This is a genomic window from Flavobacterium sp. FlaQc-57 (assembly GCF_044007395.1).
Taxonomy (GTDB): Bacteria; Bacteroidota; Bacteroidia; order Flavobacteriales; family Flavobacteriaceae; genus Flavobacterium.
Genome location: NZ_JBIPDA010000001.1, coordinates 346,029 through 807,401, shown reverse-complemented (window position 1 = coordinate 807,401; position 461,373 = coordinate 346,029). Strand labels below are relative to the sequence as shown.

The following is a 461,373-nucleotide window of genomic DNA, read 5'->3' as shown; positions in this document are numbered from 1 at the left end:
TCAAAAGTTCGTCTGCAGTTTTATTGTCAAAAGCAGATCCCCATTTTCCTCCAACTTGCCAGGTACCAAGTGAGATTTCAGATATATTAAAGTTTGTTTTTCCTAGTTTTCTGTAAAGCATGATTTTTAAGGTTCAAAGGTTCAGAGTTGCAAAGATGCAAAGGTTTTTTTGTAGAGGCGCACAGCAGTGCGTCTCTTTTATAGTAGCAAAGTTGCAAAGGTTTTTGGGCTAGTTTGTAAAACTTTGTACCTCTAAGCCTTTGTAACTTTGTCCCTTTTTTATTAATCAAATAAATCCGAAGACAAATAGCGATCTCCACGATCGCAAATAACTGCTACAATAACACCTGATTCGAGTTGTTCGGCAATTTTTAAAGCTACAGCAACAGAACCACCGCTGCTCATTCCAGCAAAAACACCTTCTTCGAGAGCTAGTCTCTTTGTCATTATTCTGGCTTCTTCTTCACTTACATCGACAACCGTGTCAACTTTTGAAGCATCAAATATTTTAGGTAAATATTCTTGTGGCCATTTACGAATTCCGGGAATTTGAGATCCGTCGCTTGGTTGTGCACCAACGATCTGAATTGCCGGATTTTTTTCTTTTAAATAAGTCGAAGTTCCAATAATAGTTCCGGTTGTTCCCATTGCCGAAACAAAATGCGTTACAGTTCCATCAGTATCATTCCAAATTTCAGGACCAGTAGTTTTATAATGTGCTTTCCAGTTGTCATCATTTGCAAATTGATTTAGCATTAAATAACCGCCTTCTGCGACTTTTTTGTCGGCATAGTCACGCGAACCTATAATTCCTTCACTAGCGGGCGTTAAAATAACTGTAGCGCCATATGCTCGCATGGTTTGTGTTCTTTCTTTTGTAGAATCTTCCGGTAAAACCAATTCGATCTCGATTTGAAACAATTGAGCAATCATGGCAAGGGCAATTCCTGTATTTCCACTCGTAGCTTCGATTAATTTGTCTCCTTTTTTAATTTCGCCTCTTTCAAGAGCCGAAGCAATCATATTGTATGCTGCTCTGTCTTTTACACTTCCGCCAGGATTATTTCCTTCGAGTTTAAGTAAAAGTTTTACGTTTTTATTTTTAACCAAATTGACAGTTTCCATCAATGGAGTGTTTCCAATTAGGTTTAGCAATTTCTGTGGACCCATTTTATTTTTTTTCTTTTATTTTAACTTCAGTTGTAGTAGTGTTCAAAACGATAGAATCTGCCGGGATTGATTTTGTAACCCATGCATTTCCTCCAACGATGCTATTCTTGCCAATAACTGTTGCGCCTCCTAAAATAGTTGCGTTAGCATAAATGCAAACATTTTTTTCGACAGTTGGATGACGTTTTGCATTTTTCATGTCCTTGCTCACACTCAAAGCACCTAAAGTAACTCCCTGATAAATTTTTACATGTTTTTCGATCACAGTAGTTTCTCCAATAACAATACCTGTAGCGTGATCTATGAAAAATGGAGATGCGATTTGAGCACCGGCGTGTATATCAGTTCCTGTTATTCTATGCGCATATTCGCTCATTAATCTTGAGAAAAGTAATAAATCAAGAAGATATAACTCGTGACTTAATCTGTAAATCGCGATGGCATAAAAACCAGGATAGCCTAAATAAACTTCGTCGATACTATTTGAGGCAGGATCATTTTCTAAAATATATTCCGCGTCCTCATTTAGCTTTTCTAAAACCCCGGGAAGCTTTTCAAGAAATCTATCCCAAATCGATTCGCATAAATTTTCAGGTTTTTTGCAGGCCAAAACGGCAATTTCTTTAAAGCGTATTTCAAGTTCATTGATGCTTTCGTCTAGAGCGGCATTCGAATCAAAAAGAGTATAAAAAAGCTTTTCAGTAAAATTTTCAGTTTTGGTTTTGATTCCGTAATTTATGTTAGAATGGCTTTTTAAGGCTTTTATGTTCTGTATAATAGTTTCTTTTGTCACAATTATAAAATTGAGTGGATAATTTAAAACGTTAAAAGTAAGGTGTTTTTTGTAAATAAAGGCACGAATTTTATAAAGAAATTTTGTGTTGCAAATTCTATTTGTGATAAAAAAAAGAAACGTTATTGGTGTTGTTTTATATGATTCTTAAGAAGTTAAATGCGTAAATTAGCGAGTAAAAATTATAAAAATGAAAAACAATTCAACTTTTAAGAGCGCTATTTCTGCTTTAGATTTTCCCGAAAGTGAGAAAATTTATGGAAAATCAATACATGATCCCATTTTAGGCCTTATTATTAAAGATTACCCATCGTTTACTGATACCGATTGTATTGCTGTTAAAGAGTTAAATGAATACCGTCAAAAATACATTTCGAATTATTTATCGACTGAAATAGGAGCGCTTTCAGATCTTGAAAAAAGCGTTATTTTATCTTTAAAAGAAGATAAATCGATTGTTACCACTGTTGAAGATGAGTCTGAGACAAGAGATTTTGGACAAAGAGTGGCGGATCAGGTGGCAGATTTTGGAGGAAGCTGGACTTTTATTATATCCTTTTTGGCTTTTATCGTGGTCTGGATTGGTTCAAATGTTTACATTTTGGTTAATAAAGGATTTGATCCTTATCCGTTTATTTTGTTGAATTTGATATTATCCTGTATTGCCGCATTGCAAGCTCCGGTTATTATGATGAGTCAAAATCGTCAGGAAGAAAAGGATCGAAACAGAGCAAAAAAAGATTATATGATTAACCTAAAATCTGAATTAGAGATCAGAATGATTCATGATAAAATTGATCATTTGATCATGCATCAGCAACAAGAATTAATCGAGATTCAAAAAGTTCAAATCGAAATGATGAACGATATTTTGAATCAAATCAAAAAATAAATTCTTACAAAAATCAAATATAAAAGTGTTTGTAATAATAACCGCCAATCATAAAAAATAGATTTATTGTACCAAAAATCCAAAGTGATTTTTGATAATTTTTAGACCTGTCTGAAAAATGAAAAATCAAAACTACTAAAAATATAAGTAAAGAATAAAGTGCCGGATACATCTCAAAAGCGTCTGAGAATTTGCCTTTAAAAAGTAAGAAAATGGCGCGCTGAAAACCACATCCTAAACAGTCAAAACCGAAGAGTGTTTTGAAGAGGCAGGGAAGCATATAGTTTTCTAAATTCACAGGTTTTGTTTTATGCAATTTTACAAAAAAAAGTTGAAGCTTTTTTCAGGCGGAAAGAACTGCTAGTTTAAAGTTTCATACTTTTGAAATCTTAATACCTAAAAAGAATGAAAGCGTTTAAAATTTTAATAATGATTCTTGCTATTTCAGTTGCATTATACGAGCAAGTTTCAGCAGAAAAAAACATCTATATAATGGTAATTGCAATTGCAGTTTTTATGTATGGAATGATGCAGCTAAGTGCAAAAACACCAAGTAAAAATCAAGATAAAGAAGAGCAGGATGTTGACTAAAGGAGATAAGGTTTCAGTTTTAGATGAAGCTATAAACGGAACAGTAGTTTCAGTGAAAAACAATGAGGTTTTGATTGAAACAGAGGATGGATTTATGATGACATTTTTTGTCAATGAATTACTTAAAATGCAAGAATCCAGTAATTTAATGAATTCTATTAAAAGAATTAATTTAGATGATATTTCTAAAGAGAAAGCAGAGCCAAAAGCACGAAGTTTTGTCAAAGAAAAGAAAGATAAGCGCGAAATTTCGGCGCCTGAATTTGATTTACATATTGAAAAATTGGTTCCAAATAAACGCGGAATGTCCAATTATGACATTCTAACTTTGCAAACTGAAACAGCAAAAAGACATATTGAATTTGCGATTAGAAACCGAATTCCTAAGATTGTTTTTATTCATGGTGTTGGTGAAGGAATTCTAAAAGCCGAACTCGATTTTTTATTGGGCCGTTATGATGGTGTAGATTTTCAGGACGCCAATTATCAAAAATATGGCTTAGGTGCGACCGAAGTTTATTTTAGGCAAAATACCAAATAGTCATCTTTTTTGGTTTTAAAACTGCTGATTTTAAAGCATAAAAAAACGTCCGTTTTTCTTTCTAATTTACTGTGAAATTAGTTTAGAAAAACGGACGTTTTTTTGTAAGAATTTTAAAAAAGGCTTTTGGTTTTTAAACCACTTTTTTTACTGTTATTTTGCAGTCACAAAAGTTCCTAATAAAAAACTGGTGCCAAGCTTAAAAGAGCTATTGCTTTTCCTTAATGTTGCATTTGCAAGAACGACTTTGTGTCTGTAAACTTTTTCTTCTTCTGTCGTCGTTACCTGTATAATCCCACTTACATTTGCAACTCCGTCTTTACCATACCAATTGTCTAATACTGGTGGGGTTGTTGGTGTTTTGTCAGTACAAAAATAGGTAGACGTTTCGGCAGGTAAAGTACCACTGTAAGTTCTGTAATAAACTTTATTCATTGTTCCGTTTAAATTGATCAGGCTAGTTCTTGGTGTGCCTACCGGAGTAGCTGAATTATCAATTAAAGCAGGGTCGAGATTTTCAATAACTAGCGAAGATATACCATTATCATTATAGATTTTTTTGGCGGTAGGACAATAATCCGCATTTTCATCCGTGAAAGATACTACTACCGGATTTGTTACGGTTGTTTTTAGATCTCCAAAAGGAAATTCTGCCATAACCTGGTCGATTCCGCTAGGCTTTAAAAATGTGATGTTTTTAAAATTAATGCTATGGTTGTATCCTGTTATTTTGCTGCTTCCTGTTGTAGCGTCAGTTTCTTCAATTTGTGCAGTCGCGATTTGGATTACGCCAGAAATTGCTAACCATTCTTGCGTTACGTTTGGCGTTTTTGGCGGTATTGCACCACAAATATTTGCGGTTGCTACTGTGCCATCATATGCTCGGTATAAAAAACGGTACGAACCATTTCCGTCTTGATCAATGTTGTAGATTAAGGGATCGTTAGGTAGTGTTGGATCATTTTTAATACTTCCTGCGGGCAATTGAAGCAATAAAGATTCCTGAGCTTTAAGTTTATAAATTAAAGTATTAATAAGCGGATCGCAACTTTGTGCTGAAATAGCATCAAAATCAACAGAATCTACTGTTAAATCACCATCATCGCAACCGTTTAATAAAAGCGCAAATAATAGAAGGCTTGCATATTTTTTCATTGTAATTTTATTTGACGTCAAAAATAGTGAAAAATTTGGCAAATGATATTCAAGATTAGACAATTGATATTTCTTAACTTTGCAGCAATGAAAAAAGTATACCTCGACAACGCATCAACAACAGCTATGCGCCCTGAAGTTATTCAGGAGATGACAAAAGTAATGACAGAAGATTTTGGTAATCCATCGTCTACACACAGTTTTGGGAGAAACGGAAAGACTATTTTAGAGCTTTCCAGAAAGAGTATTGCCAAGCATTTAAATTGTACTGCTCAAGAGATTATTTTTACTTCGGGAGGAACTGAAGCGGATAATTGGATTCTTCGTTCTGCTGTTGAAGATCTTAAAATCGAACGCATAATCACAACAAAAATAGAGCATCATGCAGTTCTCCATACAGTTTTAGTGCTGGAATCTGAGTATAATGTTCAGGTCGATTATGTTAAGATAAACCCTGACGGAAGCATAGATTTGACGCATTTATCAAATTTATTGGCTGAAGAAAAAAAGACAATTGTTAGTTTAATGCATGTAAATAACGAAACAGGGACTATTTTAGATCTTGATAGAGTTGGAGTTATTTGCAAGCAATATAATGTCTTATTTCACTCAGATACTGTTCAGTCTGTTGGTAAAACGGAGATTGATCTTCAAAAAACACCAGTTGATTTTATTGTAGCAAGTGCACATAAGTTTCACGGGCCAAAAGGAGTTGGTTTTGCATTTATTAGAAAAAACTCTGGTTTGCAGCCTTTAATTTTTGGTGGAGAACAAGAAAAAGGACTTCGTGCAGGAACTGAAGCGGTACATCAAATTGCCGGAATGGCAAAAGCTTTGTCAATTTCTTACGAGAATTTAGATAAAGAAAGAAGTCAAATAACAGGCTTAAAAATGTATCTTATTGGTCAGCTTGAGATTCATTTTCCAGGTTTTAGAATCAACGGTAAAAAAGACGATTTTTACAATATTATCAATATTATCTTGCCTTTTTCTGAAGATAAAACGGCAATGCTTTTGTTTAGTTTAGATATGAAAGGAATTGCGGTTTCGAGAGGAAGCGCCTGTCAATCCGGAAGTATAAAACCCTCGCATGTTTTAAAAGAAATGTTATCGGAGACGGATTTAAAATTACCAAATCTTCGAATTTCATTCAGTCATTTTAATACCAAAGAAGATATCGATTGGTTGATTGAGAGTTTGAAAACTGTTTAAGAGGTTCAAAGGCGCAAAGTCACAAAGGTCCAAAGGTTGTGTTAAATATCCTTCGACTTTGCTCAGGATGACAGATAGATTTGTCAGGCTGAGCGAAATCGAAGCTTCTTATTTACGAATAACTCTTACTTGTGAGTCATTCGTTAGTTTGATAATTGTTGAAGGTTTTCCTGCAACTCTGTCGTGATACAGATTAACTACATAATCTACACCTTTAACAATTTCAGGATTAATATCCTTAAAAGCAATTGGAGTAGGTTGTCCTGAAATATTAGCTGATGTTGAAACCAATGGTTTTTTCATTCGCTCTAATAATTTAAAACAAAAAGGTTCTTTTACCAGGCGAATTCCTAGTGAATTATCTGCAGCGATGATATTTGGAGCGACATTTCTTGGCTCATCCAAAATTAAAGTGGTTGGTTTTTCAGATAAATCTAAGATTTGCCAAGCTACTTCGGGAATGTTTTTAAATACATTGTACATCATTTTTTCCCCGTTCATTAATACAATCATACTTTGCGTTTCAGCGCGTTGTTTGAGTTTGTATATTTTGGCAACAGCTTCAGGGTTTGTGGCATCACAGCCAATTCCCCAAACAGTGTCAGTTGGATAAAGAATGATTCCGCCTTCTTTTATGACTTCGTAAGCTTTTAATATTTCTTCGTTCATTTTATCAATTATAATGTGCTCAATTAAGAGTGTAAAGGTATGAATAAAAAGAAGAATATTTTTTTTGTTATAAACGATAGAATAGCAATACGAAGTACTAATTTATTACAACTTTTTGTTGTTTTTTCGTTTTTGACAAAGCCATTAATGGAGCTTCAATATATTTGAAAGTAAGCTGAGATACAAGTATCAGAGGTAAAACTGATAATGTTATGATCGACCAAAATTCAGCATCAGTTAGTGTTTTTGCTCTTTCAAATCCAATTAAAAAGTAAAAGATAAGGAATAGCAAAATACCATGAAGTAGATAAAGGCTGTAGGTTATTTGTCCTAATTTTCGAGAAAATACACTAGACAGTATTCCAAAAAAGTTGTTTCCTGATGCAATTATTAAAAATACAACTGAACTTATAATTATCGGAATTGGTTTTCTGCCGCTATTGAAAAAATACACTAGAATAGTTAGTAAACAGATGGCTAAAAGCGCATATTTTTTTTGCTTTAGAATGTTTTTAAACTTTTTGCTATTTGCTAATATTGCCACACAAATTCCTCCAACAAAAGGCATAAAATGACGTAATGAAGATTTGTTTAAAATCATTATTATCGCTGCTGCGGCTGTAAAACCAAGTACTGCTTTTAAATTGACTTTTATTTTGAACCATAAAGCGATAAGCGGCAATAAAAAATAAAATGTCCATTCGTATGGTAAAGTCCAGGTTATTCCCGCGTTCAAAATAAAAGTATCTTCTAACCCGTTAATATTTGAATTTTTCTTACTGATGTTAAAAAACAACCAGGAAAGTATGCTTTTTAAGTTTTCAAGAAAAGGAACTCTAAGTGTAAATTGAGTTAAGTATGCTACTAAAATAAAGACAATGCATATCGAGAAAAAGTACATTGGAAATAGTCTGAAAAACCGTGCTTTAAGATATTCTGACCAATTAATTTCGCCACTTTTATTATTGAATAATTTAGTAGTAAATAAAAAAGCAGTAATTATAAAGAAGAAAACTACTGTCGTTTCTCCAAATTGATTGAATAAATTAGATTTCGGATCATCCCAATTTTCTGTACGTAAAAAAACTTGCCAGATATAACTGTGATGTAAAAAAACAAAAAAAGCCAAATAACCTCTTAATCCATCAATCTCAGGATAACGAATATCAATTAAATCGATCTTTACAAACTTGTTTACAAGTAAAACAGAAAGAGTTAAAACAACTAGTATTGCAATTAAAAACAGAGATATAGTGATATTCATCTTTTAGTTATGTGATTGAATAACACCGAATTCGATTGATGAAATGATAAAGTGTTATTTTTTAATTTTTTGCAAACATAATGAATGATTAATTAAAATTGACAGAATAGTTTTGTGAAAAATACTTTTTTTTATACTTGCGACATTGTTTACTGAAGTTTAAAACATGAAATTGTTTTAAGTAATTGAAAATTAAATGTTTAGATATTTTTTTATCTAGTGGATTGAAAACAAAATAATAGAAATTATGATTTATTTTTAAAAAAAGACCCTTTCAGTCCATCCTTCTAATGTGTATTTATTGTAAACTGAATCAGGAATTTTTTCATATTCATTTTCGAAAAAAGTTGCCGGAATGACTGGATTTTTTTCGTCAATTATAAGGATATTATTAGGATTGTAAAAATCGTAATTTTTGATATCGGCATTGGTTGTAATGAGTTTTTTTCCTAAACCAAGACTTTCGAAAACTCGAAAAGTTAAACCTGTCTGGCCAATTCTATTAATGTCCAGCAATACTTTTGAGCGGTTTATATAATGATTAACTTCTGATAAAGGCATGTGTTTATTGATGTAAGCAATGCTGTCATTTGTTGGTTCGTGCTTTTTATCATAAACGATAAATTTAAAATCGATTTTTTTTGATTCTAATTCTTTTGCAACGCGCAATAAAATAGGTAATCTTTTATCTACTGAACTGATATTGAAAACATCATATTCAAAATTAGTATTTGCAATTGTTTCAGAATTATAGATCCAATTTGGAGCAAATTTTAAATCGAATTTTTCGCAATCTTCTTTTTCAAATGAAAAAACTTCATCAAATGACGCAACAACACGTGCTATTTTTGGACAACGGAAACTATTGTCATTAAAAAAACCGATTGATTTTTTGGTGTATTTTTTAAATTCCAGAATGCTTTTCGGATCAATAAAATCCCCCTTTATAGTTAAAATAAAATCTTGAATTTCTTTATTTTCCTGTAAATGTCTGATAACTTCTTTTCCGTAATATAAATTCTTCAAGTTTATTTTGAAAAGGTTTTTTAAAATAAAATTGTAAACTTTATGAAAAGGTGTTGGGTATTTATATTTGAAACTATTAAAATCAATATGGCGTACAGTATGCCCTTGTTTCTCTAGACTTGTGGCAATATGCTTGTTGAGTCCCCAATTATCAAAACTTACTAAGGTTATTTGCATTATCTATGCTTTTGTTTTTATTAGTTGGTAAAACTAACTAAATTTGCCGAAACATTTTTTATGATTTTCAGATTAAATCAGGGGTATGAGAATTTTAAGGATACTCTTTTAGAGTATGTCAATTTTTTTGATACCAAAGGAGAAAATTTTGTTAACGGTCAGCGTAATCAGATTAAGCTTTTTAAGTTAGATCAAACGACGATTAATATAAAGTCTTTCAAAGTACCTCACTTTATTAATAAAATTGCTTATCGTTATTTCCGAAAATCAAAAGCAAAACGCTCATTCGAGTTTGCAAATAAATTGTTGGAGTTAGGAATTGGTACACCAAAACCAATCGCTTTTTATGAGTTTTCTACTTTTTTGGGATTAGGAAAAAGTTATTATGTTAGCGAACAGCTTGTGTGCGATTTGACATATAGAGAATTGGTAGAAATTCCTGATTATCCGGATCACGACAATATATTAAGGCAGTTCACTAAATTTACATTTGATTTGCATCAAAAAGGAGTTGAATTTCTAGATCATTCTCCTGGAAACACCTTAATTAAAAAAGTAATTGAAAATCAATATGATTTCTTCTTAGTCGATTTAAATCGAATGAATTTTCATGATACAATGAGTTTTGAACAGCGCATGAATAATTTTAGACGTTTGACGCCTAGAAAAGACATGATCGAAGTAATGAGTAATGAATATGCGAAGTTTTACACTGATAAGACTGAAGCAGAGATATTTGAAACAATGTGGCATGCTACAACTCATTTTCAAGAAGAATTCGCTAAAAAGAAAAGGCTTAAAAAGAAACTTAAATTCTGGAAAGCCTAGTAGTTTGATAATTAGTGTGATGAGTTTTCTGCTTTTTTTAATGTAATTTTTTTCTTATTTATTAAATTTAAGAAAAAAGCTATTTTTATTTCTGATTTCATATATTTAGGAAAAATTATATATATGAATTACGACAATAAACCAGATCATTACTATAGTAAAGTTCGTTTTGAAATGCTGAAATACTTGCCGGATCACGCCACTAAGATATTAGAAGTAGGTTGTGGAAATGGATGTTTTGGCGAATTAATCAAAAAAGATAATAATAAAGAAGTCTGGGGTATTGAAATGATGCCTGAAGAAGGTGAAAAAGCTAAAAAAGTTTTAGATAAAGCATTCGTTGGAAAGTGCGAAGATTTTATTAATGATTTGCCGGACAATTACTTCGATGTTATTTACTTTAATGATGTTCTGGAGCATATATATGATCCTTATGCATTGCTAAAAGAGATTAAAAAGAAGCTTTCAGATAAAGGAGTGGTTATAAGCTCTATTCCAAATATCAGATATCACAATCAAATGACCATGTTTTTATGGAAGAAAGATTGGAAATATGAGCAACATGGAGTTATGGACTTCACACATATGAGATTCTTTACCGGAAAAAGTATAAAAAGAATGTATGAAGAAGCGGGATATGTTGTTAAAATAAATGAAGGAATTAGAAGAACCAAGTCTTTAAAACCTTATTTATTTAATATCTTGTTTTTGTTTACTCAAATGGATATTTTTTACTTGCAATATGCTACTGTTGCTTCAAAGTCTTAACTTTTTTGAGTTCCTTAAAACGGACAGCAACACTCAAAGCATTTAAATAACAAATGATAATTCCTTTTTTTCCGTCTAAAAAACCAAGACGGACAATATATTGATTTAAAAATTGATACGCAGGACGAATGTAAAAATGAAAGAAATTAGGATTGGTTTTCTTTTGCAATTCTTCCTGCACTTTCAACTTACCATACAGAATCATTTTTTTCTTGTAATCAGCATAGCTGGAATAGGAGTAGTGAGTAAGCTTGTTTTTTAATTTGCTAACTTCTCCTTTTACAATTAATTTTTCGTGAACAATTTTTTCGTGGTTGTAAAAAGCATTCTCTTTTCTGAAAAGGCGAATAATTTTATCTGTTTGCCAACCGCTAAAATGCAATTTTTTGCCTTTGAACATAAAAGTTCGATACACAAAATAAGCAGTTGCACTATCTTTTTGATTGATAATGAAAGTAATTTCATCCAGAAGTTTTGCAGTCAGTCTCTCATCTGCATCCAAAAAAAGAATCCATGAATTTGTTGCAAGATTGAGTGCAAAATTACGCTGAGAGGCAAAATTATCAAATTTGCGTTGTACTACTTTTACATTCGGAATTGACGAAGCGATTTCAAAAGTTTTGTCTGAACTGAAAGAATCAACAACGATTATTTCATCGGCGAAAGCCAAATGATCAAGAACAGGTTTTATGTTTTGCTCTTCATTATAAGTAATTACCAACGCTGTTAAAGCTTGTTTATCAGACAAAATCATTAGATGGAAGTAGTAAGGTTTTTGTCTAAAAATAACTTGATTTTAGCTTCAAAATAGTCAGGTTTAAATTCCTGATATAATGATAAAGACTCTTTTTTGAGCATTTTTTCAGTTTTGTGCTCAAACAAATCAGTGCGGTAATCTTTTAAGTGTACTGAAAGATGATGGATTTCGTCTTCAAAAGTTGCCCAGATTTTCTTTTCAATCCAAGGAGAAAAAATGATGAATGATGGTTTGTCAAGTGCTTTTGCCATATTAATTGCGCCGCCGTCATTGCCAATAATTAAGTCGCATTGATTTACTAAACCGATAAAAGAACGCAAATCTCCGCCCAATAAATCAAAGTAAATTTTTTCCTGCGTTGAAGATTTACAAGCGTTAAAAACGATTTTGGCCTTTTCAATTTGTTTCGGAAAATAATTAAAGAGGATATTCACATTGGCATTATCAGCAATAAAATCAACCACTTTGGCCATGAATTCTAAAGGATATGTTTTTAGATCTTCGCTTCCTAAAAGACTGATCATGACTGTTTTTCGATCTTTTTGAACATTGTGTTTTTCAAAAAGTGCAATAGCTTCTTTATTTTCTTCTTCAGAGACAAATAATTTTGGAATTGGATCTATTTCAATTTTTAAATCTAAAGGTTCTAATAGTGACAGTCGTCTTTCGATAGCTAAACCTAAATTGGTTTTCGGAAAAGGTTCAAAAGGTACATTATCAGTATATAAAAAGTTTCTTCCAGGCTTTTTATAAGATATTTTTTGTTTGGCATTGCTTAGTAAAACCAATATCCAGCTTTCTAATTTTGAATAAGCATCAATTAATAAATCGTATTTTTCTTTTCGAATTTGCAAACCAAGATTTAGTAGTTCTTTTTTGCTTTTGCGATGTTTCTCTTCGAACAAAATAATATTGCTGATACTAGAATTTCCTTCTAAGACAGGAGTTGTCGACGCATAAACCAAATAATCGATTTGAGCGTCAGGATAAGCAGTGCGTAAATTGTTGCAAATTATGCTGCTAATCAAAACATCGCCAATCATTTTTTGTTGAATTACAAGTATCTTCATAGAGAAAACGGAATCTTTTTATAAGATTACAAATTGAAGCAAAAAAAATCCAAATTCCAATCATTATCAATTGGAATTTGGATTTTTAATTTGATTTATTTTAAAGCTTAAACAGCAACATCATATTCACGAAGTGCATTGTTTAATGAAGTTTTTAAATCTGTAGATGGTTTACGAGTACCAATAATTAAAGCGCAAGGCACTTGAAACTCTCCAGCTGCGAATTTTTTAGTATAACTACCAGGAATTACTACTGAACGAGCAGGAACAAAACCTTTCATTTCAACAGGCTCATCACCGGTTACATCGATAATTTTTGTTGAAGCAGTTAAACATACATTAGCACCAAGAACAGCTTCTTTACCAACATGAACTCCTTCTACAACAATACAACGAGAACCTATAAAAGCACCATCTTCAATAATTACCGGAGCAGCTTGCAATGGCTCTAAAACTCCACCAATTCCAACACCACCACTTAAGTGTACATTTTTACCAATTTGAGCACAACTACCTACAGTAGCCCAAGTATCAACCATTGTACCTTCGTCTACGTAAGCACCAATATTTACATAACTTGGCATTAAAATAACACCGCTTGAAATATAAGCTCCGTAACGCGCTACGGCATTAGGTACTACACGAATTCCTTTTTCAGCATAACCTCTTTTTAGCAACATTTTGTCGTGATATTCGAAAATACCAGACTCCCATGTTTCCATTTTTTGAATTGGGAAATACATAACAACTGCTTTCTTAACCCATTCGTTTACTTGCCACTTGTCACCAACTGGTTCAGCACAACGTAATTTTCCTGCATCAACTAGTTCGATAACTTCTCTAATAGCATCAGTTGTAGCAGTTTCTTGTAATAAAGCTCTGTTTTCCCAAGCTTGTTCAATTATAGTTTGTAAAGAATTCATAAGTTTTAATTTTTGGCAAAGATAACGTATTTGTGGAAAAGCAGAAAAGCAAAACCTTTGTAAAATGTTACATATTTAACTTTTTGTTTTTAATTTGATAAATAAATTTGTGCTTTAAATAAATCCAATTTAATTAACGGCCTCTAAAAGTTTTTTTAATATCAAAATATGACATAAATCAGATTTTGAATTTTTTCTTCTTTCTAATTTCGCGGCACAATTCCCAATATACCTTAATAAGGGAGTTAGAAATACATTCCAAAACAAAATATACAAGCAGCAAAAGATGAATCAAGAAAATCAACTTCAGAACCGAATTACAGTTATAGATAAAGAAGTCACGTGGGATAAAACTCAAATGATTATGAGTAAAACAAATGCTTTTGGTATTATTGAATATGCCAATGAAGTTTTTGTTGATGTATCCGGTTATGAAGATTACGAATTAATGGGGCAGCCACATAATATGATACGTCATCCTGATATGCCAAAAGTTATTTTTAAAGTGCTTTGGGAGAATCTGAAAGCTGGAAAAAACTTTCATGCCATCGTTAAAAACCTGGCAAAGTCAGGACGGTATTATTGGGTTGTTACTGATTTTGAAATTGCAAAAGATGAAAACGGTGTTATTGTAAATTATTTTGGAAGAAGACAAGCTGTTCCGCAAGAAGTTATTTCGCTGCATATTGAACCCTTATATAAAAAGTTATTGCAAATTGAAGCGGCAAGCGGAGTAGAGTTTGGTGAGAAATATTTGATCGGATTTTTAGAAGAAAAAAAGAGAACTTATGTTGAATATATTAAGGAGTTAATATATGAACATGAAAAAGCGCAATCGAAGTTTGCTCAGTATGAAGAACAGGATGATGAGGAAGAGGAGGAAAGAGGTTTTTTTAGACGCTTATTTAATAGATAGATTATTTGTAGTTTTTTTTAGTTTTAAATATTTGGATAAAAAATCCGTTTTGAGTTTGTCAAAACGGATTTTTTTGTGTGATTTATTCAAAAGTATAATGCAATAATTGTCTTTTAAAAATGTTTATATTTGTATGATAAATTGGAGTGTTATGGAAGCGATCAGATTAGAATTTCAACCTGAAATTAAAGAAAAAATATTAAAGTTTTTAAGTTCATTTTCCTCGGATGAATTGGTAATAATTGAAGAAGATCCTAATTTTGATGCAAATAAAAAAAAGCTTGAAGCTTCACTGGCTAAAGTGAAAAATGGTACAGCAAAATTGTACACATTCGAAGAAGCAGACAAAATCTTAGAAAAAACAATTTCTAAATATGAAGATTAGTTTTACAGAAGATTTTTTATTTGCCTTGAATGAACAAGTTGATTATATAGCTCGAGATAAACCAAAAGCAGCTAGAAAATTTAAAAATGATTTAATCCAAAAAATAAAAAAAGATATTCAAAGTCCTTATTCTTTTAAAAAATCGATTTATTTTAATGACGAAACAATAAGAGATTATGCTTATAAAGGATATACAGCAGTCTATAAAATTGATAAAAAACAAGAAGCTATTTTTGTTTTAGGATTTATTAAATACAAAGATTCTCTTTAGGTTTATGAAATTTCCTTTCTATCTTTGACAAAACTTACAAAATGCCAAGAGTACTTTCTATAGACTACGGACAAAAACGTACCGGAATTGCTGTTACTGACGAAATGCAAATTATAGCGTCGGGTTTAACTACAATTCCAACCAATACTGTAATTGATTTTTTAAAAGACTATTTTGCTAAAGAAAAGGTGGAAACGGTGTTAATTGGCGAACCAAAACAAATGAACGGAGAGCCGTCACAAAGTGCTTCAATAATTAAAGGATTTGTGACTCATTTTTCTAATATTTTTCCAGATATGAAAGTCGTTCGTGTAGATGAACGTTTTACTTCAAAAATGGCATTCCAAACCATGATTGATAGCGGATTGAGTAAAAAACAACGTCAAAATAAAGGATTAATTGATGAAATTTCGGCTACAATAATGCTTCAGGATTATCTTTCTTCAAAACGATTTTAATTTTTCTTTCATTTTGGCTTAAAAGTCTGTTATTTTTAATAAAAACATAACTTTTATCATGTAAAATTAGTTTTTTTTTGCAATTATAAAAAGTACCTTTGCACTTTAAAAACAATACTGTTATGCCTAACGAGACAATACGTTCTAATAGTGAAGTAGTACTAATTGGAGCGGGAATAATGAGTGCCACTCTTGGAGTAATTTTGAAAGAATTACAACCTGATATTAAAATTGAAATTTACGAAAGATTAGATGTTGCCGCTGCAGAAAGCTCAGATGCTTGGAATAATGCGGGTACGGGACACTCGGCTTTTTGTGAGCTAAATTACACTCCGGAAAAGGCTGACGGAAGTATTGATCCTAAAAAAGCAATTAGTATAGCAGAATCTTTCGAGATTTCTCGCCAGTTTTGGTCTTATTTAGTACAAGAGAATAAAGTACCATCTCCAGATAATTTTATTAAAAGTGTTCCTCATATGAGTTTTGTTTGGGGAGAAAAAAATGTTGAATATCTTAAAAAGAGATTTGCAGCATTACAAAGCAATCCTATTTTTTCTCAAATGGAATTTAGTTCTGATATTGAGCAGTTAAAAAAATGGATGCCACTTGTTATGGAAGGTAGAGATCCTAACGAAAAATTAGCAGCTACTCATATGGAAATTGGTACTGATGTTAATTTTGGAGCTTTGACCAGAAGCATGTTTAGTTATTTAGAAAAATTGGATGGTGTTTCTATTTATTTTAATCATGAAGTTGAAAAATTAAAACAACGTGACGATAAATCATGGCGAATTAAAGTTACAGATTTAGCAACAGGTCAAAAACGAAAAGCATATACTAAATTTGTATTCATTGGTGCTGGTGGAGGTTCATTACCTTTATTAGAAAAAGCAAACGTTCCTGAAGGAAGTGGTTACGGTGGTTTCCCGGTAAGCGGACAATGGTTAAAATGTACAAATCCTGAAGTAATTGCAAAACATCAGGCAAAAGTATACGGAAAAGCAAGCGTTGGAGCACCTCCAATGTCTGTTCCTCATATTGATACACGTGTTATTGATGGTGAAAAAGCATTACTTTTTGGTCCTTTTGCAGGATTTTCAACACGTTTCTTAAAAAATGGTTCATACTTAGATTTACCTTTATCAATTAAGGCAAATAATTTAGTTCCGATGTTATCTGCAGGATTTCATAATATTCCTTTAACTAAATATTTAATTGAGCAAGTTCGTCAGTCTCCAAAAGACAGAATGAAAGCTTTACGCGAATATTTACCTTCAGCACGTTCGAAAGACTGGAAATTAGAGAAAGCAGGACAACGTGTTCAGGTGATTAAAAAAGATGAGAAAGAAGGTGGTGTTTTAGAATTTGGAACAGAGGTAATCAATACACATGACGGAACTTTAGCAGTTTTACTAGGAGCATCTCCCGGAGCATCAACTGCAGTTGCGATCATGATTGATTTGGTAAGCAGATGTTTTACGGATCAAATTAAAACACCGGAGTGGGAAGCAAAATTGAAAAATATGATTCCTTCATACGGACAAACTTTAAATGATAAACCTGAATTTTTAGCTGAACTAAGAAAACATACATCTGAAGTTTTGAAACTAAATAATTAGAAATTTATAACAATTTCTAAAATGGAAATATAAAATAAAGGGCTTAGTTTTGTACGCAAACTAAGCCCTTTTTGTTTACATCAAAAAAAAGAGACTATGACAATTTCTAAAAAAAATGAACCGGCAGCTTTGATTTTAATAGATATTCAAAAAGGATTCGATAATGTTGAATATTGGGGCGGACAAAGAAATAATCTGGATGCAGAAAAGAATGCAAGTGAAATATTAAATCTTTGGAGGGAGAACAATCTTCCGGTTTTTCATATTAAACATTGTTCTTCAAATCCAAATTCACTGCTTAATGAAAATAGTGCTGGAAACGAATTTAAAGATTTGGTTAAGCCAATTGATGGAGAAATCATAATCAGAAAAAATGTAAACAGTGCATTTATTGGTACCAATTTAAAAGAGCAATTAGATAGCGCTAATATTAAAACACTTGTGATTGTAGGTTTAACCACAGATCATTGTGTGTCGACGACAACCAGAATGGCAGGTAATTTTGGATATGAAACTTTTGTTGTTTCAGATGCAACCGCAACTTTTAATAAAAAAGGCCTGAATGGACAAAATTATACTGCTGAATTAATTCATGAAACAGCACTTGCAAGTTTGAATGAAGAATTTGCAACTGTAATAACAACAGATTTTTTAAAACAGAATATTATTTAGGTAAAAGAGATAGTTTTGAAATTAATCCTGACTGGTTTCTTTAAATTCTTTAGTGATTTTTAGAATCTTTTCAGCCAGATTACTCATCCAGATTAATTGTTCAATAACCATTTGTGCTTCTTGCATTTTGGCTTGGCGTGTTTCTTTATCTAATTCGTCATCTGTAGATAAACGTTTAAAATTAACACGTTTAAGCTCTTCAAATTGTAAAGTGACATCTTCTTTATCAAAAAATGTATCGGTAATGATCGCTTCATTACGCAAAATCGAGATAGAGTTATCTAAGTTGGAGAGTATGGTTTTAATGATGTAATTAAAAGATTCTGAAGCTGATGTTGTTTGATGTGACTGAATATAAGTTGATAATGATGCCAAAGCAGATAATATCGAGTGATTTAAAACTACCAATTTGTTAACCAATGGCAATGTTTTTTGTTTCGATTTTGGTTCCTGCATCATACGCTGAAAAGAGGTCATTAAATTACCAACTTCTACAAAAGCATGTTTTCTGGCCAAACGATACGAAGTAGGAACTTCTCCTTTTTTGTTGTAAAAATCGGCAATTTCTTTAAGGTAATTTCGGTTCGCTTTAATCGAGTTTTCAATGTGAATTGGAGTATTGATAAATTCCCAGGCAGGCCATAAAAACTGATTGGCTAAAAATGCCAAAATTGCTCCGGCAAGCGAGTCTAAAATTCGAAACTGAATTACTTCGACTACATCTGGGGTCAGAATACCATATATAAAAACCACATACATCGTTACAAACGTGGCACTTATTTTATAATTGATTTGCGTAAACGAAATCCCAAGAAGCATACAAATAATAGAGAAGATACTCAACGCAACATGATTTTGAATCACAGATACAATCCCAAATGCGAGTAAACCTCCTAAAATAGTTCCGAAAATTCTGTTGTATGAGCGTTCTTTTGTTAGGCCGTAACCTGGTCGCATGATTACCACAATAGTTAGTAAAATCCAGTAAACGTTTTGAAACGGAAGAAATTTCCCGATAATAAAACCAATTAAAATCGTAATCGTCAATCGAAGCGAATGTCTGAAAATAGAAGAAGAGTAACTTAGATTTTCGATCAAAGTACGCAACGGATAATATTGGGGAGTTAAGAATTTTTCAAGTTCTTTGTCTTTATCCTTTAATTTAAAAGATTGCATCGCCAATGAAAACGCACGTTGGATCGTTTTGATTTTTCCAACCTGATTTTTAGCATATTTCAGCATATTGGTCAACATCAAAACGCCTTCTGCAGCTTCTTCTTCACCTAAGCTTTTTTCGTAGTCAAAAATGGCAAATTCAAATGCATCCAATTCGTTTTTTAAATCATTTTTATCGACATAAACACTTATTTGGTGCACATTTTTAGAAAGCTTCTTTAGAGTGGAAGCCAGTTTATAAGCGACATTTTGGTAAGTACGAAGAACATCCGGATGTTTTGCGAATTTTTCATGAAGTTTACTGTGATCAAATGAAGTATATAATGCAAGTTCTTGAATTTCAACCAAAGTAATAAATACAAGCAGCATTTTTCGATTTTGACTCGTTGCAGCAGAAGTATTCTGATTACCAATTAATAATTTTCTTAGATCTTCATGAATCAAATTTAAATCAACCTGAACACTTAATTGTTTTTCAATAATGGATTCTCTATTGGCTTCAGGATTCCATAAATCACCTCTTAACTTCAAGTATTTTGCAGTTAATTTTATTCCTTGAGCAATTTCTAATTCAACATATTTATAAGGTTGGACAAAATGAAAGGCAAGAGATACAATTAAGTACAAAATACCTCCAATAAAAATCCATCCAGAATATTCAACAGCTTGCCATCCTTCGTGTAAGTGACCGAATGACAATGAAATTGATAATAAAGCAGAGAAAGAAACCAAAGTTGCACGTTGTCCATAAACAGAGATCATAGAGCATGCAAACAATAAAAATCCTAAAAACGGATAAAATATATAAGGATAGGGATAAGCGAGATTTACCAATAAATTGACTCCCGATACAATAAATGAAGCTGTTATTAGACCTTTTATTTTATGACTTAATGAACTTGGGATATCACTGGGATAGGTATAAAAAGCACCTAAAGCAATCGTAAAACCTATTTCAAAATACCCTAAATAGTTCAAAATTAACACAGGTACTACTGAAGCAATAGTTATTTTTGAGGCATTAAAAAAAGAAGTACTATTGGTGAATTTGGTGATACGTTCAAACATATGGCGAGGTTTATAAACAAAAGTACGAATTGTACGAATTAATTTGGCATAATTATAGATGAGTTTTTAGAGAGAAAGCAAAAAATGATATATAATATAGCTTTAGAATTATTCATTGACTATTTTTTACTATTTTTGCCAGCTGAATTAAGGGAACTAAATTCAGGGTTTTCAGTAGATAATACATTAAAATAATACAAATGATTTTACCAATTGTAGGATATGGTGATCCTGTTTTAAGAAAAGTGGGTGAGGCAATTACGCCAGATTACCCAAACTTAAAAGAAACAATAGCAAACATGTATGAGACCATGTACAACGCTTACGGAGTAGGACTAGCTGCGCCGCAAGTGGGTATGCCAATTCGTTTGTTTGTTATTGATACAACTCCTTTTAGCGACGATGAAGATTTACCATCAGAAGAGCAAAAAGATTTAAAAGGTTTCAAAAAGACTTTTATCAATGCTAAAATTGTTAAAGAAGAAGGCGAGGAGTGGAGTTTTAACGAAGGTTGTTTGAGTATTCCGGACGTTCGCGAAGATGTTTACAGAAAACCAACCGTTACAATCGAATATTGTGAGGAAGATTTTGTAATGAAAACGGAAGTTTTTGATGGTTTAATTGCAAGAGTTATTCAACACGAATACGATCATATCGAAGGAGTTCTATTTACAGATAAAATATCTTCTTTGAAAAAACGTTTGATCCAAAAGAAATTAAAAAATATTACAGAAGGCAAGACTTTTCAAGAATATAGAATGAAGTTTGCTGCTGCTAAGAAAGGGAGATAAGTATTCTAAAGTTTAAATTTAGAATCAACGAAATATAATAAATCAAATTCTTAATACTAATTTTAATAAACATGAATTTAGAGAAAATTTTAGCCATTTCTGGGAAACCAGGTTTATATGTATTGAAAGTACAAACTCGTACAGGTTTTGTGGCAGAATCATTAACAGACGGAAAAAAAATTACAGTAAACTTAAAAAGTAATGTAAGTTTATTATCTGAAATTTCAATTTATACTTACGACGGCGAAAAACCATTGACAGAAGTAATGCAACGTATTGCTGCTAAAGAGAATAAAGGGCAAGCTATTTCACATAAAGAAGACAACGCTACATTGGCAGCTTACTTTAAAGAAATTTTACCTGATTATGATGAAGAAAGAGTATATCCTTCTGATATTAAAAAAGTATTAAACTGGTACAATACACTTCAGGCTAAAGGTTTAGTTACTGATTTAGCTCCAGCTGCTGCTGAAACAACTGAAGAAACTCCTGTTGCTGAAGAAAAAGCAAAAAAAGCTCCAGCTGCTAAAAAAGCAAAAGCTAAAAAAGAAGAATAGTAGTTCTCTACATTCAAATATATTAATCCTGTTGAGATGTTTTCTTGACAGGATTTTTTACTTTTACACCATCGGTTTACAACCCAAATAAAACTTCATAAAATGAGCAGAGAACTTCAACTTAAGGCTTTCGAAAGATTATTAATCATCATGGACGAACTACGCGAGCAGTGTCCGTGGGATAAAAAGCAAACTTTGCAAACCCTTAGACATCTTACAATTGAAGAAACTTACGAATTAGGAGATGCAATTTTAGATAATGATCTGAATGAAGTTAAAAAGGAGTTAGGAGATTTGTTATTGCATATTGTTTTTTACGCAAAAATAGGCTCTGAAACGAATGATTTTGATATTGCTGATGTTTGTAATGAAATCTGTGATAAATTAATTCACCGTCATCCACATATTTACAGCGATACCGTTGTTAAAGACGAAGAGGAAGTGAAACAAAATTGGGAAAAATTGAAACTGAAAGAAGGTAAAAAATCAGTTTTAGAAGGCGTACCAAGAAGTTTACCTGCGTTAGTAAAAGCAAGCCGAATTCAGGATAAAGTTAAAGGTGTTGGTTTTGATTGGGAAGAGCCACACCAGGTTTGGGATAAAGTGCAAGAAGAATTAGAAGAATTGCAAGTAGAAGTCAAATCAGGCGATCAGGATAAAATTGAGGCCGAATTTGGTGATGTTTTATTCTCGATGATCAATTATGCCCGATTTCTTAATGTTAATCCTGAAGACGCTTTAGAGCGTACCAATAAAAAATTCATCAAGCGTTTTCAATATTTAGAAAGTAAAGCTGGAGAATTAGGAAAACCTTTAATGGATATGACTTTAGCTGAGATGGATGTATTTTGGAATGAAGCGAAGAAACTGTAATTATTCAGCCAGTTTCTTTAGCGCTTTTATATCTTTAAGTTTAATTTTTTTACCAACCAATTCGATTAATTCAAGCTTGTTAAAGTCAGACAAAAGTCTGATACAGCTTTCTGTAGCAGTACCAATTATACCTGCCAGTTCTTCTCTGGTTAGTTGAACTTTTAGAGTTTGATCTTCAGTCTCACCAAAAGCGTCATAAAGATGTAATAAGGTTTCAGCCAAGCGTTGTTTTACCGTTTTTTGAACTAAGGCAATTTTATCGTTTTCAGATTCTTTTAAATCTTCGCAAACAGATTGCATTAAATTCATAGAGAACTGATTGTTGTTATTAAAAAAATGAATGATTTCGCTTTTGGGAATAAAGCAAACTTCCATATCAGCAATAGCTTTTGCAGATAAGTTTGCAGGCTCGTTACTAATCATGGAACGTTGTCCTAAAAGTTCTCCGGATTTTACCAATTTTACAATTTGATCTTTTCCGTTTGCACTTAACTTAGAAAGTTTTCCAACACCATCTTTTACACAAAAAACACCATTGGTTACTTCGCCTTCTTCAAAAATAGCTTCACCTTTTTTAATCGTGTAAGTTGTTTTACTACTAGCCAGTTTTATTACTTCATCTTTATTGAGTGCTTTTAAAGATGAAAGTTGCCTCACTATACATTGATCACATTTATTCATCGCAAAAGTAATTTGATGCAAAATTAACCAATAATGCGGTTCCGCGGTAGTTTTATTGATTAAAAAATACAGAAAATATTTAATAATGTAATCTGCCTGTTTTAATTCATTAAATTAGAATTCGATTTAATTATACTATGATAAATGTCATATTTAAAGTCGCTTCTTATTTTGAATATTTGTTGCATTAAAAAAGAAACAAATTATGAGTGAGCAGAGTTGTTTTCATTGTGGACTTACCATTCCTAAAAATGAAGAGATCAATTTTGATGAAAAAAAATTTTGTTGCGCGGGCTGTAAAACCGTTTACGAAATTTTTAGTCTTCATGATTTAACCTGTTATTATGATTTTGAAAAATCTCCCGGAGCCACTCCGCAAGACATAAAAGGCAAATATGATTTTCTGGATAATGAAGCTATTTTGTCGAAAGTTTTGGAGTTTCAGGAAGGAAATACAGCTATTGTATCACTAAATATTCCGCATATTCATTGTAGTTCATGTATCTGGATTCTTGAAAATCTAAACCGAATTCAGCCCGGAATAAGCACTTCACAAGTTAATTTTCCTGAAAAAAGAGTTCGAATTACCTTCAATACCGATACCGTTTCATTAAAAACTATTGTTTATACATTAAGTTCAATAGGTTATGAACCTTATATAAGTTTAGAAAACTACGAAACTGGAAAAAATAACGTCGATAGAAGCCTGACTTATAAATTAGGTGTCGCTTTCTTCTGTTTTGGAAATATAATGTTGCTTTCGTTTCCTGAATATTTTGAGATCAAAGAATTTTGGTTAGATAACTATAAACCTTTTTTTAGAATCCTGATTTTTATTTTGGCTTTGCCAAGTTTTTTATATTCGGCCAGCGGTTATTATGTTTCTGCTTATAAGAGTATTAAATCGGGCATGCTGAATATTGATATTCCAATTGCGCTGGGAATTATCGTAATGTTTGTTCGTAGTACTTTTGATATCGTAATGAACTATGGATCAGGTTTTTTTGATAGTTTAACAGGTTTGGTTTTTTTTATGTTACTCGGAAAAATGTTTCAAATTAAAACCTACAGTTTTTTAAGCTTCGAAAGAGACTTTAAATCTTATTTTCCAATTGCAGTAACAAGAATTAATTCAGATACTTCTGAAGAAAGTGTTCCTATTTATGACATACAAAAAGGCAATAGATTGCTAATTAGGAATCAGGAGTTAATTCCGGTTGATGGAATTTTGATTAGTAAAAAAGCTGAAATTGATTATAGTTTTGTAACGGGAGAAGCTGTTCCGATCACTAAAAAGTCTGGAGATAAAGTCTTTGCAGGTGGAAAACAAATTGGAAAAGTAATTGAAATGGAAGTACTGCATTCGGTTTCGCAAAGTTACTTAACACAATTATGGAGCAATGAAATTTTTCAGAAAAATGTAGAGCAAAAACACAAAACTATTACAGATAAAATAAGCCGTTATTTTACGCCAATATTATTGTTGATAGCTTTTGCAGGTTTTGGTTATTGGATATTTATTGATGCCAATACCGCTTTTAATGTTTTTACTGCAGTTTTAATTGTAGCATGTCCTTGTGCACTTGCACTTACTGCGCCGTTTACTTTTGGTAATATTCTAAGAATCATGGGTAAGCAAAAAATGTATCTTAAAAACGCTTTGGTAATTGAACAATTGGCAAAAGTAGATACTATAGTTTTTGATAAAACGGGAACTATTACAACCAATAAAAAGTCAAATATTATATATGAAGGGAATACACTTTCTGATGAAAATTACATTTTAATAAAAAATGTTCTTCGCGCTTCAAATCACCCATTAAGCCGTATGTTATATGACTTTTTGCCTGAGTCAAAGAGAATTGCAATTGACGATTTTCAAGAGATTACAGGTAAAGGAATTCAGGCTTTTTCAGGAGAAACGGCGATTAAGATTGGATCTGCGGAGTTTGTTGAGAGTCCAGTTGCGGATTCATCAGAAATTGAAAAAACGGGTTTGCATATTAGAATTAATGATGTTTATTTAGGAAAATTTGTATTTCAAAATCAGTATAGAGAAGGTTTGGAAAAATTGTTTCAAACGCTCAGTAAAGATTATCAAATAAAAGTACTTTCTGGCGATAATGATGGGGAGAGAACAAATCTTGAATCTATTTTACCCAAAAACACAGAACTAGTTTTTAATCAAAAACCCGAACAAAAACTTGAATTCATCAAAAGATTGCAAGACAAAGGTCAGAATGTAATGATGGTTGGTGATGGTTTGAACGATGCTGGAGCGTTGGCACAAAGTAATGTTGGGATATCGATTTCTGAGAATGTCAATGTTTTTTCTCCGGCATGTGATGCAATATTAGATGCAAGTGAGTTTTCGAGATTAAGTTACTTTTTAAAATTATCGCGCAAGTCGATTACAATAATTAAAATGAGTTTTGTCTTATCATTACTTTATAATATTGTAGGACTTTCTTTCGCAATTACTGGGAATTTACTTCCTCTAGTAGCGGCTATTATTATGCCTTTAAGTACTATTACAATAGTTAGTTTTGTTACGATAATGTCTAACTATTTCAGTAATAGTAATTTAGAGTGATTATAGATAATTCAAAGGTTATTTTTTTATAAATTTAACTAAAGTCTTCGACTATGATAATTATCATATTTTAACCGCTAGTAACCTAGTAATTTTGTTAACATAAATTTAAGGTATGAGTGTTATTTATCTATTAATTTCAGTAAGTATTTTCGTAGCAATCGGGTTCTTCATTGCCTTTATTGTAGCTGTCAAATCTGGGCAATACGATGACGATTATACACCTTCAGTCAGAATGCTTTTTGACGATGAGACCAAAATTACTCCCAAGAATAATAATTCACCAACCGAAGAAAAACAAGTATAATTATGGAAATGGAACAGTTTTATTACGACAACAAAATTGTAAAAAAATTCATTTACGCCACTATCCTTTTTGGAGTTGTGGGTATGTTAGTAGGGCTTACCTTAGCGGTTATGTACCTTTTTCCCAACATTACAGATGGGATTTCGTGGCTTAGTTACGGTCGATTAAGACCATTACACACCAATGCGGTAATTTTTGCCTTTGTTGGTAATGCTTTTTTTGCGGGTATGTATTATTCGCTGCAGCGATTGTTAAAAGCCAGAATGTTTAGTGATTTTTTAAGCAATTTGCATTTTTGGGGTTGGCAGCTCATCATCGTTGCGGCAGCAATTACATTACCCTTAGGATATACTTCATCAAAAGAATATGCTGAGTTAGAATGGCCAATTGATATTGCTATAGCGTTAATTTGGGTTGTAATGGGGATTAACATGATTGGTACAATGTTGCGTCGTAGAGAACGTCACTTATATGTAGCAATTTGGTTTTATCTGGCTACATTTGTTACAGTAGCTGTATTGCATATTTTTAACAATATTGAAATCCCGGTTTCGGCTTTAAAAAGCTACTCTGTTTATGCCGGAGTTCAGGATGCTTTAGTACAATGGTGGTACGGTCATAATGCAGTAGCATTTTTCTTGACAACTCCTTTCTTAGGATTAATGTATTACTTTATTCCAAAAGTAGCCAACCGTCCTATATATTCTTATAGATTATCTATCATACACTTTTGGTCTTTAATATTTATCTATATCTGGGCTGGACCACACCATTTATTGTATTCAGCTTTACCAAACTGGGCTCAAAATTTAGGAGTTGCGTTTTCTGTAATGCTTATTGCTCCATCTTGGGGAGGTATGATCAACGGACTTTTAACTTTGAGAGGTGCGTGGGATAAAGTTCGTGAAGAGCCTGTTTTGAAATTTTTCGTAGTAGCAATTACAGGTTACGGAATGGCAACTTTTGAAGGACCAATGCTTTCTCTAAAAAATGTAAATGCTATAGCGCATTATACAGACTGGATTATTGCTCACGTTCACGTTGGAGCTTTAGCCTGGAACGGATTCATGTCTTTTGGTATTATTTATTGGTTGATTCCTCGAATGACAAAAAGTACTTTGTTCTCGAAAAAACTGGCAAATTTCCATTTCTGGATTGGTACTTTAGGAATTATTTTATATGCTTTACCAATGTACGTTGCTGGTTTTCAACAAGCGTCAATGTGGAAACAATTTAATCCTGACGGAACTTTAACTTATGGTAATTTCCTTGAAACCGTAACTGCAATTATGCCATTATATTGGATGAGAGCTATTGGAGGTTCTTTATACCTAATTGGTATGTTGACTTTAGTTTACAACATCATAATGACAGTTAGAGCAGGTGATACTATTGAAGATGAATTAGCGCAAGCTCCAGCTTTACAAAGAATAAGCAGCAGTAGACTTAGCGGAGAAAAATTCCATTCATGGTTAGAAAGAAAACCTATTCAGTTAACCATATTGGCTACAGTTGCGATTTTAATTGGTGGTATTATTCAAATTGTACCTACGATTATGGTAAAATCAAATATTCCGACAATTTCAAGTGTTAAACCTTATACGCCTTTAGAACTTGAAGGACGAGATTTATACATAAGAGAAGGTTGTGTTGGATGTCACTCGCAGTCAGTTCGCCCGTTTAGAAGTGAAGTTGAGCGCTACGGGCCACAAGCAAAAGCAGGAGAGTTTGTATATGACCATCCATTTTTATGGGGATCAAAACGTACAGGACCGGATTTATTGAGAGTAGGTGGGAAATATAATGACAATTGGCATTTCAACCATTTCTGGAATCCTCAAAGTACTTCTGCAGGATCAATAATGCCAGGTTACAAATGGTTATTCGATAATGAAGCAATGGATATTTCTTTAACTCAAAAGAAAATGCAGGCAATGGTTACGCTTGGAGTTCCTTATAGTGAGAATGATGTAGCAAATGCTCAAAAAACGCTTAGAGCGCAAGCAATTCAAATCGAAAAGAGCTTAGAAAATGATCCTGACTATGTAAAAAGTTATGAAGCAAGTAGGAAAAAAGCAGCTGAAACAGGAGAGAAATTCATTCCTATGAATGAAAGAGAAATTGTTGCTTTGATTGCTTACATTCAAAGACTTGGAACTGATATAAAAGTAAAGGGAACTTCTAAATAATAGCATAATGTTCGAACAAATAAAACACAATATGGAGACTATATCGGGTATCGAAATTTACCCGATACTTTCTCTCTTGATATTCTTTTTCTTCTTCGTAGGACTAGGTTTTTGGGTTTTCTCATATAAGAAAGAAAAAATTCAGGAAATGAGTGAAATACCTTTAGATGAAGGAAGTATTATAATTTCAAAAGATAGATAAAATGAAAAAAAATTTCCCAGTATATGTAAGAGTACCGCTGATTTTCTTCATCGTTTTTGCTTTGATGGAATATTTTATAGATTCTGGCGACAGACCGGCTTTTATAAAATACCCAATGGTTTCAGTTTTTTTAATCGTTTTTCTATTCATTTTAATTGCGATCGAAATTACATTAAGTGCCGTTAATCGAGTGATGTACCAATTAATGTCGCCTGAAGAAAAAGCGAAATTAGATTATGAAAACAGTTTGAGTTTGACAGAAAGTACTTGGTACAAAGATTTAATGCATAAACTTACTCAAACTCAACCAATCGAAAGAGAAGGTGATTTATTATTGGATCATGATTATGACGGAATTAAAGAATTAGATAATAATTTACCGCCTTGGTGGGTATATTTATTCTATATCTGTATCATTTTTGGAGTAATCTATGTTGCAAAATATGAGTTGTTTGGTGGAGACGATCAGGAAACTGAATTGAAAAAAGAAATGGCTCAGGCAAAAATTGATGTTGATGAATATCTAAAAACAGCACCTGATTTAATGGATGAGAAAACAGTTGTTTTACTAACAGATCCAGAGAGTTTAGCTGCAGGTAAAGAAATTTTTGCAATGAATTGTGCAGCTTGCCACAGAGCAGATGGTGGTGGGCAAATTGGACCAAACTTAACCGACGATCATTGGATTTTGGGTGGTGGAATTAAAAATGTTTTCCATACTATAAGCAATGGTGGACGAGATGGAAAAGGAATGGTTTCATGGAAAACCAATGGTATGAAACCAAAAGAAATTCAAAAAGTTGCAAGTTATATTTTATCTCTTAGAGGAAGTAATCCTAAAGATCCAAAAGAACCTGAAGGCGAAATTTGGGTAGATGATACCGCTCCTAAAAAAGATGATATTGCAAGTAAAACAAAAGATAGTACAGAAGTTAAAAAATAATAATTGTAATCATGTCAAATTTACCAGACGAAGATTTTAGAGACACCATTGGAACTATTGATGAAGGTGGTAAGAGAAAATTTATTTTTCCTAAAAAGCCGTCTGGTAAATTCTATGAATATCGAAAAATAGTCAGCTACATTTTATTGGCCATTTTAGTTGCAAATCCATTTATAAAAGTAAATGGAAACCAATTTATGATGTTCAATGTTATAGAAAGACGTTTCAATATTTTTGGATTTCCCTTTTGGCCGCAAGATTTTTATCTTTTTGTAATATCAATGCTTGTTGGCATTGTGTTCATAATTTTGTTTACCGTAGTTTTTGGAAGAATTTTTTGCGGCTGGATTTGTCCGCAGACTATTTTTCTTGAAATGGTTTTTAGACGAATTGAATACTGGATTGATGGAGATCGCGGTGCACAATTGCGATTGGCAAGACAGGAATGGAATGCTGAGAAAATTAGAAAAAGAGTCATTAAATGGACGGTATTTTTTCTAATTTCATTTGGAATAGCAAATGTATTTCTAGCTTATTTAGTTGGTAGCGATGAGTTGTTTTTAATGGTTGAACAAGGGCCAATTAAGCAATCAAGTAATTTTATTGCATTGCTTATTTTTACAAGTGTTTTTTATTTTGTTTTTGTTTGGTTTCGCGAGCAAGTCTGTATTATAGCGTGCCCTTACGGAAGATTGCAAGGAGTACTTTTAGATAATAAATCGATCAATGTAGCCTACGATTTTGTGCGTGGAGAAAAAGAAGTAGGTCGAGCAAAATTCAATAAAAAAGAGGATAGAGCAACAACCGGAAAAGGAGATTGTATTGATTGCCATCAATGTGTGCATGTTTGCCCAATGGGAATTGATATTAGAAACGGAACACAATTAGAATGTACAAACTGTACCGCCTGTATTGATGAGTGTGACACTATCATGGATAGTGTTGGTTTGCCTAAAGGGCTTATTCGATATGCATCTGAAGATGAAATCGAGAAAAAAGCACCTTTTAAGTTTACTGCCAGAATGAAAGGTTATACCGCAGTCTTAATTATTTTATTAGGTGTTTTTGTTGGAATGTTATTTTTAAGAACAGATGTAGAGGCAATTGTTTTGCGTTTACCCGGACAGCTTTTTCAGCATAAGGGAGATAAAATCAGTAATGTGTACACTTACAAAATTGTAAATAAGACAATTAAAGACTATAATGATATTCATTTTGAACTAATTGATCAAAAAGGAGAAATAAAAAATGTAGGGAAAACACATTTTAAAGTTGCAAAAGAAGGAATTTCTCAAGGGACATTGTTTATCGAAATAGATGAAGCTCTTTTAGAAAGTGATAAAACAAAAGTGAAGATTGGTGTTTATAATGGCAAAGATTTACTTGAAACTACAACAACCAACTTTTTGGGACCACGAAGTTTTAATTAAAAAATAATACCATAATTCACCACAAACCTGACTTCGTAAAGTAAAAAACAAATGGTTTAAAAGTGATACCATTTTGACTACTAATAATTAAAATCTACAAATATGAAAATTAATTGGGGAACCGGAATTGTCATTGCATTTGCATTGTTTATGACCTTTATTTTATATTTCGTTTTTGAAGTGCAATCTAATAGTAAATACGACAACGATTTGGTCGTAGAGGAATATTACAAACACGATTCCCATTTTCAAGAAGAAATGGCACGTGTACAAAATGCACATGATTTACAGCAAAAACCTTCAATTGCTTATAATGAAAATGGTGTAAAAGTTATTTTTCCTGCAGATTTTGAAAGTGATAAGGTAAAAGGAAACATATTATTGTATCGTCCGTCAAACAAGAAATTTGATTTTAATACCCAAATTGCGCTGACAAATTCAGCATTGTTAATTCCAAAAGATAAATTGGTAAAAGGACGTTGGGATGTCAATATGGAATGGCAGTATAATGGAAAAAAATACCTTTCAAAAGAAGTTATCTATGTAAATTAATTTAAGAATGTTATACTCAGCTTTTATATTTGGTCTGCTTAGTAGTTTACACTGTGTTGGAATGTGTGGGCCTATCGCTATGATGTTGCCTGTAGATCATCAAAATGAAGCTAGAAAAGCGACTCAAATTATTACATACCATTTAGGCCGTTTGACTGCCTACGCAACAATAGGATTGATTTTTGGATTATTAGGAAGAGGCTTCTTTTTAGCTGGACTTCAGCAAAAAATATCGATTTTTATTGGGTTAGCGATGATATTAGTTGTTTTAATTCCTGAGAAAATTTTCTCAAAATACAATTTTTCAAAACCGGTTTACAAGATTATTTCAAAAATTAAATCGAGTTTAGGAAGTCAGTTTAAAAATAAAAGCTACAAATCTCTTTTTACAATTGGTTTATTAAATGGTTTTTTGCCTTGTGGTATGGTCTATGTAGCCTTATTTGGAGCAATTGCAATGCAAAGTGCTAGTCTAGGAGTTTTATATATGATCTTGTTTGGATTGGGTACCTTACCATTAATGACTTTTGTAGTTTATGTAAATTCATTAATAAGACTTCCATTTAGAAATAAAATTCAGAAAGCAATTCCTTATGTAGCAGTAATTATTGGTGTTTTGTTTATCCTTAGAGGGTTAGGTTTAGGGATTCCTTACATTTCTCCATCAAATATGAGTTTGTTCGTTCAGTCGGCGCCAAACTGTCATTAAATATTTTTATTAAACGATCATTAAACCGTCATCGAGAACAAGTTTGTTTCCGGTGATTTTCTTTTTAGATGCAAATCAAAAGCCATACAAATATTACGAACGAAAGGTTTTCCGGCGTTAGTAATCCTAATTTTATTTTCTTCAATTACAATTAACTGATCGTTTTCTATTTCTTTTAAATCAAGTAAAACACTTGGGATTTCTTTAAAATAAAGCGATTCATCTGCCCAGGAAGTTTCAAATTCGCAAGTTAAATTTAAAATATGCTTACGGATAATTAAGTCTTCATTATTTAAAATATGACCTTTTACAATAGGTAGTTTGTCCCATTCTAATAATTGATAATAATCTTCTAGATTTTTAGTGTTTTGTGCAAAGCTGTACCAGCTATCACTAATTGATGAAACGCCTAAGCCAATCATAAGTTGTGTTTTTGAAGCGCTGTAACCCATGAAATTCCTATGCAATTTTTTATTTTGCGCTGCTTTATATAAACTGTCAGTTTCGAATGCAAAATGATCCATTCCTATTTCATGATAGCCATTTTTAGAGAGTAATTGTTTTCCTATCTCATATAATTTTCTCTTCTCAGCATCTTTTGGAAGATTTTCTTCATTGAATCCACGTTGTCCGTTTCCTTTTATCCAGGGCACGTGAGCATAGCTGTAAAATGCTAAACGATCTGGTTTTAAAGAATTCGTTTTCTCTACAGTATCGATTACATCTTCGATAGTTTGAAAGGGTAATCCAAAAATAATATCATGCCCAATGGAAGTATAACCAATTTCTTTAGCCCAAAAAGTCACTTTTGCAACATTGTGAAATGGTTGAATTCTATGAATGGCTTTTTGAACCTTTTCAGCATAATCCTGAACACCAAAACTTACTCGGCGAAAGCCAAGATCATATAGTTTTTTTAATTGTTCGTAAGTTGTATTATTGGGATGACCTTCAAAGCTAAATTCGTAATTTTCTGCTTTTTCAGCAAAACTAAAAATACCATTTATAAGATGTTCTAAGTTGTTTTTTGAAAAAAATGTTGGAGTTCCTCCACCCAAATGAATTTCTTTTATGGCAGGCCTTTCTGGGAGTAATTTACAATACAAACTCCATTCTTTTAAAAGCGCTTTTATATAGGTTTCTTCTACTGAATGATTTTTAGTAATACGTTTGTTGCAACCGCAAAAAGTACACATACTTTCGCAAAATGGCAAGTGTATATATAAACTAATTCCGTTTTGAGAGTTACTTTCTGAAAAAGCTTTTTGAAATGATTCAATCCATTTTTGCTCACTAAAATTACTTTCATTCCAATACGGAACGGTTGGATAGCTTGTGTATCTGGGACCAGGAACATTGTATTTTTGTGTAAGGGAGATTTTCATAAAAGTGTATTTTGGATAAATCAAAATTAGATCACTGATGCTGAAAATAAAATGACAAATATCATATTATAAAAAAAAGAGACTCAAAATGAGCCTCTTTTACTGAATTAAATAACTAACACTAAATAGAATCCTGAATGATTTTAAGCCATTTTTTTGCAAACTGATGATCTTGATACGCACTTATTTGTTTGATGCGGTCATCATCAAAATCATAGAATGGGATTGTAATTTTTTTAGAAGTTTCTCTATCCTGAAATTCAAAATCAATTTTTAAAATAGTATCTGAATTTCCGTCAGTAGTTAAAACTAATTTACAAGAAGAAACATTCTTTAAATCTACATATGTTGATTCTTGTTGATTTGGGTTGAAATTCATTAAAATAAATTTCCTGTTTTTTTGATCTATCGTCAGCGTTTTATTGCTTTGAGATTCTGTCAAATCAAAATCTTCCGGGTGAGTCGGGTTGAACTTCTTTTTGATGTTTAAAATTTTTGATTTGTTTGCGGCATTTGTACGCGCAGAAAAATATATTGGAATGGCTACTATGATCGCGATCACAATACCAATTATGGTTACACTTGTCTCCATTTTGTCTTTAAATTTGATAGGTTATAAATGAAATAGTAAACCACTTTCGGGCTGAAAGCAGTTTGTTATTTGGAAGAAATAATGATTTTTCTTCTAAATGTTCATGAAATTTCTACCAAAAAAAGTGAAAGGGGTAGAGCATTAAAAGAATTTTTTTGCCCTGTGTTGCAAATTGACTTGCAAAGTTTGATACTGAATTTGCTGTCTGGTGTTGAGGAGCTAATACCAGTAAACAGTCAAACCATTTGATTATACCTGGATAACTTGTTTTTATATTGCCTACAAAGTGATAGCTTGTCTGTGGCTGTATAAAAGCTAAAGAATCTGAATGATCTATAGAGAAATTGGTATCGGTTTTTTTATTTTCGATTTTTTGCATAGCAAACTCATTTGCTTGAGAAGCAAAAAAGGCGATGATCAAAAGTGATACAAAAATAATTGTTTTACGAATCCAATTCATGGTCGCGAATTTAACTCATAAAAGACAATTAAAGAAATTTTAAAGAATTAATTAACTTTAAATCTATTGTTATTATCTTATCCTCAACATTTAATTGCTGTAGTTGAGGATAAGACAAGGTTATTGTTGCATTTTAAAATAATAATCAGCTGAATGTTTTCCGCTTCCATAAAACAAAAAGAACATACAAACTAATAAAACTACGATAGCTAAAATTAAGCTTTCGGAGTGCATGTGTCCCATGAAATTTACTAGAATTGCTCCAAAAAGTATTGGTAATTGAGCTGCAATTGCCCAGCGGGTAAGTAGCCCAAAAACAATCATTATGCCTCCAATCATGTGGGCGGGCGCAATGTAATGTAATAAAAACATTCCACCTCCATATTGATCAATAGGAGAAATTAAATCATGCAGGTACTGAGCGTTTGTTACAAATGAAACTCCTTTCATAAATAAAAAAACACCCAATACAATACGTACTAAATCTACTGGTAAATAAGTGTGCGAATTAGCCCATTTATTTAAGCTTTTTACATTTTCCATGATACTACGTGATTAAAATTATACATTAAAGTTACTGATTTTTAATGATATATTTATTTTTAAGTATCTGAAAATAAGTTTTTTACTTTTTATTTAACGTATTTTGAAATTTCCTGAAAACCTAAACCTGAATAACGCCTAAATTAAATGGTTTTTGAATAGGAGCGTGGTTTGCAGCTTCAATTCCCATAGAGATCCAGGTGCGGGTATCTAACGGATCGATAATGGCATCTGTCCATAATCTGGAAGCTGCATAATAAGGAGAAGTTTGCTCGTCGTAACGCGCTTTAATTTTATTAAATAATTCTGTTTCTTTAGCTTCATCAACAATTTCTCCTTTCGCTTTAAGTGAAGAAGCTTCAATTTGCGCCAAAACTTTTGCAGCTTGAGTTCCTCCCATTACGGCAAGTTCTGCACTTGGCCAAGCAAAAATTAATCTAGGGTCGTAAGCTTTACCACACATAGCATAATTTCCCGCACCATAAGAATTACCTATAATAACAGTAAATTTTGGAACAACTGAGTTGCTGACCGCATTTACCATTTTAGCTCCATCTTTTATGATTCCGCCTTGTTCAGATTTTGATCCAACCATAAAACCTGTAACATCTTGTAGAAATACTAAAGGAATTTTCTTTTGATTGCAATTAGCTATAAAACGGGTTGCTTTATCAGCGCTATCAGAGTAAATAACACCGCCAAATTGCATTTCGCCTTTTTTGGTTTTTACCACTTTTCTTTGATTGGCTACAATTCCAACCGCCCAGCCATCAATTCTGGCATAACCGGTAATAATTGTTTGGCCGTAACCTTCTTTGTATGCTTCAAACTCTGAATTGTCTACCAAACGATTGATGATTTCCATCATGTCGTATTGCTCGTTTCGGGCTTTGGGTAAAATTCCGTAAATGTCTTTTGGTTCTAAAGTTGGTTTCTCTGCTTTTATTCGGTTGTAGCCAGCTTTATCATAATCGCCAATTTTGTCTACTATATTTTTGATTTTGTCTAAAGCATCTTTGTCGTCTTTAGCTTTATAATCGGTCACTCCTGAAATTTCGCAATGTGTGGTCGCGCCACCTAAAGTTTCATTATCGATAGTTTCTCCAATTGCTGCTTTTACTAAATAACTTCCGGCAAGGAAAATACTTCCTGTTTTATCTACAATTAAGGCTTCGTCACTCATAATTGGCAGGTAAGCCCCACCAGCGACGCAACTTCCCATTACGGCAGCGATTTGGGTGATTCCCATACTGCTCATTTGAGCATTGTTTCTAAAGATTCTGCCAAAATGCTCTTTGTCCGGAAAAATCTCATCTTGAAGTGGCAAATAAACTCCCGCACTGTCTACTAAATAAATGATTGGTAATCTATTTTCCATTGCTATTTCTTGAGCACGCAGATTTTTTTTACCGGTTATCGGAAACCATGCGCCTGCTTTTACAGTAGCATCATTGGCAACAACAATACATTGTTTTCCTTTTATATAGCCCATTTTTATAACAACACCACCTGACGGACAGCCACCATGTTCTGCGTACATTCCTTCTCCAACAAATCCTCCAATTTCGATACTTTTTGAATTCTCGTCCAATAGATAATCAATACGCTCACGCGCTGTCATTTTACCTTCGGCATGTAATTTTTGAATACGTTTTTCACCTCCGCCTAATTTTACTTTGGCAAATTTTTGTTTTAATTCAGAAAGTAAGAGTTTATTGTGATCTTCGTTTTTATTGAAGTTTAAATCCATAAGAAATTGATGTTTTTACAAAATACTGTTGGCTAATTTACAAAATCAATTGAAATTCACACAATAAATATGATCTTCAGATGAAATAAAAAACTGTTTTAAATATTTGAATTGCAAACAAAAAAAAACAGAAGCGAACTTCTGTTTTTTATATTATGTTGACTGAATTATTTTTTAGAATCGCAAACCATTCGTTTTAAAATTGCCCATTGTTTTAATGCATCACGGGCCTCTACGGCTGGATAACCAAGCATTGTTTTTCCTGCAGGAACATCACCAACTACACCTGAACCAGCGCCTACAATTGCTCCGTCGCCAATAGTGGTATGATCTTTTATTGAGGCGCTTCCGCCAATAATAACACCATTTCCTAAAGTTACAGAACCAGCTAAGCCACTGTTTCCTGCCATTATGCAAAATTTACCTAATTTACTATTATGCCCAATTTGCACTAAATTATCGATCTTGCAACCATCTCCAAGAACTGTCGAGCTGAATTTTCCTCGATCCACACAAGTGTTAGCGCCAATTTCAACTCCGTTGCCAATAATTACATTTCCGATTTGTGGAATTTTCACTAAACCTTTTTCACTACATGGACGAAATCCAAAACCATCGGCTCCAATTGTGGCATTTGGGTGAATGATACAATCGTTTCCAATATGACAACGCTCACGAACTACAGAACCTGACCAGATAATAGTGTTTTTTCCGATCGTGCATTCATCTAAAATAGTCACATTTGGATATATTGTCGCATTAGCACCTATTTGCACTTTTGGACCAATATAACATCCGGCACCAATTCTGGCTCCTTCACCAATAATAGCTGTTTCATCAACTGTGGCTGATTTATGAATGTTGTTGTGGAATATTGGAGTAGGTGGGGCAAAAAGAGCTAAGATTTGAGACATGGCCAAATCTGCATTCTTTACTTTAATAAAAGCACGATTTTCACCAGGTTCGATTGATATATCCTCATTAACAACCGCAATAGATGCATTTGATGAAGACCAATATTTTTCATATTTTTTGTTTCCTATAAAAGAAATTTCTGAAGTTGTGGCTTTTTCTAATTGCTCCGTTGCAGTTATACTTTGAGAAGTAGTGCCGTAAATTACGCCATTTATAACTTCGTTAATTTCTTGAATTGAGTAGGATTTCATTTAATGAATTTAATAGATTTTGAGGTTATTTTTTGCCAAATAAAATCAATTAGATCCTAATTACCTAATAATATTTTTGAGTTTGTTGAAATATATTTAAAATAACAGTTTAAATATTACAAAATTAACACTTTAGCTATCAATTTATTAAATGTTTTTTATTTTGTGATGGTGTGTTACTGTGGGTTTTGTAATCAAAAATATTGGAATTTTTGTAAATAAAGTCTGAAAAGCAGAAATTATTTTATTGATAGGTAGTGACTTACATTTTATGCGGGACAATTACTTAAAATGATCTCTTGTCAGAAAAAAAAGCGATTACTTTGATTGAAAGTGAATCGCTTTTTGAAAAATTATTCTTTTATTTTAGATAATGAAATGGCGTTAATACAATAACGTAATCCACTTGGTTCCGGACCGTCTGGAAAAACGTGTCCTAAATGCGCATCGCAGGTATTGCAAACTACTTCAACACGAATCATTCCGTATGATTTGTCTGCGTGATAGGCAATGGCATTTTCTTTAAGAGGTTGAGTAAAAGATGGCCAGCCTGTTCCTGATTCAAACTTTTCGCTTGCATCAAAAAGCAGCGTACCACAACATTTACATTCGTAAATTCCAGGATCAAACAAACTGCAAAGCTCAGAACTAAAAGATCTTTCAGTACCTTTTAAGCGTGTAACCTGGAACTCTTCCGGAGTTAAAATTTGTTTCCATTCTTCTTCCGTTTTTTCTACTCTTTTTTCCGGAGTAGGGTTTCCTTTATTTGTATAACGAATTATATCGGCCCATTTTATCATAGTCTTTGTTTTTTAGTTTGCAGTCTCATTTTACAGTCTCGTTATTCAGTAGTAGTTCTCAGTCTCAGTAATTAGTTGTCTGAAAACTGCGACTGAGAACTGTAAATTGAAAAAACTATTCCTCTTCCTTTTGTCCCATCATCATTAAAAATGCTTTTAGGAAAGGATCAATGTTTCCGTTCATTACGCCGTCGACATCGCTGGTTTCGTAACCGGTACGAACATCTTTTACTAATTTATAAGGCTGCATCACGTAATTACGTATTTGTGAACCCCATTCAATTTTCATTTTTCCAGCTTCAATATCGGCACGTTGTGCTTGCTGTTTTTTTAGTTCAATTTCGTACAATTGAGAACGTAGCATTTGCATGGCGCGTTGTCTGTTGTCTTGTTGCGATCTTGTCTCAGAACATTGAATTTGAATTCCAGTTGGCTTGTGGACCAATTGTACTTTGGTTTCAACCTTGTTTACATTTTGTCCTCCGGCTCCACTAGAACGAGAAGTTGTAATTTCAATATCGGCAGGATTAATGTCAATTTCGATACTGTCATCAACAAGCGGATAAACATAAACAGAGGCAAACGAAGTATGGCGTTTTGCGTTACTATCAAAAGGAGAGATTCGAACCAGGCGGTGAACGCCGTTTTCTCCTTTTAGATATCCAAAAGAATAATCACCTTCAAATTCGAGTGTAACGGTTTTAATTCCCGCAACCTCTCCGGCTTGAAAGTTAAGTTCTTTTATTTTGTATCCATAGCTTTCGCCCCACATCATGTACATACGCATTAACATTCCTGCCCAATCACAACTTTCGGTTCCGCCGGCACCTGCAGTAATCTGTACCACAGCGCTTAAGCTATCACCTTCGTCAGAAAGCATATTTTTAAACTCAATGTTTTCAATATGAGTTTGCGTAATGTTATAATGCTCATCCAGTTCTTCTGCAGAAAGTTCACCTTCTTTATAAAAGTCGTATGCCAGTTGCAATTCATCAGTAAGTTCAATGGCTTTGTTGTAATCTTCAATCCATTTTTTCTTGTTTCGAAGGTTTTTTACAATGATTTCTGCTTCCTTAGGATTGTTCCAAAAGTCTGGTGCAAAGGTCTTTTCTTCCTCGTTGGCGATTTCAATTAGTTTGGCATCAACGTCAAAGATACCTCCTCAACGCACCAAGGCGCTCCACAATACCTTTTATTTGTTCGGTAGTTGTCATAAATTAATAGTAGTTTTATATGTTTTTTATAAATATTACGTTAATTTGGTTATATCGTAATTCGCAAGTTAAAATTTACTAAAACTTGCAAAAATTAACAAATAGTAATACGTAATTTTGCTGTACAAAAATAAGATATAGTTTTTAGAATATGGAAATAAATTTAATTAGCGATACCATTACCAAACCCACGCATGAAATGTTGCAATATATGTTTAATGCTCATGTTGGAGATGACGTATATAGGCAAGATCCCACAGTTATTGAATTAGAGACCAGAGTAGCTGAGTTTTTTGGTATGGAAGCCGGATTATTTTTTCCGTCGGGAACTATGGCAAATCAAGCGGCTATTAAATTACATACTCAGCCGGGCGAACAATTAATTGCTGATAAATATGCTCACATTTATCATTATGAAGGAGGAGGCGTTTCTTTTAATAGCGGCGTTTCATGTTGTTTATTAGATGGAGACAGAGGAATGATAAATGCGCGTCAAGTTGCCGCAGCGATTATCGATCCTGAGTTTTATCATAGTCCGTTAACGAGTTTAGTTTGCGTTGAGAATACTACTAATAAAGGTGGTGGAGCATGTTATGAGTTAAATGATTTAAAAGAAATTAAAAAAGTTTGCGACGCTAATAGTTTGAAATTTCATTTAGACGGTGCGAGAATTTGGAATGCATTAGTGGCTAAAAGGCAAAATCCTAAGGAGTTTGGAGCAATTTTCGATACAATTTCGGTTTGTTTATCTAAAGGATTAGGTGCTCCAATTGGTTCAGTTTTGTTAGGAAGTAAAGATGATATTCGCAGAGCGTTGAGAATCAGGAAGATACTTGGTGGAGGAATGCGTCAGGTAGGATATTTGGCAGCAGCTGGACTCTATGCTTTGGCTCATAATATAGAACGTTTGGCAGAAGATCATAGGAGAGCTAAAGAAATTGCAGCAGTTTTAAGTGGGAAACCTTGGATATTGGCTATTGAGCCGGTAGAAACAAATATTTTAATTTTTTCGTTAGCCGATGGTTACGACGACAAACTATTAGTAGAAAAATTAAAGCAGAAAAATATTTTAATAAGTTCAATGGGGCATAATAAACTTCGTATAGTAACGCATTTAGATTATAAAGAAGTAATGCATACTTATGTTTTAGAAACGCTTGCAAAGTTTTAGGAAAAAGGTTCAAAGTTGCAAAGGTACAGAGGGACAAAGGTTTCTTAATAGGTTTAAAGGATTGAACTAATAGAGAGTAATAAAAACAAAGGTTCAAAGGTTATCACAATGTGAAAAAACCTTTGAACCTTTGTTACTCAGAACCTTTGTATCTTATTTAAAAAGATTATCCATTCCTGGAATCATTGGCATATCCATTTTTGCAACGGCATCAAGCTCTCTTTCGTTAACATTTGTTGCTTTTTCGATGGCTTTATTTAGTGTTACAATTAAGTAATCTTCCAGTTGTTCTTTGTCTTCAAGTAAAGAGTCATCAATAGAGATTGTTTTTACTTTTCTATTTGCAGTCAATGTTACTTTTAATAATCCGTCAGCGCTTTGTTCATCAATCAAAACAGTATCTAAACGTTTTTTAGTATCTTCAATTTTTTGTTGGGTTTCTTTAAGTTTGCCCATCATTCCCATTAAATCCATTTTTTGTTGATTTTTAAATTATTTCATACAAAATTAGTATATTGCTGTATTATAACAATAGAATATTTTATGAAAAAATTAATTCTGTTCTATTGTGTTTGTAGTATTTTTGCAGCTCCGTATTTAAAAACCAATGCTAAATCAATGCAAAACGATATAATGGCTCCAAAAGCCAAAGAAATTCCAAAATCATTAAAAAAACATAAAGAGACTCGAGTAGATAATTATTTTTGGCTAAATGATCGCGAAAATTCTGAAGTTATAGATTATCTAAATCAGGAAAACTCTTATTACGAGAGTATGACTGCGCATACAAAGACACTTCAGGGTGATTTGTACGAAGAAATGAAAGGGAGAATTAAAGAAGATGATTCATCGGTTCCATACTTCTATAACGGATATTACTATATTACTCGTTTTGAAACAGGGCAGGATTATCCGATTTTTGGAAGAAAAAAAGGAAGTCTTTCTGCAGATGAAGAGATTTTGTTCAACTGTAATGAAATGGCAAAAGGACACGCTTATTTTAAACTTGGAGGTTTAAGTGTGAGTCCGGATAATAAATTTGCAAGTTTTGGAATTGATTTAGTTGGAAGAAGAATTTACACAATTCAGTTTAAAAATTTAGAAACAGGAGAAATTCTATCGGATAAAATCGAAAATGCTACAGGCGGATCTGTTTGGGCAAATGATAATAAAACTGTTTTTTATACCAAACAAGACGAGGTTACGCTAAGAGCTGATAAAATATTCAGACATAAATTAAATACCGATTCAATAGATGATGTTTTGGTTTTTAATGAAACCGATGATACTTTTAATGTTTCGGTCAGCAAAGAAAAATCAAGAAAATATATCGTTATTGGTTCAGGAAGTACTTTAACGACTGAATATAGAATTCTGAATTCTGATAATCCAGAGGGAGAATTTGTAGTGTTTCAGCCTCGCGTTCGAGGTTTGGAATATAGTATTTCTCATTTTGAAGATTCATTTTACATTTTAACAAATAAAGATAAAGCTACCAATTTTAAGTTGATGAAAACGCCTGAAAATAAAACAGGAAAGAAAAACTGGGTAGATCTTATTCCGCATCGTGAAGATGTTTTGTTGGAGGATATTGAAATTTTTAAAAACTATTTAGTTGTCGAAGAGCGTTCAAACGGATTGAATCATATTCGTATTATGCCGTGGAATGATGAACCAGATTATTATCTTCCTTTTGGCAGTGAAACTTATAATGCTTATACGACAACAAATGTTGATTTTGATACTGATGTGTTGCGTTATAGTTATCAATCACTTGCAACACCATCTTCTGTTATTGATTTTAATATGAAGACTAAAGCCAAAGAGATTTTAAAAGAACAACAGGTTTTAGGAGGTAAGTTTGACAAAGAAAATTATATCGAAGAACGTGTTTGGGCAACTGCGAGAGATGGAGTTAAAGTGCCAATTTCTATGATTTATAAGAAAGGATTGCAGAAAAACGGTAAAAATCCGTTATTGCTTTATGCTTATGGTTCATATGGTATTACAATGGATACTTATTTTTCGTCAACAAGGCTATCATTGTTAGACCGCGGTTTTGTTTATGCTATTGCACATATTAGAGGAGGAGAGGACTTAGGAAGACAATGGTATGAGGACGGAAAACTGTTAAAAAAGAAAAATACCTTTACAGATTTCATTGATTGCTCTAAATTTGTCATCGACGAAAAATATACTTCTTCTGAACATTTGTATGCTGAAGGAGGATCTGCAGGAGGACTTTTGATGGGAGTTATCGTAAATGAGGCTCCGGAATTGTATAACGGCGTAATTGCTCAGGTACCTTTTGTAGATGTTATTACCACAATGTTAGACGATAGTATTCCGTTAACAACTGGAGAATATGACGAATGGGGGAACCCGAACAATAAAAAATATTACGATTATATGTTGTCGTACTCACCGTATGATAACGTAAAAGCACAAAATTACCCTAATATGTACGTTTCTACGGGTCTGCATGACTCGCAGGTACAGTATTGGGAACCAGCCAAGTGGGTCGCCAAATTGAGAAATCTAAAAACTAATAATAATTTTTTATTCTTAGATACCAATATGGATGCCGGACATGGTGGAGCTTCAGGACGTTTTGAAGCTCTAAAAGACTTAGCAAAAGAATTTAGTTTTTTATTAGATTTAGAAAAAATTAAAAGCTAATTAGAAATTTTTTGTTAAATTTGCAACCTATCGAGGTTATTTGAAAATACCTTTGATTAACTATTTTTTTATGAAAGAAGAAATAAACGCTTATAATAATGTTTTAGAGTTAATAGGTAATACCCCACTTATTAAGCTAAATAAAATCACCGAAGACTTAGAAGGAAATTTCTACGCAAAGGTAGAAGCTTTTAATCCAGGACATTCCTCAAAAGATAGAATAGCGTTATATATCATTGAAGAGGCTGAGAAAAAAGGGATTCTATCACCAGGTGATACCATTATTGAAACAACATCTGGTAATACAGGTTTTAGTTTAGCAATGGTAAGCATTATAAAAGGCTATAATTGTATTTTGGCTGTAAGTTCAAAATCGTCGAAAGATAAAATTGACATGTTGAGAAGTTTAGGGGCGAAAGTTTATGTTTGTCCGGCTCACGTTTCAGCAGATGATGAGAGATCTTATTATAATGTAGCCAAACGTCTGCACGAAGAAACAAAAGGTTCAGTCTACATCAATCAATATTTTAATCAATTAAATATTGATGCGCATTATAACACTACAGGACCTGAAATTTGGGAACAGACAAAAGGACAAATAACACATCTTATTGCTTGTAGCGGAACTGGAGGAACGATCTCAGGAACAGCAAAATTCTTAAAAGAGCAAAACCCAAATATTAGAATTTTAGGTGTTGATGCTTTTGGATCAGTTTTAAAGAAGTATCATGAGACAAGAGAGTTTGATAATAAAGAGATTTATCCTTATCGCATAGAAGGTTTAGGTAAAAACCTAATTCCATCAGCAACAGATTTTGATATCATCGACAAGTTCATGAAGGTGACTGATGAAGAAAGTGCTCACTCAGCAAGAGAGATCACTAGAAAAGAAGGTTTATTTGTTGGTTATACTTCTGGAGCAGTAATGCAAGCTATTAAACAATATGCAGAAGAAGGTGAGTTTACTAAAGATAGTAATATCATTGCTATTTTCCCGGATCACGGTTCTCGCTATATGAGTAAAGTATTTAGTGATGACTGGATGAACGAGCAAGGATTCTTTGACAGTGTCAACGAAGAAGAAGTTCAAAAAATTGAATTTGTGAAGTAATTTTTAATTACACTTTAAAGATATAAAACTCCGTCTACGTTTGTAGACGGAGTTTTTTTATGGCCAGATTTAAGATTTAATGTCAGTTTGTTGAGAAATTGATTTTTAATTTGCAATTGCAAATACCGTATTTATACGTAGGATTTTTTGATTTTGGTTGAGATTAATTTATTATTTTAGTATTATTTCTGAGAGTATAAAAAATCGATTAAGTGTTTTAAATCATGATATTTGGTTATTTGAACGATTATTTAGGTTAGTTATCGGGAAAATTTTCGGCGAAATGCATAATAATATAGTTTAGCAGTGTTAAAATGACACTTTGTATTTTAATCCCCTAAAATCTACTATTATGAAAAAATTACTACTCACTTTGATGTTTGTAAGTTATTTGAATGTTAATGCTCAAAATCCAATTCAAGAGTTTAATTTCAATGGTACTTTGAATAATACTGATAACACTACTTCTTTTATCGGTACGAACAATTTTGTTAATGATAGATCTGGAGCTGTTAAATCTGCTCAACGACTAACCAATAAAGGAATGGAGGCTGTTATCGACAATCTTCCTCAGAGCAATAGTGCAAGATCAGTAAGTATTTGGGTAAAATTTAATTCTATTTCGGCTCCAAATTATATCTGGGGTTATGGAACAGCTTATAATGCTCAATATTGTGGATTATTACAACAAGGAACAGCTTCTTCTAATTCAGACTTAAGTTTGGCAGGCTGGGGAGCGAGTAACGATGTTATTGTTTCTACGCCGTTAGCAAAAGATGTTTGGTATCAGTATACTATAACATTTGACGGAAAAGTTTCAAAAATATATCGTAACGGAGAATTGTTGAAATCTGTAGACGGAATTTCACGTTCGACCAAAGGAAATATTTTTAGACTTGGAGAAATAAACACAACAGTTGGAATTAATGCTGATATAGACGATTTAAAGATATATAGTGTTGCGTTGACTGATGAACAAGTAAAGGAATATTATAGTATCTCAAAACCCGTTAATTCTGTTATTGTAACTGTTGAACCAGCTGCTGCTGCAAAAACAGAAAAAAAGGCAGTAGTTAAAACAAAAACAGTTGTAAAACCAACAGTGTCAAATACCATTATTTCAACTGGTGATGTGAATTCTGGTGGAAAAAATGTTGAGGTTTTCTCACAAGGACAAAAAGTATTAGGTAGTAATGCGGCAAATATTAATGATTTACCTGAAGGAACTTATTTGTTGAAAATAACAAATACTCCTGCAAAAAAGATGACGGCAAATTAGGAACACTTTTTTTGGTTGAATATAAATTGTTAGTTTATAAAAATATTAATAGTGTTAAATATTTTTGAATAGTGAAAAAGCCTTCTGAATTTCAGAAGGCTTTTGTTTTGGATACTATTAATGCTTTTTTTGCTGTCCAGGAGCATAAGCTTTTGCGCTTTTGCTGCCAGACATTTTTTTAGCCTGTCCCGGTGGCACTTTTTTTGGACTGCTGCTGTAAGTATGTGTATGAGTTGAACAGCTTATGGCACTGATGACTACAAATAGAATGACCATTATGATTATGATGTATTTGTGTATTTTGATGTTTGCATAAAAAAGGTATTTTAAATTAATTTAGATTTGAAACGTTGCAAATATAATAGTTTAGGCAATAATCTTTTAGAGTATTTGATTGGTTAATTTCTTTTTCGTTTTTCTTCTTGCTCTTAAATAGTAAAACAAGGCAGGTATTGCAGCGATCATAAATAGTTGAGAAGTCCAATATTGACGCATTTCGTATGAAAAAGGGCTATTGATTTTGTTATCCATTCTTCGGTAAAGTATTTTATCATTTACATTATTAATCCGCCAAATTGGAATTTTGTTTTTGTTGAAATTTAAACTTGCTACAATATTCATTGGTATTGCAATTCCAATTTTTAATTTATCAGATTGACAATATCCATGAAATATCCAGGATGTTTTATTGCTCCCTATATTTGATGGACATGTTTCTTCATCAACAAATAGTGTGTCTTTAGAATAATTTTTTTTTGGATCTAATGAAGCATAAAATATTTTAGTTTTATAAAAGTCATTTACTACTTCAGTTGCAAGTATTGATAATCCTAAAAATATAAGAATTAATGAAAGTGTTCTCATGAATCTAATTGTCTTTTGTTGGTATTAGAAATTCGCGTTTAAATTAATCAAAAAAAAACTCCAGATTTCTCCGGAGTGTAATTTTATAAGAAAGAAGTATTTTATTCCTCTTTCATTGTATGATAAACGTTCATCACGTCATCATCTTCTTCAATTTTTTCGATTAGTTTTTCAACATCAGCGATTTGAGCCTCAGTAAGTTCTTTGGTGATTTGCGGAATGCGCTCAAAACCTGAAGATAAAATTTCCAGTCCTCTGTTTTCTAATTCTTTTTGCAGCGCTCCAAAGCTTCCAAAAGGTGCATAGATTAAGATTCCATCTTCATCTTCAAAAACTTCTTCAGCACCAAAGTCAATTAGTTCTAATTCTAATTCTTCAGGATCAAGGTTGCCTTTTGCAATTCTGAAATTACAAGTATGATCAAACATAAATTCAACAGAACCTTGAGTTCCCATTGTTCCATTACATTTATTAAAATAGCTGCGAATGTTTGCTACAGTTCTATTATTGTTGTCAGAGGCAGTTTCGATCAAAATAGCAATTCCGTGAGGAGCATATCCTTCAAACAAAATTTCTTTATAATTGGCAGTGTCTTTATTACTTGCATTTTTAATTGCACGCTCCACATTGTCCTTAGGCATGTTAGCGGCTTTTGCATTTTGTATTACAGCTCTTAATCTAGAATTGGCATCTGGGTTAGGGCCACCTTCTTTAACAGCCATAACGATGTCTTTACCAATTCGGGTAAATGTTTTAGCCATTGCTGACCAACGTTTCATTTTTCTTCCTTTTCTAAATTCGAACGCTCTTCCCATTACTAATTTTTTATTTTGAGATGCAAAAATACGGTTATTCCTTATTTATGCAAAATCAAAGATTAAGTTTTTTTGATTTGTTTCAAGTTTCAGGTTTCAAGTTTGTTGGAATCTGTATAATGTAAAAATTCCATTCGTTTTGGGAATGGAATTTCTACATCTGAAACCTGAAACCTGAAACCTGAAACCTGAAACCTGAAACCTGAAACCTGAAACCTGAAACCTGAAACTATTTCGAATTATTAAATTCATTAATCACATTCACCGCTTCATTTAGATATGGATTTGTTTTCAAATTATCCATCTGGCTTTGGTTTATTGTTTTATCGTTTGGATAAACGCCAAGTAAAAACTGATTAACACTTGAGTTGTAAACGTCTAAAGGATTATTTTCATCATTAAATGTATTGATCTCCGTCCAAAGTGAGTTTAATACTTTCTTTTGGTTAAAAACAGCGTCTAAAGTCATCGGAAGTTCGGCTTTTGGTGTGTTAACTAATTTATCAATTTTGACATTTATTTTTTTGATATTGGTAAAAAAATAATTGTCTGCCAATCGGGCTGTGCTATTTTTAGCCAGCTTATCAATTAGGCTTCTCTTCACGTAGGTTTTATATTTTAGAAAAGGTTCAATACTGTCATTTTTAATTGCAGTAGGAAAATCACTTTCTTTCTGGTAAATACTTTCATAAAACTCAGGAAGAACTACATCTGGAGTAACTCCAATATATTGATGGCTTTTTCCGGTAACTCTGTAGAATTTATTAATCGTAATCTTTAGGAAATCAGTATTTTTTGTTTCGTCAAGCGAAAGAATGGTTTGCATTGTTGCTTTTCCTAGTGTTGTGCTTCCTATTAATAAAGCTCGGTTATAATCTTGTAATATAGAAGAGAAAAATTCACTTGCCGAAGCCGTATTACTATTCACTAAAATCACGATAGGACCTTTATAAATAAGTCCTTTGTACGGATCATTTATCACAGATTTAGCTTGGTTATTATCTACAACAATAGAAAGCGGACCATAGTCGATAAACATTCCGGCTAATTTGATGGCTTCTTCCATCGATCCGCCGCCGTTATCAATTAAATCAATTACAAGACCTTTAATATTATCACGTTCAAGTTTTATTACTTCGCGAGCAACATCATCGGCACAGCCTTTTCGGCTATTACCATCTAAATCAGCATAAAAACTTGGAATTTTAATGTATCCAATTTTACTGTCTTTCCCAATAATAAAGCTGAAAACAGAATTTTCTTCATCTTTCATTACCTGTTTTTCAATGTAAACATCAAAACTTTTACCTGAGTTTCGTTTTAGTGTCAGCGTAATACTTTTATTAGCTTCAGACAGAATCATAGACGAAATAGATTCTAATGAAGCACAAGAAACCTGTAAAGTTTCTTTTTGATTGGATATCGAAATAATCTGATCGCCTTTTTTAATTTGTCCAGTTTGGTAGGCTGGACCATTTGGGTCAACTTCGGCAATGATAATTTCATTTTTTTCATTCAGATTTACGCTCATTCCAAGAGACAAATGTTCTTTTGATAACGAAGCGACAAAACTCGTTTTAGAATCATCACTAAAATAAGCAGTATGCGGATCAAAGTAGGTACAGAAAAAATTATAGAGTTTTTCTTCCTGTTTTGTATTAGTTTCTAAAAGTGTATTGATTCGACAAATTTCATTAGAAACAATTAAATTTTTTGATTTTTGTTCAATAGATTTATAATTGGCTTTAATGGAGTCTAGGTTATCGCTCGTTTCAGCCATATCATCCAAAATTTGGTAACGAATTTTTTTTAGCCAAACTTTCTCTAAATCTTCGCTTTTAAGGTAAAATGGAAATGATTTTTTATAAAATCGGATTGTATCTTTTTTATTGTAATCAATAGGCTGCGATTGAATTTTTTCTAATACTTTTTTAGTTCTCAATAAACCGCTTTTGTATTTGGCAGTAATGTCTGCCAGAAAACTACAATCGTTGCTTAAAATAAAATCGTCTAAATTAGAACGATATTTTGTTGCTATTTCATCATATTCAGTCTTCAGAAATATGTTTCTGGAAGGATCTAACTCATTTATTAAATTATCAAAAACAAAAACCGATAAACTATCATCTACCGGTTTTGGTCTAATATGTTCTGACTGAATAAGTGCATTTATTTTGCTTAGTATGTCGCATGTTTCACTACTATTTTGACTAAATAGAATACTAGTAGTAAACAAAAGTATTAATGAAATTTTTTTCATAAATCGAAATCTTCGTTTAGACTAAAGTTACGCTTATTTTTGGTTATAGGTCATATTTTTTTTTCTAAAATTTCTTACATCAAAATGATTTGTTTTAATGAATAATTAGACTCATAAAATCTTTTAATTGCTAAAACTTACAGCAAAAAAAATGCGCTACTAAAAAGTAACGCATTTTCAATATATATGTTTTAAAAAATTATTTCTTGTAAAAAGGTAGTTTTACCACTTTAGCAGGAACATCATTTTTTCTAATTCTGATGAAAATTTCACTTTCAACAGCGCTATTATTTACAGTAACATATCCTAAACCAATTCCTTTATTCATAGAAGGAGACATAGTTCCAGAAGTTACAATACCAATTACAGCACCTTCAGCATCAACAATTTCGTAATCGTGTCTTGGTACGGCACGTTCCTGCATTTCAAAAGCAACTAATTTTCTGGTCACACCTTCTTCTTTTTGTTTTTTAAGGTTTTCAGAATTTGTGAATTCTTTCGTGAATTTCGTAATCCATCCTAAACCAGCTTCAAGTGGAGAAGTAGTATCGTTAATATCATTTCCGTACAAACAGAATCCCATTTCTAAACGTAAAGTGTCACGAGCGGCCAATCCAATTGGTTTAATACCGAAAGCAGCACCAGCTTCAAAAACCTTGTTCCAAATTGCTTCAGCATCAGTATTTTTGCAATAAATTTCAAATCCGCCAGAACCAGTATAACCAGTTGCAGATATAATTACATCATTAAAACCAGCAAAATCACCAACTTCAAAATGGTAGTAAGGAATTGCAGCTAAATCTAAAGAAGATAAAGATTGCATAGCTTCAACCGCTTTTGGCCCTTGAATTGCCAATAAAGAGTAATCGTCAGAAAGGTTTTTCATGTCAACACCCAAATCATTGTGCGAAGAAATCCAGTTCCAGTCTTTATCAATATTCGAAGCATTTACTACAAGTAAATACTCTTCATCTTTCATTTTATAAACAATCAAATCATCAACAATTCCACCTTCATTATTAGGCAAACAAGAATATTGCGCTCTTCCAATAGTCAAAGTCGATGCGTCATTTGAAGTTACTTTCTGAATCAAAGCCAATGCATTTGGTCCCGTCAACAAAAATTCACCCATATGCGAAACGTCAAAAACGCCCACACTATTACGAACAGTTTCGTGTTCAGCGTTAATTCCTTCGTAAGTAATTGGCATATTATAACCGGCAAAAGGCAGCATTTTCGCTCCTAAACTCTCATGTATGTGCGTAAGCGCAGTATTTTTCATTGTGTTGTTTTATAAAATTGTGTCGCAAATTTATTCAAAAAATATCAAATTTTGATAGTCTAAATTATAAATTTCGCAATGATTAGGAGTAATTTCCTGCTATTCGCTATATCTTTTCTTTGTCATAGAAGCCAGAAAAAAAATATCGCTGCAAATGAAGTTCACTGAGCTCTACTAAAATTAAAGAATAGTGAAGTAATCAGGGTTAAGGTTTTAAGGTAATAAGACAGATTTCTTCTTCATTTTTTGCGTAACTTTAAATCTATAAATCATTCAAATGAAAGAGCCGCTTTTAATAACAAAAGATGAAGTTCAGAGATTCTATAAACGCGTAAATCCTCATACACATAAAGGACTTCAAGGTCACGCTGTGATTATTGCCGGAAGTTATGGTAAAATAGGAGCAGCGGTTTTAGCGTCAAAATCCTGTTTAAAATCAGGCTGCGGACTCGTAACGACTTTTACACCAAAATGTGGTTATCAAATTCTTCAAATATCGATTCCCGAAGTTATGGTTGTTACTGATGAAAACGTCAATTTTATTACCAATATTCATCTTCCAATAATCCCGCAAGCTATTGCAATTGGACCAGGAATCGGGCAGGAGTTAGGTACACAAAAAGCACTATTCGAGTTTTTAAGAACAAATAGAGTACCACTAGTTCTCGATGCCGATGCGTTGAATATTCTTGCTCAAAATCAATCATGGCTTGAATTAGTTCCAGAAAACACTATTTTAACACCACATCCAAAAGAACTCGAACGTTTAATTGGCAAATGGAATTCAGAATCTGAAAAGTTTCAAAAAACAACCGCTTTTTCTGAAAAGTACAAAGTGATTATCGTCATGAAAGGTGCACCAACTTATATCATTAATAAAAAAGAAATTTACGAAAATACTACAGGAAATGCCGCACTTGCAACTGCTGGTAGTGGCGACACTTTAACGGGAATAATTACAAGTTTTCTAGCACAAGGTTACGAACCAAAATACGCTGTAAAATTAGGTGTATTTCTGCATGGTTTAACCGCCGACATTGCCTTACCAGAAACAGGTTATGAGTCTTTTATCGCTTCAGATATTATTGAGAACTTAGGAAAAGCTTTTTTAAGTTTAGAAGTTTAACCGCAAAGTACGCTGGGATTTACACAAAGCTTTGCGAACTTTTCGGTTTTATAAAATTTCAAATGAAAATGCCTTTGCGTGCTTTGCGGTTAAATTACTAAGTTTGTATTATGAAAAACAATTTCGATCTCAGAACGGTAAACGTTACGCGTTATATCACGCCTTTGCGCGAAGGGGGTTCTTTACCTGCTTTGGCAGAAGCCGATGATGATTTTAAATACGTCCTAAAATTCAAAGGAGCTGGTCACGGTGTTAAAGCTTTAATTGCCGAATTAGTAGGCGGACAAATCGCAAAAGCCTTAAAATTGCAACTTCCTGAACTGGTTTTTGCTCATCTCGACGAAGCTTTTGGAAGATCTGAGGGTGACGAAGAAATTCAGGATTTACTTCAAGGTAGCCAGGGATTAAATTTAGCACTTCATTTTTTATCTGGTGCGATTACTTTCGATCCTGTTGTAACAACGGTTGACGCCAAATTAGCTTCGCAAATCGTTTGGCTGGATGCTTATATTACTAATGTTGACAGAACATTTAGAAATACCAATATGTTGATTTGGCACAAAGAATTATGGCTGATTGATCACGGTGCATGTTTGTATTTTCATCATTCCTGGAACAATTGGGAGCAACATGCTAAAAGTCCTTTTGCGTTGATAAAAGATCATGTTTTGTTACCGCAAGCGACACTTTTAAAAGAGGTTGATGCCGAATTCAAAGCGCTTTTAACACACGAAATTCTGGAAGATATTGTAAATACAATTCCGCTAGAATGGCTGCAATGGGAAGACACCGATGAAACTCCGGAAGCATTACGAAATGTATACTTACAGTTTTTACAGACCCGATTAAATAATTCAGAAATCTTTGTAAATCAAGCTCAAAATGCAAGATAGTCACTTATATGAGTATGCCGTAATTCGTGTGGTACCAAGAGTGGAGCGCGAAGAATTCCTAAACATAGGAGTCATTTTGTTTTGCAAAAAAGCCAAATTTATTAAAGTTTTGCACCACATAAACGATGCAAAAATTGAAGCATTATCAAACGATTTTGATATTGAGCAGTTGCATTGCAATATAACTGCCTTAGAAAAAATAGCGAACGGAACTAAAGACGGAGGTCCAATTGGGGCAATGGATATTCCTGAACGTTTTAGATGGCTAACGGCAATTCGAAGCTCTGCAATTCAAACTTCACGACCACATCCGGGTTTGTGTCAAGATTTAGAAAAAACAGTTCAGAGATTATTTGAAGAGTTAGTTCTTTAGGGAAAGGTTCAAAGGTTCTGAGGTTCAAAGTGACAAAGGTTTTTTGTAGAAGCACATTCTATTGCGTTCATTTTTGTCATTTCGAGGAACGAGAAATCACACTAGGAACTCCGCAAAGAAGGTTGCCAATCTTTTTCGATTTACGAGTGTGATTTCTCGTTCCTCGAAATGACAAACTGTATGGGAATTTTGACTAAAAAATTTTGCGACTTTGTGTCTTTATGAGATTCATTATCGGATTAAAAATCCAATATTCCAAAGAGGCATTCATTAGAAAAATGAAGTATTATATTTTCCTTTTTTAGATTTTCAATGACAAATAAATCATTAGGTTCTAGATAGTATGGCTTTTCATTAATTTTAATAACGGTTGTATCTAAAGAAAATAAAATTATTATTTGAGCATTACAATTCTGATCACTATTCGTTATTTTCAGTTTGTGATGGCGTATTTTTTCAGAAACCATCCAATTAAAATCAATACCTTTTGTATATGAAGTCACTTCATCATCCGAATTAAATTCCATGATTTCATATTTCTCATATGTTTTTTTTTCTTTGTTTACCTCAACATACAAGCTGTTATCAAGCATAACCAGGTATCGGTAATAACCCTTAAATTTGGTAAACTCTGAAGACGCTTCTTCTATTGTAGCACTGCTTATTCTGAATGCAAAATCTCGATCGGAGTAGCTTGCTGTTTTTGGATATATCATATATTCATATGTCAATCCACCACTCCAAATAGTGGGCGTACTATCTTTTTGAGACAAAAGGCTTATGTTCATTTTTTTAGTTCTTTATAAGAAATCAAAAGTAAAACGGATTGTTCTTTAAACACTTAAATTTTCTTTTCCAAATAAATAAATTCCAAGGGTTCTTCAGAAATTGTAACATGAATTTCGCTTTCAGGAAAAGCCTCTCTTTCGCCTGTATCAGCATAACCGTGGCGTTTGTACCACGCAATAAGCTCTTCGCGAACCGAAATAACCGTCATAATAATACTAGTCAATCCTAAAGATTTAGCATGATTTTCGGCTTCAGCCAACATTTTTTTTCCGATTCCGCTATTTTGTAATTCAGGAGAAACAGTCAACATTCCCAAATACAATTGATGTTCTTTTTCAACCAATAAAACCGACCCAATGATCTGATTGTTTTCGGTGTATTTTAGAATAGTATTTTTAGGATCAAGAATCGTTTCTGTCAATTCTTCTTCATTTGTTCTTTTTCCGTCTAATAAATGGGCTTCGGTAGTCCAGCCTTTTTTTGAGGTTTCACCTCTATATGCAGAATTGATTAATATAGTTAATGCTGGAATGTCTTGTAATGTTGCTTTAGTAATCATAATATGCGATGTTCTAATAATCTTATTAATTTGAAGTGTCTCTTGTTTTGACTGGGGGAACAAAAGTAAAAATAAGAAATGGCTTTAGCCGAAATTATTGTTTTGTATTCTTTGGTTTTCTATTAATCAAATAGCAATATGTAAAATGAGAAAACAAAACTATTACAATTCCAATATTCCAGTACTCTTTAAAATAGGCAAAAGGGCTATAACATTCACAACAATTTTCTGAGACTTGAAAATAAAAAGGGAATGCTATTAAAAAAAGTGATAAAAAGAGCGATAGAATAATGAAGCGGCCATACTTGATCTTAAAATAATCAACAAAGCCATAAGATAGCATTTGAAGGATCAATATAATTAAGAAAAAATATTCCATAGTTTCATCTTTAGGTTTTAAGGCTTAATAATCATAAACATGTTCAACAGTAATATTGTTACTTTGTAAATTCTTGATAAAAGGCAATAGTTTTTCGACTGGTAAAAGGTAAACATTTCTTTTGACCTTATCATCAGTTACAATTTGTGATTGATACAATAGCTTTATACCTTGAGGTTTTATTTCTTGTGACCGGTTCATAATTGTAGAAATTGCAATTTCATCATTTCCGGAAATCTCATAGATTTTTACATCTTGTTTAGAGAGTTTGATCATTTCTTTGGTAAAAACTTCCCATCGGGTTACCGCGATAATCATTTTATCACCGTCTTTTTTAATGATCTTTAAGTTGTTGCTTTCTCTTATGGAATCAACATTCGAAACAATTAAATAAATTTTGTCTGATGGAGTTTCATCCGTTGATTTTGCAGCCCATTCTATAAGCTGAGAATAAAAAGCTTTGAAGGAAAACTCGATGGTGAAGAAAAATGTTCTTTCCCATTTTCGAAGTATACTGTGATCTGATTTTTCAGAAGCCGTCCATACTTTTGTAATCCACGGTAAAAACTTAAATTCGTACCAAGCAGTTTGGTAAATAAAATCGCTATATGATTTTTGAGCTTCAATAATTACTTTTTCGGACTCAGATGAATTTTCTTCGGAGAATAAAGAAAAGAATCTTCCAATTGTATTTTCGTAGAGAATCTTAGCACCATATTCCATAGTCATACTAACACCGATAACTTGAAGCATAGTTTTGTATTCAGCATTTTCAGGATACGCTTCGGAGGTCAATTTTAGAGAACGATCATAAAGTTTCCAATATTCATCAATAGATTTATAAAAAGGAAAATCAGAAGGATTTTTACCGCTTTCCAGATAATCGGCATACTCTTTTGGATTATAAACCAAATACCATTCTGGAACCGTTAGAACCGTTTGTTCCTCAGCTCTGTAATAATCCTTTAGTTTTTTCTTTTCTTTCGAAAGTAAACTATTTGCATACGGATTATATTTGTCTAATAACTTGTTTGTAAATCGCTGATTAGGATCTAGTTTATTTTTTAATTCGAAGTATTTGCCGCTATTTGGATATCCTTTTTTAAATTGTTCAACAGTCGCGTGTGGCTGATACGGAAGATACCAGGTTCCGTTTTCGCTCAAAATAGCGTCCGTCATTTCAAGAGTCCATTTTTTTACATTGTTTTTGGCTTCCTGATCTGTTCCTTGTTTATAATAAATTACAAATGCAAAAACCTCTTTTCTTGCCCACGAAAGATAACTTTCATGATCCGGTAAAGCATGTCTTAGCGAAACATTAATGACGTTTACTTTATTATTCTGAAAAACGGCACTCATTTTCGGGATAAATGATTTTATGTTTTCTACCGGAATAAAATATTCCTGCAATACATAAGTTGTCTTTTCGCGCGAAGATGGCTCTAATTCTTTTACATCATAACTTGCTTCTTTATTTCTCCAGCGTACTATTTCCGGAATATAATATAAGGGATCAATGGTATATTCTCGTATCCATTTTCCTGAATTTCCCCACGAAACAACTCCTGCCATATGCGATTCGAGCCAGTAATTTTCATCTTCAGGTATTAAACGATCAGTATCTGTTAGAGGTTTTGTGGTTTTTTCCCAGGAAACGCTCATTATTTTATCGTATTTGGGCGGATATAGATTTCCATTTTGAAAAACTACATTTTCATTGCTGCGAATGTTTTTATCAAAATAAGCTTTGTAATCTTCAATAGGCATTACTTCATGGAATCTTTCGACTTTTACATTATCGACCAATTGTAAAGTAGCTTCGGCAATTACTCCAATACCTCCATATCCGCCAATTGCGGCATTAAAAACATCTTGATTTACATCTCGGTTAGCAATTATGATATCGCCATTTGCGGTAATTATTTTTAATTCTAATACAGATGAAATAATGGGGCCATGACCAATATATCTTCCGTGACAATTTACTGATATTGCGCCTCCAACCGTAAAATTAGAATAGGTTTGCATAATTTTTATAGACAAATTCAATGGGTCAATTACTTTTTGAATGTCTCTCCATCGAATTCCTGCTTGTACCGTAATTTGCTTTTTGGTTGTATCGATATTGATGATTTTTTTAAACAATCTCATATCAATATGCAAACTATTTTCGAAGGCAGTTTGTCCGCCCATACTGTATTTTCCGCCACCAATAGAAATAGGTCCGGTGGTGTTTTTTATAGCATAAACAATTTCATTTACCGTTTTGGGTTTAATAATTTGATTTACCTGAATAGGATTTATTTGCGTAACGTCATTCAGGGTTTTGTTGTTTAGCGTTTTATCGAATGCCGAATCTCCCGAAAATTGTATTAATAAAAAGATATAGAATACAAATGCAAGAAAACCATAAAACGGAATTGCTAAACGTTTTTTGCTATTAATAAATCGGATTGACTTTTTGATTCCGGCGTATAGAAACTTTACAATTTTTATAAAATAAATAAAGAGAATTTGAATCAAACGGTATTTTTTTTTCATGGAAGAAAGTGCAGTGATTAGATTTTTGTAAAAAGCATTAACGCATTTTTGGTAGGATCTCCTTTTTGATACAAGGTTTTTTTATGAAACTTGAATCCGATTTTTTCAACAAAATCAATAATGAAATCTAAAGAATAAAAGTTTCTTACTTCTTTACTATTGTATTCCCAAGTTTCGTTTACGCCCAAATTAAAAACATCGTGCGCCAGTGCCACCAATACTTTTTGATCTTCGGTATCGCAGTTGTGATCTCTTAAAATCAATTTTCCGCCAACTCGCATAGTATCTCTAATAGACGAAATGTATTGCGTTCGTAAATCTAAAGGGCAATGGTGAAAACCAATGTAAACTGTTACAAGATCTAAACTGTTTTTAGGTACGTGATCTGCAAATTTGGTTTTATAATCGGTAAACTGAATGTATTCTGCACCAACAGCGATCTGACCGCGATCGACCATTTCTGAAAAAGAATATTTAGGTTTTCTTCCATCAGCATAATATCTTTTGCCTTCAATAGAAACACTTTCTTCAAGATAATCTAAATACCTGCCCGACGAGCCAATTTCTAAATAACCATTATAAGAACTGCCTTCTCCAAGTAAAGAAACTGTTTCGACAGACATTTCATTTTTTTGATGCATTAAAGCCGGAAGCTGATAGCGAAAAGTGGAAAGCATAGGAGAGATATCGTCCAACTTAGATTGTGTGGCCAAATAAATCTCTTTATCTGTATTTTTTGCAATGGTGTTTTGATAAATTAGTTCGTGGAATTTCTTTTCAGGATATAAATTGAATACATTTTTTAGAAACAGAAAGAACTGATTTTTAAGCTTCGCATTGGTATAAATGTATTTAAAGTTGTTTCGAACTTCTAAAGTCAAATTTAATATCGTGTTCGGAAACATTTGTACCGACGTAGCAAAAAGCAATGTTGATTTAAGAAAATTCCGTCTTTTCATGGTTAGTTTTTATGCTGTCAAACATAGTGAATATGCTTACAAAAAACTAATTTCATAATTAAAAAAGAATTCGAATAACTACTTTTTTGCTTTTATTTTTGATAATAAAATTTTTACATTTGGCATCGGAAAATTAAGGATATGTTCCTGTTTTACTAACCCCATTCAAAAACAAATAAAATATGAGATCAGAAAAATTACTGTTATTTTTATTACCATTTATTTTTTCTACAATTACTTCCTGCTCTTCAGATTCAGAAGATTCTCCAACAAACCCAGTTCCTGAAAAACCAGAAGTTATTAATCCTACCAACCAAAAATTAGTTTCGATTCTTTATCCAAAATCAATGGATATAGGATATTCAAGAGATCCGCAAACTTATGAATACGACGATTTAAAAAGAGTAAACAAAATAAGTTTTACCGGTTGGGTTTATGGTGTTAATTATGTAAATGAAAACTTGATCGAAATTGATATGTTAGACGACCCGATAGCTGGATTTAAACAAAATTCTAAGAGATCGTTGCATTTACAAAATGGTAATATCACATTAATGGTAAACAGTAGTTTTGATATAGTAGAATCGACTAAAGAAGTTCGTAGTTCAAGCAAGGATTCTGTATTGTTTAAATATACCAATAATTACCTTTCTAGATTAGAATATTACGGAAGTACTAACAATGGAAAAAATTACCGTTTAAACAGACAAGTAGATTATAAAATTGAGAACGGTAATGTTACTCAAATGAAAGAAACAGGATATTCTGGAGAAGTCGTTGAGGTTAATTATACGTACGATAATAGTCCTTATATAAATATGGGCGATATGATTTATGAAACGCCATTTTTTTACGCATTTAATTACGGAATGGACATTGTGGTGAAAGACAGAATAGGTAAAAAAAGTACCAACAATGTTATTAAAATAGACAACATATATAAAAACTACCTGCCTCAGCCAACAGCTTTTAATAGTATTACATTAAAAAGAAACCTTGATGAGTTTGGTAGATTAGCTGAAATTTTAATGTCTGGAACAACAATAACAGAAGTGAATTCGACAAACTTTAAAAAATTTACAGATGTTAAGATGAGCTTTATTTACAAATAGAGAATTTCGTTTGTAAAGATTTAGAGCTAATAATTTTACACAACTTAATTGCCTTAATAAAAAACCACAAATTGTACTGAAAATAAATCAGTATGATTTGTGGTTTTGATTTTAAAAGCTAAAATTGGAATCAATAGATTTTAGTATTAAATTTCAGCATTGATTTGTATTCATGTACAGTTTGAATTCAGCAAATTAATAGTAAAGCAAAATAAAACTCTTATTATAAATTATTCCATGAAAAATGAAATGTTATTCCTTGCTACTTTGTTGTTTTTTGGAGCAACTGTAAGTGCTATGACGGGTTTTGGTCCTAAAGTTTCTAATGTGTCTTTGGCAGAAACAAATTTTAAAGGGCAGTTAAAAGTACTTTCTTTAAATACGTGGCACGAAGGCACCACAGTAAAAGGAGGATTTGATGCAATTGTAGATGTAATTCTTCAATCTGATGCTAATATTGTTTTACTGAGTGAAGTAAAAAATTATAATGACGTTATTTTTACGCAACACATTTTAGAAGTATTAAAAGCCAAAGGAGAAACATTTTATTGTTCCAGTCTTAAAAGTGATGCAGTTATTTTGTCGAAATTTCCTATTGAATCTACTTCATCGATAAATTCAAGTTCGATAACCAAATGTATGATCAGGTTAAATAAGAAAACCAGTGTCGCAATATATTCGGCACATTTAGATTATACACATTATGCGTGTTATTTGCCAAGAGGTTACGACGGAATTGATTGGAAAAAATTACCGGAACCTATTGTAGATATACAAAAAATTCTAAAACAAAACATAGATTCGCAACGTGATGAAGAGATTGCTCTCTTTGTAAAGGATGCTTTAAAAGAACAACAAAAAGGAAATCTGATACTTTTGGGAGGTGATTTTAACGAGCCATCGCATTTAGATTGGACGGCTGCAACAAAAGATTTATTTGATCATAACGGAACTATTGTGCCATGGCACAACAGTTTAACGCTTCAGGAGAATGGATTTCTAGATTCTTATAGAGTAAAATATCCTGATCCGGTAAAATATCCGGGATTTACCTGGCCAGCTTATAATACCGATGTGGAGTTGTCAAAACTATTATGGGCAAAAGACGCCGATGAAAGAGATCGTATTGATTTTATCTATTTTTATCCCAATAAAAAACTGACGCTTACAGATGCTGTAATTGTTGGACCAACTGGCAGTATTGTAAGAGGAAAAGGAGTGGAGACTCACGATCAAGACACGTTTTTAAAACCAAATGGTATTTGGCCGACAGATCATAAAGGGGTTTTAGCTACTTTTTTGATTGCGAATTAACTTGAAGCTGTGAGCAGTCTCAAGACTTAGTACACAGTTTTATGAAAATAGTATCTTACAAAAAAAGCCTGTTTTTTACCGAAATCTATTTTCGTTTAAGAATTTTAAATATCTTTGAATTATGAGTACAGCAATAAAACCAAAACATATCGGCAGAAATATAAGCCGTATCAGAGAGCTTAAAGATATGAAACAGGAAGCACTGGCACAGGCTATAGGAACAAATCAGCAGGCCATTTCGGCTATTGAAAACAGCGAAACTGTAGACGAACAAAAACTAATTGAGATTGCAAAAGCTCTTGAAGTTTCTGTTGAAGCAATTAAAAACTTTTCGGAAGAAGCAGTTTTTAATATTATTGGAAATACTTTTCAAGATCACGGTGCAATTACTACAGGTAATTACGGTTGCACTTTTAATCCTTTAGATAAAGTTGTTGAACTTTACGAGCGTTTGGTACAAGCTGAAAAAGATAAAGTTGAATATTTAGAGAAATTACTAAACGGGAAATAAAGTCTTTAAACATATATTATAGAAAAAAGAGATCTTATTTAGATCTCTTTTTTTATTCTTGTTTCTTATGCTGTGCGAAGTCTCCCGACTTCGTACCGGCTCCTATATTCCGTTCCAATGTTGTAATTTGCTTTGCGGTTAATTGCAACGGAGATCTTATTAAGATCTCTTTTTTATGCTCAATTGCTAGCGCGAGCGTCTCGCTCGTGCACGTTCCAATTGACTTTTTAATTTCTTTGTGTTCACGAGCGGGTTATTCTTCTGTTATTTCCATCATCATATTATAATGGCCTATATTTTCAGTATGAACAAAAATTTCTCGAAAGACCTCTAAATATTTACTTATTGTATTGTCAGGAGATTCGATATAGAGATCATCAGGCATAGTATGTGAACCTTCATTTGTCCAACTCATTAATGATCTACAAATTTCTTTTTCTTCTTTCAAAGTAAATTTACCTAGTAAGAAATCATCTCTACGATTTCCTAAAATACTATAATAATTTTCAATTATACGTCTCATTGTATTTTGAATTGTAATACCTGAATTTTTTTCCCATTCTTTAATTTCTCTCCATAATAATTCATATGATGATTGAATTGGATTTTTCTCAAAATATGGTTGGATAGTAGAGTGTTTGTTATTTTTTCTTAAAATCCAAAAATGAGCTTTTTCACCTTTTCTATATGAACTGTCTACATAAGTAACTTCTTTATGAAAATATATATTATGGGTGAGGAGTATAATCTGCTTAATATTTCCAATATCAACTCTTACCTCTTTGATTATTTCTTTTATTAAAGTACTAACAAGAAAAAGTACATTACTATCTAAACTAGAGATAGGATCGTCGATTATCAAAATTCTTTCAGTATTTACGTTATCCTCTGAACTCCCACCTTTGGCAAGTTGCAAGTAATATAAAAAGGTTATAAAAGTTATTTCTCCTTCACTTAGTGTGGATTCTGCAATTGTTCCATCTTCTCTTTGAATTTGGTAAAAACCAATCTCTTTCGTAGGAACAATTTCAAAATTCAAAAAACCGTATGATTTTAAGGTTTTGTTTATTTCATCAATTGTTGGTTGAATACTAGTTACATTCTTTGCTAATAATTTAATTTCAGCATCTAGAATTTTATATTCGTTTAGTTTTGTTTCTCTTTCAGTTTTTAATTTATCGATATATGATTGTATACCTTGAGATGATTTTAGGAATGTATCAATATCAGTTTTATTTTCTTCACTGACATATCTCCAAATAGAATTGATTAAGTTTTTCTTTTCCTCTGCAAAGTTTGTTACAATTTTATTATGCTCACTAATTAGTTTGTTTGCTTCAATTATTAATTCGGAAATTAATTCTAATTGTTCTTTTAATGAAACTATTTCAATTATTCTGCTAGGTTCTTTAGTTTTATTATTTGTAAGCTCTTTATTTGTAGATGTTTGGCTTGTTAATGTTTTTAAAAAAGCTGAAAATTTATCATTATTGAGTTTTGATTTTGAAAAGTTTTTTTGATTAATTTCAATGAGATTTAATTCATTTAATAGATTGTCAATCAGACCAAAATACTCTTGTTTTAATGAATTTATGAGATTTAAATCTTGTAAATATGTTTCGTCAAAATAACTTTCTAATTGTTTTTTGAAATCATTAGTTATTGTTTCTTTTTGACAAAAAGGACAAGTATCATTTTCAATGTAGTTTCTACCAACATTTACCCAGTCATTAATATTTAGTTTTTGAATAAGTTTTGAAATATTTACATCTGCTTTACCAACAACGATTTTTTTCCAAATCAAATTCTTTTCAATTTCAATAACTCTATCAAATGTAATAAGATTTATTAATGTAATATTTTGAGGAACTTCTCCTAATATAGTTTTTGCTTTTAATTTCAGTTCTTCAATTGATTCAACCGGAATTTTATTTTTTTTGTATTCTTCAAGCAATTTATTTTTAAAACTTTCAGATTTTAAAAATCCAACAAAAGCTTCTTTAAAATCTTTTTCATGTTTCTTGTAAACTTTAGACCAAGTATCATCTTTAAATTTGGTTTCTAGATTTTGAATATAAATAGTTTGTTTCTCTAAAATTTCTTTTTTCTGTAAGCCAATTTCTTTTATAATTTTTAGTTCTTCATTTTTTAATTTTATATTCTCAATTTCTTCGGCTGTTGCTTCTCCTAGTGTGAAAATTCCACTGATTTTTCCGCTACCAAAATTATGTTCCCTGAATTGTTTATTATAGACTAATGTAGGAATGCTTTGTTCATTGCTCCAGTTTATAGAACAATTCTTAAAACTATCATTGCTATTGTCAAATAGAAAGTTTGATATTGTCGTTTTGCCACATCCATTTGCTCCATATATAAAATTTATTTTCTTTAAATCATTAATTTGAATTCCATTTTCGTCATAAGATGCAACTAGTTTTATGTTTATCGATTTAATCATAACTTATAATTTAGTTATTTCAAACATAGTAATTTATCTTACATAAAGCTAATGTTGATTTTAAATAAAAAAGCCACAAATTATTAGAATTGAATCTGAATAATCTGTGGCTTAAATTTTATAAAAGAGAATGAGTTACCCCAAGAAACTCTTCAATTCCTCATAACTACCAATCTTCACACTAACTTTCTCCTCATTAATAACGCTCTCAATCTGAGCAGGAATAAGAAGTGTAATTCCTAAAGCAGGTTCAACTACATCAAGGAACTTAATAGGATGCGCCGTTTCTAGGAAAACACCAATTGCATTTTCATGTTTTTGTAATTCTTTTTTCAATCCTAAATATCCAACAGCGCCGTGTGGTTCTGCGATGTAACCATCAGTATTATAGATTTGTTTTAGAGCTACAAGAGTTTCTTCGTCAGTATAACTGTACGATGAGAAATCTTTTTCGAAAGCTTTTAAATCATTATTGTATAATTCCTGAATTCTAATAAAGTTACTTGGATTTCCAACGTCCATTGCGTTAGAAATTGTGGCTTTAGAAGGTTTTGGTTCGTATTTTCCGTTTTCTAAGAATCTTGGTACCGTATCGTTTACGTTTGTAGAGGCTACAAAATGTTCGATTGGTAAACCTAATTTCTTTGCCATAATTCCGGCACAGATATTTCCGAAATTTCCACTTGGGCAAGAGAAAATCAAGGGTTTGTTTTGGCTTTTCAATGCTTTGTAAGCAAAGAAAAAATAGAACATTTGCGGCAACCAACGTGCAATATTAATAGAATTTGCTGAGGTTAGGTTTTTGTGCGCTAGAGATTCATCTAAAAACGCTTTTTTTACCATATCCTGACAATCGTCAAAAACGCCATCAACTTCAAGTGCTTTAATGTTTTGCCCTAAAGTTGTCAATTGTTTTTCCTGAATATCGCTCACTTTTCCTGACGGATATAAAATCACAACATCAACGCCGTCAACGCCTAGAAATCCGCTGGCAACAGCACCTCCGGTATCTCCAGAAGTAGCAACTAAAACAGTGTTTTTGCTGTCTTTTTTATCTTTATTAAAATATGCCAGACAACGCGACATAAATCGCGCTCCAACGTCTTTAAAAGCCATTGTTGGGCCGTGGAATAACTCTAACGAGTAAATTCCGTTTTCGACTTTCACAACCGGAAAATCAAAACATAGCGTTTCGACAATAATTTCTTTTAGTTTATCAGCCGGAATTTCGTCTCCAACAAATTGTTTGATCGCTTCAAAAGCGATTTCTTCGTTACTTAAACTTTCGATTGTATCAAAAAATGACGCATCTAAAGCCGTGATATTCTCGGGGAAATATAATCCTTTATCACTCGCTAATCCTTGTATTACAGCTTCCTGAAAAGAAACTTTTGGGGCATTATGGTTTAAACTATAGTATTTCATTGGTTGTTTTTTATTTAACCGCAAAGTGCGCAAGGAGTTGGTTTCTTTTGAAAACGCAGAGACCGCAAAGCTGTGTGGTTATTTAAATGTTTTTTATTTCTATAATAATTATTTGGTTTTCTTGTCATTTCGACTGAAAGGAGAAATCGCACTCGAAACTCCGTACAGAAATTCGCCAATCTTTGTCGACATACTAGTGTGATTTCTCGTTCCTCGAAATGACAAACTGTATCTCAATTCTTTTATTTAATACATCTCACATTTTACAAAATGCGTACTCCGTCTGGGTTTATCTTCGAAACGTGAATTTCATAAGGTAAATTCATGTTTTCGTAAACATCGCTCATGGCTTTGGCAATTTGATCGGCGGTATTTTTCCCTCTGCTTAAAGCAAAAATCGAAGGGCCAGAACCTGAGATTCCGGAACCTAAAGCACCATTTTCTAAAGCCGTTTGTTTGATTAAATCGAAACCCGGAATCAAAACGCTTCTTAAAGGTTCTACGATTTCGTCGTGAAGCGATCTTCCAATCAAATCGTAATCTTTTGTATATAATCCGGCAATTAATCCGCCTACATTTCCCCATTGCATAATAGCGCTTTTTAGGGAAACGGTTTGTTTTAATACCGAACGTGCATCCGAAGTTTTTAACTCAATTTGTGGATGAACTACCGTTGCAAATAATTCTTCAGGGCTGTCAATTCTAATAATATCAAGCGGAGCATAACTTCTTACCAAAGTAAAACCTCCCAAAAGGGCAGGAGCAACGTTGTCAGCATGCGCGTTTCCGCTGGCTAATTTTTCGCCTTGCATAGCAAATTGCACCAACTCTTTACGAGAATATGGACGTCCCAATAATTCATTAATTCCAAAAACCGCTCCGGCCGAACTTGCTGCACTGCTTCCAATTCCGCTTCCGGCTTTGATATGTTTGTAGATTTCAATTTCGAATCCAAAATCAAGTTCGTCTAAAGTTTCCAACATTGCCAAAGCTGCAACTCCGGAAACATTTTTCTCTGTTTCCATTGGTAAATCAGCACCTACAATTTTTGTGATTCGAACTCCTTTTTGATCTACTTTTCGAACAATCATTTCATCGCCCGCATTGTCTAAGCAAAGTCCAAGTACGTCAAATCCGCACGAAAGATTCGCGATAGTTGCCGGGCAAAATAGTTTTATTTCCATTTTTTTTAAAAGGTTCTGAGTTGCTAAGACGCTAAGGTTCTAAGTTTTTCTTTGCAACTGTTTATTTTTTTTATTCTAATGAACTAAGGTTTTAAGTGAAAGATTTAAGGAAAAAACCTCAGAACCTTAGCAACTTAGGACCTTAGCACCTTTATATATTACCAATACGAATTACATCCGCAAAAATTCCTGATGCTGTAACGGCTGCTCCGGCACCGGCTCCTTTGATCAATAAAGGCTGATCTACGTAACGATCTGTGTAGAAAAGCACGATATTGTCTTTTCCTTCTAAGTTATAGAAAGGATGATCTTTTGGAATAAATTGTAAACCAACACTTGCTTTTCCGTTTTCGAATTGCGCTACGTATTTCAATCTTGAGTCTTTTGCTAAAGCTTCGTCATAGATTTTTTCGAAATGCGGAGCGTGTTTAACTAACGAAGCAAAAAAGTCATCATTGTTTGTTGTTGCCAGACATTCTGCAGGAAGAAACGATTTGTTTGCGATCGCATCAATATCCATTTCGTAACCGCTTTCGCGAATAAGAATCAGGATTTTACGCGCAACGTCAATTCCGCTTAAATCAATTTTCGGGTCCGGTTCAGTAAATCCCTGAACGCCGGCTTCTTTTACCACATCGTGAAAAGAATTATTCTTATCAAAATTATTGAAAATGAAGTTCAGACTTCCGGATAAAACCGCCTGAATTTTATGTACTTTATCGCCCGAAGCAATTAAGTTTTTTACGGTATCGATAATAGGTAATCCTGCACCAACATTTGTTTCAAATAAAAACGGAGCATTGTATTGACGTGATAAATTCTTTAATTTTTTATAATTGTTATATGCTGATGAACAAGCAATTTTGTTACAAGTTACAACTGCAATACTTTGTTTTAGGAAATTCTCGTAAGTTTCAGAAACACTTGCATTTGCTGTAATGTCAACAAAAATACTGTTACGTAAATTTAGGTCTTTTGCGCGAGTGATGAATTCTGCAGCATTAGCAGGTTCGCCATTGTCTAAAGCCGATTGCCATTCTTTTAAAGAAATTCCGTCTTCATCAAAAAGCATTTTTCTAGAGTTTGACAAAGCAATTACGCGAACATTTATCTTTAAGTTTTCTTTTAAGAATTTTCTTTGACTGTGAATTTGTTCGATGAATTTCTCACCAACATTTCCAACACCCATTACAAATAAATTCAGTTGTTTAGTGTTTTCTTCAAAGAAGTTTTCGTGCAAAGTATTCAATGCTTTCTTAACGTCTCTTTCGTTAATTACAGTCGAGATATTACGTTCAGAAGCACCTTGTGCGATGGCACGAATGTTTACATTGTTTTTTCCTAAAGTACTAAACATTCTTCCGCTTAAACCTTGATGGTTTTTCATGTTTTCACCCACCAAAGCAATAATACAAAGGTCTTTTTCAACAATACAAGGATCAATTTTGTTTTGTAAAATCTCAATTTCAAATGCTTTATTAATGGCAGCTTCAGCATTTTCTGCATCCGAATTTAAAATTCCGATACAAATAGAATGTTCAGAAGAAGCCTGAGTAATAAAAATAACATTGATTTTTTCCTGAGACAATACTTCAAACAAACGTCTTGATGAACCCGCAACTCCAATCATTCCTGGGCCTTCAAGAGTTACTAATGAAATATGATCAATATGACTGATTCCTTTTACAACAGTATCTTTTGATGAAACGTGATTCGAAATTAAAGTTCCCTCAGCTTCTGGTTCAAAAGTATTTTTGATTAAAATTGGAATGTTTTTTCTTAAAACAGGCTGAATCGTTGGCGGATACAACACTTTTGCACCAAAATGCGATAATTCCATCGCTTCCTGATACGAAATTGTAGCAATTGGTCTTGCTTGTTTTACAATTTTTGGGTTGGCAGTAAACATACCGTTTACGTCAGTCCAGATTTCTAATTGTTCAGCTTCAAGAGCTCCGGCGATAATAGCCGCAGTATAATCAGAACCGCCACGACCAAGAGTTGTAGTAATTCCGTCAAGAGTTTGAGAGATAAAACCAGGTAAAATATTAATTTGCGATTGATTCTCGACAAAATACGATTGAATCAATTGGTTCGAAACTTCAAAATTCACAACCGCTTTACCAAAATTATTATCAGTTTTAATTAATTCACGACTGTCTTTGTAAACCGAGTTTTTGTCGATTTGCAAATATGCCTGTGCAATAATGTATGATGAAAGTAATTCTCCAAAACTCAAAATAGTATCGGCAGTTCTCGGAGATAATTCACCTAATAAAAAGCAACCGTCTAATAATGTTTCTAAGTGATTGATGATTCTTTTTACATGACTTAACAGACTGCTTTGCTCGCTTACCGGAATTAATTCTTTTAAAGTGTCAAGGTGTTTTTTCTCGATTTCAGCAACGATATCTCTGAAGCTTTCATCGTTTGCTGCAGCTTTTGCGGCTGCCAATTGCAATAAATCGGTCACTTTGCTTAAAGCAGAAACAACAACAACTAATTTATCTTTTTTAGATTTTTGATTTATAATTTCGAGAACGAGTTTTATATTTTGAGCATTGGCAACCGAAGTTCCGCCAAATTTTAATACTTTCATTTTGATGTTTTTTAATAAGGTGCAAAGATTTTGAGTAACATAAGGTTCAAAGGTTATTAACTGTGAACTGAAACTGAAAACTGCGACTATTTTTTTCTTTGTAAATGTTTTTTATGTATCCAATGTCTTTCTTCTTTTAAGAAAAAAGTATAGATAACCTGAGTTTATATGTAAAATGTATACCCCTAAGGGGTAGTAGTTGTAGTAGAAATTGTTGTAGCAGCAATTGCAACTCCAGTAGAAGTTGTCATTGTAGATTGATATTTTGCGCTGTTACTTTTCATTTGATGTGTCAAAAGTACAGTTTTTTATAAAAGTTAAAAAACGTAAAGCTCTTTTTGCGAATATTTTAATAATTCAAATAGAAGATTTTTAATATTGAGCAATCGTTAAAATTAAAGCAGTAAAATTGGCTTATTCATATATTTGGCTTTGCTTTTACAATGTTCAGTAATAGTTATTTCGTCGATTTCTTCTAAAATTGAATTAAAAACATAACGATTTTAGTCTATATGATAAGTAGGGAAAATGTTTTGCCAGTTTTTTTAAAGTGAAATTTAAAAATATATCTATTTAATAAAGAGCTGGTTTTTTGTGGGATAAGGATTGTGAAATAAGTAAAAGTGAGGAATGCTAATTGATCAAATTTTAATTATTATGAACAAATGTTGCTTTTTAATATTGATTTGCTGATTTTTGATGTCTTAAAATACAAACATCATGAGAGAAATCCATTATATAAGTACTGAAACTTTAAGTTTAGAAGCTTTACAAGAAATAATTGTCAATCAAAAGACACTTGAATTATCAGAAGAAGCAAAAGTAAATGTTCAAAAATGCCGTGATTATTTAGATAAAAAAATGGCATCGCATTCAGAGCCTATTTACGGAATCAATACTGGTTTTGGATCACTTTGTAATGTGAAAATCTCGAATGAAAATTTATCTAAACTTCAGGAAAACCTTGTGAAATCGCATGCTTGTGGAACAGGAGAGGAAGTTCCTGCTGAAATTGTAAAATTAATGTTGTTGCTTAAAATTCAATCGTTAAGTTACGGACATTCCGGAATTCAGCTGCAAACGGTAAGTCGTTTAGTTGATTTTTACAATAACGATATTCTGCCTATTATTTATACTCAGGGTTCTTTAGGAGCTTCTGGAGATTTAGCGCCTTTAGCACATTTGTCTTTGCCATTATTAGGAGAAGGGGAAGTTTTGTTTGAAGGAAAAAAAGTAGCTTCTGCCGAAGTTTTAAAACATTTTGGCTGGGAACCAATTATTTTGCAATCAAAAGAAGGTTTAGCGCTGTTAAACGGAACTCAATTTATGAGCGCTTATGGAGCACATATTTTATTGAAAGCTTATAAATATTCTTATCTGGCAGATTTAATCGGGACAATTTCATTAGAAGGTTTTGATGGAAGAATCGAGCCATTCAACGAATTGATTCATTTTATAAGGCCTCACAAAGGACAAATTATAACAGCACAACGTATTAATGAGTTTTTAGAAGGAAGTGAAATTATTGTGCAAGAGAAAAAACACGTTCAGGATCCTTATTCTTTCCGTTGTATGCCACAAGTTCACGGAGCTTCAAAAGATGCAATTGACTACGTTCGAAAAGTATTCAAAACCGAAATTAACTCAGTAACAGATAACCCAAATATCTTTATTGAAGCTGATCAGATTATCTCTGGAGGAAACTTTCACGGACAGCCGTTAGCTTTGGCTTTAGATTTTATGGCAATTGCTTTGGCCGAATTAGGAAGTATTTCTGAAAGAAGAACCTATCAGTTAATTTCTGGATTACGTAATCTTCCAGCATTTTTGGTAGATAATCCGGGATTAAATTCAGGATTTATGATTCCTCAATATACAGCAGCTAGTATTGCAAGTCAAAACAAGCAATTGGCAACTCCATCAAGTGTAGATAGTATTGTATCGAGCAACGGACAAGAAGATCATGTAAGTATGGGAGCAAATGGAGCGACGAAAGCACTGCGCGTTATGGATAATTTAGAGCGCATTTTGGCAATCGAATTATTAAATGCTTCACAGGCAATCGCCTACAGAGAGCCGTTGAAATCGAGTGATTTTATCGAGATGTTTTTGAGCAGTTACAGAGAAGTAGTTCCTTTGGTAAAAGAGGATAGAATCTTACATTATGACATTGAAAAGACTGTTGCATTCCTGGATAGTTTCCAAATTGAAAACGATTTGTTAACAATGGCTTAACATTGTAGAATATTATTGAAGTAATTTTGCACTATCAAAAATAAAACAATGTCAATAAACAGTATTTTCCAATTTTTAGTGCCGAAAGACAAGAAATTCTTTCCACTTTTTGAAGAGGCTTCAAGCAATTTAATTGAATTAGCATCTAATTTACACGAAGCTGTAAACCTTCCATTGAAAGAAAGAGAAGTTCTTTTTCAAAAAATTGATGAGTTAGAGCAAAAAGGAGAAGACATTACGCGTCAAACCAATCTTGAATTGAGTAGAAATTTCATTACTCCATTTGATAGAGAAGATATTCATACCTTAATTACTTCAATTGATAACGTTGCAGATTATTTGCACGGTGCAGCAAGTAGAATGAGATTATATCAAGTTGATAAGATTACAAAATCTATCAGAAAGATGACTGAAATCAACCTTGAAGCTTGTCAAAACATTGATAGTGCGGTAAAAGAGTTGAGAAATTTAAAGAATTTTAAAGTTATAAAAGATGCTTGTGCCAGAATTAATAAACTGGAAAACAAGTCTGATAACGTTTATAACAAAGCAGTTTTTGAAATTTTTGAAAACGAAACAGACGCTAAAAATATTATTAAATATAAAGAAGTGTTATCTGTTTTAGAATCTGCAACAGATAAATGTAAGAGTGTTGCAAACATACTGGAATCTATTTCTGTAAAACATTCTTAAATTCAATTTATTTCATTCTGAAGTTATAATTTATGACGCTACTTATAATTATTATAGTATTAGCCTTAATTTTTGATTACATCAATGGTTTTCATGATGCGGCAAATGCTATTGCAACAGTTGTTGCCACAAAGGTTCTAACGCCTTTTCAGGCGGTTCTTTGGGCAGCATTTTTTAACTTTTTAGCTTATTGGGTCTTCGGATTTGGTGTTGCAGATACTGTTGCAAAAACAGCGCACACAATGGAGATTAACCTAGTTGTAATTCTAGCTGGTGTTATTGCGGCAATTTGTTGGAATTTATTGACTTGGTGGTTAGGAATTCCTTCAAGTTCATCACATACTTTAATTGGTGGTTTTGCCGGAGCAGCTGTTGCTCATGCTATCGCTGTACACGGATTTTCCGGGTATGTAGGCGAGGACGGAACTACACATTATTGGTATCAAATTGTAAGTTGGTATAAGGCAGGAAAAGATGGCGGAATGCCTTCGGGAGTTCTTATTATCATTGCATTTATTGTTTTAGCACCATTATTAGGAGCTTTAGCTTCTTATTTAATTTCGATTTGGTTGTTAAACGCTTCTCGTAAAAGTATTGGTCCTAAAATATTTACAGTTGCATTGATGATTGCTACTGTTTGGTTTGTTAGTAGTTTAATGGTTCCTTACGAGGAGATCGTTAAAAATGGAAAACCAAGATTCGATTCGCATTTTTGGAGTGTGGCTTTTGATCCGCATAATATCAAATGGTTTTTAGTTGCTTTTATCATATTGACAGTAAGTGCTTTTTGTTTGATATTTAGTAGTTTAAATCTACACCAGGCAGATGCGGCACTGAAAAAAATGCAATTATTATCTTCTGCTGCTTTTAGTTTAGGTCACGGAGGAAACGATTCGCAAAAAGTTATGGGTATTATTGCTGCTGCTGTAGCAGTTTATATCAATACAAATCCAGGAGTTCATATGGATGCTTGGTTGGATGTTGTATTGCCAAATGATGATTTAGGTATAAAAGGAGTAATGCCAGGATGGATTCCGTTAGCGTGTTATTCTGCTATTGCTGCAGGAACTTTGAGTGGTGGTTGGAAAATTGTGAAAACAATGGGTTCTAAAATCACAAAAGTAACTTCGTTTGAAGGTGTTGCTGCAGAAACTGCTGGAGCTTTAACGCTTTATTTTACTGAGCATTTAAAAATTCCGGTAAGTACAACGCATACTATTACAGGTTCTATTATTGGAGTTGGATTAACGAAACGTGTATCTGCCGTTCGTTGGGGAGTAACTGTAAGCTTAATTTGGGCTTGGATTTTGACTATTCCAATTTCAGCTATATTAGCAGGTTTAGTATATTATATTTTGAGTGTATTTATCTCATAGTAAACTGATTTTTGCAAAATGTGAGAATTTAAAATCACATTTTATTCAACATAAAAAAGCCGATTTCTAAATGAAATCGGCTTTTTCTTTTAAATTAAAACTTTTGTAGATTCTTATGATTGTGTTTTCGTTTATAATGTGTTTGTTTGAGTTTCTGTTTGTCTCCAGATATAATGCTTATAGTGCCGTCAATTTCTAGCATAGCTAGCTTTACATCGGAGAAATGTTCAATTCCGTGTTCACGCATCGCTTCTTTTAATTCATCGTTAGAAATGTCTAATTTACTCAATGCATTAAAGTCTAATTTTCCATTGTGAATTAAGACTTGAGGTTTGTCTAATAATAAATCGCCGATTATTTTGTATTTGTGTGTCAGTTTTTTAATAATGAAATTAATTATAAATAAAACCAAAGCAGCCACTAAACCTCCCCAAAGACTTGTATCTGGGCCAACCATCGCATTTTGAACGGAATTGCTAATTAATAAAATCAGAATAATGTCGGCAGTATTTAGTTGGGAAAGTTCTTTTTTTCCAAAAACGCGCAAGGCAATTGTCATAAAGAAATAAACAGCAACACTTCTTAAAATAATATCCAGATAGGGAAATTGTATCATTTTGATTTTTTTGTTTGATTAAAGTTAAATAAAAAAAGCTTTGTCAAAGTTTTAAACTCTAACAAAGCTGCTAAATTAATTATGTGTTATTAAGCTTAAATGAACTTAATTAGATCAATTTGAAATTTTTCTCAATAGCTTTTATCATTTCTCCGGCAACATCTTTATTGGTTGCGCCTTCAATTCCTTCAAGGCCTGGCGAAGAGTTAACTTCTAATAATAAAGGCCCTTTTGAAGAGCGTATAATATCTACACCAGCCACTTTTAAATCCATTGCTTTTGCGGCTTTAATGGCGATCTTTTTTTCTTCGGCAGTTACTTTTATTACAGATGCAGTTCCTCCAAGGTGAATATTTGCTCTAAATTCGCCCGGCATTGCTTCACGCTGAATTGCGGCAACCACTTTTCCGTCAATAACAAAACAACGAATGTCTTTTCCGTTGGCTTCTTTAATGAATTCCTGAACAAGGATATTCGCATTTAAGCTTTTGAAAGCATTGATAACACTTTCTGCAGCTTTTTTAGTTTCTGCCAAAACAACGCCTTTTCCTTGTGTTCCTTCTAATAACTTTACAATTAAAGGCGAACCGCCAACCATTTTAATTAAGTTGTCAGTGTCTAAAGGAGAATTGGCAAAACCAGTTGTTGGAATGTCAATTCCGCTGTTTAAAAGCAATTGTAGCGAATATAATTTGTCACGCGATTGTGTTATCGCTGTAGCTGAATTTAAAACAAAAACCTTAAGCGCTTCAAACTGACGTGTTAAAGCACAACCGTAAAAAGTAATACTTGGTCGGATTCTTGGAATAATAGCGTCAAATTGATTTAATATTTTTCCGCCTCTGTAATGAATCTCAGGAGTTTTAGCGTCAAGCTTCATATAACATTCCTTGATGTTCAAAAAATGCATTTCATGACCACGCATTTCGCCTGCTTCCATGATTCGTTTATTGCTATATAATTCGGGATTACTGGCTAAAAGCCCAATTCGTAAACCAGAAGTTGCTTTCTCGGAGTTTTGGTATAATTCTTTTAAAGCTTCGGGAGTAGGCTGACCTAATAAGTATTTTTCTTCAGGATCTACCAAGACACGTCCGCTCATTGCTTCACGACCTAAAAGCATTCGGAAACCCATTGAGTCACGATTGGTCAACGTCATTTCTATAGGCCATTTTATATCGCCAATTTTCAGGTGAGTCTGAATTACGTAGCGGTGCTCTCTAAAACCACTAGAACTTTTTACAATTCTTTTATCAACCAACGGAGCTTCACAATGAATGATGGTTTTTATGTTATTTTGAATTGGGTTAATATCAAATTTTACCCAATTGGCATCATTTTTAATGAATGGAGCTATGTTTATCGCGTGCATTGCCGAAGTTTTGGCACCAGAATCTACACGAGCTTTAATTGTCGGGATTCCAAGTTCTGGAAATGAGCACCATTCTTCGCTACCTAAAATGACTTTGTTTTGAAGCATACGTTGTTTTTATTATAGAATTTAATATTCAAAAATAACTATTTACTTTTGATAAATATAGAATTTGAACTAAAGAATAAACCCGTTATGTTATGAAAACGTAACGGGTTTGTTATTTCTGTTATAAAGTTAAACTTTTTATAGATTCGTTGGCTCTTCAGCTTTATGAATTTCTACAGAAAGTTCTTGAGAATCTTCTTTTAGATCCATTAAGATTTCATCACCCGAATGTATTTTTGAGGTAATAATTTCTTCTGCCAATAAATCTTCAACATATTTCTGAATAGCTCTTTTTAATGGTCTTGCACCAAATTGTCTGTCAAAACCTTTTTCGGCGATAAATGCTTTTGCTTTATCAGTAAGGTTTAATTTGTATCCTAATTCAGAAACGCGAGAATATAATTTTGCAAGTTCAATTTCGATGATTAAATCGATATCTTCTTTTTCTAAAGCATTAAATACAATTACATCATCAATTCTGTTTAAGAACTCAGGAGCAAAGGTTTTTTTCAATGCATTTTCGATAATGCTTTTTGAGTTTTCATCGGCCTGAGCTACTTTAGCAGCGGTTCCGAAACCAACACCTTGTCCAAAATCTTTCAACTGACGTGCTCCAACATTAGATGTCATGATAATGATAGTGTTTTTGAAGTCGATTTTACGACCTAAACTATCAGTTAAATATCCATCATCTAAAACCTGAAGCATCATATTAAACACATCAGGATGCGCTTTTTCGATCTCGTCTAAAAGTACAACGCAGTATGGTTTTCTACGAACTTTTTCAGTCAATTGACCACCTTCTTCGTAACCAACGTATCCCGGAGGCGCTCCAACTAAACGAGAAATGGCAAATTTTTCCATGTATTCACTCATGTCAATACGAACTAACGCATCTTCTGAGTCAAATAATTCTTTTGCTAAAACTTTTGCTAATTGTGTTTTACCAACTCCAGTCTGACCTAAGAAAATGAACGAACCAATTGGTTTGTTAGGATCTTTAAGTCCGGCTCTGTTACGTTGAATAGAACGTGCAATTTTAAGAACGGCTTCATTTTGACCAATTACTTTGTTCTGAATTAATTCAGGTAATTTGGCTAATTTGTTGCTTTCTGTTTGAGCGATTCTGTTTACAGGAATTCCAGTCATCATCGAAACAACATCGGCTACATTATCTTCCGTAACTTCAATTCTGTTGTTTTTAGAATCTTCTTCCCATTGTTCTTGTGCGACAGCCAGATCCTTCTCGATACGTTTTTCATCATCGCGAAGTTTGGCAGCCTCTTCATATTTTTGTTTTTTGACTACCATGTTTTTCATTTCGCGAACTTCCTCTAACTGACGTTCCAAATCTAAAATTTGTTTTGGAACATCGATATTAGTTATATGAACGCGAGATCCGGCTTCGTCAAGAGCATCAATAGCTTTGTCCGGTAAAAAACGCTCAGACATATATCTGTTCGTTAGTTTTACACAAGCTTCAATAGCTTCCTGAGTATAAGTTACATTATGGTGATCTTCGTATTTATCTTTTACGTTGTTTAAGATCGCAATTGTTTCTTCAACAGATGTTGGTTCTACAATTACTTTCTGGAAACGTCTTTCAAGAGCGCCATCTTTCTCTATATATTGTCTGTACTCGTCAAGAGTAGTTGCGCCAATACATTGAATTTCACCTCTTGCTAAAGCAGGTTTAAACATGTTTGAAGCATCAAGCGAACCAGTTGCTCCTCCAGCACCTACAATAGTATGAATTTCGTCAATGAAAAGAATAATGTCATCATTTTTTTCAAGCTCGTTCATTACGGCTTTCATTCTTTCTTCAAACTGTCCTCTGTATTTTGTTCCGGCAACTAAGCTGGCTAAATCAAGAGTTACAACACGTTTGTGGAAAAGAATACGAGATACTTTCTTTTGGATAATACGAAGAGCAAGGCCTTCTGCAATAGCAGACTTACCAACTCCGGGTTCTCCAATAAGAAGTGGGTTGTTCTTTTTTCTACGGCTTAGAATTTGTGAGACACGTTCAATTTCTTTTTCGCGTCCTACAACCGGATCTAGTTTTCCTTCCTCGGCCATTTCTGTTAAATCTCTCCCAAAATTATCCAGAACCGGAGTCTTAGATTTTTTGTTTGACTTATTGGCGGGATTATTGAAACTACTTTCTTTAAGACTGTCATCTTGTCCTGAATCATCATTATACGATTCGTTTCTTGGCAAGTTTTCTAAGAATTCTTCTTCGTTTGGAGTCATGTTTAGATATTGTTCTTTAGCTATGTCATAATCTATTTTTAGTTTATTCAATAGCTTGGTTGTTGGATCGTTTTCGTTTCGTAAGATACATAAAAGCAAGTGAGCAGTGCTAATCGACGAGCTTTGAAATACTTTGGCTTCAAGAAAGGTTGTCTTCAGGGCTCTTTCCGCTTGACGGGTTAGATGAAGATTTTTCTTTTCGGCATTTACTTCAACGCTTTGATTGGCTGGACTCAGTATTTCTACTTTCCTGCGTAAATGATCTAAATCGACTGCAAGGTTATTAAGTATATGAATAGCTTTTCCGTTTCCATCCCTTAAAATGCCTAGCATTAGATGCTCAGTACCAATAAAGTCGTGGCCCAAACGTAAGGCTTCCTCTTTACTGTAGGTAATAACATCTTTTACTCTTGGTGAAAAATTATCATCCATAATATATAATTGGTATTGTAAATTTAGTGAATTACAGTTTGAAAAACAAAAACCGTACCTTTCAAGAACTCCTGACAGCTAATTGACAAAAAAAATAACAATAAAAGCGTTAAAAAACGCTTAATTTATTAACTAAAAGTAGAAATAAAGTTGTTAATAAATCATTGAAATAAGTGTAAGTAAATAGCTGAAAAAATTCCAAAAAAACGTATCTTGGCACGCTTTGAAACTAATATAATTATTTAAACATAACAACTTATGTCTGAAGGAGAAAAGTTAATTCCTATTAACATAGAAGATGAAATGAAATCAGCTTACATCGATTATTCGATGTCAGTAATCGTATCAAGAGCGCTTCCCGATGTTAGAGATGGCTTGAAACCAGTACATCGAAGAGTTCTTTACGGAATGTATGACTTAGGAGTAACATCAAGATCTGCCCACAAAAAATCTGCGAGAATTGTAGGAGAGGTTCTGGGTAAGTATCACCCACACGGAGATACCTCTGTTTATGATGCAATGGTACGTATGGCCCAAGAATGGAGTATGCGATATTTATTAGTGGATGGTCAGGGTAACTTTGGTTCTGTTGATGGTGACAGTCCTGCAGCAATGCGTTATACTGAGGCCAGAATGCGTAAAATTTCGGAAGATATTATGGCAGATATCGAAAAAGAAACAGTTGATTTTCAATTGAACTTTGACGATACATTATATGAGCCAAAAGTAATGCCTACAAGAGTTCCTACCTTATTAGTAAACGGAGCTACCGGAATTGCAGTTGGTATGGCAACAAATATGCCTCCACACAATTTAACTGAAGTGATCAATGGTACATTAGCGTACCTTGATAATAACGATATTGAAATTGACGAATTAATTACGCATATTAAAGCTCCGGATTTTCCAACCGGAGGTGTAATATATGGTTATGAAGGAGTTCGTGAAGCTTTTAAAACGGGTAGAGGACGTATTGTAATGCGTGCAAAAGTTGGTTTTGAAGAAGTTGACGGAAGAGAATGTATCATTGTTACCGAGATTCCATATCAGGTGAACAAAGCCGAAATGATCAAGCGTACGGCTGATTTAGTTAATGATAAAAAAATCGAAGGTATTGCTAATATTCGTGACGAATCGGACAGAAATGGTATGCGTATCGTTTATATCCTGAAACGTGATGCTACGCCAAACGTAGTATTGAATACCTTATATAAATATACTTCATTACAATCATCTTTCAGTGTAAATAATATTGCACTTGTAAAAGGTCGCCCACAAATGTTGAATCTAAAAGATATGATTCATTATTTTATTGAGCACCGTCATGATGTTGTAGTTCGTAGAACGCAATTTGAATTGCGTAAAGCGGAAGAAAGAGCACATATTTTAGAAGGATTAATTATTGCTTCTGATAATATCGATGAAGTAATTGCTATTATTAGAGGTTCTAAAAATACAGAAGAAGCGCGTGAAAAATTAATCGAAAGATTTAAATTGTCAGATATTCAGGCTCGTGCAATTGTTGAGATGCGTTTGCGTCAGTTAACAGGTCTGGAGCAAGATAAATTAAGAGCTGAGTTTGAAGAATTAATGAAATTAATTGAGCACTTAAAAGCTTTATTAGCAGATGTTGATTTAAGAACTAAATTAATCAAAGAAGAACTTGAAGAAATTCGTGAGAAATATGGAGATGCCCGTCGTTCTCAAATTGAATATTCTGGTGGAGATGTAAGTATCGAAGATTTAATTGCCGATGAAAATGTAGTAATTACAATTTCTCATGCAGGTTACATCAAACGTACAAACTTGACTGAATACAAAACTCAAAATAGAGGCGGAGTTGGACAAAAAAGTGCAGGAACAAGAGATCAGGATTTCCTTGAGCATATGTTCGTTGCAACCAACCATCAATATATGATGTTCTTTACGCAAAAAGGAAAATGTTTCTGGATGCGTGTTTACGAAATTCCTGAAGGAAGTAAAACTGCAAAAGGTAGAGCGATTCAGAACTTAGTAAATATTGAAAGCGATGATAAAGTAAAAGCTTTCATTTGTACACAAGACTTAAAAGATAAAGATTATATCAATAGTCATAATCTTGTAATGGTAACGAAACAAGGTCAGGTTAAGAAAACTTCTTTAGAGAAATATTCTAAACCAAGAGTAAATGGTGTTGCTGCAATTACAATTAAAGAAGGTGATGAATTACTGGAAGCTAAATTAACTAACGGAGAAAGTCAAATTATCCTGGCAGTTAAATCGGGTAAATTAGTTCGTTTTGAAGAAACTAAAACACGTCCGATGGGAAGAACAGCTTCTGGAGTTCGTGGAATTACTTTAAAAGACGATACTGATGAAGTGATTGGTATGGTTACTGTTGATAAAGAGAATGTAAACGATACACAGATTTTAGTTGTAACTGAAAATGGATACGGTAAACGTACTAAATTAGTTGATGACGATGGTGAAGATGTTTACAGAATCACGAACCGTGGTGGTAAAGGTGTGAAAACGCTTAACATAACGGAAAAAACCGGAAAATTAATTTCTATTAGTAATGTGACTGATGCCGATGATTTAATGATTATTAATAAATCTGGATTAACGATCAGAATGGCTATTGAAGATTTACGTGTAATGGGTCGTGCAACGCAAGGTGTTCGATTGATTAACTTAAAAGGTAAAGATTCTATTGCTGCTGTAACAAAAGTTATGAAAGATGATGTTGCAGAAGTTGTTGTTGACGAAGACGGAAATGTTATTGAATCAGCAATCGAAAGAGTTAAACCGGATTTAGAAGTTCTTGAAGATGATGGAACTGCAGATGACGATGACGATGATGATACAGATGAAGAAGTTGAAGACGAAGATGATTCTGAAGAAGAAGAGTCTGAAGAATAAAAATTAACCACTTATAATTAAATATACAAATTGAATACTATGAAAAGTAAATATGTAATACTTGCATCAGCATTATTGATTTCAGTAGCTACTTTTGCTCAAAAAGATCAAATTAAAAGCGCTGAGAAAGCATTAAAAGGAGGAGATGCTCAAGGAGCGCTTACTATCCTGAAAGATGCTGAAAACTTGGTAGTGAATGCCAAAGATGTTGAACAAGCTCAGTACTATTTTGTAAAAGGTAATGCTTATCTGGATTTAGCAAATAAAAAAGTTGAAGAAAGTAAAAACTTATCACTTGCTGCTGATGCTTATAAAAAATTAATTGAAGTTGAGAAAGCTAGTGGAAAACTTAAATATTCTACACAGGCTGCAGCTTCAATTACTGATATTAAAGGAAAATTAATCAATTCGGCAATTGCAGATTCAAAAGTTAATAAAAATGCTGAAGGTGCAAAAAAATTGTATGATGCTTATTTGTTAGACAAAAAAGACACAATCAATTTATATTATGCCGCTTCGACTGCTGTAAATGCACAAGATTTTGATTCAGCATTACCAATGTATGAAGAATTGAAAAAACTAAATTTTTCTGGGAAAGGAACTAGTTATACAGCTGTAAATAAAGCTTCAGGTAGTGAAGATGGTTTTAATACTGCAAACGAAAGAGATTTAGCTGTAAAATTAGGAACACACGAAAAACCTAAGACAGAAGCTATTCCTTCTAAAAGAGGTGAGATTTATAAAAATTTAGCTTTGATTTTAGTTCAAAAAGGACGTACTGAAGATGCTAAAAAAGCGGTTGCGGATGCGAGAAAAACAAATCCGGATGATAGTTCTTTAATTCTTACTGAAGCTAACTTGTATCTTGAAACAAAGGATTATGAAACATACAAAAAGTTAGTAGGTGAGGCTTTGCAAAAAGAACCAAACAATGCTGATTTAGTATTTAATTTAGGAGTTCTTAGTGCAAATGCAAAAAACAATGTTGATGCTGAGAAGTATTACTTGAAAGCAATCGAAATCAATCCAAACTATACTAATGCTTACCTTAACTTGGCGGCATTAAAATTAGAAGCTGAAAAACCAATCATTGATGAAATGAACAAATTGGGAACTTCTGCAAAAGATATGAAGCGTTACGATGTTTTGAAAGCACAAAGAGAGAACGTTTTTAAAGGAGTGATTCCTTATCTTAAAAAAGCAAATGAATTAGATCCTAAAAATGAAGATGTTTCTAAAACACTATTAGGCGTTTACAAAGCGTTAGAAATGACGGCTGAAGCAAAAGCTTTAAAAGCGACAATGTAATTCTAAACAAGCTTAGAAATGTAAAAAAACCATTCACTGCGGTGAATGGTTTTTTTATGCTTCAAAGTTATCTTCGATTTAAAGTAAAGTAACAGAAAGTGTGATAGTTGTATTTAAAAGTTTCGAAATAGGGCAAATTTCTTTTGCTTTTGCCGCTGTTTTTTCGAATTCTTCGGCTGAGATGTTAGGCACTTTTCCTTTTAGATCTAAATGAATCAAAGTAATTGTTCCGTCCTCAAAAGTTACTGTGGCTTCTGTGTTTAAATCATCAGCAGTAAATCCGCCCTCATTAAGTAAAAAGCTTAACTGCATCGTAAAACAACCAGAATGAGCTGCAGCAACAAGTTCTTCAGGGTTTGTTCCTACTCCGTCTGCAAATCTTGTTTTAAATGACAATTGAGCATTGTCTAATGTTGTACTTTGAGTACTGATAGTTCCTTTTCCTTCCATGCCTGTTCCTTTCCAGTTGGCATTTGCTTTTCTTGTAAATTTCATTGTGCGTCGTTATTAAGATTAATATTTTATAGTTATTTTGTTGATTATCAAATATAAGCAATATTTATTGGAATCGTTTTATGAAGTTTGATGAGAATGTTAAGTTTCGGGTTCAATGAGATAAATACTTAAATGAGTTTTACCGCAAAGCACGCAAAGTTTTTTATTAAGTTAGATCTATAGAAATTCAAAGTTCGCAAAGCTTTGTTTAGATAAAGCTTTGCGAGCTTTGTGTTTTGTACAAAAAAAAACTGATGCAAAAAAAAAGGTGAAATGAATAATCTCATTACACCTTTTAAATAATTTATTTAAACTTAAATCTTATTCTTGATTTAAGTTTCTTAGTTGTTTCAATTTGTCTTTCCAAACTTCAAGGCTTTCTTTGTGGATAGCAATGTTTTTGCGAACTTCAAGAACAATTGAATTCTCTTTTTTTGCATTTTTTGTGTTGGCAAAAAACTGAATATTATTCTCTAATTGGAAAATTTCATTTCTAACTTCTTCAATTTTACGCATTAAGAAAATCTTTTCATTATCTAGTTTGCGAGTATCGTTACTGTCAGATAAAGAATCGATTCGGTTAGAAAAACGGATCATTTCAGTTTCTTTTTTACTCAAACTTAATTTTTCAAAAAGGGCATCTAAAATTTTGTTGAATTTACCTTCTATATGACGTCTCGAAAAAGGAACTTTTCCGTAGCCTTTCCAAGTTTCAATATGAGCTTTAATAGCATCTAAATCAGTTTTGTGATCACCGGTAAGTTGGTAAGCTCTCAAAATATCTAAATAGGCTTTTTTATTGTCAAAAGCAGCTACTTCGTCAACATTTTCTTCAGATTTATGCTCTTTTAATTTATCAAAATAGTGATTACACGCATCTTTAAATTCTTTCCAGATTTTGTCTGAATATTTTTTAGGAACGTGACCAATTTGTTTCCACTCTTCCTGAATTTGCTTCATGATTGGAGTAGTAGCGCCAAAATCGGTACTTTCTTGTAACTCTTTAGCTTTTGCAACAAGAGCCATTTTTTTGTTTAAATTGTCGTTTTGATCTTTTTTAATGTCTTTATAAAATGAATTTTTAAAAGAATTAAAGTTTCTAACTGCAGTTTTAAATGCAGCCCAGGTTTGTTCATTTACTTCAGATGGAACTTTTCCTGCAGCAAAAAACTCATTTCTAAGTGCTTCTACTTTCTGAATTTGTATTAGCCATTGCGAGTGTGAGTTTACTTTTTCAGTTCCTAACACTTCAATTTTAGCAATGATTTCTTTTTTAACTTCAAGATTTTTTTGTTCGTTTGCTCTTTGGCTTTCAAACAAAACCTCTCTTTTATCATGGATTTTTTTAGTCAATTCACTAAACTTATTCCAGATTGCATCGCGGTGTTCTTTAGAAACTGGTCCAATATCTTCTTTCCAGATTCGGTGTAAATCTTGTAACTCGCGAAATGATTTACTGATATCAGTTTCATTTACTAATTCTTCAACACGGGCAATGATCTTTTGCTTTTGCTCCAGATTGTATTTGAAATCTAAGTCTCTGGCTTCACGGTCTAAGTGTAAATAATCATAAAAATTTTCAACATGAAAATGATAATTATTCCAAACGTGATTGTATTTGTCTTTTGGGATCGCACCGGCATTTTTCCATCTTTCTCTTAAGTCATTAAAATGTTTAAGCGTGTCTTTGATGTTTTCCTGCGGATTGATAAGCTCTTTAAGTTCTTCAACAATTGCAAGTCGATTCTCTAAATTTGATTTTAGATTGGTTTGCAAATTTTTGAAATGAGCATTTCTTTTTTCTCTAAAAACATTGTAATATTCGTCGAATTTAGATTTTAGCGGAGAATGGTATTCAAATTCTTCGTTCGGATCTTGTTTCGAAGCGTTGAATTCCTCTTTTTTCTCCTCTATAAGGTGATTGTATTGTAATAAAAATGACTTTTTAATTTCTTCGATATGATCTTTTACAGACATTACTTTATCTATATTGATCAATTTTTTAAGCTCATCAACAAGTGCATCCAAAGAAAAAGTATCATAATCCTGCATAGGAATGTCATGACGCTCTTTTAGCGTTTCATCTTCACTTTCTTCGGCATTTGAATTTGTTATGGCGTCTAATGCAGTTTGATGAGCAGTTTCTGGAGTTTCGGCTGTGTTTTCTAATTCAACTTCATCATGTGAAATTGTATTTTCAGTTGCCGTTTCAGAACCTGATGTCTCAATTGTATTATCCTGAGTAGAATCGCTTATTTCGATTTCTAATTTTCCGTCTGCTTCTTGCAGGTTATCATTCTTTTCTTCTAACATTATCTAATGTATAAGGTTTTTATTTTAAACAGAGCGAAAGATAGTAAAGGTGTTTCTAAATACAAAATAAATCGTTTGTTTATACGCTATTTTACGATGAAATTCTTATTTATTGCAGTAATTAAGGAATATCATATCTGTTTTTTTGCTGTTTTTTTTGAAGTAAATTTAAATTCTGAATTAATAGAAATTTTAGAAAATCGAAATTAAATTACTATCATATACTCGAAATTTTAATTTTACTTTAAATTAAAATAAAATCAACATTCCAACTTCGATACCGTAATTATAAGATTTTCCGCCTCCAAAACCTAGGCTGGGATGTATGTAAGCCATGTCGTTTTTGGTTATTTTTCTACCAAATTCTATAAAAGTATTATTGGGATATTCTTTACTTGTGGCGTTATATCGAAAAGCTACGTCAGCAGCAATCCAGTTCTTTCCAATAATGTACATAAAGTAATTTTCGAAAGCAGTCTGGTTGATATCATTTCTATTATTGGATCCCGCAAAACTGCATTGATTTTCAAGTGAAGTTATCCAGAGAAATTTATTCAAAATCAGATATTTTCCATAGAATATTGCGGGAGCAAATACCCATTTTCCTGTTCCTAAAGCCGGATCTGCAGCTGAACTAGAAATTACTCTGGCTCGAAAGGCAATGCCGCCGTTCTCCTGTTTTAAATATGGAATATAGCTAATACCAACTCCAATATCTCCGATTCCGGTTTTATTTATTGAAGAAGTATTTGTAGAAATTAACGGAAGATCGATTCTTAAATTCCATGCTTTATTGGCTATTGGATGTAAGAATCGAAGTTCTGTTGTATTAAAAGACCCCGAATCAGTATCTAAATATTCATTAAAAAGTAAAATGGTTTTTAAGTAATAATGATATCGGGCTTCTGTGTAAAGATTTTGAGAATTTTCATTTACTTGTTGATTCTTTTCCTGAGCTAGAGCAGAAAATGCAATCAAATAACTAAATAAGAATAATTTTTGTGATTTATTCATAATCGTTTGTAAATGAGTAGTCTAATTTACAAAAAATTACGTTGACGTTTTATTGTGACCGAACTTTTATTTATTCCAGATTTTCCAGGCTTTTTCAGCTTGAAAAATAAGCATATCATAGCCGTTTTTAATTACTGCACCTTTTTCTTTTGCATTTTTTAAAAACTGTGTTTCAGCCGGATTGTATATTAAATCGTAAGCAATATGTTTTTCCGTAAAAAACTCATACGGAAGATCAGGACAAGCTTCTATATTTGGGCTTGTACCAACAGGTGTACAATTGATAATGATCTTGTAATTATCAAAGGTAGTTGCGTTTATTAAGTTGTAATCAATAATGTTTTCTTTAGCTTCTCTGGAAACGAAAGTATACGGAATACCAAGTTCGTCAAGAGCAAAAGCAACGCCTTTAGACGCGCCTCCAGTGCCAAGAATTAGCGCCTTTTTGTGATGCGGTTCCAATAACGGTTCTAGTGATTTTTTGAAACCATAATAATCAGTATTGTATCCTTTTAATTTTCCGCTTTTGGTGAATTTAATCGTGTTTACAGCGCCAATTAAAGCTGCTTTTTTTGATAGTTTATCTAAAAAAGGAATGACTTGCTCTTTGTATGGAATGGTAACGTTTAAACCTTTTAAATCAGGATTGTTTTTTACCAGTTCGGTAAAATAATTAATCTCAGAAATGTCGAAATTTTCGTAGCTGTTACCGGCAAAAACTTCGTCGCTAAATTTTTCTGTAAAATATCCTTTTGAAAATGAGTAACTAATATTACGGCCCAACAAGCCAAAACGTCTTCTTAAAATATCAATCATTATTGCTTTCTATGTTTTTCTATATAATTTTTTACCATTTTTTTTGACCAAACTACCGGAAATAAATCTTCAATTAAAATATAATTGTCAAAGTTCAAACGCAAGCCATTACTCAAATGGAATTTTGCTTTTGTATTGTCCTGAATCATAAAGTACAATCCGGCTAAACGGTATTCGATTTCGTTTTCTTCAGGAAAATATTCTGTAGCTTGTAACAAGGTTTGAATAGCGCTTTCGAATTCTCCTAAAAATTGCAAAATGTCAACCCAAAATAACCAGGTTTCTAAAGCATAATCTCCAAATTCTACTGCTTTTCTATAACCAAATTCAGCCTCTTCAAAAAAGTTCATTTGTTTGTTTATCGTAGCGTAACGTTTCCAATACAAACGATTTTGATTGTCAATTGCTAACGCTTTATTGACAAAAAATAGTGCTTTTTGAAAGTTTTTCTGACGAACGTGAAAATCAGTAATAGCAATCCAGCCTTTGTCTAAAAGCGGATCCTCGTGAACGGTTTGATTGTAATACTGAATGGCTTTAGCCGAATTTCCAAGTTTTTCGTAACACTTTCCTATGCGTAATAAGGCGTAAGAAGTTGCGTCGTCTAACTCGATGGTACGATTGTAGCTTTCAATAGCTTCAGTATATTTTTTTAGACGCTCGTATGCTTTTGCTTTTTCCATGAAAGCTCCCAAAAACTCGTCGTCAATAAGGGTTGCATAGTCAAAAGCACGAATTGCATTTTCGTATTCTTTTACACCATAATGTAAACGGCCAAGCTGATGCCAGGCAATTTCACTGTATGGGTTTTTATTAATATAATCGTTAAGATATAATATAGCTTCCTGATTTTGATCTAAAAATTCAAAACAATAAACCACATTATATAAAGCAGATTGATCTTCTAAATCTTCTTCAAGACATTTAATAAAATTGTCTTTTGCCATCTCAAGGTTATCCATAAACAGATACTCCATTCCAATCAGGTTATACACGTCAGCGTAATCGTCAGTATATTGCAAAGCAATTTTAAGTAATTCTACGGCTTTTTCGTGTTGATCTCTTTTAGAACAAATATTTGCTTTTTGAATGTAAATTTCCTCGTTATTAGGTTCGATTGCATACAACTCATTCAAGAGTTTTTCGGCGATTTCCAGTTTGTCGTCGTAAACCAACATTTCTACTTGTACTAATTTTAAGCCCGTAGATTTTGGGTGTTGGTCTAATGCAAGTTTCAAGGCCTTTTTTGCTAAATTAGCCTTACCTATATCTAAATAATGAAGAATAATTTCTTCGAATTCTTCAGAATCAAAAAAGAGTACTTTGTTTGTTTTTAACATTGACTCAAATTTGGATAGGGATAGGTTATAATCTTCTTCTTCGTTGCTTAATTGCATACTTTGTTTATTTGAAATTAGCCTGTTATAAATTTAGGCAACCATATTATTGTTGTGGGGAAAGGAAATTAATTGTTTTGAACAATTTAATTAACAATATGGACAGAATTCAATTCTGTTTTTAGTCATAATCTTCTTATTTTTAAAAAGATTATTAGTTATTATTATGATTTACTTTTATTGGAGGGTTCTGGTTCTGATAACTTCATTTTTATTTATTCTTTTTTATAAAAAAAATAAAGCCAATAGCAGAAGTTAGCTCCAAATTAAGCATTTTTATTCTTTATTTATGATGTCATCCATAACGCCCAAAATTATGGCACAACCTTCTTTTATTTCTTCTTCAGAAATGGTTAATGGTGGTGTTATTCTAATGGCGCATCCTTCAAACAGCAACCAGAATAAAATGAGCCCTTTATCCTGACATTTTAAAATCACCTCATTTGTTATTTCGGCAGTTTCAGTCATAGCGGCAAGCATTAATCCTTTTCCTCTAACTTCCTTTATCAAAGGATGTACCAAAAGCGATCTAAAGAGTTTTTCTTTATCTAATGTCTCTTGCATTAATTTTGTCTCAGTTAATTCCTGCAAAGTAGCCAGGCAGGCTGACGCAATGACAGGATGACCACCAAAAGTAGTGATATGACCCAATTTTGGATTTTCCGTCAAAAGATCCATTTTCTCTGCTGAAGCTGTGAAGGCTCCAACCGGCATTCCGCCTCCCATTCCTTTTCCCATAACGACAATATCCGGTACGACATCGTAGTTTTGAAAGCCAAATAGTTTTCCGGTTCTACCAAATCCAGGTTGAATTTCATCGACAATCATCATTGCACCAACTTCATCACAACGTTTACGAACCTTTTGTAGAAAATTATCTTCGGGCTGGATAAATCCTGCGCCACCCTGAATAGTTTCCAATAGAATAGCTGCTGTTCTGGTCGTTATTTTTTCTAAATCGGCTTCGTTATTAAAAGTAATAAAATCGACATCCGGAAGTAATGGTCGAAAGGCTCTTTTGCGCTCTTCAAACCCCATAACACTCATTGATCCCATTGTATTACCGTGGTAGGCGTTATGACACGAAATAAGCTGACTACGGCCAGTTGCTCGTTTGGCTAATTTTAAAGCGCCTTCGATAGCTTCAGTTCCTGAATTAACTAAATAAGTTTTGTTTAAAGATTCCGGTAGGAGCGAAGCTAACAATTTGCAATATTGAACGGCAGGGCTTTGCGAGTATTCGCCGTAAACCATAACGTGTGAATATTTGTCTAATTGATCTTTAATGGCTTGATTTACTCTTGGGTGTTGATGTCCAAGTGTACAAGCCGAAACGCCGGCTATAAAATCTAAATATTTTTTGTCGTTAGTGTCGTAAATATAGGAGCCAATAGCGTGAGAAACTTCCATTCCTAATGGGTAAGGAGAAGTTTGTGCTTGGTATTTTATAAAATCTGGATTCATTTTTTTAAGGTTCAAAGTAGCAGAGGTTCTAAGGTTCTGAGATTTTCTTATCAGTTGTTGAAAACTGCTACTGAATTTTAACTGTAAAGATCGTAAAGTTTACAAAGTTATAAATCAAGTTTGCATCATTAGAATGCAAAGATCACAAGCTTTGCAAACTGAAAACTGAGACTGAAAACTATTACTTAGTTTTGGCACTTGTTTTCGCTGCAGGTTTTACTGCAGGTTTCTTTTTATCGTAATCTCGGGTTTCTTTCCTGACTTTCATCGGAACATCTTTATTCTTGGCTTCTTCAGCTTTTCCGTCCTTAATTAACTTATCATTCATTTCATTGTCTTCGGCGGTAAAAATATCATCTTTCGATTTTATTCGCTCGTCGCCACGCCAACGAAGTCCCTTTAATTTACGCGCATTTTCCGGTAAATCGGCTTCAGGATATAAATCGCCATCAACATTATTAAAAAAAGTAATACTTACGATATCATTATTCTCTAAAATCATATTGATTTTACTACTTACGTTTTTATTAATTCCGATAAGCTCGTTGTCGTCATCATTCCGCATATAATACACGACTTCTGTATTTTTAATAACATCAACATCATGTAATTTTCCGTCTTTGAATTTTCCAAATAGATTGAGTCCTTTCACTTGATTAAATCCGGTTCCGAGTGTATCCCGCGAGACTATAAAGGTATTATTGAGGACTTTTAAGGAATCTAATTTTTTAGTCGTATTATCGCCAATTAAATGCATAACATCTCCGGTAATTTGATTTTCTCCATTCCACAAAATTGGGTTTCCAATAAGTTTTGTCAGCGCAGTTTTAGAATTCGAATGTATCGAATCACATTTACCGCTCATATCGATTTTATAAAAACGAACATTTTTATACGCTCTCAAAATTCGTTCACCTTCCTTTCCGGTAACCATTAATTTTTGTCCGTGAATATAGACAGAATCTTTTTCGACAAGATTAATGGCTACGGCTCTTTTTGTTACAAACATCGAATCTTTAAGTTTGTAAATTTCAGCATAATGGCCTTTTACAATTCCGCGATTGATAGAATCAGTAATTTTTACATTTCTGGTCGCCGATGCAAATTCAATATTTCGATTGTAGTACAAACTATCGCCTTCTATAAGTCTGTCGTCGTATTTAATATATGATTTCCTTAAAAAGTGAGCGAGATTTTTCTTGGTGTCATAAAATCCTTTTTCCGTGTAAATGTAATTGGCTTTACTAGTAATGGTCGAGGGACCAAATAAATAAGTATGTCCTGAATTGCTGTAATAATCTAAATGATTTGATTTTATAACATATTTAGGGTTTGTAATGGTAACTTCAGTCAGGAATTGAAACTTTTTTTCTTCTACAAAATACCTTCCGGACTTACTTACTAAAGTGTTGTCTTTGTTTACAATAGTACCTTTTGTGTTGTAAAAAACCTGTTGAATATTTCGATCAAAATTAATAGTGTCGGTTCGTAAAGTTGCATCTGGAGAACTCATAACGGCATCTCCGGTTGCAAAAGCTTGTTTTAAATTTCCGCTATATTCGGCATATTTGCTATTCAAAAACAAAGTATCACCTTGAACTAACTGTACATTTCCAAAAGCTTTCAGGTAGTTTTCTTTTTGAAAAAAGTAAGCTTTATTGCATGTTAGCACAACACCATCATGATTTACTTTTACATTACCGGTAAGTAAAACCCCATCGGGCACTAAGACTTGATTAATTTCTACCAAATCTGAATTTTCGATATTAATAGTTTTTGGCTTTGGTGCTTGTGCAAAAATGGATTGTACGCTTAACAAAAGCAAACAATATGATATGAAAAAGAATGATTTCTTCAATTGATTAAATTTTTGTCAAATTTATGAAAAAGGTTACAACCTTTCTTGATATTAAGATTAATTTATAAATCAAAAATTACACACAAAAAAGGAGTTAGGTATATATTCGATTTATTAACAAAATAGAACACTCTCACGTTGTAGTTTGGTTTTTTAAAGCAAAATTTGAGCAAAAGTCATTTTAGTTTTTTTTGAGTTTAAAATTTAGCCTAAATTTAGGAAATGGTTTCTGAGCCGGAAGTTTGATTTTTTTGGTTTAGAAAAGAATTAGTTTATAAAATAAATATGGTAAATAGAAGAATTTTTGTTGCAGGATTGGCTGCAACCATGTTGTTCTCAGCATGTAAAACCAAAGATTTAAAAATGAATGTAGCGAAAGAAGAGGATTCTAAAGAAAAGAAGGTTGTAGTGTATCAGGTTTTTACACGATTATTCGGGAATAAAAATACCACAAACAAACCTTGGGGAACAATTGAAGAAAATGGTGTTGGGAAATTTAACGATTTTACAGACAAAGCGCTTCACGAAATTAAAGATTTAGGAGTTACTTATATTTGGTATACAGGAGTTCCGCATCATGCTTTGGTTCGGGATTATAAGAGTTACGGAATTTCAGATGATGATCCTGAAGTTGTAAAAGGTCGTGCCGGTTCTCCTTATGCAGTAAAAGATTACTACAATGTAAATCCTGATTTAGCAGTAAATCCAGCCAATAGATTACAGGAATTTGAAGCTTTGATTGCTCGAACGCACAAAGCTGGACTAAAAGTGATTATTGATATTGTTCCCAATCATATTGCCAGAAAATATGAAGGGAAAAGTAATCCGGAAGGCATAAAAGATTTTGGTGCAAATGATGATGTAACAGTTGAATATAAAAGAGATAATAATTTCTATTATATCCCGAAGACGCAGTTTGAAATTCCTGATGGAGATGTTCCTTTAAATGGAGAAAAAAATGCACTTGTTGACGGGGTATTTGATGAAAAGCCTGCAAAATGGACAGGTAATGGTTCTCGAAAAGTAAAACCGGATCAAAATGATTGGTATGAAACAGTAAAAGTAAATTACGGAATTCGCCCTGATGGTTCTAAAGATTTTCCTGAACTTCCAGTCGGATTTGATCAAAAATCATATCAGGAACATTTTGAATTTTGGAAAGATAAAGACGTTCCGGATTCCTGGAAGAAGTTCAAATCGATTGCTTTATATTGGACGAATAAAGGAGTTGATGGTTTTCGATATGACATGGCAGAGATGGTTCCGTATGAGTTTTGGAGCTATATGAATTCGGCTATCAAAATGAAAAATCCAAATGCTTTTTTATTAGCAGAAGTGTATAACCCAAAGGAGTATCGCAATTACATTCGTTTAGGAAAAATGGATTATTTATATGATAAAGTAGAGACGTATGATAAGTTAAAGGATATTGTAAGAGGAAAATCATCACCAGATGGATTATCAGATATTCAAAAAGGAATGTCGGATATTGAGCATAATATGCTTCATTTTTTAGACAATCATGATGAACAACGATTAGCAAGTCCTGAATTTGCAGGAACACCAGAAAAAGGTAAGCCATTAATGGTGGTTTCTACAACAATTAGTACGTCGCCAACAATGGTTTATTTTGGGCAAGAAGTAGGGGAGGCCGGAAGTGAAAATGCCGGATTTGGAACTCGTTCCAGAACTTCAATCTTTGATTATATTGGAGTTCCAAATCACCAACGTTGGATGAATGAGGGGGAATTTGATGGTGGACAACTTTCGGAATCAGAGAAAGAGCTACGTGATTTTTACAAACGATTATTGAACTTTTCAATTAAAAGCCCTGCTTTAATGGGAAGTTTTCAGGAAATACAATCTTTTAATCGTCAGAACAATGTTGGTTACGACGAATACATTTATTCGTATGTACGTTGGTCAGAAAACCAAAAATTAATTGTTGTTGCTAATTTTTCTTCTGAAAAAACAAGTGAGTTTGATTTAAAAATTCCTGCTGATGTTATTGCAAAGTGGAATTTAAAAGATGGAGATTATCAGCTTATAGATCAATTGTATCAAAAGAGCTCTGCTCAATTAAAGGTAAAAAATGGAGAAGGATCAGCAAGAGTGAAAATTGCTCCTTCAGAATCGTTTATTTTTGAATTAAAATAGAATAGCAATTATTTGATAAAAGCCTTGCTTTGGAATTTTGTAATATCCAAAGCAAGGCTTTTTAAATTGTACTCAGGTATTTTGGCTGTTTTAAAAGTAAAAGTATTTTTTTAGTAAAATTGTACACCGTAGGCAAATTCGTTAGAAATAATAGCTAAACATACCCAGATTTAACAAACAGGCAATTTCTAGACCTTCTGTACTTGCGGGTAAGTCTTTTGGCGATGATAATTGGTTTTCTGTAAAAACGTTTTGCTGTATTTTATCTAAATAATTGTACTTAAAAAGATACTGTAATTTTCTTTTGTACGGATAAAACGTACCTAATTATTTAAGATTGTTATTTAGTACTAATAAAAAAGCTGATACTTAAATTTGTATCAGCTTTTTTTGTTTTTATACTCTTTTGACTTTTTTTAAAGCCTCAACGTAGTTTTCGTTTACTTTTTCCCAATTGATATGTTCGTAAAAGGCATCGATATAACTTCCTTTTCGATTTTGATAATCGAGATAATAAGCATGTTCCCATAAATCAATTCCTAAAATTGGTGTTCCGGGAATCAAAGCATTTTTCATCAAAGGGTTATCTTGATTTTCGGTAGTAGTAATTTGTAATTTTCCGTATCTGTCAACTACTAACCAAACCCAGCCAGATCCAAATTGCTTTTCTGATTGTCCTTTAAATTGACTTGTAAGATTGGCAAAAGATCCGAATTCTTTATTGATAGAACCTGCTAAAGTGTCTTTTGGAGTTTCTTGCTTAGGGGTTAAAATATTGAAATATAATGTATGGTTGTAGTAACCACCAGCATTTTGACGAAGTTTAGCATTGCTAAGATCCAGTTTTTTTAGAATGTCTTCAATGGGTGAATTCTCAAATTCAGTATTTAAAATTTCTTTATTAAGATTATTGGTGTACGTTAAATAGTGTTTAGAGTAATGTGTTTCTAAAGTAAGCGTTCTTATTGCAGGCGCTAATGCGTCATAAGAAAAAGGAAGTTTTGTTAACTCAAAAGATCCCGGATCTGCCTTTACATCATTTGGAGATCCTATCGTTATTTTTTCTTCTTTAGTAGGCAAAGGAACTTCTACAACATCGGTTAGTTTATTGTTATCATTGCAAGAAAGTAATAGTAAAAATGAAGCTAAAATGCCAAAACGAGTAATTTTTTTCTTCATAATGTATTATTTTAATGTTAGTGAATTAATGATTTCAATATAATTTTCTTTAGCCTCGTCTATCGATATATGACTAATTTGCATCCAGGCATTTGTTTTGAAAGCATCTCTCAAATCAAAGTTTTCAGATTGATTGTAGACTGCAGTCCCAAAAGTTGCTTGCTTGTAATACGCGTAAAGTCTTAGCTGCACATCTTGCGGCAGTGAGGCTTGTGTCATTTTTAGAGCAGTTTCAACAGCCTCGGAAAAACGAGTATCTAAATCTTTTTCAGTCATTAAGCTTTTGTAGCGATGATAGTTTTACCTCCAATTGCTTTTTGGTTCAATACTACATTAATTGGAGTACCTAAAGGTAAAAATAAATCTACTCTTGAACCAAATTTTATAAACCCGGCATCAGTTCCTTGAATAACTTGCATTCCTTCCTGAGCATAGTTTACAATTCTACGTGCTAAAGCACCAGCAATTTGTCTGTATAATATTTGTCCGAAAGTATCATTTTCGATTACAACGGTAGTTCTTTCGTTTTCTTCACTTGCTTTTGGGTGCCAGGCAACCAAAAATTTACCAGGGTGATATTTACTAAATTTAATGATTCCATCCATAGCGTAACGTGTAACGTGTACGTTTATAGGTGACATAAAAATTGAAACTTGTAAACGTTTGTCTTTAAAAAATTCACCTTCGTAAACTTCTTCAATAACCACAACTTTTCCGTCAACTGGAGCAAGAATGTGATCGCTGTTTCTAATTGCAATTCTTTTTGGATTTCTGAAAAATTGTAAAATAATAATTAACACCAGTACGCCAGCAAGCTGAACAAGTATTCTTAGCCAATTAATATCAATGAATTTTTCAGCAATTAAAAGTACGGCAACTGTAAAAACAGTGCCTAATAAAATGGATGGGCCTCCCTCTTTATGAAACATAATATAAAATTTGATAAAATAAAAATATAATTGGTGCTACAAATATAACACTATCTAATCGATCTAGTATACCTCCGTGACCTGGCATTATAGCGCCACTGTCTTTTACTCCCGCAATTCTCTTAAACTTTGATTCAATCAAATCTCCGATAGTTCCAAAAACGCTTACGATTACAGCAATTATGGTCCATATTAAAATTGATCTGCCGCTAAAGTCAGGATTGGGCTGAATGTATAATTTTGAAATTAAGAAGCCGGCAAAAGCAGCAAAAACTGCTCCGCCAAGAAATCCTTCTATTGTTTTTTTAGGAGAAACACGTTCAAATAATTTATGCTTTCCAATAGATTTTCCAACTAAATAAGCAAAAGTGTCATTTGTCCAGATTAAGATAAATAATCCGAGAATGATTTTTGGATTGTAGTTGTTGGTTCCAAACGAAATTTTTACAATAAAAACAAAAGGAAGAGTGATATAACCTAATAAATATAAATACTTAGAAGAGATGCTTATGTTTTGAACAGAGTCGTAAAATAAGAATAAAATGCACTTAATCGATATTACAATCGTAACCGCAAGAAGTATTAAGTCTAATTGCTGGATGTTTATTTCTAAATCAAAATTTGATTTAAATAAATTATTTAAAAAGGCAGTAGTTTGTTTATTGTAATGACTAATTAATATAATTGCAGAATAAAATAAAGCGCCAAATAAAATAGAAAATACTTTGTTTAAACTTACTAAATTGGAAAATTCATATATTGTAATAATTAGGAAAATGCCAAAAAGAATAATAAAGCTTTCAGTAGAAAACAGAATAGATGTTAGTAGTAAAGCGATATAAACAGCACCAGAAATGGTTCTCTTGAGTGTTTCATTCATCTTAAAGATCCTCTAAAAGCAATAAATACAAATTCTTGGCAACACTACCGTATTGTGTGAAGTCTTCTTCTTTTGCTTTTTCGAAATATTTTATAGTGGTGATATTGGTTGGATAGTCTCTTTCGTATTTACGTTTGATAGCGCTTAAACCATCGCTTTTAATAGAAAGAATTTGGCTTGTTGTTGCAATAATAACAATGTTTGCCGGTAATTCGTTTGGTTTGTCTTGTCTGATTTGTTTTGATGAAAATAGAATAGAACCTTCATCGGCAATTAAATTTTCACAAGTCGCAAGTAAAAATTTAGGGCTTCTAGGAGCAATATAAATTAATTTATTTTCTTCTAATAAATTAAATAGGGCGGGTTCGTAACATAAAACTTCATTTTCGAACCAGTCGTTTTCTTCTAATATGTTTTCAAATTGTTCTGCAACTTCTTGTTTGTTTTCACAATACAAAAATTTACCGCCATTTTTCTTGAAATTGAAAATGAATCTTTCATCTATAGAAAGATGACTATCCTGAATTGGATTCCCTCCATATTCGCTTTCATTTTCTTCATCAGAAGAAGCATCGCTCGAACCAAATATTTTTTTGAAAAAATTCATTTTATATGAAATACTTTACATGTTAATTGAAAACGTTCAAAGATAAAAAAATCTTAATTCAAAAGGCTATTTTGAATTAAGATTTTAAAAAATATTACATATTTATTGAATAATCTACGAAACGACTTCTTCTAAATTTTTATCAAAAGTACGTTTTCCGAAAATATTTTCTAAGTCATCTTTAAAAATGACTTCTTTTTCGATTAATATATCAGCAAGTTGATTTAGTTTGTCTTTGTTCTCTTCTAAAATATGAATAGCTCTTTGGTATTGACCTTCAATTAATTCTGAGATTTCTTTATCAATAATTTTTGCTGTTTCGTCTGAATATGGTTTTGAGAAATTGTATTCACTTTGACCAGTTGAGTCATAATAAGTAACATTTCCAATTTTATCATTCAGACCATAAATTGTTACCATTGCGCGAGCCTGACGTGTAACTTTTTCTAAATCGCTTAATGCACCAGTCGAAATTCTGTCAAAAGTTACTTTTTCAGCAGCTCTTCCGCCCATAGTAGCACACATTTCGTCTAACATTTGATCAGTTCTAACGATTTGTCTCTCTTCTGGCAAGTACCAAGCAGCTCCTAAGCTTTGTCCACGAGGCACAATAGTTACTTTGATAAGTGGTGCAGCATGCTCTAGCATCCAGCTTACAGTCGCGTGACCAGCTTCGTGAATAGCAATTGCTCTTTTCTCGTCTGGAGTAATAATTTTATTTTTCTTTTCAAGACCACCAATAATTCTATCAACAGCATCTAAGAAATCTTGTCTGTCAACAGCAGTTTTGTTGTTACGGGCAGCTATTAAAGCAGCTTCGTTACAAACGTTTGCAATGTCAGCACCAGAGAATCCAGGAGTTTGTTTTGCTAAGAAATCAAGGTCAAGACCTTCAACTTTTTTGATTGGAGCTAAGTGCACAGCAAATATTTCAGCTCTTTCACGGATATCCGGTAAGTCAACAAAAATTTGTCTGTCAAAACGCCCAGCACGCATTAAAGCTTTGTCAAGAACGTCAGCTCTGTTAGTTGCTGCCAAAACAATTACGTTTGAGTTTGTACCAAAACCATCCATTTCTGTCAATAATTGGTTCAAAGTATTTTCTCTCTCATCGTTTCCGCCAGACATATTGCTTTTTCCTCTTGCTCTACCAACAGCGTCAATCTCGTCGATAAAGATAATAGCAGGAGATTTTTCTTTAGCTTGTTTAAATAAGTCACGTACACGTGATGCACCAACACCTACAAACATCTCTACGAAATCAGAACCTGATAAAGAGAAGAAAGGTACCTGAGCTTCGCCGGCAACAGCTTTTGCAAGTAAAGTTTTTCCAGTTCCCGGAGGTCCAACAAGTAAAGCTCCTTTTGGAATTTTACCTCCTAGGTTTGTATATTTTTCAGGGTTTTTAAGGAATTCTACAATTTCTTGTATTTCTTCTTTAGCACCTTCTAAACCTGCCACATCTTTAAATGTAGTTTTGATGTCAGTTTTCTCGTCGAATAATTTAGCTTTAGATTTTCCAATGTTAAAGATTTGTCCGCCACCGCCACCTGCGCCACCTGACATTTTACGCATAATGAAAATCCATACACCAATAATGATGATGATAGGAAGTAAGCTGATTAAAATATCGCTCCAGTTGTTTTTCTGAAGGAAATTAAAGTCTTTCAGTTTTTTTTCTGTAACTGCTTTTTCCAGTTTTGTTTGAAAGATCTGATCGTTACCAATTTCTAAGGTATAGTGAGGACCTTTATTTGGTCTTTCAAAAATATCTTTAGCCACCTTTTTATTAGCTGGATCTTTAAGAGCAGCTTGCGTTAAATATACTTCAGCTTCAGCTTTGTTATAAACGATTACTTTTTCAATTTGTCCTTTTTCTAATAATACATTGAATTTAGAAGAAGTTAATTGAGCAGGTTCGCTTAAGTTAGATCCACCGGTTGCAAAACTTATAAATAAAAAAACTAGAAGTATTGCGGTATATATTAACCAAGGACTTATTTTAAATTTACTCGGATTTGGATTATTATCTTTAGCCATTAGAAAAAATTTTCTTTAGTATTTGTTTTCGATTGTAGTTATTTTGGCGTCACCCCAAAGGCTTTCGATATTATAGTATTCACGAATGTGTTTTTGGAAAACATGTACAACAATATGCACATAATCCATAAGAACCCATTCCGCGTTATCGGTTCCCTCCACGTGCCAAGGTTTGTCTTTTAAATCTTTAGATACTGTTTTTTGAATTGAACCTACAATGGCGTTAACTTGAGTGTTAGAATTTCCGTTGCAAACAACAAAATAGTCACAAACAGCCGTGTCTATTTCTCTTAAGTCAAGGATACTGATGTCATTACCTTTTACTTCTTCAATTCCTTTGATTATGTTCGCCAATAGAACATCATTATTAATAGTCTTTTTCGCCATGAATTATTTTATATGAATTTGTAAAGTTACCAAATTTTGTGTTTATTTTTGCCCCTTCTACAAAATATTAAATTAAGTTATTTAAATTACTTGAATGAAACTAATCAAACTCGATGCCATAGATTCTACAAATGATTTCCTTAAATCATTGGCAAGCCAAGATGAGCTGGATAATTTTACCGTAGTAACGGCTGAAACTCAGACAAAAGGTAAGGGGCAAATGGGGGCTAAATGGTTATCTGAGTCGGGTAAAAACTTAATTATGAGTGCCTTGGTGAAGGATTTTGTGTTTAGTAATGAGCAGGTTTTTAATCTTAGTATTGTTGTTTCATTAAGCGTAATAGATACCTTAAAATCATTAGAAATTTCTGATTTAACTATAAAATGGCCTAACGACATTATGTCATACAATAAAAAGATTGGTGGCATATTAATCGAAAACACCATCAAAAGTGATGGCAGGATCGTGTCAGTTGTCGGATTAGGCTTAAATGTTAACCAAACAAATTTTGACGAATTGCCCAATGCATCTTCGCTGGCAGTGATTGCGGGTCGTATTTTTGATAAAGATGTTTTGCCGGAGCTGATCGTCGAGAACATGAAAAAGAAAATCAAATTATGGGAAACTAATTCCGAATTTTTTTGGAAAGATTACTTTAATTCATTGTTTCGTAAAGGAATACCAATGCCTTTTAAAAATTTGGATCCTAATACCTCAGGACAAAACTTTATGGGAATCATTCAAGGTGTTTCTGCAGTCGGTAAAATACAGATTTTATTGGAAGATGATTCTGTTTCTGAATTTGATCTTAAGGAAATTCAGATGCTTTATTAAAGGATTCAAAGATTCAGAGAGGCAGAGCTTCAAAGGTTTTGTAGCGCATCTTATTTATTTTTTAATATGTTTTTTGGTACAGATTGAGCAAATTTAAATGAGATTTTAAATTAATCGATATAAATCTGCTCAATCTGCGAAAAACAGATTTTTAAGCTTTTATCATTTTATCCGTTTTTGGTGTAATTTTTCGGTTCCAGTAAATAATATAAATAGTTCCAAAAATAGAAGGCGTTATCCAGGCAATTAAATTTCCAAGTCCAATTCCTGCCACAATAAACGCAGTTACAGAAGCTATTAATGCTCCGCACATTTTGCCAATGTGTTTAAAAAGCCATTTTTTCTTCATTTCCGAAACGTTTTTAAAGAACATAAAGTCTTTTATTGTCATATAAAGTCCAAATCCACCAAAAAAGAGAAATAAAACACCGTTTTGAATGTTGTTTAATTGGCAATAGATTCCAATAGAAATCATTATTGCAGAGAAAAACAATGTACTTCCAGAGATTAATTTGTCTGCGAAATTAGCTTCTGCTTTATGTTTAAATGCTGTGGCTCTGTTGCCCGAAATCACAAGATAAATTGTAAATAATCCAATAAGAAACAAAAAGATATTTTGGTGGTTTGGCATCCAGCAAATAAAGAGCGAAATCAAGCAGCTCGTTAACATGCCGATAGAAAATAGTTTTCCTAATTTTTTGTGTAGTGTATTTCCCTTTTTGACAAGAATACTTCCAATTCCGGTAATAAGTCCAATTCCTCCGAAAAAAGCGTGAATGTAAATTAAAATCTTAATAGCTGGTTCCATTTTGATGTTTGTTCGTTTATGGACCAAACTTAGATTAATGATTTATTTTACTATAATTTATAGTTCTGAACTGTTGTTTTTTTAGGATGAAATGTTTTTTTTTAAGGTTCAGAGAGGCAAAGGTTCTAAGGTTCTAAGGTTTTTTAGTGTAATCTCGCAAAGTCGCAAAGTTTAATTTTCTTAGCGTCTTTTCGAGAAATAAATCTGTTAGAATTTGCTTAAATCTGTAAAATTTGTGGCAAAAAAAAAGCCCGACAAAATCGGACTTTTAATTTATAGTTTACAATTAATAATTCACCATTATTAATTAAAGCTTCGTCATATTAGTTGCCAAAGTTTCGATGAATTTACTAATTGGTCCTTTGATCATCATCGCCATCATAGCGTTGAATTCGCCTTCGAATTGTAGTTGTACAGCACTTTCAGAAGCTGAGATACTATCAATATTCGAAACCAAAGTAAATGGAAGTTTATCACTTGCAGCTCCTAAAACAATTTTGTTTGGCGCTACTTTCTCCTTCATTTTTAGTTTTATTTCCGGCATACCTTTCAATCCAAAAATAAAAGCATCTTCACCAATCACTTCAAATTTAGCGATATTATCAGGCATTAATTTTTCAAAATTCTTAACATCAGTCAATAAATCAAATAAATCTTGAGCTGATTTCTGAACAGTTACTTTTGGACTTTCTAAGTTCATATATTTTTTGTTTAATTTTTTTAATAGTAGGGCTGAATTTAACCGCAAAGAACGCAAGGTTTTTTTATAGGTTTGCTTTCGCTTTATAAACTTTAAGTTTGCAAAGCTTTATCAAATTGTAAATTCCAAATTTCAGAAAAAGAGCGAAGCGATTTTTTCACAAATCTAAAATCTATTCCTCTTCTTTTCCCCAAGTAGATGGACTTTCGTTCCATTCTAACAAAGTCGATTGTTGATCTTCAGTAATATATTGTTTTTGAACCGCTAAATCCAGTAAGTTTTCGTAGTTACTTAGCGTGTACAAATCGATATTAGCATTTTTAAAGTTTTCTTCAGCAACATTAAAACCATAAGTAAAAATCGCTGCCATTCCTTTTATGTTAGCACCTTCGTTACGCAAAGCTTCTACAGCTAATAAACTGCTGTTTCCTGTGCTAATTAAATCTTCAACAACAACAACGTTTTGGCCTTTTTGTAAAAAACCTTCCACTTGATTTTGTCTTCCGTGTTTTTTCGCTTCCGGGCGCACATATACAAAAGGTAATCCAAGGCTTTCGGCAACAAGAATTCCAATTCCAATGGCTCCAGTGGCAACACCAGCGATGACGTCTGGTTTTCCAAACTGTTTTTCAATATTTTTCGCAAACTCATCGCGAACGTAGTTTCGGATGATCGGAAATGAAAGAATTAACCTATTATCACAATAAATAGGCGATTTCCATCCTGAAGCCCATGTAAAAGGATTTTCGGGATTCAATTTAATTGCATTTATTTGCAAAAGCAATTCGGCTGTTTTTTCGGCAGTATCTTTATTAAAAATCATAGTACAAATGTATAAAGTTTTTGTGAACGACAAACCACTTTTTTTGACAAATGAAATCTCAAGAGAGACTAATTTTCAATTATTCTTGTTAGAGAGTATTGATATTGAGCAGCTTATAGTCAAAATTTTTCAAAATAAAATTCAAAAAGCTTATTTATATCATCCTGACGAAAAGGAAATTATGAAAACTCTTAAAGCCAAAATTCCTGTTAATAAGGCTGGCGGAGGTTTTGTTTACAATAAAAAAGGTGAAGTTTTATTTATTTTCAGAAACGGAAAATGGGACTTACCAAAGGGAGGAATCGAGAAAGGCGAAGAAATTGAAGCCACTGCAATGCGCGAAGTCGAAGAAGAAACCGGTGTAAACCAACTTAGAATAACAAAAAAGTTACAAAAAACGTATCATATTTTCAAACGTAACGGAAAATACAAACTCAAAATCACGCATTGGTTCGAAATGCATTCTGATTTTGAAGGAACTCCAAAGGGTCAACTCGAAGAAGGAATCGAAAAAGTTGCCTGGCTAAACCCGGAACAAATCAAAGAAGCCTTAAAAAACTCGTATGAAAACATTAAATTGTTGTTTGAAGAAGAGAAAGAGATTAAGGTTGAGTAAGGATTTGAGGTTTTAAGAGGAAAGAGGAAAGATTTTAGAGAAAAGACTTCGCTTACTGTTTTGTGTTTTTTTTTGGGTTTGGAAACTGTGTAAGATTTTATTTGTATTTTCGTTTGTATATAGATTAACCAACTAAATAAATATTTTATGTCATTTCAAGGATATTTAAAAACGATTAGAGAAAAGACTGGCAATGGTCCTGCTGAATTTAGAGCTTTAGCCGAACAAAAAAGCTTTACACTAGATGGAAAACTCAAGCCTGAAGTGAAAGCGGGAGATATTGTAAATTGGCTTAAAGAAGATTTTGATTTAGGTCAAGGACATGCGATGGCAATTTATGCGTTGCTCAAAGGCATAAAAGATGAGAATAGTCAGTAAGGCTGAAAAATTAAATATTAGAAGAGTTTCCCTTTTGAAAGCACGAATATTCTGTTCGTGATTAAATTTTAGGTTTTATATAATTTTTGTTTTTAATTGTTTATGTATTAAAAATCGTACTTTTGTTTAACAAACAATAAGTAATAGATTGTTCCTGCACAAATCATTTTGATTGTATCGTACATATCAAAATATGTTTTTTATCTATTGCTAATTATTACCCTTAATATTATCTTTGAATTATGAGCACACTTACAAAATCGAACCATATAGGGCGAAAAATTAGCAGAATTCGTGAACTTAGAGACATGAAACAAGAAGCATTGGCACAAGCAATGGGAACCAACCAACAAGCTATATCTGCTCTTGAAAACAGCGAAAACATAAGCGATGAAAAACTTGTTGAAGTAGCAAAAGCTCTGGGAGTAAGTGTTGAAGCTCTTAAAAATTTTTCAGACGAAGCCGCAATTAATTATTTTAATAATTTCGCAGATAGTAGCGCAGGAACATTTAACAATCATTGTACTTTCAATCCATTAGATAAATTAATTGAGGTGTATGAAGAAAATAAAAAACTATACGAACGTTTAGTTCAAGCTGAAAAAGACAAAGTTGAGTTTTTAGAAAAAATAGTAAAGAATAAATAATCGTTATTCTTTCCACAAAAAAAAAGTCTAATGAATTTAATTATTTATTAGGCTTTTTTGATTTTATCTTTTTTGCAAGTGTCCTGCTAATGCCAGCGAAAGATGTGCTAATTTCACGTTATGAAACTTTTAAACTTCTAAAGTTAGAAAATCTTTAAAAGAAGGTCCTAATTCTAGTGCTTCAAATAGTGATTGTTGATCATTTTCATCTTGATAATATTTCTTTTTAGCAAGATTCCTGTTAATAATTAAGTTTATAAGTTGTTGCATATCTATTTGATAAGTAGCTTTGGTTTGAATTAATTTTAAAGGTGCTTTAGAATTGATTTTTAGTTCGTTTATTAATTCATGTAAACTGAAAATAAGTTTTTCTTTATTTGGTTGTGTGTTTAAAAAATTTATTAGACTTAAATAATCTTTTTTAGAAATTTCTGATTTATCTAATGTTTTGCTGTTGCTTGTCGATTTATTATTTATATTTTTAAGATTTTCTATTTGCGAACTTAGAATTTTAATTTCATTAATTGAATTTGATAATTGCTCTGTTAGTATGTTTACTTTTTCGTAACTTTCAATTTCCAATGTAATTTCTCTTTATCTTTTCTATAAAACCATTTTAAACAAGAATTTATTAAGGTATTTAGAACAGTAAAAATTATTAAAAGAGAAACAGAAATTATCAAACAAGTAATAATTCTCGCATAGTAGACCGAACTGTATTGGTTTTTAATAGATTGAATTTTAAGTGATGCAGAACTGTTTTCAAAAAAAAGATAAAATAGTATATCCCAATTATAAAGTACTAATACACAAATATATGTAGAAATAATAGGTACTTTTAGTCTTTCGCTAATTGATTTAGTAATATTTTCAAGTATTTTATCTTCTTCCATTTATTGAGTTTTAATTTATTAAGCTTGATTTCAAATATATAATCTTAAAAATAAATTAAATTACGGGAAACCGTAATTAAGTCAACTTTGTCAAAGTTTAAAATTTTGACAAAGATCTACACGTAAAACTTTGCGATCTTAGCGTTTACTAAACTCAATCAAAAGCAAAAAAAACTTAGCACTCTTTGCGTTAAAAAAAAATGCTGTTTAAAAAAAACTACAACAATCGATAAACAGGATATTGCAAATGCGCCTTTTCATAATAAACTGAATGTTTGTAAATCCAGTTTAATTGCGCGTCAGGATTTTTAGCGAATTCAGAGTCAGATAGTTTTTTAGCTTCTAATTCGGCTTTAAGGCTAGGGTTGTCTTTTAAAAGTTTTGCCGCTGTATCTTCAAAAATATATTCTGAGTAATGTTCTTTTTGTTGTAAAATGGGGTCAAAGAAATTCCAGTTAAAGAACGAATCAACGCCTTCGGGTTCGAAAGCTTCTATGAGATATTTTACGCCTTTTTGGTTTGTTGGAATTAAATAATCCCCTTTAGCGAAAGCCATTTTTACAACTTTAGAACTTATTGTTGTATTGTAGTGTAAATAATGCCCTTCGTAAGCATTTGGAACCGTTTTAAAATCGGCAATTTTATAACTTTCAACTTCTATAATGGTATCGTTTTTAAGTTGAGAATACGAGATATTGTTATTCTTTAAAAGATCAATAATATTCCAATAACCACGCGGAATAATATAAGCACTCGGAATCACAACTTCTTTAGCCGATTTGAATTCTTTTATATACGGAACATCTTTTTTATACGGTTTGTTTCGATCATAATACAAACGATTTCCTGTTGTGGCTTCGCTTTTTTTGTAACCTGCTTCATATCCTAAAAACGAAAATGTGGTAGCTTTTGTGCTGTCTAATTCCCATTTTAGAGTGTATGATTTTTTGGGCTGATATTGCTCTAAATTCTTTATTCTTAAATCTTTTATCTTTTGGTAATTGGCATCGGTAAAATCCAAAGTCGATTTTGTGTATTCGTATGTCATTTTTACACGTTCGGCATATTTTTTCAACATATGTGTTTCAACCACGAATCCAATTGTATTAAAGAGAGAAGTGTAACCCGTTGTATATCTTGGACTATCGACAAATTGCCCAAAACCTTTGTCCGGAGTATCTTTAAAAGAGTCTACATATGGAGTTGTTTCGATTTTCTTTTTCTGTAAATCTTTTACCAAAGCCGGCATCATTTCGTTATTCATAAAATCGCCCAAAACAGTTCCTAACTTATTATGTTGTGTCATAATGTAAGTCAGTTTGTATTGATAATCAGACCCGTTACTTACGTGATTATCAATAAAAACATCGGCATTTATTTTCTGAAAAATCTCTACAAAACCTTTTGTATTTCGAGTGTCCGATTTCATTAAATCGCGGTTTAAATCGTAGTTTCGGGCATTTCCTCTAAAACCATAGATTTCTGGTCCGTCTTGATTGGCGCGAGTTGTAGAATTACGATTTAAAGCGCCTCCAATATTATAAACCGGAATAGTAACTAGAACTGTATTTTTTGGTGCTTTCAATTTGCCAGTGGCTAAATCTCGGTAGAATTGCATTGTTGCATCGATTCCGTCAGGTTCTCCCGCGTGAATTCCGTTATTGATAAAAAGAACCGCTTTTGTTTTCTGGATTTTATCAAAATCGAATTCCTTGTCAGGATTATAAACGACCATATGTAAAGGTTCTCCAGAATCTGTTAAGCCCATTTCTTTAATTTGAATCACCGGAAAGTCATTGGCTAAAAGTTTAAAATAGGTAATAGTTTCCTGGTAGGAAGCAGATTGATTTCCGTTTCCTTTCTCAAAAAAAGTATCGTATTTTTTATTGTTTTGTCCGCAGATAGTTAGTGAAAAGAGTAGAAGTGGCAGAATGAAAAATCTCATGGTTTGGGTTTTAAAACGAGATTCAAATATAATTAAATTTGTTTCAGGTTTCAGGTTGAAGTGCGATTATGGCTTATGGGAATTTTACCGTAAAGAGCGCAAAGTTTTTTGTAATAGATTGTGTTAATAAACGCAAAGTTCGCAAAGCTTTGGGTATAAACTTTGTGAACTTTGCGTAAATCCTTGCGAACTTTGCGGTTAAAAAACTTGAAACAAAGAAAACCTCAAACCTGAAACAACTTTTTTTGACTACTTTTGCAAAATGAATAAAAATCACCATTCCAATAACATACTTTCGAACTTAGGAATTGAGAGCCTAAACGAAATGCAAGAAGTTGCTCAAGATGCAATTTTAAACGATAACAATGTTTTACTGCTTTCTCCAACAGGATCAGGAAAAACATTGGCTTTTTTGTTACCAGTTTTAGAATTATTGCAACCTGAAATTCTTTCGGTTCAATGTTTAATTTTAGTGCCTTCGCGCGAATTAGGTTTGCAAATTGAGCAGGTTTGGAAAAAAATGGGAACGCAATACAAAGTAAATATTTGCTATGGAGGTCACTCAATTGATACTGAAATCAAGAATTTGAGTAATCCGCCGGCAGTTTTAATTGGAACTCCCGGAAGAATTGCAGATCATATCGACAGAGATACTTTTCGCACAGATAAAATTCAGACGTTGATTTTAGATGAATTCGACAAATCGTTGCAATTGGGTTTCCATGAGCAAATGTCTTATATCATTGGAAAGTTGACGAAATTGAACAAACGTGTTTTGGTTTCGGCAACTTCAGATATTGAGATTCCAAGATATACAAGAGTAGTTAATCCGACAGTTTTAGATTTTATTCCGGAGCAAGAAGAGAAAACGAATCTTTCTATGAAAATGGTTGTTTCGCCATCTAAAGACAAATTAGGAAGTTTATTCAATTTGATTTGTTCTTTAAAATCGCAATCGGCTATTATATTTTGTAATCATCGTGATGCGGCTGAGAGAATTAGCGACACGTTAAACGAAAAAGGAATTTACGCTACTTATTATCATGGCGGAATGGATCAGGACGAGCGTGAGCGCGCTTTGATTCAGTTTAGAAACGGAAGTATGAGTTATTTGATTACTACTGATTTAGCTGCCCGTGGATTGGATATTCCTGAAATGAAACACGTTATTCATTATCATTTACCGTTAAAAGAAGATGAATTTACGCATCGTAATGGTCGTACTGCGCGTATGCAGGCTTCTGGAACGGCATATATTATTATTCACGAAAGTGAAAAACAATTGGATTATATCGACTACGGAATGGAGGTTTTAAAAGTTGATAATGCAACTACTTTACCAAAACCACCAGAATACCAAACGATTTATATTAGTGGCGGAAAGAAAACAAAACTTAACAAAATTGATATTGTTGGTTTCTTTTCTCAAAAAGGAAAACTGGAAAAAGGTGATTTAGGTTTGATCGAGGTTAAAGATTTTATTTCGTTTGCTGCTGTAAAATTCAATAAAGTAAAAGATTTACTTATGAATATTAAAGATGAGAAAATGAAAGGCAAGAAATTTAAAATTGAAGTTGCTCGTAAAGTTGTGAAGAAAGAAGAAGAGAAATAGACTTCTTGGTTTCAAGTTTCTGGTTTCATGTTTTTCGTGGTATCGTTCTGTTTTTTATAGAATAACTTTTTGGGTATTGAAAAGTCTTTTGTGTAGTAAAGCTATAATTTGAGTTTGTTTTGGATGTTTCAAAACTTATGAATTCAGATTTGATTTTAAGTATATTTATTGATTTGAATGTTTGTTAATTTATTGGGATACAGTAGATTAATTGATCGTTGTTTTTGGGTTTGGATCGATTTTAATCGCTAACCTTAATTTATTGTTAATAAATTAACGGATAAGGTTTTAATTTATCATATTTTCTGCGTTTCTTGTGCTAGTAAATAATAAACCCCAAATTAATTATGAAAAGAATTTTTACGATTGCTATTTTGTTGTTTAGTTTTGTGTCTTTTGCACAAATTAAAGTTCTTGAAACTGTACCGGTTGAAAAACTAGGAAAAGTGAATAACAATTATATTCAAAAAGTAGGAGATGAATATACTGTTTATTACACCAGTATCCAGAATGATGATGAAACTTCGTCATTAAGAAAGTTTACATTTAAAAATGTAAATGATGATTACACAAGTCTTTACAATATTATTGTAAACGGATTTACTGCAAGTCCTTTGTATGATATTAAATTAGAGTTACCTAATAATTATATTTGGTTGCACTACACAGGAAGTGTTGTTCCGGATAAAGCGACAGTTCAGTTTATGGTTTCTTCAAAAGATGCTTCTTCTGCTACAAGCAGTGTTTCTGAGCCATTTGTAAAAGATCAAATCAATAAGTTATTTCAAAAATAATCTGTTGTTAGACATATTAAAAAAGGCCGTTCGATTGAACGGCCTTTTTTTGTTTCAGGTTTTCTTTGTTTCAGGTTTTCTTTGTTTCAAGTTCCAAATGTAAAACCTTTGAACCTTTGTAACCCTGAACCTTTGTATCTAAAATCTTATATCTTTTTAACGTATTGCGTAATAATTACAATTTGTTGACCGTCTACTTTTCCTTCAATATATTCGGCGTTTTCGTGGTCTAAACGGATGTTACGAACTGCAGTTCCTTGTTTGGCAACCATACTAGATCCTTTTACTTTTAAATCTTTGATTAAAACTACAGAATCTCCGTGTTCTAAAATGACACCATTACTATCTCTGTGAATAATCTTGTTTTCGTCTTCTTCACCTTCGCCTGTTGCTTGCGCCCATGCGAGAGTATCTTCGTCTAAATACATCATATCCAGCAATTCCTGTGGCCAGCCTGCAGCGCGCATACGGCTTAACATTCTCCATGCTACAACTTGTACTGCAACATTTTCATTCCACATACTGTCATTAAGACATCTCCAGTGATTTAAATCGACATTGTCCGGGTTTTCAATTTGGTCAATACAAGTACTACATGCTAAAATGCTTTCATCAAGACCGCCTTTTTGAGTTGGTAATACCTGATATACTTTTAAGTTTTCCTCTGCGCCACAAAGTTCACATTTAGATCCGCTACGTTTGTTTAATTCTCTTTCGATGCTCATTGTTTGATATTTTATTTAAAAATGCGAAATTACTTATAATTTGCTTCGCTGACAAATTTATGTTTTTTGGTGTATTTTATTCTCTTTTTGAGTTTATTTCTTCACTCTAACTGCATCAGGAACCAACATTTCATATTCTCCACCATTTCGTAATACATCACGAACGATACTTGAGCTGATATAAGATGTTTTTGCAGCAGTTAATAAAAATACGGTTTCAATTTTAGAAAGGCGTCTATTGGTATGTGCAATGGCTTTTTCGAATTCGAAATCGGCTGGGTTACGCAAACCTCTTAAAATAAAATGTGCTTTTTGTTTGTGTGCCAAATCGATAGTTAATCCTTCATAAGTGATAACCGAAATTTTTGGTTCGTCTTTGAAAGTTTCTTCGATGAAACGTTTTCTTTCTTCTAAAGAAAACATGTATTTTTTTTCGGCATTGACACCAATTGCAATTACAATTTCGTCAAAAAGAGAAATTCCTCTTTTGATAATGTCTTCGTGACCTAATGTAATTGGGTCAAATGATCCTGGAAATATAGCTTTTTTCATTTTTTTTATTTGAGGTTCAAAGGTTCAAAGGTTCAGAGAGGCAAAGGAGCAAAGGGTTTTCCCCTTATGGCTTTAAACTTTATTTTTTTAGCTTTTTATCATTTCGACGAAGGAGAAATCACATCCAACATTCGACAACAGTGTGTTATCTTCTTGTGTGATCCCTCCTTCGTCGGAATGACAAGATTGTGTGTGTTTTTGCTTTTAATAATTTTTAAAAAAGAAGGTTCTAAAATCTTAGTGCCTTAGCAACTTAGGATCTTAGAACCTTTTTTAGTTAAGCTAGCGCTAGCTCAATTGCATTTGTGAATAAATCTTCTAGAGAAATTCCGGCTGCTTTTGCTTGTTGCGGAATCAAACTTTCTGTTGTTAAGCCTGGAATGGTGTTCATTTCGAGCATATATGGTTCGTTGTCTACGATAATGAATTCGCTTCTTGAGAAACCTTTCATTTTTAAGACTTCGTAAGCGCGTTTTGCAACTTCGCTTACTTTTTGTGTCAGCTCATTTGAGATTCTTGCAGGTGTAATTTCTTGTGATTTTCCTTCGTATTTGGCTTCGTAATCAAAGAAATCATTGTCGGAAACAATTTCGGTAATTGGTAAAACCTTAATTTCGCCTTTGTAATTGATTACTCCAACGGAAACTTCGGTTCCGTCAAGGAAACTTTCAATGATGATTTCGTTGTCTTCTTTATATGCTACTTCAATTGCAATTGGAAGTTCTGCTTCAGATTTTACTTTTGAAATCCCAAAACTTGAACCTGCTTTGTTTGGTTTTACGAAACATGGCAAACCTACTTTTTTTACGATCTCGGCAGTATTGATAATGTCACCTTTATTTAGGTAGTAAGAAATGGCTGTTTTGATTCCGTATGGTTTTAAAACCGATAATAAATCACGTTTGTTAAATGTAAGAGCCGCTTGGTAATAATCGCAAGACGATTGCGGAATTCCTAATAATTCGAAATAAGCCTGCATTAATCCATCTTCGCCCGGAGTTCCGTGAATGGCATTAAAAACGCAGTCAAAGGTGATTTTTTGATCGTTTACAGTTACAGAAAAATCATTTTTATCAATTGTATATTCAGCATTGTTTTCGTCTACATAGACCCATTTTTCTTTAAAAATATGAATACGGAATCCGTTGTATTTTGTTTTGTCAAGATATTGGTGAACGACGTTTCCGCTGATAAGCGAAATCTTGTATTCGCTTGAATATCCGCCCATGATGATGGCTATGTTTTTCATTTTCTATTTGTTTATATTTTGTTTCAAGTTTTCTTTGTTTCAGGTTTCAGCCACTAATCTGTTCTCTTTTTTATCAGACTGAGCGGAGTCGAAGTTTCGCTTGCTGAATCACTTTGCGGGATTTCGACTCCGCTCAGTCTGACAGATTGTAACGAAAATGTTTTTATGAAACCTGAAGTCCTAGCCCTGATGGGAGCGGCATCCTTTTTGTTTTTTCTTTAAAAATAAAAAGATACAGCAGACAGCAGGAAATAGCTCCTGATAATAACGTGTATTATTAGCTTTCTTCTTTAAAACAAAATTATCATTTTTTTTGAAACGAAATAGCTTTATCTTTGCCACTAATAAAAATAAATTTATGAGTTTACGTCAGTATTTAACAAGCCGAGTTTTTTTCGTGCAAGTATTAATTGCGGCAGCTATTATTGCTGTTTTAGGTTATTTATTTATGCATTGGTTGACTTTTACAACTGATCACGGTCATGAAATTGCTGTTCCGAATTTATCTAAATTAACTGAAGAGCAGGTTGAAGCAAAATTAGACGAATTAGATTTGGACTACGTGCTTCTTGATAGTGTTGATTATCGAAGTGAATTCCCAAAATATAGCGTTGTTGAGCAGGATCCGTTGCCTGGAACAAAGGTTAAAGTTGGAAGAAAAATATATATTAAAATTAATTCTTCAGGGTTTTCGTCTGTTCGAATTCCTGATTTAATTGAAAAAACGTATCGTGAAGCGGTTCCGACTTTGAAAGCTTTAGGGCTTGAGGCCGGAACGATTACTTACATTCCGAATCTTGGAAAAGATATGGTTTTGGAGATGCGTTATAAAGGTAGAAATTTAAAAGTAGGAGATCGAGTGCTGAAAGCTTCTAAAATTGATTTGGTTTTAGGAGACGGAAAAGCAACTTATGAAGATGAAGGGCAAGCTGCCGATAGTACAGCTGCGCCAACTACTGAAACCCCAAAAGATGAACAATAATATTGAAAATTTAGATCTGGAAGACGAGTTATTCGAACATTTTAGATTTGAAGTCCCTAAAGGTCAGGCGTTTTTACGCATTGACAAGTATTTAATGAATTTGATTCAGAATGCGACTCGAAATAAAATTCAGAACGCAGCTACTGAAGGAAACATTTTTGTAAATGATATTCCGGTAAAATCAAATTATAAAGTAAAACCGTTCGATGTTGTAACGGTTATGTTAACGCATCCGCCGTTTGAAAACCATATTTTGCCGGAAGATCTTCCGTTGAATATTGTCTATGAAGACGATGCTTTGTTGTTGATTAACAAAGAGCCGGGAATGGTTGTACATCCTGGTCACGGAAATTACACCGGAACTCTTGTAAATGCTTTGGCACATCATTTTGATAATTTGCCAATGAATAGCAGCGAGCGTCCAGGTTTGGTTCACCGAATTGATAAGGATACGTCCGGACTTTTGGTGGTAGCTAAAACTGAGGCTGCAATGACGCATTTGGCGAAACAATTTGAAGCTAAAACTTCTGAACGTGAGTATATTGCTCTTGTTTGGGGAAATGTTGCTGAAGAGGCCGGAACAATCGAAGGAAATCTTGCCAGACACTTAAAAGACCGCATGCAAATGGCTGTTTTTGCTGATCCTGAAATAGGAAAACCTGCAATTACACATTATAAAGTACTGGAGCGTTTTGGATATGTGACTTTGATTTCCTGCAGATTAGAAACAGGAAGAACACACCAGATTCGTGCGCACTTGAAACATATTGGACATCCATTATTTAATGACGAACGTTATGGCGGACATTTGATTTTGAAAGGTACTACGTTTACGAAATACAAACAGTTTATTGAGAATTGTTTTAAAGCGTTACCACGTCAGGCTTTGCATGCTAAAACTCTTGGTTTTGTGCATCCAACAACGGGCGAAATGATGCGCTTTGATACTGAATTACCTCAGGATTTTAAGGATTGTATCGAGAAATGGCGCAATTATGTAAAATCACATAATACTGAAGAAGAAGAAGGTTAATTAGATAATTTGTCAATTTGAAAATTAGATAATTTTTGAAATAGAAAAAGCTCCTGATGGAGCTTTTTTTGGTTTAAAATTAAGTGTATTGTACTTATTTTTTAAATCGATTTAATTGTTAAGTCGGTTATTTTGACTTCGCCGTTGGTTAAGAATCCCAGTTTTCCTTTTTGGCTCAAATTGCTTTTTTCGAGAGAACATTCTAAGAAAATGACATTATCGACGGCGAAATATAATTGATTGTTTGAAACTCTAATTTTGACTAAATACCATTTGTTATTTTCTAGTTTCATTGGTTTTTTAAACAATGTCGGTCCGCCGCGTTTGCCGTATTCGTCGCTGTTTTTATTGTAAACACCTTTGCCAATAACAATATTTTGATCTATTTGATAGAGATATGTTCTAATGTAATTTTCTTTATCAATATTAAGCATAACCTCAAACAAAGACTCTTTGGTCATGTTTACTTTAAAGTCGATTTCGTAGTTTTTTGGCAGTTGCTTTTTAGATTCAATAACTCCCCAATGCATTGGACCTCCGTTTCCTGTTAAAGTATCTTTTTTTAGCAGCCATTCTTTGGTATTAAAATTCCAGCCTTTTTTTAGTGGGGCAGTCTGAGTAATCTTGTACGCCTTTTTTGTTGTTGAAATTGTGTTTGAACACGAAATCAGTATTGCGGACAATAGTAATAATGCAATATATTTAATTCTCATTTTTGTTTTTTAGTTTAACTCTGAGTGGTATTTTATTTTACCAATTGAGCCTGTTGGATTTGGTAAAAGCTCAAATACTGAAGTAGGAGCGAGGCCAGATTCTATGCGATGTGACACGTATAAAATACTAACATTTGTTTCTTGTTTTATGGTATTGATCAACTGAATTACCAAATCGACATTTTCATCGTCTAAACCTTCCACGGGCTCATCAAGAATTAATAATGGCGGATGCTTTAATACTGCACGGGTAATTAATGCGACTCTTTGTTGACCGATTGAAAGGTCGATAAAACGTTTTTTTCGTAAATGACTCATTTCTATTACCTCAAGCCATTGTGTTACAGTTTGCTTTTGTAAAGTAGTTGGTTCAATATACAAGCCAATTGAATCGAAAAATCCCGAAAGAATCATTTCTTCTAAAGTATGTCCTTTTTGAAACAAATCTGTCATTGAAGTCGTGAAGATTCCGATTTGTTTTTTGATATCCCAAACGCTTTCTCCACTTCCTTTTTTTCTTCCAAATAAATATAAATCCTGACCAAATCCTTTTGGATTATCTCCCGTAATCAATGATAAAATAGTGCTTTTTCCGGAACCATTTGGTCCAATTAACTGCCAAAATTCACCTTGTTTTATGGTCCATGAAATGTTATCGATGATTTTTCTTTCGTCATAACTCACAGAAACATTTTCCATTTTGATTAATACACTTTCGTGGAAGGAATGTGGTTCAATCGCTTTTGGAATATTCGATGTATTTAAAGTCTTAAAATGATTTTCGGTTTTTGAAATCGGATGTAGTTCGAAAGTATTGTCTTTGATTTGGGCTTTATTCGGAACAAAATCTAAAACATCAACTACACGATTTACAAGTTGAATGATTGCAATCGTGTCTGTAAGTTTTTCTAATGAATTTGCTAAAACAACTCGCGAAGCCAGATCCAAATGATCGAAAGGATTATCAAAAATGATGAAATCCGGTTTTTGATTGATGCAGTATTTTAAGAACTCTTTTTTGCGCTCGCCTGATGAAAAAGTTCTCAATTGTCTGTGTGACTCGGGAGAAGCTTCTACGCTGTCATATTGATATTCTTTTTCGATGAATTTCTCAATGGCGATGTCTGAAAACAGAATTCCTTTTTGGTTGTTAAAACCGGCTAATTCTCCTTTTGCTTCTCCAGAAAGTAAAGTGTCTATAAAAGCTTTTTTATTTACCTGATTTGATAAAAGTATATCCCAATGCTGCATTTTGTGTTTTATTTTAAGCTGTTGTATTTATTCTTAACACATAGAATCATAGTTTTTGTAAATTTAAATAGGCGTTTCACTTATTTAAATGAACATAGCTATGTGTTAGAAACATGTTTCCTTTTACATTCTTTTTTAGATACATAAAAATGGTGTTTCTATGCGTTAAATTTTTATTGAAGCACTTAATGTTATTATTTTATTTCTTTTGTTGCCATTTCGCGATCGTTTCTGGACCATTCGCTCCAGGATCCGACGTATAGTTTTGGAATTGCAATTCCGGCATAATCCATTGCCAGCAAAGTGTGACAAGCTGTAACGCCTGAACCACAATGTACAATAACATTTTCGGGATTTTTATTTCCTATAATTTCCGAATATTTTTGCTTTAATTCTTCTGCAGATTTGTAATATCCATCTTCGTTTAAATTTTCACTAAACGGAACATTTATCGCTCCCGGTATATGTCCTGCAATTAAATCAAGCGGTTCAGTTAAGCCATCGAAACGATTTTTATCTCTAACATCTATTACAATATTCTGGTCATTATTTCGAGTTTTTTCGACTTCATCGATATTTGCCCGAGACAATTTCCATTTTGAGATTGGATAGTTTTGAGTTGGTTCGAAATGTTCAATTTCTGAATTTAACGGAAAGCCTATTTTTATAGCGGCTTGGATACCTCCGTTTAAAACCTGTACTTTTTCATGTCCAATAGCTCTTAACATCCACCAGAATCTGGCTGCGGCATTTGATCCGTTTTTATCGTCGTAAATGATAATATGACTTGAAGGTGAAATCCCGAGTTTTGAAAGTACTTCAGAAAACTTTTCGACCGAAGGTAAAGGATGTCTTCCACCATTTGCAGGATCAGATGCAGCAGTTGCTAAATCCCGATTTAAATCAACGTAACGAGCATTTTTAAGATGTTCATTTCTATAATTCTCTTCTGCATTGATTCCGGCTCTGGCATCAATCAAAACAAATTCTTTAGCCTCGTTAAGTTTTAATAATTCGTCCGGATTTATAATTGGTGAAAGTTTATTTGACATCTTGATTATAGTTTTTTATTTAAACATCGTTAATCGGCGAAAGCCTGACCATAAAAAATTAAAAAAGTATTGCTTGTTTTGTCGTATCGCAAGCATTCCCAATTGTTGTAAACGGCACTTGTAGGAATGCAAAGTGTATTTGCCAGATTTGTTTTTGATACATTTCGTGCAAAACAACCATCTTTTAATATAAAATTTTCATCTTTGGAGATATCAGTAATTTTAATAGATGGATATTCAAAAAAAGATTCAGTGCTTTTTTCGAGATAATCTTCGTTACTAACTAAAAATTCATTTGCAAATTGATAGTCTAATGTTCCAAAAGAATAGAAATTACAATTTGCATTTTTTAGGCCGTTTATGACTTTTATATCTTTAAATAATTCAGCATACTTTGCCGTTTTTCCGTTATAGAGCAAAATTGAAGTTCTAACTTTTTTTGTGTCATAAACTATAAAAGCAAAGTCATTGCTGTTTTCCTGAAAAAGATTTCCTTTGGCAACAGAAAGTAATTCGTAATTTGGATTTGTTTTGAAAAAAGATTGTTGCTCGTCGGTTACTTTTTGAATCAATTTATTATGAATATCTAAAAACACCTTTTTTTCTGAAAGTTGTTTTAAGCTTTCCTTTTGTCTATTAATCTGATCGGCATTTTCAGGATTATCAAACGTAGAAATTTGATAGTTTATGGTGTCAGATTCACTTTTTGTAGTAGTAATTGTTTTTGTCGATGTCTCTTTTTGAACGCTATCTACCTTATTTATTTGACTATCTTTTGGTTTTTGGTTGCAGGCAACTAATACTGTAAAAAGTAATAAAATGAATGTTTTTTGCACAATAAATATTTTTAGAATCAAATAATTATGTTTGCTCTTATTAAAATTATTTTATAAAAAATTAACCTGGAATTTTCTCGATCAATATTTCATTATCGTCTTTGTCGTAGTATGTACAAGTCATTTCGATAATATCAACTCTCCATTTTGCGATTCCACATTGTGCAGCATGATTGCAAAAAGTCAAATAATCAGTTTGACCATCCTGATGCATTACTAAAAATTCAATAAAACGCTCTTTATTAGCAACAGGTGCTACTTGAATTTCTGAATATTTTTCGTCTGATGAAACTTTGTAATTATTTACGCCGTAATACTCTACATTTCCATTATTTACATAGGTATCATAACCTTTTACTCCCATAATAATCAGGTCTTGTATATAATTAGGAAAATCAGCACCGGTTTGTACTTTGGCATGTGCCTCTTTTATTTGTTCGATTGTAAACATATAATTTGTTTTAGGTTTGAAAAGGTTTTCTAATATAGAAAAATTTAAGAGCTATAAAATTACCGTTAAGGATTCTGAAATACAAAAATTATAGCCTTAAAGTTATCAGAAAATAAAATGGATGTGTAAGATATGAAATCCTGTTTTATTTTGTATTGATTTTAGAAATCTTCTTTCAATATATCCTTGAAATAAAAACATTTTTAAGTGTTTGATTATGAAAATATTGCACTTTAACGAGTAATGCGGTACTTCAAAGAACTTCTCTTATTAACAAGAAAATTGTCTGTAAATTCGAGATTCAAAGTTGTTCTTTAAAACTTACATTATGAAAAAAACTATACTTTTACTCTTATTCGCCTTTCCTGTATTTGCTCAAGAAATCAATACTTTTGATTTTGCAGTTATAAATTCGACTTTAATTTCACCAAATATTGACCTTGATAAAGGACGGAGCGTTGTTGCGGCAAATAAAGATCAATATTCGACCTATTTTCAATATGCTTTAGACATGTGTGATGAGGATATCATTTTTGGCGCCGGAATCGACAAGTCTGAAATCGATCGTACTTACATTGGTTACATCGGTAAAATATGCGAAAATTTTAGAGCTACAATTGCGGTTGGTTATGTTGATTCACGAAGCGATTATCAAGGAACTTTTACCGGATTTAGTGTTTCGTATCATTTTGCCGAAAATACTTTTGTTGGCGGAAGTTTAGAAAATTTACATTCGACAAGTGTTGATTATGAAACGGACGAAAGTTTTGATTACTATAAAAAGCTGGTTCCGAAGATTTTTGCGAGTTATGAAATTATTCCAAACATTATTGCTTTTGGGCAATTAAGCAGTAGGGTTAATGACATTGCATTAAAATATCAAATTGAACGCTTTTCAGCCGGAGGTTTTTTTTCCGGACATGGAGTAGGAGGCATTTTCGGAACTGTTAATGTGGGGCGTTTTGCTATTTCTTGCAGTACAACTTTTGAAAGAGTAAACTTTGGATTGAAGTTTCAGTAATTTACTTTTTTAAGGTAATAACTTGTTGCGGATACGGAATGTCAATTTTAGCTTCGTCAAAACGTTTTTTGATGCTTTGCAGTAAATCGCAATACATTATAAAACCATCGGTAGAATTTTTTGCCCAAGCCCAAGCTTTTAAGTTTACGCTGGAATCTGCCAATGCAACAACGCGCGCGACAACCAAAGGTGTATTTTGTTTTTTATTTTCGGCAGTACGAGTGTCAATAAAAAAAGGATGTTTGGCAATTTCTTCCTGCATGATTTCTAATGCTTTTTCGATATTAGATTCATAACCAATTCCAATTTCGATTATTTTGCAGCATTTCGTGTCGTGCATATTGGTGTTTACAATAATTTGAGCACTAATAACTGAATTCGGAATAATGATTCGGTTGTTTTCGGCATCTTTCAAAACTACCTGTCTCAAATTAATGTCTTCGACTGTGCCCACAAAGTTGTTGATAGTGATTTTGTCATTGATTCGGAAAGGCTTGAAAATGATCAGAAAAATTCCGCTTATAATATTACTCAAAGCTTGTTGCGAAGCCAGACCTGCAACTATAGAAATGACTCCGGCACCGGCTAAAAAAGAATGTCCGATAATTTTGAATTCAGGAATTTGTATTAGCGCAAAGGCTATTCCTAGAATATAAATTATCGTTATAATTAGATGCTTTAAAAACTTAAAACCTGTTGCATCATATTCTTTATTACTTTGTTTACGGTAAAGAAGATAGCGAAGTGCTTTGTCTGTAATCGCACCAAGAACCACTGTGGTAATCCCTATAATTGCAATAAAAATTCCTATTCTAAAGTCTTTTAAGAATTCTACCATAAGTTTGAGTTTAAAAAAATCCAAAAAACAACAATTGCAAAATGTGTTTTTTGGATTTTATAAATTGATATCAAATAATATTGTGTTTAAAGTCCAACAAAATCATCGCTTTTAGGAAATATGCTCAAAGCTTCAATAGCAATTTCAGGTGTTGGAGAGGCCAATTTACGCAGTTTTGTATCCATCCATGCGCCGTCAACAGTAATAACGGCACAAAGCGTATCGTCTTCTCTTCTAAATTCGTGAATGATTGACCAGCGCGAAGCATCAGCCTTCATTTTTGATGTTTTGGTGTGAATGAATATCTTGTCAGAAAGTTTTAGTTCTTTTCTAAAAATACATTCTTCTCTAAATAAAACTGGTCCAAAACCTTGCGTTTGCATCACTCTTAAAGTTAAACCTAATTCTTCAAGGATTTCGATACGATGCTGCGCACCAAAATCATAATATGCACTATGACGAACGTGAAAGTTTGGGTCAAGATCTGACCAGCGAAAAGAAATTTCTTTAATAAATGAAGCCATTTTTATTTGTATTTTAATTTATTGAGATTGCTTGACGGAGTTTTTTCGGTAAACAATCATTTTGTAAAAATCGAAATTACGAATAAAAATAGATGGAACTTCTACTGCAATTAAATTTCTCTGAATAATTGCCGGAATTATTTACTTTGATAATAATTTTCTGATTTCGGCCACTATATTTTCTAAATTTCCCGTTGCATTTCCTGTAGAAACATATTTCACAATTCCGTTTTGATCTATTAGAAAATTTTTAGGAATTGAATTCATTCCATACTGGTTCCATATTTTTTGGTCGGAGTCAATTCCGTAATTAAAACTTAGTCCGTCCTTTTTTAGTTTTTCTACTTTTTTCGAAACCAGTTTTTCGGCTTCTCCTTTCGAAATGGCTAAAAATACAAAATCATCATTTTTGAATGGCTCGATGATTTTTGTTGGAACGTCATAAAATTCCATTAGGCACGGAGCGCACCAAGTTGCCCAGAAATTGACAAGAACAACTTTGCCTTTTAAATCTGAAAGTTTAATTTCTTTGCCGTCAATTAGTTTTAAAGTAAAATCAGCTGCTTTGTCATTTATATTTAAGATATATTCTTGTGGTTTTTTTACAGTTTGTTTTTCTGCTACAGCTGAACTCCTCTTTTTGTCATTTTCAATTTTTTCTTTTTCAGTATAAATTTCAACAACAATGATAAATTCTTTATCGCCAATTTTATCGCCCAATTTTTTTGCCAGCTCGTTTCTTTTTTCGTCTGAAACACCTTTGTTCATAGATTTTACATAGCCGTCTTGACCGTATTTTTCAACTTTTTCCATTGAAGAAATCTCATTGTTGATTATAATTACGTACTCTGGCTTTTTTGCAGCTATGTCTTGTGCATAAAAAGATTGAAAAATTAAGACAATTGCAAAACAAATAATTTTTTTCATGTGTTTGATTTTTATTTAGACTTTTACCATTACGGTTCCACTAATAATATCATGAATGGCTCTTTTTTTAGTGCTTGAAAAAATGGTAATAAAAGAAAACCATCCCAGTAGAAGTTTGAAAAAATAACGAATTAAAGCTTGAAAGAAATTAATTGACTGGATTTCATCGCCATTTTTTCTGACTCTGATTCCTTTTATATTATTACCTATAGTTCCTCCAAAAGTTGTAGCAATTGGTTCATACAAAAATAAAGAGATAAGTAAAATGGCTCTTAACCAGTTTGGAACGTCTTTAAAATTAGACAGCACATCAGAAAAAATAATCATACAGGCAATTATTAAAATAGAGTCAATTACTATTGATTGAATTCTTTCTAACATAAAAGGGTATTTTTCTTCCATATGTTTTTTTAACGAATATAAAATAAATTTTGAGATTAAATTTAATTCAAATTTCTTGTGAATGAGCGTTGCTTAAACTGTAGATATGTTTTCTTCTTTTTTAGTATTTAGCTTTTTTACAATCCACGGAAGTGTAAGTCCCTGCCCAATAAGAGTAAAAAGTACAACTGCAACAGAAATGAATATAATTGCATTTCTCTCCGGAAACGGACTGCCGTCTTCAAGAAATCTTGGAAGTCCGATGGCGATCGCAAGAGATACAATACCACGCATTCCGGACCAGCTCAGAATGATACTATTGCTAAAGTCTAAAAGTGCATCTTCACTGATTTTTCTTTTTCTTTTAGTGTTTTTAAAAGCTTTTTGGAGATTAATTTTTTGAAGAAATATTCTAACCATTCTAATTAATAAAGCAACAATAGTGATAATAAATGCATAACCAATATAAGGTAGTATCATATGGTCAGGGATGTCTTTTAGTACATATCTAAAATTAAGTCCAATTAGAATAAAGATTAATCCATTTAGTAAAAAGATAATAATATCCCACAGACTTCGGGAACTGTTTTTTAAGCTTTCTGGCAATAATTTTTTACTAAAACGTGCAGTGGCTAACCCAGAAACAACAACGGCAATTACTCCTGAAACGTGTAAATGTTCGGCAATTAAATAGGTTACAAAAGGCATTAAAAGCATGAAGCTAATTGTTACATTTGGATTTTTATGAACTCTTTTTAAGATAAAAGCGAGAATTTTTGACATTACAAAGCCTACCAGAAAACCGCCTCCTAATAATAGAATAAATTGCAATGTTGCCTGCCAGATTATAAAGGCAGATCCCATTACGGCAGCAACAGCAAATCGATAGGCAACCAGTGCCGAGGCATCATTTATTAAACTTTCGCCTTCGAGAATAGTAATGGTTTTTTTAGAAATGTTCAATCCTTTGGTAATACTTACGGCTGCAACCGCATCTGTGGCAGAAAGAATTGCACCGATTACAAATGCGAGAGGCCAGGTTATATTTGGAATCATATAATGAGCTACTACAGCGATCCAAAATGTTGTTAGAAAAACCAAAGTTACAGCCAGTGTACCTATTGTATTGATATTAGTCTTGAATTCTTTTGGTGAAATATTAAATGACGCATCATATAAAAGAGGAGGAAGAAATAGTAGAAAAATAATTTCCGGATTAATTTCGATTTCAGTCATTGTTGGAATAAATCCAATTCCGATTCCGGCAATGACAAGCAGAATGGGGTAAGGTAATTTTGCTTTATCAGCAAAAGCAGATAATCCGATGACGATGGCGAGTATAAATATAATGATGCTGTAATTCTCCATTTTTATAATTTGGTAGGGCTAATGTAATTAATTCAGTATTTAATTGAAAGTATAAAAGGTTCATTTTTAAGTCAGACAATAGGACATAGTTATAAAAAGTGACACTTAAAGTGTTGATATGCCACGGATGTCAGGTTTTAAAAATGTCATGTTGTCAGATAGTTTTAAATGTGTCGACAGGAAAACTGACAATTTTATTTGGTTTTTTATATTGGCACAAAGATTGACTTATGCCACCTGAGTTATTAAATTAGTATATCAAAATTAAATATATAAAAAATGGGTAAAATAATCGGAATTGACTTAGGTACGACGAACTCTTGTGTTTCTGTAATGGAAGGTAACGAAGCAGTTGTTATTCCTAACGCAGAAGGAAAAAGAACAACTCCATCTATCATCGCTTTTGTTGAAGGTGGCGAAATTAAAGTGGGTGATCCTGCAAAAAGACAAGCAGTAACGAATCCTACAAAAACGATTGCTTCTATTAAACGTTTTATGGGACACACTTTTGCTGAGACTACAAACGAAGCAAAAAGAGTTTCTTATAAAGTAGTAAAAGGTGACAACAATACTCCACGTGTGGATATTGATGGACGTTTATATACTGCTCAGGAATTGTCAGCAATGACTCTTCAAAAAATGAAAAAAACTGCTGAAGACTATTTAGGTCAAACTGTAACTGAAGCGGTTATTACTGTTCCTGCTTACTTTAACGATGCACAACGTCAAGCTACTAAAGAAGCTGGAGAAATTGCAGGTCTTAAAGTTATGCGTATCATCAATGAGCCTACAGCAGCAGCTTTAGCTTATGGATTAGATAAAAAAGGAACAGATCAAAAAATTGCTGTTTACGATTTAGGTGGAGGTACTTTTGATATCTCTGTTCTTGAATTAGGAGACGGTGTATTTGAAGTATTGTCTACAAACGGTGATACTCACTTAGGTGGAGATGATTTTGACCACGAAATTATTGACTGGTTAGCTAATGAATTTTTAGCTGAAGAAGGTATTGATTTACGTTTAGATCCAATGTCATTGCAACGTTTGAAAGAAGCTGCAGAGAAAGCAAAAATTGAATTGTCTTCTTCTTCAGAAACTGAAATCAACTTGCCATACGTTACAGCTACGGCTTCAGGACCTAAACACTTAGTTAAAAAATTATCTAGAGCTAAATTTGAGCAATTAACTGATTCATTAGTTAAACGTTCTATGGAGCCAGTTGCTAAAGCATTAAAAGATGCAGGTTTATCTACATCTGATATTGACGAAGTTATTCTTGTTGGAGGTTCTACTCGTATGCCAAGAATCGCTGACGAAGTTGAAAAATTCTTTGGTAAAAAAGCATCTAAAGGTGTTAACCCTGATGAAGTTGTTGCAATTGGAGCAGCTATTCAAGGTGGAGTTTTATCTGGAGATGTAAAAGATGTATTGTTACTTGACGTTACACCTTTATCTTTAGGTATCGAAACTATGGGTGGTGTATTGACTAAATTAATTGAGTCTAACACAACTATCCCAACTAAAAAATCGCAAGTATTCTCTACTGCTGCTGATTCTCAACCATCTGTTGAAATTCACGTATTGCAAGGAGAAAGAGCGATGGCTGCTGATAATAAAACCATCGGTCGTTTCCACTTAGATGGTATTCCACCAGCACCAAGAGGAGTTCCTCAAATCGAGGTTACTTTTGATATCGATGCTAATGGTATCATCAAAGTTTCTGCAACTGACAAAGGAACTGGAAAATCTCACGATATCCGTATCGAAGCTTCTTCTGGTTTAACAGCTGAAGAAATCGAAAAAATGAAAAAAGATGCTGAAGCTAATGCTGACGCTGACAAAATAGCTAAAGAAAGAGCTGAGAAATTAAACGAAGCTGACAGCATGATTTTCCAAACAGAAAGTCAATTGAAAGAGTTAGGAAGCAAATTAGCTGACGATCACAAAGTTGCTGTTGAGTACGCTTTAACTGAATTGAGAATGGCTCACCAATCTCAAGACATTCCAGCTATTCAAACTGCTCTTGACAACATCAATGCAGCTTGGAAAACAGCTACAGAAGCTATGTATGCTCAAGGTGAACAAGGTCAACAAGCAGCTCCACAACAAGAGCAATCGCAAGGTGACAATGTTGAAGACGTTGAATTCGAAGAAGTAAAATAAGCAGAGAACCAATTTTTTGAAAAAAAATTGAGTGAATCGCTTATCCCGATTTTTATCGGGATATTCTGAAAATCATAAATAATGAAAAACCGAGTCAGAAATGACTCGGTTTTTTTTTGGTTTTATGTTTCGTGCTGTTCTTAACCCCGACAGGTTTTTAAAACCTGTCGGGTTTTCTGCTATTTTTTATTTTGGAAAAAGAGTGTCATCCTGAGCGTAGTCAAAGGTTTGTTTGTTAAAAGGGCTTCGACTACGCTCAGCCTGACAGTCGGTTTAGTCCAATGTTTAAAAACAGTAAAAACATTACAATAAGTACCGGTTAACTTTTTTACAAAATGACAATTGTCATTTCCCATTCAGATTCTTTTTCGTAATATTACTATATAAATCATTTTTGAATGAGAAAGATAAAATACAAGAAAGGGCGAAAGATTCAACATATTACTTTAGAGTATACTGGCGCGCAAAAAGGACATGAAACCGAAATGCAGCTTTTCGTATATAATGACGCTGATGTTATTGAATATGAGAAATTCACAGTTGAATCGCTAAACTCTTGCATCGATTATACAAAAAACAATTGGCTAAATATTCACGGACTAAATAATATAGACTTACTTAAAACTGTAGGTGCACATTTTAAACTGGATGATTTTTTACTGGCTGATATTTTAAATACAAGTAAAAGAACAAAGCTTGAAGAACAAAAGGATATTTTATTTTTTAATATAAAATCGCTTTTACCTTCTGAATACTCAGATAATATTAGTGTAGAACAGATAAGTTTTATTTTAAAAGATGGAATACTGATTTCATTTCAGGAAAAGAGAAGTGATTTTTTTACTCATATCAGAGAACGCCTGCGCACTCATGCCGGAATCGTAAGAACTAAAAAAGTAGATTATCTTCTCTATTTATTGCTGGATGCTGTTATGGAAAATTTCTACATAACAATAGAAGATGAGGAAGATAAAATTGAGGAATTAATTAATTTGACCAAAAAAGGTGCAGATCCAATTATTTTAGAAAAGATTGAAAATCATCGTGATAACTTTAATTTTCTTAAACGTTCTATAATTCCATTACGTGACTCTTTATATTACTTAAAAACAATTAAAGATGACGATACTTATAACGGAATTCAAAAAGAGACTTTTAGTTTCTTTATCAGACTACACCAAAAAAGTTTAGAGCTTTTAGAACAGATTGAATCAGATATGAGTTCTTTAGAAAGCGCTTCTAACTTTTATTTTTCGGAACAAAGCCGAAAGATGAATGAGATCATGAAAACGCTGACTATTATTTCGGCTATATTTATTCCTTTGACATTTATTGTTGGAGTTTATGGAATGAATTTTGAAAATATGCCTGAACTTCGATACAAGTATGGTTATCACAGTGTCATGATTGCAATGTTTTTCTTAGTCATTGCATTGATTATTTATTTTAAAAAACGACGTTGGTTTTAACGTTTATTTCGATAGTAGAAATAACGAGTTACAGTACATTTGTTTAGATTCAAAACAGAAATTATGAGTAAAGCAGTATACATAGCTACGAGCGATCACAATAGCGGAAAATCGATTATCACACTCGGTTTAATGAGTATTTTGATTGGTAAAACGGCTAAAGTAGGTTATTTTAGACCTATAGTTGAAGATTTTGTTGATGGAGAATTAGATAATCACATCGAAACAGTTCTTTCGTATTTTAATCTTGATATTAAGTTTGAAGATGCATTTGCGATTACAAAAAGCAAATTAATCAAGAAAAAAAATAAAGGGAAAATAGGAGAGGTTCTGGATTTAATTATCGAAAAGTATAAAAAACTTGAGGAACGTTTTGATTTTGTTTTGGTCGAAGGAACCAGTTTTACCGGCGAAGGAACTTCAATTGAATTAGATTTGAATGTTTTAATTGCAAAAAATCTAGGAATTCCAACCATAATTATTGGTTCGGGAATTGGAAAAACTTTAGAAGAATTAGTCGATAGTCTTTATTTGGTTTACGATTCTTTTAAAGTAAAAGAAGTTGAAGTTTTATCAGTTGTAGCAAACAAAGTCCAACTTGAAAATATTGAATTAGTTACGCAAGGATTGCAAAAAAGTTTGCCTGAAACCGTTCTGGTGAACACAATTCCATTAATTTCAAGTCTGAATAATCCAACCATGCAGGAAATTGTCAACCAGCTGGATGCTAAAGTATTGTTTGGCAGTAATTATTTAAACAACGAAATTGGGCATTTTAGCGTTGGCGCAATGCAACTGCATAATTACTTAGTTCATTTGCATGACAATGCATTGGTGATTACTCCGGGTGATCGTTCAGATATTATTTTAGGAGCTTTGCAAGCTAATGAATCAGCTAATTATCCTACCATTTCAGGAATAATATTAACAGGTAATATTGTTCCCGAAGAAAGTATTTTAAAGCTAATTGAAGGGCTTTCTCCTGTTGTTCCGATAATTGCTGTTGATGGTGGGACTTATGGCATCACAAACAAAATAGGTTCTATTAAATCAGAAATCTACGCGAATAACACACATAAAATTGAAACTTCTATAAGTACTTTTGAAAAATATGTTGTCGTGGACGCTTTATCAGAGAAATTAATCACTTTTGAAGCTGAAGGAATGACACCAAAAATGTTTCAGTACAATATGGTAAAAAGAGCCAGACAGCATCGCAAACACATTGTGTTACCAGAAGGTAACGACGAACGAATTATCATCGCTGCATCACGATTATTAGCAATGGATGTTGTTGATATTTCGATCATTGGAGATAAAAAACAAATAGAAAGTAAGATTGCTGAATTGGGAATTACATTTGATTTTTCAAAAGTAGATATCATAAATCCTAAAGAATCTAAAAACTATGAAGATTATGCCAATACGTATTATGAACTCCGAAAAGCCAAAAATGTAACCATTACTATGGCTCGGGATTTAATGGAAGATGTTTCATATTTTGGTACAATGATGGTGTACAAAGGCCACGCTGACGGAATGGTTTCTGGTGCTGCACATACTACGCAACATACAATTTTACCAGCATTACAGTTTATTAAAACGAAACCAAATTCATCGGTAGTTTCATCGGTGTTTTTTATGTGTTTAGAAGACCGGGTTTCAGTTTTTGGTGATTGTGCTATTAATCCAAATCCAACAGCTGAACAATTGGCAGAAATTGCGATTTCGTCGGCAGAATCAAGTTCAGCTTTCGGAATCGAGCCAAAAATTGCGATGCTTTCTTATTCTTCCGGAGCTTCAGGAAAAGGAGATGAAGTGGATAAAGTAAGAGCGGCAACTGAAATTGTAAAACAAAAACGACCTGATTTAAAAATTGAAGGACCAATTCAGTACGACGCTGCGGTTGATCGCGCCGTTGGAAAAAGTAAAATGCCCGATTCTGAAGTAGCAGGGCAGGCGAGTGTCCTTATTTTTCCTGATTTAAATACCGGAAATAATACGTATAAAGCCGTACAAAGAGAAACAGGAGCATTGGCTATAGGTCCAATGTTGCAAGGTTTAAATAAACCAGTAAACGATTTAAGCCGTGGCTGTACAGTTGACGATATTATAAATACTGTAGTAATTACAGCTATTCAGGCACAGGGACTTTAGATAATTATGAATTGTGAATTATAAATTATGAGTTTTACATGATTTAGTTCTCAAAAGATCCGTTTTATAAGCGTCAAAAAATTACAGCAAAAGAAAAAAAATTAGAACCTAAGCAACTGAGAACCTTAGAACCTTAAAAAAAAATGAAAATATTAATTATAAATTCAGGAAGTTCATCCATAAAATATCAATTAATGATTATGCCAACAAACGAAGTAATTTGTAGCGGTATGATTGACAGAATTGGCTTAGAAACTTCAAATATAACCTTTAAAACCTCTTTAAATTCAATAGAAGAAACACTTCCGGTTCCAACGCATAAGGTTGGTTTACAAAAGGTAGCAGAATTACTTTTAGATACTGAAAAAGGTGTTATTAAATCGACTTCAGAAATTACTGCAGTTGGTCATCGTGTGGTGCATGGTGGAAGTTATTTTTCGAATACGACAATTATTACTTCTGAGGTTAAAGAGAAGATTAAAGAGCTTTCGGAGTTGGCTCCGTTGCATAATCCCGCACATTTAGTGGGAATAAATGTTGCTGAAGAAATTTTTTCTGATGCAAAACAAGTGGCTGTTTTTGACACCGCTTTTCATCAGACAATTCCAGTTGAAGCTTATAAATATGCAATTCCAAATTATCTTTTAACAGAGAATAAAGTTCGTGTTTATGGTTTTCATGGTACAAGTCACAAATATGTTTCTGAAAAAGCGATTGAATATTTAGAGAATAATTCTAAAATCATTACAATTCACTTAGGAAATGGCTGTAGTATGGCCGCTGTTAAGGATGGAAAGTGTATTGATACCACAATGGGTTTTTCGCCGGCAAATGGTTTAATTATGGGCACTAGAGCGGGAGATATCGATCAATCGGTGATTTTTTATATGATTAAAAATCTTGGATATTCGGCAGACGATGTGAATTCAATTTTATTGAAACAAAGCGGAATGTTGGGACTTACAGGTTATAGCGACTTACGTGATATTGAATCAGAAGCTGAAAAAGGGAATAAAGACTGTCAATTGGCTTTGGTGATGAATGCTTATAGAATTAAAAAATACATTGGTTCTTATACTGCGGCTTTAAATGGTTTGGATGCAATTGTTTTTACAGCAGGAATTGGCGAAAACTCTTCATACATACGTAATTTGGTTTGTACAGATATGGACTTTTTCGGAATTGAATTAGATCAGGAAAAAAATATAATTCGCTCGAAAGAAATTAGAGAAATTAACACCCAAAATTCCAGAGCAAAAGTTTTGGTTGTACCAACAGATGAAGAATATGAAATTGCGAACCAGGTTTATCATTTACTTCAGAATTAAATATGATATTTCATAGTATAAAAGCTCCTTAATCGAGGAGCTTTTTTTATGCTATCAGATTAAATAATTGTCTGTATCTTTGGCTATAAAACCGAATATTTTGAAATCGATACTTCTAAAATTACTTTTCTTCTTTTTCATCGCTTCACAAATTCAAGCACAAGAATTACTTCCTTTCGTTGAAAATTATAATAAATCAGATTACCAGGGCGACAATCAAATTTGGAATGTTGTTCAGGGAAAAGATGATGCAATGTATTTTGCCAATAACCATTATTTATTGCGATATGATGGCGTTATATGGGAAAAATACACTTTGCCAAACAAAACTATTATTCGATCGATTATGATCGAAGGAGATAAGATTTATTCCGGTTCTTACAAGGAATTTGGATATTGGTATAGAAAAGAGGGTAAAATGCATTATGTCTCTATAACCAAAAATCTACGCCTATTTGACGAAAAAGACAATGAGGAAATTTGGAAGATATTCAGATTTAACGGTTCTATTTATTTTCAATCTTTTAATGATGTTTTTATCTATGACGGAAAACACATTCAAAAAATTAAGTTTCCGTTTTTAATCTCTTATTGTTTTGTAGTCGATAATAGTGTTTATGTTGCTTCGGTTGAGAAAGGACTTTTTAAAATGACCGGTTCAAGAATTGCAAATCCAAAAGGATGGAACGTTTTAAAAAAGACTGTTGTTCATGCTATCGAAAAATACGAAGGTAAGAATTACATTTTCAGTCAGAAAAAAGGAATTTTTATCGTCGAAAAAGAAGGTTTGAGGTCTTGGAATAATCCATTAAACGAAATTCTTAAAGCCGCTACCATAAACGTTGCGAAATTTACTAAAGACCATAAATTAGTGATTGGCACGGGAAACAAAGGTGTTTTTATTTATGACTTTACGACAGATACCTATAAAAACATTGACAGGAACAATGTATTAATGAATAACTCGGTTTTAAGTATTGGTTTTGATAAAGAAAATGATTTATGGTTAGGTTTAGATAATGGTATTACGCATGTAGAGATAAATTCTCCAATATCGTTCTTTTATGATAATTCGGGTATTTTAGGTTCAGTTTATTCGGTTGCGGCCATAGACAAAGGCTATTTAATTGCTTCAAATCATGGTATTTTTGAGTTCGTTTCAGGGAAGTTTAAAATGTTGCCAAATACTCAAGGGCAGGCCTGGAACATTAGTAAAATTGGAAATAAATATATCATTGGTCATAATGATGGAACTTTTTGTTATGAAAATGGCTCATTAACTAAAATCAATAATATAAGCGGAGGATGGAATCTCTCTAAAAGTATTATAAACAATACGTACTTTCAGTCTACTTACAGTGGCGTTTTAGTTTATGATGATATTACAAAATTGACTCAGAATAAAATCATTGGAGATCTATCGAAGCCAATAAAATACGTTGCTCAGAATAAAAAGAATGAAATTTGGGCTGCCGACAATTATCGTGGACTATATCGAGTGGTATACGATGATAATTATAAAACTAAAAAAGTAGAGAATATTACCCAACAAAGTAAAATCAAGAACGATTTTGGAGTTAAGATTTTTGAGTTTAGAAATGAGATTCTTTTCCTGATCAATAACTTATGGTACACTTATAATTCGATCACAAATAATCTCGAAGAAAATGAGTTGTTTAACTCTAATTTTAAAAATATAACTGATGTTGTTTCGATAGATGAGGATCACTTTGTGGTATTGCAAGATGGAATTTTGTATCACATTTATGCTAAGGAAAATAAATTTATATGGAACATTATTCAGGAGAAGTATTATAAAGGAACATTAATCAATGATAATTTAAGAATTTTTAAAACTCAAAATTATTATTTATTAAATCTTGATGATGGATTTATTTCTCTTCAGCGAAAGTATGAGAACAAACAAAATTCGAATGCTAAAATTGAGGCTTTTAATGAAGGAAATCTGGTTTTAAACGATACTAAGATTAAATATAACACAGAGTTAAAAATAAATGTAATATCTGGAATTTACGGTGCCAGCAAGCCTAATTTGTTTTATAAGCTTAATAAAAGTAAAGAATATACACAGATTTCAAACGGATTAATAGTATTAAATAACTTAAGTAGTGGTAATCATTCTGTTATCGTTTACAAACACGATGGCGCAAACTATGAGAAAGTTTCAAGTTTTGATTTTAAAGTAGCCGAACCGTGGTATTTTTCGTTTTGGATGATTTTACTGTACCTATTGATTGTAGGCATCGTGTTGTTTATTTATTATAAATGGAATAAGCTTCGATATATGCAAAAACTGAAATTACAAGCTGAAGAATTAAAACATCAGCGTGAAATTCTTGAAATGGAATTGAAAGCTGAAAATGAACTGAACTTACAAGAATATGAAAAACATATTCTAGAATTGGAACTACAAACAAAATCATCAGAGGTTGCGGGGAAATCACTTTCGATTGCAAAACAAAGTGAGATGATTGAGAATATTCAAAGCATTTTAGATTCTGAGAAAGATTTTAATAAACTTAAAAGCGAAATTAGAAAAGCAATTAAGATAAATGAAGTGAATAAACACGAGTGGGAGATTTTTGAAACCAACCTGAATCAAATTCACAATGAGTTTATTATTAATCTTTCTAAAAAGTTCCCAAGTTTGACTCCAAAGGATATTAAGTTGTGTATTTATCTTAAAATGAATCTCTCTTCAAAGGAAATTGCACCTTTGATGAATATCTCTTTTAGGGGTGTAGAATTGCATAGATATCGTCTAAGAAAGAAGCTTAACCTCTCTCAGGAAGAAAATCTCTCGAAATTTTTATTAAGTCTGTAAGATTGGTATTAGATTTTTAAAGATATTATATTTTTTTACTTCTTTTTTTATATAATTCTAATACATCATTACTACATCATAACGTTATGTTAAGAAAATAAAATTAACATTTATGTGCTTGATAATCATTGTAATATGTTAATATTTTAACATAATGATGTAGCTATGTAGTAGTGCTGTTTGATGTACTACAACGTTGTAATTGTTTAATTTGGCTCTACTAACTTAAACGATTACAAACTGTATGAAAAATTTTATTTTTAGCTTTTTAGCGCTTTTGCTATTGCCGGCTTACATGTCTGGTCAAGCAATTAAAGGAAAAGTAGTAGACAGTAGTGGAATGGGAATTCCTGGAGCAATTATTTCTGCTTCAAATTCCAAAGCTTCTGCTGATGCTGATTTTGACGGAAATTTTACTATTAATGCCAAAGAGGGTGAGACTTTAAAAATCTCAATGTTGGGTTTTGAAGCTGTTTCTATAGCAGCAACATCCGCACCAATGACAATTACATTAAAAGAAGCAGGTGATACTGTTTTAAAAGATGTTGTAGTAATTGGATACGGAACAAGAAAGAAAATTGATAATACTTCAGCAATTACTTCTATTAAAGCTGAAGAAATTACCAAAACAAAAGTGCTGAACGCATCGCAAGCAATTCAGGGAAAAGCAGCGGGTGTTCAGGTTATTTCATCTGATTTACCGGGAAGTACACCTTCAGTTGTTATTAGAGGTTTAGGTACTGCATTAGGAGGAAGGTCTCCTTTGTATATTGTGGACGGAATGCCAACGGAGAATATCAATAATATCAATACAAATGATATTACTTCGTATGAAATCCTTAAAGATGCTTCATCTTTAGCGATTTACGGTACAAGAGCAGCAAACGGAGTTATCATTATTACAACTAAAAAAGGTAAAGGTGATAAAGTGTCTGTAGAAATTGAAAGTTTTGCCGGTTTTAGAAATCCTCTTAAAAAGGTAAAAATGGCAGATTCAAACCAATATGCAGCATATAGTAATGCAGCTTTAGGTACAAATACATTTGCAGCTAATCAGCCGATTAATACAAATTGGTTTGATGAAATTACAAGAACAGGTTCTTACACTCAAAATAATATCTCTATTTCTGGGGCTTCAGAAAATATTAAGTATTTTTTCAGTGCTGGAAACTACGAAGAGCAAGCTATTTTAAAAGGTTTAAATTACGGGCGTACTACTTTTAGAAATAATAATGAATTCAAAATTTCTAAAAAAGTAACATTAACTCAAAATTTAAGTTTTACTTCAGCTAACTCAGCTCCAAAGCCATTATCAGCTTTTACAAATGCTTACAAACAATCTCCTTTAGTTCCGGTACGTTTTTCTGACGGACAATATGGTGTATCACGTGTTAATGCAAGCGGTGTTGCAAATCAAATAGGATCTTCATTTAACAATGTTGGAAATCCTGTAGCTCAATTAGATTTTTATAACGAGCAACAAAGAAGCGTAACGTTACAAGGTGGTTTAAAATTAGATTACGAAATCATTAAAGGATTAAAATTTACTTCGCAATTTAATGGAGAGTATTATTCTTGGAAACAATATAATTATGAGGATAAACAAGGTATTTGGATGGCTGCAAATCCAAACACAACAGCTGCTGATTACGTAGCTTCTCATAAAGCAGATCCTGTAAATTTATTGACTAGAGGTAGAGAGCAGTATTTTAACTGGAATTTATCTAATTATTTTACTTATAATAAAGTTTTCGGTGGTATTCATGATCTTGAATTAACCGCTGGTATGGAAGCTTCTGTAAAAGGACCAAGAGAAACGTTAACTATTGCAAGAAAAAATGTTAGCACAAATTCGAACTACTGGTCTTTATATAATGCAAAAGACGCGCATGGAGTAGAATATGTTGGTGATATTACAAGTGTATATGATGTAACCTATAACGAAAGCAGATTAGCATCTTACTTTGGTCGTTTCCAATACAAACTAATGGACAGATATTTAGTAACTGGTACTATTAGACGTGACGGATCTTCAAATTTTAATAAAGATTATCGTTGGGGAACCTTTCCATCTTTTGGTTTAGGTTGGATTATGACAAAAGAAAGTTTCTTGTCAGATATCAAAGGTGTTGATTTAATTAAATTAAGAGGTAGCTGGGGTAAATTAGGTAACCAAAACGTACCATTAAACAGCCAGGCTTATGCATCAGGATTAGATGGTTATTTAGGAGGTTCAATCTTATACCCAGGTACAACAATTAACTCACAAATTGATCCAAGTTTATCTTGGGAAATTACTGAAGAGACTTCTGTTGGTATTGATTTCGAATTATTTAACAGTAGATTAAAAGGATCAGCTGACTATTACGATAAAAATACAAGCAACGTAATTTTAAATACAAAACCTTATATGTCTTCTGGATTGACAATTGCAACTCCTGCACATGTTGGTGAAGTGTCAAACAAAGGTTACGAACTTTCTTTACGTTGGGATGATAAAATTTCAGATAATTTAAGTTACTGGGTTGGTGGAAACTTTTCTCAAAATACAAATAAACTATCTGCTTTAAAAGATTTTGATATTTCGCCAGTAATTGGAGGTAATTTAGGAAATGGTCAAGATACTAAAATGCTTAACAAAACTTCTGTAGGTCAGCCATTAGGTAGTTTTTACCTTTATGAATATGCTGGAATAGATCCTGCAAATGGTAAAATGTTGTACTATAATGCCGCTGGCGAAAAAGTAGTTCAAACTGCTTTAGATGCTACTAAAGATAAAAAGTATGTTGGTTCTATCTTACCAAAAACTAATTATGGTGTATCATTAGGATTAAACTACAAAAACATTGATTTCTCTATTGACGGATACGGAACTGGTGGAGCTAAAGTGTATAATGGTAAAAAAGCACAACGTTTTACTGGTGAAAATGTTGAGGCATCTTTAACAAACAATTTCTGGACTCCTGGTAATGCAAACGCTGCAAATCCTAAACCGTTTAACGAAGTGCCTTATGCTTCTACATACTATTTAGAATCAGGTGATTTCTTTAGAATCAATAATATTACTGTAGGATATAAACTTCCTTTAAACGATACAAGTTTTGTTCAATATTGCAGAATATATGTAAATGCGATTAATCCATTTATTACTCAAAAATTCTCTGGTTATTCTCCAGAACTTAATGGGAATGGTGACCCATACGGAACTCAAGGAATTGAGCTAGATGCTTATCCTACTTTAAGATCTTTCGTTGTTGGTGCTAATTTAAAATTTTAATATTATGAAAAAGATATATATATCAATGTTTGCATTGTCAGCATTGTTTTTTACAGCTTGTCAGGACGACTTTTTAGATGTTAATCCAACACAAGCGATACCAACAACAGATGTTGAATTGTATAATAGTGACAATGGAGCAAAAACTTTTGTAACTTCAATTTACAGCAAGTTTCTTGATTGGGACATGAGTTCATTTGGTTGGATAGGATTAGCAAGCGTTACCTCTGATGATGCTGATAAAGGATCGTCACCTGGAGATGCAGGTACAGATAAAGATGTTTTAGATGCATTAAGCTATAACTCATCAAACCCATCTGCCGAAAGTACATTTGTTGCACAATACGATGGAATCAACAGATGTAATCAAGCCTTAAACATTATTCCAAAATTAAGTAAAGCAGATCCTGCTTTAAGAGAGCGATTAATGGGAGAAGCTAAATTTTTAAGAGCTTTCATGTATTTTACTTTGGTAAAATGTTATGGAGGGGTTCCAATCGTTGATCGTTTGCAAAACCCAACTTCTGAAGAAGATAAAAAAATGTTGCTTACTCGTAAACCAGTTGCTGAAGTTTATGCTTTTATTGAGAAAGATTTAGCAGATGCAATTGCTGTTTTACCATTAAAATCGACTTATTCAGCTGATGAAAAAGAGAGAGCTTCAAAAGGTGCTGCTTATGCTTTGTTAGCTAAAGTAAGTTTGTACCAAAAGAAATGGCAACAAGTAGTTGATAACTGTAATTTGATTACAGGATATTCATTAAACCCAAGCTATGCTAAAATGTTTAGATTAGAAGGTGAAAATGATATCGAATCTATGTTCGAAATCAACGGACACGGTGCAGTACCTACTAAAGGAATTACAGGATATTCTAACGTTCAAGGTGCTCGTGGTGCTGGTGGATGGGGTTGGGGATTCAATACTCCATCACTAAGTTTACTTAACGCTTATGAAGCTGGTGATGTTAGAAAAGATGCTACTATTATTTTCAGAAACACAACTTTATACGATGGTAGAGTAGTTCCGGCAACGGTAGAAAACCCAATGTATAACTTCAAAGCTTATTCTTCTTCTTTTACTGATGCATGGGAAACTGATGCAAACATTAAATACTTAAGATATGGTGAAGTATTGTTGATGAAAGCTGAAGCTTTAAATGAATTAGGACAAACTTCAAATGCTATTCCATTATTAAATGAAATCAGACACAGAGCTGGTTTAGGAGATACTCCTGCAAGTTCTCAGGCTGCTGTAAGAACTGCAATCTGGAAAGAAAGAAGAGTAGAGTTAGCTTTTGAGTTTGACAGATTCTTTGATCTTGTTAGAACTGGACAAGCTAAAGCCGCTTTTGCAGCTGATAAAAATGAATTCTTCCCTAACGGAAGAACCTTTACAGAAGGTAAAAATGAATTGTTCCCAATTCCGGCAACATTCATAATACAAGCCAACGGTATGTCTCAACAAAACCCTGGTTATTAATTTATAATTCTAAAATCACTTCCTTCAAAAAGAAGGAAGTGATTTTTTATTACACAATCATTAAAAAAAATGAAAATGATTCGATTTTCACTCCTACTTTTATCGCTTACTTTTTTTAGCTGTAGTACCCATATAAACAAACAAAAAGGAAGTAAACCAACAACATCTGTAGTTAAATTATCAGATGAACAGCTGTTGGCAACGGTTCAAAAACAAACGTTTAAATACTTCTGGGATTATGCTGAACCAAATTCAGGATTAGCAAGAGAACGGTATCATCCAGATGGGAATTATCCTGAAAATGATGCTAACATTGTTGCAACAGGAGGTTCAGGATTTGGATTAATGGCGATTGTTTCCGGAATTTCTCAAGGGTATATAACCAAAAAACAAGGAGTTGAAAGACTAAATAAAATTGCTGACTTTTTAGGCAAAGCAGATCGTTTTCACGGAGCATGGTCGCACTGGATCGACGGAAATACAGGAAAGGTAAAGCCTTTTGGAACCAAGGATAATGGTGGAGACTTAGTCGAAACTTCATTTTTGGTTGCAGGAATGATTACAGTTCGTGAATATCTAAAAGATGGTTCTGAAAATGAAAAAGCAGTAGCTCAAAAATATGACGCACTTTGGAAAGGCGTGGACTGGAAATGGTATACCAACAATAAAAATGTATTGTATTGGCATTGGTCACCTACTTACGATTGGCAAATGGATTTTCCACTTGAGGGGTATAATGAATGTTTAATTACATACATTTTGGCAGCATCATCACCAACACATACAATAGAACCAAAAGTTTATCATGAAGGATGGGCGAGAAGTGGCGGAATTGTTTCTTCAAAAACAAAATATAATATTCCTTTGATTCTAAAATATAATGGAGCAGAGGAATACGGCGGACCATTATTTTGGGCACATTATTCTTATGTAGGATTAGATCCAAACCAATTAACAGACAAATATGCCAATTATTGGGATTTGAATGTTAACCAAACCAAAATAAATTACGAATACTGTGTTGAAAATCTAGGTAAAGTAAAAGGTTATAGGCCTAATTATTGGGGATTATCAGCATCTTATTCTAGAAACAATGATGGATCAATAGGTTACAATGCACACATGCCAAGCAATGATCAGGGAGTTGTTTCTCCAACGGCTGCTATAAGTTCGATAGTTTATACGCCAAAAGAATCAATGGCTCTAATTAGAAATTTATACGAAAATTATAATAAAGAAACATGGGGCGAAGCAGGTTTTTACGATGCTTTAAGCTTACCAAATAACTGGGTGGCAAAACGCTATTTAGCGATTGATCAAGGGCCAGAGGTAGTTATGATCGAAAATTACCGTACTGGTTTATTATGGAAATTGTTCATGAATGCTCCAGAAGTAAAACAAGGTTTAGGAAAGCTTGGTTTTAAATCTGGAAAATATGGAATCTAAAATGAAGTTTAAACTAGCGTCAATATTAGTATTGTTTTCTGTGTTAGGTTTTGCACAAAGCGAAATTACAGGAAAAATAAAAACGGTAGTAGTTGTAAAAAATGAATTGGGTTACGCTTTACATCGTCCGGCTAATTTAAAAGAGAAGAAGCCATTAATAGTTTTTATTTCCGGTGATGGCGAAAAAGGAACTGACATTGAGAAAGTAAAAATTAATGGTCCTTTAAAATATTTAAAATCGCATGAGTTAGACGCTTATGTTTTGGCACCTCAATGTAAAGAAGATGAAAATTGGAGTATTGAGTCTATTAATGAATTGATTTTAAAAACTCAAAAAGAAAACAAAATAGACGCGAACCGAATTTATGTTACGGGTTTAAGTTCTGGAGGTTGGGCAGCATGGAATTTAGCGCTTTCATATCCAGATAAATTTGCCGCAATAGTGCCAATTTCTGGATTTGTCGATCTAATCGAGTTAGAAAGTGCTTGTAAAATTGTAAATATTCCAACTAGAATTTTTCACGGATTATTAGATGATGTAGTAAAAGTAGATTACGCAATAAGCATTTACAAAGAGTTAAAAAAATGCAATGCTCCAGACGTGCAACTGACCATTTTTGACGATGCAGGTCACGACAGCTGGACTAGAGTTTATGACAATCCTGAAATTTATGACTGGATGTTTAAACAGATTAAAACGAATACGAACAAATAAATATAATAGAATGAAATCGCTTTGATTCCTAATTATAAATGGAATGAGTAAAAACGATTCGATGTTCCCTAAGAAAACAAATATTAAATACACATGAAAAACAAATTAGTCTTACTATTTTTAGGATGTGCTGTTTTGGGTTACGCCCAGAAAAAGAATACTAAAAATACAGTAAAAATTAAACCAAGGTCAGAGTTTGTAGCTGAGTTATTGTCAAAAATGACATTAGATGAAAAATTAGGTCAGCTTAATTTACCAACTTCTGGAGATATTACAACAGGGCAAGCAAACAGTTCTGATGTGGCTAAAAAAATTGCTGAAGGTAAAGTTGGAGGTTTATTCAATATTAAATCTGTTCAAAAAATTAAAGAAGTACAAAGAATAGCAGTTGAAGAAAGCCGATTGAAAATTCCGTTGATTTTTGGTATGGATGTAATTCACGGTTACGAAACAACATTCCCAATTCCGTTAGGATTATCTTGTACTTGGGATATGGGCTTGATCGAAAGAAGTGCACAAATTGCGGCTCAAGAGGCGAGTGCAGATGGTATCAACTGGACATTCTCACCAATGGTAGACGTTTCTCGTGATCCACGTTGGGGAAGAGTTTCTGAAGGTTCAGGTGAAGATCCGTACTTAGGTAGCCAAATTGCAAAAGCAATGGTTAACGGTTACCAACAACACGATCTTTCGAAAAACAATTCGATCATGGCATGTGTAAAGCACTTTGCATTATACGGTGCACCAGAAGGTGGTCGTGATTACAATACAGTTGACATGAGTCACATCAGAATGTTCAACGATTATTTCCCTCCTTACAAAGCAGCTATTGATGCTGGTGTAGGATCTGTTATGGCTTCTTTTAATGAAGTTGACGGAATTCCTGCAACCGGAAGCAAATGGTTAATGACTGATGTTTTAAGAAAACAATGGGGTTTTAAAGGTTTCGTAGTGACTGATTTTACTGGAATTCCTGAAATGATCGAACATGGTATGGGAGATTTACAGGCAGTATCAGCTCAGTCTTTAAATGCTGGTGTTGAAATGGATATGGTTGGAGAAGGTTTCTTAACTACTTTGAAAAAATCTTTAGACGAGAAAAAAGTAACAATGGCAACAATCGACAATGCTGTTAAACTTATTCTTGAAGCAAAATACGATTTAGGATTATTCCAAGATCCATATAAATATTGTGATGCTAACAGAGCAAAAACTGAAATCTTTACTGCAAGCAGCAGAAAAGAAGCAAGATCAATTTCAGCTCAATCATTGGTTTTATTAAAAAATCAAAACCAAGTATTGCCTCTTAAAAAATCTGGAACAATTGCTTTAATCGGGCCATTGGCAGATGCTAAAGAAAATATGCCGGGAACCTGGAGTGTAGCTACAAAAATGGAAAATGCTATTTCATTATTAGCAGGAATCAAAGAAGTAGCAGGAAAGTCAACTAAAGTACTTTATGCAAAAGGAAGTAACTTAGATTACGATGAGAATTTTGAGACAAACGCAACAATGTTTGGTAAAACATTACACCGCGATGGTCGTTCAAAAGAAGAATTATTAGCAGAAGCTTTAAAAGTTGCAAATCAATCTGATGTAATTGTTGCTGCTCTTGGAGAATCTGCTGAGATGAGCGGAGAATCTAGCAGCCGTACGAATTTAGAAATTCCACAAGCACAAAAAGATTTATTAAATGCATTATTGAAAACAGGAAAACCAGTTGTTTTAGTTTTATTCGACGGTCGTCCGTTAGTAATTAAAGATGAAAACGAAACTGTTCCTGCTATTTTAAATGTTTGGTTTGCTGGATCTGAAGCTGGTTACGCTATTGCTGATGTTTTATTTGGAGATGTTAATCCTTCAGGAAAATTGACTTCAACTTTCCCAAGAAGCGTTGGTCAATTACCAATTTACTATGCACACAAAAATACAGGAAGACCACTTTCTAATACAGAAGGAAAATTCGAAAAATTCAGATCTAACTATATTGATGAGAGAAACGAACCATTATTTCCATTTGGTTTCGGATTAAGTTATACTTCTTTTGAGTATTCAAACGTGAAAATTTCATCTGATAAAATGAATGCTGCCGGAAAACTAAAAGTAACAGTTGATGTTGCTAATACAGGAAATTATGACGGAAAAGAAACCGTTCAATTATACATTAGAGATTTAGTTGGTTCAGTAACAAGACCAGTTAGAGAATTGAAAAATTTCCAAAAAATTACTCTTAAAAAAGGAGAGAAACAAACCGTGACATTTGAGATCACAGTTGAAGACTTAAAATTTTATAATTCTGATTTACAATTTGTAGCAGAACCTGGACAGTTTGATATTTTTGTTGGTGGAAATTCAAATGCAGATAAGAAAGTTAGTTTTGAGTTAACTAAATAGTTGGTTTATTTATTATTGATTGCCCTTCGTGTTTGGTTAACGAAGGGCTTTTTTTTAGCTTATTAGTTTCATAAAACATAAAAAGTATAAAATTTAATTTCATAAACTATGAATAAGATTAAAGTATTTCGCGCATTTTTTTTAGGATTAACATTAGTTATTTTTTCTTCTTGTAGTGTAAAAAAGAATGGAGTTGTAGCGCATCGCGGAGCTTGGAAAACGAACAACTTTCCGGAAAATTCAATCGCTTCACTTAGGCACGCGATCGATTTAAAATTGGCCGGTTCAGAGTTTGACGTTTGGAGAACTGCCGATGATTCGCTTGTAATTAATCACGATGCACATTACAATAAATTGCTTATCGAAGAAACAAATTACGAGGATTTAATAAAGTTTAAACTTTCAAACGGAGAGAAGCTTCCAACTTTACGCGAATACATCACAGAAGGTAAAAGAAACAATAAAAAAACTCTTTTGGTCTGCGAAATTAAGCCTTCGGAAATTAGTAAAGAAAGAGGTAAAAAGACCGCCTTAAAAGCTGTCGAAACTATTAAAAAACTGAAAGCAGACAAAATAACCTGCTATATCAGTTTTGACTACGAAATTCTCAAGCAAATTAGACAAGTAGATCCCGTAACAGCTTTGCAATATCTGGAAGGGAACAAATCTCCGCAAGAAGTAAAATCAGATAATATTTCAGGTATTGATTACCATTATTCTGTTTTTCAAAAACATCCAGAGTGGATCAAAGAGGCAAAAGATAATCACATTACTTTAAACGCATGGACTGTTAACGATGCAAATATTATGGATTGGATTATCGAAAATAAATTTGATTACATAACGACCAATGAACCCGAATTATTAAATCAAAGAATAAAAAACAAGAAATAAAAATGAGAAATCCCTATATAATTTCGTTTTTGTTGCTTCTAATTGGATTCAATACCAATATCTTGGCGCAAAATAACATTCCCGGAAAAACGGAATGGTTCGACCCCAATAAACCGCAATCGACCTATTGTAATCCAATAAATATTGGATACAATTATACGACATTCAATCACAACGGAATTCCAGAGTCACGTCGTTCAAGCGCAGATCCGGTTATTATTACATACAAAGGAGAATATTATTTATTTGCTACCAATCAAGCTGGTTTCTTTTGGAGTAAGGACATGTCAGACTGGAAATTCGTTTACGGAAGTTTTCAAAGACAACCTGGCGATGATGACCAATGTGCGCCGGCAGCTTGGGTGGTAAATGACACATTATTTTATGTAGGTTCGACCTGGAAAAAAGATCATCCGGTTTGGAAAACTGCTGACCCAAAGTCTGGTCGATGGTTGCGACACGTAGACAAAGCAATGTTGCCAACTTGGGATCCTGCTATTTTTCAGGATGATGATAAAAAAGTATATATGTACTACGGTTCAAGCGGAAAATTACCTCTTGTTGGTACTGAAGTAGATTATAAAACATGGTTACCAGTAGGAAATCAGGCAGATTATGCAAAACTATATGCAGCTACAGAAGTAGAAGATATTCAACGTCCATACGGGCAAATAAAAGAAGTGGTAGGTCTAGATCCTAAAGCACACGGTTGGGAGCGTTTTGGACCTAATAATGATATGGAACCTGCGCCTTGGGGAGATTTTATCGAAGGAGCATGGATGACCAAACATAACGGTAAATATTATATGCAATATGGAGCGCCAGCAACCGAATTTAAAGGTTATGCAAATGGTGTTCATGTAGGTAACAGCCCATTAGGACCTTTTACCTACCAAAAACACAATCCAATGTCTTATAAGCCTGGAGGTTTTGTAATTGGAGCCGGACACGGAAATACTTTTGCAGATAATTATGGTAATTATTGGAATACCGGAACTTGTAAAATTTCTATTAAAGACCGTTTTGAGCGTCGTATAGACATGTTTCCTGCTGGATTTGATAAAGACGATGTAATGTATTCGATTACTTCTTACGGAGATTTTCCGATCGTGCTTCCGGCGAGCGAACGCGATCAGACTAAAGGAGCTTCTTCTGGTTGGATGTTGCTTTCGTATAAAAAACCAGTTACCGTTTCTTCTTTTGAAGATTGCATGGAAGTTCAGACACACAGAGTGGATACCGGCGGTAAAAAAGTATTTGAAAAATTTTGCTATGGTGCTAATAATTTGACTGACGAAGATATTCAGACTTATTGGTCAGCAAAAACAAATGATCCGGGCGAATGGCTGCAATTAGATTTAGGCAGAAAGATGAGAATAAATGCGTTGCAAATTAATTATGCAGATCATAAAGCAACGCAATACAATAAGGCAATGGATATTTATTATCAGTATAAAATCTATATGTCTGATGATGCTGTAAATTGGACTTTAGTTATCGATAAATCAAAAAACGATAAAGACGTTCCTCATGATTATGTTGAGTTAACGAAGCCAATTAGTGCGCGTTATATTAAGATGGAGAATATTCACAACGCTTCAGGTTTATTTGCAATTTCTGATTTCAGAGTTTTTGGAAACGGATTATTAGAAAAACCAAAAGCAGTATCAGAATTTAAAGTAAATAGAAATGCAAAAGATTCTCGTAATGCAATGATTTCCTGGAAAAAACAGGCTGATGCAATTGGATACAATATCTATTATGGAATTACTCCAGATAAATTATACAACAGTATAATGGTTTATGGAGAAAACTCATACGACTTTAGAGGTTTAGATAAAGGAACAAAATATTACTTTACTATTGAAGCTTTTAATGAAAACGGAATTGGAGCTAAAAATAAATTGACTGTAGTAAAATAAGGAGATATAAATTACTAAAATTTTAGTAAATAATCTATTTTAATAAAGACTGAAAGCCCGCTGATGCCAAATGAAAATTTGAGATTAGCGGGTTTTTATTTTTTTTGAAAACGAGTCGTAAAAGATCATGTAGTAATAAATAATTTTGTTCCTTTGTTTAACTTTGAATTCGTTGGTAAATTAACTAATTCAAAGATTAATTAATCCAAAAATGCCATTAACCTATGAAAAAAACGATTCTTTTAACTGTTTTAGTTTTAAACGGATTGACATCTTTTGCACAATCAAATGATGAAAAAAACATTAAATTATTCTATAAAAAAGCCTTAACCGAGGCTAAATGTTATACATGGCTGGAATATTTGTCTAACGACATTGGAAGTCGTTTATCTGGATCTGCCAATGCAGAAAAGGCAGTTAATTATACCAAATCTCAATTAGAATCTTTAGGACTTGACAAAGTATATTTGCAAGAAGTTATGGTGCCTCACTGGGTTCGCGGTCAGAAAGAAACAGCTTTTATCTTAGATGGTAAAGTAAAAACAGCTGTGCCAATTTGTGCTTTAGGTGGATCAGTTGCAACTGCAAAAACAGGACTTACAGCTGAAATTGTAGAGGTACAGGGAATTGATGAACTAAAACAATTAGGAGATAAAGTAAAAGGAAAAATTGTGTTTTATAACAGACCAATGAATCCTGAAAATATCGAAACTTTTACATCATACGGAGCTTGTGTAGATCAAAGATATGCCGGAGCAAAAGAAGCAGCAAAATTAGGTGCTGTGGGAACAATTGTTCGTTCTATGAATTTACGTTTAGACGATTTTCCGCATACTGGAACACAAAGTTATGGTGATTTGCCAAAAGAAGAATATATTCCAACTGCAGCAATTAGTACAAATGGAGCCGAATTGTTGAGTAAATCATTAAAAGTCAATCCAACTTTAAAGTTTTATTTTAAACAATCTTGCGAAACATTACCAGATGTATTGTCTTATAATGTAATTGGCGAATTGACAGGAACTGTAAATCCATCAAACATAATGGTTGTTGGGGGGCATTTAGATTCTTGGGATTTGGCAGATGGTTCTCACGATGATGGAGCAGGAGTAGTACAAAGTATGGAAGTAATTCGTATTCTAAAAAACCTAAACTACAAGCCTAAAAATACTATTCGTGTCGTTTTATTCATGAATGAAGAAAACGGTGGAAAAGGTGGAGCCAAATATGAAGAAGTTTCTAAGCAAAAGAACGAAAACCATATTTTTGCTTTAGAAAGCGATTCAGGAGGATTTTCACCAAGAGGATTTTCTATAGAAGCTGATGATGCCAATTATAAAAAAATAAAAGAGTACAAAGATCTTTTTGAGCCTTATTTAGTGCATAGTTTTACAATTGGTCACGCTGGTTCAGATATTGGTCATTTAACGTCTAAAGCGATTGTAAAAGCTGGTTTAAAGCCAGATTCGCAACGTTACTTTGATTATCATCATGCGGCAAACGACAAATTTGATGCAATTAACAAAAGAGAGTTAGAACTTGGTGCTGCAACAATGACTACATTAATGTATTTAATGGATCAAAACGGAATTATTCTTCCTGCTGCATCAAATTAATAATACGATTTTAAATTTTCTAAAAGCTATGAGTTTTACTTGTAGCTTTTTTTTTGAAATTAAGTAGTCTAAAAAGTAATTGTAAATTTAGCTCCTTCGTTAAGTTGGCTTTCCAGACAAATATGTCCGCCAAGATTAGTTACGTGATTATACACTAAATAAAGTCCGATACCATTACTGTCTTTATGACAATTAAATTTTTGATGTAATCCAAAAATTTTGTCTTTTACTTTCTCCATGTCAAAACCAATTCCGTTGTCTGTAATAATAAGTTGAGTGCTTCCGTTAAAACGAAGTGAATTAAAGTTGATTATTGGTAAAGAGCCGGGTTTAGAATACTTGATCGAATTTGTAATAAGATTCAGGAATATGCTTTTTAATGAATTTCTATTAAAACAAATTGTCTCAACCTCAGAAAAATCAATTGTAATTTTCGTTTTTGAGTTTTGAACTAACGAGTTTATTGAAGATAAAACTTCTTGCAAAACTTCGTTGAAATTTAATGTTTCGAGTTGATCATCTTCCTCATTTTTTTTATCCAAAATAGCAACATGATCAATCAGCGTTTTCTTTAAAATTTGCGTAGACGTCTCTATGATTGAAATTAATTCAAGAGTTTCAGGATTTGTTATTGTAGCTGTATCTAAAAGATCAAAAACGGCTAGTAAATTATTTACAGGCGATCTCAAATCATGCGCCGTCGTGTAAGTAAGCTGTCTGAGTTCTTTGTTAATTTTGGTAAGTTGAGTTAAATGAGCATTTCTTTCCTGCTCAAGCTCTTTTTTAAATGTAATATTTTTACCAATTGCATAAACTAATTTGTCTTTGGCAACAGGAAAAGAAGTCCATAAAAGCCATACAATATCACCATTTTTGGTAACATATCTATTTTCAAAATTGTACAAGCCAATTTTTTGAGTCAGATCTTTTCTTGCATTCGTGGTATTCTTTTTATCAGCTTCAAAAACAAAATCATTTATAGGCTGAGAGAATAATTCGTCATTGCTATATCCTAATAATTTTGATACTGAAGGATTGATTCTTTTAAAATAACCGTCAAAACCAGCTACACATAATAGGTCAGGCGACGTATCAAAAAAATCTTCAAAATTGGAAAAAAAATCAACAGAATGTTCTAATAAGTTTGTCGTAGTGTTATTCATAGATGAAACCCAGGGGGTGTTTAGTTTAACATCAGTAAAATACCATCATTTCGTTTATGAAATTAGTGAAAGATTTAGTGCTTTTACAAGTTTTTCGTCCAAATGCTTTTTAACTCGTTGAATAACAAAAAAAAGAGCAGAACTCCAATTTTTATAAGAAGTTCTGCGCTTTTTTTGATTTGATACAATTTTGAAAATAATTCAAAAGAAAAATGACTTTAATAAGTATCAATTATTGTTTTTAATAAATCAGAATCGACTAAATCAGAAGGAGCAACAACTTTCTCTTCAAGCGGAATATCATTGCCATATCTTTCCTTAAGAATCTTTTTAACTCTTTCATCTGTTAAATTAAAATCTTTCAATTGTTTTAATTTTGAGAGTTCAATGTTGGCGCCGTTTTTATAGATTTTCCAAACTAATTCAGAACAATAAATTCGAGTATCACTCCACTCAAAGTAAGCGTCATATTCTTTTCCCATAAAGCGTTGGCTATAATCTTTCATCTTTTGCAGCGTAGCTTCATTTAAAACTTTATCAGCATCTTTCAATCTTTTTACCACAAATTTTCGATCTTTTCCGTGGTTGATCCAGTCGCTTAGCGGAGTAAGTTTTACAGGTTGAACAGCTTCAAAAACAAATAACTCTCCGTTTATTTTATAAATGAGTCCGCAATGCGAAAATTTTGAGTTTGTTGCAATGCGAACCGCTTCACATTGTTTTGATTCTGAAGTTTGAAAAATAATATCGCCATCTTGAATTTTATTCGCTAAAGTCGTTTCCTGCTTTGTTTTTGTTTGAGAAAACGGATTGTTAGGAAAAACTTTCATTGCGACAAACAAAGCGCATCCAAAACTCAGTAGAAATGTAATTAAGGGAAAGAGATATTTAGGTTTTTTCATGTCTTGTTTTAGGTTAGTCTGATCGTGTTTTGAGTATTTTGAACAATTTCTTAAGGAACATTACTTTGCGACTTTGCGAGATTTATTTCAGTACTTATTCTTAGCAAATATAAGGGCAAAAAAAAATAGCTACCAAAATGATAGCTATTTTTAAATATATTTTAAGAAATATTAGATTCTGAAAATTCCACCTACAGCAATAATTCTCTGTAAAAAGAAAAAGTCTTGCGAAGCTTTATCATCGTTGCTTTGTGTTGTTCTAATATCCTGCATGTTGATGTAACCACCTTTTAACTCACCCTGAATATAGAAATATTTAAAGAAAGTAAAGTTAATACCTGCTTTTGCAGATAAACCATATCCTGAAATATGAAAATCATCATGACGCTCTTTTCCTAAAAGTGTTGTGTTTGTTTTAGGATATAAAACTCCAATACCTAAACCTTCAGTTAAATTAATCTGAACTTTATCTGTATTTGGCAAACCAAACCATTTCGAAATATCGTCATGTCTTGAAACCTCAGTATTAATATAGTTCAAACCATCTGTATGTTCGTACATTAAAAATGCAGGAGGATTTCCTTGGATAGCACCATTATCAAAACCACCTTCCTGAGCACCATGTTGAGACATATCTACAGGTGTATTATTATAAACTCCGTTGTAATAAGATCCAGCTTGATCAGCAGGTAAATTAATATTTCCTGTAACATTAGCCGTTTGGTTTTGTGTCATCACATATTTCATGTGATCCCAACCAATCGAAACACTATAATGATCGCTAAAGAAATATCCCATTCTAAAATTAGTTTGTGGGATTGTCATATTAGCCGGATTTACATAATCAATATGCCATCCTTTTGGTTTATCGTGAGCTTTCATGTTATCAACTGTAAAGTTGTAATCTTTACCTCTAAAATTCACGTCAGATTTAGTATAACTATCTCTGTTTCCTCCCCATGAAACAAAGAATTTACCTTTATTATGAGCTGTATATCTTTGTACTGTGATTTCTTCCTGAGCAAATGTGTGCATAGAAAAGCCCACTAAGAAGAAAAATAAAATTTTTGCTTTCAATGAAATAAATATTAAAAATTTAAAATGCGTTAACTGTTTTTCTAATAGCAACCAACTTGGTCATTAAACCTTCAAAATAGTCTAAATGTAACATGTTGGCACCATCACTTTTTGCATTAGCCGGATCAAAATGAGTTTCGATAAAAATACCGTCTACACCAACTGCGATACCTGCTTTGGCAACAGTTTCGATCATATCAGGTCTTCCACCAGTAACACCGGCAGTTTGGTTAGGTTGTTGCAACGAGTGCGTAACATCAAGAACTGTAGACGCGTATTGTTGCATAGTAGGAATTCCTCTAAAATCAACAATCATATCTTGGTATCCAAACATAGTACCACGATCTGTAACCATAACGTTCTCGTTATTACAGTCTAAAACTTTTTGTACCGCATGTTTCATGCTTTCCGGACTCATAAACTGTCCTTTTTTCAAGTTCACCACTTTTCCAGTGTTAGCCGCAGCTACAACCAAATCAGTTTGGCGAACCAGGAATGCTGGAATTTGCAAAACATCAACGTATTGTGCTGCCATTTCAGCATCTTCATTGGTATGAATATCTGTTACAGTAGGAACATGAAATGTTTCAGAAACTTTTCTTAAAATTTTTAATGCTTTTTCGTCACCAATTCCAGAAAAACTATCGATTCTAGAACGGTTTGCTTTTTTAAATGACCCTTTAAATACATAAGGAATCTGAAGTTTGTCGGTAATACCAACTAATTTTTCAGCAATTCTAAGAGCCATTTCTTCTCCTTCAATAGCGCAAGGTCCCGCCAATAAAAAGAAGTTTCCGCTTTCAGTATGCTTAATTTGTGGAATATGTTGTATGTTCATAATATAAATTTTTGACAGTGCAAAGGTAGTTATGATTTACGAATAGCAGATGAAGATTTAAGTTTTTTTTAAGAAGCCCGCTATCGATCGCTGCTACTATAATGCTGTAATATTTTTCTTTAACCCTTTTTTCTTGGTCTTTGCGAGAGCTTCCTTTGGTTGCAATGCAAAAACCAGAAAAAATTGGCTTTCTCAAAAAAAAAAATCCACTGTTGTCGGGGCTGAGACTTTAGCAGAATTATGGGATTTGTTGGGCAATTTTGTAGGTTCCATTTATTTTAAGAAAGTACAATATTAAGATATTATAAAAAGCTTCACCATGATATTTGTCAGGTTTTATCCTGTTTTTAGTTGCTTTTAAAGTTTTAGTTCTTTAAAAACACGCATAAGGATCTAATTATTGTTGCTTTAAAATAATTTTGGCCTTTTGAAGTTTTACGTAAAAAATCCAAAACAAAACTTGTCCCGCAAGAAATAAAACATTAGCAAACACATTAATGTAAACGAGTGTTCGAATTTGAGATAGAAAAAAATCAGGGTCGTGTAAATTGGGCGTAACAAACTGATATAAATTTATTTTTGCGATTACAACTGCAGGAATTGTCAACACCAGATGAATTATAAAAGTTTTGAAGTTTATTTTACGGCTAGTTTTAGATAGTTTCCAATAATAAAAGGAACCACAATAAGAATCAAAAACTTAATTAGATTTGAGATTAATCTTCCAGGAATTATAGCGGTATTCCAACCAGGAATTATCGAATATAAAAAATCAGAATTAATAGAAAGAACAAGGATATAATAAGGAAATAAGATTATATCTAAAATGATAAAAAGAATAAAAGCAGTTTTAGTTTTAATCATAAGAATTTATTTTACTTATTTTTTTCGTAAGATCTTATTCATCAAAAATTGGATAATGATAACAATTATTAGAGCTAACATCAAAAGTACTGCAACTCCAAAGAGTCCAATAAATCCCATTCCACATTTAGTTTGATTTGGATGCTGTTCAAAATAGTTGTGAAAGTTATTTAAAGCTATGCAATAAGACACAATCGATAAAATGATTTGGGAAACAAAACTAATTAAAGATAAAGTTTTAAATCTTAATGAAAATTGCTCTCTAATGGAGTTAAAACCAAATATAATTTGAAAAAACAGAGGTAAGATTAGTAGAATTAATGGAGTTGTTCCGAACATTATTTTTACAATTTTAAATTTACTCCTTCTTCAAACTCAATCCCATAGGAACCATTAAAATACCTTTCTCATAAATATTCAAATAAAGTTTTACCGGTTTTTTTTGCCCATCCCATTTTAATTCATAAACATTCAGGAATCCGGCACCCATATCGCTTCTCTTGGTCGGAAAAGGGCAACAGGTTTCTAAACGGTTATAAGTGATTTTTTCGCCATTTGGTCCCGCTAAAGCATTCAAAAAACGAGTCTCATTTAATGCTTCATTTCTTGTATTTTGAAAAAAAATATTGACTGGATAATCGGGATCATAACCGTATTTTTTATCAATACTGAATAAAGTTATGGCAAACGTATTGTTTTTCTTCAAAACTAAATCGGGAGCATTGTCATCCACATTCTTCAATGTCGATTTTGTACTTACACAAGAAGAGACAGTGATAAGTAAAACAATAAAAAGCGCTATTTTTTTCATGGTTTAAAGTATTGGTCGTACAAATGTAAAAGTAAAAAGTCTTTTGTCGCAGAACACAGAATTAAAAAGATTAAAATAATCGACTAAATCTGCGTGCAAAAAAATGATTGTTAATCCATTTTACTCCACCTTTTTCGGGTTTAATTTTAGTATACCAACAACAATCAGATATTGTGCCACAAGATAAGTCAGCATAATAAAAAAAGAACTTTTTTCGATTTGTGCATGAAATTTATTGAATGCCAGTATGCTATCAGAAATAACAAATACAATTGCGCCTAAAAAAACATACAAGCTTGCAGGTTTCGTCCAAATTAAGTAACCATTAAAAGCAAATAGAAGCATTGTCGAAATTACTGCTGCATAAACAGTTACAGGTATTTTTAAGTCACCTAAATTCGGCATTAAAAATAAAACCATTCCAATTAAATAGAAGGCAATAAGAAGACTTCCAATTCCAAAAAAGACTTTATTGATCTGAATTTCTCCTGTAATTTGTTTGTTAAAAAGCACACAATAAGTGATATGTGAAATTAAGAAAGCAACTAATCCCAGAATAAAGTAAATCTCGCCTATATCTGCAAAAAGCAATATAACGTCTCCAATCCAGGAAAAAAGTAATGCAGTTAAAAGAACATTTTTAGAGGGGAATGGTCGGTGAAAATAAACTCCAAATCCTAATAAAGGAATTAAAACGGGTTTTAAAAATAGATCTAAGTTTTGATGTCCTAAAAATAAAACAATAAGATATACAATACAAAAGACAATATAGGTTTTAAAATAAGTAGCGTTTCTCATAAGCAGTGTTTATGAATTTATTATATGGTTGTGGTAGGTTTTAAAATCGATAGTTACAAAGTAAATTGTTATTAAAAACGATACACATAAATAACTTAAAATTATATAATTACTCATAGAAAAAGCATGATTTAGACCAAACCAATCTCCATAATACATTATAATCCCAATTGCAATTAAAAGGCGGAAACCTTCCCAAAAAATGGCATATTTGCTTTTGTCCATTAATTCTGAATAGCTGTAAATTGTTATCAGAATAAAGAAACCGTAAATAAAGATATTTGGTAAGCCAATCTTAGCAATATTATCAAACAAATAGGTCACAAACAAAAGTGTAATAAGCACTTGCGCGACGGACCAATAAATTAGTTTTTGAGAATTTTGGGTCCCGTATTTATTAAAATTGAAAACATTTTCGATTTTGTTTACAGGGTATTTTTCTTCAAAATTTTCCGGTCGCCATCCGGTTGGTTTAAACCAAATTGTAAGTTTGTCTTTCCAGTTGTTAGCTCTCCAGGCATCTTTAATTAATAAACTCAGATGCTGAAAGTTAATCTTGATAGGGTTCCATGTATTTGCTGGTCTGGTTATGCCAAAAACTGGTGGAACATCTTCTAATTCAGCTTGGAAAGTACCGAAAAGTTTATCCCAAAAAATAAATATTTGGGAATGATTTTTATCTAAATATTCGGGATTAATGGCATGATGAACACGATGGTGCGACGGAGTGACCAAAACATGTTCCAGAACTCCCATTTTTTTAATGTGCTTAGTATGATACCAAAATTGCAAGAACAAGTGTAAAGGCAGAGTTATAGCAATTACCGAAGCCGGAACGCCCAATAATGCTGCAGGAATTAATAGAAAAGTAAACAAATTAACTAAGCTTGCAATTGGCTGTCGTAAAGCACAGGCCAGGTTAAACTCTTCGCTACTGTGATGAATAGCATGTTTGTTCCAAAGAAAGTTGATTTGATGCGCCCAGCGATGGCTCCAATAACCATAAAAATCAATTACAAAAAAAGCGATCAAGTAGGAGAGAATGTTAGCTTCTAAATGAAAAACTGCAATTTTAGATACCATCCATTCATACGAAATGAAAGTCAGACTCAATCCTAAAACGTCCTTTACAGAATTCGTAATTCCTGAGCTAATACTCGATATGCTATCAATCAAGGGCGCAGTATCGTTTTTGGTATAGATGCCGTATATTTTTTCGATTATAATTAATACTAAAAAAATAGGAGTGGCGATGATTAGTATTTTTCCATATTCTTCCATAAAAAAAACATTCTATTTTATTCAAATATAGAATAAAATAGAATGTTTTTTAAATTATTTGCAATTAAACAATTTCGGCGCTTAGTCCAGCTTCCAAAAGTTGTGTACATTGAGGTTTTAACTTATCCATTGGCCCTGTTTTTACAGTGCATTTTCCATTGTAATGTACAATTAAGGAACATTGTTCAGCTTGCTCAGGCGTGTGACTGCAAACACGCATTAAAGTATCAATTACGTGATCAAAAGTGTTTACATCGTCGTTGTAAACAATGATTTCGTTATTGAAACTTGTCGCTTCCTTTTCGCGAACTCTTTCTCTTACTTTTTCTTTAGTACTCATTTTCTTTTAGGTTTTTGTACTGTTGTAATTACTACTATCTAATTTACGTATTTTAATGAAACCCAGTTGTTTCTTTGAAATTTTTTAACATAAGTTAAACCTTTTTCTGTGCAAGAAGCATCAATAAAAGGAATATCTTCTTCGTAGAAACCGCTAAATAATATAATTCCACCTTTATTTAAACAATCAACGTAAGCCTGCATATCGTTCAACAAAATATTTCTGTTGATATTAGCGATAATCAAATCATAATTTTTACCTGCTAATAATGCTGCGTCGCCTTCGTAAACGGTAATATGTTTGCAATTATTGCGTTCAGCATTTTCGATTGAATTTAAATAACACCAATTATCAATATCGATGGCATCAATAGGTTCAGCACCTTTCATTTCAGCCAAAATTGCCAAAATTGCAGTTCCGCAGCCCATATCTAAAGTTTTTAAACCTTTAACGTCCATTTCAAGTAAATGCTGAATCATCATGTGTGTTGTTTCATGGTGACCTGTTCCAAAACTCATTTTTGGTTCGATAACAATATCAAATTCGGCATCTGTTTTTGGATGAAAAGGAGCGCGAACGTGGCATTTTCCGTCAACATCAATTGCTTCAAAATTCTTTTCCCATTCCTCGTTCCAGTTTACCTGATCGATTTCTTCAACGGTATACTGAATTTTAAATTCTTCAGATTCTAAAATATAAATGTCATCAAGAATATTCTCATCCCACAAATCTTTTTTCACATAAGCCGAAATTCCGTTTTCAGTTTCTGTAAAAGTCTCAAACGCTTTTTCGCCTAATTCTGCAATTAAAATTTCTGAACCTGGTTCTTTCGGTTCAATCGTAAAATGGTATCCTAAATATATGTTTGACATAAAAAAAATTTTTGGCAAAGGTAAGAATAGAAAGTAGAAGTTGTTCATAAATAATCCATATCCTTACCTATATTAATGTTAATTTTGAATGTAAATTGTAAGGATTTTTTGAATATGAAGAATATTGTTTTTGTTTTGCTCTTTGTTGTATTAAGTTCAGGGAGTTGTGAGAAAGAGCACGAAGTTATAAGATCGTTTTGTTATTGGAAAACTGATTTGAATTTTGAGAAAGAAGATGATTCTTTAATCAGGAATTTGAATGTACAACATATGTACGTTCGTTTTTTTGATGTCGATTGGAATCCATATGCAAAAGAACCTTTGCCAGTTGCGACAATACGTGATATTAGATTGAATGAAAGTAATCCCGAAATTACGCCAAGTATTTTTATTACCAATGAAGTTGTTTTACAGGCCAATAAAAAACAATTAGACAGTTTAGCGGTTAGAATTGCAAAAAGAGTTCAGCAAATTGGTGTGAATATAAATGAAACCAAAGCGGATAAAATTGCCAATGCAATCGTGTACCCAAAAGATTATTACAAACAGGAAAATTATAAACGGATCAATTATGATTCTGTAAAGGCAATTGAACTGGCGAAATTAAAAGTTGATTTTAAAGAGATTCTGATTGATTGCGATTGGACAGAAAAATCGAAGAACAGTTACTTTTATTTATTGCAGCAAATCAAAAAAGGATTTTCAACAGCCCAAGTTTCTGCTACAATTAGGCTTTGGCAATATAAATACGCTTCAAAAGCAGGGATTCCGCCAGTCGATAAAGGTTTGTTAATGTGTTATAATTTGACAAAACCGGAAGATTTTAGTACCAAAAATTCCATTGGAACCAGCGAAGAATTGGCACAATATATAACACACGATCAATATAAACTAAAATTAGATATTGCATTGCCATTATACAGTTGGGCAGTTGTTTTTAGAGGAAACAAGTTTAAAGGAATTTTATCAGATTATGACCAGTTGCGGAATGATACGATCAAATTAAAGAAATCGTCAGATAGTAAATATGTTTTGCAAGACGATATTTTGGTTGGACAAACGTATCTGCGAAATGGAGATGAAATAAGGATTGAAAAAATTTCAGAGGATGAACTCGAAAAAATGATTTCGATAATAAAAAGCAAAATTAAGATTGATAATCAAACCAAAGTGACGTTTTTCTCTTTTGATAAAAAATACATCAACGATTATGGAACCGAAAATATATCCAACTATTATGCGCGTTTTTAGCAGTTTACTATTAGTTTTAAGTGTTCAGATTTCTTTTGCCTGCGGTTGGAGTGTTTCGCCTGAAACCAGCCGATTGGCTTTGTTTAAAGCACAAAGAGAAGGCTTCTTTAAATTGACGCCGTTTTATTACTCGGCAGATTATTACTATTCGACCAATACTATTTCCGGAGTCGATCAGGAATTGAATTGTTTAGAATGGAAGAAAAAATTAGGAAATCTAATCGACCCGAAAGATGTTCATACTATTTTGTACGAAACAGATTCAGAACAATTTGAAAATGCATATGAATCTAAATCATTAAAAAAGGTATTTGATAAAAACACTTTTATAGAAGCGTTACTATTGTCAAAAAATAAAGCTTTTTTAAACTACATTTTGTTTGCTAAAAAGCTGGAATATAATAGTAATACGGATGTGAAATGGGAATCTTGGGGACAAGTTGGTTATGGCAGTAAAGATCATAAAATGGCGGATTTAGATGATTTCGAGAAGAAAATCAAATTGACTAAAGATGCTTTCCTGAAACAACGTTATGCATTTTTAATTTTGAGATACAGTTTTTATGCTCAGGATAAAAATGAAGTGATTCGTTTGTATGATACTTATTTTACTGAAAATAAAAACACCATATTAGAACCTTGGGCTTTGTACTATAAGGCTTTATGTGTTGATAATTTTCCTTTACAAAACTATTTATTAAGTAAAGTTTTTGCTTCATGCGAAGAAAAAGCGTTTGCTGTTTTGCAACATTATAATTGGAAATTAACATCAGAAACTTTGGCTTTAGCCCAAAATGACGAAGAAAGAAGTGTGATTTTATCTATTGAAAGTTTCCGAAATCCCGCGCCGGATCTAAAAACGATTGAAGAAGTTTATAAACTAAGTCCGAACAGTATTAATTTGAGTTTTTTGATAGGAAGAGAAATCAATAAACTTGAAGATTGGATTTTTACCCCTCAATATACCAACAACGGCAGTCCATCTATTGTGTTTGATGGTGTAAGTTGGTACGATGATTATGCGAAAGCCAAAGAGGAAAATTTCAATAAAGACATCCTGCATTTAAGAGCGTTAGAATACTTTTTAATTTCGATTCGCGAACAAACTTCAGGCGATCAAAAGGATTATATTACTGCGGCAATTGCGCAGCTTTGTTTTATAGATGATGATATTGAGTCAGGAAAAAAGTATACTGCTATGATTTCTGATAAAGCCAATGCATCGATTCAAATGCAAAAGAATATTCAATTAGCTTTGGTGTCTTTAAAGCAGGATGATTTGAAAAGTGAGAAAGTGCAAAACCAACTTTTTAAATATTTTGATTCAGTTGAAAATTTAGTCGAAACTGATTTTGGACTGTTTAAAAATTTATATAGTTTGTATCGAATTGCCAGCGCAGATTTTGCAAAACAAGGTGATCGCGTTACGTCAGGATTATTAATGATGAAATCTGACCAAAAAAATGAAGGCGAATATTCCGTTTACAACAATCCTTATTTTTACAGTTATATCGGTTATTTTGACCGAACTGCAACGGTAGAAGATGTGGATCGTTTGATGGCTTTACAGCAAAAAGAAGACAAAACACCTTTTGAAAAATATATTTGCTCCGGAACAATAGCGCCGAACATCAATTATTATAAAGATCTGAAAGGTACAATTGCTTTTAGAAATAATAATTTAGAATTGGCTTATGAAACCTTCGCAAGTATGCCAAAAGATTTCTGGGAGAAGAATTATTCATTTGCCGATTATTTGAATGAAAATCCGATTACGCCTAAAATCCTGCAAAAAGATAAAGAACGCAAGTTTGACTATCGTTTTAACAAAGCTGATTTTATTGCGAAACTAATTCAGTTAAAGAAACAAAATACAGCATCGAGTAATTTGCAATTGGCGCACGCTTATTTTAATGTCTCGTATTTAGGAAATTCCTGGATGATGGTTGCGTACGATTGGACATCAGGAGAATCTTATGTCGATTATGTTTATGGAGACAATTCTGAGAACGAAAAAGCATATCAAAAGGGCAATTATTATGGTTTAACAATGGCGAGAATGTATTATGAGAAAGCATTGAAAATGTCCAAAAATAATAATGAAAAAGCCTTAGCCAGTCTAATGATTTTTGAATGCAATTATTACAATCATTATGCTAATATAGTTTCGACTGAAGAAGAAGAAAAGAATCCGTTTAAAGCAGGGCAGGAGTTAATGAATTTTTATTCACTTTATAAAACAACACCAACTTTTAAAAAGTACAATTGCCCGTTATTGGAAGCATTTATAAACTAATTTTTTTCACCATATAATTATTTAAAGTTTTTGCTCAAAGTCTGGCTTCAGTTCTCTTATATAAATTATATGGTTTAAATTAAAGACACAAAAAAAGCGTTCGGTTTACGAACGCTTTTATTATTCAGTAGATTTTAAAATCTTTTAATCTATTTTCTAGATAGCAGTAACAATTGCTAAAAAGTCATCTGCTTTTAAAGCAGCTCCTCCAATTAAACCACCGTCTACGTCTGGTTTACCAAAGATCTCTTTAGCGTTATCTGGTTTTACAGAACCACCGTATAAAATAGAAACTTCGTCAGCAATTTCAGCTCCAAAAGCTTTACGAACAACTTCTCTAATGAATTCGTGCATTTCTTGCGCTTGTTCCGGTGAAGCAGTTTCTCCAGTTCCAATTGCCCAAACTGGTTCGTAAGCTAAAACAATTTTAGACCAAGATTCTTTTGCAATATGAAATAAACCATCACGCAATTGATTCTCAACAATATTGAAATGATTTCCTGATTGACGATCTTTTAATTCTTCTCCAAAACAGAAAATTACTGTCATGTCATGTTTCAATGCAGTATCTACTTTATTAGCGATTAAAGCATCAGTTTCATGAAAAATAGCTCTACGCTCAGAGTGACCAAGAATTACAGTATTTACACCAATGCTAGTCAACATATCTGCAGAAATCTCTCCAGTAAAAGCACCACCTTCAGCTTGGTGAACATTTTGTGCAGAAACCGCAATAGTTGTGTTGTTTAATTTAGCAACAGCCGCTTGTAAGTTTACAAATGTTGGAGCTACAATTACTTGAGCAGTAGTTTGAGCTGGTATTTTAGCAATTAATTCGTTTAATAGTTCTTCAGTTTGTTCTGCGTTTTTATGCATTTTCCAGTTTCCTGCAACAATCTTTTTTCTCATTTTGGTAGTTTTTATTATTCTTTTTTTTGTTTTTTATTCTTGTATTAATTTGAAGCTTGTTTAGGCATTAAATTTTATTTCAGGCTTTTTAATGTTTCATTAATTTTGTCAAAGTCTGTTTCAATGGCACGGTACAATACAATTTTGCCTGTTTTGTCAACGATAATATATCTCGGAATCCAATCTAAATCAATTGTTTTTCCAAAAACACCTTTCATTCCGTCGTTCATCATAAAGTGATCGCCTTTTAATTCGTGTTTTTCAATTCCGGCTTTCCATTTGTCAGCTGTTTTATCAGCCGAAATAAATAAGTAAGATACATCAGGATTGTTTGCTTGTAAATCTTTTACTTTTGGCATCGCTTTTACACAATCACCACACCAGGAAGCCCAAACTTCAATAACCAAAGTTTTACCTTTGTATTTTTTTAAAATGTTTTTAAATGCAACTTGACTTCCATCTGTTGCTAATAATTTTTCAGACAAGGCCTCTTTAGAAAAAGCGGTTTTTTGAGCTTGTGAACATGAAAAAGTAATAAATGCAATAACGACTAGGGCTAACTGTTTCATAAGTAGATACTATTTGCTTTTAAAATGAATTATGGTATCGCTTTTCTTCATTCTTTCATATGATTTAGAATAATAGCGATTTCATATAATTATGATTCCGAACAAAGTTAAACAAACAAATTGAATGAGAAATCATCATTAACAAAATTTGAAGAGACCTTTATTTTATCACAAAAGTTGAATTTTAGGTTAGAAAAAGCCGAATGAAATCGTAATAGTTGGCTTGAAAAATCAGTATTTTGAACCTTGAATTTTGAAAGGCGAAAAAAATGATCTGTTTTTGTTGTTTAAGAAGTGATTTTAAAAGCAAAAAAACGTCAGATTTAGATAAAAAAGGCTTCAATAAATTCATAGGATTTAGAATTTATTGAAGCCTTTGTAGATGCTTTTTGCGAATTGTTAATTCAGATCATAATTGCCGTTTGCCCATTTTTTACTTGGAACAATCCATTCATCTGAAGCTTTATACAAAAAACCATGTTTTAGATTGGTATTCAGTTCGATTTGTTTAAAATGATTTATTTTAAGTTTCGAGGTTTCTTTTCGTTTGATAGCGTCAACGCCATAAACATCTGATTTTTCGTAAATCGTTAAAATGTTTCCACAGAAATTAATATCTGGAATTTCCTGAATATCGCTATCTCTAAAACATCCAATAAAAACAAAATTCACATCAGGATTCGCTAAATAAGTCGATACATATTGAGCAATATAACCGCCTTTTGATGTGCCAATTACGGTTATTTTATTTGGAGAAACTCCATCTTTAATCAGTTTTTTAATTTGCTTAACAATCTTTTCAGCATATTTTGCTGCGTTGGTGTTTTTGCTTCTTTTTTCGCTGAAAACTATAAAATTATCTTTTCTGTAAGAATCTAAAATCTCATTGTATTCCGCTTTGCCATATTCAGGATGCGCGACACTCAGATCGTTTTGTTCGACAAAAGCATTGTGTAGAAAAAAGATATAGCGCTGTTCTTTATTTGGCGTTTTTGATTGGCTAAAACCAATAAAGCTACAGAAAATTGTAAGTAAAAAAGTAAATAAGAATTTAGGAGATTGTTTCATGGATAAAGTTGTTTTTGGGAATAGTTGAAACAAATATATAAAACAAATTCTCTAATTTAATATTTTTCTTACGAAGTAATGTTGACTAAAAAAATAACGCCAATTCCACTAAATTAATAGCAAAATTGGCGTCTTTATAATTATATCGATTCGATATTTTTACAATTTCAAATCTGTAATATCATTATAATGCACTTTCTGAACTACAGTTCCGTTTTGTAAAACAACAATACTTGGATTAGATCTCTCGATAGTTTTTAAAGGAATTGCGTCGCAGAAATAAAAGTCAATATCTAAACCGTATTGTTTTTTAGCTTTTGCAATTTCATCAGCTCCAGAAGCCGTCATTGCAATTACTTTATAACCTTTTGCTTTAGCATCTTTAGTTAAACTTTCAAGTTTTTTCATTCCATCAGGATTAGATAAAGCAAGATCGTAAGTAACATAAAGCAATAACTTTGGTTCCTTCAATAATTCCTCTTTATAATCAGAATCATCTTTCATCATTGTAAAATCATGAATTGGCGGTACATAACCTTCTGTAATTACTTTGTCTTTTCGGTCAACAAAAGTCGCTCCTTCAGGAATATTCGCTAAATCTTTTTCGGTAAATTCTTTGTCAACACCGTTTACTTTGTAGATAAAAATCATTTCAACTACAGATTTTGGAGCGCCTTCCGGAATTTCCATTCCTTTCTCGATGTTTGTCCCTACTTTAAACGGACGGAAATCTTTTATCGGATTGTGGTTCAATACCCAAACTGCCATAAAAATGCATAAAATAACACTTGCATAAGTAATGATATTGGTAACAGGTGTTGAAAATAATGGTTTCACTAATTTTTTATTGATGAATAAAATCAGGATAAAGAAAAGTAAAACAATATCTTTTGTGAATGATTGCCAAGGTGTTAAGTGTAATGCATCTCCAAAACATCCACAATCTTTTACCACATCAAAATAAGCAGAGTAGAAGGTAAGGAAAGTAAAGAAAACGATCAGCAATAACAAAGCCCAAATGGTAAGTTTTGATTTATATCCAACCAATAACATTACGCCCAGAACTACTTCTAAAATCACTAAAAATATCGCTAATCCTAAAGCTAATGGCTCTAGAAACGGCATATTGAAAACGGGTTCGCTAAAATATTCAGCTAATTTATAAGAGAAACCAACCGGGTCGTTTAATTTTATTAATCCTGAAATGATAAATAATACGCCGACAAATAATCGGGAGAATTGAGTAATGATGTTTTTCATTTTTAAAATTTGGGTTTTAATTTGAAATTTATTGTTTTGGTGTAAGCGGATCTAAAATCAAAGCAAAAACAGAATAATTAATCATATCCTGATAATTGGCATCGATACCTTCAGAAACTAGAGTTTTACCTTTATTGTCTTCGATTTGCTTTACACGAAGTATTTTTTGTAGAATAAGATCTGTTAAGGAGCTTACACGCATGTCACGCCAAGCCTCGCCATAATCATGGTTTTTGGCTTCCATTAACTCTTTTGTTAATTTAATTTTAGCATCGTACAACGCAGTTGCTTTTTCAACGTCAAGATCAGGTTGGTCTGCAACTCCTAGTTCTAATTGAATTAAAGCCATGATCGAATAATTGATGATTCCGATGAATTCTCCTTTTTCATCTTCATCAACTTTACGGATTTCGTTTTCCTGTAAACTTCTAATTCTTTGTGCTTTTATGAAAATTTGGTCAGTTAGTGACGGAAGTCTTAAAATTCTCCATGCGCTGCCGTAATCTTTCATTTTATTGATAAATAAGGCTCTGCAAACCGTTATTACATTATCAAATTCAAGGGAAGTATTCTTCATTTATTGCTGTATATTTGCTTAAATTTTTCCAAAAATAAGGATAAATTTTGAAAGGTGTTTCAAGTTTCAAGTTTAAAGTTTCAGGTTGAAGCAGATTGTGCAAGCTCTGTAAACTTGAAACGTGAAACAAGAAAAACCTGAAACCTCAAACAAATAAAACTTGAAACAAAATGTTGATTAACTGCAAGGGCGAACTTATTGATTTATCAGTTCCTAAAGTAATGGGAATTCTGAATGTAACTCCGAATTCTTTTTTTGATGGAGGGAAATATAAAAATGAAGAAGAGATTATCTCTCAAGTCGATAAAATGTTAGTTGATGGCGCAACGTTTATAGATCTTGGAGCATATTCAAGCAAACCAAGTGCCGAGTTTGTATCTGAACAAGAAGAAATTGACCGTATTGTTCCTGCAATAGAATTAATTCTAAAGCATTTTCCTGAAACATTATTATCGATTGATACTTTTAGAGCCGAAGTTGCAAAAGCAAGTATAGAAAGTGGTGCAGCAATTATAAATGATATTGCAGCGGGAGAATTAGACGATAAAATGTTTGATGTGATTGCAAAATACAATGTTCCATATATTATGATGCACATGCGCGGAAATCCGCAGACAATGCAGCGTTTAACGCAATATGAAGATATTGTAAAAGAGATAATGTTCTATTTTTCTGAAAAAGTAAATAAAGCAAGAAGTTTAGGAATAAACGATTTGATCTTAGATCCAGGTTTCGGATTCGCCAAAACAACCAATCAGAATTATGAAGTAATGCAAAAAATGGAGCTTTTTAATCTTTTAGAGTTACCAGTTTTAGCAGGAATTTCCAGAAAATCTATGATTTATAAAACGCTTGATATTACACCACAAGAAGCTTTAAACGGAACAACGTTTCTAAATACAATTGCGTTAATGAAAGGCGCAAAAATCCTACGTGTTCACGATGTGAAAGAAGCGGTGGAGTGTGTTACTTTGTTTGAGAAAATGAGTGTATAATCTACCTTTTTTAAAATTTGATATTGAATGAAAAATAAAAAATACTTTGTTTGCTTTATTTGTTTTTTAGTTAATTTAAGCTTTGCGCAGGCCCCGTTGCCACCGCCACCGCCAAAGAAAAATACTAAAGCTAAAGATTTAATATACGGAGATCCCTCTAAAACGGATAATAAGAAAGATGAAAAAAGCACAGCAAAAGTAAAAGAAGTCAAAAGCTCTGCTAAAGCATACAAAGAGGATACTCAAAAAAGTGTCCAAAATTTTAATGTACCAATTACTGAATCAACAAATCCAGGTTCGATTTATTATTACAAAAATGTAGAAACTCTACTTCAGAAGTTAGATACAACAGCAATAACCAATACGCAAATAATAAGTTTGACCAAATATAAAATTCATTCCAATGCAATAAGACCTGCTTCCTTAGATAGTTTGGCCCGTAAAGCATATAAATTGAATGAAGACAAAAACTATAATGAAGCAATTGTTACTTCTAAACAAATCCTAAAACAAAGTCCAAATAATATCAGCGGGTACAAAGAATTAGCTTATGCCTACAAGCGTCTTGGAAATGAAGAATTATCCAATCGTTATTTTGAAATGATGGTAAAAATAATTACTTCAATATTTCAGTATGGCGAGGGAAGTCGAAAATCGCCTTATATTTTGAATAATTTTTTTGAAGGAATATCTATCTACGAAGCAAAATTTGGTTGTTATCCAAACAAAGTAACATTGATTCTTACAAAAGAAAAAAAACTTTTAGGTGGTTATGATTGTTATCATATAATGCGTTTTTCAAATTTAACACATTGGTTGCCGTTATTAAAAAAGGATGATTATAAAATTGAAGAATAATACAATTTTAAAAAAATAATAAAAATGAAATACTTTACCCTAATTATCGCTTTTTTTCTTTTTTCATGTGAAGAAAAAAAAGACGTTTTACTTCCAAAATCCAACGTTACAATTGTAAAAGACGTTCAAGATCATTCACCAATTTACATCTTTTTTAAAACAAAAGGAAAAGACACAATCGCCGATGTTAACAGAAAAAACAGCATTATCTCTACCAATTGGATTTTCAATATCGATAAGCGTTTACCATTAAAATTAGTAATTCCGGAAGTAATGAAACTTCAGGAAAAAAAGAGAGCTGAGAAAGCTCACAAAAACGAAAAAGCCGAAAATTATTATTCTTACGCCGATTCTATCGGAAAGAATATGGCCTTTTTACCTTTTACGAAAGTGTATTATAAAATGGAAATTGCTAATAATAGAAGTCAGCTTTATTTTAAAAAGAATGGAATGATAAAATACAGCGGCAGAAAGACATATGATTTTCCTAAAAGTAATTTAAAGCAATTTTTGGATAGTTTAGTTATCAATCCAAAAGCAGAAATTACATTTTCCTACGATAAAAATATGCGTTTTGAAGATTATATTCAATGCAAAATTCTGGTAAAAACTATAATAGATAAAAAGATTCCGTTTGTTTTTATAAATGAAGAAGAGGATTATATCTATTGAGATTCTCTAACCTGAAACAAAGAAAACCTGAAACAAAAATCTTATTGATGATGATAAGGTTCATTCCTTAAAATAGTAAATCCTCTATACAATTGTTCGATAAAAAACAAACGAACCATTTGATGTGAAAACGTCATTAGCGAAAGTGAGATTTTACTTTGCGCTTTGCTGTAAACCGTATCTGAGAATCCATAAGGACCACCAATAACGAAAACTAAGGTTTTGATTCCGGAATTCATTTTCTTTTGTAACTCTTCAGAGAAACCTACGCTTGAGAAGTTTTTTCCGTTTTCATCCAATAAAATCAATTGATCGGTTGGCGTTAATTTTGACAGAATCAATTCACCTTCTTTTTCTTTTTGCTGACTTTCAGATAAGTTCTTTACGTTTTTGATATCCGGAATAATTTCCAAATCAAATTTGATATAAAACGACAAACGTTTGGTATAATCGTCAATCAAAGTCTGAAGCGATTTATTATCTGTTTTGCCAATGGCGATAAGTTTGATATTCATTGGTTAAGTTTTTTTGTCACGAGTTTAATTTTGATTTTTTGCCACAGATTAAAAGGATTAGAAAGGATTTTTTTTAGTTCACGTTCAATAATCTGCGAGAATTCTTTTAATCGTGGCAGAATAGAATACTATTTTTTATTCTCGAAAACAGTTTCAAAATGTTCTACAATAGGAAACGGTTCGTAATAATGATGCAGCATCTTTTTCCACTCTAAATAAGCTTCAGATGCTCTAAAGCCAATTGTATGATCTTCGAGCGTATTCCAATTAACCAACAAAAGATATTTGTTTTCGACTTCGAGACATTTCTCTAAACGATGCCCTAAATATCCATCAATGGATGCAATGTATTGACTTGCTTTCGCAAAATCATCCTCAAATTGCGTTGCTAAATTTGGTTTTACATAAAGAAAAGCAGCTTCTAGAATCATAATTATATTTTTTTTTCACGCAGATTTTACAGATTTAAGCAGATTTTATTTTTTAATATTTAAATAAAAAAATCTGCGTTCATCGGCTAAAATCTGTTTAAATCTGCGTGCAATTTAGCAACGATTAATTAGAAAATTTATCTTCAAAAGTTTTAAATCTTGCATCTAAATCCTTCACTAATTGTTTTTTAACCGATGCATCCTGAATAAAACTATAATTGATGCTGTTGTAAACATATTGTTTTATTGTGGCGTACGAAACATCAGGATATCTTTTGGCTAACAGGACATATTGTTCTGTCATATTCGTTCTTAAAATTCCGGCATCATCTGTACTAATTACGATTGGAACATTAAATTCTTTGTAAAGTGTAAAAGGATGTCTGTTTTCTTTTACTTTCAAAATGAATTCGTTGCTTGTTAAATTGATCTCAATCGGAATGTTATTTTTAGACATATATTTCAATAAATCGTATGAGTTTGCTTCGTAAGCAATGTCAACTCCGTGACCAATTCTGTTGGCTCCGGCAACATAAATTGCATCATTAATATGCCAGGTTAAATCTTCTGGCTGAACCAATCCTAAAGTTAATTCACCCGCATGAAGCGTATATTTTACATCTGGAAATTTTGAATGACAATATTTAAACATCACCATATGCAGCCAATAATCTTTCATCGAATTTTCGCCATGTTCAGGAGAAACAATGTTTACGCCCGCAACTAATTTACTGTCGTTTGCAGAGATGAAAGCAATTGACAGGTTCTTGAACAAATCAACGGGATCCATAAAACGAAGCACGAAGTTTTGATAACGCATTGTAAAACGTTCGTCATCAATTTTTAAGTCTTTATGCAATTTTGCGATGAAGTTATTATTGAAATCTGCAGCGTATTTTTTAGCATCTTTTTGTTGAAGTGATTTATACAATTCGTCTAAAAGTTTCAAAACTGCTTTTTCATCTTTTTGAGACGCTGCCTGACGCAATTTTGAATTGAAATCAGTTAAATCAGAAACATTCATATCGCACGGAATCGTTGATAATTGCGTTTCGATGTAACTTACATTTTCGGCAATGGCGCGTTTTTTTAATTCGAGCATTCCTTCTGCAAAATGACCTTTGATAGTAGGTTCGAATTTCATAAACGAGTCAAAAAACAAATCATCTGACGGAACTGAAACTCCATTATAATCCTTAGCTGACCAGGTTTGCATTATTTGTTGTTCGTAAAAAGCCAATTTTCCTTCATTTTTAAGAGAGGAGAAAGTTTGCCAATTTCCTTTAGCAGGTTTAGTTTTAGAAACTTCCATCGTTTCTATATTCAGATAAAAATCTTCGGCAATAGCTCTTTCTAAAAGAGGTTCTGCATAAATTGATCCTGAAAAATGATGGTGTAAATCGCCACCTTTAGGCATTTGCTGAAAGAAAGCTGTTAAGAGAGCTTCGTTATTTCTGATTTTTTCTAAATAGGTTCCGGCTTGTTGAGAAAAGCCAATTTGCGCTATAAAAAAACAGAAAAGTGTAATTATCCTCGTCATACTCTAAGTTTAAATTACATGCAAATGTAAGAGTTTTGAAGGAGATTTAAAAACTTTGTTTTTTAAGGGCAAAGTTACAAAGGAACAAAGGTTCAAAGTTCGAGAGAAATGAGAAATATAAAAAATTAAAAAAGAAGCACAAAATGCGTCTTCAATATAAAACCTCTGAACCTTTGTTCCTTTGTAACTTTAAACCTTATGAAAAAAGCACATCACGAATGTCGGCCGTTTTATCAAAAACACTTTTAGCAAATGGACAAAGCGGAATAATTTTTAAATTATTAGTTCTCGCATATTCGACAGCGGCCATAACTAGTTTTTTACCAACGCCTTTTCCGTTAAAATCTGGACTTACTTCAGTATGATCAATAATAAATTTAGAATCTCCAGCCCAGGTGTACGTCATTTTTCCAGCTTCTTTTCCGTCTTCTACAGCTTCAAAATAGCCTCTTCTTGTATCGTTTGTTTGTTGAATATCCATGGTGAATTATATTAATGTGGTTTTAATTTCTATTGAATGTGTAAGTACTTTATGAATAGGACAGCTATTCGCAATTGTTTCTAATCGTTGTCTTTGAGTTTGATCTACTTCGCCAATAATTTCTATTTTTCGGGTAAATAATGAAACGTTTTGATTAGAATCTCTTTCGAAGTCAACTTTTATGTTGATTTCAGAAACATCCCATTTTTTACGATTAATGTACATTCTTAAAGTAATTAAAGTACAGGAAGCTAATGATGAAGCCAAAAGCTCAGACGGACTAAAACCTAAATTTTTCCCGCCAACTTCTTGTGGTTCATCTGCAATTACAATGTTACCGCTTGCTGATGTTATTTCTGTTCGATACAAACGTGTATCTATTTTTGCTGATATTGTTTCCATATGTTATTTTATTCTTGGTTCAGGTAAGGGAACAAATTCAGTTTCGCCTGGAACTTTAGGGAAAGTTTGTTCAGTCCAGTCTTTTTTGGCTTTTTCGAGTAGGTTTTTATCTGAGGAAACAAAATTCCAAAAGATAAAATGTTCTTCAGGAAATGGTGTTCCTCCAAAAATGTAAACCGTAGAATTTTCGGCTAATTCGAACTCACACAAAATACTGTCGTTTGTAATTAAAATTTGCTTCGGATCATAAATGTGTTCTCCGCTTTTGATGCTTCCCTCTAAAATATACAAACCGCTTTCGCCAAATAAATGGCTGCCAATGTTTATTTTTTTTGCTTCAGTGCTTTTAATTTCAATAAAATATAACGGACTGTAAACCGGAACAGGTGATTTTTTCCCGAAGGCTTCTCCGGCAATTAATTTGTATGAAACTCCATCTTCTTCCCAAGCCAGAATATCATCAGCTTCAACGTGCGTAAAGTTCGGGTCCATTTGCTCTAATTCTTTCGGCAAAGCCACCCAAATTTGCAACCCATGAAGCATTTTGTCTGAATGTCTTAAATATTCAGGCGTTCTTTCAGAATGTACGATTCCTTTTCCGGCTGTCATCCAGTTTACGGCGCCAGGTTTTATTTCCAATTCGGTTCCTAGACTATCACGGTGCATAATGCTTCCTTCGAACAAAAAAGTCAAAGTCGAAAGTCCGATATGCGGATGTGGAGGAACATCCATATTTTCATGATCACTTAAATTTGCTGGTCCCATATGATCGATAAATACAAATGGTCCAACAGCTCTTTTTTCACGGAAAGGCAATAAACGCCCTACCATAAAATTGCCAATATTGGCAGCGCGTTCTTCGATAATTAAACTGATATTTGACATGTTCTTCGTTTTAGTTGAAAACAAAATTACAGTTGTAGTGTTAATCTGTAACTTAATTTAGATTAAGAAAATTTGTTTTTGGATTTATAAAAGTAAGGAAAATAGATGATTGATCAAATGTATATTTGATATAGTAATCTGCACCTTGTCATTTCGACGAAGGAGAAATCTTCGGTAGAAACTCTACAAAGATTGGGTTTTCGTTACGGAGCTACTCGCAGAGATTTCTCCTTCGTCGAAATGACAAACAGCAAGGTTATACTCTGATAATTTGTGAAATTTGCTTTTAATTAATAAGTTCAAATTCCAAAACTTCACTTTCAGTTCCATTTATAATAATCGAAAGTTGATGTATTCCGGTATGAAAAACACGCGTTGTAATGATTTTAAAAGACTGATTTCTGTCCACCTTAATTAATTGATCCGGCTGGTAAACTTTCTCACTGATTTTAAAGACTTTTTTCGCCAAATGCCCTTTTGCTTTTTTGTAATGAACCGCATATTCTAAACGAATCGTTTTTGGCTCTTCATTTTTATTATTTATATGAAATTGGAATTGAAGATAATCTCCAATTTTTACAACTGGCGTTTTGATTGCAAATGACGAAAGTTCAATATTGGTGCTTTCTAAACCATAATGGCTCAGGATTTCAGGGTGACCTTGTTTTAATAAAGTTCGGCAGCCATGTTTTATGATTCCGTCTGTTTCTTTGCTGTGACCTTTCCATGAATTAGCGATTTTAAGCACAATTTCAGGATTGTCTTTTGCAATATCATTTAAACTATTGGCAACGCTTCGGCGGACATATTCTGACGGATCGTTTTTTAGATTTTCTAAAATAGGGAGAATAGAAGCAGGGTCTTTTTTTAGAAACGGAATTGCCATTGCCCACGGTAATCTGGAGCGGCTTCCTTCGCTTGATAATCGTCGTACATGATGATTATCATGCAAAGACCATTTTTTCATTTCTTCGATCATTTTTTCCTGATATTTTAAAATGAATGGTCGAACAGCAAATTCGCAACTTATAAATTGAGTAATTGATACAAAGGCTTTTGTCGAAGTTTTAAAATCATTTAAACCATACATTCCGATGTAATCAGCAAAAAATATGAAAGCCAGATTTCCATCTGTAAATTTATTTTTTTTCAGATTATTGATGATTTTATCAATTAACGTAACTGCTTCGGGGAAATTTTCAGGCATAAATTGATGAAGCATAATGGTTGTGTGTTTCATGCGGTCTTTCCATTCCTTTTGAGCAAAATCGCCTTCATAAATAGTATCAATGAACTTTTGTTTGTCGAAAGTTGGATGTACTTCGGCTACAGCCTGAGCAAATTTTTGGTAAAAAGTAACCGAATAAATATCTTTAATTAAACCCATGATTTTATTTGAATGAATCTCAAAGATATTTAATGTTTTGAATTTTAGATGTAGATTTTGCGTAAAAAGTTTAATACATAAAATCAAAGGATTTATTGGCTAAGTTCTGGGGATTTTAAGAAATTTAGATTTTAGGACATAATAAACTAGTGTAGATTTAGGATGCAAAACAATTTTTTTGATTAATTAGAAAAGGGCAGTGATTTTTAATACTTTTCTTCCTAATATAATTATATATTTTGATGTTTTTGACTTTTAAAATCATTCTGAAACTTTCAAATCCACAAAATATGTCCTACTTTAGCATCTCATAAAACTTAATAAAAATGATTAGCGAAGCACAATTTCAAGCCGAATTACAATTATTAATCAGTAATGCAATTCGCGAAGATGTAGGCACAGGTGATTACAGCTCATTGGCTTGTATTCCAGAAACAGCGCACGGACAAGCTAAATTATTGGTAAAAGGTCAGGGAATTATTGCTGGTGTTGCATTGGCCAAAATGATTTTTGAGTATGTTGACCCAAAATTAAAGATCAGAACTTTTATCGAAGACGGAACACATGTTGAGTTTGGAGATGTTGTTTTTGAAGTTTCGGGTAGTTCACAATCGATCTTAAAATCTGAAAGAGTAGTTTTGAATACCATGCAACGTATGTCTGCAATTGCATCAAAAACGGATGAATATGTACAACTTTTAGAAGGTACAGGAGCTAAAATTTTAGATACTCGTAAAACGACTCCAAATTTCAGAGTGGCCGAAAAATGGGCCGTTAAAATTGGTGGTGGAGAGAATCATCGTTTTGCATTGTATGATATGGTGATGCTAAAAGACAATCATATTGATTTTGCTGGAGGTATTACGCTTGCGATCAAAAAAACTAAAGAGTATTTGAAAGCTAATAATTTAGATTTAAAGATTATTGTTGAGGCTAGAAATCTGGATGAAATTCGCGAAATTCTTTTAAGCGATGGAGTTCACAGGATTTTGATTGATAATTTTAATTACGAAGATACCAAAACAGCAGTTCAGTTAATTGGCAATAAATGTCAAACAGAATCTTCTGGAAATATCAGCGAAAAAACGCTTCGTGAATATGGGCTTTGCGGTGTAGATTATGTGTCATCTGGAGCTTTAACGCATTCAGTTTATAATATGGATTTGAGTTTGAAAGCTTTTTAATGAAGTTATGAATTTTGAGTTATAAGTTTTGAGTTTTTGTAATCTAAAATCAGAACTCAACAATCTAAAATCTAAAATAATATGTCTCAAGAAATAGAAGATCGGATTGAAAAAGTTCCAGTGGTGCGCTTACTTGCCCGATTTTTAAAGAGAATAAAACTACCTTGGTTAGAAGGTTTTTCGTTGTATGATTTACTGGAAATGTATACCATCGGGATTCTTGAAGGGGCATTTTCGTATCATGCAAGTGCGGTTTCTTTTAGTTTTTTTATGGCTTTATTTCCGTTTGCTTTATTTATTTTAAACTTAATCCCTTTTATTCCGATAGATAATTTTCAGAATGATTTTTTACAGTTTGTGCAACAAAGTGTTCCTCCAAATACCTACGACGCAATTAGTAAAATTATCAGTGATATTTTAAATAATAGTCACTCGGGGTTATTATCGTCAGGATTTTTGCTTTCGATTTTTTTGATGGCCAATGGTATTAACGGAATATTAAGTGGGTTCGAATCTTCAAAACACGTTTTTGACAAACGAGGTTTCTTTAGCCAGTATTTAGTAGCGTTGGCGATTTCGCTTGTAATGACTATTATTTTGTTTGTGACAGTAGCGACAATTGTTGTTTTTGAGGTACTAATTCAAAAAACAATTATTCAGGACGTTCTTAGTGATCGCATTCCGCTGATTATTTTAGGCCGATACTTGTTTGTTATTTTAATGATCCTGATAACATCTTCAATATTACTGCGTTATGGTACAAAGCAGTATAATAAAGTGCCCTTTATTAGCATCGGATCTGTTTTTACAACTATTTTAATTGTTATATCTTCGTTCTTTTTTGGGATTTGGGTTATAAAATTCTCAAAATATAACGAACTTTATGGTTCGATAGGAACATTATTAATTCTAATGTTTTATATTTGGATAAACTGTATGATACTGCTTTTGGGATTTGAACTGAATGCATCTATTAGAAAATTAAAACAAAAAAAAAATAAATAGGTATGAAAAATTGGATGTTAACAATTGGTGTTTTTTTCTTCGCATTAAGTACAATGCAATCTCAAAGTGTTATCGGAAAGTGGAAAACAATTGATGATGAAACGGGTGAAGCAAAATCTGTAGTTGAGGTTTATGAAAAGTCTGGGAAAATTTATGGTAAAATAGTTGAAATTCTTCGTGCCGATCATAAAAAAGATGTTTGTACTAAGTGTGATGGCGCAGAGAAGAATAAACCTATTTTAGGAATGGTTATTATGAACGGTCTAAAAAAAGATGGCTCTGAATATAATGGAGGAACAATTTTAGATCCTACAAATGGTAAGAAATACAAATGTTATATTTCATTAGAATCTTCAGATAAATTGAAACTTCGTGGTTATGTTGGAATTTCTTTAATGGGAAGAACACAATATTGGACACGAGTGAAAAATTAATTTCATAAAATAAAAATGCAAAAATTAGCATCGATAATTTTTTTCTTAGCAATACTATCAAATAGTTTTGGACAATCTAAGAATTCGCCATTACAAATTAGTCATCTTACAGGTGACTTTTATGTTTATAAGACGTTTCATGATTATAAGGGAATATTGATTTCAGCAAATGCAATGTATCTTGTTACTGATAAAGGAGTTGTGTTGTTTGATGCTCCTTGGGATAAAACTCAGTTTCAACTTTTATTAGATAGTATAAAAGCAAAACATAATAAAAGTGTTATAATGTGTTTTGCAACACATTCTCATGAGGATAGAGCTGGTGGTCTGGAGTTTTATGGAAAAAAAGGAATTAAAACTTATACCATAAAATTAACCGATCAGATTTTAAAAAAGAATAATGAAAAAAGAGCCGAATTTGTGATTCCAAATGATACAACATTTAGTGTTGGGAAATATAAATTTGAAGTTTTCTATCCTGGTAAAGGTCATGCACCTGATAATATTGTTGTCTGGTTTGGTAAAGAAAAAATACTTTATGGTGGCTGCTTTATCAAAAGCACAGAAGCAAAAGATCTTGGATATTTAGGTGACGCTGATGTGAAAGAATGGGAGAAATCGATTAAAAAAGTACAGTCAAAATTCAAGAGTCCAAAATATATTATTACTGGTCACGATGATTGGACTGATGTAAAATCGTTAAATCATACTCTAAAATTAGTTCAGGAATTTAATGCGGCGAAAGCTTCAGTAAAAAAATAATCCTCCAAAATCTTATAAAATATTTACATGTTTTTTGTCGAAGTCGTTTTACCTCTTTCCTTAGCGAAAACTTTTACATATGGTATTTCTGAAGCTGAGTTTCATTTCATTAAAAAAGGAATGCGAGTGGCTGTGCCTTTCGGTAAAAGTAAAATATATACAGGGTTGGTTATTGATACTCATCAAAATAAACCAAGTTTGTATGATGCCAAAGAAATTCATCAGATACTAGACGAAAAATCTATTGCAACCGAAATCCAAATTAAACATTGGCTTTGGGTGGCAAACTATTATATGTGTGGTATTGGTGATGTATATCGTGGCGCTTTTCCAAGTGGATTATTGCTGGAAAGTGAAACTATTATTTCGCATAAAATAGATGTTGAGGTAAATCAAAACGAACTTTCTGATGAAGAATTCTTGGTTTACGAAGCATTGCAACACCAAAGTTCTCTCAAAGTTCAGGAGATTATTTCGATATTAAATAAGAAAAATATTTTTCCAATTCTTCAAAAATTAATAGCGAAAGATATTATTGTTTTAGAAGAAGAAATAAAAGAAGGTTATAAACCAAAACTGGTTAGATATGTAAAATTACATACCAAATATGAATCAGATAATGGTCTGGGAGAATTATTAGAAGTTTTAAAAAATGCTAATAAGCAAAAGGAAATTGTTTTAGCTTATTTTCAAATAATGGCTTCTGAAAAGAAACCTATTGCTGTAAAAAAACTGGTTGAGGTTTCAAATTCATCTTCGGCTGTGGTAAAAGCTTTAATTGATAAAGAAATTTTTGAGGAATATCTTTTACAGCAAGATCGAGTATCGTTTACCGGGCAGGCAACAAACAAACAATTGTTGTTGAGTGAAGCTCAGGAAAATGCTTTTTTGTCAATAAAAGATAATTTTTTAGAGAAAGAAGTTTGTTTGCTGCACGGTGTTACTTCTAGTGGAAAAACGGAGATTTATATTAAACTAATCGAAGAATATTTAGCGACAGGAAAACAGGTTTTGTATTTGTTGCCTGAGATTGCTTTAACAACCCAATTGGTATCACGTTTGCGACATCATTTTGGTGATAAAGTGGCAGTTTTTCATTCTAAATACAGTAACAACGAAAGAGTAGAGGTTTGGAAACAGACACTTGAAAATTCAGATAAAGCACAAATAGTAATAGGAGCGAGGTCGGCTTTGTTTTTGCCTTTTAATAATTTAGGTTTATTGATTGTTGATGAAGAGCACGAACAGACTTTTAAGCAAACAGATCCTGCACCAAGATATCATGCACGTGATGCGGCAATAGTTTTGGCTAATTTTCACAATGCAAAAGTACTTTTAGGATCTGCAACTCCAAGTATTGAAACGTATTTTAATACACAAGTCGAAAAATTTGGTTTAGTTTCACTTTCAGAACGTTATAATAATGTTCGAATGCCTGAAGTTGTTTTGGTTGATCTGAAAGACAAGCATTTTAGAAAAAGAATGACGGGGCATTTTAGCGATCTTTTAATCGAAGAAATTGCAGAAGCTTTGTCTTTAGGCGAACAGGTGATTTTATTTCAAAACAGAAGAGGTTATTCGCCAATAATCGAATGTATGACTTGCGGACACGTACCACATTGTCAGCAATGTGATGTGAGTTTGACTTTTCATAAAAATAAAAACCAATTACGTTGTCATTATTGTGGTTATTCAATTGCAAAGCCAACACATTGTCATAGTTGTTCGAGTATAGATTTGACAACAAAAGGATTTGGAACGGAACAAATCGAGCAGGAATTAGGGGCTCTTTTTCCGAAAGCGAAAACCGGCAGAATGGATCAGGATACTACTCGCGGAAAATTTGGTTTTGAAAAGATTATCGATACTTTTAAAAATAGAGAGATTGATATTTTAGTAGGAACACAAATGCTTGCTAAAGGGTTGGATTTTGATAATGTTAGCTTGGTTGGTATTATGAATGCTGATAATATGTTGCATCATCCTGATTTTAGAGCTTTTGAACGTAGTTTTCAAATGATGACTCAGGTTGCAGGAAGAGCCGGAAGATCTGAAAAACAAGGAAAAGTTGTGATTCAAACTTACAATCCAAATCACAATACGATTCAGCAAGTTACAAACCATAATTATATAGGTATGTATAAGGAGCAATTGTATGATCGTATGATATACAAGTATCCTCCTTATTTCAGAATTATAAAACTGACATTAAAGCACCGTGAATTTGAAAAACTAAAAGAGGGTTCAATGTGGTTGTATCAGGTTTTAAGTCAGAATTTGGATATGCCTGTTTTGGGTCCTGAAGAACCTGCTATTAGCAGAATCAGAAATGAGTATATTAGAACTATCCTGATTAAAATTCCGCAAAACCTGCATTTAGCGAATACAAAAAAAACTATTCAGAAAATGCTGAATAGTTTTGAGGCGGTTGCGCAATACAGAGCAATAAAAGTAATTGCCAACGTCGATTTTTATTAAATTACGACGATGTTGACAGTGCTTTTACTAAATCTTCTTTTTTGTTTCGACTAAGCGGAATTTTGGTAATACCAATTTCAGCAAATTTACTATTAAAGCGTTCTACTTTATCAATGTTGATAATATAGGATTTGTGTACACGAATAAATTTGTCTTTTGATAAATCGTTTTCAAAAGATTTCATTGTCGAAAGAACCAAATTGCTGTCATCTTCAGTAACCACTCTTACATAATCTCCAAAAGCTTCAATCCATTTGATTTTAGCGGTGAAAATTTTAAGCTTTTTAAGATTACTTTTAATGAAGATATGTTCACCTTCTTCTTCTTTGACATCTTTTTTAAGCAAATGCATGTCTATTGCTCTTTTTACAGAAGCATTAAAGCGATCTACCGCGATAGGTTTTTGCAAATAATCGGTAGCATCATAATCAAAAGCTTTTAAAGCATATTCAGCTTTAGAAGTGATAAATATAATTTGCGGTTTAGACTTAAGCCCGTCAAGGAAATCGAATCCATTGATAACAGGCATTTCTATATCAAGAAATATTAAATCGATATTATTAAGAGAGATGCAGCTTTTTGCTTCTATCGCATTAGAAAAGTCCCCGATTAAGTGCAAACCTGGGTGATTATTAACTAATTTTGCAATAATTGTCCTCTGTATAGAACTATCATCTACAACAACACAGTTTAGTTTCATAACATTAAAATTTAGAATAAATTCAGGATAGCAGTAGTAAATGTATGTTTTTTTTGTAAAAAAAACTAAGATGAACGTGTATTTTTTGTTATACGACGAATAAAAGTAAAAAAGTGTTGTATATTTAAATTTAATGCTTACTTTTGCACCCAATTTTAACAAATAAATATTGTATTTATGAATCATTATGAAACTGTTTTCATTTTAAATCCCGTTTTATCTGAGGTTCAGGTGAAGGAAACAGTAACGAAATTTGAAGAATTTCTTACTAGTAGAGGAGCTGAAATGGTATCGAAAGAGGATTGGGGTCTGAAAAAAATGGCTTACGAAATCCAGAACAAAAAAAGTGGTTTTTACCACCTATTCGAATTCAAAGTAGCAGGAGAAGTTCTTATTGCTTTTGAAACTGAATTTAGACGTGACGAAAGAGTTATGCGTTTCTTAACTGTAAGTTTAGACAAACATGCTATTTCATGGGCTGAAAGAAGAAGAGCCAAATTAAAATCTACTAAAGCTTAATTATTATGTCTACAATAGAGCAATCTGCAAAAGGAAAAAAAGACGGAGATATCAGATATTTAACGCCTTTAAACATTGAAACTAACAAAACTAAAAAGTACTGTCGTTTCAAAAAATCAGGAATCAAATATATCGATTATAAAGATGCTGATTTCTTATTGAAATTCGTTAATGAGCAAGGAAAAATTCTTCCTCGTCGTTTAACTGGAACTTCATTAAAATACCAAAGAAAAGTTTCTGTAGCTGTAAAAAGAGCTCGTCACTTAGCTTTAATGCCATACGTGGCCGATTTATTAAAATAATTAAAAACTCTAGTCGCTGGTTTCTGTTAAAGCAGAACCTAACTTCTAAAATATAAGGACAACAACATGGAACTTATTTTAAAACAAGACGTACAAAACTTAGGATTTAAAGATGATGTAGTATCTGTAAAACCTGGTTACGGTCGTAACTTTTTAATTCCTCAAGGTTTTGCTGCTTTAGCAACTCCTTCTGCTAAAAAAGTTTTAGCTGAAAATCTAAAACAAAGAGCACATAAAGAAGCTAAAGTTGTTGCTGATGCTAAAGCATTAGCTGAAACATTAAAAGCTCTTGAAATTAAACTTACTGCAAAAGCTGGTGGAGAGAAACTTTTTGGTTCTATCACTAACATCGACATTGCTGAAGCTTTAGAAAAATCTGGTAACGCTATTGATAGAAAATTCATCACTAGTGGTATCGTAAAACGTACTGGAAAATATTCAGCTAGCATCCGTTTACACAGAGATGTTATCGTTGAATTAGCATACGAAATTATCGCTGAAAAGTAATAGTTTAAAATACTATATAAAAATCCCGATGCGAATCGGGATTTTTTTTGTTTAAAGAAATAATTAATTAATCAGACTTGAAGTTATTTGCTTATAGCTAATAGCGTAAGGCATAAAGCCTGGAAAAAAAAATGAAATACGCAAGATTAACAAAAGAACAATTTGATGAATTGCACGCAGAGTTTGCCAGCTTTCTGGCTACTCAGGCTATTGATAAAGCAGAGTGGGATTCTATTAAAATTAATAAACCGGAAGTTGCTGAACAAGAATTGGATGTTTTTTCAGATTTAATCTGGGAAGGTGTTTTGTCGAGGGCAGAATTTTTGGAGCATTTTTCTAAAAACCATATTTTCTTATTCAAATGTTTTGAGAAAGATGTACAATCGATAGTTTTGAAGTCATTGGTTCCTGAGACGGATTTCTTAACTAAAGAAGGTTTGCAATGGTTGAGCGATAATATGTTTACCGAGAATATAGAGATGAAGGTTGGTAAAAAAGTATTTACTGAGGATAGAAACGCTTCTATTTTTGAATTAATTCAGCAAGGTGCATTTTTAAGTGATGGACAATTATTTACGCAAATCAATACCATTATTGAGTCGTAATTTTTGGCTTTAAAAATTTTAGAGGATAAATAATTGATTATTCAATTGTTTATCCTTTTTTTTGTTTTTTAACTTTTGTTTAGACTTTAATGTTTTTTAGAGCAGGTATTTCTACTTGTTTTTTCCGAATAGTTTAAAAAATTGTAATTAAGGACTTTTAAATGTAATATTTAGTTTTATTTGTCGATCAAAAGTTGTTTTTAATCGATTATTTGTTTATTTGCGTAGGTAATGGATTACTTTTTTGAGATTTAACAGAAATGTAATATATATTTTAAAAACTTAAATAGATTCTTTTTGCACGAAAAAGTGTAGGTTTTTCTAATGTTTTGGCTTTTTTTGTCGTTTGTAGTTCTACATAAAATAAGAAAAATATTAATTTTATACTTGTTTTATGTTTTCATTTTTTCTAATTTTAGAATAGAAAAGTTAAACAAACCAGTTTTGAACAAGTCTGAAAAGACTCTTTTAAATGTCTTTATTTTAGAAATGATTGCTTTTCTTTTATTAGTACGATTTTGAGTTGAAGTTTTTATAATAACTAAATTAGTTTGCTTATGGAATTGATCACTACTTTTTTTATCAAGTTTGCATTAGGTTTTAGTATTATTTTGACTTTGTTTTTTATCAGTTTGAATAAAATTGAATTTATCATCAAATTTAATTTTAGTTCCACTTCAAACTTGTTTCATATATTTTCCAATCATGTGAATTTTTTGTTTTCAAATCGCAATCGGCGGGTTTGTTAATGAAAGGTGTTTTTGTGTTTAAATCTTAAATTCAGGAATGCCGCTTATTAAAATTAATGTTTTCAATTTTTAGACTTTCATTTCTAAATAAACAAAGTTTATAGAGAGAATAATCAGCTTTCTATGAATATTGAAACATATTATATATTTAATAGAATACCCCAGTTCTACTTAAACTTAAATTTTCTTTTATGAAAATTAGTCCTATAACAAATCACTCCTTCTGGAAGCCTGATTTAGATCAGTATATCCAATTTTTTTTAAGACATCGTTTATTCACGAAGAATAAAACGTGCTCTTTTGTATGCTTCGGTATACACAATACGACATGAATTTTTTAATGAAATGAAGTTTACATTCTTAGTTTACTAAGAAATTAAATTTCATTTAACAAGTTGATTATTAACGTTTTTTAAGATTGCCTAAGCATCCGTGCTTATCGCAGCAGGTATTTTATTGTCCATTTTCTAATCTTCCAAATTATGAAAAAAAATTTTACTTTTTATGATCTCATTGTAAAGACGAGATTATTTGGTTTGCTGTTTTTATTGCTTCTGTGCAATATAAGTTTCTCGCAAAACTTTTGCAGACCTACCTCGCACAGTATTGATACTGGTGGTTTTTTATGTGTCGGGATGAGTGTCAGCACCCCAGAAAAAGCTTATGATCAGGATTTGAATTCTTATGCAACAATATCGACCGTTCTTGGTCTAGGTTGTTTTGCTGAAGAAACTTTAGTTTTTGGTCAGACTGTGAAAGCTGGTGATCAGATAGTTCTTTACTTAGGTGATGGTAATCCATTATTAAGTGCGGGAGTATTGTCAAATTCTAGTGTTCAGGCCATGCTTTCTAATAATCCTGTTGGCGATGCTGTTGCTCTGAATGGTTTAATCAATATTCAGCTTTTAGGAAGTACTAATATTCGGGTTTTAAAATTTACATTACCTGGTGATGCAAATCAAATAAAAGTTCAAACTAAGGGAACTCTTTCTTTATTGAATAATTTAAGAATATACGATGTACGATTACAATTTGCAAAACCAACTATTGTTGGGGGTGAAACGCAATCTGTATGTATTGGACAATCTGCTACTCTCTCTGCAACTGCGGCTAGTGGTACTACAGTTGCTTGGTATGATTCTCCAACATCAACTAATGCACTCTCAACTACCGCTACTTTTACTACGCCTGCATTAAATGCAACAACTACTTACTACGTTAGTACTTCAAGAAATGTAAGTTGCGAAAGTGACGAACGATTACCTGTAACTATTAACGTCATAGATCCTATAAAACCAACAATTAGTTCTACTGGGACGTCAATTTGTGCGGCGGGAGCAATGCAGGCAACTACTTTATCTGTTATAAATCCGGTGTTAGGAACGACTTATTCCTGGTATAGCGCTCTAACAGGGGGAACGCTCTTAGGTACTGGTAGTATTTATATACCAACTGTATCTACAGGAGTTTCTAATTTTTACGTAGAAGCATCAATTGGTACATGTAAATCGGCTCGTACGCAGGTTACCGTTACTTCTACTCCAATTCCTGCACTTGCAACTATTTTGACGCAAAGTGTATCTATAGTATCTGGTCAGAATGCAACTTTAAATGCTTCTACATCTCAAACAAATGTTGCTATAGATTGGTATGATTCACTTACAGGTGGAGTTAAATTATTGGGAAATTCAAATACTTTTACAACACCTATTTTAACAGCTACTACATCTACTGTAACTAAGACCTATTATGTTGAGACGAGTTCTACTGTTGGAGGTTGTGTTAGTACTACGCGAGTACCTGTAACAGTGACTGTGCTACCCAACGCATTAGGAGGTTGCTTAGAAGCAAATAGCCAGCAAACGGCACAAGATGGAATTTGTTTGCTATGTTCTTCAACGACTCCAAATAATTCTGTTGATGGAAATAGTGCTACAGCGGCTAGATTAACTCTTCCTGCTGGTTTATTAGGCGGATCAATACAACAGACATTACAATTTAATAATCCTGGTAAAGTTGGTGACATTATTGATGTTGAATTGGCATTACCAGGTGGCATTGCCGATGTTTCATTATTGGGTGGAGTTAGCCTGGCAACATACAATGGAACTACTTATAATGGCGACAGGGTTTTTATTAATAATTCATTGGTTAATTTGCAAGTATTATCCGGAAACAGGTTTAGAGCCAGCATTGTTGCCGGTGCAAATTTTGATCGTATAGAGATTAGATTTGGTGCAGTGGTAACTCTTTTAACCAGCTTAGATATTTATCAGGCTACTTACAGATATAAAGCACCAACAATTTCTGGAAATACAACTATTTGTAGTGGTCAAACAGCAACTTTGAATGCTAATCCTGCATTGGGAGAAACTATTAAATGGTACGATGCTGCAACTGCTGGAAATTTAATTAGTAGTTTACCAACTTATACAACTCCGGCCTTAACTGCTAATACAATTTATTATGTAGAAATTACTCGAAATGGTTGTGTAAACAGTGAAAGAAATCCTGTTACTGTTACAGTAACGAATCCGATTGCTCCGGCGGCAGTTACTGCAAGTTCATCAAATATATGTAGTGGAGAATCGACAATAATAACAGTAGGTTTACCGGTTTCAGGTACTATCTATAAGTGGTATGATACAGCTACCGGTGGTACGTCATTTTTTACTGGTACATCTTTTACAACTCCTGTTTTAACTGCTAATAAAGATTATTATGTTGAAGGTGTAATTGGAAGTTGTTCTAGTACAACCCGAACAAAAGTGACAGTTAATGTTAGTCCGAAACCTTTAATGCCAATTGTTACTTCGTCAGTTGTTACAATACAAGCAGGACAAACTGCTATTTTAGAAGTTTCAAGTCCTGAGACAGATGTTGCATTTGATTGGTATGATGCTCCAACAGGAGGAAATTTATTATTATCTAACTCAAGCACCTATTCAAGAGGTCCGGCAGAAACATTGAAGACCTATTATATTGAAACTCGTAGTACACTTTCTAATTGTAGAAGTACTACAAGAGCGATGATTAATGTTGTAATAAATAGTTCTGTTGGTAGTTGTTTATTGGCAAATTCGCAAGTAACAACTTTAAATGGTTCTACGAACTTATGTTCTCTAATTACACCACTTTTATGCGGAACAGTAACTAATCCGGATTTCTCAGTTGATGGTAATAGCGGAACTGCTGCAAGATTATCTTTGCCAATAGGACTTCTTGGAAATTTGCAACAAATGATAACTTTTGCAACACCAGGTAAGGCAGAAGATATAATAGATGTTGAACTTGGAGTTCCAGTAGGTTTAGCGGATATTAGTTTGCTATCTAGTATTAATTTACAAAGTTTTAATGGCGTGACAGCTAATACTGATGGATTTAATATTGGTAATATTGCAAATATACAAATATTAGGAGGTAATCGATTTAAGGTAAGCTTTGTAGCTGCAGGCCCTTTTACAAGTGTTCAGGTAAGACTTAATGTAGGATTAGCGGCTTTATTTACTAGTTTAGATATTTATGATGCTTCTTACAGATATCCAGTTACAATAACAGGAGCTTCTTCTCCAATTTGTGCCGGACAATCTACTGTTTTGACAGCGGTTGCCAATGGAGGACAAACAGTAAATTGGTACGCAGCACCTACTGGAGGAACTTCTTTAACATCGACATTTACAACACCAGTATTAAATGTTACAACACCATTTTATTTAGAAGAAGTTCGCGATGGCTGTACTACTCGTAGAGAGGTTTTAGTTACGGTTTTACCTATTCCAAAAGAATCTGATATTACAATAACAAGCCCATTGACGGCTGATTGTACAGGTAAAGTTGTATTGGCTCCAACATCTACTTTGGCGGGGGCAAAATTTAAATATTATTTAGATCAAAATAAGACGCAAGAAGTTACATCTGTAGTTACTCCAGGTATAACATACTCTCAAGACGCGATAACAGGAGCGCTTACTATTGAAGGACTTAGTGCATCTGCTGTACCTTACAAATATTATATTTCTATACTTAATGGGGCATGCGAAAATGCAAATGGAACCTTAAAAGAGGTTATAGTAAATCATCCTCTTGGTTCAGCTTTAACCGTAACATCTAATTTAACTGGTTGTGGTAGTGTCAATTTAAGAAGTGCAATCACAAATTTTGATGCATCCGGAAATACAACGTATACTTTCTTTCAGCCAATAAATACTCCAATAACTGAGCAGGCTGCAGCAAATATTACAACAAGTCAAGATTATTGGATTCAGGCTCAGACAGTAGGTAATGCTTGTTCATCTGCAAAAGAAAAAGTAACGGTTGCAATAAGCCCGCTACCAACATTAACAGGTGTAACGAGCTCAATCGTGGTTACAAAAGGATCTCCGGTTACATTAAATGCAGTATCTAACGGAGCAATTACCTGGTATGATCCGCAGGGTAATTTGGTTACTTCAAGTAATATTGGACCTCTTAATACTGTTGGTATTTTTACCTATACTGTAATTGCTACTCTTGGAACTTGTACAACTAGTCAGACAGTAACTATTAGTGTTATTGATCCTGCTACTTGTGATACATTATTAGAAAGAGTGTATGCTGACAAGCAGTCATGGAACTCCATTATTACAGGAACAGTTACGAACGGCCCTTTGGCTGTTGATAAAGATCCAAGCACTTATTCTACAATTACTACTGGTTTAGGACTTTTAGGTATTGGTACTACATGGCAAAATTTGGAATGGCCAACAACTATTCCTAAAGGAACTCCGGTAACAGTAAAATTAGGTTTAGATAATAGCTTAATTGCAGTTGGACAAAGTATTTCGGTAGTAGGAACTAAACGTGATGGCTCGAACAATCCAATCGATATTGGAACTTTACAATCTGTATCAGGATCATTGTTAAATCTATTACCGGGACAAAATTCATTCGAATATACATTTGTGCCATCTAATACTTCCGGGGTTCAGGGTTATGATGGAATCCGAGTTCAATTAGGATCGATTTTAAGTGTTGCTCAAAATATTAAGGTTTATGATGCTTATTACGAAAAACAAGTTTCGCAAATTGTTTGTGGACAGGGCGATATCGAAGACATCTTCTCGGGTGTAAAAGACTTAGGAGTTGGTGCATTAACAGCTACTGTTGGGGTTTCTAATCCTTGGAATGTGGCCGATGGAGATGTTGCAACTTACGCGACAATGTTTAATGCAGTAGGAGTACTTGCTGCGGCAGAGCTAACAGCAAAGTTCAGAACACCTTCTATGGTGGGAGATAGTTTAAGAATCACGATTTCAAAACCAGGAACGGTTTTAAATGTTAATCTGCTTACAGGATTTATAATTCAGCTTTATTCAGGAAATATTGCGGTAGGTGATCCAATAGAAAGCACAAGTAATTTATTGACTTTAAAACTGCTTTCTGGAGATACAATGGCAATGACAATTGTCTCACCTCAAGCGCAACCGTATGATAAAGTTGTTATTACTTTTGGAGGTGTTCTAAGTGTTTTAGATCAACTTAGAGTGCATACGATTGATCGTGTAACGAATACCAAAGTTATTGATAGTGATCTGAATAATAAAATAACGGTCTGTCCAGGAACGGCTATTAAACTCACGGTACCGCCAAAATCTTGTGCTGATTATGCTTGGTATGATACACCAATTGGAGGAACTCCCTTAACAAGTGGTCAATCATACGCACTTCCTGCAACATTAGCAGCAGGAACTTACAAATATTATATTCAACCAATTCGTTACGGTTGTCCGGCTTTATCAAGAGGAGAAGTAACAGTTGTTGTTAGAGCAACTACTCCTGCATCTGCAATAGCTCGTGTAACAATAAACGGAGGAAATAGTACGATAATTTGTTCTGAAGATGGAAAAGTAACATTAGACGCGGTATTAAATGCTACGCCAGTACTTACAACTCCTATATATTCTTGGTATAGTTTTGATGGAACAACTAGTAATTTAGTAGTTGGTGAAACAACTTCTAAATTAAGTTTATCAGGTTTAGCTCCTGGAACTTATACATATTTTGTTGGAGTTAGTTCAACAGAATATTGCGAAACAGCACCAGCTGATAGAAAACAAGTTACGTTTACAATATTACCAAGTTCTCTTGAAACTGATATTACAGTAAATAATGCTTTGATTTGTCTTGGGACAACCGCGACATTAACACCAAAAAGCACTTTGGCAAATCCAGTTTTCTTTTGGTATTTTGATGAAAATAAAACACAGCCTCTTTTAAGCAGTACAATAGCCGGCGTAACTTATGCAGTAGATAATACTACAGGAGTTTTAACGGTATCGGGACTTAAAGCTACGGCGACACCTTTATCTTACTATGTTGCAGTTACGAGTGACAATACGTGTCAAAATAAAAATGGAGAACTTAAGGTTGCAACAGTAATTGTTAGCGATCCAGCAACTCCAACTTCTACAGCGTATAATCAAAGTTTCTGTTTGGTAAATAAGCCAACAGTTGCAAATCTTCAGGTAAATGAAGCTAACGTAGTTTGGTATACATTATCTGCGGGAGGAACTGCATTAGATCCAACAACTTCATTAGCAAACGGTATTTACTATGGAGCAATAAAAGACGTAAATGGCTGTGAGAGCTCAGTTCGTTCAATTGTGACAGTGACAGTGACAGATCCGTTAAAACCAACAACTCTGGATGATACACAAGATTTCTGTTTGGTAAACAATCCAAAAGTTTCAGATCTTAAAACAAATGAAACAAATGTAGTTTGGTATAATTCACTTGTAAGTGTAACGCCTTTAGATCCAATCACAGCATTAGCGAATGGAACTTATTATGCAACATTAAAAGATGCAACAACAGGTTGCGAAAGTTCTAATCGTTTATTGGTAACAGTAACAATTACTGATCCATTAAAACCAACGACTTTAGATGATACACAAGATTTCTGTTTGGTAAACAATCCAAAAGTTTCAGATCTTAAAACAAATGAAACAAATGTAGTTTGGTATAATTCACTTGTGAGTGTAACACCATTAGATCCGACGACGCTATTAGCTAACGGAACATACTATGCAACGCTAAAAGATGCAATCACAGGTTGTGAAAGTTCTAATCGTTTATTGGTTACAGTTAATATAACCGATCCTGGAACACCAACCTTAGTTACTGCAGGAACTCAAACTTTCTGCTTGGTAAATGCTCCAACATTTGCAAGTGTTCAGTTCAACCAGACAAATATAGTTTGGTATACAGCTTTAACAGGTGGAACATTGATTCCATCAGCTACAGCATTAACAAGCGGAGTTTATTTTGCAGCAATAAAAGATGCAACATCAGGATGTGAAAGTAATACAAGATTACAAGTAACAATAGATGTTAAAAATCCTGTAACACCAACATTGGTAAATGCGGGAACTCAGAACTTTTGTTTAGCAAATGCACCAACATTTGCAAGTGTAAAATTCAACGAAACCAATATAGTTTGGTATACAGCTTTAACAGGAGGAACATTGATTCCGACGACTACAGTTTTAACAGACGGAGTTTATTTTGCAGCGATAAAAGATGCAACATCGGGATGTGAAAGTAATACAAGATTACAAGTAACGATAAAAGTTAATAATCCTGGAACACCAACTTTAGTGACTGCAGGAACACAAAACTTCTGTTTGGTAAATGCTCCAACATTTGCAAGTATTAAAACAAACGAAGCAAATATAGTTTGGTATACAGCTTTAACAGGCGGAACATTGATTGCGACAACAACTGCTTTAACAAGCGGCGTTTATTTTGCAGCGATAAAAGATCCTGTTTCAGGATGTGAAAGTAATACAAGATTACAAGTAACGATAAATGTTACTGATCCTGGAACACCAACTTTAGTTACTGCAGGAACTCAAACTTTCTGTTTGGTAAATGCACCAACATTTGCAAGTGTTCAGTTCAACCAGGCAAATATAGTTTGGTATACAACTTTAACAGGCGGAACATTGATTCCATCAGCTACAGTATTAACAAGCGGAGTTTATTTTGCAGCAATAAAAGATGCAACATCAGGATGTGAAAGTAATACAAGATTACAAGTAACGATAAATGTCACCGATCCTGGAACACCAACATTAGTAACAGCAGGAACCCAAAACTTCTGTGTGGTAAATGCTCCAATATTTGCAAGTGTTAAGTTCAACCAATCAAATATAGTTTGGTATACCGCTTTAACAGGAGGAGTGTTGATTCCGTCAACAACAACTTTGACAAATGGGGTTTATTTTGCAGCAATAAAAGACCCTACATCAGGATGCGAAAGTGCGGCAAGATTGCAAGTAACAATTAGTATAACTGATCCGGCGACACCAACAACTAACGCTCTAACTCAGGTTTTTTGTTCAGGAAATAATCCGACAGTTGCTAATATTCAAACCAACCAAAGTAATGTGGTTTGGTATAGTGCAGCAACAGGTGGTACAGCAATTGCTCCAACTTCAGCATTAGTAAGTGGTGATTATTTTGCAGCATTAAAAGATGCAACAACAGGTTGTGAGAGTAGTATAAGATTGAAAGTGACAATTACGGTTGGAAACACAATTAATCCAACAACCAATAATGCGACTCAAAACTTCTGTTCAACAAATGCACCAACTTTTGCAAGTATTCAAGTAAATCAAACTAATGTGTCTTGGTTTAATAGTGCTTCTGGAGGAACAGCAATTCCGTTAACAACACCTTTAACGTCAGGTACATATTATGGAGATATTGTAGATCCATTAACTGGATGTGCAAGTACAACTCGTTTGCAAGTTGCGGTTACGATTGTTAATCCAATGCCAACACCAACAACGAATGCAGCAACCCAAAACTTCTGCTCATTAAATGCACCTAAAGTTTTAAATATTCAGGTAAACGAACAAAATGTAATTTGGTACAGTACGCCAACTGGAGGAACAGCAATTCCAGGAACAACAGATTTAACAACTGCTACTTACTATGGCGTTATTGCAAGCGGTACAGGTTGTGAGAATCCAGTAAGGTTAATGGTTGTAGTTAAAGTAAATGCACCTGGTAGTATCACAACTCCAAAAACAACGCAAACATTTTGTTTATCTGCGGCACCAACAATTGCAAATATATTAGTAAATGAAACTAATGTACTTTGGTATAGTTCAGCAACGGGAGGAACTCCATTAGCTGTAAATACACCTCTTGTAGCTGCTACTTATTATGCAGGAGCGGTTAACAATACAACAAATGGATGTGATAGAGCAACAAGATTGGGAGTAACAGTTTCTTTCGAAGATGATGCCTTAGTTCCAATTACAACTACTGATGATACACCGTGCGTTTTCCAAGGAATTACATATTCAGTTGCCAACGGTAAATCGAATTATGTTTGGTCAATTACAAACGGAACAATTACTTCTGGAGGAGGAAATGCCGACGGATCTGTAACAGTTTCCTGGTCAGATATTGGACAAGGTAAAGTTCAGGTAACATACATTAATACCTGTAACGATACAACAACGAAATCATTAAATGTAACAGTTGCTACCTGCTCTGATATAACGATAACCAACACAGTTAGTAATCCGACCCCTAATTTTGGTGATCAGGTAACATTTACAATAACAGTGAATAACGTTGGTCAGGGTAACTTCATTAACACAGTAGTAAGCGAGTTAATACCAAGCGGATATGATTTGATAAGTGCCAGTACTTCTGCAGGTACATATGATCAGACAACTCAACTTTGGTCTATTCCAACTTTAAATGCCGGACAAAGCGTTACACTTACCGTTGTTGTAGAAGTATTGCAAACTGGAGATTACTTAAACGTTGCTACTATCGAAATTTCGACTCCTATAGATGTTGATGCGGCAAACAATTCGGCGTCAGCTTCTGTTGAACCAATTTGTTTGACTGTTTACAATGAGTTCACTCCAAATAATGATGGAGCTAATGATCTTTTCAGAATTGATTGTATCGAGTCATATCCAAATAACGAATTGAAAATTTATAATAGATATGGCGCATTAGTATATAGTAAACAACATTATGAAAATGATTGGAACGGAACTGCCAATGTATCTGGAGTTATTAATAGAGGAGATATGTTGCCAACAGGTACTTATTTTTATGTGATAGCCATTGGAGATGGAACGGTTAAAAAAGGATGGGTATCTATAATGAGATAAACAACCAGAATTAATCATCTAATTAATTAAACTTAATAAGTATCGTTATGAAACTATATATAAAATCATTAGAAACGTATTTCATCTTAATATGTTCTTTTATTACACTATGTGCAAATGCACAACAAGATCCGGAGTACACACAATATATGTACAATACGATGGCGGTAAACCCAGCTTATGCCGGGTCAACCGGAGCTTTAGAAGCAACACTTTTGCACCGTTCTCAATGGGTTGGAATCGATGGAGCACCACAAACGCAATCCTTTTCTATGCATTCGCCTCTTCGAAATGAGATGCTTGGAGTTGGATTAAGTATTGTGAATGACAAAATTGGCCCATCAAATGAATTGTATATCGATGGAAACTTCTCTTATTCAATTCCGTTAGGATATGAACAACGATTAGCATTTGGATTAAAAGCCGGTATGCGAATGTTAAATGTCGATTGGTCAAAAGGGAAATATTATAATAATAATGACGCTTTGTTGAATCAGAATATTGATAATCAGGCAAAAATAGCAGTTGGAGCAGGAGCTTATTACTATACCGACAAATGGTATGTAGGATTTTCAATTCCAAGCTTTATTCAAAATGATTATTATGATGACGTTCAGGAATCAATAAATTACGATCGTCTGCATTATTATTTAATGGGAGGTTATGTTTTCGATTTGAATCCGAATTTAAAGTTTAAACCGGCATTTTTAGTAAAAGCAGTGAGTGGAGCACCACTTACTGCTGATATTTCGGCAAATTTTATGATTGCAGAAAAATTTGTAATCGGCGGGTCTTATCGAACAGATGATTCAGTGAGCATATTAGCGGGCTTTCAAATATCAAGAAGCTTCTATATCGGATATGCTTTTGATTATACAGTAAGCGAATTGAATAAATACAATGATGGGTCTCACGAAATCATCTTGCGTTATCAATTAACTAAAAATCAAAGCAAAATCAAATCACCTCGATTCTTCTAAAAAGTAAACCTATGAAAAAAATATATATCCTAAGTTTAGTATTGAGTTTTACATTAGGTTTTGCTCAAAAAACTAATTTAAAAAAGGCAGATGCATTGTTTAAGAATTACTCTTATGTAGATGCATCAAAAGCCTATGAAGAATGTTTGCAGAATATAAAAAATCCATCGGCACAAACGTTAAAAAATGCGGCTGACTCTTATTACTTTACTTCAGATTCGAGAAATGCGCTTAAATGGTACAAAAAACTATACGAAGCACAAGGTAATAATTTAACAGATATCTATTACCTGCGATACATTCAGTCGATGAAAGCTGTGATGGATTATGATGATGCTGATAAAATCACAAAAGAGTATCTGAACAAAAAAGGAGATCAAAAAGAAATCAATCGATATGTTGCCCAAAAGAAGCAAATGGATAGTTTATCTAAAGCAAAATCTCTTTATGAAATTAAAAATTTAGATATCAATACCAGTAAATCAGATTTTGGAGCTACATTCTATCAGGACAAAATTGTATTCACATCAGCAAGAGACACAACAAAGTTTAGTCAAAAATTGTATACCTGGAACAATCAGCCTTTCTTAAATTTATATGTTGCAGAAAGAAATCCTGCTGACGGAAGTCTATTCAACGAAGTTTTGTTTATACCTAATTTAATGACAAAATATCATGAAGCAACAGCAAGTTTTGATGCCAGCGGGAAAACCATGTATTACTCCTCAAATATTGTGAAGAAAAATAAATTGGTTATTGATGAAAATAAGATTAATAATTTTCAGATTCTTAAAGGCTCAATAGTAAACGGGAAATTAGAAAATCCTCAAAAAGTTTTCTTTGATAGCGATGAGTATTCAGTTGGGCACCCTTGCTTAAGTGATGACGGACATTTACTTTTCTTTGCATCAGATATGCCTGGCGGTTATGGCGAAACAGATTTGTATGTGGTGAAAATTGCAGACGACGGAACAATGAACTCACCTCAAAATTTGGGACCAAAAATAAACACCATTGGTAATGATCTTTTTCCTTTTTTCCGCAACGGAATACTTTATTTTTCGTCAGATGGACATTATGGTTGGGGAGATTTAGATGTATATGAAAGTACAATGTTATCAGATGGTAGTTTCACTGCACCGCGAAATTTAGGAGCTCCGATAAACAGTAACAAAGACGATTTTACGTTTGTGATAGATAAAACAGGAAAATATGGTTATATATCTTCCAACAGAGCAGGAGGTAAAGGTGACGATGATATTTACTCTTTTTCTAAAGGAGAACCGGTTTGTAACCAGAATATTTCAGGTAAAGCAACAGATCGAAAATCAAAATTACCTTTAACAGATGTTACTGTAGTAGCTTATAATTCTTATAACGAGGTTTTGGCAGAAACGAAAACAAATTTCGACGGAAAATATGCCGTAACAGTTCCTTGTAATAAAACAGTTCGATTAGTCGCTACAAAAACAAATTTCAGTGACGACGAAAAAACCGTTGAAACGACAAAAGAAAATGAAGCCGAAATTACCGATGTCAATTTTGAACTTAGTAATTATGATGATTTGGTAGTGAAAAAACAAGGTGTTGAAAAAGTAGATGTTAATCCAATTTATTTTGATTACGACAAATACGACATTACACCTTTGGCAGTTGAGGAATTATCTAAAGTAGTTTTTATTATGAGAAAATTTCCTAACATTAAAATTAAAATTGAATCGCATACCGATTCTCGCGGAAAAGATTCTTATAACTTAAAACTTTCTGATAATAGAGCAAAATCTACTCGAGACTATATTGTTTCACAAGGCATAGACGCGTCAAGAATTGAAAGTGCAATTGGTTACGGTGAAAGCCGATTAATTAACAAATGCAAAAATGGTGTAAAATGTACCGAAGAAGAACACTTATTAAACAGACGCTCAGATTTTATCATTATTCAAAAATAGTTCTATGTCAATAAGTAGATTTTTTGGTTGTCTACCTAAAAACATGAAACGAAGAAACCATTTGGAAGTTGGTTTTTATTAATTCTTTTTTAAGAATAATGGGCAAGAAGAAAATCAAGTTGCATCGTATTGCAACTTGATTTTTGATTTTATAAAACTTTGGTTTTTTTAATGAATTTGAACAAAAATAATCCTAATTTTGATATTCAGTTATTCTAAATCACAACGCCCAGTATTTTAATATTATATGAGTATTCAAGAGACCATTCAGACTTTAAGAGACGAACTTAATCAACATAATTATAATTATTATGTGTTAGATAATGCCACAATTTCTGATTATGATTTTGATATAAAGCTAAAGCAACTTCAAGATTTAGAAAATAAGCATCCAGAATTTTTCGATGAGAACTCTCCAACGCAACGAGTAGGAGGTACTATTACCAAAAATTTTAAAACAATCGCGCATCAATATAGAATGTATTCTTTAGACAATTCTTATTCTAAAGAAGACTTATTGGATTGGGAAAACAGAATTCAAAAAGTATTAGGAAATGTTGATCTGCAATATACTTGTGAGTTAAAATACGATGGAGCTTCTATAAGTATAAGTTATGAAAACGGGAAATTAGTGCAAGCTTTAACCCGCGGAGATGGTTTTCAAGGTGATGAGGTTACCAATAATATCAAAACTATAAAATCAATTCCGCTACAGCTAAAAGGAAATTACCCTGAAAAATTTGATATTAGAGGAGAAATTATTTTGCCCTTTGCAGGATTTGAAAAAATGAATCAGGAATTAATTGAAATAGGCGAAACACCATATTCAAACCCAAGAAATACAGCTTCAGGAAGCCTTAAATTGCAAGACAGTGCTGAGGTTGCAAAACGTCCGCTAGAATGTTTATTGTATTTTGTAACAGGTAATAATTTGCCTTTTTCGACTCAATTTGACGGATTAGAATCTGCAAGAAAGTGGGGATTTAAAGTTCCAAAAGAAGCAAAATTGGTCAATAACATGCAAGAAGTATTTGACTTCATTGATTACTGGGATGTGCACAGACACAATTTACCATATGAAACAGATGGTGTTGTAATCAAAGTAAACAGTATTCAACATCAGGAAGAATTAGGATACACAGCAAAATCTCCTCGTTGGGCAATTGCCTATAAATTCAAATCAGAACAAGTTTCAACAAAACTGAAATCAATTTCATATCAAGTAGGGCGAACAGGAGCGATTACGCCCGTAGCAAATTTAGAGCCTGTACAATTGGCAGGAACAATTGTAAAAAGAGCATCGTTGCATAATGCTGATCAAATTGAAAAATTGGATATCAGAATAAATGATACCCTTTTTGTTGAAAAAGGAGGAGAAATCATTCCAAAAATAATTGCTGTTGATTTAGAAAAACGCCCGGAAAATTCAGAAGTTACACAGTACATTACACATTGTCCAGAATGTCAAACCGAATTGGTAAGAAACGAAGGAGAAGCAAATCATTATTGTCCAAATTTTTACGGATGTCCTCCACAAATTATTGGCCGTATTCAGCATTATATTTCAAGAAAAGCAATGGACATTGAAGGTCTTGGCGGCGAAACAGTTGCCTTACTTTTTAAGAACGGACTGGTTCATAATTATGCCGATTTATATGAATTAAAAGTGGAAGATATTTTGCACTTAGAAAGAATGGCGCAAAAATCTGCCGAAAATTTGGTAAACGGTGTCCAGAAATCAAAAGAAATTCCGTTTGAAAGTGTTCTTTTTGCACTTGGAATCCGTTTTGTTGGAGAAACTGTAGCTAAAAAATTGGCGAAGCATTATAAAAACATAGATGCATTAAGTCAGGCTACATTAATGGATTTGGTTCTTGTAGATGAAATTGGCGAAAGAATTGCCAAAAGTGTAATTGAATTTTTTGAAAACGAAGAAAATAAAAAAATCATTGAACGTCTAAAAAGTTACGGAGTTCAATTTGAAATAGTAGAAAAAATTAACCCAAATGCTACCGAGAAATTTATAGGTAAAACATTTGTAGTTTCAGGTGTTTTTAGCCAATTTTCCAGAGATGATTTAAAGAAAACCATCGAAGATAATGGAGGGAAAGTTGGAAGCTCTATTTCTGCAAAAACAGATTTTGTCGTTGCAGGTGATAATATGGGGCCGGCAAAATTAGAAAAAGCTAATAAGCTAAATATTCCAATACTATCAGAAGAAGACTTTATAAATAAATTAAATGAAAGCGAATAAGCCGTCGTTAATTTTATTCTTTTTTGCGTTACTCTGTACAATCATTTTTGATTGGGCGGGGCAGGATTTTTTTTCCATTTATGCCAAGGCAATTGTACTTCCTGCAATCTTTTTTTATTTTTTGATTAGTACCGAATTTAAAATAGGTAGTACAGAAGCTGTAATTTTTTTATTCTGTTTTATAGGCCAGGTTTTTGACTTAATGGATATCGAGATTTCAGAAATTGGCGGAGTAATGAGCTTTCTGGTAGTTTATCTCTTAATTATAAAGCTTTATGTACGGGAGCATGAAAAAATAAAACTGGCAAAAAAAGATATTTTGCCAGTTTCTATAGTTGTTATATTTATCGTTTACTTACTAATTTCAGTACTTAGTTTGCAATTTGATAACATGAAAAAGTTTAGTGCGCTTTATACTTTTTACGGACTCGTGTTAAGTGTTTTAAGCTATTTTTCATTTGTTAGTTATATAACCAAAGGTACACATATAACATTATTAATGTCGCTAATGGCAATTAGTTATATATTTTCAGATATCTTCTATATATTCAACGAATATTTTTCTTATTCTATCGTTCTTGTTTTAATTCGTGATGTTACTCAGATTCTGGCATACTTCTTTATGGTAGAGTATTTCCTTGAAAAACTTAAATTTCAAAAAAAAGTATTACACAATGATTGATCTTCCTTGGTTTGTATGCGCCTTATTTTTGTCGAAGTAAAAATCAATTCGACCTAAGTTAATTCCGTAACATCCCACTTGGTTTACCAGTACATTTTCACCAGCCTTGTTTTTTACAATAGTTGGTTTATCTAAAAAAGTATGTGTGTGACCGCCAATAATCAAATCAATATCCTGAGTTTGTTCCGCTAATTTTAAATCACAAATTTTTGATGCATCATCTTTGTATTTGTAACCCAAATGCGAAAGACAAATAACCAAATCACATTTTTCCTCTTTTTTTAATAATTGCGTCATATCCTGAGCAATTTCAACGGGATTATTATAAATAGTTTCCTTGTACATTTGTTTGTCAACTAAACCGGCAAGTTCAATTCCTAAACCAAAAACACCCACCTTAATTCCGTTTTTATTAAAAATCTTGTACGGTTTTACAAGTCCGTTCATAACGGTATTTTTAAAGTCGTAATTCGAGTTTATAAATTCAAAAGTAGCATGTGGCATTTGTGCATGCAAACCATCCAAACCATTATCAAAATCGTGATTTCCTATAGTAGATGCGTCATATTTCATCATACTCATCAATTTAAATTCGAGTTCACCACCGTAATAATTAAAGTATGGAGTTCCCTGAAAAATATCTCCTGCATCCAGCAAAAGAACATTTGGATTTTCCTGACGAATAGTTTCTATAAGTGCAGCTCTGCGTGATACGCCTCCTTTATTTGGGTTACGAGGATCATCAGCCGGAAAAGGATCTATGTGGCTGTGAACATCATTAGTATGTAGAATCGTTAAGTGTTTAATATCGTTGCTTTCAAAACTGCTCAATGATAAACCTAAACTTAATAAGGCAGTACTTGCAGCGGTTTTTTCGATAAATTCTCTTCTTTTCATTTTGTATATTTTTTGCGGAAACTGTAATGTAATTTGCTAATGTTTTCTTTTTTTGCCACAGATTAAAAGATTTAGATAGATTTTTAATCTTTAATCTGTGCCTTAAATTTTTTATGCGGATAGAAATGATTTATTTTTAATCCTAAGTATACGCCTGCTTTTAATCTTCAGTAATTCTGATATCTTTTGGTACCGGAATTGTATCTACCTGTTTAAAATAATCAATCAATACATCTCGAAGTTTGTAATTCAAATCAAACTTTTGAACACCTTTTGCAAAAAATGTCATACTATCACCACCATTAGCCAAATAGTCATTTGTTGCTACATAATAAATCTTATTAACATCAATAGGTTTTCCCTGAATTAAAATATTTTTAGCTTTATTGTCTTTCGTAATAGTAAAAGTCATTCCAGACAAAGGTTGAGGTTTTCTCTCCTTAATAATATAAGCAGCGATTTCAAGAATTTGATCTCCTTTTAATGCCACAACAACTAAGTTGTTTTCAAAAGGCATAATTTCAAAAGCAGTTCTCGTAGTAACATTTCCTTTTGGTAAAATGGCACGAATACCGCCATGGTTTAATAGACATAAATCAATAGTTTTTTTCTCGCGAGCTTTAAAAACCAGATTTCCTCTTTCAACACATACATCGGCTAACAAACATCCAATAGTAGTTTGCCATTTTCCTGTACTTTTATCCAAAGTTTCCGGACAATAAGCAAGAACACTGTCTAAATCCTTATTAATATGATCGCGATAAGGTTTAATGAATTTTTCAATTGCTGGAGTTTCAGCGGTTTTTTCCGTGATCGGAAGTTGTTTTCCTTCTATCTTCGTCAGATTATAATTTTTCTGACTGCAAGAAGAAATAAAAAGTGTTAAGAATATAACAAAAAGTTTTAAAAATCCGTTATACTTTTTTAGTTTTACCATCTTAAATGCGACTTAAATAATTAATTTTGTAATCTAGTAAAAGTACTATGTTTTTAAATTATATAAAGGAATTTTTTGTAAAAAAATCATTAAAAAATAACTTGCATAATGTCCAAAACGAAGTATTTACAAGCAATGTGCAAACAATTGGTTTACTGGTTGATGAGAGCAGATTTAAGCATTCAAAAGAGCTATTTGAAGAAGTAATTTCGAAAGGAATAGCAGCGCAGAATGTTAAGATTGCTTTATACACAAGTAAATTTGATAAGAAAAAAACGTATTCAATACCTACATTTGGTAAAAAACACATCAATTGGAAGGGAGAAATTACAGCAGTTTTTCTCAATGAATTTATTGAAACAGAATTTGATCTTTTGATTAGTTATTATGATAGCGAAAATGCTATTTTGATGTCAGTAACGAATAAATCAAGAGCAAAATTTAAAGTAGGATTTGCATCTGTTGATCAAAGATTGAATCATTTGATGATTAATACGGCTGTAGAGAATTATCGACTTTTCGTTTTCGAATTGTTTAAGTATTTAAAGAGTATAAAATAAAACTATAAATTAGAATATGCAATCATTAATAGGAACTGGTGTTGCGCTTGTAACCCCATTTAAAAAAGACTTTTCAATAGATATCGACGCTTTACAGCGCATCGTAAATTTTTCTATAGACGGAGGAGTTGAATATCTTGTAGTTATGGGAACCACGGCAGAAAACGCTACTCTAACGCAAGCCGAAAAAGAATTGGTTATAAAGACAGTAATCGATACTAATAAAGGAAGATTGCCATTAGTTCTTGGAGTTGGAGGTAATAATACAATGCAAATTGTAGAAGAGTTAAAAACTAGAGATTTTTCGGCTTTTGAAGCGATACTTTCTGTTTCTCCATATTACAATAAGCCAACACAAGAAGGAATTTATCAGCATTTTAAAGCCATTGCTGAAGCATCTCCTGTGCCAGTGATTTTATATAATGTTCCAGGAAGAACATCAAGTAATATGTTGCCATCCACAGTAATTCGTTTGGCAAATGATTTTGACAATGTTGTCGCAATAAAAGAGGCTGCCGGAGATATGGCGCAGGCTTTACAATTAATCAAAAATGCACCAAAAGATTTTCTGGTAATTTCAGGAGATGATATGATTGCTTTGCCGATTGTTTTGGCTGGTGGAGCAGGTGTAATCTCGGTAATTGGACAAGGTTTTCCGAAAGAATTTTCAGAAATGATTCGTTTAGGTTTGAATAGAAAGGTAAATGAAGCCTTTAAAACACAATATTTTTTATCAGATTGTATTGATATGATTTTTGAGCAAGGAAACCCTGCCGGAATCAAACAAGTCTTTCAAGCCCTTGGTATTGCTGATAACATAGTGCGTTTACCTTTAGTAAGTGTTGATGAATCATTAGCAAACAGATTGAACGAATTTGTAAAAAATAGCATAAATTAACAGTGAGATTGTCGGTATTTTAATATACCAAAAAATATTTTGTAGTAGCTAAATTAATAACTAAATTTGCCACCGGAACTTCGGTGTGATTTTGCTTTGGCATAATTGTCTAAGAAATCATAATAAAAGTAAGAAAATGAAAAAAATAGTATCTCTATTAATTGTTGTTGTCCTTTTTTGTTCTTGTAGTGAATACCAAAAAGCATTAAAAAATGAAGATGTCGCAGCAAAGTTTGATGTGGCAACAAAAATGTATGATGCTGGAAAATATTCTAAAGCCATACGTCTTTTTGAACAATTAGCTCCTTCTTATAGAGGAAAGCCTCAGGCTGAAAAACTGTTTTACATGTTTTCACAATCTTATTATAAGACAAAACAGTATTACTTAGCTGGTTATCAATTTGAAAGCTTTGTTTCTGGATATCCTCGTAGTGAGAAAGTTCAGGAAGCAGCTTTTTTGGGTGCTTTTAGTTACTCAAAATTGGCACCTACATATAGTTTAGATCAAACTGATACAGTAAAAGCTTTAGAGAAATTACAAGCTTTTATCGATAATTATCCAAATTCAGAATACATTGTTCAGGCGAATGCGGCAGTGCAGGTTTTGAACGGGAAATTAGAGAAAAAAGCATACGAAAATGCAAAAGGATACAATACGATTTCAGATTATAAATCAGCATTAATTGCTTTTGATAATTTTATAGCTGATTTTCCTGGAACACCGTTTAAAGAAGATGCGTTGTTTTACAAATACGATTCAGCATACAAATTAGCAATAAACAGTGTTCCGTCAAAAATGGAAGAGCGTTTAAATGTTGCAAAAGTTGCTTATAATAACTTGGTTAAGTTTAAAAGCGATACAAAATACAAAAAAGAGGCAGACGAAATGAATGCTAGAGTTGAAACTGATTTACAAAAATTTACTAAATAAAATAAAGTCATGGATTTAAAAAAGACGAATGCTCCTGTAAATACAATAACTTACAATAAAACAGTTATTGAAGAGCCAACAGGAAATGTGTATGAGGCAATTACCATTATGGCTAAAAGAGCAAATCAAATTAATTCTGAAATTAAAAAAGAATTAACTGAGAAATTAGAAGAGTTTGCTACTTATAATGACAGTCTTGAAGAAGTTTTTGAAAATAAAGAACAAATTGAAGTTTCTAAATTTTACGAAAAATTACCAAAACCACATGCTTTAGCAGTTCAAGAATGGTTAGATGGTAAAACATACCACAGAGGTTCAAACAAATAATATAGTATAATGTCAGTTTTAAACGGGAAGAAAATTTTACTAGGAGTTTCCGGTGGAATTGCAGCCTATAAAACAGCCTCATTAGTACGACTTTTTATAAAAGCAGGTGCACATGTCCAAGTGATAATGACACCTGCTTCTAAGGATTTTGTAACTCCACTTACGTTATCAACGTTATCAAAAAATCCAGTACATTCAAGTTTCTTTAATCAGGATGATGAAGATGCAGTTTGGAACAATCATGTTGAATTAGCACTTTGGGCTGATTTAATGTTAATTGCTCCAGCAACTGCTAATACGTTATCTAAAATGACCACAGGAAATTGTGATAATCTTTTAATCGCTACTTATTTATCGGCTAAATGTTCAGTATATTTTGCTCCGGCAATGGATTTGGATATGTATAAACATCCGTCAACTTTATCAAGTTTCGATGCTTTAAAACAGTTTGGAAATATTATGATTCCTGCTGAAAATGGAGAGCTGGCAAGTGGATTATCAGGAGAAGGCAGAATGGCTGAGCCGGAAAACATTATTGCATTTCTTGAAGCTGATTTAGAAAGTAAATTGCCTCTAAAAGGAAAAAGAATATTAGTTACTGCCGGACCAACATACGAAGCAATAGATCCGGTACGCTTTATAGGAAATCATTCTTCAGGTAAAATGGGATTTGATATTGCAAATGAAGCAGCAAAATTAGGCGCGGAAGTAATTTTAGTTGCCGGGCCAACTCATTTTAAAGCAAAAAGTAGTTTAATTAAAGTTGTAAACGTAGTCTCGGCACAAGAAATGTATGATGCTTGTCATTTGCATTATAATGAAGCAGATGTTACTATCGCTGCTGCCGCTGTTGCAGATTATAGACCAAAAGTTGTTGCATTACAGAAGATTAAGAAAACTGCCGATGAGTTTTCAATAGAACTAGAAAAAACAAAAGATATTTTAGCATCATTAGGAGCGATCAAAAAAAAGCAATTTCTAATTGGGTTTGCTTTAGAAACTCAAAATGAAATTGAAAATGCTAAGCTGAAAATTCAGAAAAAAAACTTAGATTTGATTGTTTTAAATTCCTTACAAGATGAAGGGGCAGGTTTTAAAAAAGAAACCAATAAAGTAACATTTATTGATAAAGATTTTAAAATTGAACCAATGGAATTAAAATCAAAAGAATCAGTTGCTGTTGATATTTTAAATAAAGTGGTTTCTCATTTTAAGAAATTATAATATTTTTTAAGAATATCAGTTTAGCATCTAAGGCGATATCACGCTAACACAAATAGTATCTCTTTATGAATAAAATAGTTGTTCTTTTAGTTTTTTTTATTTTTGGCTATGCAGAGGCACAACAGCTAAATTGTACGGTAACTATTAATACTGAAAGATTACCGAATCCAAATCAGCAAGTTTTTAAGACTCTTCAAACATCTTTGTCTGAATTTGTTAATAAAACAGATTGGACAGGTTCAGTTCTAAAGCAAAACGAACGAATCAATTGTTCCATGTATATTACATTGTCATCTAATAGTTCAGATCAATTTACAGGAACAATTCAAGTGCAATCATCACGATTGATTTTTAACTCTACTTATTCTTCGCCAGTATTAAATTATAATGACAAAGATTTTAATTTTCGATATATAGAATATGAACCGTTGTTGTTTAATCCGACAACGTATGAATCGAATTTAGTTTCTGTCGTTTCTTTCTATAGTTATTTAATTTTGGCCATGGATGCTGATACTTTTCAGATGACAGGAGGAAATCCTTATCTTGAAACTGCACAAAACATTGCAAATGTAGCACAACAGGGTGGGTCAAAAGGATGGAACCAATCTGATGGATTGCAAAATCGCTATTACTTAATAAATGATATGATTTCGCCAATGTATAGTGATTTGCGTCAAACTACTTTCATGTATCATACAGGTTTGGATAGTATGAGTGAAGATTTGAAAGGTTCAAAAGAAAAAGTAAAAGCTGCCCTAATGATTATTGGTAGATTGAATTCGGTAAAACCAAATGCTTTTTTGACCAGAGTATTTTTTGATGCAAAATCAGATGAAATTGTTTCTATATTTTCAGGAGGGCCAAGTATTCCGGTTACTGATCTAACAGATGTCTTGAATAAGGTTTCGCCCTTGAACTCAACTAAATGGTCGCAGATTAAGTTTTAAATTGATTTCAATTGACTTACTTTCTTTAATAAATTTTTACATTCACACAATTTTCCTATGATAACGTCCTTGTCGATTAAAAACTATGCTCTGATTGAAAAATTAACTATAGATTTTTCAAAGGGTTTCTCTATAATTACTGGTGAAACAGGAGCAGGTAAATCTATTATATTAGGAGCGATAGGATTAGTTTTAGGAAAAAGAGCCGATCTTACTTCGTTAAAAAATAAAGAAGAGAAATGTGTTATAGAAGCGCATTTCGAAATTTCTAAATATAATTTAAAAAGTTTTTTTGAAGCGAACGATCTTGATTATGAAGATGAAACTATAATTAGAAGAGAAATTTTGCCTTCAGGAAAATCACGTGCCTTTATTAACGATAGTCCGGTAAATCTTCAGGAATTACAGGATTTAAGTTTGTTTTTGATTGATATTCATTCTCAACAGCAAACACAAGAGCTATCTGATGAAGGAGTTCAGTTTAAGATTATTGATGCTATTGCAAATAATGGAGAAACGATTCAATCTTATCAAGACTCGCTAAAAGCATACAAGTCAGATAAAACGAAGTTGAACGCATTGTTGAAAAAGCAAAGTGATTCTGGAAAAGAGCAAGAATACAATACTTTTTTATTGAATGAATTAATTTCAGCTAAATTAAAATCAGGAGAACAAGAGGAATTGGAGGCTGATTTTGAAAAATTGAATAATGTTGAAATTATAAAAGAATCAATTGATAAATCTCTTGCAATTGCAAACGAAGAACAATTTGGAGTTTTTCATAATCTAAATGAAATTAAAACTTCTTTGCAAAAAATAGCGCTTTTTTCGCCAGAATATCAAAATATATTCGAAAGAATTACAAGCCTGACAATTGAGTTTGATGATGTTTCTAAAGAATTACAAAATTCATCTGAAAGATTATTGAATGATCCTGCACAATTAGAATTGGTGAGTCAGAAACTACAGTTGATTTATAATTTGCAAAAGAAACATAATGTAACTTCTGTTGATGGATTACTTGAAATTCAGACTAATTTAGGAAATACATTACTTGAACTTGATAATATTGAAGATGAGATAGCTATTTTGTTAAAATCAATAGAGCAAAAATCTTTAGAATTAGATGCTTTTTCGGCTAAAATTCACGAAAATAGAACAAAAGCAATTCCAGTTCTGTCACAACAATTGATTTCTATATTAGAAACTTTGGGTATGCCAAATGTTCGTTTCAATATGGAGTTATTGCCTTCAGAGACCTATTTTCAAAATGGAAAAGATGAATTGCAGTTTTTATTCTCTGCGAACAAAGGAACTGATTTTGGGTTATTGAAAAAAGTAGCTTCAGGAGGGGAGATGTCTCGAATTATGTTGGCAGTTAAAGCGATTTTGGCGCAATATTCAAAACTTCCAACCTTGATTTTTGATGAAATTGACACAGGTGTTTCTGGGGAAATTGCTATCAGAATGGGCGAAATTATGAAAGAGATGAGTGCTAAAATGCAAATTTTTGCCATTACACATTTACCTCAAATTGCAGCGAAAGGAGATTCGCACTTTAAAGTTTCAAAATCAACAGTTGATAACGATACACAATCAGAATTAAAGCTTCTGTCTCAGGACGAAAGAGTTATCGAAATTGCTCAAATGTTATCTGGTGCAGTAGTTTCAGATTCGGCTTTAAATCATGCTAAAGCCTTGTTGAACTAAAGAAATACTTTATATTTGTCATCTCAAAAAGAAATTAAACAAAACGTAAATAAGTTAATCATTTGTCTTATTGGCAAGTAAAATTAACGAATAAACAGAAAAGTATGATTATAGAACCTAGAATGAGAGGATTTATTTGTTTGACATCACACCCAAAAGGATGCGAGCAAAATGTGAAAAATCAAATAGAATATATAAAATCAAAAGGGCCAATTGCCGGTGCAAAAAAAGTATTAGTTATTGGAGCTTCAACAGGTTTTGGATTAGCTTCAAGAATCACTAGTGCTTTTGGATCTGATGCTGCAACAATTGGAGTATTCTTTGAAAAACCGCCAGTTGAAGGTAAAACAGCTTCGCCGGGTTGGTATAATTCTGCTGCATTTGAAACAGAAGCTCACAAAGCAGGTTTGTATGCAAAAAGTATCAACGGAGATGCTTTTTCAAACGAAATAAAAAGACAAACTCTAGATTTAATCAAAGCTGATTTAGGTCAGATAGATCTTGTAATTTATAGTTTAGCTTCACCGGTTCGTCAGCATCCGGTTACAGGAGTTTTACACCGTTCAGTTTTAAAACCAATCGGACAAACTTTTACAAACAAAACAGTAGATTTTCATACAGGAAATGTAACAGAAGTTTCAATTGCTCCGGCAAATGAAGATGATATTGAAAATACTATTGCAGTAATGGGTGGTGAAGATTGGACGATGTGGATTGATGCTTTAAAAGCTGAAAATTTATTAGCAGATGGAGCTACAACAGTTGCATATTCTTATATTGGGCCATCATTAACAGAAGCAGTTTATCGTAAAGGTACAATTGGTCGCGCAAAAGATCATTTAGAAGCTACTGCATTTACTATTACAGATAGTTTAAAATCATTAGGAGGTAAAGCATATGTTTCTGTAAACAAAGCTTTAGTTACACAAGCTAGTTCTGCGATTCCGGTTATTCCATTATATATTTCTCTTTTATATAAAATCATGAAAGAAGAAGGGATTCATGAAGGTTGTATTGAGCAAATTCAACGTTTGTTTCAAGACAGATTATACAATGGATCTGAAGTTCCTGTAGATGAAAAAGGTAGAATTAGAATTGATGATTGGGAGATGCGTGATGATGTTCAGGCAAAAGTGGCTAAACTTTGGTTAGAGGCTACAACTGAGACATTGCCGGCAATTGGAGATTTAGCAGGATATAGAAATGATTTTTTAAATTTATTTGGATTTGAATTTGCAGGTGTTGATTATGCTGCAGAGACAAATGAGGTTGTTCAAATCGAAAGTATCAAATAAATTAGAAGAAATAGCATTATAAATGAAAAACCATTCGTTACAGCGAATGGTTTTTTTATGAATATAACATATCTTTGTTAAAATTTTGAACTTAAAAAAATTGCCACTTTAAAACCGCACATTCTGCTATGATTTTTTCTTTAATTATACCCGTGTATAATCGCCCAGATGAAGTTGATGAACTTTTAGAAAGTTTGTCTAAATCTGATTATAATGAAGCTTTTGAAATCGTTCTTGTTGAAGACGGATCGACAATACCATGTAAAGATGTGGTAATGACGTATCAGGGAAAATTGAATATTTCATATTATTTTAAAGAAAATTCAGGACCTGGTGATTCAAGAAATTTCGGAATGCAAAGAGCGCGTGGTGATTATTTTATCATTTTTGATTCTGACTGTATTATTCCGTCAAATTATTTAAGTGAAGTAAGAAAAGCTTTAAATGAAGGTTATGTAGATTGTTTTGGAGGTCCTGATAAAGCTCTGGATAGTTTTTCAGATATTCAAAAGGCGATAAATTTTGCAATGACCTCTTTCCTTACGACAGGAGGGATTCGTGGTGGTTCTGAAAAAATCAGTAAGTTCCAGCCAAGAAGTTTTAATATGGGAATTTCAAAGAAAGCATTTGAAGCATCAAAAGGTTTTGGAAATATTCATCCTGGCGAAGATCCTGATTTGTCTATTCGTTTATGGAATTTGGGATTTGAAACAAGACTGTTTCCTGAGGCTTATGTGTATCATAAACGTAGAATAGACTGGGAAAAATTTTCGATTCAGGTTCATAAGTTCGGTATTGCCAGACCTATTTTAAATAGTTGGTATCCAGAACATAATAAACTGACTTTTTTCTTTCCTAGCGTTTTTATATTAGGATTATTATTAGCTTTTTTACTATTAATTTTCAATATTGATATTTTATTACAATTATATTTTGTATATTTCGTTATAATTTTTCTTACATCAGCTTTTCAGAATAAAAGCATTAAAATTGGTTACCTTTCGGTAATTGCTGTTTGGAAGCAATTTTACGGCTATGGGACGGGATTTTTAAAATCTTTTGTAAAAATTATTATTTTAAAGAAAAAACCGCAAGAGGCTTTTCCTCGTATGTTTTTTAAAATTTAGTATGACAAAAGTTATTGGTTTGACAGGCGGGATAGGAAGTGGAAAAACCACTATTGCAAACTATTTTGCGGAAAAAGGCGTGCCTGTTTATATTGCTGATGATGCAGGAAAAAAAGTAATGCAGTCTGAAAGTATTATTGAACAAATAAAAACAACTTTTGGAGATATAATTTTTGAGAATGAAGTTTTAAACAGGGCTAAATTGGCAGAGATTGTTTTTAACAATGCCGATAAATTAGCAGCATTAAATGCTATTGTGCACCCAGCTGTAAAAAGAGACTTTGAGTTATGGCTTTTGGATAATAAAAGATATCAGTACATAGTATATGAAGCTGCAATTTTATTTGAAAGTGGTCGTTATAAAGACTGCGATGTTGTTATAACTGTTACTGCACCGGAAGAAGTAAGAATTGAAAGAGTTCTAAAACGCGATAATACCACACGAGAACAGGTTTTAAGTAGGATGAAGATGCAGTGGAATGACGAAAAACGAATTTCCTTAAGCAATTTTGTAATTAATAACAGTAATCTTAAAATTGCTAAAGAAGAAGTTGTTAAAATTCTTAAAATTTTAAATATAAAACAAAATCAGTCTTAAATGTTAATATTTGGTTAATGTATTATTTAGTATATTGTTAAAATATTAATTTTGTTTCGATGAATAAATTATTTTTTAGAATACTTGTTTTACTGATGAGTTTGTCCTTAATAGGGATTATTCTGGTTCAAGTATATTGGTTCAATTCTTCGTTTAAAAATAACGATGAACAGTTTAAATACCATGTTACACAAGTGATTGGTAATGTTGCAGATAAACTAGAACAACAAGAAGAATATAGTTTTTATGATAAGTACAATCGTATAAAAGACAGTACAGGCAAAACTCCCAAAAAAGAAGATCTATTACAAGTTTTTTATGTTCAGAGAAATACAAAAACAAATAAAACTATTATATATTCAAATACCCTTACATCTGAAGATTATGATATAAATGGTTCATTATTTAATAAAAAATTTAGTAGTGAAAGATTTAAAAATTTTAGTTCGAAACGAGTAACTGAAGTTTACAATAACAATAACTTAATCGATAATAATAGTTTAAGTCAAAGTATTATTCCAGATCTAAAAATTGAAAAATCTGGTAGTTTAGATATCTTAAATAAAGTTCAACAGCAAATTCAGTATAAAGATATTGCTTCGTTGACACCAATAGAGGGAAGAATTACAAAAGATAAGCTCCAAAAACTTTTAAAGAAAGAATTAGAAGAATATGGTGTAAATACCAAATTTGAGTTTGGAGTTCTTAGCAGTGGTCTTGCGACAAAAGTAAAATCTGATGGATTTCATTATGATAAAGATGCAAGTTATCATATTCCAATTTATACAGATAATGAAGGAAATAGTAAGTATGAATTGTTTATTACGTTTCCGCATAAAAAGAAATTTTTACTATCTGAATTGTTGAGTATTACTATACTTTCAATAATTTTTACGTTAATTATAATAGTTGCCTATACAAGTGCATTGAATCAATTGTTACGTCAAAAACATATTTCTGAAATCAAAACAGATTTTATAAATAATATGACGCATGAATTTAAGACACCCATTGCAACTATAAATTTAGCACTAGATGCAATTAAGAATCCAAAAATTATTGAAGATAAAGAAAAAGTATTTCGATATCTGCAAATGATTAGAGATGAGAACAAAAGAATGCATGCTCAGGTTGAAAACGTTCTTCGTATTTCTAAATTAGAAAAAAGAGAATTAGACATAACCAAAGAACCAACTGCTATTCATGAAATAATTGATGATGCAATTGAGCACGTAAATTTAATTTTAGAAGACAGACAAGGAACGGTTGTAAAGCATTATAATGCGGCAAGAACAACCTGTTTAATTAACGAAGTACATTTTACGAATGTTTTGGTTAATATTTTAGAAAATGCAATAAAATATTCGCCGGATATTCCTGAAATTGAAATTTTTACAGAAAATGTGAAAGACATGATTCTGATAAAAGTTAAAGATAATGGTCTTGGTATGAGTAAAGTTGCTCAAAAAAGAGTTTTTGAGAAATTTTACAGAGAACATACAGGAGATTTACATAATGTAAAAGGACATGGTTTAGGTCTTGCTTATGTAAAAAGAATAGTAGAAGATCACAATGGTCAAGTATATGTTGAAAGCGAAAAAGGAAAAGGTAGCACCTTTATAATAAAAATACCATTAATAAATTAAAATATGGAAAATAATAACAAAAGAATACTTTTAGTAGAAGATGACCTTAATTTTGGGGCAGTTCTTAAAGATTATCTAATGTTAAATGACTTTGAAGTTACTTTAGCTAAAAACGGTATGGAAGGTTTCGAAAAATTCAAGAAAGATGTATATGATTTATGTATTCTTGACGTAATGATGCCTTATAAAGATGGTTATACTTTAGCTAAAGAAATTAGAGAGAAAAACAGTGAAGTGCCAATTATCTTCTTGACAGCTAAGTCTATGAAAGAAGATGTGTTAAAAGGGTACAAAGCTGGTGCTGATGATTATTTGAATAAACCTTTTGATTCAGAAGTTTTATTGATGAAAATCAAAGCGATCATTCAAAGAAAATCTGCAGATACAAAAGCAGAGCAAGTTCAGTTTGAGTTTAACATTGGTAAATTTCATTTGAATTCTAAATTAAGGTTTTTAACGTTCGAAAATGACGAACCAATAAAACTATCTCCAAAAGAGAATGAATTACTTAAAATGTTAATTCTTCATGAAAATGACTTAATGCCAAGAGAATTAGCATTGACTAAAATCTGGAGAGATGACAACTATTTTACTTCAAGAAGTATGGACGTTTACATCGCTAAGCTTAGAAAATATTTAAAAGCAGACGAAGATGTTGAAATCCTTAACATTCACGGTGAAGGTTTCAGATTGGTTGTTAAAAGCAAAGTAACAGAATAACAAAGTTCACCAAACTAAAAAAAATAATAAAGCTCTGAGAAATCAGGGCTTTTTTTATGCCGTAAAATTAAAAAGTGATGGAATATTTTGTTTTTTATTTTAAATCAATTTCGTTTTATTTTATTGATATTTAAGCGGTTAATTGTGTTTTTGTTTTTTGTAATTTATGATTTTATATTTTTGTACGGATTTTTCTTAAAATAAATTTGGAAAATCAAAAAACTATTCTGAATATTTGCAGACGAAAAAAATAATAACCCTTTAATAACGAAGAAAAATGTTTGTACTTACATTGACATCTCAAAGCTTCACACCAAACGAATTTGGTGCAGCGCTTCTTCGTGGCTTATTTCAATCTTAGAAATACATTTTTAGATATATAAAAAAGCCCGAAGACATTTAGTTTCGGGCTTTTTTTATTCTAGACACTTCAAATTTTCCCGAATAACAGTTCAATTATTTATCCTAAAGGATAAAAGATCACGCACGTTTATATTTTTCAATTCGTTACGTTTTGAAGAATATTTGTTTGCCAAACAATAAGAATAATTAAAAAATTTATGGGAAATAAATTATCCGGAAAAGACCTGATCAAATTGGGCTTTCCAAAAAATAATTCAATAAACATCGCCTTGGGGCAAATAAATAGATATAGAAAAAGAGAAAAAAAAGAATCTATACTAACAGAAGCTAAAGAGGTTTTACTGTCTCCTGAAAAGTTTGAAGGACATGGAACCTGGGGAAAAGTAGCCGAAGGTTTGATAAAGCCAGTTCAGGTAAGAATGCATCAGTTGAAGACAACGAGAGTTCCTTTTACCATTTTTGGAGAAAATGAAATTGATGATCAAGCTAAATTTCAATTGTATGATTCATTAAAATTACCGATTTCAGTTGCCGGCGCTTTGATGCCGGACGCGCATTCAGGTTATGGTTTGCCGATTGGCGGGGTACTTGCAACAGATAATGCAGTTATTCCGTATGGAGTAGGTGTTGATATTGGTTGTCGAATGAGTTTATCTATTTTTGATTTACCTGCTTCACATTTCAAAGGAATAGAGCATCAATTGCAGGCTATTTTAAAAGATAATACCAAGTTCGGAATGAACGAAACACATGCTTCAAAAGCTGATCATGACGTTTTTTACAAAAGTGAGTTTCAGGATATTCCTTTATTAAAAAAACTTTTACCAAAAGCCTATAAGCAATTAGGGAGTTCAGGTGGAGGAAACCACTTTGTAGAATTTGGTATTGCAAAAATTGACAATCCTGAAAACGAATGGAAATTAGGAGTAGGAGAGTATTTTGCTGTTTTATCGCATAGCGGTTCTCGTGGTTTAGGTGCTAACATTGCTAAACATTATACTTATTTAGCAACCAAGCAATGCCCTCTGCCTAAAAATGTCCAACACTTGGCTTGGCTAGATTTAAACACGCACGATGGACAAGAATATTGGCTGGCGATGAATTTAGCGGGAGAATATGCAAAAGCATGTCACGATGATATTCACAGACGTATTGCAAAAGCAATTGGGAAAAGGGTAGTGGTTACAATTGAAAATCACCACAATTTTGCCTGGAAAGAAATTGTAAATGGTCAGGAATGTATTGTGCATAGAAAAGGAGCAACTCCAGCGGCAGTAGGTCAGTTAGGAATTATTCCGGGATCGATGACTGCGCCAGGATACATAGTAAGAGGAAAAGGTAATCCAGAAAGTTTAAATTCTGCTTCGCATGGAGCCGGACGCTTATTTTCACGAGCCAAATGTAAAAGTACGTTCACTCAAAGTGAGATCAAAAAAGTATTGCAAGCCAATGACGTAACGTTGATTGGTGGAAATATTGATGAAGCACCAATGGCTTACAAAGACATTACAAAAGTGATGGGAAATCAAACGGAATTGGTTGAAGTTCTGGGAACTTTTATACCAAAGATTGTTAGAATGGACCGTTAAAAAGAAACGATAATGGAAAGAATAATTCAAATAACGGCGGGTCGCGGACCTGCAGAATGTACTTGGGTGGTTGCCCAAGTACTTAAAAAAGTTTTAGATGAAGCTCAGGTCGAAGGATTGGAAACGAATTTGCTTCAAAGAGAGGTTGGTCAGGAAAACGGAACTGTTGAGACGGCAACAATTTCTGTAAAGGGAAAAAATGCTGCAGTATTCGCTAATTTGTGGATAGGAACAATTCAATGGATTGGTCAAAGTCAGTTTAGGAAAATGCACAAACGTAAGAACTGGTTTATTGGAATTTTTGAAATTGAACCGCAGAAAAATGCGTCGATATCAGAAAATGATATTCAATACCAAGCAATGCGGAGTTCTGGAGCTGGAGGTCAACATGTCAACAAAGTGAGTTCGGCTATTAGGGCGACTCACATTCCTACCGGGATTGCGGTTGTGTCTATGGATAGCCGTTCACAACATCAAAACAAAAAACTGGCAACAGAAAGATTACTAAAAAAACTAGAAGACGAAACTTTGCAGCAACTTAAAAATCATGTTGGAAAACAATGGGAAAATCAACTGAATATTGAGCGGGGAAATCCTGTTAGAGTTTTTACCGGCTCTGATTTTAAGAAAAATAAAATTGAGAAAAGCTACAAAGAAACTCGTCAGAAATTAAAAAACGATTTACGAAATGAGCATAATTAAAAAATTGGTCGCAAAAAATAATGATGATATGCGAATTATATGTGACCCAAAAAACAATAAATATCGACACATAAAATGAAAACAATTGATAAATACCTTTTTCAGGCTTTGGACAATTATCCGTACTCGCTTGAAGAAACGATTGAATCTTTAGATTATGCTTTTTCTTATGATGCAAAAAATACCATGGTTTTGTGTTTATATGGAAGAATTCAGGCCGAACAATTATGGAATTACGAAGAAGCGAAGCACTATTTTCAGGAAGCTTTGGCAATCAATATTCATGCGCTTGAAGTTTATCCGCATTATTTGCAGACTTTGATATTAAACGAAGATTATGAAGAAGCTCAGAAGTTAATTGATTTTGCTTTAACGATAAAAGGAATAAACAAGTCGGAGATTTACGTTAAGAAAGCTATTCTTTACGAAGCGCAACAACAATTTAAAGAGGCGTTGGCAGCAATTAAAAACGCAAAACTTCGTACTTTACAGTTTGCTTTTGACTCTGATATTACTGAAGTAGAGAAAAGAATTCAAGGTAAAATAGATTTGCTTAAAAAGAAGAAAAAGAAATCTAAAAAAGATTCTAAAAAGAAATCAAATTGATTTTGATTTGTAGAAGAACGATGCGATTATGCATCGTTCTTTTTTTTTGCCACGAATTGCGCGAATTGTCACGAATTTAAATTATAAAAATCTTTGACAACAGGTTTTATTTTTTAATCTGTGGGTTATTTCCAGTGCAATTCTAAAGCAAAACAAGTTTTTTCGCCTTTTGTAATGCTGAATGTTGCAGTTGTATGATCGTCGTCTTCGCTTTCGTGAATTACGACATTATCTTTTAGTGAAAGCTCCTTCATAAAATTCATTTCGAAGCTTTTTACGTCTTGTTTTAAAATTCTTTTTGCGTCAACATGATCCAGACACCACTCTAAATATTTGACATTATTTACGTGATTTACGATATCAAGATCCGATAGATAAACTGTTTTTTCAAAAACAGCACCTTTATCGTGATTGATGTTTATTTTTGAGAAACCTTCAGTAGTTGCTCTGTTTTCAGGGAATAATTCAAAGTGTTCGTAAGGTAATGCCAGAGCTTCCGGACGACGTAATTGTGTGTTGAATACTGCCCAATAAGTTTCACAACCTACGATTTTTTTTCCGTTTACGTACATTTCTAATGCACGAACAGAACGGGAATTTTCTAAACTATTAATCCACGTTTTTACAGTTACAATATCTTGCCATTTTGGTAAAGCAATGATTTCGACACGCATTCGGCTTAAAACCCACGCTTGGTGAAATTCCTGCATGTCATAAAAACTGATGCCGCCAACTTCAGAATGCGCTGCTGCAGTTAATTGTAAAATATTACATAAATCTGTATATTTTAAAAAGCCTGTTGGAGTACATTGTGTAAAATTGATTTCCCAGTCTTTGCTTAAAACCGATGTGAAGTTAGGAGATATTGGCATTGATAATTTTAGATTTTAGATTGTTGATTTCAGATTTTTTTTAGAGAATAGAAGAAAGATGAAAGAAAATAGATTTCTTATTTTTGAATTTTTTCTATATAATCTATAATTTCTTTTCTATCTGTGGCGTAATCAAACCATTTTGTATTTTCGTTTCGTTTGAACCACGTTAACTGTCTTTTAGAGAATCGTCTCGTGTTTTTCTTGATTTCTTCTATTGCAAAAGGCAAATTGAAATCTCCATCAAAATAACTGAATAATTCTCTATATCCAACAGTTTGAAGTGCATTTAACGCTTTATTGGGATACAATACTTTTGCCTCTTCAAGTAATCCTTCGTTGATCATTATGTCAACGCGCTGGTTGATTCGGTTATAAATTACTGATCTTTCAGCATCTAAACCAATCAGAACAGGAGTGAAGTTTCTGTTGTTTCTCTTTTGGTTTAAAAAGGAAGAATATGGTTTTTGAGTTCCAATACAAACTTCTACAAAGCGCATCATTCGTTGTGGGTTTTGTAATGTCTGCGGATTTTCTAAAGTTATTTTTTGATAATAATCAGGATCTAAGTTTTGCAGTTGTTCTTGTAAATAGTTAATTCCCAGTTTTTCATAATTTGAATTTACTTCTGAACGTACTTCCGGATTAATTTCGGGAAACTCATCAAAACCTTTTAAAATAGCATCAACATATAAACCTGAACCTCCAATAAGAATTGCAAAATCATTTTTCTGAAATAATTCTTCAATCTTTGCTAGAGCTTCTTTTTCATAATCACCAACAGTATAGTTTTCGAAAATAGATTTATTTTGAATGAAATGGTGCGTAGCCGCTTGTAATTCTTCTTGATTTGGAACGGCGGTACCAATTGTCATTTCTTTAAAAAACTGACGGCTGTCGCAAGATATTATCTCGCATTTAAAATGTTGTGCCAAAGCAATACTCAAGGCTGTCTTGCCTATAGCTGTTGGTCCGACGATGGTAATTAAGTGTTTCATATTTTTTAGCCCAGATTGGAATGGAAACCCCGGACTTATAATTGTTTAGTTTTTTTGGTATAAAAGAGCGACTTTAGAAGCTCCTTTTATGCCTTAAAAAACAACAAAGATAAGGAGGAGTTGGAATGTACAGCTGGAAATTGCTCCTTAAAATTAATTATTTTGGCAATTTAGTTCCGCATTCGTAACAATATTGCGCATTATCAAAATGTACTTGTGAATTGCATTTCCGGCATATTTTTCTAGAACTTACAGCATTATTTTTTAGGCTGCTTTTTGCAAACTCGGCAGTTACAATTCCGGTAGGAACGGCTATTATTCCGTAACCTAAAATCATAACAAATGCTGCAATAAACTGACCCAATGGTGTTTGTGGAGAAATATCGCCATAGCCAACGGTTGTTAGCGTTACGATTGTCCAGTAAATTGACATTGGAATGCTCGTAAAACCGGACTCTTTGCCTTCGACCAGGTACATGACGGTGCCGATTATTATGGTGCTAATAAGCACAAAATAGATAAAAACAAGAATTTTTTCTTTACTGGCTTCGATAGCTTCTCGAAGTTGTATTGATTGATGTGAAATTTGTGGAATGTGCAATATTTTGAACAATCGGAAGAAACGCAATGCTCTTACGACAGAAAGTATACTTGCTCCCGGGAAAAATATCGATAAATACATTGGTAATACAGCAAATAAATCGATGATACCATAAAAACTTAGGGCATATTTTACCGGTTTTTGAATTGAAATGATGCGCAAAATATATTCAATTGTAAAGAATATTGTAATAATCCATTCACAGATAATCAGTTGTGTGTGGTATTTTTGGTTGATTCCCTGAACTGTTTCCATCATGATTAATAGTACACTCAGTAAAATTAAACCGAGAAGTACTAAATCGAACATTCGGCCTAAAATGGTATTTGTACCATAAAGAACGATTCTGACTTTCTCTCTGAAGATTTCGTATTTTGATTTCAGTTTTTTCATATCAGCGAAGATAATGAAAGTTTTGATGTGTTAAAAATGAAGGATTTTTAGCGATTTTGTTTTACGGATGTAATTTTGAATTATATTTTTTACATCACGGTTGTTTTGCATCGGAATTAATATGTTTCGCAGGATTTCGATATTAGTAATTTGATAGTTCAAATCATAAAAAGCGTAACCTTTGTAAATCCCATTTTCGATCAATATAGCACTTCGTTCGTTTACGTTTCGCCCTCTGTCGAGCAAAATCATGCTTTTGTTTTCGAAACTATTTTCAGATATAAGTTGTTGTACACGAGTATTGTAAATTTCTGGATTGGTTTCTCCAATACAAGCTCCGTCACATTCTTTTATTTTATATTGAAAGCATTCTTTTTTAGTTTGATACAACCCTGTCAATTTTTGACACAAATGGTATTTTGAAGTCAATTTGAATAGCGCATTTTTTCCTTCCTGTAAAGTAGCAAATGAAGTGATTTCTTTTTTTCGTCCGTCAGCTTTTTCAAGTTTTAGATTGATGTAGCCATTAGCATCTTTTTCAGCGTACAATGCATACTGAAAGATTGTTTTGCGCTGTGAGCGATTGTATCTTGGTCTGTTTATTTTTATTTCTTCGCTTTCTTTTAGCAGTGCAATAAGTTCGCTTCCGGTTTCATCATAAGTTATGGTGAAAACTTCGGCTTGTATTTTTTTGCTTTTTGTGGTAATTCCGGTAAAATGCTGATTGATCCGTTTTTTTATATTTTGACTTTTTCCAATATAAATAAGAGTTCCGGCTTCGTTATAAATATAATAAACTCCAGTTTTGGCTGGCATTTGTAATAAAAGATCTTGAAGTTTTGGAGCAATTCCTTTTTCAATTTCCAGTTTTATAAAATCTTTTACGATTGTTTTTTCTAAGTCTTTTTCTAGCAACATTTTGAACAGCTTTGTAGTCGCCATAGCATCACCGCTGGCACGATGCCTGTCTGCCATTGGAATGCCTAGTGCGCGTACCAATTTTCCTAAGCTATAAGAAGGCTGTTCCGGAATTAGTTTTTTTGCCAATTCGACGGTACAAAGAGTTCTGGCTTCAAAATTATAACCTAAACGTCTGAATTCTGTACGTAGAATTCTATAGTCAAAAGAAGCGTTGTGCGCGACAATAATACAATCTGTTGTAATTTCTATAATTCGCTTTGCGACTTCAAAAAATTTAGGCGCAGTTTGCAACATAGCATTATTTATTCCGGTTAATTTCACCACAAAAGGCTGAATCGGAATTTCGGGATTTACAAGGCTAATGAATTGATCTACTACTTCATGACCATCAAATTTATAGATGGCAATTTCAGTAATTCCTTCTTCGTTAAACTGGCCTCCAGTGGTTTCTATGTCTAGTATTGCGTACAAATTCAGTATTCAGTCTCGGTTTTTAGTAATCAGTTTAAATCTACAATCTTTATCTACAATAAGTCTTATCTTCCTCCAAAAATGCTGCTTCCAATACGAACCATTGTGCTTCCGCATTCTATTGCCAGTTGATAGTCTCCAGACATCCCCATAGAGATTGTTGAAAAATTATTTAATGTAGAGGCGCTTTGCAGTGCGTCTTTTTGTTTCTGGATCGAATCAAAAATAGATTTTAAATATTTAAATTCTTTTTTTATCTGGTTTTGATCTTCAGTAAAAGTTGCCATTCCCATCAATCCTAAGATACGAATGTTTTTCATTTCTTTAAAGTCGGATGAAGAAATAAGTGCATTTAATTCATTTTCATCTAAACCAAATTTTGTTTCTTCTTCGGCGATGTGAATTTGAAGTAAGCAATCAATAATTCTATCGTTTTTTAAAGCTTGTTTGTTAATTTCCTGCAATAGTTTCAAACTATCAACGCCATGAATTAAACTTACAAACGGAGCCATAAACTTGACTTTATTTGACTGAACATGACCAATCATATGCCATTGAATGTCTTTTGGCATTTGTTCGTATTTTTCAGTCATTTCCTGGATTTTGTTTTCTCCAAAAATACGTTGGCCTGCTTCGTAGGCTTGCGTTAAGTCTGAAACAGGCTTGGTTTTTGAAACGGCAACTAATGTTACATGTTCAGGCAAACTTGCTTTAATAGTATTTAAATTCGATTGAATCGACATGATATTTCTTTTTATGAAAGAATAAATTGCTTAGAGATTTTCTCTGCTTTTTTACTTTCGCTATAATCATAAAAACCTTCTCCAGATTTTACACCTAATTTTCCAGCTCTAACCATATTTACCAATAATGGGCAAGGAGCGTATTTTGGGTTCTTGAAACCTTCGTACATGACATTTAAAATTGCAAGACAAACATCAAGCCCAATAAAATCAGCTAGTTGAAGTGGCCCCATTGGGTGTCCCATTCCTAATTTCATCACAGTATCAATCTCGTAAACTCCGGCTACTTTATTATATAATGTTTCGATTGCTTCATTTAGCATTGGCATCAAAATTCTGTTAGCAACAAAACCAGGATAATCGTTTACTTCAACAGGAGTTTTTCCTAATTTTTCAGATAAATCCATGATAATTTTAGTGACTTCATCGCTGGTATTGTAACCGCGAATGATTTCGACTAGTTTCATAATTGGCACCGGATTCATAAAATGCATTCCGATAACTCTTTCAGGATGTGCAACTACAGCTCCAATTTGTGTAATCGATATTGAAGATGTATTCGTTGCTAAAATGGTATTGTGAGAACAAACTTCATTTAATTGTTTGAAAATATTCAATTTTAATTCAACATTTTCTGTTGCAGCTTCAACTACTAAATCAACGCCAACGACACCGTCTTTTATATCAGTATACGTAATAATATTGGTAATAGTTTTAGCAACTTCTTCTTGAGTAATCGTTCCTTTAGACAACATTCGATCTAAATTAGCGGCAATAGTTGCCATTCCTTTGTCTAATGATTTTTCAGAAACGTCAATCAGTTTTACAACAAAACCACTTTGTGCAAATGTATGAGCAATTCCGTTACCCATTGTTCCTGCACCAATTACAGCTATAGTTTTCATTTAATTTTGGTATTTGAATTTTAAAAGTTAAGGTTTAAAGCTCCTTTGAAGTACGCCTTAAACCTTAAAAATAATGAGTTTATTTTTTATTTATTTTTCGAAACAATCGATGATTTGATAAGCTACTCGTAAAGCATCTGTTGCTTGTTCAAGTGTCACAACTGGAGTTGTATCTGTTTTTATTGCATTTGCAAATGACTCTAATTCATCTAGAATAGCGTTATTTTGCTCAACATCAGGATTTGTAAAATAGATTTGTTTTTTTACACCTTCGGCATTTTGCAGAATCATATCAAAATCTCCAGGGATTTCTGGAGCGTCTTTCATGCGAACTACTTCACATCTTTTTTCTAAAAAGTCAACTGAAATATAAGCGTCTTTTTGAAAAAAACGTGTCTTACGCATGTTTTTCATCGAAATTCTGCTTGCTGTTAAGTTTGCAACACAACCATTTTCAAATTCAATTCTTGCATTTGCAATATCCGGTGTATCGCTTATAACTGAAACTCCACTTGCATGAATATCTTTTACTTTTGAATGAACAACACTCAAAATTGCATCAATATCATGAATCATTAAATCCAGAACTACTGGAACATCTGTACCACGAGGATTAAACTCGGCCAAACGGTGTGTTTCTATAAACATTGGATTTTCGATCATGTTTTTTGTAGCGATAAACGCTGGGTTAAAGCGCTCAACATGACCCACCTGACCTTTTACGTTGTATTCTTTTGCTAAAGCGATAATTTCTTCAGCTTCTTCAACAGTATTGGCAATTGGCTTTTCTATAAAGATATGTTTTCCTGATTTAATGGCTACTTTAGCACATTTATAATGAGAAAGTGTTGGTGTTACAATATCAATTACATCCACAGCGTGGATTAATTTTGCAATAGTATTAAAGTTTTTATAGCCAAACTCTTTTGAAATTCTTTCGGCATTTTCTTGATTTTCGTCGTAAAATCCAACTAATTCGTATTTGTCAGATTGTTGTAATAAGCGTAAATGTATTTTACCAAGATGACCAGCACCTAAAACTCCTACTTTTAACATGAGAATGTATTTTAAACAAAAATATAATTTATTTGTTGAAAGTAAAAGTTAATGCAATAAAGATTTAGCGATTTAATAATTAAAAATCAATATTTGATTTACTGTTTTGTTTCTTATTTTTGCAAAAATAAAACCTACCCATTTTGAAAGACACTGCCAAACATCAAGGACTTCGTAATCAATTAGTAAGCACTTTAGAGCAAAAAGGAATTACTGATAGAGCAGTCTTGGATGCGATAAAAAAAATCCCAAGACACCTTTTTTTGAATTCAAGTTTTGAAGATTACGCTTATCAGGATAAGGCTTTTCCTATAGGAGCTGGCCAAACGATCTCTCAGCCGTACACCGTTGCTTTTCAGTCGCAATTGTTAGAAGTTAAAAAAGAGCATAAAATTCTTGAAATTGGTACCGGTTCTGGGTATCAAACCGCTGTTTTGTGTATGTTGGGAGCTAAAGTTTTTAGTGTCGAAAGACAAAATGAGTTGTTTAAAACAACCTCAAATTTGTTTCCGAAATTAAATATTCGCCCAAAACATTTGTCTTTTGGAGACGGCTATAAAGGTTTACCAAGTTACGCGCCTTTTGATAGTATTATTGTTACTGCTGGTGCTCCGTTTATTCCGCAGCCTTTAATGGCACAGCTTAAAATAGGAGGAAGGCTTGTTATACCGCTTGGGGAAGATGTTCAGATTATGACCTTATTAATTCGAAAAAATGAAACGCAATTTGAGAAACATGAGTTTGGAGAATTTCGATTTGTTCCTTTGTTAGAAGATAAAAATTAGCAGAAAAGCCCATTTAGTTGGGCTTTTTTATTTAGAAACTAGTTCGATCGCTCGAATTAGGTTTTCTTTTTCAATTCGAAGAATATAATTTATAAAATACGACTTATCGCTTTTATTCTGGCATTCTTCTAAAACAGACAAATATTCGTTTATATTAGTTTCATTTCCTTGTATTGTGGCAAAAACATAACCGTTTTGCAGTAAAATCCAATTCATTAATAAGTTCGCAATTTGCACATTTCCATTCTCAAAAGGTGTTATGGTCATGATTTTGAGATGTGCTTCAGATGCTAATAGTATCGGATGTAAATTGTTTTTGTTGGCTTCATACCAATTAAAAAACAAGTTCATTTCGCGAATAATCAATGAGTCATTTTTGTATTTCCCTGAATTTTCGGGCTTTATTCCTCTCAGAATTAAACTATGAATTAGGAAAAATTCCTTTTCAGTTACTGAAACTTTTTTTTGATTTAAATCTTTGATGTAACCAATGGCTTCCTGAAGATTTACAGCTTCAAGATGTTCGTGCATACTTTTACCGGAAATGGTTAATCCTTCATTAATAACAGATTTAGTTTCTTGAAGGGTTAAAGAATTTCCGTTTAAACGATTGCTTTCTGAAATAAATTCTAACTCTAAAATTTTTGATATTCGATGCAAATCAAAATGTTGAAATGATATTATTTGATTTTTTAATCTTTCTATTTCATCCAAAATAGATTGCATGCTTGATAAAACAGCTGAATTTGCAATTTTTTTGTTATTCTGTATTTCCTGTTCAACCAGAAGTAAAGCTTTTAACGCAAATTCTTCTTCGCCAATTTCGTAAAGTATTTTTTCCTTTAGCCACGTAATCATCAAGGTTTCGTAGTCAATTTCTAAGAGCTGAGAGAGTTTTATTATTTGATCCTTAGTTGGTCTTCTTGTTCCGGATTCAAATTTGCTTATCAATGCCTGATCAATACTGAGAATTTGTGCCACTTCTCGGGTTTTTAGTCCTTTTTGTTCTCTGGCATTTTTAAGAAGTGATTTCATTTTAATAATTGTTCTATATTGTCTTGACTAAAATAGTCATAATATTGTCAATAAAAAAAAGCAATATTTAAATGATATTGCTTTTTGAGATATTTTATTTTGGAGGAAGTGAGCCGTCTTTTCTCATTTCTTTTATAACTGCTTCCATGATGGCATCTACAGTTGAACCTAAATCATTAACATATTCAGATTTTGTAGTTCCTGTCCAAATTAATTTATTTTCTTTTAAAGAAAAAACATTGGTTTCTACCATATAGGAAGTGGTTTCCTGATAGTACCCCGGATCATAAAAGTATGGAGAATACATTCCGTACCAGTTTCCAAAACCATAACCATACATTCCGGCATATAAACCATCAAATCCACCATAGTACATTCCTGTATAAGATCCTGGAACATAGTTGTTTTCTTTTTCTTTACTCACTAATCGCATTGTAACTACTCCATCAAAGTTCTCATCTTGCAGTATTTTTAATTTTTGCTCTTGAGTAAGTTGTTTTGTAGTTTCGTTTAAATATTGATATGATGTTTTAAAAATAGGATTACTAGCAGCGATTCTATTTTCGGCAGTTCTTCTAGATGCTTCATCTTTTACTAATGCAACAACCAAAACTTTTTTGAAATGTTCCTGCGCAACTGTTATATTAGGATCTCTCCAACTATTAACAATAGTGGTGTTACTACCACAGCTTGAAAGTGCTAGAACGGCGATGAACAAAATTAAGTACTTTTTCATATTTTAAAGTTAAATTATTTGTAGTAAAAATAACAATAAAATATTAATAAATACTTCTTTGGTAGAAATTTAGAAAGATATACTTTTAGTTATATGCTTTTTTAATTCGGTCTAAATCACGTTTAGTGTCCTGTTCCTTCAAAGATTCACGTTTGTCGTAATTTTTCTTTCCTTTACAAAGACCAATTTGCAGTTTTGCAAGACCTTTTTCGTTGGTGAATAATTTCAACGGAACAATAGTAAGTCCTTTTGCCTGAACACTTTTATGAAGTGATTTTAGCTCTTTTTTATTTAAAAGTAGTTTTCTTTCGCTTCTGGCTTTATGATTGAACTGATTACCAAAAGAATACTCTTCTATATAGGTATTAATGGCAAAAAGTTCAAGGTTGTTGAATTCACAAAAGCTCTCCGTGATATTAGCTTTCCCTAACCGAATCGATTTTATTTCGGTTCCGGTTAATACAATTCCAGCAGTATAAGTATCGATTATCTCATAATCAAACCGAGCTCTCTTATTAAGTATATTGACTGTTTTTAACATAAGTGCAAATGTAAACAAAATTGAAAAACTTTGACGCAATCAAAGATAATTAAAGATTTTTTTTAATCTATGATTTATATCATTCTTACAGAAAAAGCTTACCTATATTTTTGTTAAATAATTTATAAATAAAATAAAAAATGAAAAAAATTTTAACATTTATTAGTGTTGTATTAGTTGGTTTGACAGCGCAAGCTCAAGATTCTAATCAAGGTTTAAAAGGTGCATGGTTTGCAACATCTCAATTTGGTTATCAACAAACAAAAACTGGAGATGTCAAAAACACAAATTTATCCGTAATACCAATTGTTGGTACATTTGTGACTCCATCGGTTGCTGTTGGAGCTGGCCTGGGTTATATTAACATGAAATCAGATCCAGGTGTAGGAGTTGGAGAAAAAACAGATTTATTTGTAATTCAACCATTGGCAAGAAAGTATTGGAATGTTGCAGGTTCTCTTTATTTCTTTGGACAAGCTGCTTTGCCGGTTATTGCAGGTAAACAAAAAGAAAGTGGTACAAAAATAAACCAGTTTGGCCTGTCTGTATCAGGAGGTTTTGATTATTTTGTCACTAAAAACTTCTCAGTAGAGTTCTCTTATGATTTAGCGAATTTTACATCAACTACAATTGATCCAAAAAACGGAGATAAAACTACTGTTACTAATTTTGGATTAGCACATATGGCAAATGTTGATTCAGCTTATTTAGTAGGTGGTTCAAATTTAACAACTCCACTTGCTGTAGGATTTAAATTTATATTCTAGATACTTGTAGGTTGATTTGATTTCAATTTGCTAATTTTGAAAAAAAAGACCGTACTTTTTTGAAAGTACGGTCTTTTTAATATTATTGTAAAAAAAAAATAAAATGCAAAATCAATCGAAAGATCCTTTACATGGAATTACACTTCAAAAAATACTTGAATTATTAGTGGATCATTATGGTTTTGATACTTTGGCAGTATTGATCCCGATAAAATGTTTTACTTCAAATCCAAGTATAAAATCTAGTTTAACTTTTTTAAGAAAAACCGATTGGGCACGAAAAAAAGTTGAAGATTTATATGTAAAATCGCTGCCTAAATTTGCGAAATAATTATAATTTATAAGAAATCATTACGCCACCACGGTATGGAAGCCATTCGCCACTTTTGTTCCAATTTGGAGCTTTTTCGTATCTTCCAGGTGTTCCATCATTGTAATAACCATGATAAAAGCCTTGATGCCAACCTCCTCCGGCAAAAACATCTAATAAGAATTTATCACTTAATTTAATGTTGTATCCAACGGTAACGCCTAAGCGGTAACCAAAACCATGTTCGTATTTGTTTGTATCCCAATAATTCCATTTTTGTATTTTGTATACATCTGGGCCTGCATGACCTCCAACATAAAATCCATTGTATTTTTCTTTAAAATGGTAGCGAACTTCAGGGGTTAAAGTATAAAATTCCATAGGGCTGTGACCATCAAAAGACTGCCAAAAAGAAGCCATTACATCAACACTAAAGGTCATTTTCTCTCCAATGCTTGTTTCTATACCTACGTTAGGTACGGCAAGTAATGCTGTTGCGGCATTAAATTTAATAAATGTCTGGCTCTGAGATTGAAACGAAAAGAAAAGAACTGTAATTATAAAAATCTTTTTCATGAATAGGGGTTTCGTGGTATTAGAATAAAGTTGTAGTACTTAATTCGCTTGCAAATATAACGTAAACCACTAATTACTATTGTTTGATAACTTTATTTTAACAAGAAGTTTTTCTTAAGTTTAATGCTTGTTTTGCTTACTTGTTTAATAATGAGTAAACTACATTGTCAAGGAACCGTCCGTCGTAAAATTCAGATTCTTTAAAATGTGCCTCTTTAACAAAACCACATTTTTGTAGTACTTTTTCTGATGCAAAATTTTCAGGATCAATTACCGCTTCAATTGAATGGAGTTTTAAATCATTAAATCCGTAGGTAATCAACTTGTTTACAGCCTCCGGAACGATTCCTTTTCCATGAAATTCAGGTAATAATATATAGCCAATTTCGGCACGGTAATTTTGAGGCTGCATTCTGTAAAAGCCTATAATACCAAGTAATCTTGGATTGTCTTTTAATGAAATTCCCCAATTGATTCCAATATTTGTAACTATTTTATCCTCAATCATAACAATATGTTCCAGCGCATCTTCGGTGGTTTTTGCCAATGGTCTCGGAATATATTTCATTGTTTCCGGATTCGAACGTAATTCGAAAACTTCATTTACGTCATCGTTTGTTATTCGTCTTAAAAGCAAACGTTCTGTTTCTATTACAGGAAATGGAGTAAAGTTAAATTCTAGCATTTTTTTAATTATAATATTTTGATACTAAACTTCGAGTTAAAAACTTGGTCTGTATTTAAAACCAAAATCCCTTCTTTTTCAAATAAATCGCCTGAGTTTTCGGCTGTGTCGGAGTAGCCCAACCAAGGTTCTACACAAATAAATGGAGCTTGATCTTTAGTCCAAAGTCCAAGACTAGGAAAATCTTCAAAATCAACTTTAATATAAGGTTTTGAGTTTTCGAGAATGGTTAGTGAATTCGATTCTAATGTTTTAAAAATTAAAGCGTCATTTTCGAACAATTTATAATTTAATGGAATCAAATTATTATTGGTTTCTAAAACTTTAGTTTTGTTAGAAATCAGATCATTTTCTAAAAGATAATATTTTAGAGTTTCCTCTTTTTCAAATTCAAAAGCATAATTTTCAAAACTTTCAGGTAAAGCTATTGCCGGATGAGCTCCTATTGAAAATGGCATTTTGCCTTCGCTTTTGTTAATTACTTTGTATTCGATATCTAAAGCTGATTCCTTTAAAGTATAAATAAGCTGCAATTCAAATTCAAAAGGATATTTTTTTAAGGTTTCTTCATTAGATTGCAATGAAAAAGTAGCGCTATTTTCAGTTTTATCAATTAATTGAAATTCCATATCACGTGCAAAACCATGTCTTGGTAAGTGATATTCTTTTTTGTTAATTGTATAAGTGTTGTTTTTTAAAGTTCCAACAATCGGGAAAAGAATAGGAGAGTGTTTCCCCCAGAAATTAGAGTCGCCTTCCCAAATGTATTCTTTGTTTAAATTATCTTTTAAAGAAGATAATTCGGCTCCAGAATGCTTTATAGTTGCTTTTAGTGTTGAATTTGAGATGGTTGTGTTCAAAATAGTATTGTTGAAATGAATTAGTTTTATATTGATGTAAATATATTTTATAAATTTTATTTTTTTAAGAAAATGGCTTAAAATATTTTTTTAATAAAATTTTGCTAATTTTTAATTTATCATTCCGCTTTTCTCTGTAAATAGCTTTTTTTTTCATTAATTTGCTACATAAACAGCTAAAAAATATGAAAATACAATCTTCAAGAGCCTTATTAACCATGGCTTTATTTGTTGGAATTTCTTCTGTTTGGGCACAACAAACGCCTGCAACAACAGCGGTAAATCCAGTTAATAATTATAATTATCATGATGCTTTTGCACCAAATTTTTACACAAAAAACGGAACATCGACGCGTTCTGCGAGCGGTCAGCCAGGTGTTGAATACTGGCAAAACAGAGCAGATTATCAGATAACTGCAAAACTAAACGCTACAACAAATGAAATTGTTGGGACAGACGAAATTACCTATACTAATAATAGTCCTGATAAATTATCATTTGTTTGGTTGAATTTAGATCAGAATTTATTCAAAGAAGATTCAAGAGGAAATGCGGTTGTACCTTTAACAGGAAGTCGTAACGGTGCTCAAGGTCAGGTTTTTGATGGAGGAAATAAAATAAAATCAGTTAAGGTAATTTCTGTTGGAAAGAAAAAAACTGAAATTGAAGCGAAATATGTAATTACTGACACTAGAATGCAAATATTTCTTCCTGAAGCATTAGCGTCAAAAGGAGGAGCTGTAAAAATCAAAATTGAGTTCTCTTTTTTGGCTCCTTTTGAAGGGTCAGACAGAATGGGAGTTTTAGAAACTAAAAACGGTAAAATTTTCACTATTGCACAGTGGTACCCGCGTATGTGTGTGTATGATGATGTGAGAGGTTGGAATACCGCGCCTTATTTAGGAGCTTCTGAGTTTTATTTAGAATATGGTAATTTTGATGTAAAACTTACTGTTCCGGCTAATCATTATGTTGTAGGATCTGGAGAATTGTTAAATGGAGCTGAAGTATTACCTGCGGAACAATTTAAGCGATATAAAGAAGCTTCTCAAAGCGATAAAACAATTATGATTCGTTCTGCAGAAGAGGTTGCTGCAGCAGCAAAAACAAATGCTACCGGTGAAAAAACATGGCATTATCAAATAAAAAATGCTCGTGATTTTTCTTGGGCATCATCTGCAGCTTTTGTTTTAGATGGAGCAAAGATTAATTTACCAAGTGGTAAAAAATCATTGGCATTATCTGCTTACCCAGTTGAAAGTGCTGGTGAAGGTGCTTACGGACGCTCTACAGAATACGTAAAAGCTGCTATCGAAAATTATTCTAAAAGATGGTTTGAATATCCTTATCCAGCAGCTACAAACGTAGCAGGAAATGAAGGAGGAATGGAATATCCGGGAATTGTTTTCTGTAGTTGGGAATCAAAAGGACAAGATTTATGGGGAGTTACAGACCACGAATTTGGACACATTTGGTTTCCAATGATTGTTGGTTCAAACGAAAGATTATTTGCATGGATGGACGAAGGTTTTAATACTTTTATTAATTCATTGAGTACAGCAGAATTTAATAATGGTGAATATAAAGAAGAGCCTACAGATCTACATAAAGGTGCTGAGTCATTTACTCGACCTGATTTAGAAACTATAATGAGTTCTCCTGATAATATGAAGGAAGCTAATATTGGTATGTTGTGTTATTTTAAACCAAGTTCAGGTTTGATTATTTTAAGAGAGCAAATTTTAGGAAAAGAGCGTTTTGATGCTGCTTTCCGCACTTATATTGAGCGTTGGGCATATAAACACCCTCAGCCAGACGACTTTTTCAGGTCTATGGAAAATGTAGCTGGCGAAGATTTAAGCTGGTTTTGGAGAAGTTGGTACGTAAACAATTGGAGATTCGATCAAGGTATAAATTCAATTAAATATGTGAAAAATGATCCTTCAAAAGGAGTCGTAATTACAGTTGAAAATTTTGATAAAATGCCAATGCCAATCATTTTGGATGTTAAAACTAAAAGCGGAAAAGTTGAAAGAGTTAAACTTCCTGTAGAGATTTGGCAAAGAAATAATGTATGGTCTTTCAAGCATAATTCTACTGAAGAAATTGAAAGTATTACACTTGATCCTGATCATGTTTTTCCAGATAATAATGCAACGAATAATGTGTGGACAGCGGGAAACGGTAAGGTAGAAAAAGACGTAGTGTTAGATGGCTATTTAGGGACTTTTTCTACAACCAAAGCACCCTTGAAAATTGATTTTACAGAGAAAAACAGTACGTTGTATGTTGAAATCACAAACTTTCCTAAGTTTTCTGTTGCTCCCGTAGCAAATGAAAAAGATACATTTCAATCAACAAGTGCAGGATTAAAATTTAAATTTAACGAAGCAAAAACAGGTTTTGATATGATTATTTTAGGAAATGGAGATACAATTCCGTTTACAAGAAAATAAAAACTAAAACAGTAATGTATTTAGAACCCGATAGTTATTTTTAGCTATCGGGTTTTTCTTTTTGTTTCAGGTTTCAAGTTTCAAGTTTCAGTTTTTTGAAAATGTTCAATCTTTAAAAGTTTCAAACCTAAAAACCTAAAACCTCAGAACCTTTGTGTCTTTAAAAACAACATTTCATTAAAAAAATGTTAGAATTTTAATTTTTTGCTTTGCGAATTAAAAAATAGTGTACTTTTGCACCAATGAATAAAATAAGTTTACATATAACTTCTTTGTCACGGACAAACTCTCCTGTAACTTCTCCCGAAGTACGGATACTATCTCTATAGTATTCACAGAGTTTTTCGCCGCGTATTTATTTATATTCATTTTTCATTTTGAAATCACATAATTTGTCCATTGGACAAACATATCCTAAAAGTATATATTATTTTTTAAATTTTCTTAATCAAGTTTTTGATTTTGAGAATGTTACTTCTATTATGTCTATTTTTGCGGTATTGATTTCTGGATTTCAAACTAAACAATACGTTTTAATTTTTAACTCTAACTTCAACTATTGAAATGAAAATCTCTATTGTTGTTACTCAGGAAGAACACTTCAAATTCGCACAGGAAATTTGCGATACTATAGAATCATCTGCCTTGTTAAGAGGTACAGGGATTGCTAAAAGAACTCCTGAATACATTCAGAAAAAAATGTCGAACGGTGATGCGATGATTGCTTTAGCAGATGGAAAATTTGCAGGTTTTTGTTATATCGAAAGTTGGCAGCACGGAAAATTCGTGGCACATTCTGGTTTAATTGTACATCCGGATTATAGAAGTTTAGGTTTGGCTAAAAAGATCAAATCAAAAGTTTTTGATTACTCTCTAAAAAGATATCCAGACGCAAAAATATTTGGTATTACAACCGGTTTGGCTGTAATGAAAATCAATTCTGATTTAGGATATAAACCAGTACCATTCTCTGAACTTACGACTGATCCAAGCTTTTGGTCGGGTTGTAAAACCTGTACAAATTACGAAATTCTAAAAAGTAAAGACAACAAAATGTGTCTTTGCACCGGAATGCTGTATGACCCGAAAGAAAAACAAAAAGATCCGCCAAGACATCCTTTTAACGAAGCTGTTTTAAGCAGATTAAAAAAAATAAAACAAGCTTTATTCTTAAATAAAATAATGTCTTTCGGCTTTTTATCTTAAGAATTTAAATTAAAAAAGAAATCTCAAACTTGCTACATACGAAAGTATTAGCCTAAATTATAAAAAATGAAAAAAGTTGTATTAGCTTATAGTGGAGGATTAGATACCTCGTATTGTTTGAAATATTTAAAAAATGAGAAAGGATACGAAGTTCACACCGTACTAGTAGATACAGGAGGATTTGATGCTGAAGAATTATCGGCAATCGAAAAAAGAGCTTACGAATTAGGAAGTGCACAACACGCCAACCTTACAATCGTAGATAAATATTATGATAAAGCCATAAAATATTTGATTTTCGGAAACGTATTAAAAAACAATACTTATCCGTTATCAGTAAGTGCAGAGCGTGTTTTCCAGGCAATTGAAGCAATTAAATATGCTAAAAAAGTAGGAGCAAGCGCGATCGCACACGGAAGTACAGGTGCAGGAAATGATCAAATTCGTTTTGATTTGATTTTTCAAACCATTGCTCCGGAAATTGAAATTATTACTCCTATTAGAGATTTAAAACTTTCAAGACAGGAAGAAGTAGATTATTTAGCTCAAAACGGAGTTCATTATTCTTGGGAAAAAGCACAATATTCTATCAATAAAGGACTTTGGGGAACTAGTGTTGGAGGAAAAGAAACTTTAACTTCAAGTCAGCCATTACCAAGTGAAGCTTATCCTTCGCAATTGCAAAAAAATGGTGAAGAAAAAGTGACTTTACATTTTGAACAAGGAGAATTAGTTGGAATAAACGGTAAAACAGATAAACCATCTAATAATATTGTAGCACTTGAAAAGCTGGCAAATGCTTATGCAATTGGCAGAGATATTCACGTAGGTGATACTATTATCGGAATTAAAGGAAGAGTTGGTTTTGAGGCTGCTGCACCATTAATTATCATAAAAGCACACCATTTATTAGAGAAACATACTCTTGGTAAATGGCAACAATACTGGAAAGAACAGTTAGGAAACTGGTACGGAATGTTATTTCACGAAGGTCAGTTTTTAGATCCAGTAATGAGAAACATTGAAACTTTCTTGCAAGACACACAAAAAACAGTAAATGGTATTGTAACCGTTTCTCTAAAACCATATCATTTTTCGCTTGACGGAATCGAATCAGCTAATGATTTAATGAATACAGGTTTTGGTCAATACGGAGAAATGAACAACGCATGGACATCTGACGATGCAAAAGGATTTATTAAAATTCTTGGAAATGCGCAAAATATATTTTCATCTGTAAATCATCTAGATCATGATTAATGTCGGAATAATTGGTGGTTCGGGCTATACGGCTGGAGAACTTATCAGAATCTTAATGTATCATCCCAATGTAAACATCGATTTTGTTTACAGTACAACAAACGCTGGTAAACCACTTTCTGTAGCGCACCATGATTTGATGGGGGATATCGAAATGAATTTTACCGATGTTGTAAATCCTAACGTAAATGTTGTTTTTTTATGTCTGGGTCACGGAAAATCAATTTCATTTTTGAAAGAAAATCAGTTTGCAAGTCATACTAAAATCATCGATTTAGGAAATGATTTCAGATTGAATAAAGATGCTCATTTTGAAGGGAAAGATTTTGTTTACGGTTTACCGGAATTGAATAAAGCGGATATCAAAAAGGCAAATTATATCGCAAATCCAGGTTGTTTTGCAACCGCGATTCAATTAGCATTATTGCCTTTGGCAAAGCATGATTTGTTGAATAACGATGTTCATATTAATGCAACAACCGGAAGTACCGGAGCAGGAGTTGGACTTGCCGAAACTTCACATTTTAGTTGGAGAAACAATAATATGTCGCATTACAAAGCTTTTGAACACCAACATTTAGGAGAAATCTCAGAAAGTTTAGTTCAGTTGCAGGATGATTTTGAAAGTGAATTGCTTTTTGTTCCAAATAGAGGAGATTTTCCGAGAGGAATTTTCGCGACATTATATACACTTTCAGATGAAAGTCTGGAGCAAACCGTTGCTAAATATCAAGAGTTTTATAAAAACGAACCGTTTGTAACCGTTACAACGACGAACATCAATATGAAACAAGTTGTTCAAACCAACAAATGTATCATTAGTTTATTGAAAAAAGGAAACCGGATTTTAATCACTTCTATCATTGATAACTTAACCAAAGGTGCTTCAGGACAAGCGATTCAAAATATGAATTTAATGTTCGGATTAGAAGAAACCACCGGTTTACATTTGAAACCAAGCGGATTTTAGGAAAAAGTTGTTTCAGGTTTCAGGTTTCAAGTTTCACGTTCTGTGCGTAACTTGAAATCTAAATACTGAAACTCAAATCAGTTTCAAGTTAAAGTTTCAAGTTTCACTTACTGCGAGCAACTTGAAACATGAAACCTGAAACAAAATAAACAAAAAAACAAATGAATTTATTTAACGTATACCCACTTTACGATATAACTCCTGTAAAAGCACTGGATTGCACAATTACAGACAATAACGGAGTGGAATATTTAGACTTATATAGCGGACATGGTGTAATCTCAATTGGCCATACGCAACCTGATTACGTAGAAAAACTAAAGAATCAATTAGATCATTTAGGATTTTATTCGAATGCAATTCAGAATCCTTTACAGGTAGAACTGGCTCAGAAACTAGGAAAACTTTCAGGATTAGAAGATTACGAATTGTTTTTATGCAGTTCAGGAGCTGAAGCAAATGAAAATGCTTTAAAATTAGCGTCTTTCCATAACGGAAAATCGAGAGTTGTAGCTTTTGATAATTCTTTTCACGGAAGAACTTCTGCAGCCGTTGCCGTTACAGACAATAAGAAAATTGTAGCGCCAATTAATGCACAACAAGTAGTTACTTTTTTACCTTTAAATCAAATCGAATTAGTTGAAGCAGAACTTGAAAAAGGAGATGTTACAGCAGTAATTATCGAAGGAATTCAAGGAGTTGGAGGTTTGGACGAAGGAACAACAGAATTTTTTCAGGCTTTAGAAAAAGCGTGTAAAAAACACGATGTTGTTTTAATTTTAGACGAAGTACAATCAGGATACGGAAGAAGCGGGAAATTCTTCGCTTTTCAACATCACGGAATCAACGCTGATATTATTTCAGTTGCAAAAGGAATGGGGAATGGATTTCCGGTTGGAGCTATTTTAATTTCTCCAAAATTTGAAGCAAGCTTTGGATTATTAGGAACTACTTTCGGCGGAAGCCATTTATCTTGTGCAGCAGGAATTGCCGTTCTTGACGTAATCGAAAAACTGGATTTACAGAAAAATGTAAATGAAGTTTATGAATATTTCTTAGAGAAAATCAAAGAAGTTCCAGGAATCAAACAAGTAAAAGGAAAAGGATTAATGCTTGGAGTAGAATTTGATTTTGATGTTGCAGCTTTAAGAAAAAAGTTAATTATCGAAAAACATATTTTTACGGGAAGCGCAAACAACAAAAATCTATTAAGAATTTTGCCACCGCTTACAGTAAAAAAAGCTGATATTGATACCTTTATTGTAGCTTTAAAAGAAAGTTTACAAGAACTTCAAAATTAGAAATTCTAAAATGAATATTTCAAAAAAATTTAAATCAAACAGAATATTTAGGATTTGGATGTACACAGTCAGTCATTCAACATTAATATTAAGAAGTGAAAAACAATATTTTGATGTTGATTACGATTTTAATTACGATGATCCTGATACTACTATCGATTTAATTTTTAGTGCAGTCGATTTTATTTCTATTCCAGATTGGTTTGATACTCTCGAAATTGAGAAGCATGACGATAAATTTATTTTCAATAATAATGAAAATTGGTTTGTAAAAGCTGTTTTTTGTAATGTTGGAAAATATTCAGGAGAAAATGAAGATGATATTTGGCATCGAAATTTAGAATATGATGAAGTTATAAATATTCAATAAATATCCTGACAGGTTTCCAAAACCTGTTAGGTATAAAATAAAGTTTCAATTAGAAAAGAAACAACCAAAAAACAACCAACCAACTATAAATTATGAATCCATTATCAATTGAAAAACGCAATCTTGTTTTGCGGTCTATGGCAAAGCTAGTCGAGCAGGAGCGGAGTCAGATTATCTTGACCAATCAAGAAGATTTACTCGCTTACGACGGCTCAGATTTAGCGATGGAAGAACGCCTAAAAGTAGATGATAAAAAAGTCGATGAGATGATTTTGTCTTTGAATCAACTAGCTTCTCAGGAAGATCCGGTTGGAGTAGAACGTTTTCATTTTGTTCATGATAATGGAATAAAAGTCATAAATAAAACAGCAGCTTTTGGTACGATTTTAATCATTTATGAATCTCGTCCAGACGTTACAATAGAAGCAGGAGGAATAGCTTTTAAATCTGGAAATAAGATTTTATTAAAAGGAGGAAAAGAAGCTTTAAAGTCCAATTTAAAAATTGTTGATTTATGGCATCAGGCTTTAGCAGGAAACGGAATTCCAAAAGATTGGGTTGAATATTTGAATTATAATCGTTCAGAAACACAAGCCTTTTTAGAAAAACCAACTCAAAAAGTAGATTTAATTGTTCCAAGAGGAGGAGAAAAGTTAATTGAGTTTGTAAAAGCCCACGCAACTTGTCCTGTAATTGTTAGCGGACGTGGAAATAATTTTGTTTACGTTCATGAAAAAGCAGATACAGATTTGGCTTTAAAAATAATTTTGAATGCTAAAACATCTAAAATCTCAGCTTGTAATGCAGTTGATAAGGTTTTAATTGATTCTAAATTGCCCAATTTTGAAGGTTTTACCGCTATTTTGATCGAAACCTTAAAAGAATCTAATGTAGAAGTAATCGTTGATAAATCACTTGAAAATTTTGAAGATACAGAAACACTTCAAAATGAAGATATTTGGTATGAAGAGTTTTTAGATTATAAAATTGTAATTGGAACAATTGATTCTGAACAAAATGCAATCGAAAAAATCAATAAATATTGTGGAGGACATTCGGCAGTAATTATTACTAAAGATGACAAAGCAGCACAAGAATTTATGGATGCTGTTGATACAGCAGCTGTTTATCAAAATGCTTCAACTCGTTTTACAGACGGAGGACAATTTGGTTTAGGCGGAGAATTAGCCATTAGCACAGATAAATTGCACCAAAGAGGACCAATTGGACTTCAACATCTTGTAACCAATAAATGGTACGTTTACGGAGAAGGACAGGTTAGGTAATTGAGATAATTTGTTAATTAGAATTTAATTGTAGACAAAGTTTTGCGTCCCGAGGCTTCGGGATTGCGTTTGTAAACACAAACAATATAAAAAACCTTGCGGACTTTGCGGTTTAAAAAAATTGCGGTTAAAACAACAACAATGGGAAAAAAGCGGATTTTATTAAAAATAGGAAGTAATACTTTAACCAAGGAAACCAATCATATTTCGCGGGGAAAGATTGAAGACCTCGGAATACAGATTGCGGCTTTAAACGACGAATATGAGTTTATCATAGTGAGTTCTGGAGCAATTGCGGCAGCAAAGCAATTTGTGAAACTGGATAATCAGGACAAAGATGTTTTTGTGAAACAGGCTTTGGCTTCTATTGGACAACCTCATTTAATGCGGATTTATAATGAAAATTTTAAGGATTTAGGATTAAATACTTCGCAGTGTTTACTTTCTTATTCTGATTTCGAAAAAGAACAGACCAAAAAGAACATTGTAAATACAATTAATGTATTAGTTAAAAACAATTATATTCCAATTATTAATGAAAATGATACCGTTGCCACAGATGAAATCCGGTTTGGAGATAACGATAAATTAGCGGCTTTAACGGCAGTTCTTTTAAATGTTGATATTTTGATAATTGCCACAAATACAAACGGAATTTATACCAAAGATTCTATTCACGATGAGATTCCGGAAACTATTAAATTAGTAAATGATTTAAAATCATTAGAAAAAGAAATCGGTGAATCGAAATCATCACACGGAACAGGAGGAATGCAGTCTAAAATTGAAGCGGCCGGAATCGCAAAAGCAGCCAACATTGAAACCTGGATCGTTAATGGATTAAATGATAATTTTATTTTAAAGGCCTTAAAGGATGAAATACCATTTACTAAAATAATCTAATGAGTCAATTAGAAAATTAGTTAATTAGATAATGCAGAATTATCCAATTTTCTAATTATCACATTATCTAAATTAATAAAAAAAACATGAACTATATTTCAATTCAAGATATCAACTCATTATCAAAATGGGTAAAAAGTGCGTTAAAAATCAAAAAGAACCCACTTAAAAATCAAAGCTTAGGAAAAAACAAAACCTTAGGGATGTTATTCTTTAATCCGAGTTTAAGAACGCGTTTGAGTACTCAAAAAGCAGCTTTAAACTTAGGAATGAACGTTATGGTGATGAACTTCACGAACGAAGGCTGGACTTTAGAATTTGAAGACGGAGCCATTATGAATTCCGGAGCTTCAGAACACATAAAAGAAGCAGCAGAAGTAGTTTCTCAATATTGTGATATTATTGCAATCCGTGCTTTTGCAGGCTTAGTTGACAAGGAAAAAGATTATGCTGAAACAGTAATTTCAGGATTTTTGAAACATGCAACTGTTCCAATAGTAAATATGGAAAGTGCTGTACGTCACCCAATGCAGTCATTGGCGGATGCTATTACGATGGAAGAATACAAAACAAAGCATAAGCCAAAAGTGGTACTTTCGTGGGCGCCACATCCAAAAGCATTGCCTCAGGCAGTAGCAAATTCATTTGTAGAAATGATGCAAATGCAAAAAGATATGGATTTTGTAATCACACATCCTGAAGGTTACGAGTTGAGTTCTGAAATCACAAAAGATTGCAAAATCGAATACGATCAAAATAAAGCTTTCGAAAATGCCGATTTCGTTTACGTAAAAAACTGGAGTAATTTTAACGATTACGGAAAAGTAACAAACCTTGATCCAACCTGGACCGTTACAGCCGAAAAAATGGCTTTAACCAATAACGGAAAATTCATGCACTGTCTTCCGGTTCGTCGTAATGTAATTGTAAGCGATGAAGTTTTAGACAGCGAGAATTCAATCGTAATTCAACAGGCAAATAACAGAACATATTCGGCACAATTAGTTTTACAAAAGATTCTTAAAAAGTTATAATTTTTAAAGTCGCTAAGATTCTAAGCTACTTAGTTGCTAAGAATTTTTGCGGAGAAAAACTTAATATCTTAGAATCTCAGAACCTTAGGACCTCATGAAAAAAGTTACAGTAATAAAAATTGGTGGAAATATCATCGATAACCCAACTGAATTAGAACAATTCTTAAACGACTTTTCTAAAATAGAAGGTTATAAAGTTTTGGTTCACGGCGGAGGAAAATCGGCTACAAAGATGGCGCAGAGTATTGGATTAGTTCCTCAAATGATTGACGGAAGAAGAATTACTGATGCTCCAATGCTTGATGTTGTTGTAATGATTTACGCAGGGCAAATCAATAAACATATTGTGGCGCAATTGCAGGCAAAAGACAATAACGCAATTGGTTTTTCGGGAGCTGACGGGAATTTGATTCAATCAACGAAAAGAAATCATCCAACAATAGATTATGGTTTTGTAGGTGACGTAAAGCAGGTTAATACTAAATTATTGGCTACTTTGTTGGAAGCTGGAATAATACCGGTTTTCTGTGCTATCACACACGATAAAAACGGTCAGTTATTAAATACAAATGCAGATACCATCGCAAGTGAATTATCAATTGCATTAGCTGAAGTTTTTGATGTTACATTGACTTATTGTTTTGAAAAACAAGGAGTTTTGCAAGATTCAGAAGACGATTTATCTGTAATAACAGAAATTAATGAAACATTATACAATAAACTAAAAGAAGAAAAAGTAATCCATTCCGGAATGATTCCAAAACTGGATAATTGCTTCAATAGTTTATCAAGAGGCGTTCAGAAAATCAAAATTGGGCATCATAAAATGCTTCAAAATCCTGATGTCCTGCATACAACGATTACATTATAAAATATAGCCACAGATTAAAAGGGATGTACAGATTAAAAAATCAGTAAAAATCCTTTTAATCTGTGGCAAAAAAATAGAATTGCACAGTACTTTTAAATATTAATTTAAGAAATTTGCGCAAATAAAATTTCTGGCTAAGATCAACGAAGCAATAGTAAAAGCTTGAAAAAACTTAGAACCTCAGAATCTTAGCACCTCAGTACCTAAAAAAAAATGAAAAATATTGCAACGCTTACTCAGGAAGCAATTAGTTTATTAAAAAGCCTGATCGAAACACCTTCATTTTCAAGTGAAGAAGACCAGACGGCACTTTTGATAGAGAATTGGTTCAATCAAAATGAAATTCCTTTTAAAAGAGAAAATAATAATGTATGGGCTTTCAATAAATACTTCGACGAAAATAAACCAACACTTTTATTAAATTCACATCACGATACTGTAAAACCAAATCAAGCATACACAAACGATCCGTTTAAGGCGATTGAAAAAGATGGCAAATTATTTGGGTTAGGAAGTAATGATGCCGGTGGATGTTTAGTTTCGTTATTAGCGACTTTTGTTCACTTTTATGAGAATCAAAATTTATCGCATAATATTGTGATTGTAGCTTCTGCAGAAGAAGAAAGCAGTGGGAAAAACGGTTTAAACAGTGTTTTAAAACATTTACCTGAACTAGACTGTGCAATTGTTGGTGAACCAACGTTAATGCAATTGGCTGTTGCTGAGAAAGGTTTATTAGTACTTGATGTAAAAGTGAAAGGAACAGCAAGTCACGCTGCGCATCAAAACGATGATAATGCATTATACAAATCAATTCCGGTGATGGAATGGTTTAAAAACTATAAATTCGACAAAATCTCAGATGTTTTAGGTCCTGTAAAAATGACTGTGACACAGATCAATGCAGGAAAACAGCATAATGTGGTACCATCAGAATGTGACTTGGTTGTAGACATAAGGGTAACAGATCGTTATACAAATGCTGAGATTCTGGAAGTTGTAAAAGCAAATGTAAATGCCGAAGTGACGCCCAGATCAATGCATTTAAATGCCTCATCTATTCCAGTCGCTCATGGTTTAGTTCAGGCAGGAATCGCTTTAGGAAGAACAACTTATGGCTCTCCAACACTTTCAGATCAATCAGTTTTAAGCTGTCAGTCTTTAAAATTGGGACCAGGAGAAACGTTACGTTCACATTCAGCAGATGAATTTATTTTTGTAAATGAAATTGAAGAAGGAGTTGATTTGTATGTTAAAATACTAACAGATTTCTTTAAATTATAATATTTTTTAGGAGCTAATCCCGCTATCCGTTACAATCTTTTTTGCCGAAGCCCGGCACAAAAGGATTTTCACTGCTATCGGGGCTAGAAAAACCATCAGTATAAACGACAACATTTAGAATAAATTAGAAACCATAAACTTTATAAGATCCAAAATCTAAGAAGTCTAGCAATCTAATCCTCTAAGAAGTCTAAAAATCTAAGTTATGAAACTTTGGGAAAAAGGAATACCAACAGATAAACAAATCGAACACTTCACCGTTGGGAACGACCGTGAACTAGATTTAGTTTTAGCAAAATACGATGCTTTAGGTTCAATCGCTCACGCCAAAATGTTAGGACAGATTGGTTTATTAACCCAGGAAGAAACAACTTCCTTAGTTGTTGCTTTAAACGAAATCATTGCTGATATCGTAGTTGGAAATTTCGAGATCGAAGACAGTTTTGAAGATGTTCATTCTAAAATTGAATATCTGTTAACTGTAAAACTTGGCGATGCAGGAAAGAAAATCCACACTGCACGTTCTCGTAACGATCAGGTTTTAGTGGATGTTCATTTGTATTTAAAAGACGAATTAAAAGCGATAAAAGAACAAGTAAAAATATTGTTTGATTTGTTGATGGAATCTGCCGAAAAGCATCAAAACGTTTTATTGCCAGGTTATACGCATTTACAAATCGCAATGCCATCGTCATTCGGAATGTGGTTTTCTGCTTATGCAGAAAGTTTGATTGATGACATCACGATGTTAAATGCAGCTTCTAAAATTGTAGATCAAAATCCGTTAGGTTCTGCTGCGGGTTACGGAAGTTCATTTCCGATTAACAGAACATTTACAACACAAGAACTAGGTTTTGAAACATTGAAATTCAATGCCGTTGCAGCTCAAATGAGCCGTGGAAAAGCAGAGAAAACAGTTGCATTTGCAATGAGCAGCGTTGCTGCAACATTATCAAAATTCGCAATGGACGTTTGTTTGTATATGAGTCAGAATTTTGATTTTATCAGTCTTCCTGCGCATCTTACAACAGGTTCTAGTATCATGCCTCACAAGAAAAACCCTGATGTTTTCGAATTAATCAGAGGGAAATGTAATAAGATTCAGGCACTTCCGTACGAAATCACTTTAATTACTAATAATCTTCCGAGCGGTTATCACAGAGATTTACAGCTTTTGAAGGAAGGTTTATTTCCAGCAATTCAAACTTTAAAATCTTGTTTGGATATAGCAATTTTCTCTGTAAAAGATATTACGGTAAAAGATAATATTTTAAAAGATAAAAAATACGATTATCTTTTTACAGTAGACACTTTAAATGAAATGGTTGTTGCCGGAATGCCATTTAGAGATGCATACAAAGCCGTCGCGGAACAATTGGAAGCAGGAACGTATCAATCTCCAAAAGAAACAAAACACACGCACGAAGGAAGTATAAATAATTTGTGTCTGGACGCAATTAAAGATAAAATGAAAACAGCTTTTTAAAAGAGTATTTTCATAAAAAAAACCGATTTGTGTTTGATACAAATCGGTTTTTTTATAGACTTAAAGTTATAATTAGCTTTTGTTGGTGCAAGTTGTAGATATCGCACCAGTAGAACTTACCTGAAGTGTAGCTCCCGCGCCACAAGATTTATTGGCTACAAATTTTTCAACTTCTCCAAGCGGAATTGTCGTGTATGTATAACTAGGTTTGCTTACCGGTGTACCAAAATCCATAGGACCTTTACGACAATGGTCAAAAACGATTCCAACGGTTCCACCGTCAGTACTGATGTATTCTTTAAATACTTTATCTACTTTTGCAAAATCGGTGCTTTCAACATAGCAAGTAGAATTTTTTGCTCCGCCGCCTAAACCAATCGCAAGAGAACCAGTTTCTGATGTATTGTAATAACAGTTCAGAATATGAATTTCTGCATTTCTGGCACGTGGCATTCTTTGTTTACAGCCATCGCTCCAATAACAATTTTTAAAAGTGATGCTGTAATGTCCATCAGCAGGAAAATCATTTTTTCCGGAACCAATTAAATTACTAAAGCTATGATCATCAGCTCCTCCGGATCCACCAGATTTTGGTGCTTTTAGATAAGTAAATTTGCACCACGAAATAGTGACATTATCTGCTTTTCCTTTATTATCAAAATTTCCGTCCTGACCATCCTGAAATTCACAATGATCAACCCAAAGATTGGTGCAATCTGCTGTTAGATTATCTTGACCATCAATATCATATGAACCAGGGCCAACAAATACCAAGTTTCTAATTATTACGTTATCAGAGCCTGTTTTTAGATACAAAATTCCAGCTCCGGGATTGGATTGGTTTTCGTTAACTAGTTTTGCACCCGGTAATCCAATAATAGATTTATTCGAAATCACTTGTTGTATAGGTTTGCCATTTGGAATCGTAATTGTTCCTGAGACTAAAATTACGGCAGGAGCAGGCAGTTTAATTTTTGATAATAATTCTTCGTAAGACGTTACTGTAACTGGAGTTGTTGCTCCGCCACCTGTGGTTGCTGCTCCAAATCCTTCCGGAGAAATCATGTAGTAATTCTGTGCAGAGAGATTTGAAATACTCAATACAAAAAAGAGTAAAAAGAGTTTTTGTTTCATTTGATAAGTTTGTTTTGTGGTTTTTGTTAGATAATTTAATGTAATCGATTACACGAATTTAATTTAATAAATCTAACAAACAATAATTTTGCCAAAATATTGCATTTAGTCATAAAAAATAATAGATACTTCAATTGTTTAGTAAGTTTATTTTTACTCTTACGGTTTTATTCAAACAAAAAAGAGTATTTTTGGATAGTATGTTTTTAAAGATAAAAGATGAATAAATTTGATGATCAGGCTACTAAAGCACTTCTGGATAAAAATCTAATTACCGAAAATCAATATCAGGAAATTACTTCGTATCGCAGTTTAAATATTTTTTCCTTAAACGCTGAATTGAAGTTTTTTCTCTATTTGTCTGTTTTGCTTTTTACTTCAGGAATAGGAGTCTTAATTTATAACAATATTGATAGTATTGGTCATATCGCGATTCTTTCGTTATTGTTAATTGTTATTGGAGTTTGTTTTTTTTACTGTTTCAAAAACTCAAAAGGTTTCCAAAAATCTGAAGTTACTTTTGAGCATCCGGTTTTAGAATATTTGGTTTTAGCAGCCAGTATTTTAACCTGCATTTTTATAGGATATTTGCAATTTCAGTATCAGCCTTTCGGCACACATTATGGTTTAGCGACTTTAGTACCAACTTTAGTAAGTTTCTTTTGTGCTTATTATTTTGACAATAAAAGCGTTTTGACCATTGCAATAACAGGTTTGGCTGCATATGTCGGGCTCTCAGTTACCCCCCAGGATTTATTAAATAACAGTAATTTTTACTCTGACCAAACTTTAAGTTATTCTGCCATAATGCTTGGTTTTTTACTTATTTTATGGACAATTTACAGTTCGAGAATTCAGCTAAAAACACATTTTAATATTATCTATCTAACATTTGCTTTACATATCATTAGTATTGCATCAATTAGCAGTTTATTAGATTATTTTGAGAACGGTATTTGGTTTCTTTTTGCGCTTGTTTTGGCTGCATCTTCTTTTTATTTCTATAAAATTAGCCATAAACTTAGAGCAATTTCATTATATGTTTTTATGATAATCTATGCATATATTGGCCTGAATATATTTTTTGTCAGGCTTTTAGAAAATATTAATTTTTCTGATGTTTGGGAGTTATTCATTATACTTCTTCCTATATACTTTATAGGTTCAATTGTAATGTTTATAAAATTGATTAAAACCTTCAATAAAGAAATTGCAGCATGATAGTATACGATAAAAAATTATTAGATAATCTGGCTTTGGTTGAGGAAGCAAAATCACTACATTCAGCAGGTTTTATTAGTAAAGAACAAAAAGATTTAATCAAAAAGGAATTACCTGCTTTAAAAAGACAAAGCAATATTTTAGTCCGATTAGGATTTTTTCTTTTGGGAGCATTTTTGTATTTGTCAATATGCGGTGTCATCTCATTATTAGGATTAACATCTTCGGAGAATTCTTTTCTGGAAATTTGTTGCTACATTTTTGCTATTGTTGGTTTTGCGGGTGCAGAATTTTTAACAAATCAAAAATATTACGAACATGGTTTAGACGACGCTTTTATTTTAGGAGCGCTTTTAAATGTTGGAATTGCAATTGCAGTTACAACTGAAGGTTATGAATTGAATATTGCTTTTTTTGTTGCAGTTGCTTCTTTTTTGATGTATAGAAGATATTTGCATTTGTTGTCTTTACTCATTTTTTGTTTAGCAGCTTCGGCAGTTTTATTTTATGGAATGTTTGAATTTGGTGCCATTGGAAAAACAGTTTTACCTTTTGTAGTTATGTTATTTTCCGCTGCTTTTTATTTTTTTAGTAAAAAAATAATTGATAATCTTAAACAGAGTTATTACTATAAAGGTCTTTTATTAGCAAATAGTTTTTGTTTGGTACTATTTTATCTTTCTTGTAATTATTTGGTTGTAAGGGAGCTTTCTGTGATGCTTCTTGGAGATGAAATTCTTCCCGGTAACGACATTCCGTTCGCAATTTTCTTTTATGCTTTTACTTTTGTAGTTCCTGTGCTTTATTTGATTCAGGCCATAAAAACAAAAGACAGAATCATGCTTTGGATTAGTTTTTTAGCGATTGGATTTTCTATTTATACCATTCGTTTTTATTACTCCGTTTTACCTATCGAAGTAGCTTTAACTATTGGCGGATTAGTTTTGTTCGCAATAGCGTATTTTTCGATAAAGAAATTGAAGGAGAAAGAAAGTGGTCTAACTTTTAAACCGGACAGAATCAATAATTCAAATGCAATTTTAAATGCAGAAGCTTTAATTGTCGCTTCGACATTTGGTTTAAAATCGGAAGTTAAAACAGAATCTCCGATGGATTTTGGTGGAGGCGGTTTTAGCGGAGGCGGTTCAGAAGGAAGTTTTTAATTAATTATGAATTGTGAATGGTTAATTATGAATTGTAAAATGATAGAAAATAAAAAGTGAGATGTAAATTTTATCTTTTTTACATCTCACTTTTTACAAATAGCATTTCACAAAAAAAAAACTATACTTTCTCTTTCAAAGCTACTGCATCAATGTCGCTGTGTGAAACATCATAAACCGCTTTACCATTTTTGATTAAAATAAGTTGTGGTGATTCGTGATAAACATTAAATCTTGAAGCAATTTCGTTCGAGATATCTCTGTGCGCTATTAGATCAAGAAAATAAGCATCTACAGTTTCATTTAAATCAAACTCGCGCTCAAATTGCTTCAAAGCCATACGGCTAATACTACATCTTGTGCTGTGCTTAAAAATAACAACTGGCTTTACGTTAGATATTGCTTCAATTTCCATCAATTGTGCAATATCTGTTAATTCGGTCCAATTAATATTGCTTTTTGGGGTATCTGTATTCTCTGAATTTCCGAAGATTGAATTTAAAAAACTCATATTTGACGTGTTTTATGACTTTTTGACGTGTAAAATTGATGAAAAATCGATTTTAAGTGTCATTTTGTCTGTATTTTTAATGTGGAATATAATTTGAATGTTCTTTAGCAAAGTTAAATCATTTAAAGTTAAAATTTTAATACAATAAATTGTAATTTTAAGGATATTGAAATTTATAAGTAAAATCAACCATAAAACAGCAGACATATGAACATAAATAAATTCACAATCAAGTCGCAAGAAGCCATTCAGCTGTCACAGCAATTGGCTCAACGCAACGGACAGCAGCAAATAGAAAACGAACACATTTTCAAGGCTATCTTTGAAGTTGATGAAAATGTAGCACCGTTTATTTTGAAAAAACTAAATGTAAATGTTCCGTTGTTTTTACAAATATTAGACAGTACAATTGAGAGCTTTCCAAAAGTTTCAGGAGGAGATATTCTACTTTCGAGAGACGCTAATAAAACATTGAACGAAGCAGAAATAATTGCTCAGAAAATGAACGATGAATATGTTTCTATCGAGCATTTAATTTTGGCAATTTTCGATTCAAAAAGTAAGGTTTCTCAGATTTTAAAAGATCAGGGAGTTACAGGAAAGGGTCTTAAAGCTGCGATCGAAGAACTTCGTAAAGGAGAAAGAGTAACATCGGCTTCAGCTGAAGAAACCTATAATTCATTAAATAAATACGCTAAAAATCTAAACGAATTAGCACGTACCGGAAAACTGGATCCAGTTATTGGCCGTGATGAAGAAATTCGTCGTGTATTGCAGATTCTAACACGTAGAACAAAAAATAACCCAATGCTAATTGGTGAACCAGGAGTTGGTAAAACTGCAATTGCCGAAGGTTTAGCACATAGAATAGTTGATGGTGATGTACCTGAAAACTTAAAAGATAAAATTGTTTTCTCACTTGATATGGGCGCACTTATTGCAGGCGCTAAATTTAAAGGAGAATTTGAAGAAAGATTAAAAGCAGTTGTAAAAGAAGTTACTTCTGCTGAAGGAGATATCGTTTTATTTATCGACGAAATTCACACTTTAGTTGGTGCGGGTGGAGGAGAAGGCGCAATGGATGCAGCTAATATCTTAAAACCTGCTTTGGCTCGTGGTGAGTTAAGAGCCATTGGTGCAACAACTTTAGATGAATATCAAAAGTATTTTGAGAAAGATAAAGCCCTGGAACGTCGTTTCCAAAAAATATTAATTGATGAACCGGATACAGAAAGTGCGATTTCAATTTTACGAGGAATCAAAGAAAAGTATGAAACACATCATAAGGTTCAAATAAAAGACGAGGCGATTATTGCGGCTGTAGAACTTTCTCAACGTTATATTACGAATCGTTTTTTACCGGACAAAGCCATCGATTTGATGGACGAAGCAGCTTCTAAACTGCGTATGGAAATCAATTCAAAACCTGAAGAATTAGATGTTTTGGATCGTAAAATCATGCAGTTGGAAATTGAGATTGAAGCCATTAAACGTGAAAAAGAAGAAAGCAAGCTTAAGATTTTGCACATGGAGTTGGCAAATCTGAAAGAAGAGCGCAACGAAATCTATGCGAAATGGAAATCTGAAAAAGATGTTGTTGATGGCGTTCAGGCGGTAAAATTAGAAATAGAAGACTTTAAATACGAAGCAGAACGTGCTGAACGTAATGGTGATTACGGAAAAGTAGCCGAAATTCGTTACGGAAAAATCAAAGAAGCACAAGAACGTCTTGATGTTTTATTAAAACAATTACAAGAATATCAATTAGGTAATTCTTTGATTAAAGAAGAGGTTACTCGTGAAGATATCGCAGAAGTTGTAGCAAAATGGACAGGAATTCCTGTAATGAAAATGCTTCAGACAGAAAGAGAAAAACTATTGCATCTTGAAGACGAGTTACACAGACGTGTTGTGGGTCAGGAAGAGGCAATTGAAGCAGTGAGTGATGCAGTTCGTCGAAGCCGTGCAGGATTACAAGATATGAAAAAACCAGTTGGAACATTCCTGTTTTTAGGAACAACCGGAGTTGGTAAAACGGAACTTGCAAAAGCGCTTGCCGAATATCTTTTTGATGACGAAAATGCTATGACGCGTATCGATATGAGTGAGTACCAAGAACGTCACAGTGTGAGCCGTTTAGTTGGTGCACCTCCAGGATATGTAGGTTATGACGAAGGTGGTCAATTGACAGAAGCCGTACGTAGAAAACCATATTCAGTAATTTTGCTGGATGAGATTGAAAAAGCGCATCCGGATACTTTCAATATTTTATTGCAAGTATTAGATGAAGGCCGCTTAACAGACAATAAAGGTCGTTTGGCCGATTTTAAAAACACAATTATTATTATGACTTCTAACATGGGAAGTCAGATTATACAAGATAAATTTGAGAATTTAAAAGGAAGCATAGAATCGGCTACAGAAGCTGCAAAAGTGGAAGTTTTGGCATTGTTGAAACAAACAGTTCGTCCGGAGTTTATAAACCGTATCGATGAAATTGTAATGTTTACGCCTTTAACAGTCGATAACATCTCTAAAATTGTGAGTTTACAACTTAAGAGTGTTACAAAAATGCTTGCCTTACAAGGTATTGCAATGGATGCAACTCCAGAAGCGATCAAGTATTTATCAGACAAAGGTTATGATCCACAATTTGGTGCAAGACCGGTAAAACGTGTGGTTCAAAGAGAAGTGCTGAATCAATTGTCAAAAGAAATTTTGGCAGGAAACATCACTACAGACAGCATCATTTTATTGGATGCTTTTGATGGGCAATTGGTATTTAGAAACCAAACCCATAATGAAAAATAATTTTTTTAGTTTTAATTTTAAAGACATCAGTGGAAACGCTGGTGTCTTTTTTTTTGGAAATACAATTGTAGTCTTCGAATGATGTAACTTTTTTCTAAAGTATTATAAAATAAATTCTATTTTAATTTCGATCTTTATACTATTGTAAATATTTATAAATCAATTTGATAAATTAAAATAACTAAATCAAAATACTATGAACAATATTTTTAGAGGATTAATAGCAGGTTATGGTGCAAAAAAATTGGGTGGCGGATGTTTTGGAACTGTTTTAGTATTTATAATTATTTGGGTACTTTTAGGACAATGCAGTTAATTTTGAGAAAAAAAATCAACAAAAAAGTCTTAGATTCGCTTCCGTAAATAATTCAAACTCGTAGCTAAAATTGATTGTTCAAAATCAATGAATTACGATGTTTTTTAAAACAAAAAAATATAATGGCATCAGGTTTTTTCGTACTATTAGATGATATTGCAGCAATTATGGATGATGTTGCTGTAATGAGTAAAGTTGCAGCAAAAAAAACAGCAGGAATTTTAGGAGATGACTTGGCGGTAAATGCAGAGAAAGCTTCAGGATTTGCTTCGTCTAGAGAGCTTCCTGTTCTTTGGGCCATTAGTAAAGGTTCACTTCTTAACAAAATCATCATTTTGCCAATTGCATTTTTATTAAGTGCATTTTTACCAACAGCAATCATTGTAATTCTGGTTCTGGGCGGGCTTTTTCTAGCTTACGAAGGAGCTGAAAAAATTTACGAATTTGTTTTTCCTCATGGACATGAAGAGTCAGAAGGAATAACGAATGAAACTTTTACTGAAGAACAAATTCTGGAAGCTGAAAAAGGAAAAATAAAGTCAGCTATTGTAACTGATTTCATTTTATCAGTCGAAATCGTAATTATTGCACTTGGAACTGTTATAGGAAAACCAATTACACAACAAATAATTGTAACCTCAATAATAGCCTTAATTGCAACAATTGGTGTTTACGGAATTGTAGCTCTTATTGTTAGAATGGATGAAGCAGGTTATAAACTTATAAAATTCAGTAAAAAAGAGAAAAGCGTATCAAAATTTATCGGGAATATTTTGGTAAAAGCCCTTCCGCTGGTTATTAAAAGTTTAACTGTAATTGGTACAATTGCTTTGCTTTTAGTTGCCGGAGGTATCTTTGTGCATTATATACCGTTTTTCCATCATTTGGCACCTAAGATTAATCTCCCTGCGATTATAAAAGAATTTGTAATAGGTTTACTATTAGGATTAATAGTCTTAGGAATTGTAAACTTATTTAAAAAGGTATTTTCAAAGAAAAAAGCAGCATAAAATTTAATAAAAAAGTATATAAACACCAGTCGAGAGGCTGGTGTTTTTTTTTGGAGCAAAAGCAATTATTTTAAAATACTATAGTCCCGTTTTCCACTATATCTTTTTCCTGCTTGCAGCAGCAGGAAAAAGGATGCCGTTTCTACCGGGGCTAGACAAGAAGTTTTAGTTTTTAAAAGAATTTACGGTTGGAATGTGATTTATTTTCTGTAAGTAATCTTTTCATTTATAGCTGATTAATGTTTTGTATGAAACATTTAACATTTTATTGAAGCAACCAAAGCAACGTATCGACATCTTCATAGTATTAACAATTAATAATTATTTTATATGAAAAATTTTAAGTTTAAATCAGCTTTAGTAGTATTATTTTTATCAACTGCATTAATTTCATGCAGCAATGACGATGATAAGGTAGTTGATAACGGAACTATAAAAGTAGCTTTGGCAACAGAGGTTAAAGGACCAGCAACCGGAAAAGTTAACGAAGAACTAAGCTATGATGTAACTTTTATTGTAGATAATGCTTGTGGAGAATTTAGTAAAATTAGCGAAGTAACAATTGGAGCAGAAAAAGGATTACAAGTAGAAGCAAAATATCCATCAGGAGTTTGTACGCAACAAGTGCCAGATCCTAAGAAAACCGTTTACAAATTCAAATCAGCAACAAAAGGAACTTTTGATATTAAATTCAAAAAGTCAGAAACTGAATTTGTAACTGCTAAGGTGGTTATTGAGTAGTTTGATTCTTGATTGATATTTATTAGGTTAGAAACCATTTTGCAAATGTTTCAGTTCTTTAAGATGGAAGTGAAGATTTGTAAAATGGTTTTTTTATAAAGTATAAAAGAAGTTTGATTTTATGGATTTAGATCTTTGTACATAAAAAAAGAGGTTAGGTTTTGTATAAATACTTGCGTTCTTTGCGTTTAATTCTACTTTGACATTCCTCTAAAAATTACTATTTTTGCACTCTAAATTTTATGTCATGCCGAAAAGAAAGTATAAAATCGCCGTTATTCAATTAAATCTTAACGACGTTGCCGAAAATAATCTTAAAAAATGTATTAGCTGGGTAAAAGATGCAGCTGCTAAAGGTGCTGAAGTTATCTTGTTACCTGAATTATATAGTAGTCATTATTTTTGCCAAAGTGAAGATGTAGATAATTTTGCCTTAGCAGAGCCACTTTACAGTACTTCATTTATTGCTTTTAGTGCATTGGCAAAAGAATTAGGAGTAGTGATTATTGTTCCTTTCTTCGAAAAAAGAATGGCGGGAATTTATCACAACAGTGCATACATCATCGATACTGACGGAACAGAAGCAGGATTATATCGTAAAATGCACATTCCGGACGATCCACATTTCTACGAAAAATTCTATTTTACTCCAGGAGATTTAGGTTTTCAAGCAATTGAAACTAAAAAAGGAAAAATTGGAACTTTGATTTGTTGGGATCAATGGTATCCGGAAGCAGCTCGTATTACAGCGCTAAAAGGAGCCGAAGTATTGTTTTATCCAACAGCAATTGGATGGCATCCAAAAGAAAAAGAGCAATATGGAGAAAATCAATACGGTGCATGGATGAACGTAATGAAAGGTCACGCTGTTGCAAATGGAGTTTTTGTTGCAGCCGCAAATAGAATTGGTTTAGAGAAATATATTGAAGGAACAGAAGGAATTCAGTTTTGGGGAGCTTCGTTTATTGCAGGTCCACAAGGTGAAATTTTAGCTCAGGCTTCACATGATCAGGAAGAAATTTTAATTGCCGAAGTTGATTTGGATCTTCAGGAAAATGTACGTCAGAACTGGCCATTTTTCAGAGACAGAAGAATTGATGCTTTTGGAGATATTACGAAAAGAGCAATTGACTAATTCAATTGGTTTATAAATACAAAAAAGGACGAAATTTATATTTCGTCCTTTTTTTATTGTTTTAAATAAAAAAATCCGCTTCAAATTATTTTGAAGTGGACTCTTTAGTATTGATAAAAAAGATTATTTCACTTGGAAAGTAACTCTTCTCACGATTTGACGTGCTTCTTTAGATTTTTTGTTCACAGAAGTGTCTTCACCATTAGCAATTACATTCAATCTTGAAGAATCGATTCCTGCATTTTCAGCTACTCTTTTCACTGCTTCAGCTCTTTTTCTTGATAATTCAGTATTGTAGCTTGAGCTTCCAATTTCGTCAGCATAACCTATAATATCAGCAGATTTACCAGGATTGTTTTTCAAGTATTTCACTAAGAAATCAACTCCGGATAAAGAAGCATTTGTTGGTTTAGAAGAATTAAAGTCAAAATATACATTAACATATCCTCCGTTAATCAATTCTTCAACAGTATTATTTGTTGTTGTGCTTTCGCTGCCTTTTTTAACGTAAGTTTTATCTAAGTAACTTTCTAATTCATCCGGAACTCCATTTTGATTGTTATCAATAGATTGTCCTTTTGTGTTTACAGCAACTCCAGAGATGGTATTAGGCTCTAAATCATATAAATCAGCAACACCATCTTTGTCAGTGTCAATAAGATTGGTCTCAATTGTAGTAACCCTGTCTTCTAATTTATTTAATCTTTCATTTTCTTCAGAATACCAATCAGCATGTTTAGTGTTTTTACCTAAGTAAAAAGTCAAACCAACTGAAGCATTAAGCAATACACCATCTAACGAACCAGTAGTAGTAGTTCCTTGTCCGTCAAAATTATGGTTTTGTCTTCCGTTAACAATACCAGTAAGATCTCCCGTTATAGCAATCCTGTTGCTAACTCTAATTTGTCCGGTTAAACCAGCAATTCCGTGAGCCATGTAATCTTTTCCGTCAAAACCTTTGTCAGAACTTAATTGAGAAACACCAAATCCACCATGTGCTAATAAGCCAAAAGTATTGGTCCATGTTTCAAAGTTTAAAGCTCTTCCAAGATTTATAACCCCTTGTAAACTTGCTCTGTAATATTTGCTGTCGAATTCTGGAGTGTCATTGCGTTCTTGAAATTGATCATATCCAACATCCAATTTCAAACCAAATTTAGGATTAAACATATACCTTACGCCTAAATCAGCATGAAACGGACTAACTGATTCAGTAGAATAACCAGGAGTTATTGCTCTCATTGGTTTGTTTACCCCACCATTTAATTCAATAGACCATCTATTGTAAGCCGGTGCGTCAATTGTAGGTTGAGTTGAAGTCGTTGCCATATTTTGTGCACCTGCAGCAAATGTCAGTAATAAAAGCGATACTGAAGCTAAATTCTTTTTCATAATATCCAAATTTTAGTTTAATTTTTGATTTTTGGAGCTTTCTTTATTTTTGAGCTCATGACAAAATTAGACCACGAATCTTAGATAGAGTTCTATTTGGTCTTACATAATTCCCATCTTTTGGGTTTTAATTATGTAAATACGTTAAAAGAATCGAAATATTTGATCAAAAAAAGGGACTAAATATAAATTTAGCCCCTTTTTTGAATTGTAAGTGTTAAGGTTATTTTAAATCTGGTTGGTATATTTTTATGGTTCCATCTCCCTCACTACTAACGACTAACAAACTTCTTTTGCTAGGACTTTTTGAAGCTGGAATAAAAAGAATGCCTTCTGGAGCGTCACCAGTTTTTACAGTTTGTAAATATTGTGGTGAAGTTGGATTTGTTACATCATAAGTCATAAAAGCATCTGATCTTTCAAGACCAACAAACAGAATATTCTGACTTCCCATCTTAACTGCAACTACAGCTTCTGGTTCTGAACCTTTGTCGTCACTGCGTTTATCATCATATGTACCTAGTTCATTGGTTTTTTTGTCAACATCATTTTTACTGTCAAAAACAATTTTTCCGGTATTTCCATTCCAAATAGAGAAAGAGCGCGCTCCAAAAGCAACTATTTCGTCTAAGTCTCCGTCACCATCAGTATCACCCATATCAGCAATAAGATTTAATCTGCCTAAATTAGTCTCTAATTTTAAAGCTGCAGCATCAGGAAAAACAGTTGCGTCTAGCTTCATGTCTTTCATTCTTTTGATATCAGAATAAGCAGTATATTCTCTGGCATCACCTTCGTTAGCTGTAACAAAATAAGGAACGTTGTTTGCTGAAAAATGACTAATTCCGTCAGGCATAAACATACCTTTTACTTTCCAAGGGTTAAAAGCAATTTTGTCATCTTTATCACTTACATCAATTGCATTTTCGGCAGTATTAAAATTTTTAAATCCTAAAGGATAAATCGCAGTTATGGTTTTTGAAGTTAAATCTACTTTTGCAACACCATTATTTTCTTGTAAAGTAATCCAAGCCGTTTTCGAATCGTCAGAAATTGTTACGTATTCTGGTTCAATATCTTGTGCAAAACTCTTTGCAAATTTTGAAATTCTAAATCCATCTTTCTTTAAAGCCTCTGCTTGGCCGCTGAAAGAAGCAAAATCTAAAGTCGTAACATTGTAATTATTAGTCACTTCTATGATAGAAATCGTTCCGTTTGGATCTTGAAGATAATCTGTACTTGGTTCACCTTCATTAGCAGTCATAATATATTTTCCGTCTGGAGAAAAAGTTACCATATCTGGTAAAGCGCCTACAGTGATTTGTTTAATCACGCTATAATCTGTCGTATTGAAAACAACCACTTTTCCATTTCCTTGTTTGTTTACTGTAGATTCTAAGGCAACAGCCAGCTTTCCATCAGATACAGCAACACTATTTGAGGCACCTTGATAAGGAGTTAAATCAATTTTGCCAATTTTAGTTGGTTTTGTTGGGTCAGATAAATCAATTACGTCGATTTGATTTGTACCGCTATTATTTACAGTAAAAAGCTTTTTTGTCTTTTCGTCATATGCAGAAATTTCGGCTGCACCTTCGCCACCAATAGTTATTGAGCCTATTTCTTTAAAGGTTCCTGGATTTTCATTTACAAGAACTTCAGGTTCATTGTTAGAATTTTCATCATTATTACAACTTACCATAATAGACAAAGCTGCTAAAAGTGAAATACTTAGTTTTTTCATTTTGTGTGTGTTTTAGTTTTGCCAAATGTAATTAGCAGATCTTGGTCGTATATTAAGGCTGTATTATTTAATCTTTAACTTAATTTTTATCAGATAATTAGGCTTAATTATGATTTGATTTCATTGTACTATTTCATAATCCTTTCGAATGATTATCTTTGTACACTTTCAAATTTAGAACCTCTTTATGTCAACAAATAATAGAAGATTTCCAGCAGAATGGGAAAAACAACAAGGAATTGTATTGTGTTTTCCACATAATGGTAATGACTGGCCAGGAAAATACGAAGCAGTTCAATGGGCTTTTGTAGAGTTTATTAAAAAAGTAGCCACTTTTGAAACCGTTTTTTTGGTTGTAGCCGATGAAAAACTAAAAGAAAAGGTTGCAGAAATGTTAGAAAGAGCGAGAGTAAATCTTGCAAATATTTCTTTCGTAGTTCATAAAACCAATAGAAGTTGGATGCGTGATTCTGGGCCAATTATTGTAAAAAACGGTACGAAAAGAGAAGCTTTAAATTTTAATTTTAATGGCTGGGCCAAATACAAAAACTACCAATTAGATAAATTTGTTCCGGGTAAAATTGCCGATTTTATTGATGTTCCGCTAACGCAAGTTATGTATAAAGGAAAACCGGTAATTGTTGAAGGCGGAGCAATTGATGTAAACGGAAGAGGGACTTTACTGACCTCTGAAGAATGTTTGATGCATCCGACAATTCAGGTTAGAAATAAAAATTTCACTAAAGAAGATTACGAAGCTGTTTTTAAAGAATATCTGGGTGTTACAAACGTAATTTGGCTTGGTGACGGAATCGAAGGTGATGATACACACGGTCATATCGACGATTTATGCCGATTTGTAAATGAAGATACAATTGTAACAATAGTTGAAACAGATAAAAATGATTCGAACTATAAACCTTTACAGGATAATTTGAAACGTTTACAAAATGCTAAACTAGAAGATGGAAAATCACCAACTATTGTAGCATTACCGATGCCAAAACGTGTAGATTTTGAAGATTTAAGATTACCTGCAAGTTATGCCAATTTCTTAATTTTGAATAATTGTGTTTTGGTTCCAACTTTTAATGATAGTAATGATCGCGTAGCTTTAAATATACTTTCAGAATGTTTTCCTGACAGAGAAGTAATCGGAATTAGCTGTATTGATTTCATCTGGGGATTTGGAACTTTGCATTGCTTAAGTCAGCAGATTCCAGCTTAATTGTACTGTTTGTCATTCGTAGAAATGAAATAAAAATAAAAAACCTCGAAATCACTTTCGAGGTTTTTTATTTATTCAGATATTTTATCTTCTCTTCATTGTCTCACAAAAGGAGGTAATAATTGACTGGCAACTTCACCAAAACCAATTCGGACTTCATTGCTTTCGCAGAAACCTCTAATAATTACAGTATCATTATCTTCGATAAATTTACGTTCGCTGCCATCTTTTAATTTTATTGGATTTTTTCCTCCCCAAGTTAATTCAAGCATTGAGCCAAAACTATCAGGAGTTGGACCGGAAATAGTTCCTGAACCCATCATATCTCCAGAATTTACACGACAGCCATTTGAGGTATGATGCGCTAATTGTTGCGCCATTGACCAGTACAAATATTTGAAATTTGAATTTGAAACAACAGTTTCTTCTTGATTTTCAGGCTGAATTGAAACTTCTAAATGAATATCAAATGCTTTTTTACCTTTAGTTTGTAAGTAAGGAAGCGGTGTAGGATCTTGCTTTGGGCCTTTAGTTTTAAAAGGTTCCAAGGCATCCATAGTCACAATCCATGGAGAAATTGAGGTTGCAAAGTTTTTAGCTAAGAAAGGTCCAAGAGGCACATATTCCCATTTCTGAATATCGCGTGCACTCCAATCATTCAATAAAACCATCCCAAAAATATAATCCTCTGCTTCAAATGTCGAAATATTTTCACCCATTACATTTACATCAGTCGTAATGAATGCCGTTTCTAATTCAAAATCAACTAGACGAGACGGGCCAAAAACAGGATATTTCTCGCCGGCTGGTAAAGTTTGTCCCATTGGTCTGTGAACCGGAATTCCAGATGGAACAATAGTTGAGCTTCTTCCGTGGTAACCCACCGGAATATGTAACCAGTTTGGTAACAAAGCATTTTCAGGATCACGGAACATCTTTCCAACGTTAGTTGCATGTTCTTTACTAGAGTAAAAATCAGTATAATCACCAATTAAAACTGGTAATTGCATTTCGACGTCGTCGATTTTAAAAATAACAATATCTCGGTCTTTTGTGGAATCTCTAAGTTGTGGATTGGTTTCGTCGAATATATCTGCGATACGATTTCGAACTAAACGCCAGGTTTTTTTTCCGTCAGAAATAAAATCATTAAGAGTATCCTGCATGAACATATCATCAGTTAAATCTATTCCTGAAAAATAGTTTAATTGTTGTAGAGCTCCTAAATCTATAGCGAAATCACCAATTCGCGTTCCTACTGTAACGACATTTTCTTTGGTAAGAAATACACCGAAAGGAATATTTTGAATAGGGAAGTCACTATTTTCTGGTACTTCTAACCATGATTTTCTTTTGGTATCGTTAGCGGTTATTGGCATGTGAATGTTAATTATTTGTTGAAAAATTCTATGTCAAATATATCATAATCTAACAGTTTGACAAACGTTTTTTTGTATTTTTGCAGGAAATTAACGAAAAACGAAAAAATGCAACGCGACGAACAAATTTTTGACCTTATACTAGAGGAACAAGACAGACAAATTCACGGATTAGAACTTATCGCTTCAGAGAATTTTGTAAGTGATGAAGTAATGGAAGCAGCTGGTTCTGTTTTAACTAACAAATATGCTGAGGGATATCCTGGCAAAAGATACTACGGCGGTTGCGAAGTAGTTGATGTTATTGAGCAAATTGCAATTGACAGAGCTAAAGAATTATTTGGTGCTGAATATGCAAACGTTCAACCGCACTCAGGATCTCAGGCTAATACATCAGTTTACCATGCATGTTTAAATCCTGGTGATACTATTTTAGGTTTTGACTTATCTCACGGTGGTCACTTAACTCACGGTTCTCCAGTTAACTTTTCAGGTCGTTTATACCGTCCGGTTTTTTACGGTGTTGATGCTGAAACAGGTCGTTTAGATTATGATAAAATCCAAGAAATTGCTACAAAAGAGCAACCAAAATTAATCATCGCAGGAGCATCAGCTTATTCTCGTGATATGGATTTTGAGCGTTTCAGAGTAATTGCTGATAGTGTTGGAGCAATTTTATTTGCTGATATTTCTCACCCAGCAGGTCTTATTGCAAAAGGATTAATGAATGATCCAATTCCTCATTGTCATATTGTTTCTACAACAACACACAAAACTTTGCGTGGACCACGTGGAGGTTTGATTTTGATGGGGAAAGACTTTGAAAATCCACAAGGATTAAAAACTCCAAAAGGAGAAATCAGAATGATGTCTTCATTATTAGATCTTGCTGTTTTCCCTGGAAATCAAGGTGGACCTTTAATGCACATTATCGCTGCTAAAGCAGTTGCTTTTGGTGAAGCGCTAAAAGATGAGTTCTTTACTTATGCAATGCAATTACAAAAAAATGCAAATGCTATGGCAGATGCTTTTGTAAAAAGAGGATACAAAATTATTTCTGGAGGAACTGATAATCACATGATGCTTATTGACTTAAGAAATAAAAACATTTCTGGTAAAGAAGCTGAAAATGCATTAGTAAAAGCAGAAATTACTGTAAATAAAAATATGGTTCCATTTGATGATAAATCACCATTTGTAACTTCAGGAATTCGTGTTGGAACAGCTGCAATCACAACTCGTGGTTTAGTTGAAGAAGATATGGAAACTATCGTAGCTTTAATCGATAAAGTTTTGGCTGATCATACAAATGAAGCAGTTATCGAAGAAGTGGCTAACGAAGTAAATGAAATGATGAGCGAAAGACCAATTTTCGTTTACTAAGAAAAAATAGTTTAAAGTTTCAAGTTTAAAGTTTTGTGCTGTGAAAGGTGCAAAACTTTAAACTTTTTTCGTTCCTATAGTAACATGGCTAGAGGCTGAAAGCCGAGCCAGCGAAGCAAACTTGAAATCTGAAACAAATAAAACTTTAAACAAAAAAAAGAGCATGGGCGTACTAAGATTACAATTGCCAACCGACCCAAGATGGGTAAATATTGTTGAGAAAAATATTGAAGAAATCTTGACAGATCACGCTTGGTGCGAGCAAAAGGCAGCAACAAACGCAATTACAATTATTACCAATAACTCTGAACATCAGGATTTGGTGCAAGATTTATTGGCTTTAGCCAAAGAAGAAATCGACCATTTTGAGCAAGTTCATAATATCATTATCAAAAGAGGATTGAAATTAGGACGTGAGCGTAAAGACGATTATGTAAATGAATTGTATTTATATATGAAGAAAAGCAGCGATGGAAGTAGAGTTTCAAGTTTAGTCGAAAGATTATTATTCTCAGCTATGATTGAAGCAAGAAGTTGCGAACGTTTTAAAGTTTTATCTGAAAATATTAAAGACGAAGAATTATCAGTTTTCTACAGAGATTTAATGGAAAGTGAAGCTGGACATTATGTTACTTTTATTACTTATGCCAGAAAATATGGTGTTGGAATCGATGTTGAGAAACGCTGGAGAGAATGGCTTGCTTACGAAGAATCAATTATAGCAAATTACGGTAAAGGCGAAACGATTCACGGATAAGATTTTTGTTAATAGTTTGTTTCATGTTTCACGTTTTCTTTGTTTCAGGTTTGTCACTTTGAGCGAAGTCGAAACGCGTTCCAATTGGAAGTTTTTATATTAAATAAAAAAATACGTTTTAAATCCGCGTTTTCGTGATGGCGAAGCTGCCTCATCCGTGTGCCAAATTAAACACAAAATTTTGCCAGTCAACAATTAATAATTAAAAGATTGTTGATAAATGAGTAATTAGTTTTTGTATGTTTTTAAAGAGTTCACTTTCAAAATTAATATATTTGAGAGTAACGAAAATTTAAAACCATGAGAATAGAAACTGATCTGAAATTAGGGTTTAAAGATGTGATGATTAGACCAAAACGATCAACACTGAAAAGTAGATCTGAAGTATCTTTAGAACGAAATTTTAAATTTTTGCACAGTACTACAATTTGGACAGGGATTCCTATTATGGCCGCCAATATGGATACTGTTGGTACTTTTGAGATGGCTAAAGTTTTGGCAAAAGAAAAGCTATTTACCGCTATTCATAAACACTATTCTCTTGACGAATGGAATAATTTTCTAAAAAATGCAACTCCGGATTTCTACGATTACATTGCTATTAGCACCGGAACTGGAAAGGAAGATTTTGCAAAAATTGGTCAAATTATAACAGCAAGTCCTTTGCTGAAGTTTATTTGTATTGACGTCGCAAATGGCTATTCGGAGCATTTTGTTCAGTTCTTAAAACAAACCCGTAAACAATATCCGGACAAAGTTATTATTGCCGGAAATGTTGTTACGGGCGAAATGGTTGAAGAATTATTGTTAGCCGGTGCCGATATTGTAAAAGTCGGAATTGGACCAGGTTCAGTTTGTACAACTAGAGTAAAAACTGGTGTAGGATATCCGCAACTTTCAGCTATTATAGAATGTGCCGATGCCGCTCACGGTTTAGGCGGGCATATTATCAGCGACGGAGGGTGCTCAACGCCAGGAGATGTTGCAAAAGCCTTTGGAGCTGGTTCTGATTTTGTAATGTTAGGCGGAATGCTTGCCGGACATACAGAAAGTGGAGGGGAGTTGATAGAAGTTGATGGTCAAAAATACAAACAATTTTACGGAATGAGTTCTACAACAGCTATGGATAAACACGTTGGAGGAGTTGCAGAATATAGAGCAAGCGAGGGTAAAACAGTTCAGATTCTTTTTAAAGGGAAAGTTATAAATACAGTATTAGATATTTTGGGAGGTTTGCGAAGTACATGTACGTATGTGGGTGCCTCAAGATTAAAAGAACTCACAAAACGAACAACCTTTATAAGAGTTAGCGAACAGGAGAATCAGGTTTTTACTAATTAAAAAATTTCAAAATTTAATATGATTACGATTTTAGAAGCAGGCTTAAAGGATATTAAAATAATTCAGGAAATTACAAATGTTACCTGGCCAATTACTTACGGAGAAATATTATCTAAAATGCAGCTAGATTATATGTTAGGTTTATTTTATTCTGATGAAGCTTTAGCGAAGCAAATCGAGAATAAAGAACAGCTATTTTATCTAATTTCAGATTCAAAATCAACGATTGGATTTATCGGAATCGAACATAATTACAACGACGAAGCTATAACGAAAATTCATAAAATATATCTTCTACCTGAAACACAAGGAAAAGGAATTGGCAAGAAAGTTATTGAAGAAATTCAAAAATTGGCTTTAGAAAATAATTCAGAAGCATTATTTTTAAATGTAAACCGTTTTAATACGGCTTTAGGTTTTTATAAAAAAATAGGCTTTGAAATTAAAGAAGAAGTGAATATAGAAATTGGAAATGGATATTTGATGGAAGATTATGTGATGGAGAAGAAGATATAAGTTGTAGAAAGAAAAATATACTAAAAAAAAGCCAGTTTTAAACTGGCTTTTTTTTATTGTCTCAACTTACAATCACATCATGTTTAAACAATAGTCCTTTCAACTCCTTCAAAGCAAAAACAGCCTTCTTCAATTTTGTTTTTGATGGATCGATGGTATAATTGTAACTTGTTTTAAAATCAGCTTTGTTGGCGATGGCTTTGTCGAATTCTGATCGATATAAATCGCAATTGTCAAAAAGAACACTTGTAAGATCTGTTGCCATAAAATCGACAGCAATTAAGCTGCAATTGGTAAATGTGGTTCCTTTTATCTTTAAGGTATAAAACTTAGAAAAATCCAGAATGCAATCGTAAAAATGGACTTCAAAAATAAGTTTGTCACACATAGCAAAATTCACTTCCTTAATTTCACATCTATTAAATGTTGCAGTTCTAAACGCAACATAATTAATTTTTGCTTCGCTAAAAATACAATCATTAAAAACGCAGTCAATAAAGGTTACAGCTAAAAAAGTGCAAGCCGAAAAATTGCAATTGTTAAAGATGCAGCATTCAAAATCCTTAAAATTGACATCGTCTCTACTATAAGTAATAGTATTATATTCTTTATCAAGGAAATATTCAGATTCTTTTTTCAATGTTATTTTAATGTTTAATCGAGAGTGAAAAGATAATAATTAAGGAAATATTAATTAACATAAAAACCAAAAATATTTTATTATTTTTATAAGTAATTTCTCTTGAAATATAAAGAGAAATCAAGTTTTAGCCCCCTAAATAGCTGTTGGTATTTTGCAGGTTTTTTTGTTAATTTGATATTTTTAAGGTCTTAAAATGATAAGTGTTTAATTTTAAGTGTTTAATTTTATAAAAACTTGTTGATTTTTAATTTGAAAATGTTTTATTATAATAGTAATTTGATGTAGCTTTACAATGATTTTTTAAGTTAATACGTAACAATTTTATATCATATGGAATCAACAAGAAAAGAACATGATTTTTTAGGAGAATTAAATATTCCGAATCATCTGTATTATGGAATCCAAACTTTTAGAGCTGTAGAGAATTTTAATATTACAGGAATTCCAATTTCAAAAGAGCCTTTGTTTATTAAAGCGCTTGGTTATGTTAAAAAAGCAGCTGCTTTAGCCAACAAAGATTGTGGCGCACTTGATCCTAAAATTGCTGAAGCAATTTGCTACGGGAGTGACCAGGTAATTGCCGGTAAATTTGATCAGGAATTTGTAAGCGATTTAATTCAGGGTGGAGCAGGAACTTCTGTAAACATGAATGCCAACGAGGTAATTGCTAATATTGGTTTAGAATATCTTGGACATAAAAAAGGGGAGTACAACTTTTTGCATCCTAATAATCATGTTAACTGTTCTCAATCAACAAACGACGCCTATCCATCGGCTTTTAGAATAGCGCTTTACATGAAAATGGAAAGTTTTATTAAAACATTAGAAGGATTAGAAGTTGCTTTTGCTGCAAAAGGAGAGGAGTTTAAAAGTGTTTTAAAAATGGGAAGAACGCAATTGCAAGATGCCGTTCCGATGACTTTAGGACAAGAATTTAGATCTTATGCAACTACAATAGGTGAAGATGTTCGAAGATTAAGAGAAGCTCAAAGTTTGGTTTTAGAAATCAATATGGGAGCAACTGCAATTGGAACAAGAGTAAATGCACCAGAAGGATACCCGGAAATTTGTGTAAATTATTTAGCAAAGGAAGTTGGAATCCCGTTAACGCTTTCTCCAGATTTAATTGAAGCGACTGTAGATACAGGGGCTTACGTTCAGATTATGGGAACTTTAAAAAGAACGGCGGTAAAAATTTCTAAAATCTGTAACGATTTAAGATTATTAAGCTCTGGACCAAGAACAGGTTTCAATGAAATCAACTTACCAGCACGTCAGCCAGGTTCTTCAATTATGCCGGGAAAAGTAAATCCGGTAATTCCAGAAGTCGTAAACCAAACTTGTTTTTATGTGATTGGTCAGGATTTAACGGTTACAATGGCAGCTGAAGCAGGACAATTGCAGTTGAATGTAATGGAACCGGTTATCGCTTTTGCAATGTTTACATCGTTAGATTATCTTTCAAATGCAATTCAAACTTTAATTGATAAATGTATCAACGGAATCACTGCAAATGTTGATCATTGCTATAATATGGTAATGAACAGTATTGGAATTGTAACGCAATTGAACCCAATTTTAGGATATGAAGAAAGCGCCAGTATTGCCGGTGAAGCTTTAAAAATGAATAAAAGTGTGCATCAAATTGCTGTGATTGAAAGAAAATTAATCACACAAGAGAAATGGGATGAGATTTATTCTTTAGACAATTTAATCAATCCAAAATTTATTACAAAATAATAGATTTTTTTAAGATAGTAAGCCGTCAGTTTTCTGACGGCTTTTTTTTGTTATACTATTTTTGTTAGTAAGAAATATTTTGTAAAGTATTGAAAATAAGAGTTATATTTGTAAAAGGGTCGATTTTTATTTCAAAAAAACTAGCAGATGGTAAATTTTTTTAAGAATAATCGCTTTAGGGATATTTGTATAGTCTTAGGATTACTCTTTTTTATTCCATTAAGTCTTATCGCTCAAACTGAAACTAGTAATCCGGAATTGTGCCCGACTAAAACAATTTTAGAAATCTTTAAAAAGAAAGATTCTGTATATGTTGTTAAGCCTACAAAAAATAATTTTTTCTTAGTCATTCCAGCTATCGGTTCTCAACCGGCAACTGGATTTTTTTTTGGTGGAGTTGCTCAATATACTTTTAAAGGAAAACAAGCTACAGATAAATATTCTATTGCCAATTTGGGAATCACTTACACTACAAAAAAGCAATGGCTGGTAAATGTTAAGAATAATATTCTGCTTCATAATAATAGAATTTTCCTCAGTGGAGATTATCGATTGTATATTTTTTCACAACCTAATTACGGATTAGGAACTGATATTGTTCCACATCATAGCAAAAAGGATAATTTTAGTATTGATTCTATTGCTCAGCCTATGGATTATGATTATTTCAAGTTTCACCAAAGTGTGTCTTTTGAAGTGGCTAAAAACTTCTATGTTGGCGGAGGGATAAATCTTGATTGGTATTCGAGTATAAAGGACAAAAATCTGGATGTAGAAAATGGGCAGTTTACGTATCATTATAATTACAGTCAAGAACATGGATTTAGCGATTTAGAGTATTTTTTGAATGGAATGAGTTTAAATTTAGTTTTTGATTCACGCGACAATCAAGTAAATTCTACGCATGGATGGTTTGCAAATATTAATTATCGTTTTAATCCTGTTTTGTTTAATAATCAGAAGTATAGTAATGTTTTGTTTGCTGAATACCGTCATTTTATACCACTTTCGAGAAAGAACGAAAGATACATTTTGGCGCTCTGGACGTATGGTCAGTTTGTAACGCGGGGAAGTGTTCCTTATTTGAATTTACCCGCAATTGGTTGGGATCAAAGGAGTCGGAGTGGAGAAGGATATACGCAAGGTTTATTTAGAGGAAATAGTCTAATATATCTAGCAACAGAATTCAGATTTCCCATTACGTGCAACCAAATGTTTAGCGGAACTGTTTTTACCAATTTTGTAACAGCGAGCAATACAGATAATAATACTGATCTTTTCAAATCAGTTCAACCCGCAGCGGGAATTGGCTTACGAATTTTAATCGATAAAAAAACCCGAACGAATCTAATTGTTGACTATGCTTGGGGAAATAATTCAAAAGGATTTTATTTGAATGCGGGTGAAACATTTTGAAGAAATGTTTGAAAGTTAACTAACATTATTATGGTGTATTTTTAATTTTAATTTATTTGTAAGAAAAAACATATATTTGTAAATTGAATAAATAACCTTTAAATTTTAAAAATTATGAAACAATGTGGTTTATTATTAGTAGTGTTCCTGTCAACGATAGGAATGAGAGCTCAAGATGCAAGGTCTTTTTCTCTTAATTTGTATGGTGGTTACAATTTTTCGGATAGTGTCGATTATGATGGCTATTCTGCTACAATTGAAGATGCTTTTCAATATGGAGCTGGTTTTGAATACTTTTTCTCCACAAACAATTCTGTCGAATTAAAATATCTTAGAACTGACACAAAAATACCATTTTATAGACCAGATGGAAGTCAATTAAATAGTGGTGACGATAAAGGTGCATTGAATTTTATCCTTCTTGATGGAACTCATTATTTTGATACCGGCTCAAATCTTTTACCTTATTTAGGAGGAGGGCTTGGTGTTGGTATTACTGAAACGCCACAAAGTGGAGGAGGTACTTATTTTGCATGGAATATTAAAGGCGGTGTAAAAATAAAAACAGCATCAACTGTATCAGTCAATATTAATGCTTATTTGCAATCAATGTCGGCGGCTGTTGGTAATAGTTATTACTGGACTTATTATGGACCAATTGGGGTTGAAGATTATGTTAGTACCTATCAATTTGGTTTGGGAGCTGTCTTGAGTTTTAATTTTAAAAATTAAGGTTCTTCAATAATTTAATCTATTTATAGTATTAAAAAGCATTCATCATTGATGAATGCTTTTTTTTTAGGGGTGTCAAGGCCAATGTTCATAATTAAATCATAATTTATAACGAAGTGATTTATATTTTTAAACTCAATCCCTATTTTTGTTTTTAATACATTAATCAAGATGAAATTACTTATAGTCGAAGACGAACCAAATCTTTTATCCATTTTGCGTAAAGGTTTTGCTGAAAACAATAATGAAGTTAGTGTAGCAATGGATGGCAAAACTGCTTTAGAAATGCTTCATAATTATAATTTTGATGTAGTCGTTTTAGACGTAATGTTACCGGATATTAATGGAATCGAAATTTGCCGAAGACTTCGCGCCAGCAAGAACTTTATTCCGGTTTTGTTACTAACTGCTCTCGGAACTTCAGAGAATATTGTAACCGGACTCAACGCTGGTGCCGATGATTATTTGGTAAAACCTTTTAAGTTTGGTGAACTCGATGCAAGAGTAAATGCACTACATCGAAGAGCACATCTTGATACAGAGAAAATTGATGTGATCACAATTGGCGATTTAGAGATAAACGGACGTGCAAAAACGGTAAAAAGAGCCGAAGAATCGATTGTTTTAACCGCTAAAGAATTTAAATTACTCTATTATTTAGCCAAAAATAGTGGACGAATAGTATCTCGAGATCAAATTTTAGATAATGTTTGGGATATTAATTTTGATATGAATACCAATGTTGTAGACGTTTATATCACATATTTAAGAAAAAAAATAGATAAACCATTTGAAACCAAACTGATTCATACAATGAAAGGTTTAGGTTATGTTATAAAGTTATAAAATGGATGTAAGGAAAAAAATTACTTTTACCTATGTAGCACTTTCGACCTTTAGTACACTATTGTTGTGTATTATCGTTTTTGTCTTGTTTCGTGAAAATAACAGATATCATTTTTTAAAACGATTAGAAGACAGAGCTAAAATTGTGGCTTCAATTCATTTTCAAAAAGATCCTGAAAAAATTAAATATTACCGTAATCTTAAAAAAAACGGTCTTGAAGAACTTATAGAAGAAGAAGAATTTGTTCTTAAAGTAAACAGTGCCAATAGTTTTGATTATAATACTAAGCTAGATTTACCAAATGAGTTTTATACCAATATTTTAAAAACCGGAAAAGATTATTATGAAATTGCCAATAAGTACTATCTAGGGCAAATCTTTACAGAAAATAACCAAAAGTATATTGTAATTGTTGGGGCCCGAGATCGAAAAGGCCCGACTACCACAATTTATATCATAAAAATTATGCTTTTTGGAGGCATAGGATTCGTGTTTTTAGCCTTCTTTTTAGGACGTTTTCTAGCTAAACGTGTAATTAATCCGGTAGCAAGAATTACAAAAGAAGTTAACAGAATTAGTGCTTCTAACCTTCATAACAGATTACCTGAAGTGAAAAATTCTGACGAGATTTCTGATCTTACAGAGACATTTAATGATATGTTAGATCGTTTGGAAACTTCGTTTGAGATACAGGCCAATTTTATTAATAACGCTTCACACGAATTAAAAACGCCAATAACGACTATTATTGCTGAGTCTGAAATTATGCTTCTGAAAGAAAGAGAAGTTTCAGAATACATTCAGTCTTTAGAAAATATTCACAGTCAGGCTTCTCGTTTAGGAAACTTAACAGAAAGTTTATTAAAACTTACCCAGACCGGCTACGACGGTAAAAAGCAGGTTTTGGATATTGCCAGAATCGACGAATTATTATTAGATGTAAAATCAGATTTGGATAAGATTTACCCGGATAACCGTGTGAGCATCAAACTTAATTTTGCGCCAAAAGATTCTAATTTATTATTAATACCTTGTAATAAACCTCTTTTAGAGCTGGCTATAAATAATATCATTACAAACGGCGTAAAATACTCTGATAACAATGAAGTATTTGTAACACTTACCGCTAATCAGGAAAGTATTAAAATTGCTATTAATGATATAGGAATTGGTATTCCACCTGAAGATATTCCGCATTTATATGAACCTTTCTTTAGAGGGAAAATTGCAACCAAATATATAGGGTATGGTTTAGGGCTTCCTTTGGCCTCAAAAATTATCCGTATGCATAGCGGAGAAATTCAGGTACAGTCAGAACAAAATAAAGGTACGATCGTGACTATTGTTTTTAGTATGTCAAATATGAAGAAAATTAAAATTAAAAATTCTAATGTTGAATCTTAGAAAGTTCTAATTTTAGATTAAGAACCGTCTAATTTACAGAGAGTTATTTTGTATGTATAAACTAAACGATTATACATATGAAAAATTTCCTAATACCTACAACTTTAAAAGATGATACTATTAGTGCTGTAAAATCGGCAATTAATCAAGCAAAAGAATCTAATTGCGAAATTATCTTAATGATGGTTTCTGATACTCCTGATACTTTTTCATCTTCAAATTTTTTACGCGAAATGCGTACCGGACTTACTGCAAGTCAAGAAGTAGTTCTGGAAACTTGCAGATATATTATAGACTACACGCCAAACTGCAAATTAAAAGTACACAATCAATACGGACTTTCGTCTCCTATTTTTAAACGTATTATTGATGTTTTCTCAGTAAAACTAGTGGTACTGACTCAATCGTATAAACAAGAAACAAAACGAATTCACCAATATCTTGTTCAATTAGCAGGAAACCAAAAATGTCCCATCTTACATTTAGGAACGGAACAATTTAAGGAAGATTTTAATAAAGCACTTTATATTGAAAATGCACGTGCCAATATGCATGTTAAAGATGTTCAACAATTTTTGAGCGAAAATTTCTCATTCGAAATTGTAAGTCAAACATCTAGTTTTGATGATAACTACGAAGAGTTTGCACCTTATTTATCTGAAGCTATCTCAAAATATGACATTGATTTGCTTGTAGAAACCCGCAAAGGAGAAAAAATCAAATTCAAGAAAACTAAAAAGGAAAATATAAACGACAAATTAGGACTTCCGGTTTTGTCTCTTTATGAAGAGTTGGTTTAAAGCCTATTTTTTTAAGAATACAAGTTTAATTTAAACCGAAAAATATGTTATTAAAGAAAAGAATTCCAATGCGGTACATTCTCGGGAAGATTAAAGTGGAGTTAGGTCTTGTAATGGCTTATACGATATTATTTGAAATTTTTCACCACTATTTCATCAATGTTTCAGTTGATATCCCGATTGCAATACCTACAATGGTTGGAACAATTATATCGTTATTATTGGCCTTTAAGTCAAACCAGGCTTATGACAGATGGTGGGAAGCCCGAATTATCTGGGGATCAATTGTAAACGAGTCCAGAACCTTAGTAAGGCAAATGCTTACTTTTTATAAAGATCCTGAATTTTCTGTAGAAGCTAACGAGTTTAAAGAGAATTTCACTAAAAGGCAAATTGCTTGGTGTTATAGTTTAGGTCAGGCGCTCCGTAATAAAGATGCAATAAAACCAATTAAAGATTTGATTAGTGAAGATGAACTGAATTTTGTAAAAAATCATCAGAATATTCCAAACGCAATATTATTGCTGCACGCAAGAGATTTAAGAATTGCCAGGAAAGATAAGCGACTCAATACTTACCAACAAGTAGAAATTGATAAAACATTGACAAGATTATGCGATGCAATGGGAAAATGTGAACGTATTAAAAATACAATTTTCCCAACCACTTATAGCATGTACATTAGAATGACATTGTGTTTGTTTATTTTATTACTGCCTTTTGGGTTGATTAGTTTGCTAAGCTGGTTTGCGATTCCATTGATTACGGTTATCGGAGGAATGTTTTTTTTGATAGAAAGAATGGCAATTCATTTGCAGGATCCTTTTGAAAACAGACCGACAGATACACCGGTAACTACTATTGCAAATACAATAGAAAAGAACTTAATGCAAATGCTTAATGAGTATCAAAGTGAATTTGATATTATTAAAGAATTTGACCTTAAACCCGAATTAACAAAAGCGGAAAACAACGCTTATTTTGTTTTATAATTAATTGATTTTGGTTTCTCAATTTGTTAGCCGGACAACGTTTTTAGGTCGTTGTCTGGCTTTTTTTATATAGAAATAAATTATTGATGCATTAATTTTCCTAACGTTTGTATTGATTGTCTTAATTCATTGGTCCACGGGAGTCCAAAACTCAATCGCATACAATTCGAAAACTGATCCTGAAAAGAGAAAATTCGACCAGGAGCAATGCTAATATTATGCTTCATTGCCAAATGATAAAAAGCAGCCGTGTCTATACTTTTGTCAAGCTCAATCCAAAGAAAAAAACCACCTTGCGGCTGACTTACTTTTGTTCCTTTCGGAAATGATTCTAAAATCGTATTGATATAGTTATTACAATTATGATGGAGTATTTGGCGTATTTTTCGAAGATGATTTTCATAACGGCCATTTTTAAGAAAATCTCCAACAACCTGATGTGTAATAGTAGGCGAGGAGAGCGTGTGATAAATCTTATTGCGCAAAATTTCTTTTTTAAATTTCCCCGGCGAAACCCAGCCCACGCGATAACCCGGAGCCAAAGTTTTAGAGACTGAACTGCAGCAAAGCACAATACCGCTTTCGTCATAGGTTTTGCAATTCGTTGGTCGGCTTGAGCCAAAGTACAAATCGCCGTGAATGTCATCTTCAATCAACGGAATATTATAAAATTCCATTAATCGAACCACTTCTATTTTATGTTCGGCCGGCATCATACTTCCAGACGGATTGCTAAAATTGCTCATCAACAAACAAAGTTTTACTTTTTTTGAAGAAAGTGCTTTTTTTAGCGCATCCAATTCAATTCCCGTAGTCATATTTGTAGGCAATTCCATGATATACAATCCCAATGATTTTGCGAGTTGTAGAATGCCAAAATAAGCAGGACTTTCAGTAATAATAGTATCTCCGGGCTTTGTCAATGTCATTAAACAATGCGAGATTGCACTTGTGCAACCGGGCATAGTAATAATATCTTTTTCAGTCAATGATCCTCCCCAGGTAAAAGACCATCGGGCAATTTCTTTTCTTAAATTAAGATTGCCTTGTACTTGCTCATAACTTGTTCCGCTATTTGGGAGATCACGCATCGCCTGAATCATTCCCTTGTTTAATTTAGCAATAGGCAGTAATTCATTGGATGGAAAACCCAGAGACAACATCGTAATATTCTTGTCTGTCATATTGCCGTAGACCTGATCGATCAAGTCTTCACGGTCAACATTAGCACATTTTAATATAGGACTGCTTGCCGAAGGTTCAGTAATTATTCTTGCTGAAGTATTGCTCACATAATAACCAGATTGAGGTCTGGACTCAATCAATGATCGGCTTTCGACTTCATAATAGGCTTTACTTACCGTGCTCATACTGTAACCGGTTTCAGCACATACTTCGCGTATCGAAGGCAATTTGTCTCCAACATTTAAAACGCCCGATTTTATTTGCTTTTCGATCCTGTCAGCAAATTGCAAATACAAGTAGTTTGAATTCTTCATAAAAAAAAAACTGTTATGGTGCAATTTACAAAAACTGTATCTGTATTGCTGTTTTATTTTTAAGAAATTTGCTTTAATTAAAACCAACCAAAAATTAAACTCCGTGAAAACTACAAAATACTACATAGCTGCAATGACCTGCTTTATAATCTGGGGGTTTTTTAGTTTGGTTTTAAAACCAATACACGACTATGCTTCTTTAGATATTTTATTCTACCGTGTTTTTAGTTGTAGTATATTGATGTTGCTTATCGCTTTTACTTTCAAAAAGAAGAAAATGAAAGAAGCAGCAGCAACTTTCAAAACTCTTTCAAAATCGGAAAAACGTAAAACCATTTTATTGAATATTGGTGGAAGCGTTTTTCTAATGGCAAATTGGTTCACTTTTATTTATGTAATGAACCATGTTAGTGTAAAAGCAACTTCATTGGCGTATTTAGTTTGTCCAATTTTAACCACTTTGCTGGCTTATTTTATACTACATGAAAAACTAAGCAAAACACAATGGATGGCCGTCGGATTAAGCATTTCGGGTTGTCTGCTTTTGTCGTATGCCAATATTATGGATATGTTTTTTAGTATTATAATTGGTTTTACATACGCGTCATATTTAGTAAGTCAGCGTATTAACAAAGGTTTTGATAAATTTTTGATTCTAACGTTTCATATAACATTGGCAGCTTTGTTTTTATTGCCTTTTTATCCGGCTTATAGCGGACCGGTTCCAACTGAGTTTAAATTTTATTTCTGTATAGAAACCATTGCAATTTTGTTTACAATTTTCCCATTGTTTCTTAACCTTTATGCACTTTCAGGCATTAATTCGTCAACTGTCGGAATGCTTTTAAATATTAACCCGATGATTGCTTTTCTCCTGGCCATGTTTTTATACAAAGAACAATTTGGACCAATACAGATTTTGGCATACGGAATCGTTTTTCTTGCTGTCTTAGTTTTTAATTCACATCACATTTTTGCGATGAAACAAAGATTACAACAATATCCAAAGGTTCTAAAATAACGTGAGGTATTTTATGTTTTTTATTGGTTTAAAATTATAAATTACCAGAATCTTAATAGGATGTTTAAACAGGAATGACTAATTTTCATTCCTGTTTTTTTTATTCTTATTTGCAAAAAAGTAAAGAAATCTAAATCTGATAAAATTTATAATGTATAATAAACTTCTTAAACTGATCGCGGAGATTATCGAGATCGACGAATCTGATACGATTCTAGTTGAAAGCTTTTTTGAGCCTCTAAATTGTAGCAAAGGAGAAATTTTAGAAACTGAAAATAAGCCAACAAAATATTTATACTTTATTAATTCAGGTTTTATAAGAGCTTTTTATTATCAAAACGGCGATCAGATTACAACACATATTAATTGTCCGTCTGGTTTTATTACTTCCTTTAATAGCTTTATAAACGGCACTCCCGCAATCGATAATATAGAGTGTATTACCAAATGTGAAGTACTGCGTATTACAAAAAATGATTTTGATGCATTATGTCAAAAAAGTAAAAAGTGGGCTGATTTTGCCAGAATTATTTACGAGAAATCTTTAATCTATAATGAGCAAAGAACCAAAGATATTATGGTTTTATCTGCTGAAAAAAGATATTTGAAAATAATGAATGAAAATCCCGCAATGATACAAAATGTTCCTCTTCAGTATATTGCTTCATTTATTGGAATAAAACCGGAAAGCTTGAGCCGAATTAGGAAACAAATAATTTCCTAACCTACATCAAGTGCATTGATTTAGTTATTTATGAATTTTGTCTCAGAAAATAACTAAAGAAATGAAAACAATAAAAAACAAAACAGTACTTATTACTGGTGCATCATCTGGAATAGGTGAAGCATTTGCTTATGAATTAGCAAAGCAAGGTGCAAATCTTATAATCACTGCACGATCAGAAGACAAGTTAATAGACTTGGCGCATAAAATCTCTAAAGAATACAATGTTAAAGTAAATGTTTTTACGGGTGATCTCTTGAAGAAAGACACTCCTGTGAAATTATACAATCAAATAAAAGAGGCCGGATTAACTGTCGATTTGCTGATAAATAATGCAGGATTTGGTAAATGGACCAATTTTTTGGACGAAAGTATTGATGGTTACGAAGAAATGATCGAAATCAATATTAATGCACTTGTAAAATTGTGTTATCTGGTATTGCCAGAAATGTTGCAAAAGGGAGATTGCGGAATCATTAATGTTGCATCCACAGGTGCGTTACAGCCGTGTCCATATGTTGCGGCGTATTGTGCAAGTAAATCATTTGTACTGAATTTTTCAGAAGCATTATATGGTGAATATTCTAAAAAGGGAGTTACAATTACGGCACTTTGTCCAGGTAATACAACAACAGGTTTTCAATCTATTGCAAAAGCAAATACACAAGGTATGACTGCAGATACCGCTGAGACAGTTGCTAAACAAGCAATATCGGCATTGCTAAAAAAGAAAAGTTTTAAAATAGTGGGTACCGCAAATTATTTGCAATCCTTTTTACCAAGATTATTGCCAAGAAGATCAGTTATTATGATTGTTCGTAATATGATGAATGATCGCGTAAATTCGCGAAAATTAGTATAATTCGTGGCAACTTTTTTTCTTTTGCACCAGCTTAAATTAAATTACCACAATCTTAACAGGATATTTAAACAGGAATGATTATTTTTCATTTCTGTTTTTTTATGCAATTTTTTTTCGCCACGAATTTCACGAATTATTTAATCTGCTAAATCTGTGTGAACTTTTTTACATTATAATAAGCCACAGTAGGGTCCAATTAATTCGTCAAATTCGTGGCAAAAAAATAATAATTTGTGACAAAAAACTATTAAAAACCGAATCTATATTTTATGAAAAATATCAAACTCCAAGCCTTTATCCCGTTATTTTACTTAGTCTGGTCTGATGATTTGTTAACTCAAAAAGAGTTTACTACGATTCAGAAATTTATTGATGATTTGACCTGGCTTTCGCCCGAAGAAAAACAGCAATTGCTTTCAAGAGTAGATATTTCAAATCCGCCTTCGCGAAATGAACTTGCACAATGGAAATTGGATATTGAAAAAAGCATTCAAAATAAAACAGATATAAAATCGATTTTTGATATCGCCGTAGCGCTTTCAGAGAAGGATTTGGATATTTCAACTTTACAATCAAGTTTTATAAAATTAGAGAATGATCTTGGAATTTTAGGAGAAGAAGCGCTTCAGAATTTTAAAACAAAAGCAAGTTCATTTACTGCAAATTCTCAAACCAATAGTGATTTTGATATTCAAAAAATAACAGCAATTCTAAATGGTAAAGAAGCGGCTATAATCAATAAAGTAAAATCGGTAATATCAAGACCTGAATTTGCTTATGAAACCTCGACAGATATCAATGTTTATCGTCAAACTGTTTACAATTGGTGTAAAATTTTAGCCGAGGAAAATCTCGGAAATATGGCATATCCAAAACAATACGGAGGAGGAGAGAATATAGCCGATTATTTTGCTATTATGGAAACCTTAAGTTACCATGATTTGAGTTTGGTCATTAAATTTGGAGTTCAATTTGGACTTTGGGGAATGAGCGTTCAGTCGTTAGGAACAGAAAAACATTATGCTAAATACTTAAAAGATATTGGTTCGTTAAAAATCCCGGGTTGTTTTGCAATGACCGAAACACACCACGGTTCGAATGTAAAAGGGCTTGAAACTACAGCAACTTATAATCATAGCGATCGAACGTTTATAATTCATACGCCAAGCAAAAATGCACAAAAAGAATACATTGGCAACGCCGCTGTTCACGGACAAATGGCAACTGTATTTGCTAAATTAGTTATTGATGGTCACGATTATGGCGTAAATGCGTTTGTGGTTCCGTTAAGAGATACAAACGGAAATACCTTAAATGGAGTTACGATTGGCGATTGCGGTCATAAAATGGGATTAAACGGAGTAGATAACGGAACAATTAGTTTCGATAATGTAATTATTCCGAAAGAAAATATGCTGGATCGTTTTGCTTCTGTAAATGATAAAGGAGAATTCGAAAGTCCGATTCCGAGTGACAACAGACGATTTTTTACCATGTTAGGGACTTTGGTTGGCGGTCGAATCGGGATTCCGCGTTCCGCTTTGTCAGCTGCTAAATCAGGACTTACAATTGCAATTCGATACAGCGATCAACGCCGACAATTTGGTCCCGAAGGCGGATCAGAAGTTCCAATTTTAAATTACAGAATGCACCAACGTCGATTATTGCCTCCATTGGCCAAAACCTATGCCGTTCATTTTGCTTTGCAGTATCTTACCAATCGGTTTTTGAATCGAACTGAGTCAGAAATGCAGGAAATTGAAGCTTTGGCAGCAGGAATGAAATCATATTCGACCTGGAGCACAAGAGATATTTTGCAAGAATGTCGCGAAGCATGTGGCGGAAAAGGATATTTGTCTGAAAACCGAATCGATGCTCTAAAAAATGATACCGAAATTTACACCACTTTTGAAGGTGATAACACTGTTTTGATGCAATTGGTTGCTAAAAACCGTTTGTCTGAATTCAGAAAATCATTTGGAGAAATGGGTTCTTTAGGTATTATTAATTATGTGTACGAAAATGCCAAAACCGCTCTTGCAGAGAAAAACCCAATAGCAACCCGAAGAACAGATGAAGAACATTTGCTGGACGCCGAGTTTCATTTGCAAGCATTTCAACACCGGGAAAAAACAATTTTAGCGTCGGCGGCAAAACGTATCAAAAAATTAGTCGAGGGAGGATTAGAAGCTTACGATGCTTTTAATGTCGTACAACATCAAATGATCGATGTGGCTCAAGCGTATTTAGAGCGCGTAGTTTTGGAACAATTTCAGCTGGCAATGCAAACTGTAGAGGATCAAAAATCAAAAGAAATTTTGATAAAACTAAATCAATTGTATGCACTTTCGCAGCTGGAGAAAAATAAAGCTTGGTACTTAGAAGATGGCTATATGGAAGCCGTGAAAACAAAAGCGATCCGTAAAATAGTCAATCAACTATGTTGGGATATTCGACCAGATGCTGTTTCGTTGGTAAATGCTTTTGATATTCCTGAGAGTTGTCTGGCGGCACCAATCGCGGTATAATAATTTCAAAATTATAGTACGACTTTATTATATTTGTAAGTTCCAAAATTTATTTATTTTCAGCTTGAAAAATTATATTCTGTTTCTTTTAATTGTTCTGGTAAGCTTTCCTGTTTATTCATCGGATAGTACGTCAACTATTTTAGTAAAACTAAACGATGCTCTTAAAAATAAAGCACATTATGTTCGGCTGAAAGAAGAACGTATTCTGAACTTTAAAAAAATAAAATCCGACGATTTAACCAAAGAGCAAGAATATAATTATAATAAAGCCCTTTATACAGAATATTTGAAATTCAATTCAGATTCAGCTATTTTATATGTAAAAAAGAACCTGAAAATCGCCACTGAAATTGAGAATCCAGAGTTGTTAAACTTGGCAAATCTTCAATTGGTTACGCTTTATTCTTCTTCAGGAAAATACCGCGAGTCTGAAGCCATTTTGAAAAGTATTGATAAAAAAAAGCTTTCACGATTATTGTTGCAAAATTATTATGTAGCCTATCGTGAGTTTTTTGAGCATTATGCGGCCAATAGTTACGACATAAAATACATTCAGCAAATCCGAAAATACCGTGATTCATTATTGACGGTTTTAGAACCTAATACACTAAACTATAAGATCAATAAGATTCAGCAAATAATGTCGCAGAAAAAACTGGATGTTGCCGAAAAACAGTTGTTGCATTTGTTTAAAAATATCAAAGAGGACGATCCGCAATATGCAATGATTACCTATCTTTTGGGGAATATTTACGAAACAAGACATCAATTAGAGCTAAGAAAGAAATATTACGCACTTTCAGCGACTTCAGACATTAAAAAAGCAAATAAAGACAATGCCTCACTGCAGGAACTGGCTTTGGTTTTTTATGAGTCAGGAGATGTTGATATGGCTTATAAACTGACTCAATCAGCAATTGAAGATGCGCTTTATTGCAATGTTCAATTTCGTACTCTTTTAATGTCAGAAGTATATTCGATTATAAATACCGTTTATTTAGAAAAAGAAGCTAAGAGAAAAACAGAATTACAACTCTATCTTTTATGTATTAGTTTACTGTCGCTATTTTTGCTTGTTGCAATAATTTATGTCTATAAACAAATGAAAAAAGTTTCCAGAATTAGGGGAGAACTTTTTATTACAAGTCAGAAATTGGCGGAATTGAATAAAGATATTACAGAAACCAATAATCAATTGCAGGAACGAAACGCGCAGTTGTCAGAATCTAATCACATTAAAGAAGAATATATTGCGCATTTTTTCAGCCTCTGTTCGACATACATTAATAAGCTAGAAAATTATCGCATTATTTTGAACAAAAAGGCAACTGCGAAACAGTTTGATGAGATTTATAAAATGCTAAAATCAACTACTTTGGTTGATAATGAACTCGAAGAATTATACAAAAATTTTGATGTTATCTTTTTGAATTTATATCCCACTTTCGTGAAAGATTTCAATGCACTTTTAATTAAGGAAGAACAGATTGTTTTAAAACAAGGAGAATTGCTTAATACCGAGCTTCGTATTTTTGCCCTAATTCGTTTAGGAATTACTGATAGTGTAAAAATTGCTGCCTTTCTTCGTTACTCTTTAAGCACCATTTATAATTATCGCACCAGAGCTCGAAATAAAGCGGCAGTTTCTCGAAATGATTTTGAAGAAATGGTCATTAAAATAGGCCTAATTTCAGTAAAAGTCTAATTAATTATTTTAAAATCACTACTTTTTTTACTACTTTTTTAGTTTTAAATAATTGATTTTCAATAGATTGATTTTTTATTCTACTACTTTTTTTCATTTAAAATTTAAAAACGAACTATAACGTTTTAGCTTTACATTATTATTAAAAGGTACTTTTGACCTTAAAGTCCCTTTTTGATTTTAATTAAATGCTTTAATAAATTAATAGTTATGTTTAAAAACGTTAAAACAATTGTTGTTTTACTTTTGTTGAGCTCGATCGGTGTGAATGCACAGAATAAAGTTCCGGTTTATTTAGATGATAAAAAACCTATTAGTGAGCGTGTAGAAGATGCGCTTGCAAGAATGACAACCGATGAAAAAATTGCCATGATTCATGCGCAATCTAAATTTAGTTCTCCTGGTGTACCACGTTTAGGAATTCCTGAAAACTGGATGACTGATGGCCCACACGGAATTCGTACTGAAGTAAAATGGGATGAATGGGATCAGGCAGGTTGGACAAATGATTCTTGTATTGCATTTCCGGCTCTTACAGCGCTTTCTGCAACTTGGAACAGAGAGATGTCTTCTTTATATGGAAAATCAATAGGAGAAGAAGCGCGTTACCGTAACAAAAATGTATTATTAGGCCCTGGAGTAAATATCTACAGAACTCCATTAAACGGACGTAACTTCGAATACATGGGAGAAGACCCTTTCTTGACTTCAAAAATGGTTGTTCCTTATATCAAAGGAGTACAAGCAAACGGAGTTGCAGCCTGCGTAAAACATTTCGCTTTAAACAATCAGGAAACAAAACGTAATTCAGTAAACGTAATTGTAGATGATCGCGCATTATATGAGATTTATTTACCCGCTTTCAAAGCAGCAGTTCAGGAAGGTGATGCTTGGGCAATTATGGGATCTTATAATAAATATAAAGGACAGCAATGTTGTCATAACGAATATTTGCTAAATGATATTCTTCGCGGCGAATGGGGATTTAAAGGTGTTGTAGTTTCAGATTGGGGAGGTGTTAGCGATACAAAACAATCGATATTTAATGGTTTAGATATGGAATTTGGTTCTTGGACAAATGGACTTTCATGGGGAACAAGCAATGCTTATGACAACTATTTCTTAGCCAAACCATATTCAGAAATGATTAGAAAAGGTGAAGTTGGAACTAAAGAATTAGACGAAAAAGTGCGTCGTATTTTACGTTTAGCTTTCTTAACAACAATGGATAGAAACAGACCTTTTGGCTCTTTTGGAACACAAGAGCACGCCGAAGCTGGTCGTAAAATTGCTGAAGAAGGAATTGTATTGCTTCAAAACAAAAACAATATTTTACCAATTAATCTTTCTAAAACAAAGAAAATCGCTGTTATTGGTGAAAATGCAATCAAAATGATGACTGTTGGTGGAGGAAGTTCTTCACTTAAAGCAAGATATGAAATCACTCCGCTTGAAGGATTGAAAAAAAGAATTGGTGACCAAGCCGAAATAGTTTACGCTCGTGGTTATGTTGGAGATCCAACAAGTAATTATAACGGTGTAATTGCAAAAGTAAGTTTAGAAGACAAACGTTCTCCTGCTGAATTGACTGCAGAAGCTTTAAAAGTTGCTAAAGATGCTGATGTCGTTCTTTTTATTGGAGGAACAAACAAAAGCGATTTACAGGATGCAGAAGGTTATGATCGTAAAGAACTTGGACTTTCATATGGTCAGGATCAGTTAATTAACGAATTGGTTAAAGTAAATAAAAATATAGTTTTTGTAAATATCTCTGGAAATGCTGTGGCAATGCCGTGGGTAAAAGAAGTTCCGGGAATCGTACAAGGATGGTTTTTAGGTACCGAAGCAGGAAATGCTTTGGCAGCGATTTTGGTTGGAGATGTAAATCCTTCAGGAAAATTATCTTTCACTTTCCCTGTAAAATTAGCTGATAATGGAGCTCACGCTTTAGGAGAATTCCCAGGTGGAGATGACGTAACATACAAAGAAAGTATTTTTGTTGGTTACCGTTGGGCAGACAAACAAAAAGCAAAACCATTATTTTCTTTCGGTCACGGATTAAGCTATACAACTTTCGAATACGGAAAAGTAACAGCAGATAAAAAACAAATGTCGGCTGGAGATCAAATTACGTTTTCTGTAAAAGTTAAAAATACAGGATCAAGAGAAGGTTCAGAGGTAGTTCAGCTTTATATCAGTGATTTAAAATCATCTTTACCACGTCCGATTAAAGAATTAAAAGGGTTTGATAAAATTTCGCTTAAAGCAGGAGAAGAAAAAACAGTAACATTTACAGTTGATAAAACTGCATTGAGCTTTTTTGATGATAAAAAACACGACTGGGTTGCTGAACCGGGAGCTTTTGAAGCAATCATTGGAGCATCTTCGACAGATATAAAATCTAAAGTGAGTTTTTCACTTCAATAATTTCATTATTTCTAAATTGGTTGGTTGTAAAGCTGCAAGTGTAAAAAGTTGCAGCTTTACTGTTTAAAATATTAATTGTTCAAATTAAAAAACATGAAAAAAATTGTACTTAGCGCTATGGTTTTATTTTTGGCGCAGAACCTTTCGGCGCAAAGCCTGAATAAAATGCAATGGTTTAATGAACCTGAAAAATGGGAAATTAAAAACAATGCTTTAATTATGAATGTTACTGCCAGTAGTGATTATTGGCGTATTTCACACTACGGATTTACTGTCGATGACGCACCTTTTTATTATGCAACTTATGGCGGAGAATTTGAAGCGAAAGTAAAAATAACAGGTAATTATATCGCACGTTTTGACCAAATGGGATTAATGCTTCGTATTGACGAGAAAAACTACATTAAAACCGGAGTTGAGTTTGTGGACGGAAAATTTAATATTAGTACCGTTGTAACACACGACAAAAGCGATTGGAGCGTAACTACTTTAGACAAAGCGCCACCATTTGTATGGATAAAAGTGGTGAGAAGATTAGATGCTGTTGAAGTTTTCTTTTCGTATGATGATAAAAATTACATCATGACCAGAAATGCACCTTTGCAAGACAATACGCCGGTTATGGTAGGTTTGATGGCTGCATCTCCGGACGGAAAAGGTTTCGAAGCTAAATTCGAAAATTTCAAAGTAACACATTTACCAGATCAGCGTAGATTAGAATGGCTTAAAAATCATCAATAGTTTTTAATTAGATAATTTGACAATTAGATAATTTATATTCTTTGCGTAAAAGCTTTGTCCACTTTGCGGTTAAATTATTTATCAAAACTGTTTAGAAAAAAATCTTATTTTAGCTTTTACCAAAAAACAAACTAACCATTTAACCACCAAAAAATACTTTATGAGCTCAATTTCAGCTGACATTAAACCAAAAAAGCATTATGAAATTCTAGACGGTTTACGTGGAGTAGCCGCAGTTTTAGTAGTTATCTTTCACATTTTTGAAGCCTTTAATGAAGGAAGTCGTTTCAAACAAATTATCAATCATGGCTATTTGGCTGTTGATTTCTTTTTTCTTTTATCGGGATTTGTTGTCGCGTATGCCTACGATGATCGCTGGGGAAAATTAACGCAATGGGAATTTTACAAACGACGTTTAATTCGTTTACAGCCGATGGTAATTATGGGAATGGTTCTGGGAGCTATTTTTTATTACTTTCAGGCTTCAGATGCAATGTTTCCGCAAATTGCCGGAATGGAGGTTTGGAAAGTGATTTTAACCATGGTAATTGGTTTTACCTTATTGCCAATTCCGCCTTCATTAGAAATTAGAGGTTGGGGTGAAATGCATCCGCTTGACGGGCCGGCCTGGTCACTTTTCTTCGAATATATTGGTAATATTTTATATGCATTATTTTTTCGTAAATTCTCAAATACAGTTTTAACAATTTTCGTTGTACTATTTGCCGCGATGCTAATTAATTTAACTGTTTTTGGACCAAAAGGTGATGTTATTGGCGGTTGGTCTTTAAACTTAGAGCAAATGAATATTGGTTTCACCCGTTTGCTATATCCTTTTTTTGCTGGAGTTTTGCTTTCACGTTTAGGTAAATTAATTCATATAAAAGGAGCTTTCTGGGTTTGCAGCATTTTAATTTTGGTAATTTTTAGTATACCAAGAATTGGAGACGAAAACAGTTTATGGATGAACGGTTTGTATGAGTCATTCTGTATCATTGTATTGTTCCCATTAATTGTCGCAATTGGAGCAGGAGGAGAAATAAAGAATCCGCTTTCCCTTAAAATATGCAAGGCTTTAGGCGATATTTCGTATCCAATTTACATTATACATTATCCATTAATTTATTGGTATATGTCTTGGGTTGCAGAGAATAAAGTGACATTAAAAGAAGGATACCCGTTAGGAATTGGGCTTTTAATAGCTAGTATTGTAATCGCTATTTTATGTCTTAAATTCTACGATGAACCTGTACGCAACAGACTTACGAATAAATTTCTAAGAAGAAAAGTTTCTTAAGGATAGGTTCAAAGGGACAATCCCGAAGCTTCGGGACAGAGATTCAACGTTTTTCCTCTTTGAGCCTTTACAACTAAAAAAAGAATTTCTAAATTTTGTTAGTTATAAAAATCAAAAAAGGGATGAAACTTTTAAAGTTTCATCCCTTTTATATTTAGACCAATTAGAGAAACTTTGTCCCTTTGCAACTTTGAGCCTTATAAAAAGATTTATTCTAAAACCAAAGCACCTAAAGCTTCTTTACTGAAACCTTTCAATTCATTGGTTTTTCCTTCTTTAATTTTGGCCACCCAATTTGGGTCAGATAAAAGAGGTCTTCCAACAGCGACCAAATCAAAATCGCCTCTATCGAAACGTCTGTTTAATTCTTCTAATGAAGTTGGTTCAGAACTTTCTCCTGCAAATGCGCCAAAGAAATCACTAGAAAGACCAACAGAACCCACTGTAATAGTTGGTGCTCCAGTTACTTTTTTAGCCCAGCCTGCAAAGTTCAAATCAGAATCTTCAAATTCAGGTTCCCAAAATCTACGTTGAGAACAGTGTAAAATGTCTACTCCGGCATCAACAATAGGAGTAAGCCAAGCCTCTAGTTCTTGTGGATTTTTTGCCAGTTTATAATTATAATCAGAAGGCTTAAATTGAGAAAAACGCATGATAACTGCGAAATCATTTCCTACTTGTTTTCTGATTTCTTTTACAACTTCAATAGCAAAACGATTACGTTCCGGAAGTGTTTTTCCACCATAAACATCAGTACGTAAATTCGTTTCAGCTCTAAAGAACTGGTCAATTAAATAACCATGTGCACCGTGAATTTCTATCGTGTCAAAACCTAGTCTTTTAGCATCAGCAGCAGCTTTTCCAAAAGCTAGAATAGTATCTTCAATATCTTTTTCAGACATTGTATTTCCGTTGTTAAAATCAGGTCGGTTTAATCCGGAAGGTCCTTCAAAAGGAACTGGCGGAACCCATCCTGAATGGTGATTGTCCATAATTCCCATATGCCAAATTTGTGGTCCCATTTGACCTCCGGCAGCGTGAACTTCGTCAATCACTTTTTTCCACCCTTGTAGCGCCTGGTCACCATAAAAATGGGGAACATTTGCATCATTTGATGATGAAGGTCTGTCGATAACAGTTCCTTCAGATAGTATTAATCCAACTTCACCTTCAGCTCTTTTTTGGTAGTAAGAAGCTACTTCATCAGTTGGAACTCCGTTTGGAGAAAATGAGCGCGTCATTGGCGCCATTACGATTCTGTTTTTAAGATTTAACGTTTTTAAGTTAAATGGCGAAAATAGGTTGTTTGTACTCATAGTAATTTACAAATTAGATTGAATTAATTTACTGAGTGCTTCAAAGGCACCTTCGTTACGTTTATAGTAAGTCCATTGTCCAACGCGTTTCGATTCTATAAATCCGGCACGTTGTAAAATAGACAGATATTCAGAAACAGTTGATTGCGTCAGACCAGCTTTGGCTTGAATCTGACCCACACAAACTCCGTGTTCAAATCCAGCATGCTGAAGCTGATCCGGAAAATTTATTTCGGGCTCTTTCAACCATTCCAGCATTTGTAATCTGGATTTGTTGGAGAGCGCTTTAAAGATTTCTATATGTTCCATGATGCAAATATATCGACTTTTCCCGATATACCAATTTAAAGAAAAATATTTAGCATAATTTTAAGATGGAGGAGAGGGAAGTTGAATAAAACAGTGGAAGATTTAATAAAGAAAATTTATATTTGCTCGTGTATTGATCTGGCTAAGTATACACACAAACTTGTCATTTCGACGAAGGAGAAATCACACTAGTTAATCGACAAAGATTGACAATATTCTATAAGGAGTTTCTGTTGTGATTGGCTTCACCGATTCGCTATCGCTCGGGTCTCCTTCGTCGAAATGACAAAAATGAGATAACTTTAGCTAGATTTAAAAAAGCCCCCAACAAATAAACTTAATCAATTATGAAAAAAACAATACTTATTTTAGCATTCTTATGTTGTGTCGTAACAAGTTCAAAAGCACAAGTTGTAGGTCTTGATGTTGGAGATATTGCTCCGGAAATAGATCTTCCAGATACAAAAGGAAATAATATTGCACTTTCGTCTTTAAGAGGAGAATTAGTATTAGTAGATTTTTGGGCCTCATGGTGTGGGCCTTGTATTAAAGAACAGCCTCAATTATTAAAATTGAACAATACTTATCCTGACAAATTTACCATCTATAGTGTTTCGATGGATACTAAAAAGGCACTTTGGTTAGGGGCAATTGCAAAACAAAAACTAACATGGACACATGTAAGCGATTTAAAATATTGGCAATCTCCGGTTGTTGCCGATTATATGCTTCAATCAGTACCATTGAATTTTTTAATAGACAAAAACGGAATTATCCTTGCTAAAAATATTCACGGAAAGGCACTGGAAGATAAGCTTAACAGTTTATTGAAGCTGAAGGAAAAAGTTGATATTAATTAAACTTTGAGTATATTGCTACTTCGAAACAAATCAACAATAATAAATTTTCAAAGTACATCATGATAAAAAAATCGATACTATTATTCTTTATTCTGTTTTCATTCCATTGTAATTCACAGACTCTGGAAACTGTTAGTAAATTGAAAACCTCTTATCAGCACTGTTTAGACAGTGGTAATGGTATGAGAAATTGCTCGGTTGTGTATTACAATCAATCAGACAGTTTGTTGAACGTTACATACAAAAACTTAAAGTTAAAATTGAGTTCTAAAGAGCAATCTAAATTAAAAAAAGAACAATTGGATTGGATAAAGAAACGTGATCTGTATTTCGAAAAAGTATATTCTGATACCAAAAAAGGAGGTAATTTTAGCGAAGGAAGCAAAGATTTTGATATGGTTGTTTATGATGAACAGGCAAATTATGTTTTCGGGAGAGTAAAAGAACTTATCAAAAGAATTTAAAAACTGTTTTCAAACAGTAAAAGATAGAAGTTTGTAAATCAGACTTTAAATTATTCATTAATGGAATCAAAACTCAGTTTAGGTGAATTCAGAGCAAGATTAATAAAAAATACTGAAGTAGGTTCCCTAAAAGTAAAATTAAGTACGTTTAGAGTATTTCCAGTGTTTGGAGGAACAAAGCCTTTTTATGGGCTTTTTGATGACAAAAGTTTTCATTTAACCCTCAATTCGGCAGTATCACCAACAATTTTTGTTATAAAAGGAAAATACAAGAACGTTAATAACGTGCTTAAAGTAGAGTACGTCGTAGAACCCAATAGTAAACTTCAGTTAATTTGGGCCGAATACGCTCCGGTAATTGGTATAATAGCAATCAATATCTTTTTTCTTTTTTTCGCAAAAGGACTTAGACGAGGATCTACTATTATTAATTTGTTTTTACTTATTATGGCTTTTTATTCTAGATGGAAAACAGAGCGAAAACGGAAAAAATTAGAGAAAAACTTTGTTAGGATTTTTGAAATTACTTAATGTAAGTAATGAAAAGTGTTTAGTAAGGTTTCAATTTCATTGCTGGCAATAAAATTTTTATGGTTAAACAAAAAAAGTTTTAATTCAATCTATCAGAATGATTTCGAACACCGCCAAAATTTGTTTTTAGCATTTCTCTAATCTGAAATTGAGTTTTGTTTTGAGTGATTTTTTTCCATTCGTTAAAATCAAAAATATGAATCTCCTGCGCATTCGGATTCGTAACAAATGAAAGCCTCGCAATTGAATACTTGTAATATTTTAATTCGTGCGAAATATGACGATCGGGAACTACAATAAGAATAGTCTCCCATTCCAGAAAATTTTTAGGAACGTCTGCTCTCTCAGTTAAACCGAGAGCTTCAAAAAAGGCAATTATCTTTTGATCATTAAGCTTGTCGATTTTTTGATCGATGCGCTTAATGGTGCTAATAAGCTTATTTTCATCTTTTATAACACTCATAAGAATTGTTGATTTTTTGACTTTAAGTTAATTTGAATATAAAATTACATCAAAACAAAATAATTTAACAAAAGAGAGGCATTAGAATGATTCTAAATTTTAGTGAGAGATTTTATAAGCTTGTTTTTCAAATACTAAAAGGAATATTTGTTGACTGATTTTAAAAATGAAATAAAAGATTTTCCAGAATAAAATGAATTTGAAATACCTATAATAAGCGATCATGTTTTGATAAAATACTATTGCTTTTTCCCGCTTAAAAGACATATTTTTATCACTGCTTGCTAACCACGATCCATTAACCACATTATTTATGAAAACTATTTCTCCCAAAGAAATTATACTGTCCTTTATACTTTTATTGTCAATTGGCTTATTTGCTCAAAAAAAATCAGATCGAGAATTGATTTTGATTGATAAAGATTGGCGTTTTTCGATGGGACACTTATATGATACTCAAAAAGATTTTGGGCATGCAGAAGGTTATTTTTCTTATTTGGCAAAAACCGGTTTTGGAGATGGTCCCGCAGCAACTGGGTTTGATGATCGTGCCTGGAGAAAATTAGATCTTCCGCATGATTGGGCTGTAGAGCAGACTTTTAGCGAAAGCGCCAGTTATAGCCACGGCTTTAAAGTAGCCGGAAAAGGTTTTCCTGAAAAAAGTATTGGTTGGTACAGAAAGAAAGTTAACATTCCGCAAAGTGATCAGGGAAAAATTATTTCATTAAAATTTGATGGCATTTTTAGGAATTCGAAAGTGTTCTTTAATGGTTATTTCCTCGGAACTGAAGAAAGTGGTTATAATGGTTTTGAATATGATGTAACTGCTTATGTTAATTACGGTGGAGAAAATACAATTGTGGTTCGCGCAGATGCATCAATGGAAGAAGGTTGGTTTTACGAAGGAGCAGGAATTTATAGACATGTTTACATTCAAAAAACAAATCCGTTGCACGTGATTCAGAATGGAACTTATGTAACTTCTGAAATTCAAAATGATACTGCCGAAGTTACCGCTGAAGTTGCAATTGAGAACAAAGGCAATTTTAAAGGTTCTATTGAAATTTTGCAAACTATTTTGAATCCTTCAGGAAAAGAAATTGTCAGTATTTCGGATCATGTATTAGCTCCGGATTTTTATAAAACAGCAAAATATACTTCAAAATTAAAAGTAAATAGTCCTTTGTTATGGGATATTGACTCGCCGAATTTATACCGTTTACTTACGCAGATAAAACAAGAAGGAAAAATTGTGGACAGTTATGAAACTAATTTTGGAATTAGAACAATTCTTTTTGATGCTGAAAAAGGATTTTTCCTTAACGGAAAACCTTTAAAATTAAAAGGAACGAACAATCATCAGGATCATGCAGGAATTGGCGCTGCATTACCGGACGAATTGCAATATTACAGAATTAAGAAACTGAAAGAAATGGGTTCGAATGCCTATCGTTGTTCGCACAATCCGCCAACGCCAGAATTGCTCGATGCTTGCGACAAGTTAGGAATGTTGGTAATCGATGAAACGCGTTTGATGGGAATTAACGATTATCATTTAAACGACTTGAAACGTATGATGGAGCGTGATCGCAATCATCCCAGTATTGTTTGTTGGTCAGTTGGCAATGAAGAATGGAATATCGAAGGCAGTGTGATTGGCGAACGTATTACCAATGTTATGCAGGGATTCAGTAAAAGCATTGATTCTACGAGACCTGTAACTGTTGGGATTAGCAGTGGTTTTAAAAGCGGTATATCATCTGTAGTAGAAATTATGGGCTATAATTATATGGGAAATGGTGATATTGATGCGCATAGAAATGAATTCAAAAGCCAACCCGGAATGGGAACGGAGGAAGGCTCAACTTTTGCAACACGCGGCATTTATTTTACAGATGAGGCTAAACATTATAAAAGTGCTTATGATGTAAAACCGCGTCCAACATTTTATAGCATCGAAGAAGGTTGGAAATTTTATGCAACACGTCCGTATTTGGCAGGAATGTTTATTTGGACAGGTTTTGATTACCGTGGAGAACCAACGCCTTATGGCTGGCCGTCGGTTACTTCTTATTTCGGAATGATGGATATCTGCGGTTTTCCAAAAGACAATGTGTTTTACTTGAAATCGTGGTGGGGAAGTGCGCCTGTTTTGCACATTATGCCACATTGGAATTGGAGCGGAATGGAAGGAAAAGAAATTGACGTTTGGGTTCATTCTAATTGTGATGAAGTAGAACTTTTTCTGAATAAAAAGAGTTTGGGTAAAAAGAAAATGGAATTATACGAACATTTAGAATGGAAAGTGAAATATGCTTCGGGAACTCTTGAGGCAATTGGATATAAAAATGGCAAGAAAGTCCTTTCTGAAGTTCAAAGGACAACTGGAAAACCAGAGAATGTTAGACTTTCGATTGATAAAGAGAATGCTTCAAATGGTAACATTTCAGTTATAACAGTTGAAGTTTTAGACAAAAATGGATTACATGTTCCAACAGCAAATGATGAAATTACATTTTCTTTAAAAAATGGAAAAATATTAGGCGTCGGAAATGGCGATCCAACTTCGTTAGAAAGAGATCAATTTATAGATGAGATTGCGTTGGTTTCGATTGCTAATTTACAAGAGCAAAAGCTTGCTTCTGCAGAGTTGCCACAGGAATTGCCATCTTATTTGGAGAAAGACTGGAGCTCCGCTTTTAAAGACAGAGATTATAAAAATCAGGCAAAATCGTATGTTTATCGAGGCGAATTTGATTTAAAAAACTTTTCGAAAACGAATGTGGTTAGCTTCTTTTACAAGAAAATTGGAGTAGAGACGGTAGTTTTTGTGAACGGAAATAAAGTAAATCCAAGTTCTGACGATGTTCAAAAGTACATTTTGAGTTCGGATATATTGAAAGAAGGAAAAAATGCAATTTATATCGTAGCAAAACCGCTTCAAAAAATAAAAGATTGGGATGTTATGAATACAGACCCCGGAATTATTCAGGTTGTTTCTCCATCAGAACCTTGGAAGCGAAAATTATTTAACGGATATGCGCAAATTATTATTCAGCATGATGAAAGCGGAAAAGAAACTGTTTTATCGGCTTCAGCCAAAGGAATAAAATCAGGAGTTTTGAATCTTTCAAATAAAAAATAGATTGGTATAAATTTAGTTTTAATGATCTGAAATAATCAAATCAGATTTTCTCTTTTTCGATTTATTCATAACAAACAAAAGCAAAGGAAGTGTGACTACAAAAAATAATCCGACAAGAAAAAAAGCATCTCTGTAACTCAATAATGAGGATTGTCTTAATACAATGTTCTCCATAAGTTTTAGCGCTTTAAATTTTGCTTCATTATAAGCAAAGCCTTTATTTTGAAAGTATTTGATGTACGCATTTATTCGGTCCATTGCTATGAGATTATTTGGAGTAACATCAGAAATTAATTCATTTCTATGAGCAGCAAATCGATGCGCAACATACGTATTGATGATTGATACGCCGAAAGAACCGCCCAATTGCCGCATCATATTGTTAAGTGCTGCACCTTGGCCAACATCTTTATCATCTAAAGATGAAACGGCTAACATAGTAAGCGGAACGGTAAGTAAAGCCATACCTAAAGCACGAAAAATGAGCGAAGTTGCTACATCAGCAGCGCTGGTGTTTAAAGTCATTTCAGACATTCTCCAATTAAAATAAATAAACAAAAGAAATCCTGATGCAATAATGATTACAGGAGAAACGCCTTTTTGCAATAAGGTTCCGCAGGTTTTTAATGCAAGCAAAGCAAATAATGCTCCCGGAAGCAAAAGTAATCCGGTTTGGTACGGAGAAAAACTTAAAAGACGCTGCACCACGACCGGAGTTATATAAATGGAAATGAACATACCAAATCCTGTTACAAAGGTTAAAACCGCCGCAATACTCAAAGATTTGCTTTTGAGTACCCGAAGATTTACAACAGGATTTTTTATCGTTAATTCCCAATAAATAAACGCCAGTAAAGTTAATGTAGCAATAACAGTTAATACAATAATGTAGCGCGTTTCAAACCAATCTTCGACTTCGCCTCTTTCTAAAACGGTTTGCAATGCTCCAACGCCTGTTGCTAATAAAGCAATTCCAGTCCAGTCGACTTTTGTTATTTCTGGCTTTACCGGAGGTTCACGTAATAAAAAATAGCATGAAATCATTACCAGAATACCAATTGGAACATTGATTAAAAATATCCATGGCCAATCGTAATTTTCGGTAATATATCCTCCAAGTGTTGGTCCGATTGTTGGCCCAATGAAAATTCCCGCTCCAAATAATGCTCCCGCTGTAGATTGTTTTTCTTTTGGAAAAAGTTCGAAAACAACAACTTGTGAAATAGATAGTAATGCTCCGCCGCCTATTCCTTGCAAAAATCTAAAAAAGACTAGCATCCAAATATTAGAGGAATGTCCGCACATAAACGAACAGAAAGTAAATAAAATGACAGAACCAATATAGTAGTTGCGTCTGCCGAGATTAGCACTCAAAAAGCTTGTAATTGGAATAATAATCACATTTGCAATTGCATAAGCAGTAATTACCCAGGAAGTATCTTCGAGTGTTGCGCCCAGGTTTCCACTCATATGAGAAAGTGCTACGTTTACAATCGAGATGTCAATTAGTTCCATAATTGCAGCCAATATGACTGTAAGAATGAGTAGTTTTCGGTTTAATGGTGTCATAAATATATTTTATACCAATTGGTATATTTTTGATTAAAAAAAAGGGTTCTTTGTAAAAATGAGATGTGAAAAGAACATAGAAACATAGCTTTTTTAATGAAAGAGAATTACAAAATCGATGCTTCTATGTATTAAAATATTTTGCACAAAGAGTTATAAGTCTTTTTTTACAATATTAGTTTTAAGAAGATTAGAAGTTGCTCTGGCTATTAATCTCGATTGGTTGCTATTCCAGATTTCGCATTGTGCATTTACGATTTGTTTTCCTTTTCTAATAATTGCAGTTTTCGCAATAATCGTATCTCCAACAAAAGCGGGAGCAAAGTAATCTACAACAAGATTTATGGTGGTATAAAAGGTCTCTTCATTAAGAGAAAACATTGTAGCACCAATACAATCATCAGCAATTGCAGCTGTAACACCTCCATGTAAACTTTTAACCGGATTTGACATTTCTTCGCGAATAAAATATTTAAAGGTTACTGTACCTTCCTCGGCAGCAACAACTATTGGTTTCATCCAAAGCATAAAAGGTGATGGCGATGCAGTAAACTCTCCGTCAATATGATCTTGTAATACTTGTAATCTTGTTTTTGTTTCCATTAATTTATATTTTTATTTTATACCATTCGGTATGTTTTTGTTCAAAAAAATAATCCTTCAGAAAAGATTTATTCTAAATCGTCAATAATTTTATTTAGCGAAAGCATAATGTCTGATATGACAGATGTATTTCCGGTTATTTTAGTAATCATAATTGCGCCTTCAATAATCGCGATTATTGTTAGAGCAGTTTTTTCAGGATTGATGTCTTTGGCATTGAACTCGCCTGCCAGAATACCTTGTTCGATATAGTAGATTAACTTATTCTTCCAGGCATGAATAGTATTTTCGACTTTTTTTCTAAGAACAGGATGTGTATCATCAGCTTCTGTCGCAGTATTGATTATAGGACATCCGCCTTTGGTTACTTTCAAATCATTATAAGCAGAATAGAGGCGCGGATAAACCAATAATTTATCTTTGAAAGTAGCCTGTTTTTCAATTTCACGTTCAAAAGTGTCCTTAAGTTTCTTTATATTAAAGTTAAATGCTGCAATTGCAACTTCATCTTTATTCTCAAAATTACCATAAATACTTCCTTTCGTTAGTCCGGTTGCATCGGTTATATCGCTCATAGAAGTTCCGCTGTAACCTTTCATGTTAAAAATAGGTGCAGTTTTTTCTATAATAAATTGTTTGGTTCTTTCGGCTTTACTCATGAGTTGTCAATTATAAGAATACAAATATATACCGATTGGTATAATTAAACAAGCTTTAATATGGTTTATTTTGTTTCAGGTTTCAGGTTGAAATGTGGATAAAAAAATTAACCGCAAAGCGCGCAAAGTTTTTTGGAATTTCGTTGTGCTGACAACTGTAGAGTTCGCAAAGCTTTGCGAAATTTGTATTTTTATAAAAACTTAGCTTAATAAATAACTTTGTGTGCTTTGCGGTAAAATTTTCATTTTAACCTGAAACCTGCAACAAAATAAAATTTCACTTTTTTTTATTTGATTTTCATAACTTTGTAAAATGAAAGATCAATTAGAAACTCAGGCTTCAGAACTTGGTATAAACGATTTAAAACTAAAAGGTTTTAAAGTATACGAAGTAAATGGTGATGTTAGTAAAATCCCGACATACAATCGTAGGGATTATTACAAGATTTGTATTAATACAAGCGAGAGTCTCATACATTATGCGGATCGTGGTATTGAAATTGACGGAACGATATTGTTTTTTGGAAACCCGCATATTCCATATTCCTGGGAAATTGTTTCTCCATCATATCATGGTTATGCTTGTGTTTTTACCGAAGAGTTTTTAAAAGTTAATGATCGTTCTGAAAGTCTTCATGAATCGCCTTTGTTTAAAATTGGCGGTACACCAATTTTTACCTTATCGACTGAACAAAAAGTGTTTATAGATTCATTGTTCTTAAAAATGATCGAAGAACAAGATACAGATTATGTATTTAAAGATGATTTGATTCGCAATTATATCAACTTGATTTTACATGAATCGATGAAAATGCAGCCTACAGAAAATTTTTTTAAACATAAAAATGCTTCTTCTCGAATAACTTCTTTGTTTTTAGAACTTCTGGAAAGACAATTTCCAATCGAAACAAAAGATCAGCCGCTTGCTTTAAAAACTCCGCAAGATTATGCGCAAAGCCTTGCTGTGCACGTAAATCACCTTAATCGTTCTGTAAAAGAAGTTACAGGAAAACCAACTACAGCCCATATTACCGAAAGGATTATTGGCGAAGCAAAAGCATTATTACATCATACAGACTGGAGTATTTCGGACATTGGATATTCGCTTGGGTTTGAATACCCGAGTTATTTTAATAATTACTTTAAACGACTTACCGGAACAATTCCGAAATCATTGAGAGTGTAAATTGTTTCATATTCTTAATTTTTTGTTTGAATATTGTTATTTCTAAAAAGCATCTTTGTTCTAATTTTGCATTGAAATTATAGTATTAATCATTTATCAGTTTTTCGACAGACTAAATAATACTTCTTAAAGCGCATTCTAGCTTTCCTGATTTAGTTTTCTGTTTCTGATAATTATAAACAAGAAATTTATGAAAGCATCAGATAATCAAATTAATGAAACCATTTTTCCAAAAGGAGATTTAGCATCAGCAGATTATTTTACAGGAAAGGCGTGGGTAAAAATGCTGGTTCCAAATGATCCTGTTTTAAATACTGCCGTAGGGAATGTAGTTTTTGAAGCGGGTGCGAGAAACAATTGGCATACACATCCCGGAGGTCAAATCCTGATTGTGACACAAGGCACAGGTTTTTATCAGGAAATTGGAAAACCAATTCAATTGCTAAAAGAAGGCGATGTTGTAAACATTCAGCCCGAAGTTAAACATTGGCATGGAGCTTCTCCAAACGGCGAATTTACTCATATCGCTATTAGTACCAATACTGAAAAAGGAATCGTAGACTGGCTTGAGCCAGTAACTGATGAGCAATACAATAGCTTTAAATAATTTAAAGTAAAGGTGTTGTTGTTATCGGGCAATTTAAAAGTCAGATCATTTTAAATAAAAAAATCAATCTCAAAAAATCAATTTTTATGTCAACACTTTATACTTCTGTTATTGAAGAGGGAAAAATCCCAAATACTTATATGACTGGTGATGTATCTTATAAAAAACAAACCAGCAACATTCACCCGGATAATACGGTCATTAAAGAGGTTTCTTTTGAAGCTGGATCAAGATGCAATTGGCATATTAATCCTACTTTGCAATTGTTTATTGCAACAGACGGAATTGGCTATTTTCAGGAAAAAGGCGGTTCAATTCGTTTACTGCATAAAGACGAAGTCGTTACCATTTTACCTGGCGTTGAACATTGGTATGGAGCAACACCTTTTAGCCGATTTTCGCATATTGCCATTATTACAGAAATAGATAAAGGAACCGGAATCTGGTTGCAAAGCGTGACCGATGACGAGTATAACAGTTTCGGAAAATAGTTTAATTAGATAATTTGCCAATTAGATAATTTGTCAATTAGAAAATTAGATAATTGAAAAACTTTACAGCATTCAAACCTGAAACAAAAACAAACAAACCTAAAAAATGGAAACAAAAAACATAAAAGCCTTTGGTACAGAAGCTGCCGAAGCACCATTACAAACATTAGACATACAACGTAGAGCGGTACAAGCACACGACGTTGAAATTGAAATTTTATATTGCGGAATTTGCCACTCCGATTTGCATTCTGCCAGAAATGAATGGCACGGAACTATTTATCCAATAGTTCCCGGACACGAAATCGTAGGAAGAGTTGTAAAAGTTGGTGATCACGTTAAAAATTTCAAAGTTGGTCAATTGGCAGGAGTAGGCTGTATGGTAGATTCTTGTAGAGAATGTGAACATTGCAAAAATGATTTAGAGCAGTTTTGTGATGAAGGAAGTATTTTAACTTTCAACTCTCCTGATAAACATTTAGGCGGACAAACTTTTGGAGGATATTCTCAAAGTATAGTTGTTGATGAAAATTATGTGTTGCATATTTCAGACAAACTAGATCTTGCAGGAGTTGCGCCTTTGCTTTGCGCCGGAATTACAACTTATTCTCCATTGAAACACTGGAAAGTTGGTCCTGGACAAAAGGTTGGAATTGTTGGAATTGGCGGTTTAGGACATATGGGAATCAAATTGGCAAAAGCAATGGGAGCTCATGTGGTCGTTTTTACAACATCATTATCAAAAACCGAAGATGCAAAGCGTTTAGGTGCTGATGAAGTGGTATTGTCTACAGATCCGGAACAAATGGCACAACACGCCAAAACACTGAATTTCATTTTAGACTGTGTATCTGCGGAACATAATATTGATGCTTATTTGAATTTACTTAAAGTAGATGGAACCTTGACTTTGGTTGGTGCTCCAATGGAACCACTTCCTGTAACCTCTTTTAGCCTTATTTTAGGAAGAAGAAGTTTTGCTGGTTCTGCTATTGGTGGAATTGCAGAAACTCAGGAAATGCTTGATTTTTGTGCTGAACATAATATTACTGCAGATATCGAATTGATTGGTGTTGATGAGGTTAACAATGCTTATGAAAGATTGTTAAAAGGAGATATTAAATACCGTTTTGTTATTGATATGGCTTCTTTGAAGTAAGAAAGGTTTAAAGGTTTGGAGGTTCAAAGTAGCAAAGGTTCAGAGTTTTGAAATTAAAACTTAGCGACTTAGCGGGAGCTAAAAAATCATAAATTAAATACTTGAAAAGGTCTGACTTTGGGATAGTCAGGCCTTTTTTTATTCTTTAAAAGAATATAACATTTAATTCTATATTTTTGAAAAAGCATAATTAACAATATTTCCTTTTGAATAAATATTCGATTCCTACTTTGACTGTTGGTAATATACTTGGAGAAAAAACTTTGGGTATTACTTTGTTTCGCCATAGCGTAAAGGGACGAAATGAATTTGAACAACCTCATAAACACGATTTTTATCTTGTCTTTTTTGTAGAGAAAGGTTCTGGTGTTCACAATGTCGATTTTACTCAACATACCGTAAACGATTATCAAGTTTATTTTATCAGACCGGGACAAGTGCACAATTGGTCATTAAATGTTGATACGAGTGGATTTCAGCTGATGCTTTCGTCAGAAATAATTAATATTTTTCCAAATTTAGGGCAGTTTCCTTTTTTTGAGCAAAGTGTTCCGTCGTGCCTTTCTTTGACTAAAGAGGAGTTTGGCGAATTTAAAAAACATCTGGAGGAAATAGAATCTATTTTGCCACAAAACGATGCGCTTACTAAAGAAATAGTTTTGCTCCGACTACATTTATTGCTAAAATTGTTGCAAAAGGAGTTTTTAAATCAGTTTCAGGAACATGATTCTTCTACCAAGCCGGAAAAAGTAATCAAAAGTTTTTCCGTATTAATTGATGCTAATTTTAAGGAAGAATCCTCAGTAAATTTCTATGCTGATAAATTGAATATTACGCCCAATTATCTTAACATTCTTTCTCAGAAATACTTAAAAATGCCAGCTGGCGATGTTATAAAAGAACGAACAATACTTGAAGCCAAACGTTTGTTAACCAGTACCGATTTGTCTATAAAAGAAATTGGTTATCAGCTTGGGTTTAATGATAATACGTATTTCAGTAAAGTATTTAAAAAGTATACCGGAAAAACACCGGGCGATTTTAAAGAAAGTTATAATTTTTACCATCCTTATCCGTAATATTACCATAATCGTTTTTAGTTTCTCACGATTTTTGCAAAGCAATATATTCTATTTGTTATTAGAATGGTATTGCAAAATCGTACAACAAAACCAACAATGGTAAAATATAATTTATGGAAGATCATAAAATAAGCAGAAAAAAATTTCTAGGATTAGGTGCAGCAGCAACCGGAGCAGCTTTGTTTTCGGGAATTGGAGCAAATGCAGTAGCACAAGTTTTACCTGAGGATAAAAATGGAGACTCTCTAAAAGAATACATTTTAATTAATGTACGATTAGAAGATGGTTTTGAATACAACGAAAAAAATGAAGTTGTTGCTACAAAAACAGCTTTATATAATTTGCATATTGCCGATGGTAAAATTAAAAGTATTACCACAGGAAAATCAGCTTTAAAATTAAAAACGGTCGATGCCAAAGGACTTTTAATGCTTCCTGGTCTACGCGATATGCACATTCATATTGATAAAACGTATTATGGAGGAACCTGGAATGCAGCGCCAAGAAAAGGATATACGGTAAAAGATATGATTACGCTGGAGCAAAAATTGATTCCGCAATTATTACCTGATTCTCAACACAAGGCAGAAGAAGCCATTAAATTAATGCAAAGTCAGGGAAGTTATTTTGCTCGTTGTCAATGTAATATCGATCCTGTTAGCGGACTGAAAAGTTTAGAGCATCTACAGGCAGCATTAGAGAAGAATAAAGATAGTTTTGGTTGGGAAATCGTCGCTTTTCCGCAACACGGAATCTTGTATTCACAATCAGAACCTTTATTAAGGGAAGCTGCAAGTATGGGAATTGATTTTATTGGCGGACTTGACCCAACGAGCGTCGATGGAAATATGGAGAAGTCACTAGATACCATGTTTCAAATTGCATTAGATAGTAATAAAGGTATCGACATACATTTGCATGAAGGTTTGCCATCTGGTAAAGCTGCAATTGAGTATATTATAAAGAAAACAGAAGAGAATAAGCAATTACAAGGAAAGACTTATATAAGCCATGGTTTTGCTCTTGCGAGAATGGATCAGAAAGATCTTGAAAAAATTGCAGAGCAAATGGGGAATTTAGGAATAGGAGTAGTGTCTACAATTCCGATTGGGAGAACGATAATGCCAATTCCAACTTTAAAAAAGTATGGTGTAAAGCTCATGACCGGAACAGATAGTATTGTAGATCACTGGCAGCCTTTTGGAACTTGCGATATGCTTGAAAAAGCAAAATTATGTGCACAACTTTATGGTTGGACAGACGAATTCAGTTTAAGTCGTGCTTTACATATCGCCACAAAAGACGAGATATTACCACTTAACGATGCCGGAACCCGTGTTTGGCCAGCAGTCGATAGCGAAGCCAATTTTATTTTGGTAAAAGCAACCTGCTCAGCCGAAGCTGTAGCGCGTTTACCAAAAAGAGAAGGTGTTTTTTATAAAGGGAAAATTATTGCTGGCGCAATAGGTTCATAGGGACAAAGGTTCAAAGGTTCAAAGGTTCAAAGGAACAAAGGTTCGGAGATTCAAAGAAACAGACATATTATGGGGATGGATTAAAATCCATCCTTTGTAAAATTAAATACAAAAAAGAGACGCACTACTGTGCGTCTCTACAAATACCTTTGTCGCTTTGAACCTCTGAATCTGTATGCCTTAAAAAAAAAATTACTTTTTATCTAATTCTTGTTTTAGCAATTTCGCGTGTTCCAAATGAGCTGTAAGCGGTGCTATATTGTTTGATGCCCAAAGTTTAATATCTTGATCTTTTGCATCTTTAGTTGCTTTTTGCAATTCTTCAATTGCTTTTTCGTGACCGTCGATCATCATATCTGCGAATTTTTTGTCAAAATCTAAACCTGATTTTTCGTTTAGTTTTTTGTATTCTTCTTGTCCATCTTCAGTTAAGGAAGTTGGCAAAGTGAAGTTTTTAGCTTTTGCTAAAGCACTAACTTCTGAAGCTGATTTGGTATGCTCATCAACAAGCATTTTTCCGAATTTTTTTACCTCAGGATTGGTGCTTTTTTGCTGTGCCAGTTTCCCAATTTCAATTTCAGCCAAATTTACTTCGGCGATATCTACTAAATACTCTGAGTCGTCTTTTTTATCTGCAATAGAATCAAATTTGGCTTCGTTGGTGTCTTCAGCAACTTCTTTTGGATCTTCTTGTTTAGTTTCGTTTTTACAAGAGTTCAGGAATATAATAATAAGTCCAGCTCCTAAAATTGCCTTTCCGGCTAATAATATCTTTTTCATGATTATATAGTTTAAATGTTTATAATGTAAAGTTATTTAGATCTATAAAGGTTGTCTTACAGTATTTTAGAATAATGTTATAGGATTTGGATATAACTTATTTATTTTAAACTCGTTGGTTGAAATTAATTTTAACACATAGAAATATGGATTATGAATTGTCAAAAAGGCGTTTCACTTATTTAAAAAAAACTAAGATTCTATGTGTTGGATGTTTTTTATGACCCAGTTACGAGAACAAATGAAGTAATTACACTCAACGGATTATTGTAAGTTTATTTGTGAGTTTATTTGTTTTATATTAGCAAAGGAAATTGGCAGATGTATGGAGGAAGGCTCTAATTTTTCGTTAATTTAACTAACAAGAAAATTCAAAAACTAATTTTATATTTCATGAAATTACTCAAAAGTATAATAGGTTTGTTTTTGATTTTTAGTGGAGGATTATGTAATAATAATCTATATAATAAGACTTGGTTTGAAGTTAATTAGATCTAAATATTGATTAAATAAAAAAAAACATCAATGAAAATACTTAAAAAAATCGGCGGAGTTTGTTTGATGATTGCCGCGTTGTTATTGTCATTAGCAACATTAGCAACATCTTTTAAAACTTTTTTTGATTGTATAAGAGAAATTAAAAAAAATACGGCCGAAGGAATAGGTTATACTTTGGGATCTCTGTTAATGATTGTTTTATTAATACTCTTGATCAGATTTATGTTTAAAAAGTGTTTGAAATTAATTAAAGGGCAAGCTCAGCCTGAAGATTCTATTGATGAAATTGGAGTACAATAAGGCAATTAAAAAAACAATTAAAACACAATAACAATTTTACACAAACGACCATCAATGAAAACATCTTTGAAATTTTTATTGCTGCCAATCTTTATAATTCTCTTTTCTAGTTGCGATCCTTCGCATGATATTTTTTTTAAGAATAAAACGGCTTCAAATGTCAAAGTAAAAATTAATATAGAACCAAACGCAATCAACGATTTAAAGAGTATTGCGACCAACGATTCTATAGTACTTAATTTGGCCAAAGATTCTATTGCTGTGATTTCTTTTGGAATTGGAAATTGGTCTAAAAAAGAAATTGAAACTGCAACAAACTCAATAAAAGCAATCGAAATTGAAACAAACGATTCTAAAACCATTTATATGTCAAAAAGCGCGATTTATTCTGTCTTAGACAAGAATGTGCACGGGATTGTATTTAAAGGTGTGATTGAAGTAAATATTAAATAAGAAGAAATTCAAAGAGCTTAAAAAAATAAAGCAACTAATGTTTTCTGTTTTTACTCTGCTGTACGAAGTCTTCTGCTGTTCGAAGTCTCCTGACTTCGAACCCGTTCTAATGATCCACAAAGAGAATAAGCACATTATTGTCATTTCGACGAAGGAGAAATCACACTAGAAACTTTACAAAGAAAATTACTAATCTTGTAGATCCGCGCGTGAGATTTCTCCTTCGTCGAAATGACAAAACCTTTGCGGTTTTATGTCTATGTCAGAAATTTGCTAATCGAAGCATTATAGATTTTTACTTATTTAAGGACATTGCTCTTGCGATAATAACAGATTGAAAAATTGTAATATTTTCTGATAAGACCAACAAAAAAGCCCCGATTTTAAAAAAAATCGGGGCTTTTTAATGTGTTGAAAACTATAGTATTTTATTCTACATCTAAATAAGGATTTAAAATTTCGGCTAATTCGTTGAGCCAGTAAAAGCTGTTTTCTAGTTTGATAATTTCCTGTTGAGGTGTTTCGTCTTTTCGGATAGCGCCTAGAGCTAATACATAATTTGCCTGTCTTAGGGCTTTGGCCATTTCGTTTGGCGCAATGGTTGTGTTGAAGAAATTGACTAGCCTAGTTTCGGCTTCTTTCGAAAGGGTGTTTGTACTCATAATATCGTAGTTTGAGAATATAAAAACCCCTGTACTTTAGTGTTTCTAACGCCTACGACAGCGCCTGCGGTCGTTTCCGATACCGCACACATAATACAAGGGCAAATCTTATTTCGTTCTTAAGGTCGTAGTTTAAGAACCGCAAATATAGTAAAAACCATTTCTAGTATATAATAACTTTCTTATAAAACCGGATACCTAGCCCTGATGGGAGGGAAAATCCTTTTTCTTGCTTCTTTAGCAAGGAAAAGATTTGGAAGGACAGCAGGAAAAGCTCCTAATTACTTTTAGACTGTTTTTTATAGAACTTTCTAATGTATAGTTAATTATGAAAATTTTGACAAAAATTATATAACATAATAGGTTTGTTTTTTAATGAACTTTGGGATATAGATTTTTCAGTTATAGTAGATCTAAGATTTTATTATAAATCAGGTTTGATCTATCTATCGAAATAATATTTTAGAGTTAATACACCTTTTTTAAAAAGTATAAAATTAGAGAAACAAACAAATCATTATCAACTTAAAATTTAAGCTTATGTTACGTTATACAGTCATTTTTATTATTCTTGCGATAATAGCCGGAATATTTGGTTTTGGAGGAATTGCTGCTGGAGCTGCAAGTATTGCTAAAGTGTTATTCTTCATATTTTTAGTTCTATTCGTTATATCACTAATTAGCGGAAGAAAAAGAATTTAGACTAGCCTTAGTTTAAAAAAACAAGTAAAAAACGACACATATATCTCGGTAAATGTGTCGTTTGCATTTAGAGAAATATAAAAAAATAGAATTATGGGAACGAAAAGTGGTGCTTATCAGGACGTCTACATTAAAAGAGACAGCGAAATGGTAAGCTTAAAGAATGATGTGACAGATTTCTGTGAAAAATATTTAAAACCTGTTCATCCTAAAAATTGGGATTGGTCGACTCGTGATTTTGAAAATCCTAAAAATGATCCGACAATTGCCGAGGCGCGTGCGATAGGAAATGTCGTTTTTAAGGATTTAAGCGATAAAAAAGAAACTGATGTAGATCTTTCTACAATGAACAATGTTGAAGCAATTAAAGCATATTTAAATCCTAAAAGTAAAAACAATGATTTTAATATGGAAGAATTTGCTTTTGCTTTGAAAGTAGAACTCGAACACGGAAAAATAAAAGATGTTAATGTAACCAATAATCATCCGTTTTTAACCGCAATGATTGCATTGGCTCACATGACCGAAAGCCTGACGTATTACAAAAGGTTAAAAGTGATGGAAGCTGAAGGCGAGATTTACGAGATTCTGCGAAAAATAGAAAACGCTACAATTGGAAAGGAAAAATGGTACAAAGAACTGGGTAAAGCCGAAATGGAATTAATTGAAGCCAAAGCCGGTTTGGCAGAAAGATTGCAAAAAATGGATGATATTCCGGTTTTAGAAAAAATAGGGGATTAGTTCTTGTGAAGGTTCAAAGGTTCAAAGGTGCAGAGGTGCAGAGGTTCAAAGGCTCGGAGGTTTAACTTTGGGCCTTTGAACCTTTTCCGCAACCCTATTTTTCCTTTGTACCTCTGAACCTCTGCACCTTTGAACCTAAAAAAAAGCTAAACTTTTTTTAAATCATCAGATGGGTTGTCTAATTCGTCATTTACTTCGTTTAGATTTCCGTCAATATCTAATTCATCATCTTCATCTTCGCCTTCTTCGAGTTCAACTTCGTAGACATCATGATTATCATCTTCGAGATCACGATCTTTGTGAAAATCATCATCTAAGTTGTCCAAATCGTCTTCATAAACAAGATCTTCCTGATCCGGATTTGGCTTGTTCGGATTATGTCCGTCTCGTATTGTATAGCCGCGATTAGCAATTTCCTTATTATTATCGTCCTTGCGTTTTATTTTGTCGAGATTAAACAACTCTTCATTTGTGGGAGTGTTTTTTTCATTCGGCTTTAAATTTTCATTTTTAAAATCGCTGTTTAATATGCTGTTTTTTTTATCTGTAGTATTCATGATGCTTCGTTTTAATATTTCTATAAAACAAATCTAATACTGAAAATATCTTGTTCTATTACAGAATTGTAGAGTATAATTGTATAGTTAACAGATGTTTGCGTTTTGAGCATAAAAAATACCGTTATTTCAAATAACGGTATTTTTAGTTTTTAAGAATTTGATGCGCTTTAATTGTCATTTCTTTCCAGGTCGTCATCGTCAAAATGATCTTCGTCTTCAATGTGTTCTTCCTCATCAAAATCATCCGGATCAACAATATCATCATCGTCTTGTTCCGTATTTGTGATATAATCATCTTCGTTTACAACTTGCTCTTGATTCGGAATATTTTCATTTCTAAGGATATTGTCGTTTTTAAGAAGATTATCGATAGCATTGTCGATTGTTTCTGAAATATCCAGTCCCAAATGTCCGCTTTGGTATTTCTGTTGAAAATAGATTTCGGCTTCCTGATACGTATAATCGGTATATGTTTCCATTGTCGGTGTTTTTAAATATTGTTATTCTACAAAGTTATCTCTGAAGCTAAAAAAAGCTTTACAGAATTCTAAAATGCAGTTCTATAATACACAGGTGTTTAGAATGCAATTTAAGCTAAAAATGATATAACTTATCTGATAATCAAGCTGGTAATTTTATTGAATATTAATTAATAAAAATTATTACCATGAAAACTACTGATAGTAAAAAAGAAATGACTTCTAAAGACGAAGTGAAAAAAGGAGTTACAAAACCAAAATCAGATGCTGCATCAGGATTAACAGATTTATTCGAAGATGGATTAAAAGACATTTACTGGGCAGAAAAAGCATTGACGAAGGCAATACCCGCAATGACCAAAAATGCAACGTCTGCAGATCTAATAGAGGCTTTAAACAGCCATTTGACCGAGACTGAAGAACATGTAATGCGTTTAGAGAAGGTTTTTGAGTTAATTGGTAAAAAAGCTTCGGCAAAAAAATGCGATGCAATGGCCGGTTTAATCGAAGAAGGAAAAGGAATTATTGAAGAAACCGAAGTTGGAGGCGTGCGTGATGCAGGTATTATTGCGGCGGCGCAAAAAATAGAGCATTACGAAATTGCAACTTATGGCACTTTAAGACAATTTGCAGAAACGCTTGGCTTGGCCGAAGCAGCAACAATTTTGGAGCAAACGCTTGAAGAGGAAAAAGCTGCAGATAAAAAACTAACCATAATTGCAGTCGATGCTGTAAATCTTGAAGCTGCTGAAACAGAATAAATGAAAAAACAGTATTTCTAAAAAGTGCAGCGATATGTTGCACTTTTTTAGTTTAGACAATAAATTTCAGGCTAGGGGAGAAAGGCTGTAAATAATAATTTTAAAAGAGAAATTGTTGAAGATTCTTTTTTATCAACTGTCAAAAAACACACACATATGAAAAAAGAAGTTTTAATAGGGTGTTCAAGTTACAATAATCGGTTTTGGAAGGGAATTTTTTACCCTGACAACTTGTCATCTTCTAGATGGTTTGAGTTTTATTGCCAGTACTTTAGGTCTTATGAGTTCAACGGAAGCTTTTATAGGTTTCCGACGGTAAAAATATTTGAAAACTGGTATAAAAAAACGCCTGATGATTTTATTTTTTCTGTAAAAGCGCCAAAAGAAATTACTCATATCAAGAAATTTGTAGATTGTGAAGATCAGATTTCGGCATTTTATTCGGTATGCGAAATGGGTTTAAAAGAGAAGTTAGGCTGTGTTTTATTTCAATTTCCGCCCAGTTTTCAGTTTAGTACAGTGAAACTCAGTCAAATTATCAGCAAATTGGATCTAAAGTTTAAAAATGTAATTGAATTCCGTCATGAAAGTTGGTGGAATCAGGAAGTTTGGGATGCTTTTCGGGATAATAATATTACGTTTTGCAGTGTGAGTTATCCTCAATTACCAGATACTATTTTTGCAGATTTCCCGCTAATATACATCAGGCTTCACGGTGTGCCTAAGATATTTTCCTCCGGTTATTCACTTGAACAATTGCTTTATATAAAGAGTATAATTAATTTAAAATCAGGATTTATATATTTTAATAATACAGCAAGTGAAGCAGGGATTTTGAATGCTTTGGAGTTAAAGAAACACATGTTGGAATGAGATTTTTGGTTGTAGATTTTGATTTTTATAATTCTTAAAAAATAGTGTTGTCATCTCGACGAAGAAGAGATCGCACTAGCAGTACCGCAAAGAAAAACTATTAATCCTTGTCGAGTTCCGCTTGTGATCTCTCCTTCGTCGAGATGACAAGAAGATGTAAAAAAAGTTTGCAAAGAATTAATTCTTTGCAAACTTTGCGTAAACCTCAGTATTCTTAGCGATTTTTAAAAAAAAACTACAATTTCAAATTACCTTCAATTCCGTCATCCATTGTTTTTCCAGTTACCAAAGCAGTAGCCATTTTAGCTATTGCGACCATTTTACCGTTTTTGTTATTCCAGTAATAACCATCTTCAGGGACTACTTTTATAACACTTAAATTTGGATCATCTTCTCCGCCTGGCATCCAGACTTTTGCAATAGGATTCCATAGTTCTTTAATTGTTTCTCGATCGTACGAAATACTAGCTTCGCCGTGTAGCGTCAGGAATTTATCGTGCGGTTCTGAGAAAAATAGTTCAACTTGAGGATTAAGGCTAATCTCTGCATTGTGACTGCTATTTCTGTCTGATAAAAACCATAACTGACCCAAATCATCAATTTTTTGTACGGCCATTGGCCGCGATTGTAGTCTATGTTCATTGTAGGTGCAAAACATGCACGTTTTTATGTTTTCTGCCAGATCTTTTATTTTTTCGACGGCAAATTCGTTCGTAAGGTCTTTATGATCTCCCATGACTTTATCTTTTAATTTATTAATAATTAAAGCTCTCATTTATTGAGTACTAGAATGTTTTTTTGTAATTAAAACTTGATACTCGTAAAGTTGATGATTTTATAACCTTTGAGCTTATAGAATTAATTTAAAAGATTATGAGATTTCAAGTATCAATATATTATGATCCTAGTCGGAAAGCAATTGATTTATCTGTATATTTAATTATCTTTGAGAAATAAAAATCCCTAATTACAAAATTCTATATGACTGATTTAACTATATTTTACACGGACGATGATGAAGATGACTTGAGTATTTTTACTGATGCGGTCGAATCTTTGTCCAAAAAAATACAGCTTCAGACGTATTCTGGAGGAGAAAAGCTGCTTAATGCAATTTACAATCCACCGCCAACACCACATGTTGTTTTTTTAGATTTGAATATGCCGGGTAAAAACGGCTTTGATGTTCTGACCGAGCTTAAAAATTCGGAAGAAAAGAATGATATTCCGGTAATTATTTTCTCAACCTCAAATGAGCCAAGTATAATTGAAAGATGCCGCACTTTAGGGGCTAATTATTTTATTACAAAGCCTGTTTTGATGAAAGATATAATAAAATCTATCGAGCATGCGCTTGAAATCGATTGGGATAAATTTAAACCAACAGATAAGGATTTTGTTTATAAATCTTAAATAGGCACTATAATTCAGGGATGTAAATATCAAAAGTGGCGCCTTTATCTTTTTCGCCACTTGCTACAATAATCCCTTTATGGTTTTCTACGATTTTTTTTACGATTGCTAAGCCAATTCCGGTTCCTGCAAATTCAGCTTCTGTATTTAAGCGTTTAAATACTTCGAAAATGCGTTCTTTGTATTCTGCATCAAAACCAATTCCGTTATCTGAAATTTTAATATGATAATACATTTTATCAGGAAAATCAACAGCATGTTTGATTGTACTTCCTTTAATTCTTTTGGCTTTGATGTCGACAACAGGAGCAACATCTTTTCTTGAAAATTTCAATGCATTTCCTATCAAATTGTGTAACAGCTGTCTAAACTGAAAAGGAATTACAGTTGCTTCGCCAAGAGAATGAAAATTTATCTGAGCATTTTTTTCTTCAATACGTTCTGAGAAATCACTTTTTATTTCTTCGGCAATATCGTCCAGGTTTACTTTTACAAAAATCCTTTCGTCAGAGTTGGTTCTGGAATATGCTAAAAGATCTTGTATTAAAGTTTGCATTCGTTTTGCTGCAAATTCAATTCGGCTTAAGTAAGTTTTAGCGATTGTAGAGATATTTTGCTCGTCCAAATCGGCTAAGCGACTTGCAAAAGTTTGAATTTTTCTAAGCGGTTCCTGCAAATCGTGACTGGATATATACGCGAAAGATTGCAATTCAATATTCATATTAATCAGATCCCGATTTTTAAGTTCTAGCTGAACGGTTCGTTCTTGAACTACTTTCTCAAGTTGATTTGTAAAATCTTTTTGGTCTTGAATATCAGTACTCGTACCTACCCACATTTGAATTTTTCCTTCAGCATCTTTTTGAGCAATAGCTCGGCTTAATTGCCATCTGTATTCGCCATCGAAACGTCGAAAACGATGTTCCAGTAAAAAGTCATTTCCTGTTTTTATGGCTTCCATCCAAACATTTACATTTTCTTCGCGATCATCCGGATGCACAATTTGTAACCAGCCATCTTTATCGATTTGAGATTTATCAAAACCTGAAAAAGTATAAACAGATTGGTTAAAATAATTCAAATTTCCCAGTGCATCGCTCGTCCAGACAAACTGCGGCATCGAATCAGCAAGAAGCCTGAATTTTTCTTCACTTTTCCTTAAAACTGCCTGATTGTTTTTTTCATCGGTAATATCTAAAACTGTCCCCAGCATTTTTGAAGGCTCTTTGTTTTCATCAAAAAAGATCTTTCCGTGCGCTCTAATCCAGGAAATAGAGTTGTCAGGTTTTATAATGCGTGATTCATATTTGTAAATACTGGTTTTAAGAGCCTGCTGAAAAGCTTTTTCAAGAATGCCTATGTCCTCAGGATGAATTTGACTTAATATTTGCGGACGCGTTAATTGTACTGTTTTATCATGGCCGAAAACGGTCAGTAAATTTTCAGAGTAAATTAGTTTCTGAGTAGGTATATCCAAATCCCAAGTAGCTATTTCAGCAATTTCTGCGGCTAAGCGTGCCCTTTGTTCTGCATCTTCAACTTTTTTACGGGCTTCAACTTTATCAGTAACATCATTTACGGTCACCATTACTCCTGATATTTGACCTTCTTTTTCGAATAACGGCGTATATTGATAATCGAGATAAAATACTTCGAGTTTTCCTTTGATATCGACATATGCTATCGATTCGTTTTCTTTTATAATTTTGCCATTTAGAACCACTTCATCAAGTAATTCAGGGTATTTTTGTTCAATTAGTTCAGGAAAAATGTCCAATAGCGGTTTGCCAATTGTTTCTTCTTCGGTTTTGTGCCAAATGGTATTCATCATCGTATTATTTGCCAATTCGATAATGTGATTTTTTCCTCTAAATATGGCCATAGCAATAGGAGAGTCCATTACTAATTTTCTAAAAGCTTTTTCACTTTCGCTCAATAAATGTCTGGCTTTTACAGCTTCGGTAACTTCATAAGTCACAATTATAACACCTGAAACAGAGTTGTTCTCTTCTCTTAAAGGGTGAAAAACTAAATTAAAATAACAAACTTCCTGTTTGCCGTAACGATTTAAAGTGACCTCTAATTCGTCAGTATAATAAGGAATTCCGTCATTATAAACTTTAGAAAGTAATGGATGAACAATGTTCTTAGCTTCTGGAACTACATCAAATACGGGCTTATTCAGGATCGCATCTTCTGTTTTGTCAACAATCTGAAGGTAAGTGGTATTTGCCATTTCGACAATCAAATCAGCGCCTTTAAGAATAGCAATTCCAAGTGGAACCTGTTTTACGGTATTTCTAAATCGTTTCTCGCTTTCTTCAACAGCATTGCGGGAAATGACCTGAAGCGTAACATCGTTTGCAATAGTAACAATTCCGGAAATTGCCCCGTCAGGTTCTTTTAAAGCTTCATAAACAACATTGATAAAGGTATTTTCGATTTTACCTTTTCGAGTGAGTTTTACCGGAAGTTCATAGGCTGTAAATTTTTCGCCTGTAGTGTAAACGGCCTCTAGAATATCTTCTAAACCCTGACCTGTGGCTTCGGGCAATGCTTCAAAAACGGGTTTATTGATAACGTCTTCTATTTTTCGTTCCCAAATTTCAAGCATCAACTCATTTGCAATTTCTATAATATGATCTTTTCCTCTAAAAATGCACATCGCATTTGGAGTTTGCAAAATATTATTTAAGTAACGTTGATTGCTGTTTTCAAGCTTTTTGAGAATATTAACTTTATCTGTAGTTTCATTACAAATAACAAGTACACCATTTATTTTGCCTTCGTCATTGTTTACAGGGCTGTAGCTAAAAGTCCAGTAAACATCTTCCATTTTTCCGTTTCTGTAAATCGGTAATAACTGATCTTCGTGCCATGTAGCTTCGCCTCGAATAAGAACCTGATCGATTAATGGTTTAATAAAATCCCATATTTCCGGCCAGAATTCAGCGCCTTTTTGACCTAAAATTGCAGGATGTTTACCGTCGTTTCCTAAACTTGGGCGGTATGCATCATTATAAAAGCAAATATGATCCGGTCCCCAAAACAGAAACATTGGAAATTTTGAATTTAACAGAATTCCCAAAGTTGTACGCAAACTTTGAGGCCATGAATCTACAGAACCAACTGAGGTTTTACTCCAGTCTTTAGCACGTGTTAGTGCGCCCATTTCGCCTCCGTTGGCGAGAAAATAGTGGTTTGTAGTATTCATTAAAGTCTATTTTTCTATTAGTTAAAACAATCCCGTTTATTCAATAAAATATTGAAAACTAAATTGATTAAGATTCATTGTTAAAATTAGTAAAATAATTATTGATTTGATTTTGATTTTTTTGAATGAGCTACTATTTAATTCAATCGGGTTAATTTTATTTTATTAAAACAAGGAAATTTGAAGGAACAACAGATTCAAAGGAATCTTAATAAAAAAATTGAAATCATGAAAAAAGAACAGAAACATGAAACCGACTATATAAAAAAGTATCAGGATGAAGGCTATACGTCTAATTATTTATTTGAAGATGGTAGTTTATTAGATTCAGAAACTAAGTATGCCTATAAGCCAAGCGAAATATACATTGTAGCGCATCATCGCTATGAAGGAATGAGTGATCCTGATGATATGTCTATTTTGTACGTAATCGAAACAAAAGACCAAAAAAAAGGAACTCATTTATTAGGATATGGACCAACTGCCGACTTAGAAGAAGCCGAGTTTTTTAAAGATGTACCTAAAGAGAATTATTTTAAAAATGCCGATATCAATTCACTTACATAAGTGATAATGGTTTTTTTAGGTTCAAAGGTGCAGAGGAACAAAGGTTGAGAGAGCGTTTTTTTTCTTATTTAAACTTTGAACCTCTGTACTTTTTTTACTTCCAAATAGACCTCACGTAAAAATTATGAAATATCTACATAAAATTGTATAAAGGTTTGATTAACAATATGTCTGAAATTTGAATTATCAAAATAAGATATAAAAACCAAAGTTAGGTTTTGTACGTAAATAGCTACTAACCGCTTTATTCAAACCAAACCAAAATGAAAAAACTATACTTAAATACAGGAGGATTTGATGCTATTTTTAATGATCTTAAAGATAGTTTTGAGGGAGAACTTACAGTTAATATGAATAAAGAGTTCAGTTTGGTGATAAAGTCAAAGTGGGCGAGAGGGACAATCAACGGAGTTTGCTTTGAAGACAAAATAGTGCATATGAATTTTGATCTTACATTAAACCATGATTTAATGCTGAGTATAGAGTCTTTTCGTTCATCACCAGTATTTTTTGCTCATTGCGAGCGAGGTAATGTACTTCATAGTTTTGGTATTAATGGTGATAAAAAAAGCCTTAAAGAGAATCAAACGGGTATTCTAAGTAATACATCAGTCATTAACAGTGTTTTGTATTTTGAAAGTCACAAACACATTCAATTTTCTTTAATTGGAATACCTACAATAGCTCACAATGATAAAAATTTGGAAGTAATTGCTCAATTGAAAAAACAATTTATCGACGAATCAGGAAGATATATTTACATAGGAGACGATAGTTCAGAAATATCAAAAAAATGGCAAGAACTTAAAACGCTTCCACAACAAGGAATTGTTAGAAATTTACTTAAAAAAATAATCCTGAACGAAATTATTGAGTTAGAGATAGCTCAACATAGTTACAATTATCTTAAAACGTTTGATCCAATTGTAAATTTGGTAACGAAACAAATTGATGGAATCAAAAGAATTTCAAATATGAACCTTTCAGAATTAATTTATGCTGTAGGATTAGCTAGCCGTCACTATTTGCCACGTATTTTTAAAGAAAAATATCATTTATCATATAAGCCGTTCAATCAAAAATTAGCTAGTTAACAGATATTATAAATCGCTACATCATATCTAATAAAAAAAACAGCCTTTTACGGCTGTTTTTTTGTATTAAAAATAAATAAATGGCTTAGGAAATCAGTATCTTAATAACTTAGTGGCTTAAAAAAAAATCACTCTTTTTCGTAGTAAATGATAAAGTATACCATGATTAAATTGAGGCACAAAGAGACGCTATTGGTAATTATTATAGGTAAATCATTTTTTAAGATGCCATAAATAATCCAAATCAAAATTCCGAAAGTGAGGATACTAAAAGTTTTAAGAGAAATTTCTTTTACCTTTTTTGTTTTCCAGACCTTTATAATCTGTGGAATTACAGAAATAGTTACACAAGTTCCTGCAAAAAGTCCGATAATATCAATGAAATTCATGTTTTTTGTTTTTAATAAACGCTATCCGGCAACCAACTCACCGCCATTTATGTGTATAAATTGACCGGTTATATAACTGCTATCTTCACACGCCAGAAATACATAAGCTGGCGCTACTTCTGAGGGTTGTCCAGCTCTTCCCATCGGGTTATCTTTTCCAAAATCGACTAAGGTATCAAAGCTGGCCACGATCAAAGGAGTCCAAATAGGACCAGGTGCAACTCCGTTAACTCTTATTTTTCTTGGTGCAAGAATTTTTGACAACGATTTGGTAAAACTTACAATTGCACCTTTTGTGCTTGCATAATCTATTAAATGTTCGCTGCCACGGTATGCAGTAACAGAGCTTGTATTGATAATGGTATCGTTTTCTTTTAGAAATGGCAGAGCTGCTTTGGTGATATAAAAATAGGGATAAATATTAGTTTCGAACGTTTTGTGAAGTTGCGAAGTTGTAATTTTTTCCAGTTCATTTTGAGGAAATTGAATCGCAGCATTATTTACAATTATGTTTATTTTTTTGAATAACGAATGACATTTTTTTACAGCGGTTTTACAAAATTTATCGTCTTTTAAGTCGCCTCTGATAAGAAGACATTGTTGACCTTCTTTTTCGATAAGTTCTTTTGTTGTCTGTGCATCTTTGTCTTCTTTTAAATAAACGATCGCAATATTTGCGCCTTCTCTGGCAAAATGAACAGCAACACTTCTGCCAATACCACTATCGCCACCAGTTATAAAAGCAACTTTACCCAGCAGTTTTCCGCTACCGGTGTAGTTTTCTCTAATAATTTCCGGTTCAGGAAACATTTGATGTTCGTTACCCGGAAGGTTTTGTTTTTGTTCAGGAAATGTTTTTATCTTTTTCATGCCACTGTGCTTTAGTAATTAATCAGGCTCTAAAATAACTGTTAATCAGGCTAATGATTAACCGAAATAAATTTAAGATTGTCTCAATAAAATTTTACTTCAATTACAAGATGAAACATGGGAATTATATAACGAATTTTATTTTGCAAAAAAGATAGTTCTCTTTTTTTTATCTAAATTTGAGAGTTTATCTTTCGTTATTTAAAATATAGGATCAGCTATCTAAATACCATTTTCAAAAGATAAATTTCAAACCAAAATATGAGAATTCATAAAATTTTACTCCTAAAGACAGCATGGTATTAATTGTAGACGATATAAAAGCGAATATAATTGCTTTAAAAAAAACATTGGAATTGCATAATATCGATGTTGATACTGCCGAGTCAGGAGAGGAAGCTCTGAAGAAAATTCTAAAAACAAATTATTGTCTGATTATTATGGATGTTCAAATGCCGGGACTTGATGGCTTTGAAGTTGTAAAAATCCTTTCGGGCAATAAAAGAACCAAAGATATTCCGGTTATATTTTTATCAGCTTTAAACATCGAAAAAAAATACATTTTTAAAGGATATGAAACTGGTGCCGTTGAATATATTACCAAGCCTGTTGATTCGGATTTGCTGATCTTGAAAGTAAAAACGTTCCTTAAAATTTACGAACAGCAAAATGAATTAAAAGGAATAAAAGACCTTTTGTCTAAAGAAATCAAAATTCGCAAAGAAGCACAAGATAATCTCGAAATTAAAATTGCAGAAAGAACCAAAGAACTGGTTCTGAAAAATGAAGAATTGGAAATGAAAAATCATGAACTGCAACAATTTTCATGGGTAGTTTCGCATGATTTAAATGAGCCCATCCGAAAAATTCAAATCTTTATTAAAATCATCAAAGAACTTTATTTGGCAGATGACGCAAAAGCTGTTGATTATGTAGATCGAACAATTAAATCTGCCGAAAGAATGCAGACTTTAATAACGGATCTTTTGGCTTATTCCAGATTATCATCGCAGGTTAAACCTGAAATGACCGACTTAAATGTGGTTTTGCAAGAAGTACTTTCAGATTTTGATTATCTCATTGAACGAAAAAATGCCACGATTAAAACAAGCGAACTTCCAACAATAGATAGTATTCCGAGCCAGTTGAGGCAGGTTTTTCAGAATTTGATTGGAAACGCATTGAAATTCTCAGGAAACTCAGAACATCCTTTAATTGAAATCACTTCAGAATTAATCTCAAATAAGTCGTTTGACAGTCCCGTTTCTCCAGACGGAAAATTTTGCCGAATTATAGTAAAAGATAACGGAATTGGTTTTGATGAAATTTATCTGGATCGAATATTCATTATTTTTCAGAGTCTAAACGACCGCCAGTCATACGAAGGAACCGGCATTGGTTTGGCAATTGCAAAAAAAATCATAGAAAAACATAACGGATTAATTACAGCAAAAAGTCAGGTAGGAAAGGGTGCAAGTTTTATTATTGTACTCCCTCTAAAATACTAATAAATATAATTTAAAAGAATGAAGAACAACTTTAAAAGGAATTTATTAATTAGCTCATTAGTTTCATTATTGGTATTAATGGTTAGCTCTACGGCCTCATTTTTAAGTATCAGAAGTTTATTAGACAGTAATTCTTGGGTAAAACATACGCAAGAGGTTATTTATAATCTAAACGAAGGCTCGGCATTAATTACTGAAGCACAAACCAGTATGCGTGGTTATTTGATAACCGGCGATGAACAGTTTGTAGATCGATATCATGAATCAGAAAAAAAATCAAATAGTTATTTTGATAAGCTGGGAGAACTCACGGTTGACAATCCTGCACAGCAAAAGCAGTTAAAAGAATTGAATGTTCTCAGAGATAACTTTTTTAAATATCTAAACAATCAAATTGTCAAAAAACGCCTTGGAAAAACAACGGTTACGTTTGATCTCAATGAGGGCAGAAAAATGATGACCGAATTGCGTGAGCGTATTAAAATAGTAGAATCTACAGAGCAAAACCTTTTAAAAATACGAAATGAAAATTCAGACCGCTACGGTTTTTACAGCATCATTTTAATTATTTTAGCTTTTGTAATTGCCTTTGTAATTTCGATAGTGTTTTTGTTTCGAATTTTAAAAGATTATAATGAGCGTGCTCTGCTTCAACTTGAATTAGAAAAAAAGGATAGAGAAACGGCTGAAAGAATTGAAGCAATTAGTACCATTGCCGGTAATATTTCTAAAGGAAACTACGATATTCGAGTAGATGATACCAAGTCAGATGCTCTTGGAAGTGTTGGAGAATCGCTTAATAATATGGGTGTTTCCTTAAAAACATCATTTGATTTATTGTCTCAAAAAGAATGGATGCAGACCGGTTTGGCCAGTTTGAATAATGTAATGTTGGGGGATAAAACACTTCAGAAATTATCAAAAGATGTTATCGAATTTTTATGCCAATATACCAATAGCAGTGCAGGTGTATTGTACGTTTTAGAAGAAGATGAACTTTATGTTGCGGGAGGTTACAGCTATATACCGAGTAAAAATCGCGAACGCATTAAGAAAGGCGAAGGTTTGATTGGTCAGGCAATTACTTCTCGAAAAATACTTGAATTGAAGACTTTATCTCCCGATGATATTCAGATTAATTATGCTTTAGGGCAGATAAAACCAACACATATTGTGGCTGTTCCGTTATTGGATACCAGAATTGAAGGTGCGGTTGAATTGGCGAGTATTTATGGATTTTCAGAATTACATTTAGAATTTTTTAAAAGCGTTTCGAATAATATCGGAATTGCCATTAAAGCGACTCAAAACAGAAAAAGAGTACTGGAATTATTAGAAGAAACTAAATCTCAGTCGGAGGAACTTCAAATACAGCATAGCGAGTTAGAAGCAATAAATGCTGAATTAGAAGCGCAAACAGAAAAGCTTCAGGCTTCAGAAGAAGAACTTCGCGTACAACAAGAAGAATTAGAACAAACGAATGAAGAATTGTCTGAAAGAAGTGTTTTGTTGGAAGAAAGAAATAATGAAATCCAAAAGAAATCGGAAGCTTTAGAATTGACAACTCGTTATAAATCAGAATTCCTGGCAAATATGTCGCATGAATTAAGAACGCCTCTGAATTCGATTTTACTTTTGAGCCGATTGTTGTCTGAAAACAACAATAAAAGCATGGTTGCCGAAGAAATTGAGTTTGCAAAAGTGATTCAGAGTTCCGGAAACAGTTTATTGGGCTTAATTGATGAGATTTTGGATTTGTCTAAAATCGAGGCCGGAAAAATGGAAATGGAGTTTTTAGATGTTTCGACTAAAGAAATCACCGATAATTTGTGGAATCTGTTTCATCTGATCGCAAAGGAAAAAGGAATTACGTTTGAAATTATTTCTAAAGACGCGCCAATTGTCATTAAAACTGATAAAATGAGATTGGAGCAAATCTTGAAAAATCTAATTTCGAATGCAATTAAATTTACAGAAAAAGGAACGGTTAGCTTAGAAATCAAAATAAATACAGATGATGATAAAATCATTTGTTTTATTGTAAAAGATACCGGGATCGGAATTCCGTTAGAAAAACAACCACTTGTTTTCGAAGCGTTTCAGCAAGCTGATGGTTCAACCAAACGTAAATATGGCGGTACTGGTTTAGGGCTTTCTATTAGTAGAGAATTGGCAAAATTGCTTCGTAGCGAAATCATCTTGCACAGTAAGGTTGATGAAGGAAGTACGTTTACTTTATGTATGCCTATTTTTGGATCTGCAATTCACGAAATTAATGTAGAGAAAATTCCACCAACAGATTTTACAGAAATAGAAGAAGAAAAACCGGCAAAAAACACCTATATAAGTGCTGTTATTCCTGATGAAATTGAAGACGACAGAGATGCAATTAAAGCAGGAGATAAAGTGATTTTGATTGTAGAAGACGATATTAATTTTGCCAAATCATTATTGGCTTTTAGCAGAAAAAAAGGCTACAAAGGAGTTGTTTCAGTACGAGGTGATTATGCACTAAATTTTACTTTGCTTTATAAACCGGTTGGTGTTTTATTAGATATAGAATTACCAATAAAAAGCGGATGGCAAGTTCTTGAAGAGTTAAAAAATCATGCCGAAACCAAACATATTCCTGTTCATATTATGTCATCGCATAAGTTGAAACAAGAAAGTTTGCTAAAAGGCGCTGTAGATTTCTTAGATAAACCGGTAGCTTTTGATAGAATTCCGGATGTCTTTTTACGAATCGAACACATTATTAATAAAGAAGCGCAAAAGGTTTTAATTATAGAAGACAACCCAAAACATGCCAAAGCTTTGGCGTATTTCTTAGAAACGTACAATATAAATTCAGAGATTAAAAGTGAAGTTTCTCAAGGTTTAGAAGCTTTAAACAAAACAGAAGTTGATTGTGTGATTCTCGATATGGGAATTCCGGACAAACATGCGTATGAGATTCTAGACGGAGTAAAGAAAAACCCGGGATTAGAAAACTTACCGGTTATTGTATTTACGGGTAAAAGTTTGTCGATGAAAGAAGAAGTAAAAATTAAAAAGTATGCCGATTCGATTATCGTAAAAACAGCACATTCATACCAAAGAATGCTCGACGAAGTATCACTTTTTCTTCATTTGGTTGAAGATAAAAAAGACGCAAAAAATAAAAAAGAAAGCTATAAAAAGTTAAATTTACTAAACAATATTTTGCACGAAAAAAAGGTATTAATTGTAGATGACGATGTTCGTAATATTTATTCCTTGACAAAAGCGTTAGAAGTTTTTAAGATGAATGTTATTACAGCTTTTGATGGCAAAGAAGCGATTAAAATTTTAAGCGAAAATCCTGATACAGATATTGTTTTATTAGATATGATGATGCCAAACATGGACGGTTATGAAACTGCCGAAAAAATGCGTGTTAATCCTAAATTTTTGAATTTGCCAATTATTGCGGTAACAGCAAAAGCGATGACAGGAGACAGAGAAAAATGTATTAAAGCAGGAGCGTCAGATTACATTACAAAACCTGTAGATATTGACCAATTGCTGTCTTTATTGCGCGTTTGGCTTTACGATAAAATATAATAAATAATTAACCGCATTTTTTAAGAAAGAAATTTTTTTGAATCTTTTAAATATGTGGTGGGAAAAATAAAAAAGAAACCAATAAAAAAAGTGGGTAATATGACTAAAAAAAGACTTTTAATTATTGATGATGATTCTAGAAATATTTTTGCTTTAGAAAACACTTTGCGTGCCAAATCATACGATTGCTTGTCTTGTTTAAGTGCTGAAGAAGCCCTGAAATTATTAGAAACTGAAGAAATCATTGATGCTGTTTTAATTGATATGATGATGCCGGAAATGGACGGTTATGATGCAATTCCGTTAATAAAAAAGATTCCATCGCGAGAATCTACTTTTATTGTTGCAGTGACGGCGCAGGCAATGGCCGGCGATAAAGAAAAATGTTTGGGTGCTGGAGCAGATGAATACATCTCAAAACCAGTAGATGTAGATAAATTACTGCTTATTTTGAGCAAAATTTGAGTGAATCATGATTAAGGATATCGAATTAGAAACGCTTATTAATGACGTTTATGAATATTACGGTTTTGACTTTGGCAGTTATTCCAGAGCATCATTAAAAAGGCGCGTAAACAGAGTAATGCAGTTAGATGGATTTACTCAGTTTCATGAATTTCTCTCAAAAGTTCGATACGATCCGGAATATTATAAAAGAATGGTTGATGAAATCACGGTAAATGTTACCGAGATGTTTCGTGATCCCGCCTTTTATGCCGTATTAAGAAATGAAATTTTACCATTATTAGGTACAAAACCTTTTATCAGGTTATGGCATGCAGGCTGCTCAACTGGCGAAGAAGTGTATTCGATGGCAATAATGCTCAAAGAAGCCGGTTTACTTCATAAATCTATAATTTATGCCACAGATATTAATGCCACAGTCTTAGAGACAGCCAAAAAAGGAATTTTCCCATTAAGAATGATGAAGGAATACTCCGAGAATTATCGCATTGCAGGCGGTCAGGAAGACTTTTCGAGTTATTATATTGCAAATTACGGAATCGCTAAGTTTAATGAAGAGCTGGCAACAAAAATGGTTTTTTCGCAGCACAATTTAGTCTCAGATACTTCATTTAATGAGTTCGATCTTATTTTATGCCGCAATGTTTTAATTTACTTTGACAATGATCTTCAAAAAAGAGTTATTAATTTATTTGATGAAAGTTTGGCGGTTTTGGGCTTTTTAGCACTTGGAACAAAAGAAACCTTAAAATATTCTATAGATCCAAATAAATACAAACAGCTGGATAAAGAAAAAATATGGAGAAAAGTAAAATAGTAACAGACTGTAAAGTTTTGATAATTGGGGGATCTGCAGGAAGCCTAAACGTTTTAATGCAGGTTTTACCCGAAATACCGCAACTGAATGATTTTGCGATTGTATTAGTACTTCATCGAAAGAGTACAGATGATCAAACTTTAGAGGATTTACTCAAATTGAAATCAAACATAAAAGTAAAACCAGTTGAAGATAAAGTGCCTCTTGTATCAGGGTTTCTTTATATCGCGCCATCTAACTATCACTTATTGTTCGAAAAAAATCAAACACTCTCTTTAGACACTTCAGAGAAAATAAACTACAGTCGCCCAAGTATCGACGTTTCATTTGAGTCGGCTGCCGAAATTTATGGAAAATCCTTAGTTGGAATTTTATTATCGGGTTCCAATTCTGACGGAACCAGGGGATTACAAACCATTCAGGCTTCGGGTGGAACAATTGCAGTTCAAAATCCGCTTTCTGCCGAAATGCCGTTTATGCCCAACAATGCCATTTTGCACACCAATCCTGATTTTATTCTCAACAAAGAAGAAATACTTCATTTTATTAGCTCAATAAATAAAAAACAAGATTAGTTACCCGGTTTAGGCGCTTCGTCTTCCGGAAGAATAATTTTGTTCAGTTCCGCTTCCTTATCAGCTCTTCTTTGTGCCGCTTTTCCTTTTCCAATCGGAATTCCGGCTGTTACATACAAAGATCTGTTGTAAACATTTGGACCGTCTCCCTTCATAACAGGAACCAATCCGTAATAATATTGAACCGTAACATTTAAACCGTTACCAACATTCATATGATAACCTGCGCCAAGAGCAACGCCGGCATCGATAACACGTATTTGATCCCGAATATTTTTTTTGTAAACCACATCGTCTTTGTTCACCTCTTTAGTAAACTGATCAAAAGCTTTCGATAATAACCCGAATTGAGGTCCGGTTTTTAAATAGATTCTATTCTTGAACTGGTATTTAATTAAAATAGGAACATTAAAGTAGCGAATCTCACGATTGACACTTCCACCGGCAAATGTATTGTCTAAATTTTCATCATTTAAAGAATATACCGGAATCCCGTGTGCGCCCATAGGTGATTTAACGATAACACCGGTATTAATCATCCAGGCCGGATTTTTTCGTGAACGAATGTCAAAATAAAAACCAAGATTAAAACCAGGCTCAGTGCCAGAGCTATTCAGATCAGTAATAGTCGAGAAGTTGGCTCCGCCCTCCAATCCAAATTCTAAAAAGGGCGAATTAAGTTTGTCTCCAAAAATTAAGGAAATTAAAACTTGTGAGTGCGCAGGGGCGAAGCAAAACAATGCAATAAGTAATAATAAACCTTTTTTCATAAAATTGGGATTAAAGTCCAAAACGATACTGAAGACCGCATAAAACTTGAGTACGGGTTCCTAAGAATCCGGTTTCTAATCTAAACATCACGTGTTTGTTGTATTGGAACTGTGTTCCAACAATAAAATTCCACAAATCTTTAGGAGCTTTTTGTAATGAATATTGTACTGTTGATGATCCGGCTGTACTTAAAGCACCGTCTAATGTTGTTAAAAAATTACCTGCAGAAACTAAGGCTCTGTTTGCAGTATTGTGTTTTGCAATATTTGCAGGATTGTTTTGTTGAGCAGTTGTTAAACCGTTCCACCAAGTATCAACTTTAGTTTGATTTTCGGATACTTTATTTAAACCGTTGTCTACCTTTTCCTGAGCATTGTCTAAATTTAAAACGTCAGATAAAGCTATATTTCCCTGTGTATTTCCTTCTATATGAACCCTAAAACCACCAACCCATGCGGCAATATTTCTTTCGGGTTTACGCAGTTTAAATGTTTTACCCAATCTAGGTCCAAAAATATAAGAAAAAGCAGGTTTGTTTAGAGCACTAACATCGCTCCAGGACATATTCATATCAAGTGCCAACCAGCCACCGCCAATACCAATAGTAGGTGTTAATCCTAGTCCAAAAGTAGTAGCGTCAAAATTTGCTTTAGTATTAAAACTGGCAATTTGCGACCAATTATTATCAGCATCAGGAATCCAGATTCCCGCATTTATTTTGGTTGTTGGTTTTGCTTTTCCAAAAATTCCGTAGACATTTAAAAATGGAAGCAGCCAAATATCGGGTCTAATCGTAATAGCGCCTGCTTCTACAGAAGATTTGTCAAAACGAACAATTTCATCTAAATCATATAGTGGTCCATTATTGAAGCCTACTTGAAGGTTTTTTATTGTAATTTCTGAATCCTGCCAGAAGTAGTTAATAGAAAGTCCTGCAGAATAAGGCAAATTGTATCCTTTTTTTGCTACTTTTTCTCCCCAAATAGGAAGTGCATAAGGATATTCAACTTCCTTAAGACTATCTTTTAGCTGTTGGTTTTTTTCGCCTACTATTTTATCGGTGTAAACCTGTGCAAAAAATGGTACAGCAAAAAATAATAAAAACACGGTGATTAATGATTTAAATTTCATTGATTTGATGTATAATATTAATTATTAGAACGCTTGTAGAAAGTGGAAAAAGTTTTTTGCAAATATAATGTTTTTCTTACAAAATATAATATGTTTTAGTATTGGTATTAATTGAATTTAACTTTTATTAATACGTTAATTAGTGTTAAAGTTAATTAAAAAAATATTCTCTTGTTCTTTTTTTATCTAAAATTAGTTAATAATCAGCTTGGTATGATATTTTTTGAAAGTTAGCAGAATAAATATTACTTTTACAAACGTGAAATGGATTACTATTATATTGTCAATTTATTTAATGGCGCTTTCAAATATGCCTTGTGCAGATATGGAAGTAAATAGTGCCGCGCATAAAACAGCGCAATTTTCATCAGAAGCCAATCATACGCATGATAAAAGCAATGATTTATGTTCGCCGTTTTGCGCGTGTAATTGTTGTGGTGCGCAGGTTTTAAGTTACCAAACTTCGGTAACTTTCGATTTTCCTGTAGCATTTTCAATTATTTCAATACAATTACCAACATACAAGTCAGTATATACTTCTAATTTCTACGGAAGTATTTGGCAACCTCCTCAAATAGCATAATGATTCCCAATTAATTTGGGGTAGAGATCTGTGGGTTTACCACATAATTAATAGACAAAATTTTGTCTAATTTCTCACGTCATTATATATTCAAATGTTAGATAAAATCATACAATTTAGTATAAAGAATAAGTTCATTATACTATTATTTACCCTTGTTTTAATAGCTTGGGGAAGCTATTCGCTTAAAAAACTACCTCTTGATGCTTTGCCGGATATTACCAATAATCAGGTGCAAATTATTACTACTGCACCCACATTGGCAAGTCAGGAAGTCGAGCAATTAATTACTTATCCGCTTGAACAAGCTGTAAAAACAGTTCCGGATATTATAGAACTTCGAAGTATTTCCCGTTTTGGACTTTCTGTTGTTACTGTTGTCTTTGAGGACGATGTTGACATTTACTGGGCAAGAGAACAAATATTTCAACGTTTAAAACAAGCAGAAGAAAATATTCCGAAATATGCAGGTACGCCGGAGTTAGCGCCAATTACCACAGGTTTAGGTGAGATTTACCAATACGATGTTTATGCCAAAAAAGGGTATGAAAATAAATACGATGCGGTAAAATTAAGAACCATTCAGGATTGGATTATTATTCCGCAATTGCAAGGTGTTAAAGGTGTTGCCGACGTAAGTACCTGGGGCGGAAAATTAAAACAATATGAAATCGCCGTTAATCCGAATACATTGAACAGTTTAGGTGTTACGATTACGGAAATTTTTGAAGCTTTAGAAAAAAACAATCAAAATACTGGTGGTGCTTATATCGAAAAGGATCAATTGGCCTACTTCATTCGCGGTGTCGGAATGGCGAAGGGAACGAAAGATCTGGGAAATGTGGTGGTGAAAAACCGAAATGGTTCGCCGGTTTTAGTTCGTGATGTAGCTGAAGTTCGCGAAGGCGTTGCGTTGCGTTACGGAGCATCAACCAAAGACGGAAAAGGAGAAATCGTTTCGGGTATGGTTTTGATGTTGAAAGGCGAAAATTCAAGTGCAGTTGTTCATCGTGTTAAAGAAAGAATGATTCAGATTAATAAAAGTTTACCTGAAGGTGTCGTTGCCGAAGCTTTTATTGACAGAGGAAAATTAGTTGATAATGCCATTGGAACGGTAACAAAGAACTTATTGGAAGGTGCACTCATCGTAATCTTTGTCTTGATTTTATTTCTTGGTAATCTTCGTGCGGGTTTAATTGTAGCTTCAGTTATTCCGTTAGCCATGCTTTTTGCGGTTATTTTAATGAATGCCTTTGGCGTAAGCGGAAACTTAATGAGCTTAGGTGCAATCGACTTTGGTATTATTGTCGACGGAGCCGTGATTATTGTCGAAGCTACAATGCATCATTTGCAGAAACTCAAACGAAAAAAGGAATTAACGCAAAGCGAAATGGACGATGAAGTTTATGAGTCGGCTTCAAAAATAAGAAATAGTGCTGCCTTTGGAGAAATTATCATCCTGATCGTTTACCTGCCTATCTTGGCTTTAGTTGGTACAGAAGGTAAAATGTTTAAACCTATGGCAATGACGGTTGGTTTTGCTGTTGCAGGAGCATTTATACTTTCATTGACTTATGTACCTATGATGAGCGCTTTGTTCTTGTCTAAAAATACTGAACACAAAGAAAATTTCAGTGATCGAATGATGGCTTGGTTAGAAGGAATTTATACGCCATTTTTAGAAAAAGCATTACAGTTTAAAAAGATCGTTTTAGGAGTATCACTTGGTTTATTTGCACTCGGATTAATTGTTTTTAACACTATGGGAGGCGAATTTATTCCAACAATTGAAGAAGGCGATTTGGCAATAAACGCGACAATTATGACCGGAAGTTCGCTTACGCAGATGGTCGAAACCACTACAAAATACGAACAAATCTTAAAAGCTAAATTCCCTGAAATTAAGACAATTGTAACCAAAATCGGAAGTGGAGAAATCCCTACAGATCCAATGCCAATTGAAAGCGGGGATTTAATTATTGTTTTAAAAGACAAAAAAGAATGGAAAGGGAAGTATCGTAATTGGGAAGAGTTGGCAAATGCGATGAAAGAAGAAATGGAAATAATTCCGGGGGCTAATATTGAGATTTCGCAACCCATACAGATGCGATTTAATGAGTTAATGACCGGAAGCCGAAGTGATATTGCGATTAAGATTTTTGGTGATGATTTAGAGATTCTCGATGCTAAAGCCACAGAGTTAATTTCGAAAATTAAAAAGATTGATGGAATAGGAGATCTAAAAGCTGATAAAGTAACAGGTTTGCCTCAAATTACAATCAAATACGATTATAATAAAATTGCCTTATACGGACTTAATATTTCAGATATCAATCAAATAATTCGCTCTTCATTTGCTGGCGAAAGTGCCGGTAAAATCTACGACGAAAGTAAAAGATTTGATGTTGTTGTGCGTATGAATCAGGACAATAGAGCTGATATTACTGATGTTAGTAATTTGTTTATTCCGTTGCCAAACGGACAACAAGTACCACTTTCACAAGTCGCTACAGTAGATTATGAGCAAGGTCCGGTGCAGGTAACGCGCGAGGATGGAAAACGCAGAATTACGGTTGGTTTAAATGTTCGTGGTCGCGACATTAAAAGTGTTGTAGAAGAAATTCAACAAAAACTAGACAAAGATTTTAAACTGCCGGCGGGGTATTATGTAACCTATGGCGGACAATTTGAAAATTTAATCGAAGCAACAAAGCGACTTTCGGTAGCATTACCAATCGCTTTAGGACTAATATTGGTATTGCTTTATTTTACTTTTAAAAGTTTCAAACAAGCAGGATTGATTTTTACGGCAATTCCATTATCAGCAATTGGAGGCGTTTTTGCACTCTGGATGCGCGGAATGCCATTTAGTATTTCGGCAGGTATTGGTTTTATTGCTTTGTTTGGAATTGCGGTTTTAAACGGGATTGTATTAATATCCTATTTCAATCAGCTTAAAACAGAAGGCATATTAGATCCGCTGCAAAGAGTATTAATTGGAACCAAAACCAGATTACGTCCTGTTTTAATGACAGCAGCCGTTGCTTCGTTAGGATTTTTGCCAATGGCTTTATCGACAAGTGGAGGAGCCGAGGTTCAAAAACCTTTGGCAACAGTAGTTATTGGAGGTTTATTCTCTGCAACATTACTGACGTTAATTGTTCTGCCAATTTTGTATTTATTATTGGAAAAGGGAATTAACCGCAAAGAACGCGAAGAAATTTAAAAAGAGAGAAATGAAAAATATACTATATAATACAAACACAACCCCCTTTGCGAACTCTGCGAAAAAACTTTTGCGCGCTTTGCGGTTAAGTACGTTTCTATTAGCAAGCACTTTGACATCGGCGCAAGCCCAAATATCATTAGAGAAAGCAATTGAATTGGCAAAATCAAACAATATCGATTTAAAAATTGCCGATAAAGAAATAGAAAAACAAACCGTTCTAAAAAAGACCGCTTTTCAGCCGGAACCTCTCGAAGTACAATATCAGGGAGGGCAATTTAATAGCGCTGATTACGATCATAATGTTTCGATTCAACAGTTTTTCCCGATAGGAAACATCACCAAAGCCAATCGACAATTGCAGGAAGAATTGGTGAAATTGGCAGAAAAACAAAAAGCACTTTCATCGTACGAAATTGAAAAAGCCGTAACGTTGGCGTATTATCAATATTTGTATGGTGTTTCGATTCAGAAATTAAATGCAGAGCTAAATGAGATTTATACCAAATTTCTAAAAAATGCAGAACTCCGTTTTCAAACTGGCGAAAGTGGCAATATTGAAGTAATTAGTGCAAAGGCGAAAGTGAAAGAAATTGAAACGCAAAAAGCACAATTAGAATTTGATTTGGCTATTTATCAAAAGCAATTGCAGTTTTTTATTCAGACCGATGAAAATATTGTTCCTGATGATAAAACGTCCTTGCAGTATTCAATTGTAAAAGAGGGAGGAAACTCAAAAATCGAAGGTTTAATGACTGATTATTATCAGCAGCAAATTTCAGTCTACCAGAAAGAAGCCAGTACACATAAAGCCATGCGTACACCTAAACTGGGATTGGGGTATTTTGCACAAACTATTGATACAAAATCTTTATACCAGGGTTTTACGGCAGGACTTCAGATTCCGTTGTTCGGAGGTGTTAATACTGCTAAGGCACAAGCTTCGGCGATTAGTATTTCGCAGTCGCAATTGGCTTTAGATAAAAATAAACTAAAGTTAAATCTGCAAAAACAAGAGTTGCAAAACAATTTCAAAAAACAACAAAAATCATTAGATTATTATCAGACAGAAGGGCTGCAATATGCGAGTCAGATTATTAATACGGCACAAAAAAGTTATGCGAATGGTGATATGAGTTATTGGTCGTACATCAGTTTCTTGAATCAGGCAATTGATATTAAAAAGCAATATGCTGAGGCTACTCATAATTATAATCAAAGTGCCATCGAACTTCAATTTCCAACTATCAAAAACAATTAAAATGAAAAATATATTTGAAAATTTAACCGCAAAGATCGCTAAGGTTTTATCGCAAAGAAAATTAGCTTATTGCTTATTGCTTATAGCGTACAGCGGAATGTTAACTTCTTGCAATGAAAAGAAAACTGAAGAAACACATGAAGAAGAAAAACCTCAAAAAGAAGTTGCTTTAACAGCATCTCAATACAAAACAGTTGGGATCGAAACCGGAATTGTTGAGAATAGAAATCTCAACAAAGTCATAAAGGCAAATGGTTACACGACAGTTCCGCCACAAAATTCTGCCGAAGTTTCGACTTTGATAGGAGGGACGATTAAAGATATTTTTGTTTTGGAAGGGACTTATGTAAACAAGGGAAAAGTTTTGGCAACAATTCAAAATTTAGAAGTAATCGAAATGCAGGAAGATTATCATTCGGCTACAGCTAATATTGAATATTTGCAATTAGAATACAACCGTCAGAAAACCTTGAGTGACGAGAATGTAAATCCGAGGAAAACATTTCAGGAAGTAAAATCAAAATTAGCAGCGGAAAGAGCAAGAGCACAAGCAGCGAAAAATAAGTTAGATGCCTTGCACGTAAGCACAAAAGGAAGCACGTCGCTAGTTCCAATTGTGGCACCAATTAGTGGTTATGTGGGTAAAATAAGCATTGCAAAAGGCGCTTATGCACAAACTGGCGTTGCCTTGTTTGAAGTTGTAGACAATAGTCAAATGCACTTAGACCTGAATGTATATGAAAAAGATTTGGGTTCTATTTCGATTGGGCAAGTAATTGATTTTGTATTGACGAATCAATCAAACAAATCGATTAAAGGAAAGATCTTCGGAATCAATAAATCTTTTTCTAATGAAAGTAAAACAGTTGCCGTTCATGCTAAAATCGAATCTGCTGATGCCAAAGGTTTAATTCCGGGAATGTACGTTTCGGCAAATATTAACATCACAAATGCTACTGTACCGGCCTTGCCAAAAGATGCCGTAGTTCGAAATGCAGATAAATATTTTGTTTTTATTGAAGAGAAACATGAACATGAAGAAAAGAAAACAGGAACTGAAGCAAAACATGAAGAGGAAATACACTTTAAAGCAATTGAAGTTATTCCCGGAACCACAGATTTAGGTTTTACCGAAGTGAAATTTATAAATCCGGTACCTGCTGATGCAAAAATTGTTACAAAAGGCGCTTTTTATTTACTTTCAGCGATGATAGGCGGAGGTGAACATACACATTAAAAAAGGTTTCAGGTTTTCTTTGTTTCAGGTTTTATGTTGGGTTAGTCGCGAGGTTTACAAATTTGAAACCTGAAACAAAAATCTTTGCAGCTGTGCAAGATTAAATAAAACGTTAGTTATAGACAATTGGCCCAAAATCCGTAAATTTAGAACATATTATGACAAAGTTTGAACTTGACATAAGGTTGAAAACCAAAGTGGCGAAGCAAACTTAAAACAAATAAAACTTGAAACGCATTTTATGGAACATATACATAAAGAAGAAAAAATTACAAAGAAAAAAACGAACCAATCCAGTTGCTGCTGTTCGCACGATGAACCTGTACATTCTGAAAATGATGGGCACGATCACGGACACGATCATGAACATGGCGCTGAAGGGAGTTTGTTTAAAATATTTCTACCGGCCATAATTTCTCTTGCTCTATTACTTATAGGTATTGGGTTCGATCATTATTATCCTCAAAGTTGGTTTTCAGGATATGTTAGAATTGCATGGTATATTGTTGCTTATTTACCAGTTGGATTGCCAGTTTTAAAAGAAGCTTATGAAAGTATTATGAAGGGCGATGTGTTTTCAGAATTTTTTCTGATGTGCATTGCTACTATTGGCGCTTTTGCTATTGGTGAATATCCGGAAGGTGTTGCAGTAATGTTGTTTTATACCATTGGAGAAAACTTTCAGGGATTGGCGGTAAGCCGTGCAAAATCGAATATCAAAAGTTTATTAGATCAGCGTCCTGATGAAGTTAATGTTGTAGAAAATAATATTGCCACAAAGATCAAAGCGGCTGATGTAAAAATTGGAGCGATTATTCAGCTTAAAGCGGGTGAAAAATTAGGTTTAGATGGAGAATTATTATCGGATACAGCTTCGTTTAATACCGCGGCTCTAACCGGTGAAAGTAAACCTGATACGAAAGTAAAAGGAGAAACTGTTTTGGCTGGAATGATAAACGGAAACACAATTTCTTTAATAAAAGTAACGACTGCTTATAACGATAGCAAACTTTCTAAAATTTTAGAAATGGTGCAAAATGCGACAACTAAAAAAGCGCCTGCCGAATTGTTTATCAGGAAATTTGCCAAAATCTATACACCAATTGTGGTCTATTTGGCTATTGCAATTTGTTTGTTGCCAATGCTTTTTGTTTCCAATTATGTATTTAGCGACTGGTTGTACAGAGCCTTGGTTTTCTTAGTGATTTCATGTCCTTGCGCATTGGTAATTAGTATTCCGCTAGGTTATTTTGGAGGAATTGGTGCTGCAAGTAAAAACGGAATTCTATTTAAAGGAAGTAATTTTTTAGATAGTATTTCCACCATTCAAAATGTGGTGATGGACAAAACCGGAACAATGACCGAAGGTGTTTTTAAAGTTCAGGAAGTTATTATTCAGGATGGTTTCGACAAAGATGAAATGCTGAAATTAGTGAATGTATTAGAAAGTCAAAGTACACATCCGGTTGCTACGGCGATTCATAATCACGTTGGAAAAATTGATGCTTCAATTGAATTAAAAAATGTAGAAGAAATTTCCGGTCACGGATTGAAAGCTGAGATTAATGGAAAAGAGCTTCATGTAGGGAATTTTAAATTGATGGATAAATTCGATATTAACTATGATATTGATCCAAATGCGGTTGTTTATACTACAATTGCCATTGCTTATGATAAAAAATTTGCAGGTTATATTACCATTGCAGATGAAATTAAAGAAGACGCTAAAGAAACAGTTGACAGATTAAAAGCATTGGGCGTAAAAGTAACCATGTTAAGTGGTGATAAAACAAACGTTGTTCAGTTTGTAGCCAATAAATTAGGAATTACAAATGCTTTTGGAGATTTATTGCCAGAGGATAAAGTCAATAAACTTAACGAAATCAAAGCCAAAAACGAAACCGTAGCTTTTGTAGGCGATGGAGTAAATGATGCTCCGGTAATAGCTTTAAGTACAGTTGGAATTGCAATGGGAGGTTTAGGAAGTGACGCCACAATTGAAACTGCAGATATCGTAATTCAAGATGATAAACCGAGCAAAATACCAATGGCGATTAATATAGGAAAACAAACCAAAAAGATTGTCTGGCAGAATATTACATTGGCTTTTGTTGTAAAGGCTTTTGTGCTAATTCTTGGTGCGGGCGGACTCGCTACAATGTGGGAAGCTGTTTTTGCCGATGTTGGAGTCGCACTTTTAGCAATACTAAATGCAGTAAGAATTCAGAAAATGAAATTTTAATATCCAAAATTTATAAAAGTCGCTTCAGAACGAAAATTTGAAGCGACTTTTATTATTAGAGTCTTTTTAGTCAACATTTGGAATAACAAGAGACGTATAAAGACAATAGATTTCCCATCCTATAGACTCATAGAACAATTTACCTTGTTCTGTTGCAACCAGAAAATTATTGTAAACACCATTTGCCACAGCGATCTTTTCAAGTTCCTGCATCAGGAAAGTTGCAAGTCCCTTTCTTTTATGATTTTCTTCGGTTAAAATTCTATCGTAGACAGCTAAATCATCTACAAGAACAACACGCCCTATTGAAGCTAATGCACCATTTTTAGTAACGATCCGAATAACATAGGTTGAATTGTAATGTTCAAATTCTAGTTTATATTCATCATTTAAAGTACAGTTTAGAATGTTCATTGGATGAAAGCAAGACATCATATATCCTTGAGGCTGAATAATCCATTTTTCAGCTATTTTATTTTTTATTTCGTCAGGAGAAGAACAAACTTTTAGAAAAATCCCAGGTTGAGTAATCGATTGTGATAATTCGACAAGATCCTCATGAAGTGCTGTAAAAACATACCGTCTTTTTTGATTCTCATACCCAACTTCAACCATAAGTCCTGATTTGTATTTTGAAGGCAATGGCAATTTTCTGGATAATGACCAGGCGGTAAGCCATTTCTCTACAATACTAAAAGGAATATTTCTTTGAATCATATGATAAATCCGGAATTACAAATGTAAATAAAATAATAAGCAGATTTTACAAGCAGGAACTTAAAAAGAACGGTTTCATTTTATAACATGGAACGCAAGATTAGGTAAATTGAAAGGATATTTTTTAATCATGTGTTAGTTTTGTTTTATACATTAAAAACAAAATTATGAAGAAAGTACTTTTAGGTTGCATCATATTATCATTATGGTGTCCGAGAGCTTGGACTCAGACAAAGATTGCTGACAGTACGGGATCTAAAACGAAAATTAAGAATATTGATTTCAATGTAATGCCTTATCTTAACTACAACAGAACTCTTGATTTTATGTTTGGGGCAATCCCGATGATGATGTATAAAGTAAACAAAGCCGATACAATTTCACCTAAATCTTTATCCGGTATTTCGGCCATTTATACAACCAATAAATCTTATTTCATAGCCACATTCAACAAATGGTATTTTAAAGAAGATATGTGGCGTGCCCAAGTGTTTTTAGCTACAGGCAACCAGAATGCACAGTATTTTGTCGACGATATTGATGTACCGGATTTTTATAATTACGGAACAAAAACAAGCATGATAAATTTCAGCCTGCAACGCAAGGTCATTAAAGCTTTATATGCAGGTATTGGTTATTCTTACGCGCATTATGACACAAAATACCAGGACGATGTGCAACCAGCTACGACAACACATACAAATGGGTTACAGCTCATAATGTTGTACGATACCCGCGATGCCGTTTATTATCCTACTAAAGGTGATAAAGTAAAATTGCGATGGCTTACTTATCCCACTTGGTTTGGGAATGATGTCAATGCCAATAAAATTCTGTCAGAATATAATAAATATTTTCCAATGCGAAATGGAACCGATGTACTCGCAGCTCGTTTTTCAGGAAAGTTCGGATTAGGAGCTATTGCATTTGAACAGCAAGTAACTATTGGTAATGAAGATATCAGAGGATATTCTGAAGGAAAATACCGTGGCGACGGACTTATGGATTTGCAAGCGGAGTATCGCTACAATTTTAATAAAAAAATGGGACTCGTTGGCTTTGCCGGCGTTGCTACGATATACGGATCTGATACAACCAGTTTTAATTGGAAATTATATCCTGGAGCGGGCGTTGGTTATCGCTACAGAGCATTTAAAACTGAGAAATTTAATGTTGGTTTAGATGCTGCTGTTGGTAAAGGCGATTGGGGACTATATTTCCGTATCGGTGAAGCCTTTTGACGAATTTTAATTTTATCTAAAGCATAAAGTCTTCGGTTTCCTGAATTAAATCGTTCAACAATTCAAAAGTAGATTTTTCGCTAAAACCGTTAATTGATTGCCCAAGCCAAATACCAACAAAATCGGTAAGTTCTTTTTCTTTAGCGATTTTCCTTAATTCATAGGTTAGTTTATTCTGATAAGGATAAGGCAAAACATAATCCGAATGTTCAAGGATTTCGATAAATTTATTTTTAATACCTCTGGCATATCTTCCGGAAAACGATTTGGTTAGCACAATTTCATGTTCTTTTACCAATTTTAATCTGTTTTTTTCAAACGGTTTCAGCGCGCTTTCTGTAGATCCTAAAAGTAAACTTCCTACTTGAAATCCTTTTGCGCCCAAATTTTTTGCAGCCAAAAGTGTTTTTGCATTGTAAATTCCGCCGGCATAAATCAACGGATTTTTTACATTTTCAGTTATTTGAGATAGCAATGAAAGTCCTCCAATCTCTGGAATATTATTTGGATTAAAACTTCCTCGATGTCCGCCGGCTTCAATTCCCTGAACGCATATAATATCGATTTCCTTTTCAGATAAAATTTTTGCTTCTTCCAGAGAAGTACAAGTTCCAATTAAAAGCACATTGTTTTTTTTCAAAAGTGTTATCGATTCATCGTCGAGACATCCAAAAATAAAACTTAGAATTTTACATTTTTGATGAATAATGGCTTCAACCTGATCGTGATAATCAGTGATTTTAATTGTATTTAATTCAGGTAAAACAACTTTAAGACCGTTCTCATTGGCCAGATTTTCTATAAAGCTTTTAGCTTTGTAATAACGATGAGTAAGTGTATCATCAATTTTCGGAATTTCATTTACAAAAATGTTCACAGCAAAAGGTTTGTCTGTCAATTTTTGCGTTTCATTAATGAGCCTGATACAATTTTCAGCATTTAGATCGGCCAAAGCCAATGATCCTAAGCAACCTGCGTTAGAACTGGCTGCGGTCATTTGTGGCGTCGTAACTCCAAACATTGGCGACTGAACAATAGGATATTGAATATCAAATAAACTTGTAATTGAATTATTCCAGTTCATTGTTCTCTAAATTAAAATTCGTTTCTTTAAAACTTACTTTTTTAAATGTTTAGGTTCCTGAATTTCACCATTTCCAAAAGACCAATTTTCCAAACCGTTATTTTCTAATAAAACAATAATAACATTGTTGATTAAAATTTCTGTTGAGGTCGAAATTTTTGATGCAATTTTATGGTACAAATTTTTCTTTTGTTCTGCCGTTCTTCCTTGCCCGGCAGTAATTTGAACATAAATAATTTCTTCAGAATGTGAAATACCAAGATAACTGTCCGGATATTTTATTTGATGAGGTTCTAATTCTTCAATTACATGAAAATAATCGTCTTTCGGAATATGAAATTCTTCTATTAAAGATTGATGAACAGCTTCTGAAATAGTATTTTTTGTAGCTAGTGAAAGTTTTTTAGGCAGACTGATTCGGACAAAAGGCATTTTTTGAAATTTTAGTTTTTATAAAAATAAGGAATATTAAGTAATGAAAACTTAAAATTTGAGTTCAATTTTCCTTCCATTATTTTCTATTCTAACTTCAGTTCTATTGCTTTCAGAAGGAGTTTTAGTAGGATACCAATTTCGATTTGGTTTTACCATAATTAATAAACCTTCGTCATCTCCAAGGGCAGCAAAAACTTCGCTATTGTCATTTTTAGAAAAGAATTCCAAATTATGTTTTGCAATTAGTTCTTTTCCTAATGCCAACGGATTTTCATTTACGATTCCAATTTCACTAATGTTTAAAATAGATTTTGAGCTGAATTTTTCTGTTTGAGCATTATTAAGATCATGTCTTGCGATAAATTCCAGTAAATTGCCATTATTATCATAGAAATAAACGGCGTTTGCATTCCAGTTTTCAAAATTAGTAATGATTTTTTGATCTTCAATAAAAATTAAATCTATTTTGTTTTTGCACCATTCAATCGCTTCGTTAAGTTTATTTTCAGGGATATTAAATGCAAAGTGATAGATAGAATCGAAAGAAGTGTTTGCTATGAATTTTAAAGTAGAATTTCCTGCTTGAATGGTAACAGAATCCAACTGTTTTTCTATTATTGATAATTCTAAGATATCTTGATAAAATGATATAGTTTTTTGGATGTCGCTGGTCTGAATTTGAATTTGTTCTAGTTTCATGATGGTACTTTTTGTAAAAGATGTAAAAGCTTCTTTTTGTTTCAAACAAATTTAAAAAATGATGCGTGTTTTCTGGCTTCATCGCTATTTTATACTTCAATGAAAGTATAGGGAATTACTATAAAGAATGGTTTGGAGATTTAAAAAAGTAGTTTATATTGTTCTTTCTAATACAAAAGAAAGCCTATTTCATTTAGAAATAGGCTTTTAGTCATGTTTAAAAAAAAGGATTTATGGCTTTAATTCGACAACAACTTTTTCGATTTTACCCTGAAAAGTAAAAGGTGCATCGTAGGTTCTGTCAACAGGAGTTCCAAAATCTTCGCCTACGTCCAGCGTCTCATCTGCAGAGAAACGACTCGGAACTGTTTTAGGAATATCACCGCTTGCTACTTTTTTTCCGTCGACTAACAAAGTAGCTTTTGCTGCTTTACCAACGCCGCCACCTGCGTAGTCAAAGTTTAGAACAATAGTGTGTTTTCCGGCAGTTAAAGCTGTTGGCGATTGTATACGCCACTTATGATTAGGATAATGAGAAAAGGCATAAGCAAAAGTTGGTTTTCCTTTTTGAAGCATTAAAGCGAGTCCTGCAAAATAACCACCTTGAGTAATGATCATTCCCTCTTGTCCGGCTTTTACCTCTACATCAGCAGTAATACTAAAGGAAGTGTTTTTCATATTTGGCGCCATTCCTTCCGTAATACGCGATGTACCTTGATGAAAAGTAAATTGTGATCTTCCTTTGTTTAAATTAGGACGATTTTCAGGATTCACTCGGTCAATATAACGATCGTCAAAAGGAAAAACTTTATATTTTTCAGCTTCTTCCATAAAAGCTTTTTGCATCTCTTTTAATTTTTCCGGATTTTGAGCTGCAATATCGTTTGCCTGACTAAAGTCTTTTGTCAAGTCGTACAATTCCCATTTATAATCTTTTACAGGATCTTCTGATGGAATTGGATGTCCTTGCCACGGAAGATTTTTTGGAGTTGTATTAGCCAGCCATCCGTCTTTATAAAAACCTCTGTTGGCAATCACTTCAAAATATTGTGTTTTATGTGTTTCAGGAGCGTTTGCATTATCAAAAGAATATACTAAACTTTTCCCCGCTATAGGAGTCTGATCAAATCCATCTACTTTTTTAGGCTGAGGTATATTTGCTGCTTCAAGAACGGTCGGTACAATATCGGTAATATGAGCAAACTGACTGCGAATTTGTCCAATTTGTTTGATTCTTGCAGGCCAGGAAATCACCATTCCGGTACGGCTGCCCCCTAAATGCGACGCAATTTTTTTATCCCATTGAAAAGGAGTATTCATAGCATGAGCCCAACTTTGTGAGTAATGTTCAGCCATCCACGGACCACCAAAATCGTCGAGATGTTTCAGCATAAATTCTTCAGTATCTACTTCGCCATTGACCATAATACCTATTTCGCTTGTTAATCCCTGACCGGTCGGGTCTTCAGCACTGGCGCCATTATCGCCCATTATAAAAATAACCATCGTATTATCATATTGCCCTAAATCTTTAATAGATTGAAGTATTCTGCCAATTTGATTATCACAATACGCCAACATTGCTGCATAAACTTCCATTTCTCTTGCCGCAACTTTTTTCATTCCCGGAGATAAAGCATCCCATTTTTGATATTCCGGCGGAGTGGGGGCCAGTAATGCATCAGTGGGTATAATGCCTAACTTTTTTTGATTTTCATAAGTGGCAATGCGCTGCTTATCAAATCCCTGATCAAATTTTCCTTTAAATTTCGCAATCCATTCTTTAGGAGCCTGATGAGGCGCATGTGCCGTTCCTGGTGTGTAGTAAGCAAAGAAAGGTTTGTTTGGCGAAACGTTTTTTTGTGTTTGTATCCAATGAATGGCATGATCAGCCAAATCACGGTCTAAGATATAATTAGGATCTACTTTTTCCTCTTTAAAGTAAGGATCTACAGGTTTTGTACCTTCAAACAAAGCAGGTCTAAATTGATGTGCATCGGCGCCCAGAAAACCATAGAAATATTCGAAACCTAAACCTGTCGGCCATAAATTAAAAGGACCTGCCGGTGTAGATTGCCAATCTGGTACATTATGATTTTTTCCAAACCAAGAAGTACCGTAGCCATTATCAGTCAGTATTTTACCAATGGTAGCAACACTTCGTGGGACCAAACTGTTATATCCCGGATAAGGCGTTGAGAATTCCATAATAATTCCTGTTGCAGCGGTATGATGATTTCTACCCGTAATAAGTGCTGCTCTCGAAGGCGAACAAACAGCGGTGGTATGAAAACGATTGTATTTTAATCCGCTTTGAGCAAGGGCATCAAAATTTGGGGTAGGAATTGGGCCTCCAAAAGTCGAACTTGCTCCAAAACCCACATCGTCGATCATAATTAGTAATACGTTGGGCGCTCCTTCAGGTGCGCTAATTTCTTTTGGCCATTCTATAGGGTCAGAATCTTTGATGGTTGGAGCCACTTTACCTACTTTTTGATAAGGTTCTATTGGAAGAACAGTTCTATCAGGCCAGTTTTTTGGTGCCGAATTTTCCTGAGCATTAACAGAGCAATGAGCAAGAAGTACAATTAAACCTGCGAATAAAAAGTTATTTTTCATAATAAGCTGTGGTATTATATTAAAAAAAAACAGTGAGGATTTATTTGGTAAATTGCTGTAAATGAACAATTTGCTAGTAAATTTACAAAAAATTATGAAAAACACTGAAAATTTTGTTAAAATATTTAGTACGATTATTAGTAAGATTTAAAACAAAAAAAGAGCCCATTTTTATAGCAAAATGGGCTCTTTTGATTTAAGTATATGTAGAACAAATATATGAGTCAGCTTAATTTAATTACTTTGGCATTGTTGGAATAATAATTCTTCGTGTTGGCGTGCTTAAAGTTTCTATAAAAGCCAAAAGATCGTTGATTTCCTCTTTGTTTAAATCTAATTTTTTAAGTAAAGGATCTGGTTTCGGAATCAACGAATCGCGCGCAGTTCCGGCATATTTTTTCTGAATAGGAGCAGGGTTGCCTAAATTGTAAAGTTCAACGACATCTAATAATGACGGAAAATGTCCGTGATGCATCCATGGTTTAGTGTTGACAACTTCACGCAAGGTTGGTGTTCTAAACTTGCCAATATCTTCTTTGTTTTTGGTTACATTATAACGCCCAAAATCTTCGTTTTTTGTTCCGAATAAAGTTTGTCCGTCATTATGAAATTGATTGTCGCTAAAATAAGGCGTATTATGGCAATTGATGCATTGTGCTTTGGTTCTGAATAAATGTAGACCTTTTACTTGTGAGTCACTATAAGCGTCTGATTTACCACTAATAAAGTTATCAAATTTACTTTTTGGACTATTAATGGATCTTTCGAAAGTCGCGATTGCATATTGTATTCTTTGCAGATCTACTTTTTTATCGCCAAAAGCAGCTGTAAAAAGCTCATTATAACCTTTAATTTTGGCAATTTTATCGACAGCGATGGTTAGTTTTTCATTCATTTCCAGAGGATCTCCAATAGGAAATTGTGCCTGATCTTCAAGGCTTGAAGCGCGACCATCCCAGAATAAAGTTTTGGCGTACGCCGAGTTTAAAATCGTCATCGAGTTGCGTTTTCCCGTTTGGCGATCGTGACCAAAAGAACGGGTTAAATTATCTGTCCAGCCCAATTCAGGATTATGACAAGACGCGCATGCAATTTGTCCGCTGTTGGATAATCTCGGGTCAAAAAACAATATTTTACCCAGACTTTCTTTTTCTTTAGAATATGGATTATACGCTGGATATGGAACGGCAGAAAGCACTCCAATATCCTGGAATGCTTTTTTGTCTATACTTTTATCTAATTCAGGTGCAGGCCAACTAGTTGGATCTCCGCTGGAGTAGAGTTTTCGTAATTCCGTAACATCAATATAGTCGGGTTGTTCGATGCTCTTGTAAGCGGTTAAACTTAGCAGGAATAAAAAGGGGATTATTAGTTTTTTTGCTTTCATTTTTTTTTCATTTTCCGTTGTAGTCTTTAGTCTCAGTTTTCAGTTTTCAGTCGCAGTCTTCGGTCTCGGTTTTCAGTCTCGGTTTTCAGTCTCGGTCTCAGTTTTCAGTCGCGGTGTACAAGCTTCGTTTTTAAAACTTTGACAAAGTTGGTTTACGTTTTTCTTAAAATAGAGTTTATACTCTACGTTATAAACTGAAAACTGAAAACTGAAAACCGCGACTGCGACTGAACACTGAAAACTGAGACTGAAAACTGAAAACTTTTTTTAAAGATCAACTTCCTTCGCGCAAGGTTCGTTTATTGCACTAATTTTTGGATAGGTTTTGTTGTTGTAAATTTTGTATTGAGAAGTAGCTGTTCCACCAAATAATTCCTGATTGGTTAATTTCAACTCAAACGAAATTTCAAATAAACCTGTGCTGATTTCTTTGTAAGTTCCTTCGCCCGAAATGGCAATACTATGACTGCTTTTTGTAGTGCTGGCAACGGTTATGTATTGCGGAATAACTAAAACTTTTCCCTGGGTTTTACTGTTTCCGTTATCCGGGAAAAATTCTAATGCCGAGGTGATATTAAATCCTGGAGAATTTGCCGCAGCGGTACTTTCGTTGGTAAACCATCTTTTTAAATTGAAAGAATTGGTTGTAGATGTTCCTGAAACTACATTAAAACCAATTTTGAAAGCATCGTGATAAATATCGTCATTTGGGTTTGTTGTGCCTTTATCGCTGTATAAAATAGCGTTTGGATTGTCTTTTGTAACTACAACCGGAAACGTAAAAGCATTAAAAGCCTGCCATGCACAAGTTCCGCTTTTATCAAACCAGTTTTCGCCATAAGTCAAATAAAACTGATTGGTTAAGTCGTAAAATTTTGATGCTGGATTGGCTTTTACATCTCTCGCTGATTTAATTGGTTTTACGATTTGTAAAATTTTGTTTCCTGTCGCAGGATAATTTGTTGTATTGATTAAAGTTAGGGAGCTTTCGTAATAAACATCGTCATTCTGAAGGTCTTCCAGAAGTTTTAAATGATAGTTTATCGAACTTCTGTTTGTTCCATAATCGTCGTGTGTTAATTCGTAATCAAAGCCGTTTAAGAACTGAAACATTTCAAGTTTATCAACTTCTGAAGGAAAAAATCCGTTAGGGAAATTCACTTTAAAATCGATTACTTCGCCTTTAACTCCTTTAATATCAATTTTACTTACAGGAAAAGTATAGTTGGTAGAGATTGTTCCCAAATCAATTTTAAAAGTATCGTTTGTTGCTTCGGTATTTCGATTTCCGATATGAATTTCAGGATCAGAAGCATTTTCTAATTTTAAAGTAATGCTTTGGTTTTCAGTCCATCTTTTGTCAAATGAAACAAAAACGGTGTCTGTAAGTTTGCTTCCCTCAAACGTAAGTGTTGTTTTTGGATTAAGGCTGTAACTGTCTGTTGCACCAGTTGATGTTGCACTAAAATTGACTGTAACGGCATTTTTTAGCGAAAATGAAGTTAAGGCAACAGGTACCTTTAGTGTTTTTACAGAGGTGTTTTCAAAGCTGTTTCTTGGAATTAAATTGGCGTTTACAGCCGGATATTCAAGCGGTATATTATCACTTTTTGTCATAAAGTTAAATCTCACAAACGGATCTACGTTTTCTCCGCCTAATTTGTAATCGTCTTTAGAACAAGCTGCAAATAATAGTATTATAGCAATAGATAGTGTCGGTATAAATTTAATACGATTCATTTTGCTTTAGGTTTGAGTTAAGATTGATATTGAAAAGTGGTATTGGCAATATAAATTTTGGTGAAGGATAATTTAAGCTGCAGACATTAGAAATACAGCCGTCATTTCGAGAAATTCCTTTTTGGTTTCGGGCAAGATCAAATAATAAATGTCCTTCAAAACAAAGTTCTTTTCTTCTTTCTAATAGAATGTTTTCTTTAATGTTGGTTGTATTTGTCAAAAGAGTTGCATTTGCTCTGGCTCTGATAACATTAACATCGGCCATTGCTAAGTCTGGTTTGTTGGTTTCGACAGCCGCTTCAGCACGAATTAAGTACATTTCACTCAATCGAAAAGCAACATAACCAGGATTGTCGTGGTATTTTTTGGTGAAATTATACGGCATCAGTACTTGGTTTCCGGCAATTAAGGTAGAAAGTTGCAACGGTAAGAATAATTTTTTACGCAAATCATTAGTTTCATATAGATTGAACAAATCGTTTGAAGCTACATATTTTCGACCAGTATCAGATATCGTGAACAAGGGCGGAGGCGAAGTGCTATAACCAAAGTAAGCCGCTATCGAACTAGAAGTTGTACCTGATGCGTCTCTTGGGACAGTAAATTCTAATAAAATTTCAGAAACCGGTAAATCTGTTTTTTCCCATTCTGATACTAAATTTGTAGCATTCATTAGTGGTACGCCAGAGTTTGCAATTACATCATTGGCAGTATCATATGCATTTTGCCAGTCTTTTTTGTACAAATAAACACGTGCAAGCAATGCTTTTGTATTGTTTCGGTTAAAATAAGAATAGGCCGGACCGTCTGAAACTGATTTATCTGCATAATTACCTAAAGCCGCTTTTAAATCGTCAATAATAAAATTATAGGTATTGGCAACCGTTTCTCTTTTTGGATATTGAATTCCACCTTTTATTGAATGCGTATTGTAAACAATTCCTAAATGAGAAGCATCTGGCGTAAAACCGTAATTTTGACTGTAGATTAACGACAGCATAAAGTGTGCATAAGCACGTATTGTAAGTACTTCGGCTTTAATTTGGTTTTTCTCGGCATCAGTTGCATCGGTTAAATTAGGTGTGTATTCTAAAATTAAGTTTGCTTGATTTATAATGCTGTAACTCGCATCATAAAACATCTTAAAATCACTTGTTTCGGCTTGGTCTTCAAAAGAATAAACTTTTTGTAGTGCTGTTGGCAGTACAATTTGTCCTTTATTCGTAGTATCAAAAGGTGTAATTTTTAAATTTCCGCCTTGCAAATCAGCGTAAACCGCAAAACGTTCGCCTCTCATATTTTCTTCAATACCGGTATAAAGACCTTTTAATGCCGTTAGAACGCCTTTTTTGTCTTGCAAAAGCTCGTCTATCGAAGTTTGAGTTCCCGGTTCCTGTTCTAGGAAATCACTACAGCTTTGCGCAGAAAAAATGAAAAGAGCAAAGGTTATATATTGTAAATATTTCATATTCTTAAAATTTAGCGTTCATTCCGATCGATATAGTTCTCGCTTGCGGATAATTATAATTTAACTCTCTAATACCATTCATTCCCTTTGGACTCTTTTCTTTGTACCAATACCAAACATTTGTAGCATCGGCAAAAACAGCCAGATTGTCCAGAAAAGTGTTCTTTAGAGGAACATTGTAGCTCAAATTGATGTCACTAATTTTCAGAAAAGTAGCATCATAAATATATTTGCTCAAATTGGCCTGAATTGGCGAAGTACTTACTGAACCTTGTGTTGTAATATCTCCTGCTTTTCGCCAGTGATCGTAGGCATTTATCGTAAGATTTCTATTTAAAGTATTCGAATATTTATCGATTAAAACATCTTGTACTAAAAAATCTCCACCAAGCTGAAACGCGCCTCTAATCGATAAAACAATATTTTTATTGATCGTAAAGTTGTTATTAAAACCACCGTAAGCATCCGCTTGCTTGTCTCCAATTGGCACTAAATCGGCATTGGTGAATAAAGATCTGTAGGTTGTAGCGTCGTAAATTTTGCCGTCTTTTTCGACCAAATCACGACCTGTAGCCGGATCAACGCCCACCCAATTTATTCCCCAAAGCGTAGATGTGCTGTAACCTACTTTTTGAGCCAATGCCAAGGTTGCAACAGAATATTCGCTGCCTAAACCTTTAAGCTCTGTAACTTTGTTTTTTACGGTTGAAATATTGAAAGAAGTGGTCCATTTGAAACGATCACTTTTTATCCATTTTATTCTGGTAGTAAACTCAAAACCTTTATTGTACATACTTGAAGCATTCAATTGTACAGAACTGTAACCTGTTTCTGTCGGAATATCTCTTGTTGTAATTAAATCACTTAAATTATCGTAGTAATATTCCAGTAACAATTCGACACGATTAAAAATATTGAAATCGATACCCACATTAAATTTGGTATTTTTTTCCCAACCTAAATGTTCGTTTGGAGCCGCACCCGGTTTTGCTTGTGTACCGCCATTATATCCGTTTTGACTTATGTTATATAAACCTTTAGAACGGTAAGAACCAATTCTGGAGTTTCCGGTAGTTCCGTAGCTTACTTTAAATTTCAATAAATCAATCCATGAAGTCGATTGTAAAAAGTTTTCGTTGCTCGTAATCCAGCTAAAACCTGCACCACCATTGTTGGCAACATCAGAATCATTTCCAAAAACCGAACTTTGATCACGTCTAAAGTTGGCTAAGAAATAGTAGCGCTTTTTATAATTGTAATTGATTTGCGAAAATGCCGAAACTTTTGAGTTGTTGCTATTTTCGTGACTGTAAGTCTGACCCGAGTTGGTTTCATCTATAGTGGTATCAGGATTATCATCTCTAAGCGCTTCAGAAACAGCATGAATCTGGTTTGGATTTACGAAGCCAAGTCCGGAAGAGTAATCAAAGCTTGTTTTGTCTTCAGAAAGTTCCATACCAACAACGCCGTCAATGGCGTGATTTTCGTTCAGTTGTTTTTCAAACAAAAGCTGTCCTTGCCAATTCCATCTGGTTGCGTTTCGTTCGTTAATAATACGACGTCCCCAAGTTGGATATGTAATTTGATTTAAAATAAAACTTCCGTTAAATTGACCGCTTTCATTTTGACCAGAAAAGTAACGATCTTGTTCTTTATCCGTATAATCGATTCCAAAAAGAGTCGAGAATCTCAAACCTTTTGCAATTTGATAACCAAGACTCAAACTACCCATAAGTCCGTAAGTCTGAGATTGGTTTTTATTTTGTTCAATTGCCGCAAATGGATTTCCTCCACTAATACCCGTTAAGCCAATTTTCGAAAGCGAACCATCAGCATTATAAGGTGAAATTGTAGGTAAATAAGCAAAATTGTAAAAAATATTAGGAGCATCTTTTTGAATAAAACTTGGATTCAGCATCAAATTAATATCCCATTTATTAGCACGATAACCCAAATTAACCCCAAGATTTAACTGTTTTGTATTGTTGCCCAATTGAGGCTCATCAATTTTTAAATAATTAACATTGGTACGATAAGAAAATTTAGATGTTGCACCAGAAACGCTCAAATTGTATTTATTAAAGTATCCTGCGTTGTTTAATAAATCAAACCAATCTGTATTTACGCCATTATAAGGCACATCGACATAACCCGGAGTTGTATTTCTTAGAAACTCATTTCTGATTTCGTTATACTGTTCTCCATTCAAATATTTAATTTGATTGATCGCAGATGAAATTCCGGATTGATTAGAAAAACTAAATTGAGTTTTCCCTTTTTTTCCTTTTTTTGTTGTAATTAAAATAACCCCGTTTGCACCATCGGCACCATAAATACCAACGGCTGCGGCATCTTTTAAAACAGTAAATGATTCTATATTTTCGGGTGCAATTTTCATTAACGGATTTGAGAAAGTCTCTGAGTTATCTCCATTTCCGTCAAAAAAAGCACTGTCAATCCCCATTTCTTCGCTCATAACCAATCCGTCTATAATGATAAGCGGCTGAGAAGAAGTTCCTGTTTTTGCTCCTGATAGAGAAGATAAAGTTCCCTGACCACGAATGTTTATTTTAACCGGACCACCAACTCCTGTAGTATTTTCGACTAAAACCCCAGCAATTTGTCCTTCGACCATTTTATCAATACTTTCAGAAGCCTGTTCTACTGCAATATCTTTGGCGTTTAAAGTCGAGATACTTCCCACGATTTCCTCTTTCATTTTTTTGGTTCCGTAAGACGAAGTAATTACAACCTGAGTCAATTCATCAGTATGTTCTTCAAGATAAAATGTAAACTCATTTTTGTTATCGACCTTTACGGTTTGAGTTTCCATTCCTAAATAGCCGACTTCAAGCAACATATTATGAATGTTATTTCCTTTTAACTGATACACAAATCGTCCGTTAAAATCTGTAATAGCGCCCATTCCGGTACCTTTAATACGCACAGTTGCACCGGCAAGTGGTATCTTTTCTTTAGCACTATAAACTATTCCACTTATATATCTTTCTTTTTCTTCAGGGTTAGAGCCAGAAGTTGGAGCAGGAGCAGCGTTCGTTAACAAAACCTGTTTTTTTTGTATGTAAAACGAAATGTTTTTCCCGGCAAATAATTGTGTTAAAGCCGTTTCTAAACTTGCATTTTGAACGTTTATATCTGCCAATTGATCAGCATCAATTTTTCGGGCATTATAAATAATTCTAAAATCAGTTTGATCTTCAATAGCTTTAATAATCAAACTAATAGGTTTGTTTTTTACCTGTAATGTGATGCTTTTATTCTGAGAAAAACCTTTAAAACAGGATATGAATAGGGCTAGGAAAAATAGAATTTTCCTTAAATTAGGTATAGTAAAAGTCATGTTTTATTTAGTTTGGAAGATTGGTAATGGTAATAGTATTTTGTTTAATAGAATAATGAAATGGCGTGTCACGCTTTAGAAGGTCTAAAATGTTTTCGACACTCGATTCGCTAATTTTAATAGTACCGGTAAAATTCTGTTTGGCCAAAACAGCATTTTCGTTGATAATTTCGACGTCGTAGGTACGCTGAATTATTTTAGAGATTGTTGAAAATGGGGTATCTTTAAAAGCAAGTTCACCTTTTGTCCACGCGGAATAAAAGCTTGGATCAACTTCTTTTGTTGTAATTTTTTTGGAGTTATTATTCCAGGTTGCCATTTGATTAGGCTTTAGCAAAACTAGATTTTGTTTGTTTTCGATGTCGTACATTTGAATACTTCCTTCTACCAAAGTACCGTTAACGCTTGAGTTTTCAGGATAAGCACTTACGTTGAATTTGGTTCCAAGAACTTCAATGCCAGCCTGATTGGCGTTTACAATAAATGGATGCGCTTTGTCTTTGGCAACTTCAAAAAATGCTTCACCGGTCAAATACACATTTCTTTTTCCGTTAATACCAAATTGCTCAGGATAGCGAAACGTAGTTCCTGAGTTTAAATTTACAACCGTACCGTCTGAAAGCGTTAATTTAAAACGCTTTCCGTACGGAACTTTAAGTGTATTGTATACTACTTTTTCATCCTGAACTTTTCCGAAATAGATAATTTGATTTGAGAATTTCTTAGCAACTAATAATCGATCTTGATTAAGTACCAAGATTTCTTTTTTGGTTTTGCTCATAATTTCAGAGCGACCATCAGACCATTCTAAAACAATTTCTTTGGTAGTTGTTTTTTGTTTTGGATTAAAATTCAAAGCCAATTTTCCTAATCCCAACAGGACTAAAAATACAGCAGCATACTTTAAAAAGCGATATGTTTTCTTTTTAGGTTTAATGGAGATTATTGGAGTAGAATCGATCGAAATACCTTCAGAGAGCGTCGTTAGAGCCCAAGCCTTTTTTAAAGAAATAAAGTGCTTCTTGTTTTCGTCTGAAGCATCGATCCAATCAAAAAGAGTTTGAACTTCTTGCTCTGAAGCTTCGTTAGAAAGATATTTATGAATAATTTCGGTAATCATATTTTCGTTTTTAATCTTCTGGTTATAGTAAGTACACTTCAGAAATAAAATACCCTACCTTTTATTTTTAATTATTACAAATAAGGATAAAAATCAAGAACAAATAATCGGATAATTTAGTTTTTAAAATCTTCAAAGCCTTTGTCATGTGGGCTTCGACAGCTTTTAAGGTAACTTGCATTTCTTCGGCGATTTCTGCATTTTTTTTATTCTCGAAACGTTTTTTTATAAAAACTTCTCTCGTTTTGGGAGGTAAATCACTAATCGATTCCTGAATTAAACGTTCTAATTCGGTTAATTCTAAAGTATCAAACTGTACCGAATTTAAGATTTCGATATCCAATTCTCTTTCTTTTTGGTTTAAGATGTCGCTTTTAAATTTATCCTTCACTTTATTGTGACGAATCATATTTAGACATTTCGATTTGGCATAAGTATACAAGAAAGATTGAATACCGTTGATAGACTCGACACTTTCTCTGTTTTGCCATAAATGTAAAAAAGCTTCCTGAGCCAGATTTTCAGCTTCGTCCTGATCATAAATAAACTGGACACTAAAAGCCTGAATTCTTCGAAAATACTTGTCGTAAAAATAACTGAATGCAGTTTCGTCTCCTTCCGTAAAGGATTTGAAAAGATCTAATTCGAAACCGGTATTGTTATTCATCAAACGAAATTTACTTTGTAGAGGCAATTGCGTAAATTTATAAAACTGCCAGAATTTGCCAAGAATGGGGCAAATATAAAGTTTATTTATATTAATTCTAAATAAAATTAAAATAAAGAGGATTTGAAAAAATATTAGTCAGAATATGCGGAAAGTTTTGAGATTTTTTAACCGCAAAGCACGCAAAGTTTTTTTGAAATACAGGTTTTATAAAAAACGCAAAGTTCGCAAAGCTTTGTCAAAAAACTCTGCGAACCTTGCGTAAACCTTTGCGAACTTTGCGGTTAAATCATAATACGCTTAAAATTCCTCCATCCAAAACCAATTAACAATAAATTAAAAAAGAGTAATGGTAAAAATGCCTTTGAAAAGCTTATTTTAGAAAGATCATTAAAAGTTTGTACCTTAAATTTTGACCAGTTTTCTTTGCTAACATCTGCATTATCAAATATTTTAGGATAGAAATACAAACGCATTTTTTCATGGAATTGTTTGGTTTCCTTTAAGAATAAAAGCTGATTTCCTAAATCGGCTTTCGCAATTTCATTCAGCTGAATTTGAGCATGTAAAGTCGGAATAAATTGCGCTATAAATTGGCTTGCCGCATTTCGCTGCTGCAATTTACTTTCTAATTCCTGCGATTGTTTTGCCGAATCGTCGTCGCCTGCTTGCTGCATCGCGTAATACCAAAGCCAGTTAAACTCTTTATCCGGCAAAGGATAAACTTTAAATTGAGGATAATGAGCGTAGAATTTATCCAAGGTTATTTTTTTATCCATATCCCATTTTTCGTGATATGCATTTCGTTGTTTAACCGTTAATTCTAAAGCTTCCGGAATTGGATATTTATTGACAATATAAGTATTAATCGTTGCCGGCAAAACGATAATTAAAAACAGCCAAATCGTCAATAAAATAACGGCATTGAAGTTCGAATGTTTTTGCAACGAAACAATAAAAAAGCAAACTGCAAACCAAAACAGAATATACAGAATACCAATTCCGTAAAAAGTAAAAAGTGATTGGTCTAACGGAATATTCAGAAACAAAACAGCAATAAAAAGCACGAAAGTTAAAAGTGCAATTAAGCTTAAAATTCTGATGTAGAATAGTTTTAGAATATACAAAAAGGTATTGTTACTTTGAGTAGCGACAATTTTCCAGGTTCCGCTTTCTTTTTCTTCCGAAACCAAATTATATGAAAAGGCGATAATTAAAAGTGGAAAAAGATAAATCAAAACAAAGCTAAAATCAATATTTCCGGATAACAGATTATTCGGATTGTTAAGTTCTGAATCGTATTTCTGTCCTTCTAAACCTCGAATTGTAACACTTTGTATCGACGGATTTACATCGCGCTGGCCAATCGCCAGACTGTTAATTGGCAGGGTTTTATTGATTATCGAAAATTTGATGTAATAGAGCAGAAGCCCCATTTCGTCTTTATGAAAAGCTGCATTTCTGGCAATATGTTCTTTTTGATATAGTGCCGCTTCTTTGATATTATTTTGTTGCTTTTCCTGAAATTGCTGCCCAATTAAAAGACTTATAAAACTGATTAATAAGAGAAAAATAAGTCCAATTTTGGTTCCCTTAGATCGTATGAAATTTTTAAAAAGTAATACTAACATAATTAAATGGCTTTAAGGTTTTTAGCTGCAATTCGAATCAAAACAAAAAGCAATATAATCCAGAGAAAAATAGAGATAACAGAGGTGATTTCAGATTTTAAAACAGCTGAAATTTCCTTTGGTTCATAATGAAATTCATCAACATCTGCCCAATGTTCTTTGCCAATTGTCAGTGGTTTATCATTTGGTGCAGGTTTTTTATTGCTGATGAATTTTACCTGCAGCGCATTCATTTTCTGCGCCATATTATATCGGTAGGCTTCAGCTTGTTTCTGAAAATCGATATACGAATCATAATCGGTATTCGATAATCCCATCGATAAATTCTTCATGGCGATGTATGGATTAAGGAACGAAACTGTCTTAGAAAAACTGTTTTGTTTTTCATAAACATGAAGTAGTTTTTCTAAATGCTGATTGTAAATTTTAGAGCTTATTTTCTCGCCTTCGGTCATAATAAATCCCGAGTAATTAAAGGGAAGTTTTTGTACCGAATCGACTTTATAAACGCTCAAAAGAGAATCTTTAATCGCTTTATAATGCAAATCATTAGGGTTATGGCTGTCTCCTTGTTTCAGAATATCTTTTTCGATATCACTTTGAAACTGAATTTTAGAAGGCGCTTCATAAATGTATGCGCCAATCGCCTGCGTTGTTCTTGGTAATATAATGGTAAATAACAGCCAGATTCCAATTAATGAAATCAATGCTTTCTTAGAGGTTTTGCTTGATGCGGAAATCAAAACGGCAATGATGCAAAAGAAGATCAAATAAATAAAATGAAACAGAATAAATAAAATCATTTTAATCGTTTCATCTGTTGAAATTGTAAAATTTTGAAGCAATAACCAAATGAAAACAAGCACAATAATAGTGGGAACAAAAAGCAGCATTATAACAGTTACAATTCCTAAAGTCTTGCCTATCAATAGCTGTTTCCAGCTGATTCCCTGACTCAAAAGCAGTTTTAAAGTTCCGTTTTCCCTTTCGGCTGCGACCGCATTAAAACCAAGGAAAAAGATCAATAAAGGCAATAAAATCTGTAAAACCATCGCAATACTGATTTCTCCAAAACGAAGCATACTATTAGAGAATCCTGCTTCAGAGAAATTGGCTGTGTTTTGTTTGTGTGCCTCCAGAAAAATTGCATTTCCGAAAAAAGGTTCCATACCGAATTCAAAAACGCTCAATGAAGTACTTTTTCTAAAAGCAAAATTGCCGTAATGTGCCATTCTATGCGGATTTTTGTCAGGATTTTTTAACCAGTCTTCGCGCGATTCGTGTTGGTATTTTTCGCTCGTTTCATTTTGGTTGTTGTAATTCTCCCAACCCGAATAGGCCGCATATAATAAAATAATGCCAATAAAAAGGGTAATAATAAAAACCGCCGAATTCTTAAAAACGGAATTCTTTAAATGTCTGGCGATTAAAATTTCTGTGTGTAATAATTTCATCCCTATTAAAATTTATAAGTTACAGTTAAGCTGAAATTCCTCGGAGCACCGGGAAATAATCTCAAATAATTTTGAGCACCTAACCAATAGGTTTTGTTGAATAAATTTCCTGCATTAAGAGCAATTTGCATATTACTTTTGTTGGGTTTGTAATACAACGCTGCATCAAAAACAGTGAAGTCAGGAAGCGTAAAAGCTCTGGTAAACCAAGGCACTTTGCTGCTTTGGTATTGCAAGCCGAAACCAACACCTAAGTCTTTTAAAGCCGAATCAGTATTGAAATTATAACGCGTCCATAGATTGGCGCTGTTTTTTGGTGTATTTTGTTTTCTGGCACCAATTAGCGACGCATCACGATCGTTGGTAATTTCGGCATCAATGTAGCTGTATGAAGCATTTATTTGCCAATCTGCGGTAATATATCCTGCCAAATCGCATTCAAAACCACGGCTTCTTTCGGCACCGCGCGTTACCAGTAAATCCGGATTTGCAGGATCATTGGCATTCATCAAAATATTACGCTGATTGATTTCGTAAACTGCTGCGTTAAAACTCATTGCATTGTTGAAGAAAGTAGCTTTTAATCCCACTTCTTTCAAATTACTTTCAAGCGGATCAAATAAACTTCCTGCGGGTAAAGATCCCGTTTGTGGCATTAAAGTCACTGTATTCGATTGTGGCTGATAACCTTCAAGATACGTCGTGTAAACATTAATCTGATTGTTAATTGCGTAAGTCACACCAACACGTGGCAATAATGCCGATTTTTTAACGGTTAATTCGTTATTTGATTCATAATTAGTAATGTCTTCAAACCATTCGTGTCGCAAACCCAGTAAAAAAGTAAATTTATCCCATTGAATCTGATCCTGAATATAAACAGCATTTGTAGTCGTTAATGCCGATGGCAATGCAGATCGAACATTCAAAGTATAATCATCTGCGCTTGTAAGTGTATAAATTGGATTATTCAAGTTAAAATAATTGACATTTGGTTTAGGTAAAACAACGCCGTCAATGGTTGTAGTTTGATAATTGGCCGCGTTTGCAGGAACAAAAGTACCGGCAACAGTTCCGTCTTTTAGTAAATAACCTCTTGCTGCATTTTGTCCGCCGCCTTTGGTTTTATTCCAACTGCTTAAATCGTAACCCGTCAATAATTTATGTTTGATTTTTCCCGTTTTTAAATCAAAATTAAAATACGTACTTAAATTATCAATGTCCCAATATTGCTGACGCTGAACAAATTGCATCATTGCTAAACTGGTTACGGGCTTATTGTTCATATCGACCGCAAAACCATTTGTAGTTCGGTGTTCCTGAAGATTTTCTGTCCAGGTTTGTTTCATGTATTGCGCATTAAAACCAATTTTAGAACTGAATTTATGTGCGAAACTGGTTGTAAAAATCATTTCGTTCGATTTGAAAAAATCACTGGGAGCACCCAGATTTAAACTAATTGGTGTTTTGTTTAAATTCGTAACTCCAGCAACAGCGCCAAAAATTGGTTGCCCACGATCGAGAATTCCCGTCATGTTACTCAAAATTAATTCGGTATTAATGGCCGTTTTTTCATTTGGAATATAACTGAAAGACGGCGAAATCAAGAATGATTTATTGCTTACTAAATCACGAAACGATTTGGCTTCCTGATAAGCGCCGTTTACGCGATATAGTAACGTTTTAGAGTCGTTTAATGGTCCTGTAAAATCTAAGCTTCCGCGGATAGTACTAAAACTTCCCACACTCAAACTCACTTCTTTTCGATCAATAGCCAAAGGTTTTTTAGTAACTAAATTGATACTTCCGCCCGGATCGACAGATGAAAATGTAGCGCTCGACGGTCCTTTTATTACTTCAATGCGTTCAATATTATTGGTTAAAGGCTGAAGAAAATAATATTGACGTGTTCGCATCCCGTTGATAATCTGACCTTCTTCGTTTTGACTAATTCCCCGAATCGTGTATTGATTGTAATAACTCGCAGGAATTACGCCACTGGCCATTTTTACAGCATCGGCAAGATAAAAAGCGCCTTTGTCTGCTATTAATTCTTTGGTAATTGTCGAGATTGATTGCGGAATATCTTTGTTCAGTGCCGCTGTTTTTGTGGCTGCAAACGAATAATCACTATTGTATTTTTTTGTCGAACGGCCAATGATTTCTACAGTTTGCAGTTCGTTTCTCGCGATTTTAACGGAATCTTGAGCGATACTGTCTTTGATTTTTTTAGTGCTATTTTGCGATTGTACGCACTGTGTACCCGTTACTAATAGTAAAAAGGGAAGTAAATGTTTCATTTTTCTATCTCCTTTTTATACCGTTTGTAAATACAAATCCTCGAGCTCGTTTGCCGAAATCTTATCTGCTTCGATCACCGTTACCAGATTTCCCTGTTTCATGATCCCAATGTGTGAAGCGACTTCTCTGGCTCTGAAAATATCATGCGTAGCCATTAAAATTGCTGTTCCGTCTGCAGAAAGTTCTTTTAAAATTTGAGAAAACTCATTAGAAGCTTTAGGGTCTAAGCCACTCGTTGGTTCATCTAACAATAATACTTTGGCTTTTTTGGCTACCGCTATAGCAATACCAACTTTTTGGCGCATTCCTTTTGAGTATCCGCCAAGATTCTGATTGTGGGCTGCAACTTGCAAACCGGCTTTGGAAAGAAAATAAGTTAATTCTCCAGTTGAATAGTTGAATCCTGCAAGAGAAGAAAAGAATTTAAGATTTTCTAAACCAGTAAGATTAGGATATAACATTACGGTTTCAGGAATGTAAGCGACATATTTTTTAGTTTCCTGAGCATTTTCTATGACCGAGATGTCATTGATTTTTAATTCACCGGAAGTTGGCTCAATAAAACCTAGAAAAAGATTTATAGTAGTAGTTTTTCCAGCACCATTTTGACCTAAAAGGGCAAAGATTTCACCTTCTTTAATGGTTAAGTTCAGTTTATTCAAAGCAATATGATCGCCATATTTTTTGGTCAGATTTTCAGCTATAAGCATATTTTTATGTATTTGGGTGAATTGATTTTTAAAATTGGTATAGAAAAGCCAAGCCGTTGCAGAATACAGCAAGCCAGAGCTTTTTCTCTATTTGAAAATGTAGAATAGGGCAGTTAACTACGATTTTTGTAGAAAGTCTTTTATTGGAATCTGAAAAGTAAAAGTGCTTTTTTGAAATAATATTCCGCACAATTTCTTCGTAAAAAGAATTGTCTCAAATAAAACAAGAAATAAGTCGCCCTTTAACCCATTGAAAAAAGGGAAGAGGTACTTTTAATTTTTCGAAAATAAAAGTATAGTAAACTATAATGAAGCAGGAGGTGCTCTAAGAGCGAAGAGACTTCCTTTGAAAAAAGTTGAAGCGACTTTTGTATAAAAGATAACATAAGAAGTTTCGACGCTTACTTTATGAAAGGATAAAGCCTGAAATGAATTTGGAACAAATGTGCTAAAAGCAAAGTGACAAACGTGACAATTGTTGTCTACAGAATGGCTGTGTGTTATTTGCTTTTGCCCTTCGACATTATGATGAACACACTGTTTTTGGGATAATTGTTTATAAAGATGCTCGTAAGAGTGAACCGTCTGAAACAGCATTGCGAACAATACGGTTACAGCCATAAAAAGATTAACTAAGATAATTTTCTTTTTCATTCTTGCTTTGGAAATCGACGCGCTTAGTGGACTTTGTGACTTATTAACTAACGCAACTTTGTTGCAAATATAAGTTTCTTATTTATAAACACACTAAAATTTGATGTTATTTTTAAATTTTATATAACATATTGGGTATAACTTTTTAACACATAGATTCATAGTCCCGTGGCGTCGGGATTGTAAATTTATACAAGACGTTTCACTTGTATTAACGAACATAGTTCTATGTGAAAGAAATTAATTTCTTATTTGTATTCTTTTGCACATCTAAAATCTATGATTCTATGTGTTAAATTATTTTTTTGCTAATTATATCCAACGGGCTATAAATATAAAATCATAACAATTTTATTTTTTTGAAAATTATGTTCAATAAACGCAAAACATCAAAAATCAAGTAATTTTAAAGAATTGCAATTTTCCAATTTTTAAGGTTATCAAAAATATTTTGACACTATTATTCCTGTTAAGGAGTTTTTTTATTGTTACAAAACGTAATAATCTTTAGACTTCCCGTTATATTATCCCTATTTTTACTAATAGAGTATCATTATCGACTTAGATAATAATTAAATTTTTGATTTGGCATTAACTTCAAAATATGCCAATTTCTATTAACGAGCGTTCTGCTCAATAAAAAAATAAATTATGAAAATAGGACTAATCGGATTCGGAAAGACTGGAAAATCAGTATCTTCAATACTACTTGAAAACAAGAAATTTTGCCTGGAATGGGTTTTAAGACAAAGTACTGTTTTAGAACATAGATCTGTTCCGGAATTTTTTGGTATTCAGTCAGACGAACCGGGGCTAATTTACTCTAGTTCCAAAACAACAATGGAAGAGCTTTTAGATAAACATCCTGTTGATGTGATTATTGATTTTTCGTCAAGTGATGGTATTTATACTTATGGAGAACTTGCAGCCGAAAGAAAGGTGAAGATAATTTCGGCAATTTCACATTATAAAGAAAAAGAAGTACAGTTATTAAAAAAATTAGCCCATAAAACCACCGTATTTTGGTCACCGAATATTACGCTTGGAGTAAATTATTTACTTTTTGCAGCTAAATTTTTGAAGAAAATTGCACCTTGGGTTGATATTGAAGTGAATGAAGAGCATTTTAAAAAGAAAGAAGGAACTTCTGGTACAGCGGTTAAAATTGCAGAAGCTTTGGATATTGATAAAAAGGATATTAATTCTGTTAGGGCAGGAGGAATTGTTGGCAAACACGAAGTTATATTTGGATTTCCGTATCAAACCGTTCGCTTAATTCATGAATCAATTTCAAGAGAGGCATTTGGAAACGGAGTTGTTTTTGTTGCCGAGAATTTGGAACACAAACAAAAAGGATTGTATAATTTTGAAGATATCCTAACGCCTTATTTCGCGGTATAAAGGCTGTTTTATATAAATAAAAACCCGACAGGTTTTATCCCGAAGCTTCGGGACTGTCGGGTTTACTATGTGTTTCAAAATAAATGTAATGTATTTTATTACTTTCTAAAAATCACAGCTTTACTGTATTCAGCATTCATTTTTGCGATAGAAAGAATAGAAATTCCTTGTGGACATTCGATTTCGCAAGCTCTAGTGTCAGAGCAGTTACCAAAACCTTCAGAATCCATTTGCTGCACCATTGTTAATACCCTTTTTGAGGCTTCAATTTTTCCTTGCGGAAGCAAAGCTAAGTGCGTTATTTTTGCGCCAACAAATAAGGCTGCACTGGCATTTTTACAGGTTGCCACACATGCGCCACAGCCAATACAAGCTGCAGCATCAAAAGAAGCTTCGGCAGTTTCATATGATATCGGAATAGTATTTGCCTCAGGCGCCTGACCAGTTGAAGCTCCGATAAAGCCACCGGCTTCAATAATAGAATCAAAAGCCGATCGATCTATTTTTAAATCTCTTAAAACAGGAAATGCTTTGGCACGAAAAGGTTCAATATAAATGGTATCTCCATCTTTAAAACTTCTCATATGAAGTTGGCAAGTTGTAGTGTTTTTTAAAGGTCCATGCGCTCTTCCGTCAATCATAACACCACATTGTCCGCAAATTCCTTCTCTGCAATCATGATCAAATTCAATAACACGTTCTCTTTTCTGAATTAATGATTCGTTCAAAAGATCCAGCATTTCAAGAAACGACATATGCTCAGAAACGCCGTCAATTTCATAATTTACCATTTCTCCTTTTGAAGAAGTATTAAGTTGTCGCCATATTTTAAGATATAATTTCATAGGTAGTTATTAATTATAAATTGTTAATTATGAATTGTTTGCAAGTGGTAGGATTGAGTTTTATAGATTGTTAATTAATTTAATAATTTACAATTATTTATAACTTCTTACCGCAAGTTCAACAGATTCAAATACAAGAGGTTCTTTATGCAGTTCAGGTTTATGTCCCTTTCCTTTCCATTCCCAAGCCGAAACGTAGCAGAAATCTTTATCATTTCGAACCGCTTCGCCATCGGCAGTTTGATATTCTTCTCTAAAGTGCGCACCGCATGATTCTTCTCTTTGCAAGGCATCATAACACATTAATTCGGCCAGTTCTATATAATCAGCAATACGGCCGGCTTTTTCTAATTCGCTGTTCAATGCATCATCTCCCGTTATCAGTAGATCTTTTTCAAAAGAAGCTTTTAGTAATTTGATTTCATTTAAAGCTTCTTCCAACTTTTCTTTACTTCTGGAAAGTCCGCATTTTTCATATAGTAATCTTCCAATTTTTTTATGAAAATGATCTGTGGAGAGTGTTCCTTTACTATTTAAAAATCGCTCTAATTGTGCTTTGACAACTTTTTCAGCTTCGTCAAAAGCGGGATGCGAAATATCATTTTTAGGAGCATTTAATTCACCTGCCAAATAATTAGGAATTGTATACGGAGCGATGAAATATCCATCAACGCAAGCCTGTAGCAAAGAATTTGCACCTAATCGATTAGCACCATGATCGGCAAAATTAGCTTCACCTAAGGCAAATAATCCAGGAATAGAAGTCATTAATTCATAATCGACCCAAAGTCCGCCCATTGTAAAATGTGCTGATGGAGATATTAACATTGGTTCTTTATAAGCATTGATTCCGGTAATTTTTTCATACATAGCGAAAAGATTACTGTATTTGGCTTCAATTTTATCTTTTCCCTGCGCATTAATAGCATCAGAAAAATCAAGATAAATGGCATTTTTCATTGGGCCAACACCATGACCGGCATCAATTCTTTCTTTTGCAGCTCTTGATGAAATGTCTCTGGGAGCAAGATTTCCAAAAGAAGGATATTTACGTTCTAAATAATAATCTCGTTCTTCTTCCGGAATTATATTTGGATTTCGATCATCAGCTGCTGCTTTTGGAACCCAGATGCGTCCGTCATTTCGCAATGATTCGGACATTAAAGTAAGTTTAGATTGATTTTCTCCGTGTTGCGGAAGTGAAGTAGGGTGAAACTGAATCCAGCTTACTCCGGCCATATAGGCGCCTTTTTTATGTGCCCTCCAAATTGCCGAACTATTACAGCCCATCGCTAATGTGGAGAGATAATACACTTTGCCATAACCTCCCGAAGCCAATACAACAGCATCTGCAACATGACGTTCAAGTTCTCCTGTTTCCAGATTTCGTGCTATGATACCTTTTGCTTTTCCATCAATTACAACCAACTCCAGCATTTCGTGTCGTGTATGTAAGTTTACTTTTCCTAAAGATACTTGTCGCAATAATCCTTGATAAGCACCAAGTAAAAGTTGTTGTCCGGTTTGTCCGCGAGCATAAAATGTTCTCGAAACCTGAACACCTCCAAAAGATCTGTTATTGAGATATCCTGCATATTCTCTGGCAAAAGGAACGCCTTGTGCAACGGCATGATCTATTAAATGTGCAGAACATTCAGCCAAACGATACACATTGGCTTCACGTGATCTAAAATCGCCGCCTTTAATGGTGTCATAAAACATTCTGAAAGTGCTGTCGCCGTCATTTTTGTAATTTTTAGCGGCATTAACTCCGCCTTGAGCAGCTACAGAATGTGCTCTTCTTGCAGAATCCTGAAAGCAAAATGACTTTATATTATAGCCTTGCTCTGCCAATGAAGCCGCGCAAGAAGCACCTGCAAGACCAGTTCCTACGACTATAATGTTTAGTTTTTTTCTGTTGGCGGGATTTACGAGTTTCGCTTTTGCTTTATAATTATTCCATTTATCAGCAAGAGGACCGTCTGGTATTTTTGAGTCTATCATTTTTGTTTTATTTAAAATGAATTCGTAAAAAATAGAAAAGAAATCTAAATTTTTGGAAATTCTAAATTACTACAAAAAATTGACTTTTACCTTACTGAAAATTGATTTTATCAGTGTTTTTTTACCATTTATTTGATTTTTTTACTTTCCAATTATCTCTTTACGATGTAAGGTTCCCCATTCATTTAATGCTCCAATTACATTATATAAAGTGTGGCTGTGTTCTGTTCTTGCATATTCAACAGTAGGCGGAAAAGTATCATAAACAGTTCTGGTAACGAGTTTGTTTATCTCCAGATCTTTAAGTTCTTTTGAAAGCATTTTATCTGTAATTCCGTTTATATCTTTAGAAATTTCCTTAAATCGTTTTGGCCTGTTTGATAATGCAATCAAAATAGGCAACTTCCATCTGCCACTTAAAACTTCTAGAGCATCTCTTACAGGTAATAGTGCTGCCAGGCATTCTTCTGGTTGGCCACAACCCATTTCTTGTGTTATTTCGCTTTTTGTTTTCATAAGTATTACGTTACTATCCTCAAGGATAGCGCTATCCTTGAGGATAGTACTATAAAAGAGATAGTAAATGTAGATAAGTTTGTATCATAAACAAAATAATTATAAAAGATGAGTAAAAAGATTCTGAATATAGTAACCAGCATCAAAGGCGATGCTTCCTTTAGTAACAAATTATCGAACGCTATTCTTGAAAAACTCAAAACAGAATATGACGCGATTGAATTGCGAACACTTGATCTTTCAAAAACGCCTTTGCCTTATTTAAGTGAATTGGATATAAGTGCGTTTTATACTCCAGTTGAACAGCAAACTGATGCACAAAAAGAAACTCTTAAGTATTCTGATAAAGCAACTAAAGATTTAATAGAAGCCGATATCGTCGTAATTGGTGTTCCGCTTTACAATTTTGGAATTCCGGCAGTGTTAAAAGGCTGGATTGACCAAGTGGCGAGAGCAGGTAAGACTTTTAGTTATGATGAGAATGGGCCAAAAGGATTATTAACGAATAAAAAAGTATTTTTATCTATTGCTTCAGGTGCTATATTCTCTGAAGGTCCCTACAAAAGTTATGACTTTTCTGAATCGTATTTACGTGCTGTTTTAGGGTTTTTAGGAATAACAGATGTTACCACTTTTCGAGTAGAAGGAACTGCAATTCCTGATTTTGCAGAAAATGCATTACCCAAAGCTTTGTCAGCAGTTGAGGAATTTGCTTTTTAAATAGAAAATAAAATTACGATAGTTGGACATTTTCGTAATTATTAAACCCGACAGTCCCGCAGTCTCGGGATAAAACCTGTCGGGTTATCAATTTTGAAAACTATTGTCACCCTGAGCGTAGTCGAAGGCTTGATAAGTAACAAAAGGCTTCGACTTCGCTCAGCCTGACAGATTATTTATTACTTCTCAATAATCATTGTAACGCCTTGTCCGCCCGCTGCGCAAATGGAGATAAATCCTCTTCCGGAGCCTTTTTGGTTTAATAATTTTGCCATAACGCCAATTATTCGGCCCCCAGTTGCCGCAAAAGGATGAGCTGCTGCCAAACTGCTTCCTTTTACATTGAGTTTGTTTCGGTCAATTGCACCAAGCGTTTTCTTTAATCCTAATTGAGCACTTAATTCCGGACTTTCCCAAATTTTTAAAGTCGCTAACACTTGTGCTGCAAAAGCTTCATGAATTTCATAATAATCAAAATCTTGCAGTGTTAGATTTGCTTTTTCGAGCATTCTGCTAGCTGCAAATAATGGCGCTAATAAAAGATTCTGTTGATTTTTTACATATTCGATAGCTGCAATTTCCGCAAAAGTGATGTAGGCTAAAATTGGGAGTCCTTGTGCTTCGGCCCATTCTTCGCTTGCCAGAAGAATGCAGGAAGCACCATCTGTTAAAGGTGTCGAGTTTCCTGCCGTAAGCGTTCCGTTAGCCTTGTCAAATGCTGGTTTTAATTGAGCTAATTTTTCAATTGTACTGTCTTTACGTAGATTATTGTCCTTTTCAAGTCCGTTAAAAGGAGTAATCATATCGTCAAAAAAACCTTCGTCGTAGGCTTTTGCCATATTTAAGTGACTTCTCAATGCTAAATTATCCTGATCTTCACGAGAAATGTTATAGTGTTTCGCTGTAATTTCAGTATGACCACCCATAGAAAGGCCAGTTTGCGATTCTTCATTTTTTGGAACAAGCGGTGTAAAATCTTTTGGACGTAATTTTAAGAAGAGTTTTATTTTTTCGCCTAATGATTTAGCTTTTCTGGCATTCAGTAAAGTTTTTCTAAGTTTTTCGCTAACAGCAATTGGAGTATCACTTATAGAATCTACGCCACCGGCAATTCCCGATTCAATTTGCCCCAAAGCAATTTTGTTGGCAATATATATGGCACTTTCTATTCCTGTGTCGCAAGCTTGTTGCAGATCGCAAGCGGGAGTTGCAGGATCAAGAGACGTTCTCATAACACATTCTCGGATCAAATTATTATCATAAGTATGTTTGATGACAGCACCACCAACGACTTCTCCCAGCAGTTTTCCTTTTAAATTATATTTATCAATAAGACCGTTAAGAGCAGCAATCATCATTTCCTGATTGCTTACTTCAGCGTATGCGGTGTTAGCTCTTGCAAAAGGAATTCTGTTATATCCAACAATAGCAACTTTTCTAACTGTTTTGGGAGTGCTCATAAATCTGAAAATTTGTTTTTGATAGTCCGTTCTTTATTTCGAGATTAAAGATAAGCAGACTGGTTTGTTTTTTAATCTTTTGCTAAACAATATGTTTTAGTTTTTTAGGGATTAATGTGGCAATTTGTGATAAAAGTTATTTTTATTTAGAATGATTAAAAATAATTTGGAAAACAGATATTTAGCTGTTACTTTTGCGACCAAATAATCAAACCAATTAAAATAAATATAATGACTATAAAAAGAGTTTTACTGTGCCTAATATTTCTGTGTTCATTGCATATGATGAGTCAGGAAAATGGAAAAGTAGTAGGGAAAATTTCTTTAACAGGAAACGCACCTGCTGAAAACATTTCGATTGTTCTTAAAGGAACAAAGTATAATGCTGTAACCAACGAACATGGACAGTATGAAATTAAAAATGTGAAACCGGCGACGTATACAATTAGTATTAGAGCTGTAGGTATTCATCCTGTTGAAGATAGAATTACTGTTATCTCAAAACAAACTACAACTAAAAATTTCGCGCTTTCTGAAAGTCAGGAAGATCTTGATGAAGTTGTAATTACAAAAAACAAGTACAAGCAGGACAAACCTTCATTATCATTACGTCTTCAGACTCCAGTACTTGAGATTCCGCAAAACATTCAGATTGTAAGCGCTCAGACTTTAAAAGACCAACAAATTACAAGTATGAGTGATGGTGTAATCAGAAACGTGAGTGGTGCGGTACGTTCAGAGCATTGGGGAGATTTATATACGAATATTAAAATGCGTGGTTCTCAAGTTCAGGCTTTTCGTAATGGTTTTAATGTAGTGTCTTCTTTTTGGGGGCCTCTTACCGAAGATATGAGCTTTGTAGATCATATTGAATTTGTGAAAGGGCCAGCAGGATTTATGCTTTCGAGTGGTGATCCAAGCGGACTTTATAATGTGGTGACTAAAAAACCAACCGGAATTACAAAGGGTGAAGCTACTGTAATGGCAGGAAGTTATGACTTTTATCGTGTAAGTATTGATCTTGACGGAAAACTGGATAAACAAGGAAAATTATTGTACCGTTTTAATGCGGCTGCACAAAATAAGGGGTCTCACAGAGCATTTGAGCACAATGACCGTTATGTAATTGCTCCGGTTATTACGTATCAGGTTAATGATAAAACAAAAATTACTGCCGAATATAATTTTCAGTATGCCAACATGACTGAGGTGGGCTCTTATTATGTATTTGGTCCTGCATCTGAGGGGTACGCAACTTTACCGGTTGGATTTACTATGACGCAACCAGGATTGCCTGATACTAATATACAAGATCACAGTGGTTATCTTATGTTTGAACATAAGTTTGATGACAATTGGAAACTGACCGCGCAAACTTCATATTTTAAATATCTTCAACAAGGATATAGTTCTTGGCCAAGTGCTGTAGGTTCAGACGATAATGCTCTTGGAAAAGGAAATATTATCAGAAATGTTGGTATTTGGGATGCAGAAAGTAATATGTATTTAGGTCAAATATTTGTAAATGGAAAATTTACTACCGGACCAATTACGCACAAAGTATTAGGTGGAGTAGATTTGGGAAGTAAAGATTATATGGCTGATTGGGGACAATCTCATAATCTTGATACTCCGGCAAACCCATTTAATGTTTACAATCCTAATTACGGAACTCCTTCTAATGGTTTTCCTGCTTTTGATCATACAACACCACTTTCAGTGAGAGCTGGCGGTAAAATGAATTCAGAATATGCAGCGGGATATATTCAGGATGAACTTGGTTTTTTTGAAAACAAATTACGAGTAACTCTTGCAGCAAGATATACCTGGATTAGCGATACAAGTTGGGGAGAAACTCAGGCAGACAGTCACATTACACCACGTGTTGGGGTTAGTTTTTCTGTAACAGATGATTTGGCAGTGTACGGATTATATGATCAGGCATTTTTACCTCAATCAGGTATCATTAAAAATGGAGATAAAGTAAAACCATTAACGGGTAATAATATTGAATTTGGTATCAAAAAAGATTGGTTTGACGGATCATGGAATACTTCAGCGTCAATTTATCGCATTGTAAAAGAAAACGAACTTACGGCTGACCCTACGAATGGACCAAACGATATATATAAAATTGTTTTAGGAGAAAAAAGAGCTGAAGGGGTTGAATTTGATGTTAGAGGAAAATTATTTGACGGTTTAAATCTTATCGCAAATTATGCTTTTACAGAATCTGTAGTAACAAGTTCTGCTATTTCGAGTATTGCAGTAGGTTCTGTTGTGCCGGGATATGCTAAACATACAGCAAATGCATGGTTAAATTATACGGTTCAAAATGGAAAATTAAAAGGGTTTGGTGCTTCGATTGGAGGAACTTTCCTTGACGGACGCCAGACAGATAGCTGGAGTGTAGGACTTGAAAAGTTACCAAGTTATTTTAAACTTGATGGAGGTTTATCTTATGAAACAGGAAAAGTAAAAATTACTGCGAACGTGTTTAACATTCTTGATAAATATCTTTATAGCGGTTCATACTACGAGTGGCTTAGTGCTTACTACTGGCAAACAGAAGCACCAAGAAACTTTAGAGTTGGTGTAACTTATAAGTTTTAAGTATAATTGTAAATAAGTAATTGTGAATTGTGAATTATCTGTTGCTAGTTATAAGTTAAGCAACAATTCACAATTACTTATTTATCCTTTTTGAATCAACGGAATTACTTTTGATCCTATAAGTTCTATTGCATTCATTAATTGAGTATGGGTAAGACCAGCATTATCCATTTGGAAAGTAAATCTTGAAATTCCGCCTAGTGCTTCGCTATGGCGTAAAATTTTCTCAGCAACACGTTCAGGATCACCAACAATCAAAACACCTTCATCGTCAATAAGCCCGTCAAATTTAGCTTTTGTTACGGGTGGCCATCCACGTTCTAATCCTAATTTAGTCCAAAGTTCAGCATAACCGGGATAATATTCGGCTATCGCTTTTTCAGTTGTATTGCCAACATAACCGGGAGAATGCAAACCTACCTGAAGTTCTTCGGGTTTGTAACCTGCGGCTTTACCGGCTTCGCGGTATAAATCAATTAATGGTCGAAAACGATGTGTCTGACCTCCAATAATGGCAACCATTAAAGGTAATCCAAGTGATCCGGCTCTTACAAATGATTCCGGAGTTCCTCCAACACCCAACCAAATTGGCAGCTTTTCTTGTAAAGCCCTCGGATATACGGGAAGATTATTTAAAGCAGGACGAAATTTTCCTGACCAGGTTACAAATTCATTGTCTCTTATTTGTAATAATAATTCTAATTTTTCTTTGAAAAGTGCATCGTAATCATTTAAACTAAATCCAAAAAGGGGATAAGCTTCAATAGCCGATCCGCGGCCTACAACAATTTCGGCTCTTCCTTTTGAAATTAAGTCTAAAGTTGCGAAACTCTGATACAGTCGAACAGGATCGGCAGCACTTAAAACTGAAACGGCACTTGCTAAACGAATGCGTTTTGTGCGTGCAGCTGCAGCACTTAATATTACAGCGGTAGCCGAATCCAGAAATTCTTTTTTATGATGTTCTCCAATTCCAAAAACATCTAACCCAGCCTGGTCTGCAAGCTCAATTCTTTGCAGTAATTGTTCCATCGCATCAACACTACTAAGGGTGTTGTTGTCTCCATACATTGCCGAAGCAAAACTGTCAATTCCTATTTCTATCATATTAGTAAAGATATTAAATTTTATTTTTCATCTCTATAAAAAACGGTTTTAAGAATACTAATAAAAAGCAACTGTACCCATAAATTAAATGATTTTTGTATCTGTGTCTAAATGTTTTTGAAGAGTAATTTTGTTTAGAAATTAAAATAACGATAGCAATGAATACCACTAAAACAGTAAAACTTCAATTAGAAGCAATCAATATAGCATCTTTAAAATCGGTGGTTGCAATTTATCAAAACAAGATTGAGAGCCGAACTGGTTTTGAAATGAAACCATCACAAATAACAAATAATTTTGGTCTTCCGCTAAGTATTGCCTCTTTTGAGAAGCGAGTAATTGGTTATGCTTTTGCTGTGATTGACAAAGAAGGAAAAGCAGAGATAAATTCGTATTGGGAAAAGGAATTTTACAGTATTGAAGCAGAGCAGAATTTGAAATCTCATGCCCAAAATACTTTTTATTCGACGTTTAAAGATCCCGAAACACGCACGCTTAAAATGCAAAAAGCAACCGAAAGATTATTCAATTGGCTGAATGTTTGTAATTAATTATTTATAACGGTTACAGATTGATTTATTGTAAATTTACCAGACACAGATAAGATTTAAAAAAAAATGGCTAGAGAGGTTTTATATCTAAAAATTGCAAACATTATTGAGGAGCAAATTTTCTCAGAGACCTTAAAAATTGGTGATAAATTGCCTTCAATTCGAGCTTTACAGAAATTGCACGATGTGAGTCTTAATACGATTAAGCAAGCGTTTCTGGAGTTAGAAAGCAAATCGTTGATAGAATCGCGACCAAAATCCGGTTTTTATATCAGTAAAACGTCAAACAGGAAATTGTCTATTCCTTCAATGAATAAGCTTAAATTATCTGAGAAACAATCTACTTCTGAGGATTTAATAACAAAAGTTTTTGATAGTTTAAGCGACAAAAACATTACCAGATTTTCGATTGGAGTTCCAGATCAGAGTTTGTTGCCTATCGCCAAACTTAATAAAGGACTTGCTAAAGTTGTACGCAATTTAGAAGAAAGCGGTACAAGTTACGAACCAGTTCAGGGAAGTGCCAATTTGAGACGAAATGTGGCAAAATGGGCCATTGTACTGGAAGGAAAATTGACAGAAGATGATTTTGTTACCACATCTGGAGCTATGAATGCTATTTTTAATTGTTTAATGGCGGTTACAAAACGTGGAGACACTATTGCTATCGAGAGCCCTGTTTATTTTGGAATTATCCAGGTTGCACAAAGTGTGGGACTTAATATTATCGAATTACCTACTCATCCTATTACGGGAGTCGATTTAGAGGCTTTAAAAAAGGTGATTCATAAAGTTGATGTTTGCTGTTTTATGAGCAATTTCAGTAATCCTTTGGGGAGTTTGATGCCAGATGAAAATAAAAAAGAACTGGTAAAAATGCTTACCTATCATAATATTCCTTTAATTGAAGATGATTTGTATGGCAATTTATTTTTTGGAACCACTCGTCCAAAGCCTTGCAAATATTATGATGAAGAAGGAATTGTGATGTGGTGTGGCTCTGTTTCTAAGACTTTGGCACCGGGATATCGGGTAGGTTGGGTTGCACCCGGAAAATTTAAAGATAAAATCATTAAGCAAAAAATGGCTCAGACTATTTGTATGCCTTCGTTATATCAGGAAGTAATTGCTGATTTTTTGGAGCACGGACGATATGATCATCATTTAAGGACTTTTAGAAGTACATTATATACAAATTCACTTCGTTTTCAAAGGACAATAGAAGATCATTTTCCGGAAAATACCAAAATTTCACAACCGCAAGGTGGATCATTTTTGTGGCTTGAATTAGATAAAAGTATTGATACAGCTGTTCTGTATGATAAAGCAATCCAACAAAAAATAGGTTTTGCTCCGGGCAGAATTTTTACACAACACGACCAATACCATAATTGTATGCGCCTTAACTTTGGTCTGGAATGGAAGGAAAAAGTTGAACTTGATCTAAAACGATTGGGACAATTGGTAAAAAATAGTCTTTGATTTAATGCGAAAATCCAAATGAAACACTGATTAGAATAATTACAATAACAATTAGCGTAATTACTACATACAGATAATCTTTCTCCAGAAGAAAAGAAAACAAGGACAGTAGCACACGAAATACTGGCGTTAAAAAAAGCAATATGATCCCGAAGAAAATAATAGATTCACCATTTCCCTGAAGTACGCCATTATAAATAGCTGAAATTACTTCAAAGATATTGCGATCATTTTCATGAAATACAGAGTAGTTTTCAATATCGGAACTATGTCCTATTAAATAAACGATACCACCAATAAAAGCGACAGATAAAGAAATCCAAACACCGTAACGCAATAAATTTCCAACGATCGTTTGAAAATCTTTTTCTCCAAATTTTTCTTTTTGCATAACCTTAGATTTTTCCATTTAGTCCGTTGTATATCATGTTAATCGCAAGCACAAAAATTAGGCACGCAAAAAAGATTCGTAGTTTTTTAGGGTTTGTTTTTACCAGTACTTTTGCACCGGCCATGGCTCCAAACAAAACACCAATAACGACGGGCATACAAATTCCAGGTTCGATATATCCCTTTTGAATATATATTACAGAACTTGCCATTGCAGTAACTCCCATCATAAAATTACTGGTTGTGGTCGAAACTTTAAACGGAATTCTCATAATATTATCCATTGCAATTACTTTAAAAGCACCAGATCCAATTCCTAATAAACCAGACATCATTCCGGCGATTCCCATCATACTAAATCCTCCAAGTACATTTTTGGTTCCGTAACTAATTACTTCTCCGTTGTGTGAAGGATAAGTTCCGTCCAGACGCATTTTTTTTGCCAATGGACTTGATTCTAAAACAATATGTTCTTCTTTTTTTCGAAGGGAATTTATAGCGGAGAAAATTAAAGTCAATCCAAACAATACGGCGATGAATGAAGTAGGAGCGATGGTCGAAAGTAAAGCTCCGCAAACAGCTCCGATTGTTGTGGCAATTTCGAGAAAAATTCCCAACCTCATATTCGTGATTCCTTCTCTTACATATGCCGCTGCTGATCCTGATGAAGTTGCAATTACAGAGACTAAAGCTGCACCAATTGCATAATGAATATCGACGCCAAGAATGACTGTTAAAAGTGGAATTATGATAATTCCGCCACCCAAACCTGACAATGAACCAATAAAACCTGCTAAAAAAGCACCAAGAATCATAATCAGGGTAAATGTAAGTACTGTCATTCGGATAAATTTTGTTTCGGCTAATTTACGAATTGATATTTTGTGGGGAAATGTTTATGCGCTTAAAAAAGGCTTAAAAATGGCAGATCCTTTGAAAACCATAATTTATGATGGCATGAAAAGGAATGAAATTTGAGTTTCCTAACAGGTTTTTAAAACCGGTTAGGAGAAAACTGTATCCATTTATTTATTTATTTATTATCTACTGCAAAAGAAGTCTTGCCAATAACAGAAAGCAATAAAGCTGCCGCAGCGCTGGTTAAAACTGAATAATCAAAAGGTGCTTTTATGGTGGATGAAGTTGCCATTGCAATTGCAAAAAGCAGGAGTAATGCCGATGTTCCTAAAGCTGAAATTCGGGTTTTGAAACCGATGATTAAGGATATCCCAAATAGAATTTCGAAGAATGTTGCTAACGCGCCCAATATGCCGGCTACAGATTTACTGGCAAAAACGTTTAAGGTTTGTGTGTAGGTGATAAAATTTTCCCAATTTCCCCAAGCTACTCCGGGAGAACCGGGAGCGCCCCAAAGTCCGAAGCGATCAGCAACAGCTGAAAGCATGGTGATTCCTAAAACGACTCTTAAAATTAAACCTGCTTGCGGAATTGATATGTTTTTCATTTGGATATTTTTTATAAAAATAAAGAGATTTAAGCAAATGTGATAAGAAAATTTCGTTTTTAATTTATTGATTTACAGTATTTAATAAGCGTTAAAGCCATTTTCTTTATCTTTGAAAGCCCAAGTTGCCATGGCTTCAATAACGGGTAATAATCCTTTTCCTGAAGCACTTAAACTATAGGTTACAAAAGGAGGTACAACAGGTTTTGCTTCACGAATGACAAGATTATCGGCTTCAAGTTGTTTAAGGTGCTGAATTAGCATTTTTTCGGTAACGGCAGGAATGGCTCTTTTTAATTCGCTATAACGCAAACTTCCATTAGATAAATGATAGATAATAATGGGTTTCCAGTATCCTCCAATTTTTTCCATTACATAAGTTACAGGACATTTTTCTAAGGCATATTGCTTATTTTCCTGAATTGTCGATGTTTCTTTGATTGCTGTCATTGTGCATACTTTAGGGTAAGTACTTGTATAAAAGTAAGTACAAATATACCTTTGTTACTGCTAATAAAAAAATAATATAGATATGAAAATTACAATTACAGGTTCATTAGGGAATATAGGAAAACCTTTGACTGCAAAACTTATAGCTTCTGGATATGAGGTAACTGTTGTGAGCAGTAATGCAGATAGAGTTAAGGCTATTGAAACTTTGGGAGCAAAAGCAGCAATTGGTTCTGTAGACGATGTTGGTTTTTTGAAAAATACTTTTGCTGAAGCCGATGCGGTTTTTGCAATGACACCGCCAAATTTGGGAGGAGCTAATATTCTTGCAAATACTACAAATGCTGGTAAAGCTTTGGCCGAAGCTATAAAACAAGCGGGAGTGAAACGTGTGGTTATGTTAAGCAGTATTGGTGCTGATTTATCTGGCGGAAACGGACCAATTGCGGGACTTCATAATATTGAAAAAATTTATGAAGGTTTAGATAATATTTCATTTACTTTTCTTCGTGCGGGATTTTTCTACACAAATTTATATAATGATGTACCTCTAATTAAAGGTGCAGGAATTATTGGGTCTAATTATCCGTCGACAATTTCGATTCCTTTTGTACATCCTGAGGATATTGCAACTGCTGCGGCCGAGGAATTACAAAAATCATCAGGAGTAAATGTACGTTATATTGTGAGTGATGTTCGCACGCCAAATGATGTTGCTACTGTTTTGGGTCTTGCGATTGATAAACCTGAATTGCCTTGGATTGAGTTTACCGATGAAGAAGCTCTTGGCGGAATGAAACAAGCGGGATTACCGGAAGAAATTGCAGGATTGTATGCCGAAATGGGAGCAGGTTTAAGAAGCGGAAAAATTCAGAATGATTTTTTGAGTACTAAAACTGCTGTTGACGGAAAAACAAAACTGGAAGATTTTGCAAAGGAATTTGCTTCGAACTTTTAATTTGAATTGAAGGAGCTGATTTTAAAATCAGCTCTTTTTTATGAAATATTTCACTTGATTTAACTTGTTTGATTTTATTAAGAATCAAGCCAGTTTTTGAAGTTATTAATTTCCTTTTTACTTAAAATAATAGGTTCGTTATCCGGAAGGGCAACATTCAGCAGAATTTCGATTTTCTGACTTGAATGTTTAACGATTTCCTGAATATGATGGCGGTTAATAATATAACTTCTATTGATTTTAAAGAAGAGTAGAGGGTTTAGTTTATTGATAAGATCTTTTAGATTGTTGTTGTATAAATAACTGCTGCCCGAATTGGTGTAAATAAACAAGTGTTTTCCGGTGGCAAAAAAATAAGTGATATCAGCATCATTTATAGATAACAGTTTGTCTCTGTGATTGACCAAAAAATGATGTTGTATGTTGCTTTGATTTTCAATTTCGACCAGTGATTCCACAATTAAGTTGGTATTAAAGGTTTCTTTTATGTTTTTGTATTTTATTAAAGCTTCCAATAATTCTTCTTCTTCATAAGGTTTGAGAAGATAATCTATTGTAAAGTGCTTGAAAACTTTTACGGCGTAAGAGTCATAAGCGGTTATAAAAATAACGGGGCACGAAATTAGCGTTTGCTCAAAAATGTCAAGGCTTTTGCCATCTCCTAAATGAATATCCATAAAGGCCAAATCAACTGTATTTACTGCAAAAAAAGCTACAGCATCTTTTACAGATTTTAGTACTGTAATTTCATTTATTGAAATTATACTTTGCTGTTCGAGTATTGATTTTAGATAGTTTGAAGCTAAATGTTCATCTTCAATAATAACTATTTTCATTTCGTTTAATTTTATGCAAAGTTAAAAAAAAAGGCTCCCTTAAAATGAACTGCCCCCAAAATGTTAGACACATTTTGGGGGCAGTTCATTACTAATGAAGTTTTTCGATTCTATTTTAGATTTTACTATCTAAATCGAATAATTACATTTCATTGTATTTCCAATCAGACCATATACCATTTACTTTTTGACGGTGTTTTCCATCTCTGTTTTCAAAAACTAAATCACTGTTGGCGTCAAGCGTATAATAACCCTGTCTCCATTCATAATCATTTACAGTAGCATTTGTCTTAGGCATATCTTTTACAATTGAGATATTAGTTTCTTTTCCTTTTACATTTTCGCTAACTGAAATTTTCTTCACATAATCATAACTTTTGTTATCTGAATAAAAATAGTTTGTCAAGGATTTTCCATAGTTAGAAGTACTTTCTTCTTTATAAATTCTGTCAAAATCATCGTATGAAAAAATGATCACAAGTCCTTTACTCTTATCTTCTTTTAATCCATTTTCAAGATATTCAAGTTTGTAAACATTGTTGCTTACTTTTGAATATCTATAAATAATTTTTTGAAGTATATTTTTTTCTTCAGCTGCTTTTTCTCTTTTATAACTGGTGTAATCTAGTGTATAAGAATCTGGAGTAAATGAAAATTTTCCAGTTTTGCTGATATAAGGTTTTGAGAATGGCTTATTGAATTTTACCGTTTCAACAACTGATTTTGTTCTGTCTCCATCCAATTCTAAAACATAAGTAACTTCAGCTTCACCTTCTTTGCTAAAAAGAGTCACTTTATTGGCATCATATTGAAGTTTAAAATCAACACTATAATCCTTGTAAATAATGCGGGTAATGGTATTATTTTGAAATTCTAATAAGATTGGTTTATTACTGTAGCGTGTTATAATACTAGCATTTTTAATAAGGTTACCTTCAAAATTTAGTCTTAACTCATAATAGCCATAATCTGTAGCGTGTGACGGATATTTTTTACCTACAATTTTATTGTTTTCTGTAATATATTGCGCTTCAGAACTAAAACTCTTTCCTGTAGCGTGAGCCTCAAGTGCATATTCAATGATTCTGATTGCCTTTTTCGCGTCCATTGCAAAAGGTTTTTGCTCGTAAATTCTGTTATCAGCTTCTTTTGCTAATGCAGCGATTTCCTGATCAGCTTTTAATTTTTCCTCTTTCTTCACTTGCTCAGCTGCAGTTCCCTGATGTTGCAAAACGTAACCACTACTCAACAATTCTCCTACAATGTTCAGGGCAGTTTTATCTGTGCTCATTTTATATTGAAGCGTTCCAAAAGTATCCGGTTTTACCTTTATTACTTTTCCATCAAAGGTTATAAGTTCTTCGTATAAAAATTTATCATAACCCGGATGCTTGCTACTCATGTTGTACCAGGTTGCAATCACATAATTATCTAAATCTAAAACTTCGTATTTTTGAATTCCGGCACTTGTTGTTTGGGCTATTTTGATAGTTCCAATTTTATTATTCGAACCACTGAAAATAGCACCAGCATCATCGATTGAAATCTTAAGATTTGCAATACTGTTTTTCTTTTCAATCGCTGCCGTTGCTTCACCTTTAATTTTATCAGCAACTCCGGAAGAAGCTCCATTTATAAAGTTTTCTATAGCATCAATATTCAATCCGTCAGCACTTAAAAAACCTTTGTCAATAAAAGCTTCAATAACACTTTTTTGTTGGTTTAACGGATTAAATTTTTTATAATCAACTTCGTTTGTTTTTTCGGTTTTTAAACTTTTCAAAACCATCCACCTTTTTCCTGAAGACTCCAAAAATTTTAATTCGGCGTTTACAGTATATTGTTTATCTAAACTTAAAATTTGCAAACTTGGTTTTTTACCTGTAATATAGGCAACGGTTTTATCATCAAGTTTAACTTCGTCATTCTTAACTTTAATTTCCTGTGCATAACTACAAATTGTAAGTATTGTTGCTATTACAGTACAAATTGATTTTCTCATTTATTGTAAAATTTGGGGTTGATTATATTTTTGTGTTTGCTTGGATTTTTTTTATTATTAAATCAGGTGCGAATATAAGTTTTTTCTCTACAATCATGCCTTTACAATTCTTTATTCTATTTTCTCAATCGAAATTATTTTTGCTTATAATTAATCAAAAAAAAGCTCCGTTAAAAACGGAGCTAAATTTTTTACAAATCTGGATTGTTTAAACGCGCATTTTCTGGAAATGGCAACGTATAACGCGGATCATTTTGGATCAGTGTATAGGTTTGACCGTTTAAGGTATGTATAATTTCTTTTTGAGAAGTTCTTCTTAAATCAAACCAGCGTTGACCCTCGACAGCAAACTCTCGTTGTCTTTCCTGACCAATAAAATCAAGAAGTTGTGTTTGTGACATATTTGCAATCGAAGTGCTTAATTGGTTAAAAGCGGTAGCATTATATCTGTTTTTGATAAAAGTCAATACAGTTGTTCTTGCCGTTGGAAGATCATTTAATTGCGCTGATGCTTCTGCTTTTGTTAAGTACAATTCAGAGGCTCTAAAAGTACATTTTTGACTTGTATCACCACCTTTTTTAAAAGTGAATTTGCTTCCGCTAGCCTGATAAAATAATGGAAAACGCAAGTCGTTTGTTTTGTCATAAGCACCAATAAGTACTGGAGAGGCATAACTTGCACCTTTTAGGAAATTTTCAAAAACATCTTCTAATGCCAGAATCGATTCTACTCCATTATAACTGTTAGGCAAAACTGCAGTAGTATTTAAGTTGGTCAAAGCATTTTTGAAAGTCATTGCTTTATTTGCAGCTTCTATTGCTTTGGCCCAATCTTTTTGATATAAGAAAACGCGAGATTCAAAAGCGTACAATGCCGCTTTCGAGAAACGATAATTGATTCCTGTAGTTTGTACATCTACATTTATCAGTTTTTGAGCTTCTTGATTATCAGAAAGAATTTGGTTGTAAATTACGGCTACAGTTTCAGGAATATAAGCTTGTTCTAAATCTATTTCTAAAGCCAACGGAACACCTCTGTCAGTCACAGCAGTTGCAGGATTAAAAGGTTTTCCAAATAAGTTAATCAAATCAAAGTAGGCAAGAGCTCTTAAAGCATAAGCTTCTCCAACTAATTGATCTTTTTCTGCAGATGGATCTAGTTTATTACTGGCTTCGTTGATAATTACATTAGTGTAAAAAATAATGTTGTATAATTCGCCATATTGAAAAGCGTACGTGATTCGATCTGGGTTTGCATCTTTCCAGATATGTATGTCTTTATAATAAACCAAATCATTGCTAAATTCATCCATAAGCAATTCGTCACCTCTTGTAGAAGCCAATGATTTATGTTCCGGATAAACAGCATAAGCTTTCGTTAATACCGCTCTGAAATCCTTAAGTGTTTCCGGTATTACTATACCTACCGGTTTTACATCAAGATAGTCATCACAGCTTACTGTAGTAATGGCTACACCAATAAAGAATACGTATTTTATTATATTTTTCATTTTAAATTAAGTTTAAAAAGTTAGATTACAACCTAAAGACACTGATCTTGGAATTGGCTGTGCGTAGATATTTCCAAAAGTTTCAGGATCAAAATAACCTTTATAGTCAGAGCTGATTACAAATAGGTTTCTACCTTCAATATTGAATCGGATATTATCCATAAACATTTTTTGGCTCGCTTTTTTAGATAATGAATATCCTAAACGAACGCTGCTTAAACGCATATAACTCATTTCGTGAACCCAGGTATCTAAGTAATTGTACATATCGATAGGACCTCCGCCAGAAAACCATTGGTTTGCCATCCATGAATCTCCGGTTCCTGAATCTTTTCCTGTAATTCCAGGTAGATTTGAACCTGTATTAGTTGGTGACCATGCATTAAGGATATCTGTAGTATAGTTTTGACCACGATCTACTAATGTTCCGTTATAATTAGGTCTTTCGACAACTGTTTGCTTAAGGTTGAAAATAGTAGCAATAGTAAGATCAAAATTTTTAATTTTGAATGTATTGGTAAAACCTCCGGTAAACTTAGGGTCTAAATCTCCTACATAAGTAAACAAATCTCTTGTTTGTTCAGCAGAAAGACTTGTAGTAGAGAATTCTCCCGGTAAGAAATCTGCATATGGATCATATAAACCAAAGAAAGTTTGTGCGTTTACAGTTTCTCCTTTTTTATTGACAAACAAAGGATATCCGTTTTCATCAATTCCATTCGTTTTTAGTGCAAATACAGCATTAACAGGAAGGCCTTCTCGTGATGGTAAATAACTGTTAGATCTTACTTGTATGCGATCAACATTACTTTTGTTATGAGCAAAATTAAATGTTGTATTCCATTTAAAATTAGGATGATTTATATTCGAAGTTGATAAAGCAATTTCAAAACCTTTATTAGTTACTTGTGCCCAGTTAGCGTTTGTAAACTCAAAACCGTTTTCTAGAGCAAGAGATTGTAAACCAATTAAATCAGTGCTTTTTCTTCCGTAAACATCTGTTACGATGTTAATACGATTGTGAAACAAACCAAGATCCATTCCTAAGTTGGTATTGGTTGTTTTTTCCCATCTCAATTTATTGTTTGGTGGAGAAATTACCGTAATAATAGGCTCAGATTGTCCTGGTAAAATAGTCGTTGTTTTGTATTCTCCAACTACAAACGGAGAAGTGTTTTTGTCGATATTTCCTTGTAAACCATAAGAAGCACGTAATCTTAAATTAGAAATTACTTTATTCTCTTTTAAGAATTCTTCCTGAGATACTAGCCAAGAACCAGAAACGGCCCATAATGGCAAATATTTGTATTTAGGATCTGCGCCAAATAAGTTAGATCCGTCGTAGCGAACACTTCCAAAGAAAGTATATTTTTTATCATACGTATATGATGCTGTAGCAAAAAATGAAGCAAATGCATTTTCGTTTTCATTTTTTAAGTACGTTCTGTAAATAGAATTACTTGCAGTATCTGCGTTAGGGAAAATAATTTGAGTTGTTGTCAATGTTTGCGGATCAAATCCAAAACCTTTTGTAGTGATGGCAGTACTATTGTTTCTTCTAAATTCACTTCCGGCCATTACTTCCAACTCATGTTTTTCAGCAAAAACAGTAGAGTAGTTCAACATCGTTTTCCAGTTGTATTGAAAGAAATCAGTGTTTGAATTCTGAATAATTCCGCCTTCAGGAAGAAAGTAAGTAGCAACACCGTTTTTAAATATACGTGATCTTTCTTTTTCTTTTCGTGTATAGTAAGTTTCTTTCCCGGCATATTTTTCAGAAGAGTTATTATCAAACTGCAAACCTATCTGAGAACTTAATTTTAAGCCTTTTGTAATACTGTAATCAATATCAAGTATCGCTTTTACAGATCTTGATGTCAATTCGTAATTAGTGTTTTCTCTTTCTTCTAATATATTAAAAGGAACGTAACGTCCGGAATATCCAGCGATATCTTTGTCGTATCTGTAACTTCCATCAGCATTATATGGAGAAAAATATGGATTTACGTTTCTTGAATAATTCGCTGGATTTGTAAAAGCGTCTGTATCCGTAATATAAGATTGTGTTTTACTTTGAGTACCAAAAATTCCAACACCAATGCGTAATTTTTCAGTTACGTCAAAGTTGTTTTTTAAGGTAAGATTGTATCTTTCAAAACCAGTTCCAATAGTAGCGCCTTCTTCATTATAAGCTCCTAAAGAGAAGTAATAATCAGATTTTTCTCCACCACCAGACATACTCAATCCGTATTGTTTGTTAATTGCCCCTTGGTACAATAAATCGCCCCAATCGGTATTGCTGTTTCTTAAAGAGTTGATAGCATTTTGTGTTGGTGTACTTAGAGACGAAAAACCTCCCGATCTAAAGGCTCCTAATTCATTAGCCTGATTCAGAATACGGGAAATTTCTCCGTTTGTGTCTCTGTATGTTAAATCTTCTCTTGCAGCCAAGGCTAATTCTAAATCTACTTTTTGTGAAGAATCTAAAAGGTTTAATTTAGAAAAATTAGGTTTTTGAGTCACAAAAGTATTTACACTAAAATCTACCTTCATGCTTCCTTTTCTACCTTTTTTAGTCGTTACCAAAATAACTCCATTTGCAGCTCTTGCACCATAAATTGCTGTTGCCGCAGCATCTTTTAAGATTGTAATATCTTTAATATCATCAGGGTTTAATCCTGCGATCGAAAAGTTAGTCAATACGTCAATATTGTCTTTATCGTAATTTTTAGGAACATCATTTCCTTCAAGAGGTAAGCCATCTAAAACCCATAATGGATCCTGCGCACCAGAAAGCGAAGCTGTACCACGAATTCTGATTTTTGCAATAGTTCCCGGAGATCCGGTTTGTTGTGTCACGGCTACACCCGCAACTTGTCCAATTAACATTTGATCTAAACTCGCAACACCAGCTTGTTTAATATCTGCCATATCGACTTTTGCAACAGCCGATGTCAGTTTTCTTTTTTCGATTTTTTGGTAACCTGTAATGACAACTTCTTTTAACTCGCTTACATCAGGTTTCAAAGAAATAGTGTATTGGTTTTTATCTGTAATTTCAATTGTATAAGGCAAATATCCCATATAGGTTACTCTTAAACTTTTGATATTGTCGTTTACTTTAAATTCAAATGCACCATCAAAATCAGTTACGGTTCCAAGGCTTGCACTTTGAATAACACCTTTTTGTTCTGTGTTGTTAGAAACAGAAGTATTCTCAACCATAACAGTAACTCCCGGTATTGGCAGTCCGTCTTTGGCATCAAGTACCTTTCCTTTTATTATCCTTTCCTGCGCATACCCGCTCAGGGTAAGTAGGAAACTCAGCATGTAAAATAAATTCTTCATTGGGTTGTCTTTGGATTGTCTTTAATTTATAGAGTGTTGTTTAGTGCTTTTTCGATACGCTGAATCAAGTCAAAATAATGGTTTTTGGTTTCTTGATTCCCGATGTTTCTTTTCGCCTTCAATAATTGTAAAATCTGATTCAATTCTCCCTTTTTATCAGATGTAACTTCTGAAACTCTTTTTAGAGAAGATTGATTAATGTTACGCGCCATTTTTGCTTCATCTAAATAATCGCATAAATGTGGCATGCTAAGTGTTTCTTCTAATTGAACAATTTTCTTTGAATCTGTTTTTTCAAAAAGTTTGTTAGTTGAAACAATCAATACATCAACATAATTTTTTTGAGTCATACGCTCCATTATCGTAAGCGACTTGTTTTGAATCGTTGGCGCAAAAATGCTTTGGTGAATTGTTTTGAACAATTGTGTTACAGTGTATACATTTTCTTTCGCCTCATTACGCTGAAACAACTCATTTTCAGTAATTCTCAACAAACGATCATCACTCAATAAACTATACATAATTCCATACTGTAATTCTCTTGCAAGAGTATAAGGGGTGTATTCGTATGGCCCAAGAGGCGAATCTTTTAACGGATTTGTTTTGTCTAAAATCGGATTAAAGAACAACCATTCAGGAAGTTTAATACTATTGTTTAATAAATAAGAAACTGCTCTTTTTTGAATTGAAGCCGGAACAGCTACATAACTCGCTTTGTTATCACCATGAACCGTTGTGTTCAAGTAAATACCTCCAACATTACTTAATACGTGATAGTTGTATAAGTTCCATTGGCCAATTGCACCAATATAAAGTTTACCCGTTTGGTAGTAAGATTCGTCTTTATCGTACGTCCATTCCAGGATTTTGGCAACAACTCTTTTTAAGTTTTTAAGTCCGTATTCGCTGGCTTTCATCGCATCGTCACCCAAATCTTCAGATTGCGAACGAGGATCAATTGTACTTCCGCCATCTTGTTGTTCTCCGTAGAAATAAAGAGGATCATTTTGATATTTTGAAATCATACTGTTTAATGCAGTCTGCTCTTCCGTTTGGTCAGCATACCATCTGTAACCCCATTCGATAGCATATTTGTCGTATTCACCAATTTTTGGTGTAATCGCTTCAACATTATCCTCAGGTTGAGCAATATAATTGTAACGCGCATAATCCATGATAGAAGGAGCCGTTCCGCCCATTTTTGCTGTAAATTCTTTAGATCTAAGAGATTCTACCGGATAAGCAAATGAAGCACCCATATTATGTTTTAAACCAAAAGTGTGTCCAACTTCGTGAGACGATACAAATCGGATTGCTTCTCCCATATGTTCATCACTAAATTTGTTTCCTCTAGCTTTTGGGTCTATTGCACCGGTCTGGATACGCATCCAGCTTTGCAGTGATGTCATTACATTGTGCCACCAAATAATATCAGATTCGATAATTTCACCACTTCTGGGATCAACAACCGCAGGTCCCATGGCATTTGATTTTGGAGAAGCCACATAAGTAATTACTGAGTAACGTACATCATCAATGTCAAAATCAGTATCTTCAGCAGTAGGTTCTTTTGCAATAACCGCGTTTTTAAAACCAGCTCTTTCAAAAGCAACTTGCCAGTCGCGAACACCTTCAATAATATAAGAACGCCATTGTTTTGGTGTCGATGGATCGATATAATAAACAATAGGTTTTTTAGGTTCAACTAATTCCCCTTTTTTATATTTTTCAATATCTTCTTTTTTAGGCTCTAATCTCCAGCGGGTAATTAGTTCTTTCTCCAACATAGCATGTTGGCTATCGTTAAAATACCAGTGTTTCTCTGAGAAATAGCCAATACGATTATCTGAAAAACGTGGCTGCATTGGCACTTTATCCAATAAAATAATATTAGAAGTTACACCAAAAGTAACTGATAGAGCAGGACCGCCTTCGCTTACAGAAGTTGTCAATTGCGACTTAACGACGATATTTTTCGGAAAAGTTTTTACATTTTCGATATATGATAAATCAGATTTTAAAGAACCTCCAAAACCAATATTGCTCAAAATATCATTGAAACTTTTTTGTTTTCCGTCAAAAACTTTGTTGGCTTTAATCACCACCGAAGTCGAATCATTATTCTTGGTTTCGATATCAAAAACTTCAATAATAGACTCAGAGAAATTACTGTTTACAGATGCTGTAATAGCATCGCCAACTGGCGATGAAACCTGTGGTACTGACGATTTTACCCAAACTTTTTTGGCAACTAAATCTTTGTGAAAAGTGATAATTTTATTCTCGTAGTTCATTCCTCTATTCAATCCAGCCTCATTAACAGGCAGGGGAACATTTGAAATTTTATTCACTACTAAAAATTCTCTTTGAAAAAGTGAATCGTTAATTTCCAGATAAAGGTCTGTTTTTACCTGAATTGTATTGAATAGTCCTTTTTTTAATGTTCCTTTTTTAATTAGGTCATCATATTTTTGTCCTTTCGAATTTTTTAATGAATCCTTAACTTGTTCTGTTTTGTCTTCTTTATTCTTTTTATTCTTTTTTTGAGCAATCATAGTACTAGTACTCAGTATCAATATCACTAAAGCGATATTTTTTAGACTTCTCAACAATGCCTTTTCTCTCATAGAAAGTTAAGTTTAGGTTAATTTTTGGCTAAAAATATTGCACGGATTACGTTAAAAAAAACAAAATGGAGTGAGTGGCTTTTTTTCGGGAGTGAATGATTTTTTTTAGCCAATCAATGGTAAAATGCAAGTAAAATCGCCATCTTTTTTGAAGGCTCTAAAATCATTCTTAGAGTAGTATTTATAAATACTTTCTAAATATTTGTGACCAAACTTAGATTCTTTCTCGAAGTTTTGCTTTTCGTTTAAATTATTGGTAATAATTACAACGTTTTCGTTAATCTCAATTGTTATTTTTAAAGGGTTTTCTTCAGAAGCAATATTATGCTTTAACGCATTTTCTACCGCAATCTGAAAAGAAAGATAAGGGACTTTTTTAGACAGGAAATCTTCGTTTTCAATATGAATTGCAAACATAAATTCGCCGGTAAATCGAGTTTGCTGCAAAAAAATATACTTCTCTATAAAAAGCAATTCTTCCTGCACCGTAACGATATTGTTAACCGGAGGATTAATAAGATATCTGTAAATTTTTGAAAGATTCAGGGTAAATTTCCGTGCAACGCCAGTATTGCTTTCAATAAGCATATAAAGCGAATTGAGCGAATTAAATAAAAAATGCGGATTAATTTGCTCTTTTAATTGTTGCAATTGAATGATCGCTTTCTCTTTATTGATTTTCTCGTTTTCGACAAGAAGTTTATTCTTTTCTTCTGCAAGAACTTCTTTTTGCTGAAAAGCTTTACGGGTAAAAATGGTAAACAAATAAAGAAATACAATTAAAATTGCCGTTGTAATAAAGTAAATTAACGTGGCATATTTTTTTACTGCATCAGCGTCTTCGTTTGCAATTTTGTCCGGAAAATTAACCGAAATATACCAATTTGTACCGTTTGCATTTAGTTTTTTAGTGTATCTGACAATGTCTATACCTAAAAATTCTGAAAGCACAATTCTTTTAGTAAAATTCTCCGCGACAGATTTAAAAATGGTATCTGAAGGTTTTAGATTTGCAACCCTGAAAGCATTCTGTTTTATAAATTTAATCTCGGGATGATATATAATAGTTCCATCCTTATTAAATATAAAAGCATAATTTTCGGCCTTTTGATCAATTGTAGCAAAATACGATTGTAAAGATTTTAAATCGATATCATATCCATATCGAACTACAGTTCCATTTGCAGCAGTTGATTTAAAATAAATACGCCAAAAGAAATTTTGATGATCTTTAACTATAGTATTGAGTTTGTCTTTATTTCCGTTTTTGGCAATAAAGTCTTTAATTTCAGCAGTTAATTTAGAATTGGTTTTAGATTCTGAAAACTCTATTGCACCATCGTTGATCTGAAACCAATTATTTTTGACCAGATCATGATTGTCTTGAATAGCATTTACGACATTTAAATTATCGTGTAATTTTTCTGGAGTACTAATTTCAATAACTCGTTTTACTTCTTTTTCAGCTTCAAGAAAACGTGAAAATTCTAATGTTAAAAGTTCCTGTTTCTTAATAAAGCTACGGAATGAATTAGTAGAATTGGATTTTTCGGTTATTTGCGTAATTAAACTGCTTAATATAAAAATAGAAAGAACAGTAAGAATAATAAAAACAATTCCTAAAATAATAATATTACGATCTGAGAGGGTATTTTTTAATGTAAATTTCAATAGATGCTCAATAAAAAAATAAGGGACAATTAAGCCCCTTATTGCAATGTGGTATAAATTTTTTCGAGTGCAAATATAAAACTTTTTAACTGATACCCTTTTAGTTATGAAAAGTTAACACATATTTTGGTGATCCGTTTAGGAAGAATCCTGTTAAGGAGAAGAAGAAGAGTTAATCTTTTTAAAATATTTCAATTTTCAGGTTTCAAGTTATCGGTAAACCTGAAACCTGAAACTTGAAACCTGAAACTTGAAACCTGAAACAAAAGAAGCAAATCAAGAAATCTGCAGATGTTCTAATTTTTTTCCAACCAAAGTTTTTTCTCCAACAGGTTTGAAACCTAATTTTAAGTAAAGTTTTTTAGCATTTGGGTTTTCCTCTTCAACCAATAAACCTAAAGTTTGATGATTTTTGGTTACAAATTCTTCAATTAAAAATTGCAATATTTTAGACCCAATTCCTTTTCCCTGATGATTTGGATTTACGCCCAATGAATCAATATAAAATTCACCGCTTTGGGTTTCGTTTTCAGGGCTAAAGTCAGGATTGAAATTAAGACGAACATAATCGACAACAGGCTTTCTTAATTCATGTAATTTCGCGCCGTCGTAAACACAAACAGCTCCTACAATTTCGGAGTCTTCTTCGGCCACAAAACAATTCTGATAAGAGTATTGATTGTTCTCTGATTCGACAAAATGCAGCAGGAAATAATACGCCGTTTTAGAGTCTCTTTCGGCAATGAATTTATAGATAATTTCTTCCATGGCCAACAGTAATTGTGCCGCAATACTTTCTGAATCTTCTATAGTTGCTTTTCTTATTATCATGATAACATTTTTGATTTCTACAAAATTACATCAACTTTAGCCATCATTCGGTTTTATTTGAAAAGTATCTTAAAAATTTATGATTTTCGTAAAAATGAATGATAAATATTAGCATCTGATATTTATCATGATTAAAGTTAAAATATTTATTATTAGTGTGTTATGTTGATTTTTTAAACTTGAATAATCTTATTTTGGGATTAAAAACTAAATTTTAAAAGTGCTTTATCAGCTCCAAAAAAGCTTTTTTAAAATGTTGTTTTTGTACTAAAAAGAGCAAAATGTAGAACTTGACTGTTGATAAGTGCCTTTTTTATAAGAGGTATTTTTTACTGTTTTTATGTTGATAACTCTATTTAGATTTAATATAAATAACTGGTATGTCGTACGTTAGGAGATATTATCTTGCTGTTGATAAAAAGTAGATTCTTTGCTGTTTTTATGATCCCAATAACTGTTGATAATTGGCTTGTTTTTTAACATCAAAATGGGGTCGAAAGAAGAACTCCGGGTTAAATTTGTACTTATAAAAATGCTGTTTCAACCTACTGCAATAACAGCTTATTTTTATTCGAATTAAGTCACCATTTAAAACTTATATATATGTCTATTTTTGATAAAAGAATCAATTATAAACCTTTTGAATATCCAGAGGTTTTACAGTTTACAGAAGCCATAAATAAAGCATATTGGGTTCATACTGAAGTCGATTTTACTGCTGATACACAAGATTTTCATTCGCATTTGAATGAGGCAGAAAAAACGGCGATCAAAAATAGTTTATTGGCTATCGCACAGATAGAAGTAGCCGTAAAAAGTTTTTGGGGTAATATATATGAGCACTTTCCAAAACCTGAGTTTAACGGATTAGGGAGCACTTTTGCCGAGTGTGAGTTCAGACATTCCGAAGCATATTCACGTCTTTTAGAAGTTTTAGGATACAATGACGAATTCGAAAAACTAATGGAGATTCCGGTAATTCGTAAACGTGTCGATTATTTATCAGACGTATTGAAAGATACCAAATCGCAAGACAATAAAAAGTATGTAATATCATTGATTTTGTTTAGTATTCTAATCGAAAATGTATCACTTTTCAGTCAGTTTGCGATTTTATTATCGTTTACAAGATTTAAAGGATATATGAAAAACGTGAGTAATATCATTGCATGGACTTCTATCGACGAACAAATTCATGCGAATGGCGGTATATATATTGTAAACAAAATACGCGAAGAATTCCCTGATTATTTTGACGAGGAAACTTTAACTCTTATTAGAGAAACTGTCAAACATTCTATAGATGTAGAGGCAGATATATTAGATTGGATATTTGAAGAAGGTGAAATAGAAACAATCAAAAAAGCAGATTTGGTCAACTTTATGAAATTTAGAATAGATGAAAGTCTGACTCAAATTGGCATTCCAACTATATTTAATGTTGCGCCTGAAGATTATAAAGCGATGGCATGGTTTGAAGAAGAAGTTTTTGCCAATAGTCTGGATGATTTTTTTGCAAAAAGACCTGTAGAATATACCAAACATGACAAAAGTATAACCGCAAACGACCTCTTCTAAAACGTAATTAATATGATAAACTCAATAGATACAACTTCAGAAAAAAGCCTTCCGTTAAGTGAAGCTGACAATAAAATGTGGTGGAAAAACTCTGAAAGTGAGCAGATTTTAAATCGCGGATATCTTTTAAAAGGCGAAACTGTAGAAGGTGCAATTGACAGAATTTGCACTGCTGCTGCAAAACGACTTTACAAACCCGAGTTAAAAGAGTCTTTTGTAGAAATGATCGAACGTGGGTGGATGAGTATTAGTTCGCCAGTTTGGGCAAATATGGGAACCGAACGCGGGTTACCAATTTCGTGTTTCAACGTTCACGTTCCTGATGAAATTGAAGGAATTACGCATAAACTGGGCGAAGTAATTATGCAAACTAAAATTGGCGGTGGAACATCGGGTTATTTTGGAGAATTACGCGAAAGAGGAAGTGCTGTAACCGATAATGGTAAAAGTAGTGGAGCAGTAAGTTTCATGAAACTTTTTGATACTACAATGGACACTATCTCGCAAGGTGGCGTACGCCGAGGAGCATTTGCTGCTTATTTAGACGTGGATCACCCGGATATTGAGGAATTTTTGAAGATTAAAAGCATCGGAAATCCAATTCAGAATTTGTTTACCGGTATTTGTGTACCCGATTACTGGATGCAGGAAATGATCGATGGCGATGCCGATAAAAGACAAATTTGGGCTAAAGTTCTGGAAAGTCGTCAGCAAAAAGGATTGCCTTATATCTTTTTTAGTGACAACGTAAACAAGAACAAACCTCAGGTTTATAAAGATAAAAACCTGCGAATCAATGCAAGTAATTTGTGCAGCGAAATTATGTTGCCTTCTAGTTTTGACGAATCATTTATTTGCTGTCTTTCGTCAATGAATTTAGAGCTTTACGAAGAATGGAAAGATACTGAAGCTGTAAAATTGGCGATCTTTTTCCTAGATGCAGTTTTACAGGAATTTATAGAAAAAACAGAAGGTAATTATTATTTGGCCGCTGCAAATCGTTTTGCCAAAAGACACCGTGCACTTGGACTTGGTGTTTTAGGATGGCACTCGTATTTACAGAAAAATATGATTCCGTTTGAAGGAATGGAAGCCAAAATGAAAACCACAGAAATATTCAAACATATTAGTGATAAAGCTGATAAAGCGACTCAGGATTTAGCCAGAATTTACGGTGAACCAGAATTGTTAAAGGGATACGGAAGACGCAATACTACAACAATGGCAATTGCACCAACAACGTCATCATCGGCAATTTTAGGGCAAACTTCACCGGGAATTGAGCCTTTTAGCAGTAATTATTACAAAGCAGGATTGAGCAAAGGTAATTTTATGCGAAAAAATAAATACCTAAAAATATTACTGGAAGAAAAAGGTCTTGACAACGAAGAAGTTTGGAGAGAAATTATGTTAAACGGCGGAAGCGTTCAACATATGAGTCAACTTTCTAAAAATGAAAAAGACGTATTTAAAACCTTTAAAGAAATCAGTCAGTTAGAGATTGTACAACAAGCCGCAATTCGCCAGAAGTTTGTAGATCAGGGGCAAAGTTTAAACCTAAATATTCCTGCTGAATTGCCAATTAAGGAAGTAAACCGCTTAATGATCGAAGCTTGGCAATTGGGCGTTAAAAGTTTGTATTACCAACGCAGTCAAAGTGTTTCTAAAGAACTCGTTACAAGTTTAGTGACTTGCAGCAGTTGTGAATCATAAAAAAGGAAAGCCAGATTTATAGTCTGGCTTTTTTTTAATGAATTTTAAACAGATAGAAACATAGATATATTATCCTTTAAAAGAGTTCAAAAAAATCATGCTTTCACACCTAGTACTATGTGTATTAATGCAAGTGAAACGCCTTTTATAAATCCCAAAAACTATGTTTCTATGTGTTTAATTTTGTATACACAATCTTGTCTTTCCGAGGAACGAGGAATCTCCACAATTAATTCGACAAACCTTGCACAAAGAATCTCCAAAAGTAGCTCTTATCAAACTTTAGATTTCAATCGACTCAACGTTTCCTGAGAAACATTAATGTACGAAGCCACAATTTTGTTTGGCAAACGTTTTACAATTGCGGGATTTACTTTTAGTAAAAGCTGATATCTTTCGAGAGCATCCATTGTGGTAAACGACATCAATCGGTTGGTGTTATTGACGTAAGCCCTTTCTAAATAAGCGCAATAAAACTGCATCCATTGCGGTATGGTTTTAATTAAATGATTAAAATCGTCGTGGCTAATATATAATAGTTCCGATTTTTCGATTACCTGAATATATTCTGTTGACGGTACTTTGGTAATAAAACTCACCAATGCAGTGGCAAATTGGGTTTCGAAAGCAATATAACGTGTAACATCTTTCCCTTCTTCATTGATGTAATAGATTCTCAAACACCCTTTATTGACGAAATAAGTGTTCTGGCTGGTTTGTCCTGCCGAAAGTAGATGCTCATTTTTAGCCTGTTTTAGCGGCTTGAAATAAGACAAAATTGTATTGAGGTCTTCGTCTGAAACATCAATTCGTTTTTTTATGTAATCGCCAAGTTGTTCGTATAACATCATTTGCAAATAATCTCTCACAAATTTGCGGTAATAAATAATATCTTCTATAGATAATACTACCAAATCGTGCTGGTCAGCAAAGCTAATGATTTTGTCCAATTTTGCCATGCTGCCGTCTTCATTCATTAATTCGCATAAAACAGCCTCAGGTTGCAAACCCGCTAATTTCATTAAATCGACACTGCCTTCAGTGTGTCCGTTTCGCTCAAGAACACCATTGTTTTTTGCACGTAACGGAAAAATATGTCCAGGCCTTGCCAAATCTGAAGCCTGAGCATTTATAGCACAAGCCGCCTGAATAGTTGTAATTCTATCTGCTGCCGAAACTCCGGTTGTAACTCCATTTTTAGCCTCAATCGTGATTGTAAAAGGAGTCTGAAAACTACTCGTATTTTCAGTTACCATATAAGGCAATTCGAGTTGGTCTGCTTTTTCGTTAGTGAGACAAAGACAAACAATTCCGCTGCATTCACGTATCATCATCGCCATATCACGAACGGTCATAGCATGTGCCGAAAAAATTAAATCTCCTTCATTTTCGCGGTTTGCATCGTCGGTTAATAAGATGCCTTTTCCGTTTTGCAATTGTTGGAGCGCATTTTCGACACGTTTTATACTGGTCAAGCCAAATTTTTCTAATGGATAGGTTAGTGTGCTTATCATTTTATTTTGAACATTTTAAATTTAAGAACAGCAAAGCTAGATTTGTTTACTATGATAAAGTTTGATGTAAGTCAATAAAATGAGGGTTTGGGTTTTGCTATCATATTTCTAATATTAAAATCATAAAAAAACCGTTTCAAATTAATGAAACGGTTTTTCTGAAATTATAATTGAGCACTCCAGGTCAAGCCGCTTATATCTGTTAAGGTAAGCGTATAAGAACCTTTCTGAACATCAAAATTCTCGATCGGAATCTTAATTGTAGCTTTCGCTCCAAGCGGAATAACCAAGCTGTGCGCACCAGGTTTTACTTTTGCGACATAATGGTTATGAATCGTTTCAGGAGATAGTTTGGCTAAATCACTTCCGTTTAATGCTACAAGATTTTTTCCGGATGCATCCTGAAGCGTAATTCCAATTAAAAACGAACCATAAACGTCTACGCCTTCAATACGATAGACTTCGAAACTCAATTTGTTATTGTCTATTTTTAAGTCGTTAATTTCAAGTTTAGGTTTTACAGATTTATTATGCAAAGTCCCAAAAACACCGCCGTGAAAATATTGATTAGTATATAAAGTAAGTCCAAAAATAAAAACGACTATAATTAAAAGAGTTCGTTTGTAAGAAGCTAATTTTAATTCTCCGGAACCCAAGAATCTAAACCATTTTGTTTGTGTAAAACGAGCCTTTTTTTCTATAAAATAAGAATCTAAAGAAAGGTAACTGCTTCCGGTTAAGAACAAAGTAAATCCGGCGGCTAATCCTAAAATTCCAATTTGCCATTCGTCCAGACAAGTAGTTCCAATCCAGCCCGAAGCTAATAGAATTCCTAAAGCCAATAAGAAAATTCCAATACTCATTAATCGCGTAAAAAAGCCTAGAATCATTGCCAATCCTACAATTCCCTCGATAATGGTAAAAGCAACCATATTAATCCATAAGGCATCAGGATGTGTTACTAAATATTCTATAATGGGTTTTAAACCGAGTGAATTGGGTAAAAAATGATTGAATTTTTCGCCAATATAACCAGCTTCATCAGGTATTAATTTGTTTTCTAAGATAAGTCGCCTCCAAAAGGCAGAAAAATAAGTCCAGCCCACAACCAATCGCAAAGCTAAAGTGGTTATAGAAGCGGCATCAAAAGTTTTTTGATTTTGCATTATATGTAATTTTAAAAATAATAAATTGTTTTAAGCCAGGTTAGAAACAACTGACGGAGCAATTTTTATATTTTTAAATACTATAAACAAAGCAGGATAAGTGATCGATTTTTTATTGAACTCAAACGAAGAGGGAATCTGTAATTTATTAAAAGCAGTACATTCTTTTGCTTCGAAATAAAACGGCTGAATTCTTGAAATTGAGGGTATTTGCGATACCGAAACTGCTTTTTTTGTAATAGAGTTTTTCTTGAGTATACTATTGCTGCAAGACTCCTGAACGGGTAATTGAGTTTGGTTTTTTTGAGAAACTTCGGGAGATTCTATCGAAGCAAAATGCAGAATTGTTTTTTTTACCTGACAATTAGAAAAAGCATACAATAAACCCACCACTAACAAAAGCTGTTTAAGATAGCCGAAGAAAATAGCGAAGCTTTTTAGTCTCATGGCATAAAAATAGTGCTAATAATAATTCTTTGAGCCATTTTTGCATAATGTTAACAATTATTAATGTAGAAACATAAAAGAAGTTTTACCGCAAAGAACGCAAAGATTTTTATCTAAGAATGCTTCTAAAAGCGCAAAGTTCGGAAAGCTAAGTCAACACAAAGCTTTGCGAACTTTGCCTTTTTATAAAAGCTACGAGTAAAAAAAAACTTAGCGTTCTTTGCGGTAAAATTTTTGATCTATTCACAAACATTAACGTTGATCTGTTAAGGATTAATTTTAAAACCCGTGGAGAAACATAAAAAATATTCATTAATTATTTTTTACCGCAAAGAACGCAAAGGTTTTATCTAAGAATGCTTCTAAAAGCACAAAGTTCGCAAAGCTAAGTCATTACAAAGCTTTGCGAACTTTGCCCTTTTTATAAAAGCTAAGAGTAAGAAACTTTGCGTTCTTTGCGGTTATTTTTTTTTCGCACCAGAACATTGATATGTTCACAATAGTACATTAGGTTGCAAAACTCAAGACAGAAAACGCGGTAATAATTTTGTATCTTAGTGTATCATAAATCTTTTGCTAATGCCTTGGAATCCGGAAATCTATAATAAATTCAAAAACATTCGATATCAGCCATTTTATGATTTGGCCAATTTTATTCAACCTGAAAAAGGAATGAAGGCTATTGACTTGGGTTGTGGAACGGGAGAGCAAACGGCAATTTTAGCCAATAAGTTTCCGGAAGCTGATTTTCTGGGTATTGATTCATCGGCAGAAATGCTGGAACAATCAAAAGCTTTAGGAACGGATAATTTACATTTTCGTCAGGCAACCACAGAAGAAACTTTAGCGTCAGGTGAAAAATGGGATTTGATTTTTAGTAACGCAGCTTTGCAATGGTCGAATGATCATGAAATATTGTTCGCTAAATTATTAGAGCATCTTCAACCGAAAGGGCAATTTGCAGTACAAATGCCAGTTCAGCCTGAAAATAAACTTAACAAAATCCTTCTAGAATTGGTTAACGAAGAACCTTTTAAATCGTTCTTGAAAGGTTTTAAAAGAGAATCACCAGTTTTGAGTATCGACGAATACGCGCAAATACTTTTTGATGGCGGTCTTGAGAATATTCAAATTCAGCAGAAGGTTTATCCAATAATTGCGAACGATCATGAAACGCTTTATAATTTCATTTCGGGTTCTGCTTTGATTCCGTATATCGAAAGGTTAGAAGGCGAGGAGCAAGCTCTTTTTATTCAAACTTATAAAGAGAGGATAGCAGCGAATTTCCCAAAACTTCCTGCAATTTATTCCTTTAAAAGGGTATTAATGTACGGTAGAAAAGGGTGAGAATTTGGATTGAAGCATTTTAAATTACAGTAAATCATGGTTCTAAAAGACTGTTTTTTAAAATTTTTCTATATTTATACGTTTTTAAAATATACTTTTTAGTATATTTGTACTCTAATTTAGAATGTGATGATGACAAAAGCCGAAAAAACAAAACAATTCATACTAGAAACTGCAGTACCGCTTTATAACGAGAAAGGCATTTCGGGAGTGAATATTGATGATGTATTGGAAGCGACAAAGCTTACAAAAGGATGTTTGTACGGACATTTTGAAAACAAAGAAGATTTATCTGAGCAAGTTATAGACTTGGCACTAAAAAAAGTCTCTGAAAAAATTAGGGAAGCGGTTGCAAAGGGAAAAAGTCCAAAGGGAAAGTTGATTGCCTTTATAGATTTTTATAAAAACCCGATTGATACCTTTATTTCTGGAGGTTGTCCAATATTCAATACAGCTGTAGAATCAGATGATAATTATCCGGTTATGAAAAAGAAAGTAGCGAAGGTATTGAGAACGGGACAGGAAGAGCTTACGAGTTTGCTTCAGGAAGGAATCCAAATTGGTGAATTTTCAAAGGATCTTGATCCAGTTGTTTTTGCTTTCAAAATGGTTGCTGCTATAGAAGGTGGAATTGTAATGTGCAGAGTTATGGAAACAGCTAAACCAATGCAGGGATTATTAAAAAGTTTAAAAATGGAGTTAGAGCACTATTCGCTCTGACCTTTTTTTTGTAATAAAATATACTTTTTGGTATATTATAAAATAGACTAAAAAGTATATTTGTTAAAATTTAGAAACAAATAAAAAATAGAAAAATAACACTAGAATTTTTAATTTAAATCAATATATAAAATGAAAACAACAGGAAATACAGTATTTATCAGTGGAGGAAGTGCCGGAATAGGATTAGCAATTGCTAAAAAATTAAGTGCCGCCGGCAATAAAATTATTATTAACGGACGTAATGAAGAACGTTTGAAAAATGCATTGAAACAATTGGATAATGCCGTTGCAATTCAAGGCGATTTATCAGTAGAAGCAGACCGAATTCGTATTGCAAAACATTTGAAAGAAAATCATTCTGATGTAAATATCATTATTAATAATGCTGGTGCAGCATTTGGTTATTTGTTGAATGAAACTTTGAACGCTCACGAAAAAGCGGCGATTGAAATGAACACGAACTACTTTAGTGTCATTCATTTTACGGAGCTTTTGTTACCGCTTTTAATCCAAAAAACGGAAGCAGCTGTAATAAATATTTCGTCTATTGCTGTTTTTGGCAGCCATAAATTTTTGCCTACTTATGGTGCGACAAAAGCAGCATTACACAGTTACACTGTCGCGCTAAGATACAGTTATGAAGAGCAAAAAAATCTGCAGATTTATGAAGTATATCCTCCTTTGGTAAATACCGAGTTTTCTGCCGGAATTGGTGGTGCTGATGGGATTGCGCCAGAAGAAGTGGCCGATGAGTTATTGATTGCTTTAGAGAAAAATCTATTTGATGTACCGGTTGGCGATACGAAACAATTTTTTAAAGAAGCTTAATAAAGACATTATGAATATAAAAGGCAAAACCATATTAATTACCGGAGGTGGCTCTGGTATTGGATTAGAGTCGGCGAAGCAGTTTTTAGCTGAAGGCGCCAAAGTGATTATAACGGGTAGAAATCAAGCGAAATTAGATGCAGCAAAAAAAGCTTTTCCAGCTTTAGTAGTGATAAAAAGTGATGTTGATAATGAAGCTGATGCGCTATCACTTTTTAATACGGTTGCTTCTTTGGGTGGAATTGATATTTTGTACAATAATGCAGGAGTGGGAACTGAAGCTCTAAATCTTGGCAATGCAAACGATCAGATTCTGAAGAATGCAATTTATGAAATGAACGTTAATTATTTTGGGGTTATTCGATTGAATACTCTTTTTATAAACATGCTAAAATCGCGAAAGGAAAGTGCGATTATCAATACGACGTCTATTTTGAGTATGATCCCTGCTTTAGAAGAACCCACTTATTCGGCGACTAAAACAGCATTGAGTTTTTATACTCAAATATTGAGAAAAGATTTAGAAATTCTCAAGAGTTCTGTAAAAGTATTTGAATTATTACCGCCGCTCGTTGCTACTGAAATGACTGCTAAACGAAATGATAAAAAAATAACTCCGGAGCAATTGGTAAACGCGTTAATTTCCGGAATTAAAAAAGATCGATTTACTATTAGGGTAGGCGATACCAAGCTATTGTATTTTATAAATCGTTTTTTTCCTAAATTAGCTTTTGATTTGGTCAATCCTAAGAAGATTTACGCGCGCCTGAGCTACTAATTTATATTCTAAAATTTATAAAATGAGAGCATTTGTAATTCATAAGTATAGTAAAAATGAGCCGTTACAATTAGAGAATGTGCCAATACCCGAAGTTGGAGACAATGATGTTTTGGTCGAAATTCATGCATCGGGACTGAATCTGTTAGATTCTAAAATAAAGACTGGAGAGTTTAAACTCATTTTACCTTATAAGCTTCCGTTAATTTTAGGACATGATGTTGCAGGTATCATTACTAAGGTTGGAAAAAGAGTCAAAAGATTTAAAGTTGGCGATGAAATTTATGCCAGACCAGCAGATCATCGCATTGGTACATTTACAGAGTTTATCACAATAAATGAGAAAGATGTGGCATTGAAACCTAAGAATCTCACTATGGAAGAGGCAGCGTCGATTCCGTTAGTTGCTTTAACAGCATGGCAGGTTTTAGTTGAAAAAGCACAAGTAAAAGCGGGACAAAAAGTATTTATTCAGGCTGGTTCAGGAGGCGTGGGGACAATTGCAATTCAGCTCGCTAAACATTTGGGCGCTACAGTTGCGACTACTGCAAGCACCAAAAGTTTTGATGTATTAAAAGATTTGGGCGCAGATTATGTTATTGATTATAAGAATGCCGATTTCGAAAAGAGTTTGAATAATTACGATGTTGCTTTGAATAGCCAGGATAAACAAACTCTCGAAAAATCATTACGAGTTTTAAAATCAGGCGGTAAACTTATTTCTATTTCCGGCCCGCCAACACCTCAATTCGCTCAGGAAATTAAAGCTCCTTGGTTTGTGAAAATTATATTATCACTTTTAAGTTCCGGTGTTCGTAAAAAAGCAAAGCAACTAAATATCGATTATTCGTTTTTGTTTATGAGGGCAAGCGGAGAACAATTAAGTAAAATTACGACTCTCATAGAAGCTGGAATAATCAGACCGGTTGTAGATAAAGTTTTTCCTTTTGAAGCAACTAACGAAGCATTGTCTTATGTAGAAAGCGGACGCACAAAAGGAAAAGTGGTTATTAGTGTTAAATAGATTGGTTTTGAAAAGATTTTATAGGTAAAAAGCCCAATTCTAAATGAATTGGGCTTTTTTAATTTTACTCTTTATACAATATTATAGTTGCTTTATATCCTGTACCAACATTCCATTGGCTTGCTTCGATAACGGCACCCTTATCATCATAAACCTGAAATTCGGCTGTGTTTGGTGAAGCTGATCCTTCGTTTAAAGCCTCAAAGTCAATTTTGTTCATTCCTTTTACTAAATTGATTTTGAATCCCTGAAATTCACCATTTAAGCTTACTTCGGGTTCAATAACTTTATCATTCAAATAGACTCTGATTTTATCACCATCTACAAAAGCGGCGTCACGATAACGAACTGTAGAAACAGATGAATTGGTTACAAAACCGCCCAAATATTCATTTCTTCTGTAAAAAATCCCTTCAACATTCGCTTCAGGTTTGTACAGACTATTATTCTTGTAAAGGTCTTCCGGATTAATTTTTAAAACGGTCGGTTCTTTTACAGGAGGCGGATCTACGGTTGGTGGTGTATTTGTTGGAGGTACGTCTTTAATTTCTGAATTTTTAGACTGAATTGGTTTGTATTTACCATTCAGCTCTTTTTGTGCGTATCCATGTAGTGAAGCACCAATTATTACAACTAGGAACAATATCTTTTTCATACTTTTTTTAATATTAATAAAACAAATGAGTCGTTAATTTAAATGCATTAACGGCTATTTATAAAACATCTAATTATATGATTTATTGCCTTTATAGAGAATAAATTAAAAATAAAATCCCTCAATATTATTGAAGGATTTTGTTTTTTTATTCTGGGATAATTAACTGTTGTTGCGTTAATTATTTAGTAACTTTTTTAAATCTCATCATTGGGATGTTATTTGCAATCAAGTTCAATTTTCCGTCTTTATCGATAGAATAACTGTCAATCTTTTTAATTGTTTGCAAAAACACTTGTTCTCCGCCACCTTCACAATACATCATTGTTGTTGCGCCTTGATCACCAAATGAAAGCGATTTTCCTTTTATAGTAACCGGAGAAGTATATCCGTTGCAACCTGCATTTCCATAGACTTCACTTTTACTTTTATCAAATTTGATAAATGGTTTTTTGTCAGGGAACAATCCTTCAAAAGCAATACGCGGGCCGGTGATATATTCCAGTTCCCATGAAGTATTGTATAGATCATCAGTTTTTGCGGTGTCCTTCATTGTTGTACAAGAATTAAATGATAATGCTAAAACAGAAACAAAAAGTAGTACGTAGTTTTTCATAAAAATGTATTTTAAAACATAAATTTACGTGTTTTTTAGTAGAATTTAATTACTAAAGAGCACTTATTTTTATCTGAAATTCCATTTTGTGAGTTTTTATAGAGAAATATTACCTTTTTAATAAAGTTATTACTAATTCAATATTTCATTTTTTACAATATAAATAGGCGCTTTGCCAAACAAAAAACAGGCAAATCCATCTAATGAATTTGCCTGTTTTTATTTATGTTGAAAATCAACGATATATGTTGTTGTAATTTTTAATTCTCGCAGAAAGCTCCAATTTGTTTCAAATGTCTCTCTGTCTGGTATTTATTAAAGTTATCCCATTTTGGCGGAGAAGTTGTTTTTTGTCCGTACATGGCATCCAGACAAACATTATTGTCTTTGTATTTATCATGTAAAACAGCCAGGATTTTAAAGAAAAATTCATCTAGCATGACAATAGCTTCAAATTCAGATTTTAATGTTTCGTAATTATCACCTGATGGATTTAGTAATTGTAAAAGATTTAAAACTTCTTGTTTTTCATCCGCATTGATTTCAGCTAAATAACCCATTTTTAAAGTTTTAAAAACCAAATTATTCCAAGCTTTACTATCATGTCCCCACTGAATATCAGGTAAATTTAATGAATGCTCGCAAATTAGAATAATTGAAAAAAGAACATCATTTAAATACTCTGCCGGAAATTCGTCAAAACTTCTGAATTCAAAACCGCTTTGATACATTTTTTCCTGATTGAAATCAAGACCTACTTCAGAGAGCATTTCGTATTCCATATCAGCTTCTATCTGATCTCTCCACCAGATATTTTCGTCTTTTTCAAATTTCAACAATTTTCTAAAATCATCTACTTTGTATGTCAGGATTTTGCCTTTTGGCATCGCTTTGTTATAAGTTCCTACGCCTATGTAACGAGACATTGCATTGCGCATAGAACCCAAAGTGAATTTTTTGTCCAGTTTATAAGTGTCACTTATTACGCCCATAATATCAGGGCTTCCAAGAGTTGCGATAAAGAAAGGCTCAAACCATTGCAGCATATAAATGGCATTGGCATGTGTTTTTTCGAAATCATTGTAATCAACAATTCTACTGTCTTCCGTTAATGACGGCAATGTGATATGAAAGTGATACGTTCCGTTATTAAATAAAACCAGATTTTCCTGATTGGTCATGAACATATTAAGTCCATTGTTGTAATCCGGAAAATTTAATTTTTCATTTAATACAGATGATTCATTGATTTTATCAAGGAAAAGCTTTTTGGTCGCTTTTAATTCTTTGCACGACTCTGTTACTGTACGATTTTCAAAATATTTGGTTACAAATTCGATAGAGTCACCATCAAAATGTACAGACCCCATTGTTTTATTGCGTTGGGTAATCATGCTTTGAATATTGTAAGGTTGATCCTCAAGGAAAAGTTCCATGATCGATTTTCCAAGATATTCAGGATTTTCAAGTGGTTGTGTGTTTGCTTCAACAGTTTCTGTTGTATCACTTGTTGTTTTTTGTACTGATAATGTTTTGTGTTGGAAGTTGATATCCAGTTTTTCAAGTGAATGACTGTTCATCATTCGGCTCACTTTATAGTTTTTGGTCAAGCCAAAAGCTTCTTTTAATACTGGCGCTAAACTTTCCGGTTTATAACATTTTCTGTAGTCAATACTATATTTTTCAAAACCAATTTTTTCTTGTATAAATTCACCAGAAACTATTAGGGGGTCTTCAAATTGCATATAGGTTTCATTCTCTAATCCTATTCCCCAGTAATACTTTTTTGTCTGATTGTCTTTCATTTATACTAATTTTCTTTTTTATGGTTGATTAAATTTTTCTAATAATTGTTTTTTTATTCGCAAATACAAATCTAGTCGGTTGAAAACCAGAGACAGCAAAACCTTATGATAATGGGTCAAGCATAATTATCGCTTCCATTAAAAAAAGTTCATTTACTTTTAAAACTGTAAGTATATATTTGAGTCTCAGAAATTTTGCATTTGTATCGACTGAAAGATTGATAAAAAGTAAAACTTTATAAAGGGCTTATAAAATTAGAATCGTTATTAATTACTTTTATATCAATAATTTAAGCAGATGAATAGCTTACTTGTAATATCTGCTATTCCTGTTTTTTCTAAGTTGCAAAAGTAGTTATTTATTTTGTGATTTGCAAGTGGGTAACACGCTGAAAATCAATAAAATTTTTGAGCGTTGTAACAATAAGAAGAAAAATTTAATTATTCATGGTAATAGAAGACGTGAGAGGAGTATAATTCGTCATTCCACCAATCTTTTCTAACTTCTGAAAAATAATTATAATTTACCTTTCCGGCCTGTGACTGTAAGGGATAGACTACTATGCCATTTTCTCGATACGCTTTATTTTCATCAGTTTCCGGAACCACGGGAACAATATGCCCGGAAAGTCCTTTTTCTCTTCTTTTGGCACAAATTATTCCAATTCCGCCATTATTATTTACTTCATTTTGAATATCATCAACAGAGAGCATTCTTTTCCATCCAAAACTAGGTCCCCATTCTACAAACCAATCGGTTAAAGCACTGGAATAAATGCGATCTACAGTTTGCTCAAAAACGGCTTCAACTTCTTGTCCTTTCAGTATTTTTTCCAGTGCTTGTGGTGTCCACCAAACAGTTGGTAGATAGACTTTACTGAAATAACAATAATCGTAAGAATATACATTGCAATAAGTGTCTTCAACTGTTCTTTGATATCTAATGTTGGTTTCAACATCTAGTTTATCAATAAGTCGGGCAATGCTTTCTTTTTTACTTGCAGAATTCGTTAAATCTCTAAACGGAATGCTAAAATCTGCAATAGGGTTTTCTTTCCTTTCCATAGAATCTAGTTGAGATTCAGGATCTGGTAATAAATCGGCTTTTGTTATTAAACTATTTGGTATTGTGTTGTTAATCAGTGGTAATGATGTTACTGATTCTATATATTTTTCCATCTTGACTGCTTAAAATTAATTGGCCTGACACTAAAGAAATTGACTATTAGTGTACTGTATTTTTGCCAACCAAAAAGTAAATATAAGGATTTTAAATTTTTTAGACCGTTCTGAAAGCACAGAATCTTTGAAAAATGTTGTATTTAATGGATGATAAATTCAGTTTAATTTGTAAATGGCAAGACTGATGTTGTGGTATTTGGATTGAAAAAAAAATCTCATTTCGCAATGAAATGAGATCTTTTTTTAGTGCGAAACGACTTTTAATCCTATAATAGAACCAATTAATGTACTTAGAAAAAGTATCCTTAAAAAAGTTACAGGTTCTTTAAAAACCAGAATTCCGAGCAGTACAGTTCCAACAGCACCAATTCCTGTCCAAACCACATAAACAGTTCCAATAGGCAACGTTTGTATTACTTTAATCAAAAGTCCCATGCTTACTGTAATCGAAATAGCAAAAGCCACATACCATAAATACATTTCGTTTCCTGTGCTTTCTTTTGCTTTTCCTAAACAAAAGGCAAAGACTACCTCAAATAATCCCGCGATAACCAATAAAATCCAATTCATTTCTTTATTATTTTAATGCAAAGTTGAGAAATGATAAGTGGACAAAATTTTACAAATGTTAAAAAATGAAATTATTTTATTTCAGATCTTATGCGGCTCAAACTAACCTGAGTGATGCCCAAATAAGACGCTATATGTCCTAGTTGTATGCGGAGAAGTAAATCAGGATTGTTTTGCAGTAATTCTGCATAACGTTCTGTAGCAGTTCGAAATTGTCGGGATATCAGGCGTTCCTCTGTTTTAAGTAGTTCTTTTTCGGCAAATTTTCTGCCCCAATTAGCGATAGTAATATCGCTGTCAAAAAGCGATTGTAATTGCTCTGTTTTCAATTGATAGAGTTCGCAATCTTCGAGTAGTTCAACATCTTCGTAACCTTTTTTATTGGCAACATAGCTGTTCATCGACAAAAGTGTGTCACCTTCTTTACCAAACCAAAAAGTAACTTCATTAGTATCTCTGTTGGCGTATGCACGGGCAATTCCTTTTTTGATGAAATAAATGCTGGTTTCAATTTTTTCGGCTCTTAGTAAAATATGTCCTTTTGGATAGTTGATTTCAGTGACACATGCTTTTAATGCACTTTTTGATACTTCGGGAAGTACGTGTATTTTATCCAAAATTAAATCGATGTTCATGTGTGGTATTATTAAAAAGGTAATTTTTGACTAATGTAGTTCAAATTTTTAAAGGACAATAAATAATGTTATGGCGCTTTAGTAAGGTTTTTTACAAACAATATTTTTAGGATAAATAAATTTAGAGAAAAATTCCTGTTCTTTGCAGCTTAAGATTTCTGAAAAAAATGATTAAAACAGTCTTAAGCTTCAAACTTAAAAGTGTAATGCTATTTTTATACTGAGTTTAGACGAATTATCATATTTGCGTTATGGACAATAGAAAGTTTATTTTAAGTTTAAAAAAAGGTAATGAAGCTTCTTTCAAGGAGGCTTATCTCAATTACTACGATAAACTGGTAAACATTGCCAAACGTTTTAACTTCACGGTTCTTACTCCACAAGACTTTGTTCAGGAAACTTTTTTAAGACTTTATAATAAAAGAGAATTGCTTAATGAAGATGTTTTGTTTGATAAACAATTGTTTACCATATGCAAGAACATAATTATTAATCATGTAAACCGGGAAAATAAAATAATTCAGCTTAACCCTTTGCAAGTTGAAATTGAAGAAGAAGAGATTGAAACAGGAATTTTTGAAGAAAGACAAGAAAAATTATATTCCTTCATAAATCTGCTTCCGGAACAGCAACAAAAAATATATACACTACACAAACTGGAAAACCTTAGCTATAAGGAGATTGCAGCAATTACGGATCTATCTGAAAAGACCATTGCCAATCATATTTATCTTGCCAGTAAATTTATTCGAAAAAAAGTCGAAAACCATTAGGAACTTTTATGTTCTCGTTTGTTATATATAAAACGGAAACATAAAAATGAAGATTGAAGCTTATAAAACAGATATTAAAACCAAAGAAGACGCAAGGTTTATTGTTGCACTTCTTCAATTTGTTATTTCTGATTGTATTATGAATTTTGATTTAGAAGACTCTAATCATATTCTAAAAATCGAAACCAACAGAGAGATCAAAGAAATGGTTTATGGTGTTTTTAATAAACAAGGATTTTATTGTCAGAAACTTTAACGCCCCAAAGATATGAATGATAAAAAAATAGAAGACGAGTTAAAAAAAATATGGGATGAAACGCCCGTTTCGCATTCTGATACTGAAAAAGAAGCTTCGTGGGAAGCGTTTCAATCGAAAGCATTTCCTGCAGAGAAGAAGAAATTTAAAATCTGGCGTTACGCAGCTGCAGCATCAATTTTGATTTTCCTGAGTGTTGGAATTGGAACTTATTTTAACAGTGATCCTTTACAGGATGAAATTTTTGCTAGTTCAAACGTAATCGAAAATACAACTATAAAAATAAAAACTGTTTTCTTACCCGATAGTTCAAAGGTAGATTTGAGTCCACATGCTAAAATTAGATACGCCAATAACTTTGAAAGTAACAGAAAGATTGAAGTGGAAGGTGAAGCTTATTTTAAAGTAAAAAAAGATAAAAAACATCCTTTTCAGGTTTTTTGTAATAAAACAACAACTAGAGTATTAGGGACATCTTTTACTGTAACTCAGCAAGACAAAAATGGTGTAATAGTACAGCTTTTTGAAGGAAGTGTCGAAATGAGCGTAGCCAATCAGGATAAAAAATGGATTTTGAAGTCCGGCGAGAAATTCACATACGGAAACAAAGTTGCTGAAGTAGCAGAATTTAACCGATTTATGGATTTTGAAGACGAAAAACTAAGCATTGTTGGTACTTACATTGAGTCGAATTATGGTTATAAAGTAATTCTGCCTGAAGAATATTCAAACGAAAAAATTACAATTCGTATCAATAAAAAAGAAGATTTAAAAACGATTATCCAATTAATATCAGAAATGTATAACCTAAACTACGAAATAAATGAAAAACTAAAACAGATTACTTTTCATTAGAAAAGAAAAGGATGCACTAGCCGCGAAACTAAACATCCTTCCTATTGTTCAGGATAGAAAAACTATCCCATTTAATAATTTTCAAAAATACAAAATTTCATGAAGCATATAATTTCAGCGTGCTTTTTTTTATTCAGTTTATCTGTGTTCGCCCAAAAGGTGACCGTAACTGTAGATAAAACAGTTACTCTAAAAGATTTCTTTAAACAAATTGAGAATCAAACGGACTTTAAATTTGCCTTTACAGGTCAAATCGATACTTCTCAAAAGTATTTTACCAAGAAAAGTACCTATAATAATATTGAAGTAAAAGAGCTTGTTAATGAGCTTAATAGGAATGCATTAGTTCAGTTTTCGATTGTTGGGAATAATATTTTTGTAAAACATAAACCCGCAAAAGGAACTAAAAAAACAAATAAGCTTACAGGACAGGTTCTCGACGAAAGTAGAGAGCCTGTAATTGGGGCTAATGTTTTTATCAAAGAGACTTCTACTGGTGCTACAACAGATAAAAACGGAATGTTTACAATGGAATTGGATAATGGAAATTATACTGTTCAAATTAGTTATGTGGGGTTAAGAAATAAGGAAAAACAAATTACAATTTCTGATGATACACGTATAAATTTTAATATGGACGAGGACAGCCATGAATTAGATATGGTGGTTGTAACCTCAAGCAAGGCAGTTGATGTAAGAAATACTCAAATGAGTGTCAATAAGCTTTCAATGGCTGAAATTAAAAGACTGCCAACTGCGATGGGCGAACCGGATCCTCTAAAATCATTATTGACTTTGCCAGGAGTTACAAATGCCGGTGAAGCATCATCAGGTTTTAATGTGCGTGGTGGAGCAGCCGATCAGAATTTGATTCTTTTAGATGGTGCTCCCGTATATGGTGATTCACATATGTTTGGTTTCTTTTCTATTTTTAATGCAGACATCGTTAGCGGATTAGATTTATACAAAGGAGGAATTCCTTCTAAATTTGGAGGACGTGTTTCCTCAGTTCTTGATGTAAGTCAGCAAACAGGAGATCTTAATGAGTATAAAGTAAACGGAGGTATTGGTCTAATTTCAAGCCGACTTTTAGTGCAAGGTCCTTTAAAAAAGGATGTTGGTTCGTTTATTATTGCTGGCCGCGCTTCTTATGCTCATCTATTTTTAAAACTTACAGATATTAAGAGTTCTGTTATGTTTTATGATATTAATGCCAAGTTTAATTATCGATTGGGAGCTAATAATAGTATTTCTTTTTCCGGTTATACGGGAAATGATTTATTTGATATTAATAATTTTTTCAACACTACCTACGGTAATACAATGGGAACGTTTAGCTGGAAACATAAATTTTCAGACAATTTAAATACTAACCTTTCTGTTTTTTACAGTGATTATAAATTTAATCTTCAGATACCCTTTCAAAAATTTGAATGGGACAGTAAGATCACCAATTACGGTTTAAAATACAACTGGAACCAAACGATATCAGACAATTTTAAACTTAACTATGGTATAGACGGTTTGTATTATGATTTTAATCCGGGAACTGTACAACCGTACGGTGTTGATTCGCAGTACAATTACAATCAATTAGATAAAAAATATGCTCTGGAAACTTCTGCATATTTGGATGTTGAGAATCAAGTTACAGAAAAATTAAATCTTCGCTACGGACTTCGTTACAGTATGTTTAATCGTTTGGGTGGTGAAACTATCAGTACTTACGCAAATGGAGAAGCGGTAGTCTATAATCCGATATATCATATTTACGAAGAAGCAACGCCAATTGGAAGTACCTATTACGGAAAAGGAAAATCCATTAGCAATTTTAATAATTTTGAACCAAGATTGGCATTATCATACGCTTTTAATGATGAAACTTCTGTAAAAGCAAGTTATAACAGAATGGCACAATATATTCATATGTTGTCGAATGCCCGTGCTCCGTTGCCTATGACAATCTGGACACCAAGCGGACCTTTTACAAAACCCCAATTACTGGATCAATATGCGGTAGGATACTTCAAAAATTTTAAAGAACGCGAGTACTCTTTTGAAGGAGAATTATTTTATAAAAAAATTAAAAACCGTATTGATTATATCGATGGTGCCAATTTATTGGGTAATAATAATATCGAACAGGATATCCTGAACGGACAAGCAAGATCATATGGTATGGAGTTATTATTCAGAAAAAATACAGGTCGTTTTACAGGATGGGTTGCTTATACATTATCTAAAGCAGAACAAAAAACACCGGGAAGAACGCCCGAAGAACCTGGGATTGCCAATGGAAATTGGTATTTATCAGGATATGATAAATTGCACAATCTAAATGTTACTGCAAATTATGAATTCAATCCTAAATGGTCCTTTAATGCTAATTTTACCTTACAATCAGGTCAGCCGGTAACATATCCAAACGGTTATTATGAATTTGGCGGAAGAAATGTACCTAATTATACGTTGAGAAATTCAAACAGACTTCCTGCATATCATCATTTGGATATTGGTGCAACCTACACACCTAAACCAGATAAAAAGAGTGGGTGGCAGAGTTACTGGGTATTTAGTATTTATAATCTTTATAACAGGCAAAATGCTGCTTCGATGACGTTCTCACAAAATAACGATACAGGAGCAAATGAGTCCAGACAACTGTCTATTTATGGATTAGTACCTGGTGTTTCTTATAATTTTAAATTTTAATTAGTATGCTAAGATTAAAAAAATACAATTTAAAAAGTAAAGCATTTACTTTATTTAGTCTTCTTTTTGTTTTACTTTTTTTGTCTTGCGACAAGGTTGTTGAACTTGATTTAGAAAACGGAGATCCTAAAATAGTGATCGACGCAGAGATTATTTGGGAAAAAGGAACAAGTGGTAATCAACAGTCAATAAAAATTACCAGAATGGCTCCTTATTACAGTCCTACCACGCCAAAGGTTTCAGGAGCACAGGTAAGAGTTGAAAATAGTGACGGCGTTGTTTTTACATTCAATGAATCTGAACCGGGTCTATATGTTTGTTCTAATTTTGTTCCTGCTATTAATATGGAATACAAATTATTTGTAAACGTTGATGGACAAACTTTAACAGCTACAGAAAAACTAATTGCCGTGCCACCAGTTGAAAGGATAGATCAGGAATTTATGCCAGATATATCGGGACCGGATCTTATTGTAGTATCATTTTATTATAAAGACCCAGCTGATCAGGCTAATTATTATCTGACAGATTATAAAAGTAAATTGTCTGCTTTTCCAGAGTACACATCAACAAGTGATGAATTTGTTAATGGAAATGAAATAGTTGAAAAATTTTCAGATGCAGATCTAAAGCCGGGAATAGTTCTTGACATAACACATCGCGGTGTTTCTAAAAACTTTTATAATTATATGAATTTAATTTTGGAAGTAACAAACTCAAATCCTTTTGCCGCTACACCAGGCAATATAAGAGGCAATATTATCAATACTACTAATGCTGACAATTTTGTACTTGGCTATTTTAGGGTTTGTGAAGCCAATAAAATTAATTACGTAGTAAAATAAACCAGATTTTTTGTTTTTTGCATCCTGTATGTCAGGCTGAGCGGAGTCGAAGTCCTCGTTCCAATTGGAGTGTCTTCGACTTCGCTCAGAATGACAAATGAGATCATTTGTTTTTCTTTTTAATACATCTTCCTCTTGGTTCATCACCTTCATGAAGCACAATGTCAGAATGTAGAAACTTTGCAGCATCGGCTGAATCTTTTACTTTAGTGGCACTTCGCTTTAGCATTTCTTTTTCAAAATTATTCAAGACACTTTTTCGTACTCCCGCTTTTCTCCATTCCGATAGAGGTCTGCATTCTTTTACAATTTCGCGAGCCAGTGAAAGTGCATCCAATAATGCCTGATTGGCACCTTGTCCTTTAAACGGACTCATTGGGTGAGCAGCATCTCCAATAAGAGTTATGGAACCGTCTTTTTGTAATAAATCGGGTGTAAGTAATTCTCGATCGTATACAGGATAACCAGAAACATTAGCTTCTGGAGTTGCGGCTAAAATCTGCGGAATAGGGCTGTGCCATTGGGTTCGGCGGCACGCTTCGTCTTTTAGTGCTTGAGGTCCTTGAGCGCTTAATGTTTTAGCTTCGTCTTCAGACATTGGAAAACTAAGTTGCCACATCACAGAATCTGATTTATAAGGCATCATGTAAATTCGTTCATTACCATTGGCCGTTTGAAACACTGTAGCCGAATCTAATAATTCACTATCGATTGCTTTAAGATCACTCAAATCGCAAATACCCAATATTACAATACAATCCAGGTAACGCAAAGGAGTAAGTTCTTCACCAATCAATAATTTTCGTACAACACTGCGAATACCATCGGCACCAACCACAAGATCAGCCTTGAAGTTTTTTATTTTTCCGTCAACCTGAAAGTTTAGATCGACAGTTTCATCCTCACACTTCTTAAAATCTATTAACTGATATCCCCATTGTACAACATCATGTTTGCCTAGTTGCTCGAGTAAAGCTAAACGCAAAGATTGTCGTGCAATGTGTATATTGGTACGTTTTGGAGATGTTTTTATATCTGATGGAATCCATTTTCTAATTCCCCATTCGCCAATTACTTTTCCGTCGATAGTATGTACAACATGTCTGGTTGAAGTAACGCCATCTTTAAGATCGAAAATTCCCAGTCCTTCAATGGCTTTACTAGCTTGTTGCAGCGTAAGTCCGTAACCCTGAGATCGAGCATCGAAGTTGTTGTCGCGCTCATAAATTGTAAAAGGAATTCCACGGTGCAAACAGGCTACAGCAAGCGCAACGCCACCAATACCGGCACCAATAATAGCAATATGCGGATAATTTTCAGTATCTGCCACAGGAGGATTTGCAGAACGAAGCAATCCAGATCCTGAACAGTTTAAACATGTCGATAAATGAGCTTTGGGACGAACCGGAGGTATTCCTTCGCCGTTTGATTTTTCAAATTGCTCTAATGCCATTTGATAGTGGAGTCTTATTTTCTTGCTGAGTCTTTGGCTTTTTTTGCCGCGTCCCTGACATTCCGGACAAGTCGTCCAGCTTCCTTCTTCATTTTCCACTTTATTTACTTCCAATTTTTTTTCAGGTGCTTATGGTTCTTCTTTTTTTAGAAGAAACTTCGTCGTTGTAATATTAATAAAGCAATGATTATAAATCGTATTGCTAGTTTGTAATAGTGGTACAAATTTAAGACAAAAGAGCGCCAGTACAAAATGAGTTAAGAATTGAAGCAGAATCCCCTTAAAGATAAATCACAATTTATCTCAAAATGATAAAATCGTATCATTTTGAGAAGGAATATCAGTAAGAAGAAAGGCTTGTTTTATGTGTAAGTGGTTTATAGATAGGGTTTAATGTGCAGAGTTTTATTGTGATAATGATATTGGTATATGTTTTGGAAATAACATCAGGTATTTCCAGTTCATCAAAAATAAAATAGGAGATATGCCTAATCAAATATGAAAAATCAAGTAAATACTTTAGAATGTTCAGTTAAAGAAACTTTATTACAAAGCAATCACGAACGTAATGATTTAATAGATTTTACGATTGAAGTTGCTAATGCCAATCATATATTTTGGATAAAGGAAATTTGCGATGTAACATTATCATCTGCAATAGCGAGAGGAACGGGGATATCAGGACGTTCTTCTAAATCGCTCGAAGAAAAAATGAAAAAAGGCGAAGCAATTATTGCTTTTACATCAGATGGAAGGTGGGCAGGCTTTTCTTTTATTTCTTCATGGGAAAATGGTCGATATGTTTCTAATTCCGGATTGATCGTAGCGCCTGAATTCAGACATACCGGACTTGCCAGAAAAATTAAAAGAAAAATTTTTTGGTTGAGCCGTCAAAAATATCCTGATGCCATTATTTTTAGTCTCACTACCGGACTCGCGGTAATGAAAATGAATCATGAACTGGGTTTTGAACCCGTAACTTATTCAGAGTTGACTAATGATAAGGTTTTCTGGGAAGATTGTAAATCCTGCGTAAATTGTCCCGTATTAAAGAGTAAACAAGGAAAAAATTGTTTGTGCACAGCAATGCGCTATGATCCAAAACATCAAGTTTCAGGGATTTTTAAAAGTAAATTTTAATTTTTGATAAAATTTAAAAAGTAAAAAAACTATGCGTTGATTTTTATAGATTTGTAAAATCTGTTTTTTCCAAAGATTAGTTGGGAAACAATTTTAAAATCTAAAGACAATGAAATCTGTTACTTCAATATTTTTACTTTTAATGTTTTTTTGTTCAAACTCATATTCACAATTGAGCTCAGATAAAATATTCGAAAGCTTTAAACAAGGAGAACGTACAAATTGTTCGTCGATTGCTTTTATAAAAGCTTCTTTAAATGTTTACGGATTAGATAATCTTTTTGTAACTGAAAAAGTAGATGATAGTTTGTATAAAATTACATTAAAGAATAATGCATCGTTCAATCTGAAAAATGATGAAATAAAGAGAGCAAAAGTATCTGCAGATTTTGTTTATATCAAAGATAATTGTGACAGCGAAAAAATAAAGGATTACGCAGTATTGACATATGCTGTGATGGCAAAGTACAAGCAAATTATTAATAAGGAAGCCACTTTTGATAAAGCATTAGAAGATTTAGAAGATGGTTCAGTTTATACTCCAACGATTTATAAATATTTAGGATTTAAACTAGGTAAACAAATACAAAAGTTAAAGCGACAATCAGGCAGCGAATTTTGTGGCGTTGTAGCTTGGTCAACAGCACATGCGGTTTTTGTTTGTGAAGATTTTATGGATTATTATGGCAATAAAAAAAGTATATGGATTAAGTATCCTAGTCGTTTTAGAATAATCAAGTCATAAGTCAATTTTACTAAATAAGATAATATGCTATACTTGTTAAATTCTTTATAAAAAAAAGAAATTAATAAAATTGCAATTTAAGTTAATTTATATATTTTTGTTTTCTTAACAACCCCAACTACACATTAAAATGAAGAATACTACTATTTTACTATGTTTCCTTTTCTTTTTAACAACTGGTGCTATCTCAGCACAGGCAAAAAATGCTCCAAGAAGTATTATTAGTACAACAGCGCTAATTAAAAAATACCATGATCAAAAAGAATTGAGTGGTATGCAAAAAGGAGAGCTTTTAGAATTATACATTGAGCGTATTAAAGTTTTAGTAAAAACGTTGCCGTACATTGCTTTGGTTACAAAACCAGGAGTTACAATGGCAGATTTAGGTATTCCAGACGATAACGAACACAAAAAAGTATTAGATGTTCAGGCTGTTGGTACAACAACATTCTTAGATACAACAGTAGAGTTTCAAAGAAAAATGATGCCTTATTCAGATAAAGGAAATTTAATTGCTGCAATTTTATTTTACGAAAGCACATTAAAATCATTACACGAGTTCAACGATTTGAACTAATCGTATAAATTATCATATCAAAAAGCACATTTCATAACGAAGTGGGCTTTTTTTATTGGAGTTATAGATTAAAGCTAAATTTTGATTAACGTTAAATGCGGAAAAAAAAAATTACCGCAAAGTGCGCAAAGTTTTTTTTACTCTTAGCTTTTATAAAAAGGCAAAGTTCGCAAAGCTTTGTGATTGACTTTGCTTTGCGAACTTTGCGCTTGTAGAAGTATTCTAAAGATGAAATCTTTGCGTTCTTTGTAGTAAAAAAAAATATAAAATATATTTTTTACACAACGTTGACTCTAAATTTCGATTTCATTTCCCATCATAGCAACATTGCATTTAAAATGATATCGCTTCTGAATTTGAATTCGGAGTTCATCTGCCGGAAGATTTTCACCGTGTACTAAATAGATACATTTAGGAGCATTTTTAAGAGCAGACAGCCAGTTTAAAAGATCTTCTTGGTCTCCATGAGCAGAAAGCCCTTCGATTTGAAAGATTTTCGCTTTTACATTATAGTAGTTTCCATATATTTTTATTTCTTTAGCTTTCTCTAGAAGTTTTCTTCCGCGGGTACCTTCGGCCTGATAACCTACAAAAATAACGGCAGTATTTTCGATACCTATATAATGTTCAAAATAAGATAATACTCGTCCTCCTGTTACCATGCCGCTTGCAGCAATGATCACTTTGGGTTCAGGGTTATCAATAATGCGAATGGTTTCCTCGAACTCAGAGACGATGGTAAACATTTTGCACATTTCATGACAATCATTTGCTGAAAGTTTATGCCATTCTAAATTCTCTAAAAAAACGTGCAATGCGTTGGCACCCATTGGAGTGTCAAGTATATAAGGGATATTTGGAATCCGACCTTCTTTTTTAAGTTGCCATATGAGATACATTATAGATTGTGCCCGCTCTACAGCAAATCCAGGAATAATTACTGTTCCTTTTTGTTGTATGGTAGTATTGATTAATGTTTCTAATTCTTCCTTTACATCCAAATCAGGATGCAGTTTATTTCCATAAGTGCTCTCCAGAAATATATAATCGGCTTTTACAGGTTTTGTTGGAGGAAACATCAATACATCGTCATCACGGCCAATATCACCGGAAAAAACTAAAGTTTTGTCCTCAGCAGTTACCGTAATGCTACAGGCACCAATTATATGTCCTGCATTTTCAAAAACGGCAGTGATATCGTCTTCTACAATAACTGATTTATTTGGTGGTACAACTTTAAATAAAGAAAAAACAGCTTCAGCTTGTTGCAATGTATATAGAGGTTCAGCCTCTTCATGTTTAGAGTATTGCTCTTTGTTGGCTCTGTTTGCTTCCTCTTCCTGAATTTTAGCACTATCTAGAAGAACAAGTTTAGCTATCGATTTGGTCGGAGCGGTACAATATATTTTACCGTTAAATCCTTGAGCTACTAATCTGGGCAGCCAGCCACAATGATCAAGATGACCATGGGTTAATAGAACACAATCTATTGTAGACGGTAAAATAGGTAAGGGATCCCAATTAAGTTCACGGAGCGATTTTAGACCTTGAAAAAGACCACAATCAATTAATATTCTTTTACCATTAGTTTCTATGAGGGTTTTTGAACCCGTTACAGTTCCGGCGCCTCCTATAAATTTTATTTTCATTTTAAATATGTTTACAAAGTTGTGAAGCCTCTTGCAATATATTTTTAATCCGATTTTCGCTAAGTCCTATTTTTACGAGACCTTGCGGATCGTCAATAAGATCTTTTACAAGTAGTTGATCCAGAAGAAGTAATTTCTCTTTTTCAACCATTGACAATGTTGTGAGGCAGGTAATGGGGTAAAGAGCTCCTTTATCTATTTTATTTTTAATATTGTTATTTTGTGGATAATCCCAGCTTAAAAGCGAGATTCCGCTGCAGTTAGCAAAATCCTGAGCGTCTTTTGTAAAGCGATTATTGGTAACTATAATACAGGAACTAATAGTTTCGCTATTAGAAAATATATTTTGCGGTTTTGCCTTAAGATCGTTGAAACGCGAAAGGATGTACATTGGAACTTTTACATCTGTAGAACCGTCTCTGCTGCCGTGAAATTTACACTCGACCATAGAAATGACATTGTTCTTTACGATTGCAATGTCTACTTCATGTGATACACATTTTCCTTGTAGCGTTAAGTTTGTTTTCGTCTTGAATCCATCTGCAGCATACAATCTAGAAATAAATTTCTCAAAGAAAAAACCTGCGGGACCAAGCATTTGTAATGCCAATCTAATGTTGTAACGTGCCGCATGTCCATTTGATGCTTTTTTCAAAATATCAAAAGCTAATTTGTAGATCTCTTTTGTGGTTATACCATCATACATTTGTTTTTCGATCTTGGCTAATGATTCTTCAATAAGATCACTGCTAGCTCCTGATTTTTCAAGAGAAAGTTTTAATTTGTCTTTATCGAAAGGTACTTTGTGGCCAGAGTGCTTCGTTATTTTCATACTAGAGAACGAGTTTTATAAGCTGATTGAACTAAATGAAAACGCTTTTTCTTTAAACAGATGTTCAAAATGTCATCTTTGAGTTTTTTCTAGTTTGTCTTCTTTTGAAATAAAAGTGCTGCGGTTTTTTGGGTCTGTTTTTTAAAAAGCAATTGTTGGGATTCTCTTTTTAGGATTTGCTTTTAAAAACACCCAATTTTTCATGTAAAATAGGGTTGATTTACTAACAAATTTCGGGAAATATTTTTGATAATCAATGTTTTATATGTCTAATTTTTACAGAGAAAAAAACGGAGTTACTAGTTATAAATAAACATTTAAAAAAACATTCTTTTGTTCAATAATTGACGATTAACAGACAAAAGTTAAGGGAATATTGTTTTAATGATTTTAAGTTAATTTAGATACAAACAAGAAGGTTAAAATATTTTTTATTGATGGTTTCTGTAACAATTTAATTAAATGACTACATATACGATATCAGTTTGTTGTATAAAAATAACTCGTAAAAATTAAAAGTATGAATGTATTAGAATGGCTCGTTTTTATTTTAATAATGCTATTTATCCACGGATTGTCTACCTGGAAGCTTTATGCAAAAGCAGGAAGAAAGCCCGTAGAGGCATTTATTCCAATTTATAATTTAGTTGTTTTAATGAAAATTATAAAACGTCCTACTTGGTGGCTGTTCTTGCTTTTTATCCCCATTATTAATCTTATAATGATTCCTGTAGTTTGGGTGGAAACTATTAGAAGTTTTGGTAAAAACTCCAGATTGGATACTGCATTGGTTTTACTAACACTAGGATTCTATATTACCTATTTAAACTATACTTCTGATAAGTTAACCTATAATGAGAACAAAGATTTACAGCCAAAAACTAAAACAGAAGAAACTGTAAGTTCTCTTTTATTCGCCATTATTGTTGCTACATTGGTACATACCTACATTATTCAACCATTTACGATTCCGTCTTCATCGTTAGAAAAGACGTTGTTAATTGGAGATTATTTGTTTGTGAGTAAAATTAATTTTGGAGCAAGAACCCCTATGACCACAGTTGCATTGCCAATGGTGCACGATTCAATTCCTTTTTCGGGTGTAAAATCATATTTATTCAATGATGATTTTACAAAAAAAGAAACATCAATATTAAACAAGTTTCAATTACCTTATTTTAGATTTCCTTCAATAGAAAAAATTAAACGTAATGAGATTGTAGTTTTTAATCAGCCTGCAGACACGCTGCGTGATATGGATAATTTTCATCCGGATAGAAATTATTACAAGCCAGTAGATAAAAAAACAAATCTAGTGAAACGATGTGTCGGAATGCCTGGCGATTCTTTAGAAATTCGTGATGGAGATATTTACATCAATGGTAAAAAGGATAAATTACCTGAAAGTGCAAAACCACAGTATAATTTTATTGTAGATACAAAAGGTATTGCAATTAGTCAAGATGCGCTTGTACATCGATATGGCGCGCGAGAAGGGATGAAGTATGATAATGGAGCTTTTGCATTGACAAATACAGGACAATATTTTTTGACATTAACAGATAAAGAAGCCGCATTAATAGCAACCAATCCAGTTGTAAAAGGAGTTAAAAAATATCTGTCGCCAAAGGGAGAAGATGGAAAGGTATTTCCTCATATTCCATCTTTGGGTTGGAATATCGACAATTATGGACCTATTTATATTCCTCAAAAAGGAAAAACAATACAATTGAATATAAAAACGTTTCCGCTTTATAAACGAATTATAGCAGAATATGAGCATAATAATTTGCAAATTCATGGTAATGAGATTGTTATAAATGGAAAAGTAAGTACTACTTATACTTTTAAACAAGATTATTATTGGATGATGGGAGATAATCGTCAAAATTCTCTAGATGCAAGATTTTGGGGATATGTTCCTTTTGATCATGTCGTAGGTAAACCAGTTTTCATTTGGTTTAGTTGGGATAAAGATGGCAGTGGTATTAATAAAGTAAGATGGAACCGTGTTTTTTCTGTTGTAAACGGTAATGGTGAACCTAAGTCTTATTTGATACATTTTTTAGTACTAATAGTTCTTTACTCTGTTGGAAGTAGAATAATAAAGAAAAGGAAAAAAGAACAAGTTTAATGTGTTCTTGAGATAATTTAGTATTTAGATATAGAATATAAAGTTAATTCATAAAAAAGAGCTTCATGTAAATGAAGCTCTTTTTTTATACAATTTATCAAACGCCGTTGTTCAAAACAACAGACTAGAAAAAATATTAGTTATCAAGTAACACAATCTTTCCAGTAATATTGATTCTACCAGCTTGAATGTCGTTAGAACCATCAGGCAGTTTCCCTCCAACTGAAATTGTAAACCATCCTGGTTCAACGACACGTTGGCTCTTCTTATTTATTAATGATAATTGTCTTGGAGTAATAGTGAAACTAACCGTTTTTGTTTCGCCTTTTTTAAGGTTAATTCGTTCAAAACCTTCTAATTGACATATTGGTCGGGGAGTAGAGGCTTTTTCATCTTTTATATACAATTCAACTACCTCATCTCCGTCACGATCTCCAGTGTTGGTTACATCGACAGTTACTTTAAAGTCTTTTTCGGCACCTCTATTTACAGGAATCTGCAAGTTACTGTACTTAAATTTTGTGTAACTCAAACCAAATCCAAACGGATAAAGCGGTTTTTTCTCAAAATAACGATACGTACGGCCCTTCATGTTATAGTTTTCGAAATCCGGCAGCTGATCAACAGATTTATAGTAAGTAACAGGTAATCTTCCTGCTGGATTGTAGTCTCCAAAAAGCACATCAGCAATGGCATTTCCGCCTTGTTGTCCAGGATATCCGGCAGTTAGAATAGCAGGAACATTATCATTTGCCCAATTGATTGATAGTGCGCTTCCGTTTATTAAAACTAAAATTACTGGTTTTCCTGTAGCGTTCATTGCTTTTATTAATTCTTCCTGATTAGCAGGCAAGTTAAGACTGGTACGGTCTCCGCCTTCAAAACCATCAGCTTCTACTTTCATTTCTTCGCCTTCCAAACGTTCATTTAACCCTAATACCAGAATTACAGCATCTGCCTGATTAGCAGTTTGAACCGCTTTTTCCAATAAATTTTCCTGCGGTTCAGCCCATAAAAGCTGTGCAATTGCATCACCGTAAAAGTTTTGATATTTAGCCTCGATTTTGTATTTTCTTCCAGCTTCTAATTCAATTTTTTGCGGACGAATTCGTGGATGATGATTGTTTTTTCCACCAGATGTTTTTCCTGTTTCGATTTCTACAGTCATAAATGGTTTCGACCAATCAGAGATATTGTAAACACCTGTTTTTGGCACAGTGATATAACCGGACCATTTAACGCTATAATTACCCATTTTCATACGTGGATCAGGTGTATTAATATCCCAATGAAAGTCTATATTGTCATCATTACGAACAAAAAGCGGTTTGCCTTCCCATTCAGTATTATCAAAATATTCTCCTTTTAAGCCCTGTAACCCGTTTTCATTTTGAAAGTAAATAGACGGAATAACACTCATTTCGGGAATACCCTTGGCAAGATCAGTTCCTTTTGCATATAATACTTTTGCACTAGGCTCAATTTTGTTCTGAATACCTTTTAGTACCGTTACCGGATTACTTGGAACACCACTATAATTGCCCAATAGCGATTGTACATCATCAGCATTTGGTCCAATTACAGCAACTGTTTTTATATTTTTAGAAAGAGGTAATGTATTATTCTGATTTTTTAGCAGCACAATACTTTTTTGGGAAGCTGTGCGGGCAAGCCAGTCGTTAGCGGAGTTATTGTTTACTGAATACGGAATTTGCGCATAAGGCACAATCTCGTCCGGATCAAACATTCCCAGTTTAAAACGGGCAGTAAACAAACGTTTTATAGTAACGTCAATATCTGCTTCAGTAAGCAATTTACGATCTAGCGCTTCTTTTAATGATTTATAACTGCTTCCGCACTCTAAATCTAAACCTTCTTTTACCGCCAGGGCTGAAGCTGAAGCTGCATCATTGGTAATTTTGTGGTATTTCCAAATATCTGTTACAGCACCACAATCAGACACGATGTAGCCTTTAAAACCCCAATCGTTTCTAAGAATATTGAATAAAAAAGGACTTGCACTACAAGATTCTCCTCTAAAACGGTTGTAAGCGCCCATAACCGAATATACATTACCATCTTTTACCAAAGTTCGAAAGGCAGGAAGATACGTTTCATAAAGATCAATATCACTTACATTTACATCAAATTGGTGACGAGATGGTTCAGGACCTGAGTGAACAGCAAAATGCTTTGCCGTAGCAATTACTTTAAAGTATTTTGGATCCGTTCCCTGAAGACCTTTAACATAATTAAGACCAAGTTGACTTGTCAGGAAAGGATCTTCTCCATAAGTTTCATGTCCGCGTCCCCAACGCGGATCGCGAAAAATGTTGATATTTGGAGACCAGAAGGTCAATCCCTGATACATACCATGTTGTCCGCGTCTTAAATACTCATGATGTTTGGCACGCGCTTCATTAGAAATGGCGCTAGCAACATCAAAAATTAATTGACGATCCCAAGATGAGGCTATTGAAATGGATTGCGGAAAAACAGTAGCAAATCCTGCTCTGGCAACACCATGAAGCGATTCGTTCCACCAGTTGTATTCCGGTACTCCCAAACGTTCAATGGCAGGAGAAGAATCCATCAATTGGCTTATTTTTTCGTCGACAGTCATTCTGGATACAAGATCGTCAACGCGCTGCTCAATAGGTAAGTTTGGATTTTTAAATGCGTAGTTTTCTTGTGCAAAAGTGTTTAATGCAAGAAAGTTGAGCATAAACACAAGTTTGTATACTTTTTTCATTGAATTATTTAGGTGGTTTTTGGTTGATATAGTTAATATTTTTTTTATTGAGGTCTTAATCACAATTTGAAATTACAAAATTATATGTTTACATTTTTTAGCTGAGTATTAATTGCTATTTAATGGGTGCTGTAAAGCTTTAGAATAATTTTAAACCTTTTACTCAGATTAACAAGGGAGGACAAATCGCTATTTAATAGAGGGTATTTTGCTAATTACGGGTGGTATTTTAGGTTAGGAAAAGAAAATTGATATTTTTGTGATTACCGCTAAAAAATAAATTTAAGATGTTGAAACATAATACAATTGTAGTTTTATTGAGTTTGATGTGTGCGTGGTGTACCGCTCAGCCAGCTGGGATTCTAACACATTTTTCAAATGACGGAAAATTAAATCAATCAAGAGTTTTAGGTATTCAGCAAGATAAAAAAGGATTTATTTGGTTGGGAACTTTCAACGGTTTGATTCGTTATGACGGAACTACTTTTCGAAAATTTAAAGTAGAACAAAGCGTACCCTTAAATATACAATCAAATCGCGTATCTAAATTCAAGTTTGATAATAGCGAGAGAATCTGGATTCAATCTGAAAAAAACGACATTTATTATTTTGATACAAATGAGTTGAAATTCCATAATCCGATAGAGGGAAATTCTGCTAATCACACTTTTGACCATTTCAAAATTATGTCTTCCGGAAGAACATGGCTATTTCCTGAAAGCAAAAACTACATGATTGCTTTTGAAAAGGACAAGCAAATTAGACGCGTTAATTTCGATTCGGCGAAACATTTCGGAAAAATTACTGATGTTTTTGAAGATAAATTAGGAACAACCTGGTTCTTAACAAAGGCCGGTATCTGCCGATTAAAAAAGTCAAGTAACGTACCGGAGTATTTTTTTTCGAATTTGGCAGGGCAAGCAGGAAAATCCAACTCGTTTAATTTTGCAGAAGAAACCAAAGACGATCTTTGGTTTGGAGGAGATAAAGGAAAGTTTATTCGATACAATAAAAAATCTAGTACATTCTTTGATTTGGAGTTAGGAGTAAAAGACGATATTCTGCTTTTAAATGCCGTGGCTGATCATAAAGTATTGATAGTTACAAAAGGTAAAGGTTTTTGCTTTTATGACATAAAAACGGGTAAAATAGACACTTATAATAGTACAACATTACCTGGTTTGCCTAATGGAAGTGTTAATTTTTTAGGATTAACCAATTCACGACAATTTTGGTTTGATACGCCAACTTCAGGTGTATTTCAATTTGATTTACTAACCCGAAAATTAAATCATTTAGAAGTTGATTCAAGCAATCCAGTTACAACTGGCGGTAAACAAAAAAGTTTTCTTTTGACCTCGCCAAATGGAACAGTCTGGATCCAGTCAAATAAAGGCGCATTCGCTTATTGGAACGAAAAACAGAACAAATTATACTCTATAATGCGATGCATTAAAGAATCAAAAGAAACTGTGTCAGATGTTATGCATACTGCGATGTTTGATAAATTGGGCAATCTTTGGTTTTGCTCTTATAAACAAGGATTGGATTTAATCACATTCAACAACAGTAATTTTTTGTCTTTAAACTTGTCGTCAGTAGATAATAAAAAGCACAATGTTCGAAGTCTGATGGAGGACAATAAAAGAAATCTTTGGGTGGCTTGCCGGGATGAAAAAATTGAGTTATTTGATGCTCAAAAAAGAAAGATCGGCTTTTTAGGTTCTGATGGAACTTTGTCAGGCAACGGTCCGGGATGGGGAGCGGATATTTACAGTATGATGCAGGATTCTCAAGGCAAAATATGGATTGGAACACGCGGAAATGGTGTTTTTTGTCTTACTCCCAAACAGGGCTCTTTTAGCTTTGCCGTGGAGCATTATAAATATGATAAAAACAACAAGTATAGTGTTAGTTCAGATGATATTTATAAAATTTTTCAGGCATCAAATGGTCAAATTTATTTAGCTACATGGGGAGGCGGAATTAACTTAGTTCGTCAATCAAATAATAAAACCACGTTTGTGAGTCACAGAAACGAACTTAAAAACTATCCAATTGAAACTGCTGATAAAGTGCGTTCAATCGTTGAAACTAAAGATCATAAAATCTTTTTTGTCTCGTCTTATAAATTGTTTGCTTTTTCTGATGGAAAGAAATCGGCAGATAAGCTGCAATTCAAAGAATATTTTCAGGCATCCGGGAACGATATTTTGGATATAATTGTTACATCTGATAATCGTTTGGCATTGTCTACCAACGGAAAAGGACTTATTCTGATTGACATTGACAAGCAAGATAAAGTAAAAGTCAAATCGTTTTGGAGCGAAAATTTTGGATTTCCATTAGATGGCGTTGTAGGTATGCAAGAAGATAAATTTGGAAAAATCTGGCTTATGGGAGACAATCAAATCGTCAGGTTTGATCCTAAAAATAATAGCTGTGAAACCTTCCCTGAATTAAAGTCAATTATTGGAACCGAAATATTTTCAGAAGCAACTAAGTGCAGGCTGGCAAGTGGCGAAATTGTCTCGGGATATTCTGATGGCGTTATTTACTTTAAACCTGAAGCGATTAAGCCTTTTTTATTTAAACCTTATTTAGCGCTTTCCGGTTTTCTAGTAAACAATAAAGAATTGTTCGAGATTAATCCCGAAACGCCCAAAAATCCTGATTTACTAAAAGAAGTGACACTAAAACACGATCAGAATTTTTTTAGAGTTCAGTTTTCGGCTTTAGATTTTATTAAAAACGAGAATATCGTTTATCGCTATAAATTGGAAGGAATTGATAAAGAATGGAATTATCTAAAAGCAAGTCAATCTATTAATTACACCAATTTGGGTCGAGGAACTTATACGCTTTTAGTATCTTCTACCAACGGTCATAACCTGTGGCTGGACAATGAAAGACAGATAAAAATTATTATAAAACCATCAATCTGGGGAACTTATTTTGCTTACTTCTGTTATTTATTGTTAACAATAGGATTATTTGTGTTGGTGAGACGTGCGTTTTTAACCATTTTAAAATTGCGTAATGATGTTAGAGTTCAAAAAGAAGTAAGTGAGTTGAAACTGAATTTTTTCACGGATATCTCACATGAAATACGCACTCCGCTTACTATGATTACAGCACCATTAGAAGTAATGCTTTCAGACAATCATATCGACGATTCTGTTAAATCTCAGCTTCGTATTATCGAAAAATACAGCAATAAATTATTGAATTTGGTCAATCAAATTTTAGATTTAAGAAGAATGCAGGATCGTAAATTAGAAGTCCGCGAAATTGATTTAGGAGAATTTGTGACTGAAGTATGCGAAAATTTTACCGAAATGAGTCTTCAGCGTAATATACAATTGAAGGTTACAGTTGGCGAAACCAAACCGCATATTTGGGCTGATCCGGATAGTCTGGATAAAATTCTGGTCAATTTGCTTTCAAATGCTTTTAAATATTGTAAAAAAGGAAATTTGATTGAAGTGAGCGTAGAAGAAACGGAAAAAAATGTTTGCTTAAAAGTGAGCGATAACGGACCAGGAATTAATGCTGTTGTGCAGAAAAAGTTGTTTGTTCGTTTCTCCAACTACAATGAAAATCCTTTTAATCCAAGTACAGGAATTGGTCTTTCGATTGTAAAAGATTCGGTCGAAAAACACGGGGCAGAAATTTCACTTGAGACAGCACTGGGTAAAGGAAGCAGTTTTGAAATTTTGTTTCCGAAAGGATACAGTCATTTCTCAGATGATGTCGATATCATTTTTGAAGAAACAGAAGAACATTTTATCGATGATGAATTTACGACAGAAGATCAAGTAGAAGCAGAGGTTAGAGATAAACCTATTGGACTTATAGTGGAAGACGATCTGGAATTAAGAAAATTTATCGTTTCAATTCTAGAACATGATTATACTATTTATACCGCAGAAAATGGAGAAGAAGGTCATTTAAAAGCCGCCGAGTTATCGCCGGATTTTGTTATCAGTGATATTATGATGCCTGAACTCGATGGTATCGAAATGCTTAAAATTATTCGAAACAACTTTGCAATTAGCCACGTTCCGATAATTTTACTGAGTGCAAAAACAGCAATTGAAAGTAAGCTGGAAGGATTAGAATATGGTGCCGACGATTATATTACAAAACCTTTTAATGTAAGTTTTTTAAAGGCGAGAGTAAAGAATGTTTTAGAACAGCGTATTCGTCTTCAACGCTTGTATTCTTCAGGAAGTATTGCCGAAATATCGGAAGAGAAACCATTACAAATTTCTAATAGAGATAATAAATTCATGCTCCAAGTAATTGAATTGGTAAAAGAAAATATCTCTAAATCTGATTTTTCAGTTGATGAATTAGGGCGATTAATGTGTATGTCACGCGCTAGTTTTTTTAATAAACTTAAAAGTATTACAGGAGTTTCACCCGTTGTATTTATTCGGGATATGCGATTGAATGAAGCTGCTGAACTTCTTAAGAATGAAGATTTACTGATAAAGGAAATTTGTTTTGAAGTAGGTTTTAATGATTTGAAATATTTCGGAAAATGTTTCAGAGCCAAATTCAATTACACACCTGTAGAATATCGCAAACAGTTTCGATAGAATTACTCTAGAACAAAAAAATAAAAGATATTTTTTGCCACAGATTCACGGATTAAAAAGATTAAAAAAAATCTGCTCAATCTGACTAATCTGCGGGAAAGATTATTTAACACATAGTTCTATGTGTTAAATAATTATAGTCAACGTACAAAAAAAAAGATCCATTTTATGCCTCATTGCTTTTTAGTAATGAGGCTTTTTTTTTTAGAAATTAGATTTTGAACCCTATTGAGAAATGCTTTTTTATTTGTGAATATTTTTTTACATATTATAAAAAATAATGTAATTATTTGGCGAATACTTAGTTTTAAGGGGGTTAATAGCGATTTAACCCTTTCTGAAAAGCAATATTTACCCCAATTTGAGATTAGCTATATCTAGTTTTGCTTCATAATCTTAACAGATTTTTAACTAACTAATCTTAAACCAAAAATTATGAACCAAACCAAAACTAACAATCAATTATCGCCACCAAATGCAAAAGTTATTTCTGGCAATAGAACACACGAAAAGGCAAATATTCTTCATTTTTAAATTTAGACGATATGAAAATGATAAAAAGCCTAATACTTGGAATAGGTGTACTGCTTTTCGTGCTGACTTCCTGTTCTAGTGACGATTTTAAATATGAAAGTTCTACCGTAAAATCAATAGATTTTCAGTTAAATGGCGAACCGTGGAATTTAAATGTAGGGATATCAACCAGACCTTTATTTGTTTATAAAGACAACGGCGATTATGTTGCAAACTACAGTTCGCTTTACCGCTTTTCATTAAACGACGGAAAATACAAATTTGTAGCGAGCGATTATCCAGAGCAAATGATTCCTTTGCCAACCAATCTAAACGACCTTATTGTTACACAACCGGCATTGGCAAACCAACATGTAAACTTGTCTGATGCCGTGCCGTATGCATCTCCTTTTGAAGAGCCAGTAACCGTAAATATTCTAACAAGAACAGGAATACTGCGTTTAAAATCATTAGATATTATAGCTGATAAAAGTTACTCAACAATTAAAACGACAGTTTCGATAAAACGAAGCGGTTACAAAGTTTCTGACGGAACTTATGTAAAAGAAGACATGTTTGTTACCAGAAGCAAAACTACTGCTAACGGAGGAATTAATTATACAGACGATTTTATTTTATTTCAAACAGGTGAAGAGGCTAATAACGTTCGTGTTAAAATAGAGTGTTTAAATCAAAATATGCAGGTTGTAAAAACAAAAGAATTAGCAGGAACATTTTCTATTGAGGCCAATAAAGTCACCAGTGTTGATTTCTTTTTAAATGAGATTTAGAACAGCTATTGTTTTAATCGAAACTCTCAGAACAATTTAATAAAACAAAATTAGCAGTCTTCCTGGATTTATGCCTAAAGACAATACAATCACGATGATAAATTTCATTTTGTAAAGTATTGCGAAAGTGCAAATTCCAAAGATCTCGCTTAAAAAAAATAGTCTAGTTATGAAGATAAAAAAATATATCTGGAGCATTTTAGCCGTCTTACTTTTGACATTTAGTGCTTATGCTCAGAAACGTATAACCGTGACCGGTTCAGTAAGGGATAATATGGGGCTGATTCCCGGAGCAACAATTATTGTAAAGAATGAAAAGACAAATACAGTTACTGATTTTGACGGTAAATTTAGTGTTGCTGTCAATGATCCCGAAACGGCAGTTTTAATCATTAAGTTTATTGGTATGGCAGATGAAACCGTTCCATTAAAAGGGCGTACATCTGGAATTACCATACAAATGAAAGAATCCAACAGCGAATTAAACGAAGTTGTGATTATTGGTTATGGTACGCAAAAACGTAAAAACTTGACAGGAGCAATTGCAAGTATTAAAGGAACAGAATTAGCAAAAGTACCAACAGCTTCAGTCGCTGAAGCTTTGGTAGGAAGATTGCCGGGAGTTCAGGTTACAACAGCCGATGGTTCTCCGGGATCTGAAGTAATGATTAGAATTCGTGGTGGAGGATCTATCACAGAAGATAACTCGCCATTGATTTTGGTTGATGGTTTTGAAGTTGCGAACTTAAATGATATTCCGCCAACTGATATCGAATCTGTAGAAGTTCTAAAAGATGCTGCATCGACAGCAGTTTATGGTGCTCGTGGAGCTAACGGAGTAGTTTTGGTGACTACAAAAACGCCAAAATCAGGAACAGTTTCCGTAAACATTCATAACTACACACAAATTAAAACGCTTGCCAATCATCTTGATGTAATGGATCCGTACGAATTTGTAATGATGCAATACGAATACGAGCGTCCGCGTAACTCAAATCCAACTGGTTTTTATAATAATTACGGACGCGCAAATGAATTATACATTTATAAAGGAAACAAAGGAACAGACTGGCAAAAAGAAATTTTTGGAAGCAATCCAATTACAAAATACACCGATATCAACATAAACGGAGGAGGTGATAAAACGAAGTTTAAATTCACATTCGTAAATCAGGATCAGCCGGGAGTATTATTAGGAACAGGAATGCGTCAGAACTATCTGTATTTAATTTTGAATTCGAAATTAACAGACAATCTTACCTTCGAATTTCAAAGTCGATTAACCAATCAAACCATTGATGGTTCTGGAACAGATGGCGTTAGTTTGCTTAGAGCTTTGCGTGAAGCACCAACAGGAGGATTAGAAGATTACATGACTTTGCCGGATGATAATACCTATTTTGATCCCGAAGATTATGAAACACGCGTTCGTTTTAACCCAATAGAAGACGCTGCAAAAAATTACCGTGAGCGCACTACAAGAACTTTTAACAATACTGGAGCATTAACGTGGACTATTAAAAAAGGATTGACTTTGCGATCTTCTTACGGTTACGAATATAAATATACCGAGGACGGACGTTTTTGGGGTACAGATACACAAACCGCAACCCAAAACAAAAACTTACCTGTAGTATACTGGTCTATGACAAAATCTCCACGTTGGCAATTGAACAACGTATTAAATTATGGATTTAAAGTAAAAGAGAACCATGATTTTCAATTGATGATTGGTCAGGAAATGAAAGATCAGGAAAGTTCTATCAAATTTTACCGTACCCGTTATTTTCCGGAAGAGATATCAGGAGAAAAAGCATTAGACAATCTTGCATTAGGAACTCCTTTCGACAACGGTTCAGATGCTGGTTCTCCCAACCGAATTTCTTCCTTTTTCGGACGTGTCAATTATGGATACAACGATCGATATCTTTTTACGTTTACCGTTCGTACAGATGGTTCGACAAAGTTTGGTCCTGAAAACAGATGGGGAGTATTTCCGGCAGGAGCATTTGCATGGAGAGCTTCAAACGAAAAATTCTTAAAAGACAGTAAAGTTATTTCGAACCTAAAAGTTCGTTTGAGTTATGGAGCATCTGGAAACGATAGAATTAAAGGTGATTTATATGCGAAATATTATGGTGTTTCAAGAGACCGATCTGTAGGTTGGGGAGAAGAAAATCAATATTACTATAATTTTTATAATAGTGAATACCTAAACAACCCAAATGTAAAATGGGAAACAACTTATACAGCCAATTTAGGTCTTGATTTTGGTTTCTTCAACGAACGTATTACAGGAACTCTTGATTTTTATCACAACAAAGTAAAAGATTTATTAGTACCATCAGATATTGCTTCAGTTTCTGGATTTACAAAAATGATGACTAACGTTGGACAAACGTCTAACAAAGGAGTTGAATTTGCTATCAATGCAAATGTGATTAAGAAAAAAGATTTTCAGCTTGATTTGAATTTTAACATCGGACATAACAAAAACAAAATCGACAAATTATCCAGTGGTGAAACAGAATGGATTTTGAGTTCTGGCTGGGCAGGAAACGATTTGTTAAACGACGACGATTATCGCGCTTATGTAGGCAGTACAAAAGGTTTGATTTATGGTTTTGTAAATGATGGATTTTACACCATGAATGATTTTGATTCTTTTGATGCCGTAACCAGAACTTGGAAACTAAAAGACGGAGTAGCTAACTCAAAGAATCTTTCGGGTGATCCGCGACCAGGAAATGCTAAGTTTAAAAAACTGACTCCTGTTGATCCTTCAGATCCAAATTCGACTGTAATTGGAGATAAAGACCGAAAAGTGATTGGAAATACTAATCCCGAGTTCTCTGGAGGATTTGGTGTAAATGCAGTTTGGAAAAACTTTGATTTATCGGCGTTTTTCAATTTTATGTATGGTTTCGATGTTTATAATGCCAACAAGATCATGATGACTTCATGGTACAAAAACACACAAAGCAATTTAGGAATGGAAGTGGGGCTGGACAGCCGTTGGAGAAATTTTGACGATATGGGGAATGACTTACGTTATTCGCCGGAAATGTTAGCAAAGCAAAACGAAAATGCAACGATGTGGAATCCAACAAGCCTAGGTCGTCCTATTGCAATGTCGTATGCAGTGGAAGACGGTTCATTTATACGATTAAACAATCTTAGTATAGGATACACAATACCAAAACAAAGCAGTGCGAAAATAGGATTTAGCAGAGTAAGATTATACGCTACAGGAAGTAACTTATTTATTTGGACCAACTATACAGGATACGATCCCGAAGTAAATATGGAAAAAGGATTAACACCAAATATTGATTACAATTCTTACCCAAGAACACGTAACTACGCTTTTGGGGTACAGTTGTCATTTTAATTAAACGAATTAAATCACATAAAGATGAACAAAAAAATAATATTTAGTTTTCTGTTAATTTTCACACTGTCTTTTACAGCTTGTGAAGATTATCTAGAAGTACAGCCTGCAACAGGTTTTACTGAAGCAGAAGTTTTTAAATCAGAAAAAGATATACAATCTGCACTTGCAGGCGTATATACACTTATGCTGACCGAAGATGCCTATTCTAACCGTCTTGCCTTTGTTTTTAATATGAATACCGATGTAGAAATGTCTGGTGTTTCGACCAATACAGTAAACGGAAACGGGTCAGATATTGCTTGTTATGACCCAAAACCGTATTGGACAACCTTAAATTCTACTTGGAGCGCCATGTATAAAATTATCAATACAGCAAATGACGTAATTCAGGGAATAGAAAATTCAGATTTATACAAAGCAGATCCTAAATCACAACCCTCAAATATCATGCAGATGTATGGTGAAGCAAAAACAATTCGTGCAATGGTTTATTTAGACATGATTCGTATTTGGGGAGACGTTGTTTTTCGTACCAAATCTTCAACAGGAGACGAGAATTTCGCTGTTGGAGTGACAGATAGAAATGTAATTCTTGAATTTTTAATTGACGATTTAAAGTCAGTTGAACCTTTAATGAAAAATGCAAGCGAACTGGATTATGGCGTAGAACGTGCATCAAGAAGTTTCAATCAAAGTTTAATTGGTTTATTAGCACTTACTCGCGGAGGATGGACATTGCGCCCGGACGAAAATAATCCTGCAAGTAAAGGACATATGGAAAGAGGGAAAAATCACGAACTGTATTATGATATCGCTATTCAATATCTAGATAAAGTAATTCAAGGCAGGCAACACGATTTAAAATTAAGTTTCAAAGATTTTTGGGTAAAGCAAAACAATTGGGAAACACCAGTTACAGACGATGTAATTTTTTCGCTTCCAATGCTAAAAAACTCTTCAGGTGAATACGGTTATTTTGTTGGAATTCCGATAATTGAAGGAAGTCATCCTTACGGAGGAGCATCAGGAAACCTAAGTTTATGCGGAGAATATCTTTATTCATTTGACAATAAAGATTTAAGAAGAGATGTTACCTGTGCACCATTATCATACGATCAAAACCTGAATCAGGTAATTCGTTTAGATTTAGCACGATTAGCAGTAGGAAAATGGTCGAAATTATTCATGAATGATCCTTTAGGAAGCACAAGTACCAAAGGAACAGGGATCAATTATTCTTGGATGCGATTTGCTGATGTTTTGCTAATGTATGCCGAAGCAGTAAACGAACGTTTTGGCCCACGCGAAGATGCCAAAGAGTGTTTAAGACGTGTACGCCGTAGAGCTTTTGCTCAGGCAAACTGGCCGGACAAAGTAGATAATTATGTACAATCCAAATCATCTCCGGAGTTGTTCTTTAAAGCAATTATGGACGAACGTAAATGGGAATTTGGAGGCGAGAGCAAACGTAAATTCGATTTGGCTCGTTGGAATAAATTTAGTGAAGTGATTTACAACCAATATTATAAATTATTAAACTGGGGGCGTGTAGCAAACGGTGCATATGTTCCGGGAATAGATCAGGTTCCGGGAAGTATTTATTATAAAAATATACCAGATCCCGTTAACTCAGGCCGAACCATTTTAGACATAAAAGGTATTGACGAAATTCTGCAAGCGCGTCCGGCAGGTTACACAGAACTTCTTTTTGCTACAAGCTGGTATTCATTAAACAATGATACGGCGAGTTATGAACCAAGAAACGATATCAAATGGAGTTTTAGAGGTTTTATAAACTACACCAATGCTTCATCAGTATCTCCAAATGATCCTCTGCGCTATTTATGTCCGTATCCATCAAAGGTAATTACAGATCATCGCGGAGCCATTCAAAATTTTTATGGTTTTAATTTTTAATAAAATATAATATGAAAAACTTTAGAACATTAATTTATATTTTATCATTTATAGGCTTAATTGTCTGTGGAGAAATGCTAAAATCCTGTGCAAATGATGAGTTTCGTTACAAACCCGTTGAAGATTTATTTCAGCCAAAATTTGTACTTACAGCACCATTAGTAAAAAGTAATTCGATTGCAGTAGTATGGTACAAAGTAAATGATGCAGCTTCATATACTGTAGAATTGCATTTAGACAATTACTACAAAAGTCTTTATAAGTCGTATACAATTACAGAAACGCAAATTCTGATGGATGATATTCCGTATAAAACACAATTTTACATCAGAGTAAGATCAAATCATGTCAACGGAGATCATAATTCACAATGGTCGTATACAAATGCTCTTACAGAAGATCGTCCGGCATTTGATCCTATTTTACAGCCAGTAGTAAAAGTGAATATTACAGAAACAGATGTAACTGTAAATTGGTTAGTTTCTTCTAAAAATCCTGTAGATAGTATCTCAGTTCAGCCTGCTCAGTCTTTAACGCTTCCTGCAATCGGACGTAAATTAACTGCTGATGAAATGAGCAAAGGAGAAGCAAAAGTTGTTGGTTTAGAAAAAAACACCTTGTATAATTTAAATATCTACGATACCAAGAAACCAAGACGTTATGATAAACCCTATAATCAGGTTTCATTCCGTACAGCCGGACCATCTATTTCGACCATTATTGTTACAAAAGGAACAGATTTAGATGCATTGCTAAGAACCAACAATGATGATCCAACCGTTCCAGAGGGAACAGAATATTTCCTGGAAGCAGGTTCATTGTTTAAAATTACTCCGTTTACCATCTCAAAAGGATTCAAACTAACGGGAGGAACTCAAGGAGAACGTCCTCAAATTGAAATGAACGGAAACTGGAACATTACCGAAGGATCATATTTATCTTCTCTAGAGTTCGAAAACATTCGTTTCTATCAAACCATAGATGCGGGGTATTTCTTTAATAGTGGTACTGCATGGAAAGTAGACAAAATAACATTCTACAATTGTGTATTCAATTATTTCAAACGTGGTTTCTGGAGACATCAAGGTAACGGAAAATACAAAGAAATTGGCGAGTTTAACATGAGTTATTGTACGTTTGATCAGGATGGAGGACACACAGGACCTTACGGAACATTTGCTTTTGGTTCTGCCGGAGCAGATAATGTCAAGAAAGCAATTTTCTTCAATTGCACTTTTATGAGAGATTACTATCAAACAACAGATAAAAACCGAAACTTTAAAAACCTTTTCGATTACGGAACATCGGCATATCCAATTCATTTAGAATATGAAAATGTTACTATTTACGATTACGCTTACAACAGAGCGTTAATAAATATTCCAAACGCAGTAGGATCAACGCTAATATTCAAAAAAGTATTGTTAGCGTCAGCTTGCGGTAAAGTTATTCAGGCAATTGGAGCAAATACAACTTCAACATACGAGAATAATTACACCACAACAGATTATCTGCTTGGATCTGCCGCAATAAAAGGAACTGATTTAGGCATTAGCGCGCAAAATTTGTTTGTCGATGCGGCGAACGGAAATTTAATGATTAAAGATTCTAATTCTCCAATTGTTACCAACAAAATAGGAGATACTAGATGGCTGCCATAAGTTTTGTTAATTAATTAAGTGGTTTCAGTACTAAGGAAGTATCCTTGTGGTTGAGGATACTTCTATGTACTGTTCAAAACGTAGTTAATTAAAAGAAAGTGAAATTTTAAAACAGCACGGATTTTTAATCCTCAATGTTTTAAATCAAAGAATTATATCAAAAAAACAATTAAGAAATGAAATTCAAACAATTACTGCTTTCCCTCGGATTATTATGTTATTTGGGAGTAGAAGCTCAAGGCTGGAATGCCGATTTAGGAAATGGAAAGTATAAGAACCCTATTTTACACGTAGACTACTCGGATCCCGATGTATGTGCGGGTAAAGATGGGTATTATATGACCGCGTCCAGTTTTAACAGCATTCCCGGGCTTCCTATTCTACATTCAAAAGATCTGGTGAACTGGGAGTTGGTTGGATATGCATTGCAAAATCAATTTCCGATAGAGCATTATCGTACCGTTCGCCACGGCGACGGAGTTTGGGCGCCATCTATTCGTTATCACAATGGAGAATATTACATCTATTGGGGCGATCCTGATTTTGGTATTTATATGGTTAAAACCAAAGATCCAACAGGCGTTTGGGAAGAACCAGTTCTCGTAAAAGAAGCAAAAGGAATTATTGATACTTGTCCGTTTTGGGACGAAGACGGAAAAGCGTACCTGTCATATGCTTTTGCAGGCAGTCGCGCCAATGTAAAAACCGTTTTAATGCTCTCTGAACTTACACCAGACGGTACAAAATTAATTGGTAATCCAGCATTAGTTTTTGACGGCCATAACGGTCATACAACAGTCGAAGGTTCTAAGATGTACAAACGCGATGGTTATTATTGGATTATGGCTCCTGCCGGAGGTGTAAAACCAGGATGGCAATTGGCTATGCGTTCTAAAGAGGTTTGGGGACCTTATGAGTCTAAAGTAGTATTACATCAAGGAAATACAGTAATGAACGGCCCACATCAGGGAGGTTATGTTGAAACACCAAATGGTGACGGTTGGTTCATACATTTTCAGGATCGTTGGGCATACGGACGTGTTGTTTGTTTACAACCCGTTACCTGGAAAGACAATTGGCCAATTATGGGCGTAGATACAGATAAAGATGGTATTGGCGAACCGGTTATGGAGTGGACGAAACCAAATGTTGGAAAAAGCTATCCTGCAACTCCTTTGGTTTCTTCAGATGAATTTAACGCACATCAATTTGGATTACAATGGCAATGGCAAGCCAATCAAGATCCAGCTAAACATTGGGGATGGTCATCGGCTAATTTGGGATTTATGCGTCTTAATTGTGTTCCGCGCGATGAAACCATGAAAACCATGTGGATGATACCGAATCTTTTACTGCAAAAATTTCCCGGGGATAATTTTACAGCAACTGCAAAACTTACTTTCGAAAATAACCCTGAAGCAGGAGTTAGTAATTCAGGTTTGATTGTATTTGGCGAAGATTACGCTTACATCGCAATTGAGCAGGATAAAGCCGGGAATTTGAATTTGACACAGCGTTTAATGAAAAACGCCCGCACATCTAAAGAAGGAGAAAAAGAAATTGCCACAGTTCCAATCACTAAAAAAGAAGTCTATTTGCGCGCCAAAGTAGAAATGATTCAAAACAAAGAACCTTTTGATGCCAGAGTTGCTTTTTACTACAGTTTAGACGGCAAGAGTTTTAAAAAATTAGGAGATTCATTTAAGCCAACAGCAGGAAGATGGGTTGGTGCAAAAATTGGTCTTTTTGCCTCAGGAACAAAAGCGGTTAATGATAGCAGTTACGCAGATTATGATTGGTTTAGAGTAGAAAGTAATTAAGATATGATACAAAAAATTAAATATTGTTTTCTAACCCTTTTGGTTTGCAATTCAGTTTCATTTGGACAATCCAAACCAAGTGATAAAACCGAAACAACACCAATTGAATGGGCAAAGAAAATGGCAGATTCAGATCAAAAACGTGTTCCTAATCCCGTTTATCTCGATGGCGTAAAATTCCCAAAATGGAATTATACCAACGGTTTGGTAACACTTGCGTTTCAGCAATTGTCAGATTATACAAAAGAACAGAAATACTGGGATTACGGACTTTCATACGCAGAACAGCTTATCGATAAAGAAGGAAAAATTCAAGGTGGTTACGAACTCGAAAAATACAGTCTGGATTTAATAAACTCCGGAAAACTGCTTTTTGAAATTTATAAGAAAACAGGAGACGAGCGCTACAAAAAAGCAATGGATACGCTTCATAAACAAATGGAAGGACATCCGCGAAATTCTGATGGAGGTTATTGGCATAAAAAAAGCTATCCGTGGCAAATGTGGCTGGATGGAGTTTATATGGCCGATCCTTTTTCGGCTCAATATGGACAAGTTTTCAATGATCCAAAAGCAATTGACGATGCCATTTTACAGGCCGAATTAATTCAGAAACACACTTTTGATCCCAAAACAGGTTTGAATTTTCATGGTTATGATGAGAAACGAGTTCAGTTTTGGGCAAATAAAAATACCGGAACTTCTGCGCACGTCTGGGGGCGTGCGCAAGGTTGGTATTGCATGGCTTTGGTCGATATTCTTGACTTCGTTCCAGAAAATCATCCCAAACGAAAAGACCTGATCAAGATACTGCAAAAGGTTTTTGAAGCCGTTCGCAAAGCACAAGATGCTAATTCAGGCGTTTGGTGGCAAGTAATGGATCAGCCTGCAAGAAAAGGAAATTATCTCGAATCAACCTGTTCAACAATGTTTGTGTATTCGTTTACCAAAGCCTATAACAAAGGATATGTGGGTAAAAAGTATTTAAAATCGGCACAAATTGGTTTTAAAGGAATCTTAAAAGAGTTTATAAAAGAAAACCCAGACGGAACAATTTCTATTACAAAATGCTGCGCTGTTGCAGGATTAGGAGGTAAAAATCCTGAAGATCGAGACGGTTCATTCGAGTATTATATCTCAGAACCTATAAGAGATGACGATGCCAAAGCTGTTGGACCATTTATAATGGCAGGTATTGAATTACAAAAGCTTTTAGATAAAAAATAATATTTCAAAATCTACAATTGATTATGATAAAAATAATAAGAACAGTCCTTGCTACTGCTTTGATAATTACAGCCCTCTCTTGCGTCAACAAGAAAGCCGGAGTTAGCTTGGCGCCTTTAGAAAAAGAAAGTTCAGTTGCAACAAAGCTTCCGTTTAAAATGCCAGAAATACAGCTTCCAAAATTTAAAACGGATACCCTAAATATTGTCGATTTTGGAGCAGTTCCCAATACCGAAGAACTTTGTACAAAAGCCATTAATGAAGCCATTAATAAATGTTCTGAATCAGGCGGAGGCGTTGTAGTAATACCATCGGGATTGTGGACAACGGGACCTATAAAAATGAAAAGCAACGTTAATCTACATACCAAAAATGGTGCTTATATTTCCTTTACAGGCGACCTGACGCAATACAAACTCATAGAATCTTATTTTGAAGGCAACAAAGTACTTCGATGTGAATCTCCAATTATGGGAGTTGATTTAGAAAATATTGCCATAACCGGCGAAGGTATTTTTGATGGAAATGGCTCGAAATGGCGACCCGTTAAAATTGGTAAAATGACCAGCAATCAATGGGAGGAATTAGTAAAGTCAGGCGGAGTTTTGTCTAAAGATGGTAAAATCTGGTATCCATCAAAAGGAGCTTATATTGGCAATGAAGAAAAGGACAAGCTTCCAAAAGTGCCAACAGCAGCCAATATGGAACCTTATAAGCAAGCATTGCGTCCGGTAATGGTGAGTTTTGTTAATTGTAAAAAACTGCTTTTAGATGGAGTTACTTTTCAGAATTCTCCCGCCTGGAACGTTAATCCGTTAATGTGTGAGCAACTTACCTTAAGAAATTTAACGATTCGGAATCCTTGGTATTCTCAAAATGGAGACGGTCTGGACATAGAATCCTGCCGAATAGGATCGGTAACTAATTGCCGTTTTGATGTTGGAGACGATGCAATATGTATTAAATCAGGAAAAGATAAAGAAGGAAGAGAACGCGCAAAGCCAACAGAATTATTTGTCATTACAGATTGTGTGGTTTATCATGCGCATGGCGGTTTCGTAATTGGCAGCGAAATGTCAGGTAGCGTTCGAAACATCTTTGTCAAAAATCTAACCTTTAACGGTACTGATTGTGGCTTACGTTTTAAATCTGTGAGAGGTCGAGGCGGAGTAGTCGAAAACATTTGGATGGAAGACATACGAATGAATAATATTCCGACTGACGCTATTAATTTTAACTTATATTATTTTGAAAAATCCCTTTCTGAAGATAAACTAACAGGTGAAGTAACAGTTGATAAAAAGCCTGTATCTGAAGAAACTCCGGTATTTAAGAATATGTATTTCAAAAACATTTACGTAAACGGTGCTGCACAAGCTCTAAAGATTATGGGTATTCCCGAAATGCCAGTTGAAAACATTCAATTTCAAAACATGATTATCCGATCAGATATTGGTATTCAGATGAATTACGCCAGTAAAATTGATTTTAAAAATGTCGATTTAAGATTAGATAAACCAGGAATAGCAGTAAGCTTTTCGAACAGTCAAAATATAAATATAGAAGGCTTTAAATCTATTGGAGAAAACCAAATGTTTTGGGTTGGCGGAACTTCAACAAAAGATATATCGTTGCAAACTAATGGCAAGAAAATGATTCTGGATGAAAATGTAAAAGTTTTAGAAGCTATAAAAGATGAGGTGAAATTAATAGAATAGCAATCTCCTTGAAAAGATTTAAGTGTTTAAATTAAATAAAAAAAAGTGTTTTAAAATTGTATAAAACGTTTGTTTGTAAGTGTTTAAATGACTTAGTGTTAAGCAAAGCTTTTATAATTGTTAATGAGTTAAATCAGGAAAAATGAAGTTTCAAAATAGAAATTTAAATGTATTATTTATTTGGGTTTGTATGATTTTCTTTCAAATTGTAAATGCTCAATATTTAAAAGGGATTACAAACGTAAGAGATACTTCTTTTACCAATTCGAGCGCCTTTCAAAAAACGCTTAAATATTTTCCACAAACCAAATTAGTGCCAAAAATGCATTTTGATTTTGTACAGCAAAAAAATGATATTGTGTATTGTACTTACGGTAAACGCAAAATGAAGCTCGATGTTTTTTTTGATAAAAGTGCCAAGAAAAAGCAAACCGCAATTATCATCATTCATGGCGGTGGCTGGCGATCAGGAAACAGACAACAACATCATCAAATGGCGCAAAAACTGGCAAGTTTGGGTTATGTATGTTTTACGCCAGAATACAGATTGTCTACTGAAGCACTTTTTCCCGCGGCAATTTATGATATCAAAACATCCATTCGCTGGATTAGAGAAAATGCAGAAAAGTACCATGTAAAGCCCGATCAAATAGTTGCTCTGGGATTCTCTGCAGGCGGAGAAATGGCAGCTTTTATGGGAACAACCGGAAACATGCCTCTTTTTGAAGGAGAAATAACCAATTCCGATTCAAAATCTCAAGTTAATGCCGTAGTCAGCATAGACGGAACATTGTCTTTTGTACATCAGGAAAGTAGCGAAGGCGATGACAGCAAAAAGATTTCGGCAGGTACCTATTGGTTTGGATATTCAAGAAAAGAGAATCCTAAACTTTGGGAAGCTGCTTCTCCATTAAGTTATGTTAGCAAAGCGACACCGCCAACATTGTTTGTCAATAGTTCAATAGCCCGTATGCATGCCGGAAGAGACGATTACCGAAAGGTTTTAACTGAAAACGGAATCTATTCTGAAGTTCATGAATTCGAAAATTCCCCTCATTCGTTTTGTCTTTTTAATCCTTGGTTTGAACCCACAATTCAATATATCGACACTTTTTTAACTAAAATTTTTAGCAAATAAAATGAAAGCAAAATTACTAATACCAATAATCTGTTTGAGTCTGGGAATCCTGTTTACAGCTTTTGATAAATCAAAATCCAGAACAACAGTTTATTTAATAGGCGATTCGACAATGGCAGATTATGCCAATAATTACGAAGAAGGCAAAGACTATATGAAAACCCGATATCCCGTTACAGGTTGGGGACAGGTTTTTCAGCAGTTTTTAGTCAAAGACAGTCTGAAACAAATCAATAAGCTGATAAAAACCGACAGCGTTTTTGTAGATGACAGAGCAAGAGGCGGGCGCAGTACCCGAACTTTTTTTCAAGAAGGTAGATGGCGTGCCGTATATGAAAATCTTAAAAAAGATGATCTGGTTTTAATGCAGTTTGGTCATAATGATGCTGCCGAAGACAAACCCGAACGCTATGTAAGTCTCGAAGGCTACAAAGAATTTTTAAGATTGTTTATCGAACAAACAAGAGCCAAAGGAGCTAAGCCAATTATTCTAACTCCCGTAGCCAGAAACTTTCCTTGGAAAAATGGCGAATTGCAAAACATTCACGGATTGTACGACCAAGCCGTAAAAGATATTGCAAAAGAGCAAAATGTAATGCTTATCGATTTAAACCAAAAATCAATGCAGTTTTTTACTAAAAAAGGACAGCCTTATGTGACCGAAAACTATTTCATGAATTTTTCCGCAGGTTTATACGAAGCTTATCCTAACGGTCAAAAAGACAATACGTACTTTCAAACCAAAGGTGCTGTAGAAGTTGCAAGGCTTGTTTTTGAAGGAATGAAAGAATTAAAATAATCTAACCGACTATAATTCATGATTTTTTTTAACACATAGAAACATAGGTTTTGTATAAAAAGAGCATAAAAAAGAAACTAGTTTCTAGCACATAGCCCGCTATGTTTATTTAAACAAGTGAAACGCCTTTTTTAAGCGTCCTAAATCTATCCCGAAGCGTCAGGACTATGTGTTAGAATTTATTACACTCTAAAATAAAAATTATAAGAATAAAACAATTTAGACAGAAGGAGAATCTCTTTCGAACACTTTTACTAACCAAACCATAATAACCAAATGAAAAAACAATTCTTTATTCATCTTTACCTCATACTGTTTACAGTAATGGGGTTTTCGCAAACAATTGAAAAAATTGAAGCCGAAACCTTTAATCAGTCTTCGGGCGCGAGGGCCGAAACCAATGCTGCGCTCTCGGGCACAGGAAATGTAGGTTACATTAAAAATGGCACCTGGGTAAAATTTAACGCAATGGCGTTTACGGAGTTTGTTACTCGTTTTGATGTAACTGCCGCAGGCGCAACGGGAGGGACTGTCGAATTTAGATTAGGCTCAGCAACCGGAACTTTAATAGGAACTGCAGTTGTATCAGGAAGCACAAGTTTTACCAATTACAAGAAGTTTTCGGCAGCTATTACGCCAACAACAGGAACTTTCGATTTGTATCTTGTTTTTACAGGACCGGGAACAGGTTATTTGTTTAATGTCGATTATTTTGAAAAAGTTACCGATAATCCAAACGCTGTAAATTTTACCTTAACAACAAATGTAAGTCCGGCATCATCAGGAACCATTACGCTTAATCCGGGAGGAACTACATTTGCTAAAGGAACCGAAGTAAAATTAACCGCCAGCAAAAACTTTGGTTACAATTTTAAACAATGGGTAGATGATAAAGGAGCTTTGGTTTCGACCGCAAATCCGCTAACATTTACCGTAAATGCAAACGCTACCCTTATTGCACAATATGATCCTATTGCAACTTATACACTAAATGTAAGCGTTAACGGTGCATTTGGATTAGGCGATTACGCCATTTCTCCAGCAGGGAAAGATGGCGCATTCTCAATATACGAAAGCGGAACTAATGTTACAGTAACTGCGATTGAAAACGACATTATCAAATTCAGTAATTGGTCTGATGGTTCAACAGCGTTGAGTACATCAGTTGTAATGAATCAAAACCAAAATATTACGGGAACTTATGCTAATCAGAATTTTATTGCAGGCTGGACTTTTAAAAACGATCAATATGCCAATCCGCGAGTAGCAGAACTGTATTCTAAAGTAGAAAACAAACCTCAATTGTTTGCTTATAATGTTGCTGACAATGTTTTTGCACCAAATGTAAGACTTCAGAACAGAGGCGGTAAAAACGGCTTTTGTGTATGGAATACAGAGCGAGGTCAGCTCTTTTATTTTATGACAACACTTTCGACAGTGGGTTATAAGAATATCAATGTAGCTTCGGGACTTCTGGGTTATTATTACGGATGCGATGAGTGGACTTTTCAATATTCACTAGACGGAGTAAACTTTGTAAATGTTTCGGCATTAACCACCATAAATACCAATACGATTACCAATATTGGCGGAATTCTTCCGGTCGAAGCAGAAGGAAAAGATAAAATATACCTTAGATGGTTTCCAAACACTAACGGTCCAAAACACGGATCTGCCACGGATGTAACCGCTACAATTTTATCGAATTTAATGATTAAGGCCGATGAGGTTTTGGTTTTAGATACCACAGCACCAGTTCTGGAATCTTCGTTTCCGGCAGAAGCAGCAAATTCTGTTGGTGCCAACGGAAATATTATTCTGAATTTTAACGAACAAGTGCAATTAGGAACAGGACAAGCCGTATTAAACGGAAAGAATCTAAATGCCGAGTTTGTAAACAAAACGGTTAAGTTTAGTTATTTCGGACTTGAGTATAACAAACAATATACTTTTACTATTCCGACAGGATTTGTAAAAGATCTTTCCGGAAATAATGGCGCAGCAATAAGTTTATCCTTTAAAACAATGGAAAAACCAGTTCCTGCCAAACGTAAATTTGATTTGATTGTTGATGCAAATGCAACTGCCGAACAGCTTGCTACAGCAAAATATGTTAAAACAATAGCTGAAGCCTTTAATGCAGCGCCATCAAATTCAGCATCGAGATTTTTGGTATTAATTACCAACGGAACATATAATTTGGGAGGCGACGGCACAAATCCACAAGGTATAGTATTGCAGCTTCCGTCAGGTAAAAACAATGTTTCTTTAATTGCACAATCCAAAGACAAAGTTATTCTGCAGGGAAATCCTGCTCAGGGAATTAAAAACGCTGTACTTTCTATCGAAGCCAATGATTTGTACATGGAAAATGTTACGATAGAACACAAAGACGGAATAATTAATTCTGGACAAAAACCTGCATTGAATCCTGCCGGAGATCGAAATGTTTACAACGGAGTTCGATTAAGAAGTAAACAAGATACTCAGGTTACAGGAGGAAAAAGAAGTTTTTATTATAAATCTACCATAGAGGGAGATGTTGATTTTATCTGTGGAGGAGGAACACATTGGTTTGAAGAATGTAAACTGGTTTCTGTTGCGGGTGGTTATATTGTAGCGCCAAACCACGATGCAGCCACGCAATACGGTTATATTTTTAATAATAACACCATTACTGCGACGACGAGTTATTATCTGGGACGTCCTTGGCAAAATGCACCAAGAGCAGTTTATTTAAATACAAAAATGATAAATGAGCCTAACACACTTGGATGGGCAAATATGGGGACGTATCCGGCACTTTTTGCAGAATACAATAGTGTAAACGGAAACGGTGTAGCGGTTAATACCGATAACAGAACAAATACATTTACTGTAAATGGTATTGCTCAAACAGGAAATTACAATCCTGTTCTAACAAAAGCGCAGGCAGATGAATACACCATAGAAAACGTTTTGAGTGGAACAGACAAATGGGATCCGCGTAGAATTGTAGAACAAGTTACAAAACCATCAAATGTTATTATTGCAGAAAAAAATACTTTAAAATGGGATGAAAACCAATATGCAATGTGTTACGTTGTGAGTAAAGATGGTAAAATTCAAACCATTACAACCGAAGCAAAATATGTAGACGTTGCTACAGATGCTGGTGCGCATGTGTACACGATTCAGGCTGCAAACGAATATGGCGGATTGAGCGATATAAGTACCATTAGCATGACAATAAATGGAGGAGCAGTAAAATCGCCTATCAATTATATCAATTCAATTGATGGTTTAGGATTAACTGGTTTAGCTCCGTTAGAATATACTGAAGGTACTTTGCTAACATTGCCAATACCAACTCTAAAGGGATATACATTTTATGGATGGTCAAATTCGGCAACCGTGGCAAATAGCCTAAAAGAAATTGTTTCAACAGCAACAGGAAATCAAACTGTGTATGCTTTTTGGGGAACATCAGGAAATAATAAACCTGACGAAGTAATTCCGCCAAGTAATTTTAATTACGAATTTACAGCGGCTTTAAACAAAAACTGGGACAACGCAGCGAATTTTAGTCCTGCAGAAATGCCAGTGGCAGGAAAAACAGTTTCGTCTACAAAAGAAATCGAGACAACTGCTACCGTTTTTCCGGCAGATATTACGTTTTCCGGAGCAGGAACGCTTCGATTAAGAGGTTCGCATAAAGCGACAGGAAATTTAATTTTTAAAGATGGAACTCGCGTGTATTATAACACAAGCGGAGCAGGAATGACTTTAGATGCGCCAATAGTAATTTCGGGAACTGTAAAATTCGAAATGATCTCTGGTATTGCCAATCAAACCGTAATGACTTTGAGCGGACCAGTTTCCGGTAGCGGAACTATTCTTCCGGTAAATACAGGTCAGGGAGTTAATGCAAATACAGGCGTTTTACTTTTAAAAGGAGACAACAGCGAGTTTATTGGAATTTGGGATTTAACTCAAAAAAGTACAAAATTCCCAGCGCTAAATTATCCAACTGCAATCGAGGGAGCTTCGGCAAATGCTTTTGGTTCAGGAACCATTAATGTTGCTCAGGATAATACTGTGATTTTTAGCCATGAACGTGCCGCAGGATCAACTTTAAGTTTAAATATTTCAGGTAATGGAAAAGCGGTTTTAAGTACGGTTTTAAACGTACAAAAACTGACTCTAAACGGAGTAGATTTTAAAGATGGAGTTTACGATAAAACAACCAATCCGGAGTTTTTTACAGGAGAAGGAAAGATCGAAGTTAAAAAAGAAGCTACAGGCGGAGGCACAGAAACTGTTCCTGCATTTCCTGGAGCCGAAGGTTACGGTAAATATGTAACCGGTGGACGTGGCGGAAAAGTTATTTATGTAACCAACTTAAATGATTCCGGAACAGGTTCATTGCGTGATGCGATTAATCAAGCCGGACCAAGAATTGTGGTTTTTAAAGTATCTGGAAATATCGAACTAAAAAGCGAATTAAACATTACAAGTAATATTACTATTGCGGGGCAAACAGCTCCGGGTGGAGGAATTACATTAAAAGATTATAACGCTAAGGTAAGAGGAGATAATGTAATTATTCGTTATTTACGCTTTAGAATGGGAGATACTAACGACGTAGAAAATGATGCATTAGGCGGACGTTTTCAAAAGAATATCATTGTAGATCACTGTTCGATGAGTTGGTCAACAGACGAATGTGTTTCTTTCTATCAAAATACAAACTTTACAATGCAATGGTGTATCATTTCTGAAAGTCTTCGTAACTCCGTTCATGCCAAAGGAGCACACGGTTATGGAGGTGTTTGGGGAGGTAAAAACGCTTCATTTCATCACAATTTGTTAGCGCACCACGACAGCCGTAATCCAAGGTTAGGAGAATATGCGAATGATATTTTTGCAAAAACAGATTTAGTTGATATTCGTAACAACGTAATTTACAATTGGGGAGGAAACAGCTGTTATGGTGGTGATGCCATGAACGTGAATTTAGTAAACAATTATTGGAAACCAGGTCCCGGAACTTCAAATGGAACAAAAGAACGTATTTTATCAACAGGCAGAAGTTTAGACACAACCTCGCCATTGTACGGTATTTGGGGTAAATATTATGTAGATGGCAACTATGTTGTAGGATCTGACAGAGCCAGTAAAGATAACTGGACTTATGGAGTTTACAGCCAATTTCATAGCAGTCAATTACCAGTAAGCGATGCCGATAAAGATGAAGTGAAAATTGAAGCACCGCATCCTTTTGGAGAAATAACAACTCATGTTGCAACAAAAGCATACGAATTGGTTTTAGAAAATGCCGGAGCAAATCTATACAGAGACGCCGTAGATAAAAGAGCAGTTGACGATACTCGTTCTGGTAAAGCAACTATTATGAACGGTGGGAACGGAAGCACAAATGGCTACATTGATACACCGTCGGCAACAGGAGGATGGCCAGTTCTTCCTACTGGCGAAGCGCCTTTGGATACAGATGGAGACGGAATGCCGGACAAATGGGAAACAGAGAAAGGATTAAATCCTGCAAGCTCTGCCGATGGTAACCTAAAAACAGTTGACGGTATTTATACCAATGTCGAAGTGTATATTAACAGCCTTGTAAGTCATTTAACGGCAGTTCAAAATGGTACATTAGATGTGTACGTAAATCCGCAAAACTTTGTAGAAAAATACAATGCTGCCGAAGATGGTTCAAAATTCATTATGGCTAGCGGAACTTATACTACAACTACAGATCTTGCTGTTAAAAATCATAAATACACATTTGTTCCAGATGAAAATGCAAAACCAGTTTTTGCAGGAACATTCTATTCAGAAAATCCGGAAATCTTTTCAGGAACTTTCAAATTTGATGGAGTAGATTTTGATTTGACAAATGCGAATTTTATGCAATTTAAAAAAGGCGCAGGTTTAGCAAGTTTGGAAATAAAAAATGCTGCTATAAAAGGAATCAAACAAAGTTTATTAGTAACGGAAGGAACTAGCGAAAATCCGATTTCGAAAATTGCTTTAGACAATTGTATAATCGACGGAAGTTCTGCTGAAGGCGGAAATTTCATTCAGCCGGATTCACGTATTGTAAATTCAGTTTCAATTAAAAACTCGACGATTTTCAATTACACCAAAGGAAACAATTTCTTAGCGTTACAGAAAAAAGATGCCGCAAACGAGGTATTAAATGTTACGATAGAAAGTAATACCATTTATAATGCTTGTAGTCAGGAAGGAACTGCTTTTGTATTTATTGATAATCAGTACAGTGCTACTTCAACGTATACCTTCAAAAATAATATTATGCAGGATGAACGAGAAAATCCTAAAGCGATTAATTTGTTCAGTTCTAATAATGCTAACGGCGCAGGAAAGCTAGTTTTAGATAATAATCTTCTAGTGGGAGTTTCTTCAAAAGCAATTAAAGGGACAGTTACGGTTACTGAAACTAATATTAAGACATTAACAGGACTAGGTATGGCAACACTTTCATATCCTAACCCGGCAATTGGTAATTTTAGCTTCTCTAAAAATTCTCCTTTAGCCAAAGCTTCATTAGAAGGGAATGCTCTGGGAGATCCAAGATGGTTAAAAGCCGATGCTAAGTTTTCGCAAATTAATTACATAAATTCTATCGACGGAAAAGCAATAACACTTTCGCCATCGGAGTATTTAGAAGGGATTGTAACCAATTTATCAACTCCCAAATTAGAAGGATATACGTTTTTTGGATGGTCAGCAACTGCTACTTCTCCCGGATTGCTTAAAACTATTCCAGCAACAGCAACAGGAAACCAAACATTTTATGCTTTTTGGGGCGAAGGCGGAAACAATAAGCCCAATCCAAAACCCATCGTAAAATCTGGAATTAGCTACAATAATTCAATAGATGGAAAACCTATAACAGGTTTAACTCCTTTAGAATATACTGAAGGAACAGCCTTGACGTTACCAATTCCTACTCTAAAAGAATATACATTTTATGGATGGTCAACTTCAGCTACAGTAGCAAATTTGATAAAAGAAATTGCAGTTACTGTAACAGGAAATCAAACGTTTTATGCTTTTTGGGGAAAAGACGGAAACAATAAAGCCGATGAGGTAATTCCGCCAAGTTTCTACAGTGTTTCGTATTTGAATTTACCAACAGGAACAATAAATCCCAATAAAACGAGCGTGCAAACTGGAACTGCTTATACATTAGACGAAGCTGCTTGCGTAGGATATCGATTTTTAGGATGGTATGCTGATAGTTCGTACGGAAAAGAGATAAGTGGTTTTGATATTAAACAAACGGCCAATTTTACGCTTTACGGGCGTTGGAAAAAGATAGGAGATTTTTACGTATATCCAACTGTTGCAACTGGTAAAGCTACCTTAAAATCTACTCTCGAATATGATAATATCGTAATCTTCAGTATGAATGGATTTTTGGTAAAACAAATTAATACAACCGGGTTTGAAACCGAGTTTTCTACCTCAGACTTAGCTTCAGGAAGTTACTTTGTGAAAAGCCTAAAAACAGGATTATCTACGAGAATTATAGTTAAATAAGTTTAATAATCGGGGATAAGAGTTTCGTCTTTTGTCCCTAATTATCAAAACGAATTCGCAAGTATAAAAATTTAATCATATCAATATGAATTATAGTATCAAATTATTAGTGCTAATTTTCATTGCGTTATTTTCGTCCTGTTCAAGCAGCGACGACGAAAATTCGAATGAGAATGCAAATAAGGGTTTTTTAAAAATAGGCGATCAAAGCGTTGAATTATCACAAGGTTATCTTGAAAATTACGGCGTAAGAGGCAATGCCTACAATATTGATTTTTCGTTAAAATCGAAATCAATTTCCGGAACCGAAGATGGAGCAGTTGTTTATTTTGAATTGTTTTCGTCACTTCAAAATAATTTAGCCAAAGGAGATTATAGTTTTGGAGGTTACTCAGAAGCTACCGCTTATACTTTTACAAAATGGGGACAATCTTTATTGGGTAAAAATATCAATTCTGAAAAAGGAGGAATGGCAGTTAAAAATGGTATTAGCATAAAGCCTACTAGCGGAACTTTTAAGGTTATCGAAAACGGTCAAACCTATAAAGTTAGTTTTGTTGGAAAAGGAACTGCAAGTTCTTATAAAGATGGGGTATTAACTTCTACTGTAAATGATGTTAGCTTTAGTATGCAATATCAAGGAGATGTAAAGCGATCTGAAGCTAAAACTTTCACCGCTAAAAAAGCATTTTCTGGAGAGAGATTAGAAAAAGACCATTGGGTTCTTTTTAATTAATTTCAAAAAAACATTAACATAAACAGAAGTCAACTTGAAAAATTGGCTTCTGTTTTTATTTTTAAAAAAGTCTCGATTTTGACGTCGGTCAATGTTTTTTGTTTTTACCGATAGTAATTTTGCCCAATAAATTTATTATCACAACAAATGTATACAATAGCAGAAACAGAAACTAAAGCCATCAAAGCTACTCGAACTAAATACCTCTTAACTATAGCGGGTATTATTTTTAATATATTTCTTATAATGGGTATTTCTCTTGGAGTATTACCTTTTTTTGTACATGACACTTTAGGTTACAGTAATATTATAGTTGGACTTGTAATTGGTATTCAATATGCCGCCACGTTATTTACGCGTCAAAGTGCAGGTAAACTTGCTGATACCAAAGGAGGTAAAAAGTCGATTACATTAGGCTTAATACTCAGTACAGTCACGGGTGTTTTATGTGTCGCTTCGGTATTATTAACTTCGCTGCCACTGTTAAGTTTAATCGTTCTGATAATTGCACGTATCATTTTGGGTATTGCGGAAAGCTATATTGTAATTGGGATTTTTGCATGGGGTTTTAAAATAGTAGGTAAAAAACACATCGGGAAAGTGATAGTTTGGAATGGTATGGGCATGTACGGGGGACTTTCTATTGGTGCTCCATTGAGTATTTATTTACAAGGACATTTTTCGATTATTACACCTTTTACTCTGATTATCTTGTTCCCAATATTAGCCTATTTGTCGATGCTAGCCTTACCTCAGGTAAAAATGGAACCACAGGAACATCAATTGTCATTTTTTAAAGCCATTGGTTTGGTTTGGAAATCAGGTAGTGGTTTGGCGCTTGCAAGCATTGGTTTTGGAGGTATAGCATCGTTTATTACACTTTACTTTGCACAGCAATCTTGGGATGGCGCATCGTTTGCCATAAGTGCTTTTGGAATTGGATATATCGGAACCCGTATTTTCTTTTCGGGATATCCTGATAAATTTGGAGGAGCAAAGGTCGCTTTAATTTCACTTATTATAGAAGCTATTGGATTGCTCTTAATTTGGAGTGCCACTTCGGCAGCGATGGGTATTACAGGATCTCTATTAACAGGTTTGGGTATGTCGTTAGTATTTCCTTCTTTTGGACTTATTGCGGTTAACCACGTAGATCCGTCAAATCGCGGAATGGCTATTGCAGCTTATAATGCTTTTTTTGATATTGGTGTTGGTCTAACTGCGCCTGTAGCCGGATTAGTGGCAAGAAACGGTGGCTATAATAATATTTATATAATGGGTGCTGTGGCCGCTGCTATAAGTGCTATCTTAGCATATGCTGAATTAAAAAAGCAAAAGAAACAACCCGAATTTGTTACAAAAAATGGATAAAACAACACTGGCAGAACATATAAAAAGCAGAGTACTATTAACAGAGGAACAGCTCAATATGGTATTGGATTTATTTTTTTTCAAAGAATATCAAAAAAATGAGACATTACTGCATGCCGGTCAAGTAAGCCAGTACATTAATTTTGTTCTTAAAGGATGTTTAAGGATCTATTTTATTCGTGAAGATGGTCAGGAAACCACACGACATTTGGCTTTTGAACAGCAATATGCTACCGGACTTACGAGTTTTATAAAACAATTGCCTGCTGCCGAATTTATTCAGGCGATGGAGGATACGCAGGTTTTTCATATTTCCCGAAAAGATTTTTTCTACCTCTTGGATATTATCCCTGCTTGGGAAAAATATTATCGAATCTATCTTGAAAATGCTTATATGGATAATATTATCATTTTTCAAAGAGAAGTAACCAGAGATGCCGAAATGCGTTATAAAGAACTGGTTAGCCGTAATCCTGAAATTGTAAGCAGGTTATCCAATAAAATTGTGGCTTCTTATCTCAATATGTCGCCGGAAACTTTAAGCAGAATAAAAGGCAGAAAATAATAGTTTGAATGATTGCTATAAAAAGGGTAGAATCACAAAGAAATTAAAAACCTCCAAAGTTTAACTTTGGAGGTTTTGTTATTTTATAAAATTCGTAAAATTTACCTTTTAATGATTTTTTGCATGGTTTCTTTTCCGTTTTCTAATTTTATGGTGATGAAATAAAGACCGCTGCTTAAACGACTTATGTCGATACTATTTACATTAGATTTTCCTTCCTGAACAATACTTCCTTGTGCCGATATAATACTATAATCAGTCATAGCAATAGTCGAGTCAATGTATAAAGTTTGATCTGCCGGATTTGGATACAATCGAATCGCATACGTTTGTTCTTCGGCAACTTCCGGAACAGCAAGCATTTTTGCTGTAGAAACTCCCCAAGTATAAGAGTAGCCATCTGTTTTATTCAATAAATCGGCAGTTTGATTTGCAGAACCGCTAGAACCATTATTAAAGATGATATTAACAGATGTTGGGCCCGTAATCGTGTATTTATAAAAACCATTTACATCTGCCGTCATGGTAACGCCCGGCCAAGTTGTATTTGCCACGCTTCCTGCGGGAACAGCATTCCAATAATGTACTTTTGGAGCAGCAGTCCAGCTCGTTGGAGGTTTAAAATACACCGTTAATGTGGTCGCTGCACTAAAATTATAAACTTCGGTTTTTACAGCTGATGAAACTCCTGCCGTATTCACCACAAATGCTTTTAAAGTCGTAGTGGCAGTAAAAGCAAACGATTTTGTTGCAATTGCAGATGCTGAACTTGTTGTAGGCGTAGTTCCGTCTAAAGTATAATAAAGAGTAGAACTTGCTTCGTTTGCCGTTAAAATAACATTTACAGTAGTTCCAGTTGTAAAAGTTCCGCCTGCTTTTGAGTTTGTGAAATCGGGTGCAATAACAGGGCATCTATTTGCAGGTTCAGCACTTAACCAAGCCGAGTCATAAAATTTAATTCCAGCCGTTGTGCTCAAATCACCAGTTTTTAGATTTCCGTCATTAAACAATAAATTCGTTGCGCTTACAGTCGACGGAAATGTATAACTATACCAGTCGCCACAATCTTTGGTCATTGCAACTCCCGGATAAGTTACCGCAGGAGCAGTTCCTGTTGGTGACCAGTAATAGACTTTTACAGCAGCATTCCAATTCGTTGGTTTTTTAAAGTAAACCGTAAATGTGCTTGGGGAATTAAAAGTATAAGTTTCTGTTTTAACGGCAGAACTTAATCCTGCCACATTTTTAGCAAAAGCTTTAAGAGTTGTTGTACTTGTTATGGCCAAAGTTTTAGTTCCTATTGAAGAAAGAGAAGCCGTTGTAGGCGTAGTTCCGTCTAAAGTATAATAAATTGTAGACGTAGTTTCGTTTGCAGTTAAGGTCAGGTTTACCGTAGTTCCTGTTGTAAAAGTACCGCCCGCTTGCGAAATTGTAAAATCGGGTGCTACTGTAGTAGAACATCTGTTTGCAGGTTCAGCGGCCAACCACGCGTTGTCGTAATACTTAATTCCGCCAGTAGAATTTAAATCAGCAGTTTTTAAGGTTCCATCATTAAACAATAAATTTGAAGCCGTTACAGTCGACGGAAAAGTATATTTATACCAATCGCCACAATCCTTTGTCATTGCAACTCCGGGATATGTTAAAGCAGGAGCAGTTCCTGTTGGAAGCCAATAATATACTTTTACAGCAGAATTCCAGTTGGCAGGTTTCTTAAAATAAACGGTAAATTCCGGAACCGTCCCAATAGTAATCGTTTTGGTAACAATTTCAGATTGATTTCCATCTTTATCTACCGCAAAGGCTTTAATTGTGGTAGTTTGTGCAATATTAAGTGTTTTTACAGACTCGACAAATGCAGAAGAAAGAGTAGGAGTAGAACCATCAATTGTGTAATACAATTTTGGTTTAGGATCAGTACTGTCAGTTGCCGTAATTGTAATATCTATAGCAGTTGTAGAATTGCTTGTGTCTGGTGTAAACGCAATTTTTGGTGCAACATCAAGATTTTTTCCAACCCAAACATGCTGAATTTTAGATTTCGTTACATTTCCTTTCTTATCCGTTACTTCTACGTAATAATCCAGTAATTTCTCTGATATTCCTGCGATTTCAGCATAATATTGATTGGCAATAACATCCGGAAGCATATACAAATCGGCTTGAGGATTATTGGTAAAGTTTCCTTTCGGGAAAACCCTTTCGCTCATTGGCAAAGAAATCCAGCTTCCTACTTCGGCGCCACCGGCATAAATTTCATTGTCATTAGAATTAAGATTGTTTTTTCCGTCAACATCAATTCGGTATTTTAATTCTGATTTCTGAATCCCACTTACATCATAAGCAAAAGTATACACTGTAAAATCTGCCGAGTTTAGAAAATCTTTATACGCATAAGGCGCTCCATATCCTTTTTCTCCGGGATTGTATGGCCAACGTTGCGGAATAAATACGGAAGGTTTTGTTGCATCTTCGCCCGGATGTGCATCGAGAGTTGGTTTTGCAAATTGCACACAACGATTAACAGCCAGAGTTGTTTTTATTTCTAAATCTTCGGCAAGACCATAATAAGCATTTCCGCTGTCGTAACCCGCCATTAAAAAATGCCAGGCTTTTTCGGATGGACTTACTGCTGCTGTAGGATTTACAATTTCGCTCATTCTAAGATTATTTCCTTCAAGCTGTTCTGCCATGATTGCGTGGTTTTCTCCCGCAGTTGTAATAGCTTGATTCATCATGTCTTCTGTCCATCCGTTTGGATTAAACTTTTTAGTAACAGGATCAAAAAACGGCCACAACCAGTTGGTGAACTGCGGGTGTCCAAAATCGCCATCGGCATTTACCCAAGCTCCGTCTTCAACGTGTACTACTGCCGATTCCGGAACGGGATTATCGTGTAAATACTGCGGAATTGTAGTTGGAATATTTCCGTTGGCCGCAGAGGCATGAGAAAATCCCGTAACCGATTCGTTGTAATACGAGGAACCACCGCCCCAAGCATTATCGCCATCGTGAGCAAATAAAACCAAAGGAGGTCTTGGCGAGGTCGATGCTTTTGCAACAATTGGAGCAATCAACGAAGTACCAATTGCAGCATATCCATCTTCATAACTTTCATAATCTGCCATTGGTACTACCGTAATTTTGTATTCCTGAGCTGTTTCCGGATCGACATATTTTGCTTTGTAAGGAAGGTAAGAATACGGTACGGCAAACTGACCGCCACGTGCATCTTTTTGAGCAGAGAACCACGTGTTTCCTGTAGTTTCAACCTGATCTGCTTTGTTGGGAACATCGCACATTGTACCGCCAGATCCGTATTTTAAAGGATAATCGGCCAGAGTTCTGGACAAATGACTGTTGGCAATTACAGACCATTCGATGCCACATTCGGTTAAGGTTTTTATAATCCTTTCAGAAAAAGCACATTCTGCCGGCCAATATCCTTTAGAATCATGTGAACCAAATAATTGTGCGCTGTAATATTGATGCGCTTTGATTTCTTTTTTTAAAGCTTCGTCGCTCAATAATGGCGAAAGCGCATGATGCATGGTAAACGAAACGACTTCCATTCGAGAATATCCGCCAGAAGTTTTCCATGCTTTTGCATCTTTAATATTCTGCGTCCACGAATTAGAATATCCCCATTGATTGGCTTGTGCAAGTTCATTAACGTTTTCCATCAAAGAACCTCCATAAGTTATTTGTGCTCCGGCTTTGGCTAAATCACGAATAGAGTTTATAGCATTTTTTGGAGCAAATTGATACGCAGCAACACGATCGCCTGTACCAAAAATTTCTTCAAGGTTGTTTGTAGGATGTGCCAGTCCGTTTTTATCATTATTTGCACCCGAAATCTTTAAGTCTTGCGACTCTTTTACGATTTGGTATCGGTTCACATTTTTTTTACTTACATCGCCCCAATATGTGGGTTGATGAAGATGCCATAAGTACGAAGTATTCACTTGTGCTTGCAAAAAAGCAAAGGGAATTAGTAAGGCATAATACAAAAGTAGGTTTTTCTTCATAATTTAATTTTAGTTAATAAAGTGGTTATTTTTATGTTAAAAGTATATTTTATTAACATTAAAACTATTTAATTAATTAAAATAGAAAAACTACAACGTTTTAGTGTTTACAAGTTTTTTAAAAAGCAGAATAATAAAACTTTATTTACAAAAAATGTTGTTTTTTTATGGAAGCATATTTTTTGATTTTTTTAATGTGTTGAAAATGAGAGTTTAGTGTTTTTTGTTCTGTCGTTAATACCAATAAAAACAGCCTTTAAGTTTTCTGAAAAAAAATAAATGTATTTCATACTAAAAGGCTGTTCCGGTTATAGAGTGTTGTTAAAACATTACGATTGCTAAAACATAAATCGATAAGTCATTTTGATCAAAAAAGTATTAGTAGGCTTTCGACCTAAAATCTGAGAATTGAGTTCTGTAACTAAATTTTCTTTAGCATCTCCGTTTGAAGTTATTCCTTGCGACCAGACCAGGAAAATTTCTGAACCCGGAATATATTCCCAACGCGCCACCAGATTAGATCGAAATTGTACAAAAGCAAAATCCGGATTGTGAATGCTGTAATCTGTAATTCCGTTTGAGTCTTCGTCGATCTGATAACTGTTTTTTTGCTCATCAAAATGAATCTGATTGGAGTCGAACAAACTTACTCGATCTCCATAATAAACTGCCGTTGGATTTATTACCCGATTGAAAGTAGTATATCTTCCTCTGGAAATAAAAGGCTGTCCGTAGTATTGAATGGTCAAATTGGGGTTAATATTATAATCCAATCGAATAGAAGCGCTTAATGTATTCTGATCGAGATTTGCCGTAATATAACGCGAATCAGTATTAAAACTCGTTTGCGTAATGTATTGCAGTTTATTTTTATTAGAAGAAAAACTGGGGTTCAAAGAAAATGTGAAAGCATTAACAGGCTGATAAGTAATTCCGGCAGCAAATTCGGTATATGAAAATGAATTGTTTTTGCCTTTTGTATCATAAATAGCGAAGTTGTATTTGAGCTTTTTTCGACTGTCTGAAGTAATATTGATAGATTTAAAAAACTCTTCAGAATAACGAAATCGAGGTCCGCCCTGCAAAATAGAATTAGAATAGTTTACAGGTTTATAAATGGCCGAAACAACAAAACTCCAATTGTTTTTTAACACAAAATCAGAACCCAGACTATATTGCATTTTATTATAATTGCCTTCAAAATCAAAGATTGAAAGCTGTTCTAAAGTAGTGGTTATTTTTCTGAAATGTCCAAAAGGCTTTAGAGTCTCATAAGATAAAAAGGTATATTGTTTGATTTCATCAGCTTGCCTTAAAAAACCGATATCATTAAGCTCTAATTCAGGAGATCTCCATATTATTGATCCTTTATAACGCCAGTTTCCAACACTTGCTTTTCCCATTTCAAATTTTCCGCCAGTTCCTTCGAGTGAAGTTCGCAAAGAATCGACAGAAAGATGTCCGGCATCAATTCTCTGAAATAAATGTGTCATATTTCTTTGTGTCGCTGTTATTGCTTTTTCACTGCCTTGAACACTGCTGACAACAAAATTGCCTTTAAAATAATATTTTCGGTTTTTCCAGTTGTGCATAAAGTCGATTCCGGCTGTATAAGCAGATTGATGCATAAATTTTAGAAAATCAGTTTCTAAATTTCTATTTACGGCCGTAAAAACAGTTCCAAAGTAGCTGTTACGGTTATTAAAATCTTTTTGAACACGACCAACAAGATAATTAGTCAAGGGTTCTACCAACAGTTTTTTTATCTGATCTTTCTCCTGGATCTTTGCATATTCTTTATTGGTAACACTTTCAAGGATTCCAATTGACCAGCCATTTTTGGTTTTTCCGCTAAATTTTGCTGCTCCCAAAATTGTTGTGTTATTAGGGATGGACATAAAAGCACCATCAGGAATAATAGGTTGTCCGTTAGGATTTCGACCAATTCTGCGGGAATAAAATAAATTGTCCTGATCATCGGCAAATGAATAATTAAAGATGTTTTTATTCTCTACAAAAAAGGGGCGACGTTCATCAAAAAAAACCTGAAAACCATCTAAAACAATAGTAGACGGATCAGCTTCTACCTGACCAAAATCGGGATTAATTGTTAAGTTCAAGGTGAGATCATTAGTAATCCCAATTTTAGCATCCAAACCTCCGTTTAACTTGAAATCATTACCACTTTTAAACGAATTACCTTCTTCTTTAGGATAAGTTTCCAACTTAGAAAGCATAAAAGGCTGAATTTCTATTTGTCTTTGAGGAGATAAACCAATTAAACCATGCAATTCTCCAAATTCACTGACCCAACCCGGTGCATCGAGAGGAATTCGCTGCCACACAGAACGTTCTTCGGTTCTAAAATACCTTCTGGTCGATTGTAATCCCCAAAATTGTTCCGGAGCATCGCTAAATTTTAACTGACTTAACGGAATTTTGATTTCGGCCGTCCAGCCTTCATCATCAATATTGGTTTTTAAATACCAAATTGGATTCCAGTTTCCGTCCCAGGTTTTTCCGTTGTCAGATATAAAACCATCACTTTTTACTCCTGCGGCTGATCCTGCAAATGAAAAACTCGTTAGCTGATCATTATGACTGCTAATGTTAATTTCGATCCAATCGCCTTCAAAACCATCACGCCTTGAGAGTCTTTCTACAATTCCTTTTGGGTCTTTGTCATAACATCTAAAGGCAAAATAGATGAACTCTTTGTCGTATACAATTTTGAATTTAGTCTGCTCAATAGGCGCTGTATTTTCGTCAGGAAGATTTTCGATATAATCTCCCGTCCAATCTACAATATTCCAGCTTTCCTCTGTCAAAAGTCCATCGATTACAGGTGGCGCTATAGCACCCAAAGCCTTTGTGGTATAGACCTTCTTCGGTACTTTAGGTGCAAGCTGTCCAAAACTTAGCTGAAAAAAGAACAATAATAAAAACAATGTATTTTTATAATAAATCATAATTCCTGATCTTTATTAAATCGAGTTTTATCACTAAGAATCCTGATTATTTATTCAATTCCAGAACCCACATTTTCATAGCTGGAATTGTAGTTTTTTGAAGTGATGCGAATTTTTCATCTGTAACAACATTTTTAGCCGAATTAAATCCGTCTGTTCTTTCTTTATATTTTTGAAAATCGATTTCTTTTTCGCTATTACTGGTATTCATAACGCACATAATGGTTTGTTTTTCATCATACCTAAAATAGACGTACAAGCCATCTACAGGAATATAATGCATCAATTTTCCTGTTGTTAAAGCAGACGATGTTTTTCTGAAGTTGGCCAGTTTTCGAACTAAATCCTGCGTAGATTTTTCGTCTTCGGTTAAACCTTTTCCTGTAAAAGCATTTTTAGTATCAGTTGTCCACCCGCCCGGAAAATCGCTGCGAACTAAACCATCAGGTGCTTTAAAACCTTTAACCAAAACTTCAGAACCATAATACAATTGTGGGATTCCGCGGCACGTAAGCAACCATTGAAAACCCATTTTTTGTTTGTCTACATTTTCTCCAACAACAGAAAAGAAACGTGGTTCGTCGTGATTGTCTAAAAGCAGTACTTTTTGCATTGCATTTTTACTTAAAAAATCGCTGCTCAGCGTATAGTATAATTTGTTTACGCCATCTGTCCATCCAAATGGCTGCGTAAGAGCGGGGATAATTCCGTAATACAAACTCTGAAAATCTACAACTGAAGGCAAATTGCTTTTAAAAGGCGTATCAATATTATTTTGTTCAAAATAAGCCTGATTGGCTACTCCATGAACCATAATTTCGCCAAAAATGGTCATTTTAGGATATTCATTTAAAATCGCGGCATTGCAACGATTGGCAAAATTTAAATCATTGTAAGTATAAGTGTCTAAACGAACGCCGTCTATACCAAAGGTTTCGATGTGCCAAATGCAATTCTGAATTAAAAAGTTGGCCATATACGGATTATCCTGATTGATGTCCGGCATGATTTTATCAAACCAGCCATTGCTCATTTTTTTCTGATCAGATTTTGCGCCATACGGATCAAACAAAGGCTGTTCTCTATAATTGGTTTGCGTGTATTCTGGCCAGCGATGCACCCAGTCATTTTCTGGCTGGTCTTGTTCTAAAAAATGATAGAGTCCAAAGTGATTGTAAACAGCGTCAAAAATGAGTTTCATTCCGCGTTTATGCAGTTGCTCGCTCAGTTCTTTATACTTTTCATCTCCGCTATAACGCGCATCAATTTTATAATGATCTGTAATAGCGTAACCATGTTCGGTGCGGTTCATCATATCGTTTTCCATTACAGGAGTAAACCACAAAGCCGTAATTCCTAGACCTTGCAAATAGTCCAGATTATTAATAACGCCTTGCAAATCACCGCCATGTCGATCGTACATTTGATTTCTGTCTAAAGATTGATCTCGCATGCCTTTTACGCGATCGTTTGTTGGGTCGCCGTTACTAAAGCGATCTACCATTATTAAATCGATAAAATCAGCAGAAGTTACGCCCTTTGCATATTCGGTACCGTTGCCAGTTCTGCGGGAATTAAGGAGCCAGTTAATTTTTTGTTTTTTTCCGTTTTGCAAAACTTCAATTAATACCGTTCCGGGACGAGCTTCGGGTGAGATTAAAATGTCTACAGCAAGATATTTTTTGTTCGAAAATTGATGTGTTTTCAAAACTTTAATTCCAGAATAATTAATGCTGACATTATCAGAAGAAAAGGCTTCTCCAGTGCTTCGAATAAGTAATTGTACCGAATTTGTTTTCATTCCAACCCACCAATTAGTAGGGTATACGTCAATATTTTTGGCGTTAACCATGTATGTACAACACATTAAAACCAAGTAAAAAAAGAGTGTTTTTTTCATCTCTAGCTATTTTTAGATTAATATTACAAGCGAAAGATATTTTTCTTGTGTGTTCTAAAAAAGCAACTTATTTAAACGACATTATTAGCGTTGTAAACAACAATTTTGATTTGAAACAAAAGCACTATTTTTACATTTATAAGAAACTAACGAAGCTAAATGAAGATATTAACTTACGATCCTGAAAACAGATCTCTGATCATTAGACTGTATGCCATTTATTGGTTGGGATATATTTTATTGTTTAGTTTGATTCAGGGTTTGCCCGGAGGAGATTTTTTCATGGCGCTGCGAAATGAGTGCTACAGCGTTTTGCCTAAGATACTTTTTGTAACTATTGTTGTTGAATTTTTAATGCCTCGTTTGTTGTTTAAGAAAAAAAACGTCGCTTTTATTGGTTGCTACATTCTTCTTATTTTAATTTTTGCATTCTTGCAGCGACTAATCGACAACTATATTATAATACGTTACTATTTGACTTTTTGGAAAACCGAACCTCTTTTGTCGGCTCCGGTTTTTTTGTATAATGTGAGTAAACTTCAATTTGTTGTCACGATGCCAATTGCATTTAAACTGTTTTATTATCTAGCCGAGGAAAGGAATAAAGTTCAGACGATATTATCAGAGAAATTACAAGCCGAATTATCGTCTCTCCGAAATCAATTTCATCCACATTTTCTATTCAATGTACTAAATAGTTTATACTCTAAAATTTTGAGTAAATCTGATGATTCTGCCGAGATTGTACTTAAGATATCAGATCTGCTTCGGTTTTCGATTTATGACGTAAACAATAAAAGTATTTCTTTGGAAAATGAAATTGATTATCTCAAAAATTATATAGCGTTGCAACAACTGCGTTTTGAGAATCAGCTTCAATTGAGTTTTAGTGTTTATGGAAATGTTGAAAATCATTCGATTGAGCCTTTTTTGATACTTCCGTTTATCGAAAATAGTTACAAATATTGCTTAGATGAAAACAATCAGGGTTGGATAACGATTGCTATAAATGCAAGTGAAGAATGGCTTGTGGTTAAAATTGAAAACAGTTTGCCGGAGAATTTTAATACTCAAACTGATAATGTAAGTAGCGGAATTGGTATTGCAAATGTAAAAAGGAGATTAGAATTACTATATCCTGAAAAACATGTTTTGACGATAAAAAATGAGACTGTAAGTTTTTTTGTTTCCTTAAAAATAAAGATAAAAGATGGCAGCAATTAATTGTATCATAATTGAAGATGAGTTACCGGCTTCTATTTTACTGGAACTTCATATTGCTAAGTTTGACTTTTTGGATTTGAAAGGCAAATTTACGAGCGTTTCAAATGCACAAAACGTGCTGAAATCGCATAAAATTGATCTTATTTTTTTAGACATCAATTTACCCGGAAAATCAGGAATCGAATTTGCTAAAAGTTTATTTGCAGAAACGGCTGTAATCTTTACAACTGCTTATACAGAATATGCTGTTGAAGGATTTGAAATTGATGCTGTCGATTATATTTTAAAGCCAATTTCGCTAGAACGTTTTACAAAAGCGATAAGCAAATACACTAAAATTAGAGAATTGAACGAGATAGTTTTACATTCTAAAAATCAGGAAATCGATCGTGCTTTTATTTTTGTAAAATGCGAAAGAAAAATGGTTAAGCTTTTTTTAGATGAAATAGATTATTTTGAATCTCAGGGAAACTATTTACTTATTTATACCGCAACAGATTGTTATAAAACCTACCAATCGATCACTGAAATGGAAGACAAATTACCTGAAGGTTTATTTTTAAGAATTCATCGCTCTTTTTTGGTTGCAATAAAAAAAATAACAAGTTACAATACGAACACTATCAATGTCAAAAACAAGCAATTGCCTGTTGGAAGGTTTTATAATTCATCTGTTTCGTATTTGTTGAATTCTTTAAAAAGTTGTGATGACTAGATGATTTGTTTAAAAGGAGAAAGGATTTTTTTTTAAAATTAAGCCCGTTCTTTACGAGCTATTTCTAATCAGATTTAATTCTGTTAGAAATTTTCTTACATAGTATACAAAAGTGATATAAGTATTAACTGTCTTGTTTCTAGTTAACTAAAATTTTACAAAAATTTTAGTTAACTTTTTTTTTGCAAAAAATTTAGTTAAAATTTTGGTGTTAATATTTTTAACATATCTTTGTTCTATCAAATTAGTAGAGTTTAAAAATAAAGCAATAAAAAGGGGTTAAAAACGATCAAAAAAGATTTCATTTTAGAACAAGCACGAACCATTTGTCCATTTATGTCATATGAGTTATAGCTGTCAAAAAATCTTCAATTTCAAATTCATATCAACTTTTTAATAAGACTGATTCTCAATTTATGAGATGAAATCGCGTATAAAACAATTCAAATAATAGTAATCCAAAATAAAAGAAAAATGAAAGAACGAATGCAATGCAGGTAAAAAAAAAAACCACTTCTGTTGCAGCAGAAATGGTGAAGCTTAAAGAAATTGTACATCTCTATAAGGAAAGCGATAATGGAGTAATTCCGTTTTCGTCTCGCCTTATTTATTAAACTAAAACAAAGTAATGAAAAAAAAATTAAATAGCTATATATGGTTGTGTATTTTGTTGATTTCCATAGGGGTTAAGGCTCAGGAAACCAAACCGTTAATCCAGTCTAAACTCGAAGGAACAGTGATTGATGCTGTTACAAAAGAGCCTGTTATTGGTGCGTCAGTAAACATTAAAGGTACTACACACGGGGTTCAAACAGATTTTGACGGAAAATTTTATTTCCAAACAGGGCAAAAATTCCCTTATACGTTAGTCGTAAGTTATTTGGGGTATAAAAAAGCAGAAGTTGTAGTCAATGGAAATTCAGTAGTAATTGATCTTACTCAGGAACAAAATGCATTGTCTGAAGTTGTAGTTACAGCGCTTGGTATTACAAAAGAAAAGAAATCTTTAGGGTATACTACACAGGCACTTAAAGGCAAGGAATTATCAGACACAAAAGAAACGAATTTTTTAAATAGCCTTACAGGTAAATTGGCAGGTGTACGTATCACTAATTCGCAAGGAGACATGGGATCTTCACGTATCATTATTCGTGGAGAAACTTCTATATCTGGAAATAACCAACCCTTATTTGTGGTAGACGGAGTTCCGGTAGATAACTCGCAACTGAATTCTGTAGCAGGAGCAGCTGCTTCCCGCGATTTTAAAAACGCGATTGCTGATTTAAATCCAAATGATATTGAAACATTAACAGTTTTGAAAGGCCCTAATGCTGCTGCTCTTTACGGGTCGCGTGCTGCTCATGGTGTTGTTCTTATCACTACAAAATCAGGAAAAACTCAAAAGGGATTAGGTATTAGCTTTAGTTCAGGTATAACAATCTCGCAAGTGGCTACTTTACCAAGTTTCCAAAATTCATTTGGACAAGGATCAAATGGAAAATTTAGTTATTTTGATGGTAAAGGAGGCGGAATTAATGATGGAGTTGACGAAAGCTGGGGGCCTAAATTGGATGGACGCCTTATTCCTCAATTTTCATCAAATGGGGTGGCAGTGCCTTTTGTAGCTCATCCTAACAATGTGAAAGACTTTTTTAATACAGGTCTTACTTTTGATAATAGTATTTCTGTAGCTAAATCAGATGACAAATCAGATTTTCGTTTAGGAATAAACAATCAAAAACAAACAGGAACAGTACCTAATAGTGAAATAAACAAAACAAACTTTACGATTAATACTAATTACCAAATATCTAAAGGCATAAAAGTGGGTGTAACAGGAAACTATATTGTTACTGATGCGCCAGCTTTGCCGGGTGGACCATCTGGTAACCGTGCTGCGGGAGTTATGCTTCAGTTTCTTTGGTTTGGACGTCAGGTAGATATCAATCAGCTTAGAAATAATAGAAATGTCAACTGGAACAACAGTTATTATAGCAATCCGTACTGGAATGCTTATTACAATACTACAAGTCAGCAGCGTAACCGTTTAATTGGTGATATCCATTTGGATGCTAAACTTGCTGAAGGACTTAATTTTAAATTCCGTACAGGAGTTGACTATTATAATGATCGCAGAAAATACGAGATTAAATATGGTACAAACGGAACTCCTTTCGGGTCTTATGCTGAAGATGCTTATACGGTAAACGAGCAAAATACGGAAGGTATTTTTACATACACCAAAAAAATAAATGACGATTTTACTGTAGATGCTCTTGCTGGGTTTAATATACGCAACCATAGTGATGCAAACAATTACCAGAAAGCACCACGCTTGGCTGTACCTGATTTATATACATTAACGAATTCGCGTGATCCATTGACATCATCAAACTCATTGTCAAGATTGAGAGTATATAGCGCATATGCTTCGGCACAATTTGGATATAAAAACTATGCATTTTTAAACGTAACTGCTCGTAATGACTGGTCATCGACATTGCCAAGCAGTAACCGCTCTTATTTTTATCCATCTATTAACGGTAGTTTAGTAGTTTCTGACGCTTTGAATTTAAAAAGTAATACGCTTGACTTTTTAAAGTTACGTGGAGGTTGGTCTGAAGTAGGTAACGATGCAGATCCGTATCAATTGGCAACGGTTTACAATTTTCAAACTGCATTTGACGGAAATCCAATTCAAACTTCATCACAAAAGAAACTTAATGAGAACCTGAAACCGGAAACAACCCGTTCTACAGAACTTGGTTTAGAAGCTTCTTTCTGGAAAAACAGATTACATTTTGATTTTGCTTACTATAACACCAATAGTTTTGACCAGATCTTGGAGATAAAAACAACAACAGCAAGTGGTTATAATTCGCAATTAATCAATGCAGGTAAAATTAACAACCACGGTATTGAAATTCAATTGGATGGAAACCCTATTCAAACTCAGGATTTCAAATGGAATGTGGCTTTAAATTATTCAAAAAATATCAGTAAGGTAGAAGTTCTTGATTATGATAAACAAATTCAAAACTATACAATTGGTTCTTCTGGAGGTGTAGATGTATTGGCATCTGTAGGACAAGCTTATG

Annotated in this window: 385 protein-coding genes and 1 pseudogene (2 of these 386 running past the window's edge); 206 read left to right on the top strand and 180 right to left on the bottom strand. The window is 33.4% G+C overall.

Features of this window, described 5'->3' with window-relative positions:
• From ACHRVZ_RS03425 to epsC, 3 genes are all read right to left on the bottom strand, one after another.
• A protein-coding gene (locus tag ACHRVZ_RS03425; protein WP_395420777.1) for an aldo/keto reductase crosses the window boundary here: on the bottom strand, window positions 1-121 show its start. 866 nt of this gene lie to the left of the window's left edge; 121 of the gene's 987 nt are visible here — the first part of the coding sequence; the start codon lies at window positions 119-121; its stop codon lies beyond the left edge, outside the window.
• 161 nt (window positions 122-282) lie between these two features.
• Window positions 283-1,170, bottom strand: coding sequence for a cysteine synthase CysM (cysM, locus tag ACHRVZ_RS03420; RefSeq protein WP_395420776.1), 888 nt, complete (start codon window positions 1,168-1,170; stop codon window positions 283-285).
• 1 nt (window position 1,171) lies between these two features.
• Complete coding sequence (epsC, locus tag ACHRVZ_RS03415; protein WP_395420775.1) at window positions 1,172-1,963, bottom strand: serine O-acetyltransferase EpsC; 792 nt, start codon at window positions 1,961-1,963, stop codon at window positions 1,172-1,174.
• Between the two features lie 190 nt (window positions 1,964-2,153).
• Between epsC and ACHRVZ_RS03410 the strand changes: the two genes are divergently transcribed.
• Complete coding sequence (locus ACHRVZ_RS03410) at window positions 2,154-2,855, top strand: DUF1003 domain-containing protein (protein WP_395420774.1); 702 nt, start codon at window positions 2,154-2,156, stop codon at window positions 2,853-2,855.
• Window positions 2,856-2,868: 13 nt separating this feature from the next.
• Here the strand turns inward: ACHRVZ_RS03410 and ACHRVZ_RS03405 are convergent, their stop codons facing one another.
• A complete protein-coding gene (locus ACHRVZ_RS03405) occupies window positions 2,869-3,135 on the bottom strand; it encodes a DUF2752 domain-containing protein (RefSeq protein WP_395421287.1) in 267 nt (88 codons plus the stop codon).
• 125 nt (window positions 3,136-3,260) lie between these two features.
• Between ACHRVZ_RS03405 and ACHRVZ_RS03400 the strand changes: the two genes are divergently transcribed.
• Both ACHRVZ_RS03400 and ACHRVZ_RS03395 read left to right on the top strand, forming a co-directional pair.
• Window positions 3,261-3,446 carry a hypothetical protein gene (locus ACHRVZ_RS03400; protein ID WP_017498305.1) on the top strand — a complete coding sequence of 62 codons (186 nt, stop codon included), beginning with the start codon at window positions 3,261-3,263 and terminating at the stop codon, window positions 3,444-3,446.
• Window positions 3,436-3,987: a Smr/MutS family protein gene (locus tag ACHRVZ_RS03395; protein ID WP_395420773.1), complete on the top strand. Its 552-nt coding sequence runs from the start codon at window positions 3,436-3,438 to the stop codon at window positions 3,985-3,987. The genes ACHRVZ_RS03400 and ACHRVZ_RS03395 overlap by 11 nt, the downstream gene beginning before the upstream one ends.
• Before the next feature lie 153 nt (window positions 3,988-4,140).
• Here the strand turns inward: ACHRVZ_RS03395 and ACHRVZ_RS03390 are convergent, their stop codons facing one another.
• Window positions 4,141-5,142 carry a hypothetical protein gene (locus ACHRVZ_RS03390; protein WP_395420772.1) on the bottom strand — a complete coding sequence of 334 codons (1,002 nt, stop codon included), beginning with the start codon at window positions 5,140-5,142 and terminating at the stop codon, window positions 4,141-4,143.
• Window positions 5,143-5,229: 87 nt separating this feature from the next.
• Between ACHRVZ_RS03390 and ACHRVZ_RS03385 the strand changes: the two genes are divergently transcribed.
• Window positions 5,230-6,354 carry a cysteine desulfurase family protein gene (locus tag ACHRVZ_RS03385; RefSeq protein WP_395420771.1) on the top strand — a complete coding sequence of 375 codons (1,125 nt, stop codon included), beginning with the start codon at window positions 5,230-5,232 and terminating at the stop codon, window positions 6,352-6,354.
• Between the two features lie 108 nt (window positions 6,355-6,462).
• On the opposite strand, the gene ACHRVZ_RS03380 is transcribed toward ACHRVZ_RS03385, so the two are convergent.
• The 3 genes from ACHRVZ_RS03380 to ACHRVZ_RS03370 all read right to left on the bottom strand — a co-directional run bounded on the left by ACHRVZ_RS03380 (window position 6,463) and on the right by ACHRVZ_RS03370 (window position 9,490).
• The gene (locus ACHRVZ_RS03380; RefSeq protein WP_395420770.1) at window positions 6,463-7,023 is read right to left on the bottom strand and encodes an L-threonylcarbamoyladenylate synthase; all 561 of its coding nucleotides are present in this window, start codon (window positions 7,021-7,023) and stop codon (window positions 6,463-6,465) included.
• A gap of 97 nt (window positions 7,024-7,120) precedes the next feature.
• Window positions 7,121-8,287: an acyltransferase family protein gene (locus ACHRVZ_RS03375; protein WP_395420769.1), complete on the bottom strand. Its 1,167-nt coding sequence runs from the start codon at window positions 8,285-8,287 to the stop codon at window positions 7,121-7,123.
• A gap of 258 nt (window positions 8,288-8,545) precedes the next feature.
• Window positions 8,546-9,490 (bottom strand): hypothetical protein, encoded by a 945-nt coding sequence (locus tag ACHRVZ_RS03370; RefSeq protein WP_395420768.1) that lies wholly within the window; start codon window positions 9,488-9,490, stop codon window positions 8,546-8,548.
• A 60-nt stretch (window positions 9,491-9,550) separates the two neighbouring features.
• On the opposite strand from ACHRVZ_RS03370, the gene ACHRVZ_RS03365 reads away from it, so the two are divergent.
• Together ACHRVZ_RS03365 and ACHRVZ_RS03360 are read left to right on the top strand one after the other, a co-directional pair.
• Window positions 9,551-10,318: a lipopolysaccharide kinase InaA family protein gene (locus ACHRVZ_RS03365; protein ID WP_395420767.1), complete on the top strand. Its 768-nt coding sequence runs from the start codon at window positions 9,551-9,553 to the stop codon at window positions 10,316-10,318.
• Between the two features lie 123 nt (window positions 10,319-10,441).
• The gene (locus ACHRVZ_RS03360) at window positions 10,442-11,086 is read left to right on the top strand and encodes a class I SAM-dependent methyltransferase (protein WP_395420766.1); all 645 of its coding nucleotides are present in this window, start codon (window positions 10,442-10,444) and stop codon (window positions 11,084-11,086) included.
• Here ACHRVZ_RS03360 and ACHRVZ_RS03355 read toward each other — a convergent pair.
• The 3 genes from ACHRVZ_RS03355 to ACHRVZ_RS03345 all read right to left on the bottom strand — a co-directional run bounded on the left by ACHRVZ_RS03355 (window position 11,064) and on the right by ACHRVZ_RS03345 (window position 13,836).
• Window positions 11,064-11,840 carry a glycosyltransferase family 2 protein gene (locus ACHRVZ_RS03355; RefSeq protein ID WP_395420765.1) on the bottom strand — a complete coding sequence of 259 codons (777 nt, stop codon included), beginning with the start codon at window positions 11,838-11,840 and terminating at the stop codon, window positions 11,064-11,066. The two genes, ACHRVZ_RS03360 and ACHRVZ_RS03355, sit on opposite strands and share 23 nt — an antisense overlap.
• A complete protein-coding gene (locus ACHRVZ_RS03350; protein ID WP_395420764.1) occupies window positions 11,840-12,913 on the bottom strand; it encodes a glycosyltransferase family 9 protein in 1,074 nt (357 codons plus the stop codon). The genes ACHRVZ_RS03355 and ACHRVZ_RS03350 overlap by 1 nt, the downstream gene beginning before the upstream one ends.
• Window positions 12,914-13,020: 107 nt before the next feature.
• Window positions 13,021-13,836: a 2,3,4,5-tetrahydropyridine-2,6-dicarboxylate N-succinyltransferase gene (locus tag ACHRVZ_RS03345; protein ID WP_035683702.1), complete on the bottom strand. Its 816-nt coding sequence runs from the start codon at window positions 13,834-13,836 to the stop codon at window positions 13,021-13,023.
• Between the two features lie 286 nt (window positions 13,837-14,122).
• Here ACHRVZ_RS03345 and ACHRVZ_RS03340 point away from each other — a divergent pair, with 286 nt between their 5' ends.
• The 6 genes from ACHRVZ_RS03340 to ACHRVZ_RS03315 all read left to right on the top strand — a co-directional run bounded on the left by ACHRVZ_RS03340 (window position 14,123) and on the right by ACHRVZ_RS03315 (window position 18,157).
• Complete coding sequence (locus ACHRVZ_RS03340; RefSeq protein WP_395420763.1) at window positions 14,123-14,752, top strand: PAS domain-containing protein; 630 nt, start codon at window positions 14,123-14,125, stop codon at window positions 14,750-14,752.
• A 133-nt stretch (window positions 14,753-14,885) separates the two neighbouring features.
• Entirely contained in the window at window positions 14,886-15,137 is a 252-nt protein-coding gene (locus ACHRVZ_RS03335) for a hypothetical protein (RefSeq protein WP_395420762.1), read from the top strand.
• Complete coding sequence (locus ACHRVZ_RS03330; RefSeq protein ID WP_395420761.1) at window positions 15,127-15,408, top strand: type II toxin-antitoxin system RelE/ParE family toxin; 282 nt, start codon at window positions 15,127-15,129, stop codon at window positions 15,406-15,408. Before ACHRVZ_RS03335 ends, ACHRVZ_RS03330 begins: the two co-directional genes overlap by 11 nt.
• A 41-nt stretch (window positions 15,409-15,449) precedes the next feature.
• Complete coding sequence (gene ruvX / locus ACHRVZ_RS03325) at window positions 15,450-15,866, top strand: Holliday junction resolvase RuvX (protein WP_395420760.1); 417 nt, start codon at window positions 15,450-15,452, stop codon at window positions 15,864-15,866.
• Between the two features lie 122 nt (window positions 15,867-15,988).
• A complete protein-coding gene (locus ACHRVZ_RS03320) occupies window positions 15,989-17,485 on the top strand; it encodes a malate:quinone oxidoreductase (RefSeq protein WP_395420759.1) in 1,497 nt (498 codons plus the stop codon).
• Window positions 17,486-17,581: 96 nt separating this feature from the next.
• Complete coding sequence (locus ACHRVZ_RS03315; protein ID WP_395420758.1) at window positions 17,582-18,157, top strand: cysteine hydrolase family protein; 576 nt, start codon at window positions 17,582-17,584, stop codon at window positions 18,155-18,157.
• Between the two features lie 21 nt (window positions 18,158-18,178).
• Here the strand turns inward: ACHRVZ_RS03315 and ACHRVZ_RS03310 are convergent, their stop codons facing one another.
• Window positions 18,179-20,401, bottom strand: coding sequence for an FUSC family membrane protein (locus tag ACHRVZ_RS03310; protein ID WP_395420757.1), 2,223 nt, complete (start codon window positions 20,399-20,401; stop codon window positions 18,179-18,181).
• 200 nt (window positions 20,402-20,601) lie between these two features.
• Here ACHRVZ_RS03310 and def point away from each other — a divergent pair, with 200 nt between their 5' ends.
• From def to mazG, 3 genes are all read left to right on the top strand, one after another.
• The gene (def, locus tag ACHRVZ_RS03305) at window positions 20,602-21,192 is read left to right on the top strand and encodes a peptide deformylase (RefSeq protein ID WP_395420756.1); all 591 of its coding nucleotides are present in this window, start codon (window positions 20,602-20,604) and stop codon (window positions 21,190-21,192) included.
• 71 nt (window positions 21,193-21,263) lie between these two features.
• Window positions 21,264-21,749, top strand: a complete 486-nt coding sequence (locus ACHRVZ_RS03300) for a DUF5606 domain-containing protein (RefSeq protein ID WP_395420755.1) — start codon at window positions 21,264-21,266, stop codon at window positions 21,747-21,749.
• Between the two features lie 102 nt (window positions 21,750-21,851).
• The gene (gene mazG, locus ACHRVZ_RS03295; protein WP_194615507.1) at window positions 21,852-22,622 is read left to right on the top strand and encodes a nucleoside triphosphate pyrophosphohydrolase; all 771 of its coding nucleotides are present in this window, start codon (window positions 21,852-21,854) and stop codon (window positions 22,620-22,622) included.
• On the opposite strand, the gene ACHRVZ_RS03290 is transcribed toward mazG, so the two are convergent.
• Window positions 22,623-23,303 carry a Crp/Fnr family transcriptional regulator gene (locus ACHRVZ_RS03290; RefSeq protein ID WP_395420754.1) on the bottom strand — a complete coding sequence of 227 codons (681 nt, stop codon included), beginning with the start codon at window positions 23,301-23,303 and terminating at the stop codon, window positions 22,623-22,625. It lies immediately after the preceding gene.
• Window positions 23,304-23,508: 205 nt separating this feature from the next.
• Here ACHRVZ_RS03290 and ACHRVZ_RS03285 point away from each other — a divergent pair, with 205 nt between their 5' ends.
• The 8 genes from ACHRVZ_RS03285 to ACHRVZ_RS03250 all read left to right on the top strand — a co-directional run bounded on the left by ACHRVZ_RS03285 (window position 23,509) and on the right by ACHRVZ_RS03250 (window position 32,228).
• A complete protein-coding gene (locus ACHRVZ_RS03285) occupies window positions 23,509-25,896 on the top strand; it encodes a heavy metal translocating P-type ATPase (protein WP_395420753.1) in 2,388 nt (795 codons plus the stop codon).
• Between the two features lie 115 nt (window positions 25,897-26,011).
• Window positions 26,012-26,203 (top strand): cbb3-type cytochrome oxidase assembly protein CcoS, encoded by a 192-nt coding sequence (ccoS, locus tag ACHRVZ_RS03280; RefSeq protein ID WP_089352373.1) that lies wholly within the window; start codon window positions 26,012-26,014, stop codon window positions 26,201-26,203.
• Window positions 26,204-26,205: 2 nt separating this feature from the next.
• Window positions 26,206-28,392 carry a cytochrome-c oxidase, cbb3-type subunit I gene (ccoN, locus tag ACHRVZ_RS03275; RefSeq protein ID WP_395420752.1) on the top strand — a complete coding sequence of 729 codons (2,187 nt, stop codon included), beginning with the start codon at window positions 26,206-26,208 and terminating at the stop codon, window positions 28,390-28,392.
• A 7-nt stretch (window positions 28,393-28,399) separates the two neighbouring features.
• A complete protein-coding gene (locus ACHRVZ_RS03270; RefSeq protein WP_395420751.1) occupies window positions 28,400-28,594 on the top strand; it encodes a CcoQ/FixQ family Cbb3-type cytochrome c oxidase assembly chaperone in 195 nt (64 codons plus the stop codon).
• A 1-nt stretch (window position 28,595) separates the two neighbouring features.
• Window positions 28,596-29,537, top strand: a complete 942-nt coding sequence (locus ACHRVZ_RS03265) for a cbb3-type cytochrome c oxidase N-terminal domain-containing protein (protein ID WP_395420750.1) — start codon at window positions 28,596-28,598, stop codon at window positions 29,535-29,537.
• 11 nt (window positions 29,538-29,548) lie between these two features.
• Window positions 29,549-30,967 (top strand): cytochrome c oxidase accessory protein CcoG, encoded by a 1,419-nt coding sequence (gene ccoG / locus ACHRVZ_RS03260; protein WP_395420749.1) that lies wholly within the window; start codon window positions 29,549-29,551, stop codon window positions 30,965-30,967.
• A 102-nt stretch (window positions 30,968-31,069) separates the two neighbouring features.
• Entirely contained in the window at window positions 31,070-31,519 is a 450-nt protein-coding gene (locus ACHRVZ_RS03255) for a FixH family protein (protein ID WP_395420748.1), read from the top strand.
• A 7-nt stretch (window positions 31,520-31,526) separates the two neighbouring features.
• Entirely contained in the window at window positions 31,527-32,228 is a 702-nt protein-coding gene (locus ACHRVZ_RS03250; RefSeq protein ID WP_395420747.1) for a sulfite exporter TauE/SafE family protein, read from the top strand.
• Between the two features lie 20 nt (window positions 32,229-32,248).
• On the opposite strand, the gene hemN is transcribed toward ACHRVZ_RS03250, so the two are convergent.
• From hemN to prfB, 8 genes are all read right to left on the bottom strand, one after another.
• Window positions 32,249-33,613 carry an oxygen-independent coproporphyrinogen III oxidase gene (gene hemN, locus ACHRVZ_RS03245; protein WP_395420746.1) on the bottom strand — a complete coding sequence of 455 codons (1,365 nt, stop codon included), beginning with the start codon at window positions 33,611-33,613 and terminating at the stop codon, window positions 32,249-32,251.
• Window positions 33,614-33,734: 121 nt separating this feature from the next.
• Window positions 33,735-34,205, bottom strand: a complete 471-nt coding sequence (locus tag ACHRVZ_RS03240) for a hypothetical protein (RefSeq protein WP_395420745.1) — start codon at window positions 34,203-34,205, stop codon at window positions 33,735-33,737.
• 112 nt (window positions 34,206-34,317) lie between these two features.
• Entirely contained in the window at window positions 34,318-34,665 is a 348-nt protein-coding gene (locus ACHRVZ_RS03235; RefSeq protein ID WP_395420744.1) for a hypothetical protein, read from the bottom strand.
• A gap of 120 nt (window positions 34,666-34,785) precedes the next feature.
• The gene (locus tag ACHRVZ_RS03230) at window positions 34,786-35,208 is read right to left on the bottom strand and encodes a DoxX family protein (RefSeq protein WP_395354026.1); all 423 of its coding nucleotides are present in this window, start codon (window positions 35,206-35,208) and stop codon (window positions 34,786-34,788) included.
• A 121-nt stretch (window positions 35,209-35,329) separates the two neighbouring features.
• Complete coding sequence (locus ACHRVZ_RS03225; protein ID WP_395420743.1) at window positions 35,330-36,958, bottom strand: acyl-CoA carboxylase subunit beta; 1,629 nt, start codon at window positions 36,956-36,958, stop codon at window positions 35,330-35,332.
• Window positions 36,959-37,125: 167 nt separating this feature from the next.
• The gene (gene lpxD / locus ACHRVZ_RS03220) at window positions 37,126-38,124 is read right to left on the bottom strand and encodes a UDP-3-O-(3-hydroxymyristoyl)glucosamine N-acyltransferase (RefSeq protein ID WP_395420742.1); all 999 of its coding nucleotides are present in this window, start codon (window positions 38,122-38,124) and stop codon (window positions 37,126-37,128) included.
• Window positions 38,125-38,477: 353 nt separating this feature from the next.
• Window positions 38,478-38,924: a peptide-methionine (R)-S-oxide reductase MsrB gene (gene msrB, locus ACHRVZ_RS03215; RefSeq protein WP_395420741.1), complete on the bottom strand. Its 447-nt coding sequence runs from the start codon at window positions 38,922-38,924 to the stop codon at window positions 38,478-38,480.
• A gap of 115 nt (window positions 38,925-39,039) precedes the next feature.
• Window positions 39,040-40,138, bottom strand: a protein-coding gene (prfB, locus tag ACHRVZ_RS03210; protein ID WP_395420740.1) for a peptide chain release factor 2 whose coding sequence is annotated in 2 segments (ribosomal slippage) — window positions 39,040-40,074 and window positions 40,076-40,138 — 1,098 coding nt in all. Because the reading frame shifts where the segments join, the coding sequence is not laid out codon by codon here.
• A 151-nt stretch (window positions 40,139-40,289) separates the two neighbouring features.
• Here prfB and ACHRVZ_RS03205 point away from each other — a divergent pair.
• Window positions 40,290-41,309, top strand: coding sequence for a threonine aldolase family protein (locus ACHRVZ_RS03205; RefSeq protein ID WP_395420739.1), 1,020 nt, complete (start codon window positions 40,290-40,292; stop codon window positions 41,307-41,309).
• Between the two features lie 153 nt (window positions 41,310-41,462).
• On the opposite strand, the gene ACHRVZ_RS03200 is transcribed toward ACHRVZ_RS03205, so the two are convergent.
• A complete protein-coding gene (locus tag ACHRVZ_RS03200; protein WP_230713223.1) occupies window positions 41,463-41,783 on the bottom strand; it encodes a YbaB/EbfC family nucleoid-associated protein in 321 nt (106 codons plus the stop codon).
• A gap of 69 nt (window positions 41,784-41,852) precedes the next feature.
• On the opposite strand from ACHRVZ_RS03200, the gene ACHRVZ_RS03195 reads away from it, so the two are divergent.
• The 3 genes from ACHRVZ_RS03195 to ACHRVZ_RS03185 all read left to right on the top strand — a co-directional run bounded on the left by ACHRVZ_RS03195 (window position 41,853) and on the right by ACHRVZ_RS03185 (window position 46,378).
• Window positions 41,853-43,988, top strand: coding sequence for a S9 family peptidase (locus ACHRVZ_RS03195; protein WP_395420738.1), 2,136 nt, complete (start codon window positions 41,853-41,855; stop codon window positions 43,986-43,988).
• A 70-nt stretch (window positions 43,989-44,058) separates the two neighbouring features.
• The gene (locus ACHRVZ_RS03190) at window positions 44,059-45,099 is read left to right on the top strand and encodes a PLP-dependent cysteine synthase family protein (RefSeq protein ID WP_395420737.1); all 1,041 of its coding nucleotides are present in this window, start codon (window positions 44,059-44,061) and stop codon (window positions 45,097-45,099) included.
• 352 nt (window positions 45,100-45,451) lie between these two features.
• Entirely contained in the window at window positions 45,452-46,378 is a 927-nt protein-coding gene (locus ACHRVZ_RS03185) for a LamG domain-containing protein (RefSeq protein WP_395420736.1), read from the top strand.
• Between the two features lie 117 nt (window positions 46,379-46,495).
• Here the strand turns inward: ACHRVZ_RS03185 and ACHRVZ_RS03180 are convergent, their stop codons facing one another.
• The 5 genes from ACHRVZ_RS03180 to gcvT form a co-directional block, all read right to left on the bottom strand.
• Window positions 46,496-46,654 (bottom strand): hypothetical protein, encoded by a 159-nt coding sequence (locus tag ACHRVZ_RS03180; protein ID WP_395420735.1) that lies wholly within the window; start codon window positions 46,652-46,654, stop codon window positions 46,496-46,498.
• 105 nt (window positions 46,655-46,759) lie between these two features.
• On the bottom strand, window positions 46,760-47,242 hold the full coding sequence (locus ACHRVZ_RS03175; RefSeq protein WP_395420734.1) for a hypothetical protein: 483 nt from the start codon (window positions 47,240-47,242) through the stop codon (window positions 46,760-46,762).
• A 101-nt stretch (window positions 47,243-47,343) separates the two neighbouring features.
• Window positions 47,344-48,057, bottom strand: a complete 714-nt coding sequence (locus tag ACHRVZ_RS03170) for a YebC/PmpR family DNA-binding transcriptional regulator (RefSeq protein WP_007811539.1) — start codon at window positions 48,055-48,057, stop codon at window positions 47,344-47,346.
• Between the two features lie 229 nt (window positions 48,058-48,286).
• Entirely contained in the window at window positions 48,287-50,317 is a 2,031-nt protein-coding gene (locus ACHRVZ_RS03165) for a S41 family peptidase (RefSeq protein WP_395420733.1), read from the bottom strand.
• A 199-nt stretch (window positions 50,318-50,516) separates the two neighbouring features.
• Window positions 50,517-51,599: a glycine cleavage system aminomethyltransferase GcvT gene (gene gcvT / locus ACHRVZ_RS03160; RefSeq protein WP_395420732.1), complete on the bottom strand. Its 1,083-nt coding sequence runs from the start codon at window positions 51,597-51,599 to the stop codon at window positions 50,517-50,519.
• Between the two features lie 277 nt (window positions 51,600-51,876).
• Between gcvT and ACHRVZ_RS03155 the strand changes: the two genes are divergently transcribed.
• The 3 genes from ACHRVZ_RS03155 to ACHRVZ_RS03145 all read left to right on the top strand — a co-directional run bounded on the left by ACHRVZ_RS03155 (window position 51,877) and on the right by ACHRVZ_RS03145 (window position 53,991).
• Complete coding sequence (locus ACHRVZ_RS03155; RefSeq protein ID WP_395420731.1) at window positions 51,877-52,725, top strand: NAD(P)H-hydrate dehydratase; 849 nt, start codon at window positions 51,877-51,879, stop codon at window positions 52,723-52,725.
• Between the two features lie 110 nt (window positions 52,726-52,835).
• Window positions 52,836-53,618, top strand: coding sequence for a HipA family kinase (locus tag ACHRVZ_RS03150; RefSeq protein WP_395420730.1), 783 nt, complete (start codon window positions 52,836-52,838; stop codon window positions 53,616-53,618).
• Entirely contained in the window at window positions 53,608-53,991 is a 384-nt protein-coding gene (locus ACHRVZ_RS03145; protein ID WP_395420729.1) for a DUF3037 domain-containing protein, read from the top strand. The genes ACHRVZ_RS03150 and ACHRVZ_RS03145 overlap by 11 nt, the downstream gene beginning before the upstream one ends.
• A gap of 239 nt (window positions 53,992-54,230) precedes the next feature.
• Here ACHRVZ_RS03145 and ACHRVZ_RS03140 read toward each other — a convergent pair whose 3' ends face one another.
• The 4 genes from ACHRVZ_RS03140 to ACHRVZ_RS03125 form a co-directional block, all read right to left on the bottom strand.
• A complete protein-coding gene (locus tag ACHRVZ_RS03140; protein ID WP_395420728.1) occupies window positions 54,231-54,779 on the bottom strand; it encodes a HutD family protein in 549 nt (182 codons plus the stop codon).
• Between the two features lie 53 nt (window positions 54,780-54,832).
• Window positions 54,833-55,339, bottom strand: coding sequence for a GNAT family N-acetyltransferase (locus tag ACHRVZ_RS03135; RefSeq protein ID WP_395420727.1), 507 nt, complete (start codon window positions 55,337-55,339; stop codon window positions 54,833-54,835).
• Between the two features lie 403 nt (window positions 55,340-55,742).
• Window positions 55,743-58,259 (bottom strand): FAD-binding protein, encoded by a 2,517-nt coding sequence (locus ACHRVZ_RS03130; RefSeq protein ID WP_395420726.1) that lies wholly within the window; start codon window positions 58,257-58,259, stop codon window positions 55,743-55,745.
• A 17-nt stretch (window positions 58,260-58,276) separates the two neighbouring features.
• A complete protein-coding gene (locus tag ACHRVZ_RS03125) occupies window positions 58,277-59,218 on the bottom strand; it encodes a hypothetical protein (RefSeq protein ID WP_395420725.1) in 942 nt (313 codons plus the stop codon).
• 182 nt (window positions 59,219-59,400) lie between these two features.
• Between ACHRVZ_RS03125 and ACHRVZ_RS03120 the strand changes: the two genes are divergently transcribed.
• From ACHRVZ_RS03120 to ACHRVZ_RS03110, 3 genes are all read left to right on the top strand, one after another.
• The gene (locus ACHRVZ_RS03120; RefSeq protein ID WP_395420724.1) at window positions 59,401-60,330 is read left to right on the top strand and encodes a hypothetical protein; all 930 of its coding nucleotides are present in this window, start codon (window positions 59,401-59,403) and stop codon (window positions 60,328-60,330) included.
• A 237-nt stretch (window positions 60,331-60,567) separates the two neighbouring features.
• Window positions 60,568-61,644 (top strand): endonuclease/exonuclease/phosphatase family protein, encoded by a 1,077-nt coding sequence (locus tag ACHRVZ_RS03115; protein WP_395420723.1) that lies wholly within the window; start codon window positions 60,568-60,570, stop codon window positions 61,642-61,644.
• 121 nt (window positions 61,645-61,765) lie between these two features.
• Window positions 61,766-62,155, top strand: a complete 390-nt coding sequence (locus ACHRVZ_RS03110) for a helix-turn-helix domain-containing protein (protein WP_395420722.1) — start codon at window positions 61,766-61,768, stop codon at window positions 62,153-62,155.
• Between the two features lie 253 nt (window positions 62,156-62,408).
• On the opposite strand, the gene ACHRVZ_RS03105 is transcribed toward ACHRVZ_RS03110, so the two are convergent.
• From ACHRVZ_RS03105 to thrA, 4 genes are all read right to left on the bottom strand, one after another.
• The gene (locus ACHRVZ_RS03105; RefSeq protein WP_395420721.1) at window positions 62,409-64,613 is read right to left on the bottom strand and encodes an AAA family ATPase; all 2,205 of its coding nucleotides are present in this window, start codon (window positions 64,611-64,613) and stop codon (window positions 62,409-62,411) included.
• A gap of 135 nt (window positions 64,614-64,748) precedes the next feature.
• Entirely contained in the window at window positions 64,749-66,038 is a 1,290-nt protein-coding gene (gene thrC / locus ACHRVZ_RS03100) for a threonine synthase (RefSeq protein ID WP_395420720.1), read from the bottom strand.
• 263 nt (window positions 66,039-66,301) lie between these two features.
• Window positions 66,302-67,222 carry a homoserine kinase gene (locus ACHRVZ_RS03095; protein WP_395420719.1) on the bottom strand — a complete coding sequence of 307 codons (921 nt, stop codon included), beginning with the start codon at window positions 67,220-67,222 and terminating at the stop codon, window positions 66,302-66,304.
• A 151-nt stretch (window positions 67,223-67,373) separates the two neighbouring features.
• Window positions 67,374-69,821 carry a bifunctional aspartate kinase/homoserine dehydrogenase I gene (thrA, locus tag ACHRVZ_RS03090; RefSeq protein ID WP_395420718.1) on the bottom strand — a complete coding sequence of 816 codons (2,448 nt, stop codon included), beginning with the start codon at window positions 69,819-69,821 and terminating at the stop codon, window positions 67,374-67,376.
• A 720-nt stretch (window positions 69,822-70,541) separates the two neighbouring features.
• Between thrA and hutH the strand changes: the two genes are divergently transcribed.
• From hutH to ACHRVZ_RS03075, 3 genes are read left to right on the top strand one after another with little or no spacing between them, the layout of a single operon-like run.
• Complete coding sequence (hutH, locus tag ACHRVZ_RS03085; RefSeq protein ID WP_395420717.1) at window positions 70,542-72,056, top strand: histidine ammonia-lyase; 1,515 nt, start codon at window positions 70,542-70,544, stop codon at window positions 72,054-72,056.
• A gap of 48 nt (window positions 72,057-72,104) precedes the next feature.
• Window positions 72,105-72,749, top strand: coding sequence for a DUF47 domain-containing protein (locus ACHRVZ_RS03080; RefSeq protein ID WP_007810732.1), 645 nt, complete (start codon window positions 72,105-72,107; stop codon window positions 72,747-72,749).
• 32 nt (window positions 72,750-72,781) lie between these two features.
• Complete coding sequence (locus ACHRVZ_RS03075; protein ID WP_395420716.1) at window positions 72,782-74,125, top strand: anion permease; 1,344 nt, start codon at window positions 72,782-72,784, stop codon at window positions 74,123-74,125.
• 94 nt (window positions 74,126-74,219) lie between these two features.
• Here the strand turns inward: ACHRVZ_RS03075 and ACHRVZ_RS03070 are convergent, their stop codons facing one another.
• From ACHRVZ_RS03070 to ACHRVZ_RS03060, 3 genes are all read right to left on the bottom strand, one after another.
• Window positions 74,220-74,741: a DUF421 domain-containing protein gene (locus ACHRVZ_RS03070; protein WP_395420715.1), complete on the bottom strand. Its 522-nt coding sequence runs from the start codon at window positions 74,739-74,741 to the stop codon at window positions 74,220-74,222.
• A gap of 109 nt (window positions 74,742-74,850) precedes the next feature.
• Window positions 74,851-76,221, bottom strand: coding sequence for a 30S ribosomal protein S6--L-glutamate ligase (gene rimK / locus ACHRVZ_RS03065; RefSeq protein WP_041517897.1), 1,371 nt, complete (start codon window positions 76,219-76,221; stop codon window positions 74,851-74,853).
• A gap of 138 nt (window positions 76,222-76,359) precedes the next feature.
• The gene (locus tag ACHRVZ_RS03060) at window positions 76,360-78,906 is read right to left on the bottom strand and encodes an ATP-dependent Clp protease ATP-binding subunit (protein WP_395420714.1); all 2,547 of its coding nucleotides are present in this window, start codon (window positions 78,904-78,906) and stop codon (window positions 76,360-76,362) included.
• A 258-nt stretch (window positions 78,907-79,164) separates the two neighbouring features.
• Between ACHRVZ_RS03060 and gyrA the strand changes: the two genes are divergently transcribed.
• Together gyrA and ACHRVZ_RS03050 are read left to right on the top strand one after the other, a co-directional pair.
• On the top strand, window positions 79,165-81,807 hold the full coding sequence (gene gyrA / locus ACHRVZ_RS03055; protein WP_395420713.1) for a DNA gyrase subunit A: 2,643 nt from the start codon (window positions 79,165-79,167) through the stop codon (window positions 81,805-81,807).
• Window positions 81,808-81,846: 39 nt separating this feature from the next.
• On the top strand, window positions 81,847-83,115 hold the full coding sequence (locus ACHRVZ_RS03050) for a tetratricopeptide repeat protein (RefSeq protein WP_395420712.1): 1,269 nt from the start codon (window positions 81,847-81,849) through the stop codon (window positions 83,113-83,115).
• A gap of 78 nt (window positions 83,116-83,193) precedes the next feature.
• Here the strand turns inward: ACHRVZ_RS03050 and ACHRVZ_RS03045 are convergent, their stop codons facing one another.
• The 7 genes from ACHRVZ_RS03045 to ACHRVZ_RS03015 form a co-directional block, all read right to left on the bottom strand.
• Window positions 83,194-83,610 carry an OsmC family protein gene (locus ACHRVZ_RS03045; RefSeq protein WP_395420711.1) on the bottom strand — a complete coding sequence of 139 codons (417 nt, stop codon included), beginning with the start codon at window positions 83,608-83,610 and terminating at the stop codon, window positions 83,194-83,196.
• A 321-nt stretch (window positions 83,611-83,931) separates the two neighbouring features.
• A complete protein-coding gene (locus tag ACHRVZ_RS03040) occupies window positions 83,932-85,923 on the bottom strand; it encodes a DUF349 domain-containing protein (RefSeq protein WP_395420710.1) in 1,992 nt (663 codons plus the stop codon).
• A gap of 249 nt (window positions 85,924-86,172) precedes the next feature.
• Complete coding sequence (locus ACHRVZ_RS03035; protein WP_395420709.1) at window positions 86,173-86,937, bottom strand: lipid A phosphoethanolamine transferase; 765 nt, start codon at window positions 86,935-86,937, stop codon at window positions 86,173-86,175.
• Between the two features lie 66 nt (window positions 86,938-87,003).
• Window positions 87,004-87,753, bottom strand: coding sequence for a shikimate dehydrogenase family protein (locus tag ACHRVZ_RS03030; RefSeq protein ID WP_395420708.1), 750 nt, complete (start codon window positions 87,751-87,753; stop codon window positions 87,004-87,006).
• A complete protein-coding gene (locus ACHRVZ_RS03025; protein WP_395420707.1) occupies window positions 87,753-89,150 on the bottom strand; it encodes a tetratricopeptide repeat protein in 1,398 nt (465 codons plus the stop codon). Before ACHRVZ_RS03025 ends, ACHRVZ_RS03030 begins: the two co-directional genes overlap by 1 nt.
• Before the next feature lie 276 nt (window positions 89,151-89,426).
• Window positions 89,427-90,614, bottom strand: coding sequence for an aspartate aminotransferase family protein (locus tag ACHRVZ_RS03020; protein ID WP_395420706.1), 1,188 nt, complete (start codon window positions 90,612-90,614; stop codon window positions 89,427-89,429).
• Between the two features lie 181 nt (window positions 90,615-90,795).
• Window positions 90,796-92,472: an OstA-like protein gene (locus tag ACHRVZ_RS03015; RefSeq protein ID WP_395420705.1), complete on the bottom strand. Its 1,677-nt coding sequence runs from the start codon at window positions 92,470-92,472 to the stop codon at window positions 90,796-90,798.
• Between the two features lie 285 nt (window positions 92,473-92,757).
• On the opposite strand from ACHRVZ_RS03015, the gene ACHRVZ_RS03010 reads away from it, so the two are divergent.
• Window positions 92,758-94,629, top strand: coding sequence for an alpha-amylase family glycosyl hydrolase (locus ACHRVZ_RS03010; protein WP_395420704.1), 1,872 nt, complete (start codon window positions 92,758-92,760; stop codon window positions 94,627-94,629).
• 396 nt (window positions 94,630-95,025) lie between these two features.
• Here ACHRVZ_RS03010 and ACHRVZ_RS03005 read toward each other — a convergent pair whose 3' ends face one another.
• From ACHRVZ_RS03005 to rsfS, 7 genes are all read right to left on the bottom strand, one after another.
• The gene (locus ACHRVZ_RS03005; RefSeq protein ID WP_395420703.1) at window positions 95,026-95,808 is read right to left on the bottom strand and encodes a superoxide dismutase; all 783 of its coding nucleotides are present in this window, start codon (window positions 95,806-95,808) and stop codon (window positions 95,026-95,028) included.
• Between the two features lie 6 nt (window positions 95,809-95,814).
• Window positions 95,815-96,084 carry an acyl-CoA-binding protein gene (locus tag ACHRVZ_RS03000; RefSeq protein ID WP_395420702.1) on the bottom strand — a complete coding sequence of 90 codons (270 nt, stop codon included), beginning with the start codon at window positions 96,082-96,084 and terminating at the stop codon, window positions 95,815-95,817.
• Window positions 96,084-96,737 carry a phosphatidylserine decarboxylase family protein gene (locus ACHRVZ_RS02995; protein WP_395420701.1) on the bottom strand — a complete coding sequence of 218 codons (654 nt, stop codon included), beginning with the start codon at window positions 96,735-96,737 and terminating at the stop codon, window positions 96,084-96,086. The genes ACHRVZ_RS03000 and ACHRVZ_RS02995 overlap by 1 nt, the downstream gene beginning before the upstream one ends.
• Entirely contained in the window at window positions 96,727-97,617 is an 891-nt protein-coding gene (locus ACHRVZ_RS02990) for a phosphatidate cytidylyltransferase (RefSeq protein WP_395420700.1), read from the bottom strand. Before ACHRVZ_RS02990 ends, ACHRVZ_RS02995 begins: the two co-directional genes overlap by 11 nt.
• 1 nt (window position 97,618) lies before the next feature.
• A complete protein-coding gene (locus ACHRVZ_RS02985; protein WP_395420699.1) occupies window positions 97,619-98,224 on the bottom strand; it encodes a lactate utilization protein B/C in 606 nt (201 codons plus the stop codon).
• A 114-nt stretch (window positions 98,225-98,338) separates the two neighbouring features.
• A complete protein-coding gene (gene ftsH / locus ACHRVZ_RS02980; RefSeq protein ID WP_395420698.1) occupies window positions 98,339-100,264 on the bottom strand; it encodes an ATP-dependent zinc metalloprotease FtsH in 1,926 nt (641 codons plus the stop codon).
• Between the two features lie 15 nt (window positions 100,265-100,279).
• On the bottom strand, window positions 100,280-100,651 hold the full coding sequence (gene rsfS / locus ACHRVZ_RS02975) for a ribosome silencing factor (protein WP_041517869.1): 372 nt from the start codon (window positions 100,649-100,651) through the stop codon (window positions 100,280-100,282).
• 94 nt (window positions 100,652-100,745) lie between these two features.
• Here rsfS and ACHRVZ_RS02970 point away from each other — a divergent pair, with 94 nt between their 5' ends.
• On the top strand, window positions 100,746-101,486 hold the full coding sequence (locus ACHRVZ_RS02970; RefSeq protein WP_395420697.1) for a biotin--[acetyl-CoA-carboxylase] ligase: 741 nt from the start codon (window positions 100,746-100,748) through the stop codon (window positions 101,484-101,486).
• Between the two features lie 151 nt (window positions 101,487-101,637).
• Here the strand turns inward: ACHRVZ_RS02970 and ACHRVZ_RS02965 are convergent, their stop codons facing one another.
• The 3 genes from ACHRVZ_RS02965 to pyrE form a co-directional block, all read right to left on the bottom strand.
• Window positions 101,638-102,294, bottom strand: a complete 657-nt coding sequence (locus tag ACHRVZ_RS02965) for a hypothetical protein (protein ID WP_395420696.1) — start codon at window positions 102,292-102,294, stop codon at window positions 101,638-101,640.
• A 307-nt stretch (window positions 102,295-102,601) separates the two neighbouring features.
• Window positions 102,602-102,994: an SRPBCC family protein gene (locus ACHRVZ_RS02960; protein WP_395420695.1), complete on the bottom strand. Its 393-nt coding sequence runs from the start codon at window positions 102,992-102,994 to the stop codon at window positions 102,602-102,604.
• Window positions 102,995-103,166: 172 nt separating this feature from the next.
• The gene (gene pyrE / locus ACHRVZ_RS02955) at window positions 103,167-103,817 is read right to left on the bottom strand and encodes an orotate phosphoribosyltransferase (protein WP_395420694.1); all 651 of its coding nucleotides are present in this window, start codon (window positions 103,815-103,817) and stop codon (window positions 103,167-103,169) included.
• A gap of 7 nt (window positions 103,818-103,824) precedes the next feature.
• Between pyrE and ACHRVZ_RS02950 the strand changes: the two genes are divergently transcribed.
• From ACHRVZ_RS02950 to ACHRVZ_RS02940, 3 genes are all read left to right on the top strand, one after another.
• Complete coding sequence (locus ACHRVZ_RS02950) at window positions 103,825-104,433, top strand: NUDIX hydrolase (protein WP_395420693.1); 609 nt, start codon at window positions 103,825-103,827, stop codon at window positions 104,431-104,433.
• 147 nt (window positions 104,434-104,580) lie between these two features.
• Window positions 104,581-104,811, top strand: coding sequence for a DUF4287 domain-containing protein (locus tag ACHRVZ_RS02945; RefSeq protein WP_395420692.1), 231 nt, complete (start codon window positions 104,581-104,583; stop codon window positions 104,809-104,811).
• Between the two features lie 242 nt (window positions 104,812-105,053).
• Window positions 105,054-105,458, top strand: coding sequence for a helix-turn-helix domain-containing protein (locus ACHRVZ_RS02940; protein WP_395420691.1), 405 nt, complete (start codon window positions 105,054-105,056; stop codon window positions 105,456-105,458).
• 129 nt (window positions 105,459-105,587) lie between these two features.
• Here the strand turns inward: ACHRVZ_RS02940 and ACHRVZ_RS02935 are convergent, their stop codons facing one another.
• Together ACHRVZ_RS02935 and ACHRVZ_RS02930 are read right to left on the bottom strand one after the other, a co-directional pair.
• Window positions 105,588-106,040 (bottom strand): hypothetical protein, encoded by a 453-nt coding sequence (locus tag ACHRVZ_RS02935; protein WP_395420690.1) that lies wholly within the window; start codon window positions 106,038-106,040, stop codon window positions 105,588-105,590.
• Window positions 106,041-106,568: 528 nt separating this feature from the next.
• Entirely contained in the window at window positions 106,569-108,296 is a 1,728-nt protein-coding gene (locus ACHRVZ_RS02930) for a M14 family metallopeptidase (protein WP_395420689.1), read from the bottom strand.
• Window positions 108,297-108,558: 262 nt separating this feature from the next.
• Between ACHRVZ_RS02930 and ACHRVZ_RS02925 the strand changes: the two genes are divergently transcribed.
• Together ACHRVZ_RS02925 and ACHRVZ_RS02920 are read left to right on the top strand one after the other, a co-directional pair.
• On the top strand, window positions 108,559-109,908 hold the full coding sequence (locus ACHRVZ_RS02925) for a DEAD/DEAH box helicase (RefSeq protein ID WP_395420688.1): 1,350 nt from the start codon (window positions 108,559-108,561) through the stop codon (window positions 109,906-109,908).
• A gap of 347 nt (window positions 109,909-110,255) precedes the next feature.
• Window positions 110,256-110,702 carry a hypothetical protein gene (locus ACHRVZ_RS02920; protein WP_395420687.1) on the top strand — a complete coding sequence of 149 codons (447 nt, stop codon included), beginning with the start codon at window positions 110,256-110,258 and terminating at the stop codon, window positions 110,700-110,702.
• Window positions 110,703-110,848: 146 nt separating this feature from the next.
• On the opposite strand, the gene ACHRVZ_RS02915 is transcribed toward ACHRVZ_RS02920, so the two are convergent.
• The 3 genes from ACHRVZ_RS02915 to ACHRVZ_RS02905 all read right to left on the bottom strand — a co-directional run bounded on the left by ACHRVZ_RS02915 (window position 110,849) and on the right by ACHRVZ_RS02905 (window position 113,228).
• On the bottom strand, window positions 110,849-111,427 hold the full coding sequence (locus ACHRVZ_RS02915) for a PhnA domain-containing protein (RefSeq protein ID WP_395420686.1): 579 nt from the start codon (window positions 111,425-111,427) through the stop codon (window positions 110,849-110,851).
• Between the two features lie 93 nt (window positions 111,428-111,520).
• On the bottom strand, window positions 111,521-111,979 hold the full coding sequence (gene coaD, locus ACHRVZ_RS02910; RefSeq protein WP_395420685.1) for a pantetheine-phosphate adenylyltransferase: 459 nt from the start codon (window positions 111,977-111,979) through the stop codon (window positions 111,521-111,523).
• Between the two features lie 277 nt (window positions 111,980-112,256).
• Window positions 112,257-113,228, bottom strand: coding sequence for a D-alanine--D-alanine ligase (locus tag ACHRVZ_RS02905; protein WP_395420684.1), 972 nt, complete (start codon window positions 113,226-113,228; stop codon window positions 112,257-112,259).
• A gap of 358 nt (window positions 113,229-113,586) precedes the next feature.
• Here ACHRVZ_RS02905 and ACHRVZ_RS02900 point away from each other — a divergent pair, with 358 nt between their 5' ends.
• On the top strand, window positions 113,587-114,210 hold the full coding sequence (locus ACHRVZ_RS02900; protein ID WP_395420683.1) for a PASTA domain-containing protein: 624 nt from the start codon (window positions 113,587-113,589) through the stop codon (window positions 114,208-114,210).
• Window positions 114,200-115,243 carry an RluA family pseudouridine synthase gene (locus ACHRVZ_RS02895; RefSeq protein ID WP_395420682.1) on the top strand — a complete coding sequence of 348 codons (1,044 nt, stop codon included), beginning with the start codon at window positions 114,200-114,202 and terminating at the stop codon, window positions 115,241-115,243. Before ACHRVZ_RS02900 ends, ACHRVZ_RS02895 begins: the two co-directional genes overlap by 11 nt.
• 101 nt (window positions 115,244-115,344) lie before the next feature.
• Here ACHRVZ_RS02895 and ACHRVZ_RS02890 read toward each other — a convergent pair whose 3' ends face one another.
• From ACHRVZ_RS02890 to ACHRVZ_RS02870, 5 genes are all read right to left on the bottom strand, one after another.
• Window positions 115,345-115,956 (bottom strand): hypothetical protein, encoded by a 612-nt coding sequence (locus ACHRVZ_RS02890; protein WP_395420681.1) that lies wholly within the window; start codon window positions 115,954-115,956, stop codon window positions 115,345-115,347.
• Between the two features lie 9 nt (window positions 115,957-115,965).
• Complete coding sequence (locus ACHRVZ_RS02885; protein WP_395420680.1) at window positions 115,966-117,207, bottom strand: ATP-binding cassette domain-containing protein; 1,242 nt, start codon at window positions 117,205-117,207, stop codon at window positions 115,966-115,968.
• A 194-nt stretch (window positions 117,208-117,401) separates the two neighbouring features.
• Complete coding sequence (locus ACHRVZ_RS02880; RefSeq protein ID WP_395420679.1) at window positions 117,402-118,259, bottom strand: sulfurtransferase; 858 nt, start codon at window positions 118,257-118,259, stop codon at window positions 117,402-117,404.
• 29 nt (window positions 118,260-118,288) lie between these two features.
• Window positions 118,289-119,095, bottom strand: coding sequence for a hypothetical protein (locus tag ACHRVZ_RS02875; protein WP_395420678.1), 807 nt, complete (start codon window positions 119,093-119,095; stop codon window positions 118,289-118,291).
• A 61-nt stretch (window positions 119,096-119,156) separates the two neighbouring features.
• Window positions 119,157-119,546 carry a DUF1398 domain-containing protein gene (locus ACHRVZ_RS02870; RefSeq protein WP_395420677.1) on the bottom strand — a complete coding sequence of 130 codons (390 nt, stop codon included), beginning with the start codon at window positions 119,544-119,546 and terminating at the stop codon, window positions 119,157-119,159.
• A gap of 328 nt (window positions 119,547-119,874) precedes the next feature.
• Here ACHRVZ_RS02870 and ACHRVZ_RS02865 point away from each other — a divergent pair, with 328 nt between their 5' ends.
• Complete coding sequence (locus ACHRVZ_RS02865) at window positions 119,875-120,567, top strand: hypothetical protein (protein WP_395420676.1); 693 nt, start codon at window positions 119,875-119,877, stop codon at window positions 120,565-120,567.
• Between the two features lies 1 nt (window position 120,568).
• Here the strand turns inward: ACHRVZ_RS02865 and ACHRVZ_RS02860 are convergent, their stop codons facing one another.
• From ACHRVZ_RS02860 to ACHRVZ_RS02840, 5 genes are all read right to left on the bottom strand, one after another.
• Window positions 120,569-121,405: a mechanosensitive ion channel family protein gene (locus ACHRVZ_RS02860; protein ID WP_395420675.1), complete on the bottom strand. Its 837-nt coding sequence runs from the start codon at window positions 121,403-121,405 to the stop codon at window positions 120,569-120,571.
• An 86-nt stretch (window positions 121,406-121,491) separates the two neighbouring features.
• Window positions 121,492-121,929, bottom strand: a complete 438-nt coding sequence (locus ACHRVZ_RS02855) for a thioesterase family protein (RefSeq protein ID WP_017496553.1) — start codon at window positions 121,927-121,929, stop codon at window positions 121,492-121,494.
• Window positions 121,930-122,070: 141 nt separating this feature from the next.
• On the bottom strand, window positions 122,071-122,856 hold the full coding sequence (locus ACHRVZ_RS02850; RefSeq protein ID WP_395420674.1) for a peroxiredoxin family protein: 786 nt from the start codon (window positions 122,854-122,856) through the stop codon (window positions 122,071-122,073).
• A 15-nt stretch (window positions 122,857-122,871) separates the two neighbouring features.
• Entirely contained in the window at window positions 122,872-123,258 is a 387-nt protein-coding gene (locus tag ACHRVZ_RS02845) for an RDD family protein (RefSeq protein ID WP_395420673.1), read from the bottom strand.
• Between the two features lie 72 nt (window positions 123,259-123,330).
• A complete protein-coding gene (locus ACHRVZ_RS02840) occupies window positions 123,331-124,605 on the bottom strand; it encodes a Na+/H+ antiporter (RefSeq protein WP_395420672.1) in 1,275 nt (424 codons plus the stop codon).
• A 279-nt stretch (window positions 124,606-124,884) separates the two neighbouring features.
• Between ACHRVZ_RS02840 and dnaK the strand changes: the two genes are divergently transcribed.
• The 13 genes from dnaK to ACHRVZ_RS02775 all read left to right on the top strand — a co-directional run bounded on the left by dnaK (window position 124,885) and on the right by ACHRVZ_RS02775 (window position 148,311).
• Window positions 124,885-126,768: a molecular chaperone DnaK gene (gene dnaK / locus ACHRVZ_RS02835; protein WP_041517816.1), complete on the top strand. Its 1,884-nt coding sequence runs from the start codon at window positions 124,885-124,887 to the stop codon at window positions 126,766-126,768.
• Between the two features lie 398 nt (window positions 126,769-127,166).
• Window positions 127,167-128,237 carry a magnesium/cobalt transporter CorA gene (corA, locus tag ACHRVZ_RS02830; protein ID WP_395420671.1) on the top strand — a complete coding sequence of 357 codons (1,071 nt, stop codon included), beginning with the start codon at window positions 127,167-127,169 and terminating at the stop codon, window positions 128,235-128,237.
• A 63-nt stretch (window positions 128,238-128,300) separates the two neighbouring features.
• A complete protein-coding gene (gene pta, locus ACHRVZ_RS02825; protein ID WP_395420670.1) occupies window positions 128,301-130,394 on the top strand; it encodes a phosphate acetyltransferase in 2,094 nt (697 codons plus the stop codon).
• Between the two features lie 143 nt (window positions 130,395-130,537).
• Window positions 130,538-131,722 (top strand): acetate/propionate family kinase, encoded by a 1,185-nt coding sequence (locus ACHRVZ_RS02820; protein WP_395420669.1) that lies wholly within the window; start codon window positions 130,538-130,540, stop codon window positions 131,720-131,722.
• Window positions 131,723-131,822: 100 nt separating this feature from the next.
• Entirely contained in the window at window positions 131,823-134,567 is a 2,745-nt protein-coding gene (locus ACHRVZ_RS02815; RefSeq protein ID WP_395420668.1) for a histidine kinase, read from the top strand.
• 244 nt (window positions 134,568-134,811) lie between these two features.
• Window positions 134,812-137,844, top strand: a complete 3,033-nt coding sequence (locus ACHRVZ_RS02810; RefSeq protein WP_395420667.1) for a SusC/RagA family TonB-linked outer membrane protein — start codon at window positions 134,812-134,814, stop codon at window positions 137,842-137,844.
• 4 nt (window positions 137,845-137,848) lie between these two features.
• Window positions 137,849-139,324 carry a RagB/SusD family nutrient uptake outer membrane protein gene (locus ACHRVZ_RS02805; RefSeq protein ID WP_395420666.1) on the top strand — a complete coding sequence of 492 codons (1,476 nt, stop codon included), beginning with the start codon at window positions 137,849-137,851 and terminating at the stop codon, window positions 139,322-139,324.
• A gap of 75 nt (window positions 139,325-139,399) precedes the next feature.
• Window positions 139,400-140,770 (top strand): glucoamylase family protein, encoded by a 1,371-nt coding sequence (locus ACHRVZ_RS02800; protein ID WP_395420665.1) that lies wholly within the window; start codon window positions 139,400-139,402, stop codon window positions 140,768-140,770.
• 1 nt (window position 140,771) lies between these two features.
• A complete protein-coding gene (locus tag ACHRVZ_RS02795) occupies window positions 140,772-141,485 on the top strand; it encodes a prolyl oligopeptidase family serine peptidase (protein WP_395420664.1) in 714 nt (237 codons plus the stop codon).
• Between the two features lie 93 nt (window positions 141,486-141,578).
• Window positions 141,579-143,879, top strand: a complete 2,301-nt coding sequence (bglX, locus tag ACHRVZ_RS02790) for a beta-glucosidase BglX (protein WP_395420663.1) — start codon at window positions 141,579-141,581, stop codon at window positions 143,877-143,879.
• A gap of 108 nt (window positions 143,880-143,987) precedes the next feature.
• The gene (locus tag ACHRVZ_RS02785) at window positions 143,988-144,773 is read left to right on the top strand and encodes a glycerophosphodiester phosphodiesterase family protein (protein ID WP_395420662.1); all 786 of its coding nucleotides are present in this window, start codon (window positions 143,988-143,990) and stop codon (window positions 144,771-144,773) included.
• Window positions 144,774-144,775: 2 nt separating this feature from the next.
• On the top strand, window positions 144,776-146,695 hold the full coding sequence (locus tag ACHRVZ_RS02780; protein ID WP_395420661.1) for a discoidin domain-containing protein: 1,920 nt from the start codon (window positions 144,776-144,778) through the stop codon (window positions 146,693-146,695).
• 224 nt (window positions 146,696-146,919) lie between these two features.
• Window positions 146,920-148,311, top strand: a complete 1,392-nt coding sequence (locus ACHRVZ_RS02775; protein ID WP_395420660.1) for a M20/M25/M40 family metallo-hydrolase — start codon at window positions 146,920-146,922, stop codon at window positions 148,309-148,311.
• Between the two features lie 68 nt (window positions 148,312-148,379).
• Here the strand turns inward: ACHRVZ_RS02775 and ACHRVZ_RS02770 are convergent, their stop codons facing one another.
• The 10 genes from ACHRVZ_RS02770 to prmA form a co-directional block, all read right to left on the bottom strand.
• The gene (locus ACHRVZ_RS02770; RefSeq protein ID WP_395420659.1) at window positions 148,380-149,474 is read right to left on the bottom strand and encodes a PAS domain S-box protein; all 1,095 of its coding nucleotides are present in this window, start codon (window positions 149,472-149,474) and stop codon (window positions 148,380-148,382) included.
• A gap of 218 nt (window positions 149,475-149,692) precedes the next feature.
• Entirely contained in the window at window positions 149,693-150,376 is a 684-nt protein-coding gene (locus ACHRVZ_RS02765; RefSeq protein ID WP_395420658.1) for a YiiX family permuted papain-like enzyme, read from the bottom strand.
• A gap of 171 nt (window positions 150,377-150,547) precedes the next feature.
• Window positions 150,548-151,453 carry a hypothetical protein gene (locus tag ACHRVZ_RS02760; RefSeq protein ID WP_395420657.1) on the bottom strand — a complete coding sequence of 302 codons (906 nt, stop codon included), beginning with the start codon at window positions 151,451-151,453 and terminating at the stop codon, window positions 150,548-150,550.
• A 19-nt stretch (window positions 151,454-151,472) separates the two neighbouring features.
• Window positions 151,473-152,291: a 3-deoxy-8-phosphooctulonate synthase gene (gene kdsA / locus ACHRVZ_RS02755; RefSeq protein ID WP_395420656.1), complete on the bottom strand. Its 819-nt coding sequence runs from the start codon at window positions 152,289-152,291 to the stop codon at window positions 151,473-151,475.
• A gap of 636 nt (window positions 152,292-152,927) precedes the next feature.
• A complete protein-coding gene (locus tag ACHRVZ_RS02750; protein WP_395420655.1) occupies window positions 152,928-153,155 on the bottom strand; it encodes a hypothetical protein in 228 nt (75 codons plus the stop codon).
• 358 nt (window positions 153,156-153,513) lie between these two features.
• Window positions 153,514-153,966: a 2-dehydro-3-deoxyphosphooctonate aldolase gene (locus ACHRVZ_RS02745; protein WP_395420654.1), complete on the bottom strand. Its 453-nt coding sequence runs from the start codon at window positions 153,964-153,966 to the stop codon at window positions 153,514-153,516.
• Window positions 153,967-154,086: 120 nt separating this feature from the next.
• Window positions 154,087-154,764, bottom strand: coding sequence for a lysoplasmalogenase (locus ACHRVZ_RS02740; RefSeq protein WP_395420653.1), 678 nt, complete (start codon window positions 154,762-154,764; stop codon window positions 154,087-154,089).
• A 9-nt stretch (window positions 154,765-154,773) separates the two neighbouring features.
• A complete protein-coding gene (locus ACHRVZ_RS02735) occupies window positions 154,774-156,045 on the bottom strand; it encodes a sterol desaturase family protein (protein ID WP_395420652.1) in 1,272 nt (423 codons plus the stop codon).
• Between the two features lie 64 nt (window positions 156,046-156,109).
• Window positions 156,110-156,385: an ATP-dependent Clp protease adaptor ClpS gene (locus ACHRVZ_RS02730; protein WP_041517785.1), complete on the bottom strand. Its 276-nt coding sequence runs from the start codon at window positions 156,383-156,385 to the stop codon at window positions 156,110-156,112.
• 38 nt (window positions 156,386-156,423) lie between these two features.
• Window positions 156,424-157,257: a 50S ribosomal protein L11 methyltransferase gene (gene prmA / locus ACHRVZ_RS02725; RefSeq protein ID WP_395420651.1), complete on the bottom strand. Its 834-nt coding sequence runs from the start codon at window positions 157,255-157,257 to the stop codon at window positions 156,424-156,426.
• 114 nt (window positions 157,258-157,371) lie between these two features.
• On the opposite strand from prmA, the gene ACHRVZ_RS02720 reads away from it, so the two are divergent.
• Complete coding sequence (locus ACHRVZ_RS02720; protein ID WP_395420650.1) at window positions 157,372-158,508, top strand: hypothetical protein; 1,137 nt, start codon at window positions 157,372-157,374, stop codon at window positions 158,506-158,508.
• Window positions 158,468-160,804: a hypothetical protein gene (locus tag ACHRVZ_RS02715; protein WP_395420649.1), complete on the top strand. Its 2,337-nt coding sequence runs from the start codon at window positions 158,468-158,470 to the stop codon at window positions 160,802-160,804. The genes ACHRVZ_RS02720 and ACHRVZ_RS02715 overlap by 41 nt, the downstream gene beginning before the upstream one ends.
• A gap of 156 nt (window positions 160,805-160,960) precedes the next feature.
• Here ACHRVZ_RS02715 and tpiA read toward each other — a convergent pair whose 3' ends face one another.
• From tpiA to ACHRVZ_RS02690, 5 genes are all read right to left on the bottom strand, one after another.
• On the bottom strand, window positions 160,961-161,713 hold the full coding sequence (gene tpiA / locus ACHRVZ_RS02710; protein ID WP_395420648.1) for a triose-phosphate isomerase: 753 nt from the start codon (window positions 161,711-161,713) through the stop codon (window positions 160,961-160,963).
• Between the two features lie 74 nt (window positions 161,714-161,787).
• The gene (locus ACHRVZ_RS02705; protein ID WP_395420647.1) at window positions 161,788-162,282 is read right to left on the bottom strand and encodes a TlpA family protein disulfide reductase; all 495 of its coding nucleotides are present in this window, start codon (window positions 162,280-162,282) and stop codon (window positions 161,788-161,790) included.
• Between the two features lie 399 nt (window positions 162,283-162,681).
• Window positions 162,682-163,350: a dienelactone hydrolase family protein gene (locus tag ACHRVZ_RS02700; protein ID WP_395420646.1), complete on the bottom strand. Its 669-nt coding sequence runs from the start codon at window positions 163,348-163,350 to the stop codon at window positions 162,682-162,684.
• A gap of 159 nt (window positions 163,351-163,509) precedes the next feature.
• Window positions 163,510-164,610, bottom strand: a complete 1,101-nt coding sequence (locus ACHRVZ_RS02695) for a BT_3928 family protein (RefSeq protein ID WP_395420645.1) — start codon at window positions 164,608-164,610, stop codon at window positions 163,510-163,512.
• A 28-nt stretch (window positions 164,611-164,638) separates the two neighbouring features.
• Window positions 164,639-165,187 carry a DUF1599 domain-containing protein gene (locus ACHRVZ_RS02690; RefSeq protein WP_395420644.1) on the bottom strand — a complete coding sequence of 183 codons (549 nt, stop codon included), beginning with the start codon at window positions 165,185-165,187 and terminating at the stop codon, window positions 164,639-164,641.
• Window positions 165,188-165,357: 170 nt separating this feature from the next.
• On the opposite strand from ACHRVZ_RS02690, the gene folP reads away from it, so the two are divergent.
• The 3 genes from folP to ACHRVZ_RS02675 are packed head-to-tail and all read left to right on the top strand — an operon-like array spanning window position 165,358 to window position 167,712.
• Window positions 165,358-166,182: a dihydropteroate synthase gene (folP, locus tag ACHRVZ_RS02685; RefSeq protein WP_395420643.1), complete on the top strand. Its 825-nt coding sequence runs from the start codon at window positions 165,358-165,360 to the stop codon at window positions 166,180-166,182.
• A 27-nt stretch (window positions 166,183-166,209) separates the two neighbouring features.
• Window positions 166,210-167,040 (top strand): tetratricopeptide repeat protein, encoded by an 831-nt coding sequence (locus ACHRVZ_RS02680; protein WP_395420642.1) that lies wholly within the window; start codon window positions 166,210-166,212, stop codon window positions 167,038-167,040.
• Window positions 167,041-167,064: 24 nt separating this feature from the next.
• Complete coding sequence (locus ACHRVZ_RS02675; RefSeq protein WP_395420641.1) at window positions 167,065-167,712, top strand: hypothetical protein; 648 nt, start codon at window positions 167,065-167,067, stop codon at window positions 167,710-167,712.
• 41 nt (window positions 167,713-167,753) lie between these two features.
• Here ACHRVZ_RS02675 and rlmH read toward each other — a convergent pair whose 3' ends face one another.
• From rlmH to ACHRVZ_RS02640, 7 genes are all read right to left on the bottom strand, one after another.
• Window positions 167,754-168,227 (bottom strand): 23S rRNA (pseudouridine(1915)-N(3))-methyltransferase RlmH, encoded by a 474-nt coding sequence (gene rlmH, locus ACHRVZ_RS02670; RefSeq protein ID WP_395420640.1) that lies wholly within the window; start codon window positions 168,225-168,227, stop codon window positions 167,754-167,756.
• Between the two features lie 128 nt (window positions 168,228-168,355).
• Complete coding sequence (locus tag ACHRVZ_RS02665) at window positions 168,356-168,658, bottom strand: antibiotic biosynthesis monooxygenase family protein (RefSeq protein WP_395420639.1); 303 nt, start codon at window positions 168,656-168,658, stop codon at window positions 168,356-168,358.
• A 124-nt stretch (window positions 168,659-168,782) separates the two neighbouring features.
• Complete coding sequence (locus tag ACHRVZ_RS02660; RefSeq protein WP_395420638.1) at window positions 168,783-170,198, bottom strand: adenosine deaminase; 1,416 nt, start codon at window positions 170,196-170,198, stop codon at window positions 168,783-168,785.
• Between the two features lie 196 nt (window positions 170,199-170,394).
• Window positions 170,395-170,679, bottom strand: coding sequence for a GNAT family N-acetyltransferase (locus ACHRVZ_RS02655; RefSeq protein ID WP_395420637.1), 285 nt, complete (start codon window positions 170,677-170,679; stop codon window positions 170,395-170,397).
• A gap of 6 nt (window positions 170,680-170,685) precedes the next feature.
• Complete coding sequence (locus ACHRVZ_RS02650; RefSeq protein ID WP_395420636.1) at window positions 170,686-171,081, bottom strand: OsmC family protein; 396 nt, start codon at window positions 171,079-171,081, stop codon at window positions 170,686-170,688.
• A gap of 3 nt (window positions 171,082-171,084) precedes the next feature.
• On the bottom strand, window positions 171,085-171,966 hold the full coding sequence (locus ACHRVZ_RS02645; RefSeq protein WP_395420635.1) for a pirin family protein: 882 nt from the start codon (window positions 171,964-171,966) through the stop codon (window positions 171,085-171,087).
• Window positions 171,967-172,252: 286 nt separating this feature from the next.
• Window positions 172,253-173,353, bottom strand: a complete 1,101-nt coding sequence (locus ACHRVZ_RS02640) for a DNA alkylation repair protein (RefSeq protein WP_395420634.1) — start codon at window positions 173,351-173,353, stop codon at window positions 172,253-172,255.
• Between the two features lie 326 nt (window positions 173,354-173,679).
• Between ACHRVZ_RS02640 and nadC the strand changes: the two genes are divergently transcribed.
• From nadC to priA, 5 genes are all read left to right on the top strand, one after another.
• Window positions 173,680-174,537 (top strand): carboxylating nicotinate-nucleotide diphosphorylase, encoded by an 858-nt coding sequence (gene nadC / locus ACHRVZ_RS02635; RefSeq protein ID WP_395420633.1) that lies wholly within the window; start codon window positions 173,680-173,682, stop codon window positions 174,535-174,537.
• An 81-nt stretch (window positions 174,538-174,618) separates the two neighbouring features.
• Window positions 174,619-175,542 (top strand): YihY/virulence factor BrkB family protein, encoded by a 924-nt coding sequence (locus ACHRVZ_RS02630; RefSeq protein ID WP_395420632.1) that lies wholly within the window; start codon window positions 174,619-174,621, stop codon window positions 175,540-175,542.
• A gap of 2 nt (window positions 175,543-175,544) precedes the next feature.
• The gene (locus ACHRVZ_RS02625) at window positions 175,545-175,976 is read left to right on the top strand and encodes a DUF2147 domain-containing protein (RefSeq protein WP_395420631.1); all 432 of its coding nucleotides are present in this window, start codon (window positions 175,545-175,547) and stop codon (window positions 175,974-175,976) included.
• Between the two features lie 15 nt (window positions 175,977-175,991).
• Window positions 175,992-176,738 (top strand): subclass B1 metallo-beta-lactamase, encoded by a 747-nt coding sequence (gene bla-B1-FLAV / locus ACHRVZ_RS02620; protein WP_395420630.1) that lies wholly within the window; start codon window positions 175,992-175,994, stop codon window positions 176,736-176,738.
• A 27-nt stretch (window positions 176,739-176,765) separates the two neighbouring features.
• Complete coding sequence (priA, locus tag ACHRVZ_RS02615) at window positions 176,766-179,216, top strand: primosomal protein N' (RefSeq protein WP_395420629.1); 2,451 nt, start codon at window positions 176,766-176,768, stop codon at window positions 179,214-179,216.
• Between the two features lies 1 nt (window position 179,217).
• Here the strand turns inward: priA and ACHRVZ_RS02610 are convergent, their stop codons facing one another.
• Window positions 179,218-179,916, bottom strand: a complete 699-nt coding sequence (locus ACHRVZ_RS02610; protein ID WP_065449575.1) for a LytTR family DNA-binding domain-containing protein — start codon at window positions 179,914-179,916, stop codon at window positions 179,218-179,220.
• Window positions 179,917-180,093: 177 nt separating this feature from the next.
• Between ACHRVZ_RS02610 and rpsF the strand changes: the two genes are divergently transcribed.
• From rpsF to ACHRVZ_RS02565, 9 genes are all read left to right on the top strand, one after another.
• Window positions 180,094-180,435: a 30S ribosomal protein S6 gene (rpsF, locus tag ACHRVZ_RS02605; protein ID WP_007810575.1), complete on the top strand. Its 342-nt coding sequence runs from the start codon at window positions 180,094-180,096 to the stop codon at window positions 180,433-180,435.
• 5 nt (window positions 180,436-180,440) lie between these two features.
• Complete coding sequence (rpsR, locus tag ACHRVZ_RS02600; RefSeq protein WP_002987043.1) at window positions 180,441-180,737, top strand: 30S ribosomal protein S18; 297 nt, start codon at window positions 180,441-180,443, stop codon at window positions 180,735-180,737.
• Window positions 180,738-180,803: 66 nt separating this feature from the next.
• A complete protein-coding gene (gene rplI / locus ACHRVZ_RS02595) occupies window positions 180,804-181,244 on the top strand; it encodes a 50S ribosomal protein L9 (RefSeq protein ID WP_395420628.1) in 441 nt (146 codons plus the stop codon).
• 131 nt (window positions 181,245-181,375) lie between these two features.
• Window positions 181,376-181,849: a DUF6495 family protein gene (locus ACHRVZ_RS02590; RefSeq protein ID WP_395420627.1), complete on the top strand. Its 474-nt coding sequence runs from the start codon at window positions 181,376-181,378 to the stop codon at window positions 181,847-181,849.
• Window positions 181,850-183,080: 1,231 nt separating this feature from the next.
• Window positions 183,081-192,779: a gliding motility-associated C-terminal domain-containing protein gene (locus ACHRVZ_RS02585; protein ID WP_395420626.1), complete on the top strand. Its 9,699-nt coding sequence runs from the start codon at window positions 183,081-183,083 to the stop codon at window positions 192,777-192,779.
• A gap of 47 nt (window positions 192,780-192,826) precedes the next feature.
• The gene (locus tag ACHRVZ_RS02580) at window positions 192,827-193,759 is read left to right on the top strand and encodes a type IX secretion system membrane protein PorP/SprF (protein ID WP_395420625.1); all 933 of its coding nucleotides are present in this window, start codon (window positions 192,827-192,829) and stop codon (window positions 193,757-193,759) included.
• 11 nt (window positions 193,760-193,770) lie between these two features.
• Entirely contained in the window at window positions 193,771-195,708 is a 1,938-nt protein-coding gene (locus ACHRVZ_RS02575; RefSeq protein ID WP_395420624.1) for an OmpA family protein, read from the top strand.
• 247 nt (window positions 195,709-195,955) lie between these two features.
• Window positions 195,956-197,962 (top strand): NAD-dependent DNA ligase LigA, encoded by a 2,007-nt coding sequence (gene ligA / locus ACHRVZ_RS02570; RefSeq protein WP_395420623.1) that lies wholly within the window; start codon window positions 195,956-195,958, stop codon window positions 197,960-197,962.
• A complete protein-coding gene (locus tag ACHRVZ_RS02565) occupies window positions 197,949-198,644 on the top strand; it encodes a hypothetical protein (protein ID WP_395420622.1) in 696 nt (231 codons plus the stop codon). Before ligA ends, ACHRVZ_RS02565 begins: the two co-directional genes overlap by 14 nt.
• On the opposite strand, the gene ACHRVZ_RS02560 is transcribed toward ACHRVZ_RS02565, so the two are convergent.
• Both ACHRVZ_RS02560 and ACHRVZ_RS02555 read right to left on the bottom strand, forming a co-directional pair.
• Window positions 198,630-199,541, bottom strand: coding sequence for a bifunctional metallophosphatase/5'-nucleotidase (locus ACHRVZ_RS02560; RefSeq protein WP_395420621.1), 912 nt, complete (start codon window positions 199,539-199,541; stop codon window positions 198,630-198,632). The two genes, ACHRVZ_RS02565 and ACHRVZ_RS02560, sit on opposite strands and share 15 nt — an antisense overlap.
• 160 nt (window positions 199,542-199,701) lie before the next feature.
• On the bottom strand, window positions 199,702-200,478 hold the full coding sequence (locus tag ACHRVZ_RS02555) for a 5'-nucleotidase C-terminal domain-containing protein (RefSeq protein WP_395420620.1): 777 nt from the start codon (window positions 200,476-200,478) through the stop codon (window positions 199,702-199,704).
• Between the two features lie 47 nt (window positions 200,479-200,525).
• Between ACHRVZ_RS02555 and ACHRVZ_RS02550 the strand changes: the two genes are divergently transcribed.
• The 15 genes from ACHRVZ_RS02550 to ACHRVZ_RS02480 all read left to right on the top strand — a co-directional run bounded on the left by ACHRVZ_RS02550 (window position 200,526) and on the right by ACHRVZ_RS02480 (window position 215,724).
• Window positions 200,526-201,038 carry a DUF6913 domain-containing protein gene (locus tag ACHRVZ_RS02550; RefSeq protein WP_395420619.1) on the top strand — a complete coding sequence of 171 codons (513 nt, stop codon included), beginning with the start codon at window positions 200,526-200,528 and terminating at the stop codon, window positions 201,036-201,038.
• A gap of 16 nt (window positions 201,039-201,054) precedes the next feature.
• A complete protein-coding gene (dapA, locus tag ACHRVZ_RS02545) occupies window positions 201,055-201,936 on the top strand; it encodes a 4-hydroxy-tetrahydrodipicolinate synthase (RefSeq protein ID WP_395420618.1) in 882 nt (293 codons plus the stop codon).
• A 136-nt stretch (window positions 201,937-202,072) separates the two neighbouring features.
• Window positions 202,073-202,867: an outer membrane protein assembly factor BamD gene (locus tag ACHRVZ_RS02540; RefSeq protein ID WP_395420617.1), complete on the top strand. Its 795-nt coding sequence runs from the start codon at window positions 202,073-202,075 to the stop codon at window positions 202,865-202,867.
• Window positions 202,868-202,876: 9 nt separating this feature from the next.
• Window positions 202,877-203,194, top strand: coding sequence for a DNA-directed RNA polymerase subunit omega (locus ACHRVZ_RS02535; protein WP_007807938.1), 318 nt, complete (start codon window positions 202,877-202,879; stop codon window positions 203,192-203,194).
• Between the two features lie 9 nt (window positions 203,195-203,203).
• Entirely contained in the window at window positions 203,204-204,418 is a 1,215-nt protein-coding gene (coaBC, locus tag ACHRVZ_RS02530) for a bifunctional phosphopantothenoylcysteine decarboxylase/phosphopantothenate--cysteine ligase CoaBC (protein ID WP_395420616.1), read from the top strand.
• Between the two features lie 65 nt (window positions 204,419-204,483).
• A complete protein-coding gene (locus ACHRVZ_RS02525; RefSeq protein WP_395420615.1) occupies window positions 204,484-205,368 on the top strand; it encodes a DUF4835 family protein in 885 nt (294 codons plus the stop codon).
• Between the two features lie 57 nt (window positions 205,369-205,425).
• Window positions 205,426-207,078 (top strand): DNA repair protein RecN, encoded by a 1,653-nt coding sequence (gene recN, locus ACHRVZ_RS02520; protein ID WP_395420614.1) that lies wholly within the window; start codon window positions 205,426-205,428, stop codon window positions 207,076-207,078.
• Window positions 207,079-207,182: 104 nt separating this feature from the next.
• On the top strand, window positions 207,183-208,373 hold the full coding sequence (fabV, locus tag ACHRVZ_RS02515; protein WP_395420613.1) for an enoyl-ACP reductase FabV: 1,191 nt from the start codon (window positions 207,183-207,185) through the stop codon (window positions 208,371-208,373).
• Between the two features lie 128 nt (window positions 208,374-208,501).
• A complete protein-coding gene (locus ACHRVZ_RS02510; protein WP_395420612.1) occupies window positions 208,502-209,500 on the top strand; it encodes a glycosyltransferase in 999 nt (332 codons plus the stop codon).
• Between the two features lies 1 nt (window position 209,501).
• Window positions 209,502-210,098, top strand: coding sequence for a dephospho-CoA kinase (coaE, locus tag ACHRVZ_RS02505; RefSeq protein ID WP_395420611.1), 597 nt, complete (start codon window positions 209,502-209,504; stop codon window positions 210,096-210,098).
• 59 nt (window positions 210,099-210,157) lie between these two features.
• On the top strand, window positions 210,158-211,744 hold the full coding sequence (locus ACHRVZ_RS02500; protein WP_395420610.1) for a sensor histidine kinase: 1,587 nt from the start codon (window positions 210,158-210,160) through the stop codon (window positions 211,742-211,744).
• A gap of 3 nt (window positions 211,745-211,747) precedes the next feature.
• Complete coding sequence (locus tag ACHRVZ_RS02495) at window positions 211,748-212,464, top strand: response regulator transcription factor (protein ID WP_026985497.1); 717 nt, start codon at window positions 211,748-211,750, stop codon at window positions 212,462-212,464.
• A gap of 560 nt (window positions 212,465-213,024) precedes the next feature.
• A complete protein-coding gene (locus ACHRVZ_RS02490) occupies window positions 213,025-214,416 on the top strand; it encodes an RtcB family protein (RefSeq protein WP_395420609.1) in 1,392 nt (463 codons plus the stop codon).
• A 12-nt stretch (window positions 214,417-214,428) separates the two neighbouring features.
• Window positions 214,429-215,118 carry a peptide chain release factor H gene (gene prfH, locus ACHRVZ_RS02485; RefSeq protein ID WP_395420608.1) on the top strand — a complete coding sequence of 230 codons (690 nt, stop codon included), beginning with the start codon at window positions 214,429-214,431 and terminating at the stop codon, window positions 215,116-215,118.
• A 75-nt stretch (window positions 215,119-215,193) separates the two neighbouring features.
• Complete coding sequence (locus ACHRVZ_RS02480; RefSeq protein WP_395420607.1) at window positions 215,194-215,724, top strand: hypothetical protein; 531 nt, start codon at window positions 215,194-215,196, stop codon at window positions 215,722-215,724.
• 125 nt (window positions 215,725-215,849) lie between these two features.
• Here ACHRVZ_RS02480 and ACHRVZ_RS02475 read toward each other — a convergent pair whose 3' ends face one another.
• The 7 genes from ACHRVZ_RS02475 to ACHRVZ_RS02445 all read right to left on the bottom strand — a co-directional run bounded on the left by ACHRVZ_RS02475 (window position 215,850) and on the right by ACHRVZ_RS02445 (window position 222,684).
• Window positions 215,850-216,596 (bottom strand): acyl-[acyl-carrier-protein] thioesterase, encoded by a 747-nt coding sequence (locus tag ACHRVZ_RS02475; protein WP_395420606.1) that lies wholly within the window; start codon window positions 216,594-216,596, stop codon window positions 215,850-215,852.
• A 77-nt stretch (window positions 216,597-216,673) separates the two neighbouring features.
• The gene (gene miaA / locus ACHRVZ_RS02470) at window positions 216,674-217,594 is read right to left on the bottom strand and encodes a tRNA (adenosine(37)-N6)-dimethylallyltransferase MiaA (RefSeq protein ID WP_395420605.1); all 921 of its coding nucleotides are present in this window, start codon (window positions 217,592-217,594) and stop codon (window positions 216,674-216,676) included.
• A gap of 157 nt (window positions 217,595-217,751) precedes the next feature.
• On the bottom strand, window positions 217,752-218,588 hold the full coding sequence (locus ACHRVZ_RS02465) for an ion transporter (protein WP_395420604.1): 837 nt from the start codon (window positions 218,586-218,588) through the stop codon (window positions 217,752-217,754).
• Between the two features lie 30 nt (window positions 218,589-218,618).
• Entirely contained in the window at window positions 218,619-219,980 is a 1,362-nt protein-coding gene (locus ACHRVZ_RS02460; RefSeq protein ID WP_395420603.1) for an exonuclease domain-containing protein, read from the bottom strand.
• Between the two features lie 65 nt (window positions 219,981-220,045).
• The gene (locus ACHRVZ_RS02455) at window positions 220,046-220,723 is read right to left on the bottom strand and encodes a YggS family pyridoxal phosphate-dependent enzyme (RefSeq protein WP_395420602.1); all 678 of its coding nucleotides are present in this window, start codon (window positions 220,721-220,723) and stop codon (window positions 220,046-220,048) included.
• A gap of 11 nt (window positions 220,724-220,734) precedes the next feature.
• Window positions 220,735-221,628: a 3-hydroxyacyl-CoA dehydrogenase family protein gene (locus tag ACHRVZ_RS02450; RefSeq protein WP_395420601.1), complete on the bottom strand. Its 894-nt coding sequence runs from the start codon at window positions 221,626-221,628 to the stop codon at window positions 220,735-220,737.
• Between the two features lie 90 nt (window positions 221,629-221,718).
• Complete coding sequence (locus tag ACHRVZ_RS02445) at window positions 221,719-222,684, bottom strand: Gfo/Idh/MocA family protein (protein WP_395420599.1); 966 nt, start codon at window positions 222,682-222,684, stop codon at window positions 221,719-221,721.
• A gap of 143 nt (window positions 222,685-222,827) precedes the next feature.
• Here ACHRVZ_RS02445 and ACHRVZ_RS02440 point away from each other — a divergent pair, with 143 nt between their 5' ends.
• A complete protein-coding gene (locus ACHRVZ_RS02440) occupies window positions 222,828-223,469 on the top strand; it encodes a protein-L-isoaspartate(D-aspartate) O-methyltransferase (protein ID WP_041518722.1) in 642 nt (213 codons plus the stop codon).
• Between the two features lie 27 nt (window positions 223,470-223,496).
• On the opposite strand, the gene ACHRVZ_RS02435 is transcribed toward ACHRVZ_RS02440, so the two are convergent.
• From ACHRVZ_RS02435 to smpB, 3 genes are all read right to left on the bottom strand, one after another.
• Complete coding sequence (locus tag ACHRVZ_RS02435) at window positions 223,497-224,504, bottom strand: helix-turn-helix domain-containing protein (RefSeq protein ID WP_395420596.1); 1,008 nt, start codon at window positions 224,502-224,504, stop codon at window positions 223,497-223,499.
• A gap of 94 nt (window positions 224,505-224,598) precedes the next feature.
• Entirely contained in the window at window positions 224,599-225,240 is a 642-nt protein-coding gene (locus ACHRVZ_RS02430) for a hypothetical protein (protein WP_395420594.1), read from the bottom strand.
• Window positions 225,241-225,325: 85 nt separating this feature from the next.
• Window positions 225,326-225,781 carry an SsrA-binding protein SmpB gene (gene smpB, locus ACHRVZ_RS02425; protein ID WP_395420592.1) on the bottom strand — a complete coding sequence of 152 codons (456 nt, stop codon included), beginning with the start codon at window positions 225,779-225,781 and terminating at the stop codon, window positions 225,326-225,328.
• Window positions 225,782-225,921: 140 nt separating this feature from the next.
• On the opposite strand from smpB, the gene ACHRVZ_RS02420 reads away from it, so the two are divergent.
• Window positions 225,922-226,548 carry an outer membrane beta-barrel protein gene (locus ACHRVZ_RS02420; protein ID WP_395420591.1) on the top strand — a complete coding sequence of 209 codons (627 nt, stop codon included), beginning with the start codon at window positions 225,922-225,924 and terminating at the stop codon, window positions 226,546-226,548.
• A 103-nt stretch (window positions 226,549-226,651) separates the two neighbouring features.
• Window positions 226,652-226,879, top strand: a complete 228-nt coding sequence (locus ACHRVZ_RS02415) for a VF530 family DNA-binding protein (protein WP_395420589.1) — start codon at window positions 226,652-226,654, stop codon at window positions 226,877-226,879.
• Here the strand turns inward: ACHRVZ_RS02415 and ACHRVZ_RS02410 are convergent, their stop codons facing one another.
• From ACHRVZ_RS02410 to ACHRVZ_RS02400, 3 genes are all read right to left on the bottom strand, one after another.
• A complete protein-coding gene (locus tag ACHRVZ_RS02410) occupies window positions 226,880-227,434 on the bottom strand; it encodes a DUF3575 domain-containing protein (protein ID WP_395420588.1) in 555 nt (184 codons plus the stop codon). It abuts the gene before it with no gap.
• 136 nt (window positions 227,435-227,570) lie between these two features.
• Window positions 227,571-228,119, bottom strand: a complete 549-nt coding sequence (locus ACHRVZ_RS02405; RefSeq protein ID WP_395420586.1) for a GNAT family N-acetyltransferase — start codon at window positions 228,117-228,119, stop codon at window positions 227,571-227,573.
• 8 nt (window positions 228,120-228,127) lie between these two features.
• A complete protein-coding gene (locus tag ACHRVZ_RS02400) occupies window positions 228,128-228,979 on the bottom strand; it encodes an aldose 1-epimerase family protein (protein WP_395420584.1) in 852 nt (283 codons plus the stop codon).
• A gap of 185 nt (window positions 228,980-229,164) precedes the next feature.
• Here ACHRVZ_RS02400 and ACHRVZ_RS02395 point away from each other — a divergent pair, with 185 nt between their 5' ends.
• From ACHRVZ_RS02395 to argH, 12 genes are all read left to right on the top strand, one after another.
• A complete protein-coding gene (locus ACHRVZ_RS02395) occupies window positions 229,165-231,435 on the top strand; it encodes a M1 family metallopeptidase (protein WP_395420583.1) in 2,271 nt (756 codons plus the stop codon).
• Window positions 231,436-231,999: 564 nt separating this feature from the next.
• A complete protein-coding gene (locus ACHRVZ_RS02390; protein ID WP_395420582.1) occupies window positions 232,000-232,641 on the top strand; it encodes a GNAT family N-acetyltransferase in 642 nt (213 codons plus the stop codon).
• 66 nt (window positions 232,642-232,707) lie between these two features.
• Window positions 232,708-233,901, top strand: coding sequence for an argininosuccinate synthase (locus tag ACHRVZ_RS02385; protein ID WP_395420580.1), 1,194 nt, complete (start codon window positions 232,708-232,710; stop codon window positions 233,899-233,901).
• Window positions 233,894-234,871, top strand: coding sequence for an N-acetyl-gamma-glutamyl-phosphate reductase (gene argC / locus ACHRVZ_RS02380; RefSeq protein ID WP_395420578.1), 978 nt, complete (start codon window positions 233,894-233,896; stop codon window positions 234,869-234,871). Before ACHRVZ_RS02385 ends, argC begins: the two co-directional genes overlap by 8 nt.
• 161 nt (window positions 234,872-235,032) lie before the next feature.
• Window positions 235,033-236,172 carry an aspartate aminotransferase family protein gene (locus tag ACHRVZ_RS02375; protein WP_395420576.1) on the top strand — a complete coding sequence of 380 codons (1,140 nt, stop codon included), beginning with the start codon at window positions 235,033-235,035 and terminating at the stop codon, window positions 236,170-236,172.
• Between the two features lie 10 nt (window positions 236,173-236,182).
• Window positions 236,183-236,542, top strand: a complete 360-nt coding sequence (locus ACHRVZ_RS02370) for a hypothetical protein (protein WP_395420575.1) — start codon at window positions 236,183-236,185, stop codon at window positions 236,540-236,542.
• A 92-nt stretch (window positions 236,543-236,634) separates the two neighbouring features.
• Window positions 236,635-237,828, top strand: coding sequence for a glutamate-5-semialdehyde dehydrogenase (locus tag ACHRVZ_RS02365; RefSeq protein ID WP_395420573.1), 1,194 nt, complete (start codon window positions 236,635-236,637; stop codon window positions 237,826-237,828).
• A gap of 141 nt (window positions 237,829-237,969) precedes the next feature.
• Complete coding sequence (gene proB / locus ACHRVZ_RS02360) at window positions 237,970-238,731, top strand: glutamate 5-kinase (protein ID WP_395420571.1); 762 nt, start codon at window positions 237,970-237,972, stop codon at window positions 238,729-238,731.
• An 86-nt stretch (window positions 238,732-238,817) separates the two neighbouring features.
• Window positions 238,818-239,765, top strand: a complete 948-nt coding sequence (locus ACHRVZ_RS02355) for an N-acetylornithine carbamoyltransferase (RefSeq protein WP_395420569.1) — start codon at window positions 238,818-238,820, stop codon at window positions 239,763-239,765.
• Window positions 239,766-239,859: 94 nt separating this feature from the next.
• Entirely contained in the window at window positions 239,860-240,636 is a 777-nt protein-coding gene (gene argB / locus ACHRVZ_RS02350) for an acetylglutamate kinase (protein ID WP_395420568.1), read from the top strand.
• 213 nt (window positions 240,637-240,849) lie between these two features.
• Window positions 240,850-241,920, top strand: a complete 1,071-nt coding sequence (locus ACHRVZ_RS02345) for a M20 family metallo-hydrolase (RefSeq protein ID WP_395420566.1) — start codon at window positions 240,850-240,852, stop codon at window positions 241,918-241,920.
• A 205-nt stretch (window positions 241,921-242,125) separates the two neighbouring features.
• Window positions 242,126-243,406, top strand: a complete 1,281-nt coding sequence (gene argH / locus ACHRVZ_RS02340; protein ID WP_395420564.1) for an argininosuccinate lyase — start codon at window positions 242,126-242,128, stop codon at window positions 243,404-243,406.
• Between the two features lie 72 nt (window positions 243,407-243,478).
• Here the strand turns inward: argH and ACHRVZ_RS02335 are convergent, their stop codons facing one another.
• Complete coding sequence (locus tag ACHRVZ_RS02335; protein WP_395420562.1) at window positions 243,479-244,540, bottom strand: polysaccharide lyase family 1 protein; 1,062 nt, start codon at window positions 244,538-244,540, stop codon at window positions 243,479-243,481.
• Window positions 244,541-244,759: 219 nt separating this feature from the next.
• Here ACHRVZ_RS02335 and ACHRVZ_RS02330 point away from each other — a divergent pair, with 219 nt between their 5' ends.
• The gene (locus ACHRVZ_RS02330) at window positions 244,760-245,761 is read left to right on the top strand and encodes a DUF2157 domain-containing protein (RefSeq protein WP_395420560.1); all 1,002 of its coding nucleotides are present in this window, start codon (window positions 244,760-244,762) and stop codon (window positions 245,759-245,761) included.
• Entirely contained in the window at window positions 245,758-246,924 is a 1,167-nt protein-coding gene (locus ACHRVZ_RS02325; protein WP_395420559.1) for a hypothetical protein, read from the top strand. The genes ACHRVZ_RS02330 and ACHRVZ_RS02325 overlap by 4 nt, the downstream gene beginning before the upstream one ends.
• A gap of 121 nt (window positions 246,925-247,045) precedes the next feature.
• On the opposite strand, the gene ytxJ is transcribed toward ACHRVZ_RS02325, so the two are convergent.
• The gene (gene ytxJ / locus ACHRVZ_RS02320) at window positions 247,046-247,435 is read right to left on the bottom strand and encodes a bacillithiol system redox-active protein YtxJ (RefSeq protein ID WP_395420557.1); all 390 of its coding nucleotides are present in this window, start codon (window positions 247,433-247,435) and stop codon (window positions 247,046-247,048) included.
• Between the two features lie 207 nt (window positions 247,436-247,642).
• Between ytxJ and clpB the strand changes: the two genes are divergently transcribed.
• From clpB to ACHRVZ_RS02300, 4 genes are all read left to right on the top strand, one after another.
• Window positions 247,643-250,246 (top strand): ATP-dependent chaperone ClpB, encoded by a 2,604-nt coding sequence (gene clpB, locus ACHRVZ_RS02315; RefSeq protein WP_395420555.1) that lies wholly within the window; start codon window positions 247,643-247,645, stop codon window positions 250,244-250,246.
• Window positions 250,247-250,684: 438 nt separating this feature from the next.
• Window positions 250,685-251,572, top strand: a complete 888-nt coding sequence (locus tag ACHRVZ_RS02310; protein WP_395420553.1) for a DUF808 domain-containing protein — start codon at window positions 250,685-250,687, stop codon at window positions 251,570-251,572.
• Between the two features lie 330 nt (window positions 251,573-251,902).
• The gene (locus tag ACHRVZ_RS02305) at window positions 251,903-252,313 is read left to right on the top strand and encodes a hypothetical protein (RefSeq protein ID WP_395420551.1); all 411 of its coding nucleotides are present in this window, start codon (window positions 251,903-251,905) and stop codon (window positions 252,311-252,313) included.
• Between the two features lie 247 nt (window positions 252,314-252,560).
• Window positions 252,561-253,448, top strand: a complete 888-nt coding sequence (locus ACHRVZ_RS02300; RefSeq protein WP_395420550.1) for a carbon-nitrogen hydrolase — start codon at window positions 252,561-252,563, stop codon at window positions 253,446-253,448.
• Between the two features lie 123 nt (window positions 253,449-253,571).
• Here the strand turns inward: ACHRVZ_RS02300 and ACHRVZ_RS02295 are convergent, their stop codons facing one another.
• Window positions 253,572-254,840, bottom strand: a complete 1,269-nt coding sequence (locus ACHRVZ_RS02295; protein WP_395420549.1) for an OmpA family protein — start codon at window positions 254,838-254,840, stop codon at window positions 253,572-253,574.
• Between the two features lie 223 nt (window positions 254,841-255,063).
• Entirely contained in the window at window positions 255,064-256,584 is a 1,521-nt protein-coding gene (locus ACHRVZ_RS02290) for a choice-of-anchor I family protein (protein ID WP_395420548.1), read from the bottom strand.
• Between the two features lie 187 nt (window positions 256,585-256,771).
• On the opposite strand from ACHRVZ_RS02290, the gene ACHRVZ_RS02285 reads away from it, so the two are divergent.
• Window positions 256,772-257,812 carry an agmatine/peptidylarginine deiminase gene (locus ACHRVZ_RS02285; protein WP_395420546.1) on the top strand — a complete coding sequence of 347 codons (1,041 nt, stop codon included), beginning with the start codon at window positions 256,772-256,774 and terminating at the stop codon, window positions 257,810-257,812.
• Window positions 257,813-257,907: 95 nt separating this feature from the next.
• On the opposite strand, the gene fahA is transcribed toward ACHRVZ_RS02285, so the two are convergent.
• Entirely contained in the window at window positions 257,908-259,191 is a 1,284-nt protein-coding gene (gene fahA / locus ACHRVZ_RS02280) for a fumarylacetoacetase (protein WP_395420545.1), read from the bottom strand.
• A 108-nt stretch (window positions 259,192-259,299) separates the two neighbouring features.
• Between fahA and glyA the strand changes: the two genes are divergently transcribed.
• The 4 genes from glyA (at window position 259,300) to ACHRVZ_RS02260 (ending at window position 263,188) form a co-directional block, all read left to right on the top strand.
• Window positions 259,300-260,574, top strand: a complete 1,275-nt coding sequence (gene glyA / locus ACHRVZ_RS02275; RefSeq protein WP_395420543.1) for a serine hydroxymethyltransferase — start codon at window positions 259,300-259,302, stop codon at window positions 260,572-260,574.
• A 163-nt stretch (window positions 260,575-260,737) separates the two neighbouring features.
• Entirely contained in the window at window positions 260,738-261,331 is a 594-nt protein-coding gene (locus ACHRVZ_RS02270; RefSeq protein ID WP_395420542.1) for a tRNA-(ms[2]io[6]A)-hydroxylase, read from the top strand.
• Window positions 261,332-261,631: 300 nt separating this feature from the next.
• The gene (locus tag ACHRVZ_RS02265; protein ID WP_395420540.1) at window positions 261,632-262,672 is read left to right on the top strand and encodes a GMP reductase; all 1,041 of its coding nucleotides are present in this window, start codon (window positions 261,632-261,634) and stop codon (window positions 262,670-262,672) included.
• A gap of 18 nt (window positions 262,673-262,690) precedes the next feature.
• The gene (locus ACHRVZ_RS02260) at window positions 262,691-263,188 is read left to right on the top strand and encodes a GNAT family N-acetyltransferase (protein WP_395420538.1); all 498 of its coding nucleotides are present in this window, start codon (window positions 262,691-262,693) and stop codon (window positions 263,186-263,188) included.
• Between the two features lie 61 nt (window positions 263,189-263,249).
• Here the strand turns inward: ACHRVZ_RS02260 and ACHRVZ_RS02255 are convergent, their stop codons facing one another.
• Window positions 263,250-263,828: a pentapeptide repeat-containing protein gene (locus tag ACHRVZ_RS02255; RefSeq protein ID WP_395420536.1), complete on the bottom strand. Its 579-nt coding sequence runs from the start codon at window positions 263,826-263,828 to the stop codon at window positions 263,250-263,252.
• Window positions 263,829-264,161: 333 nt separating this feature from the next.
• On the opposite strand from ACHRVZ_RS02255, the gene aspA reads away from it, so the two are divergent.
• From aspA to ACHRVZ_RS02220, 7 genes are all read left to right on the top strand, one after another.
• Window positions 264,162-265,571: an aspartate ammonia-lyase gene (gene aspA, locus ACHRVZ_RS02250; RefSeq protein WP_395420534.1), complete on the top strand. Its 1,410-nt coding sequence runs from the start codon at window positions 264,162-264,164 to the stop codon at window positions 265,569-265,571.
• Between the two features lie 147 nt (window positions 265,572-265,718).
• Window positions 265,719-266,987, top strand: a complete 1,269-nt coding sequence (locus tag ACHRVZ_RS02245) for a BamA/TamA family outer membrane protein (protein WP_395420533.1) — start codon at window positions 265,719-265,721, stop codon at window positions 266,985-266,987.
• Between the two features lie 114 nt (window positions 266,988-267,101).
• On the top strand, window positions 267,102-267,719 hold the full coding sequence (locus ACHRVZ_RS02240; protein ID WP_395420532.1) for an outer membrane beta-barrel protein: 618 nt from the start codon (window positions 267,102-267,104) through the stop codon (window positions 267,717-267,719).
• Window positions 267,720-267,890: 171 nt separating this feature from the next.
• A complete protein-coding gene (locus ACHRVZ_RS02235; protein ID WP_395420530.1) occupies window positions 267,891-268,565 on the top strand; it encodes a response regulator transcription factor in 675 nt (224 codons plus the stop codon).
• A gap of 1 nt (window position 268,566) precedes the next feature.
• A complete protein-coding gene (locus ACHRVZ_RS02230; RefSeq protein ID WP_395420528.1) occupies window positions 268,567-269,970 on the top strand; it encodes an ATP-binding protein in 1,404 nt (467 codons plus the stop codon).
• A gap of 77 nt (window positions 269,971-270,047) precedes the next feature.
• Window positions 270,048-270,770 (top strand): hypothetical protein, encoded by a 723-nt coding sequence (locus ACHRVZ_RS02225; RefSeq protein WP_395420526.1) that lies wholly within the window; start codon window positions 270,048-270,050, stop codon window positions 270,768-270,770.
• Between the two features lie 44 nt (window positions 270,771-270,814).
• On the top strand, window positions 270,815-271,762 hold the full coding sequence (locus ACHRVZ_RS02220) for a bestrophin family protein (RefSeq protein ID WP_395420525.1): 948 nt from the start codon (window positions 270,815-270,817) through the stop codon (window positions 271,760-271,762).
• A gap of 80 nt (window positions 271,763-271,842) precedes the next feature.
• On the opposite strand, the gene ACHRVZ_RS02215 is transcribed toward ACHRVZ_RS02220, so the two are convergent.
• Window positions 271,843-273,261, bottom strand: a complete 1,419-nt coding sequence (locus tag ACHRVZ_RS02215; RefSeq protein ID WP_395420524.1) for a PLP-dependent aminotransferase family protein — start codon at window positions 273,259-273,261, stop codon at window positions 271,843-271,845.
• Between the two features lie 103 nt (window positions 273,262-273,364).
• Between ACHRVZ_RS02215 and ACHRVZ_RS02210 the strand changes: the two genes are divergently transcribed.
• From ACHRVZ_RS02210 to ACHRVZ_RS02175, 8 genes are all read left to right on the top strand, one after another.
• The gene (locus ACHRVZ_RS02210; RefSeq protein ID WP_395420522.1) at window positions 273,365-274,282 is read left to right on the top strand and encodes an EamA family transporter; all 918 of its coding nucleotides are present in this window, start codon (window positions 273,365-273,367) and stop codon (window positions 274,280-274,282) included.
• A gap of 151 nt (window positions 274,283-274,433) precedes the next feature.
• Window positions 274,434-275,006, top strand: coding sequence for a Crp/Fnr family transcriptional regulator (locus ACHRVZ_RS02205; protein WP_395420520.1), 573 nt, complete (start codon window positions 274,434-274,436; stop codon window positions 275,004-275,006).
• A gap of 61 nt (window positions 275,007-275,067) precedes the next feature.
• Window positions 275,068-275,868, top strand: coding sequence for an SDR family NAD(P)-dependent oxidoreductase (locus tag ACHRVZ_RS02200; protein WP_395420518.1), 801 nt, complete (start codon window positions 275,068-275,070; stop codon window positions 275,866-275,868).
• Window positions 275,869-276,137: 269 nt separating this feature from the next.
• Window positions 276,138-278,396: an acyl-CoA dehydrogenase gene (locus ACHRVZ_RS02195; protein WP_395420516.1), complete on the top strand. Its 2,259-nt coding sequence runs from the start codon at window positions 276,138-276,140 to the stop codon at window positions 278,394-278,396.
• 64 nt (window positions 278,397-278,460) lie between these two features.
• Window positions 278,461-280,104: a DUF6377 domain-containing protein gene (locus tag ACHRVZ_RS02190; protein WP_395420515.1), complete on the top strand. Its 1,644-nt coding sequence runs from the start codon at window positions 278,461-278,463 to the stop codon at window positions 280,102-280,104.
• A 210-nt stretch (window positions 280,105-280,314) separates the two neighbouring features.
• Window positions 280,315-282,531, top strand: a complete 2,217-nt coding sequence (locus tag ACHRVZ_RS02185; RefSeq protein ID WP_395420513.1) for a glycoside hydrolase family 3 C-terminal domain-containing protein — start codon at window positions 280,315-280,317, stop codon at window positions 282,529-282,531.
• Between the two features lie 93 nt (window positions 282,532-282,624).
• Window positions 282,625-283,272 carry a DUF1349 domain-containing protein gene (locus tag ACHRVZ_RS02180; RefSeq protein WP_395420512.1) on the top strand — a complete coding sequence of 216 codons (648 nt, stop codon included), beginning with the start codon at window positions 282,625-282,627 and terminating at the stop codon, window positions 283,270-283,272.
• 160 nt (window positions 283,273-283,432) lie between these two features.
• The gene (locus ACHRVZ_RS02175) at window positions 283,433-284,569 is read left to right on the top strand and encodes an acyltransferase family protein (RefSeq protein ID WP_395420511.1); all 1,137 of its coding nucleotides are present in this window, start codon (window positions 283,433-283,435) and stop codon (window positions 284,567-284,569) included.
• A gap of 209 nt (window positions 284,570-284,778) precedes the next feature.
• Here the strand turns inward: ACHRVZ_RS02175 and ACHRVZ_RS02170 are convergent, their stop codons facing one another.
• Window positions 284,779-285,885: an NADH:flavin oxidoreductase gene (locus tag ACHRVZ_RS02170; RefSeq protein WP_395420509.1), complete on the bottom strand. Its 1,107-nt coding sequence runs from the start codon at window positions 285,883-285,885 to the stop codon at window positions 284,779-284,781.
• Window positions 285,886-285,891: 6 nt separating this feature from the next.
• Entirely contained in the window at window positions 285,892-286,194 is a 303-nt protein-coding gene (locus ACHRVZ_RS02165; protein WP_395420508.1) for an ArsR/SmtB family transcription factor, read from the bottom strand.
• Window positions 286,195-286,541: 347 nt separating this feature from the next.
• Here ACHRVZ_RS02165 and ACHRVZ_RS02160 point away from each other — a divergent pair, with 347 nt between their 5' ends.
• From ACHRVZ_RS02160 to ACHRVZ_RS02150, 3 genes are read left to right on the top strand one after another with little or no spacing between them, the layout of a single operon-like run.
• Window positions 286,542-287,054 carry a TlpA family protein disulfide reductase gene (locus tag ACHRVZ_RS02160; RefSeq protein WP_395420507.1) on the top strand — a complete coding sequence of 171 codons (513 nt, stop codon included), beginning with the start codon at window positions 286,542-286,544 and terminating at the stop codon, window positions 287,052-287,054.
• A 59-nt stretch (window positions 287,055-287,113) separates the two neighbouring features.
• A complete protein-coding gene (locus tag ACHRVZ_RS02155) occupies window positions 287,114-287,518 on the top strand; it encodes a lysozyme inhibitor LprI family protein (RefSeq protein ID WP_395420505.1) in 405 nt (134 codons plus the stop codon).
• Between the two features lie 60 nt (window positions 287,519-287,578).
• Window positions 287,579-288,049 carry a hypothetical protein gene (locus ACHRVZ_RS02150; protein WP_395420503.1) on the top strand — a complete coding sequence of 157 codons (471 nt, stop codon included), beginning with the start codon at window positions 287,579-287,581 and terminating at the stop codon, window positions 288,047-288,049.
• Window positions 288,050-288,128: 79 nt separating this feature from the next.
• On the opposite strand, the gene ACHRVZ_RS02145 is transcribed toward ACHRVZ_RS02150, so the two are convergent.
• Complete coding sequence (locus ACHRVZ_RS02145) at window positions 288,129-288,512, bottom strand: hypothetical protein (protein ID WP_395420502.1); 384 nt, start codon at window positions 288,510-288,512, stop codon at window positions 288,129-288,131.
• Between the two features lie 313 nt (window positions 288,513-288,825).
• On the opposite strand from ACHRVZ_RS02145, the gene galA reads away from it, so the two are divergent.
• On the top strand, window positions 288,826-291,657 hold the full coding sequence (galA, locus tag ACHRVZ_RS02140) for a beta-galactosidase GalA (RefSeq protein ID WP_395420501.1): 2,832 nt from the start codon (window positions 288,826-288,828) through the stop codon (window positions 291,655-291,657).
• A gap of 18 nt (window positions 291,658-291,675) precedes the next feature.
• On the opposite strand, the gene ACHRVZ_RS02135 is transcribed toward galA, so the two are convergent.
• From ACHRVZ_RS02135 to ACHRVZ_RS02125, 3 genes are all read right to left on the bottom strand, one after another.
• The gene (locus ACHRVZ_RS02135) at window positions 291,676-293,226 is read right to left on the bottom strand and encodes a DHA2 family efflux MFS transporter permease subunit (RefSeq protein WP_395420499.1); all 1,551 of its coding nucleotides are present in this window, start codon (window positions 293,224-293,226) and stop codon (window positions 291,676-291,678) included.
• A gap of 153 nt (window positions 293,227-293,379) precedes the next feature.
• Window positions 293,380-293,829 (bottom strand): PaaI family thioesterase, encoded by a 450-nt coding sequence (locus ACHRVZ_RS02130; RefSeq protein ID WP_395420497.1) that lies wholly within the window; start codon window positions 293,827-293,829, stop codon window positions 293,380-293,382.
• Between the two features lie 68 nt (window positions 293,830-293,897).
• Window positions 293,898-294,488: a TetR/AcrR family transcriptional regulator gene (locus tag ACHRVZ_RS02125; protein WP_395420495.1), complete on the bottom strand. Its 591-nt coding sequence runs from the start codon at window positions 294,486-294,488 to the stop codon at window positions 293,898-293,900.
• Window positions 294,489-294,801: 313 nt separating this feature from the next.
• Between ACHRVZ_RS02125 and ACHRVZ_RS02120 the strand changes: the two genes are divergently transcribed.
• From ACHRVZ_RS02120 to ACHRVZ_RS02095, 6 genes are all read left to right on the top strand, one after another.
• Entirely contained in the window at window positions 294,802-295,674 is an 873-nt protein-coding gene (locus ACHRVZ_RS02120; protein ID WP_395420494.1) for a helix-turn-helix domain-containing protein, read from the top strand.
• A gap of 190 nt (window positions 295,675-295,864) precedes the next feature.
• Window positions 295,865-296,281 carry a cupin domain-containing protein gene (locus ACHRVZ_RS02115; RefSeq protein WP_395420492.1) on the top strand — a complete coding sequence of 139 codons (417 nt, stop codon included), beginning with the start codon at window positions 295,865-295,867 and terminating at the stop codon, window positions 296,279-296,281.
• A gap of 86 nt (window positions 296,282-296,367) precedes the next feature.
• Window positions 296,368-296,772, top strand: a complete 405-nt coding sequence (locus ACHRVZ_RS02110; RefSeq protein WP_395420490.1) for a cupin domain-containing protein — start codon at window positions 296,368-296,370, stop codon at window positions 296,770-296,772.
• Between the two features lie 106 nt (window positions 296,773-296,878).
• The gene (locus tag ACHRVZ_RS02105; RefSeq protein ID WP_395420488.1) at window positions 296,879-297,931 is read left to right on the top strand and encodes an NAD(P)-dependent alcohol dehydrogenase; all 1,053 of its coding nucleotides are present in this window, start codon (window positions 296,879-296,881) and stop codon (window positions 297,929-297,931) included.
• Between the two features lie 206 nt (window positions 297,932-298,137).
• On the top strand, window positions 298,138-299,010 hold the full coding sequence (locus tag ACHRVZ_RS02100; RefSeq protein ID WP_395420486.1) for a helix-turn-helix domain-containing protein: 873 nt from the start codon (window positions 298,138-298,140) through the stop codon (window positions 299,008-299,010).
• A gap of 116 nt (window positions 299,011-299,126) precedes the next feature.
• A complete protein-coding gene (locus ACHRVZ_RS02095; RefSeq protein WP_395420484.1) occupies window positions 299,127-300,488 on the top strand; it encodes an amidohydrolase in 1,362 nt (453 codons plus the stop codon).
• 192 nt (window positions 300,489-300,680) lie between these two features.
• On the opposite strand, the gene ACHRVZ_RS02090 is transcribed toward ACHRVZ_RS02095, so the two are convergent.
• Window positions 300,681-301,268, bottom strand: a complete 588-nt coding sequence (locus ACHRVZ_RS02090) for a DUF4142 domain-containing protein (RefSeq protein ID WP_395420482.1) — start codon at window positions 301,266-301,268, stop codon at window positions 300,681-300,683.
• A gap of 525 nt (window positions 301,269-301,793) precedes the next feature.
• Here ACHRVZ_RS02090 and ACHRVZ_RS02085 point away from each other — a divergent pair.
• Both ACHRVZ_RS02085 and ACHRVZ_RS02080 read left to right on the top strand, forming a co-directional pair.
• Window positions 301,794-302,066, top strand: coding sequence for a hypothetical protein (locus tag ACHRVZ_RS02085; RefSeq protein WP_395420480.1), 273 nt, complete (start codon window positions 301,794-301,796; stop codon window positions 302,064-302,066).
• 54 nt (window positions 302,067-302,120) lie between these two features.
• Window positions 302,121-302,519, top strand: coding sequence for a hypothetical protein (locus ACHRVZ_RS02080; RefSeq protein WP_395420479.1), 399 nt, complete (start codon window positions 302,121-302,123; stop codon window positions 302,517-302,519).
• Between the two features lie 428 nt (window positions 302,520-302,947).
• On the opposite strand, the gene ACHRVZ_RS02075 is transcribed toward ACHRVZ_RS02080, so the two are convergent.
• Window positions 302,948-303,181 carry a hypothetical protein gene (locus ACHRVZ_RS02075; protein ID WP_395420478.1) on the bottom strand — a complete coding sequence of 78 codons (234 nt, stop codon included), beginning with the start codon at window positions 303,179-303,181 and terminating at the stop codon, window positions 302,948-302,950.
• A 540-nt stretch (window positions 303,182-303,721) separates the two neighbouring features.
• Between ACHRVZ_RS02075 and ACHRVZ_RS02070 the strand changes: the two genes are divergently transcribed.
• Window positions 303,722-303,883, top strand: coding sequence for a DUF1328 family protein (locus ACHRVZ_RS02070; RefSeq protein ID WP_395420476.1), 162 nt, complete (start codon window positions 303,722-303,724; stop codon window positions 303,881-303,883).
• A 93-nt stretch (window positions 303,884-303,976) separates the two neighbouring features.
• Window positions 303,977-304,624, top strand: coding sequence for a DUF5661 family protein (locus tag ACHRVZ_RS02065; protein WP_395420474.1), 648 nt, complete (start codon window positions 303,977-303,979; stop codon window positions 304,622-304,624).
• Between the two features lie 146 nt (window positions 304,625-304,770).
• On the opposite strand, the gene ACHRVZ_RS02060 is transcribed toward ACHRVZ_RS02065, so the two are convergent.
• On the bottom strand, window positions 304,771-305,181 hold the full coding sequence (locus tag ACHRVZ_RS02060; RefSeq protein WP_395420472.1) for a hypothetical protein: 411 nt from the start codon (window positions 305,179-305,181) through the stop codon (window positions 304,771-304,773).
• Window positions 305,182-305,351: 170 nt separating this feature from the next.
• Window positions 305,352-305,663 carry a hypothetical protein gene (locus ACHRVZ_RS02055; RefSeq protein WP_395420470.1) on the bottom strand — a complete coding sequence of 104 codons (312 nt, stop codon included), beginning with the start codon at window positions 305,661-305,663 and terminating at the stop codon, window positions 305,352-305,354.
• A gap of 188 nt (window positions 305,664-305,851) precedes the next feature.
• Between ACHRVZ_RS02055 and ACHRVZ_RS02050 the strand changes: the two genes are divergently transcribed.
• Window positions 305,852-306,424, top strand: coding sequence for a ferritin-like domain-containing protein (locus tag ACHRVZ_RS02050; protein ID WP_395420468.1), 573 nt, complete (start codon window positions 305,852-305,854; stop codon window positions 306,422-306,424).
• 156 nt (window positions 306,425-306,580) lie between these two features.
• Entirely contained in the window at window positions 306,581-307,297 is a 717-nt protein-coding gene (locus ACHRVZ_RS02045; protein WP_395420466.1) for a DUF72 domain-containing protein, read from the top strand.
• Between the two features lie 235 nt (window positions 307,298-307,532).
• Here ACHRVZ_RS02045 and ACHRVZ_RS02040 read toward each other — a convergent pair whose 3' ends face one another.
• Complete coding sequence (locus ACHRVZ_RS02040; protein WP_395420465.1) at window positions 307,533-308,072, bottom strand: pyridoxamine 5'-phosphate oxidase family protein; 540 nt, start codon at window positions 308,070-308,072, stop codon at window positions 307,533-307,535.
• A 206-nt stretch (window positions 308,073-308,278) separates the two neighbouring features.
• On the opposite strand from ACHRVZ_RS02040, the gene ACHRVZ_RS02035 reads away from it, so the two are divergent.
• Window positions 308,279-308,710 (top strand): response regulator, encoded by a 432-nt coding sequence (locus ACHRVZ_RS02035; RefSeq protein WP_395420463.1) that lies wholly within the window; start codon window positions 308,279-308,281, stop codon window positions 308,708-308,710.
• 7 nt (window positions 308,711-308,717) lie between these two features.
• On the opposite strand, the gene ACHRVZ_RS02030 is transcribed toward ACHRVZ_RS02035, so the two are convergent.
• A complete protein-coding gene (locus ACHRVZ_RS02030; RefSeq protein ID WP_395420462.1) occupies window positions 308,718-311,924 on the bottom strand; it encodes a PAS domain S-box protein in 3,207 nt (1,068 codons plus the stop codon).
• A 228-nt stretch (window positions 311,925-312,152) separates the two neighbouring features.
• Between ACHRVZ_RS02030 and ACHRVZ_RS02025 the strand changes: the two genes are divergently transcribed.
• The gene (locus ACHRVZ_RS02025; protein WP_395420461.1) at window positions 312,153-312,491 is read left to right on the top strand and encodes a hypothetical protein; all 339 of its coding nucleotides are present in this window, start codon (window positions 312,153-312,155) and stop codon (window positions 312,489-312,491) included.
• Between the two features lie 263 nt (window positions 312,492-312,754).
• Window positions 312,755-313,585 (top strand): hypothetical protein, encoded by an 831-nt coding sequence (locus tag ACHRVZ_RS02020; protein WP_395420460.1) that lies wholly within the window; start codon window positions 312,755-312,757, stop codon window positions 313,583-313,585.
• A 128-nt stretch (window positions 313,586-313,713) separates the two neighbouring features.
• On the opposite strand, the gene ACHRVZ_RS02015 is transcribed toward ACHRVZ_RS02020, so the two are convergent.
• Together ACHRVZ_RS02015 and ACHRVZ_RS02010 are read right to left on the bottom strand one after the other, a co-directional pair.
• Entirely contained in the window at window positions 313,714-313,974 is a 261-nt protein-coding gene (locus tag ACHRVZ_RS02015; RefSeq protein ID WP_395420459.1) for a SemiSWEET family sugar transporter, read from the bottom strand.
• A 21-nt stretch (window positions 313,975-313,995) separates the two neighbouring features.
• Window positions 313,996-314,844: an SDR family oxidoreductase gene (locus ACHRVZ_RS02010; protein WP_395420458.1), complete on the bottom strand. Its 849-nt coding sequence runs from the start codon at window positions 314,842-314,844 to the stop codon at window positions 313,996-313,998.
• A gap of 296 nt (window positions 314,845-315,140) precedes the next feature.
• Between ACHRVZ_RS02010 and ACHRVZ_RS02005 the strand changes: the two genes are divergently transcribed.
• The 5 genes from ACHRVZ_RS02005 (at window position 315,141) to ACHRVZ_RS01985 (ending at window position 321,791) form a co-directional block, all read left to right on the top strand.
• On the top strand, window positions 315,141-316,352 hold the full coding sequence (locus ACHRVZ_RS02005) for a response regulator (RefSeq protein WP_395420456.1): 1,212 nt from the start codon (window positions 315,141-315,143) through the stop codon (window positions 316,350-316,352).
• Between the two features lie 18 nt (window positions 316,353-316,370).
• Window positions 316,371-319,934 carry a response regulator gene (locus ACHRVZ_RS02000; RefSeq protein WP_395420455.1) on the top strand — a complete coding sequence of 1,188 codons (3,564 nt, stop codon included), beginning with the start codon at window positions 316,371-316,373 and terminating at the stop codon, window positions 319,932-319,934.
• Between the two features lie 99 nt (window positions 319,935-320,033).
• A complete protein-coding gene (locus tag ACHRVZ_RS01995) occupies window positions 320,034-320,399 on the top strand; it encodes a response regulator (protein WP_395420454.1) in 366 nt (121 codons plus the stop codon).
• Window positions 320,400-320,406: 7 nt separating this feature from the next.
• A complete protein-coding gene (locus ACHRVZ_RS01990; protein WP_395420453.1) occupies window positions 320,407-321,216 on the top strand; it encodes a CheR family methyltransferase in 810 nt (269 codons plus the stop codon).
• Window positions 321,198-321,791, top strand: coding sequence for a chemotaxis protein CheB (locus tag ACHRVZ_RS01985; RefSeq protein WP_395420452.1), 594 nt, complete (start codon window positions 321,198-321,200; stop codon window positions 321,789-321,791). The genes ACHRVZ_RS01990 and ACHRVZ_RS01985 overlap by 19 nt, the downstream gene beginning before the upstream one ends.
• Here the strand turns inward: ACHRVZ_RS01985 and ACHRVZ_RS01980 are convergent.
• Window positions 321,788-322,561, bottom strand: coding sequence for a porin family protein (locus ACHRVZ_RS01980; RefSeq protein WP_395420450.1), 774 nt, complete (start codon window positions 322,559-322,561; stop codon window positions 321,788-321,790). The genes ACHRVZ_RS01985 and ACHRVZ_RS01980 overlap by 4 nt on opposite strands.
• A gap of 10 nt (window positions 322,562-322,571) precedes the next feature.
• Window positions 322,572-323,693: a hypothetical protein gene (locus tag ACHRVZ_RS01975; RefSeq protein ID WP_395420449.1), complete on the bottom strand. Its 1,122-nt coding sequence runs from the start codon at window positions 323,691-323,693 to the stop codon at window positions 322,572-322,574.
• 259 nt (window positions 323,694-323,952) lie between these two features.
• Between ACHRVZ_RS01975 and ACHRVZ_RS01970 the strand changes: the two genes are divergently transcribed.
• From ACHRVZ_RS01970 to ACHRVZ_RS01950, 5 genes are all read left to right on the top strand, one after another.
• Window positions 323,953-324,276 (top strand): DUF6660 family protein, encoded by a 324-nt coding sequence (locus tag ACHRVZ_RS01970; RefSeq protein WP_395420448.1) that lies wholly within the window; start codon window positions 323,953-323,955, stop codon window positions 324,274-324,276.
• A 94-nt stretch (window positions 324,277-324,370) separates the two neighbouring features.
• Window positions 324,371-327,502 carry an efflux RND transporter permease subunit gene (locus ACHRVZ_RS01965; RefSeq protein WP_395420446.1) on the top strand — a complete coding sequence of 1,044 codons (3,132 nt, stop codon included), beginning with the start codon at window positions 324,371-324,373 and terminating at the stop codon, window positions 327,500-327,502.
• Window positions 327,503-327,512: 10 nt separating this feature from the next.
• Window positions 327,513-328,763 carry a TolC family protein gene (locus tag ACHRVZ_RS01960; RefSeq protein ID WP_395420444.1) on the top strand — a complete coding sequence of 417 codons (1,251 nt, stop codon included), beginning with the start codon at window positions 327,513-327,515 and terminating at the stop codon, window positions 328,761-328,763.
• A gap of 1 nt (window position 328,764) precedes the next feature.
• The gene (locus tag ACHRVZ_RS01955; RefSeq protein WP_395420443.1) at window positions 328,765-330,000 is read left to right on the top strand and encodes an efflux RND transporter periplasmic adaptor subunit; all 1,236 of its coding nucleotides are present in this window, start codon (window positions 328,765-328,767) and stop codon (window positions 329,998-330,000) included.
• Window positions 330,001-330,241: 241 nt separating this feature from the next.
• The gene (locus ACHRVZ_RS01950; RefSeq protein ID WP_395420441.1) at window positions 330,242-332,242 is read left to right on the top strand and encodes a heavy metal translocating P-type ATPase; all 2,001 of its coding nucleotides are present in this window, start codon (window positions 330,242-330,244) and stop codon (window positions 332,240-332,242) included.
• A 66-nt stretch (window positions 332,243-332,308) separates the two neighbouring features.
• On the opposite strand, the gene ACHRVZ_RS01945 is transcribed toward ACHRVZ_RS01950, so the two are convergent.
• Window positions 332,309-332,959 (bottom strand): GNAT family N-acetyltransferase, encoded by a 651-nt coding sequence (locus ACHRVZ_RS01945; protein WP_395420439.1) that lies wholly within the window; start codon window positions 332,957-332,959, stop codon window positions 332,309-332,311.
• 167 nt (window positions 332,960-333,126) lie between these two features.
• Here ACHRVZ_RS01945 and ACHRVZ_RS01940 point away from each other — a divergent pair, with 167 nt between their 5' ends.
• Window positions 333,127-334,200 carry a BamA/TamA family outer membrane protein gene (locus ACHRVZ_RS01940; RefSeq protein WP_395420437.1) on the top strand — a complete coding sequence of 358 codons (1,074 nt, stop codon included), beginning with the start codon at window positions 333,127-333,129 and terminating at the stop codon, window positions 334,198-334,200.
• A gap of 16 nt (window positions 334,201-334,216) precedes the next feature.
• Here ACHRVZ_RS01940 and ACHRVZ_RS01935 read toward each other — a convergent pair whose 3' ends face one another.
• The 15 genes from ACHRVZ_RS01935 to ACHRVZ_RS01865 form a co-directional block, all read right to left on the bottom strand.
• Window positions 334,217-335,284, bottom strand: a complete 1,068-nt coding sequence (locus ACHRVZ_RS01935; RefSeq protein WP_395420435.1) for an NAD(P)H-dependent flavin oxidoreductase — start codon at window positions 335,282-335,284, stop codon at window positions 334,217-334,219.
• Between the two features lie 33 nt (window positions 335,285-335,317).
• Complete coding sequence (locus ACHRVZ_RS01930) at window positions 335,318-335,716, bottom strand: tautomerase family protein (RefSeq protein ID WP_395420433.1); 399 nt, start codon at window positions 335,714-335,716, stop codon at window positions 335,318-335,320.
• A 51-nt stretch (window positions 335,717-335,767) separates the two neighbouring features.
• Window positions 335,768-336,418 (bottom strand): VOC family protein, encoded by a 651-nt coding sequence (locus tag ACHRVZ_RS01925; RefSeq protein WP_395420431.1) that lies wholly within the window; start codon window positions 336,416-336,418, stop codon window positions 335,768-335,770.
• Window positions 336,419-336,649: 231 nt separating this feature from the next.
• On the bottom strand, window positions 336,650-339,037 hold the full coding sequence (locus ACHRVZ_RS01920) for an arylsulfatase (RefSeq protein ID WP_395420429.1): 2,388 nt from the start codon (window positions 339,035-339,037) through the stop codon (window positions 336,650-336,652).
• A 238-nt stretch (window positions 339,038-339,275) separates the two neighbouring features.
• On the bottom strand, window positions 339,276-340,424 hold the full coding sequence (locus ACHRVZ_RS01915) for a cytochrome-c peroxidase (RefSeq protein ID WP_395420428.1): 1,149 nt from the start codon (window positions 340,422-340,424) through the stop codon (window positions 339,276-339,278).
• A gap of 267 nt (window positions 340,425-340,691) precedes the next feature.
• The gene (locus ACHRVZ_RS01910) at window positions 340,692-342,164 is read right to left on the bottom strand and encodes a hypothetical protein (protein ID WP_395420426.1); all 1,473 of its coding nucleotides are present in this window, start codon (window positions 342,162-342,164) and stop codon (window positions 340,692-340,694) included.
• A complete protein-coding gene (locus tag ACHRVZ_RS01905) occupies window positions 342,151-343,632 on the bottom strand; it encodes a RagB/SusD family nutrient uptake outer membrane protein (protein ID WP_395420425.1) in 1,482 nt (493 codons plus the stop codon). Before ACHRVZ_RS01905 ends, ACHRVZ_RS01910 begins: the two co-directional genes overlap by 14 nt.
• A 4-nt stretch (window positions 343,633-343,636) precedes the next feature.
• The gene (locus ACHRVZ_RS01900; protein WP_395420423.1) at window positions 343,637-346,993 is read right to left on the bottom strand and encodes a SusC/RagA family TonB-linked outer membrane protein; all 3,357 of its coding nucleotides are present in this window, start codon (window positions 346,991-346,993) and stop codon (window positions 343,637-343,639) included.
• A 7-nt stretch (window positions 346,994-347,000) separates the two neighbouring features.
• Window positions 347,001-348,113 (bottom strand): FecR family protein, encoded by a 1,113-nt coding sequence (locus tag ACHRVZ_RS01895; protein ID WP_395420422.1) that lies wholly within the window; start codon window positions 348,111-348,113, stop codon window positions 347,001-347,003.
• A gap of 67 nt (window positions 348,114-348,180) precedes the next feature.
• Entirely contained in the window at window positions 348,181-348,780 is a 600-nt protein-coding gene (locus ACHRVZ_RS01890) for an RNA polymerase sigma-70 factor (protein ID WP_395420420.1), read from the bottom strand.
• 284 nt (window positions 348,781-349,064) lie between these two features.
• Window positions 349,065-350,411, bottom strand: a complete 1,347-nt coding sequence (locus ACHRVZ_RS01885; protein WP_395420418.1) for a DUF3526 domain-containing protein — start codon at window positions 350,409-350,411, stop codon at window positions 349,065-349,067.
• A 2-nt stretch (window positions 350,412-350,413) separates the two neighbouring features.
• The gene (locus tag ACHRVZ_RS01880) at window positions 350,414-351,865 is read right to left on the bottom strand and encodes an ABC transporter permease (protein ID WP_395420416.1); all 1,452 of its coding nucleotides are present in this window, start codon (window positions 351,863-351,865) and stop codon (window positions 350,414-350,416) included.
• Between the two features lie 5 nt (window positions 351,866-351,870).
• Window positions 351,871-354,165, bottom strand: a complete 2,295-nt coding sequence (locus ACHRVZ_RS01875) for a TonB-dependent siderophore receptor (protein WP_395420415.1) — start codon at window positions 354,163-354,165, stop codon at window positions 351,871-351,873.
• A 15-nt stretch (window positions 354,166-354,180) separates the two neighbouring features.
• Complete coding sequence (locus tag ACHRVZ_RS01870) at window positions 354,181-354,876, bottom strand: ABC transporter ATP-binding protein (RefSeq protein ID WP_395420414.1); 696 nt, start codon at window positions 354,874-354,876, stop codon at window positions 354,181-354,183.
• A gap of 303 nt (window positions 354,877-355,179) precedes the next feature.
• Window positions 355,180-355,530, bottom strand: a complete 351-nt coding sequence (locus ACHRVZ_RS01865) for a hypothetical protein (RefSeq protein ID WP_395420412.1) — start codon at window positions 355,528-355,530, stop codon at window positions 355,180-355,182.
• A gap of 651 nt (window positions 355,531-356,181) precedes the next feature.
• Between ACHRVZ_RS01865 and ACHRVZ_RS01860 the strand changes: the two genes are divergently transcribed.
• On the top strand, window positions 356,182-356,931 hold the full coding sequence (locus ACHRVZ_RS01860; protein WP_395420410.1) for a 4-hydroxy-tetrahydrodipicolinate reductase: 750 nt from the start codon (window positions 356,182-356,184) through the stop codon (window positions 356,929-356,931).
• Between the two features lie 98 nt (window positions 356,932-357,029).
• On the opposite strand, the gene ACHRVZ_RS01855 is transcribed toward ACHRVZ_RS01860, so the two are convergent.
• The 3 genes from ACHRVZ_RS01855 to ACHRVZ_RS01845 all read right to left on the bottom strand — a co-directional run bounded on the left by ACHRVZ_RS01855 (window position 357,030) and on the right by ACHRVZ_RS01845 (window position 360,296).
• The gene (locus ACHRVZ_RS01855; protein WP_395420408.1) at window positions 357,030-357,776 is read right to left on the bottom strand and encodes a succinate dehydrogenase/fumarate reductase iron-sulfur subunit; all 747 of its coding nucleotides are present in this window, start codon (window positions 357,774-357,776) and stop codon (window positions 357,030-357,032) included.
• A gap of 93 nt (window positions 357,777-357,869) precedes the next feature.
• Entirely contained in the window at window positions 357,870-359,780 is a 1,911-nt protein-coding gene (locus tag ACHRVZ_RS01850; protein WP_395420407.1) for a fumarate reductase/succinate dehydrogenase flavoprotein subunit, read from the bottom strand.
• A gap of 141 nt (window positions 359,781-359,921) precedes the next feature.
• Complete coding sequence (locus ACHRVZ_RS01845; RefSeq protein ID WP_395420406.1) at window positions 359,922-360,296, bottom strand: winged helix-turn-helix transcriptional regulator; 375 nt, start codon at window positions 360,294-360,296, stop codon at window positions 359,922-359,924.
• Between the two features lie 108 nt (window positions 360,297-360,404).
• Here ACHRVZ_RS01845 and ACHRVZ_RS01840 point away from each other — a divergent pair, with 108 nt between their 5' ends.
• The gene (locus tag ACHRVZ_RS01840) at window positions 360,405-361,016 is read left to right on the top strand and encodes an FMN-dependent NADH-azoreductase (RefSeq protein ID WP_395420404.1); all 612 of its coding nucleotides are present in this window, start codon (window positions 360,405-360,407) and stop codon (window positions 361,014-361,016) included.
• Window positions 361,017-361,195: 179 nt separating this feature from the next.
• On the opposite strand, the gene ACHRVZ_RS01835 is transcribed toward ACHRVZ_RS01840, so the two are convergent.
• A complete protein-coding gene (locus ACHRVZ_RS01835) occupies window positions 361,196-362,476 on the bottom strand; it encodes an acetyl-CoA C-acetyltransferase (RefSeq protein WP_395420403.1) in 1,281 nt (426 codons plus the stop codon).
• A gap of 231 nt (window positions 362,477-362,707) precedes the next feature.
• Between ACHRVZ_RS01835 and ACHRVZ_RS01830 the strand changes: the two genes are divergently transcribed.
• Window positions 362,708-365,089 (top strand): TonB-dependent siderophore receptor, encoded by a 2,382-nt coding sequence (locus ACHRVZ_RS01830; RefSeq protein ID WP_395420402.1) that lies wholly within the window; start codon window positions 362,708-362,710, stop codon window positions 365,087-365,089.
• Window positions 365,090-365,170: 81 nt separating this feature from the next.
• Here the strand turns inward: ACHRVZ_RS01830 and ACHRVZ_RS01825 are convergent, their stop codons facing one another.
• Window positions 365,171-366,193, bottom strand: coding sequence for an LLM class flavin-dependent oxidoreductase (locus ACHRVZ_RS01825; RefSeq protein ID WP_395421286.1), 1,023 nt, complete (start codon window positions 366,191-366,193; stop codon window positions 365,171-365,173).
• Between the two features lie 161 nt (window positions 366,194-366,354).
• Here ACHRVZ_RS01825 and ACHRVZ_RS01820 point away from each other — a divergent pair, with 161 nt between their 5' ends.
• Together ACHRVZ_RS01820 and ACHRVZ_RS01815 are read left to right on the top strand one after the other, a co-directional pair.
• Window positions 366,355-366,747 (top strand): hypothetical protein, encoded by a 393-nt coding sequence (locus ACHRVZ_RS01820; protein ID WP_395420401.1) that lies wholly within the window; start codon window positions 366,355-366,357, stop codon window positions 366,745-366,747.
• Between the two features lie 66 nt (window positions 366,748-366,813).
• Window positions 366,814-368,229 carry a PLP-dependent aminotransferase family protein gene (locus ACHRVZ_RS01815; protein WP_395420400.1) on the top strand — a complete coding sequence of 472 codons (1,416 nt, stop codon included), beginning with the start codon at window positions 366,814-366,816 and terminating at the stop codon, window positions 368,227-368,229.
• A 1-nt stretch (window position 368,230) separates the two neighbouring features.
• Here the strand turns inward: ACHRVZ_RS01815 and ACHRVZ_RS01810 are convergent, their stop codons facing one another.
• The 4 genes from ACHRVZ_RS01810 to ACHRVZ_RS01795 all read right to left on the bottom strand — a co-directional run bounded on the left by ACHRVZ_RS01810 (window position 368,231) and on the right by ACHRVZ_RS01795 (window position 370,534).
• Complete coding sequence (locus tag ACHRVZ_RS01810) at window positions 368,231-368,620, bottom strand: DUF1634 domain-containing protein (protein WP_395420399.1); 390 nt, start codon at window positions 368,618-368,620, stop codon at window positions 368,231-368,233.
• Between the two features lie 4 nt (window positions 368,621-368,624).
• The gene (locus tag ACHRVZ_RS01805; protein WP_395420398.1) at window positions 368,625-369,461 is read right to left on the bottom strand and encodes a sulfite exporter TauE/SafE family protein; all 837 of its coding nucleotides are present in this window, start codon (window positions 369,459-369,461) and stop codon (window positions 368,625-368,627) included.
• 191 nt (window positions 369,462-369,652) lie between these two features.
• Complete coding sequence (locus ACHRVZ_RS01800; RefSeq protein WP_395420396.1) at window positions 369,653-370,084, bottom strand: DoxX family protein; 432 nt, start codon at window positions 370,082-370,084, stop codon at window positions 369,653-369,655.
• A gap of 81 nt (window positions 370,085-370,165) precedes the next feature.
• Window positions 370,166-370,534, bottom strand: a complete 369-nt coding sequence (locus ACHRVZ_RS01795; RefSeq protein ID WP_395420395.1) for a winged helix-turn-helix transcriptional regulator — start codon at window positions 370,532-370,534, stop codon at window positions 370,166-370,168.
• 82 nt (window positions 370,535-370,616) lie between these two features.
• Here ACHRVZ_RS01795 and ACHRVZ_RS01790 point away from each other — a divergent pair, with 82 nt between their 5' ends.
• Window positions 370,617-371,492 carry an NAD(P)H-binding protein gene (locus ACHRVZ_RS01790; RefSeq protein ID WP_395420394.1) on the top strand — a complete coding sequence of 292 codons (876 nt, stop codon included), beginning with the start codon at window positions 370,617-370,619 and terminating at the stop codon, window positions 371,490-371,492.
• 77 nt (window positions 371,493-371,569) lie between these two features.
• Here the strand turns inward: ACHRVZ_RS01790 and ACHRVZ_RS01785 are convergent, their stop codons facing one another.
• The 7 genes from ACHRVZ_RS01785 to ACHRVZ_RS01755 all read right to left on the bottom strand — a co-directional run bounded on the left by ACHRVZ_RS01785 (window position 371,570) and on the right by ACHRVZ_RS01755 (window position 384,318).
• Window positions 371,570-372,328 carry a LytR/AlgR family response regulator transcription factor gene (locus ACHRVZ_RS01785; protein WP_395420393.1) on the bottom strand — a complete coding sequence of 253 codons (759 nt, stop codon included), beginning with the start codon at window positions 372,326-372,328 and terminating at the stop codon, window positions 371,570-371,572.
• A gap of 142 nt (window positions 372,329-372,470) precedes the next feature.
• On the bottom strand, window positions 372,471-374,330 hold the full coding sequence (locus tag ACHRVZ_RS01780; protein WP_395420391.1) for a hypothetical protein: 1,860 nt from the start codon (window positions 374,328-374,330) through the stop codon (window positions 372,471-372,473).
• 191 nt (window positions 374,331-374,521) lie between these two features.
• On the bottom strand, window positions 374,522-375,841 hold the full coding sequence (locus ACHRVZ_RS01775; protein WP_395420390.1) for a RagB/SusD family nutrient uptake outer membrane protein: 1,320 nt from the start codon (window positions 375,839-375,841) through the stop codon (window positions 374,522-374,524).
• A 12-nt stretch (window positions 375,842-375,853) separates the two neighbouring features.
• Window positions 375,854-379,189, bottom strand: coding sequence for a SusC/RagA family TonB-linked outer membrane protein (locus tag ACHRVZ_RS01770; RefSeq protein ID WP_395420389.1), 3,336 nt, complete (start codon window positions 379,187-379,189; stop codon window positions 375,854-375,856).
• 26 nt (window positions 379,190-379,215) lie between these two features.
• A complete protein-coding gene (locus ACHRVZ_RS01765) occupies window positions 379,216-381,816 on the bottom strand; it encodes a zinc-dependent metalloprotease (protein ID WP_395420388.1) in 2,601 nt (866 codons plus the stop codon).
• A 105-nt stretch (window positions 381,817-381,921) separates the two neighbouring features.
• Window positions 381,922-383,487, bottom strand: a complete 1,566-nt coding sequence (locus tag ACHRVZ_RS01760; protein WP_395420387.1) for a histidine kinase — start codon at window positions 383,485-383,487, stop codon at window positions 381,922-381,924.
• A gap of 276 nt (window positions 383,488-383,763) precedes the next feature.
• A complete protein-coding gene (locus ACHRVZ_RS01755) occupies window positions 383,764-384,318 on the bottom strand; it encodes a GNAT family N-acetyltransferase (RefSeq protein ID WP_395420386.1) in 555 nt (184 codons plus the stop codon).
• Between the two features lie 603 nt (window positions 384,319-384,921).
• On the opposite strand from ACHRVZ_RS01755, the gene ACHRVZ_RS01750 reads away from it, so the two are divergent.
• Both ACHRVZ_RS01750 and ACHRVZ_RS01745 read left to right on the top strand, forming a co-directional pair.
• Window positions 384,922-385,896: a ribonucleotide-diphosphate reductase subunit beta gene (locus ACHRVZ_RS01750; RefSeq protein WP_395420385.1), complete on the top strand. Its 975-nt coding sequence runs from the start codon at window positions 384,922-384,924 to the stop codon at window positions 385,894-385,896.
• 12 nt (window positions 385,897-385,908) lie between these two features.
• Complete coding sequence (locus tag ACHRVZ_RS01745; RefSeq protein WP_395420383.1) at window positions 385,909-387,609, top strand: ribonucleoside-diphosphate reductase subunit alpha; 1,701 nt, start codon at window positions 385,909-385,911, stop codon at window positions 387,607-387,609.
• Between the two features lie 275 nt (window positions 387,610-387,884).
• On the opposite strand, the gene ACHRVZ_RS01740 is transcribed toward ACHRVZ_RS01745, so the two are convergent.
• From ACHRVZ_RS01740 to ACHRVZ_RS01725, 4 genes and pseudogenes are all read right to left on the bottom strand, one after another.
• Window positions 387,885-388,457, bottom strand: a complete 573-nt coding sequence (locus ACHRVZ_RS01740; RefSeq protein WP_395421285.1) for a Crp/Fnr family transcriptional regulator — start codon at window positions 388,455-388,457, stop codon at window positions 387,885-387,887.
• 12 nt (window positions 388,458-388,469) lie between these two features.
• Window positions 388,470-389,123: pseudogene (ribB, locus tag ACHRVZ_RS01735) on the bottom strand (3,4-dihydroxy-2-butanone-4-phosphate synthase); the annotation flags it as partial.
• Between the two features lie 164 nt (window positions 389,124-389,287).
• Entirely contained in the window at window positions 389,288-390,289 is a 1,002-nt protein-coding gene (locus ACHRVZ_RS01730) for a TQO small subunit DoxD (RefSeq protein WP_395420381.1), read from the bottom strand.
• 30 nt (window positions 390,290-390,319) lie between these two features.
• Complete coding sequence (locus ACHRVZ_RS01725; RefSeq protein WP_395420379.1) at window positions 390,320-390,736, bottom strand: hypothetical protein; 417 nt, start codon at window positions 390,734-390,736, stop codon at window positions 390,320-390,322.
• Window positions 390,737-391,315: 579 nt separating this feature from the next.
• Here ACHRVZ_RS01725 and ACHRVZ_RS01720 point away from each other — a divergent pair.
• From ACHRVZ_RS01720 to ACHRVZ_RS01700, 5 genes are all read left to right on the top strand, one after another.
• Window positions 391,316-392,083 (top strand): methyltransferase domain-containing protein, encoded by a 768-nt coding sequence (locus ACHRVZ_RS01720; protein WP_395420377.1) that lies wholly within the window; start codon window positions 391,316-391,318, stop codon window positions 392,081-392,083.
• Window positions 392,084-392,212: 129 nt separating this feature from the next.
• The gene (locus ACHRVZ_RS01715; protein ID WP_395420375.1) at window positions 392,213-392,803 is read left to right on the top strand and encodes a TetR/AcrR family transcriptional regulator; all 591 of its coding nucleotides are present in this window, start codon (window positions 392,213-392,215) and stop codon (window positions 392,801-392,803) included.
• Between the two features lie 132 nt (window positions 392,804-392,935).
• Window positions 392,936-393,634, top strand: a complete 699-nt coding sequence (locus tag ACHRVZ_RS01710) for an SDR family oxidoreductase (RefSeq protein ID WP_395420373.1) — start codon at window positions 392,936-392,938, stop codon at window positions 393,632-393,634.
• A gap of 10 nt (window positions 393,635-393,644) precedes the next feature.
• Window positions 393,645-394,412 (top strand): SDR family oxidoreductase, encoded by a 768-nt coding sequence (locus tag ACHRVZ_RS01705; protein WP_395420372.1) that lies wholly within the window; start codon window positions 393,645-393,647, stop codon window positions 394,410-394,412.
• A 22-nt stretch (window positions 394,413-394,434) separates the two neighbouring features.
• Window positions 394,435-395,436 (top strand): NADP-dependent oxidoreductase, encoded by a 1,002-nt coding sequence (locus ACHRVZ_RS01700; RefSeq protein WP_395420370.1) that lies wholly within the window; start codon window positions 394,435-394,437, stop codon window positions 395,434-395,436.
• A gap of 64 nt (window positions 395,437-395,500) precedes the next feature.
• Here the strand turns inward: ACHRVZ_RS01700 and ACHRVZ_RS01695 are convergent, their stop codons facing one another.
• From ACHRVZ_RS01695 to ACHRVZ_RS01670, 6 genes are all read right to left on the bottom strand, one after another.
• Complete coding sequence (locus tag ACHRVZ_RS01695; RefSeq protein ID WP_395420368.1) at window positions 395,501-396,091, bottom strand: hypothetical protein; 591 nt, start codon at window positions 396,089-396,091, stop codon at window positions 395,501-395,503.
• A gap of 181 nt (window positions 396,092-396,272) precedes the next feature.
• Window positions 396,273-396,707 carry an META domain-containing protein gene (locus ACHRVZ_RS01690; protein ID WP_395420366.1) on the bottom strand — a complete coding sequence of 145 codons (435 nt, stop codon included), beginning with the start codon at window positions 396,705-396,707 and terminating at the stop codon, window positions 396,273-396,275.
• 260 nt (window positions 396,708-396,967) lie between these two features.
• Complete coding sequence (locus tag ACHRVZ_RS01685; RefSeq protein WP_395420364.1) at window positions 396,968-398,512, bottom strand: hypothetical protein; 1,545 nt, start codon at window positions 398,510-398,512, stop codon at window positions 396,968-396,970.
• Between the two features lie 441 nt (window positions 398,513-398,953).
• Window positions 398,954-399,691, bottom strand: coding sequence for a hypothetical protein (locus ACHRVZ_RS01680; protein ID WP_395420363.1), 738 nt, complete (start codon window positions 399,689-399,691; stop codon window positions 398,954-398,956).
• A 246-nt stretch (window positions 399,692-399,937) separates the two neighbouring features.
• The gene (locus tag ACHRVZ_RS01675; protein WP_041518880.1) at window positions 399,938-400,264 is read right to left on the bottom strand and encodes a multidrug efflux SMR transporter; all 327 of its coding nucleotides are present in this window, start codon (window positions 400,262-400,264) and stop codon (window positions 399,938-399,940) included.
• A gap of 71 nt (window positions 400,265-400,335) precedes the next feature.
• Window positions 400,336-400,899: a Crp/Fnr family transcriptional regulator gene (locus tag ACHRVZ_RS01670; RefSeq protein ID WP_395420361.1), complete on the bottom strand. Its 564-nt coding sequence runs from the start codon at window positions 400,897-400,899 to the stop codon at window positions 400,336-400,338.
• Window positions 400,900-401,150: 251 nt separating this feature from the next.
• On the opposite strand from ACHRVZ_RS01670, the gene ACHRVZ_RS01665 reads away from it, so the two are divergent.
• The 5 genes from ACHRVZ_RS01665 (at window position 401,151) to ACHRVZ_RS01645 (ending at window position 406,340) form a co-directional block, all read left to right on the top strand.
• On the top strand, window positions 401,151-401,672 hold the full coding sequence (locus ACHRVZ_RS01665) for an RNA polymerase sigma factor (protein WP_395420359.1): 522 nt from the start codon (window positions 401,151-401,153) through the stop codon (window positions 401,670-401,672).
• A 46-nt stretch (window positions 401,673-401,718) separates the two neighbouring features.
• Entirely contained in the window at window positions 401,719-401,928 is a 210-nt protein-coding gene (locus tag ACHRVZ_RS01660; protein WP_395420358.1) for a hypothetical protein, read from the top strand.
• Between the two features lie 12 nt (window positions 401,929-401,940).
• On the top strand, window positions 401,941-402,783 hold the full coding sequence (locus tag ACHRVZ_RS01655; protein ID WP_395420356.1) for a FecR family protein: 843 nt from the start codon (window positions 401,941-401,943) through the stop codon (window positions 402,781-402,783).
• A gap of 99 nt (window positions 402,784-402,882) precedes the next feature.
• Complete coding sequence (locus ACHRVZ_RS01650; protein ID WP_395420354.1) at window positions 402,883-405,495, top strand: TonB-dependent receptor domain-containing protein; 2,613 nt, start codon at window positions 402,883-402,885, stop codon at window positions 405,493-405,495.
• A 5-nt stretch (window positions 405,496-405,500) separates the two neighbouring features.
• The gene (locus ACHRVZ_RS01645) at window positions 405,501-406,340 is read left to right on the top strand and encodes a DUF4249 domain-containing protein (protein WP_395420353.1); all 840 of its coding nucleotides are present in this window, start codon (window positions 405,501-405,503) and stop codon (window positions 406,338-406,340) included.
• Window positions 406,341-406,443: 103 nt separating this feature from the next.
• Here the strand turns inward: ACHRVZ_RS01645 and ACHRVZ_RS01640 are convergent, their stop codons facing one another.
• The gene (locus ACHRVZ_RS01640) at window positions 406,444-407,907 is read right to left on the bottom strand and encodes an FAD-dependent oxidoreductase (protein WP_395420351.1); all 1,464 of its coding nucleotides are present in this window, start codon (window positions 407,905-407,907) and stop codon (window positions 406,444-406,446) included.
• 384 nt (window positions 407,908-408,291) lie between these two features.
• Between ACHRVZ_RS01640 and ACHRVZ_RS01635 the strand changes: the two genes are divergently transcribed.
• From ACHRVZ_RS01635 to ACHRVZ_RS01625, 3 genes are all read left to right on the top strand, one after another.
• Window positions 408,292-408,933, top strand: coding sequence for a GNAT family N-acetyltransferase (locus ACHRVZ_RS01635; RefSeq protein WP_395420349.1), 642 nt, complete (start codon window positions 408,292-408,294; stop codon window positions 408,931-408,933).
• Between the two features lie 109 nt (window positions 408,934-409,042).
• The gene (locus ACHRVZ_RS01630; protein ID WP_395420348.1) at window positions 409,043-409,678 is read left to right on the top strand and encodes a hypothetical protein; all 636 of its coding nucleotides are present in this window, start codon (window positions 409,043-409,045) and stop codon (window positions 409,676-409,678) included.
• 130 nt (window positions 409,679-409,808) lie between these two features.
• Window positions 409,809-410,255, top strand: coding sequence for a hypothetical protein (locus ACHRVZ_RS01625; protein ID WP_395420347.1), 447 nt, complete (start codon window positions 409,809-409,811; stop codon window positions 410,253-410,255).
• A gap of 293 nt (window positions 410,256-410,548) precedes the next feature.
• Here ACHRVZ_RS01625 and ACHRVZ_RS01620 read toward each other — a convergent pair whose 3' ends face one another.
• Both ACHRVZ_RS01620 and ACHRVZ_RS01615 read right to left on the bottom strand, forming a co-directional pair.
• Window positions 410,549-411,904 carry an MBL fold metallo-hydrolase gene (locus ACHRVZ_RS01620; protein ID WP_395420345.1) on the bottom strand — a complete coding sequence of 452 codons (1,356 nt, stop codon included), beginning with the start codon at window positions 411,902-411,904 and terminating at the stop codon, window positions 410,549-410,551.
• A gap of 1 nt (window position 411,905) precedes the next feature.
• On the bottom strand, window positions 411,906-412,736 hold the full coding sequence (locus ACHRVZ_RS01615; RefSeq protein ID WP_395420344.1) for an ATP cone domain-containing protein: 831 nt from the start codon (window positions 412,734-412,736) through the stop codon (window positions 411,906-411,908).
• Window positions 412,737-413,256: 520 nt separating this feature from the next.
• Here ACHRVZ_RS01615 and lepB point away from each other — a divergent pair.
• On the top strand, window positions 413,257-414,870 hold the full coding sequence (gene lepB / locus ACHRVZ_RS01610) for a signal peptidase I (protein ID WP_395420343.1): 1,614 nt from the start codon (window positions 413,257-413,259) through the stop codon (window positions 414,868-414,870).
• 136 nt (window positions 414,871-415,006) lie between these two features.
• Here lepB and ACHRVZ_RS01605 read toward each other — a convergent pair whose 3' ends face one another.
• Window positions 415,007-417,622, bottom strand: coding sequence for a glycoside hydrolase family 3 C-terminal domain-containing protein (locus ACHRVZ_RS01605; RefSeq protein WP_395420342.1), 2,616 nt, complete (start codon window positions 417,620-417,622; stop codon window positions 415,007-415,009).
• A 287-nt stretch (window positions 417,623-417,909) separates the two neighbouring features.
• Here ACHRVZ_RS01605 and ACHRVZ_RS01600 point away from each other — a divergent pair, with 287 nt between their 5' ends.
• From ACHRVZ_RS01600 to ACHRVZ_RS01535, 14 genes are all read left to right on the top strand, one after another.
• Window positions 417,910-422,226 (top strand): response regulator, encoded by a 4,317-nt coding sequence (locus ACHRVZ_RS01600; RefSeq protein ID WP_395420340.1) that lies wholly within the window; start codon window positions 417,910-417,912, stop codon window positions 422,224-422,226.
• A gap of 545 nt (window positions 422,227-422,771) precedes the next feature.
• Window positions 422,772-423,530, top strand: a complete 759-nt coding sequence (locus ACHRVZ_RS01595; protein ID WP_395420339.1) for a hypothetical protein — start codon at window positions 422,772-422,774, stop codon at window positions 423,528-423,530.
• 169 nt (window positions 423,531-423,699) lie between these two features.
• The gene (locus ACHRVZ_RS01590) at window positions 423,700-426,921 is read left to right on the top strand and encodes a SusC/RagA family TonB-linked outer membrane protein (RefSeq protein ID WP_395420338.1); all 3,222 of its coding nucleotides are present in this window, start codon (window positions 423,700-423,702) and stop codon (window positions 426,919-426,921) included.
• A 24-nt stretch (window positions 426,922-426,945) separates the two neighbouring features.
• A complete protein-coding gene (locus tag ACHRVZ_RS01585; protein ID WP_395420336.1) occupies window positions 426,946-428,841 on the top strand; it encodes a RagB/SusD family nutrient uptake outer membrane protein in 1,896 nt (631 codons plus the stop codon).
• 11 nt (window positions 428,842-428,852) lie between these two features.
• Window positions 428,853-430,502: a DUF5123 domain-containing protein gene (locus ACHRVZ_RS01580; RefSeq protein WP_395420334.1), complete on the top strand. Its 1,650-nt coding sequence runs from the start codon at window positions 428,853-428,855 to the stop codon at window positions 430,500-430,502.
• Between the two features lie 176 nt (window positions 430,503-430,678).
• Window positions 430,679-432,322 (top strand): glycoside hydrolase 43 family protein, encoded by a 1,644-nt coding sequence (locus ACHRVZ_RS01575; RefSeq protein ID WP_395420332.1) that lies wholly within the window; start codon window positions 430,679-430,681, stop codon window positions 432,320-432,322.
• A 3-nt stretch (window positions 432,323-432,325) separates the two neighbouring features.
• Complete coding sequence (locus ACHRVZ_RS01570) at window positions 432,326-433,549, top strand: glycoside hydrolase family 105 protein (RefSeq protein ID WP_395420330.1); 1,224 nt, start codon at window positions 432,326-432,328, stop codon at window positions 433,547-433,549.
• Between the two features lie 23 nt (window positions 433,550-433,572).
• Window positions 433,573-435,267, top strand: a complete 1,695-nt coding sequence (locus tag ACHRVZ_RS01565; protein ID WP_395420328.1) for a glycoside hydrolase family 28 protein — start codon at window positions 433,573-433,575, stop codon at window positions 435,265-435,267.
• A 142-nt stretch (window positions 435,268-435,409) separates the two neighbouring features.
• Window positions 435,410-436,405, top strand: a complete 996-nt coding sequence (locus ACHRVZ_RS01560) for an alpha/beta hydrolase fold domain-containing protein (RefSeq protein ID WP_395420326.1) — start codon at window positions 435,410-435,412, stop codon at window positions 436,403-436,405.
• Window position 436,406: 1 nt separating this feature from the next.
• The gene (locus ACHRVZ_RS01555; RefSeq protein ID WP_395420325.1) at window positions 436,407-437,204 is read left to right on the top strand and encodes a rhamnogalacturonan acetylesterase; all 798 of its coding nucleotides are present in this window, start codon (window positions 436,407-436,409) and stop codon (window positions 437,202-437,204) included.
• A 276-nt stretch (window positions 437,205-437,480) separates the two neighbouring features.
• Complete coding sequence (locus ACHRVZ_RS01550; RefSeq protein WP_395420323.1) at window positions 437,481-444,767, top strand: pectinesterase family protein; 7,287 nt, start codon at window positions 437,481-437,483, stop codon at window positions 444,765-444,767.
• A gap of 85 nt (window positions 444,768-444,852) precedes the next feature.
• Entirely contained in the window at window positions 444,853-445,503 is a 651-nt protein-coding gene (locus ACHRVZ_RS01545; protein WP_395420321.1) for a hypothetical protein, read from the top strand.
• A 147-nt stretch (window positions 445,504-445,650) separates the two neighbouring features.
• Complete coding sequence (locus tag ACHRVZ_RS01540) at window positions 445,651-446,874, top strand: MFS transporter (protein WP_395420320.1); 1,224 nt, start codon at window positions 445,651-445,653, stop codon at window positions 446,872-446,874.
• Entirely contained in the window at window positions 446,867-447,439 is a 573-nt protein-coding gene (locus ACHRVZ_RS01535; RefSeq protein WP_395420318.1) for a Crp/Fnr family transcriptional regulator, read from the top strand. Before ACHRVZ_RS01540 ends, ACHRVZ_RS01535 begins: the two co-directional genes overlap by 8 nt.
• 101 nt (window positions 447,440-447,540) lie before the next feature.
• Here the strand turns inward: ACHRVZ_RS01535 and ACHRVZ_RS01530 are convergent, their stop codons facing one another.
• From ACHRVZ_RS01530 to ACHRVZ_RS01520, 3 genes are all read right to left on the bottom strand, one after another.
• The gene (locus tag ACHRVZ_RS01530; RefSeq protein WP_395420317.1) at window positions 447,541-451,467 is read right to left on the bottom strand and encodes a starch-binding protein; all 3,927 of its coding nucleotides are present in this window, start codon (window positions 451,465-451,467) and stop codon (window positions 447,541-447,543) included.
• Window positions 451,468-451,805: 338 nt separating this feature from the next.
• Window positions 451,806-454,436 carry a DUF5916 domain-containing protein gene (locus tag ACHRVZ_RS01525; protein ID WP_395420316.1) on the bottom strand — a complete coding sequence of 877 codons (2,631 nt, stop codon included), beginning with the start codon at window positions 454,434-454,436 and terminating at the stop codon, window positions 451,806-451,808.
• Between the two features lie 46 nt (window positions 454,437-454,482).
• The gene (locus ACHRVZ_RS01520; protein WP_395420315.1) at window positions 454,483-456,336 is read right to left on the bottom strand and encodes an alpha-amylase family glycosyl hydrolase; all 1,854 of its coding nucleotides are present in this window, start codon (window positions 456,334-456,336) and stop codon (window positions 454,483-454,485) included.
• Between the two features lie 159 nt (window positions 456,337-456,495).
• On the opposite strand from ACHRVZ_RS01520, the gene ACHRVZ_RS01515 reads away from it, so the two are divergent.
• The 4 genes from ACHRVZ_RS01515 to ACHRVZ_RS01500 form a co-directional block, all read left to right on the top strand.
• Window positions 456,496-457,560 carry a sensor histidine kinase gene (locus tag ACHRVZ_RS01515; RefSeq protein WP_395420314.1) on the top strand — a complete coding sequence of 355 codons (1,065 nt, stop codon included), beginning with the start codon at window positions 456,496-456,498 and terminating at the stop codon, window positions 457,558-457,560.
• Window positions 457,547-458,275 (top strand): LytR/AlgR family response regulator transcription factor, encoded by a 729-nt coding sequence (locus ACHRVZ_RS01510; RefSeq protein WP_395420312.1) that lies wholly within the window; start codon window positions 457,547-457,549, stop codon window positions 458,273-458,275. Before ACHRVZ_RS01515 ends, ACHRVZ_RS01510 begins: the two co-directional genes overlap by 14 nt.
• 491 nt (window positions 458,276-458,766) lie before the next feature.
• Window positions 458,767-458,889 carry a hypothetical protein gene (locus ACHRVZ_RS01505; RefSeq protein WP_395420311.1) on the top strand — a complete coding sequence of 41 codons (123 nt, stop codon included), beginning with the start codon at window positions 458,767-458,769 and terminating at the stop codon, window positions 458,887-458,889.
• A 14-nt stretch (window positions 458,890-458,903) separates the two neighbouring features.
• Window positions 458,904-461,373, top strand: the 5' portion of a protein-coding gene (locus ACHRVZ_RS01500; RefSeq protein WP_395420309.1) for a SusC/RagA family TonB-linked outer membrane protein. Its footprint extends 716 nt past the window's final position; only the first 2,470 of its 3,186 coding nucleotides appear in the window; its start codon is at window positions 458,904-458,906; its stop codon lies beyond the right edge, outside the window.

Coding starts and splice junctions, on each gene's coding strand:
- cysM (WP_395420776.1), bottom strand. CDS start 1,170: ATGGGTCCACAGAAATTGCTAAACCTAATTGGAAACACTCCATTGATG.
- ACHRVZ_RS03410 (WP_395420774.1), top strand. CDS start 2,154: ATGAAAAACAATTCAACTTTTAAGAGCGCTATTTCTGCTTTAGATTTT.
- ACHRVZ_RS03405 (WP_395421287.1), bottom strand. CDS start 3,135: ATGCTTCCCTGCCTCTTCAAAACACTCTTCGGTTTTGACTGTTTAGGA.
- ACHRVZ_RS03400 (WP_017498305.1), top strand. CDS start 3,261: ATGAAAGCGTTTAAAATTTTAATAATGATTCTTGCTATTTCAGTTGCA.
- ACHRVZ_RS03395 (WP_395420773.1), top strand. CDS start 3,436: ATGTTGACTAAAGGAGATAAGGTTTCAGTTTTAGATGAAGCTATAAAC.
- ACHRVZ_RS03390 (WP_395420772.1), bottom strand. CDS start 5,142: ATGAAAAAATATGCAAGCCTTCTATTATTTGCGCTTTTATTAAACGGT.
- ACHRVZ_RS03385 (WP_395420771.1), top strand. CDS start 5,230: ATGAAAAAAGTATACCTCGACAACGCATCAACAACAGCTATGCGCCCT.
- ACHRVZ_RS03380 (WP_395420770.1), bottom strand. CDS start 7,023: ATGAACGAAGAAATATTAAAAGCTTACGAAGTCATAAAAGAAGGCGGA.
- ACHRVZ_RS03375 (WP_395420769.1), bottom strand. CDS start 8,287: ATGAATATCACTATATCTCTGTTTTTAATTGCAATACTAGTTGTTTTA.
- ACHRVZ_RS03370 (WP_395420768.1), bottom strand. CDS start 9,490: ATGCAAATAACCTTAGTAAGTTTTGATAATTGGGGACTCAACAAGCAT.
- ACHRVZ_RS03365 (WP_395420767.1), top strand. CDS start 9,551: ATGATTTTCAGATTAAATCAGGGGTATGAGAATTTTAAGGATACTCTT.
- ACHRVZ_RS03360 (WP_395420766.1), top strand. CDS start 10,442: ATGAATTACGACAATAAACCAGATCATTACTATAGTAAAGTTCGTTTT.
- ACHRVZ_RS03355 (WP_395420765.1), bottom strand. CDS start 11,840: ATGATTTTGTCTGATAAACAAGCTTTAACAGCGTTGGTAATTACTTAT.
- ACHRVZ_RS03350 (WP_395420764.1), bottom strand. CDS start 12,913: ATGAAGATACTTGTAATTCAACAAAAAATGATTGGCGATGTTTTGATT.
- ACHRVZ_RS03345 (WP_035683702.1), bottom strand. CDS start 13,836: ATGAATTCTTTACAAACTATAATTGAACAAGCTTGGGAAAACAGAGCT.
- ACHRVZ_RS03340 (WP_395420763.1), top strand. CDS start 14,123: ATGAATCAAGAAAATCAACTTCAGAACCGAATTACAGTTATAGATAAA.
- ACHRVZ_RS03335 (WP_395420762.1), top strand. CDS start 14,886: ATGATAAATTGGAGTGTTATGGAAGCGATCAGATTAGAATTTCAACCT.
- ACHRVZ_RS03330 (WP_395420761.1), top strand. CDS start 15,127: ATGAAGATTAGTTTTACAGAAGATTTTTTATTTGCCTTGAATGAACAA.
- ruvX (WP_395420760.1), top strand. CDS start 15,450: ATGCCAAGAGTACTTTCTATAGACTACGGACAAAAACGTACCGGAATT.
- ACHRVZ_RS03320 (WP_395420759.1), top strand. CDS start 15,989: ATGCCTAACGAGACAATACGTTCTAATAGTGAAGTAGTACTAATTGGA.
- ACHRVZ_RS03315 (WP_395420758.1), top strand. CDS start 17,582: ATGACAATTTCTAAAAAAAATGAACCGGCAGCTTTGATTTTAATAGAT.
- ACHRVZ_RS03310 (WP_395420757.1), bottom strand. CDS start 20,401: ATGTTTGAACGTATCACCAAATTCACCAATAGTACTTCTTTTTTTAAT.
- def (WP_395420756.1), top strand. CDS start 20,602: ATGATTTTACCAATTGTAGGATATGGTGATCCTGTTTTAAGAAAAGTG.
- ACHRVZ_RS03300 (WP_395420755.1), top strand. CDS start 21,264: ATGAATTTAGAGAAAATTTTAGCCATTTCTGGGAAACCAGGTTTATAT.
- mazG (WP_194615507.1), top strand. CDS start 21,852: ATGAGCAGAGAACTTCAACTTAAGGCTTTCGAAAGATTATTAATCATC.
- ACHRVZ_RS03290 (WP_395420754.1), bottom strand. CDS start 23,303: ATGAATAAATGTGATCAATGTATAGTGAGGCAACTTTCATCTTTAAAA.
- ACHRVZ_RS03285 (WP_395420753.1), top strand. CDS start 23,509: ATGAGTGAGCAGAGTTGTTTTCATTGTGGACTTACCATTCCTAAAAAT.
- ccoS (WP_089352373.1), top strand. CDS start 26,012: ATGAGTGTTATTTATCTATTAATTTCAGTAAGTATTTTCGTAGCAATC.
- ccoN (WP_395420752.1), top strand. CDS start 26,206: ATGGAAATGGAACAGTTTTATTACGACAACAAAATTGTAAAAAAATTC.
- ACHRVZ_RS03270 (WP_395420751.1), top strand. CDS start 28,400: ATGTTCGAACAAATAAAACACAATATGGAGACTATATCGGGTATCGAA.
- ACHRVZ_RS03265 (WP_395420750.1), top strand. CDS start 28,596: ATGAAAAAAAATTTCCCAGTATATGTAAGAGTACCGCTGATTTTCTTC.
- ccoG (WP_395420749.1), top strand. CDS start 29,549: ATGTCAAATTTACCAGACGAAGATTTTAGAGACACCATTGGAACTATT.
- ACHRVZ_RS03255 (WP_395420748.1), top strand. CDS start 31,070: ATGAAAATTAATTGGGGAACCGGAATTGTCATTGCATTTGCATTGTTT.
- ACHRVZ_RS03250 (WP_395420747.1), top strand. CDS start 31,527: ATGTTATACTCAGCTTTTATATTTGGTCTGCTTAGTAGTTTACACTGT.
- hemN (WP_395420746.1), bottom strand. CDS start 33,613: ATGAAAATCTCCCTTACACAAAAATACAATGTTCCTGGTCCCAGATAC.
- ACHRVZ_RS03240 (WP_395420745.1), bottom strand. CDS start 34,205: ATGGAGACAAGTGTAACCATAATTGGTATTGTGATCGCGATCATAGTA.
- ACHRVZ_RS03235 (WP_395420744.1), bottom strand. CDS start 34,665: ATGAATTGGATTCGTAAAACAATTATTTTTGTATCACTTTTGATCATC.
- ACHRVZ_RS03230 (WP_395354026.1), bottom strand. CDS start 35,208: ATGGAAAATGTAAAAAGCTTAAATAAATGGGCTAATTCGCACACTTAT.
- ACHRVZ_RS03225 (WP_395420743.1), bottom strand. CDS start 36,958: ATGGATTTAAACTTCAATAAAAACGAAGATCACAATAAACTCTTACTT.
- lpxD (WP_395420742.1), bottom strand. CDS start 38,124: ATGAAATCCTACTCAATTCAAGAAATTAACGAAGTTATAAATGGCGTA.
- msrB (WP_395420741.1), bottom strand. CDS start 38,924: ATGATAAAATGGGCCGATATAATTCGTTATACAAATAAAGGAAACCCT.
- ACHRVZ_RS03205 (WP_395420739.1), top strand. CDS start 40,290: ATGGAAATAAATTTAATTAGCGATACCATTACCAAACCCACGCATGAA.
- ACHRVZ_RS03200 (WP_230713223.1), bottom strand. CDS start 41,783: ATGGATTTAATGGGAATGATGGGCAAACTTAAAGAAACCCAACAAAAA.
- ACHRVZ_RS03195 (WP_395420738.1), top strand. CDS start 41,853: ATGAAAAAATTAATTCTGTTCTATTGTGTTTGTAGTATTTTTGCAGCT.
- ACHRVZ_RS03190 (WP_395420737.1), top strand. CDS start 44,059: ATGAAAGAAGAAATAAACGCTTATAATAATGTTTTAGAGTTAATAGGT.
- ACHRVZ_RS03185 (WP_395420736.1), top strand. CDS start 45,452: ATGAAAAAATTACTACTCACTTTGATGTTTGTAAGTTATTTGAATGTT.
- ACHRVZ_RS03180 (WP_395420735.1), bottom strand. CDS start 46,654: ATGGTCATTCTATTTGTAGTCATCAGTGCCATAAGCTGTTCAACTCAT.
- ACHRVZ_RS03175 (WP_395420734.1), bottom strand. CDS start 47,242: ATGAGAACACTTTCATTAATTCTTATATTTTTAGGATTATCAATACTT.
- ACHRVZ_RS03170 (WP_007811539.1), bottom strand. CDS start 48,057: ATGGGAAGAGCGTTCGAATTTAGAAAAGGAAGAAAAATGAAACGTTGG.
- ACHRVZ_RS03165 (WP_395420733.1), bottom strand. CDS start 50,317: ATGAAAAAAATTTCATTAATACTTTTGTTTACTACTAGTATTCTATTT.
- gcvT (WP_395420732.1), bottom strand. CDS start 51,599: ATGAAAAATACTGCGCTTACGCACATACATGAGAGTTTAGGAGCGAAA.
- ACHRVZ_RS03155 (WP_395420731.1), top strand. CDS start 51,877: ATGAAAGAGCCGCTTTTAATAACAAAAGATGAAGTTCAGAGATTCTAT.
- ACHRVZ_RS03150 (WP_395420730.1), top strand. CDS start 52,836: ATGAAAAACAATTTCGATCTCAGAACGGTAAACGTTACGCGTTATATC.
- ACHRVZ_RS03145 (WP_395420729.1), top strand. CDS start 53,608: ATGCAAGATAGTCACTTATATGAGTATGCCGTAATTCGTGTGGTACCA.
- ACHRVZ_RS03140 (WP_395420728.1), bottom strand. CDS start 54,779: ATGAACATAAGCCTTTTGTCTCAAAAAGATAGTACGCCCACTATTTGG.
- ACHRVZ_RS03135 (WP_395420727.1), bottom strand. CDS start 55,339: ATGATTACTAAAGCAACATTACAAGACATTCCAGCATTAACTATATTA.
- ACHRVZ_RS03130 (WP_395420726.1), bottom strand. CDS start 58,259: ATGAAAAAAAAATACCGTTTGATTCAAATTCTCTTTATTTATTTTATA.
- ACHRVZ_RS03125 (WP_395420725.1), bottom strand. CDS start 59,218: ATGAAAAGACGGAATTTTCTTAAATCAACATTGCTTTTTGCTACGTCG.
- ACHRVZ_RS03120 (WP_395420724.1), top strand. CDS start 59,401: ATGAGATCAGAAAAATTACTGTTATTTTTATTACCATTTATTTTTTCT.
- ACHRVZ_RS03115 (WP_395420723.1), top strand. CDS start 60,568: ATGAAAAATGAAATGTTATTCCTTGCTACTTTGTTGTTTTTTGGAGCA.
- ACHRVZ_RS03110 (WP_395420722.1), top strand. CDS start 61,766: ATGAGTACAGCAATAAAACCAAAACATATCGGCAGAAATATAAGCCGT.
- ACHRVZ_RS03105 (WP_395420721.1), bottom strand. CDS start 64,613: ATGATTAAATCGATAAACATAAAACTAGTTGCATCTTATGACGAAAAT.
- thrC (WP_395420720.1), bottom strand. CDS start 66,038: ATGAAATACTATAGTTTAAACCATAATGCCCCAAAAGTTTCTTTTCAG.
- ACHRVZ_RS03095 (WP_395420719.1), bottom strand. CDS start 67,222: ATGGAAATAAAACTATTTTGCCCGGCAACTATCGCGAATCTTTCGTGC.
- thrA (WP_395420718.1), bottom strand. CDS start 69,821: ATGAAAGTATTAAAATTTGGCGGAACTTCGGTTGCCAATGCTCAAAAT.
- hutH (WP_395420717.1), top strand. CDS start 70,542: ATGAGAGAAATCCATTATATAAGTACTGAAACTTTAAGTTTAGAAGCT.
- ACHRVZ_RS03080 (WP_007810732.1), top strand. CDS start 72,105: ATGTCAATAAACAGTATTTTCCAATTTTTAGTGCCGAAAGACAAGAAA.
- ACHRVZ_RS03075 (WP_395420716.1), top strand. CDS start 72,782: ATGACGCTACTTATAATTATTATAGTATTAGCCTTAATTTTTGATTAC.
- ACHRVZ_RS03070 (WP_395420715.1), bottom strand. CDS start 74,741: ATGATACAATTTCCCTATCTGGATATTATTTTAAGAAGTGTTGCTGTT.
- rimK (WP_041517897.1), bottom strand. CDS start 76,221: ATGCTTCAAAACAAAGTCATTTTAGGTAGCGAAGAATGGTGCTCATTT.
- ACHRVZ_RS03060 (WP_395420714.1), bottom strand. CDS start 78,906: ATGGATGATAATTTTTCACCAAGAGTAAAAGATGTTATTACCTACAGT.
- gyrA (WP_395420713.1), top strand. CDS start 79,165: ATGTCTGAAGGAGAAAAGTTAATTCCTATTAACATAGAAGATGAAATG.
- ACHRVZ_RS03050 (WP_395420712.1), top strand. CDS start 81,847: ATGAAAAGTAAATATGTAATACTTGCATCAGCATTATTGATTTCAGTA.
- ACHRVZ_RS03045 (WP_395420711.1), bottom strand. CDS start 83,610: ATGAAATTTACAAGAAAAGCAAATGCCAACTGGAAAGGAACAGGCATG.
- ACHRVZ_RS03040 (WP_395420710.1), bottom strand. CDS start 85,923: ATGTTAGAAGAAAAGAATGATAACCTGCAAGAAGCAGACGGAAAATTA.
- ACHRVZ_RS03035 (WP_395420709.1), bottom strand. CDS start 86,937: ATGAATAAATCACAAAAATTATTCTTATTTAGTTATTTGATTGCATTT.
- ACHRVZ_RS03030 (WP_395420708.1), bottom strand. CDS start 87,753: ATGATTGATATTTTAAGAAGACGTTTTGGCTTGTTGGGCCGTAATATT.
- ACHRVZ_RS03025 (WP_395420707.1), bottom strand. CDS start 89,150: ATGCAATTAAGCAACGAAGAAGAAGATTATAACCTATCCCTATCCAAA.
- ACHRVZ_RS03020 (WP_395420706.1), bottom strand. CDS start 90,614: ATGAATCCAGATTTTATAAAATACCAAGCACAAACTTCTCCTTACCCA.
- ACHRVZ_RS03010 (WP_395420704.1), top strand. CDS start 92,758: ATGGTAAATAGAAGAATTTTTGTTGCAGGATTGGCTGCAACCATGTTG.
- ACHRVZ_RS03005 (WP_395420703.1), bottom strand. CDS start 95,808: ATGAAGAAAAAAATTACTCGTTTTGGCATTTTAGCTTCATTTTTACTA.
- ACHRVZ_RS03000 (WP_395420702.1), bottom strand. CDS start 96,084: ATGACTGAAAAAGATTTAGATACTCGTTTTTCCGAGGCTGTTGAAACT.
- ACHRVZ_RS02995 (WP_395420701.1), bottom strand. CDS start 96,737: ATGTTTCATAAAGAGGGAGGCCCATCCATTTTATTAGGCACTGTTTTT.
- ACHRVZ_RS02990 (WP_395420700.1), bottom strand. CDS start 97,617: ATGAATGAAACACTCAAGAGAACCATTTCTGGTGCTGTTTATATCGCT.
- ACHRVZ_RS02985 (WP_395420699.1), bottom strand. CDS start 98,224: ATGAATTTTTTCAAAAAAATATTTGGTTCGAGCGATGCTTCTTCTGAT.
- ftsH (WP_395420698.1), bottom strand. CDS start 100,264: ATGGCTAAAGATAATAATCCAAATCCGAGTAAATTTAAAATAAGTCCT.
- rsfS (WP_041517869.1), bottom strand. CDS start 100,651: ATGGCGAAAAAGACTATTAATAATGATGTTCTATTGGCGAACATAATC.
- ACHRVZ_RS02970 (WP_395420697.1), top strand. CDS start 100,746: ATGAAACTAATCAAACTCGATGCCATAGATTCTACAAATGATTTCCTT.
- ACHRVZ_RS02965 (WP_395420696.1), bottom strand. CDS start 102,294: ATGGAACCAGCTATTAAGATTTTAATTTACATTCACGCTTTTTTCGGA.
- ACHRVZ_RS02960 (WP_395420695.1), bottom strand. CDS start 102,994: ATGAACTTAGAAAGTCCAAAAGTAACTGTTCAGAAATCAGCTCAAGAT.
- pyrE (WP_395420694.1), bottom strand. CDS start 103,817: ATGATTTTTAATAAAGATACTGCCGAAAAAACAGCCGAATTGCTTTTG.
- ACHRVZ_RS02950 (WP_395420693.1), top strand. CDS start 103,825: ATGTATAAAGTTTTTGTGAACGACAAACCACTTTTTTTGACAAATGAA.
- ACHRVZ_RS02945 (WP_395420692.1), top strand. CDS start 104,581: ATGTCATTTCAAGGATATTTAAAAACGATTAGAGAAAAGACTGGCAAT.
- ACHRVZ_RS02940 (WP_395420691.1), top strand. CDS start 105,054: ATGAGCACACTTACAAAATCGAACCATATAGGGCGAAAAATTAGCAGA.
- ACHRVZ_RS02930 (WP_395420689.1), bottom strand. CDS start 108,296: ATGAGATTTTTCATTCTGCCACTTCTACTCTTTTCACTAACTATCTGC.
- ACHRVZ_RS02925 (WP_395420688.1), top strand. CDS start 108,559: ATGAATAAAAATCACCATTCCAATAACATACTTTCGAACTTAGGAATT.
- ACHRVZ_RS02920 (WP_395420687.1), top strand. CDS start 110,256: ATGAAAAGAATTTTTACGATTGCTATTTTGTTGTTTAGTTTTGTGTCT.
- ACHRVZ_RS02915 (WP_395420686.1), bottom strand. CDS start 111,427: ATGAGCATCGAAAGAGAATTAAACAAACGTAGCGGATCTAAATGTGAA.
- coaD (WP_395420685.1), bottom strand. CDS start 111,979: ATGAAAAAAGCTATATTTCCAGGATCATTTGACCCAATTACATTAGGT.
- ACHRVZ_RS02905 (WP_395420684.1), bottom strand. CDS start 113,228: ATGAAAAACATAGCCATCATCATGGGCGGATATTCAAGCGAATACAAG.
- ACHRVZ_RS02900 (WP_395420683.1), top strand. CDS start 113,587: ATGAGTTTACGTCAGTATTTAACAAGCCGAGTTTTTTTCGTGCAAGTA.
- ACHRVZ_RS02895 (WP_395420682.1), top strand. CDS start 114,200: ATGAACAATAATATTGAAAATTTAGATCTGGAAGACGAGTTATTCGAA.
- ACHRVZ_RS02890 (WP_395420681.1), bottom strand. CDS start 115,956: ATGAGAATTAAATATATTGCATTATTACTATTGTCCGCAATACTGATT.
- ACHRVZ_RS02885 (WP_395420680.1), bottom strand. CDS start 117,207: ATGCAGCATTGGGATATACTTTTATCAAATCAGGTAAATAAAAAAGCT.
- ACHRVZ_RS02880 (WP_395420679.1), bottom strand. CDS start 118,259: ATGTCAAATAAACTTTCACCAATTATAAATCCGGACGAATTATTAAAA.
- ACHRVZ_RS02870 (WP_395420677.1), bottom strand. CDS start 119,546: ATGTTTACAATCGAACAAATAAAAGAGGCACATGCCAAAGTACAAACC.
- ACHRVZ_RS02865 (WP_395420676.1), top strand. CDS start 119,875: ATGAAAAAAACTATACTTTTACTCTTATTCGCCTTTCCTGTATTTGCT.
- ACHRVZ_RS02860 (WP_395420675.1), bottom strand. CDS start 121,405: ATGGTAGAATTCTTAAAAGACTTTAGAATAGGAATTTTTATTGCAATT.
- ACHRVZ_RS02855 (WP_017496553.1), bottom strand. CDS start 121,929: ATGGCTTCATTTATTAAAGAAATTTCTTTTCGCTGGTCAGATCTTGAC.
- ACHRVZ_RS02850 (WP_395420674.1), bottom strand. CDS start 122,856: ATGAAAAAAATTATTTGTTTTGCAATTGTCTTAATTTTTCAATCTTTT.
- ACHRVZ_RS02845 (WP_395420673.1), bottom strand. CDS start 123,258: ATGGAAGAAAAATACCCTTTTATGTTAGAAAGAATTCAATCAATAGTA.
- ACHRVZ_RS02840 (WP_395420672.1), bottom strand. CDS start 124,605: ATGGAGAATTACAGCATCATTATATTTATACTCGCCATCGTCATCGGA.
- dnaK (WP_041517816.1), top strand. CDS start 124,885: ATGGGTAAAATAATCGGAATTGACTTAGGTACGACGAACTCTTGTGTT.
- corA (WP_395420671.1), top strand. CDS start 127,167: ATGAGAAAGATAAAATACAAGAAAGGGCGAAAGATTCAACATATTACT.
- pta (WP_395420670.1), top strand. CDS start 128,301: ATGAGTAAAGCAGTATACATAGCTACGAGCGATCACAATAGCGGAAAA.
- ACHRVZ_RS02820 (WP_395420669.1), top strand. CDS start 130,538: ATGAAAATATTAATTATAAATTCAGGAAGTTCATCCATAAAATATCAA.
- ACHRVZ_RS02810 (WP_395420667.1), top strand. CDS start 134,812: ATGAAAAATTTTATTTTTAGCTTTTTAGCGCTTTTGCTATTGCCGGCT.
- ACHRVZ_RS02805 (WP_395420666.1), top strand. CDS start 137,849: ATGAAAAAGATATATATATCAATGTTTGCATTGTCAGCATTGTTTTTT.
- ACHRVZ_RS02800 (WP_395420665.1), top strand. CDS start 139,400: ATGATTCGATTTTCACTCCTACTTTTATCGCTTACTTTTTTTAGCTGT.
- ACHRVZ_RS02795 (WP_395420664.1), top strand. CDS start 140,772: ATGAAGTTTAAACTAGCGTCAATATTAGTATTGTTTTCTGTGTTAGGT.
- bglX (WP_395420663.1), top strand. CDS start 141,579: ATGAAAAACAAATTAGTCTTACTATTTTTAGGATGTGCTGTTTTGGGT.
- ACHRVZ_RS02785 (WP_395420662.1), top strand. CDS start 143,988: ATGAATAAGATTAAAGTATTTCGCGCATTTTTTTTAGGATTAACATTA.
- ACHRVZ_RS02780 (WP_395420661.1), top strand. CDS start 144,776: ATGAGAAATCCCTATATAATTTCGTTTTTGTTGCTTCTAATTGGATTC.
- ACHRVZ_RS02775 (WP_395420660.1), top strand. CDS start 146,920: ATGAAAAAAACGATTCTTTTAACTGTTTTAGTTTTAAACGGATTGACA.
- ACHRVZ_RS02770 (WP_395420659.1), bottom strand. CDS start 149,474: ATGAATAACACTACGACAAACTTATTAGAACATTCTGTTGATTTTTTT.
- ACHRVZ_RS02765 (WP_395420658.1), bottom strand. CDS start 150,376: ATGAAAAAACCTAAATATCTCTTTCCCTTAATTACATTTCTACTGAGT.
- kdsA (WP_395420656.1), bottom strand. CDS start 152,291: ATGAACATACAACATATTCCACAAATTAAGCATACTGAAAGCGGAAAC.
- ACHRVZ_RS02750 (WP_395420655.1), bottom strand. CDS start 153,155: ATGATTAAAACTAAAACTGCTTTTATTCTTTTTATCATTTTAGATATA.
- ACHRVZ_RS02745 (WP_395420654.1), bottom strand. CDS start 153,966: ATGAAAAAAATAGCGCTTTTTATTGTTTTACTTATCACTGTCTCTTCT.
- ACHRVZ_RS02740 (WP_395420653.1), bottom strand. CDS start 154,764: ATGAGAAACGCTACTTATTTTAAAACCTATATTGTCTTTTGTATTGTA.
- ACHRVZ_RS02735 (WP_395420652.1), bottom strand. CDS start 156,045: ATGGAAGAATATGGAAAAATACTAATCATCGCCACTCCTATTTTTTTA.
- ACHRVZ_RS02730 (WP_041517785.1), bottom strand. CDS start 156,385: ATGAGTACTAAAGAAAAAGTAAGAGAAAGAGTTCGCGAAAAGGAAGCG.
- prmA (WP_395420651.1), bottom strand. CDS start 157,257: ATGTCAAACATATATTTAGGATACCATTTTACGATTGAACCGAAAGAA.
- ACHRVZ_RS02720 (WP_395420650.1), top strand. CDS start 157,372: ATGAAGAATATTGTTTTTGTTTTGCTCTTTGTTGTATTAAGTTCAGGG.
- ACHRVZ_RS02715 (WP_395420649.1), top strand. CDS start 158,468: ATGGAACCGAAAATATATCCAACTATTATGCGCGTTTTTAGCAGTTTA.
- tpiA (WP_395420648.1), bottom strand. CDS start 161,713: ATGAGAAAAAAGATTGTTGCAGGAAACTGGAAAATGCATAAAAACGCA.
- ACHRVZ_RS02705 (WP_395420647.1), bottom strand. CDS start 162,282: ATGAAACAGTTAGCCCTAGTCGTTATTGCATTTATTACTTTTTCATGT.
- ACHRVZ_RS02700 (WP_395420646.1), bottom strand. CDS start 163,350: ATGAAACAATCTCCTAAATTCTTATTTACTTTTTTACTTACAATTTTC.
- ACHRVZ_RS02695 (WP_395420645.1), bottom strand. CDS start 164,610: ATGAAAAACATCATTACTCAATTCTCCCGATTATTTGTCGGCGTATTA.
- ACHRVZ_RS02690 (WP_395420644.1), bottom strand. CDS start 165,187: ATGAAGAATACTTCCCTTGAATTTGATAATGTAATAACGGTTTGCAGA.
- folP (WP_395420643.1), top strand. CDS start 165,358: ATGTTGATTAACTGCAAGGGCGAACTTATTGATTTATCAGTTCCTAAA.
- ACHRVZ_RS02680 (WP_395420642.1), top strand. CDS start 166,210: ATGAAAAATAAAAAATACTTTGTTTGCTTTATTTGTTTTTTAGTTAAT.
- ACHRVZ_RS02675 (WP_395420641.1), top strand. CDS start 167,065: ATGAAATACTTTACCCTAATTATCGCTTTTTTTCTTTTTTCATGTGAA.
- rlmH (WP_395420640.1), bottom strand. CDS start 168,227: ATGAATATCAAACTTATCGCCATTGGCAAAACAGATAATAAATCGCTT.
- ACHRVZ_RS02665 (WP_395420639.1), bottom strand. CDS start 168,658: ATGATTCTAGAAGCTGCTTTTCTTTATGTAAAACCAAATTTAGCAACG.
- ACHRVZ_RS02660 (WP_395420638.1), bottom strand. CDS start 170,198: ATGACGAGGATAATTACACTTTTCTGTTTTTTTATAGCGCAAATTGGC.
- ACHRVZ_RS02655 (WP_395420637.1), bottom strand. CDS start 170,679: ATGGATATTCAACAAACAAACGATACAAGAAGAGGCTATTTTGAAGCT.
- ACHRVZ_RS02650 (WP_395420636.1), bottom strand. CDS start 171,081: ATGGAAACAATATCAGCAAAAATAGATACACGTTTGTATCGAACAGAA.
- ACHRVZ_RS02645 (WP_395420635.1), bottom strand. CDS start 171,966: ATGTCAAATATCAGTTTAATTATCGAAGAACGCGCTGCCAATATTGGC.
- ACHRVZ_RS02640 (WP_395420634.1), bottom strand. CDS start 173,353: ATGGGTTTAATTAAAGATATTTATTCGGTTACTTTTTACCAAAAATTT.
- nadC (WP_395420633.1), top strand. CDS start 173,680: ATGATTAGCGAAGCACAATTTCAAGCCGAATTACAATTATTAATCAGT.
- ACHRVZ_RS02630 (WP_395420632.1), top strand. CDS start 174,619: ATGTCTCAAGAAATAGAAGATCGGATTGAAAAAGTTCCAGTGGTGCGC.
- ACHRVZ_RS02625 (WP_395420631.1), top strand. CDS start 175,545: ATGAAAAATTGGATGTTAACAATTGGTGTTTTTTTCTTCGCATTAAGT.
- bla-B1-FLAV (WP_395420630.1), top strand. CDS start 175,992: ATGCAAAAATTAGCATCGATAATTTTTTTCTTAGCAATACTATCAAAT.
- priA (WP_395420629.1), top strand. CDS start 176,766: ATGTTTTTTGTCGAAGTCGTTTTACCTCTTTCCTTAGCGAAAACTTTT.
- ACHRVZ_RS02610 (WP_065449575.1), bottom strand. CDS start 179,916: ATGAAACTAAACTGTGTTGTTGTAGATGATAGTTCTATACAGAGGACA.
- rpsF (WP_007810575.1), top strand. CDS start 180,094: ATGAATCATTATGAAACTGTTTTCATTTTAAATCCCGTTTTATCTGAG.
- rpsR (WP_002987043.1), top strand. CDS start 180,441: ATGTCTACAATAGAGCAATCTGCAAAAGGAAAAAAAGACGGAGATATC.
- rplI (WP_395420628.1), top strand. CDS start 180,804: ATGGAACTTATTTTAAAACAAGACGTACAAAACTTAGGATTTAAAGAT.
- ACHRVZ_RS02590 (WP_395420627.1), top strand. CDS start 181,376: ATGAAATACGCAAGATTAACAAAAGAACAATTTGATGAATTGCACGCA.
- ACHRVZ_RS02585 (WP_395420626.1), top strand. CDS start 183,081: ATGAAAAAAAATTTTACTTTTTATGATCTCATTGTAAAGACGAGATTA.
- ACHRVZ_RS02580 (WP_395420625.1), top strand. CDS start 192,827: ATGAAACTATATATAAAATCATTAGAAACGTATTTCATCTTAATATGT.
- ACHRVZ_RS02575 (WP_395420624.1), top strand. CDS start 193,771: ATGAAAAAAATATATATCCTAAGTTTAGTATTGAGTTTTACATTAGGT.
- ligA (WP_395420623.1), top strand. CDS start 195,956: ATGAGTATTCAAGAGACCATTCAGACTTTAAGAGACGAACTTAATCAA.
- ACHRVZ_RS02565 (WP_395420622.1), top strand. CDS start 197,949: ATGAAAGCGAATAAGCCGTCGTTAATTTTATTCTTTTTTGCGTTACTC.
- ACHRVZ_RS02560 (WP_395420621.1), bottom strand. CDS start 199,541: ATGAAAAGAAGAGAATTTATCGAAAAAACCGCTGCAAGTACTGCCTTA.
- ACHRVZ_RS02555 (WP_395420620.1), bottom strand. CDS start 200,478: ATGGTAAAACTAAAAAAGTATAACGGATTTTTAAAACTTTTTGTTATA.
- ACHRVZ_RS02550 (WP_395420619.1), top strand. CDS start 200,526: ATGTTTTTAAATTATATAAAGGAATTTTTTGTAAAAAAATCATTAAAA.
- dapA (WP_395420618.1), top strand. CDS start 201,055: ATGCAATCATTAATAGGAACTGGTGTTGCGCTTGTAACCCCATTTAAA.
- ACHRVZ_RS02540 (WP_395420617.1), top strand. CDS start 202,073: ATGAAAAAAATAGTATCTCTATTAATTGTTGTTGTCCTTTTTTGTTCT.
- ACHRVZ_RS02535 (WP_007807938.1), top strand. CDS start 202,877: ATGGATTTAAAAAAGACGAATGCTCCTGTAAATACAATAACTTACAAT.
- coaBC (WP_395420616.1), top strand. CDS start 203,204: ATGTCAGTTTTAAACGGGAAGAAAATTTTACTAGGAGTTTCCGGTGGA.
- ACHRVZ_RS02525 (WP_395420615.1), top strand. CDS start 204,484: ATGAATAAAATAGTTGTTCTTTTAGTTTTTTTTATTTTTGGCTATGCA.
- recN (WP_395420614.1), top strand. CDS start 205,426: ATGATAACGTCCTTGTCGATTAAAAACTATGCTCTGATTGAAAAATTA.
- fabV (WP_395420613.1), top strand. CDS start 207,183: ATGATTATAGAACCTAGAATGAGAGGATTTATTTGTTTGACATCACAC.
- ACHRVZ_RS02510 (WP_395420612.1), top strand. CDS start 208,502: ATGATTTTTTCTTTAATTATACCCGTGTATAATCGCCCAGATGAAGTT.
- coaE (WP_395420611.1), top strand. CDS start 209,502: ATGACAAAAGTTATTGGTTTGACAGGCGGGATAGGAAGTGGAAAAACC.
- ACHRVZ_RS02500 (WP_395420610.1), top strand. CDS start 210,158: ATGAATAAATTATTTTTTAGAATACTTGTTTTACTGATGAGTTTGTCC.
- ACHRVZ_RS02495 (WP_026985497.1), top strand. CDS start 211,748: ATGGAAAATAATAACAAAAGAATACTTTTAGTAGAAGATGACCTTAAT.
- ACHRVZ_RS02490 (WP_395420609.1), top strand. CDS start 213,025: ATGGGAAATAAATTATCCGGAAAAGACCTGATCAAATTGGGCTTTCCA.
- prfH (WP_395420608.1), top strand. CDS start 214,429: ATGGAAAGAATAATTCAAATAACGGCGGGTCGCGGACCTGCAGAATGT.
- ACHRVZ_RS02480 (WP_395420607.1), top strand. CDS start 215,194: ATGAAAACAATTGATAAATACCTTTTTCAGGCTTTGGACAATTATCCG.
- ACHRVZ_RS02475 (WP_395420606.1), bottom strand. CDS start 216,596: ATGCCAATATCTCCTAACTTCACATCGGTTTTAAGCAAAGACTGGGAA.
- miaA (WP_395420605.1), bottom strand. CDS start 217,594: ATGAAACACTTAATTACCATCGTCGGACCAACAGCTATAGGCAAGACA.
- ACHRVZ_RS02465 (WP_395420604.1), bottom strand. CDS start 218,588: ATGAAAAAACTGAAATCAAAATACGAAATCTTCAGAGAGAAAGTCAGA.
- ACHRVZ_RS02455 (WP_395420602.1), bottom strand. CDS start 220,723: ATGTCGATTCAATCGAATTTAAATACTATTAAAGCAAGTTTGCCTGAA.
- ACHRVZ_RS02450 (WP_395420601.1), bottom strand. CDS start 221,628: ATGAAAACTATAGCTGTAATTGGTGCAGGAACAATGGGTAACGGAATT.
- ACHRVZ_RS02445 (WP_395420599.1), bottom strand. CDS start 222,684: ATGTTAAAAGTAGGAGTTTTAGGTGCTGGTCATCTTGGTAAAATACAT.
- ACHRVZ_RS02435 (WP_395420596.1), bottom strand. CDS start 224,504: ATGAAATCACTTCTTAAAAATGCCAGAGAACAAAAAGGACTAAAAACC.
- ACHRVZ_RS02430 (WP_395420594.1), bottom strand. CDS start 225,240: ATGAAAAAGTACTTAATTTTGTTCATCGCCGTTCTAGCACTTTCAAGC.
- smpB (WP_395420592.1), bottom strand. CDS start 225,781: ATGTTAAAAACAGTCAATATACTTAATAAGAGAGCTCGGTTTGATTAT.
- ACHRVZ_RS02420 (WP_395420591.1), top strand. CDS start 225,922: ATGAAAAAAATTTTAACATTTATTAGTGTTGTATTAGTTGGTTTGACA.
- ACHRVZ_RS02415 (WP_395420589.1), top strand. CDS start 226,652: ATGCAAAATCAATCGAAAGATCCTTTACATGGAATTACACTTCAAAAA.
- ACHRVZ_RS02410 (WP_395420588.1), bottom strand. CDS start 227,434: ATGAAAAAGATTTTTATAATTACAGTTCTTTTCTTTTCGTTTCAATCT.
- ACHRVZ_RS02405 (WP_395420586.1), bottom strand. CDS start 228,119: ATGCTAGAATTTAACTTTACTCCATTTCCTGTAATAGAAACAGAACGT.
- ACHRVZ_RS02395 (WP_395420583.1), top strand. CDS start 229,165: ATGAAAATACAATCTTCAAGAGCCTTATTAACCATGGCTTTATTTGTT.
- ACHRVZ_RS02390 (WP_395420582.1), top strand. CDS start 232,000: ATGAAAATCTCTATTGTTGTTACTCAGGAAGAACACTTCAAATTCGCA.
- ACHRVZ_RS02385 (WP_395420580.1), top strand. CDS start 232,708: ATGAAAAAAGTTGTATTAGCTTATAGTGGAGGATTAGATACCTCGTAT.
- argC (WP_395420578.1), top strand. CDS start 233,894: ATGATTAATGTCGGAATAATTGGTGGTTCGGGCTATACGGCTGGAGAA.
- ACHRVZ_RS02375 (WP_395420576.1), top strand. CDS start 235,033: ATGAATTTATTTAACGTATACCCACTTTACGATATAACTCCTGTAAAA.
- ACHRVZ_RS02370 (WP_395420575.1), top strand. CDS start 236,183: ATGAATATTTCAAAAAAATTTAAATCAAACAGAATATTTAGGATTTGG.
- ACHRVZ_RS02365 (WP_395420573.1), top strand. CDS start 236,635: ATGAATCCATTATCAATTGAAAAACGCAATCTTGTTTTGCGGTCTATG.
- proB (WP_395420571.1), top strand. CDS start 237,970: ATGGGAAAAAAGCGGATTTTATTAAAAATAGGAAGTAATACTTTAACC.
- ACHRVZ_RS02355 (WP_395420569.1), top strand. CDS start 238,818: ATGAACTATATTTCAATTCAAGATATCAACTCATTATCAAAATGGGTA.
- argB (WP_395420568.1), top strand. CDS start 239,860: ATGAAAAAAGTTACAGTAATAAAAATTGGTGGAAATATCATCGATAAC.
- ACHRVZ_RS02345 (WP_395420566.1), top strand. CDS start 240,850: ATGAAAAATATTGCAACGCTTACTCAGGAAGCAATTAGTTTATTAAAA.
- argH (WP_395420564.1), top strand. CDS start 242,126: ATGAAACTTTGGGAAAAAGGAATACCAACAGATAAACAAATCGAACAC.
- ACHRVZ_RS02335 (WP_395420562.1), bottom strand. CDS start 244,540: ATGAAACAAAAACTCTTTTTACTCTTTTTTGTATTGAGTATTTCAAAT.
- ACHRVZ_RS02330 (WP_395420560.1), top strand. CDS start 244,760: ATGAATAAATTTGATGATCAGGCTACTAAAGCACTTCTGGATAAAAAT.
- ACHRVZ_RS02325 (WP_395420559.1), top strand. CDS start 245,758: ATGATAGTATACGATAAAAAATTATTAGATAATCTGGCTTTGGTTGAG.
- ytxJ (WP_395420557.1), bottom strand. CDS start 247,435: ATGAGTTTTTTAAATTCAATCTTCGGAAATTCAGAGAATACAGATACC.
- clpB (WP_395420555.1), top strand. CDS start 247,643: ATGAACATAAATAAATTCACAATCAAGTCGCAAGAAGCCATTCAGCTG.
- ACHRVZ_RS02310 (WP_395420553.1), top strand. CDS start 250,685: ATGGCATCAGGTTTTTTCGTACTATTAGATGATATTGCAGCAATTATG.
- ACHRVZ_RS02305 (WP_395420551.1), top strand. CDS start 251,903: ATGAAAAATTTTAAGTTTAAATCAGCTTTAGTAGTATTATTTTTATCA.
- ACHRVZ_RS02300 (WP_395420550.1), top strand. CDS start 252,561: ATGCCGAAAAGAAAGTATAAAATCGCCGTTATTCAATTAAATCTTAAC.
- ACHRVZ_RS02295 (WP_395420549.1), bottom strand. CDS start 254,840: ATGAAAAAGAATTTAGCTTCAGTATCGCTTTTATTACTGACATTTGCT.
- ACHRVZ_RS02290 (WP_395420548.1), bottom strand. CDS start 256,584: ATGAAAAAACTAAGTATTTCACTTTTAGCAGCTTTGTCTATTATGGTA.
- ACHRVZ_RS02285 (WP_395420546.1), top strand. CDS start 256,772: ATGTCAACAAATAATAGAAGATTTCCAGCAGAATGGGAAAAACAACAA.
- fahA (WP_395420545.1), bottom strand. CDS start 259,191: ATGCCAATAACCGCTAACGATACCAAAAGAAAATCATGGTTAGAAGTA.
- glyA (WP_395420543.1), top strand. CDS start 259,300: ATGCAACGCGACGAACAAATTTTTGACCTTATACTAGAGGAACAAGAC.
- ACHRVZ_RS02270 (WP_395420542.1), top strand. CDS start 260,738: ATGGGCGTACTAAGATTACAATTGCCAACCGACCCAAGATGGGTAAAT.
- ACHRVZ_RS02265 (WP_395420540.1), top strand. CDS start 261,632: ATGAGAATAGAAACTGATCTGAAATTAGGGTTTAAAGATGTGATGATT.
- ACHRVZ_RS02260 (WP_395420538.1), top strand. CDS start 262,691: ATGATTACGATTTTAGAAGCAGGCTTAAAGGATATTAAAATAATTCAG.
- aspA (WP_395420534.1), top strand. CDS start 264,162: ATGGAATCAACAAGAAAAGAACATGATTTTTTAGGAGAATTAAATATT.
- ACHRVZ_RS02245 (WP_395420533.1), top strand. CDS start 265,719: ATGGTAAATTTTTTTAAGAATAATCGCTTTAGGGATATTTGTATAGTC.
- ACHRVZ_RS02240 (WP_395420532.1), top strand. CDS start 267,102: ATGAAACAATGTGGTTTATTATTAGTAGTGTTCCTGTCAACGATAGGA.
- ACHRVZ_RS02235 (WP_395420530.1), top strand. CDS start 267,891: ATGAAATTACTTATAGTCGAAGACGAACCAAATCTTTTATCCATTTTG.
- ACHRVZ_RS02230 (WP_395420528.1), top strand. CDS start 268,567: ATGGATGTAAGGAAAAAAATTACTTTTACCTATGTAGCACTTTCGACC.
- ACHRVZ_RS02225 (WP_395420526.1), top strand. CDS start 270,048: ATGAAAAATTTCCTAATACCTACAACTTTAAAAGATGATACTATTAGT.
- ACHRVZ_RS02220 (WP_395420525.1), top strand. CDS start 270,815: ATGTTATTAAAGAAAAGAATTCCAATGCGGTACATTCTCGGGAAGATT.
- ACHRVZ_RS02215 (WP_395420524.1), bottom strand. CDS start 273,261: ATGAAGAATTCAAACTACTTGTATTTGCAATTTGCTGACAGGATCGAA.
- ACHRVZ_RS02205 (WP_395420520.1), top strand. CDS start 274,434: ATGTATAATAAACTTCTTAAACTGATCGCGGAGATTATCGAGATCGAC.
- ACHRVZ_RS02200 (WP_395420518.1), top strand. CDS start 275,068: ATGAAAACAATAAAAAACAAAACAGTACTTATTACTGGTGCATCATCT.
- ACHRVZ_RS02195 (WP_395420516.1), top strand. CDS start 276,138: ATGAAAAATATCAAACTCCAAGCCTTTATCCCGTTATTTTACTTAGTC.
- ACHRVZ_RS02185 (WP_395420513.1), top strand. CDS start 280,315: ATGTTTAAAAACGTTAAAACAATTGTTGTTTTACTTTTGTTGAGCTCG.
- ACHRVZ_RS02180 (WP_395420512.1), top strand. CDS start 282,625: ATGAAAAAAATTGTACTTAGCGCTATGGTTTTATTTTTGGCGCAGAAC.
- ACHRVZ_RS02175 (WP_395420511.1), top strand. CDS start 283,433: ATGAGCTCAATTTCAGCTGACATTAAACCAAAAAAGCATTATGAAATT.
- ACHRVZ_RS02170 (WP_395420509.1), bottom strand. CDS start 285,885: ATGAGTACAAACAACCTATTTTCGCCATTTAACTTAAAAACGTTAAAT.
- ACHRVZ_RS02165 (WP_395420508.1), bottom strand. CDS start 286,194: ATGGAACATATAGAAATCTTTAAAGCGCTCTCCAACAAATCCAGATTA.
- ACHRVZ_RS02160 (WP_395420507.1), top strand. CDS start 286,542: ATGAAAAAAACAATACTTATTTTAGCATTCTTATGTTGTGTCGTAACA.
- ACHRVZ_RS02155 (WP_395420505.1), top strand. CDS start 287,114: ATGATAAAAAAATCGATACTATTATTCTTTATTCTGTTTTCATTCCAT.
- ACHRVZ_RS02150 (WP_395420503.1), top strand. CDS start 287,579: ATGGAATCAAAACTCAGTTTAGGTGAATTCAGAGCAAGATTAATAAAA.
- ACHRVZ_RS02145 (WP_395420502.1), bottom strand. CDS start 288,512: ATGAGTGTTATAAAAGATGAAAATAAGCTTATTAGCACCATTAAGCGC.
- galA (WP_395420501.1), top strand. CDS start 288,826: ATGAAAACTATTTCTCCCAAAGAAATTATACTGTCCTTTATACTTTTA.
- ACHRVZ_RS02135 (WP_395420499.1), bottom strand. CDS start 293,226: ATGACACCATTAAACCGAAAACTACTCATTCTTACAGTCATATTGGCT.
- ACHRVZ_RS02130 (WP_395420497.1), bottom strand. CDS start 293,829: ATGGAAACAAAAACAAGATTACAAGTATTACAAGATCATATTGACGGA.
- ACHRVZ_RS02125 (WP_395420495.1), bottom strand. CDS start 294,488: ATGAGTAAAGCCGAAAGAACCAAACAATTTATTATAGAAAAAACTGCA.
- ACHRVZ_RS02120 (WP_395420494.1), top strand. CDS start 294,802: ATGAAAGATCAATTAGAAACTCAGGCTTCAGAACTTGGTATAAACGAT.
- ACHRVZ_RS02115 (WP_395420492.1), top strand. CDS start 295,865: ATGAAAGCATCAGATAATCAAATTAATGAAACCATTTTTCCAAAAGGA.
- ACHRVZ_RS02110 (WP_395420490.1), top strand. CDS start 296,368: ATGTCAACACTTTATACTTCTGTTATTGAAGAGGGAAAAATCCCAAAT.
- ACHRVZ_RS02105 (WP_395420488.1), top strand. CDS start 296,879: ATGGAAACAAAAAACATAAAAGCCTTTGGTACAGAAGCTGCCGAAGCA.
- ACHRVZ_RS02095 (WP_395420484.1), top strand. CDS start 299,127: ATGGAAGATCATAAAATAAGCAGAAAAAAATTTCTAGGATTAGGTGCA.
- ACHRVZ_RS02090 (WP_395420482.1), bottom strand. CDS start 301,268: ATGAAAAAGATATTATTAGCCGGAAAGGCAATTTTAGGAGCTGGACTT.
- ACHRVZ_RS02085 (WP_395420480.1), top strand. CDS start 301,794: ATGAAAATACTTAAAAAAATCGGCGGAGTTTGTTTGATGATTGCCGCG.
- ACHRVZ_RS02080 (WP_395420479.1), top strand. CDS start 302,121: ATGAAAACATCTTTGAAATTTTTATTGCTGCCAATCTTTATAATTCTC.
- ACHRVZ_RS02075 (WP_395420478.1), bottom strand. CDS start 303,181: ATGAGTACAAACACCCTTTCGAAAGAAGCCGAAACTAGGCTAGTCAAT.
- ACHRVZ_RS02070 (WP_395420476.1), top strand. CDS start 303,722: ATGTTACGTTATACAGTCATTTTTATTATTCTTGCGATAATAGCCGGA.
- ACHRVZ_RS02065 (WP_395420474.1), top strand. CDS start 303,977: ATGGGAACGAAAAGTGGTGCTTATCAGGACGTCTACATTAAAAGAGAC.
- ACHRVZ_RS02060 (WP_395420472.1), bottom strand. CDS start 305,181: ATGAATACTACAGATAAAAAAAACAGCATATTAAACAGCGATTTTAAA.
- ACHRVZ_RS02055 (WP_395420470.1), bottom strand. CDS start 305,663: ATGGAAACATATACCGATTATACGTATCAGGAAGCCGAAATCTATTTT.
- ACHRVZ_RS02050 (WP_395420468.1), top strand. CDS start 305,852: ATGAAAACTACTGATAGTAAAAAAGAAATGACTTCTAAAGACGAAGTG.
- ACHRVZ_RS02045 (WP_395420466.1), top strand. CDS start 306,581: ATGAAAAAAGAAGTTTTAATAGGGTGTTCAAGTTACAATAATCGGTTT.
- ACHRVZ_RS02040 (WP_395420465.1), bottom strand. CDS start 308,072: ATGAGAGCTTTAATTATTAATAAATTAAAAGATAAAGTCATGGGAGAT.
- ACHRVZ_RS02035 (WP_395420463.1), top strand. CDS start 308,279: ATGACTGATTTAACTATATTTTACACGGACGATGATGAAGATGACTTG.
- ACHRVZ_RS02030 (WP_395420462.1), bottom strand. CDS start 311,924: ATGAATACTACAAACCACTATTTTCTCGCCAACGGAGGCGAAATGGGC.
- ACHRVZ_RS02025 (WP_395420461.1), top strand. CDS start 312,153: ATGAAAAAAGAACAGAAACATGAAACCGACTATATAAAAAAGTATCAG.
- ACHRVZ_RS02020 (WP_395420460.1), top strand. CDS start 312,755: ATGAAAAAACTATACTTAAATACAGGAGGATTTGATGCTATTTTTAAT.
- ACHRVZ_RS02015 (WP_395420459.1), bottom strand. CDS start 313,974: ATGAATTTCATTGATATTATCGGACTTTTTGCAGGAACTTGTGTAACT.
- ACHRVZ_RS02010 (WP_395420458.1), bottom strand. CDS start 314,844: ATGAAAAAGATAAAAACATTTCCTGAACAAAAACAAAACCTTCCGGGT.
- ACHRVZ_RS02005 (WP_395420456.1), top strand. CDS start 315,141: ATGGTATTAATTGTAGACGATATAAAAGCGAATATAATTGCTTTAAAA.
- ACHRVZ_RS02000 (WP_395420455.1), top strand. CDS start 316,371: ATGAAGAACAACTTTAAAAGGAATTTATTAATTAGCTCATTAGTTTCA.
- ACHRVZ_RS01995 (WP_395420454.1), top strand. CDS start 320,034: ATGACTAAAAAAAGACTTTTAATTATTGATGATGATTCTAGAAATATT.
- ACHRVZ_RS01990 (WP_395420453.1), top strand. CDS start 320,407: ATGATTAAGGATATCGAATTAGAAACGCTTATTAATGACGTTTATGAA.
- ACHRVZ_RS01985 (WP_395420452.1), top strand. CDS start 321,198: ATGGAGAAAAGTAAAATAGTAACAGACTGTAAAGTTTTGATAATTGGG.
- ACHRVZ_RS01980 (WP_395420450.1), bottom strand. CDS start 322,561: ATGAAAAAAGGTTTATTATTACTTATTGCATTGTTTTGCTTCGCCCCT.
- ACHRVZ_RS01975 (WP_395420449.1), bottom strand. CDS start 323,693: ATGAAATTTAAATCATTAATCACCGTGTTTTTATTATTTTTTGCTGTA.
- ACHRVZ_RS01965 (WP_395420446.1), top strand. CDS start 324,371: ATGTTAGATAAAATCATACAATTTAGTATAAAGAATAAGTTCATTATA.
- ACHRVZ_RS01960 (WP_395420444.1), top strand. CDS start 327,513: ATGAAAAATATACTATATAATACAAACACAACCCCCTTTGCGAACTCT.
- ACHRVZ_RS01955 (WP_395420443.1), top strand. CDS start 328,765: ATGAAAAATATATTTGAAAATTTAACCGCAAAGATCGCTAAGGTTTTA.
- ACHRVZ_RS01950 (WP_395420441.1), top strand. CDS start 330,242: ATGGAACATATACATAAAGAAGAAAAAATTACAAAGAAAAAAACGAAC.
- ACHRVZ_RS01945 (WP_395420439.1), bottom strand. CDS start 332,959: ATGATTCAAAGAAATATTCCTTTTAGTATTGTAGAGAAATGGCTTACC.
- ACHRVZ_RS01940 (WP_395420437.1), top strand. CDS start 333,127: ATGAAGAAAGTACTTTTAGGTTGCATCATATTATCATTATGGTGTCCG.
- ACHRVZ_RS01935 (WP_395420435.1), bottom strand. CDS start 335,284: ATGAACTGGAATAATTCAATTACAAGTTTATTTGATATTCAATATCCT.
- ACHRVZ_RS01930 (WP_395420433.1), bottom strand. CDS start 335,716: ATGCCTTTTGTCCGAATCAGTCTGCCTAAAAAACTTTCACTAGCTACA.
- ACHRVZ_RS01925 (WP_395420431.1), bottom strand. CDS start 336,418: ATGAAACTAGAACAAATTCAAATTCAGACCAGCGACATCCAAAAAACT.
- ACHRVZ_RS01920 (WP_395420429.1), bottom strand. CDS start 339,037: ATGAAAAATAACTTTTTATTCGCAGGTTTAATTGTACTTCTTGCTCAT.
- ACHRVZ_RS01915 (WP_395420428.1), bottom strand. CDS start 340,424: ATGAAAGCAAAAAAACTAATAATCCCCTTTTTATTCCTGCTAAGTTTA.
- ACHRVZ_RS01910 (WP_395420426.1), bottom strand. CDS start 342,164: ATGAATCGTATTAAATTTATACCGACACTATCTATTGCTATAATACTA.
- ACHRVZ_RS01905 (WP_395420425.1), bottom strand. CDS start 343,632: ATGAAATATTTACAATATATAACCTTTGCTCTTTTCATTTTTTCTGCG.
- ACHRVZ_RS01900 (WP_395420423.1), bottom strand. CDS start 346,993: ATGACTTTTACTATACCTAATTTAAGGAAAATTCTATTTTTCCTAGCC.
- ACHRVZ_RS01895 (WP_395420422.1), bottom strand. CDS start 348,113: ATGATTACCGAAATTATTCATAAATATCTTTCTAACGAAGCTTCAGAG.
- ACHRVZ_RS01890 (WP_395420420.1), bottom strand. CDS start 348,780: ATGAATAACAATACCGGTTTCGAATTAGATCTTTTCAAATCCTTTACG.
- ACHRVZ_RS01885 (WP_395420418.1), bottom strand. CDS start 350,411: ATGTTAGTATTACTTTTTAAAAATTTCATACGATCTAAGGGAACCAAA.
- ACHRVZ_RS01880 (WP_395420416.1), bottom strand. CDS start 351,865: ATGAAATTATTACACACAGAAATTTTAATCGCCAGACATTTAAAGAAT.
- ACHRVZ_RS01875 (WP_395420415.1), bottom strand. CDS start 354,165: ATGAAACATTTACTTCCCTTTTTACTATTAGTAACGGGTACACAGTGC.
- ACHRVZ_RS01870 (WP_395420414.1), bottom strand. CDS start 354,876: ATGCTTATAGCTGAAAATCTGACCAAAAAATATGGCGATCATATTGCT.
- ACHRVZ_RS01865 (WP_395420412.1), bottom strand. CDS start 355,530: ATGAAAAAGAAAATTATCTTAGTTAATCTTTTTATGGCTGTAACCGTA.
- ACHRVZ_RS01860 (WP_395420410.1), top strand. CDS start 356,182: ATGAAAATAGGACTAATCGGATTCGGAAAGACTGGAAAATCAGTATCT.
- ACHRVZ_RS01855 (WP_395420408.1), bottom strand. CDS start 357,776: ATGAAATTATATCTTAAAATATGGCGACAACTTAATACTTCTTCAAAA.
- ACHRVZ_RS01850 (WP_395420407.1), bottom strand. CDS start 359,780: ATGATAGACTCAAAAATACCAGACGGTCCTCTTGCTGATAAATGGAAT.
- ACHRVZ_RS01845 (WP_395420406.1), bottom strand. CDS start 360,296: ATGAAAACAAAAAGCGAAATAACACAAGAAATGGGTTGTGGCCAACCA.
- ACHRVZ_RS01840 (WP_395420404.1), top strand. CDS start 360,405: ATGAGTAAAAAGATTCTGAATATAGTAACCAGCATCAAAGGCGATGCT.
- ACHRVZ_RS01835 (WP_395420403.1), bottom strand. CDS start 362,476: ATGAGCACTCCCAAAACAGTTAGAAAAGTTGCTATTGTTGGATATAAC.
- ACHRVZ_RS01830 (WP_395420402.1), top strand. CDS start 362,708: ATGACTATAAAAAGAGTTTTACTGTGCCTAATATTTCTGTGTTCATTG.
- ACHRVZ_RS01820 (WP_395420401.1), top strand. CDS start 366,355: ATGAATACCACTAAAACAGTAAAACTTCAATTAGAAGCAATCAATATA.
- ACHRVZ_RS01815 (WP_395420400.1), top strand. CDS start 366,814: ATGGCTAGAGAGGTTTTATATCTAAAAATTGCAAACATTATTGAGGAG.
- ACHRVZ_RS01810 (WP_395420399.1), bottom strand. CDS start 368,620: ATGCAAAAAGAAAAATTTGGAGAAAAAGATTTTCAAACGATCGTTGGA.
- ACHRVZ_RS01805 (WP_395420398.1), bottom strand. CDS start 369,461: ATGACAGTACTTACATTTACCCTGATTATGATTCTTGGTGCTTTTTTA.
- ACHRVZ_RS01800 (WP_395420396.1), bottom strand. CDS start 370,084: ATGAAAAACATATCAATTCCGCAAGCAGGTTTAATTTTAAGAGTCGTT.
- ACHRVZ_RS01795 (WP_395420395.1), bottom strand. CDS start 370,534: ATGACAGCAATCAAAGAAACATCGACAATTCAGGAAAATAAGCAATAT.
- ACHRVZ_RS01790 (WP_395420394.1), top strand. CDS start 370,617: ATGAAAATTACAATTACAGGTTCATTAGGGAATATAGGAAAACCTTTG.
- ACHRVZ_RS01785 (WP_395420393.1), bottom strand. CDS start 372,328: ATGAAAATAGTTATTATTGAAGATGAACATTTAGCTTCAAACTATCTA.
- ACHRVZ_RS01780 (WP_395420391.1), bottom strand. CDS start 374,330: ATGAGAAAATCAATTTGTACTGTAATAGCAACAATACTTACAATTTGT.
- ACHRVZ_RS01775 (WP_395420390.1), bottom strand. CDS start 375,841: ATGAAAAATATAATAAAATACGTATTCTTTATTGGTGTAGCCATTACT.
- ACHRVZ_RS01770 (WP_395420389.1), bottom strand. CDS start 379,189: ATGAAGAATTTATTTTACATGCTGAGTTTCCTACTTACCCTGAGCGGG.
- ACHRVZ_RS01765 (WP_395420388.1), bottom strand. CDS start 381,816: ATGAGAGAAAAGGCATTGTTGAGAAGTCTAAAAAATATCGCTTTAGTG.
- ACHRVZ_RS01755 (WP_395420386.1), bottom strand. CDS start 384,318: ATGATAATAAGAAAAGCAACTATAGAAGATTCAGAAAGTATTGCGGCA.
- ACHRVZ_RS01750 (WP_395420385.1), top strand. CDS start 384,922: ATGTCTATTTTTGATAAAAGAATCAATTATAAACCTTTTGAATATCCA.
- ACHRVZ_RS01745 (WP_395420383.1), top strand. CDS start 385,909: ATGATAAACTCAATAGATACAACTTCAGAAAAAAGCCTTCCGTTAAGT.
- ACHRVZ_RS01740 (WP_395421285.1), bottom strand. CDS start 388,457: ATGTTATACGAACAACTTGGCGATTACATAAAAAAACGAATTGATGTT.
- ACHRVZ_RS01730 (WP_395420381.1), bottom strand. CDS start 390,289: ATGCAAAATCAAAAAACTTTTGATGCCGCTTCTATAACCACTTTAGCT.
- ACHRVZ_RS01725 (WP_395420379.1), bottom strand. CDS start 390,736: ATGAGACTAAAAAGCTTCGCTATTTTCTTCGGCTATCTTAAACAGCTT.
- ACHRVZ_RS01720 (WP_395420377.1), top strand. CDS start 391,316: ATGCCTTGGAATCCGGAAATCTATAATAAATTCAAAAACATTCGATAT.
- ACHRVZ_RS01715 (WP_395420375.1), top strand. CDS start 392,213: ATGATGACAAAAGCCGAAAAAACAAAACAATTCATACTAGAAACTGCA.
- ACHRVZ_RS01710 (WP_395420373.1), top strand. CDS start 392,936: ATGAAAACAACAGGAAATACAGTATTTATCAGTGGAGGAAGTGCCGGA.
- ACHRVZ_RS01705 (WP_395420372.1), top strand. CDS start 393,645: ATGAATATAAAAGGCAAAACCATATTAATTACCGGAGGTGGCTCTGGT.
- ACHRVZ_RS01700 (WP_395420370.1), top strand. CDS start 394,435: ATGAGAGCATTTGTAATTCATAAGTATAGTAAAAATGAGCCGTTACAA.
- ACHRVZ_RS01695 (WP_395420368.1), bottom strand. CDS start 396,091: ATGAAAAAGATATTGTTCCTAGTTGTAATAATTGGTGCTTCACTACAT.
- ACHRVZ_RS01690 (WP_395420366.1), bottom strand. CDS start 396,707: ATGAAAAACTACGTACTACTTTTTGTTTCTGTTTTAGCATTATCATTT.
- ACHRVZ_RS01685 (WP_395420364.1), bottom strand. CDS start 398,512: ATGAAAGACAATCAGACAAAAAAGTATTACTGGGGAATAGGATTAGAG.
- ACHRVZ_RS01680 (WP_395420363.1), bottom strand. CDS start 399,691: ATGGAAAAATATATAGAATCAGTAACATCATTACCACTGATTAACAAC.
- ACHRVZ_RS01675 (WP_041518880.1), bottom strand. CDS start 400,264: ATGAATTGGATTTTATTGGTTATCGCGGGATTATTTGAGGTAGTCTTT.
- ACHRVZ_RS01670 (WP_395420361.1), bottom strand. CDS start 400,899: ATGAACATCGATTTAATTTTGGATAAAATACACGTACTTCCCGAAGTA.
- ACHRVZ_RS01665 (WP_395420359.1), top strand. CDS start 401,151: ATGGACAATAGAAAGTTTATTTTAAGTTTAAAAAAAGGTAATGAAGCT.
- ACHRVZ_RS01660 (WP_395420358.1), top strand. CDS start 401,719: ATGAAGATTGAAGCTTATAAAACAGATATTAAAACCAAAGAAGACGCA.
- ACHRVZ_RS01655 (WP_395420356.1), top strand. CDS start 401,941: ATGAATGATAAAAAAATAGAAGACGAGTTAAAAAAAATATGGGATGAA.
- ACHRVZ_RS01650 (WP_395420354.1), top strand. CDS start 402,883: ATGAAGCATATAATTTCAGCGTGCTTTTTTTTATTCAGTTTATCTGTG.
- ACHRVZ_RS01645 (WP_395420353.1), top strand. CDS start 405,501: ATGCTAAGATTAAAAAAATACAATTTAAAAAGTAAAGCATTTACTTTA.
- ACHRVZ_RS01635 (WP_395420349.1), top strand. CDS start 408,292: ATGAAAAATCAAGTAAATACTTTAGAATGTTCAGTTAAAGAAACTTTA.
- ACHRVZ_RS01630 (WP_395420348.1), top strand. CDS start 409,043: ATGAAATCTGTTACTTCAATATTTTTACTTTTAATGTTTTTTTGTTCA.
- ACHRVZ_RS01625 (WP_395420347.1), top strand. CDS start 409,809: ATGAAGAATACTACTATTTTACTATGTTTCCTTTTCTTTTTAACAACT.
- ACHRVZ_RS01620 (WP_395420345.1), bottom strand. CDS start 411,904: ATGAAAATAAAATTTATAGGAGGCGCCGGAACTGTAACGGGTTCAAAA.
- ACHRVZ_RS01615 (WP_395420344.1), bottom strand. CDS start 412,736: ATGAAAATAACGAAGCACTCTGGCCACAAAGTACCTTTCGATAAAGAC.
- lepB (WP_395420343.1), top strand. CDS start 413,257: ATGAATGTATTAGAATGGCTCGTTTTTATTTTAATAATGCTATTTATC.
- ACHRVZ_RS01605 (WP_395420342.1), bottom strand. CDS start 417,622: ATGAAAAAAGTATACAAACTTGTGTTTATGCTCAACTTTCTTGCATTA.
- ACHRVZ_RS01600 (WP_395420340.1), top strand. CDS start 417,910: ATGTTGAAACATAATACAATTGTAGTTTTATTGAGTTTGATGTGTGCG.
- ACHRVZ_RS01595 (WP_395420339.1), top strand. CDS start 422,772: ATGAAAATGATAAAAAGCCTAATACTTGGAATAGGTGTACTGCTTTTC.
- ACHRVZ_RS01590 (WP_395420338.1), top strand. CDS start 423,700: ATGAAGATAAAAAAATATATCTGGAGCATTTTAGCCGTCTTACTTTTG.
- ACHRVZ_RS01585 (WP_395420336.1), top strand. CDS start 426,946: ATGAACAAAAAAATAATATTTAGTTTTCTGTTAATTTTCACACTGTCT.
- ACHRVZ_RS01580 (WP_395420334.1), top strand. CDS start 428,853: ATGAAAAACTTTAGAACATTAATTTATATTTTATCATTTATAGGCTTA.
- ACHRVZ_RS01575 (WP_395420332.1), top strand. CDS start 430,679: ATGAAATTCAAACAATTACTGCTTTCCCTCGGATTATTATGTTATTTG.
- ACHRVZ_RS01570 (WP_395420330.1), top strand. CDS start 432,326: ATGATACAAAAAATTAAATATTGTTTTCTAACCCTTTTGGTTTGCAAT.
- ACHRVZ_RS01565 (WP_395420328.1), top strand. CDS start 433,573: ATGATAAAAATAATAAGAACAGTCCTTGCTACTGCTTTGATAATTACA.
- ACHRVZ_RS01560 (WP_395420326.1), top strand. CDS start 435,410: ATGAAGTTTCAAAATAGAAATTTAAATGTATTATTTATTTGGGTTTGT.
- ACHRVZ_RS01555 (WP_395420325.1), top strand. CDS start 436,407: ATGAAAGCAAAATTACTAATACCAATAATCTGTTTGAGTCTGGGAATC.
- ACHRVZ_RS01550 (WP_395420323.1), top strand. CDS start 437,481: ATGAAAAAACAATTCTTTATTCATCTTTACCTCATACTGTTTACAGTA.
- ACHRVZ_RS01545 (WP_395420321.1), top strand. CDS start 444,853: ATGAATTATAGTATCAAATTATTAGTGCTAATTTTCATTGCGTTATTT.
- ACHRVZ_RS01540 (WP_395420320.1), top strand. CDS start 445,651: ATGTATACAATAGCAGAAACAGAAACTAAAGCCATCAAAGCTACTCGA.
- ACHRVZ_RS01535 (WP_395420318.1), top strand. CDS start 446,867: ATGGATAAAACAACACTGGCAGAACATATAAAAAGCAGAGTACTATTA.
- ACHRVZ_RS01530 (WP_395420317.1), bottom strand. CDS start 451,467: ATGAAGAAAAACCTACTTTTGTATTATGCCTTACTAATTCCCTTTGCT.
- ACHRVZ_RS01525 (WP_395420316.1), bottom strand. CDS start 454,436: ATGATTTATTATAAAAATACATTGTTTTTATTATTGTTCTTTTTTCAG.
- ACHRVZ_RS01520 (WP_395420315.1), bottom strand. CDS start 456,336: ATGAAAAAAACACTCTTTTTTTACTTGGTTTTAATGTGTTGTACATAC.
- ACHRVZ_RS01515 (WP_395420314.1), top strand. CDS start 456,496: ATGAAGATATTAACTTACGATCCTGAAAACAGATCTCTGATCATTAGA.
- ACHRVZ_RS01510 (WP_395420312.1), top strand. CDS start 457,547: ATGGCAGCAATTAATTGTATCATAATTGAAGATGAGTTACCGGCTTCT.
- ACHRVZ_RS01505 (WP_395420311.1), top strand. CDS start 458,767: ATGCAGGTAAAAAAAAAAACCACTTCTGTTGCAGCAGAAATGGTGAAG.